Genomic DNA, 429,957 nt, shown 5'->3' on the forward strand with positions numbered 1-429,957 from the left:
CTCAAGCGCTTAGGCTTTGAGGAGGCCGGAGGGAAGGGCAGCCACCGCGTCTTTCTGCACCCTGACGGACGGCGCACCGTGGTCCCCTTCCACCGCAAGGAGCTCAAAAAAGGCACCTTCCTAGGCATTCTCAAGGACATCGGCCTCACCGAAGAGGAATTCCGGAACCTCTAGCCTCATGCCGTGATCCACTCCCTGAGGATCCGGTCCAGCTCCTCCAGGGTGAGCTGGCCCCGGTCGGCCAGGGCCTTGATGTGCTGGGTGACCCGGTGAAGCTCCTCCTCGCCGTAGTGGAGGCCGAGCTCTTCCGCCCGGGCCTTGATGGCGTGCCGCCCGGTGAGCCTCGAGGCGATGATGAGCTTCCGCCTCACCCCGAAGACCTCGGGAGGATAGGGCTCGTAGGACTCGGGGTTGATGTAGATGGCCTTCAGGTGCATCCCCGCCTTGTGGCTGAAGGCCGTCTCCCCGGTGATGTAGTTGTTGAAGGGGATCTCCACCCCCACCATCCGGGCGATCATCCGGTCCAGCTCGGGGAGCATCTCCAGCCTGTACTTCCCGCGAACGTACTCGGGCTGGAGGGTGTACATACGGGCCAAAAACCCTCCCAAAGGCGTGATCCCGTTCCTCTCCCCTATCCCCAGGATGGTGGTGTCCACGTGGGTGGCCCCGGCCTCAATGGCCTCAAAGGCGTTGGCGACGGCGCATCCGGTGTCGTTGTGGCCGTGGAACTCTATGTCCACGCCGGGCCCCACCACCCGCCGCACCTCCCGCACCAAGGCGTAGACCTGGCGGGGCGTGGCGATGCCCACGGTATCCGCCAGGCCCACCCGGTCCACGTAGGGGGCGATGGCCTGGTAGATGGCCAAAAGATCGTGCTCGTCCGAGCGGAAGGTGTCCTCGGCGGAGAAGCGCACCTCCACGTGAGGGGCGTTTTCCCGGATGTACTGGATCACCTCCTGGGCCTCGGCGATGATCCGGGGGATGTCCCGCCCGTGGGCAGCCCGCAGGTACTTGCTGGTGCCGAAGAGGAGGTCAATGCCCTGCACCCCGGTCTCCACCGCCACCTTGGCCGCATCCAGGCGGGTCTGGATGTGGGTCACCACCTTGGCCTTCAGGCCCAAGGAGGCCAGGACCTCGGCGTCCCTGCGGGACTGGGGCGAGGCCATGGGGGTGGTGACCTCAATGTACTCAATGCCGAAGGCGTCCAGGGCCTTGGCGATCTCCACCTTGTCCTGGGTGGAGAAGTTGGCCCGCTCAAACTGCTCCCCTTCCCGAAGGGTGGAGTCTATGATCTTCCATTCCCGCATACGCCCCTCCCAAAAGAAAACCGGCCCGAACTCGGGCCGGGGGATGAGGAACCCTTAGAGGGCTATCCTACCCCCCGGCGGCCGAGTTTTTTCTCGCGGGCCAGCATCTTGCCCGTAAGGGTATACGAAAACCCCCCTTTTGTCAACGCCCAAACCGCCTTTCGCGGGCCTGGTAGCTCCTTAGGGCGCGCAGGAAGTCAATCTTGCGGAACTCGGGCCAGAGCACGTCGGCGAAGTAGAACTCCGAGTAGGCGGACTGCCAGAGCAAAAAGCCGGAAAGCCGGACCTCCCCCGAGGTGCGGATGATGAAGTCGGGGTCGGGAAGGCCCGCGGTGTAGAGGTGGCGGGCGATGTCCTCCGGGGTCAGGGCCTGGGCCACCTCCTTGGGGGAAAGGCCCCGCTCCTCCGCCTCCAGAAGAAGCTGCTTCACCGCGTCCACGATCTCTTCCCGCCCCCCGTAGCCCATGGCGATGTTGAGGACCATGCCCTGGTGGTCCCGGGTGCTCTCCTCTAGGCGCTCCAAGGCCCGGAGCACCTCCTCGGAGAACCCTTCCCGCCGGCCGATCACCCGCACCCGCACCTGGTTTTCCAGGATGCGGTGGTCCTCGGCCATTCTCTCCGCCTCCCGCACGAAAAGGCCCATCAGGGTCTCCACCTCCTCGGGGGATCGGCGGAAGTTGTCGGTGGAGAAGACCCAGACGGTGACGGTCCGGATACCCATCTCCAGGCACCACTCCAGGACCTCGTAGGCCTTCTGCACCCCAAACTCGTGCCCCTTTGTGGGGGAGAGGCCCAGGGCGCGAGCGTAGCGGCGGTTTCCGTCCAGGATGAGGCCCAGGTGCCTGGGCATGGGGCCTCCCTTCACCTCCCTTAGGAGGCGCTTTTCGTAGAGCCAGTACAGGGGGCGGGAAAGGGAAAGGAGGCGGCGGAGCATACCTTACCCACCCTAAGGGTGCGGTATGAGAAAGAAAAGGGGGCGGCCTCAGGAGGGGTAAAGCTCCCGGGCGATGACGAGGCGCTGGATCTCCGAGGTCCCCTCGTAGATCTCCGTCACCTTGGCGTCCCGGTAGTAGCGCTCCACCCGGTAGTCCCGGTGGTAGCCGTAGCCTCCCAGGACCTGGACCGCCTCCCGGGTCACCTCCACGGCCACCCCGCTGGCGAAGAGCTTGGCGGCGCTGGCCTCCAGGGTAAACCTTTCCCCCCGGTCCTTCTTCCTGGCGGCCTCGAGGACCAAGGCCCGGGCGGCGGCGATCTTCACGTGCATGTCGGCGATCTTGAAGGCGACGGCCTGGTGCTCCCTAAGCTTCCTCCCGAACTGCTCCCGCTCCTCGGCGTAAGCCTTGGCGATCTCGTAGGCCCCCCGGGCGATGCCCACCGCCTGGGCGGCCACGCCCACGCGCCCCGAGTCCAGTCCGGCCAAAGCGTAGGCCAGGCCCCGCCCCTCTTCCCCCAAAAGGTTCTCCTCGGGGACGAAAACCCCCTCCAGGCGCACCTCGGCGGTGTGGGCGGCGTGGAGGCCCATCTTCTCCTCGGGGCGGCCGAAGGAGAGCCCGGGGGTGCCCTTCTCCACCAGGAAGGCGCTGATACCCTTCTCCGTGCGGGCCAGAACCACGTAGAGCTGGGCCTGTCCGGCGGAGGTGATCCAGCTTTTCACCCCGTCCAGCACGAACCCCCCGGGAACCCTTCGGGCCTGGGCGCGGAGGCTTTTGGCGTCGGAGCCCGCCTGGGGCTCGGTGAGGCAGAAGGCCCCGATCCACTCCCCCCGGGCCAAGGGGACGAGGTAGCGCCGCTTCTGGGCCTCGGTGCCGAAGCGGAGGAGCATGTACTGGGGAAGCCCGCTGGTCACGGAGAGGATGACCGCCACGCTGGGGTCGGCGGCGGCGATCTCCTCCAGGGCCAGGGCCCAGGTCACCGAGTCCAGCCCCACCCCGCCCCACTCCTCCGGGGTGGTCATGCCCAGAAAACCCAGCTCCGCCAAGGCCCGAAGCTGGGGCCAGGGGTACTCCCCCTTGCGGTCGTACTCGGGGGCCAGGGGGTAGAGGACCTCCTTGGCCACCTGGCGCACCGTGTCCAAGACCAGCTTCTGCTCCTGGGTGAGGGTCATCGGCCCTATCGTATCACCGCAGGCCGGCAAAAAAGCGTCATCCCTCACCCCACCTCTTGGCGCGCTGGCCGGGAAGGCCCAGGTGGTCCAGGATGCGCTGGGTGATGAAGCCGAGGAGCTCGGGGATCTCCCGGGGACGGTGGTAGAAGCCGGGGCTTGCCGGGAGGATGGTGGCCCCGGCCTCCGCCGCTTGAACCATGGCCCTGAGGGTGGGAAGGGGGAGAGGGGTCTCCCGGGGCACCAGGACGAGGGGGCGCTTCTCCTTGAGGTGCACGTAGGCCGCCCGGGTAAGAAGGGTGTCGGCGAGGCCATAGGCCACCTTGGCCAGGGTGGTGGCCGAGCAGGGCACCACCACCATCCCCCGGGTGGGGAAGGAGCCCGAGGCGATGGGGGCCCCCAGGTCCTGGTCCTTGTAGACCCGGGCCGCCAAGGGGTGGAGGTCCTTGGGGCTTAAGCCCATCTCCTCCCAAAGCACCCTTTTGGCCCCCTGGGAGATCACCAGGTGCACTTCGGCCACGCCCGTTAAGGCCTCCAGGAGGTCCAGGGCGTAGGGCATGCCGCTCGCCCCCGAAAGCCCCACCACCACCCGCACGGGCTCCGCCATGCCCTCCATCCTAACGCCCGCGCCCCCGGCCAGCCGAAACCCCCTCCGGCTTGGCCGGAGAGGGCGGGTTTGGTGGGCCGTGCAGGATTCGAACCTGCGACCTACCGATTAAAAGGCGGTTAAAACCAATCCTTCCACGTATTGTAGTGTCCTCCTGGACAGGGTTTTTGCCACTTGACACCCCTCCTCATCTCGCCCGGGTTGCAGTACGGTTGCAGTCCACTACTCGGAACCTATTTACTTACCAGGGGAATCCCCTTCGCTTCTTTGCGCTTGAGAGCCTTCCGGCACCTATCCGCCCCGCAAGTCTTTTGTCCTTTTTTACCGAAGAAAGGGCTTCCACACACGGGGCAGAACCGGAGGGAGCGGGAGGAGTAGAGGGCAGCAAGCTCCAGGTAAACCCACTCCACCACCCCGCAACGCACATGCACTGGACCCGGACGGCCAAGCGCCTTGAGGGACTGGGCAAGGGACCAATCGGCCCGGGCCAGCACCTTAGGCCAGGCCTGAGCCCAGAAGTATTCGGCCACGGCGGGGAGCCCCCCTTCCGCCACCCTTTCCTCAATGACTCTGAGGGCGTGGTAATAATCGTGGAATCCGTTTCCAAAAAAGAAGAGATGCCCCCGCCAATAGAGGGGCTTCGCCCCGAGGGCGCGGTAATGGGGGGACTCGTTTTCCAATCTGCGCCTGAGGTCGTCAAGGATGGAGAGGGGGTCTGCCGAAAGGGTCCTGTATTCCTTGAGGAAGTCCAGGTAGGCGCGGACCTCAGAAGCGAAGCTGTGCCAAAAGGGGATGGCGTCGCCCGAGCCGTAGGGGTCTAACAAGCCTATCCTCTGGGCCACCCGGAGCGTTCTGCGGATGAATACGGGGGACGTGGGCGGGCGGCGTAGGGCTAGCCCCCCGAGGTGGCCCACTTCCCGGTAGAGGGGGAAGGGTGGGTCTGGGTCTGGCGGCCACTCAAAGAAGGCGTGTTTGCGAACCAAACGGGGGTACGTCAGTGGGGGCACCGGTTTGCCCCCTTCCCCTTCGGGTACACGGTTAAAAAACGCAAGAAGGAGGTCTAGATAGGACCGTTCTACTCCTGGACCAAAGGGCTCGTCCCCCAGGTAGTGCCCCACCAAAAGGGTGGGGGCGCTCAGCCTGAAGTTTAGTCGCGTGCTCGTTTGGGGGTCGTAGCGGCTGCCCAGAAGTCCCGGGATTCCAGCGGTAGCCCCCTCTGGCCCCAGGGGCAAGTATGACCACGGGGACCTGCCCCGCGTCCAATCCCAGGGGGGGACTTCTTCCGGCCCGTAGGCCACGGTGAGGGGGGGCCGCGCGGTCGCGGGGGTCAGGGCCACGGGCAAGTGGAGAACCCCTCTCAGCAATGTCCCGCCAAAAGTCCGGTCTGAACCCGCTTCCATCACGGGACATCATAAGCCATCCTGAGGCTATGAGTGGCTTGGAAATCCTCAGAGTATCGGCAGAGGCCCACGGTTACGGCGTGCGGGCGGCTTATAGCCCCCCACAAGCGGCAAAGATTCTCGGAATCGGGGAGAACACCGTGTATGCCTACATCCACGCGGGCGCCCTCCGGGCGGTGCGCGTGGGGCGGCGTTTCTACATCCCGGCCACTGAGCTTGTGCGGTTTCTGGAGGGTGAACAAGTTGCCCCCGGGTTGGAGGGCCGGGGGCGGTAAGGGGGGGTGCGGATGATGCGCCTGGGTCCATTTTACCACGCCGCCCTTCGCTACGCCGCCTCGGGCTACCCGGTCCTTCCCCTCCAGCCTGGGGAGAAGCGCCCCCACCCGGGGCTGGTGGGCCACGGGCTCAAGGAGGCCACCCGGGAGGAGGAGCGCATCCGGGAGTGGTGGGGCAAGGCCCCCCAGGCCGGGGTGGGCATCCTCCCCGGCCCCGAGGTGCTGGTGCTGGACGCTGACGGGCCGGAGGTGGTGGCGGCCCTCCTCGCCCGCTGGCCGGAGCTTGGGGGGGCTCCCTTGCAACGCACCCCGAGGGGCGGGGGGCACTTCTTCGTGCACGTGCCCCTTCACCTGGGCGCTTCCTTGCGCACGGGGCGGGGCAAGGGGCTCTCCGAGCTGGGGCCGGTGGACGTGAAAGGGTTAGGGCGCGGCTACCTGGCGGCCTGGCCCACCCGGCTTCCCACCGGCTCCTACGTCTGGGAGCGCTCCCTGGTGGTGCCGGAGTCCCTTCCCCCCTGCCCCGAGTCCTTGCTTGGGCTCCTCCTCCCCCCGCCGCCACCGCCCCCTCTGGAGGTACGCCCTGAACGGGGGGCGGCCAGTCCCAAGCGGCTCCGGGGGCTTCTGGAGTGGGCGTGCCGGGAGGTGGCCGCCACGCCCCCCGGAAACCGGCACAACCGGCTCCTGGCCCTGGCCCGGCTCATGGGGGGGTACTGCCACCTGGGGCTTGACCCCGAGGAGGCCGCCCACGCCCTGGCCCAGGCCGGGGTGGAGGCGGGGCTTTCCTGGGGGGAGGCCCTGAGGACGGCCAGGGACGGGGTGAGGTACGGGACGCTGGCCCCCCTCTCCCTTGAGCCCTCTGCCCCTCTCCCCCCTCGCACCTACCGGGCCCGCGTCTACGCCCGGATGAGGAGGTGGGCATGACCTTCCAGGACCTCCTCAAGCGGGTGGAAGGGGCCAAGGCGGAAAACCTCCCCGCCCTCCTCCCCGAGCTTTTCAAGGCCGTCTACGAGGGGGGGCTTTTGGACACCGAGCTGGAAGCCCTCTTCCTGACCCTCAAGAAGAAGACCGGGGTGAGCGTAGCCGCCCTCCGGAAGGACTGGGCCCGCTACCGGGCCACGCGGGACGCTCAGGCCCGGGAGGAGGAAGCGCCCCCCATCACCCCCGAGGCCCGGGAGGCCGCCCGGGAGCTTTCCGAGGACCCTGCCCTCCTCCACCGGGCCATAAAGACCATCGGGACGCTTGGGGTGGTGGGGGAAGAGGAGAACCGGGGGCTTCTCTACCTGGCCCTCCTCTCCGGCAGGACGGAAGCGCCCATCAGCATCCTGGTCAAGGGACGCTCCTCCTCGGGGAAGTCCTTCCTGGTGAAGCAGACCCTGGCCCTCATCCCTCCCAGGGGCTACTACGAACTCTCCAGCATGAGCGCCAAGGCCCTGGTGTACGCCGACCTTGACTTCCAGCACCGCCACCTGGTGCTCTACGAGGAAGACGGGCTGAACTCGGAGGAAGCCCTTTACCTGGTGCGCACCCTCCTTTCCGAAGGGCAAATCCGTTACCTCACCGTGGAGAAGTCCCCCCAGGGGCGCATGGTGGCCAGGGAAATCGTCCGCCCCGGCCCCACCGCGCTCGTCACCACGCTCACCCGGGGGCTCACCAAGGAGGACAACGAAACCCGAACCTTCTCCCTCTACATGGACGACACCAAGGGCCACACCCTCCGGGTGGTGCAGGCCCTGGCGGAACGGGAGGCCCTGGGGGCGCGGCCCGAGGTGGACCCCGCCCCCTGGCACGCCCTCTACGAGCTTCTTCCCCAGAGGGAGGTGGCGGTCCCCTTTGCCCCGGCCATCGCCCGGCTCCTGGAGGCCCAGGACCTCCCCGAGGACCTGACCCGGCTCCGGAGGGACTTTGGCCGCTTCCTGACCCTGGTCAAGGTGGTGGCCCTCCTCCACCACGCCCGGAGGGAGGAGCGGGGGGAGCGCCTGATGGCCACCCTGGAGGACTACGCCCTGGCCTACCACCTGGCCGCACGCCCCCTGGCCCGGAGCGTCCACACCGTGAGCCCCCAGGCCCTGGCCCTGGCCGTGGCCGTGCGGGAGGTGCACGAGGCCAAGGTGGAGGAGCTTCAGGGGAAGGTCCCCGAGGAAAGCGTGGCCGTCTTCGTGAAGGACCTGGCCCGCCATCTCCGTTGGGCCAAGCGCACGGTGCAGAAGTGGGTAGACCAGGCCGAGGCCGCCGGGCTGGTGGACGTGCAGAGGGACGGGAACCGCCTGGCCATCCGGCCCGTGGAGGGCGCGCCCCTGGAGGAGGCCGCCTTCCGGCTCCTCCCCGAGCCCGAGCGGCTGGCCCGGGAACTCGGGGAAGGGGGTAGCTACGTGCACCCCCTCACCGGGGAAACGTGCGCGCTCTATCTCCCCAAAACCGCGTGCGCGTTCTCCTCAAAAACCGGGGAGAACGCCGCCCTGGACGAGGAAAACCAACGCGCACGCCATGCGCACGACCGCGCACGCCCCTCGGAGGAACGCCCTTCTGGAGAGGAAAAACCCCGTGCGCATTCGGAAGTGGCTTCCCCATCGCAAAACCCGGAGGAACGCGCACGCTCCGAGCTGGAGGCCATAGCCAAGAAGGCGGGGTGGCGCCTCTTCAAGGTAGTCCCCAACCGCCCCCCCACCCTGGAGGGTGGCGGGGACGAGGTGGAGGTGGAGCTGTGAACCCCTGGCGTAAGCTCATCACCCTGGCCCCGGCCCTGGCCGCCAAGGTGCGGGCCATGCGCCCCCCCAAGCTCCGGGTGGTGGCCGATGGCCGGGTGCTCTACTGGGCCCTGGCCGTGCCGGAGGAGGAGGACCTGGAGGCCCACGCCGCCTGGCCCGGGCAGAACGCCCCGGCCCTGGAAGCCTGGATTGTGGAGCGCCTGGCCTTCCTGGAGGAGGGCTGGCCGGAGGCGAGGGAGGTGGAGCTTCTGGGAGTCTGGGCCGGGGACCCGCCCCGGCTTGAGCCCATCGCCCGGGCCCGGGTGAAGGTCAAGGAGTCCAGGGAGGTAGGCCATGCCTGAGCGTGCGCGAGTTTCGGGAAGTGCCGTCCTGGACGGGAGAGAGAATGCGCACGCACTCTGTGCCGTCCAGGACGGCACTCCTCTCCCATGCGTGCGCGGCCATGCGCATAGCGTGCGCGAGGGTTTGTGCCGTCCCGGAGGGCGTTTTCCCGCATTCCGGGAGGGAACGCGCACGCGGTTTCGGGAAGATAGAGAGGCGCGAACCTCCAGGGAGGTGGCCCATGCACCCCGCTGACGCCCTGGCCCGGTACTTCTGGGAGCAGGGGCTGGACGTGTTCACGGACCCCCTGGAACCTCCCGGCCACCTGGTGGTGCGGGACGGGGGATATACCCGCGCCTTCTCCCCGCACGAGATTGAGGCCCTGGCCGCCTTCCTCCTGGGCCTCGGACTCATGGACGGGAAGGGCCGGCCCCTGAAGGCAAGTCCCCTCCGGGGGGTGGAGGAGGAGAAAGCATGACCCCGAGGGAAGTCCTGCCACACGAGGAGGGTGCGGCACCGCCGGAAGTCCCGTACCCCGAGGTGCGGCCCGAAGACCCTTCCCCCCTTCACGCCGTGAGCAGATGGGTGGTGTCCGTGTGGCCGTGGTGCCGTTTCGCGGGCATCACGGCCAGGATGTGGCCCTACCTCGGGGGACGCTTCCTGAGGGAAGCCGTGGACCTGGGCCCCCTCGGGGTGGTGTGGGTTGACCCGCCCAAGACCCTCTGGGCGTGGCAACCCCCGGGGGGTGAGGGATAGGGAGGTGAGGGGAATGCCCACACGCAAGAGAACTCTCGGAGATTTAGACGGGGCCACGAGGTTGGTGTGGAAAGGGCTAAAGCGGGCCGCCCAGCTTCTGGACCACCCTGACCCCCAGGTGGCCTTACGGGCCGCCCACGCCGTCTTCCAGGGAGCCACGGCTTACGCCAAGCTCCAGGAGGTGCGGGACCTGAAGGATAGGGTGGAAGCGCTGGAAGCCAGGGTGATTGAACTCAGGAGGGCGATATGAGGAGCGTCTTGAGGAAGGTGGAGCGGCTGGTGTGGGAGCGGATGGCCCGGGAAATCCCCCTGGTCCTGGTAGTCTACGATGGGCAGGCCTGGCGCCCCCCGGAGGAGGAGGTGCGCCAGGCCGTGGAGGAGGCCAGGAGGTTAGGGAGGCGAGTGGCGGTCCTTTACGCCCCCGAGCCCGGGGAGGCTTCTCACCAAAGTTAAGTCTATAGCGCTAGAGTCCGATGAGTGTTCCTCCGAAGAACCGGCGGACATCGTGTCCGCTGGTTCTTCATCACCAGACTCAACTTTGATGAGAGAACCCACCCGTTGCCGCACCCCGTTCTTGGCCGGGGTAGCCTTTCCTGGAAAACGGCACGGGCTAGAAAGACCCAGAACCTTCCCCACACGAGGGGAGGAGCCTTCCCCCCTAGCGCGTGGGGGAAGATGGCGCAAACTTTCGCCTGGAAAAACCTGGTGGGTTGCCCCAGGCTACTCCCCCTTCCCGTCAACGGCTGACGGGTTACCCGGGCCGCGAGGCCACCCCCATCTTCGCGAAACCAAACTTTCGCGAACTAGGATGTTGCCCCTGTTGGTGTGGTAAAATGCCGCCATGCCGCGAGGTGAGAACCTGAGGGCCATCCCCCCCGAGGAGCGGGCAAGGCGGCTTGGGGTTGCCCCTCTGCTTCCGGGTGAGGCGGGGCGGCAAGTCTACGTGAGGGCCCCCAAGGCGGTGTTGGACGCCTTTCTGGCCCTCACGGCAGGGGAGCGGGGTGATGTGGTAAGGCTGGGCCTCGAGGCCCTTAGGAGGGGGCATGCCGAAGAAGAGGGGAAATAGCGAGGGCACCATCTTTTTCCACAAGAGGAAGGGGTTGTGGTGCGGGCAGATAAGCGTGGGCCGGGGAAGCGATGGGCGGCTGAAACGCACCACCATCTACGGGAAGACGCGGCAGGAGGTGGCAGAGAGGCTGGCCGAAGTAGCGGCCCAGGCCGCCAAGGGCATGTTCCCCATCCCTGAGGCGATTACCCTCCGGGAGTGGGCGGAACGGTGGCTAGACCGCAAGAGCAAGGAGGTGCGGCCCAAGACTGCCCTGGCTTACCGCCAAGACCTGGCCCGCTTCCTGGAGGAGGTGGGGGGAATCCGCCTGCAAGCCCTCCGCCCCCACCACATCCGCACCGCCCTTGACCGTATGGCGGCCAAAGGAGCTTCGCCCCGGGCGTTGCGGATGGCCCTGACCCTAGCCCGGGCGGTGCTGGAAGACGCAATGCGTATGGACCTGGTGCCCCGCAACGTGGCCCGGGCGGTGGACTTGCGCACCCCCCCGAAGCCCCCTGCCTTTCGCGTCCTTAACCCGGAGGAGGTGGAGCGGCTGGTGGAAGCCGCAAGGCCAGAACGGCTTTTCCCCGCCATCTACCTCGCCCTGAGCACGGGGTTGCGGCGGGGGGAGCTTTGCGGGCTACGGTGGGGACACGTGGACCTCGAGGCCTGGACCCTCCGGGTGGAAGAAAACCGCATCACCCTGAGGGGCAAGGCCGTGGCCTCCCTCCCCAAGACCCCCCGGGCGGCCAGGGTCATCACCCTGTCTAGCGATGCCGTGAGCGTCCTCCAGGAGTGGCGGGCCAGGCAGGAGGAGGAGCGGGCCCACGCCGGGGCCGCGTGGGAGGACACCGGGCACGTCTTCACGGACCCCCTGGGCCGTCCCATCCACCCCGACACCCTCAACCACACCTTGAGAAGGGTCTGCGATAGGGCCGGGTTGCCCCGGCTCAGGGTCCATGACCTTCGGCACATCCACGCAACCCTCATGCTCAGGAGGGGCGTCCCGGTGGAGGTGGTGGCCGAAAGACTCGGGCACGCCACCCCCGCCTTCACCCTAGCCCAGTACCGCCACGTGCTACCCGACGAGCACCGGACCTGGGCCCTCAACTTATCGGAACTTCTCTCGGGAACTTCCCGGGCGAGGGCGTAGCCCCTTCCCGGGTTGCAGTACGGTTGCAGTACCAAGCACCCCCCGGCCACGCTACCGGGGGGTGAAGCATTGTGTCCTGGAGCTGGTGGGCCGTGCAGGATTCGAACCTGCGACCTACCGATTAAAAGTCGGTTGCTCTGCCAGCTGAGCTAACGGCCCAAAGCCTTCCCGATTATAGGGGGCTAAGAGGCCTTGCGCAAGCTTTCCATGATGAAAAGCCCCAAGGCTTCCTCCCTCACCCGCCGCCTTAGGGCCTCCAGGTCAAAAGGCCGCGGCGTCAGGGCCTCGAGGGCCCGCTTGAAGAGGGGCGCCTCCTCCAGAAGGGCGAAAAAACCGGGGTCGGCCCAAGGGGGCACCCAGGCCCCGCTCCGGCAGAGGAAGACCCGGTGGAACTCCCCCTCCACCCTCCCCCCGGGGTCCACCACCCGGGCCACGGGCACCTTTGGCTCGGGCTCCGAGGAGGGGTCCCGCCAGGGGGGGTAGTAGACCCGAAGCCTCGCCCCCAGGCGGTGGTAGAAGACCATCCAGTCGTCGCAGGCGGGCTCCTCCCCCAGGGGGCGGTAGCCCGCGTCGTGGTGGGCGTCAAAGAGGACCACCTCCTCCACCCCCCGGCGCACCTCGGGGTGGAAGGCAAGGGCGTTGCTTTCGGCGTAGTAGAGCACCGCCCCCGGGGCAAAGGCGAAGCGCCCCCAAAACCCCTGCCAGCCCCGGGCCTCGGGCAGGGGAAGCCCCCGGAGGAGGAAGGCCAAGGCCCGCTCCTCCCAGGCCTCCAGGAGGTAATAGGGGGTCTCAAAGTGGGCCCAGGCGAAAAGGGGGGCCAGGGGGTCCCCAGGATCTTGGGGCACGGGGAAGAAGTAGTCAAAGTCCACCACCAAAAGCCGCATCCCCTATTCCTCCATAGCAAAGGCCCCCGCCCGCGGGCGAGGGCCTTGGGCAAGAAGGGCTACCAGATGTAGAAGATGGTAACGATGAAAAGCCAGACGGCGTCCACCAGGTGCCAGTACATGCTGGCGGCCTCGAGGGTGCCGTGGTGGTGCAGGGTGATCTTGCCCCTGAGGGCCTGGAGGTAGGCGAGAACGAGGCCGAAGCCCCCGATCACCACGTGCAGGCCGTGGAGGCCCACGATGGTGAAGAAGGCCGCCGTCCAGAGGTTCTCCTGCCAGCTGGAGTGGTGGTGGAACTGGTAGAACTCCCAGGCCTGGAAGAGGAAGAAGAGCGTCCCCAGGAGGATGGTGACGAGGAGGCCGAAGCGGAAGGGGCTGAAGCGGCCTCGGCGGAGGTCGTGGTGGGCGAAGTGCACGGTGAAGGAGGAGCTCACCAGGAAGAAGGTGTTGAGGAGAGCAAGCCAGAGGGCGGGCCGTTCCTCAGGGGGGACCGCATGGCCGGAGAGGCGGAGGTAGAGGTAACCGGCGATGAGGATGGCGAAGAGTCCCACCTCGGAGACGATGAACCAGGCCATCCCCATCCAGGCGTTGGACTTGCCCGAGACGGTGTGGTGCTCCACCGGGTGGCTGTACTCGTCCTCCAGGGCCCAGCGCACCAGGCCGTAGGCGAAGAGGGCCAGGAAGACCCACATCCAGACGTTGGGCACCGGCAATGCGGCCACGCTCACGAAGAAGGCGAACAGGGTGGCCGCGGAGTAGAAGGGCCAGAAGGAGCTGTTGGGCAGGTGGATGTGGCCCGGGTCCTCGGGCTTGAGCTCCACCCTCTTCTTGGCCCAGTCGTAAAGGGGGCGCTCGGAGGGGAACTCCTTGGGAAGGGCCACGTCAAAGTTGTGGGCCTTGGGGGGCGAGGCGGTGAGCCACTCCAGGGTGTAGCCGCCCCAAGGGTTCTCGGGGGCCTTCTCTCCGGAGCGCAGGCTCTTCCACATGGCGTAGATCCAGACCAGGCCGCCCAGGCCCAGGATGTAAGCCCCGATGGTGGAGAGGAGGTTGAGCTCGGGCCAGCCAGCGATGTCGGCGTTGTAGGTGTAGTAGCGCCGGGGCATGCCCAGGTAACCCAGGACGTACTGGGGCAGGAAGGTGAGGAGGTAGCCCACCAGGAAGAGCCAGAAGTGAAGCCTGCCCAGCCTTTCGTCGTACATCCGGCCCGTCATCTTGGGCCACCAGTAGTAAAGCCCGGCGAAGGCCCCGAAGCCCGAGCCCGCCATGAGGACGTTGTGGAAGTGGGCCACCACGAAGTAGGAGTCCTGGAAGTGGTAGTCCAGGGGGGTCATGGAGAGCATGACCCCGGTGATGCCCCCCAGGAGGAAGTTGAAGATGAAGCCCAGGACCCAAAGGAGGGGGGTCTTCATCTGCAGATGCCCGCCCCAGAGGGTGCCGATGATGTTGAAGAGCTTCACCCCCGTGGGCACGGCGATGAGGGCGGTGAAGAAGGCGAAGGCGATCTGGAAGATGGTGCTCTCCCCCACGGTGAACATGTGGTGGGCCCAGACCATGGTGCCCAGGACCACGATGCCCATCTGGGCCCAGACCATCTGCCGGTAGCCGAAGAGGGGCTTCCGGGCGAAGGTGGAGGCCACCTCGGCCAGGATGCCCAGGTAGGGGAGGAGCATCACGTAGACCGTGGGGTGGGAGTAGAACCAGAAGAACTGCTGGAATAGGACGGGGTCCCCGCCGATCTCCGGGTTGAACCAGGTGAGGCCGATCTTCCGGTCCAAGAGGACGAGGAGGGTGGCCGAGGTGAGCCCCGCCAGGGAGAAGAGGTTGAGGACGCTGGCGGCGAAGACGCTCCAGACGTAGATGGGCATCTTCCAGAGGCTCATCCCTTGGGCCCTTAGGTTGTAGATGGTGGCGATGAAGTTGGCGTTGCCGAGGAGGCTGGAGAAGCCCAGAAGGAGGATGGCCGCCATGTAGAAGTTCACCCCGCTCCCCGACTGCACGGAGAAGGGGTAGTAGAAGGTCCAGCCCACCGCCGGGGCCCCGCCGGGGAAGAGGTAGCTCATGAGGGCGAGGAGGATGGCCCCCAGGAAGGCCCAGTAGCTGAAGGCGTTCACCCGGGGGAGGGCCACGTCCCTCGCCCCCAGCATCAAGGGCACCACGAAGTTGCCGAAGCCGGTGAGCCCGGCCTGGATGATGAAGAAGAAGAGCATGGTGGCCCCGTGGAGGGTGAGGATCTGGTTGTAGTGCTCCCCGGTGAGGAAGTGGTTGTTGGGCACCGCCAGCTGGGTGCGGATGAGGAGGGAGAAGACCCCCGCCAGGGCGAAGGCGAAGAAGGCGGTGGCCGTGTACATGAGGCCGATCTTCTTGTGGTCTACTGTGGTAAGCAGGTCCCAGAGGAGCGCCCAGAAACCGGTCTTTGGCTTGGTGGCGATGGCCATCTCCTAACCTCCTAGAACTTGGGGAGGGCCTTGAAGTCCACGCCCTCCACCTTCAGGCCCTCGAGGTACCGCACCAAGGCGTCCAGGTCGCCTTGGGAAAGCTGGGGGAAGCCGGGCATCTTGGCCCCGGGCTTCAGGGCGTTGGGGTCTTTGATCCAGGCCTTGAGGTTTTCCGGGGTGTTCTCCACGATGCCAGCGGCGATGGCGGTGCGGTTACCCAAGAAGCCCAACTCCGGGCCGATGACCGCCGGGGGCATCTTGCCCTGCACCCCGTGGCAGGCCGCGCAGTTCTGCTGGAAGACCTGTTGCCCATGGGCGTCGGCCACCGGGGGCGTGTAGGCCTTGGCCTGTTCCACGAAGCGGTCAAACTCCTCCTTGGGCACCACCAAGACCCGGAAGAGCATGCGGGCGTGGCTCGGCCCGCAAAGCTCGGCGCAGAAGCCGTAATAGTTGCCGGGCTCCTTGGGGGTGAAGTAGAGAAGGGTCTTTTGTCCCGGAATGGCGTCCCGCTTGCCGGCAAGCCCCGGCACCCAGAAGGAGTGGATCACGTCCTTGGAGGTGATCTCCAGCTCCACGGGCACCCCGGCAGGGAGGACGAGCTCGTTGGAGTTGCGAAGGCCGAGGTCAGCGTAGTAGAAGTCCCACCAGAACTGGTGGCCCGTGACCTCCACCTTGAGGCCGCCGGGGATGGGCCGGTTCACCTGGATGAGGGCCATGGCCGTGAGGCCGAAGAGGACCAGGATGATGGCCAAGGGGATCAGGGTCCAGACCACCTCGAGGCGGTCGTTCCCGTGGATCTGGGGAGGCTCCCCTTCCTGAGCTGGCCTCGCCCGGAACTTGAGGACCACGTAGGCCAAGGCCCCGGCCACCACCAGGAAGACCAAGAAGGAGAAGAAGTAGACCCAAGGGTAAAGGAAGGCCACCTCCTGGTTGTAGGAACCCCCGGGATGGGTGATGGCCACCCGGTGGCTTCCCTGGGCCAGGGCCAAACCCCATAGACTGAGCGCCGCAACACCTCTCTTCATCCACTCCCTCCCTAGATCACCCGATCCACCGCCATGGCCACGAAGAGGAGGGCCAGGTAGAGCATGGAGTATTTATACAGCGAAACCGCCGTCCTCCGCTCGGGCTGGCGGTAGAGGGCAAGGCTCTTAAAGATAAGCAAGCCGTTAAGGAAGAGGCTCGCCACCAGGTACAAAAGGCCGAGCTCCCCCAGGGCCAAGGGCATGAGGGAGATGAGGGCGGTGAGGAGGGCGTAGAGGGCGATCTGCATCACCGTGACCCGCTCCCCCAGGACCACGGGGAGCATGGGCACCCCCACCGCCCGGTACTCGTCCTGGATCATTAGGGCCAGGGCCCAGAAGTGCACCGGGGTCCAGAAGAAGATGAGGGCGAAGAGGTACCAGGCGAAGAGGTTGAGGTCCCCGGTCACCGCCGCCCAGCCCACCAGGGGCGGGAAGGCGCCCGCCGCCCCGCCGATGACGATGTTCTGCCAGGTGCGCCGCTTGAGGTAGAGGGTGTAGACGAGAACGTACCAGATGAGGCCCATGAAGGCCAGGGTGGCGGCGAGGAGGTTCGCCCCCCAAAAGAGGAGGGCGAAGGCCAAGACCGCGAGAGCGAAGGCGAAGAGAAGGGCGTCCCGGCTGGAGATCCTCTGGGTCACGGTGGGCCTTCTTGCGGTGCGCTTCATGCGGGCGTCAATGTCCCGGTCCACCACCATGTTGATGGCGTTGGCCGCCCCCGCCATCATGTACCCTCCCAGGGCCACCACCAGGAAAAGCTCGAGGCCCGGCCAGCCCTGGGCGGCGATGAACATGGCGAACAGGGCGGTGAAGAGGAGAAGGCTGATGACCCTGGGCTTGGTGAGGGCCAGGTAGTCCTGCCAGGTGGCCCCCCCGGTCCCCCGGTGGACCTCCGCCCCCCCTTCGCCCAGCTCCACCCGCCTCGCCCCCCGCTCAAGGGCGGAGGCGGCGAGGAGCAGGAAGAGGAGCCACACGGCATAGGCCAGGAAGAGGTGCAAGAGCTGCATCCAGACCGGGGCCTTGAGGGCCACGTTCACCAGCCCCGCCAGAAGCTGGGCCCCGTAGAGGTAGGCCACGGCGTGGGCCAGCCGCCGGGTGAGGGGGGAGGGGCGCAGGTGGGCCACCAAATACCCGGCGAAGACCACGTAAAGCCCCACGCTCACGGCGATCAAGGGGTGGAGAACCCTGAGGCGCACCAGGAAGTGCTCCCCGGGGGTCAGGGAGCGCTCCAGGGCCTCGAGGGTGTTCCGCACCGGGAAAAGCAGGTCGCCCAACGCGGTGACCGCCCCGCTCATCCCCAGGAAGAGGAGGGCGAGAAGGCCGAGGAGGAGGGCAAACCCCACCGCCCCCTGCCCCCTCAGGCGCAAGGGAGCACCCCCAGAGGCCCACCAGGCGGTGAGGGCCAGGGAGGCGAGGAGGAAGTAGGTGTTGGCCAGGTGCACCATCTGCACCACGGCCCTCTCCGGGCTCACGTTGTGGGCCGTCCAGCCGAAAAGGACCAGGGAGGCCCCCACCAGGCTTTCCGTGACCATGAAGAGGAAGGCGAGCCCCGCCCCCAACCGCCCCGGGTGTCCCTTGGGGAAGAAGCGAAGGGCCAGAAGGAAAAGGCCCAGCACCGAGAGGAAGGCCAGGCCCGAGGTGACCCGGTGGGTGAACTCAATGAGGGTCTCCACCTGGGGCGCGCGGGGGAGGATCTCCCCGTTGCAGGTGGGCCAGTGGGAACCGCACCCGGCCCCTGCACCCGTGGCCCGCACGTAGGCCCCCCAAAGGGCCACCAGCACGTTCCAGAGGAGCACCCCCCAGGCGTAGCGGCTAAGCGAGGTCTGGCTCATGGCAAATCCGTCCCCCAGACGGTAACGCTTACCATTCTGCCAGAAAGGCTTGGGGGAAGGTGAAGTACATTTGTCCCTTCCACCCCTAGGAGCCTAATACCCCCGGCCCCTACTTGGCAAGGGGCCGGGCGCCACGCGCCCCTCGGGTTTACCTCAGCCCACCCGAGGACCCGCCCGGCGCACGGCTTCCGACACCCCATCGGCATACTTTTGGAAGTTTTCCTGGAACAACGCCGCAAGCCGTTGCGCCTGGCGGTCATAGGCCTCCTTGTCCGCCCAGGTTTCCCGGGGGTCCAAAAGCTCCCGGGGAACCCCGGGGGCCTCGAGGGGCACCTCAAAGCCGAAGACCGGGTCCACCCGGAAGGCCGCCCCGTCCAAGGCCCCGGTGAGGGCGGCCTTGAGGAGGGCCCGGGTTACGGGCAAGGGGAAGCGGCGCCCCACCCCGTAGGGCCCCCCGGTCCAGCCGGTGTTCACCAGGTAGACCCGGGGGCCGTGCCTCCGGATCTTCTCCCCTAGCATGGCGGCGTAGACCCCGGGGTGCATGGGGAGGAAGGGGGCCCCGAAGCAGGCGGAGAAGGTGGCCTTGGGCTCGGTGACGCCCCTTTCCGTGCCCGCCACCCGGGCGGTGTAGCCGGAGAGGAAGTAGTACATGGCCTGCTCCGGGCTTAGCCGGGCGATGGGGGGAAGGACCCCGTAGGCGTCGGCGGAGAGGAAGAAGATGGCCCGGGGGTGGCCCGCCATCCCCGACTCCACCACGTTCTCCAGGTGGGCGATGGGGTAGGAGGAGCGGGTGTTTTCCGTCTTGGAGTCGTCGTCCCACTCCACCCGGCGGCTCTCCGGGTTCACCACCACGTTTTCCAAAATCGCCTCAAACTGATTGGAGGCCCGGTAGATGAGGGGTTCCTGCTCCGGGGAAAGGCGGATCACCTTGGCGTAGCACCCCCCCTCGAAGTTGAAGACCCCTTCCTCGCTCCAGCCGTGCTCGTCATCGCCGATGAGGGGGCGGTCCGGATCGGTGGAAAGGGTGGTCTTCCCGGTGCCGGAGAGGCCGAAGAAAAGGGCCACGTCCCCCTCCTTCCCCACGTTGGCCGAAGCGTGCATGGGGAAGACCCCTCGCTTGGGCATGAGGTAGTTCATCACCGTGAAGACGCTCTTCTTGATCTCCCCGGCGTACTTGGTGCCCACGATGAGGATAAGCCTGCGGGCGAAGCTGATGCCCACGAAGACCTCGCTCCTTGTGCCGTCCCGCTCGGGCTCCGCCTGGAAGTGGGGGGCGTGGACCACGGTGAAACCCGGCTGAAACCGCTCCGCCTCATCGTCCTCGGGGAAGCGGCGGGGCAGGAGGAACATGTTGCGGGCGAAGAGGGCGTGCCAGGGGCTTTCCGTCACCACCCGCACCCCCAGGCGGTAGCGCCGGTCCGCCCCGGCGTAGAGGTCCTGCACGTAGAGGTCCCGCTCGGAGAGGTAGGCCACCACCCGCTGGTAGAGGGCCTGGAAGGCCTCCGGGGCGAAGGGCTGGTTCACCTCCCCCCACCAGACCTCCTCCTCCACCTCGGGCTCCCGCACCACGAACTTGTCCTTGGGGCTTCTCCCCGTGTAGGGGGTGGTGTCCACCACCAAGGGCCCCTTGTGGGCCAGGAGACCCTCTCCCCGGGCCAGGGTGTGCTCCACCAGGATAGGGGAGGCGGTGTTCCAGAAAACCTGCTTTCTCGGCGTTATACCCAGATGGTTCAGGCGGTCCATACGGGCCTCCTCCCGTCCATCATAAGGGATTTCCACGCTTCCATTAGCCCTCCCCGTACCCGGGGCGGCCGAGGAGGGCGAAGGTGAGGCGCTTGCCCAGCTCCACCCCGGGCTGGTCAAAGGCGTTCACCCCCCAAAGCTCCCCCAGGAAGGCGGTCTGCCACATGAGGTGCTGGAGAAGCCAGCCCACGGGGTAGGGGGAGACCTCGGAGAGGTAGAGGGCGTAGACCCTCTGGCCCCCCTCGGCCAAGGCCCGGTAGGTGGCCTCGGCCTCGGCCTTTAGGAGCTGGAAAAGGGTCTTGCCGAAGAGGTAGGAGGCCTCCTCCAGGCCCTCCACCCGGGGCAAGGGGAGGTCTTCCGTGGGGCTTTCCGGCACCACCAGGGCGATGAGCTTGTCCAGGGGGCCTTCCCGGAAGAGCTGCACCTGGGCGTGCTGGTCCTGGGGCCCCAGGGCGGGGAGGGCGGTGGTGCCCACCCTTTGGCCCTCCCGGTCCACCTTGCCCAGGGACTCGTCGTGGAGCTGGACGAACCAGGCGGGAAGGTACTTAAGCCGCTCCGAGTAGACCATGAAGACGTGGACGGGGAGGTGGCGGTGGAGGTGGAGGAGGAGGGCGGTCTTCAGGGGGAGGCTTTCCTCCAGGGGGGCAAGGGCGGTCTCGTTGGCCTTGCGGGCCCCCATGAGGAGGGCGTCCAGGTCAGCCCCGGCGAAGGCCAAGGGGAGAAGCCCCACCGGGGAAAAGACCGAGAAGCGCCCACCCACCTCGGGGGGAATGGCGAAGGCCTTAAGCCCCTCCCGCTCGGCGAAGGCCCGCAAGGGGCCCTCCTTGGGGTCGGTGGTCACCACCAGGTGCCGGCGCCAGGCCTCCCCCAGGTGCGCTTTAAGCCAATCCAGGAAGACGGCGAGGCCCGCCAGGGTCTCCGCCGTGGACCCCGACTTGGAGACGGCGTTCACCAGGGTCTTCCCGGGGTCCAAGGTGCGGAGGAGCCTGAGGACGGGCTCGGGCTCCACGTGGTCTACGTAGTGGAAGCGCACCCCGCTCTCGCGGAAGGCGGCCTCCAGAGCCTTAGGCCCCAGGGCGCTTCCCCCTATACCGATAAGGACGAAGTCCTCCACCCAAGGGCTCGCCTCGCGGTAGCGGCGGACCTCCCTTAGGGTCTCCGTGTCCTCGGGGAGGTCCATCCAGCCGAGCATGGCCCCGGGAGCCTTGCGCTTGGCGAGGAGGCGCTCCCGGGCCTCTTCCAAAAGGGGGGCGTGCTGGCGCAGGGCCTCGGGGAAGCCCTGGAGGAAGCGGGTGTCCAGCCGGAGCATGAGTGCAGTTTACACCCTTGCGCAGCCTCCTTTACCGGAGGAAACTAGGTCCTAGCCCACGCCCCTCCGGGCGCTCGGGCGGAAGGGAGGGCACCCTCTGATCCCACCCCATCCTGGCGCAAGCTAGGATGGGGCCCCGGCAAGAGGCTCCTTTGGGGCTCACCGGGGTTGGTGGGCCGAAAAGGGTATGAGGCACTCTTTGGTGGGCTTTCTCGTGGGCTGGACCCTTCTCCTCCTGGCCCTGGGCACCGGACTTCCCGCCCTTCTCGGCCCTCCCCTGCTCCTCCTCGGGCGGAGGTTTTACCCGGAGGGCTTCCTGTGGCTCGCCTTCCTTCCTGGCTTCTTCCACGCCCCCCAGGCGGGGTGGCCCCTCCTTTGGGCCAAGACCTCCTTGGCCCTTCTCCTCTTCGGCCTCTACCTGAGCCGGGAGAAGGGCCTCTGGGCCGCCCTTTGGCTCCTCCCCCTCGCCCTCTACCTGGGGCCTTGGGGCCTCGGCCTCTGGGGCCTTCTCCACGGGTTCCACCTCCTGGCCCGGGCGGAGGGGGTGGCGCTCGGGCCCCTTCTTCCCCTTCTCCTCGCCGCCTTGGGGTTTGGGCTCGGCCACCTTTCCCTGCCGGGCCTTCCGGCGCTTTCCCTTTCCGCCCCCGCCCCCACCTTCCGGGCAAGCCCCGGGGAGGCCGGGGGGCCCGGGGGGAGCGTGGCCTACCTGCCCCCGGAGGAGGGCTTTCCCCTTTGGGTAGGGGTGGTGGACCGCCTCCTGGCCTACGCCCTCCCCCTCGCCCTGGTCCTCCTCCTGGCCCTGGGCCTTCTCCTCCTGGGCCAGAGAAGGGGCCTCCCCCTCTTCCGCGGCCTCCACCTCCTCCCCCTCCTCCTCGCCCTACCCCTTCTCCTCGGCCTCTTCTTCCTCCTGGGAAGCCTGGGGGGCGGGGAAGGGGCCGGAGGCCAGGGGGGGGTAGGCCTTCCCCCGCCTTCCCCCCCTTCCCAGGGCCCCGCGGAGAGGGTGCCCGGGCCCAGGGCCCTGGGGGAGGTGGGGATGGCCCTGGCCGGGCTTTCCGCCCTCTTCACCCTGGCCCTCCTCCTCGCCCTCTTGGCCTGGGCCTGGCGGGGGCGGGGAGGCGAGGGCGGGAAAGGCGAGGGGGCGGCCTTCCCCTTCCCCAGGGCTTTCCAGAGGCCCCTCCCCGCAAGCCGGGTGCGCCGGGCTTACCGAGAGGCCCTCGAGGCCCTAAAGGGGGCCGGGCTCCCTAGGCGCCTTGCCGAAGGCCCCGTGGAGTACGGGAAGCGGGTGGGGGCGGCCTTCCCCGAGGCCCATCCCCCCCTGGCCCGCCTCACCGCCCTCTACCTCCCCGTGCGCTACGGGGGGAGGGCCGAGAGGGAGGAAGCGGAGGAGGCGGAGGCCCTCGCCCTGCGTATCCTGGAGCTATGCTCTACGAAAGGGTCCAAAGCACCCTAAGGGGCCGGGTCCTCCTCCGGGAGGAGACCTTAAGGCTCGCCCTCGCCGCCCTCCTCTCCGGGGGGCACCTCCTCCTGGAGGACGTGCCGGGCACGGGGAAGACCACCTTCGCCAAGGCCCTGGCCCGGGTCCTGGGCCTCTCCTTCGGCCGGATCCAGATGACCCCGGACCTCCTCCCCCAGGACCTCACCGGGGTCTACCTCTACCGGGAGGGGAGCCTGGTCTGGGAGCGGGGGCCCATTTTCGCCCAGGTCCTCCTGGTGGACGAGCTGAACCGGGCCACCCCCCGCACCCAGTCGGCCCTTTTGGAGGCCATGGGGGAGGGACAGGTGACCCTGGAGGGGAAGACCCATCCCCTCCCCGAGCCCTTCTTCGTCCTGGCCACGCAAAACCCCGTGGAGGAGGAGGGCACCTTTCCCCTCCCCGTGGCCCAACGGGACCGCTTCGCCGCGCGGCTCGCCCTGGGCTACCCCGACGAGAAGGCCCTCCTAGAGGCCCTGAGGGGCCAAGACCCCCTGGAGGGCCTGGCCCCGGTCACGGACGCCGAGGAGGTCCTGGCCCTGAGGCGGGAGGCGCGGCGGGTGCGGGTGGAGGAGGAGCTCACCGACTACCTCCTCGCCCTCGCCCGCTTCCTCCGGGGGCGGGAGGGGGTGCGGCTTGGCCCCTCGCCCCGGGCGCTTCTCCAGGTGGAGCGCCTGGTCCAGGCCCTGGCCCTCCTGGAGGGGCGGGACTTCGCCTTACCTGAGGACCTGAAGGCCGCCTTCCGGGCCGCCATTCCCCACAGGCTTTTGCTCGCCATCGAGGCCGAGCTTTCCGGCCTCACCCCCGAGGGCCTGGTGGAGGAGGCCCTGGAGGCGGTGCCGGCCCCGGTGGAGGCGGGGTAGATGGCGGCTTTCGCCCTCCTCCTTCTCCTCGCCCTGGCCTTGGCCCCCCGCTGGCTCCGGGCGCGGGCTCAAGCTTTGGGGTTCCTTCCCGGCTTTCCCGGCAAGGCGGGGGAGGGGTGGGTGGAGGTGGAGGTCCAGGCCCCCCTCCCCGTCCTCCTCCGGGCGGAGGTGGGGGGCTCGGCGGCCCTGGGCCTCGGCCCAAGGGAGGTCCTGGCCCTCGCCTGGGGGAGGGCGAGGCTTCGCCTTTCCCTCCCCTACCGCTACCGCCGCCGGGGGGCGCACGCCTTGCCCACCCTCCACCTCCGGGCGCGGGGGGTCCTCGGCCTGGGGGAGAGAAGGCTCGCCCTTCCCCTGGGGGAGGCCCTGGTCTACCCCGCCCTAAGGCCCCTTCCCCCCTCCTCCCCGCCCCCGCCTTCTTCCTGGAGGGAAGGCGGGCCCCACGGGGGCTTCCCGACCCCTTGGAGGCGGTGGGCCTCCGCCTCTACCGCCCCGGGGACCCCTTGAGGCTCCTCGCCCGCAGGGCGAGCCTCCGCCTGGGGCGCCCCGTGGTGCGGGAGGTGGAGAGGAGGCTGGAAGGCGGCCTCTTCCTCCACCTGGACGCGCAAAGCCTCCACCCGAGCTACCTGGACCACGCGGCAAGCCTCGCCCTCAGGCTCCTCCTGGAGGCGGAAAGGAGGGGGGAGCGGTACGGGCTTTCCGCCGGGGTGGTCCTGCCCCTGGGCCGGGGGAAGGCCCACCTGAGGCGGGCTCTAGAGCTTCTCGCCCGCCTCGCCCCAAGCCCCGCGCCCCTCCTCCCGCCCCCGGCCCCCTGGGGGAGCACCTACGTCCTCCTCACCCAGAAGGCGGAGGAGGCCTTCCTAAAGGCGGCGCTTAGGGGGGCGCGCCGCGCCCGGGAGGGGCTTTTGGTCCTCCTCCCCGAGGGCTACTTCCTCTTCCCCGGGGAGAGGGGAAGGCCCGTCCACGGCAAGCCCCCCGCCCTGGAAAGGGCCCTCCGCTACCGGGAACTTCTTTCCGCCCACGGGATCCGGCTCCTCGTGGTGCGGGGGCACGAGCCCTTTAGGGGAAAATAGGGGCATGGGCTATGTCCCGCCCCCCACCCCCCAGCACGGCCTCGAGGAGGGCCCCGTCCTCCTCAAGGACGGGCGCACCGCCCTCCTCCGCAGGGCCACGAAAAAGGACCTCCCCCTCTTCGTGGAGTTCCTGAGGCGGCTTTCCCCCGAGTCCTTGCGCATGCGCTTCTTCTCCCCCATCTCCCCGGAAAAGGCCGCACAGCTCCTCCTCTCGGCCAAGCCCGAGGAGGAGAAGGTCACCCTCGTGGTCCTGGCCGGGGAACCCCTGAGGATGGTGGCCACGGGGGAGTACGTCCGGGTCAAGGGGGAGGACACCGCCGAGGTGGCCTTCCTGGTGGAGGACGCCTACCAGGGGAAGGGCCTCGGCACCCTCCTTCTGGAGAGGCTCGCCCTCATCGCCGCCAAGCGGGGGGTGCGCCGCTTCCAGGCCTTCGTCCTGGCGGAGAACAAGCAGATGCTCAGCGTCTTCCAGGAAAGCGGCTTCCGGGTGCGGGCCCACCGGGAGGGGGGGGAGGTGGAGGTGGTCTTTGAGATCCTCATGGAGGAGGAGGCGGCCAGGCGCTTTGAGTGGCGGGAGAAGGTCTCCACCATCGCCAGCCTTCACCCCTTCTTCTTCCCCCGGGGGGTGGCGGTGGTGGGGGCGAGCCGCGACCCGGAGAGCATCGGCTACCGCGTCCTGGAAAACCTGATCTTCGGCCGCTTCCAGGGGCCGGTCTTCCCGGTGAACGAGGCCATCGGGAAGGAGGGCGGCACGGTGGGGCCCCTCCTCGCCTACCCCAGCGTGGAAAGCCTCCCGGGGCCGGTGGACCTGGCGGTGATCGCCGTGCCCAAGGAGCGGGTCTTTGGGGCCCTCGAGGCCTGCGGCAGACGGGGGGTGCGGGGGGCCATCGTCCTCACCACGGGCTTCACCCCCAAGGAGGCCCAGGAGCTGGCCGACAAGGCAAGGCGCCTGGGGATGCGCCTTTTGGGCCCGGGCTCCCTGGGCCTCGTCCACACCCACCCCGGGGTGCGCCTGGCGGCGGGCCTAGCCCCTTTGCCCAAGGAGGGCCCCCTGGCCATCTCCAGCCAGTCCGGCACCCTGGGCCGGGCGGTCATGGCCTACGCCGAGGGCATGGGCCTGGGGGTCTCCAGCTTCGCCTCCTTGGGGGCCAAGGCGGACATCTCCTCTAACGACCTCCTGCAGTTCTGGGAGGAGGACGAGCGCACCGGGGTCATCCTCCTCTACCTGGAACGCTTCGGCAACCCCAGGCGCTTCTCCCGCCTGGCCCGCAGGATCGGGAAGAAAAAGCCCATCCTGGCCGTCCATCCCTCCCGCGATCCCCTGGTGCGCACCCTCTTCGCCCAGGCGGGGGTGGTGCGGGCCAACGGCCTGGAGGAGGCCTTTGACGTGGCGGCCCTCCTCGCCCTGGGGCGCCTCCCGGAGAACGGGCGGGTGCGCCTCGTCTCCAACGCCTCCGGCCCCTCCAACCTGGCCATGGAGGCCCTGAGGGAAGGGGGCCTGGAGGTGGAGCACGTGGACCTGGGCTCGGAGGCCCGGGAAGAGGACTTCAAGAAGGCCCTGGAGGAGGCCCTAAGGGGGGAGGCGGGGAGCGTCTTTCTCCTTTACGTGCCCATGGGCTTTGCCCGGGAGGAGGCGGTGGCGCGCCTGGTCCAGGAGGCCAGGACGGAAAAGCTCCTCCTGGCCTGCTTCATGGGCCAGGACGGGCCCCGGGCCAGGCTTCTGGGCCAGGCGGTCCTCTACCGCTTCCCCGAATCGGCGGCCATCGCCCTCGCCCGGGCCTGGGCCTACCGGCGCTTCCGGGAAGAACCCCTCCTCTTCCCCGACTTCCAAGACCTCAGGCTGGAGGAGGCCCGGAGGCTATTGGAAGGGAAAAGGGCCCTGAGGCCCGAGGAGGCCGAGGCCCTCCTACAGGCCTTCGGCCTGCCCCTGGGGGAAGGGGAGGGCCTCCACCTCAAGCTCCACGCCGCCCCCCACCCCCTCTTCGGCCCCGTCCTCACCCTCCTCCTCCCCACCCCCTTGGGGGACCAGACCCTGGGCCTCCGCCTCACCCCCCTGACGGAAGGGGACGCCCGGGAGCTCCTAAGGCCCTTGGAGGGCCGCGCCCACCTCGAGGCCTACAAGGAGCTCGTCCTCCGGGTTTCCCGGCTTTTGGAGGAGTTCCCCCAGGTGGAAACCCTGGAGCTCCATCTCCAGGGCCCCCGGGTGGCCCGCCACCGGGTGGTCCTGGCGGAGGGCGCATGGAGATCCTGAGCCCCAAGAACCCCCGGGTGAAGGCCTGGGCGGCCCTGAAGGAGCGCAAGGAGCGGGAAAAGACGGGGCTTTTCCTGGTGGAGGGAAGGCGGGAGGTGGAAAGGGCCCTGGAAGCCGGGCTGGAGCCCGTGGCCCTCCTCCTTGGGCCCAGGGCGGACCTGGAGGCGCCCCTTTCGGGGAAGGCCGAGGTGGTGCGCCTGGGGGAGGCCGCCTTGGAGCGGGTATCCAGCCGGGAAAACCCGGCCCAGGTCCTCGGGGTCTTCCGCCTTCCCCGTAAAGACCTCTCCCGGGTGCACCTCCCCCCCCATCCCCTGGTCCTGGTCCTCCTGGGGGTGGAAAAGCCGGGGAACCTGGGGGCCATCGTGCGGAGCGCCGACGGGGCCGGGGCGGACCTCGTCCTGGTGGCCGAGGGGGTGGACCTCTTCAGCCCCCAGGTCATCCGCAACTCCACGGGGGTGGTCTTCTCCCTCCCCGTCCTCCCGGTCCCCCAGGAGGAGGCGGCCCGTTTCCTAGAGGAGAAGGGCCTCTTCCTGGTGGCCGCCACCCCCCGAGGGGAGAGGGTCTACTGGGAGGAGGACTACCGAAAGGGGGTGGCCTTCCTCCTGGGGGCGGAGGACCAGGGCCTGCCCCCAGGGTGGCTGGCCCGGGCCCACGCCCGGGTACGCGTCCCCATGCGGGGCCGGGCGGACAGCCTCAACGTCTCCGTCACCGCCGCCCTCCTCCTCTACGAGGCCCTGCGCCAGCGGTCCTTATAAGGGTCCCCTCAACCCCCTTGACAAAGGCCTGCCCGGGCAGAATAATGACCCTTGGTTGACACTCTCACCCTTTGAGCGTCAAAGGAGGGAGTGGATATGGCTGCGGAGGTGAAGACGGTGATCAAGCCCCTAGGCGACCGGGTCGTGGTGAAGCGGATTGAGGAGGAGCCCAAGACCAAGGGCGGCATCGTCCTGCCGGACACCGCCAAGGAGAAGCCCCAGAAGGGCAAGGTGATCGCGGTGGGCACGGGCCGCATCTTGGAGAACGGCCAGAAGGTGCCCCTCGAGGTCAAGGAGGGGGACATCGTGGTCTTCGCCAAGTACGGCGGCACCGAGATTGAGATTGACGGCGAGGAGTACGTGATCCTCTCCGAGCGCGACCTTTTGGCGGTCCTGCAGTAAGGAGGTGAACCATGGCGAAGATCCTGGTGTTTGACGAGACGGCTCGCCGGGCGCTGGAGCGCGGCGTGAACGCGGTGGCCGACGCGGTGAAGGTGACCCTTGGCCCCCGGGGCCGGAACGTGGTCCTGGAGAAGAAGTTCGGCTCCCCCACCATCACCAAGGACGGGGTGACGGTGGCCAAGGAGATTGAGCTGGAGAACCACCTGGAGAACATCGGGGCCCAGCTCCTCAAGGAGGTGGCCTCCAAGACCAACGACGTGGCCGGCGACGGCACCACCACCGCCACCGTTTTGGCCCAGGCCATCGTGCGGGAGGGTCTGAAGAACGTGGCCGCCGGGGCCAACCCCCTCGCCCTCAAGCGGGGCATTGAGAAGGCGGTGGAGGCCGCGGTGGAGAAGATCAAGGCCCTGGCCATCCCCGTGGAGGACCGCAAGGCCATTGAGGAGGTGGCCACCATCTCCGCCAACGACCCCGACGTGGGCAAGCTCATCGCCGACGCCATGGAGAAGGTGGGGAAGGAGGGGATCATCACCGTTGAGGAGTCCAAGAGCCTGGAGACCGAGCTGAAGTTCGTGGAGGGGTACCAGTTTGACAAGGGGTACATCTCCCCCTACTTCGTCACCAACCCCGAGGCCATGGAGGCGGTCCTGGAGGACGCCTTCATCCTCATCGTGGAGAAGAAGGTCTCCAACGTGCGCGAACTCCTCCCCATCCTGGAGCAGGTGGCCCAAACCGGCAAGCCCCTTCTCCTCATCGCCGAGGACGTGGAGGGCGAGGCCCTCGCCACCCTGGTGGTGAACAAGCTCCGGGGCACCCTGAACGTGGCCGCGGTGAAGGCCCCCGGCTTCGGTGACCGCCGCAAGGAGATGCTCAAGGACATCGCGGCCGTCACCGGCGGCACCGTGATCTCCGAGGAGCTCGGCTTCAAGCTGGAGAACGCCACCCTCTCCATGCTGGGCCGGGCCGAGCGGGTGCGCATCACCAAGGACGAGACCACCATCGTGGGCGGCAAGGGCAAGAAGGAGGACATTGAGGCCCGGATCAACGGCATCAAGAAGGAGCTGGAGACCACCGACAGCGAGTACGCCAAGGAGAAGCTCCAGGAGCGCCTGGCCAAGCTGGCGGGCGGCGTGGCCGTGATCCGGGTGGGCGCCGCCACCGAGACCGAGCTCAAGGAGAAGAAGCACCGCTTTGAGGACGCCCTCAACGCCACGCGGGCGGCGGTGGAGGAGGGCATCGTCCCGGGCGGCGGCGTGGCCCTCCTCCGGGCCATCAGCGCCGTGGAGGAGCTCATCGCCAAGCTGGAAGGGGATGAGGCCACCGGGGCCAAGATCGTGCGTCGCGCCCTGGAGGAGCCCGCCCGCCAGATCGCCGAAAACGCCGGCTACGAGGGCTCCGTAGTAGTGCAGCGCATCCTCTCCGAGGCCAAGAACCTCCGCCTGGGCTTCAACGCCGCCACCGGAGAGTACGTGGACATGGTGGAGGCGGGCATCGTGGACCCCGCCAAGGTGACCCGCTCCGCCCTCCAGAACGCCTCCTCCATCGGCGCCCTCATCCTCACCACCGAGGCGGTGGTGGCCGAGAAGCCCGAGAAGAAGGAGTCCACCCCCGCCCCCGCAGGCGCCGGGGACATGGACTTCTAATCCCACCCATGCTGGCCCAGGCCAGCATGGGGCCCCGGTAAAAGCAAGCTTCTCCGAGTCGGTAGAGGGTGGGGCCGGGTAAACCCGGCCCCCCCTTTTTCCACCCCCCGGGGTGGCCCTAAAAGGGCACCGCCTCTTCCCTGCCCCCTCCGTTCCCCCCTTCCAGGAAAGCCTCCCGGTCGGGCACCAGGTAGGCGCGGAAGCCCTCGGCCTCCAGGGCCCTCAGGGCCTCCTCCCCCACCCGGGCCTCCCGGAGGGCGAAGAGGGCCTCCCCAAAGGGGCCCTGGACCCGCACGTAGAGGGGCAGGGGCCCGGGGTGCTCGTCCAGGAGGCCCTTGAGCAGGGCCACCCCCTTTTCGTCCAGGAGGGCGTGGTCCACCTCCACCTCCAGGGCCTTGGCGGCCTCCCACACCTCCTCATGGGTCCACACCGCCTGGGCGATGACCCGAAGCCCCCCCTCCTCCCGCTCCACCTCGGCCAGGACCAGGAGGGGGGTGTCCTCCTTGAGCTTGGGGGAGACTCCCTCGTAGGCCCGGCCGAAGACCACCGCCTCCAGGGCCCCGGTCTCGTCGGAGAGGGTGAAGCGGGCCATCATGCCCCCCGAGCGGGTGGGCTTGCGCGCCACGTCCTCCACCATGCCCGCCAGGAGGACCCGGGAACGGGGAGGAAACCCCCGGACAAAGTCTTCCAGCTCCTCCAGGGTGCAGCTCGCCGCCTCCCTCAAGCCCGGGTAGCGGAGCACGGGGTGGCCGGAGACGTAGATGCCCAGGGCCTCCTTCTCGTAACGGAGCCGGGTGATCTCGTCCAGGGGAGGGGTCTCCAGGAGGGGCGGCTCCTCCACCTCGGCGAAAAGCCCCCACATCCCCGAGCGCTCCCGCTCCCGGACCCCCGCGGCCCAGCGCAGCAGAGGGTCTAGGGAGGCGAGGAGCCGGGCCCGGTCCCCGAAAGCGTCCATGGCCCCCGCCTTGATGAGGGACTCCAAGGTGCGCTTGTTCACCACCCTCTCGTCCAGGCGCTTCAGGAAGTCCCCAAGGCTCTTGAAGGGCCCGCCCCGTTCCCGCTCCTCGAGGATGGCCAAGGCCGCCCCCTCCCCCACGTTCTTCACCGCCGAAAGCCCGAAGAGGATCTCCTCCCCCACCACCTTGAAGTCAAAGCCCGAGCGGTTGATGTCGGGGGGGAGGACCTCTATGCCCATGGCCCGGGCGTCCCGGATGTACTCCGCCACCTTGTCGGAGTCGTGCCGCTCCACGGAGAGGAGGGCGGCCATGAACTCCACGGGGTAGTGGGCCTTCACGTAGGCCGTCTGGTAGGAGAGGAGGCTGTAGGCCGCGGCGTGGGAGTTGTGGACGATGACGTCCTCGGCCACGAAGGTGTGGGTGCCCTCCACGGTGAGGTCAAAGACCTCCTCCTCGCCCAGGGGCTCCACCGCCTCCACCCGGTCCCAGTAGACCTCGGCCTCGGCCAGGCGCAGGAGGGCCAGGCTTCCCGTGAGGGCGGCAAGCCGCTCTAGGGTAGCCCGGGAAAGCCCGCGCCTCCCCCTGCCTGGGCGGAGAAGCCCCTCGGCCAGGCCCGCCTTCCTCAGGAAGGCCGCCACCTGGCCCTGGGCCACCCGGGCCACCTCCTCCTTCACCTCTTCCAGGAAGGCCAGGGGTAGGACGTCCTTGGTGCTCCGGCCCGCCCCCCAGGAGGCGAGGAGGGCTTCCAGGTCCTGCCGCCTTTTCCCCACCAGGTAGGGGCCCATGGCCTCGGCGAAACGGCGGGCGGCCTCCAGCCCCCCCAGGAGGTAGACCGCATACCCCTTGCGCCCCCCGGCGAAGCGCTTCTCCACCAGTCGGGACTGAAGCCCGAGGCGGAGGAGGAGGTGCTGCACGCCCCGGGCCAGGTCCGAGGAGGCGGTGGCGTAGTGGATGAGCCTGCCCTTGGGGTCCACCCCCCCGTCCCCGGTCCAAAGCCGTCCCAGGAAGCGGGCCAGCTCCTCGGGCGGCAGGCGGTAGACCTCCTCCGGAAGGCGCTTTTCCCTGGCGCCAAGCCCCAGAAGCCCCATCCGCTTGAGAAAGGCCACCGCCCCCGACTCCGCCCCCCGGTCCTGGCGCCCCACGTAAAGGTGGGCCACGCCCCGGCGCCAGGCCACCCGGGTGCGGGTGTTGGGGAAGCGCTTCAGGGCCTCCTCCATGGCGGCGAGCTCCTCCTCCGAGGAGGTGTAGAGGTAGAAGCCGGAGGGATGGCGAAGGTTCCCCTCGGCCAGGGCGAAACCCAGGAGGTCCAGCTCGTGGTCCTCCAGGTGGGCCGAAGGCCGGTAGGGCAGGTGGCGGGGTAGGGCCACGTAGTCCCCGGGAGCCAAGGCCCCAAGGGGCCGCCACCCTCGAGGGGTGTACACGGGGTGGTTGGCCGTGGCCTCCAGGACCCTTCCCGTGGCGGTGCGGAGGGCGTAGACCCGGGCCCTCCCGCTTGGGAAGGCCGCCACCACGGGCCTCGGCGCCAGGCGGAGGCGGGCCTCGTCCAGGGAAACCACCCAGACCCCCTCCACCCCGCCCCGGACGATCTCTCCCACGCTCACCACCCTCCCGGTGCGCCAGTCCACCACCTTGGCCCTTGCAGGCAGGCACTTGTTGAAGCCATAGTTGGCGAAGGCCTCCAGCATGTCAAAGAGGCGGTTGGCCTCCTCCTCGGGCACGCCCCGCTCCTTGGCCCCCCGGACGAAGCGCTCCCGGTGGGCCTTCATCTCCTCCACCTTCTTCTTGCCCATGGAGTTGTGGACCACAAGGTCCCCGGCCACGAAGTTGGCGAAGGGGGGCACCTGAAGGTCAAAGGTGCGGGCCTTTCCCAAAGGCTCCACCGCCACAATGGGGTCCCACAGAACCTGACCCTCCGCTAAGGCCACAAGGCCAGGATCGGCAAAGGCCTTCCCAAGGAGGAGCAAGCGGTGACGGGAAAGGTAGCGGCGCGGCGTTTTTAGGTTGAGACCGCTGGAAAGGTGGCCGCCCGCAACTCCCACCCTCCTTCCTGCCTCACTCCAAGAAATCCTGCTCCTCCTCTTGGTCTCGGAGATGCGGTAGGCCACTGAGGAGGGCACGAGGCGAAGGTGCCAACCCTGTCCTGGAAGCCGCCTTTTCGCCTCGGCCTCCAGGGCAGCCATCCGCTCGCGCTTGGCCCCAAGGAGGTGGGGGCCGATGACTTCCGCAAAGCGGAGGATATCTTCCCGCCCCGAGATCAGGACCTCGTGGGCTCTAGGCCCCTTGGAACGCACCTGGCCTACGATTCCTAACCGAAGGAGGAGATGGGCCACGTCCTGCACCAGACCTAGGCTCGCTGAGCTGTAGGAGATCCGCTTTTTCTCCACCGAGCCGTCGGTGCTGAAAAGACGCCCAAGGAAAAGGGCTAAGGCCTCTCTCCGGTAGCGGAACACCTCCTCGGGGACCCGCTTCTCCTCTGCCTTGGCCACCATCCCCGCCTCTTCCACGAGGCGCTTCACCGGGTCCTGGGCCCCGGCGCTCGGGGGCGAGCTGGCCAGGGTCACCACCCCCGTGGCGGGATGGACGTAGGCTTTGACCCTTGCCCCCAAGGCCTCGGCGCACCGCCGGTAGGCGGCGAGGAGTTCGGGATCCTTGGAGTAGAAAAAGGCGTTGGGCTTTGGCCCCCTCGGACCGGAAAGCCTCGTGTTCCCGTCCCCTAGGAGCAGGGCCAAAAGGGTGATCCGTTCCTCGGGCGGGGCTTGGTGCCCACCTGTGGGAAGCTCTGCGGGAACGGCGATGGGGGTACCGAGGGGCAGGTCGTGGAGCGGTTTCCACCCCTCCAAGGTCAGGAGGGGGTGGTCAGGGGTGAGGACCAGGGTGCGGCCGCTTCGGGTTTTAAGCCGGACCACCTCCCGGACGCCGCTTTCCAGGACCGCCAGCACCGGGACCCGGTAGAAGCGGTAATCGGGCCCCAGGGAGAGGACCTCCATCCCGGGCTTCACCGCCTCTATGGGGACCCTCTGTCCCGTGGCGGCATCCAAGACCAGGCTCCCTTCCGCCAAGCACCGGCGCAGAAGGTCCGCCTCCCCCAGGGAGTACCCCGCCACCTGGGAGGCGATCTGCATGATCTGCTCCTGGTAGACGGGGATGCCGTAGGTCTCGTCCAGGATGGGCCTTAGGTACTTCTCCGCGTGGGGGAACTCGCCGTAGCTCACGGGCTCCAGCCCGTGGTGGCGGCGGATGTAGGTGGGGATGTGCTCCATGGGGCCCGGGCGGTAGAGGGAGACCAAGGCGATGATGTCCTCCACCCGCCTGGGTTTGAGCCCCCGCACCGTGGCCGTCATCCCCCCGGACTCCAGCTGGAAGACCCCCTTGGTCTCCCCCCGGGAGAGGAGCTCAAAGGTCTTGGAGTCGTCCAGGGGAAGGGTGTCGTAGTCCAGCTCCACCCCACGGGACTCCTTGACGATGCGCTTGGCCTCGTCCAGGAAGGTGAGGGTGCGGAGGCCCAGGAAGTCCATCTTCAAAAGCCCCAGGGCCTCCACCGCCCCCATGTCGTACTGGGTCACGGGCCGGCCCTCCTGGTCCCGCATGAGGGGAACGAGGTCGGTCAAAGGCCCGGCGGCGATGACCACCCCGGCGGCGTGGACGGAGGCGTGGCGGTTCAGGCCCTCGAGGCGCATGGCCACCTCCAGGACCTCCCGCACCCTGGGGTCCTTCTCCATCTCCGCCTTAAGCTCCGGCACCACCTGGACGGCCTCCTGGAGGGGCTTGGGCTTGCCAAACTGCACCGGGATGAGCTTGGCCAGCTCCTCCGCCTTCTTGTGGGGGATGCCGTATACCCGGGCCACGTCCTTGAGGGCGGCCTTGGAGGCGAGGCTTCCCAGGGTGCCGATCTGGGCCACCTTCTCCTCGCCGTAGCGCTCCCGCACGTACTGGATCACCCGGTCCCGCTCCCGGTCGGAGAAGTCGGTGTTGATGTCGGGCATGGAGACCCTCTCGGGGTTCAGGAAGCGCTCAAAGAGGAGGCCGAAGCGCAGGGGGTCAATGTTGGTGATGCCCACGGCGTAGGCCACCAGGCTCCCGGCGGCGCTCCCCCGCCCGGGCCCCACGGAGATGCCGTTCCTCCGGGCCCAGTTGATGTAGTCCTGCACGATGAGGAAGTAGCCGGGGAAGCCCATGCGCTCAATGACGGAAAGCTCGTAGAGAGCCCGGTGGAGGATGGCCTCCGCCGTCCACTCCCCCACCCCTTCCAAAGGGGGAAGCTGGGCCCTTAGCCCCTCCCAGGCCCCCTCCTCCACCTGGGCCAAGGCCCAGGCCAAGGCCTCCCCGTCCCCGTGGGGCGGGAGCTTCCCGAGCCTCCGGAAGATTTCCCGGTAGAAGGCCTCGGTGATCCGGTCGGGGTAGCGGCGGAGGAGGCCCCTGAAGGTGAGCTCCCGCAGGTACTGGGCCTCCGTGCGCCCCTCGGGGAGGGGGAAGCGGGGGATGCGGTAGACCATCTTATCCCCGATGGGGAGGTCCACGTTGCACATGCGGGCGATCTCCACCGTGTTGTCAAAGGGCTCGTCCCCCCACTCCGCCTCGGGGAGCATGGCCCGCATCTCCTCGGGGGTCTTCACGTAGAACTCGTCGCAGGGGAAGCGCCAGCGCTCGGGGTCGTCCAGGGTGCTCTTGGACTGGATGGCCAAAAGGACCTCGTGGGCCCGGGCGTCCTCCTTGCGCACGTAGTGGCCGTCGTTGGTGGCCACCATCCCGAGGCCGTACTTCCTGGCGAACTCCTTCAGGACCTCGTTGACCTTCCTTTGCTCGGGTAGGCCGTGGTTCTGGATCTCAATGAAGAAGCGGTCCTTGAAGATGGAGAGGTACTCCTCAAGCCGGGCCTCCGCCAGGTCCAGGCGGTCTTGGAGGATGAACTGGGGGATCTCCGCCCCCAGGCAGCCGGAGAGGGCGATGAGGCCCTCGGCGTGCTCGCGCAGGATCTCCCGGTCAATGCGGGGCTTTTCGTAAAAGCCCTCCAGGTAGGCCCGGCTCGCCAGGCGCACCAGGTTCTGGTAGCCCCTAAAGTCCTTGGCCAGGAGGGTGAGATGGAAATAGCCCCCGTCTAGGCCCTTGCCCCGCTTGCGGTCAAAACGGCTCTCCGCCGCCACGTAGGCCTCGTAGCCGAGGATGGGCTTGATGCCCATGGCCGTGGCCTTCTTGTAGAACTCCACCGCCCCGAAGAGGTTGCCGTGGTCGGTCATGGCCAAGGCCGGGTCCTCGGGGGTGGTCTCCTGGACCCACTTAAGGAGGTCGGAAAGCTTGGCCGCCCCGTCCAGGAGCGAGAACTGGGTGTGCTGGTGCAGGTGGGCGAAGCGGAGCTTGCGGCCCATGGTCCCCAGTTTACCTTGCGGGAAGGGACCGGGGCAGCTAAACTAATGCATGAAATGATGCATCGCAAGCGCGTCTTAAGCGCCACCGAGGCCCGCGTCCACTTCGGCGAGGTGCTGAAGCGGGTGGAGAAAGGGGAGGTGATCGTGGTGGAGGGGCGGGGCAGGCCACAGGCGATCATCCTCTCCGTGAAGGCCTACGACCACCTTACTGCGGGGAAGGAGGACCCCTTGGAGACCCTCCTCTCCCTTAACCGGGCCATCCGCGCCCGCTTGGGCAGGCCCCTTATACCCCCTGAGGAAGTGGTTTCCGCCCTGAGGGAGGAGCGGGACCGTGAGCTGGGTGGTGCTGGACGCTAGCTTCCTCCTCCACCTGCTTTTGGCGGCAGACCCAAAGGCCGAAGCCGTACGCCTCTACCGGAGCTGGAGGCAGGAAGACCGCCCCCTTGCCGCCCCCACCCTGGCCCTCTATGAAGCGGCCAACGCCCTTTACCGCTACGCCCTCGCCGGGGAGATGACCCTGGCCGAGGCCGAGACCCTCCTAGGGCATCTCCAGAGGCTCGGGGTCCGGTTTTTCGCCGAGCCCTGGACTCACACCCGGGCCTTAGAACTGGCCTGGGTCTTGGGCCTAAAGGCCGCCTATGACGCCCACTACCTGGCCATGGCCGAAGGGTTTCAGGGGGCCTTCTGGACCGCCGACAAAAGGCTATACCAAAGGGCCCTCGAGGGCCAGGCCCAAGGTCTCCTCCCCGGCGTTTCCCTTCACCTTCTGGAAACATGACCCTGGGTGAGCTCCGGGAAGAGGTCTGGAACGCCCTGGCCCGCTTTGACCTCGCCCTCCACCCCACGCCCCCCCACGGCCACCACCCCAACTTCCTGGGGGCCAGGAGGGCGGCGGAAAGGCTTTTAAGAACCCCCGAGTTCCAGGGGGCCAGGCGGGTCCTGGCGGGGATGGACGCCGTCCTAAAGCCCCTAAGGGAGGAGGCCTTGCGCCAGGGGAAGGAGCTCCTCCTCCCCCACCCCGACCGTCCGGGGGAGTTTCTGCTCCTAAAGGACGTGGACCCGAGGAAGCTCAAACGGGTGCGGGAGGCCTACCGCTTTGGGGTCCGGGTGGCCCTGGAGGAGGCCTCTCCGGACCTCGTCCTCATCGGGGCGGTGGCCGTGGACGAGGAGGGGGGCTGGGTGGGGAAGGGGTACGGCTTCCCCCAGGACTGGCTAAGGGTGGGGGCCCCCTTCGCCACCCTGGCCCACCCGGTGATGGTCTACCCCAGGCTTCCCGTTAAGCCCGAGCGCCGGGTGGACCTCATCGCCACCCCGCAGAGGCTCCTCCGGTTTTCCTAGAGGGCGAACTCCCGGAGGAGGCCCTCGAGGTCCAGGGCTTCCCGTTGCCCTTGGGCGGGGTAGGCCTCGGGGTAGCGGGGGAGGTAGGCCTTAAGCCGCTCCTCAAAGGTGGGCACCTCCGCCTCCCAGAACACCCCCACCGGGATCCGCTCCCCCCACTCCAGGGCTTTCTCCTGGAAAAGCGCCATCTTGCGGTCCAGCTCCTCCGGGGAAAGCCCTGCGGGGACGTGGGGGTCGTAGCCCTCTTCCTGGAGCTTGTAAAGCCTGGGAGCGAACCACTCCTTGGTGTGCAGGTCGTTGTAGGTGGGGCAGGGCTGGAGGACGTGGAGGAAGGCTAGGCCCCTGTGCTCAATCCCCTCCTTGATGAGCTCCTTCAGGCCCTTCACGTTGTAAGCGTAGCCCCGGGCGATCCAGGTGTAGCCCGCGGAGAAGGCCAAAAGCAGGGGATTGAGGCGGCCTTGAGGGTTGGGCTTGGGGAGGCTTTTGGTCTTCTCCCCCAGGCCCAAGGTGGGCCCGGCCTGGCCCTTGGTGAGGCCGTAGACCTCGTTGTCGTAGAGGATGTAGAGCATGTCCACGTTCCGGCGCCCCGCGGCCACGAAGTGCCCGGCCCCGATGCCCAGGCCGTCCCCGTCCCCGCCCACGGCCACCACCGTGAGGTGGGGGTTGGCCAGCTTAGCCCCCTGGGCCACGGGAAGCACCCGGCCGTGGAGGGTGTGGACCCCGTAGACGTTCAGGTAGTGGGGGGTCTTGGCCGAGCAGCCGATGCCCGAGAAGACCGCCGTCTGGCTGGGATCCCGCCTCAGTTCAAAGAGGGCCATCTGGAGGGCGGAGAGGATGCCGTAGTCCCCGCACCCCGGGCACCAGTCGGGCTGCTTTTCCGCCTTGTAGTCCGCAAGTTTGAGCTCCAGCATCTCAGACTCCCTTCCTAAGCACAAGCCTTTCCGGGGCCTGGCCCTCCCTTACCGCCTTCAGGGCCTCCACGGCCTCGTCCAGGGTGATGGGCCGGCCGTTGTACTTCACCACCCGGTGGTGGACCCGCCTCAGGGTTTCCTGCTGCACGAGGTCGGCGAGCTGCCCCGAGTAGTTGTGCTCCACCGTCACCAGGGTCTTCCCCTCCAGGAGGGGGGCGATCTCCGGGAAGGGCCAGAGGAGGCGGAGGTGGAGGTACCCCACCCCGGGAAGGTGGTCCAGGGCCTCCAGGAGGGTGCCCTTCACCGTCCCCCAGCCCAGGACCAACACCTCCCCATCCCGGAAGAGGGTGTACTGGTCCGCGAGGGGGATCTCCTTGCGGGCGAGCTCCAGCTTCCCCATGCGCTTTTCCATCTGGAGCTCCCTGAGCTCCACGTCTTCGGTGATGTGGCCCAGGGGGTCGTGCTCGTCGGAGGTCATCCAGTAGAAGCCCCCAGGGGTACCGATGGGGATGAAGGGGGAAAGGCCGTCCTCCCCCGGGGCGTACCGCTGGTAGGGCCCGAAGCCCTCCCGGGGGGAGAGGCGCTTCTCCCCGTCCAGGGAAAGCACCTTCAGGGCCTCCTTGGGAAGGCTCTGGGCCAGGGAGGCCAGGAACTTGTCCAGGAGGTGGACCACCACCGTCTGGTAGCGCCAGGCCCAGGCGAGGGCCTTCTGGGCGTCCAAGAAGGCGTCCAGGATGTCCCCCGAGGCCAGGACGAGCCTCGGGTACTCCCCGTGCCCGCCCCTTATGGCGAACATCAGGTCCCCCTGCTCCGTGCGGGTGGGAAGCCCGGTGCTGGGCCCTCCCCGCTGGTAGAGGGTCACCACCAAGGGAGCCTCGATCATCCCGGCGAAGCCCATGCCCTCGGCCATGAGGCTGAAGCCGGGGCCGCTGGTGGCGGTGGCGGCCCTGGCCCCGGTGAGGGCAGCCCCCACGGCCATGGTCACGGCGGCGATCTCGTCCTCGGTCTGCACCACGGCCACGTCGGCCCCCTGGAAGGCGGTGTGGGCCTCGAGGTAGACGCTCTCGTCCGTGGCCGGGCTAATGGGGTAGTAGGTCTGGAAGCGGAGCCCCCCGGCGAGCTTGCCCAGGGCGGCCGCCTGGGCCCCGGTGAGGTAGACCCGGCCCGGCTCGTAGCCGTTGGCCTTGAGGTTCAGGGAAAGCTTGGGAACCTCCTCCTTGTAGACCGCCTCGGCCACCTTTTGGTTGAGCTCCAGGACTTTTCCCCTAAACTGCAGGGCCAGGGCCTCCAAAAGGGGCTCCAGGGGGTAGTCCAGGAAGTGGAGGCTGGCCGCCACGGCGATGGTGTTCAGGGTGCGCCGGGCCTGCAAGGAGGGCACCCCAAGCTCGGCCCCTATGCGGTCCGCCACCTCCTCGTAGGGGTAGGGGAGGGGCTGGACCCCCGCCTCCACGTAGGCCTGGAGGATCTCCTTGAGGCCCGGGTCCAGTTTGCCGAAGCGCCGGGAGAGGTCTTCCGCCACCCGGTGGTCCAGCATGGGGAGCTTGTGGACCGTGAGGTCCAAGACCTTGGGGTCGTAGAGGAGCACCCCCCCTTCCCGCACCTCCCCCAGGTGGCGGGCCAGGGTCTCCCCGTCCAGGGCCACCAGGAAGTCCACCTTTTCCCGGAAGGCCCGGACCGGTTTTCGCGAAAGCCGCACGTCCAGGTAGGAGTGCCGCCCCATGATGTTGGAGTGGTACTCCCGCTTGGTGGCCACCCACCATCCGCCCTTGCCCATGGCCCGGGCGAAGAGGGTGGCCGCCGTCTCTATCCCGCCCCCTTGGGGGCCGCCCACGCGCCAGGTGAAGTCATCCATAACTCCCCCTCCGTTCTCCGATACCCTACTCCTTATGGGGTGGGGTTGGCTAGGGGCGTTTGTACACTACTCCTCCCGGTCCGCCCGGTGGAGCCTCCGCCCCCACAGGCTTCGGGGGGCGTGGTGCTCCAGGACCAAGGCCCGCACCTCCGGGTCCCCGATCCGCTCCGCGGCGTAAAGGGGATGGTGCCGGCGCACCTGGAAAGCGCCCACAAGCCCCCGGCGCAAAGGGTAAGGGGGCACAGGGGGAGCATAGAGCCCGGTGAGGACCCGCTCCAGGGGGCGGTAGGGCCTTAGGGCCTTCCCGGCGTCGTGCAGGAGGGCGGCCCTCACGGCGAAGGCGGGGGCCTCGGGGTGGCGGGCCAGGAGCCTCTTGGCCACCCGCACCCCGTGGGCCCGGTCCCGGGGGTCCATGGCGAGGTAGAGGGCCCGCTCCTCCCCCACCAAAAACCCCAGGGCGAAGGCGTCGTCGGGAACCTCGCGGGCGAGGAGGGCCCGGAGGAGGCGGCCAAGCCGCCGGAGAAGCCCGGGCATCCCTAGATGAACTTCTTCAGCATGGTGGCGATCTCCTCGGGCTTCTTGGGGTCTACCTTGCCCTCGGAGACCTCGGCGGCGCAGACGTTCAGGAACTCGTGCAGGATGAGGGTGGCCGCCGCCTCCATGGCCTTCTTGGTGGCGGTCATCTGGGTGAGGACCTCGTCACAGGGACGGCCCTCCGCCACCATCTTCTGCAGGCCCCGCACCTGGCCCTCTATGCGCCGAAGCCGCTTCAGGATGTTCTCCACGGTCTCGCTTCCCAGCTCGGTGGTCCGGGTCATGGGAGCATTATATACCAGTACCCCCTATGTTTTCCTCGCTCAGCGGTTCCCCGGGCTCGGCCACCTCCCTGGGCCTGCGCACCCAAAGGAGCCTTCCCCCCAGGAGGCGGGCCAGGCGGGAAAGGACCGCCTGGGGGTCCTCGGCGGGGGGCGGGGAGGCTTCCCCTTGGGGCTCCGGGGAGAGGGGCGGGTCCACCTCCCCGGGAGAGGGGGGTAGGGGTACTGCCCCGTCCGGTGGGGAGGGCCTGGCCCGGGGAGGGAAGGAAGGCGGGGCCTTAGCCTCTAGGCTTTTTTTTTCCAAGAGAAAGGCCAGGTCCTCCACCCCGAAATGGGCCTGGGCCAGGGGCAGGAGGACCTCCTTTTGCTCCTCGGCCTTCTTGTGGTGGAAGGCCTTGTTCTCGGGGAAGCGGAGGAGGAGGGTGGCGCCCTCCACCTCCGGCCTCGCCTCCCGCACGAAGGCCCTGAGGGTAGGCTTCAGGGCCTCCAGAAAGGCCCGCCACCGCCCGCCGAGGTCCACCGCCTCCTCTTTGGGCCTGGGGGGTGGGGCGGGGTTCGGCTCGGGCAGGGGGGCCTCCTGGGGCCGGGGCGGGGAGGGCCTGGGAAGGGCCTGGAGGAGGGCGGCCTCGAGGCCCAGAAGGTCGGAACGCCTGGCGAGCCTTTCCAGGGCCTCGTCCAGGGCCGTGAGGGCCTCTAGGAGCGCCTCGGGAGAGGCGGCAAGCGCTGCCCCTCCAAGCCCATAAGCGGCGTAGAGCCCCTCCCTCAAGACCTCCATGAGCCCGGAGACCAGGCTTCTTGGGGCGAAGCCCTGGGCGTAAAGCCGCCTGGCCTCCGCCAAGGCCTCCCCCACCCGCCCCCCGGCCAGGGCCTGGGCCAGGCGGGAGAGGGCCTCCTTGGGGGGAAGGCCCAAGGCCTCCTCCACCCTGGCCCGGGTGAGGGGGTCCGGGAGGAGGAGGAGGCGGTCCAGGAGGCTTTCCGCATCCCGCATGGCCCCGTCCGCCAGGCGGGCCACCAGGAGGAGGGCCTCCTCCTCGGCGCTTCGGCCAAGGTCTTCCAGGATGCGCCTAAGCTTCCCCGCGATCTCCTCCTCCGTGAGGCGGCGGAAGCGGTAGTGCTGGGTGCGGGAGAGGATGGTGGGGGGCATCCTCTCGGGCTCGGTGGTGGCGAAGACGAAGAGGACGTGGGGCGGGGGTTCCTCCAGGGTCTTGAGGAGGGCGTTAAAGGCGCTCTTGGAGAGCATGTGGGCCTCGTCCAGGATGAAGACCTTCCTGGGGGCGGAAAGGGGGGCGAGGAGGATCCTCTCCCTCAGCTCCCGCACGTCCTCCACCGAGTTGTTGCTGGCGGCGTCTATCTCCACCACGTTGGGGTGGGTGCCCCGCTGCACCGCCTGGCAGTGGGCGCAGGCCCCGCAAGGGCGTTCCTCGGCCTCGCACCCCACCGCCATGGCCAGAAGCCGCGCCGTGGTGGTCTTGCCCACCCCCCTCGGCCCGGAGAAGAGGTAGGCGTGGGCCAGCCTCCCCTCCCGGATGGCCCTAAGGAGGGGCTCCTTCACGTGCTCCTGGCCCACCACCTCCTGGAAGGTGAGGGGGCGGACCCGGCGGTACAGGGCGCTCACAAGGGCTAGTATAGAGCGTGGTGCGGAGCTTTCTCTCCTTGCACGCCAAGGCCCCCCTGGAGGAGGTGGCGGCCTGGGTAAAGGGGCGTACGGGAGGGGCCGGGGTCTACCTGGTCCCCGACCCCCCCTGGACCAGCCTCTACCACGAGGCCCTCGAGGCCCAGGAAGACCTCGAGGCGGTGCGCTCCTTCCTGAGGGAGCTTTCCGGGCTGGGCCGGGCCCTGGCCTTCTGGGTCCAGGCGGAGGAGGACGGCCTCTTCCTCCTGGCGGAAGGAAAGGAGGTGGTGGCGGAGCTCCGGCAAGGCCCGGAGCTCGGGGAGGCCTTGCGGGCCTCGGAGGAGCTAAGGCCCCTCCTGGAAAGGGCGAAGGCCCTGCCCCCAGAGCACGCCGTCCGGGCCCTGGCCACCTTCTTCGGCCTCCACCCGGACCACGCCCTTTTGGGCTTTTTAGACCTCCTGGAGGCCGAGGAGGAGGGGGCTTTGCCCGAGGAGGTGGTCTACCTTGAGTGAGCCCCTTCTGGTGAAGGTGGGGGGAAGCCTGAGGGGGGCAGAGGCCCTGCTGGAGGAGCTCGCCGCCTACCCCGGCCCCCTGGTCCTGGTCCACGGGGGCGGCCCCGAGATCGGGGAGTGGCTGAAGCGCCTGGGGTACGAGAGCCGCTTCGTGGGAGGCCTGAGGGTCACCCCTCCGGAGCAGGTGGAGGTGGTGGAGATGGCCCTCTGCCTCACGGGGAAGCGCCTGGCCTCGGGGCTTTCCCAAAGGGGAAGGAAGGCCCTCGCCCTCTCGGGGCGGGACGCCCTCTGCCTAAAGGGAAGGGCCCTGCCCGGGCTCGGCCGGGTGGGGGAGGTGGTGGGGGTGGAGGCGGGGCTCCTTCGGGACCTCCTGGAGAAGGGCTACACCCCCCTCCTCGCCCCCATCGCCCTGGACGAGGAGGGCCCCTTAAACGTCAACGCCGACACCGCCGCTTCCGCCGTGGCCGGGGCCCTGGGGTGGCCCGTGGTCTTCCTCACCGACGTGGAAGGGGTCTACCGGAACCCCAAGGACCCGAAGACCCGCTTCCCCCGGCTTACTCCAAAAGCGGTGGAGGCCCTGAAGGAGGAGGGGGTGATCCAAGGGGGCATGATCCCCAAGGTGGAGGCGGCCCTCGCCGCCCTCAGGGCGGGCGCCCCCTGGGCGGCCGTGGCCAAGGGGGAGAGGGGGGTATTGGAGGCCGTCCGCCAAGGGGAGGCCGGGACCCGCTTCACCCTGGAAGGAGCCTGAGGAAGGCCCGCATGAAGGCGGGGAGGTCCTTGGGGCCCTGGGCCGTCACCAGGTTCCCGTCCACCACCACCCCCTCCTCCTGGTAAAGGCCCCCGGCGTTGACAAGGTCGTCCCGGATGGAGAAAAACCCCGTCACCTTCCTCCCCCGCACCACCCCGGCGCTCACCAGGACCCAGGGCCCGTGGCAGATGGCCCCCAGGGGCTTCCCCGCTTCCGCCACCTCCCGGACCAGGGCCAGGACCTCGAGGCTCCGCCGCAGGTAGTCGGGAGCGAAGCCCCCGGGGATGAGGAGGGCGGCAAGCTCTCCCGCCTCCTTGGGGCCCACCTCCGCCTTCCAGGCGAAGCCCGACTTGGCCCGGTACTCCCTGGCCTCGAGGCCGATGACCACCGGGGCGTGGCCTGCCTCTTGTACCCGGTAGTAGGGGTAGAGGAACTCCCGCTCGTCAAAAAGGTCCGCCAGGAGAATCCCCACTCGCCTCACGCCACACCTCCAGGAACGCCTTCAGGATATTCCCCGTGACCCCCCAGATGTCCACCCCCCGCCAGGGGAAATGCCAGACCGTGCGCCCCAGGCGCACCTCGCTCCAGGGCCTCACCCTCAGGAGTTCCTCCAGGGGGGCCAAGAGGACCTCCGCCACCTCCTCCGGGTTGGGGCGGAGGCGGGGAAGGTCGGGGCGGTAGACCACCACCGGCTGGACCAGAAAGCCCTGGGGGGAGAGGGCGGCGGGGAGGAAGCCCAAGGGCTCCGCCCCTTCCAGGCCCACCTCCTCCTCGGCTTCCCTCAAGGCCGCCTCCACCACCCCCTCCCCCGGCTCCACCACCCCTCCGGGGAAGCTCACCTGGCCGGCGTGGGTGGGAAGGTGGGGGCTCCTCTGGGTGAAGAGGAGGTACCCCCCCAAAAGGGGCACGGCCACCGCCGCCAGGCGGAAGCCCGGAGGAGGGGCTAGCTCCCCTGGCAGGCCCTGAGGAAGCGCCTTCTTAAGGCGCTCTCGGGGTCCTGGCCCCTCTTGGCGAAAAGCCCCAAAAGCTGCCAAAGCGCCTCCTCCCAATCCCCCGCCTCCAAGGCCCTCTTCAGCCCCTCCTCGCTTCCCGGGTCCACCCCCTTCCGCTGCAGCTCGTAGGCCCGGAGCAGGGTGGAAAGCCCCTGGGAGAGGCCGCAAGGGTCCCCCTTCTTCCCCTCCTTCGCCTTCAGATCCTCCCAGCGGGCCTTCACCTCCTCCGGGGTCTTGGCCTCGGCCCCGGCGAAGACGTGGGGGTGGCGGCGGATGAGCTTTTCCACGATGGCGGCCTCCACGTCCTTGTAGGTGAAGCTTCCCTCCTCCTCGGCGATGACGCTGTGGAAGGCCACCTGCAGGAGGACGTCCCCAAGCTCCTCGGCCATCTCCTTGGGGTCCCCCTTCAGGAGGGCGTCCGCCGCCTCGCTGGCCTCCTCCAGGAGGTAGGGCACCAGGCTCTCGTGGGTCTGGGCCCGGTCCCAGGGGCACCCCCCAGGGGCCCTCAGGCGGCGCATCACCTCAAGAAGCCGCTCCATGCCCCCCATTCTCCCTTAGAAGAAGCCCCCCCGCCAGGGAAAGCCCCACGAGGAGGAGGGAAAGGGGGTCCAGGGGGGCGGGCTCCAGGGCCCACCCCCCGGGCCCCGGGGCGGGGAGGCCCGTGGTGCGGGTGAGGAGGAACAAGGCGAAAAGCGTCCCCACCAGGTACCGCCCCGCCCTAAGCCACCCCGCCCCCAGGCGCACCTCCAGAAGGGGCAAAAGGAGGAGGGAAAGGCCATAGCCAAGCTCCAGGGCCAGGAGGACCATGAAGAGGAGGCCGTACCAGAAGCCCGGGGTCGCCAGGGCGAAGGCGGGGTCCTTGATCCGGAAGACCTCCCCGCAAAGCCCTCCCCCCAAGGGGGTGTCCCCGAAGCCCAGGAGCTGGAGGAAAAAGGGAAGGACGAGGAGGAGGCCAGCCAGGCGCATGGCCCCATGCTACCGGTCCCTGAGGGCGAAGACCAGGGCGGCGAGGAGGGCCGAGGCCCCGCCGAAGCCGGCCAGGTACACAAGCCCAAGCAAAGGTCCCACCGCCCCGAGCCGCTCCGCCACCAGGTAGCCCACGGGGCCGGTGAGGACGGGAGCCTTCAAGGCGGCCAGGAGCCCCACCCGGTGGACCTCCTGGGGGTTCAGGAGGAGGGCGAGGGTGAGGAGGCCCTCGAGGGGGTAGTCCTTAAGCCGCACCCCCAGGGCCACCACCAAGGGACCGTAGAGCACGTTGAGGAGGCCGAAGAGGGCGAAGCCCAGGCCCAAGGCCCGCCGCTCCTCCAGGAGAAGGGCGGCGAGGAGGGCCGCCACCCCCACCCAGAAGAGGAGGACCCCAAGCCCGGAGAGGAGGAGCCAAAGCCCCGCCCCCGGGGAAAGGCCCAAGAGCCCGGCCCCCAGGAGGAGGCCCAGGAGGAGGGGCGGGGCGAGGGCGAGGGAAACCCCCAGGACCCCCTCCAGGAAGGCCCGTCCCGGCCGGGCGGGAAGCCCCAGGAGAAAGGCCCACTCCTCCCGGGAGGCCAGGAGGGGCACGGCCAGGGCCAGGACCAGGGGGGGGAGGAGGAGGAGGAGCCCCGAGTAGAGGCCCACCAGCCCCACCCCTTCCCCCCGCCCCTGGAAGCCCAGGGCCAGGAGGGGGGGCAGGAGGAGGAGGCCCGCCGCCCAGGGGTTGCGGGCCGTCTCCTTGAGGAAGAAGCCCGTCATGGCACCTTAGGGGGAGGCGGGAAGAAGTCGGTGGGCACCCAGGTCCTCTTCCTGCCCTCCTCCAGGGCCTCCTTCCAGGTGAGGATGCGGCCGCCCCGCCGCTCGGGCCGGTCCTTCAGGTGGGCCTCCAGGCCCTCCCGGCTCCCGAAGGCGAGGAGGCCCGAGCCCATGGGGGTGCGGATCCTGGAGTTGTGGTAGAGGAGGGCCTTTTCCGCCTCCACCCAAAAGGCCCGGGTCCTCTCGCTCCGGCCGAAGTCCGCCAGGTACACCTCCCTAGCCTGAAGCCTCGGCCCCCCCCAGCCGTTCAGCTGGTCCAGGAGGCAGGCGGGGTCGTCGTAGAAGAAGGCCTTGCCCTGGGGGTTCAGGGCCTGGGCGGCGTAGCGGGCGTCCAGGATGGTCATGAAGCAGTAGGGGCAGGCCTCCACCCCCACCCTGAGGTCCCGGGGGGCCGCCTGGGCCCGAAGGAGGACCAGGAGGACCCCGCCCGTGGCCCAGCGGAGAAATCGGCGCCGCTCCATGGGAAAGAGGTTACCGCAAAAGCCCCGCGTGCTGGGCCAGAAGGGCCACCAGGTTCATCTCCGGCAAGGGGGCGAGGTCCCAGAGGGTCTGGAAGCTGTAGAAGCGCTGGCGGCCGTGCTGGGCCTTGTGCTTCTCGGCGAACTCCTGGGCCTGCCTTGCGCTGGCGAAGGCCAGGAGCCTAGCGTTCATGACCACCATCATCCTCTCCCCCCAGTAGTAGGTGGCGGAGCGGGCGGGGACGAGGCGGACCGTCTCCTGGGGGCGGGCGGGATCGTAAGCTCCCCGGTCGGTGACGTAGAAGGTAGCCCCTTCCCCATCCCTCAGGCCGTGAACCCAGGCGTAGTTCACCATGCAGGCGAGGCTCTCAAAGTGGAGGGCGCCCACCGCCTGCTTGGGGTCGTGGGGCGCGGGGCGGGGCTCGGCGAAAGCGATCTGGCTGTAGGTCTGCTCAAAGAACCCCTGGGGGAAGGTGCGCCCCCGCCACTGCCCTTCCGGGGTCTTAAGGGGCATGTTGCAGAAGGCGCAGCTCCCCGCCTCCCAGGGAATGGGCTTGGGCGGCACCAAGGCCCCCTTGGCCGGCGCCGCCCCCATGCCCTGGTCCCCGTGGCCCATCTGGGCCAGGACGGGGGAGGCCAGGACCAAGCCACCCAAAACCTTGAGCGCTTCACGCCGATTCCTCATAGAGCACCTCCATTAGCCAGGGGAGGCGTTCTCCCCTCTGGCCCAAAAGCTTCCCGGGGGGGCCTTCCTCCAAAAGCCTCCCCCCCTTCAGGAGGACCAGGTGCCGGGCCAGGGCGGCCTCCTCCAGGCTGTGGAGGGCGAGGAGGACCAGCCCCCCCTCCTTGGCCCCCACCCAGGCCCAAAACCGCTCCCTCCCCCTGGGGTCCAAAGCGGCGGTGGGCTCGTCCAAGAGCCACACGGGAGGGTTGCCCATGAGGCTTGCCGCCAGGGCCAGGCGCTGGCGCTGCCCTCCCGAGAGGGCCCCCACCCGCTTCCCCAGGAAGCCCTCGAGGCCCATGCGGGCCACGGCCTCCTCCAGGGCCTCCCTGCCCAGGCCCTTGGCCTTCCGGGAAAGCTCCAGGACCTCCTTCCCGGTGAGGTGGGGGAAAAGCCTTGGGCTTTGGGGCAGGTAGGCGCGCAAGGGAAAGACCCGGGGGTCCCTGGGGGAGCGCCCCAGGAGGAGGACCTTTCCCCCGTCGGGGCGGAGCCTGCCGGCGAGGAGGGCGAGGAGGGTGCTCTTCCCCGCCCCGTTGGGCCCGAGGAGCCCCACCACGCCTTCCCGGAGGCCCAGGGAAAGGCCCTCAAGCCTCCCCCGCTTCACCACGCTCTCCAGCGCCACCACAGCACACCTCCCAACCCCCCCAGTAAAAGGATCCAGGGCGAGGCCCCGCCCTCCTTGGGCAGGGACCCGGGCCTGGGGTCGGCCAGGGCCAGGCGCCGAAGCCCCGGCACCTGGGCCTCCACCCCTTCCCACAGGACCACCCCGGGGGAGAGGGCGAAGAGGGAAAGCTCCGGCTGCCGGGCCAGGAGGAGGGCGAAGGTGGAGGCGGGCAGGTGGGGCACCGGGAGGCCGGAGGCCCGGTCGTAGGCGTTGCCCAAGACCCTGGCCCGGGCCTGGGGGTCGTCCACCAGAAGGTCGTAGAGGTTGCCCAGAAAGGCGTTTTGCTCCACCCGGGCCGAGTTCGCCCCCCGCTCCCGGGTGAGGCGGAGGGCGGTGCCGTTTTCCCGGAAGGCGTTCCCCAAAACCGCCACCTCCCGGGCATCCATGAGCACGAGGCCCAGGGTGTTGGCGGCGAAGAGGTTCCCCGCCACCTCGGTCCCCACCTCGTCCTGGACCAAAAGCCCATAGCCCACCGGGCTTCTGTGCCCGTGGAGGCGGTTTCGCGCCACCCGGTTCCCCGCCCCGTGCATGACGGCGTTGCCCACGGCGTTCTCCCGGCTCTCGTTCCCCTCCACCCGCACCTCCCAGGAGAACATCACGTGAAAGCCGTAACGGCCGTTGCGCTCCAGGAGGTTTTCCCGGATGGCCATGCTGGGGCTGTACTCCACATAGATGGCGTCCATGTAGCCCGAAAGGCGGCCCCCCTCCACCCGCACCTCCGGGCTCCGGTAGACCAGGACCCCGGGGGAGGCCCCCAGGCCCCTCGCCCGGAGGCCCAGGATCCGGGCCCGGGGCGAGTCCTCCACCCGCACCGCCGTGGGGGCCCCCTCCACCTCCACCCCCTCCAGGAGGCACCCCTCGCACCCCCGAAGGTAAATGGCGGCGTCGGGCTCAAAGAAGTCGTCCTCGAGGCCCGCCCCCACCACCCTCAGCCCCCGTACCCGGATCCCCGGGGCCAAGAGGGAGAGGGTGTGCCCCCGGTCTCCCCTGAGGACGGCCCCCTCCCCCTCCACCACCGTCCCCGGGGTGCGGAGGACCAGGGGACCCTCCACCTCCCCCTGAAGGCGCAAGACGGGGGCGGCCAGGGCCAGGCCCAGGAAGGGGAGGAGGAAGGCCCGCATACGCCCTCAGGGTAGGTGGGGGGAGCGGGACATTTGTACTTCGCAACACCGAAGACCTTTTCCCCGTGCTAGCCTGGTACCTATGAGGCGCTTTGCCCTCCTCCTTCTCCTCACCCCGGCCCTGGCCCAGGTGGTGGCCACGCCGGGCTGGGTGCGCCTGGTGCCCCCGGTGGTGGCGGACACCGCCGCCTACCTTACCCTGGAGAACCGGGGGAAGGCGCCCGCCCGCCTGGTGGGGGCAGAGACCCCCATGGCCAAGCGGGTCTCCCTCCACCGGGACTATCGGGAAACGCGCCAAGGGCAGGCGGTCCTGGGCATGCGCCCCCTGCCCTACGTGGACATCCCCCCAGGGAGCAGGGTGGCCTTTAAGCCCGGGGCCTACCACCTGATGCTGGAGGGGCTTAAGCGCCCCCTCAAGGCCGGGGAGAAGGTGGAGATCACCCTCCTCTTCCAAGACGGAACAAGGCTCAAGGTACTCCTTCCGGTGGAGATGCGATGAAAAGGTTCTGGCCCGCCCTCATCCCCGTCCTGGTGCTCCTGGCCCTGGCCTACCTCCTCCTGCCCCGGGGGCACACCTTCTACGGCACGAGGCTTCTGAACCCCAAGCCCGTGGACTTCACCCTGGAAGGCCTCGAGGGCCCCGTGCGCCTTTCCCAGTTCCAGGACAAGGTGGTCCTCCTCTTCTTCGGCTACGTGCACTGCCCCGACGTCTGCCCCACCACCATGATCGCCCTGAAGCGGGCCTACGAGAAGCTTTCCCCCAAGGAACAGGGAAGGGTGCAGGTGATCTTCGTGAGCGTGGACCCCGAGCGGGACACCCCGGGGATCGCCGACCGGTACGCCAAGGGGTTCCACCCGAGCTTCCTGGGCCTTTCGGGAAGCCCAAAGGCCATCCAGGAAGCGGCCCAGACCTTCGGGGTCTACTACCAGAAGACCCAGTACCGGGGCCCGGGGGAATACCTGGTGGACCACACCGCCACCACCTTCGTGGTGAAGGAGGGGAAGCTCCTCCTGCTCTTTAGCCCGGACAAGGTGGAGGCCACCGAGAAGGTGGTGGCGGACCTGCGGGCCCTTCTGTAAACCCAGGTATGGACCCCAAAGGATTCTTGGAAAGGGCCAGAGAGCTCACCCGCTCCGCGGCGGCGGAGGTGGAAAGAAAGCTCCAGGAACTCAAGGAGAAGCTGGACCAGGACAAAGACGGCCGCCCCGACGTGCTGGAAAGGGCCCTGCGAGAGGCCGAGAGGGCCCTGGAGGAGGCCCGGGCCAGGCTGGCCGAGCTGGACCGGGACAAAGACGGCCTACCCCACAAGCTCAAGGAGCTCTCCGAGGCGGCCAAAAGGGCGGCCGAGGCCGCCAGGGCCAAGGCCGAGGAGGCCGCCCGCCTTCTCAAGGAACGCCTGGGAGGCAAGGAAGGGTGATCCCCTGCCTCCCCCTTTCCTCCGCCCTGCCGGCCCGGGGAAGCTACCGGGGCCCCCATGCTGGCTTGGGCCAGCATGGGGTGGTATACCCGGCGGCCCTCATCCCAGGGCCACGTCCAGGATCATCATCAGGGCGAAGCCCGTCATGACCCCGAAGGTGGCGATGTCCCCGTTGCCCTCTGCCTGGCTCTCGGGGATCACCTCCTCCACGATGACGAAGACCATGGCCCCCGCCGCCAGGGCCATGAGGTAAGGGAGAAGGGCGAACATCTCCTGGACCAGAAGCGCCCCCAGAAGGGCCCCCACGGGCTCCACCATGGCGGAAAGCTGCCCGTAAAACCACGCCGGCCCCGCCCCCACCCCGGCCCGCCGCAGGGGCCAGGCCACGGCCAGGCCCTCAGGCAGGTTCTGCAGGCCGATGCCCAGGGCCAGGGCCACGGCCCCGCCCAGGGTGGCGGTCCCCGTGGGGTCCAGCCCCACCGCTCCGAAGGCCACCCCCACGGCCAGGCCCTCGGGGAAGTTGTGCAGGGTGATGGCGAGGATCAAAAGGGTGGTGCGCCGCCAGGGCGTGGCCAGCCCCTCCACCGCAGCCTTCGGGTCCAGGTGCACGTGAGGAAGGAACCGGTCCAGAAGGCGCAGAAGGCCCCCACCCAGGAGGAACCCCACCGCCGCCGGCACCCAGGGCGCCCCACCCCGGGCCTCGGCCATCTCCATGGCCGGAAGGAGGAGGGAGAAGATGCTGGCCGCCAGCATCACCCCGGCGGCGAAGCCCAGCATCCCGTCCAGGAGCTTGCGGCTGGGCTCCCGGGTGAGGAAGACGCTGGCCGCCCCCAAGGCGGTGAGCCCCCAGGTGAAAAGCCCTCCCATGAGGGCGTGGAGGATGGGGGATTCCATGCCCCTATTTTAGGGATACCTAAAATCCCGGGCAAGCCCGGGATGGGGTATCCTGAAATAAGGTATGCTGGATAAGCTTAAGCGCTTAGAAGACGAGTACCGGGAGCTGGAAGCGCAGCTTGCGGACCCCGAGGTCCTCAAGGATCCCAAGCGCTACCAGGCCCTCTCCCGGCGCTACGCCGAGATGGGGGAGGTCCTCGGTCTCATCCGCGAGTACCGCCGGGTGCTCACGGATTTGGAGCAGGCGGAAAGCCTTCTGGAAGACCCGGAGCTGCGCGAGGTGGCCAAGGCGGAGAAGGCGGAGCTGGAGGAGCGGAAAAGGGCTTTGGAGAAGGAGCTGGAGCGCCACCTTCTGCCCAAGGACCCCATGGACGAGCGGGACGCCATCGTGGAGATCCGGGCAGGGACGGGGGGGAGGAGGCGGCCCTTTTCGCCCGGGACCTCCTGGAGATGTACCTGCGCTTCGCCGAGGAGGTGGGCTTTGAGACCGAGATCCTGGACTCCAACCCCACGGACCTGGGCGGCTTCTCCAAGGTGGTCTTTGAGGTGCGGGGGCCCGGAGCCTACGGCACCTTCAAGTACGAAAGCGGGGTCCACCGGGTGCAGCGGGTTCCGGCCACCGAGACCCAGGGCCGCATCCACACCTCCACGGCCACGGTGGCCGTCCTGCCCAAGGCCGAGGAGTCCGACTTCCAGCTCAACATGGACGAGGTGCGCATTGACGTCATGCGGGCCTCGGGGCCGGGGGGCCAGGGGGTGAACACCACGGACTCGGCGGTGCGGGTGGTGCACCTGCCCACGGGGATCATGGTGACCTGCCAGGACTCCCGGAGCCAGATCAAGAACCGGGAGAAGGCCCTCATGATCCTACGAAGCCGCCTTCTGGAGATGAAACGGGCGGAGGAGGCGGAAAAGCTCCGCCGGACCCGCCTCGCCCAGATCGGCACCGGGGAACGCTCGGAGAAGATCCGTACCTACAACTTCCCCCAGTCCCGGGTCACGGACCACCGCATCGGGTTCACCACCCACGACCTCGAGGGCGTCCTCTCGGGAAAGCTCCAGCCCCTTCTGGAAGCCCTCAAGCGGGCGGATCAGGAGCGCCAGCTGGAGGCCATGACGGAAGCGTGATGCGCCGGGAGATTCTGGTGGTGGCGGCCATCCTCCTGGACCGCCAGGGGCGGGTGCTTTTGGTGGGCAACGACTGGAGCCGAAGGGGGCAGGTGCGCTACACCCTCCCCGGGGGCACCGTGGAGCCCGGGGAAACGGTGCTGGAGGCCCTGGTGCGGGAGGTGGGGGAGGAGACGGGCCTTAAGGTGAAGGCCATTGAGCACCTGGCCTACGTCATCCAGGTGGAGGACCGCCGTAAAAACGAGCGCACCCTAGCCATGGCCTTTCGGGCCAGCTACGAAGGCCTTCTGAACCCTAAAGACCCCGACGGTCACATCGTGGAGGCCCGCTTTTTCACCCCGGAGGAGGCCGCCCAAAGGCTGGCCAACCACCGCCCCCTGAAAGAGCCCCTGCTGGACTACCTGCAGGGGGAACGGGGCCGCTTCTACGCCTACCCGGGGTGGGGCCCCCCGGGGGTGCGGGTTTAAGGGCCAAGCTTGCGCTTGAGGTAGGCCATAAGCTCCTCCAGGGTTCTGCGGAGGGCCCTTTGCTCCTCGGCCAGGGCCTCGAGGGGGTCTTTGGCAGGCTCCACCCCCGAAAAGGTCTTGAAAAGCAGGGTGGCGTTGCCGCACCGGGGGCAGACCACCTCCGCGGGCCGGACCGAGGGGGCGTAGAAGGTGCGGGTGCCGCACCGGGGGCAAAGGAGGTACTTGGCCCCCAGGGCCTCCCCTTTGCGCACCGCCTCTTCCAGCTCCTTGGCCTCCTCCCGGGGAAAGCCCAGGAAGTAGTCCTCCCCCACCCTAAAGGGGTCCAGGCTCTCTTCGGTGCTCCGCAAGTCCCCCCGCTTCCCCTCCGGCACCTCCCAGGTGAAGCCGTTCCAGCGGAAATGGCGGAGGTGCTTGCGCCCCTCCAGGTCCTCAATCTCCAGGATGAGCTGTAGGTGGGGGTCCTTGGGGTAGTAGTAGAGGCGCACCGCCTGGACCCCGGAGAGGGCCTTGGTGCGGGGGAAGGCATAGGTCAGAGGGCCTTCCCCCTTGGCGGGATAGCCCACCAACCGCTCCACGTCGTAGACGGTGAGGCCAGGCCGGTCCACGTCTCCAAAGAGGAGGCGCTCCACGTACCGGAAGGCGGCCTCGAGGCCAGGATCCACGACAAAAGTCTACCCCGGAGTCCGCCCCCTGGGTAGGGAGGCCCTAGGGCCAGGCCACGCAGTAAGGTCTGAGCACCGCGTACCCCCCACCCCCGTACCGGGACAGCATGGCCTCCTGCACCCCCTTCTCGGGCCAGAGGTAGTCCACCACCAAAGGGGCGTCCTCGTTCTGGGCCCCGCCCAGGTTCCACTGGCCCGCCTCCCTGCCCACGGGCCGGAAGTGGTCGGGGCCGTAGCCGTCCTGGCTACCCACCAGCACATAGAAGCAAACCCTCTGCCCCGGGGCAGGGTTGAAGTGCTTCTTGTCCAGTTGCACGATCACCTCCTTGTCCGCGGGGTTGCTTCCCACCACCACCCCCTCGGCGGTATCGGCGCCCTCGGGAAAGCCCACCCTCTGCCCGTACTGGGGCCAGCCCGCCACCTTGAGAAAGAGGTCCCAAGGGTGCTCCGGGTCAAAGGCCACCTTGGCCCCCTTGGCGAAAGTGTCGGTGCGCCCCCCCTCCTTGAAGTCCAGGTAGACGTTGAGGAGCTGGTGGCTGAAGCCCGCGGGGGCCCCCCAGGGATTGGTCATCTCCTTGAAGGTGAAGACGAAGGTCCAGGTGGCCCCCCCGTCCAGAACCCGCATCCCTAAAAGGTCAAAGAGGCCCCGGAAGGGGGCGAAGGCGTTGTCCTTCGGGTAGGTGTAGGTGCCGGGACCGTGCTCGTCCCCCTCAGGGTCCTTTATGGCCAAAACCTCTTTCCCGGCCAGGCGCTGGGGCAGGGAGAGGGCCAGGGGGCTGTTGTTGGGGGCCGTGTCCAGAATCCGCCCCCCCTTCTCCAAAACCACCGCCAGGCGCAGGGTATCCCCCGCCTCCGCCTTCAGGGTGGCGTAGGGAATGCGCATCTCCACCACCTCCCCCACGTAAGCCCTTCGGCCCGCCAGGTCCGCAGGGGAGCTAGCCAACCTCCAGATCCCGTCCCGGTAGGCGTAGCGCACCAGCACCGCCTCCCTTTCTTGTACCCGGTCCATGTCCAGGGTGATCCTTTGCTGCAGGGGAAAGCCCAAGGAAACCGCGCCCCCTTCGGGGAAGGCGGCTCCGCCCTCCTCCCCCGGCGTGGTGGCGTAAACGTGCAGGCGGAAGCCCTGGCCCACCAGGTCCCGGGCCGAGACCCCGTCCCGAAAATCCACCCGTAGGTAGACGTTCTGCTCGTCAAAGCCCAGGTAGACCCCTTGGAGGAGGTCGTCCGGCGTCTGCATGGTGGTGCCGTCGGCATCGGGCAGATGGGCGGCCCCCTTCCATTCCTCCGGGGGATCCACCCGTCCATCCAGCCGAGGCGTTATCCGGCCCGGAAACCCTTGGGGCCGCGCGGGAGGGCGGACGGCCACGAAAAGCTCCTCAGGAGGCTTCTGGCCTAAGGTCTGGTAGACCGCCTGGAGGAGGGCGCGGAAGGCCTCGTCAAAAGGGGGGTTGTTGGGGAAGCCCGTGTCCTGGCCGTACCACCAGAACCAGTCGGAGGCCTCCGCAGCGTAGACCAGGCCCATGGCCTTCTCCACCACCTGGGGGTTTCCGCCCCCCTCTTTGTAGGCCAGCACCGCCTGCCGGGCGCGGCTTAAGCGGTCCCAGGCCTCGTTCTCCTCCGGCTCCCCGGCCCACATGGCGAAGTCCCCGGCCCACCCGCCAGCCCCCAGGCGGGCGATGGGCACCGAAGGAAGCCCCAGGACCTCGGAGAAGCGCACCGTTTCGAGGGTGCCCCTGGCCTGCTCCTCTGCCAGGCGCTTGTAGAGGAGGCGGCGGAAGGCGTTGCCGTTTTCGGGGTAGTTCTCCCAGGCGTTCTCCCCGTCCAAGGCGATGGTGAGGACCGCCTCGGGGTTTTGCCCGATCACCTGACGGCGGATCTCCAGAAGGGCGGCGATGAAGTCCTCCACCGCCTGCTGGGCGGGCATCTGGCTGTAGCTGAAGCCGATGCGGTCCGAGAGGTCCCGATGCCGGAAAAAGAGGACCACCCGCTTGCCGTCCTTTTCCACGCGGTAGAGGCGGGTTAGGGTAAGAGGGTTCACGGGGAAGCCGCTTTTACCCAGGATGGCCTCGTCGGTCACCAGGAAGCCAATCCCCTCCCTTGCGTAGAGCTCCGCCGCCTTCTGGCTCACGGCCCCCTCGGGGGGCCACATGCCCAAAGGCTCCTTCCCGAAGAGGGTCCTGAAGTACTCCTTTCCCGACCGCACCTGCCAAAGGGCGTCCTCGGGCCAGGCGATGGGCTCCTTGGGAAGGGGCAGGGCCGGGTTGGACTCGCGGACGGCCTCCTTGTCCAAGAGGATGGGGAGGATGGGGTGGTAGTAGGGTGTAGTGATGAGGTCAATCTGGCCCCGCTCCCAAAGCCTTTGGTGCAGGGGCAGGATAGTAGCCATGAGCTCCAGGTGCTTCTTTAGGACGTAGTCCAGGTCCTCCTGGGTGAAACCGCGGTCCTTGTTGCGGAGGGCCCTCAGGCGGGGGTCGCGCTCAATATAGTCCCGGTTGATCCAAAGGAGGTTCCAGAGCACCCGAAGGTCGGTGAGGTCCTGGTCGGTAAAGGCTCCGCCCCGGTTCTTTTGCGCCTGGAGCTCCCGGTAGCGGGGGCTTGCCTCCACGAAGCGGGGATTGATGTCAAAGAAGCGCTCTGCCACGAAGGCCCGTTCCTCCGGGGTGAGGGCGCTTGCGGGCTTTTCGGAGACCCGCCAGTAAGCGTCCCTGGCCTTGCCGGAGAGGTAATCCTGGATTTGCTTAAGCAGGGTGGAGGTGTAGTCAAAGGTGACCTTGATCTCGGGAAACTCCAGGAGCACCTCGGCCATCCAAGGGTAGTCGTTCACCCCGTGCATGCGCACCCAGGGTCCCTCGTACTGGCCGGTGATGGGGTTTTCGTAAGGAGGCTGGTGTTGGTGCCAGAGGATGGCCACCTTGAGGGACTGGGCCAGGCCCGTGGCCAGGAAGAGGGCCGCCGCGAAGAGCTTTCCCTTCACGACTTCACCCCCCGCCCGTTCATGGAACCGCCTTTTGGAGCCATGCGCCCATTCTACGGCGGGAAGGCGGGGATAATGGTCCCATGGCCCTCCTCTTCACCCCTCTAACCCTTCGGGACCTCAGGTTCAGAAACCGCCTGGCCATGTCCCCCATGTGCCAGTACTCGGCCACAGGAGAAGGAGAGGTCACGGACTGGCACCTCCTCCACTACCCCACCCGGGCCCTGGGCGGGGTGGGGCTCGTGGTGGTGGAGGCCACAGCGGTCCTCCCCGAGGGGCGGATCAGTCCCTTTGACCTGGGGATCTGGTCCGAGGACCACCTCCCGGGCCTTAGGGAGCTTGCGAGGCGCATCCGGGAGGCAGGGGCGGTGCCGGGGATCCAGCTCGCCCACGCCGGGCGCAAGGCGGGCACGGCCCGCCCTTGGGAAGGGGGGAGGCCCTTGGGTTGGAAGGTGGTGGGGCCGAGCCCCCTCCCCTTCGCCGAGGGCTACCCCGTGCCCGAGCCCCTGGACGAGGGAGGGATGGCCCGGGTCCTCGAGGCCTTCGTGGAGGGGGCCAAGAGGGCCATCAGGGCGGGCTTTTCGGTGGTGGAGCTCCACATGGCCCACGGCTACCTGCTCTCCTCCTTCCTCTCGCCCCTTTCCAACCGGCGGGAGGACGCCTACGGGGGGAGCCGGGAGAACCGCATGCGCTTTCCCCTGGAGGTGGCAAGGGCGGTGCGGGAGGCCCTCCCCCCTGAGCTTCCCCTTCTGGTGCGGGTCTCGGCCACGGACTGGGGGGAAGGGGGGTGGGGCCTCGAGGACACCCTGGCCTTCGCGGAAAAGCTCAAGGAACTGGGGGTGGACCTCTTGGACCTCTCCTCGGGCGGGGTGGTGCCGGGGGTGAGGGTCCCCGTGGCCCCCGGCTTCCAGGTGCCCTTCGCCGACGCCGTGCGGAAGCGGGTGGGGATGAGGACGGGGGCGGTGGGGCTCATCACCACCCCCGAGCAGGCGGAGACCGTGCTCCAGGCGGGAAGCGCCGACCTCGTCCTCTTAGGCCGCGTGCTCCTCAGGGACCCCTACTTCCCCTTGCGGGCGGCCAGGGCCCTGGGGGCGGAGGCCCCTATCCCGCCCCAGTACCAGAGGGCCTTTTGATGCCCCTCCACGGGCCCCTCTGCCCTATCCCTCGCTTCCCAGAAGCTCCAGGAGGGCCCTGCGGTGCGCCTCGTAGGCCGCCCGGCCCTGGGGGGTGAGGGCCACCCAGGTCCTCGGCCTTTTGCCCCGGTACCCCTTTTCCACCCGCACGTACCCGGCTTCCTCCAGCCTGGCCAGGTGGCTGGAGAGGTTGCCCTCCGTGAGGCCCAGGGCGTCCCTGAGCCAGGAAAACTCCGCCCGGGCCCCCTCCCCCAGGGCATAGAGAAGGGCCATGATCCGGAGGCGGGTCTCCTGGTGGATCACCGGGTCCAGCGCCAAAGGAGCACCCCCCCGTAGACCAGGGCCCAAAGCCCCACCGCGCCCATCCCCAGGTGGAAGAGGTGGGGGAAGGCCCGATAGAAAACGAGGTCCACGGCGAAGAGCCCTAGCCCTGCCCAGGCCATTCCCGGGATCCGCCATAGGGTGCCCAGGTAGGCGTAGGCGAAGGCCACCAGGCTGACCAGGAAGCTTTCCCCCCTAAGGTCCGTGGGCGGGAGGAGGAGGAGCCAGTGGAGGAGGGCGAAGAGGGTGAGGAGGGCCCAGAAGTAGAAGGTCTGGAGCCCCAGGAAGGTCCTCACGCTCACCCCCTGCCGGGCCCCCAGGTAGAAGGAGAGGAGCCCGCCCAGGGGGCCCGCCACCGTCCAGAAGCGCCCTCCCACCTCCGGATTCCAGGCCAGGAGAAAGCCTCCCAAGGCCCAGAGCGCGCCCCAAAGCACGAGGGCCCATCCTCCCAGGAGGGCGAGCCTTAGCCGGGCCTCCCCCTCCGCTTGGTCCAGGCGCTTTAAAAGCGTCCGGGCTTCCTCCCGTTTCACGGCCTGCCTCCCCCCAGGAGCACCCTAAAGTACCCGCCCCCTCCGGCAAACCCCAGGGGAAGGGCGTACCCTCCGCCGAGGCCCAGAAGCCAGCCCCCTTCCCGCCCGAAGAGCAGGAAGGCCCGGACCCCCAGGTCCAGGAGAAAACCGCCCCCCGCCCGGCTTTCCCCACCAAGGCCCAGGACGGGAAGGAGGTAGAACCCCTCTCCCCAGGGGAGGAGGGGACCCATCAGAAAGGCCCCGCCACTACCTGAAGACCCGCCCCAGGCCTCCCCGCCCAGGGCCACCCCTTGGAAGACCCCGAAGCCGCCCCCGCCCCCCTGAAAGCCGCCCTGCTGGAAGCCCAGGAAACCGTACCCCAGGGAGCCCCCCAGGGCCGGGGCGAGGAGGAGCCAGGTCCAGACCAGCGCCCGCTTGGCGTTCATCTTTCACCTCCACAAATAACTTTGTACTGCAAAGTTATCGGCGCGTCAAGGGGTGGCCTCGAGCCCGCATGGGAGGTAGACTCCTCCCATGCGGGCCATACGGGTGCACGAGGTGGGCGGACCGGAGGTCTTGAGGCTCGAGGCGCTTCCCCTCCCCGAGCCCGGGCCCGGAGAGGTCCTGGTCCGCCTTCAGGCCATCGGGGTCAACTACATTGACACCTACAAGCGGAAAGGCCTCTACCCCATGCCCCTCCCCTTCACCCTGGGGGAGGAAGGGGCCGGGGTGGTGGAGAAGGTGGGGGAGGGCGTGGTGGGGGTGGGGCCCGGGGACCGGGTGGCCTTCGCCAACGTGCAAGGCGCCTACGCCGAGTACCAGGTGGTCCCCGCGGAGAGGCTCGTGCCCGTCCCCGTGGGCCTGGACCCCAGGCTTGCCGCCGCCGTCCTCCTCCAGGGCATGACGGTCCACTACCTTCTGGAGAGCACCTACCCCGTGGCCCAGGGGAGCCAGGTCCTGGTCCATGCGGGAGCGGGGGGGGTGGGGCAGCTCCTCATCCAGTGGGCCAAGCGGAAGGGGGCCACGGTCTACGCCACGGCCAGCACGGAGGAAAAAAGGAGCTTGGCCCTGGAGGCGGGCGCCGACTACGCCCTCCCCTACGAGGGCTTCGCCCAGGCGGTGAAGGCCCTCTCCGGGGGCGGGGTGGACGTGGTCTACGATGGGGTGGGGAAGGAAACCTTTGAGGGAAGCCTCGAGGCTCTCCGCCCCCGGGGGATGCTGGTCCTCTTCGGCCAGTCCTCGGGGCCGGTGCCGCCCACGGACCCCCAGGTCCTGAACCGCAAGGGAAGTCTCTTCCTCACCCGCCCCACCCTCCACCACTACACGGCAAGCCGCAAGGAGCTCCTTTGGCGGGCCGGGGAGGTCTTTCAGGCGGTGCGGGAGGGGTGGCTTAAGGTGCGCATCGGGGCCGAGTACCCCTTGGAGAGGGCCCGGGAGGCCCACGAGGCCTTGGAAGGCAGGAGGACCACGGGCAAGGTCCTCCTAATCCCTTAGGAAGCGCTCCTTCCAGGCCCTAAGCCCTTCCTCGGGAAGCCCCGCCCCCCGCACGGTGCAGGCCAGGGCGGAAAGGGCCACGGCCCCCTTCAGGACCTCCTCCAGGTCTTCCCGGGAAAGGGCCCCCAGGTTCCCCTTGCCGTAACCCTTTCTGCCGAGGAGGGCGAGGAAGGCCGCGGCGAAGGTATCCCCCGCCCCCACGGTGTCCACCACCGCCACCTTCTCCCCAGGCGCCCGCACCTCCCCCTCCCCCAGGAAGGCCACCGCCCCCTCGGGGCCCAGGGTGAGGACCTTTAAGGGGAGGGGAAGGCGCCTCACCCCTTCCACGGGGCCTTCGGGAAAGAGGAGGCGGGCGTCCTCCAGGGAGAGCTTCAGGAGGTCCGCGCGGGCGAGGTAATCCGCCACGAGGTCCCTTTCCGCCGCCTTCGGGGGGTGGCGCAGGTTGGGGTCAAAGGAGACCAGGGCTCCCTCCTTCCGGGCCTCCTCCAGAAGGGCCGCCAGGCCCTCTTGGGCGCGGGCCTCGAGGGCCAAGAGGGAGCCGAAGTGGAAGGCCTTGGCCCCCTTCAGGGCCCCGGGCCCGGGGCGGAAGGGCCCTTGGAAGGGACGGTGGAAGCTATAGCGGGCGTTTCCCTCCCGGTCCAGGCGCACCAGGGCCAGGGGCATGGGGCCTTCGTGGCGCTGAAGCCGGGCCTCTATACCCCGCCTGGCCATCTCCTCCTCGCTCCAGGCGGAGAGCCAGTCCGTCCCCACCTCCGAGAGGAAGCGCACGGGAAGCCCAAGCCGCGCCAGAACGCTCGCCGTGTTGAGGAGGGAACCCCCCAAGGCCCCGGTGAAGCGCAAAGAGCCCTCCCCCTCCAGCACCAGGTCCACCAAGGTTTCCCCAGCCAGGGCCAGCATGATGCCCCACTTTACATTCCCCCCGGGGCCCGGTGGTATAATCTTCCGGAACCTAAGCGAAGTCCTTGTTCCGTCGTGCGGCGCGGTTTATCTAAGGAGGTGGAGGATGCTCGGTGGATATGCCCACAGGATCGCCCGTATTGACCTGAGCGCGGGGAAGGTGGAGTACTTCGCCCCCGACCCCAAGGACCTGGAGATGTACGTGGGGGGAAGGGGCCTTGGGGTGAAGTACGTCTTTGAGAACGGCCCCCAGGTGGACCCCCTGGGCCCGGAGAACCTCCTCTGCATCATGAACGGCCCCCTCTCCGGCACCCGGGCCAAGATGTCGGGGAGGCTGGCGGTGGTCACCAAAAGCCCCCTCACGGGCACCGTAACCGACAGCCACATGGGGGGCTGGACCGCCGCCAAGCTCAAGTGGGCGGGGTTTGACGGCCTCCTCATCAAGGGGGCTTCGGAAAAGCCCGTCTACCTCCTGGTGAAGGACGGGGAGGTTTCCATCCACGAGGCCACGGACCTCTGGGGCAAGACCACCCACGAGGTCCACCGCATCCTCCGGGAACGGCACGGGGAGGAAGCGGACGTGATGGCCATCGGCCCCGCTGGGGAGAACCTGGTGCGCTTCGCCAACTGGATCAACAACGACGAGCGGGCGGCGGGCCGTGGCGGCACCGGGGCGGTGGCGGGGAGCAAGAAGCTCAAGGCCATCGTGGTGGTGGGCAGGCAGGAAAAGATGCCCCAGCCCAAGGACCCCGAGCTCTGGCGGGAGGCGGACCGGCTGGCCTCGGCCACCATCAACGACCCCAAGAACGTCACCGCCCCCAAGAAGGGCGGCCTCTCCCTCTATGGCACCAACGTCCTCATGAACATCACCAACGTCATGGGGGCCCTGCCCACCTTCAACGCCCAGCACACCTGCATTGAGGGGGTGGAGAAGATCTCCGGGGAGTACATCCGCGAGCACCGCCTCATCAAGGACAACACCTGCCACGCCTGCCCCGTGGCCTGCAAGAAGATGGTGGAGGTCCACATCAACGGCAAGACCATCCGTTTTGAGTCCTACGAGTACGAGTCCGCCTGGGCCCTAGGGGCCCACTCGGGCCACACGGACACCGACTGGACGGGATACGCCATCTACCTCTGCAACGCCTACGGCATGGACACCATTGAGGCGGGGAACGCCATCGCCGTCCTCATGGAGGCCACGGAGAAGGGCTACTACCGGGGCGAGGACGGGGTCCGCTTCGGGGACAAGGAGGGGGAGGTGCGGGTCCTCGAGGCCATCGCCTACCGCCGGGGCGTGGGGGACATGCTGGCGGAGGGCCCCGCCCGCTTCGCCAAGACCATCGGCCACCCGGAGATCTCCTTGGAGGTCAAAGGGCAGTCCATCCCCGCCTACGACCCCAGGGGGCTCAAGGGGATGGGCATCGCCTACGCCACCTCCAACCGGGGGGCCTGCCACCTTAGGGCCTACACCCCGGCCTCGGAGATCCTTGGGGTTCCCTACAAGACCGACCCCCTGGCCTGGGAGGGGAAGGGCAAGCTCACCAAGCTTTTCCAGGACCTCTCCGCCTTCACCGACTCCCTGGACCTCTGCAAGTTCAGCCAGTTCGCCGAGGGCCCGGAGGAGTACGCCAAGCAGCTTTCCGCCTACTGGGGCCGCCCGGTGAGCCCGGAGGAAATCCTCAGGATCGGCGAGCGCATCTACAACCTGGAGCGCTACTACAACAACCTGGCGGGCTGGGCCGAGGGCTCGGACTACCTGCCCGAGCGCTTCCTCAAGGAGCCCTCCGACTGCGCGGGCTCCAAGGGCCAACTCACCGAGCTAGAGCTCATGCTCCAGGAGTACTACCAGGAGCGGGGCTGGGAAAAGGGCGTGGTGCCCCCCGCCAAGCTCCAAGAGCTGGGCATCCTCTCCCAGGCCGCCGACTAAAGGCCAGCGCCTTGGTTCTGCGACACGAAGGCCCTTCTGGGGCCCCCGCTCTGGCGCAAGCCAGAGCGGGGTACTTGGCCTCCCTCCCGGGGGAACCCTGGCCTTCCTTTAGACTCGGGGTATGCCCAAGGTAAACCTCTACGCCACGTTCCGGGACCTGGTGGGGAAAAGCCAGCTTGTGGTTCCAGGGAGCACCGTGGGGGAGGTGCTCTCCCACCTGGTGGGGGCCTATCCCGCCCTAAAGGGGGAACTCTTTGCGGGGGAAGACCTGGCGGAGCGGGTCTCGGTTTTTCTGGAGGGCCGGGACGTGCGCTACCTCCAGGGCCTCTCCACCCCCCTCTCCCCCGAGGCCACCCTGGACCTCTTCCCCCCGGTGGCGGGGGGCGGGTTTGAACGGACCTTCGGGGCCTTTCCCCCTTGGCTCCTTGAGCGCTACCTGGAGGAGTGGGGCGGGACGAGGGAAGGGGAAGGGGTCTACCGCCTCCCCGGGGCCCGGGTGCGCTTCCGGGAGGTGGAGCCCTTAAGGGTGGGAAGCCTCGCCATCCCCCAGCTTCGGGTGGAGGTGGAGGGCGAGGAGGCGGAAGCCTGGTTTAACCGCATCGCCTTCGCCGCCAGCCGGGGCGGGGGCTAAGCAGCGGGGGCCCCCAAGGGGCCTTCATGCCGCAGAACCAAGGCGCGGGCGCTTACCCTGCTTCCGGTTTCCTTCGCCCTGCCGCCCCGGGGAAAGGGCGTTACCGGGGCGGCACCCAGGGCTCCCCGCGGAAGAAGCCGTAGACCAGGCGGCCCACCACGCCCCCCAGGAGCACGAGGCCCAGGAGGTTGGGGAGGGCCATGAGGCCGTTTAGGGTGTCGGAAATGGCCAGGAAGGCCTCGAGGCCCCCCAAAGGCCCCACGAAGGCCAAGGTGGCGAAGGTGAGGCGGTAGGGCCAGCGAATCCCCTCCCCGAAGAGGAAGGCCGCCGCCTCCTCCCCGTAAAACCCCCAGGAGACCATGGTCCCCAGGGCGAAGACGGCCACGGTGAGGGCCAGGATGGCCCCGCCCAAAGGGTGGGCCTGGAAGAGGGCCTGGGCGGCCTCGGCGGCGCTTCCCCCTTTCTGCCAGAGGCCCGAGGCCAGGAAGGCGAGGGCGGTGAGGCTGGTGACCAGGAAGCTCACGAACATCTCCGTCACCCCCCAGAAGCCCTGCCGCACCGGGTGGTCCACCTGGGCCTGGGCGTGGGCGATGGGGGCCGAGCCCAGCCCCGCCTCGTTGGCGAAGATGCCCCGGCCAAGCCCGGCGTTGAGGGCGGCGAAGAGGCTATAGCCCGCAGCGCCCCCCAAAGCCGCCTCCGGGGTGAAGGCGGCTCGGAAGACCAGGGCCAAGGCCTCGGGGATATGGGCCCCGTAGAGGACCAGGAGGGGTCCCACCGCCCCCAGGAAGAGGAGAAGCTTCAGGGGCACCACCACCTGGGCGAACCGGGCCACCCACACGATCCCCCCGCCCAGGACCACCCCCACCAGGAGGGCCAGGAAAAGGCCCACCAGGGCCGGGGGGACCCCCAAGGGGACCAAGGCCCCGCTCACCGCCCCCGCCTGGGAGAGGTTGCCGATGCCGAAGGCGGCCACCGCCGCAAAGAAGGCGAAGAGGTGGCCCAAGAAGCGCAGCCTGGGGAGCCCCCGGGAGAGGTAGTACATGGGCCCGCCGGACACCGAGCCGTCGGCGAAGCGCCGGCGGAAGTGGACGGCCAGGGTGGCCTCGGCGAACTTGGTGCCCGTGCCGAAGAAGTAGCCCACCCACATCCAGAACACGGCCCCTGGCCCCCCAAGGAGAACCGCCGCCAGCATGCCTAGGAGGTGGCCGGTGCCGATGGTGGCGGAAAGGGCCACCATGGTGGCCTGGAAGGGGGTGATCTGGCCGCCGAAGCCATAGGCCCGCTCGCGGATGGCCCCAAAGGTCTCGGCGAAGGAGACCCGGAGCATCCGGAGAGGGGCTTGGAACCAACGTATCTGGAATATAACCAAATAAGCCCCCACCAGGAGGAAGACCAGCTTCATGGGGAAGCCGTAAACGATCCGGTTCAGATACTCGTTCAGAGCCAGGATATCCATACCTACACCTCCGGCACCGCCTCCACCTTATCCCCCCGGCGGAGGCGGAGGCGCCTCAGGTCCTCCTCCAGAAGGCCGAGCCGCCCGGGGATGTTGGGCCTAGGGCGGACCTCCATCGCCGCCTCCCGCCCCAAGAGGCGCAGGCGAAAGCCATGGCGGATGGCCCGGGCCCACTCGGCGTACAGGGCCTCGTCCACGTAGGCCACCCCGGAGCCCGGGCCGTAGATGGGAAGGACCAGGAGGGAGACCGGGGACACCTCCACCCGGGGGACGGCCTCGAGGACCCTCACCTGCAAAAGGGTGTGCAGGACCCGGGCCAGGCGCAAGACCCCGGGGGCCATGAGGACTTGGGCGATGGGCTTCCCCTCCACCTGGGCCAGCACCTGGAGGGTTTCTGGGGAAAGCTCCACCTCCCCGCCCCTGGGGTTTAGGCGGAGGACGTAGCTCCAGTCGCTGGGAAGGCTGAGCCCCTGCCATACCTCCTGGGCCTCGGCCAGGCGGGCGGGGACGGCGAGCCCCCCCAGGAGGGTGGTGTGGGGCGGAAGGGCCTCGGGCTCGAAGGTGAAGGGGGCCCGCCTAAGACCCGCCAAGAGGTCCAGGGCCTCCTCCCCCTCCAAGGAACGCTCCCCCGCCTGGGCTTTGGCGTGGACCACCTGGCCTCCCCGGAGGTAGACCTCCGCCTCCAGGAAAGGGGGCTTGAGGACGAGCCGCCCGGTGCGCCCGGCGCTCATGAGGGCGCCCACCAGGGCGGGAAAGGGAAACTCGGCGAGGTTGCCCGCAAGCATTCCCCCCCGTTTTACCACGCTCCTTCGCCGACGTCCAGGCGGGGTATGCTGGGGCATGCACCTCTTGCTCCTCCACGGGTTCACCTCCCACCCCGTCCTCACCCTGGGCCCTCTGCCGGAACGGCTGAAGGAAGCGGGGTTCGCCGTGAGCCAACCCGCCCTTCCCGGCCACGGTACGAGGCCCGAGGACCTCCTGAAGGTGGGCTTTCAGGACTGGCTCATGGCGGCGGAAGGGGCCTACCTGGAGCTCCCCGAGCCCCGGGGGGTGGTGGGGCTTTCCATGGGGGGGCTTTTGGCCGCCCACCTTGCGGCCCGCCACCCCACCGAGGCCCTGGTGGCCCTGGCCCCGGCCCTGGGCCTAAAGAACCCCCTCGCCCCCCTGGCCCCCTACCTCCACCGGCTCGTCCCCCGCTTTCCCGGCCCCCCCTCCATTGAGGACCCCGAGCTCAGGAAGCAAAACCCCAACTACCCCTACTTCCCCACCCGGGCCGTCCTGGAGCTCCTCGCCCTCATACGGAAGACCCCGGAGGCCCTCCCCCGGGTGAAGGCCCGGGCGCTGGTGGTGGAGGCGGGAAAGGACCGGGTGGTGAAGGGGGTGCGCCGCTACTACGAGCTTTTGGGAAGCCCCAGGAAGGACTACCTGGTCTTTCCCCATAGCGGCCACGACCTCCTCCTGGACCGGGACCGGGAGGAGGTGGCCCGGGCGGTCCGGGACTGGCTAGTTGCAAGTAGTAATCACTTACAATAAAATGAAGGCCATGGACGCTTTGCCCATCTCCCCCTCAAGCGTCTTCCTCTACGCCCTCCTCACCGCCATCGCCACGGGCCTCGGGGCCCTCCCTTTCCTCTTCACCCAGAACATCCTGAGCCGGCACCTGGGCCTGGCCAACGCCGCCGCCGCCGGGCTCATGCTGGCTGCCAGCTTTGGCCTTATCTACGAAGGGGTCCAGTACAGCCTGGGCCGCACCCTCCTGGGGGTCCTCCTGGGGCTTTTCTTCATCCAGCTCTCCCACCGCTACCTCCAGGGCCGGGAGGTGAGCTTCGGCGCCCTGAACGGCCTGGACGCCCGTAAGGCTCTCATGATCGTGGGCATCATGACCCTGCATTCCTTCGCCGAGGGGGTGGGGGTGGGGGTGGCCTTCGGGGGCGGGGAGGCCCTGGGGGTCTTCATCACCCTGGCCATCGCCGTGCACAACATCCCCGAGGGGCTGGCCATCAGCCTGGTGCTCATCCCGCGGGGGGTGGGCGTGCTGGGAGCCGCCCTTTGGAGCGTCTTCTCCAGCCTCCCCCAACCCCTTATGGCCGTGCCCGCCTTCCTCTTCGTGGAGGCCTTCAAGCCCGCCCTGCCCGTGGGGCTGGGCTTCGCCGCCGGGGCCATGATCTGGATGGCGGTGGCAGAGATCCTCCCCGAGGCCCTCAAAGAAGCCGAGGCCGAGGGGGTGGCCACGGTCCTCACCCTCTCCGTGGCCCTCATGGTGGCGCTGCAGATCCTCCTCGGGGGCTGAGCCAGACCCAGGGGAGGGGGGCCTCGAGGTGGAGGGCTTCCAGGGTGGGGCGCACCCGGAAGGCCAGGAGCCGGACCCCGGCCTCCTGGGCCTCCCTGGCCGCCTGCCCCAAGGCCCGGTCCATGGGGTCCAGGGCGAAGGCCCGGGCCAGGGGGTGCTGCACCACCCATACGGCCAAGGCCTGATAGCCCTCCCGGGCGAGGCGGGCGAGGAGGCGGAGGTGCCGGGCCCCCCTGAGGGTGGGGGCATCGGGAAAGAGGGCAAGGCCCCCCTCCACCCGGTTGCAGTTTTTGGCCTCCAGGAACGCCTCCCTTCCCCTAACCCGGGCCCGGAAGTCCAGCCTTTCCCCGGCCACGGAGACCTCCCGCTTCAGGTCCTCCAGGGGGCCAAAGAACCCTTCTCGGAGGAGGGCCTCGAGGACCCGGGCGGCCAAGGCGGCGTCCACCCCCACCAGAACCCCTTCCCGCTCCACCAAAACCAGGCGGCCTAGGGTCCTGGGGGTGGGCTTAGGGTGGTAGTGGCACGGGGTACCGGGCAGGAGCAGCTCGGCCATGCGGCCGCTATTGGGAAGGTGCAGAGGCCCCACGTCCGCCTCCACCAGGAAGCGGTTCTTCCGCAGGAGGAAGCGGCAGGGAGCAAGGGGGGGCAGGGGCACCATGGCATAAGGAAAAGGCCCGGGGCTACCCGGGCGCTTGGCGGAGAGGGCGGGATTCGAACCCGCGGCACCGGTTTTCCCGGTGCAACACCTTAGCAGGGTGCCGCCTTAGACCACTCGGCCACCTCTCCAAGCCCTTGGCGGAGGGTGAGGGATTCGAACCCCCGGTGGGGAAGACCCCACAGCGGTTTTCAAGACCGCCGCCTTCAACCGCTCGGCCAACCCTCCAAGGTCTGGCCGCAAGCCTTACTATGGGGCAAGGCCCCCTCCCTGTCAAGGGGAAGCGCTCCACCAAAGCCTCCACGGCGGGCACCACCGCGTGGTGCAAACGGGGGGCGGTGGGGGTCCTCATGAGCCCTCGGCGAGAAAGGGGGCCAGAACCTCCCTCAGGGCCTTGCGGCGGGGGTAGGCCCTAAGGAGGTTCCGGGCCATGGCCCTAGCCGCCTTGGGGTCCAGGCGGGAGGCCCTGGCAAGAAGCCCCGCCGCCTCCTGGTAGGCCTTGCGGGTGCCCTTTTCCACCCCCCGCCCCGCCGCCTCCAGGTAAAGCCGCACCGCCTCTTGGGGAAGCCTGGCCTCCAGGGCCTCCGCCAAAGCGGGGTAGGCCTCCGGGGGGGCCCGCCGGAGGAGGCGGTCCAGGGCCTTCCAGTCCTCCTCCAGGAGGTGGATGCGGGCGAGGAGGGCGGGGTCTTGGACCTTTCGCAGGAGGTGCGGCCTCTCCTCGGCGAAGGCCCGGCCCAGCTTGGCCTTCAGGGCCAGGTAGTCCTCCAGGTTGGGCCTCAGGGCAAAGCGGGCCCGGTGGTCCTCGAGGCTCCCCCGGTGGGCGGCGAGGAGGTCCAGAAGGGGTAAAAGCCTCGGGTCCTTGCCGAACCAGGCCACCGCCTCCTCGGCGTAGCGCAGGGCCTCCTCCCGCCTCCCCAAGGCCAGGAGCCGCCCCACGAAGGCCAGGTAGTCCTCCACCCCCTCCAGGCCCTCCCGGAGGAGGGCCAGCCCCTCCTCCTCCCTTCCCAGGGCCAAGAGGAGCTCGGCCCTTAGGGCGCGGGCCAGGGGGGAAGGTTCCCTCTGCAAAAGGGGAAAGAGGGCCTCAGGCCTTTCCTTCCCCAGGGCGAGAAGGGCCTCCTCCAGGGAAGGGGAAGGGGCCTTGAGGTAGAGGCGGAGGAGGAGGGCGGGGTCGCCCCGGACCTCCAGGTAGCGGGCCAGGGCCGCCCTGAGGTAGGGCTCGGGGTCAAAGGGGGCCTGGAGGAGGGCCTCCATAAAGCGCCCCACCTCCCTCTCCCCCGCCCGGGGAAGCTTCAGGAGGAGCCTCTTCGCCTCCTCCTCCCCCCCTCCCAGGCGGAAGGCCCGCCGGAGGGCCCCGACCCCTTCCAGGAAGGCCTCCTGGGGAACGAGGGCCTCGGCCAGCCAGAGGGCCACCTCGGGAAGCTGGGCCAGGGCTTTGAGGAGACCCCTGGCCTCCTCGAGGGAGAGGCGGTCTAAGGCCAGGAGGAGGTCCTCCTTGGGCCTTTGGGCCAGGTAGGCGTAGAGGAGGGCCGCGGCGTGCTTGCAGGGGAAGAAGGGGTAGGGGCAGGTACAGGCCCCCGCCATCCCCGGCCCCACCTCCACCCGGTAGGGCGCGGGCTCGGAGCCCTGGACTTCTCCCAAAAGCCTCCCCCCCACCCGGTAGACCCTGAGAACCCGTCCCTCCTGGGCATAGGCCAGGCCCCGGGCGAGGACCTCCTCGGGGAAAAAGGGGGCAAAGTCCTCCTCCTTCTCCGGGGGAAAGGGGCCCACGACCCCAGTTTGCTACAATGAGGCCAGCGGTATCAAATGACCCTAGCCGCCACCCTGAGGGAAGCCGACCTCTTCCGCCCCCTTCCCAAGGGCTTCGTGCAGTGCCGGGCCTGCGCCCACTTCTGCGCCGTCCCCGAGGGGGGGACGGGGAAGTGCAGGGTGCGGCGCAACCTGGGGGGAAGGCTCTACCTGGTCACCTACGGCAAGGCCGCCGCGGTCCACCTGGACCCGGTGGAGAAGAAACCCCTCTACCACTTCCACCCCGGGGAGGGGATCCTCTCCGTGGGCACCGTGGGGTGCAACCTCTTCTGCGCCTTCTGCCAGAACTGGCAGATATCCCAGTTCCGGGAGTTTCGGGTCTCGCCGGAAGGCCGTCTGGACCGCCCCATCGGGGAGGACTGGCCCCCGGAAAGGCTCGTGGCCGAGGCCGAGGCCCTGGGGGTGAGGCTACTCGCCTACACCTACAACGAGCCCGCCGTCTGGATAGAGTACGCCCGCGACACCGCCCGCCTGGCCAAGGCCCGGGGCATGAAGAACATCTTCGTGACCAGCGGTTTTGAGACCAAGGAGGCCTGGGACTACATCAGGCCCTACCTGGACGCCGCCAACGTGGACCTCAAGGGCTTCACCGAGAGGTTTTACCGGGAGATCTGCGGGGCCCGGCTCAAGCCCGTGCTGGAGAGCCTGGAGTACCTGGTGGCCAGCGGGGTCTGGGTGGAGGTCACCACCTTGCTTCTGGAAGGCCATAACGACTCGGAGGAAGAGGTCCGGGCCATGGCCAGGTTCCTCAGGGGGCTTTCTCCCGAGATCCCCTGGCACCTCACCGCCGCCCACCCCGATTACCGGATGCCGGACCTCCGGCCCACGCGGCACGCCACCTTGGTGCGGGCCTACGAGATCGCCAAGGAGGAGGGCCTCCGCTTCGTCTACGTGGGAAACGTCCTGGACGAGGAGAGGAGCTCCACCTACTGCCCGGACTGCGGGAGGCTTCTCCTGAGGAGGCGGGGCTTCCGGGCAGAGGCCCTCTGGGAGACCCCCGGGGTCTGCCCCGGGTGCGGGAGGAGGGTCCCCGGGGTATGGACCTGGTGAGGCCCCCCGCCGTGGCGGGACGCTTTTACCCAGGGGAGGGGGAGGCCCTCCGAAGGCTGGTGGAAAGCCTCCTCCAGGAGGCCAAAACCCCGCCCCTTCCCGCCCTCCGGGGGGCCCTCTCCCCCCACGCGGGCTACCGCTACTCGGGGAAGGTGGCGGCCGAGGCCTTCCGGGCGCTTGGGGCCTGGCGGGGAAAGGCCAGGCGGGTCCTTCTCCTGGGCCCGAGCCACTTCGTGGCCTTCCGGGGGGTGGCCTTCTTCCCCTACCGGGCCTGGCGCACCCCTTTGGGGGAGGTGGCGGTGGACCTCTTGGGCGGGGAGAGGCTTCTCGCCCTGGGGCTTCCTTTCCGGGAGTACCGGCCCCCCTTTGAGGAGGAGCACAGCCTCGAGGTCCTCCTCCCCTTCCTTCAGGTGGCCCTCCCGGGCGTCCCCATCCTCCCCCTTCTCTTCGGGGAGGTGGACCCCGAGGAAGCGGGGGAGGCCCTCCTTGGGGAGCTCGGCCCGGAGGACCTGGTGGTGGCCAGCAGCGACCTCTCCCACTACCACCCCGACCCCCTGGCCAGGGGGATAGACCGCAAGACCCTGGAGGTGGCCCTGGCCCTGGACGCCGAAGGCCTGGCCCGGAGGGAGGCCTGCGGGGCCCTTCCTTGGGCCAGCCTCACCGCCTTGGCCAAGGCCCTGGGGTGGCGGCCCAGGCTCCTGGCTTACGCCACTAGCGCCGAGGCCGGGGGGGAGGAGGAACGGGTGGTGGGGTACGCCGCCCTCGCCTACCTAGAGGCGGAATAGGGGCCGGAACCAGGGGATGGAAAGGAGGAGCACGGCCAGGGCCAGGCCGAAGAGGAGGCGGGCCAGGGGCCTCCCCTTGCGCGCCTGGGCCAGCCCCCCGTGGGCCAGGCCCAGGGCCACAAGCCCCCCCACCCAGTGCTCGGCCACGAAGAAGCGGGCCTCCCCCGGGGTGGCCAGGGCCGCCTCCAGGTTGGCCAAGGCCCCCTGCACCAAGGGGCTCAGGAAGGCCAGAGCCACCCCTAGGGCCACCTGGAGGGTGAGGGTGTGGGCGAAGAGGGCCCCGGGCCGGGGCTCGGGCCGCCCCAGGGCGTAGAGGCCAAAGGCCAGGACCAACCAGCGCACCAGGTTGTGCAGGAAGAGCAGGGCCTCGTACATGGGAAGAGTCTACCGGCTAGGCCCCCCTCCTTCCCGGAAGGAGGTCACGAAAGGAGGAGGAGGGCCTCCCGCAGGTCCTTCACCTCCAGGTGGGCGGGGTAACGGGGGTCGGGCTTGCGGAAGCCTCTGTCCACGAAGACGGCCCGTATCCCCGCAAGGCGGGCTCCCTGGACGTCCCGCTCCGGGTTGTCCCCCACCATCACCGCCTCCTCCGGCCCTGCCCCGAAGGCGGCCAGGGCCATGCGGAAAAGCCCGGGGTCGGGCTTGCCCAGGCCCACCTCCCCGGAGATCAAGGTGAGGGCGAAGGCCCCCCCAAGCCCCGCCCCGAAGAGCTTTTCCCGCTGGAGGTCGGGCACCCCGTTGGTGAGGAGGACGGGGACCGCCCCCCTTTCCCTCAGGGCCTCGAGGAACTCCGGCACCTCGGGGAAGAGGGGGTAGCGCCGCCTTTCCCGGAAGAAGGCCTCGGCGAGGGCCCGCGCCCTTTCCCCGGGCCCCCCGAGGCGGGAGAGGGCCTCCCGGAAGACCCTTTCGCGGAAGGGCCAGGCCCACTCCGCCAGGGCCTCGAGGCCCGGGGTGGTGTAACGGGCCCAGAGGGCCTCCAGGGCCGAGTGGCCGATCCGCTCCGCCCAAGGGTAGAAGGGGGCCTCCCGGAAGAGGACCTCGGCCCGCGCCCGCACGGCGGGGTAAAGCCCCTCCACCCCCACCTCCCGCCCCAGGGCCTCCAGGACCTCCTGGGTCACGGCGTGGTCCCGGAGGAGGGTGTCGTCCAGGTCCAGAAGCCAAAGCCGCGCGGCCACTACCCCTCCCGCACCAAGACCGGGTTCTCCCCGGGGTCAAAGAGGAGGAGGTGATCCCCCGCCTCGCGAAAGGGGAGGCCGTACTTGCCGAGGCGGAGCTTCTCGTGGGGAAGGCTCTCCACCAGGAAGACGATCCGACCCTCCTCCAAGGCCACCCGGGCGAAGCCCTGGCCCTCGGGCCTCGGCCTTTGCGGTCCCCGCTCCACCCCTCCCGCCCCGGGCCGGAGGAGAAGAAGGGGGCCCTCCTTGGGGGAGAGGAGGGCCTCCCCGGGGAGGAAGCTCCTCCAGGGCCAGGCCCAGGGCCTGGTAAAAGCTCACCCCTTGGCCGAGGTCGGGCACGTAGACCAAAAGGGTCTCGCTCATAGCCTCCTCAGGAAGCGGCGCAGGTCCTCCTCGTCCCCCACCACCTGAAGGAGGGCCAGATCCTCGGGGGCGATCTCCCCGTGGGCCTTAAGGAGGCCAAGCCAGTAAGGGTCCACCGCCAAGGGCCGCCCCAGGCCCCGCCTCAGGTAGAGGAGGTTCCAGGCCAGAAGGAGCTCCGCCAGGGTTCCCACCCCCCCGGGCAGGGCCAGATACCCCGCCCCCAGGTCCAGAAGCCGGCCCATGCGCTCAGGAAGGGTGGCGGCGGGGAGCTCCAGGTCCACGAAGGGGTTGGGGGCCTTTCTCTCGGGGAAAAGGGCGGGGGCCGTCACCCCCACCACCAGGCCCCCCTTGGCCTTCGCCCCCTTGGCCAGGGCCTCCATCCCTCCCTGGTACCCGCCGCAGGCCAGGCCAAAGCCCTCCTCGGCCACGACCTCCCCGTAGCGCACCAGCCTGGCGTAAGAGGGATCCTCCGGGGAGAGGCGGGAGGAGACGAAGACGGAGAGAAAGCGCATCTAGCGGCAGCGGACCACGAGGACGGGGACGGAGACCCGGTGCAACACCCCTTCCGTCACCGAGCCCAGAAGGAGCTTGTCCAGGCCCGTGCGCCCGTGGGTGCCCATGACCAAGAGGTCAAAGCCCTTGGCCGCCTCCACGATGGTGGGGATGGGGGTTCCTTCCCTCACCTCCCCCGTGGCCTCCACCCCCTTCTCCTGGGCTAGGGCCAGGGCCTTCCGTATGGCCTCTTCCCCGGCCTTTTTCAGGTCCTCCAAGAGCTCCAGGCCGTAGGGGACGCTTTCCGGAGCGATCCAGATGGCCTGGGCGGGGTTTTCCAGAACGTAGAGGAAGTGGACCTTGGCCCCCAGAGCCTTGGCGAGCCCGAGGCCGTGCTCCAGGGCCTGGAAGCTGCAGGGGCTGCCGTCTGTGGGCATGAGGATGGTCTTGTACATGGGCACCTCCTTGTTTCCATCATACGGCAAGGCGCTTTAGACTCGGGCCATGTGGATCTACGGGCGGAATCCGGTCCTCGAGGCCCTCAAGGCGGGCCAGGTGCGGCGGGTGCTGGTGGCCAAGGGGGTGGAGGGCTGGCTCCTCCGGGAACTCAAGAGGCTGGGGGCGGACTACACCCTGGTGCCCCGCATTGAGCTGGACGCCCTCCTCAGGACCACCCACCACCAGGGGGTGGCGGCGGAGGTGGAAGAACCCCCTTACGCCACCCTGGAGGACGCCCTCCGCCTGGCCGAGGCTCGGAAGGAGACGCCCCTTCTGGTGGCCTTGGACGGGATCACCGACCCCCGGAACTACGGGGCCATGATCCGGAGCGCCCTCGCCCTGGGGGCCCACGGGGTGGTCTCCGAGGAGCGCCGCTTTGCCCCCCTCTCCCCCCTGGCCCTGAAGGCCAGCGCAGGGGCTGCCCTAAAAATCCCGGTGGTGAAGGTGAAGAACCTCCCCCGGGCCCTCAAAGACCTCAAGGAGCGGGGCCTTTGGGTCTACGGCCTGGACGTGCGGGGGGAGAAGACCCCGGGGGAACTGGACTTCCGGAGGCCCCTGGTCCTGGTGGTGGGCTCGGAGGGGGAGGGCATGCGGAGGCTGGTGCGGGAGACCTGCGACGAGCTCTTCCGCATCCCCATCCGCCCCGAGGCCGAGTCCCTGAACGCCTCCGTGGCCCTGGGCATCGCCCTCTACCAGGCGGGCCTCGCCCGGGGTGTAGGATAGGGGCGTGGACTGGGTCAGGCTCCTCTCCCGCCTCCTCCAGGCGGAAAGCCTTCCCGGGCAAGAAGGGGAGGCGGCGGCCCTCCTCCTGGAGGCCCTCAAGGGGCTGGGCCTCGAGGCCGGCCTGGACGAGGCGGGCAACGTGGAGGCCCTTCTGGGGGAGAAGGGGCCCGAGGTGGTCCTCACCGGGCACCTGGACGTGGTGCCCGCAGGCGACCCCGCCCGCTGGCCCCACCCCCAGGGGGCCGTGGCCGAGGGGGCCCTTTGGGGCCGGGGGGCGGTGGACATGAAGGGCCCCCTGGTGGCCATGCTCATGGCCCTGGAAGCTCTTTCCAAAAGGCCCCTGAAGGGGAGGGTGCGCTTCCTGGCGGTGGTGCAGGAGGAGGTGGGGGGCCTGGGAAGCCGCTACGCCGCGGGGAGGCTTTCCCCCCTGGCCTTCGTCCTGGGAGAACCCTCGAGGCGGAGGCTCGTGCGGGGGCACCGGGGCCGGGCGGAGGTGTGGGCGGACTTTGAAGGGGAAGAAGCCCACGCCGCCCTGTCCGGGCCGGAAAACCCCCTCTTTGACCTGGCGGAGTACCTCCTGGCCCTAAAAGAGCTTTCCCTCCCCCAAGGGGTGAAGCTCACCCCCACCCGGGTGGACACCTACCCCGGGGCCAGGAACCAGACCCCCGGGGTGGTGCGGCTCTACCTGGACGCGCGCTACGAGCCGGAGGCCGACCTGGAGAAGCTTTTAGAGCGCCTGAGGACCCTGGGCCCCCCCTCCCTCTACGTCCCCGAGGAGGAGCGGACCTCGGGGGAGGTGCGGATGACCCTCCCCGCCCTCTGGCCCCCCTACCGCCTCCCGGAGGACCACCCCCTCCTCCAGGCGGCCCTTAAGGCCCTGGGGCAGGAGGAGGCGGGCTTTTGGCCCTTCACCACCGACGCTCCCTACCTGGGGGCCAGGGCCCCGGTGCTGGGCTTTGGCCCCGGGGACCCCGCCTTGGCCCACACCCCCAAGGAGCACATCCCCCTGGCCGAGGTGGAGGCCGCGGGCAGGGAGTACGCCCTTCTGGTGGAGGCCCTATGGAACGCCGCCTAGTGGCCGGAACCCCCTACCGGAAGCTCCTCACCGCCCCCAGGCCCGTGGCCGAGGGGCTCAAGAGGCGCCTCGAGGCCAAGGGCATCCCCGTGCTCTTGGAGACCCCCTTTGCCGGCCTTCCCGAGGCCGCCTTGGGCACCTACATGGGGGATGTGGCCCTCTTCGTGCCCGAGGCCCTTTGGGGGGAGGCCGAGGCCCTTCTGCAGGAGGAGGTTCCATGACCGTGGTGGGCCTGGACCTGGGCGGGACCAAGATCGCCGCCGGGGTCTTTGACGGGGAGAGGCTCCTCTCCAAGGTGGTCCTTCCCACCCCCAAGGAGGGCGGGGTAGCGGTGGTGCGGGCCCTGGCGGAGGCGGTGCAAAAGGCGGAGGAGGGGGCGGGAGCGAGGGGAGAGGCCGTGGGCCTCGGCACCCCGGGGCCCTTGGACTTCCGGGAAGGGGTCATCCGCTTCACCCCCAACATCCCGGGGCTCCTGAACTTCCCCATCCGCCGCCTTCTGGAAGAGGCCACGGGGAGGCCCGTGCACCTGGAAAACGACGCCAACGCCGCCGCCCTGGCCGAGCACCACCTGGGGGCGGGGAAGGGGGAGGGGAGCTCCCTCTACCTCACGGTCTCCACCGGCATCGGGGGGGGCGTGGTCCTGGGGGGGCGGGTGCTCCGGGGGGAAAGGGGGCAAGGGGGGGAGCTTGGCCACCTGACCCTCCTCCCCGGGGGGCCTCCCTGCGGGTGCGGACTGGAAGGGTGCCTCGAGGCCCTGGCGGCGGGGCGCGCCCTGGAGCGGGACGCCGCCTACGCTTACCACCGCCCCGTGGACACCCGGGAGCTCTTCCGCCTCTTCCAGGAGGGTGACCCCAAGGCCAGGCGCCTCCTCCTCCAGGCCGCCCGCTACGTGGGGATAGGCCTCGCCAGCCTGGTAAAGGCCTTTGACCCCGGGGTGGTGATCGTGGGCGGGGGCATCGCCCTGAACGCCCCCGAGGGCTACTGGGAGGCCCTGGAGGCCGCCTACCGCCACTACCTCCAGGGCTGGGAGGCCCCGCCCTTGCGGAAGGCCCTTCTGGGAAGCGAGGCGGGGCTTCTGGGGGCCGCCCTCACGGCCTTCTTGGAGGTGAAGGATGGAGGTGGGTAAGGTTCTGGTCTACGCCGGGCTTTTCCTGCTCCTTCTAGGGGCCTTGCTCCTCTACTTCCCCAAGCTCTTCGCCTGGTTCGGCCACCTGCCGGGGGACATCCGCATAGAGCGGGAAGGCCTTCGGGTGTACCTTCCCCTCACCTCGTCCCTTCTCCTTTCCCTACTTCTCTCTCTGCTCCTCCACCTCCTCCGGCGTTAGGTCCAAGGCCTCTTCCGCCCCGGGGCGGGGCAGGTAGCCCCTTAGGGCCAGCTCCGCCACCCCCAGGCCAAAGAAGCGCAGGCTGAAGGGGCCCGGGGGCAGGAGATAGCGGTGAAGAAAGGCCTTCTCCAACCTCACACAAGCCCTCCTTCTCAAGGTGCGCACCTCCAAGAAGAGCCCTGTCCGCCAACCGCGATCCCCTTACGGGGCTAAGTGGTTTGCAACCCCGGGAGTACGGCGAGGAGGACGACCCCAAGACCTACTGGTCGCAATCCCCTTACGGGGCTAAGTGGTTTGCAACATGAGGGTCAAATACGCCCGGATCCGCGGCGGGGTCGAGTCGCAATCCCCTTACGGGGCTAAGTGGTTTGCAACTTCTAGTCATCGACCTGGGAGGGTTGCCCTCCCAGGAGTCGCAATCCCCTTACGGGGCTAAGTGGTTTGCAACGGGACTCTGAGGTCCTGACCGAGGTCTGGACGGAACCCGAAAGGTCGCAATCCCCTTACGGGGCTAAGTGGTTTGCAACTGGCCTTTGAGCGGGTGAAGGCCCCGGGCACCCTCGGGGCTTGTCGCAATCCCCTTACGGGGCTAAGTGGTTTGCAACAGGTGGTAGAAAAGCGCCACCAGGTGGCCGACCTCGGGTCGCAATCCCCTTACGGGGCTAAGTGGTTTGCAACAGAAGGGGATGAGGTGAAAGTCATTGTAGAGTTCTGAGAGTCGCAATCCCCTTACGGGGCTAAGTGGTTTGCAACTTTCCGGGTTTTGACGGCTAATGAAGGGCTTTCTTCTGGGGTCGCAATCCCCTTACGGGGCTAAGTGGTTTGCAACAAGAGTGAAGCGGTAAGCTTCGTAGACACGGCAAAGGTCGCAATCCCCTTACGGGGCTAAGTGGTTTGCAACTCTACCCCCCTGAGAACTCCGTCCTGGACGGTGCCCTCAGAGGGGGGGTTTGTGAGAAAGATGAAGTCTGGAATATGCATGGGGCGAATAACGGGGGTTTTTGGGGGTTTCTGCCGTCCAGAACTCACAGCAAAAGGGGCGATGAGAAGGAGAAAACGCATACTGCCCATCCCCAAGGGAAGAACTGGCTTTCAAGGTCCCCACCTGGAGGCCCAGGTCAGGGGAAGTATAGCACACACAGCAACCTTGGAGCGGGTCAAAGTTTATAGGAAGAACGCCGTCCTGGAGATAGCTATGCTTTTCAAAGCGCAAGGAATGGCTTTTGCGCCGCAATTTTGCGCACAGGTATAGCGTGGCCTATGGCCAGAGGTAGAAGGGCGTGTACTCCCCCCTCCCCAGGAGGGCCGCCTTCAGGCGCCGGGCCTGGACCTCTATGAGCTCCATCAAGGGCTTGCGGAAGCCAAGGGGGTGGGTCATCTCCTCCCACAGGCGCTCCTCCACCAGGGCGATGAGCCGCTTCCGCCCCTCCTCCTTCAGGTACACGCCCCCCTCCCGCACCTCAGCGTGGGAGGGGGTGAGGAGTCCCCGCCGGAAGGCGGAGAGGACCGCCTGGTCCACGGCGGGTGCTCCAGGTGGGGGCGGCGAGGAAGGGCGTGGAAGTTTCTTCGCGAAAGCTACCTTTTTTCGCGGACACCGAGGGAAGGAGGGTCCCGAAAGCGCCTTCCTCGCTGACCAAAAGGCTGCACGGGACAGCGCCCAGGTACGGAGGAACCCCCCGCCAAGGCGGGGGTTCACTTGAGGTGGCTCAGGAACTCCTCCCGGGTCTTCTGGCTCTCCCGGAAGACCCCCAGCATGGCGCTGGTGACAGTTCGGGAGTGCTGCTTCTCCACCCCCCGCATCATCATGCAGAGGTGGACCCCCTCCACCACCACCCCCACCCCTTGGGGCTTCAGGACCTCCTGGATGGCCTCGGCGATCTGGGCCGCCAGGCGCTCCTGCACCTGGAGCCTGCGGGCGAACATGTCCACGATGCGGGCAAACTTGGAGAGGCCCAGGATCTTGCCGTCCGGGATGTAGCCGATGTGCACCTGGCCGAAGAAGGGAAGCAGGTGGTGCTCGCACATGGAGTAGAACTCAATGCCCTTCACCACCACCATCTCGCTCCCCTCGGCCTGGAAGACGGCACCGTTGACGATCTCCTTAAGGTCCTGGCGGTACCCTCGAGTGAGGAAGGCCCAGGCCTTGGCCACCCGCTCCGGGGTCTTAAGAAGGCCCTCCCGGTCAGGATCTTCTCCGATGGCCCGGAGCCACTCCGCGGAGAGGGCCTCGAGCCGCCCCAGGTCCACCTCGGTTTCAAAGGTCAAGCCGGTTTCCTCTAGCTCCACCATCTTGCGCTCCATGATGCCCCCCCTCTGCCCTTCCCTATGTGGCCCCGGGCTCACTCCGGAGCCAGGAACCCCTCCTCCAGAAGGGGCAAGGCCTCCTCCGGTCCCAGGGGAAAGCCCTGGGCCACCCGCCTGAGGGCCTCGAGGGCCTCCTTTCTGGTGCGCTTCAGGCGAAGGTGCACCTCGCTGAAGGGGTTAAGGGCGTCCTGGCCCCTTAGGGTGAGGCGGTAGCGCCTCGGGGGTTCAAGGGGGGAAAGGGCCTTCCGGTAGCGCTCGGCAAGGGCCTGGTAACGGGGGGCGTTTCCCGGGGGGTCTACGGGGCGTACCACCCTGGCCGGAACCCCTAAGGCCAGCATCCCCTCGGGGACCTCCGTCCCCGCCGGCACCACCGCCCCCGCCCCCACCACGGCGTTTCGGCCCACGCGGGCCCCGTTGAGCACCACCGCCCCCATACCGATAAGGGCCCCCTCCTCCACCACCGCCCCGTGGACCACCGCCCGGTGGCCCACGGTGACCCGGGCTCCCAGGAGGCAGGGGAAACCGGGGTCGGCGTGGAGGACGGCCCCGTCCTGAACGTTGGTCCCCGGGCCCACCACCACCCTTTCCAGGTCCCCCCGGGCCACGGCCCCGAACCAGAGGGAAGCCCCCTCCCCCACCTCCACATCCCCCACCACGAAGGCCCCCGGGGCGATGAAGGCCGTGGGGTGCACCCTGGGGGCCTTCTCCTCAAAACGGTAGACGCTCAAGGGCCACCTCCAAAAGCCCCAGGTCCTCGGGAAAGGCCAGGAGGGCCCGGGCCTCCTCGGGGGAAAACCACCCGGCCCCGGTCATCCCCTTTTCCCAGCGGGGCTCCCCTTGCCCGCGCATGAGGAACCAGTGCACCTCCCGCTCCACCCCCTTGGGGTTCACGTAGCGGGTGGGGTAGAGGGGAAGGAGGACCTCCGGCCTAATCCCCGTCTCCTCGTAGACCTCGCGCACCGCCGCCTCCAAAAGGCCCTCCCCCTCCTCGAGGTGGCCTTTGGGGAAGACCCAGAAGCCCATGCGGTCCCGGAGGAGGAGGACCTCCCGCCTCTCGTTGAAGACCACACCCCCTGCTCCTAGCTCCATCCGAACCTCTCCTTGAGGTAGGCGAGGGTGGCCTCGTCCACCTCCGGCCCCCCCTGGTAGCGTTCCTCCAGGTTCTCCATGCCGATAAGGGCCAAAAAGGCCCGCTCCGTCTCGGGGCCGAAGACCCCATCCACCCCGGTGGCCGCCACCAGGCCGAACTGCCGCTTTTCCAGGTGGGGATCGGTGCGGCGGAAGGCCTCCAGGACCCCCTGAGGGCTCGCCCCCGCCTCGAGGAGGGCCAGGCCCTGGGGCCCGAAGCGGGGGTTGGCGTAGGACTGGGTGGCGAGGGCCCCCACCCCCGCCCGGGCGAAGGGCACCACCGCCCCCACCGCCAGGAACTTGCTGGCCACGGCCACGCCCAAATCCCCGCTTTGGGGGTCCTTGGCCACCAGGGAGAAGGTGGCCGCCCACATACCCTTATCCTAGGGCCTTTGGGGGACCGGTGCGCCCACGTGGACCACGGCAAGGCCACGCCCAAGGGGAAGCCCGCCGGGAAAGCCAAGACCCCGCCGCGGGTCTGGCCACGGCGGGGACCCAGAAGGGTGGGCCTTACTCCTCTTCCCGCTCCCCGTAGGTTTCCAGGGCTTCCTGCCACGCCTGGCTGATCTCCTTGGCCTGTTCCATGGTGGACCTCCTAAGGCTAAGGGTAGGGCCCGGGAGGGCAGGAGGGGTCAAGGTAAGGGGGCTTCCCGTACACCGGGAAGCGGTGTAACCCCATGGAGGGTACACCGGGCTCAAGCCCCCACCGGCTTAAGGGGCTCGGGACTGCAAGAGGGCCTCGGCCTCGAGGCGGGCCAGCACCCTCTCCAGGCTTCCCCCCTGCCAGCGCTCCACGGCGTAGGCGGAGAGGGGGAAGCGCTCCTTCAGGCGTTTAAGAAGCCCCAAGGCATCCTCGGGGCGGCCCGCCTGGAGGACCAAAAGGTACCCCCCGGGGAGGGCGAAGGCCAGGTCCCCCCGGCGAAGCTCCTTTTCCAGGCCCTCCGGGGCCACCGGGGTGGCGAGGTAGACCAGGACCAGGGGCCGCCTCAGGGCCAGGCCCTCCAGGGCCCCCGCCAGGCGCAGGAGGTCCTCCCGCGTCCCCACCCCCGGCAGGGGAGGGAGAAGGGGGGCCTGCTGCCCCGTGCCCAGAAGGAAGGCCACCCCCAGGGCCACCGCCCCCAGCACCCCTCCCAAGGCGGCGTACCCAGGGGCCCGGAGACCGGTGAGGAAAAGGGCGCTTTCTAGGGAAAGCTGGAAGGCGAGAAGCCCCAGGCCCAAAACCAAGAAGAACTGCACGGGAAAGGCCACGGGGAAGCGGGAATACAGGCTTCCCACCGCCGCCACGAGAAGGGCGGCCATCAGGAGGCCCAGGCCCCGCCCCACCTCCCCCACGGGGTCCACCCCCACCAAGGGGACCAGGCCCAGAAGGAACAGGCCCCACGGCAAGAGAAAAAGCGCCCGCATTCCCCTCAAGCCTACCACACGCCCCCTTACCATGAAGGGGTGGAGCCCCTGGCCGAACGCCTCCGGCCACAGAGCCTGGACGAGGTCCTGGGCCAGCCCCACCTCACCGGCCCCCAGGGTCTTCTAAGGCGGATGCTGGAGGCGAAGCGGCTTTCCTCCATGGTCCTCTTCGGCCCCCCGGGCACGGGGAAGACCACCCTGGCCCGGCTCCTGGCCGAAGGGGTGGGGAGGCCCTTCCTCAAACTCTCCGCCGTGGAGGCGGGGCTTAAGGAGGTGCGCCAGGCGGTGGAGGAGGCCAGGGCGAAGGGGGGCCTCCTGCTCTTCCTGGACGAGATCCACCGCTTCAACAAGGCCCAGCAGGACGCCCTCCTCCCCCACCTGGAGTCGGGCCTTCACACCCTCATCGGGGCCACGGCGGAAAACCCGGCCTTCGTTCTCATCCCCGCCCTCCGCTCCCGCCTCCGCTTCTTTCCCTTGAGGCCCCTCACCGAGGCCGATCTCTTCACCCTCCTCAAGCGGGCCCTCGAGGACCCCAGGGGGCTTCCCGGCACGCCCTACGAGGAGGAGGCCCTAAGGCTCCTCGCGAGCGCGGCCCAGGGGGACGCCCGTTTCGCCTTAAACACCCTGGAGCTTGCGGCAAGCTTCGGCCGGGTGGACCCAAAGAGCGTGCGGGAGGCCCTGGGGGCGGAGCGCTTCGGCATGGACCGGGAAGGGGACCGCTTCTACGACCTGGTCTCCGCCCTCCACAAGTCCCTGCGTGGAAGCCACGTGGACGCCGCCCTCTACTACCTGGCGAGGCTCATCCGGGGCGGGGCCGACCCCCGGTACCTCGCCCGGAGGCTCATCCGGGTGGCGGTGGAGGACGTGGGCCTCGCCGACCCCCTGGCCCTCCGCCTGGCCGTGGCCGCCCAGGAGGCCTATGAGGCCCTGGGAAGCCCGGAAGGGGAGCTCGCCCTGGTGGAGGCCGCGGTCTACCTGGCCCTGGCCCCGAAGAGCAACAGCCTCTACGCGGCCTGGAAGCGGGCGGAAGAGGCTGCGGCCGCCCACCCCGAGGCCGAGGTCCCCTCGAACCTGAGGAACGCCCCCACAAGCCTCGCCCGCGCCCTGGGCCACGGGAAAGGCTACGCCTACTACCACGAGGACAAGGAGGGAAGCTTCGCCCAGCCGTACCTGCCCCGGGGCCTCGAGGACCTCCTCCTCTTTGAGGCCCTGGGGGAAGGATGGGAGGAGAGGGTGCGGGAGCGGCTTAGGGCGCTAAGGGAGAGGTTCCAAAACGCCAGGCAGCGGAAAGGCTAAGGAGAACCCCTGTGCCCCCGAACCCGCCGAGGGCGCCTATCTCTCCCAGCCACTCCCCGCCGTACACCCCCGCCGAAAGCTGGTAGGCCAAACCCCACCCCTGTCCCGGAACCCCCAGGAGATGGAGCCTGGGCGAGAGGTAGTACCCTCCCCCGCCCAGGATGACCCCCCCGTCCAGGTCCACGGGCACCCCCTGGCTCCAGTCCGCCCCCTCGCCCAAAACGGGCGGGAGGGTGAGGCCCGCATCCAGGGCCACCCCGGGGGTCAGGCCCAGCTTCACGCCTCCCCGAAGGCCCCACTGGAGGGAGAGGTTGTACTCCCAGACCCCATCCCCTTGGGCGTAGCCCAGGTAGGGCAGAAGGAGGACGGGCGACCGGCCACCAAAGGGGTTGGCCGAAAGGGTCCCCCCCAAGGACCACTCCGTCCCCCGCGCCGGCTCCGGCGGCCGTAGCATGGCCACGGGAACGCACCCCGAAAGCCCGAGGACCAACCCCACCACCAGGGCGCGCATGGTTATCCTCCTTAAAGACCAGGGTAAAGGGGGGTAGGGGCGGGGTCAAGATTACCCCTTCAACCCCTCCTCAAAGGTGGCCACCACCCGCCTCTCAAAGAGGAGGTAGAGAAGGGCGATGGGAAGCACCGAGAGGAGGGCCGCCGCCGAGAGGAGCCCCCAGTCCGTGGGGTACTTGCGCTGGAGGTCGGTGAGCCAGGTCTGGACCGTCCAGAAGCGGGGGTCGGAGACCACCACCCGGGGGTAGAGGACCAGGTTCCAGTGGGCGGCGAAGGCCAAAACCCCCGCCGCCACCAGGGTGGGGCGCACCAGGGGAAAGAGGATGCGGAAAAGGAGCACCCGGTGCCCCGCCCCATCCAGCCGGGCCGCCTCCAAAAGCTCCTCGGGCACCCCCCGCATGGCCTGGTACACCAGGTAGAGGACAAAGGGGCTGGCGGCAAAGGGCAGGACCAGGGCCCAAGGGGTCTCCAGGAGGGAAAGCCGCTTGAGGATGCCGTAGAGGGGCACCAAGAGGAGCTCCGCCGGGACGGCCATGAGCACCAGGTAGAGGGGGAGAAGCCCAAGCCCGGCCCTTAAGGCGTAGGCGGCGAGAAGGGCGGTGAGGAGCTGGAGGAGCACCACCCCTGAGGAAAGCCCCAAGGAGAAAAAAAGCCTTCCCCAAAAACCCTCCTTCCCCAAGGCCCTCACGTTCTCCAGGCTGAAGCCCAGGCGGGAGAAAAGCTCCCCCGAGTACACCGCCTCCTTGGGCATGAAGGCGGCGTAGGCCATCCAGAGGAAGGGGAGAAGGACGTAAAGAAGCACCAAAAGCACAAGGGCGTGCCGAAGAACGCGGCCCACACCCCCACTATACCGGCGTAAGATGCCCTCATGAAGCCCCTTTCCGGCATCCGGGTTCTGGACCTTTCCCGGGTTCTCGCCGGCCCCCTCTGCACCCTGATCCTGGCGGACCTGGGGGCCGAGGTGGTCAAGGTGGAGCCCCCCTGGGGGGACGAGACCCGGGGCTGGGGCCCCCCTTTCGTGCAGGGGGAAAGCGCCTACTTCCTCTCCGTGAACCGGGGCAAGCGGAGCCTGGCCCTGGACCTGAAGGCCAAGGAAGGCCAGGAAGCCCTGAGGCGCCTGGCCCAGAAGGCGGATGTCCTGGTGGAGAACTTCAAGACGGGAGACCTGGAGCGCTACGGCTTAGGCTACGAGCGTCTAAGGGTCCTGAACCCCCGCCTCGTCTACCTCTCCATCACCGGCTTCGGCCACACCGGGCCGAGGGCAAGGGAACCGGGCTACGACGCCGCCCTCCAGGGCTACACCGGCATCATGTCCGTCACCGGAGAGCCCGAGGGGCCCCCCATGAAGGTGGGCGTGGCCTGGATTGACGTGATGACGGGGATGATGGGGGCTTCGGCCGTGCTCGCCGCCCTTCTGGAGCGGGAGCGGAGCGGGGAGGGCCAGCACATAGACCTCTCCCTCTTTGACGTGGGCCTCTTCGCCCTGGCCAACCTGGGGGAAAGCTACCTCCTCACCGGCAAACCCCCTAAAAGGCTGGGGAACGCCCACGCCCAGATCGTTCCCTACGGGGCCTTCCCCGCGGGGGACGGCTGGCTCATCCTGGCGGTGGGGAACGATGAGCAGTTCCAGAGGCTCTGCCGGGTGTTGGGGCTTCCCGAGCTCGCCCTGCGCTTTCCCCAAAACGCTGAGCGCGTGGAACACCGAGAGGAGGTGGTGGAGGCCCTATCCCAGGTGCTCCGCACCCGGGACAGGGCCTACTGGCTGGCGAGGCTCAGGGAAGCAGGGGTCCCCGCCGCCCCGGTGAACGATCTGGCCGAGGCCTTCCAGGACCCCCAGGCCGAGGCCCGGGGGGCGGTCTGGACCCTTTCCCACCCCCTTTTGGGGTCCCTTCCCACCCTGGCCAACCCCTTGCGCTTCCTCTCCAGAACCCCCGCAGGGCCCACCCTGCCCCCGCCCCTTTTGGGAGCGCACACGGAGGAAGTGCTCCTAGAAGCGGGTTACACCCCGGAGGAGGTGCGGGGCCTTGTGGAAAAGGGGGTGGTGCGCACGGCGGAAGCCCCAAGACCCGGGGAGTAAACCCCGTTCAGAAGGCACTTTTTCAACCAAGGCCCGTGAAGAAGGCGAGAAAGACCCTGTGGATAACCCTGTGGATAAAGCGCCCCCGGCTACCCAGCGGCGCCCGACCCGGAGCGCTTAGGGCTGCTTCCTTCCGGACCTGACCCGGTTCACGCCCGGACCGCCGCGCTGGACCGGGGGCTTGGGTAGTATAGCATCCATGGAAGCCTTAAGGCTAGAGGGCCTGGGCAAGCGCTACGGGCGGAAGCCCATCCTTTCCGGGATCAGCCTTTCCGTGCGGCCGGGGGAGGTCTACGCCCTGGCGGGCCCCAACGGGAGCGGCAAGACCACCCTCATCCGCCTGGTCACGGGGCTGGCCTTCCCCACGGAAGGGCGGGCCCTCCTCCTGGGAGAGGACGTGCACAAAACGCCCGCCGCCCGGCGCCACCTGGGGGCGGTGGTGGAGGCTCCGGCCGCCTTCTACCCCTACCTTACGGGGCGGGAGAACTTGCGCCTCCACGCCTACCTCGCCGGGGTGCGGGAGGAGGCCCGCATCGCCGAGGTCCTGGCCCGGCTCAAGCTGCTGGCCGTGGCCGACCAAAAGGTGGGCAGCTACTCCCTGGGGCAGAGGCAACGCCTGGGCCTGGCGGCGGCCATCCTCCCCCGGCCCAAGGTCCTGGTGCTGGACGAGCCCACCTCGGGCCTGGACCCCGAGGGGGTGGAGCTGGTGCACGGCCTCCTCCGGGAACTCTCCCAGGAAGGGGTAGCGGTGCTCCTCTCCACCCACCACCTCCCCGAGGTTGCCCGCTACGCCCACAAGGTGGGCATCCTGGGCGGGGGTAGGCTTCTGGACGAGGTGGCCCTTTCCGGAAGGGAGGCCTACCGCCTCGAGGCCCACCCCCCAGAAGGCGCCCTCGCCCTCCTCAAGACCCTGCCCCAGGTGGCCTGGGCCAGGCTCCAGGGCGGGGCCATCCTCTTTGAGGGGGATAGGGAGGCGGTTCTTAGAGCCCTTCTCCGGGAGGGATACCGGGTGGAGGCCCTCGCGCCCCACCGCTTTGACCTTCTAAGCTACTACCAGGACAGGGTGAAACATGCTTAGGCTCTTCCTCTTTGAGGTCTTCAAGCTCTTCCGCCTCCGCTCGGTGGGGCTCGGCCTTCTTTCCGCCTTCCTCCTTCCCTTCCTCTGGGCCCTGGCCCCCGGGCTTAAGGAGGTCTACGGCCTGGTCCTGGCCTCGGGGTGGCAGGTGGTCTCCTTGAGCCTGATGGCCGGGATGGAGTTCCTCTTTCCCTTCCTGGTGGTGATGGCGGCCAGCGAGTCCCTGGGCAGCGAGGTGGCCCAGGGCACCCTCAAAAGCCTCCTCCTCCGCCCCTTGCCCCGGACCAGCCTCCTCCTGGCCAAGCTCCTCTCCGCCCTTCTCTACCCCTTCGTCCTCCTCTCGGCGAGTTTTCTGGGGGGGCTTTTGGCGGGCCTGCCCCACGGCCTAGGGGCCTTCTACGGGGGCACGGGCCTGGGAGAAGGGGGGTTCGCCGGGGTAGGCCTCCTCACCCCGAAGGAGGCCCTCCTGGAGCTCCTCCGGGCCCACCTCCTGGCGGGGGCGGTGCTCTTGCCCCTCGCCTCCCTGGCCCTTCTCTACGGCACCCTCTTCCTCTCCACCACGGCGAGCGCCCTGGCCGCCGTGGCCACCCTTCTCCTCATGCGCCTTCTGGTGGCCTTCCCCGCCCTCACCCCCTTCCTCCTCACCACCTATCTAGACCTGTACCTGAGGCCGGAGGCGGCGGGGCTCGGCCTTTCCCTCCTCCTCATCTACACCCTGGGCTTCGCCTTCCTGGGGGCCCTGGTCTTCGGGCGAAAGGACCTCTAAGTGCCCGCACTTTGGCCATGGGACGCCCAAGCCGGGGCTATGGGGAGGCTTTCTGGGGGCCCCCACCGTGGCGAAAGCCGCGGTGGGGTACTTAGAGGAAGCGTCCCCCCACGAGAAGGGGCTCCCCGTCCAGAAGAAGCCTCCCTTCCCTCAGGGAGAGGACCAGGTCCCAGTGGAGGGCGCTCTGGTTCTTTCCCCCCGTTTCCGGGTAGCTCCGGCCCAGGGCCAGGTGAACCGTGCCCCCCATCTTCTCGTCTAGCAGGACGAGGCCCGTAGGGCGGTCCAGGGCGAAGTTGGTGCCGAGGCCCACCTCGCCAAGCCGCCTCGCCCCGGGATCGGTGGAAAGGGCCTCCCTCAGGTAACCCTCCCCCACCTCCGCCCTGGCCTCCACCACCTCCCCCCGGGAAAAGCGCAGGTGGATCCCCTCCACCCTCCTGCCCCCCACGAAGGCCGGGAGGTTGAAGCGCACCTCCCCCTCGGCGGAATCCTCCAAGGGCCCGGTGAAGACCTCCCCCGAGGGCATGTTGCGCCGCCCGTCGGAGTTCACCCAGGTGCGGCCCGCCACCGAAAGCGTGAGGTCGGTGCCCGGGGCCTGGAGGCGAAGCTCCCTCCCCGAGGAAAGCCTGGCGATAAGCCTCTCCTGGAAACGGGAAAGCTCCCGCCAAGCGGCCACGGGGTCCTCCCGGTCCAGGAAGAGCGCCCTTTCCAGGTAGGCCCGGAACTCCCCGGTGCCCATCCCCGCCCCCACGGCGTAGCCCACCGTGGGGTAGAGGGTGAGGGCCCAGCGCTTCTTAAGCCTTACCTCCTGCAAGGGCCACCAGGCCTTCTGGTGGCGCAGGGCGAGGGCAGGGTCTAAGGAGGCCGCCTCCAGGGGGTTCTCGGCGGAGAGGATGCGCAAGAACTTGTCCGCCCGCTGGTAAAGGGCCCACTCCGCCTCGGGGATTTCCTCTAACCACCGCCCGCCATAAAGGAGAAAATCCCGCCCCTCCGCGGGGTAGCTCAGGCGGAAGAAGGGGTAAGCCCCTCGCCGCAGGAGGGCCCGCTTGAGGTGGGGCAAGAGGGGAAGGGCCGGGGTTTCCGCTTCCACCAAGACGGTCTCCCCGGGACCGGCCTCCAGGCAGTACTCGGCCAAAAGCTCGGCGAAGCGCGCTTCCACCCTGTTATCATAGGGGCAAGATGGCAGAACCCAGGATCACGCCTTTGGCCCGGCGCCTCGCCGAGGAAAACGGCATAGACTGGCGGCAGCTCCAAGGCACGGGCCCCGACGGGACCATCGTGGAGCGGGATGTCCTGGCCTTTCTGGCCAAGCTGATGGCCGGGGAGGTGGACCTTCCGCCCATGCCGGAGGCCCCCCCGCCCCTGCCCCCGGAGGAGGAGCTTAAACGGGCCCAGGAGGCCTTGGGGAAGGAAGGGGTAGACCTGGCCGACCTCATCCCCGAGGCTCCCAAGACCCCTACCCTCCAGGTGGAGGAGGTGGCAGAGGAGGAGCTGGACCTGGACTTCCCCGAGGTGGACCTGGACCTCGAGGAGGAAGCCCTCCTCCTCGCCGAGGAGCCCGCCGAGGAAGCCCCGGCCTCCCTGGAGGCGTGGGAGGAAGACCTCCTCGCCCCCGAACCCCCGGAGGAGGAGCTTCTCCAGGCCCTCGAGGAGGCGGAACCTCCCCTGGCCCTCCAGGAAGAAGTCCAGCCCTTGGCGCCCCCGCCCCCCCCGGCCGGCGCCCCCACCCTGGGCGTGGCCCCGGCGCCCACGCCCATCCCTGCCCCCCCGGCCGCCCTTCGGGTCTACCGGAGGCGGGTGGAACCCCAGGGGCTGGAGGAGGCCCTTGCCCTCTTCGGGCGGGTCCACGGGGTGCCCAAGACCCCCCTGCCCTTCCTCCTGAAGGCGGCGGAAAGGGCCCTGGCGGAGATGGAGCTTCCCCTTAGGGCCCTCGTGGGCCGGGTGGAAGGGGAAGGGGTGCGGGGGCTCAAGCCCGCCCCCTCCTTCCTCGCCCTCTTCCGAGGGGAGGACGGGGAGGAAGGGGAGGGCCTCCTCTGCTTCGCAGGCGAGGAGGAGGTGCACACCGGCCGCCCAAGCCTCTTCCTCTCCCCGGAGGGCCTCCTCACGGTCTCGGGGCTGGAAGCCCCCGTGGCCAAGAAGCTCCTGGAGCGGGTGGCCCTTTACCTGGAAAACCCCCTGCTCCTCCTGGCCTAAGTGCCCGCGCCCTGGTTCTGCCCCTACCTAAAGGTCCAGGAAAGCCCTCTCGGGAGAAGGCTCCCCGCCCGTTAAGTACCCCACCGCGGCTTTCGCCGCGGTGGGGGCCCCAAAAGAGTCTCCCCCCAGCCCCGGCTTGGGCATCCCATGCTGCGAAACAAAAGTGCGAGCGCTTAGCGGCGCCGCCGCTTCCTCCGCCCCCCGGGGATGGGCTCCGGGGCCCCCAGGCCCTGGAGGCGGGCCTCCAGGGCCCGGATCTCGTCCCGAAGCCGCGCCGCCCGCTCAAAGTCCAGGGCCTCCGCCGCCTGCCACATGAGAAGCTCCAGCTCCGCCAGGCGCTCCCTCAGCTCCTCCCGGGAGAGGTCGGCCTCGAGGGGGGTCTCCTCGTACCCCTCGGGGCGGATCACCGCCCGCACCTCCTTCCGCACGGTCTCCGGGGTGATGCCGTGCTCAAGGTTGTAGGCCTCCTGGAGGGCCCTTCTCCGGTTCGTCTCCTCTATGGCCCTCCGCATGGCCTCGGAGAGCCGGTCGGCGTAGAGCCAGACCTCCCCCCCGGCGTTCCGCGCCGCCCGGCCCATGGTCTGGATGAGGCTCCTTTCGCTCCTCAAGAAGCCCTCCTTGTCGGCATCCAGGATGGCCACCAGGCTCACCTCGGGGAGGTCCAGGCCCTCCCTTAGGAGGTTGATCCCCACCAGGCAGTCGTAGTGGCCAAGCCGGAGGTCCCGGATGAGGGCCTGGCGCTCAAAGGCGTCCAGCTCGTGGTGGAGGTAGCGCGCCCTTATCCCGTGCTCCACCAGGAAGCTCGTGAGCTCCTCGGCCATGCGCACGGTGAGGACCGTGACCAGGGTGCGCTCGCCCCGGCTAGCCCTCTCCCTTATCCCCTCCATGAGGTCCAGCACCTGGTTCTCCGTGGGCTTGACCCGCACCAGGGGGTCCAGAAGCCCCGTGGGCCGGATGATCTGCTCCACTACCCGCCCCGAGTGCTCTAGCTCAAAGGGCCCGGGGGTGGCGGAGACGAAGACCACCTGGGAGACCTTCTCCAAAAACTCCTCAAAGCGGAGGGGGCGGTTGTCCAGGGCCGAGGGCAGGCGGAAACCGTAGTCCACCAGGGTCTTCTTCCTGGCGTAGTCCCCCCGGTACATCCCCATTAGCTGGGGCACGGTCACGTGGGACTCGTCCAGGAAGACCAGGAAGTCCTCGGGGAAGTAGTCCAGGAGGGTGTAGGGGGGTTCGCCTGGGGCCTTCCCCGTGAAGTAGCGGGCGTAGTTCTCCACCCCCGGGCAGGTGCCCATGACCCTCAGCATCTCCAGGTCGTAGAGGGTGCGCTCCTTGAGGCGCGCCGCGTAAAGGACCTCCCCCCGCTCCTCAAAGTAGCGGACCCTTTCCCAGAGCTCCTTCTCTATCTCCTTGAGGATCTCCTCCAGCCCTTCCGGGGAGAGGTAGTGGGTGGCGGGGAAGAGGACGAACCCGGGAAGCTCCCGCAAGCGTTCCCCGGTGAGGGGGTGGACCTGGAGGATGCGCTCCACCTCGTCGCCCCATAGCTCCACCCGGATGGGCTCGGTCTCGTAGGCGGGGAAGATCTCCAACACCTCCCCCCTCGCCCGGAAGCGCCCGGGGGCGAGGTCTATCTCGTTCCGCTCGTAGCCCAGCTCAAGAAGCCTCTCCAGGAGGGCCTCCCGGGGGTAGGCCATGCCCCTTTCCACCACCAGGTTCCTGGCCCTATACTCCCTCGGGTCCCCCAGGCCGTAGATGGCCGAGACCGAGGCCACCACGATGACGTCCCGCCGCGTGAGGAGGCTACGGGTGGTGGAGTGCCTCAGGCGCTCAATCTCGGGGTTGATGCTGGCGTCCTTCTCAATGTAGAGGTCCTTCCCCGGCACGTAGGCCTCGGGCTGGTAGTAGTCGTAGTAGCTGATGAAGTACTCCACGGCGTTTTCCGGGAAGAGCTCCCGGAACTCCGCCGCCAGCTGGGCCGCCAGGATCTTGTTGGGGGCGAGGACCAGGGCGGGCCTTCCCAGGGCCTCTATGACCTTGGCCATGGTCACCGTCTTCCCCGTGCCCGTGGCCCCGAGGAGGGTAACGTAGCGCTCCCCGTCCCTTAGGGCCTCCACGAGCCCGGCCACCGCCCTGGGCTGGTCCCCTTTGAGGTCTGGCCCCCGGTAGCGGAAGGTCATCCCTTAGAGTATAGGGCCCCCGCCCGGTCTTTACCGGGGTCCCGAATGGGGCCCCCACCCCGGCCTTGCCAGGATGGGGAAAGAAACCCCCCGCCCCTCTGGGGCGGGGGGCAGGGCGAGAGGGCTTAGAAATCCACCTTGTAGCCGATCTTGAAGCCCCGGCCGTAGGAGGTGCTACCGGGCGTGCGGGCGAGGTCCGTGAGCACGAACTCCCCGTAGGCCACGCTGAGGTTGTAGTAGTCCGCCTGCAGGTAGAAGCCCTCCACCAGGCCGGACTGGGTGCCCGGGGTAGCCGTCCAAGGAGCGCCAATGGGGTCGGGGGAGCGGTAGACCCGGTCGCGGGCGAAGTTGAAGGCCTGGTTGCCCGAGCCCACCGTGGGCAACCCGGCACCCGCCAGCTTATCCCCCTCGTAGTGGGCGTAGGCCACGCTGAAGTTGAGCTTCGGGGCTAGGAAGTCGCTGATCTTCACCCCGGCCCGGTAGTAGAGCTCGTAGGTGGTAACATTGCTCGGATTAGCCGTGTAGGACGTGGTGCGGTAGGAAACCGCCCCGTCCAGGCTGAGGCCGAAGAGGAGGGGATCGGTGGAAACCTGCACCCCGGCCTTCAGGGTGGTGTAGCTGGGATCGGTACCGCCGCCAGCAAAGCTGTGGTAGCGGAAGCCCGGAGAGAGACTTAGGATGGCCAGCTTGAAGGGCTTGCTCAGGCTGGCGTAGACCTGGATATCCCTGCGGTCGTAGCTACCACCGCCGGGCCTATAGAAAGCAGCGTACTGAGCGGTGAGGTTGAGGGTGGGGATGAGGGCGTCCTGAGCGCCGCCATCGTGAGCCAGCTTTACACCGAAGCTAGAGGAGTACTCCTGGTTTTCATTGAGATAGGAGTAGCTCCCAAGGGCGTCCACGAGGTTCGCGCAGACGAAGTAGTTGTTCCCACTATCGCAGGCGCGGTTGTAGAAGCCCGTCAGGCTGAAGCCCCGGAACTTGCCCAGGGCCACGGCCGCCCCAAGGGCGTCGTTGACGCTACCCGGGGACTTGTTGTAGTCGCCCTCGCTCTCGGCGTAGCCCTTGAGGGTGATGGGGCCGAAGCCCACGCTGGCGGAGACGCCCAAGCCGCGGGTGTTAGCCCCGTAGGGCGCCCCGGCCCTCAGACCGCCATAGTAGTTGGTGTCCTCGTTCTCCGACATGCTCGCCTGGCCGTCGGCGTACTGCGGGTCCACGGCGTGGTAGTTGGCGGAGAGGGAAAGGGGCCCGAGCTTCGCCTCGGCCTGGGCGTAGTACGCCCAGTCGGAGAGAGTGTTGTCAAAGAAGTTGGCGAAGGGGCTCCCGGGGGTCTGGGAGGAGACCCAGAGCCCGGAGAGCTTGGCAGGGCCCAGCTCCAGGCCGCCGTCCACGCCGATGGCCGAGCGGTTGCCCAGGTTGGTGGCGTAGTTCAGGGCCAGGTTGAGGGCGGAGAAGGGCTTGAGGGCGGTGCGGATGCCGAAGTAGTTCCCCGCTTGGAGAGCAGGGTTGGGATCGTTAGCCGTGGTGCCTGCCACCCCTGCCACCAGGGTTACTTCGGGAGCCAGGGGGAACTTGGTGCCAGAGAAGGTAGCCACCATACCCTGGCGGGGGTTAACAGCCTCAGGATCGTTGTCGTTGGCGAAGAGGTAGTCGTTGAACTTGAAGCTGCTCACCGCCCGGCTGTAGGCCACGCTGAAGGGCTGGCCGTCCACGTTCCCCTTGACGCTCGCGGCGTTGAGGCGGATGGTGGGTGCGCCGCTAAAAGTGGTCCCAAAGGCCACGGGCACCTGTAGGGTGGCGCTGGCCTCGGAAACGTTCACGCCCTGCTGGCCGGGCTGGGCTACCTTGACGCCGAAGGTGAGGGCGACGCTCCCCAGGGAAACATTACCCTGATTGCTATCTCCAGCCTGGATATTGGAGGCGAAAGCGGCGTAGGTTCCCGTGGAGAAGGCATTGCCCGGGAAGAGGCGGTCTATGTCAAAGTTGGTGCCTGTATTGGTCACCACCGTGCCGTAGGTAGCGGAGAGGGAGCCCTTGATGGAGTACTGCACCTTGGAGAGGTCGGCCACCTGCCCTTCCAGCTTGGAGACCTTCTCGGAGAGGCCCACCAGGTCGGAGCGCAGGGCGGCAGCGAACTCCTGGACGGCGGCCACGTCCTCCTTGGTGGCGAACTCCTCAAAGTTCACCCCCTGCAGGTCGGCGAGGCCCTTCTCCAGGGCGGTCACCCGGTCCTGGAGGGAAAGGACGTCCTGGTTGAGGAGGACGGCGAGCTCGTTCAGGGCCTGGATGGCCTGGGCGTTGGCCTCCACCTCGGTGCCGAGGGCGGCCACGTCGCCCTTCACCCCCTCCACGTCCTGGGAGAGGGCCTGGAGCTGCTCGGCCAGCTGCTGGGCCTGGGCCAGGGCGGTGTCGGCGGCGATGGAGGCGGCCTCCACCCGGTCCGTGAGGTCCTGGAGGGCGGCCTGGTCCATGCCGGGCTCGGGAGCCGGCTTGGCCTTCAGCTCCTCGATCATGGCCTCGAGGCGGGCGATGTCGTCCTTGGTGGCGGCGCTGTCCTCCAGGGCGGAGACCCTAACGCCCAAAGCGGCGAGCTCGGCCGCCAGCTCCTGCACGGCGTTCTTCAGGGCCTCAATGTCCTCGGAGGACATGGCCTCCATGGTGGGGGATTCGCCCTTGGCCTTCAGCTCCTCCTCGATCTGCTGCAGGAGGCGGTAGATGATGAGGGCGGCCTGGTAGCGGGTGAGGGTCTCGTTGCCCCGGAAGGTGCCGTCCGGGAAGCCTACGATGATGCCCTTGGCCGCCAGGGCCTCCACGGCCTCCTTGGCCCAGTGCCCGGCGGGCACGTCGGAGAACTGGGCTAGACCGAAGCCCATGGAGAGCACGGTCAAAAGCCCTGCCAGTAGCGTCACGAGCCTTTTCTTCATACTCCTTCACACCCCCTTCAGGGTTTCTCGGGAAGAGGGTGCGGGCGAGTTTCCGCGTTTCCTCTCCCACCCAGCTTCCCGGGATGCCAGGGAAAAACCCAAAGGCCCCATGGGCCGGTTTTCCCTTGCATCCGGGGCTATCATAAAAGCCTCATGCCCTGGGTGTCAAGCCCCTCGTCCTTTAGGTTTTGGTATACTCCGGCGGGGGGTGAGAGAGGGGAGGAAGAAAGCGGTCCAGGAAGGCGGGAAGCGCAGGGGGTCTTCTGGCCTGACGAGGTGGCGGACCCTTCACAGGGATAACCGGCCAAAGCCGGGAAAGGTTGAGGAATCCGCGGATGCCGCCCGGGGTGCGCCCGCCCCGCCCGCCTGAGAAAAGCCCCGAGGGAAAGCCTTAACGGGACAACCGAGGGGCAGGGCGTCGGAAAAGGCTTTTGGCCCTTAGGAGGGCATGGGTGGGCCTGGTTCCGGGCCCGCCTTAGAGGAAGTAGGTATGTGCGGCATCGTAGGCTACATCGGTTTTCGTAATGCCACGGACGTCCTCTTGGACGGCCTGAGGAGGCTGGAGTACCGGGGGTACGACTCCGCGGGGGTGGCGGTGCGCACCCCGGAGGGGCTAAAGGTGGTGAAGCGCTCGGGGAAGCTTTCCGCCTTGGCGGAGGCCCTCAAAGGGACGGGCCTGGAAGGCCCCTTGGGCGTGGGCCACACCCGCTGGGCCACCCACGGGGCCCCCACCGACCCCAACGCCCACCCCCACACCACGGAGGACGGGAAGATCGCCGTCATCCACAACGGCATCGTGGAAAACTACCTGGAGCTCAAAGAAGCCCTCCTCGCCCGAGGACACCGCTTCGCCTCGGAAACAGACAGCGAGGTCCTGGCCCACCTGGTGGAGGAGAAGTACCGGGGCGACCTCTTCCAGGCCCTAAGGGAGGCCCTAAAAGAGGTACGGGGGGCTTACGCCGTGGTGGTGGTCCACGAGGACCGGGAGGAGATCGTGGCCGCCCGCACCGTGAGCCCCTTGGTCATCGGCCTGGGGGAGGGGGAGAACTTCCTGGCCTCGGACGTACCCGCCCTTCTGCCCTACACCCGGCGGGTCATCTTCCTCCACGACGGGGACCTGGCCCGGATCACCCGGGAAGGGGTGGAGATCACGAACCTGGAGGGCCGCCTTCTGGAACGGGAAGTGGTGGAGGTGGACTGGACCCTCGAGGCCGCCGAGAAGGGGGGCTTCCCCCACTACATGCTCAAGGAGATCTACGAGCAACCCTGGGTCCTGGAAAACACCCTGGGGGGCCGCCTGCGGGAGGAGGAAGGGGACGTGGACCTGGGCCTCGCCCTGGACCCCAGGGAGGTGGACCGGGTCCACGTGGTGGCCTGCGGCACCGCCAGCTACGCCGGGCTTTACGGGAAGTACCTCCTGGAGGCCCTGGCCCGCATCCCCACCGAGTGGGATGTGGCCAGCGAGTACCGCTACCGCAATCCCGTGGTGGACGGGCGCACCCTGGCCATCGCCATCAGCCAGTCTGGGGAGACCATTGACACCCTGGAGGGGCTAAGGGAGGCCAAGGCCAAAGGGGCCCGCTCCTTGGGGGTCATCAACGCCAAGGGAAGCACCCTCACCCGGGAGGTGGAGGAGGTGCTCTACATCCACGCCGGGCCGGAGATCGGGGTGGCCTCCACCAAGGCCTACCTGGCCATGCTGGCGGCCATGGCCCTCCTCGCTGTGCGCTTCGGCCGGGCCCGGGGTACCCTGGGAAGGGAGGAGGCGAGGAAGCTGGTCCACGAGATGCGCAAGCTTCCCCGCCTGGTGGAGGAGGTCCTGGAAAAAAGGCCCCTGGTGGCCCACCTGGCGGAGAAGTACCACCAGGCCCAGGACTTCCTCTTCCTGGGGCGGCACGTCCAGACCCCCACCGCCTACGAGGGGGCCTTGAAGCTCAAGGAGATCAGCTACATCCACGCCGAGGCCTACCCCGCCGGGGAGATGAAGCACGGGCCCATCGCCCTCATCAACGAGCACCTCCCCGTGGTGGTCCTGGCCACCAAAGGCCCCCTCTACGAGAAGACCCTTTCCAACATCCAGGAGGTGCGGGCCCGGGGAGGGAAGGTCATCGCCATCGCCACCGAGGGGGACGAGGAGATCAGGAAGCTCGCCCAGGACGTGGTCTACGTGCCCGAGGTCCACCCCCTCCTCGCCCCCATGGTGAGCGTGGTGCCCCTGCAACTCCTGGCCTACGAGATCGCCGTCCTTCTGGGGCGGGACGTGGACCAGCCCCGGAACCTGGCCAAGAGCGTCACCGTGGAATAGATTAAACTATATCCAAAAACTTGGCCACCGCCTCCGGGTCCAGGGTCCTGCCCGCCTGGGCCCGGAGTTCTTGTAAGGCCTCCTCCCGGGTCCAGGCCCGCTTGTAGGGGCGCTGGGAGACCAGGGCGTCCCACACGTCCACCACGGCGAAGATGCGGGCCTCCAGGGGGATCTCCTCCCCCTTGAGCCCCCGGGGGTAGCCCGAGCCGTCCCAGCGCTCGTGGTGGTAGAGGACCACGTTGAGGGCCGTCTGGGAGAAGAAGGGAAGCCCGCGAAGGATCTCAAACCCCACCTCGGGATGGGTCTTGATCAGCCGCCACTCCCCGGTGGTGAGGGCGGCGGACTTCCTGAGCACCTCGTCGGGGAGGGCCAGCTTCCCCAGGTCGTGAAAGTAGGCCCCAAGGCGCAAACCCTCTAGGTCCTGGAAGCCCAGGGCCCGGCCAAGGCCCACGGCGAGCTCCGCCACCCTCTCCGTGTGCCCCTGGGTCTCCAGGTCGCGGTACTCCAGCACCCGGGAAAGGGCCTTCAGGGCGGCCTCACGGGTGCGGGCCAGGGCGTTCAGGTGAAAGAGGCGTTCCAAGGCCTCCTCCAGCCTCCTGGCCACCACCTGGAGCAGGGCCTCGTCCTCCTTCCGGTGGGGCACCCGCTCCCCGAAGGAGCCCAGGGCCAGGACCCCGTAACGCCTCCCCTCGGGCTTCAGGGCCACCAGGAGGGCCGAGCGCAGACCGCTTTGGGCGAAGGGCTTCAAGGCCCCCGGGAAGGTGGCGTAGTCTTCCACGTACACCGGACCCTCCCAGAGGGAGGGGTGGCCCAGAAGCCCCTGGCCAAAGCGGATGGGATGGGCCTCGTAAAGCCGGGGAAAGCCCTCCGGGTAACGGCCCGCCATCACCGCCGGGCGCACCACCCCCTCCTGGAAGAGGTAAAGGGCCCCCCCGTGGTAGGGGGTGAGGCGGAGGAGGGTTTCCAAGGCTTCCCGGGCCATGGTCAGGGGATCCCGGGAGGCCTCCAGGGCCAGGGAAAGCTCCAAGAGGGCCTTGGAGCGCTCCGCCTCCCTCCTGGCCTCCTCCAGAGCTGCGATGCGGGAAAGGGCCATCCCCGCCGCCTCCGCCAGGGCCTGCAGGGAGAAGCGTTCCTCGGGAAGGATCTCCCCCACCCCTCCGGCGGTGTCCATGGAAAGAACCCCCAAGACCCTTCCCTCGGGGCTCCGCAGGGGCACCCCCAGGTAAGCCCCGGGCTGCACCTTCCCCGAAAGGAAGACCACCCGGGGATCCTTGGAGATATCGGAGATGAAGAGGGGCTCCCCCGACTCCAAAACCCGCCAGGACACCCCCTTGCCCCGGGGAAGGCGGAAGCCCAGCTTATCGGCGGAAAGCCCCGCCGCCGCCACCAGTTCCAAAGCGTCCTCCTCCGGCCGGTAGAGGAAGAGGAGGGCCGAGGCCGCCCGGGTGCTCTCCTTGGCCGCCTCCACCGTCTTCCGGTAGACCGCCTCCCGCTCGGTGAGGGGGGCCAGGAGGCGCCAAGCCTGGACCAGGGCCTCTAGGCGCCTTAGCTCCAGGGCCTCGAGCCTCATGACCGGCCTATTCTACCAGCCCTGTCCCCCAGGGGAGGGGAAGGAGGCGCAGCTCGGGCTCGGCCTCAAAGGCCCGCCGCCAGGGAAAGCGGATCCCCTGGAGGTCCAGCCTGCGGTTCTCCAGGAGCACGTGGGGCCAAAGGGCCGCCACCTCCCGGGCCTCCTCGGGCAGGGGCTCGGGGAAGCGGGCCCTCACCCAAGGCCTCCCCACCTCCCCCCACCAGTACTGGAAGTAGGCCTCGGCCAGGCGCCCAATCCGCGCTTCCTCCCTCCCAAGGAAAAGCCCCCCCTGGGCCAGGGCGCTCCCCAGGTTGTTGGCCGGGGTGCCCCAGGCGGCGTAGGCGGCGAGGCGGGCGTAGAGGCCGAGGCCCTGGAGGTAGGCCATGAGGCCGGCATCCCCCCGGTTCACCCGGGAGAGGTCCGCCAGGGCCACCCGGTGGCGGGCCATGAGGTCCATAAGCTCCAGGGCCGCTCGCCGGGGGTCCCCGCCCCCGTGAAGGTAGAGGACGAGGTGGGGGTCGGCCTCGAGGCCCACCTCCTGGGCCCCGGCGCTCTCCAAGACCCCGGCCACGGTCCTTCCCAAGGGCACCCCCTCGTAGGGGGTCACCCGGGCCGGGGAAAGCCCCTCCCCGTACGCCACCGCCACCCTAAGCCCGGGCCTCAGGGCCCGGAGGAGCAGGACCTGCCCGGCCTCGTCGGCCCCGGGGCGGTTTGGGTAGGGAAGGGCGCGGGCCTCCCGGGGGGCGGGGGAGTTCCTTAGGGCATCGTCCCAGACCGCCTCCAGGTACACCCCCCGAAGGTCCCCCCAGGGGGCGAGGGCCCGCAGGGCCTCGAGGTTCCGTTCCCTTCGGGTGGCGTCCCAGCGGGGCACCACCCCGAAGAGGTAGAGCCTCCCCCCGTGGCGCACCCGCCAGGAGAGGAGGGGGGCGAGGCGGGCCAGGGCGTCCTCGGGGAGAAGGCCCAGGTGGCGGCTCTGGAGGAGCCCCCCGTAGGCCAGGGCGTCCAGGCTGGCCACCAGGCCCTCCCCCGGGGTGGAAAGGAGCCAGGCGCGAAGCCCCGAAAGGTCCGCCCCCTGGGCGCCCCGGTACACCTCCCGGGGCGGGCAGAGGACCAGCTCCCAGGCGCACGGGGCCCAGTTGGGGGGGCGGTCGTCCAGGGGAAGGTAGAGGAGGGGGCTGGAAAGGGCGGCGGAGAACCCTAAGAGCAGGGGGAGAAGCCGCCGCATACCCCGGGCAGGCTCCTCAGGGAGAAGTGGCCCCGGTGCTCTTCTCCTTGGCCTCCCTCTCCGCCAGGTACTTCTCCGCCATCATGGCCGCCCGGGTGCCCGCCCCCACGCTGGTGGTGAGCTGGCGGTAGATGGGGTCGGCCACGTCCCCGGCGGCGAAGATCCCGGGAACCGAGGTGAAGACCTCGTCCCGCACCGCCACGTAGCCGTCGGGCCTGAGCTCCACCACCCCCTTTAGGAAGGCGGTGTTCGGCTCGTGGCCGATGAAGACGAAGACCCCGTCCGTGGGGTAGACGTACTCCTCCCCTGTCTTCAGGTTTTTCAGGCGCACCCCCGTCACCTGCTCCTCCCCCAGGACCTCGGTGACGATGTGGGAGAAAAGGAAGCGCATCTTGGGGTTCTGGAAGGCGCGGTTCTGGGCCACCTTGTTGGCCCTAAGCTCGTCCCGGCGGTGGACCAGGGTCACCTTCTTGGCGAACTTGGTGAGGTAAAGCCCCTCCTCCACGGCGGCGTCCCCCCCGCCCACCACCACCACCTCCTTGTCCCGGTAGAAGAAGGCGTCGCAGGTGGCGCAGGTGGAAACCCCCCGGCCGTAAAACCTTTCCTCCCCGGGCACCCCCAGTTTCCTGGGGTTGGCCCCGGTGGCGATGATGACCACCCGGGCGGGATAGCTTCGCTCAAACCCCCGCACCAGGAAGCCCTCCTCCGTCTTCTCAATCCCCTGGACCTCGTCCATAACGATGCGGGCGCCGAACTTCTCCGCCTGCTGCACCATGCGGCCCGCCAGCTCCGGCCCAGAGACGCCCTCGGGAAAGCCCGGGTAGTTCTCCACCTCCTCCGTCTGGGCGATCTGCCCGCCGGGGAGGCCCTTTTCCACGATCACCGTCTTGAGGCCGCCCCGGCCCGCGTAGATGCCAGCGGTGAGCCCGGCGGGACCCCCGCCGATGATGACCACGTCGTAAAGCTCCTCCTGAGCGCCGCTTCCCGCAAGTCCCGTGAGGGTGAACTCCATGGGCACCTCCCTGCTACCACCCTACACCCCCACATACCTGGTGGGGGTATACAGCGCTTTACAGTTTGCGGAGGGGAAAAGGTCCTGTCAAGAAAGGAGAGGCCCTCCGAGGCGCCTTGGTGACCCCAGGGGGATTCGAACCCCCGTCTCGGCCTTGAGAGGGCCGTGTCCTAGGCCTCTAGACGATGGGGCCGCGCGCGGCTCGGAGGGCTTTGGTGACCCCAGGGGGACTCGAACCCCCGCCGCCGCCTTGAAAGGGCGGTGACCTAACCGCTAGTCGATGGGGCCAAAGATTGGCTGGGGTGCGTGGACTCGAACCACGACCGGCGGATCCAGAGTCCGCTGTCCTGCCGTTAGACGACACCCCAGCGAAGGCGCCCGAACCCTCGGGCAGAGGTTATGGTACACTCTGAGGGGCGGATTGGCAAGCCCCTTGGCTATGGAAGAAAGCCTTTTGCAACTCCTAAGCCAGTACATCTCCCGCCGGGCCGCGGAAGGCCTCTTGCGCAAGGCCCTGGCCCAAGGAACGCCTTCCCACCCCGGGGAGTGGGCCAGGCTGGCCGAGGAAGTGGTCTGGCCCGAGCTGAAGCGGCTTCTGCCCTTCCAGGAGATGCCGCCGGAACTCAAGGCCTGGGTGCGGGAGCTCAAGACCCTGGCCCCCCCGGAGCCAGAGGCCGAGGAGGAAGAGGAGGAGGCCGCCCTCCTGGAGGCCGTGGACCTCGAGGACCCCGCCCTTCGGGTCCACCTGGCCCAGCGCCTGGCCCGGCTGGAGGGCGTGGTGGGGGTGGTGGTGGCCGGCCAGAGGGAAAGGGAGGCCCTCTTCGCCGGGGAGCCCGTTTCCCTGGACCCGATCCATCTCTTTTTGCGGAGGCAGGGGTACCGGACCTTTTATGCGGTGATCGCGGACACGGTGGTGGCCCTCCGCGCCCTGGACCGGGGGTTCGTGGGGGTGCTGGCGCACAAGGAGACCAACGTGGGCCGCCTTCTGCACGCGCTTAGGCGGCTGGCGAGCAGCGCGGAGGTGGAGGGATGAGAAGATGGCTCTTCGGGTTGGCGTTCCTGGGCTTGGCCTTGGCCGCGCCCCTTCCGGAGCTTTACGACCGGCTGGAAGGGGCCCTGGCCCGTGTGGGCACGGGAAACCCTGACCAGGCCCTGGCCGCTTTGGATCAGGCGCAAGGCCTCCTGCGCCAGGAGGCGGAAAGCCTGCCCCCGGTCCTGCGGGACGCCGCCCTCGGCAACCTCCAGGAGGCCCGGCAGGCCGTGGCGCGGAAGAGCCAGGCGGACCTTGAGGCCCGCCTCCTCCTGGTCCGCCACCTCGTGGGCAAGGCCCTTTACGACGGCTATTTCCAGGCCCCTCCATCGGAAAGGGCCGCCTACCTCGCCCGCCTGGTCCGGGCCACGGGACTCGGCCAGGGAGTGGGCCAGGAAGTGGCGGGGCTTCCCCTCGAGGAGGCCAGGAGGCGCCTGGAGGAACGCTTCCTGCAACGGATGGCCGAGGACCTGGCCCAGGCCCTCTCCGCCTCCTCCCGTCCCCAGGCCTACCTGGCCCTGGCCCGGGCCTACGCCCGCTACCTGGTGGTCCAGGACAGCCCGCAAAGCACCCTAAGGGCCCAGGACTTCGTCCAGGCCCTGGCCAAGGTCTCCGGGGGCGAGGCCTTCCGAGGCGGGGTGCAGGAACTGCAGAAGAAGGTGGCCGCCTGGCGAAAGGCCCTGGGGGGGCAGGGAACACCCTCCCCGCCCGCCGCCACCCCCGCCCAAGGAAGCGCCCTTCCTTCCCCATCCCCCCCTCCCGCCCTACCTGCCCCAAGGCCTTCTCCCCCCGTGGCCCCTTCCACCGCTTCGGAGCCGGGGGAGGCCCCCGTGGAAACCTTTTACGTCCCTCCATGGATGGACCCCGCCACCGCCAAGGCGGTGAGAACCCAGGCCCACGCCCTGGGATACCAATACAACTTTGAGCTACTAGAGGCTTTCCAAGAAGTGCAGAACGAGGTGGGCCTGGCGGTGACCGCCCTAGGCCGAGGGAACGTGGACCAGGGGCGGTACCACCTGGACCGGGCCCTCTGGAGGTTCCGCGCCGGGATAGAGCCCGTCTTCTCCCAGGTAGACCCTGTCCTGACGGAAAAGGTTTCGCGGGGGCTTGTCCACCTCTCCACGGCCACGGGGTTGCGCACCCTGGACGCCCTCACCCTCTACGAGGCCTTGGACGAACTCCGCCAGCGCTTCAGCCAAGGCCCCCGGGCCAACCCCTGGCTGGACCTGAAGCTGGCTCTGGTCCAAACGGCGGGCATCCCCCGGGCGGTCTTTTTCCTTCTGGCCTCGGCCCTGGCCTTCTTTCCCCTCTACCTCATCCGCCTCACCTTCGGCGGGCGCAACGTCTACTGGAACCTCCTGGGCCTGGCCTTTCTCTTGCTCTTCCTGCCCATCGTGGCGGAAGGCCTGTCCTACTTTGGCTCCATCCTGGCCGAGTATGGGGGGTTGCCCGCCTTAGGCCTCCTGTCCAACCTGTCCATCGGGCAGGGTTTGGTGCCCTACCTGGCCTGGGGGCTCACGGTGTTCGCGGTGGTGGCCCTGGCCGGGGCGGGCCTTCGGGGCATCGCCGCCCAGTTCGGCCTCCTCCGGGAGCGGGGGGCCGAGGTGACCGCCACCGGGATGGAGGGAAAGCCCGCCACCACCCTCACCAGCGAAACCATCGTGGAGTGGGACGAGGAGTTCTAATGCCCCCCTATGCTGGCTTGGGCCAGCATAGGGCCTCCTGCGGCCTCCCCTTGCCCGGGCCGGGATGCGGGGGCTACTCCAAACGGGTTCCCGGGCCCACCCCGTACCCCCGGGCCCAGTCCGCGGCGGGCATGGGGCGCCTGCCCTCGGGCTGGACCTCCAGGAGGCGGATGAGCCCCTCCCCGGTGCCCACCAAAACCCCTTCCCGGTCCACCGCCTGCACCACCCCAGGGGTCCCTTGCCCGGCCTCGGGGCGCATCCTTAAGACCTTCACCCTCTTGCCCCCGTGGAAGAAGAAGCTTCCGGGCCAAGGCTGCACCCCCCGGTGGCGGTTAAAGACGGCCTGGGCGCTCTCCCCGAAGCGGATCCGGCCTTCCTCCTTGGCGAGGAGGGGCGCGTAGCTGGCCTCCCCCTCCTGGGGGACGGGGGTGCGCTGGGGAAGCTCCTCCAGCACCCTTAGGAGGAGTTCTATCCCCTGGTCGCGGAGCCTCTCGGAGAGGGCCACCGCGTCCTCCTCCGGGAGGATCTCCGTGCGCCAGACGGCGTAAAGGGGCCCGGTGTCTAGGCCCTCCTCCGTTTTCATGATGGAAACCCCCGTCTCCTTCTCCCCGCGGATGAGGGCCCACTGCACGGGGGCAGGCCCGCGGTACTTGGGAAGGAGGGAGGGGTGGAGGTTGAGGAAGCCGTAAGGAGGAATCTCCAGCACCTCTTTGGGCAGGACCTTGCCGTAGGCGGCGGTGACGGCCACCTCCGGGGCGGCCTTTTTGAAGGCCTCCAGAAACTCCCGGTTTCCCTTGAGCTTGGCGGGCTTGAGCACCGGGAGGCCGTGGGCCTCGGCGTACCGGGCCACGGGGCTTGGGGTGGGCTTCAGGCCCCTTCCCTGGGGCTTATCCGGCTGGGTCACCACCAGGACCACCCGATGGTGGCGGTTCAAAGCGTCCAGGACCGGCACCGCCCAGAGGGGCGTGCCAAAGAAGGCCACCCTCATCCCTGGGAAAGCTCCTTTAGAAGGGCCCGGGCTTCCTTTTGGAAGCGGGCGAGCTCAAAGCGGTTTTCCTCCAGAAAGGCCTCCCGCTTGGGCCTGGGCAGGCGCTCAAAGAAGAGGATCCCGTCCAGGTGGTCTATCTCGTGCTGGAAGACCCGGGCCAGGTAGCCCTCGAGCTCCAGGGTCTTTGGGGTCCCTTCCTCGTCCTGGTAGGCCACGCGGATGCGCTCGGCCCGGGGCACCTCCTCGGAGTAGAGGCCGGGCAGGGAGAGGCACCCCTCCGTGCCCTCCAAAAGGCCCTCCCGGTGGGTGATGACGGGGTTGGCCACCACAAAGACCCGGCGCACCAGGTGGCGCAGGGGCCTTTCCTCCTCCTCGGGCTCGTCGGCGTACTCCACGGCCACGAAAAGCCGTTGGGAAAGGCCGATCTGGGGGGCGGCAAGGCCCACCCCCCGGGCCTCAAACATGGTTTCCAGCATGTCCTCGGCGAGCTTTTTGAGGCCGGAGAAGTCCTGCACCGGGCGGGCCTTTCTGCGAAGCACCGGGTCCCCGTAGAGGCGGATGGGGTAGATCATCCTATTCATTCTAGCGCAAACCGCGCCCTTCCCCAAACCTGGCCCAGGGGGCGCACCCCCTCGGGGAGGTCCAGGATCCAGGGACCCACCACCTCCCCGGGGCGGAACCCCCCCTGGGGCCTGGCCTCTACCGCCTCCAGCCCCTCCAAGGCCTCCCGGGGCCCCACCACCTCCAGGGTCTTGGGGGTGTAGTCCAGGACCTTGAGGCCCGGGGGAGGCTTCAGGGCCAGGGCCACCTCCTTGCGGAAAAGGGCCCTTTCCCGGGCCACCACCTTGACCCTCGAGGGGGAAACCTCCACCCCGGGAAGAGGACCTTCCGGCCCGAAGGCGGTGAGGGCCACCTCCCCCGTGCCCAGGTCTATCCCCAAGGCGCTCACCGCCACCTCCACCCGGCTCCTGGGGCCCTTGGCCTCCACCCGGTCGGGCTCCGTGTGCACCCAGGCCCCCGGGGCGTAGACCTCCACGGGCAGGGTGCGGGTGAGGAGGGCCTCCACCCTCCCCTCCACCCGGGCCGGACGCACCTCCAGCACCTCCACCCCTTGGGGCACGGCCACCTGCACCTCCCGGGAGAAGGGCCCCTCCACCCCGGAAAGGTCCAGGTAGGCGGAGACGGGCAGGTTCCGCCCCTCCACCAAAGGCGCAGGCCCCTGGACCCTGAGGAAGACCTCCTTGGGCACCCCCTCCGCCACCCCCTGCTCCAGTCCCACCACCTGCAGGGGGGTGCTCAAGGCCCGCTCCACCACAGGGGCCCTCTCCCGCAGGGAGTACCAGACGGCCAGGGCCGCCAAGAAGGAAAGCAACCAGGCAGGCCAGTCACGCATGGACCACCCCCTTGAGCCTCTCCCGCAGGGCTTCCAGGGAAAGGGGCGGGGAAAGCCTTCCCCCTTCCGCCACCCTTATGGCCCCGGTCTCCTCGCTCACCACGATGACCAGGGCGTCGGAAGCCTCGGAAAGCCCCAGGGCCGCCCGGTGGCGGGTGCCGAGGCCGAGGTGGGCCTCGGAAAGGGGAAAAACGCAACCCGCAGCGAAAAGCCTTCCTCCCCGCAGGATGGCCCCGCCGTCGTGGAGGGGGGTGCCGGGATGGAAGAGGGTGACGAGGAGCCGGGCGGAGAGCCGGGCGTCCAGCACCTCCCCGGTGGCGGCGTACTCCCCCAGGGGGGTACGCCGTTCCAGGGCCAGAAGGGCCCCGTAGCGCCGCTCGGCGAGGCGGGCAAGGCCCAAAAGGAGCTCCTCCAGGGCCAGGGAAGGCGCCCTGGGCCCTTGGGCCCGGCCCAGGCGCTCCAAAAGCCCCCTCAGTTCCGGCTGGAAGACCACGATGAGGGCGAAGGCCCCCAGGGTGGCGGCGTTGCCCAGGAGCCAAGACAGGGTGGAAAGGCCCAGGAGGCTGGCGGTGAACCAGACCAGGAGGTAGACCAGAACCCCCCGCACCAGGTTCAAGGCCCGGGTGCCGGCGATGAGGCGCCAGAGGTAGTAGAAGAGGACCGCCACCAGGAGGATGTCCAAGAGGTCGCGCCAGGTGAAGGGCATGGCCTAAAAGAGGCTTGTTCCGGGGCCCTCCCAGGGGAGGCCGAAAAGCTTCGCCCAGGTGGCCCCGAGGTCGGCGAAGGTCTCCCGGGTGCCCAGGTCCCCCTCCACCCCCGGGCCCACCCAGAGGAGCATCCCGTACTCCCGGGTGTGGTCGGTGCCGAAGAAGGTGGGATCGTTGCCGTGGTCGGAAACCAGAAAGAGGTGGTCCTCAGGCCCCAGGGCGGCGAGCAACCTGGGCAGGAAGGCGTCCACCTCTAAAAGGGCCCCCCCATACCCCTGGGGGTCGCGGCGGTGGCCGTACCGGCTGTCAAAGTCCACCAGGTTGACGAAGACCAGGCCCCGGAAGTCCTCCCCGAGAAGGGCCAAGGTCTTTTCCAGGCCGTCCCGGTTGTCCTTGGTCTTGAGGGCGCGGGTGAAGCCCCGCCCCGCGTAGATGTCGGGGATCTTGCCCACGCCCACCACCTCGAGGCCCCCCTCCCCGAGGGCGTCCAGGACGTTCCTGGGGGGCTTTAGGGCGAAGTCCTTCCGGAGGTGCTCCAGCCGGTAAAACCCCCCGGGCTCCCCGGCGAAGGGCCGGGCGATGACCCGGGCCACCTGGTGCTCGCCCACGAGCATTTCCCGGGCCACCTGGCAAAAGCGGTAAAGCTCCTCCACGGGCACCACGTCCACGTGGGCCGCCACCTGGAAGACGCTGTCGGCGGAGGTGTAGACGATGGGAAAGCCCGTCTTGAGGTGGGCTTCCCCGTAGTCCCGGATGGCCTCGGTGCCGGAGTAGGGCTTGTTCAAAAGCCATCCCCCAATGCCCACGGCCTGGGCCCAGGCCTTGAGAAGCTCCTCCGGGAAGCCTTCGGGGTAGGTCCGGAAGGGCTTTTCCAGGAATATGCCCACGAACTCCCAGTGGCCGGTGGTGGTGTCCTTCCCGGGGTTCACCTCCTTCATCCGGCCAAAGGCCCCCCGGGGGCGGGGGGGCCTCCCCAGGGTGTGCACCCCCCTCACCCAGCCCAGGCCCAAGGCCGCCAGGTTGGGGAGGGCCACCCCGGTCTTGAGCACGGTGTGGTCCAGGGTGTCCGCCCCCTCGTCGCCGAAAAGGGGGGCGTCCGGCAGGTAGCCCAGGCCCACCGAGTCCAAGACCACGGCCACCGCTTTCAAGACCTGAGGCCCTCCTCGTCCTCCTCTTCCTCCTCCTCCGCCAGGGCCATGAGCTCCTCCGGGGTCATCTCCGAGAGGGCCCGCACCGCCTGAAACTCCTCCACGAGCCCCTGGATCTCCTCCATGGCCTCCTTGAGGGAGAGTTCCCCGTCCTTATACTCGTCCAGAACCTCCTCTATGGCCTCCAGGATCCCCACCGCGGCGCTCGCCTGGGAGAGGGCCTGGGCCAACTCCGAAAGCCTTTCCGCCAGGTCCATGCCCCCATGCTACCCCAAAAGCTCGGCCAGGCGGGAAAGGGCCCGGCCGTACTTTTTGGCGAAGGCCCCGTGGCGGTAACCCTCGGGGAAGAGGCGCTCCAAAGGCTCCCCCGAGGCCACCAGGGAAAGGCCAAGGTTGTAGAGCTGGTCCACGAGGTGGACAAAGCGCAGGGCGTCGTTCTGGTCAGGGATGGGCTCGAGGCCCATAATATAGACCACCTCCAGGCCGTCAAAGAGGTAGCGGTAGCGGATGGGGTGGAGGGTGCGGAGGTGGGCGAGGAGCTCAGGGAAGGCGTCTAGGCTCTTTCTCCTCGTGTCCTGCCGGTAGGCCTCCAGAAGGGCCTGGTGGGTGAGGGGCTTGGGAAAGCGGCCCGGGTCGCGGTGGCGGAAGTCCTCCCCCTCTATGCGCTCCACGGCGAAGCGGCGGGCCAGGCTCTGGATCTGGTGCCTGAACTGCTCGGCGTTGAACCGCCCCTCCCCCAGGGCCCCCGGCGGGGTGTTGGAGGTGGTGGCCACCCGCAGGCCCCGCTCCATGGCGAGGGAGAGGAAGCGGGTCACCATCTGGGCGTTCCCGGGGTCGTCCAGCTCAAACTCGTCCAGGAAGAGGTGGCGAAGCCCGGCAAAGCGCCCGGCCCCTTCCCTGAGGCCCAGAAGCCCCAGGGTGTAGGTGAGCTCCTCAAAGGTGAGGAAGGCCTTAGGACCGGGGGCCTCCAGGTAGGCCGCCACCAGGAGGTGGGTCTTCCCCACCCCGAAGCCCCCGTCCAGGTAGATCCCCTGGGGCCCGGGCATCCCGGGGCGGAGGAAACCCCGGGGACGGTCCTTGACCCAACTTCGCAGGCGCTCCTTGGCCAGGGCCTGGGAGGGGTAGCGGGGGTCCGGGCGGTAGGCCTGGAAGGTGGCTCCACGGAAGCGGGGGGGCGGGGCGAAGCCCTGAAGGAGCTTGTCCAGGTCCACCTCGGGGTAGCGTTCGGCGAGGCGCATGCCAGGGATTGTACGGGACCCGCCTTCTCCTTTTGCTACCCTATTGGGGTATGGTGCGGCTTTACGGCATCCCCGGGTGCGGCCCCTGCGAGATCGTGAAGATGTTCCTGGCACAGAAGGGCATCCCCTTTGAGTTCGTGAACGCCCGGCAGGACCCAAGGGCCGCCCAGAAGATCGCCGAGCTCGTGGGCAGCCCCACCGCCGGGGTGGTGCTGGAGTGGGAGGGAAAGGTGGAGGCCATCCGGGGGGTATCCCCGGCAAGCCTCAACGCCTGGCTCGCCCGCTACCGGGCCCAGGAAGCCTGAAGGGCCTCCAGGTGGTGGGCCTCGTGGTAGGCGGCGGCCCTGAGCCAGCCCAAGGCGGTGAGCTCCCCGAAGAAGGGGTGGGGGAAGGTGGCCGGATTCCCTGGGTCGGCCCTTCCCGTCTCCTCCAGGAGGAAGGCCCGGGCCTTTTCCAGAAGGGCCATGACCTCCTCCAGGGAAAGCCCCCCCTTGGGCCGCACCCCTTCCGGGGCCTGGGGCTTGCCGTCCCTGACCTCCCCGGGGACGAAGGGCACGGGGGGCAGGCTCTCCCCAGTCGCCACCCGGCGGAGGCGCCTCAGGACCCGGGCGGTGGAGTCCTCCACCAGGGCGATGTGCTCCGCCACCATGAGGGGGGTCCAGGCCCCCTCCCGGAGGGGAGCGGAAAGCCAAGAGGGGTCCGCCTCCCGAAGCAGGGCGAGGAGGGCCTTGCGGCTTTCCCCAAGCCGCTTCAGGGCCTCTTCCCAGGTGCCGTAGTCCTCTAACCGGACCATGCCTTAGTGTAAACCGGCCTAACAGGCCCTTTTTCCCTGGCTATAGTTGGGCACATGCGGGTCGTCTGGGTGAGCGAGGCCAAAAACCGCCTCTCCGAGCTCCTCCGTGAGGTGCAGGCGGGGGAGGAGGTCCTCATCCTGGACCGGGGATGCCCGTGGCCCGCCTCTCCCCCGCCCTGGGCTCTGGGACCCAACGCCAGGGTCTCCTCCGCCGGGGAAAGGGAAGGCCCCTCCTGGAGGAACGGGAGGAGGGATGAGGTTCTGGGACACCTCGGTCCTCGTACCCCTCCTGGTGCGGGAAGCGGCCACACCCTGGGCGGAAGGTCTCCTCGCCGAGGACGGGGAGATGGTGGTGGCCTGGGTCGCCGAGGTGGAGGCGGCCTCGGCCCTGAGCCGGAGGAGGCGGGAAGGGGTCCTTAAGGACGAAGACCACGCCTTGGCCCCAAAGCGCCTTCGGAGGCTCAAGGCCGCCTGGCACGAGGTCCTCCCCGCAGAAAGGGTGCGCCGGGAAGCTCTCCGCCCCCTCCAGGCCCACCCCTCGAGGACCCTGGACGCCCTTCAATGGTGGCGGCCGAGGGGGACCCGGAAGCCCTGCTCCTGGTCACCCTGGACGGGCGGCTGGCCTTAACGGCCTCCCTGGAGGGCGTTCCCGTGTTCGGACCTTCGGTATAATCCCGGCATGCTCACCGTGGACCTTTCGGGCAAAAAGGCCTTGGTCATGGGGGTAACCAACCAAAGGAGCCTGGGCTACGCCATCGCCGCCAAGCTCAAGGAGGCGGGGGCGGAGGTGGCCCTGAGCTACCAGGCGGAAAGGCTCCGCCCCGAGGCGGAAAAACTCGCCGAGGCCCTGGGAGGGGCCCTCCTCTTTCAGGCGGACGTGACGCAGGACAAGGAGCTGGACGCCCTCTTCGCCGGGGTGAGGGGGGCCTTTGGAGGGCTGGACTACCTGGTCCACGCCATCGCCTTCGCCCCCCGGGAGGCCATGGAAGGGCGGTACATAGACACGAGGCGCCAGGACTGGCTCTTGGCCCTGGAGGTCTCCGCCTACTCCCTGGTGGCCGTGGCCCAAAGGGCGGAGCCCCTCCTCCGGGAAGGCGGGGGGATCGTCACCCTCACCTACTACGCCAGCGAGAAGGTGGTGCCCAAGTACAACGTCATGGCCATCGCCAAGGCGGCCCTGGAGGCCAGCGTCCGCTACCTGGCCTATGAGCTCGGGCCCAAGGGGGTGCGGGTGAACGCCATCTCCGCGGGGCCCGTGCGCACCGTGGCCGCCAGGAGCATCCCCGGCTTCACCAAGATGTACGACCGGGTGGCCCAGACCGCCCCCCTCAAGCGCAACGTGACCCAGGAGGAGGTGGGAAGCCTCGGCCTCTTCCTCCTCTCCCCCCTGGCGAGCGGCATCACCGGGGAGGTCATCTACGTGGACGCCGGCTACCACATCATGGGGATGGAGCTGGAAGGGTAGCCCACCCCCCCTTTTTTCCACCGGGCCTCGGCTAGCATGGAGGGGATGAGGCGACCTACCCCCACGGTCTATGTGGGCCGCGTCCCCATAGGGGGCGCCCACCCCATCGCCGTGCAGTCCATGACCAACACCCCCACCCGGGAGGTGGAGGCCACCGCCGCCCAGGTCCTGGAGCTCCACCGGGCGGGAAGCGAGATCGTGCGCCTCACGGTGAACGACGAGGAGGCGGCGAAGGCCGTGCCCGAGATCAAGAGGAGGCTCCTCGCCGAGGGGGTGGAGGTGCCCCTGGTGGGGGACTTCCACTTCAACGGCCACCTCCTCCTGCGCAAGTACCCCAGGATGGCCGAGGCCCTGGACAAGCTCCGCATCAACCCGGGCACCCTGGGCCGGGGGCGGCACAAGGACGAGCACTTCGCCGAGATGGTGCGGATCGCCATGGACCTGGGGAAGCCCATAAGGATTGGGGCCAACTGGGGAAGCCTAGACCCCGCCCTCCTCACCGAGCTCATGGACCAAAACGCGAAGCGCCCTGAGCCCAAAAGCGCCCACGAGGTGGTCCTCGAGGCCCTGGTGGAAAGCGCCGTCCGCTCCTACGAGGCCGCTTTGGAGATGGGCCTGGGCGAGGACAAGATCGTCCTCTCCGCCAAGGTCTCCAAGGCACCTGATCTGGTGTGGGTCTACCGGGAGCTGGCCCGAAGGACAAGGGCCCCCCTCCACCTGGGCCTCACCGAGGCGGGGATGGGGGTGAAGGGGATCGTGGCCTCGGCCGCCGCCTTAGCTCCCCTCCTCCTGGAGGGCATCGGGGACACCATCCGGGTCTCCCTGACCCCAGGCCCCTCGGAGCCCCGCACCAAGGAGGTGGAGGTGGCCCAGGAGATCCTCCAGGCCTTGGGGCTTCGCACCTTCGCCCCCGAGGTGACCAGCTGCCCCGGGTGCGGCCGCACCACCAGCACCTTCTTCCAAGAGCTCGCCGAGGAGGTGAACCGCCACCTCAAGGCCAAGCTCCCCGAGTGGCAAAGGGCCTATCCCGGGGTGGAGGGGCTCAAGGTGGCGGTGATGGGCTGCGTGGTGAATGGCCCCGGGGAGAGCAAGCACGCCCACATCGGCATCTCCCTCCCGGGCGCCGGGGAGGAGCCCAAGGCCCCGGTCTACGCCGACGGGAAGCTCCTCACCATCCTCAAGGGGGAAAGGATCGCCGAGGAGTTCCTCGCCCTGGTGGAGGAGTACGTCAGGGCCCGCTTCGCCCCCAAGGCCTGATGGACCCCTTCCGCTTCCACGTAGAGGCCCGCGCGGGAAGGGCCCGGGTGGGAAGGCTTTCCACTCCCCACGGGGCAGTGGAGACCCCCCTCTTCATGCCCGTGGGCACCCAGGGCTCGGTGAAGGGCCTCATGCCTCGGGACCTCGAGGAGATCGGAAGCCAAATCCTCCTCGCCAACACCTACCACCTCCTCCTGAGGCCAGGGCCCGAGAGGGTTAGGGCCCTCGGGGGGCTTCACGGCTTCGCCGGGTGGAAGGGCCCCTGGCTCACGGACTCCGGGGGCTTTCAGGTGATGAGCCTCGGGCACCTCCGGCGCATAGACGAGGAAGGGGTGGCCTTCCAAAGCCACCTGGACGGAAGCCTCGTCAAGCTCACCCCGGAGGGGAGCATCTACGTGCAGGAGGCCCTGGGGGCCGACCTCATCATGGCCTTTGACGAGTGTCCCCCCTACCCCTCCCCCCGGGAGTACCTGAAGGCCTCCCTGGAGCGCACCCTGCGCTGGCTGGAAAGGAGCCTAAGGGCCAAGACCCGGCCCGACCAGGCCCTCTTCGGCATCGCCCAGGGGGGGACGGAGCCAGATTTAAGGCGCCGCTCCACCCTGGAGACGATCCGGTTTGATCTCCCGGGGTACGCCATCGGGGGCCTGGCCGTGGGGGAGCCCAAGGAGGCCATGTTCGCCATGGTGGAGCTTTCCACCGCCCTCCTCCCCGAGGACCGCCCCCGCTACCTCATGGGGGTGGGCCACCCCGAGGACCTGGTGGCGGCCGTGGGGCTTGGGGTGGACCTCTTTGACAGCGTCTATCCCACCCGCACGGGCCGCTTCGGAAGCGCCCTCGTCCCCGAGGGACGCCTCAACCTGAAAAACGCCCGCCACCTGGAGGACCCAAGGCCCCTGGAGGAGGGGTGCGACTGCTACGCCTGCCGGACCTATAGCCGGGCCTACCTGGCCCACCTGGTGCGCGCGGGGGAGATGCTTGGGGGGATTCTCCTCTCCCTTCACAACCTGCGCCACCTCCACCGCCTCACCGAGGAGGCCAAAAGGGCCGTAAGGGAGGGGCGCTACGGCGACTTCGCCCGGGCCTTCGCCGAAAGGCGCTTCGGCAAGGAGGTGCCCCCCTGGTTCCGCGAGGCCTTGGCCGCCGGGGGCCACTGGTAACGCCACCCCATGCTGGCCCAAGCCAGCATGGGGGCCCCGGCAAAAGGCTCCTCGGGGGTTTACCGGGCCTGGTGGACCGAAGAGGGTATAAAATCTCCCCGGTATGACGCCAAGGCACCTTATCCTGGGCCTCCAACACACGGTGGCCATGTTCGGGGCCACGGTTTTGGTCCCCCTGCTCACCGGGCTCAACCCGGCGGTGGCCCTCTTCACCGCCGGACTCGGCACCCTGGTCTTCCACCTGGCCACGGGGCGGATGGTCCCCGTCTTCCTGGGCTCCAGCTTCGCCTTCATCTCCCCCATCCTGGCGGCCAAGGGGGCGGGTTTCTCCTTGAGCGCCATCGGAGGGGGGATCGCGGCCGCGGGGCTCGTCTACGCCCTCTTCGCCCTCCTCGTCCTCCTCATCGGCTCCGAAAGGGTGCGCCGGGTCTTCCCGCCCGTGGTCACGGGCCCGGTGATCGTGGTCATCGGCCTCACCCTGGCCCCCGTGGCGGTGGAGATGGCCAGCAAGGACTGGCTCCTCGCCGTCTTCACCTTCCTGAGCGCCGTGGTGAGCGCCGTCTTCTTCCGGGGGCTTTTCCAGATGATCCCCGTGCTCCTCGGGGTGGGAGCGGGCTACCTCCTGGCCCTTCTCCTGGGGCGGGTGGACCTCAAGCCCTTGGCCGAGGCCCCCTGGGTGGGCCTCCCCCCCCTCACCCTGGCCACCTTGGAGTGGGGGGCGGTGCTCCTCATCGCCCCCGTGGCCTTCGTGACGGTGATGGAGCACATCGGGGACATCCTCACCAACGGGAGGGTGGTGGGGAAGGATTTCTTCGCCCGGCCTGGCCTCCACCGCACCCTCCTGGGGGACGGGCTCGCCACCAGCCTCGCCGGGCTTCTGGGCGGCCCCGCCAACACCACCTACTCGGAGAACACGGGCGTCCTGGCGGTGACCCGGGTCTACGACCCCCTGGTCCTGCGCATCGCCGCGATCTTCGCCATCCTGCTTTCCTTTTCGCCCAAGCTCGCCGCCCTCCTCCAAACCCTGCCCCAGGGGGTTTTGGGCGGGATCTCCATGCTGCTTTTCGGCATGATCGCCTCCATCGGCATCCGCACCCTGGCCGAGGCGGAGATTGACTTCACCCATAGCCGCAACCTCATGGTGGTCTCGGCCGTCCTGGTCCTGGGCCTGGGCGGGGCGGTGGCCAACCTGGGGGCGATTCAAGTGGCGGGGGCGGAGGTGCCCCTCAAGGTGAGCGGCATGGCCCTGGCCGCCCTGGCGGGAGTGGCGCTGAACCTCCTCTTGCCCGGGCAGCTGGAGCCCGAGGAACTGGCCACGGAGGAGGAGCGGCTTCCCTAGGCCCCTGGACTTCTTCAGCCTTCCCGGTAAAAGCGGCTCTTCCGGTAGTAGTCCTCTAGGAGCACCTTGAGGAAGGCGGCGGCGGGCACCCCTAAAAGGGCGCCCCAGAGGCCGAAGAGGCTCGCCCCCACCAGGATGGCGGCGATGGCGGTGATGGGGTGGAGCCTAGTGGCCCGGCCCACGATGAGGGGGCCCAGGAGGTTGCCCTCCAGCTGGTTAGCGAGCCAAAGCACCAGGAGGGCGAGGAGGGCCTTGAGCCACCCCCCCGTGGCCGCCAAAAGCAAGGCGGGCACCCCGGAGACGATCACCCCCACGAAGGGGATGAGGTTGAAGATCCCCGCCAAAAACCCCAGGCTCGCCGCCAGGGGCACTCCCACCAGCCAGAGCCCCACCCCCACGATAAGCCCCACGCAGAAGGCCACCAGGAGCTGGCCCCGCACGTACCCGCCCACGCTCCGGTCCAGCTTGGCCGCAAGCTCGGCCACCAGGGGCTGGTAGGGCTCGGGGAAAACCCGTAAGGCCGCCCGGCCCAGGCGGGGCAGGTCGTAGAGGAAGTAGATGGAGAGGGTAAGGGCGGTGAGGAGTTGGAAGAGCCCGCCCAGCAAGGAGGCGAAAAAGCCCAGAAGGTTCCCCCCTTGGGCGAAAAGCCCCTGCAGCCAGCGAACCAAGGTTTCCAGAAAGCTTTGCAAAAGCCCCTGGAGGTGGCGGGTGGCCTCGGTGAGGATGGGCTCGAGGCCCTTGGGCACGGGCACGGCCCGCACCCGGTCGGGCAGGCCCGCAAGCCACGCCAGGAGGGGTTCCAGGAGGCGGGGAAGCTCCTGGGCCAGGCGGGAGAGCTCCGCCACCGTCTGGGCGGCGAGGAAGGAGGCCAGGCCCAGGAAGAGGCCCAAGCCCAGGTAGACCAAGACCACCCCCAGGACGCGGGGAAGGCGCCTGGCCTCAAAAAAGCGCACCAGGGGGTGGGTGAGGTAGGCGAAGGCGAAGGCGGCGAGGAGCACGGAGAGGGCTGGCCAGGCCCGGACCAGCAGGCGGTAGGCCAAGTAGAGGAGGAAGAGGTAAACCAGAACCCGGACGTAGGGGTTCTCCCAGACCCGGAGGAAGGCCTCCCGCATGGGGCTATTCTAAGCCGAAGAAGGCCTTGGCCTGGCGCAGGAGCTCCTCGCCGGCAAGGCCCTGGAAGAGGAAGGGGCTTCGGTCGGGCTCCCCCTCCCAGACCTCAAAGAGGAGCCTGGGCGCCCCGCCCTGGAGGCCGGTGTTCCCCAGGTAGCCGATGGGGTCTCCGCGGTGAACCCGGCTTCCCACTCTAAGCCCGGGGTAGGGGGCCTGGAGGTGGGCGTAGACGCTGGTGCGGCCGTCGGGATGGCGGAGGTGGACCTCGAGGCCCCGAAGCCGGTCCATCTCCTCGGGGGAAGCCCCCTCCCTCACCCGCTCCAATAGGGCCCGAAAGTCCTCCGGACCGGGCTCTTTATAGTCCCGGTCCACCTTCACCACCTCGCCAAAGAAGGCGGCCACCACCCCCATCCCCCGCACCACGGGCACGCAGGCGTCCCCGTTTTGGAACACGAAGCCCGCGCTCACCCCCTTGCGGTAGGGTCGGGGGGCGCCCGGCAGGTTCTCGGGGCGGGAGGGCAGGCAGGCCCCGGGAAGGGGCAGGAGGTAGCCCTCCGGGACCCACTGGGCTTTGGCCCGGTAGACCGCCACCTCCTGGCGCAAGGCCGCCACCTGCCGCCCCCGGGAGGTCAAGGCCAGGGTCGCCACCAGGGCGTAGAGGCCCACGGCCAAAAGGAGGTAGTGCCCCGGCTTCCAGCCCACGGGGCCATACTAAGCGGCCGCAGGTGGGTTCCGCAACCCGCAATCCCCGGCGCAAAAGGCCTGGCGGCGAAGGGGTATCAGAGGAGCTTGAGGAGCTCCTTCTTGATCTGCTTGGCGGAAAGGCCTTCCAGCTTCAGGCCCTTGGCCCGCTCCAGGAGCTCGTAGACCTTGGGGATGTGGCTTGTGGCCACGCGGAAGGTGACCTCCTGCCCCGCCACCCGGACCCGCACCTTCTGCAGGTTGGGGTACTGGCGCCTCTTGGAAATCCCGGTGGTCTTCTTGCCCACGCCTCCTTGCCGCTTGGCCTTACCCCGCCTTTCTATGCTGTTGGCCACGATGGGCCGCTTCCCGCTGATCTCGCACACCTTGGACATGGCACCCTCCTGCCCGAAGGCAAACCCTTTGGAGTATAGCACAAGGTAGACTTTTGGGGATGCCCACGGTGCTCGTACCCCTGCTCCTGGCCCTGGACCAGATCCTCAAGCTCTGGGCTCTGGAAAACCTCTCCCCCGTGCCCAGGCCCTTTCTCGGGGACCTCCTTTACCTCACCCTGGTGCGGAACAGCGGGGCGGGCTTTGGCCTCCTGGAGGGCCGGGCCTACCTCCTGGGGTGGCTGAGCCTCCTGGTGGGAGGGGTTCTCCTCTTCCTCCTGGCGAGGCGGCCCTACTCCTTCTGGCGGGCCTTGGCCCTCTCCCTCCTCGCCGCGGGGGCCCTGGGCAACGGCGTGGACCGCCTGGGCCGGGGGTGGGTGGTGGACTACCTGGACCTGGGCACCCCCATCCCCCTGGTGGCCAACTTCCCCGTCTTCAACCTGGCGGATGTGTGCGTGACCCTGGGGGCCCTTCTCCTCCTCGCCCCCGGGAAGAGGCGCCGCTACTGAGCCAGGGCCCGGGCGAAGCGCTCCAGGGCCTTCTTGAGGTTTTCCTCGCTGGTGGCGTAGGAGAGGCGGACGTGGCCAAAGGCGGCGAAGTCCGTGCCCGGGACCACCGCCACCCCCGCCTCCAGGAGCCTTTCCGCCGCCTTCACCTCGTCCTCGGCGAAGGGAGCGGTGTTCAGGAGCACGTAGAAGGCCCCGCTGGGGCGCACGGCCTTAAGGCCCATCCCGGAAAGTTCTTCCAGGAGGAGGTCCCGCCTTCTGCGGTAAGCCCCGCGGGCCATCTCCACGAAGGCCCGGGAGGCCTCCTGGTTGGTGAGGGCCTCGAGGGTGGCCCACTGGGCGATGGTGTCGGGGCTGGTGGTGGACTGGCTGGAGACGTTGGCCATGGCCTGGATGACCGCCTTGGGCCCACAGGCGTAGCCGATGCGCCAGCCCGTCATGGCGAAGGCCTTGGCCGCCCCGTTCACGGTGACGGTGTGCTCGGGGGCCACCCGGCCCGGGGAGAAGTGGACCCCCTCGTAGATGAGGTGCTCGTAGATCTCGTCGGAGACCAGGTAGAAATCGTGCTTCACGGCGAGCTCCGCCAAAGACCTCAAGACCTCCTCGGGGTAAACCGCCCCCGTGGGGTTGTTGGGGGAGTTCACCACCAGGGCCTTGGTACGGGGGGTGATGGCCTGGCGCACCCTTTCGGGGTCGGGGACGAAGCCCTCCCCGGGGAGGGTCTCCACCTCCACCGGCACCCCCCCGGCGAAGCGCACCATCTCGGGATAGCTCACCCAGTAGGGCGCGAGGACGATGACCTCGTCCCCGGGGTCCAGGATGGCCTGGAAGAGGTTGAAGAGGGCCTGCTTCCCCCCCACGGTGACGATGGTCTGGTCAGGGGCCACCTCCAAGCCGTTTTCCCGGCGGAACTTCTCCGCCAAGGCCTCCCTAAGCTCAGGGATCCCCGCAGGGGGCGCGTACTTGGTCTTGCCCTGGGCGAGGGCGCGTCTCGCCGCCTCCTTCACGTGCTCGGGGGTGTCAAAGTCGGGCTCCCCGGCGGTCAGGGCCACCAGGTCCACTCCTCTGCGCCTGAGCTCGAGGGCCTTGGCGTTCACCGCCACCGTGGCCGAGGGCTTCATGGCCTGGACCCTTTGGGAAAGGCCGCGCATGGGATAAGTATACGGGTAGAATGGGGCCGTGACGGAGGGCGAGGTCCTGGAGGAGGTAAGGCGCCGGGTGCGAAAGCGGCTCAAGGGGCGGCGCTACCGCCTCTACCTCTTCGGTTCCCGGGCGAGGAAGGAGGCGGGCCCCCGCTCGGACTACGACCTGGCCCTCCTCGCCGACCCCCCCCTGGACCTGGCCACCCTGGCGGAGCTTAGGGAAGCCCTGGAAGACCTACCCATTCTCCAGTCCCTGGACCTGGTGGAGGTTTCCTGGGCCCCGGGGCTTAGGGAGGCGGTGGAAAAGGAAGGGATCCTCCTTGACGAGGGAAACGAAGCTTAGGGCGCAGATGGCTTCCTTGGCCCGGGCGGCGGAACGGTTAAAGGCCGCCTTGGAAAGGCCCAAGGATGAGTTCGTCCGGGACTCGGCCATCCGGGGAGCCTTCTAGGCCCCCGCAGGCTGGGGCAGGGGCGCCTTTCCCCGGGCCAGAGCCCTTCCCCCCACCACCCTAAGCCCCAAGGGCCGCACCTCGGCCCGGTAAAGGGAGGCCTCCGCAAGAAGCTCCCCATCGGCGTGGGCGGGGACGGGGTGGGGGAAGGCCACCTGGACCTCCCGCCCGGCGTAGGCCCGCAACTCCGGATGGCCGAGGTGCCGGCCCAGAAGGAGCTTCGGCAGGATGAACACCACCCCCAGCCGGGAAAACTCCCCCGCCAGCACCACGGAAAGCCTCCCGTCCCGGGGGTCGGCCATGGGGGCCATGGGGATGCCGCCCCCGTAGGCGGGGCCGTTCATGGCGGCGAGGAGGAGCATCCTTCCCCGGTGGACCTCCTCCCCGTCCACCAGGACCCTTCCTTCCGGCAGGCGCAGGTCCTTGAGCACCCCGAAGAGGGCGTAGAGGTAGCGGGGCATCCCCCGGAGGAAAGCGGGAGCGGAAAGGGCCTTCTTGGCCACCAGGGCGTCAAAGCCGATCCCCAGGGAGGCCCCGAAGGGCTCCCCGTTCACCACCCCCAGGTCCACCGCCTCCTCAGGGGCGTGAAGGGCAAGCTCCAAGGCCTCCGGCCAGGGAAGGCCTCTAAGGCCTAGCATCCGGGCGAAGTCGTTGCCGCTTCCGATGGGGACCACGCCCAGGACCTTCCCGGTGCCGGCGAGGCCCTTTAGGACCTCGTGCACCGTGCCGTCCCCCCCCACGGCCACCACCCGGGCCCCCTCGGGAGCAAGGCGGGCGAGCTCGGTGGCGTGGCCCGGCCCCTCCGTGAGGAAGGCCTTGGCCCCCTCCGCGCGGGCCGCCTTCAGGATGGCCCCGGAAAGCCTCCCCACCTTGCCGCGGCCTGCGGCGGGGTTCACGATGACCCACTGCTCCACCCCCGTATTCTACGGTCATGGGCCTCCTCGCCCACTTCCTGAAGGGCCCCCACCGGAAGACCACCCTCCTCCTCACCCGGGCGGGCCCCGTGGAGAACCCCCACCACCTCCTCTACAGCCACCCGGGGCTTCCCCTGAGCGAGGAAGGGAGAAGGGCCCTCCTCGCCCTCCTCCCCCTCCTCAGGAGCTACCCCGTGGCCCACATCTACGCCGCCGACAGCCTGGCGGAGGCCGAGGCCGCGGCCCTTTTGGGAGAGCGGCTTTCCGTCCCCTTCTCCCTCCTCCCCGAGCTCCGGGAAAGGAGCTGGGGCCTCTGGGAGGGGAAGAGCTTCGCCGAGGTCCAGACCCGCTTCCCCGAGGCCGTGGCCGCCTGGACGGCGGACGAGGCGGGCTTCGCCCCACCCCAAGGGGAAAGCGTGGCGGAGGCCTGGAAGCGGGGCAAGCGGGCGGTGAAAGGCCTCCTTGCCAAGCACGCCGGCCAGGCCATCCTCCTGGTGGGCAACTGCACCCTGAACCGGGCCGCCCTAAGCCTCGCCCTCCCCCTCCCACCGGAAGAGGGCCTGAGGCTCGAGCAGGACTACGCCAGGCTTTCCCTGGTGGAGTTCTACGGGGTGGAGGGGGTGGTGAAGGCCCTCAACCTGGCCCCCTGCCCCTAGGGAGGGGGTAAACTAAGGGCATGATCCGGCCCGTGGCCAGAAAGGACCTGCCGGGGCTTCTAGAGCTCCTCCGCCACATGGACCAAAGCCCCGAGCGGGGGGTCCTGGCCCCGGAGGCCCGGGACCTCGAGGGCCTGGCCGAGGAGCTGGAGGACGGGCTGGTCCTCCTGGAGGGGGAGGCGGTGGTGGGGTACGTGGGCCTCTACCCCTTCTGGGACGGGGCGGCCCTGGAAGGCCCCCTGGCCTACCGGAAGGAGGACCTCCCCCCCTCTTAAAGGCCGCCGAGGAGCGGGCCAAGGAGCTCGGCGTGGAAAGGCTCTATGCCTTCCCCCGGGAGGAGAACCACACCCTCCGGGAAGTCTTGGAGGGGGCCGGGTACGACCTCCTCCACCTCACCTACTTCTTCGTGAAAAACCCCGAGGGCCTGGACTACCCCACCCCCGAGGGGGTGCGGATCCAGAGGGGCTTCCCGGGACCCGAGGTCTACCGGGAGCTGTACCGGGAGAGCGAGGAGGGCTGGGCCCTAAGGCTCAAGTGGACGGACGAGGAACTCCAGGAGCACTTCCAACACCCGGCGGTCCACCTCCTGGTGGCCTACCGGGGGGAAAAGCCCGTGGGGATGGCCGAGGTGGAGCTGGAGGGGAAGGAGGCCAACGTGGCCTACATCGGGGTCATCCCCGAGGCCCGGGGCCAGGGCATCGGCCGCGCCCTCCTCTCCGAGGCCGCCAGGCTCGCCAAGAGGAGGGGGGCGACCCTCTTCCGGGTGCGGGCCCACGACCACGAGAAGGGGGCCTTGGAACTTTACCGCAACCTGGGCTTTAGCCTCGAGGAGGCCGTGGCCACCTACGCCAAGGAGCTCAGGGCCAGGCGGTAGGTCCCGGCGTGGGCCTCCACGGTAAGCCCAGGGTCCCGGTTGTACCCCCCGCCCATGACCACCACCAGGGGAACGCCCAAGGCCTTCACGAAGCGGAAGACCCGCTCGTCCCGCCGCCTCACCCCCTCCAGGCTTAGGGCGAGCCTGCCGAAGCGGTCCCCCTTCAGGACGTCCACCCCGGCGTTGTAGAAGACGAGGTGGGGCCGGAAACCCTGGGCCTTTTCCAGGGCTTCCTCCAGGGCCCAGAGGTAGGCCTCGTCCCCCACCCCATCGGGGAGGCCCACGTCCAGGTCGCCCCGTTCCTTCTTCAGGGGGTAGTTCCGCTCCCCGTGGAGGGAGAGGGTGAAGACGGAAGGGTCTTCCTGGAAGAAGACCGCCGTGCCGTTCCCCTGGTGGGCGTCCAGGTCCACCACCAAAACCCGGCCCCGAAACCCCTCCCGCACGCGGAGCCAGCGGACGGCCACGGCCACGTCGTTGAAGAGGCTATACCCCTCGGCCCGGTCAGGGAAGGCGTGGTGGGTGCCCCCGGCGAGGTTGAGGCCGAGGCCCCCCTCCAGGGCGTCCAGGGCGGCGGCGAGGGTCCCCCCGGCGGCGTGGAGGGCGCGGAGGAGAAGGCCCCGGCTGAAGGGCAGGCCAAGCCGCAAGGACTCCTGCCGGCTGAGCCCTTCGCCGAAGAGCCGTTCCAAGTAGTTCGGGTCGTGGGCCAGGAAGAGGGCCTCCCGGGGAACCTCGGGAGCGGGAAGGATGTGGAGAAGTCCCTCCAGGGCCTCGGCCACCCCCGGGTACTTGTAGAGGGGAAAGGGGTGCCCCTCAGGCAGGGGGAAGGAGAGGTGGGCGGTGGAATAAGCCCGCACGCTTCTATTCTGGCCTCTTCCGCCCCTTTAGGAGCGGGCCTTAAGCTGGCGGTAGGCCTCGTAGGCCGCCACCCCCACGGCCACCGCCAGGTTCAGGGAGCGCACGGGCCCCGGCATGGGGATCCTGAGGGCGGGGAAGCGGGCCAGGACCTCCTGGGGAAGCCCCCGGGTCTCGGGGCCGAAGAGGAGGCAGTCCCCCTCGAGGAAGCGGGCCTGGTACAGGTCTTCCCCCGCCCGGGCGCTGAAGGCCAAGACCCTGGTCCCCGGGGGCAGGGCCTGGAGGAAGGCCTCAAAGGTATCGTGGACCCGGAGGTCCACGTGGGGCCAGTAGTCCAGCCCCGCCCGCTTGAGCTTGGGGCTTCCCAAGAGAAAGCCCAGGGGATGGATGAGGTGGAGGGGAAAGCCCAAGGCGGCGGCGGTGCGGGCCACGTTGCCCGCATTTTGCGGGATCTCGGGCTGGTAAAGGGCGAGGTGGACCACGGGCTACCCCCTGCGGCGGTAGCGGGTGGCCGCTCCCCGGCCCACCCTTTCCACCCGGCCCTCCCGGGTGAGGCGGTGGAGAAGGGCCAGGACCCCCCTCCGGGAAAGGCCCAAGGCCTCCTCCAGGTCCCGCCTGGGCCTGGGGGTTTCCAGAAGACCCAGGGCCCGTTCGGCCAAGGGGTCTTTGCGGGCCAGATGGTACCTGCCCCCCTCCTTGCGCACAAGCCCCATGCGCTCCATGCGGGCGAGGACCCGCCTCGAGGCCTCCTCGGGAAGCTGCAGGGCGCGGGAAAGCTCCCCCAGGGTGGCCTCCCCCACCCGCCTCAGGTGGGCCACGGCGATGAGGTGGTCCAGGCTGAAGGCCCCGAAGCGCTCCTGGGCCTCGGCTAGCTCCCGCACGAAGGCCTCGTCCAGCTCGGGGTTGTAGAGGACGAGGGTCAGGGCCTCCGGAAAAAGGCGGTACTCCGGGGGCTCCTTGCCGTACTTGAGGAGGAGGCGGTACATCTTGTCCACCCCGCTTCCCGCCCGCTCCACGTAGCCCAGGCGGTAGAGGGCCTCGGCCAGGCGGGGGTTCCGCCGCTTGGGAGGGTGGCGGAGGACGTTTTCCGGGGTGATCCCGGGGGGGAAGCCGCCGGGGTTGGAGACCTCCAGGCGGTCCCGGTGGTGGTGCACCTGGATGGCGTCCCGGCTCTGCCAGTCCCGGTGGACCAGGGCGTTCAGGAGAGCCTCCCGGTAGACCTCCTGGTCAAAGTCCCAGACCTCGAGGCGGAAGAGCCCCACGGTGAGGTAGCGCACCCGGTTGCGGGCCTGGATGAGGTCGCGAAGCCTTTCCAGGAGGGCGGGGATGGGCCTCAGGAGGTCCTCCCGGAAGGCGTACCCCTCCTCGGCCTCGTGGAAGTAGTAGCTCACCTCGGCCTGGGGAAGAAGCCGCCTCAAGGCGAGGGGCGTCCCCGCCAGGAGGAGGCCCGCCACCGTGGGGCGCTCCTCCCCCTCCACCCGCTCCAAGAGGCCCAGGGCGAAGAGAAGCTCGAGGTCCGGCAAGGCCGCCAGGTTGCTCCCCCGCTCCTCCAGGATGCGCCTTAAGCGCAGCACCTCCACCGGGTCCAGGTCGGAGAGGCTGGCCGCCGGGAGCACCTGGGCGGTGAAGTCGGGCTCGGGCAGGGCCTGGCCCACCCTGAGTTCCGTCAGGCGCTTCCCGTCCCAGAAGGGCACCCGCCCCACCCCCACGGCGATGGCCGCCGGGCTTTGGGGCACGTGGAGGGCCAAAACCCGCCCCCCGGGACCCTCCACCGCCTCCACGTAGGGCAGAAGGAGGCCCTGGGTGAGCTGGAAAAGGGCGTGGGTGACCTGGAGGGGGTGGATTTCCGCCGCCCCCAGGACCCGCCCCTCCCGGCTCACGCCCAGGAGGAGCAACCCCCCTCTGTGGTTGGCCAGCCCCGCGGCGTAGCGGGCGAGTTCCTCCGGGGAAAGGTCGGGGGGCAGAAAGAGGGTGCGCTCGTCCTGGCCTTGGGCCAGGCGTTCCACAAGCTCCTCCCACGTCACGGGCTCCAGTTTACGGAAGCCGGGGGAAGGGGAAAAGCGCGCGCAGGGTGTCAAGCAAGCATTTGACAAGTGCCACAATCTTTCCGGACGATATGCTGGCAAAAGTGGCCGTATTAGGGTTGTTGTCCCAATAGTGTTTGCTTGCTGTCAGCAAGAGACTTGACATCTGGCACACCCTAGTCTACCCTTTTCCCCAAGGGGGTGGGTATGCGGAACCCTGGTTACAGGTTGGGCATAGCGGCCATAGGACTCGCCGGCGGGGCTTGGGCGCAGGGCCTGAACGGGGCGGACACCGCCTGGATGCTGGTGTCCACGGCCCTCGTCCTCCTCATGACCCCGGCTTTGGCCCTCTTTTACGGGGGGCTGGTGCGGAGCAAAAACGCCTTGAACACCATGATGATGAGCTTCGCCGCCCTGGGCTTCGTGGGCGTGGGCTGGGCCCTTCTCGGGTACACCCTGGCCTTCGGCGACGGCGGAAGCCTCCTGGGAAGCCTCCGGCACGCCCTCCTGAAGGGGGTGGGCCTCGAGGCCAAGGGCTCTATTCCCCACATCCTCTTCCTGGCCTTCCAGGGCACCTTCGCCATCATCACCGCCGCCCTGGTCTCGGGGGCCCTGGTGGAGAGGATGCGCTTTTCCGCCTACCTGGCCTTCCTCACCCTCTGGGGCCTTTTCGTCTACGCCCCCCTGGCCCACTGGGTCTGGGGCGGGGGGTTCTTGGGGTCCTGGGGAGCCCTGGACTTCGCCGGGGGGACGGTGGTGCACATCAACGCCGGCATCGCCGCCCTGGTGGGGGCCTTGGTCCTGGGACCCAGGAAGGACTTCGGACGCCAGGCCATCCTGCCCCACAACGTCCCCCTGGCCCTCCTGGGTGCGGCCCTCCTCTGGTTCGGCTGGTTTGGCTTCAACGGGGGAAGCGCCCTGGCGGCCAACGCCTCCGCCGGCTTGGCCTTCGTGAACACCATGCTGGCCCCCGCGGCCACCCTCGTGGTGTGGACCCTCCTGGACCTCCTCCGCACCGGCAAGGCCACGGCGGTGGGCCTGGCCACGGCCATCGTGGTGGGTCTGGTGGCCATCACCCCGGCGGCGGGCTTCGTCTCTCCCCTTTTCGCCTTGGTCCTGGGCGCGGTGGCCGCCTTCCCCAGCTACTACACCCTCCTCTGGCGGGCAAAGACCCGGCTTGACGACAGCCTGGACGTCTTCGCCGGCCACGGGGTGGGAGGGATCACCGGGGCCCTCCTCACCGGGGTCTTCGCGGAGAAGGCCTGGAACGGGGTGGCGGACGGCCTCCTCTTCGGAAACCCCGCCCAGCTTGGGATTCAGGCGGTGGCGGTCCTGGCGGCGGTCCTCTACTCGGCCCTAGGCACCTTCCTCCTCCTCAAGCTGGTGGGCCTCTTCACCCCCTTGCGGGCGAGCCCCAGGGAGGAGGGAACGGGCCTGGACGTGACCCAGCACGGGGAGGAGGCGTACACCTCGGGGGAGGGGGCCATCCTGGTGCCTTCCGAGAGCCTGCCCCCCCTTCCCAAGGGCAGGCCGGTGGGAGGTGAGGCGTGAAGCTCATCGTGGCCATCGTCCGCCCGGAGAAGCTAGGCGAGGTTCTGGAGGCGCTTTTCAAGGCGGAGGTCCGCGGGCTCACCCTAAGCCGGGTCCAGGGCCACGGGGGGAGACGGAAAAGGTGGAGACCTACCGGGGCACCACGGTGAAGATGGAGCTTCACGAGAAGGTGCGCCTGGAGATCGGGGTCTCCGAGCCCTTCGTCAAGCCCACGGTGGAGGCCATCCTCAAGGCGGCCCGCACCGGGGAGGTGGGGGATGGCAAGGTCTTCGTGATCCCGGTGGAGAAGGTCTACCGCATCCGCACCGGGGAGGAGGACGAAGCCGCCGTGACCCCGGTACAATAAGGGTGTGACGGCCAGGCAGCGGCGCATCCTTCACCGCCTGGTGGAGGAGTACATCCGAACCAAGGCCCCGGTGCCCTCGGCAAGGATCGCCGAGGGCCTGGGGCTTTCCCCTGCCCTGGCCCGGTACGAGCTCATCGCCCTCGAGGAGATGGGTTACCTCACCAAGCCCCACGCCTCCGCCGGGCGGGTGCCCACCCGGCAGGCCTACCGCCAGTACTCCCTCTCCCTCCTCCCCCCCAAGCCCCTGCCCGAGGCCACCCAGGCCCGGCTGGAGAAGGCCTTGGAAGGGGCCAGGGAGCCCGAGGCCTTCCTGGTAAAGATGGCCTCCGGGCTTTCCGGCTACCCGGCCCTCCTCCACCTCAGGCCCAAGAAGGCCCCCAGGGTCCTCCAGGTCCACCTCTCCCCCCTGCCCGAAGGCACCCTGGCGGTCCTGGTGCTGGAGGGGGGGCGGGTGAAGGAGGCCCGGCTTCCCCTCCTCCTCCCCCCCGAAAAGCTCCGGCAGGCGGAGGAGGCCCTGGCCCGCCCCTTCACCCCCCCGGCCCAGCCTCCCCCGGGCCTGGAAGAGCTTTTCGCCCTCCTCCAGAGGGCCCTTTTCGGCGGGCTTTTCCTCACCTACCGGGAAGGCCTCTCCCAGGCCCTCAAGGAGCCCGAGGCCCAGGACCCCGGCTTCCTGGAGCGCCTGGTACGCCTGTACGAGGAGGGCGGCGAGGACCTCCTCACCCCTCCTGGGGGCGTGGACGTGCGGGTGGGGGAGGTGGAGGGGCTTTCCCAGGTGCAGGCGGGCTTCCAGAAAGGGGAGTGGCTTGGGGAGATCGTCCTCCTGGGCCCCATGCGCATGCGCTACCCCGAGGCCCTCTCCGTGGTCCTGGGGCTCACCCGGGTCTATACTGGGAGCCATGCGCGTTGAGGTCCGCCTCTTCGCCCTTTACCGGGAACAGGCCGGAAAGGACCGCCTCCTCCTAGACCTTCCCGCGGGGGCCCGGGTCAAAGAGGCCAAGGAGGCCCTGGAAAGGCTTTTCCCCGGGCTTCGCCTGGAGGGGGGCATGGCCGCGGTGAACCAGGCCCTGGCGGGGGCGGAAACCCCCTTAAAGGAAGGGGACGAGGTGGCCTTCCTCCCCCCGGTCTCGGGGGGACAGGACTCCTACGGCCTCACCCAGGAGGTCCTGGACCTTAAGGCCCTGGTGGCCTGGGCCACGGCCCCCGAGTACGGGGCGGTGGTGAGCTTCCTGGGCACCACCCGAAGCCCCAACCGGGGGGAGGAGGTGGTCTTCTTGGAGTACGAGGCCTACCCGGAGATGGCCCTGAGGGTCATGGCGGAAATCCTGGAAGAGATGCGCGCCCGCTGGCCCCTGGGGCGCATCGCCCTCTGGCACCGCCTGGGCCGGGTGGACCCCGGGGAGGCCTCCATCGCCATCGTGGTCTCGGCCCGGCACCGCAAGGAGGCCTTCGCCGCCTGCCAGTACGCCATTGACCGGGTGAAGCAGGTCCTCCCCGTCTGGAAGAAGGAGTTCCGCAAGGACGGGAGCTTCTGGGTGGAGGGCTTCGCCCCGGAGGAAAAACGGCTTTGACCTCCTTCGCCTTCGCCGCCGGGCTCCTCCTCCTCGTCCTCTTCGCCCTTCCCCTCCTCCTAGGGTTTCTCGCGGGACGGGCCTTCCGGGAAGGCCGGGGCCGGGTGGGCCTAGGCCTCCTCCTCTTCGGGGCCTTCCTGGGCCTTTTGGCGAAACCCAGGCCCTTGGGGCTTCTTCTCCTCCTCCTGGGCCTCCTTTGGGGCTACGGTAGGCTTCGGCTATAATGGGGGGATGACCGAGCGGGCCCTGCGCCCCCTGACGGAGGAAGAGTACCTGGCCCTGGAGAGGGAAAGCCCCCTCCGCCACGAGCTCCTCCAGGGCTTTCCCTACGCCATGGCGGGGGCCAGCCTGGACCACAACCTCATCGTCACCAACCTGGTGGCCCTCCTCAAACCCCTGGCCCGGGCCAAGGGGTGCAGGGTCTACAGCGAGACGGTGAAGCTCAAGCTCTCCGAGGACACCTTCTACTACCCCAACGTCATGGTGGTGTGCGGCCCCAAGGCCCACCCCCTGTACGAGACCTCCCCCTGTCTGGTGGCGGAGGTGCTTTCCCCGAACACGGAGGTCCAGGACCGGCGGGAGAAGCTTTCCCGCTACCTTCGCCTCCCGAGCCTTCTGGGCTACCTGATCTTGGAAAGCGGGCGGCCGGGAGGGGTTCTTTACCGGAGGACCCCGGGAGGGTTCTGGGAAGAGGCCTTAGGGGAAACCCTGGTCCTTCCCTGCCTCGAGGGGACCCTCCCCCTCGCCGCCCTCTACGAGGGGGTAGCATGAGGCCCATCCTGGAGCTATTTCCCGAAGAACTCCCCGGCGAGGGCTTCCGCAAGGCCCAGATCATCCACTGGCTCTACACCAAGGGGGCCTTGGACTTTTCCGAGATGACCGACCTGCCCAAGGCCCTGCGGGAGGCTTTGAGCCGGGAGTGGCGCCTCTTGGAGTTCTCCCTGGTCCAGGCCTTCCCGAGCCAGGACGGGAGCGTGAAGTACCTCTTCACCCTCCTGGACGGCCAGAGGACCGAGGCCGTCTACATGCCCTACGAGAACCGCAAGACCGTCTGCCTCTCCAGCATGGTGGGCTGCCCGGCGGGGTGCAGTTTCTGCGCCACGGGGGCCTTGGGCTTCGGCCGCAACCTCACCGCGGCGGAGATCCTCTCCCAGCTTCTCGCCATCGCCCACCACCAGGGGATCTCCCCTCGGGAGATCCGGAACGTGGTCCTCATGGGCATGGGGGAGCCCTTGCTCAACCTGAAGAACGTCCTCAAGGCCATAGGCATCATGCTCCACAAGAAGGCCTTGGCCATGAGCCCAAGGCGCATCACCCTCTCCACCGTGGGCATCCCCAAGGGAATCTACCGCCTCGCCGAGGAGGACCTGGGGGTGCGCCTCGCCCTCTCCCTCCACGCCCCCGACGACGAGACCCGCAAGCAGATCATCCCCACCGCCCACCGCTACCCCATCGCCGAGATCCTGGAGGCGGTCCGCCACTACTACGCCAAGACCAAGCGGCGGGTCACCTTTGAGTACACCCTGCTCAAGGGGGTGAACGACCACCCCTGGCAGGCCCGGCTCCTGGCCAAGCTCCTCAAGGGCCTAAGCGCCCACGTGAACCTCATTCCCTTTAACCCCTGGGAAGGCGCCCCGGTGGAGGGAACCCCCAAGGCGGGCCTCCTGGCCTTCGCCGAGGAGCTTAAGCGCCAGGGGGTGCCCACCTCCATACGGTGGAGCCGGGGGCAGGACGTGGGGGCGGCCTGCGGGCAGCTGGCCCTCAAGACCCCCAAGCCCCTCGCCCTCACACCGCTTCTAGAAGGCGCCGGGCGATGACCAGCTTCAGAATCTCGCTGGTTCCCTCGCCGATGCGGGTCAGGCGGGCGTCCCGCCAGTAGCGCTCCACCGGGTAGTCCTTGATGTAGCCGTAGCCCCCGAGGACCTGGATGGCCTCGTCGCAGGCCTTAACCGCCGCCTCGCTGGCGAAGAGCTTGGCCTGGGCGGCCTCGAGGGTAAAGGGCCTTCCCGCGTCCTTGAGCTCCGCCGCCTTGAGGTAGAGAAGCCTCGCCGCCTCCAGCTCCGTGGCCGCCTCGGCCAGCTTGAAGGAAACCCCCTCAAACTCGGCGATGGGCCTGCCGAAGGCCTCCCTCCCTTTGGCGTAGGCGAGGGCAAAGTTCAAGGCGGCCCGGCCCAGGCCCACGGCCATGGCGGCGATGCCGATCCGCCCCCCGTCCAGGACCTTAAGCACGTGGTAAAAGCCCTTTCCCCGCTCGCCCAAAAGGGCCTCCTCGGGGAGGAAAAGGTCCTCCAGCACGAGCTGGGCGGTGTCCGAGGCGTTGAGGCCAAGCTTCTCCTCCTTCCGCCCTACCTTTAGCCCCCGCTCGGGGCGGAAAAAGGCGAAGGCGGAGATGCCTAGGTGCCTCTTCTCCGGGCTTGGGGCGGGGTCGGTACGGGCCACCACCACGTAGACCCCGGCCACGCTCCCCTGGGTGATGAACTGCTTAGTGCCGTTTAAGACCCACCCCCCCTCCACCCTCTCCGCCTTGGTCTTGAGGGCGGCGGCGTCCGAGCCCGAGCCGGGCTCCGTGAGCCCCCAGGCCCCCAGGGCCTCCCCCGAGGCAAGCCTGGGCAAAAAGACCTCCTTCTGCCTTTCGCTCCCGGCGAGGAGGATGTGCCCGGTGGCCAGGGAGTTGTGGCTGGCCACGGTGAGGGCGAGGGCCCCGTCGTAATAGGCCACCTCCTCCACCATGCGGGCGAAAAGCCTGGTGGAAAGCCCCGCCCCCCCGTAGGCCTCGGGCACCTGGGCCCCGAAGACCCCGAGCCGGGCGAGCTTATGCACCAGATCCCAGGGAAAGGCCCCGGTGCGGTCCCGCTCCGCCGCCCCCGGGGCCACCTCCGCCTTCAGAAACTCCCGGAAAGGCCCGAGCACCTGCCTTTCCTCCTGGCTTTCCTCAAACCACAGGGCCATGGTGGGTCTAGTATAACCCTTTTCCGCCGATAGGCAAAAATGCGTTATGCCTCTTTCCCCCATTTAAAGTGGACTCTTGGAGGATGCTCCTTCTGGCGGGCCCCACGGACGTGGGCAAGACCACCCTGGCCCTCCGCCTTCTGGAAAGGGCGGGGGAGGCCTACCTCCTGGACCTGGACCCGGGGCAGGGGGCGCTTCCCGGCACCTTCAGCCTCTTCCGCTACCAAGAAGGCCGCCTCTTTCTGGTGCGCCGAACCCTGGTGGGGGCCCTCTCCCCCGCGGGGGTGGAGGCCAAGGCCTTGGTGGCCGCCCTGCGCTTAGCCCGGCTCATCCCCCCGGGAAACCCGGCGGTGGCGGACACGGACGGGCTTCTGGACCCGGAGTACCGCCTCCTGCAGGCGGACGCCCTCAGGCCCGCCGAGGTTCTGGTCCTGGGGTCAGAGGCGCTCTACCGGGCCCTCGCCTGGCGGAAGGACCTCAAGGTCCGCCTCGCCCACGCCCTTCCCGAGGCCCGGAAAAAGCCCCCCGGGGCCAGGCGAAAGAACCGGCTGGAGAGGCTTTTCGCCCACTTCCAGGAGGCCAGGCCCCGCGCCTTTCCCCTAGAGGCCAAGGCCGAGCCCGGAAGGCTCTTCGGCCTTCTGGACGCCGAGGGCTTCTTCCTGGGCTATGCCAGGCTCCTCTTTGCGGAAGGGGGCCAGGGCCTCTTCCTCACCCCGGTGGCGGGGGAGGTGGCCCGCCTCGAGGCCACCCGCCTAAGCCTCCCTACCCCCGCACTACCAGGTTGAGGATCTTCCCGGGCACGTAGATCTCCTTGAGGACCTCCTTGCCCTCCAGGTGGGCCTTTACGTTCCGCACCCTAAGGGCCTCGGCCAAGGCCACCTCCAGGGGGGCGTCCTTGGGAACCCGTATGGTCCCCCGCACCCTCCCGTTCACCTGCACGGCCACCTCCACCAGGTCCTTCTCCAGGGCCTTCTCGTCCAGCTCGGGCCAGCCCGCCTGGAAGAGGCTTTCGGGCCAGAACCAGTGCCAAAGCTCCTCGGCCAGGTGGGGGGCGAAGGGGAAGAGCATCTGCAGGTAGTAGCGAACGGCGGTGCGGTAGACCGGGGCCACGGGGCGCGCCTTCCGGTACTCGTAGAGGGTGTTCAGGAACTCCATGAGGGCGGCGATGGCGGTGTTGAAGCGCAGGGCCTCCAGGTCTTCCGTCACCTTCTTTAGGGTCTCGTGGAGCTTGGCATAGAGCTCCCGGTCCTTCCCCTCCAAAGCCTCGGCCTGGAAGACCCCGCTCGTCCCCAAAAGGGCCTCCCGGTCCTCGGCCACCCGCCTGTAAATGCGGTTCAGGAAGCGCCAGGCCCCCTGGACCCCCTCCTCGGTCCAGACCATCTCGTTCTCGGGGGGAGCGGCGAAGAGGATGGTGATGCGGGCGATGTCCGCCCCTTGCTCCTTCACGAAGGGCCCCACCATGACCCCGTTGCCCTTGGACTTGCTCATCACGGCGGGCTTCCAGAGGTGGAGGGTGCCGTCGGGATGGTCCCGGAGCTCCGCCCCTATCTTCCGCACCTCCTCCAGGGAAAGCTCCCTTTCCCCGATCTCCAGGCGGATCCGGGTGGGCTCGGGGAGGCGCACCGTGTTTCCTTCCACCTCCACGGGGCCGAAGTCCGTCCAGGCCAGGACCATGCCCTGGGTGAAAAGCCCCTGGAAGGGCTCCTCCACCTTCACCATCCCCAGGTCGCGGAGGAACTTGGTGAAGAAGCGGCTGTAGAGGAGGTGCAGCACGGCGTGCTCCACCCCGCCGATGTACTGGTCCACGGGCATCCAGAACTCCGCCTTCTCGGGGGCGAAGGGAAGCTGGTCATTATGGGGATCGGTGTAGCGCAGGTAGTACCAGCTGGAGTCAAAGAAGGTGTCCATGGTGTCCGTGTCCCGCCTGGCGGGGCCGCCGCACCTGGGGCAGGTGGTCTCGTAGAACTCGGGGTGGGCCTCCAGGGGGCTTTTCCCCTTGGGGCGGATGTCCTCCACGTCCTTGAGGTCGGGAAGGAGGACGGGAAGCTCCTCCTCCGGCACGGGCACCACCCCGCAGGCCTGGCAGTGGACCATGGGGATGGGGGTCCCCCAGTAGCGCTGGCGGCTGATGAGCCAGTCCCGGAGGCGGTAGGTGACCCGGCCCTTGCCCAGGCCCTTCTCCTCCAGCCAGGCGACGACCTTCCGCTTCCCCTCCTCGCTTTCCGTGCCGTCAAAGGGGCCGGAGTTCACCATGATCCCGGGCTCCTCGTAGGCCCGTTCCAGGGGCTCGGGAAGGGGGTCTCCGGGCCGCTCAATCACCTTCCTGATGGGAAGGCCGAACTTCCTGGCGAACTCAAAGTCCCGCTGGTCGTGCCCGGGCACGGCCATGATGGCCCCGGTGCCGTAGCCATAGAGCACGTAGTCCGCCGTCCAGATGGGGATCCTCTCCCCCGTGGCGGGGTTTTGGGCGTAGGCCCCCAGGAAGACCCCGGTCTTCTCCCTGCCCTCCGCCTGGCGTTCGATCTCCGTCTTGCGCTTGGCGGCCTCCACGTAGGCCAGGACCTCTTCCCGCCTCTCGGGGGCGGCAAGCTCCAGGGTGAGGGGGTGCTCGGGGGCGAGGACGAGGAAGGTGGCCCCGAAGAGGGTGTCGGGCCTTGTGGTGAAGACGGAAATCCTCACCTCCTTCCCCTCCACGGGGAAGTGGATCTCCGCCCCCTCGGAGCGGCCGATCCAGGCCCTCTGCATGGCCTTCACCTTCTCGGGCCAGCGGAGGCCCTCGAGGTCCTCAAGGAGCCTCTCGGCGTAGGCGGTGATGCGCAGGTACCACTGCTCCAGCTCCCGCTTCTCCACCGGGGTGTCCTCGTGGCGCCAGCAGCGCCCCTCCACCACCTGCTCGTTGGCGAGGACGGTCTGGCACTTGGGGCACCAGTTGACGAGGCCCTTGGCCCGGTAGGCCAGCCCCTTCTCCCACATCTTGAGGAAGATCCACTGGTTAAAGCGGTAGTACTCGGGCTCGCAGGTGGTGACCTCCCGGTCCCAGTCATAGAGGATGCCCATGAGCTCCAGGCTCTCCTTGGCCTGGCGGATGTTCTCGTAGGTCCACTCCTTGGGATGAACGCCGAACTTGAGGGCGGCGTTCTCCGCCGGGAGGCCAAAGGCGTCCCAGCCCATGGGGTGGAGGACCTCGTAACCCTGCACCTTGCGGAAGCGGGCCAGGACATCCCCCATGGTGTAGTTCTTCAGGTGGCCCATGTGCAGGTCCCCCGAGGGGTAGGGGAACATGACCAGGACGTACTGCTTGCCCCTCTTCCCCGGGACCTCCTTGGCCTTCATGAAGCCCTTCTCCTTCCAGAAGCGCTGCCACTTGGGCTCTATGGCGTGGGGGTTGTACTTCTCCATGCTTCCTCCTCAAAAAAACCCTTCCCCCAGGGGAAGGGACGGCCAGGACCCTTCCCGCCTCAGGGGGCTAGCCTGGCCCGGCGCATAGGCCTATCCTACTCCTTTTGGCAACCAGGTGGAAAGGCGCTACTCCGAGAGCCCCCGGGCCACCACCGCCCCCAGGAGAAGGGCGAAGAGCACCAGGTAAAGCCCCAAAAGGGCGAGGACGAACCCCGCCAGAGGGCCGTCAGAGGAGCTCGTACTGGGAGCGGGGAAGGAGCCTTGGCAGGCCCAGGCGCACTCCCTCAAAAAGCAGGGTGGCCGCCGCCGCCCCGGCGCTTAGGGGAAGGAGGTCCTTAAAGCGGCCCACCCCCCGGAAGAGGGCGTAGGTGAAGAGGAAGAGGGAAAAGGCGGCGAGGAGGGGCAGAAAGGCCTCCAGGGGCCCGAGGAAACCCCGCCAGGCCTCCGGCAAAAACCGGAGGACAAACCCCAGGGCCAGACCCCCCAAAGCCAGGAGGATGAGGCCGAGCCCCAAGGCCAGGGGCATGAGGAGGCCCAAGAGGCGGTGGCGGAACCCCAGGGCCCGGCCGAAGACGAGCCCCAAGGCGTAGCTCAGGGCGGCGAAGAAGTTGCTGGCCGACCAGAGGAGGAGGAGGCCGCTTCCCAGGGTGAGGGGAAAGGCCCCCCGGGTGAGGAAGCGGAAAAGGTCCTGGGCGAGCTCGGGCCGGGCGGGAAAGAGGGCCTGGGTGAACTGGGCCAGGGCGCGCCAGACCTCCTCCTGCAAGGCGGGGTTTCCCGCAAGGAGGAGGCCAAACCCCCCCACCAGGAGGAAGAGGAGGGGCATGAGGGAGAGGAGGGCGTAGTAGGCGAGGGCGGCGGCGAAGAAGGGGACGTGGGCCTCCTGGTAGAGCCGGTAGAACCGCTTAAGCAAGCCTTACCCTCGTTCCTGCCCCTCCCCCAGGGCCACCCACTTTAAGGTGGTGAGCTCCATGGGCCCCATGGGGCCGTAGGCGTGGAGCTTGGAGGTGCTGATGCCGATCTCCGCCCCCAGGCCCAGCTCAAAGCCGTCGTTGAAGCGGGTGGAGGCGTTCCAGAGGACGAGGCTGGCATCCACCTCCTCCAGGAAGCGCCAGGCCACCTTTGGGTCCTCGGTGCAGATGGCCTCGGTGTGCCGCGAGCCGTGGCGGGCGATGTGGGAGAGAGCCTCCTCCAGACCGGAGACCACCTTCACCCGGAGGATGAGGTCCAGGTACTCCCGGTCCCACTCCTCCTCCTGGGCGGGCACCGCCTCCTGGAGGAGGGGAAGGGCCCTAGGGCAGGCCCTGAGTTCCACCCCCTTTTCCCGCATGGCCCTTTCCAGCATGGGGAGGAAGGCCTCCGCCACCCTCTCGTGGACCAGAAGGGCCTCGAGGGCGTTGCACACGGCGGGGCGCTGGGTCTTGCCGTTTAGGGCGAGGCGGAGGGCCATGGAGAGGTCCGCCTTCTCGTCCACGTAGAGGTGGTTCACCCCCTTGGCGTGGGCGAGGACGGGAACCCGGGCCTCCCTTTGGACCAGCCTTATGAGCTCCTCCCCGCCCCTCGGGATGAGGAGGTCCAGAAGCTCCAGGCGGCACATCTCCAAGATGACCTCCCGCTGGGTGGTGGGCACGAGGGTGACCGCTTCCTCGGGAAGGCCCGCCTCCTTCAGGGCCCGGTGCCAAAGGGCCACCAAAGCCCGGTTGGAGCGGAAGGCCTCCTTGCCGCCCCTGAGGAGCATGGCGTTCCCCGCCTTCAGGGCCACGGCCACCGCCTCCACCGTGGCCCCAGGCCTGGCCTCGTAAATAAAGCCGATGAGGCCCAGGGGCACCCGCATCCTTCCCACCTTGAGGCCGTTGGGCCTTCTGGCCAGGCCTTCCATCCGCCCCAGGGGGTCGGGGAGGCGGGCGATCTGCCGGAGGCCCTCCGTGAGGGTCTTCAGGTCCTTCTCCTTGAGGGCCAGGCGGTCCAGCTTGGCCCTGGAGAGGCCCGCCCTCTCCGCCTCTTCTAGGTCCTCCCGGTTGGCCGCCAAGACCGCGTCCCACCGGGCCTCCAGAAGGTCCGCCATGGAAAGCAGGGCCCGGTCCCGGTCTCCCCTGGCCACCTCGGATAGCCTGGCCCGCGCCCTTTCCGCCAGTTCCCGAAGGCTTGTGACCGTCATACCTCCTCCCTCAGGGCCAGGTGGTCCCGGTGGACCACCTCCTCGGTGTAGCGGTAGCCCAGGATCTCTTCAATCTCCAAGCTCTTTCTGCCCTTGATGCGGGCGATCTCCTCCGAGGCGTAGTTGGCGAGGCCCACCCCCACCTCCCTCCCCTCCTCGGAAAGGAGGCGCACCGCCTCCCCCCGGGAAAACCTCCCCCGCACCTCCTTGATCCCGGCAGGGAGGAGGCTCGCCCCCTTCTCCCTCAAGGCCAGCACCGCGCCCCGGTCCAGAACAAGCTCCCCCTTGGGGCGAAGGAGCCCGTAAAGCCAGGCCTTCTCCCCGCGGTAGCGCCTCTTGGCGTGGAAGTAGGTGCCCAGGGAGGCTCCGGAGAGGGTCTCGAGGAGGACCCCAGTCCTCCTCCCGGGAAGGAGGAGGGTGGGGATCCCCACCCTCCCGGCGATGCGGGCCGCCAAGAGCTTGCTCTTCATCCCCCCGCTTCCCAAAGGGTTCCCCTCCCCGGCGTGGGCCAAAACGGCCTCCACCCGCTCCACCTCCGGGATGGGCTTCGCCTCGGGGTTCCTCTTGGGGTCCTCCTCGTAAAAGGCGTCCACATCGGAAAGGAGAACGAGGAGTCCCGCCTCCACCAAAGCGGCCACCCGGGCGGAGAGCTGGTCGTTGTCCCCGAAGCGGATCTCCTGAAAGGCCACGGTGTCGTTCTCGTTAATGATGGGAATCACCCCGAGGTCCAAAAGGGCCCTTAGGGTGGCCTTGGCGTTCAGGTAGCGGGCCCGGGAGGCCAGGTCCTCGGCGGTGAGGAGCACCTGGCCCACGGGAAGGCCAAAGGGGGCGAAGGCCTCCTGCCAGGAGGCCATGAGGAGGGGCTGGCCGAGGGCGGCGAGGGCCTGCTTCATGGGCATATCCCGGGGGCGCTCCCGAAGGCCCAGGCGGCGCATTCCCGCCGCCACCGCCCCCGAGGATACCAAAACCACCTCCCGGCCCCCTTGCCGGAGCACGGCCACCTGGCGGGCGATCTCCCCCAAGACCTCCCGGTCCAGCCCCCCCTCCCCGGCGAGGACGGCGCTCCCCACCTTCACCACCAGCCGCTTGGCGGTAAGCCCGGGCCGCATTAAGGCCTAGGATAGCACCTCTCATCCGCCCGCCCCTAGGCCTTGCTAGGGTGGGGGGGTGGGTCTTAGAACCCTTCTTCCCTTGGTTTTGGTCAGCCTCTTTGCGGCCTGCTCCGGGCCTTGGGTTAACCAGCCTCCCAAGCTCACCGCCTTCCAAGCCGCTCCCTCCGAAGGGGAAGCTCCACTTACGGTGCGCTTCACCTGGAGCGCCCAGGACCCGGAGGGGGATGCGTTAAGGTGCGTCCTCGAGCCCGGCGATGGGGCGAAGCTGAACCTAAGCCCGTGTGGGACAGGCTACACCTACACCTACTCCTCCCCCGGAGAGTTCTGGGCCCGGCTGCAAGCCCAGGACACCAAAGGTGCCAGCTCCTCCCTGCAAACCCCGCTGCGGGTTCGCCCCAAACAGGGCTTCACCCTCTCCCTGGACCCCTCGATCCTCACGGTGCAGCAGGGCTCTAGCGGCACCACCACCCTTACCCTCACTCCCCAGAACGGCTTCACGGGGACGGTGAACCTCAGCTTGGTGGGTGCCCCCAGCGGGGTCGCCCTCTCGCCCACCAGCGTAGCCGTTTCCGGCTCCGGTCCCGTGGCCCAGACCCTCACGGTGAGCGTAGGCGCCGGCGTCAACCCCGGGACCTACGCCCTCAGGGTGCGGGGCACCTCGGGGAACCTCACCCGGGAGACCGACCTCGCCCTGCAGGTAGTGGCCTCCCAGACCGGGGACTTCTCCCTGATCCTGGAAAGCTCCTCCCTTTCCATCGCTCCGGGAGGCACGGCCTATGTGCGCCTCTCGGTCACGGGAAACTACGCGGGGCAGGTGAACCTCTCCTTGGTGGACGGAAGCGGCAATCCCTTTCCCGGGGTAAGCCTCTCCCCCTCCAGTACCCCTGTGCCCTCGGCGCCCATGCTGGAGCTCGTTGCCTCCCCTTCCTTGTCCCCAGGCACCTACAACCTCAAGGTGCGGGGCACCGCAGGAAGCCTCATCCGGGAGGCCAACCTCACCCTCACCGTCACCGCCCCGCCCACCAGCCTCAACCTCCGCATCGCCAAGGCCGAATGGGGGCAGACGGTCCTGAAGGAAACCCTCCGCCTGGTGGCGGGTAAGCCCGTCCTCCTGCGGGTCCATCTGGTGGCCGGACCCAGCCCCATTTCCCTGACGCAGGCCCTTTCGGGGGCGGTCTACCTGGGAAGCACCCTCCAGGGCAACCTGGCCTTCACCTGCCCCAACCCCGTCCCCACGGGTACCGTCCCCGGGGACCTCGCCACCACCTGCAACGCCACCCTGCCCGGCTCCTGGGTGGCCCCCGGGCTTCGGGTGGAACTCCAGGCCGACCCCAACGACCAGGTGGCGGAAACGGACGAGGGCGACAACGCCCTCACCCTGACCCCCCCCGTGGGCCAGGGAACCACCCTCCACCTCACCGTGGTCCCCGTGGTGCACCAGGGGCAGACGCCCTCCGTACCCGGCTTCAGCCAGACCCTCTGGCGTGTCTGGCCCTTAAAGGAAACCCCCTACACCACCCGGGCCCCCTACACCTTCTCCGGCACCCTCTCAAGCCAGGACGCCAGCGCCTGGGGCCAGCTCCTCAACGAACTCCGCCTCCTGCGCCAAGCGGACGGGAGCGGGCGTTACTACTACGGGTTCGTAAAGGTAAGCTACACCTCCGGCATCGCCGGGATCGGCTACATCGGTTTCCCCGTGGCCGTAGGCTGGGACTACCCCCAAAGCGCTCCGGCGGTGATGGCCCACGAGCTCGGGCACAACTTCGGGCGGGACCACGCCCCTTGCGGTGTGAGCGGGGACCCGAACTACCCCTACCCGGACGGGAAGATCGGCACCTGGGGCTATGACCTGGCCGACGGGACCCTGAAAGACCCGGGCCAACGCTACGACCTCATGAGCTACTGCGGCCCGCAGTGGGTCTCCGACTACACTTACGAGGGCGCCCAGTCTTTCCTGGAGAACAACCCCCCCTCGCCCCAGTCCCTCCCCCAGGAGGAAGGCCTCCTCTTCTCCGGGTACCTCCTCGGGGACCGGGCGGTCCTCAACCCGCCCCTGAGGAGCGCGGCCTCCCCCGAAGGCCGCCCTTCCCCCTACCGCCTGGAAGTGGACGGGAGGGAGTACCAGGTTTTCGTCCTGGAGGACTCCCTGGGCGCCCTCCACTTCCAGGCCAAGGTGCCCCTGGGAAGCTGGAGCCGGGTGGCCCTGAGGGAGGGCGGAAGGGTCCTGGCGGAGAGGGCGCGGGGGCTCACCCCCCTGGCCGAGCCCCAGGTGTCCCTCCGGGAGGAGGCGGGCTCCCTCCTCGTCAGGTGGACGGGCTACCCCTTCCTCTCCCTCGTCTACGTGGCCCCGGACGGGGAGCGCACCCCCTTGGGCCTCTGGCACAGGGGCGGGGAGAGCAGGTTCTCCTTGGAGGGGCTTCCCCCGGGAGGGGAGTTCGAGGTGGAGCTCTCTGATGGGCTAGGGGTCCGCGTCCTCCGCTTCCCCCGCTAGGAAAAAGCGCCCCTCGCGAAAGGCCACCTTCCCTTCCCGCCGCAGGCGCACAAGGAGGGCGAAGAGGGTCCCCTGGGAAAGGCCGGGGAAAAGGGGTTTTAGAAGGGAGTGGATTTCCTCTAAGGAATGTTCCCGCCGTAAAAGCCTCAGGAGATGGCCTTGCAAGCGCTCTCCCCGCACAAAGCCCATTATTGACAAAGGGGAGTTTCCCGTGCTACCTTAAGGGTCGGCTTGGGCCCGTAGCTCAGTTGGATAGAGCGGCTGACTACGGATCAGCAGGTCAGGGGTTCGAATCCTCTCGGGCCCGCCAAAACCCCCGGGGTGCCTTGGCGCCCCGGGGCCTTTCCCTACAATGGGGCTATGAAGATCTACACCAAGACCGGGGACGCCGGGGAGACAGGGCTTTACGGGGCCGAGCGGGTGGTGAAGGCCCACCCCCGGGTGGAGGCCTACGGCACCGTGGACGAGGCCAACAGCGCCATCGGCCTGGCGCGAAGCCTCCTTCCCAAGGAGCAGGTGGACCTGCAGGACCTCCTAGAACGCATCCAAAACGCCCTCTTTGACCTGGGGGCGGACCTGGCCACCCGCACGGGAAGCCCTTACGAGAAGAACATCGCCCGCATGGACGCCGAGGACGTGGAGGCCCTGGAGAGGGCCATAGACCGCCTCAGCGAGGAAAGCCCCCCCTTCAAGGGCTTCATCCTCCCCGGGGGGCACCCGGCGGCGGCCGCCCTCCACCTGGCCCGCACCGTGGTGCGACGGGCCGAGCGCAAGGCGGTGGCCTTGAGCCGGGAGGAGCCCGTAAACCCGGAGGTGATCCGCTACCTGAACCGGCTCTCCGACCTCCTCTTCGTTCTGGCCCGGGTGGTGAACGCCCGGGCAGGCCTCCGGGAGGAGGAATGGCTGGTGAAGCAGCGCCGCTAGGGCCAGGGCTTGCCGTAGACCCGCACCTCGGCCCCGGGAAAGGCGCTCTCCAACAGGTCCCTTAAGAACATGGCCGCCGGGGGAAGAAGCCCCCCACAGGCCCCCGCCATGTAGAGAAAGAGGTACCGGGGCCTCCTGGGGGACTGGGAAAACCCCAGGCACCCCTCGTACTCGGGAAAGTACTCGTAGAAAAGCTCAAGGAGGTCCTCCACCAGGTCTTTGGCCTCGGGAAGGGCCTCTATGGAGCTTTGGGGCTTGACCCAGAAGGTCATGACCTTCACACCCCCATTATCGCCCTTACGCGGGGAAATGGGTACTTGCAAAGTGATATCATGCTGCTATAATACCCTCATGATCCGAGCGGAAGGTCTGTCCAAGCGCTACCGGCAAAAGGTGGCGGTGGAAGGGCTCTCCTTCCAGGTAGAGCCCGGGGAGGTCTATGCCCTCCTGGGCCCCAACGGGGCGGGCAAGACCACCACCTTGCGCATGCTTTCCACCCTCGTGCGGCCGAGCGCCGGAAGGGCCCAGGTGGCGGGGTTTAACGTGGTCCGTGAGCCCGTGGAGGTGCGCCGGAACCTCGGCCTGGTGAACGGGGGAATGCGGGTCTACGAGCGCCTCACGGGGAGGGAGGTGCTGGAGTTCTTCGCTGGTTTCTACGGGGTTAGGGGCCGGGCCTTCCGGGAGGCCTTGGACTGGGTGACCGCCCTCCTGGAGATGGAGGAGACCCTGGACAAGAAGGTGATGGAGATGTCCACGGGCATGCGGCAGAAGGTGGTCATCGCCCGGGCCATCCTCCACCGCCCCAAGGTCCTCCTCCTGGACGAGGCCACCGCCGGCCTAAACGTCTTCGCCCGCAGGGCCCTTCTGGACTTCGTGAAGGCCTACCGGGACCTGGGCCACGCCGTGATCTATTCCACCCATGTGATGGGCGAGGCCGAGGAGGTGGCGGACCGGGTGGGGTTTCTGCACCAGGGGCGGCTGGTCTATGAGGGAAGCCGGGACGAGGCCCTGGCCCTGGGGGAGGGCAGCCTGGAGCGGGCCTTCGTCCGCGAGGTGGGGAGGGCGTGATGGAAGCCATCCTTAGGATTTTCCGAAAGGAGCTGGTCCAGGTCTTTCGCGACCGGAAACTGGTCTTTTCCACCCTGGTTCTTCCCGTCTTGCTGATGCCGGTCTTTATGTTCGGTCCCAGCCTCTTCCTAAGCCGGCTCATGCAGGGAGCAGCGGAGAAGGTGCAGGAGGTGGCGGTGGCGGGGCTTCCCGAGGAGGCCCTAAAATCCCTCGAGGCCGCCCGGCTCAAGCCTGTGCCGGTGCCGGACCCCGAAGAGGCGGTGCGGGAAGGCCGGTACCCCGCGGGGGTGGTCTTCCGGGAAGGGGTTTACCGGATCTACGGGCGCCTGGCCTCGGGTTTGGGGGAAAGCCAGGTGGCCGTGGAGAAGGTCAAGGGGGCCCTCCAGGTCCTCAAGGAGGCCCGGGTGGCCGAGGCCCTGGCGCAGGCAGGCCTCCCCAAGGAGATCCTCTCCCCCTTCGCCGTGGAGGTGGTGGACGCCTCTCCCCCAAAGGAGAAGGCCGGGGGGCTTTTGGGCTTCCTCCTCCCCTTCTTCCTGGTGGTTTTCGTCCTCTCCGGAGGCCAGGTGGTGGCGGTGGACGCCACGGCGGGGGAGAAGGAGAAGGGGACCCTCGAGGCCCTCTTGGCCGCCCCTGTCCCCCTGGCCCAGGTGGCCCTGGGGAAGACCCTGGCCACGGTGGCCATGGCCCTCCTCTCGGGGGTGGCGGGGCTTTTGGGGCTCGCCTTGGGCGGGGCCATAAGCGCCCGCCTGGGCGGAGGGGTCCTCACGGAGAGGGGCGAGACCCTGGCCCTGGGAGGACAGGTGAGCCTGGACGGGGGGAGCTTCCTCGCCCTCTTCCTCACCGCCTTCCTTCTGGCCCTCTTCATGGGGGCGGTGACGGTGGCCCTGGGGCTTTACGCCCGGAGCTTCAAGGAAGCCCAAAGCTACATGGCTCCCCTACAGCTTTTGTTCCTCCTTCCCCTGCTCTTCCTGCAGTTCAGGGGCTTTCTGGAGCTCGAGGCCTGGCACCACCTCCTCCCTCTCTTCAACGTGGCCCTGCTCATGGACGCCCTCTTGAAGGGAAGCGCCACCCCTCTGCAGGCGGGCCTCACCTGGGCCTCCACCCTGGCCTACGCCGCCCTGGCCCTGGGCCTTGCGGTGTGGGCCTTCGGGCGGGAGGACGTGGTGTTCCGGAACTAGGAAAGGAGCGGTTATGCGCGAAGTGAAGGAGTTTCCGGCGTGGCGGGCAAGCGGGTTTTTGGCCCTTTTCCTCCTCCTCGTGGCCCTCTTCTGGCTGGGGTGGGCGGGATACCGGCTTCTCTAGGAAAAGGACCTTCCCTACCTCTGGCACTTCCTCGGAGGCCTCCTCGCCTTCTTCCTCCTCGCCCCAGGCCTATTCACCGTCCAGCCCAACGAGGCCGTGGCCCTGGTGTTTTTGGGAAGGTACGTGGGGAGCGTCCGGGAGGAGGGCTTCCACTTCGCCAACCCCTTGGCCGGGAGGAAGCGGGTTTCCCTCAGGGTCCACAACTTCACCTCGGACAAGCTCAAGGTGAACGACGCCCACGGCAACCCCATCGAGATCGCCGCGGTGGTGGTCTTCCGGGTGGTGGACACCGCCAAGGCCCTTTTCCAGGTGGAGAACTACCAGGCCTTCGTGGCCATCCAGTCGGAGGCGGCCATCCGCGCCCTGGCGAGCCGCTACCCTTACGACGCCGAGGGGAAGTCCTTAAGGGGAAGCCCGGAGGAGGTCGCCGAGGAGCTTAAGGCCGAGGTGCAGGAAAGGCTCAAGGTGGCGGGAGTAGAGGTCCTGGAGGCCCGCCTCACCCACCTGGCCTACGCCCCCGAGGTGGCCCAGGCCATGCTCCGCCGCCAGCAGGCCCTGGCGGTGGTGGCCGCCCGCAGGCTCATCGTGGAGGCGGCGGTGGGGATGGTGCGGGAGGCCCTTTCGGGCCTGGAGGAGGCGGGGCTTGCCCTGGACGAGGAAAGGAAGGCGGCCATGGTGAACAACCTCATGGTGGCCCTGGTCTCCGAGGCCCAGGCCCAGCCGGTGGTGAACGTGGGCACCCTCTACGCCTAGTCCCGGCGTAAGGGCTCCGGCAAGCCCTCTTTTGGGGCGAAGGGCGGAGAGAGAAAAGGTGAAGGGGAAACCGGAGGGAAAGAAGGCGTTTCTGCTGAGGCTGGACCCGAGGCTTTATCGGGTTCTGGAAAAGTGGGCCCAGGACGAGCTCAGGAGCGTGAACGCCCAGATAGAATACCTCCTCAAGGAGGCGGCCAGGAGGGCGGGGAGGTGGCGGGATGAGGCTAACCCCGAAGAGGGACGGGAACCCTAGGGGGCTTTTCCTGGCCCTCTATCTGGCCTCCCTCCTGGCCCTTTTGGCCGTGGCGGCCGCGGCGGAGGCCTCGGAAAGACCCCTCCTCCTTGCCCTGGTGGTGGCGGACGGGCTCCTTATGGGAGCCCTCTTCCTCTGGCTTGCGGGCTTCCCGGAAAGGCTCTTCTACGAGCTGCAGGGGCCCTTCCTGGGGGTTCACCACCCCTTGGGGAAGCGCCAGGTCCACCGCTCGGAGGTGGCGGCCGCCCTCCCCACGGCCTACGCCCTGCCCCTCTTCGCCCTCGGACCCAAAGCCGAGATGCCCGGGTACTACCGGGTGCGCTTCCGCCTGAGGACGGCGGCCTTCCCCAAGGGGCTTCCCGTGGAGGCCTTCGTGGGGGCGAGGCGGGGGGAAGGGGTCCTCCTGGTCCTCAAAGACGGCACGGGCCTCCTCCTCAACCCCGAGGACCCCCGGCCCCTCCTCGCCTGGAAGGAGGGCGGATGAGGGCGCTCTACTGGGCCTTCGGCCTCTCCTGGACCCTGGCCCTCCTGGGCCACGCCCTAGGGGTGAGGCCGGGGACGCCCGCCTACCTGGTCCTGGGAGGGGCCTACATGTGGATTCCGGGCCTCGTGGCCCTCCTCTTCGCCTGGAAGGAAGGGCTTTTTCTCCCCCTTTCCTTTCGCCCAAACCGCTTCTGGCTCTTCGCCTGGCCCTTCCCCCTGGCCCTCACCCTCCTCTCCCTCCCCCTAAGCCTCCCCTTCGCCCCCTGGAAGGGCCTGGCCTGGGTCCCGAGGGGGTCCTCTGGGCCTTCGCCCTTCTCCAGGGGCTCCTCGCCGGGGCCACGGTGAACCTCCTCACCGCCTTGGGGGAGGAACCCCTGTGGCGGGGCTACCTCTGGGAACGACTTAAGGGTCGGGGCTTCTGGCCCGCGAGCCTGGAGATCGGCCTCTACTGGGGAGTCTGGCACGCCCCCCTGGTCCTCCTCTACGGCCACACCTACCCGGAGCACCGCCTTCCGGGGATGGGCATGATGGTCCTCTTCACCCTGGCCCTCACCCCCGCCCTCCTCTACGCCCGGGAGAAAGGGGGCTCCCTTTGGGCGCCCGCCCTTCTCCACGGCACCCTGAACGCCGTGGCCGGGCTTTCCCTCTTGGCGGTGGAGCGCACCCACGACCTCCTCGTGGGGGCGGTGGGGCTTCCCGGCCTCTTCCTCCTCTCCCTCCTCAACCTTTGGCTCAGGCGGCGGGTATAGTCAGGGAGATGGGCTTTCTGGTGCTCTCCGGCCTCTCGGGGGCGGGCAAGACCACGGCCAAAGGGTTCCTGGAGGACCTGGGGTATTTCATGGTGGACAACCTCCCCCCAAGGCTCTGGAAACCCCTCTTGGAAGAGCTCGGCCGCCAGGGCATCGGGAAGGTGGGGGTGGTGCTGGACGCCCGGGCCGCGGCCTTCTTCGCCGACCTGGAAGGGGTCCTGGAAGGGCTCAGGCCCACGGTGATCTACCTCGAGGCCCGCCCCGAGGTCCTCCTCCGCCGCTACAACCTCACCCGCCGGGTCCACCCCCTGGGGGCGGGAAACCTCCTCAAGGAAATCGGCGAGGAGCGGCGGATCCTGGCCCCCCTGCGGGAGCAGGCCCACCTCGTCCTGGACACCTCCGAGCTCTCTCCCAGGGCCCTCAAGGAGGCCCTCACCCGCTTCCTGGGGGAGGAGGGAGGGTTCTTGCTCCGCCTCCTCTCCTTCGGCTTCAAGTGGGGCCCGCCCCAGGAGGCGGACCTGGTCCTGGACGTGCGCCCCCTTCCCAACCCCCACTACGACCCCGCCCTCAGACCCAAAACCGGCCTGGACCCCGAGGTGAAGGCCTACGTCTTCCGGGAAGAGCAGGAGCCCTACTACCGGGCCCTCCTCGCCGTGGTGGGCCTGGCGGCGGAGGGGGCCAAGAGGGAGGGCCGGGCCTTCTACACCGTGGCCGTGGGGTGCACCGGAGGGCGGCACCGGAGCGTGGCCGTGGCGGAACGGCTCGCCGAGGAGCTGGCGGGCCGCTTCCGGGTGGAGGTGAGCCACCGGGATGTGGAGAAGGAAGCCTAGCCTGGCCAAGGCCTTCCGGCGCTTCCCCGCCTTGCGCTGGCTGTACCCGGGGATGCGGGTCAAGCGCTACGCCGCCGTGGCCGGGCTGGGAGCCCTCCTGCTCTCCTGGGGGCTAGGCCCCCTTTTCCCGCCCCCCCCCTTCCCGGCCCCCTCCTCTTCCTCCTGGGCCTCGGCCTCCTGGTGGGGGGTATCCGGGCCATGAACCGGAGCATGCTCTCCGCCTTCACCCGGCCCGAGGAGGTCCCGGAAAGGGTCTACGTGCGCCGAAGGCTGGAGCGGGGTCCCAGGGTGGTGGCCTTTGGCGGGGGCACAGGCCTCTCCCGGGTCCTCAAAGGTCTAAAGGAGCACACCGCCCACACCACCGCCATCGTGGCCGTCACCGACGACGGGGGGTCCACGGGGCGGCTTAGGCTAAGCTTTGGCCTCCCCGCCATGGGGGACCTGGTGGACTGCCTGGCGGCGCTTTCCGACCACCCCGCCCTGCCCCGGCTTCTGGAGCACCGCTTTGACCGAGGGGAGGTGCGGGGGCACACCTTCGGCAACCTCTTCCTGGTGACCCTCAACGAGGTTGCGGGGGAGTTCGCCGAGGCCATCCGGGAGGCCAACGCCATCCTGAACCTCAGGGGACAGGTCCTCCCCAGCACACCGGAGGCGGTGCGCCTTAGGGCCCGCTTCCAGGACGGGGCCGAGGTGGAGGGGGAGGTGGCCGTCCGCGCCCGGGGAGGCCGAATCCGGGAGGTCTTCTTGTGGCCCGAACCCCGGGAGGTGATGCCGGAAGCCCTCCAAGCCCTCCGCCGGGCGGAGCTTTTGGTGCTGGGGCCAGGGAGCCTCTACACCAGCGTGATTCCCAGCTTCCTGCCCCTCAAGGAAGCCCTGACCCAGGCCAAGGCGCCTTTGGCCTACGTGGTCAACCTCATGACCGAGCCCGGGGAGACCGAGGGCTACACCGCCTACGACCATTACAAGGCCATCGCCTACCACCTGGGGCGCAGGCCGGAGGTGGTCCTGGTCCACACCGCCCCCATCCCCGAGGAGGTGCAAAGGCGCTACGCCCAGGAGGGCCGCTACCCCGTGGCCTTTGACTCCAAGCCCTTCGCCCTGGACGGGGTCCGGGTCCTCACCGGGGACTTCCGGGAGGAGGGCCCCCTGGCCCAGCACGACCCCAGGAAGGTGGTGGCGGCCCTCCTTTCCCTGGTATAAAGGTGGGCGTGCTCTTTCTCTTCCAGGACCCTCTAGGGGACGACCGGGGCCTGGCTTACCAGTACCCCCAGGCGGGGCTTTACCGGGAGGCGGGGGAGGGCTTCGCCGACCTGGTGGCGGTGGGGGGGGAGGCGCGGGAGGGGCGTCTCCTGCTCAAGGTGCGCCTCGCCCGCTACCCCAACCCCTTGGGGGGGCCCCTGGGCTTCAGCCTGGCCACGGTGGCCCTCTTTTTGGACACGGAGGGGGGCGGGGAGGAAGAGCTCGTCCCCGGCCTCAAGACCCCTCCTGGGGAAGGCTGGGAGGTGGGCTTCTTCCTCACGGGATTCGGGGTGGAGAAGCGCACCCCCTCCGGGGAAAAGTCCCCGGCCAAGGCCTGGCGGGAAGGGGAGTGGGTGGTGGTGGACACCGGCCTTTCCCCAAGGAGCTACGGGGTGTACGCCGGGGTGGGCCTCTTTGACCCCTTTGCCCCCGGGTACCTCCGCCCGGCAAGCCCTTCCGGAGGGCCTTGGACGCTCCTGGCCCCTCCGGGAAGCCCCCCCTTGGTGGACCTGCTGGCGGAGAACCCCCTGGACCAGACTAGGGCTTACGAGAGCGGCGTTCTCAAGCCCTTAAGGCCAGGAGGCCCCCCCCTGCGCCGGGAAGGCCTCCTGGCCTTCGCCCTGGGCGGAGCCTCCCTGGTGCTGGCCTTCCTCCTGAGGCGTTCCCCCGGGGCCTCGCGGACACCGGGGCGGCCCTAGAGGGGACGGAGGTCCTCCAGGAGGAGCCAGCCCGCCCCTTGGGGAAGGGCTTCCAAGCGGGCCTGCAACGCTTCGGCCACCGCCTCGGCCAGGGGCTTGAGGGCCTCTGGGGGCTCCTCCGTGAGGAGGAGCAGGGTGAGCTGGTAGAAGCGCTGGGTGTGGGTGGGGGTGCCGTCCTCAAAGAAGGGGGTGGGGGGCGGCACCTCGTCCAGGAGGAGCCTGGCCCCCTGGAGTTCCTCGGGGAGCAAGGCCCTGGGGTCCCAGGAGGCTTCCTTGGGGCGCCAGAGGTAGCCCTGGAAGAGGCGGACGGCCCGCATGGCCCCTAGCCCACCTCCTCTAGGACCTCCCCCTCCAGAAGGTAGCGGCGGGGAAGCCTCCGGGAAAGGTGCACCGCCACCTCGTAGGGGATGGTGCCCCGGGCCTCGGCCCAGGCCAAAAGCCCCGTGGGGCCGAAGTCCGGGGAGAGGACCTCAAAGACCGCCTCGAGGCCCACGGGGCCCGGGAGCACCACCGTGGTCTGGTCCATGGAGATCCGCCCCGCCACCCGGCAAACCTCCCCCCCAGGCCCCCGGACGAAGCCCACCGCCCCCCGGGGAAGCCCGTCGGCGTAGCCCACGGGAAGGGTGGCGAGCCACTCCCCGCCTTTCGCCACGTACTCCCCGCCGTACCCCACCCGGTCCCCGGGCCTCAGGCGCTTCACCAGGGTGGGCCGGGCCAGGAGGCGGAGAACAGGCCTGAGGCCGAACCCCGGCACCAGGCCGTAGAGGGCTAGGCCCACCCGGGCGTTCTCCCCCCCGTGGAGGAGGAGGCCTAAGGAGTTCTCCAGGTGGTAAAAGTACCCCTCCCCCAGGACCCCCCTCACCTCCTGGAAGCGGCGCCTCTGCACCTCCACGAAGGCCTCGTCCTCCCCGGCGGTGGCCAGGTGGCTGTAGACCCCCTCCACCCGCACCCCCAGGGCCTCCACCGCCCGGAGGGCCTCCCCGGCCTCCGCAAAGGGGAAGCCCACCCGGTTCATGCCAGTATCCACCTTGAGGTGGGCCCTGGGGGTAAGACCCAGGGCCCTCGCCCTCCGGGCCAGGGCCTCTGCGGCCTCGAGGGTGGAGAGGCTCGGCGTGAGCCCCCACCTCAAGGCCTCCTCGGCCTCCAGGGGGTGGAGGCTCCCCAAAAGCAGGACCTCCCCCCGCACGCCCCCCCGCCGCAGGGCCCGCCCCTCGGCCAGGGTGGCCACGGCGAAGCGCCCCACGCCCCTGGCCTCCAGGAAGCGGGCGAGGGGCAAGGCCCCGTGCCCGTAGGCGTCGGCCTTAAGGACGGGGATGACCTCCCCACGGGCCTTTTCCGCAAGGAGGAGGTGGTTCCACCATAGGGCGCCGAGGTCCACCTCTATCCAGGCCCGGGCTTCCATCAGTCCTCCAAAAGCCCCACGAAGCGGTGGGGGTCGGGGTCCAGCCGGAACTTGCGCCGGTCCAGACGGGAAAGGAGGGCCTCCAGGCGCTCGCTGCTCCCCTTGAGGAGGAGGTGGTAGAGGTAAAACCCCTTCACCCGGGGGACCGGGGCGGGGGCGGGCCCCAAGACCTCCCCTTCCCGGGCCACGCCCTCCAGGGCCGCCCTTAGGGCGAAGGCGGCCTCCAGAGCCTTCTCCTCTTGCCGGTGGCGCACCTCCAGCTTCACCATCCGCACCTTGGGAGGATAGTCTAAGGCCTCCCGCAGGGCCTTTTCCACCCAGGGGAAGGCCTCCACGCTCCCCTCCAGGAGGCCCTGGTGGGCGGGGTGGTCGGGGGTGTAGGTCTGGAGGGCAAGGAGGGGGCGCCTTCCCGGCCTCAGCTCCGCGAGGGCCCAGAGGAGCCGGTGGTACCGCTCCGCCGCCCGGAAATCGCTCTCGTAAAGAAAGCCGTCGGCGTAGGGCAGGAGGACCAGGGCCAGCTCCGGTAGGGTGGGCCCCCGGAGGAGGGCCGTGGTCCCCACCACCACCCCGGGCTCCCCCCCAAGGAGAGGGGAAAGGTCGTCCTTGGCCTCCTTGGCGTAGCGGAAGACGGGAAGGGAAAGATGGGCCTTAAGCTCCTCCCAAAGCCATTCCAGCCCGGGCCCCTTGGGCTCTAGAAGCGGGGAGCCGCACCGGGGGCAAAGTAGGGGGGGAGTCTCCTCGTGGCCGCACTGGTGGCAGAGGAGGCGGTTTGGCCGGTGGTAGCGCAGAGGCAGGGCGCAGTGGGGGCAGGTGGGCTTGTAGCCGCAGTCGGCGCAGAGGAGGAGGGCGCTGTACCCTTTCCGGGGCGCCAGGACCACCGCTTGCCTTCCCCGCTCCTCCACCTGCTTAAGAAGGGCCAGGGCCCTCCCCGTGAAGGGATGGCCCTTCTCCCGCCTGAGGTCCAGGAGGAGGACCCGCGGCCTAGGCACGGGAAAGGTGAGGCCGGGCTTTTCCAGCACCTCCACCGCCGGCACCAGGGAAAGGTAGGTAAGGGGCACCCCCAGGAGCCTGGCCCGGAGCTCGGCCAGGGGGGGGATGAAGGCCCGGCTCCCCGAGGGGAGCTTGTAGCTTTCGCTCCCCTCCTCCACCACCACCAAGGACCGGGGGGTGAAGGGCAGGAGAAGCCCCCCGTAGGTGGCGAAGACCAGGCCCCGGGGGTTTCGGAAAAGGACCTCCCGCTCCCAGGGGGAAAGCCCCCCGTGGTAGGCCCTGGCCTCGGGGAAAAAGGCCAGGAAGCGCTCCAGAAGGCTCACCTCGGGGAAGAGGACCAGGTGCTCCCCCTCGGCCACCAGGCCCTTTAGAAGGCGGAGCCTTTCGGAGAACCTTCCCCCGTTCAGGCGCTCGGGGCGTTCGGGCAGGGGAAGGGGCTCCAGGGAGGGGCCCGAAGGGGGGAGCTCGGGGAGGGGCCCTTGGCCGATGTACCCCTCCTCCAGAAGGCGCCTCACCCTCCCCACCCCCACCCCCGCTTCCCGGGCCAGGGCCGCCTGGCTTTCCGCGTGGCCCAGGGCCCGAAGGACCTGGAGGACCCGGTCCATCTCGGGGTCGGGGTGGGCCTCCTTTAGGGGGAGGAGGACCCTCCTTCCCTCCTTGAAGGCCACCGCCTCCTCCAGAACCCCCGCCTCCCGCAGGAGGTCCAGGAGCTTGGGGTCAAAGCCCTTGGCCTCCTGCCATTCCCTCAGGGCCTCGAGGCCTTTGGGAAGCACCTTGGGGTCGGCCCCGGGGTAAAGCCGCACCCGGTGGCGCACCTCGGGAAAGGGGGGCAGGAAATCCGCCAGGACCTGGCCCAAGGGGGCGAAAAGGTACCGGGCCGCCTCCTCCAGGAAACCGAGCTCCTCCCGGCGCAGGTAGGGCCCCGGGTCCAGGTAGGCGATGGCGTGGCGCAGGGCGTGCCCCTTAAGGGCCTCCTCCTCCCCCACCACCACCCCCAGGCGCACCTCCCCCCGCCAGGGCACGGCCACCCGCCGCCCCAAGGCCTCCCCCTCCTCCCCCAGGGGGGGCAGGTAGCTCATGGGGGGCAAGGGAAGGGGAAGGGCCACCCGGAGGGCCCGCATACCCCTAGGATAAGGGCGTGCGCCTGGCGGTGCTCTTTTCGGGAGTGGCCCTGTACAGCGCCCTCTACGCCGTGGTCCCCCTCCTTCCCCTCCTGGAACGTCTCTTTCAAGCCCCCCCGGGGGCGGCGGGGCCCGGGATGGGCCTGCCCCTCCTCCTCCTCGTCCTCCTCTCCCCCCTGGTGCCCAGGCTTCCCCTCCCCGCCGGGATCCTCTTGGGCGGGGGGCTCCTTCTGGTGGGGCTAGGAGGGCTTTTAGGGGCCGTAAGCCCCAACCTCCTCTCCTGGACCCTCTTCCGCCTCCTCCAGGGCGTGGGGGCGGCCCTGGTCCCCACCCTGGCCATCGCCCTCATCCCCCTCCTCTTCCCCCAAAGGGCCCTGGAGATGGCCGGGGTCTACATGGCGGGCAACGTCTTGGGCGGGGGGCTTGGCCGGGTGCTTTCGGGGCTTTTGGCCGAGGCCCTGGGGGTGCGGGAGGCCCTTGGGCTCCTCTCCCTTCCCGCCTTGGCCTTGGGGCTTCTCCTCCTCAAGGCCCCCGGGGGGTTACCCTCCCTGGGGGTACCCCGGTATGAGCTCCGGGCCTGGCGCCTCTATCTGGTGGGAAGCCTCCTCCTTTTCCTCAACCTCTTCCTGGCTAACCTCCTTCCCTACCGCCTCCTGGAGCTGGGCTTCCGCCCGGGAGGGGTGGGGCTCGTCTATCTGGCCTACCTCTTCGGCATCCCGGGGAGCGCCCTCTCGGGGGTGCTGGCGAGGCGGTTTGGGGCGGTGGCCACCTTCCGCTTGGCCTTCCTCGGGGTGCTCGTAGGGATGGGCCTCCTCCTCCTCAAGCCCCCCTACCTGGTCCTGGGCTTTGTGCTCCTGATGGCCGCCCTCTTCACCGCCCAGAGCCTGGCCTCGGGGGCCGCCGGGCGGCAGGGGGCGGGGGTGAGCGGCGCCTACGTGGCCAGCTTCTACCTGGGGGGGACCCTGGCTGGCCTCCTCTACCCCTTTTTCCTCCACAGCTTTCCCCTGGCCGTAGGGGTGGGGATGGCCCTGGCCCTCCTCGCCCTCCTCCTCGCCCCCCTTCGGTAGTATGGGCCCGTGGAGGTCCACGCCGCCGACCAGTACCTGGTGGCCCCCGGGGAGGCGAGCCTCCTGAAGGTCTACGAGGCCCTCCAGGGCACGGGGCTTTACCCCCCCTTCCCGCCGGTGGAGCTCCCGGGAGGGGTGGGGGGGCTTTTGGCCCGGGGCGGCTTTGCCCAGGCCTTCTTCTTCCCCTCGGAGGTCCTGGGCCTCACCTTCCGCACCCCCCGGGGCCGGGTGGTGCGGGCGGGGGGGGTGGTGGTGAAGAACGTCCAGGGCTACGACCTGGTGCGCCCCTTCGTGGGGAGCTTCGGGCTTCTGGGAGAGGCCTTGGAGGTGGTCTTCCGCCTGCGGCCGGGGCGGGCCTCCGGCTTCCTCCGCCGCCCCTGGGAGGGGGCCTTCCCCGAGCTTAGGCCCCTCCCCCGCTTCCTCTTCGCCCTGCGGGAAGGAGGGAGGGCGTGGCTTTACGCCTTCCACTTCGGCCACGAAAGGGAGGTGGCCCGCTTCCGGGAGGCCTTCGGCGGGGAGGAGGTGGGGCCTTTGGACCTCCGCCCCCTCTTCCCCTCGGGGATGGGGGTGGGGGAAGGGCCCCTTTGGGACCTGCGCTTCTCCTGGAAGGACGGGGGGGAAAGACCCCCGGTCCCGGGGGCCTTCCTCCGGTTGGCGGAGGCCCTCTGATACCACCCCGTGCTGGCCCAAGCCAGCATGGGGGCCCCGGTAAGACCTTAGGCAAGGCTTCCCCGAGCCGGTAGGGCGAAGGAAAGGGGGAGAAAGGGTATGACCCCCTGCGGCCTCGGAAAGGCTACCTGTGGGCGGGGTAAGGGTATCCTTTAGGGGATGGAGGCGTTGGAACGGGAAGCCCTAAAGGCCATCCAAGAAGCCCGGGACCTCGAGGCCCTCAAGGCCCTCCGCGCCCGCTACCTGGGCAGGAAGGGCCTCCTCACCCAGGAGATGAAGGCCCTGGCGGCCCTGCCCCTGGAGGAGAGGAGGGCCCGGGGGCAGGCCCTGAACGCCCTCAAGGAAACCCTGGAAAGGGCCCTGGAGGCCAGGGAGCGGGCCCTGGAGGAGGAGGCCCTGCGCCAGGCCCTGGAGGCCGAGCGCCTGGACGTTTCCCTGCCGGGGGCGCGCCTCTTCCCCGGGGGCCTCCACCCCATCACCCTCATGGAGCGGGAGCTGGTGGAGATCTTCCGCGCCCTGGGCTACCAGGCGGTGGAGGGCCCGGAGGTGGAAGGCGAGTTCTTCAACTTCAACGCCCTGAACATCCCCGAGCACCACCCGGCCCGGGACATGTGGGACACCTTCTGGCTGGAAGGCTCCCTAGGCCTGGAGGGCCCCTTGGGGGAGGAGGTGCGGGGGCGGCTCCTCCTCAGGACCCACACCTCCCCCATGCAGGTGCGCTACATGGTGGCCCACACCCCTCCCTTTCGCATCGTGGTCCCGGGGCGGGTCTTCCGCTTTGAGCAGACGGACGCCACCCACGAGGCGGTCTTCCACCAGCTGGAAGGCCTGGTGGTGGGGGAAGGGATCACCATGGCCCACCTCAAGGGGGCCATCTACGAGCTCGCCCAGGCCCTCTACGGCCCCCATTCCAGGGTGCGCTTCCAGCCCGTCTACTTCCCCTTCGTGGAGCCCGGGGCCCAGTTCGCCGTCTGGTGGCCCGAGGGCAAGAGGTGGCTGGAGCTGGGCGGGGCGGGCATGGTCCACCCCAAGGTCTTCCAGGCGGTGGACGCCTACCGGGAGCGCCTTAACCTCCCCCCCGCCTACCAGGGGGTGACGGGCTTCGCCTTCGGGCTCGGGGTGGAGCGCCTGGCCATGCTCCGCTACGGCATCCCCGACATCCGTTACTTCTTCGGCGCCAGGCTCAAGGTGCTGGAGCAGTTCAGGGGGGTCCTATGAGGGTGCCCTTCTCTTGGTTGAAGCAGTACGTGCCCGAGCTGGAAAGCCCCGAGGTCCTGGAGGAGCGCCTGGCGGGCCTGGGCTTTGAGACGGACCGGATGGAGCGGGTCTTCCAGATCCCCCGGGGCGTGGTCTTCGCCCGGGTCCTCGAGGCCCACCCCATCCCCGGCACCAGGCTTAAGCGCCTTCTCCTGGAGGCGGGGCGGGTGGTGGAGGTGGTCTCGGGGGCGGAAAACGCCCGAGAGGGCATCGGGGTGGCCCTGGCCCTCCCCGGCACGGAGCTTGGGGGAGGGCGCGTTGGGGAGCGGGTCTTCCAGGGGGTACGCTCCTTCGGCATGGCCCTCTCCCCCAAGGAGCTCGGGGTGGGGGAGTACGGCGGGGGGCTCCTGGAGTTCCCCCCGGAGGCCCTTCCCCCCGGCACCCCCTTGGCGGAGGCCTGGCCCGAGGAGGTGGTGCTGGACCTGGAGGTCACCCCCAACCGCCCGGACGCCCTGGGCCTTTTAGGCCTCGCCCGGGACCTCCACGCCCTGGGCTACGCCCTGGTGGAGCCGGAGGCCGCCCTGAAGGCGGAGGCCCTCCCCCTCCCCTTCTCCCTAAGGGTGGAGGACCCGGAGGGGGCCCCCCACTTCACCCTGGGCTACGCCTTCGGCCTAAAGGTGGGCCCAAGCCCCCTATGGATGCAGCGGGCCCTCTTCGCCGCCGGGATGCGCCCCATCAGCAACGTGGTGGACATCACCAACTACGTGATGCTAGAAAGGGCCCAGCCCATGCACGCCTTTGACCTGCGCTTCGTGGGAGAGGGGATCCTGGTGCGGCGGGCCCGGGAAGGGGAAAGGCTCAAGACCCTGGACGGGGTGGAAAGAACCCTCCACCCCGAGGACCTGGTCATCGCCGGCCGGAAGGGGGAGGAAAGCTTCCCCTTGGGCCTCGCCGGGGTCATGGGGGGGGCGGAAAGCGAGGTGAGGGAGGACACGGGGGCCATCGCCCTGGAGGTGGCCTGCTTTGACCCGGTCACCATCCGCAAGACCGCCCGCCGCCACGGCCTCCGCACCGAGGCCAGCCACCGCTTTGAGCGGGGGGTGGACCCCTTGGGCCAGATCCCCGCCCAAAGGCGGGCCCTAAGCCTCCTCCAGGCCCTGGCGGGGGCGCGGGTGGCCGGGACCATCTTGGAGGAAGGCCGGCCCAAGCCCCCCGAGCCCATCCCCTTCCGCCCCCAGTACGCCAACCGCCTCCTGGGCACGGCCTACCCCGAGGAGGCCCAGCTCGCCATCCTGAAGCGGCTCGGGTGCCGGGTGGAGGGGGAGGGCCCCTACCGGGTGACGCCTCCCAGCCACCGACTGGACCTGAGGCTGGAGGAGGACCTGGTGGAGGAGGTGGCCCGCATCCAGGGGTACGAGACCATCCCCCTCGCCCTCCCCGCCTTCTTCCCCGCCCCCGACAACCGCGGGGTGGAAGGGCCCTACCGCCGGGAGCAGGCCCTGAAGGAGCTCCTGGCGGGGCTCGGCTTCCAGGAGGTCTACACCTACAGCTTCGCCGACCCCGGGGAGGCCGCCCTCTTCCGCCTCCCCCCCTACCCCTTGCGCCTGCAGAACCCCCTGGCCCCGGAGAAGGCTGCCCTCAGGACCCACCTCTTCCCCGGCCTCCTCAAGGCCCTCAAGGAAAACCTGGCCCTGGACCGGCCCGGGCGGGCCCTCCTCTTTGAGATGGGCCGGGTCTACGGGGTGGAGGGGGAGCGGGTGGCGGAGAGGACCCACCTGGCGGGCCTCCTCTTCGGGGAGGGGGTAGGGCTCCCCTGGGGGAAGGAGGCCCTGGGGGGGTTTTTCCTCCTCAAAGGCCACCTCGAGGCCCTCTTCGCCCGGTTGGGCTTGGCCCTTAGGGTGGAGGCCCACCCCTACCCCTTCCTCCACCCGGGGGTCTCGGGGAGGGTGCGGGTGGAAGGGGAGGAACAGGGCTTCCTAGGGGAGCTCCACCCGGAGATCGCCCGCGCCCTGGAGCTTCCCCGGGTGTGGCTCTTTGAGCTCCGCCTGCCCCTGCCAAAGGCCCCCTTCCGCTTCCAAGACCCCTCCCGCTATCCCCCCGCCTTCCGCGACCTGGCGGTGGTGGTCCCCGAGACCACCCCCTACGGGGAGGTGGAAAGAATCCTCCGGGAGGCCGCAGGCCCCCACCTGGAAAGCCTGGAGCTCTTTGACCTCTACCAGGGCCCCCCCCTCAAGGCGGGGGAGAAGAGCCTCGCCTTCCACCTCCGCTTCCGCCACCCCGGGCGCACCCTCCAGGAGGCCGAGGTGGAGGGGATCCTGGCCCGGATCGTGGCCGCCTTGAGGGCCCGGGGCTTCGGGCTTAGGGAGTAGACTCTAGGCATGCTCACCTGGGTGGACCTCCTGGCCCTCTGGAGCCTGGCCCTGGGGGCGGCCTTGGGCTACCGGGCCGGGCTTCCCTTGGCCTTCGCCGGGCTCGGGGGGGTCTTGTACCCCCTCCTCGCCCAGCTGGGGCCCTCCGGGGTGGGGTGGGGCCTGGGGCTTGGACTTCTTTCGGGCCTTCTGGCCAAGAGCCTCCCCTTGCCCGCCCTTCCCCGGGGCCTCGAGGGCTTCCTCGGCCTCCTGGGGGGCACCCTCCTGGGGCTTTTCCTGGCCCTAGCCCTCTGGACGGGCTTCCCCTGGGAAGCGGTGGGGGGGAACCTGCGCTACCCCTCGGTGAACCTCCCCACCCCCATCTACCAGGGGGTGAGCCAGAGCCCCTTCGCCCGGGAGGCCTTCCGCCTGGCCTGGAAGACCCCCTGGCTCAGGAAGGCCCTGGCCCTAGAGGGCCAGCACCCGCGATAGGGCGAGGAGGCCGTGGTGGATGTCCTTCCTGCGCTCCACCGCCTCCTTTAGGGGGGTGAGCTCCACCTCCCCCGCCACCTCCCCCACCATGACCCCGCTGGTCCCCCCCGCCAACGCCTCCACCGCCGCCGCCCCTAAGCGGCTCGCCAGGATGCGGTCCTTGGCCGTGGGGCTTCCCCCCCGGTGGATGTGCCCCAAGACCGTGACCCGGGCCTCCACCCGGACGTGCTCCTGGATGGCGGCGAGAAGCCCCGCCGCCCCTCCGGGGTAGGCCCCTTCCGCCACCACCACGATGGAGCTGGTCTTCCCCCGCCTTTGGGACTCCAAAAGCCCCTCGGCGATGGCCTTGGGGTCCACGGGCGCCTCGGGAACGGCGATAACCTCCGCCCCGCCCGCCAGGCCCACGTCCAAAGCGATAAAGCCCGCATGCCGCCCCATGACCTCTATGAAGAAGACCCGCTCGTGGCTCGCCGCCGTGTCCCGGATGCGGTCAATGGCCTCCAGGGCGGTGTTCACCGCCGTGTCAAAGCCGATGGTGTAGTCGGTGCCGAAGAGGTCGTTGTCAATGGTGCCGGGAACCCCCACCACCGGGATCCGGAACTCCTCTATGAGGCGCATGGCCCCGCGGAAGGTGCCGTCGCCGCCGATGGCCACCAGCCCCTCAATACCCGCCGCCTCCAGCTTGGCGAAGGCCTTGGCCCGGCCCTCCTCCGTGAGGAACTCCTGGCTTCGGGCGGTGAGGAGGATGGTCCCTCCCCGTTGGAGGATGTTGGCCACGTCCCGCACCCCCAAAGGAAGCATCTCCCCCTGGATCATGCCCGCGTAGCCCCGGCGGATGCCGATGACCTCTACCCCCAGGGCGTAGGCCTGGCGCACCACCGCCCGGATGGCGGCGTTCATGCCCGGGGCGTCCCCCCCGCTGGTAAATACCCCGATTCGCTTCATGGCTCCTCCATGCTGAGGCGGTAGGCCTCGTTCCGGGGCAGTCCGGCGGCCATCAGGGCCCGGAAGAGGGCCTTTCCGGAAAGCCCCTGGGCGCGAAGCCTCCCCACGAGCTCCTCCCCTACCGGAGGAGGGGCCTCCTTGGGTCCCAGGACCAGGACGAACTCCCCCTTGGGCGCAAGAAAGCGCTCCAGGGCCTCCCGCAAACTGCCCCGAAAGACCTCCTCGTGGACCTTGCTGATCTCCCGGGCCACGGCCACGGGGTGCCCGGGGCCGTACACCGCCAAGAGGTCCTCCAGGGTCTTCCTCAGGCGGTGGGGGCTCTCGTAGAGCACGGCGGTCCTCCCTTCCCGGGCCAAGGCCAGGATCCGCTCCTTTCGCTCCTTCCCCCCCTTGGGCAGGAACCCCTCAAAGGTGAAGCGGTGGGTGGGCAGGCCTGAAGCCACCAGGGCGGGGATGAGGGCGGTGGGTCCGGGAAGCGCTTCCACGTGCCAGCCCCATTCTAAGGCCTGGCGCACCAGCTCGGCCCCGGGGTCGGAGATTCCCGGGGTACCGGCGTCCGTGGCGTAGGCCACGTAGCGGAAAGGGGAGAGGAGCTCCCGGGCGCGGCCCACCGTGTGCTGGTCCAGGCGCAGGGTGGGGGTGGGGATGCCGTAATGCCGGAGGAGGAGGCCCGTGCGCCGGGTATCCTCGCAGGCCACCACCTCCGCCTCCCTCAAGACCCGGAGGGCCCTTAAGGTGATGTCCTCCAGGTTGCCGATGGGGGTGGGCACCAAGACCAGGCGCACGCTAGAGGAGGGGCTTGAGCATCCTCAAGGCCTGGCGGAAGGGGAACTCGTAGAGGGAGCCGGAGGGAAGGGTGAACTCTAAAAGGTCCGGGGCCCCGGGGAAGAGGAGGCGCCGCAGGGCCACGGGGCCGCCCTCGCTTTCCAGGTGCACGGCGAGGTAGTCGGGCTCCAGGTTGGGCTCGTCCTCGGCCTCCTTAGGGGGTTCCTCCCCCACCCCCTCCTCCAGGCGCCTCAGGGCCTCCAGGAGGTCCGCCCTGGGCAGGCGCACCTCCTCTTCCAGGGCGCCCTCGGAGAAGCGGAGAACCACCTCCTCCCCTTCGGGGAAGGCCTCGAGGCCCCACAAGGGCTCTTCCCCCTCGGGCACCTCCACCACCTCCAGGGAGCCGTCGGAGAGGAGGCGGAGCACCGCCCCGCAGGCCTCGCAGTCCAAAAGGTCCCCGGCCTCGTACCCCTCCAGGTCCAAGGCCTCTCCGCAGACCGGGCAAACCATAAGCCACCCCCTAAGGGGATTCTACCCCCACCCTCCCCCCAAGGCCCCTAGCCCCCGTAGCGGGCCATGGAGGCCCGGACCTCCTCCAAGGCCGCCTCCCGGCCCCGCCAGCCCGTGACCTTCACCCACTTGCCCTTCTTGGCCTCCAGGGCCTTGTAGGTTTCAAAGAAGTGCTGGATCTCCTGCTTCACCCCTTCGGGGACGTCGCCGATGTCCCGGATGTGCTCCAGGCGCTGGTCCTCGTGCACCACCCCCAGGATCTTGGCGTCCCCGCCCTTCTCGTCCTCCATGAGGAGGAGGCCCACCACCCGCACCTCCACCACCACGCCAGGAAGGAGGGGGTAGGTGGAGAGCACCAGCCCGTCCAGGGGGTCCCCATCCTCGGCCAGGGTGGAGGGGATGAAGCCGTAGTCCCCTGGGTAGAACTGGGCTCCCGGCAGGACCCGGTCCAGCTTGACCACCCCCAGCTCGGGGTCGTACTCGTACTTGTTCCCTGAGCCGCGGGGCACCTCAATGACCATGTGGACCACCTCGGGAGCGCCCTTTCCCACGGGAAGGCTCTTCAGGTTCGCCATAGCCCCCCCATTATACGAGGGCCTCCGCCCGGTCCGTGACCAGGGCCTCCACCCCCCAGGCCGCCAGGGCCTGGGCCCGGGCCCTCTCGTTCACCGTCCAGGCCAGGACCCGGTAGCGGGCCCGAAGCCGGGCCACCTCCTCCGCCGTGAGGAGGCCCTCCCAGGGGTGCACCCAGGCCACCCCCAGGCAAGGGGCGAGCTCCAGGGCCTCGGGCTTCTCGTAGAGGAGACCCAGGGGCCCCACCCCCAAGCGCCGGAGGCGCACCAGGGCCAGGGGGTCAAAGGAGCTCACCCACACCTGGGGGGAGGGGTACCGGGCCAGGAGGCGGGCCAAGGCCTCCTCCCGGCCGTCGGTCTCAGGGGGGAGGCTTTTGAGCTCCACGTTGATCCAGACCCGGGGGAACGCCCTCAGGACGGCCTCCAGGGTAGGCACGTAAGCGGGGAGCTCCCGGGAGGTCAGGGAGGCCAGGGGAAGGCCTCCAAGGGTGAAGTCGTGGTGGACCACCAGCACGCCGTCCCGGGTGAGGTGGACGTCCAGCTCAAACCCGTCCAGGCCGGCCTCGAGGGCCTTGGCGAAGGCCTCCAGGGTGTTCTCCCGCACCCCCTGGGCGAGCCCGCGGTGGCCTAAGCGAAGGGGCACGGGGGAAGTATACAATGGGGCCATGGGCAAGTATGAAGAAGCCTTTTCCCGCACGGGGGAGCAGGCCCTGGCCCGTTTGGAAGGGCCGGGGGGGTTCCTGGCCGTGACGGAGGCCCATCTGGTCTACGTGGACGATGACGGGATCCAGCGCCTGGACCTGGCCCGCATCCGCCGGGTGGGCCGGGGGGAAGGGGGGACCCTCCTGGTCCAGGGAGAGGAGGCCTCCTTGTCCATCCCCTTGAAGGCCTTCCCCGTGGAGGAGCTGAAGGGTTTTCTGGAAGGCCTCAAGCCCCACGTGGCCCGGGCCCGCAAGGCCACCAGCGCCCCCAAACCCGCCCCAAAGGCCCCGGTGTGGGAGGAGGAGGCCCCGCCCGCCCCTCCCCGCCGGGCCTCGGTGGAGCTGGCCCCCGAGCCGGAACCCCCTCCTCAGCCCCCTTCCCCGGAACCCTCGAGGAGGCGGAACCCTTTGGCCCTGCCCCTAAAGGCCCTCGCCCTCCTCACCCTGGGCTACACCGTGGCCTTCGCCGCCCTAAACCCGGGGGCCGACCCCTGGGCCCTGGCGGGGGTGGTCCTCGGGGGACTGGGCCTGGCCTTGACGGAGTGGTCCTTGGCTACCTCCTCCTCGTAGCCCTCCTGGCCTTCCTCGCCCTCTGGCCCAAGCTGGCCCCAAGCCCCAAGCCCGTAAGGGTGGAGGCCTTCGCCGAGGCCTCCTTCACCCCTCCTCTCCCTGAGCCCGTAAGCCTCAACACCGCCACCCTGGAGGAGCTGGAGGCCCTCCCGGGGGTGGGGCCGGTCCTGGCCCGGCGCATCCTCGAGGGCCGCCCCTACGGGCGGGTGGAGGACCTCCTCCGGGTGAAGGGCATCGGCCCCGCCACCCTGGAGCGCCTCCGCCCCTACGTGCGGCCATGAAGGCCCTTCGCGCCCCCGGCGTGGGCCTGGGCCTGGGAGGGCTCTTGGGAGCCCTGGGGCTCCTCCAGCCTTGGGCCCTCCTCCTGGCCCTCCCCCTCCTCCCCTGGTACCGCCTTCCCCTGGCCTTGGGGGCGGCCTTGGTCCTCCTTCGCGGCCTCCTCTTTCCCCTCCCGGAGCCCCCTTACGGGCTCCGGCTGGAGGGCACCTTTGCCGTCCGGGAGAGCTTTGCGGAGTGGGAGGGGCACCTCTTGCGCCTAAGGGGGTTCCCTCCCCTGCCCGATGGGGTGTACCGGCTCCGGGGTTACCTGGCCCCGCCTGAGCCCAAGCGCAACCCCGGGGGGTTTGACGAGAGGACCTGGCTCCTCTCCCGGGGGGTGCGGGGGGTGTTTCACGTGGAACGGGCGGTGCCCCTCGCCCCCCTTCCCGACCCCAGGGGCCCCTTCCGGGAGCGCCTGGGCCAGGGGCTCTCCCCGCCCTCCCGGGAGGTCCTGGAGGGGCTGGTCCTGGGGGACAAGCAGGGCCTGGAGGAGGCCTACGCCCTCTTCCAGAGGGCAGGCCTCGCCCACCTCCTGGCGGTTTCAGGCCTCCACGTGGGCTTTCTGGTAGGAGCGGTGGCCCTCCTGCCCCTGGGGCGGTGGCGCTACCTCCTGGCCCTCCTCCTCCTGCCCCTCTACCTCCTCCTGGCCGGGCCGAGCCCCTCCCTGGTGCGGGCCAGCCTCATGGCGGGCCTTTCCCTCCTGGGGCTTTTCCTGGGCCTGGGCGGGGCGGGGGTGCTCCAGGGCCTGGGGCTTGCCCTCTTCCTCCAGCTCCTCCTGCGCCCCGAGGCCTGGCTCTCCCTGGGGTTCCAGCTCTCCTACCTGGCGGTCCTGGGCCTCGCCCTCGTCCTCCCGGCCCTCCGGCTTCCCCCGGGGCCACGGGGCTACCTCCTGGGAGGGTTGGCCGCAAGCCTCGCCGCCCAGGCCTTCCTCGCCCCCCTGCTCCTCCACCGCTTCGGCTTCCTGCCCCTCCTCGGGCCCCTCACCAACCTCCTGGCCCTGCCCCTGGTGGCCCTCCTGGTCCCCTTGGGCTTCCTCAAGCTCCTCCTGGGGGGTCTCCTCGCCCCCCTGGTGGAACCCCTGGCCCAAGGCCTTCTGGGCCTCGCCGCCTGGGCCGCCCGGGGCCCCCTGCTGCGCTTTGGGGAGATCTCCCCTTTGGGCTTTGCCCTGTACACCCTGGGGCTCCTTCCCCTCCTGCTGGCCCTTCACCGCCACCTTCCCTGGCGAAGGGCGATCCTCCTCGCCTCCTTTCCCGCCCTGGCCAGCCTCCTCACCGCCTGGCCCAAGCCCCTGGACCTCTTCCTCCTGGACGTGGGGCACGGGGATGCCCTTCTCGCCCGGATGGGCGGGGCGGAGGTCCTGGTGGATGGGGGCAGGCCGGAAAAGGGGGAGGCGGTGGTGCGGGCCCTCCGGGCCCTGGGGGTGGAGGCCCTGGAGGTCCTGGTGGCCACCCATCCCGACAGCGACCACTACGGGGGGCTTCTGCGGGTGGTGGAGGAGGTCCCCATAGGCCTCGCCCTCCTCTCCCCCGCCTTCCCCCGGGACCACCCCCTGGTGCAGGCCCTCAGGGCCCGAGGCGTGCCCCTGCGCTTCCCGGGGGCGGGAACCGAGCTGGCCGTGGGCAGGGGGAGGGTTCGGGTGCTCTGGCCCCAGGCCCTAAGCGGGGACGACAACCGGGACGGCCTGGTCCTCCTCCTGGACTTCGGAGAGGCCCGGGCCCTCCTCCTGGCCAACGTGCCCGAGGAGGTGGAAAGGAGCCTACCGGTAGGCCCGGTGGAGGTCCTAAAAGCGAGCCACCACGGGGCGCGGACCGCCACCTCCCAGGCCCTGCTGGAGAAGACCCGGCCCCGGGTGGCCCTCCTCGGGGTGGGGCCCAACCCTTTCGGCCACCCCCACCCCGAGGCGCTGGAACGCCTCCGGACCCACGGCGTCCAGATCGCCCGCACCGACCGCATGGGGGCGGTGCGGGTCCTCTTCGGCTACGCCTGGTAGCCGAGGCGCTCTAGGAGGGCCTCCAGCTCCTCCGGGGAACGGTAGTGGATGACCACCCGGCCCCGTCTCCCCCCCACCACCCGCACCGGCAGGCCCAGGTGCCGGGAGAGCTCCAGGGAAAGGGGGGAGTCCTCTTTGGGCCTCCCCTCCCGGCCCAGGCGCTCCCGCAGGGCCTCCGCCTGGCGTACGGAAAGCCCCTTGGCCAGGATCTCCCCAAGGCCCCAAAGCCGGTCCTCGGGCTCCAGCATGAGAAGGGCCCGGGCGTGCCCGGCGGTGATCTCGCCCCGTTCCAGGGCCTCCAGGACCTCCTCGGGAAGCTGAAGGAGCCGCAGGGCGTTGGCCACGGTGGAACGGGCCTTGCCCACCCTCTTGGCCACCTCCTCCTGGGTCAGGCCCATGGCCAAAAGGGCCTGGTACCCCCGGGCCTCCTCCACCGGGGAAAGGTCCTCCCGCTGGAGGTTCTCCACCAGGGCCAGCTCCAAGGCCTCCTGGTCGGTGAGGTCACGGACCACGGCGGGGACCTCGGAAAGGCCCGCCATTTGGGCCGCCCGGAAGCGTCGCTCCCCCGCCACCAGCTCAAACCCCTCCCCCTTGGGCCGCACCAAAAGGGGCTGGAGGAGGCCCTTTTCCCGGATGGAGGCGGCGAGCTCCTCCAGGGAGTCCTGGGCGAAGCGCCTCCTGGGCTGGTGGGGGTTGGGCCGGATGGCCGTGAGGGGCAGGCGCACCACGCTTCCGCTTCCCTTGGGGAGGAGGGCCTCGAGGCCCCTCCCCAGGCCGCTAGCCTTCTTGGACACGGGTCATCACCTCCTCGGCCAGGCGGCGGTAGGCGTGGGCCCCCGGGGAGGTGGGGGCGTGCTGGGCGATGGTCCGGCCGAAGCTGGGCGCCTCGGCCAGGCGCACGCTCCGCGGCACCACCGTCCAAAACACCTTCTCCCCGAAGTGGCCCCGGAGCTCCGCCTCCACCTGTTGGGAAAGCAAGGTGCGTCCGTCGTACATGGTGATGAGGAGGCCCAAAAGCCGCAGGGCGGGGTTCAGGCGGCCCCGCACCTCCTCCAGGGTGGAAAGAACCCCCACCACCCCTTCCAGGGCGTAGTACTCCGCCTGCACGGGCACCAGGACCCCCTGGGCCGCCCCCAGGGCGTTCAAGGTAAGGGGGGAAAGGCTGGGAGGAACGTCCAGAAGGGTGAAGTCGTACCCCCCGTCCTCCAGGGCCTTGGCCAGGGCCAGGGGGTCCTCCGCCAGCTCCAAGGTGGCCCCCACCAGGTCGGGGGTGGAGGGGAGGAGGTGGAAGGCGTCCACCGGCTGGACCAGCCTCTCCAGAGGCTCCCCCTGGAGCAGGTGGTACACGCCCTCCTTCGGGCGCAGGCCCAGGCCGCTGGTGGCGTTCATCTGCGGGTCCAGGTCCACCAGGAGCACCCTCTTGCCCATCCGGCCCAGGTAAGCCGCCAGGTTGATGGCGGTGGTGGTCTTTCCCACCCCTCCCTTCTGGTTCACCAAGGCGATGCGGCGCACCTCGCCCTTAGCATAAGGGTTTTTTCTCGGGAACCCCGGGGCGGCGGGGGTAGGCCCCGGGGGTGGGCGCCACCTTGGCCAGGACCACCAAGGCCCTCTCCTCCTCCAGAAAGGGGAGGCGGAGCCGGTGAACGCCCTCCAAGGCCCCTCCCAGGGCGGGAAGGGCCCGGGGTAAGGGGGCCAGCTCCTCCTCCACCCGGGGGCCCTTCTGGGCCACCAGGTACCCCCCCACCCGCACAAAGGGAAGGCCCAACTCGGCCAGCACGCACAGGGGGGCCACCGCCCGGACCACCACCCGGTGGTAGCCCTCCCGGTGCTCCGGCAGGTGGGCCAGGGCCTCGGCCCGGCCCCAAAGGGGGTAGGCCCCCTTCAGCCCCAAGGCCCGCACCGCCTCCTCCAGGAAGGCCACCTTCTTGCGCACCGCATCCAGGAGGACCACCTCCAGCTCGGGCCGCACGATCTTCAGGGGAAGGCCGGGAAACCCCGCCCCCGTGCCCAGGTCCAGAACCCGCAAGGGTCCCTCCCAAAGGGGAAGCCGGAGGAGGGTGAGGGAGTCCAGGAAGTGCTTGACCACCACCTCCCCCTCGGTGCGGAGGGCGGTGAGGTTGACCCTCTGGTTGGCGGCCATGAGGAGCTGGTAGAGCCGGGAAAAGGCAAGAAGGTGGGGGGCAAGGTCCAGGCCCAGGGCCCGCCCTCCTTCCAGAAGAAGCCTCTCCCCTTCCCCCGTCAGGCCCATCCTCCCCCCTGTTTCCCGTGAAACACTACCCCCACCTCCTCAGGTGGACCAAGAGGGCGGTGAGGTCGGAGTCGCGGAGGCCGGGGATCCGGGCGGCCTCGGCCAGGGTGCGGGGTCTTTGCCGGGAGAGCTTCTCCACCGCCTCCCGGGAAAGGCCGGGCACCCTGGGGTAGTCCAGGCCCTCGGGGATGCGGTGGGCCTCGAGGTGGCGCATCCTCTCCCGCAGGCGCTCCTGCCGTTCTATGTAGCCCGCATACTTGGCCCGGATCTCCACCTGCTCCGCCTCCTCCTGGGACAAGGGGGAAGGGGGCGGAAACCGCTCCGCCAGGGCCCGGTAGGTGTTCCCCGGCCGCCTGAGCCACTGGAGGCCAGAAACCCCCTCCATCCGCAGGGCCTCGAGGCGCTTAAGCTCCTCCTCCACCCTCCGGTACTTGGCCCGCACCCCCTCCAGGTCCTCCCTGGGCCTCAGGCCCCAGGCCACGGCCAGGGGAGTAAGGCGCTCGTCGGCGTTGTCCGCCCGGCAGAGGAGCCTGAGCTCCACCCGGGAGGTCATCATCCGGTAGGGCTCGTCCGTGCCCCTTCCCACCAGGTCGTCCACCAGGACCCCGAGGTAGCCGCTCTCCCGGGGAAGGTGCACCTCGGGAAGCCCCAGGGCGAACCGGGCGGCGTTCAGCCCCGCCAAGAGCCCCTGGGCCGCCGCCTCCTCGTAGCCCGAGGTGCCGTTCACCTGTCCGGCGCTGAAGAGGCCGGGAAGGAGGCGGGACTGGAGGCCCCGGGTGAGCTCCGTGGGGTCCAGGCTGTCGTACTCCACGGCGTAGGCGTAGCGTTGGATCACCGCCCGACAAAACCCGGGGAGGCTTCGCACCATCTCCTCCTGAAGCTCCGGGGGAAGGCTTGAGGAAAACCCCTGGAGGTAGACCTCGCTGGTCTCCAGCCCATCGGGCTCCACGAAGAGAAGGTGGCTCTCCTTGTCGGCGAAGCGCACCACCTTGTCCTCAATGGAGGGGCAGTACCGGGGCCCGATGCCCTCTATGTCCCCGGCGTAAAGGGGGGAGAGGTGCAGGTTTTCCCGGATCAGGCGGTGGGTCCTCTCCGTGGTGCGGGTCTGCCAGGTGGGAAGCCAGGCGGCGTGGGGGCCCGGGTTTCCCGTGAAACTCCCCGGGGGCACCTCGGGGGGAACCACCTCCAGCTCCGAGAACTCCACGCTGTCCGCCCGGATGCGGGGCGGGGTCCCCGTCTTGAAGCGCCTTAGGGTGTGGCCCACCGCCTTTAGGCTCTGGGAGAGGAAGCGGGCCGGGGGCTCCCCCTGGCGCCCGGCGGGCCGGGACTTTCGCCCGTACCAGACCACCCCGGAGAGGAAGGTTCCCCCCGCCACCACCACCGCCTTGGCCGGGAGGGCCCGCCCGTCCACGGTGCGCACGCCGAGAAGCCTCCCCCCCTCCACCCAGAGGGCCGCCACCTCCCCCCGGAGCACCGCTATGGGCCTTTCCGACAGGATCTCCTGGGCCTTTAGGGCGTAGAGGTCCCGGTCCACCTGGACCCTAAGGCTTTGCACCGCCGGCCCCTTGGAGCGGTTCAGGACCCGGGTGTGGATGGCGGTGGCGTCCGCCGCCCGGCCCATGAGCCCTCCCAGGGCCACCAGCTCGGCCACCAGCTGGCTCTTCCCCGGCCCCCCCACCGCCGGGTTGCAGGGCATCATGCCGATCCTCTCCGGGTTCACGGTGACCAGGGCCACCCGGACCCCCAGGGCCGCGGCCGCCCAGGCGGCCTCGAGGCCCGCATGGCCCCCACCCACCACCACCACGTCGTACCCCATCCCGCCCTCCACTTTACCCAAGCCCCTGGCGTAGAATGTTCCTCCGGACAACGGGGGTGGCCTTGACCCACGAGGCGGTTTGGCAACACGTCCTGGAGCACATCCGGCGCAACATCACCGAGGTGGAGTTCCACACCTGGTTTGAAAGGATCCGTCCCCTGGGGGTCCGGGACGGGGTGCTGGAGCTCGCCGTGCCCACCTCCTTCGCCCTGGACTGGGTCCGGCGGCACTACGCCGAACTCATCCAGGAGGCCCTGGGCCTCCTGGGGGCCCAGGCCCCCCGCTTTGAGCTCAAGGTGGTGCCGGGGGCCGTGGTCCAGGAGGACATCTTCCACGCCTCCCCCAAGCCCGAAAGCGAAAAGCCCAAGCTCAACCCCAAGTACACCTTTGAGAACTTCGTGGTGGGCCCCAACAACTCCATGGCCCACGCCGCGGCGGTGGCCGTGGCCGAGTCCCCGGGCCGGGCCTACAACCCCCTTTTCATCTACGGGGGGGTGGGCCTGGGGAAGACCCACCTGATGCACGCCGTGGGCCACTCCGTGGCCAAGCGCTTCCCCCACTTGAAGATTGAGTACGTTTCCACGGAGACCTTCACCAACGAGCTCATCAACGCCATCCGGGAAGACCGCATGGCGGAGTTCCGCGAGCGCTACCGCTCCGTGGACCTCCTCCTGGTGGACGACATCCAGTTCATCGCCGGCAAGGAGCGCACCCAGGAGGAGTTCTTCCACACCTTCAACGCCCTTTACGAGGCCCACAAGCAGATCATCCTCTCCTCCGACCGGCCGCCCAAGGACATTCTGACCCTCGAGGCCCGCCTCCGGAGCCGCTTTGAGTGGGGGCTCATCACCGACATCCAGCCCCCCGACCTGGAAACCCGCATCGCCATCCTCAAGATGAACGCCGAGCAGCGGGGCCTGCGCATCGGGGAGGAGGTGCTGGAGTACATCGCCCGGCAGGTCACCTCCAACATCCGCGAGCTGGAGGGCGCCCTCATGCGGGCCATCGCTTACGCCTCCCTAAACGGGGTGGAACTCACCCGCAGCGTGGCCGCCAAGGCCCTCTCCGACATCTTCGCCCCCCGGGAGGTAGAGGTGGACCCCCAGGAGATCGTGCGCAAGGTGGCCGAGCACTTCGCCCTCCGCCCCGAGGACCTCCTGGGGGGTGGCAGGAGGAAGGAGGTGGTGCTTCCCCGCCAGATCGCCATGTACCTGGTGCGGGAGCTCACCCGCGCCTCCCTGCCCGAGATCGGCCAGCTCTTCGGCGGCCGCGACCACACCACGGTCCTCTACGCCATCCAGAAGATCCAGGAGCTCGCCGAGAGCGACCGGGAGGTCCAGGGGCTCCTGAGGTCCCTTCGGGAGGTGCTGGCGTGACCCCTGTGGATAACCTGTGGATAACCCTGTGGATAAGTGGCCTCGTCCTGTGGATAACCCTGTGGACAACCTGTGGAAAACTCCCCTGGGGCAGGACCCTGTGGATAACTCCTCGGTTATCCACACCTTATCCACAGGCCGGGGCGGGTTTTCCACAAGGGTTGTCCACAAGCCCTTTTCCCTCCTGGAGGGCGTTTTCCCCTCCTTATCCACATATCCACAGCTCCTACTACTACGACTACGGATCTTTTAAAGTTTTTAAAAGACTTAGTAGTAGCAGTAAAAGGAGGACCGCAAAATGAAGGTAGCCCTTCCAAAAAACCTTCTGGCCGAGCAGATCGCTCTCCTGGAGCGGGTGATTCCCTCCAGGAGCTCCAACCCCTTGCTCACCTATGCGGGCCTGGCCGCGGGCCCGGAAACCCTGGTCCTCTTCGGCTCCAACGGCGAGGTGGACCTGGAGATCCGCCTTCCCGCCCAGGTCCAAGGGGAGGGCGCCTACCTGGTCCCCTCCCAGCCCTTCTTCCAGCTGGTGCGGAGCCTCCCCGGGGAGGAGGCGGTCCTTTCCCTAGAGGGGGAGCTCGTCCTTTCCTCGGGCCGCTTTACCACCCGGCTGGCCCTGGCCCCGGTGGAGGGCTACCCCGAGCTCCTTTTCCCCGAACCCGAGGGCCCAAGCGAGGCCTTCCCCCTGCAGGCCCTCCTCTCCTCGGGCGACCTTCTCCGCCTCCTCACCCAGGTGCGCTACGCCGCCAGCAACGAGGAGTACCGGGCCATCTTCCGAGGGGTGCAGCTGGAGTTCTCCCAGGGAGGCTTGAGGGCGGTGGCCTCCGACGGCTACCGCTTGGCCCTTTCCGAGCTTTCCAAGCCCCAGCCCTTCGCCAAGAAGGCGGTGGTCCCCGCCCGGAGCGCCGATGAGGTGGTCCGGGTCCTGAAGGCCCTGGGGGAGGGGGAGGTGGCCTTGGCCCTGGGCCCCGGGACCTTGGGCCTGGCGGTGCGGGGGGAGGGGACGGGGGTGCGCCTGAGCGTGCGCCTCATGGAAGGGGAGTTCCCCGACTACGAAAAGGTGATTCCCAAGGACTTTCCCTTGAGGGTGCGCCTCGAGGTGGACCCCTTCCGGGAGGCCCTGCGGCGAGTGAGCGTGCTCTCGGATCGGCAGAACCACCGGGTGGACCTCCTCTTCCAGGAGGGCCGGGTGCTCCTCTCCGCCGAAGGGGATTACGGCAAGGGCCAGGAGGAGGTGGCGGTGGCCATGGAGGGCACCCCCATGGGCCTGGCCTACAACGCCCGCTACCTCCTGGAGGCCCTGGCTCCCTTGGAAGGGGAGGCTTTCTTGGAGATGAGCGGCCCCACCAGCCCCACCCTGGTGCGCCCTTCCGGGGAGGAGGGGTACCGGGCGGTGGTGGTGCCCCTCAGGGTGTAGGCTGGGAAAAGAGGGGCGTGAAGCGCTTCCATAGGAGGTATCCATGACCACGATCGTCAGCGTGAAGGCGCGGGAAGTGCTGGATTCCCGGGGTTTCCCCACGGTGGAGGCCGAGGTGGAGCTGGAAGGGGGGGCGCGGGGCCGGGCCCTGGTGCCCTCCGGGGCCTCCACCGGGACCCATGAGGCCCTGGAGCTAAGGGACGGGGGAAGGCGCTACCTGGGCAAGGGGGTGCGTCGGGCGGTGGAGAACGTCAACGAGCGCATCGCCCCCGAGCTCATCGGCCGGGACGCCCTGGACCAGGAGGGGGTGGACCGGGCCCTTCTGGAGCTTGACGGCACCCCCAACAAGGCGAACCTGGGGGCCAACGCCCTTCTGGCCGTCTCCCTGGCCACGGCCCGGGCGGCGGCGGAGGCCCTGGGGCTTCCCCTTTACCGCTACCTGGGTGGGGTTCAAGGAGTGGTCCTGCCCGTTCCCCTGATGAACGTCATCAACGGCGGCAAGCACGCCGACAACCGGGTGGACTTCCAGGAGTTTATGCTGGTGCCCGCCGGGATGGAAAGCTTCTCCGAGGCCTTGCGGGTGGGGGCCGAGGTCTTCCACACCCTCAAGGGGGTGCTGAAGGAAAGGGGTTACAGCACCAACGTGGGGGACGAGGGAGGCTTCGCCCCGGACCTCAAACGCAACGAGGAGGCGGTGGAGCTCCTCCTCCTGGCCATTGAGCGGGCGGGTTACACCCCCGGGGAAGAGGTCTCCCTGGCCCTGGACCCTGCGGCGAGCGAGCTTTACCGGGACGGGAGGTACCACCTGGAGGGGGAGGGGAGGGTCTTGGCCCCGGAGGAGATGGTGGCCTTCTGGGCGCGGTGGGTGGAGAAGTACCCCATCCGCTCCCTGGAGGACGGGATGGCTGAGGACGACTGGGAAGGGTGGAAGCTTCTCACCCAGGAGCTTGGGGACAAGGTGCAGCTGGTGGGGGACGACCTCTTCGTCACCAACCCCGAAAGGCTCCGGATGGGGATTGAGCGCGGCGTGGCCAACGCCGTCCTGGTCAAGGTGAACCAGATCGGCACTCTTTCCGAGACCCTCGAGGCCATCCGCCTGGCCCAGCGGGCGGGCTACCGGGCGGTGATCAGCCACCGCTCGGGGGAGACCGAGGACAGCTTCATCGCCGACCTGGCGGTGGCGGTGAACGCCGGGCAGATCAAGACCGGTTCCCTCTCCCGCTCCGACCGTCTGGCCAAGTACAACCAGCTCTTGCGCATTGAGGAGGAGCTGGGCCGGGCGGCCCGCTTCCTGGGCTATGGGGCCTTTTAAGCGCACCAAGATCGTGGCCACCCTGGGCCCGGCCACGGACACCAAGGAGACCATCCGGGCCCTGGCCGAGGCGGGGGCGGACGTTTTCCGCTTGAACTTCAGTCACGGCCTCCCCGAGGACCACAAGCGGCGGGCGGCCTGGGTGCGGGAGGTGTCCCAAGAGCTCGGCAAGACCCTGGCCCTGCTCCAGGACCTGCAGGGCCCCAAGATCCGCATCGGCCGCTTCCAGAAGGGCCGGGCGGAGCTCAAGCCGGGCCAGCCCTTCGTCCTCACCCGTCTCCCCGTGGAGGGGGATGAGACCCGGGTTTCCCTCACCTACAAGGGGCTCCCCGAGGACGTGCGCCCCGGGCAGGTGCTCCTTTTGGACGACGGTCGGGTCCGCCTCCGGGTGGAGAGGGTGGTGGGGGACGAGATCCACACCCTGGTGGAGGTGGGGGGCGTCCTCTCCGACCACAAGGGCATCAACGTGCCCGGGGCCGACCTCTCCATCCCCGCCCTCTCGGAAAAGGACATCCAGGACCTGGCCCTGGGGGCGGAGATCGGGGTGGACTGGGTGGCGGTTTCCTTCGTGCGCACCCGGGACGACCTCCTCCTCGCCCGCCACTACCTTTCCCGCTACGGCTCCCGGGCCAGGCTCATGGCCAAGATAGAAAAGCCCTCGGCCGTGGCCCGCTTCGAGGAGATCCTGGAGGAGGCCGATGGCATCATGGTGGCCCGGGGGGACCTGGGGGTGGAGATGCCCCTGGAGGAGGTGCCCATCGTGCAAAAGCGCCTCATCCTCCGGGCCATCGCCGCAGGCAAACCCGTGATCACCGCCACCCAGATGCTGGAGTCCATGGTGCAGAACCCGAGCCCCACCCGGGCCGAGGCCTCGGACGTGGCCAACGCCATCTTTGACGGTACGGACGCGGTGATGCTCTCGGCGGAGACCGCCGCCGGGGCCTACCCCGTGGAGGCGGTGGCCATGATGGCCAGGATCGCCAAGGCGGTGGAGGCTTCCCCCGAGTTTTTGCAGAAGCTCAACGTCCTCAGGCCCTCCCCCACCCCCACCACCCAGGACGCCATCGCCCAGGCGGCCGACGACATCGTGGAGGCCGTGGGGGCCCGGGCCATCGTGGTCTTCACCGCCACCGGGGGCTCGGCCCGCAGGATCGCCCGCACCCGGCCCCAGGTGCCCATCCTGGCCCTCACCCCAAGCCCCGAGGTGGAGCGGCAGCTGGCCCTGGTCTGGGGGGTGGTGCCCCACCTGGCCCCCGACCCCCAGGACACCGACGACATGGTGCGCATCGCCCTCAGGGAGGTGAAGGCCCTGGGCCTGGCCCAGGTGGGGGAGAGGGTGGTCATCGCCGCCGGGGTGCCCTTCGGGGTCCGGGGGACCACCAACCTCCTCCGGGTGGAGCGGGTGGCCTGATACCGCCCCATGCCGGCCCCAAGAGGAGGCTCTCGGCCTTGGGTAAGGGCCTCCCCGTTGCAGAAGCGCTTAGGGGAAGAGGGCCAGGGCGCTGACCACGGGCCTAGGGGTGCCCTGGTAGGGGCTTTTTAGGGCACCCTTCACCCAGAGCTGGGCCGAGCCGCCCCCGTCCATGCGGAGGGCGTTCCAGGCCCCTAGGGAGAGGAGGGCCCGGGCCAGGGCGCCGGGCGTGGTGGGCTCGGAGACGAGGAGCCAGAGCCTCCCCTCCTTGGTCCAGGCCACCGCCGCCTGGGGGGCTATGGCTTGAAGGGGCCTGGGGTCCCGGAAGTACTCTTTATCGGGGTCAAAGGCGTAGATTCCCTCCTGGACGAGAAGGGGGCCCCCCTCCAGGGCGTAGCGGAAGGGCGGGTCCAGGCGGCCGTAGAGGGAAAGACGCTCCCCCAGGCCCAAGGGGAAGGGGGGGGCCCCCTTAGGGAAGGTGAGGGCCCAGTGCCCTTCGGGGAGTTCCGCCGGGGCGGGGAGGAGGGCCACCACCCGGTCCTGCCGCACCAGGGCCACCTCCTCCCCTTCCCTCCCCACAGGCCCCGGGACGGTATGGGCGGTGTGGCGGGCGCGGGAGGCGTTCACCCCCACCCGGACCCTTTCCCCCTTAGGCCCCACCGCCTCGGCCACGAACCGGGGGAGGCCCAGGAAGAAGGAGAACCCGTCCCAGAGGAGGGCCACCCGGCCGTAGGGGTAGGAGAGGGTCACCCCGTCTTGCACCCAAAGGCCGATGGGGGTGCCCGTCTTGGGGTCAAAGTAGCCCCCGTTGAGGGCGGCGAGGGCCCCGGGAGCCAGGTCCCTAGGCAGGGCCCTCTTCCCGGGCGCGCCCACGGGGAGGAGCCTCCCCCTTTCCGCCTCCACCAGGTAGAGCCTCAGGGGCTCGGGGGTGAAGCCGTAGACCTCACGGTAGCGCACCCCGGGGGCCAGGGGTTCCTCCACCTCGGGGGCGAGGAGGTAGAGGTCCAGGACCAGGCGGGGGGGGTCCTCGAGGGGGAAGAGGCGGTGGTAGAGGGTGCCCCCTTCCACCCCCAGGGTGAGCTCGGTGGCCCCGGGGAGGAGGCGGACCCCGGCCTTTAGGCCCTCGGGCCAGGGGGCCTGGAGGAGGCCCGGGGCGAGGTAGGGCAGGTAGAGGGTGGCCCCCTCCTTCCCCCGCTCCTCCCGGGGCTCAGCGAGGTAGGGGGCGGGGAGGTCCAGGACCACCCTTAGCCCCGAGGGCCTTTTCCCGAAGCGCACCCCCGCCTCGGGCACCCGGAAGTAGCCCAGGGCCTTGAGCGCCTCCAAGGGGAACCGGTCCCCTTCCGGGGGAGGCAGGTGGGCCCCCAGGGGCTCGGCCCAGCCCACCCCGGGCAGGTAGACGAAGCGCTTTCCGCCCCCCTCGTACACCCAGGCCCCCCCTTCCTCCCGGAAGGCGAGGCCCACCTGCTCCACGGGGAGGAGGGTCTGGCCTAGGGCGAGGCCGAGGAACAGGAAGAGGGCGAGCCGCCTCATCCTCCCATGAAACCAAACCTTTCTGAGAAGCGGATGGAGCCCTACCCCTTCACCACGATGAGGGGCCTGAGGCGGGCCACCTTTTTCCCGATCCCCGCCCCCTCCACCGCCTCCACCACCAAGGAGACGTCCTTGTAGGCCTCGGGCATCTCCTCGTCCACCGTGGCCCGGGTGGCGGCCCGGACCAGGATGCCCTTTTCCGCAAGCTCCTTCACCAGGTTCCGCTCCCGGGCTACCCGTTTGGCCTGGTGGCGGCTCATCTTGCGCCCGGCCCCGTGGCAGCTGCTTCCGAAGGAGACCGCCATGGCCCTTTCCGTCCCCGTCAGGACGTAGGAGTAGCGGCCCATGTCCCCCGGCACCAGGACGGGCTGGCCCACCTTGCGGTACTCCTCCGGGATCTCCGGATTTCCGGGGCCGAAGGCCCGGGTGGCCCCCTTGCGGTGGACCAGGACCCGCCTTCCCCCGTGCTCCTCAAACTTGGCGTTGTTGTGGGCGAGGTCGTAGAGGACCCTGAGGCCGTGGTCCCTGGGGGTGAAGCCCACCTCCTCAAAGGCCTCCCGCACGAAGTGGGCGATGAGCTGGCGGTTGGCGAAGGCGAAGTTGGCGGCGGCGGCCATGGCCTGGAGGTAGTCCTGGCCCTCGGGGCTCCTTATGGGGGCGGCGGCGAGCTGCTTGTCCACGAGTTCAATGCCGTAGCGGGGGGCTACTTTAAGGAAACGCTCCACATAGTCCTGGCAGACCTGGTGGCCCAGGCCCCGGCTTCCCGTGTGGATGAGGACGGTGATCTGGCCTTTGAAGAGGCCGAAGGCTAGGGCCGCCTCCTCATGGTAGATCTCGTCCACGTACTGCACCTCCAGGAAGTGGTTCCCGCTCCCCAGAGTGCCGATCTGGGGGGCCCCCCGTTCGAAGGCCCGCTCCGAGACCTTGTCGGGGTTGGCCCAGGGGAGGCGGCCCTCGGACTCGATGAAGCCCACGTCCTCGGGGTAGCCAAAGCCCCGCTTCACCAGCCAGCCCGCCCCCTCCTTCAGGATCTCCTTGAGCTCCTTCTTGCTAAAGCGCACGTCCCGCCTTTGGCTTCCCACCCCCGAGGGCACCAGGCGGTAGAGGGCGTCGGCGAGTTCCCGCTGGCGGGGGAGGAGGTCCTCCAGGGCGAGGTGGGAGACGAGGAGGCGGACCCCGCAGTTGGAGACCACGAACCCCTCCGCCACGAAGTTGTGGTCGGGGTGGGCCATGGAAAGGTCGTACACCCTCCCCCTATAAGGTACCCGCTCCACCGCGTTCACCCGATCGAAGAGCATCGCCCCCTGCGCCGCCACGAATTCGGGGAAGGTGGGGAAGCCCTGGGGCCGGAAAGCGCCCCGCTTCTCGTAAAGTGTCCGCTCCGCGAAGCGACGGGAGACCCTAAGCCGGTGGGCGATGGCCGCCACCTTCTCGCCGGCCTCCCGCAGGGCCAAGACCTCCGCGGCCATAGCCTCCCTCCGAGCCAGGTGGGCCTGCTTCAGGCGGAGGTAAAGGGCGGCGAGAAGGGCGAGGCGCGCCTTCTTAGGAGCGTAGGCGTAGCCCACCTCCTCGTAGAGCCGGGCGAGGTTCTCCGGGGTGGAGCGGAGGATGAGCTTGAAGCGGTGAGAAGGGTCCTCGGGTTCCTCCCAGTCGGCTTCCTCGCGAAGGTCCTGGACCTCGAGGCCCAGGGAAACCACCAGGCGGGCTAGGTCCTCCATGAAGGCCCTTCCGCCTTCCCTTTGGCTTAGGCGCTTGGACTGGGAGAGGACGGGGGCTATAAGGTTGAAGCCGTGGCCGCTCACGGCCTTGGGCGCGGAAAGCTCCGCCCCAAAAAGGCCCGCGAGGAAGTTGGCCTTAAGCCAGGGGGGGAGCCCAAAAAGCCAAGGAGGCAGGCTAAAGCCCTGCTTGGCCTTGGCCCCCTCGGGAAGGCCTAGGGTGCGGAGGAGGAGGAAGAGGGCGCGGGAGGCCACCTTAAGGCTCGCCTCCTCTGCGGTGAAGGTCCGCCCCCGGAAGGTGTGGTTGCGCTTGCGCAGGTAGGGTCCTCCTACCCGAAAACCGAGACGCGCCAAGTCGGCCTTGGCTTCCAGCAAGCCCTCTCTCTCCCCGTAAAGGACGAGGTAGGCCCTCCCCCCAGAGCGGTAGAGGGTGCCGTCCCCCAGAGCGTAGCCCAAAAGGCGAAGGAGGGCCGGCAAATGGGGGTGGTCTGCCCGGAGGGGAAGGAGGCCCCGTGCCCGGAGTTCCTGGAGGGCCTTGGGAAAACCGAGGGCCTGGGCCCAAGCCTCCGCTTCCTCTTCCTCTAGGAGGGGCAGGGGTGGGGGGGGCTCGTAGGGGAATCCCCGGAAAGGGTGGACCGCCACCCGGTCCCCTGGCCGCAAGGTGCCTGCGGGCCGCATCCCCTCAGGGGTATAAAGGGGGTGGTCAGGAGTAGCCTCCAGAATAAATCCCCCTTCGGTGCGGAGCCGAAGGAGCTCGTCGGCCTCCCGCGAAAGGAGGAGCGCCGCCTCGGCAGTTTCCGGCCGCTCCTCCAGCCGCCACGCCACTAGGCAAGGCGCCTTTTCTTCCGCCAGTTCCTCTATAGGTCGGGTGTACCTGTCGCGGAAGAGGACCCGGGTTCCGGGGGGCAGGCAGTTGATGTCAAACCCCACGCCCCCCGGGCTCACCACCCCGCCCTCCTCCGGGTCAAAGGCCGCCACCCCCCCGATGGGGAAGCCGTAGCCCCAGTGGATGTCGGGCATGGCCAGGGCGGGCTCCACGATGCCGGGCAGGGTGGCCACGTTCATGAGCTGCTGCAAGGAGGCGTAGTTTTCCGCCTCGAGGTCCTGCAAAATCTCCTCCGAGGCAAAGAACACCGCGTCCACCCGCATCTTTCCCTGCCGGGGGATGCGGTAGGTGAAGGGAGCAATCCTCTCAAAGCGCATGGCGCCCTCCAAAACAAAACCGCCGGGCTTTGGGGGCCCGGGCTTACCTTCAAGCTACCCGGGTATGCGGTATGCGTCAAGGATATGCAAGGCCCTTCCCCTGTAGGCTTAGGCTATGCGCGGCCTTTTGGTGCGGTTCCTCCTCAACACCCTGGCCCTCTGGCTGGTGAGCCTCCTCTACCCTGGGGTGGCCTTCGCACCCGGGGCGGGGCTTGTGGACTACCTGGTGGCCGGGGCCATCTGGGGCCTGGCCAACGCCTTTCTCCGCCCCCTCTTCCTCTTCCTCACCCTCCCCCTCAACCTCCTCACCCTGGGGCTTTTCACCTGGGTGGTGAACGGCGCCCTCCTTTACCTGGTGGCCCAGGTGACGGCTTTGGAGGTCCGGGGGTTCCTCGAGGCCCTCCTCGGGGCCTTCCTCCTCTCCCTGGTGAGCCTCTTCCTCAACTGGCTCTTCCGGGACTAGCGGTTTTCCATCACGTAGCGGGAAAGCTCCTCTATCAGTACCTCCTGCTCCCCGATGATGGCCTTCACCGCATCCCCGATGGAGACCACCCCCACCACCCTGCCCCCCTCCACCACGGGCAGGTGCCGCACCCGGTGCTCGGTCATGAGGCGCATGGCCTCCGAGAGCTCCGTCTCCGGGGCCACGGTGACCACCTCCCGGGTCATGACCTCCTCCACCCGGGTGTCCTTGGAGAAGCGGCCCAGGAGCACCAGCTTGCGGGCGTAGTCCCGCTCGGAGAAGACGCCGAGAAGCCACTCCCCTTCCATGACCAAAAGGGCGCCGATATCGTGCCGGGCCAGGGCCTCCAGGGCTTCCAGCACCGTGGCCTTGGGGTGGATGGCATGGACCGCGCTCCCCTTGCGGAGCAGAACCTGGCGGACCGTCATGAGCCCCCCTTTCCTTTAGGGGACCATTATACCAAAACCCCCGAGCCCTTATCGGGCGGTGAGGACCGGCCCCACGGCGTGGCGGGCCACGTGTTCCGCCGTGCTCCCCAGGAGGAACCTCCGCACCGGGGCTCCCAGGGCCAGGAGGTCCGTGGGGTTCTGCAGGGCCAGGAGGTGCTCGGCGGGGTCCCCGGAGAGGGCCAGGGCCTCCACCTCGAGGCCTTGGTCCTTGAGGTAGGCCTCCGCCTCCAGGGCCCAGGAGCCCGCCTGCACGGGATCCTCGTGGACGCTCACCACCCGCACCCTAAGCCCCAGGGGCTTGGCCAGGGCGGCCAGGGTGTGCATGGCCCGCACGGCGCTTTCCGAGGCGTTGTACCCCAGGAGGGCCCCTTCCAGTTCCACGTAGTCCATGGGAGCCACCACCACCGGGACGGGGGAGGCTCGGAGCACCCGGTCCACGGTGCTTCCTAGGCCCAGGAAGCTCCCCCCGTGGGCCTCCCCGCTTCGGCCCAGGACCAGGAGGTCCGCCCCCCGGGCGTGGCGCAGGATGACCTCGTGGGGAAGGCCGGTTTCCAACACGGCCTCGGCCTCTATGCCCGCCTCCCGGGCACTTCTTTGTAATCTATCTAAGATTGTTTCGCCCTTGAGGGTCAGGACCTTCTCCAGCTCCTGGCGGTAGACGGGGACGGGGATGGTGAGGGCCCCCAGGTCCAAAGGCTCGAGGCCCTGCAAAAGGCGGACGTCCCGCACGTAGAGGAGGAGGAGCTTGGCCGAGAGCTTGTAGGCCAGCCACTCCGCCAGCACCTCCGCCCCCTTGGCCTGGGGCGAGCCGTCCGTGGCGAGGAGGATCCGCATGCCCCCATCTTACGCCGCCTTGGGCTCGGGGTCCCTCACCCCCCTGGCCAGGGCCCAGGCGGGAAGGATCAGGCTTCCCAGAGCCAAAAGGACGGGCATCACCCCCAGGGTTTCTATGAAGTGGCCGATGGGGGCGTAGAAGAGCCCGGCAAACCCCCAGGTGAAGCCCATGAGAAGCCCGGACACCGTGGCCGTCTGGTCCGGCTCCAGCTCCTGGGCCAAGGCCACGGCCACGGGAATCCCGGCGTTCATCAAGGCCCCGGTGGCGGCGAGGAGGAGGAGGTACAGGGGGTTTTCCGGCGGGAAGAGGAGGAGGCCAAGATAAAGGGGCAGGCCAAAGGAAAGGGTGCCCAAAAGCACCGCCTTCCGCCCCAGGCGGTCCGAGAGGGTGCCTCCGAGGAAGGTGCCCAAGGTGGCGGAGAAGCTGTAGACGGAGAGGCTCAAGGCGGTGTAGGCATCGGGGAGGCCCCTCTGGGCGAACCAGTAGGGCAGGGTGGTGGAAAAGCTCATGAAGACCAGGCTCCTCAGGGTGGCCATGCCCCAAAGCCGGACCACGTCCCCCCGGAAGACCCGGAGGAAGTCCCTTACCCCGGCGGGCTTCCCCCGGCGCCGCACCGGGGGAAGGCGGAGGAGGGCCAGGGCGGGAAGAAGGGCCAAGGGGGTAAGCCAGAGGAGCCCCTTAAGCCCCAAAGCCCCCACGGTGAAGAGGGCCACCAGGGGGCCCAGGGAAAGCCCCAGGTAGCCGGCGGAGCCGAAGAAGGAAAGCCAGAACCCCCTGCGCTCCTTGGGGGCGAACTCCCCCACCAGGCTCGCCCCCGAGGCGTGGAAGAGGGCCGAGCCCAGGCCCGCCAGGCCCAGGGCCAAAAGGAGGAGTTCAAAGCGAGGCCAAAGGCCCATGGACCCCGTTCCCAGGGCCACCAGAACCGGTCCCAAGGCCGCCAGGAGCCTCCGGTCCATCCGGTCGGCCACGAGGCCGGCGAAGGGCTGGAGGAGGCTTCCCGTGAGGGAATAAACGGAGACCAAGAGCCCCACCGTTCCCAGGCCCACGCCGAAGTGGGCCATGAGCTTGGGGAGGAGGGGGGTGAGGAAGTTCCCGAAGAGGTCGTTGACCGTGTGGAGCCAGGCGAGGAGGAGGGGCAGCACCCCTCCATGCTAAACCCGCTTCTCAGGAAGGGTGTGTTAGAATCCCCACGTGCTTGGGGCTTTCCGGAAACGCAGGAAGGGCCAAAAGAAAATGGCGCGCCCGAGAGGACTCGAACCTCTGACCTTCGGCTCCGGAGGCCGACGCTCTGTCCAGCTGAGCTACGGGCGCACTCAAGCGGGAGTACTATAGCACGGGAAGAAGGAGGCGGTCAAGTGTTTGGCATCAACAAGAGGCTCGTCACCATCCTTTTCGGCTTGCTGGCCCTGGCCTTCGCCGTGGGGGCCATCCTCCTCTTCACCCCCAAGGCGGGGCAGGGGACCCGGGGTAAGCCCGTCCTTTGGGTGAACGGCAAGGCGGTCTACGAGCTGGACCTCCTCAGGCTCCAGGGCAATGACCCCCTTTACGCCGCCAACCCCCAGGGGCTTCTCAAGACCCTGGTGGACACCCACTTCCTGGAACAGGTGATCCTCACCGAGGCCCTGAGGCAGGACGCCGCCCGCATCCGGGTGGGGAGCGCCGAGGTGCGCAGGGAGGTGGACCGCATCCGCGAGCAGTACGGCCTGAAGGAAAAGAAGGCCTACGAGCAGTTCCTCAACCAGGTGGGCTACACCGATGCGGAGCTCCGCCAGGAGATCAAGGCCCAGCTCCAGATCCAGAAGCGCCTGGAGCAGATTCGCTCCGCCGCCAAGCCCACCCCGGAGGAGGTGCGCTTTTACTTTGAGGTCCACCGGGAGAATTACAAGACCGAGCCTCGAGTCCGGGCCCGGCAGATCGTGGTGGACGACAAGAAGCTGGCGGAAGGGCTTCTGGCCAGGCTGAAGGCGGGGGAGGACTTCGCCCTCTTGGCCAAGGAGCACTCCAAGGTGGGGGCCGAGCAGGGGGGGGCCCTGGGGGCGGGTCCGGGGGAGACGGAGCCCAAGCCCGTGACCCAGGTGGTCTTCCCCGAGGCGGTGGCCCAGGCGGTCTTCGCCCTCAAGGGCCCGGGCCTGGTGGGGCCCATAGAGGCCTCGGGGCGGTACTACCTGGTGAAGGTGGAGGCCTACCTTCCCCCCAAGGTGCCCGCCTTTGAGGAGGTGAAGGACCAGGTGGAGAAGGACGCCCAGGCGGCCAAGGGGGACGGGGCCCTGGAGGCTTACCTGGAAGAGCTCCGCAAGAAGGCCCAGGTGCGCTTCGCCGAGAGCAACCCCTACGCCTACAAGAACCCCGTGGTGGCCCAGGTGGACGGGACGGAGATCCTCCTCGCCCAGGTGCTCCAGCCCGTCTTCTCCAACCAGCAGACCCAGGCCCTCATCCAGCAGGGCCTAGGGGAGCTGGCCGTGCAGTTCTTCCTTCCCCAGACCCTGGAAAGCCTCATAGACCGGGAGGTGCTGGTCAAGGCGGCCAAGAAGAGCGGCAAGCCCTTCATCGGCTCCAAGGACGCCATCGCCCAGGCCTACCTCCTCTACGAGACCCAGGGCGTGACCGCCACGGAGGAGGAGGCCCGGAAGTTCTACGCCGAAAACCCCGCCCGCTTCGTCCTTCCCGCCAGCGCCCGGGTGGTGGCGGTGAGCTTCAAGGAGGAGGCCAAGGCCAAGGCCTTCCGCGAGGCGGCCCTGAAGGCCCAGGACCTCGAGGCCCTGGCCAAGGCCCACGGGGGCAGCGTCACCGACCACGGCACCGTCCAGCCCAACCAGCTCCCGGCGGTGCTGGACCGCCTGGTCTTCAAGGTGAAGGAAGCCTTCCCCAAGGGGCCCTTGGGGGAGGTGAGCGAGGTGGTGAAGCTGGAGGACGGGACCTTCGCCGTCCTCCTCATCCAAGACCGCAAGCCCGAGGTCCTGAGGCCCTACGAGGCGGTCAAGGAGGAGGCCCTGCAGGGGGTGGTGGCCAAGAAGCGCCAGGAGAAGGCCCAGGCCCTCCTCCAGGCCCTGCGCAAGGAGGCCAGGATAGAGAACCGCCTGAGCCAGGTGCTGGCCGAACTCACCCCCAAGACGGAGGAAAAGCCTAAGGAGGCTCCCAAGGAGGCCCCGGCGAAACCCTGAGCCTCCCGGGGGCCAATAAAGTGCCCGCGCCTCGCTTCTGCGACATGTAAACCTCTGCCTAAAGGCCCAGGGAAGACCTTCTGGGGCCCCCGCTCTGGCGAAAGCCAGAGCGGGGTACTTAGGATGGGGTCATGGAACCCCGGGAACTCCTCCGCCTCCTCACCCTCTACTACGAGGCCAAGCCGGACCCGGAAAGCCCTTGGGAGCGCGTGGCCTTCGGCACCAGCGGCCACCGGGGCACCAGCCTCAGGGCCACCTTCACCGAGGCCCACGTGCTGGCCATAGCCCAGGCCATCGCCGACTTGAGGGCAGGCTTCGGGGCCACGGGGCCCCTCTTCCTGGCCAAGGACACCCACGCCCTCTCCGAGCCCGCCTGGGCCACGGCCCTAAGCGTCTTCGCCGCCAACGGGATAGAGGTGCGCATAGAGGCGGAAGGGGGCTACACCCCCACCCCCTTGGTCTCCCTGGCCATTCTGGAGCACAACGCCCGCCACGGGGCCAAGGCCGACGGGGTCCTCCTCACCCCCAGCCACAATCCCCCGGAGGACGGGGGGTTCAAGTACAACCCCCCCACGGGGGGGCCGGCGGACACCCGCGTCACCCGGGCCATAGAGGAAAGGGCCAACGCCCTCCTCCGGGAGGGCCTTAAGGGGGTGAGGCGGCTTCCCCTCAAGGAGGGCCTTTCCCGGGCCAAGGCCTTTGACTACGCCGGGCTTTACGCGGCGCGGGTAGGGGAGGCGGTGGACCTGGAGGCCGTCCGGGCCTCGGGCCTCCGCCTGGGGGTGGACCCCTTGGGCGGGGCGGGCCTCAGGGTCTGGGAGCGCCTGGCCGAGGCCTTCCGGCTCCACCTGGAGATCGTCAATCCCACCTTGGACCCCACCTTCCGCTTCATGCCCCCTGACCACGACGGCAAGATCCGCATGGACTGCTCCAGCCCCCACGCCATGGCGGGCCTCCTCGCCCTCAAGGACCGCTTTGACCTCGCCGTGGGCAACGACCCGGACGCCGACCGCCACGGCATCGTGACCCCGCGGGGCCTCATGAACCCCAACCACTACCTGGCGGCGGCCCTTCACCACCTCTTCACCACCCGGGCCTGGCCCGGGGCCAAGGCGGGCAAAACGGCGGTGACCAGCGCCCTCCTGGACCGGGTGGCCCGGGCCCTGGGCCGGGGGGTCTACGAAACCCCCGTGGGGTTCAAGTACTTCGTGGAGGGGCTTCTTGGGGGACAGCTGGGCTTTGGGGGGGAGGAGAGCGCCGGGGCGAGCTTCCTCCGCTTTGACGGCAGGCCCTTCTCCACGGACAAGGACGGGATCCTCATGGGGCTTCTCGCCGCCGAGATCATGGCCAAGCGGGGGAAGGCCCCGGACGAGCTCTACGAGGAGCTGGCCGAGGCCCTGGGCCGGCCTCACTACCTGCGCAAGGACCTGCCCCTGCCCCCCGAGGCCAAGGCCAGGCTCTCCCGCCTCACCCCCGAGGACGTCCGGGAAAGGGAGCTGGCCGGGGAGCCCATTCTGGCGGTGCTCACCCGCGCTCCCGGCAACGGGGAGCCCTTGGGAGGCGTGAAGGTGGTCACGGAAAACGCCTGGTTCGCCGTCCGGCCCAGCGGCACCGAGGACGTGGCCAAGGTGTACGCCGAAAGCTTCAAGGGGGAGGCCCACCTCCAGGCGGTCCTGGAGGCGGCCTTGGCTCTGGTGGACCGGGCTTTGGCCTAGGGCCCCTGCGTTGACAGCCCTCTGCCCCCCGGGTAGGATGGGGCCGGTTTTGCCAGGGGGTATAAACATGCGCCTTCTTTTGGCCTTGTCCCGAGCCATAGACGCCCTGAGCGAGGCGGTGGGGCGGTTGGTGGTGTGGCTGGTGCTTCTCGTGGCCCTCCTCTCCGCGGGCAACGCCGTGATGCGCTACGCCTTCAACTACAGCTCCAACGCCTACCTCGAGGCCCAGTGGTATATGTTCAGCCTCATCTTCCTCCTGGGCGGGGCCTACGCCCTCAAGCACAACGCCCACGTGCGCATAGACCTCCTCTTCGGCCGCCTCTCCCGGAGGGCCCAGGCCTGGATTGACCTTCTGGGTACCCTCCTCTTCCTCATCCCCATGAGCCTGGGGGTCATCTACCTGGCCTGGCCCTGGTTCCTGAACTCCTTCGCCGCAAAGGAGGTTTCCCCCAACGTGGGGGGGCTTCCCCGCTGGCCCATCAAGCTCATGGTGCCCGTGGGCTTCGCCCTTCTTCTCCTCCAGGGGCTTTCCGAGCTCATCAAGCGCATCGCCTTCCTCACGGGCCACCTGGGACTCCCTGAGGAGGAAAAGGAGGTGGTGGAGTGAACCTGGAAGGCCTCATGCCCCCCCTGATGTTCGCCGCCCTGGTGGTCTTTCTCCTCTCCGGCTACCCCGTGGCCTTCTCCTTGGGGGCGGTGGGCATCGTCTTCGGGTTTTGGGGGATCGCCCTGGACGTCTTCCCGGCCGGGCTCCTCAGGGCCATGCCCGACCGCATCTTCGGCATCATGTCCAACCAGCTCCTCCTGGCCATACCCTTCTTCACCTTCATGGGCATCATCCTGGAGAAGAGCGGCCTGGCCGAGGACCTCCTGGACACCATGGGCCGCCTTTTCGGGCCCCTACGGGGCGGCCTTGCCCTGAGCGTGGTCTTCGTGGGGGCCATCCTGGCAGCCACCACCGGGGTGGTGGCTGCCAGCGTAATGGCCATGGGCCTCATCTCCCTGCCCATCATGTTGAAGTACGGCTACAACCCCCGCCTGGCCAGCGGGGTGATCCTGGGCTCGGCCACCCTGGCCCAGATCATTCCCCCCAGCGTGGTCCTCATCGTCCTGGCGGACCAGCTGGGGGTGAGCGTGGGGGACATGTACCAGGCGGCCCTGATCCCGGCGGGGCTCACCGTGGCCTTCTACTTTCTCTACGTGGTCTACGTGGCCCTCTTCCGGCCCCGGTGGGCCCCTGCCCTGCCCGAGGAGGCCCGGCCCGAGGCGGGGAAGGAGCCCGAGGCCGCCTTCGCCCTCCTTTCCTACCTCCTGGTGGGGGTGGGGGCGTGGAAGCTGGGGGAGTTCCTCCACCTTCCCTCCTGGCTGGAGGGCCTCGAGGTCCTCTTGGGCCTCTTCCTCTGGACCCTGGCCCTTCTTCCCCGCATCCGCCGAAACCCCCTCCTCCGCCGGGCCCTCCTCTCCATGGTGCCCCCTCTGGTGCTCATCTTCCTGGTCCTGGGCACCGTCCTCATCGGCCTCGCCACCCCCACGGAGGCCGGGGCCATGGGGGTGGTGGGGGCGCTCCTTCTCGCCCTTTTGAACCGCCGCCTCTCCTTCCCGGTCCTCTACGGGGCCATGGAGGGCACGGCCAAGCTCACCGCCTTCGTCATCTTCATCCTCATCGGCTCCACCCTGTTCAGCCTGGTCTTCCGGGGCGTGAACGGGGATTTGTGGGTGGAGGGCTTCCTCACGGGGCTCCCCGGAGGGGAGACGGGCTTCATCCTCTTCGTCATGGTCTTGGTCTTCCTCCTGGGCTTCTTCATAGACTTCTTTGAGATCGCCTTCATCGCCCTGCCTCTCCTGGCCATCGGGGCCGAGGCCTTGGGCATCAACAAGCTCTGGTTCGGCCTCCTGGTGGGGGTGAACCTGCAGACCTCCTTCCTCACCCCGCCCTTCGGCTTCGCCCTCTTTTACCTGCGGAACGTGGCCCCCAGGGAGGTAAAGACCCTGGACATCTACCTGGGCGGCCTTCCCTTCATCGGTCTCCAGCTTTTGGTCCTCCTCTTCACCTACCTCCTGCGGGAGCCCATCCTGCGGTTTGTGGGGGGGTAATCCTTCCCCACGCCGGCCCCGGCAAGAACGGGAACGCTGCCCGGCCGCGAAAAGGAAATCCCCGGGGGAGTCTCCCGGGGATGGTCCTCCTCGTCTAGAGGGCGGGGAAGGCGAACTGCTCGTAGCCCAGCTCCGCCACCCCGAACCAGCGGTAGGACTCCTCCCGGAAAGCCTTCCAGGCGGTGTAGACCTTGCGGTAGGTGGCGTCCTTGGCCGCCTCCTCCTCGTACCAGTCAAAGGCCGCCCTCTGGGCCGCCTTCATCACCTCCGCGGGCCACTTGCGGAGCCTTACCCCGTTCTTGATGAGGCGCTGGAGGGCGGGGGCGTTCACCCGGTCGTACTTGGCCAGCATCCACAGGTTGGCCTCGGCGGCGGCCACCTCAAAGGCCTGCTGGTACTCCTTGGGAAGCTTCTGCCACTCCTTGAGGTTCACGTAGAAGGAGAGCATGGGCCCGGGCTCGTGCCAGCCGGGGTAGTAGTAGTACTTGGCCACCTTGTAGAAGCCCAGCTTCTCGTCGTCGTAGGGGCCCACCCACTCGGCGGCGTCCACCACGCCCCTTTCCAGGGCGGGGTAGATGTCCCCGCCCGCCAGCACCTGGGGGACCACGCCGAGGCGGCTCATCACCTGGCCCCCGGGCCCGGGGATGCGCATCTTCAGGCCCTTGAGGTCGGAAAGGCCCTTGATCTCCTTGCGGAACCAGCCGCCCATCTGCACCCCGGTGTTGCCCCCGGGGAACTGGATGATGCCGAAGTCGGCGAAGATGGGGCGGAAGAGCTCAATGCCGCCCCCTTGGTACATCCAGGCGTTCTGCTGACGGGCAGTGAGGCCGAAGGGCACCGCCGTGTCAAGGGCGAGAACCGCCGCCTTGCCCACGTAGTAGTAGCTCGCCGTGTGCCCCGCCTCCACCGTGCCCTGCTGCACGGCGTCCATCACCTGTAGCCCCGGCACGATCTCCCCCGCCTGGTAGGGGCGGATCTGGAACCGCCCCCCGGTGAGGGCGGAAACCCGCTCCGCCAGGACCTCCGCCGCCCCGTAGATGGTGTCCAGGCTCTTGGGGAAGCTGGAGGCCAGGCGCCAGCGCACCGTGGGGGCCGCCTGGGCGAAAGCCGGTCCGAAGGCCGCGCTCGCCGCTACGCCGATACCCGCCTTCTTCAGAAAGTCACGCCGCTTCATTTTGACCTCCTTAGCGGTCCTTGGGGATTATACCCCGCCCCCCCGTGAGGGGCGCAAGCCCCCTCCTTAGCGCACATAAAAATACGTTTCCGCCACGTGGTAGGTGCGGGCCCCGGAGGCCTCGAGGTACACCCTCAGGCGGGCGTCCCAGTCGGTGTAGACCCCCTGGAGCCTCACCCCGCCGGGTTCCCGGTCGGTGTACACCGCCCGCACCCGGTGGAGGCCCCTGGGGGGCGTGAGGACGTAGCGGTAGGCCCCCGGGGGCAGGACGTGGGTGCCCCGCTGGAGGAAGAAGCGGTCCAGCTCGTAGGTGCGGCCGTCCGGGTCTTCCACCACCAGGGTCACCCAGCCCGGCCGGTCCAGGGTGAGGAAGAAGCGGATCTCCTCCCCCACGAAGTACGTGGCCCCTGGGCCCCGGTCGGGCTCAAAGCGCAGGAGGACCGGGCTATAGTCCCAGCGGTAGGTGAGGGTAAGGCCCTCGAGGGTCACGGTGCATGCGGAAAGAAACCCTGCGAGAAGGACCAAGAGGAAGCGCATACGAACCTCCTCCCTTAGGGTACGCCGCCTTGGCCCTGAGGGTCTTCAGGAAACCTTAAGGGGGCCTGGGCCACGGGGGCGAAGCGCCTCCGGTGGACGGGGGAGGGCCCCAGGGCCAGGAGGGCCTCCTGGTGCTCCGGGGTGCCGTACCCCTTGTGCCGGGCGAAGCCGTAGCCCGGGTAGAGGCGGTCCAGCTCGGCCATGAGCCGGTCCCGGTGGACCTTGGCCAGGATGCTGGCGGCGGCCACGCTGGGGCTTCTCTGGTCCGCCCTGGGGGGGGAGAGGAGGGGAAGGGGGGTGGGAAGGGGCAGGTAGTCGGTGACCAGGGCCTCTGGGGGCGGCTTTAGCCCGGCGAGGGCCCGCGCTGCCGCCAGGAGGGTGGCCTTGAGGACCCCCAGCCGGTCCACCTCCTCCACCTCCGCCACCCCCAGGGCGAAGGCCAGGGCCACTTCCCTGACCCTCTCCGCCAGGCGCTCCCTCTCCTTGGGGGAGAGGAGCTTGGAGTCCTTGAAGGGGTACGCCCCGGGGGGCAGGACCACCGCCCCCACCACGATGGGCCCCGCCCAGGCTCCCCGGCCCGCCTCGTCCAGGCCGGCCACCCTGAGGCCCCGGGCCCAAAAGCCCTCCTCCAAGGGGGCCGAGCCGTCCACGGGGGGATTATACGCCCCAACCCCCTAGAATGAGTCCATGCCAGTCCTCCTCTTGGCCCTCCTCGGAAGCCTGGCCCTGGCCCAAAACTTCCTGGCCGCCACCCCCTTGGGAAGGGCGGAAGGGGCGTGGGAGGGCGGGGCCATCGCCTTTTACGGGCTTCCCTACGCCGAGGCCGGGCGCTTTCAGGCCCCGAGGCCCGTAAGGGCCTGGCCCGAGGGCGTGGGGAGGGAAAGGGTGGCCTGCCCCCAAGGCCCGGGGCTCACCGCCCGGCTCGGGAGCCCCATCCCGCCCCAGAGGGAGGACTGCCTGGTCCTGAACGTCTACCTCCCCACCCAGGTGCCGCCCCCAGGGGGCTTCCCGGTGATGGTCTACCTCCACGGCGGGGGCTTCACCTCGGGAGCCGCCGCGGAGCCCATCTACCGGGGCCACCGGCTGGCGGAGGAAGGGGTCGTGGTGGTGGCCCCCAACTACCGCCTGGGGCCCTTGGGCTTCCTCACCCTCCCCGCCCTGGCGGGGGAAGACCTTAGGGCGGTGGGGAACTACGGGCTCTTGGACGTTCTGGAAGCCCTCCGCTTCGTGCAGAGGTACATCCGCTACCTCGGGGGAAACCCGGAAAACGTCACCCTCTTCGGGGAATCCGCCGGGGGGATGATGGTCTGCGCCCTCCTCGCCACCCCCGAGGCCAAGGGCCTCTTCCACAAGGCCATCCTCCAGTCGGGGGGGTGCGGGTATGCGAGGCCCCTTCAGGAGGACTTCGCCTTCGGCGAGGCCTGGGCCAGGGAAAGGGGGTGCGACCCCAAGGACCTCGCCTGCCTCCGCGCCCTTCCCCTGGAGAGGCTTCTCCCCAAGGAGCCCACCCTCGAGGCCATGGGCCGCTTCCTCTCCAGGCCCTCGGTCTTCCGGGTGGGCCCCTTCAAGCCCCACCTCGGCCCCCTCCTCCCCCAAGACCCCCGGGAGGCCCTAAGGAGAGGGATGGCCCGGGGAATCCCCCTTATCGCCGGGGCCAACGCCGAGGAGGTGAGCCTTCCCGCCCTCCAGGCCCTCCTCGGGCCCCCGAGCTGGGAGGAGGCGGAAAGGCGGCTTCTGGAGTCGGGGCTTTCCCCGAAGGAGGCCCAGGCCCTCCTCGCCCGCTACCGGGGCCGCTTCCCGGACCCCAGGGCCGCCTGGGGAGCCCTCCAGACCGACCTCACCCTCCTCTGCCCCTCCTTCCAGGCCGCCCGCCTCCAGGCCCCCCACGCCCCCACCTACGCCTACCTCTTCTCCTTCCGGGTGCCGGGGTTTGAGGGCCTAGGGGCCTTCCACGGGCTGGAGCTCGCCCCCCTTTTCGGCAACCTGGAGGCCATGCCCTTCCTCCCCCTCTTCCTGGGGGAGGAGGCCCGGGGGCAGGCGGAGTATCTGGGCAGGAAGATGCGCCGCTACTGGACCGCCTTCGCCAAGGAGGGGGAGCCTTCGGGATGGCCCCGCTGGCCCCGCTACCGGGAGGGCCTGGTCCTGCGCCTGGACGTGCCCGTGGGGCTTCTTCCTGACCCCTACGCGGAGAGGTGCGGTGCCCTCGAGGGCCTTGGGCTACTCTAAGGGTATGAAGGGAAGGGCCACCTGCCCCCTGGACTGCCCCGACGCCTGCAGCCTCCTCCTCACCCTGGAGGAGGGGCGCCTCGCGAAGGTGGAAGGGGACCCCCGCCACCCCATCACCCAAGGCTTCGCCTGCGCCAAGACCTACCGCTACCCGGAGAGGGCGCGGGAGAGGCTCCTTTACCCCATGCGCCGGGTGGGGCGGAAGGGGGAGGGGAGGTTCGCGCGGGTCTCCTGGGAGGAGGCCCTGGACGAGATCGCCCTTAGGCTCAAGGCGGTCCTGGAGCAAGAAGGCGGGGAGGCCGTGCTTCCCTACCACTACGCCGGGACCATGGGCCTCATAGAGAACCAGCACCCCCTGGCCTTCTTCCGGGCCATCGGGGCCTCGGAGCTTTTGGAGACCATCTGCTCCACCGCGGGGAGCGCCGCCTGGGAGATGACCTACGGCCCCCGCCTGGCCCCGGACCCCGAGGAGGTCCCCGAGGCCCGCTACGTCCTCCTCTGGGGCATCAACAGCCTCTCCACCAATAGCCACCTCACCCCCTTCCTCAAGGAGGCGAGGAGGCGGGGGGCCAGGGTGGTCCACATAGACCCCTACGAGAACCTCACCTCCCGCTTCGCCGACCTCCACCTCAGGCTCCGCCCCGGCATGGACGCCGCCTTGGCCTACGCCCTGGCCCACGTCCTCTTCCGGGAGGGCCTGGTGGACTGGGAGTACCTGGAAGGGAGGGCGGTGGGCCTCGAGGCCTTCCAAAAGGAGGCGGAGAGGTGGACCCCAGAGAGGGCCAGCGCCCTCACCGGGGTGCCGGAGGAGGCCATCCTCCGCCTCGCCCGGGAGATGGGGGAGGCCAAGCGGGTCTTCCTCCGGGTGGGCTACGGCATGACCCGCCACCCGGGAGGGGGGAACGCCCTCCGCGCCGTGATCCTCCTCCCCGCCCTCCTCGGGGCCTGGCGCTACCCGGGGTGCGGGGCCATGCTCTCCACCAGCGGGGCCTTCCCCCTGAACAAGCGCTTCCTCGGGGGGCGGCACCTCCTGGAGGGGGGACATCCCCACCAGGGCTACTTCCGGCCCAACCCCAAGGCCCGGGCGGTGAACATGAACGAGCTCGGCACCGCCCTCACCGAGCTCAAGCCCCCCATCCGGGTTCTCTTCGTCTTCAACAGCAATCCCCTGGTGGTGGCCCCGAACACCGGGAAGGTGAGGGCGGGGCTGGAACGGGAGGACCTCTTCACCGTGGTGCTGGAGCAGGCGATGACGGAGACCGCCCACTTCGCCGACTACCTCCTTCCCGCCACCCTCTTCTACGAGCACCCGGACCTCTACACGAGCTACGGGCACTACTACCTCTCCTGGAACGAGCCCTTGAGCCCTCCTGCGGGTGAGGCCCGCCCCAACACCTGGGTCTTCCGCGAGCTGGCGAAGAGGCTTGGCCTAAAGGAGCCCACCCTCTACTGGACTGCCGAGGAGGTGGCGAAAAGCCTCCTCGCCTCGGACCACCCTTACCTCGAGGGGATCACCCTGGAAAGGCTCAAGAAGGAAGGCTTCGTGAGGCTCAACCTGCCCCGGCCCTTCCTCCCCTTCGCCCAAGGGAAGGTGCGCTTCAGCCCTCCCCCTGAGGTCATCCCCACCGAGCCCCTTCCCGACTACCCCCTGATCCTCCTCACCCCCCCGGCCCACCGCTTCCTCAACACCACCTACGGGAACGTGGAAGCCCTGGTGGAGGCGGAGGGCGGGGAGCCCAGGCTCCTCATCCATCCCCAAGACGCCGGGGCGCGGGGGATCCAAAGCGGCATGCTCGTCCACATCCGCTCCCCTTGGGGGAGGATTACGAGGAAGGCCCTGGTGAGCGAGGCCCCCATCCCGGGGACGGTGGTCCTGGAGGGCACCTGGTGGGAGAGGTGGGCCCCGGACGGGAAAGGGGTGAACCACCTCACCTCGGAGAGGCTTACGGATCTGGGCGGGGGAAGCACCTTCCACTCCACCCCCGTGGAGGTGGAGCCCCTGCGCCTGGCCTGATTTGCGCCTGGGCCACAATCCTGCTACCTTAAGGGGGTGCGCGGGGCCCTGCCCAAAAAGCGCTCCGTGGCCCTGGCCGCCTGGGGGGAGGAGGGGCTTCTTCTGGTGCGGCGCCCGGAGGCGGACCCGGAGTTCGCCGGGGCCTGGGGGTTGCCGGCGGTAAGCCTGGGGGAGGGGGAGGGGCTGGAGGAGGCCGCCTTTAGGGTGGCCCAGGAGAAGCTCTCCGCCCAGGTGGCCCTCCGCTTCCCCGTGGCCTTCGGCCGGGAGGACCGGCCCGCCTACACCCTGGAGCTTTGGGTGTACGAGGCCGAACTCCTTTCCCCGGTCCTCCTTCCCCGGCCCAAGCCGGGCAAGACCTACTACACCGCCTTCCGCTTTGGCCGCCCCGAGGACCTGCGGGAGGCCGCCCGGCGGGGCTCTTTGTGCAGCCGGCTTTACCTGGCGGTGAAGGTGGGGTGCTGAGGTGGAAACCCTCCTTCTGGTAAACCTCTTCCACGAGCTGGCCCTCAAAGGGGGGAACCGTCCCTTCTTCCTCAAGCGGGCCAAGGCCCACGTGAAGCGTGCCCTGAAGGGCCTTTCTGCCCGGCTGGAGGCGGAGTGGCCCATGGCCCTCCTCTTCCGCCTCCCCGAGGGGGCCTGGCTCGAGGCCAAGGCCCGTCTCCAGGACACCCTAGGGGTGGAGGGCTTCGCCCGGGTCCTGAGGACGCCCCCGGACCTCGAGGCCATGCAGGCCGCCCTGGAAGAGGCCCTGAAGGGCGAGGCCTTCGGGAGCTTCCGCATCACCGCAAAGCGCTCGGACAAGACCTTCCCCCTCACCTCTCCCGAAGTGGAGCGCCTCCTCGGGGCCTTTGTGAAGGAAAAGACCGGGGCCCCGGTGCGGCTTAGGGGAGCGGAGCGGGAGTTCGTGGTGCGGATCCTGCCGGGAGCGGCCCTTTTGGAGGCGGAGCGCCACCCGGGTCCAGGGGGCCTCCCCCCGGGGGTTTCCGGCAAGGTGGTGGCCCTCCTCTCCGGAGGGATTGACTCCCCGGTGGCCGCCTACCGCCTCATGCGCCGGGGGGCGGAGGTGGTCCTCGTGCACTTCCACCCCTTCCCCCTCCTCTCGGGGGCGAGCCGGGAGAAGGCAAAAGCCCTTGCCGAGCGGCTCTCCCGCTTCCAGCACCGCCTTAGGCTCCACCTCGTCCCCTTCAGCGAGGTGCAGCGGCACATCATCGTGGAGGCCCCCACCGCCTACCGGGTGGTCCTCTACCGCCGCTACATGCTAAGGATCGCCGAGGCCATCGCCCAGGAGGAGGGAGCCCTGGCCCTCGCCACCGGGGACAGCCTGGGCCAGGTGGCCTCCCAGACCCTGGAGAACCTCTACGCCGTGAACCAGGCGGCTACCCTCCCCGTCCTAAGGCCCCTCATCGGGTGGGATAAGCAGGAGATCGTGGCCGAGGCCAAAAGGATCGGCACCTACGGGACCTCCATCCTCCCCGACGAGGAGTGCTGCACCCTCTTCGCCCCCAAGCACCCCGTGACCCGGGCGGACCTAGGGGTGGTCCTGAAGACCGAGGCCCGCCTGCCCACGGAGGCCCTGGTGGCCCTGGCCCTAGAGGGTAGGGAGGTCCTCACCTACACCTGGCCGGGAGGAAAGCCCCTACGGGAGAGCCCCGGAGGCGCTTTTATAATGGAGCATGGACCTGCTTGAGGCGAAGCGCCTTCTGGAAACGGGAAGGACCACCCCCTTAGCCCTTTTGGAGGAGGCCCTGGAGCGGGCCAAGGCCTTCCAGGACCGGAACGCCCTCGCCTATCTGGACGAGGAGGCCGCCCGCAAGGAGGCCCTGGCCCTCACGGAGGAGCTCAGGCGGGGCCAGGCGCGGGGGCCCCTGCACGGCCTTCCCCTCACCGTGAAGGACCTCTTCCCGGTGAAGGGGATGCCCACCCGGGCCGGGACCCGGGCCCCCCTTCCTCCCCTTCCCGAGGAGGCCCAGGCGGTGCGGCGCCTAAAGGAGGCGGGGGCGCTTATCCTCGCCAAGACCAACATGCACGAGATCGCCCTAGGCATCACCGGGGAAAACCCCTGGACGGGGCCGGTGCGGAACGCCATAGACCCCACCCGCCAGGCCGGGGGGTCTAGCGGTGGGAGCGCCGTGGCCGTGGCCCTGGGCATCGGCCTCGCCTCCTTGGGCACGGACACCGGGGGGTCCATCCGCATCCCCGCGGGCTTCAACGGGGTGGTGGGCTTCAAGCCCTCCTACGGCCGGGTGAGCTTGGAGGGGGCCCTTCCCCTCTCCCGCTCCACGGACCACGCCGGGCCTCTCACCAAGACGGTGCGGGACGCCCACTTTCTCACGGAGATTCTGGCGGGGGAGAGCCTTCCCCTGGAGGGCCCCCAGAACCCCACCTTCGGGGTGCCCCTGGACTTTTTGGAGGGGAGGCTCGGGGTGGAGGTGCGGAGGGCCTTCTCCAGGCTTCTGGAAGACCTCCCCGCCCTAAGGGCCGAGGTGAAGGAGGTCTCCCTGCCCCTTAGGGGGGTCTACGAGGTCTACACCCGCCTGGTGCGCTACGAGGCGGCCCGCATCCACGAGAAGGCCCTTAAAGAGCACCCCGAGGGGTTTTCCGAAGGGGTGCGGGAGGCGCTTCTTTTGGGCCTCGCCCTCACGGAGAAGGACTACCGGGACGCCGTGGCGGAGCGGGAGGCCCTCAGGCTGGAGCTGGTGAAGGCCCTAAGAGGGGTGGACGCCCTCCTCCTCCCCGTCCAGCCCCTCCCCGCCCCTCCCTTGGGCACGGAGGAGGTGGAGCTGGAGTCGGGGAGGAGGAGCCACCGGGAGGCCTTCATCACCCTCACCCTGCCCTTCAGCCTCCTCGGGGTCCCCACCCTCGCCCTCCCCTTCGCCAAGGTGGAGGGGATGCCTGTGGGCCTCCAGGTGGTGGGGCCCTACGCCGAGGACGGGAGGGTGCTCGCCATCGGGGGCTGGCTCGAGGCCCGCCTCAGGTGAGCCAGAGGTAGAGGAGGACCAGGGAGAAGAGGGTGAGGGGAAGGCCCAGGCGCAGGTGCTCCCCAAAGCCCACCCGCACCCCTTCCCGCCCCGCCCCCTCGGCCACGATGAGGTTGGCCACGCTGGCAAGCAGGGTGAGGTTCCCCGCCAGGGTGCTCCCCCCGGCGAGGAGGAGCCACTCCTCAGGGGTGTGGGCCAAGGGGGCGAGGAGGAGGACCGCGGGCACGTTGGAGAGGAGGAGGGAAAGGAGGGTGGCGGCGAGGAGGAGCCCGAGGGGGCTAGAGGCAAGGGGCAGGAGGGCCTCGGCCAGCCCCAGGCGGCGGACCCCCTCGGTAAGGACGAAAAGCCCCCCGAACATCACCAAAAGCTCCCAGTCCACCCGCCTGAAGTACCGCTCCGAGCGGAGCCTCCGGCTAAAGACGAGAAGCCCTGCCGCCACCAGGGCCCCCTGGGCCATGGGGTAACCGAGGAGGAAGGCGAGAAGAAGCCCCGAGGCCACGAGGAGCCCTTTGCGGAGAAGCCCGGGGTGGAGCCGGTAGCGCAGGGGAGGAAGGGGCGGGAGGGGCCTAAAGGAACGCACCTCGGGGTAGAGGAGGGCCAGGAGCCCCACCTGCAGGGCGAGCCCCAAAAGGGCCACGGGGAAAAGGGCCCGAAGAAAGTCCAGGTAGGGAATCCCCGAAAGGCTCGCCACCAGGATGTTCTGGGGGTTCCCCGTGGGGGTCATGAGGCTTCCCGTGTTCACCGCGGCCATGAGGGCCAGGAGGTAGGGCACGGGGTTCAGGCCCAGGCCCCGGGCGAGGCGGAGGACGAGGGGGGCGAGGAGGAGGGCCATGGTGTCGTTGAGGAAGAGGGCGGAAAGCCCCCCCGCCCCGAAGGAGAGGAGGACGAGGAGGGAAAAGGGCGTGCGGGCCAGGCGGAGGAGGCCTTGGGTGGCGAGGGCGAAGAAGCCCGCGTAGCCCAGGTGGGCGTTCAGGACCATGACCCCGAAGAGGAAGACCAGGGTGGGGGCGTCCAGGGCCTGCCAGGCCTCTTGGAGGTCCAGCTCCCCGAGGAGCACGAGGAGGCTTGCCCCCACCAAGGCCACCCCCGCCCGGTTCATGCGGTAGCCGGGAAGCCCTCCCAGGGCGAGGCCCAGGTAGGCGAGGAGGAGGACGAGGAGGCTAAGGCCTTCCCGAAGCATAAAGCCTTGCCTGGAGCCTCTCCTTTACCCCGGGCCACTCCTCCCGGAGGATGCTGTAGACCACGTCGTCGCGGAAAGTGCCATCGGGAAGCCTGCGGTGCCTGCGCAACACCCCCTCCCGCACCGCTCCCAAAGCCTCCAGGGCCTTCTGGCTCCTCTCGTTCCTCAGGTCCACCTTGAACTGGACCCTTTCCGCCCGAAGCTCCTCAAAGGCGTGGCGGAGGAGGAGGTACTTGGCCTCCTTGTTGGCGGGGCTTCCCCAGAAGGCCCGGAAGAGCATGGTGCCCATCTCCAGCTTGGCGTGCTCGGGCTCGGGGGCGATGACGGAGATCCGACCGGCCATTTCCTCCCCCAGGAGGATGGCCCAGTTCACCCGGCCGGGTTCGGAAAGAAGCCCCTCCAGGTGGGCCCTTAAGGCCTCTTCTAAGGGCTCTCCGGCCCTTGGGGCGCGGCTTAGGAAGCGGTAGACCTCGAGGTCGTAGTGGCGCAGGAAGGCGGGAAGATGGGCGAGGGTGAGGGGCTCCAGGCGCACGTACCGCCCCTCCAGGCGCTGGGGGAAGGTCCACATGGGGCCATTATGCTGGGAGAGTGGGGACGCTGGAAGGGGTCTTGGGGGAAACCCGGGCGGGCACCGGTTGTGGTAGCCTGGTGGCAGATGTTCCGCGTGGGCATCCTCACGGTTTCCGACAAGGGCTACCGGGGCGAGCGGCAGGACACCACCCACCTGGCCATCCGGGAGGCCCTGGAGGGGGGGCCCTACCAGGTGGCGGCCTACGAGATCGTCCCCGACGAGCCCCCCATGATCAAGAAGGTCCTCAGGCTTTGGGCGGACCGGGAGGGCCTGGACCTCATCCTCACCAACGGGGGGACGGGGCTTGCCCCCAGGGACCGGACCCCGGAGGCCACGCGGGAGATGGTGGAGCGGGAGGTGCCGGGCCTCGCGGAGCTCATGCGCCTGATGGGGTTCCAGAAGACCCCCATGGCCGCCCTCTCCCGGGGGGTGGCGGGGGTGCGGGGGAAGACCCTGATCCTGAACCTCCCGGGAAGCCCCAAGGGGGCGAGGGAGTCTTTGGAGGCGGTGCTCCCCGTCCTGCCCCACGCCCTCTCCCTGGTGACGGGCAAGCCCTGGAAGGAGGGGCACCATGAGTAGGGTGCCCGAGCCCTCGGTCTTCCTGGTGGTGGACGAGGCCAAGCGCAGGGCGAAGGAGAAGGGCGTAAAGCTCGTGGACCTCTCCATCGGCTCCACCGACCTCCTTCCCCCCAGGGCACCCATGGAAGCCCTCCGGGAGGCCCTGGAGGACCCCTCCACCTACGGCTACTGCTTGAGGAGCTGCACCCTTTCCTTCCTCGAGGCCGCCTGCCGCTGGTACGGGCAAAGGTACGGGGTGGGCCTGGACCCCAGGCGGGAGGCCCTGGCCCTCATCGGAAGCCAGGAGGGCCTGGCCCACCTCCTCCTCGCCCTCACCGAGCCCCATGACCTCCTCCTCCTTCCCGAGGTGGCCTACCCCAGCTACTTCGGGGCGGCCCGGGTGGCCTCCTTGAGGACCTTCCTCATCCCCTTGCGGAAAGACGGCCTCGCCGACCTGAAGGCGGTGCCGGAAAACGCCTGGAAGGAGGCCAAGGTCCTCCTCCTCAACTACCCCAACAACCCCACGGGGGCCGTGGCCGACTGGGGCTATTTTGAGGAGGCCCTGGCCCTGGCTCGGAAACATGGCCTTTGGCTCATCCACGACAACCCCTACGTGGACCAGGTCTACGAGGGGGAGGCTCCTTCCCCCCTGGCCCTTCCCGGGGCCAAGGAGCGGGTGGTGGAGCTCTTCTCCCTATCCAAGAGCTACAACCTGGCGGGCTTCCGCCTGGGCTTTGCCCTGGGGAGCGAGGAGGCCCTCGCCCGCCTGGAGCGGGTCAAGGGGGTGGTGGACTTCAACCAGTACGCCGGGATCCTGCGCATGGGGGTGGAGGCCCTGAAGACCCCCAAGGAGGTGACCCGAGGCTACGCCCGGGTCTACCGGGAGCGGGCCTTGGGGATGGCCCAGGCCCTGCAAGGGGCCCTTGCCCTCCTTCCCCCCAGGGCCACCATGTACCTCTGGGGGAGGCTTCCCCAGGGGGTGGACGACCTGGAGTTCGCCCTGAGCCTGGTGGAGAGGGGGGTGGCCCTCGCCCCGGGCCGGGGGTTTGGACCGGGGGGCGTGGGCTGGGTGCGGATCGCCTTGGTGAGGCCCTTGGAGGAGCTTTTGCGGGCGGCGGAAACCCTAAGGGAGGCCCTGGGGAAAGCCGTGGGCGCTTAGCCCGCCCGGAGGCCCAGTAGGAGCCCGCCCACGAAGCTCGCCCCGAAGGGAAGGTTGTAGGTTAGGGTGGAAAGGAGCCTCTCCCAAAGGCTTTGCAGGCCGGGCTGCTGCAGGAGGGGCTCCACGTCTTTCTGGATGCGGGTCCAGTCCACCTGAACGTACCCCCCTTGGGCCAGGAGCTGGAGGGCCACGAAGAGGAGGCCCAGGACCAGGGCCAAAAGGCGGCCCACCTTTTTGAGGGTGTAGCCCACCGCGTACCCGGCGAGGCCGCCGAAGGTCATCTGCCCGAGGTAAGGGGTGAGGTCGGGGAGCGCCACCTTTTCCACCCTAGCGGAAAGGGCGCCGGGAGACAACTACCTGAGGCCGAGGAGCCCGGCCTCTTCCCTCATGGCCTCGAGGACGAAGGCCATGTGCTCCTCCAGGGAAACCCCCAGCTCCTCGGCCCCAAGCCGGATCTCCTCCCGGTTCACCCCCTTGGCGAAGGCCTTGTCCTTGAACTTCTTCTTGAGGCTGGGGAGCTCCAGGCCTAAGATGGAACGGTCCGGCCGCACGTAAACGGCAGCGGTGATAAGGCCCGTGAGCTCGTCCACGGCGAAGAGGGCCTTGGCCATGAGGCTTTCCCGGGGAACCCCGGTGTAGCTGGCGTGGCCCAGGATGGCCGCGAGAACCTCCTCGGGGTAGCCCAGACGCCTAAGCTCCTCCACACCCCTATAGGGATGGAGTTCGGGGTACTTCTCGTAGTCCATGTCGTGGAGCACCCCGGCCATGGCCCAAAGCTCCTCGTCCTCGCCGAAACGGCGGGCATAGGCCCGCATGGCCACCTCCACCGCCCGCATGTGCCGCCTTAGGGACTCGCTTTCCGTCCAGGCCTCCATGAGGGCCAGGGCCTCCTGAAAGCTCGGCATGTCCTAAAGTATAGCCATGCGCCTCGGCTACGGGGAGGACAGCCACCGCCTGGAGGAGGGGAGGCCCCTCTACCTCTGCGGCCTCCTCATCCCAAGCCCCGTGGGGGCCCTGGCCCACTCCGACGGGGACGCCGCTTTGCACGCCCTCACCGACGCCCTCCTTTCCGCCTACGGCCTCGGGGACATCGGCCTCCTCTTCCCCGACACCGACCCCCGCTGGCAAGGGGTGAGGAGCGAGGTGTTCCTGAAGGAGGCCCTGCGCCTGGTGGCCGGGCGGGGCGGGCGGCTCCTGCAGGCGGGCCTGGTCCTCACCCTGGACCGGCCCAAGCTCTCCCCCCACCGGGAGGCTTTGGTGGGGAACCTGGCCCGGCTTTTGGGCCTCCCGAAGGACCGCGTGGGCCTTGGCTTCAAGACCTCGGAGGGCCTGGCCCCGGGCCACGTCCAGGCCCGGGCGGTGGTGCTTCTGGATGGTTGAGGGACTGGTCTGGCTCGGCACCTGGGTCTTCGCCGCCACCGGGGCCCTCAAGGGGGTGGAGAAGGGGTTTGACCTCCTGGGGGTTCTGGTCCTGGCCACGGTGACCGCCGTGGGGGGCGGGTCCATCCGCAACGTCCTGGTGGGCACCCTCCCCCCCACCCCCCTCAGGAATGAGCCCCTTTTGTGGAGCGTGGGGCTCACCGGGCTTCTGGTCTTCCGCTTCCACCCCCGGGTGCAGGCCCTGGGGCCTTTCATCTACTACCTGGACACCCTGGGCCTGGGCCTCTTCGCCGCCTTGGGGGCGGAAAGGGGCCTTCAGGCCGGCCTTGGCCCCTTCGGCGTGGCCCTGGCGGGTACCCTTTCCGGGGTGGGGGGCGGGGTGTTGCGGGACCTCCTTTCCGGGGAAGTGCCGGGCATCCTCTACCGGGCGGGGGACCTCTACGCCTCGGCGGCCTTGGTGGGGGCCTTAGTGGTCTATGCCCTTCACGGGAGCCACCCGGAGGGGGCCCTCTTCCTGGGGGCCCTGACCACGGTCCTCCTCCGGGTTTTCGGGCGGAGGCTCGGCCTCCGCCTCCCCACCCCCAGGTGAGGCCTACTTCAGCTTGGCCAGCTCCTGGCGGGCCCGTTCTTGGTCGTAACGGTCGGCGGCGGTCCTGGCGGGAAGGGAAAGGGCGATTTCCAGCTGCTTCCTGGCCTCCTCCTTCTTCCCCCAGGCGGAGAGGACCCGGGCGTACTCCACCCGGTGGATGATGCCCTCGGGCTCCAGCTCAATGGCCCGGCGCATGAGGGGCTCCACCTTGCTCCCATCGGCCCCTTGGGTGGCGGCTACCAGCCAGCCCTTCTGCACCAGCTCAAAGTGCCAGAGGGCCAGGGCTACCATGGCCCCGGCGTGGTCCGGCTTGAGCTTCAGGGTCTTTTCCAGATCCCCCCGGATCTTGGGGGCGAGTCCCTCGGCCAGGGCCTCGAGGATCCCCTTGTACTGGGAAAGCCTTCCCAGGGCCCGGGCCCGCTCAAAGTAGCCCTCCGGGTAATCGGGGGCCTTGGCGATGGCCTGGGAGGCGGCCTTCTCTGCCCGCTCAAACCAGGTGCGCTTCTCGGCGTCCTTGGCCTGGTACATGGCGTAGAAGCTGGCGCCCTTGGCCGCCAGGGCCAGGGCCTCGGGGGTGGAGAGCTTGAGCCCCATCTCGTAGGCCTCCTGGAACCGCCCGGCGTCCACCAGGGCCTCCACCTGGGAGGCCTGGGCCAGGGCCAAGGGCAGGAGGCTCGTCAAAAGCGGGATAAGGGCACGTTTCACGGGGGGATTATACCCGGTCCAAAGCCTGGGGCAAGGGGCGGGCGTAAACTGGAGGGCATGAGGCTTATCCTGGGGCTTGCGTGGGTATTGAGCCTCCTGGCCCTGGCCCAGGGGGCAGAGGAGTATTACGCCCGTTGTGAGCGCCTCTACCGTCAAGGCGCCCTGGAAAGCGCCCAGGCCACGTGTGAGCTGGCCCTGGTGGAGGACCCCGGGTACCGGCCCGCCCTGCGCCTTTTGGCCCGCATCCACTTGGAAAAGAAGGACGCCGCCCAGGCCGGAGCCTATCTGGAGCGCCTGGGGGAGGACCCAGAAGCCCTTCCCCTCCGGGCGAGGCTTCTCCTCTTGCGGGGGAAGCCGGGGGAGGTGCTCAGGCTTTCCTTGCCGGAGACCCCGGAGGGCAGGCTCCTTCGGGCCTTGGCCCTGGAGGCCCAGAACCGCCTCGAGGAGGCCCTCCAGGAGGCCCGGGGCCTTCCCCCCACCCCGGAGGTGCGCCTTCTTTTGGCCCGGCTCCACCTGGCCTTGGGCAGGCCCGAGGAGGGGCTTGCCGCTTTGGGGTCCACCCTGGAGGAGCGGGTGGAGCGGGGCCGCCTCCTCTTCCTCTCGGGGAGGCCGGGGGAGGCGGCGGCCCTTTTGGAGGAGGTCTTGCCGGACCTTTCCGGCCAGCCCGGCCTCCAGCGCCAGGCCCTCGCCACCCTGGCCCTGGCCTACCTGGGCCAGGGGGACTGGGCCCGGGGGCAGGCGGCCCTGGGGCAGCTTTCGGGGCTTCTGAACCTCCCCGGGCTTCTCCTGGCCCGGGTGTGGCCCTGGCTTCTGGCCTTCGTGGCCTTTTTGGTCCTGGTGGTCCTGGGGGAAAGCCGCATTGAGCCCCTGCGCACGGTGGAGGTGGTGGAAGACCCCCTCCCGGGGCCGGGGAGCCTCTACCTTCTCGTCCTCCTGGCCCTGGCCTTGGCCCTGGGGGTGGCCCTTTTCCTGGGCAAGGCCCTCTTCGCCAACCTCCTGGCCCTTTTCACCCCTTACCAAAGGGCCCAGATCCTCCCCAGCTTCTTCCTGGCCTACGGCCTTTTCCTCCTTATGGGGCTTCTCCTTTGGCAAAGGCGGCGCCTTTCCCAGGTGCTGGGGCCCCTCGAGGGCTGGGTGGAGGGGTTCTGGGTGGGACCGGCCCTGGTCCTGGCCCTGGGGGCCTACGGGCTGGTGCGGCCCTTCTTGGGGTTTCCCACCCTGCCCTTACACCTCCTGGTCTTCTTAGGCCTGGCCCTCATGGAGCCCCTCTTCCGAGGCCTCGCCCCTTGGGTGTTTAGGGAGCGCTACCGGGATCTCGCCCCCTATCTCTCCTCGCTCTTCTTCGCCCTGGCGGTGCCCGGCCCCACCTTCCTCTTCCTCCTCCTGGGGGCCGGGCTCCTTTGGGCCAGGGAGCGGGCGGGGGGCGTCTTGGGGGTGGCCTTGGGCTGGGTGGTGGCGGGGGTGGTCCTGGCCCTCTTCCCCCCCACCTGGTTGCGAAGGTTCTAGATGAGCCCGGTCTTCTTCCTCTCCGACTTCGGCCTGCAAGACCCCTACGTGGGGGTGGTCAAGGCGGTGCTCCGGGAGAGGGCCCCGGGGGTGGAGGTGGTGGACCTGGCCCACGACCTCCCTCCCCAGGACCTCCGGCGGGCGGCCTACGTCCTCTTTGAGGCGGTGCCCTACCTGCCGGAAGGGGCCGTCCTCCTGGCGGTGGTGGACCCGGGGGTGGGAACCTCCCGGCGGGCCGTGGCCGCCCGGGGTAGGCGGTGGTACGTAGGCCCGGACAACGGCCTGTTCACCCTGGCCTGGCTCCTGGACCCTCCCCGGAAGGCCTTTCTCCTGGAAAGCCTCCTCCCGCCTTCCCCCAAAGGGGTGCTTCCCCTTCCCGGCTGGCGCCCAGGAGGGGCCACCTTCCACGGCCGCGACCGCTTCGCCCCGGCGGCGGCCCACCTGGCCTTGGGCCTTCCCCCTGAGGCTCTGGGAAGGGAGGTGTCCCCGGAAAGCCTCCTCCGCCTACCCCTCTCCCTGGGCCAGGGCCCCCGGGGGGAGGTCCTCACCTTTGACCGCTTCGGCAACGCCATCACCACCCTGCTCCGGGCCCCCTTGGGCGGCTGGGTGGAGGTGGCGGGAAGGCGGCTTCCCATCCGGCGCACCTTCGGCGAGGTGGCCGTGGGGGAGGCCCTGGCCTACCTGGGAAGCGCCGGTCTCTTGGAGATCGCCCTTCACGGGGGAAGTGCCCGGGAGGCCCTGGGCCTGAGGGAGGGGATGCCCGTGGAGCTCCTTTAGAGGTCCTGGGCCAGACGGGCCAGCTCGGGGAGGAACTCGCCGGCGGTGAAGTCCAGGCTCACCGGGGTGAGGGAGATGTACCCCTGGCGCACCGCCCAGAGGTCCGTTCCCTCCTCCTCTTCCCCCACGGGGGTGCCGGCGATCCAGTAGTAGGGGCGGCCCTCGGGGTCCAGGCGCTCCACCACCCGGTCCTCGAAGTGGTGGGTGGAAAGCCGGGTCACCCGGACTCCCCTGGGGGCCCCGGCGGGGAAGTTCACGTTGAGGAGCACCCCCTTGGGAAGGCCCCGTTCCGCCACCTTCTTGGCGATGCGCACCGCCCACTCCGCCGCCTGGGCGAAGTTCAGCTCCTCGGAGGTGTCCAGGCTGAAGGCGATGGAGGGGATGCCCAAGGAGGTGCCCTCCAGGGCAGCCGCCACCGTGCCGGAGTGGGTGAGGTCCAGGCCCAGGTTTACCCCGATGTTGATGCCGGAGACCAAGAGGTCCGGCCGCCCCAAGAGGTGGACCCCCAGGACCACGCAGTCCGCCGGGGTGCCGTCCACCCGGTAAGCAGGGATCTCCCCAAAGCCGGCGCTTTGGGTGTGCTTGAAGCGCAGGGGGCGGCGCACAGTGATGCCGTGGCCCACCGCCGACTGCTCCACGTCGGGGGCCACCACGTACACCTCTCCCAGGGCCCGCATGGCCAGGCCCAAGGCCTTGATGCCGGGGGAAAAGATGCCGTCGTCGTTGGAAACGAGGATGCGCATGCCCTTAGCCTAAAAGAAAGGACCCCCTGAAGGGGGTCCTTTCAGGCCCTGGGGCTTTAGATGCGGCGGACCTTCTTGGCCTGGGGGCCCTTGCCGCCCCGGCCGGGCTCCACCTCAAACTCCACCTGCTCCCCCTCGTTCAGGGTGCGGAAGCCATCGGCTTCAATGGCCGTGAAGTGCACGAACACGTCAGGACCTTCTTCCTGCTGGATGAACCCGTAGCCTTTTTCTGCGTTGAACCACTTGACCGTACCCTTCTTCATGTTTCTCCTTCATCCCGAAAACCCATCCGGCTTTCCAGGGACTCCTTACTATCCCACGCCTCCTCGGGAAAGTCAAGCCCCCCATGGGGGAGGCCTCCATGGGATAGAATTCTTTCGTGCCCGGCCTCGCCTTCGCCGAACGGACCCACCCCGGCCTCAAGCGCTCCAAAAACGAGGACGCCGTGGGCCACCTCCTCACCCCTTGGGGTGGGGTCTTCGTGGTGGCCGACGGGATGGGGGGGCACCGCACCGGGGAGGTGGCGGCCAGGCTCGCCGTGGAGGGCATCCTCGGCCACTTCCAGGAAGCCGAACCCTCCCCCAAGGCCCTCCTGGAGGCCTTTGAGCGGGCCAACGCCCGCATCCACCAGGAGGCCCAGCGGCCGGAGAACCGGGGCATGGGCACCACGGCCACCTGCCTCCTCTTGGACCTGCCCTACGCCCTGGTGGCCCACGTGGGGGACTCGAGGGCCTACCTCCTCCGGGGGGAGGAGTTCACCCTTCTCACCGAGGACCATTCCTGGGTGGCGGAAAGGGTGCGCCAGGGCCTTCTTACCCTGGAGGAGGCCCGGACCCACCGCTGGCGCAACGTGATCACCAACGCCTTGGGCTCCTTTCCCCAGGCCCGGGTGGACCTTCTGGGGCTTAAGCTTTCCCCGGGTGACACCTTCCTCCTTTGCAGCGACGGGCTTTCCGGGGTTCTGGAGGACCGGACCCTCAAGGAGGTGCTGAAAAACTTCCCTCCCGAGGAGGCCGCCCGGCGCCTGGTGGAGCTGGCCAACGAGTGGGGCGGGCCCGACAACATCAGCGCCATCGTGGTGAGGGTGCCGGAGGAGCTCCCCCAGTCCACCCGTCCCTACGCCCTACCCTTGGAGGCGGCCCGGGGGGCCCCGGTGCGCCTCAAGCTCGGGGAGGAACCCGAGGAACTCCCCACCCAGGTCCTGGAGCCCAGAAGGCCTGGGCTTGGCTGGCGGGACCTCCTCCTCATCCTCCTCTGGATCGTGGTGGTGGCCTATATCCTCCTGGGCTACTTCCGCCCCTAGGCCTGTTAGACTTCTCTGGGTATGGAGCGGACCTTCGTGATGGTCAAACCCGACGGCTTCCGGCGCGGCTTGGTGGGGGAGATTATCGCCCGCTTTGAGCGCAAGGGCTTCCGCCTGGTGGGGCTTAAGCTCCTCAAGATCTCCCAGGAGCTCGCCGAGCGGCACTACGCCGAGCACCGGGGGAAGCCCTTTTTCTCCGGCCTGGTGAGCTTCATCACCTCGGGGCCGGTGGTGGCCATGGTCCTGGAGGGCCCGGGCGCCGTGGCCGAGGTGCGGAAGATGATGGGGGCCACCCACCCCAAGGACGCCCTCCCCGGCACCATCCGCGGGGACTACGCCACCACCATTGACGAGAACGTCATCCACGGCTCCGCCACCCTCGAGGACGCCGAGAGGGAGATCGCCCTCTTCTTCCGCCCCGAGGAGCTGCTTTAGGGCCACCCATCCTGGTTACGCGGCGCCTTGGCTCCGCGGGGCGAAGGCCCAGGAAAGCCCTTTTGGGGCCCCCCTCTGGCTTTCGCCAGAGCGGGGTATACCCTTTCTCCCTGTTTCCTTTCTGCCGGCTCGGGGAAGCCTGCCTAGGGGCCCCATGCTGGCCCAAGCCAGCATGGGGTGGCATTAAGTGCCCGCACTTTGGTTTCGCAACATGGGATGCCCAAGCCGGGTTTGGGGGAAGACTTTTTGGGGCCCCCACCGCGGCGAAAGCCGCGGTGGGGTACTTAGCCTTCCTCCGGCCCCTGGGGGAGGGTCTGGGCCCGTAGGCGCTCCCACGGGAAGTCGTCCAGGGGATAGAAGCGGTCCGCTTGCTGGGCCAGGCGGTGGGAGGAGAGGGCGTGGAAGGTGGTGTTCTCCACCTGCTTTCCCATGTCCTGCACCACCCGCACCACCTCGGCGAAGTCCCCGTCCCCGGAGACCAGGACCGCCACGTCGTAGGCGTCGGCGTAGGCCAGGCGCAGGATGTCAATGGCGATCTGGATGTCCACCCCCTTTTCCACGAAGCCGTCCGCCCGCCTTTCCAGCCTTCCCAGGCGCACGGCCACGTAGGGCACCCGCTTCAGGTAGTTGAGGAAGCTCTGGTGAGCCTTGGCGGCGGGGTCTTCGGGGGGCAGGGGGGCGTTATAGTAGTAGGCCCGAAGCAGCTTCCTTCCGGCGGTGAGGAGGGTGATGAACTCCACGAAGTTCAGCCGATAGTCCGAACCCAGGTGCTGCACCAACCCCTTGTAGAGGTTGGAGCCGTCAATAAATATGGCTACCCTTTCCATACGGGCCCGCCCCTTCCCGGGCATCCTCAGTTTATCCCCTAAGGGTGAGAAGGTTTATAGCCCACCGCTCCTTTGAGCGGTGGGGGAAGTATACCGCTTTCGGCTTAGCCCTTTTCGGGCAGGGGAATCCTACCACGCCTTTCCCATGAGCGCAAGATGAGGGAAGAAAATGCGCTCTAGGAGCGCTTTTTTTGCGTTTCCGCGTACACGTCGCGGAAGACGCCGGGGATGGGGGCGTGGGGCTTGTGGATCCGCACCCTCACGGCCTGGAGGCGGGGAAAGGCCTCCATGAGGGCTTCCGCCAGGTGGTCCGCCAGGGCTTCTATCAGGTAGAAGCGGCGGTGGCGCACCGCCTCCTCCACCAGGGCGTAGACGGCGGCGTAGTCCACGGTTTCCTCGAGGCGGTCCCCCTTGCCTTCAAAGGGCACCGTGAGCCAGAGGTCCACCACGAACCGGGCCCCAAGCCGCCCCTCCTCGGGCATGACCCCGTGGCGCCCGTAGAACTCCAGGCCCAAAAGGGCGATCTCTCCCATCCTCGCCTCCTAAGCCGGGCCGGGGTGGGGGGCGGTGAGGGCCTTCCAGACCGCCAAGGCCTCCCGGTGGGCCCGCACGTCATGCACCCGGAGGAGCCTCGCCCCCTTCTGCGCCGCGTAGAGGTGGGCGGCCACCGAGCCCAAAACCCGGTCCTTTGGCGCTTCCACCCCGGTGAGCTCCCCGATCATGCGCTTGCGGGAAAGCCCTACCAGGACGGGATGGCCTAGGGCCACGATCTCCTCCAGGCGCTTAAGGAGGGCCAGGTTGTGCTCCAGAAGCTTGCCGAAGCCAAACCCGGGGTCCAGCACCACCTGGGGGACCCCCGCCTTAAGGGCCTTCTCCGCCTGGGCCTGGAGGAAGGCCTTCACCTCGGCCACCACGTCCCGGTAGCGGGCGTGGGCCATCATGGTGGCGGGGTCCGGCACGGGCATGTGCATGACCACCGCTGCCACCCCAAAGCGGGCCGCCAGGGCCACCATGCGCTCGTCCCTAAGCCCGGTGACGTCGTTCAGGAGGTGGGCCCCGAGCTTTAGGGCCTCCTCGGCCACCTCGGGCTTGCGGGTGTCCACGCTCACCGGCACCCCGAGTTCCAGCACCGCTTCCAGGACGGGCAGGAGCCGCTTCTTCTCCTCCTCCACGGGCACCGGGCTCGCCCCGGGCCGGGTGGACTCCGCCCCCAGGTCCAGGAGGTCCGCTCCTTCCTCCACCAGGGCCTTGGCCCGGGCCAGGGCCCTTTCCGGCTCCAGGTAGAGGCCGCCGTCGGAGAAGGAGTCGGGGGTGAGGTTGAGGATTCCCATGAGCCTGGGCTCCGAGAGGTCCAGGGTGCGGTCCCTAAGCCAAAGCACGCCCGGATTATAGTGGAGGCGAGGAGGTGAAGCATGCGCCTTTTGGCGGCGGTGGATCTCGGAGAGACCCTCGAGGCCGTGGTGGAAAGCGCCCGCTTCCTGGAAAGGGGCCTTGGGATGCCCGCCTTGCTTCTTCACGTGGTGCCCTCGTCCTACTGGGAGGCCCTAAGGAGGCGTCTCCCCCACCTGGAGCCCCGGGTGGAGGAGGCCTTGTGCCTGGCGGAAACCGAGGTGGAGAAGGCCCTTGGCGCCACGGGCCTCCCCGTCCGGGTCCTTCGGGGGTTTCCCGCCCAAGCGGTGGCGGCCGAGGCCCTTAGGAGCAAGCTGGTGCTCCTGGGCCGGGGCGGGGAGGCGCCCCTCGAGGCCCTGGCCAAGGGGGGGCTGGCCCGCTACCTCCTCCACCGGGGGGAGGTGCCCGTCCTCCTCCTGCCCAGGGCCCTTACCCAGGTGCGCCGCATCGCCGTGGGCCTGGACGATAGCCCCGCGAGCCTGGCCGCCTTTCGCGTGGCCGAGGCCTGGGGCAAGGCCCTGGGGGCGGAGGTCTTGGGCCTCCACCTGGTGAGCGGGGAAGGGGGGTGCTGCTTCCCCACCTACCTGGACCCGGCGAGGCTTTCCGCCCGGGAGGTCCTGGAGAGGGCCAGGGCCCACCTGGAAGGCCTCCTTCGGGCCACCGGGGCGGTGGAGGTCTTCTGGGGGGAGGAGGAAATGGACCTCCTGCGCCTCGCCGAGGACCGCGGGGCCGACCTCCTGGCGCTGGGTTCCAAGGCCAAAAGCTCCTGGCGCCACCGCCTGGGGCGGATGGTGGAGGTCCTCGCCCTGCGGAGCGCCCTGCCCCTTTTGGTGGTCCCGGAGGCCGCGGTCTGGTAAGGTGGGGCCCATGCGCCACGGGCCCGGCTGGTTCCTCGCCCTTTCCGCCTACTGGTTCGCCACCAGCCTCAAATGGTTCCTGGTCCTTCTGGTCCTCCTCCCGGCCAAGGTGGCCGAGCTTTCCCCTCCGGAGGAAAAGGCCACCCGCCTCGGCTTCCTCTTCGGCCTGGGGGCGGTGATGGCCATCCTGGGCCCGCCCACCATGGGCTACCTTTCCGACCGCCTAGGGAGGCGGAGGCCCTTCCTCCTTTGGGGGAGCCTCCTCACCGCCTTGGCCCTTTGGCTTTTGGTCCACGCCCCGAGCTACGGGGCGCTCCTTGTGGCCTACCTCCTCCTGCAGCTGGCCGACGACCTGGCCACCGGCCCCTACTCCGCCCTCATCCCCGACCTGGTGCCCAGGGGGGAGAGGGGCCAGGCCTCGGGGTACATGGGGGCCTTGCAGGTCTTGGGGCAGGTGCTGGGAGGGGTGGTGGGCTTCGTGCTGCCCCTGGCCCCCCAGGCCTACCTGGCGGCCCTGGTAAACCTCCTGGGGGCTATGTTGAGCCTCCCCTTGGTCCCTGACCGCCTGCCCCGGGCCAATCCCCGCCCCTTCCTCGCCGCCGTGGCCACTCCTTGGCGCGACCGCGACTTCCTCCTGGTCTACCTCACCCGCTTTTTGGTCATGCTGGGCTTCTACCTGGCCCAGACCTATCTCCAGTACTTCCTGGCCGACGTGGTGGGGGTTTTCGCCGTCCTGGGGCGGGTGCTCACGGAAGAGCCCTTCCAGGCGGTGGCCCTTTTGGGCCTCCTTATCTCCCTGGGGGCGGCCCTGGCCAGCGTGCCCGCAGGGAGGGCTTCGGACCGACTGGGCCGCAAGCCCCTCATCTACCTTTCCGGGGCCGGGCTTGGGCTTTTGATGCCTTTTATTCTCCTCTTCCCCCGATACGAGACCCTCCTTGCCCTCTCCCTTTTCTTCGGCCTCTTCTACGGGGTGTACCTGGCGGTGGACTGGGCCCTGGTTTCCGACATCCTCAAAGACCCCGAGGCCCACGCCACGGACATGGGCCTCTGGCAGACCTCCATCGTGGTACCCCAGGTGCTGGCCGGGGTTTTCGGCCGCCCTCTGGACCTCCTGAACGCCCGGGAACCCGGGCTGGGTTACTGGGCGCTCTTCTTCTTGGCGGGGGCCTTCTTCCTCCTGGGGGCGTTCTTGGTGGCGGGCATCCGCCGGGCCCGGTAGGAAGGCGTGGCGCGGCTACACTAAGACCATGGACCTCACCCACTTCAAGGACGGCAAGCCCCACATGGTGGACGTCACGGAAAAGCCCGCCACCTTCCGCACCGCCACCGCCGAGGCCTTTGTGGAGCTCACGGAGGAGGCCTTGGCCGCTTTGGAAGGGGGCGGGGTGGGCAAGGGCGACCCCCTGGCGGTGGCCCAGCTGGCGGGGATCATGGCCGCCAAGAAGACCGCCGACCTCATTCCCCTCTGCCACCCCTTGCCCCTCACCGGGGTGGAGGTGAAGGTGGCCCTGGAGCGGGAAGGGCGGCGGGTGCGCATAGAGGCCACGGTGAGGACCAGGGCGGAAACGGGGGTGGAGATGGAGGCCCTCACCGCTTGCGCCGTGGCCGCCCTCACCGTGTACGACATGCTCAAGGCGGCCTCCAAGGGGCTTGTGATCTCCCAGGTCCGCCTCCTCCACAAAGCGGGCGGCAAGAGCGGGGAGTGGCGGCGGGGGTAAAGTACCCCCAGGGTGTATCCTGAGGGTATGCGCCTGGCCATAGCCCTAGCCAAGCAGGACGAGACCAAGGTGTATCCCGGTCCCTTCGGCCACGCCCCCCGCTTCGCCATCTACGAGGTGGCCGAGGACGGAAACCCCCGCTTGGTGGAGGTGCGGGAAAACCCCTACGCCGCCATGGAAGGGGGGGACAAGCATCAAAGGATGCGGGAGCTCCTTAAGGACGTGGACCTTCGGGTGGGGGCCCGCTTCGGCCACGGGGGGTCTATGGGGGCCTTTCCCGTGGCGGAGCGCCTCGAGGTGGGCCCGGTGAGCGTGGCCGAGGCCCTTAGGCGGGTCAGGGAAGGCCGAAATAGCGCCTGAGGAGCTCCCGGTCCTCCGGGGCAAGGGGGGTGCGCTCCAGGTAGACCTCTACCCCCCGCCGCACCTTCTCCGGCGGCTGGCCCTGGGGCCAGGGGGTGGGGAGGAGGGAGGCCTCCCCTTGGCCTTCCGGTGAAAGGAGGCCCTCCTTCGGCCCCGAGGGGGGCGGGGGGGGCTTGAGGGAAGGGCCTTGGGGGCCTAGCCCCGGGGTCCCCTGCGGGCCTGAGGAGGCGGGCCTTCCCTCCTCCCGGCCGGAGGCGGAGGCTTCCGGGGAGGGGCCTTGCGCTTTTCCCTCCTGGGCCCTTTCCCCTTCCGGCGAAGGGACCTCCTTGGCCCCTTTCTGAGGCTGTTCCCCCGGGGAGGGACCTTGCGGCCTCCCCTCCTTGGCCGTTTCCCCCTTCGGCGAGACCTCCTTGGCCCCTCTCTGGGGCTGTTCCCCCGGGGAGGGGGCTTCTTGGAGGGAGCGCGGCGCTTTTGCGGGCTCGGCCCCCAGAGAGGGCCAGCCCCCCCCTTCTGGGCCCTTCCAGAGGGCGGGGGCCAAGGCCAGGGACAGGGCCAGGAGGTAGGCCAGAAGGAGCCAGGCGGGAAAGGGAGGCAGGTCTACCCGCACCCGCTTGGCCTCCTGCCAAAGCCTTTCTTCCCCGTAGGCCAGGGCCGTGGGGTAGGCGAGGCTCTTCCGGGCGATGGCCCTTAGGGCCCGGCCTTCAAAGGGCCGGGCGGGAAGCAGGAGGGCGAGGGGGGAAACCAGGGCCCACAGGGGGTGGAGAAAGCCCAGAAGGGCCAGGCCCAAGGCCAGGCCTAGGCGGTAGCGCCAGGCCAGGCGGCCCGCGTAAAGGCGGTGAAACCCTGGGCCCATGCCCACATTATCCCTCCGGGGCGGCCAAGTGCCCCAGGAGTGCAACAGGGGATGCCCAAGCCGAGGCTTTGGGGCGGCTTTTTCGGGGCCCCCACCGCGGTGGGGTGCTAAAGGTGGCCCGGGGCCTAAAGGCCCCGGGGGGAGGGAGTACGCCGGTCTACTTGACCGGGGGACGGGACTTGAGGACTTCCTGCGGGGAAAGGGCCCTGGCCCTTTGCGCCTTCACCTCGGCGGCGGCGATGGGCTTGGCCTTGGACTTGGCAAAGGCGGTGAGGACGTGGTTGAGGAGGTCCGCCACCTCCTGGTCCTTGAGCTGGCGGAAGGGGGGCATGACGCCGTTGTAGGTCTTTCCCCCTACGGTTAAGGGCCCCTGGAGGCCGTAAAGCACCACCCGGATCAGGTACTCCCGGCCCCCTTTGGCCTGGGCCAGCTGGTCCAGGTGGGTGAGGGGGGGGAAGGCCCCGGGGAGGCCCTGGCCTAGGGCCTGGTGGCAACTCTGGCAGTGGGCGGAGTAAAGCTTGGCCCCAGGGCTTTGCGCCAGGGCCAAAAGCCCCAAGAAAGCAAGAAGGGGAACGAGGCGCCGCATACCCCAAGCATAGGGGGCCTCCAGGCCTCAGGCTAGGGGCATTTGTCCTCGAGGGGTATAGGCGCACCGGGGGTCGGCGGCCAGGGGGTCCCCGGTCTCGGCCCAGGCCCTGGCCCGGCTTCCCCCGCAGATCCCCCGGTACTCGCACACGCCGCACTTCCCTTTCAGGAGGTCCTTGTTCCGGAGCGCCCGGAAGAGGGGGCTATCCCGGTAGATTTCCAGGAGGGGTTTCTCCCGGATGTTCCCCGCCGAAAGGGGGAGGAACCCGGAGGGGTAGACCTCCCCCGTGGAGGAGACGAAGACGAACCCGAACCCGTCGGAGAGGTGGACACCCCGCCCCTCCCCCACCAACGCCCCGTCCTCTCCCCCTTCCCTCTGGCGGCGCTCCAGGGCCACGCGGCGGAACATGGGGCCCTCGGTGGTGCGCACCTTGAAGGGGTAGCGGCGGGAAAGCTCGTAGAGGAGATGCATGACCTCCTCGTACTCCTCCGGGGAGAGCTGGTCCAAAAGGGCCCCCCGGCCCACGGGCACCAGGAAGAAGACCTCCCAGGTGGCCACGCCTTTTTCCGCCAGGATCTCGGCGATGCCGGGGAGTTCCTTCCAGGTGTGGCGGGATACGGTGGTGTTCACCTGGGTCATGAGGCCCACTTCCCTGGCCCAGTCCAGGGCCTTAAGGGCCAGGGCGAAGGTGCCCGGCACCCCCCGGAAGCCATCGTGAGCCTCGGGGCTTGCCCCATCCAGGGAGATGGCCATCTGGTGCACCCCGAGCTCGCGGAAGCGGGCCACCACCTCCTGGGTGAGCCTGGGGGTGACCGCGGGGGTGAGGCCCACCTTGAGGCCGAGGCGCTTGGCCTCTTCCAGGAGGAGGAAGAGGTCGGGGCGGGCCAGGGGGTCGCCTCCCGTGGGCAGGAGGATGGGCTTGGGGGTGTAGGTGGCGAGCTCCCGCAAAAGCCTTAGGCCCTCCTCCGTGGAAAGCTCTCCCGGTAAGGGGTCGGGCTCGGCGGAGGCCCGGCAATGGAGGCAGGCCAGAAGGCAGGCCAGGGTCATCTCCCAGGCCACCAGGAGGGGGAAGCGGTGGAGGTCGGGCTTCATGCCCTAAGGATGGGGGAAGGGCTTGAGGACAAGTGTCCCCTAGCGGGGCAGGGTGAGGCGGTAGGTGAAAAGGCGGCTTTCCTTGGGCTTCAAGGCCGCCTCGAGGCGGTACCCCTCGGGCAGGAGGCCGGCCCCGGGGAAGTCCAGGCGGAAGGGCCTGGGGAAGGTTTCCGAGAGGAGAAGGGCCACGGGGTAGGCGTAGGGGTTTTCCAAGCGGGTCTCCACCCGGTAGGTGGCCTCCTTCTCGGTCTGGGCCAGGAGCTCCACCTTCCGGGTGAGGCGGGCCTCGAGGTCCTGGCCCAGCCAGACCTCCGCCACCTCCCCTTCGGGCGTGGCGGGGAGGAGGGCCTGGCCCAGGAAGAGCCCCCCTTCCACCACCTCCAGCCCCCCGGGGGCCAAGGGGAAGGGGGCCCTAAAGCGGTAGCCCCGCTCCAAGGGGAGAAGCCTCTCGGTGCGGAAGGGCCCCTGGTAGCGCAGAAGCCGCTCCGGGGCCACCCCTTTCTTGAGGAAGGGAAGCTCGGTGGTGCCGGGGGAAAGGGTCCTTGGGGGAAGCTCGTAGCGGAAAAGGCCGAAGGGGCTTCCCGGGGCTTCCTCCAAGGCGCGGAAGGCCACCTGGGGAAGGGCCTTGGCCCGCACCTCCCCGGCGAGAAGGGTGAGCCTTTCCGCCCTCAGGGCCTCCCCCTCCAACCGGAGGCGGGCCCAGGCGGTGAGGGTACCCTCCTCCAGGGTGTAAAAGACCTCCCCGGAAAGCCCCGTGTAAAGGTAGCGGAGCACCGCCTTCCCCTCCCCCCGGTAGCGGAAAAGCACGGCGCTTCCCTGGAAGACCCTCTCCGTCTCCTCCACCCCCAGAAGGCGCAAGGAGCCGGGAAGGATGCGGGAGAGCTTCTCCCCGGCCAGGTAGGCCCAGGCCGAGGGGGGGAGGTCCACGGGTTCCTTGACCTCGGCGAAGCCCGGGTAGACCACCACCTCTTGGGCCAAGGCGGAAAGGCCCAGTAAGAATAGGGCCAAGGCTCTTCTCATACCCCCAGTTTACGGGCGATCTCGGCCACCTCCTCCCCGCTTAAGGGCCCCCCGTGGCCCAGGTAGACCCGCCTAGCCCCCAACTCCAGGATTCTGCGCACCGTCCTTCGGGCCAGCTCCGGGTCCTCGTTGACCCACCGGGGGGGAAGCCCCCTGCCCCTGAGGGCGTCCCCCGCCATCAGCACCCCATCCCGGAAGAGCCCCACCTGGCCCAGGGTGTGGCCGGGCAGGGCCACCACCCGCCAGCCAAAGACCTCTTCCCCCTCCTCCACGGGGGTGAGGGCTTCCTCCGGCACCGCTGGGGCCAGGTTGGCGAGAAGCCCGCCCAGGAGGGGGACGGGAAGGGGTGGGCGGGGCTTCCTCTTGGTGAGGTAGGGCCACTCCCGAGGGTGGGCGAGGACCCTCACCCCGAAGCGCGCCCAAAGGGCCCGGGCCCCGCCGGAATGGTCCAGGTGGTGGTGGGTGAGGAAGAGGAGCCTCGGGGGCTCCTTCAGGAGGCCCAGGAGGCGCCTCGCCTCCCAGGGAAGCCCCGCGTCCACCAGGAAGTAGCCCCCCTCCACGGGGACCCGGTAGAGGTTGGCGGCGAAGGGGAGGCGCTCAGGCCCGCTCACGGACCAGGCCCACCCCCATCTCCTCAAGGGCCTTCCGGATTCCTTCGGCGTCGATCCCCGCCCGGCGGTGGAGGCTCGGGATGGCCCCGTGCTCCAGGAAGCGGTCGGGGAGGCCAAGGAGACGGATTTCGGGCCTGAGGCCCATCTCGTTCAAGGCCTCCAGCACCGCGCTCCCAAACCCCCCCATCCTCTGATGGTCCTCCACGGTGAGGAGCTTGTAGCGGGAAAGCGCCTTGAGCATCTCCCGGTCCAGGGGCTTGAGGAAGCGGGCGTTCACCACCCCCACCCTGGGGTCATCCCCGGCGGCCTCGAGGGCGTAGCGGAGCGTCTTGCCGAAGGCCAGGATGTAGGCCTCCGTTCCCTCCTTCAGGACCTCCCACCTCCCCCAGGCGATCTCGGGCCAGACGCCCTCCGGGGCCCTTTCCACGTTGTCCCGGGGGTAGCGGATGGCCACCGGGCCCCCCACCTCCAGGGCCTTCTTCAGCATGGCCCTAAGCTCCAGGGCGTCCTTGGGGGCGGCGATCTGGAGGTTCGGGACGGTGCGCAGGTAGGCGATGTCAAAGACCCCGTGGTGGGTGGCCCCGTCCGCTCCCACGACCCCCGCCCGGTCAACGGCGAAGACCACGGGGAGGTTCTCTATGGCCACGTCGTGGATCACCTGGTCGTAGGCCCTTTGCAGGAAGGTGGAGTAGATGGCCACCACGGGCTTCATCCCCCTAAGGGCGAGCCCCGCCGCCGTGGTCACCGCCACGTCCTCGCAGATGCCCACGTCCAGGTAGCGCTCGGGGTGCTCCAGGGAGTAGCGCACGAGCCCCGAGCCCTCCCGCATGGCCGGGGTGAGGACGAAAAGCCTGGGCTCCAGGTGGGCAAGCTCCGTGATGGCGTCCCCGAAGGCCTGGCTCCAGGAGTAGCCCTTGGACACCTTCTCCGGCTTCTTGGGGTCAAAGCCCGGGGGGCCGTGCCAGTAGATGGGGTCAGCCTCGGCCACCTTGTAGCCCTTGCCCTTCTTGGTGACCACGTGGAGAAGGGTGGGGCCCTCCAGGGCCTTGAGGTGCTCCAGGATGTGGACGAGGCCCTTGAGGTCGTGGCCGTCCACCGGGCCCACGTAGCGGATGCCCCAGGCGTAGAAGGGGTTCTCCTGGTGCAAGAGGAGCTTCGCCGCCTCCTTGGCCCGGTCTACGAGGCCGAAGAGCTGGGGGGAGATGCGCTCTAGGATGTGCTTTCCCAGCTTCTCGGCGTCCTGGACCCACTTCCTTATCTGGAGTTCTTTGAAGTACCTGTTGAGGGCCCCCACGTTTTCGGAGATGCTCATCTCGTTGTCGTTGAGGACGATGAGCATCCTCTTCTGGAGCTCCCCGATCTTGTTGAGGGCGGCGAGGGCCATGCCTCCCGTGAGGGCCCCGTCCCCGATGACCGCCACCACGTGGTAGTCCTCCCCCTGGAGGTCCCGGGCGAGGACCATGCCCAAGGCGTTGGCCAAGGAGGTGGAGGCGTGGCCTGCGGTGATGGCGTCGTGGGGCGACTCTGAGGCCTTGGTGAACCCGGAGAGGCCCCCCTCCTGCCTTAGGGTGTGGAAGCGGTCCTTGCGCCCTGTAATGAGCTTGTGGGCGTAGGCCTGGTGGCCCACGTCAAAGACCAGGCGGTCCCTGGGGGATTGGAAGACCCGGTGCAGGGCCAGGATGAGCTCCACCGCCCCCAAAGAGCTCGCCAGATGGCCGCCGTTTTGCGCCGTGACCCGGATGATCTCGCTCCGGATCTCCTCCGAAAGGAGCTGGAGTTCCTCCAGGCTCAGGTTCTTAAGGTCCTCGGGGCTATTCACGCGTTCCAAGACCATAGGGCCACCTCAGCGAAAGTTGCGTTCCACCAACAAGCGCCCCTCGCGGGTGCGCACCTCCCCCACCTGGGGGGCGAACCAGACCTCGCGGACGTCCTGGCTGCGGGCGTCCTGGTAGGTCTGGCGGATGCGGAAGACCCGGAAGGTTCCTGCGGGTACCCGCACCTCCCGCTCTTCCAGGACCTCCATCTGGTAGGCCAGGCTTCCCCGGGCCAAAGGCTCCTGGCCCGAGGGGGTGAGGAGGTCCACCCGCACCTCCGTGGTCCCTCCCCAGCGGTAGCCCACCGCCAGGAGGGCCTCCGGGGGGTACTCCAGCAAGGGCGGGGTGAAGGCTACCCGGGCCGAGGGGTCCTGGAACCCCAGAAGCCTTACCCCAAAGGGCCCCACCTGCCGGTAGTACACCCGGTCCTCCCCCCGGCCCTGGGAGCGGAAGCGCAGGGCCTCCTGGCCCTCGTAAAGGGCGGGACCTTCCACCCGCAGCCGGTAGGGCGGGGAGGAAAGGGGCTCCCCCTCGGGCACGTACACCCACTCCATCCCGGGCAGGGCGGGGTAGAAGCCCTTTCCCTCCAGGAAGGGGCGGGCCTCGGGGGCCTGGGTCACCTGGGGGGCGCAGGCGGAAAGGGCAAGGGCGAGGGCCATAAGGTACCGCCTCATGGTACGGAGTTTACCCCCGTCCCTCCCGTAAGCTGGCCAACACTTCCCCCGGGGTGGCCGGCTTACGGGAGGAGGCATGCCCGGCTAGGACTGGCCCAGCTCACGCTTCAAGCGGGCGAGTTCCTCCTCCACCTCCTTGTCGGCGGAGAGGGCGGCGAGCTCCTTGTCCAGGTCCTCCCCCTCGAGGGCTTGGAGGGCCTGGTGGCGGTCTTCCATGGCGAGGATTCTGGCCTCCATCTCCTCAAAGGCCTCCAGGGCGGGGTGCTGGTCCAGGCGGGACTCCATGCGCCGCACGGCCTCGGCGGCCTCCACGCCCTTTTTGCGGGCGAGGAGGAGCGTCTTGCGGGCCTCGGCCTCGTCAATCTTGGCCTCCAGGGCCTTGAGCTGGGTCATGAGGCGGTCCATGAGGGCCTTCTGCTCCTCGGCCTGCTGCTTGAAGCCCTCCGCTAGGTCCAAGGCCCGCTTCCTCCGCCTTAGGGCCTCCTTGGCCAGGTCCTCCCGGCCCGCCCCTAGGGCCTCCTTGGCCTTCTCCTCCCAGAGGCCGGCCTCCTTCAGGTGGCTTTCCACCTCCCGTTCCAGGCGCCTCCCCTCGGCCATGGCGGCGGCCACCTGCTCCCTGGCCTCCTTGAGGGCTTCCTTCATGTCCCAAAGGGCCTGCTCAATGATCTTCTCCGGGTCCTCGGCCCGGCGCAGGAGGTCGTTGAGGTTGGCCCGAATGAGGCGGCCGATGCGGTCCAGTAGGTTCATCGCTTTCCTCCAAGAAGAGTATGCCACACCCGCCCCTTGACCCGGTGAGGGGGTGGGGTAGAATGGCCCTGTAAGTATGCGCTTGCTTTCTAGCCCGGACCCGGTGCGCACCCGCCTCCTCCAGGCGGCCCTGGAGCTTTTGGCCGAGCGGGGCTACCGGGGGGCCACCACCCGGGAGATCGCCCGGAGGGCCCGTGTGAGCGAGGTCACCCTTTTCCGCCGCTTCGGCCGCAAGGAGGCCCTGGTGCGGGAGGCCTTAGCCCTCCTCCCGTCCCCGGAGTTCCTGGCGGGCCTGCCGGGGCCGGAAAGCCCCCTGGAGGAGGGGCTTAGGGCCCTTTTGTCCGCCTACCTGGGGCTCTTGGAGGGGCAGCGGGCCTTTTTGCCCAAGCTCCTCGCCGAGCTTCTGCGCCACCCGGGCCTGGGGGCCCCTCCCGGGTTGCTTGCGGCCAAGGGGCGCGTGGTGGCCTTTTTCCGGGCCAAGCAGGAGGAAGGGCTTCTGCGCCGGGACGAACCCCCCGAGGAGCTGGCCCTGGCCTTTTTGGGGCCCCTTTTCGCCCGCTTCCTCCTGGGAGAGGCCCTGGGGCTCGCCCTGCCCCTGGACCCGGAGGCCTACCTGAGGGGGTACTTGGAGGGTCGGCATGGTCCACGCTGAGGAGCTCACGCGCAGCTTCGGCACCCTAAAGGCTTTGGACCGGGTGAGCCTCACGGTGCGCCCGGGGGAGGTCTTCGGCCTTCTCGGGCCCAACGGGGCGGGGAAGACCACCTTGGTGCGCATCCTCACCGGGGTCCTCAGGCCCCATGGGGGCAAGGCCCAAGTGGCCGGCCTGGACGTGGCGCGGGCTCCTCACCGGGTGAAGGCGCGCATCGGCTACGCCACCCAGGAGCAGAGCGTTTACCGCGACCTCACCGTGGAGGAAAACCTCCTTTTCCGGGCCAGGCTCTACCGTCCCGGGGAGGCCCGGGCCCTGGCGGAGGAGGCCCTCCTTCGCTTTGGCCTTCGGCCCTACGCCAAGACCCTGGCGGGGCACCTTTCCGGCGGGTGGCGGCAGCGCCTGGCCCTGGCCCAGGCGGTGGTCCACCGGCCGGAGGTCCTCTTCCTAGACGAGCCCACCACGGGCCTGGACCCTCTTTCCCGCCGGAGCATCTGGGACCTCATCCACGAGGAGGCGGGAAGGGGGGCCTCGGTCTTGGTCACCACCCACTACATGGACGAGGCCGAGCGCTGCCACCGCCTGGCCCTTCTCTTTGGGGGGCGGGTCCTGGCCCAGGGCACCCCCCAGGAGCTCAAGGCCTTGGCCCGGGAGCGGGCCCGCTTCCTCTTCGCCCAGGGCCCCTCCTTGGAGGCCCTCCGGGGGCTTCCGGGGGTTCTCGAGGCCTGGCCAAGCGGCGAAGGGGTCAGGCTCATCGCCCGGCCCTCCTTTCCCCTCGGGCCGGGGTTCCAAGAGGTGGAGCCCAGCCTGGAGGACGTGTTCGTCCTCCTCGCCAAGGAGGCCTCATGAACCGCATCCTGGCCCTGGCCCAGAAGGAGCTGTTGCAGATCCGGCGGGACCACGTCCTGCCCCGGCTCATCGTTTTGTTGCCCACCCTGATGCTCCTCCTCTTCGGCTACGCCATCAACTTCACCCTGAAGGACATCCCCCTGGTTCTTTACGACGCCTCTAAGGACCGCATCAGCGAGGCCCTCCTGCGCCAGCTCACCCAGGGGGGCGTCTTCCGCCTGGCCCTGGAGGCGGAAAGCCCCCGCGGGGTGGTGGCGGCCATAGACCGGGGCCAGGCCCGGGTGGGACTGGCGGTGCCCCCGGGGGCCCTGGAAAAGGTGCGCCGGGGGGAGAGCGTGGCCCTCCAGGTCTACGTGGACGGCACCGACCCCAACTTCGCCTTCCAGGCCCAGGCCGCCCTGAGGAAGGCCCTCCAGGAGGTGAACGCCCGCATCCTGGTGAGCCGGGCCTTGGCCGGGGAAAAGGTGCTTCCCCCCTTGAGCCCGGAGCTTCACACCCTCTACAACCCGGAGAACAGAACGGCCTGGTTCATGATCCCCGGGATCATCGGCCTGGTGCTCACCATGTTCACCGTGCTCCTCACCGCCCTTTCCATCGTGCGGGAGGCGGAAAGCCGCATGATGGAAAGCCTCCTCGCCTCCCCCTTGAGGCCCCACGAGATGGTTCTGGGGAAGGTGCTCCCCTACCTCTTCATCGCCTTCGGGGTAGCCCTTTTGGTGCTGGCCTTGGGGCACTGGGTCTTCGGGGTGCCGGTGCGGGGGAGCCTGGGGCTTTTGCTCCTGGCCATGTTCCTCTTCGTGCTGGGTTCCTTGGCGGCGGGGGTGTTCATCTCCACCCTGGCCCGCACCCAGGTGCAGGCCGTTTTCGGTACCTACGCCTACGCCTTCCCCACCATCTTCCTCTCGGGGTTCGTCTTTCCCGTGGACGGCATGCCCCGGTTTTTCCAGCTTCTTTCCTATCTGGTCCCCGCCCGCTACCTCATTGAGGTCCTGCGGGGGGTGATGCTTAAGGGGGTGGGGTTTGGGGTGCTCTGGCCCCACCTCCTGGCCCTGCTCCTTTTTGCCGGCCTGGTGCTTTTCCTGGCCTCGGCCCGCTTCCAGAGGCAGGTGGCGGTATGAGAAGGCTCTTGGCCCTTCTGCCCTTTCTGCTCCTGGCCTTGGCCCAGGGCCGCCTCGAGGCCGGGGTGTACCTGGGCCCCCGGGCCTTTCCCACCCTGGAGGCCGGCCTCACCCTGGGGGAAGGAGAGGCCCTTTTGCGCCTCCAGGGGGGACGAGGGGCCTTGGGCTACCTGGGAAGCCTGGCCTTGGGGCCTCTGGGCTATTTGGCCTACGGGGTCCAGGGGGAGGTGGGGGAAGGGGGTCCGGGCGGGGCCCTCTTCCTGGAGGGTGGGGCGGGGCCCCTGGCCCTGGAAGGCAGGCTTGGCTACCGGCCCAAAGGCGCCTTCCCCCTCTTCCCGGAGGAGGGGGTTTTCGGGCGGCTTTACCTGCGCTACCGCCTGGCCCCGAGGGAGGTGGCGGGCCTCCTCTTGGAGGGGGAGAGGGGCCTTAGGGCCGAGGCCACCTACGCCCTGCGGGAAGGGGCCACCTACACCCTGGGGGCGGGGGTTGGGGCGTGGCCTTACCTTGTCCTGGGTTGGAAGGGGGAGGTGGGGGAGGAGGGGGAGGTTATGGACCTCGCCTTGCGCCTCGGGGGGGTGAACCGCCTGGAGGGCGGGCTTTACTTAGGGGAGGCTAGCCTCCTTTTCACCCTTTCCCATCCTTGGGCGGGTAGCCTGGCCCTGTGGCTTGGGGACCTGGGCCTCGAGGCCGGCTACCGGGAAGCCCCTTACGCCTGGGTCCGCTACACCTGGAGGTGGCCGTGAGAAGACAGAAGATCCTTTGGCTTGGCGTGCTCCTTTTTCCCTTGGCCCTGGCCCAGACGGCGGCGGAGATTCTGGACCGGGTGGAGAAAAACCTCTCCGAGCCCTGGCAGGCGGTGGTCCAGGGCACCCTTCAAGGCCCCTCGGGGCAGGAAGAGCTTAGGGCCCGGGTCTTCGCCATCCCCAAGGAGAACCTCTTCCGCATAGAGTTCCTGAAGCCCGCTTCCCTGGAGGGGAACTTCACCGTGATCACCGAGAAGGAGGTCTGGAACTACCTCTACCTCACCAACCAGCTCATCGTCGCCCCCAAGGAGAGGGCCCAGGTCCAGGGCCTGGGCTTCAGCCCCCAGGGCCTGGGAGACCTCAAGGCCCTCACGGAGCGGGTAACCCTCCGCCTCTCCGGCGAGGAGCGCCTGCCGGAGGGGGCCGCCTGGAAGCTCGTGGGGCGGGCCAAGGAGGGCCAGGGCTTCGCCGAGATGGAGCTCTACGTTCTGAAGGCCGACCCCAGGCCCCTCCGTTTCGTCTTCAAGGACGAGGCGGGGAAGGTTCTGGCGGACCTCAGGGTGGTGGAGTTCAAGCGGACAAGCCTCACCCCGGCCCAGCTCAGGCGCTACCCCAAGGACGCCCAGGTGGTGCGCCGCTAGGGCTCGGCGTAGAGGGGGGTGGAGAGGTACTTCCAGCCACCGTCCGGGCTGATGCAAGCCACCCGCTTTCCGGGGCCGAGCTCCTTGGCCACCTGTAGGGCGGCCCAGACGATTCCCCCAGAGCTCATCCCCAGGAAAAGCCCCTCCTCCCGGGCGAGCCGCCGGGCCAGGGGAAAGGCGTCCTCCTCCCAAACCTGGACCACCCCGTCCAGAAGGGAAAGGTCCAGGTTTTCGGGGATGAAGCCCGGGCCCATGCCTTGGAACTGGTGCTGGCCCATCTTCCCCCCGGAAAGGACGTTGGAGCGGGCGGGTTCCACGGCGATGACCTTCACGTGGGGGAGGCGTTCCTTGAGGTAGCGGCCCACCCCGGTGATGGTCCCCCCGGTGCCGGAGCCGTAAACAAAGGCGTCTATACGGCCCTCCAGGGCCTCGTAGAGCTCGGGCCCCGTGGTCTCGTAGTGGGCCCGGACGTTGGCGGGGTTCTTGAACTGGTCGGGCATGAAGGCCCCAAGCTCCTCCTTGAGCCTCAAGGCCTCCTCCCTGGCCGCCAGCATCCGCCTTTCGGGGTCGGTGAGGACGAGCTCGGCCCCGTAGGCCCTGAGCACCCGCTTCCTCTCCTCGGACATCTGGGCGGGCATGGTGAGGATGAGGCGGTAGCCCCGGCTTGCGGCGATCATGGCCAGGCCGATGCCGGTGTTGCCGCTGGTGGGCTCCACGATGACCTGGCCCGAGCCCGGCCTTAGGATTCCCCGTTCCTCGGCGTCTCGGATCATGTACCAGGCGGGCCGGTCCTTGATGGAGCCCCCTGGGTTCTGCCCCTCCAGCTTCACGAAGACCTCGGCCATGTCCGGGGCCACCACCTTGGCGAGGCGGACCACCGGGGTCTTGCCGATGACCGCTTCCACCCGCATGCCCCCACTATAGCCCTTGGCCAGGGGCGGAACCCCGGGGCCCTTTTCCCGAGGCCTCGGGTCTGCTAGGCTAGAGGGAGCAAGCCTGGCTTGCGAAAGGGTGAACATGAAGGTTGAACAGGACAAGGTAGTGACCATCCGCTACACCCTCCAGGTGGAGGGGGAAGTTTTGGACCAGGGGGAGCTCTCCTACCTGCACGGGCACGGCAACCTGATCCGGGGCCTCGAGGAGGAGCTGGAGGGCCGTCAGGAGGGGGAGCGCTTCCAGGCCCACGTGCCCGCCGAGAAGGCCTACGGGCCCCACGACCCCGAAGGGATCCAGGTGGTGCCCCTTTCCGCCTTTCCCGAGGACGCCGAGGTGGTCCCTGGGGCCCAGTTCTACGCCCAGGACATGGAGGGGAACCCCATGCCCCTCACCGTGGTGGAGGTCCAGGGGGAGGAGGTCACCATCAACTTCAACCACCCACTGGCGGGCAAGGACCTGGACTTTGAGGTGGAGGTGGTGCGGGTGCGCGAGGCCACCCCGGAGGAGGTCCTCCACGGCCACGTGCACGAGGGCGGCCACGCCCACTAAGGCTTCTTCGCGGGGTCTTGCAGCCTTGGCCGCCTAGGGCCTAAACTGGTTAGGTGCGGGTGCGGAGGCCCCGCTTTGCTTGGCCCCATCGTCTAGCGGTCAGGACGCGGCCCTCTCAAGGCCGAAACGGGGGTTCAATTCCCCCTGGGGTCACCATGGGCGGCTAGCTCAGCCGGCGAGAGCGCTCGCCTTACAAGCGAGAGGCCAGAGGTTCAAGTCCTCTGCCGCCCACCAGCCCCACCCCTAAAGGGGTGGGAGATCGTTTTTTCCCAGAAGGCTCTGGACCCCTGCGGGAAGGGCTTCCTCGGGGAAGAGGGCCCGGAAGCGCTGGGCCAGGTCGGCCAGGAAGGGCTTCAGGTGCGCCTCCCGCAGGGCCTCTGGGTAGAGTTCCCGCATGGCCTGGAGAAGCTTTTCCCGGGCCAGGTGCCGGGCCACCAGGAGGGCTTCCCCCTGGAGGCGGGGGGGCTTTCCCCGGTAAAGGCGCTCGGCCTCCTTGCGCACGGCGGGGGCTTGCAAAAGGCGCCGGCAGGTGGGGCAGGGGTGGGTTTCGCTGGGGGCCTGGCAGATGGGGCAAGGGGTGCCCTTTTGCCGCTGGAAAAGGGCCAAGGCCGCCCGGGCCACCTTTTCCCGGAGGTCGGGAGGGGCTTCCTGAGCCAGGGCCAGGGCCTTCCGGCTTTGGGCTAGCAGGGCTCCTTCGGCGGGGCCGGGGTTCTGGGGCCTGGGAGGGGCTTCCTGGGCCTTTGGCTCTACCTGGAAGCGGATCTCCTTCACCATCCCGGGAAAGCGCTCCTCGTAGCGGTGAAGGAGAAGGAGGCGGTGGTAGGTGAGCTGGTGGGCCACCACGGGGTCGGGGACTCGTACCCAAAGGGTGCCTTCTTCCAGGGCCAGGGCCTCGGTGACCTGGGCCAGGCCCGGCCCCACCACCTCCCGCCAGGCGGCCAGGACCATGCCTCGCTTGAGCCGCTCCTTGCCCCCGGCTCGCTTGAGGGCCTCGGGAATCACCTCCTTTAGCCGCCAGGGCACAGGACCACCCCCCCTTGCACCGAGCATACCACCACCCCCTCGGGCGCCTGGAGGCCAGCCAGGACCGCCTGGGGCAGGTCCTTGGCGTAGCGCAGGACCGCCTGGCGCCGGAGTTCGTCCAGCTCCTCGCTCCACTCGTCCACCAGAAGGAGGGGGGGTTCCCCGTGGTGCTCGGCGAGGAGGCGGTGCTCGGCCAGGCGCAGGGCCAGGGCCAGGGCCTTGGCCTCTCCCCGGCTGGCGAAGCGGTGGGCGGGGCGGCCCAGGAGGAGGACCACCAGGTCGTCCCGGTGGGGCCCCACCAGGGTCTGGCCCCGGAGGAGCTCCTCCTCCCGTTTGGCCTTAAGGGCTTCCAGAAAACTCCCCTGCACGCTTTCCTCGAGCCCAAGGCCCGCCTCCCCGGGGGCCAGGGCCCGGTGGACCTCCTGGAAGATGGGCAGAAAGCGCCGGAGAAAGCGCCTTCTCAGGGCCAGGATTTCCTCCCCGTAGCGGGCGAGCTCCTGGTCCCAAACCCCCAGCCCGTTTCCCCCCGTCTTCAAGAGGGCGTTCCTTTGGCGCAGGACCTTTTCGTAGGCGGAAAGGAGGGCGGCGTAGCGCCGGGAGAAGCGGGAGAGAAGCCGGTCCAGAAAGGCCCGCCTGGCGTCCTTCGGCCCCAGGACGATCTCCACATCCTCGGGGCGCACCAGGACCGAGCCGGGAAGCTCCCACAGCGCCCTGAGGCCCACGGGCTTCCCGTTGAGGCGCACCTCCCTTCCTTCCGGGGCCAGGCGTTGCTCCACCCGGTAAAGGCCAAGCTCGGTTTCCACCTCGGTGAAGAGCCAGGCTTCCCGCTCCCCAAAGCGCACCAGGTCCCCCAGGGCCCCCGGCGCCTCCCCCCCCAGGAGGAGGTGCCAGGCCCAAAGGAGGTTGGTCTTCCCCTGGCCGTTCCCCCCCACCACGGCGAAGAGCCCCGGGGGAGGGCGGAAGGCCTCCAGGGCCAGGTTGCGAAAGTTGCGCTGCCGAAAGAGGAGAAGGCGCATCAGAGCCGGACCCGGCGGAAGAGGAGGGGCAAGGAGGCCAGGCCCAAGAGGAGAAGCCCCGCCCCCAGGAGGTAAGGGGCCTCGGGGGCCAGGCGGTAAAGCCCCGTGCCCAGGACCGGGCCCAGCATCCGTCCCAAGGCCTGGGCCGAGCTGTTGAGGCCCGCCACCAGCCCTTGCTCCCCTTCCCCTACCGCCAGGGAAAGCCCCGCCGTTACCCCAGGCCCTGCTAGGGCTGCCCCCGCGCCCTGGAGGGCAAGCCCCAGGGTCAGGGTGGGAAAGCCTTGGGCGAAGACCAGCACCAGAAAGCCCAGGAGGCCCACGGGGAGGCCCAGGAGGAGGAGGGTCCTGGGGGGCCAGCCCGCTTTGCGCACCAGGAACCCCTGGATGAACACCGCCACCAGGCCATAGAGGACCAGGGCGAGCCCCACGCTCCGGGCGGTCTCCACCCCGGTTAGCCCCAGGCGGTCCTGGAAGTAGAAGGCGATGGTCTGCTCCAGGGCCACGCCGGAGAGGTTGAGGGCGAAGCCCAGGAGGAGGAGGGGGAAGACCCGCCCGTCCCAGGGGGAAAGCCAGGCCGCCACCTCTTTCCCTCGAGGCCTGGACTCGGGCAGGACCAGGTAGACGAAGAGGGCGTTTAAGAGGGCGATCCCCGCCGAGAAAAAGACCGGGGCCAAAAGGCCCAAGAGGGCGGCAAGCCCCGCTCCCAAGGCGGGCCCCAGGATCACCGCCAGGCCGAAGGCCGCCCCCAGAAGGGCCATCCCTCCCGTGCGGCCTTCCCGCCCGGTGACGTTGGCCACGTAGGCCTGGGCCGTGGGCAGGGTGGCGGAGCTAAAGGCCCCTCCCAGGAGCCGGGAGAGGAGGAGGAGGGGAAAGAGGGCACCCGCTGGAAGAAGCCCCTTTTGCCCGAGGAGGGCGAAGAGGCCAAAGAGGAGGAAACTCCCTGCGAAGCCCAGGATGCCCACGAGGAGGACGGGCTTCCTGCCCCTTTCGCTCCGCCTACCCCAGTAGGGGGCGAGGAGGAACTGCATGAGGGCGTAGCCCGTGGAGAAGAGACCCACCTGGACCTCGCTTAGGCCCAGCTCCCGGCTCAGGGGCCCCAGGATGGGGAAGAGGATGGAAAGGCCTAGGACGCTGTTGAAGAGGGTGAGGAAGAGGAGAAACAGGGGGGACATGGCACCGATTGTATTAGCCGAAGCGCCCACTGATGTAGGCCTCGGTGCGCGGGTCCTTGGGCTTGGTGAAGAGGACCTCCGTGGGCCCGAACTCCACCATCTCCCCGTTCAGGAAGAAGGCGGTGAAATCGGAGACCCGGGCGGCCTGCTGCATGTTGTGGGTAACGATGACGATGGTGACCTGATCTTTGAGGGTCAGCAGGAGGTCTTCTATGGCCTGGGTGGAGATGGGGTCCAGGCTGGCGGTGGGTTCGTCCATGAGGAGGACCTCGGGTTCCACCGCCAGGGCCCGGGCGATGGTGAGGCGCTGTTGCTGGCCACCGGATAGGCCGCTGGCCGGGGCCCTCAGGCGGTCTTTGACCTCGTCCCAAAGGGCTGCCCCTTTGAGGGCCCGCTCCACGGCTTCGTCCAGGCGCTTGCGGTCGCGGACGCCCACCAGCCTGAGCCCGGCCGCCACGTTGTCGTAGATGGACATGGTGGGAAAGGCGGTGGGTTTTTGGAAGACCATGCCCACCCGGCGGCGCACCAGCACCGGGTCCACCCCCGGGGCGTAGATGTTCTCCCCGTCCAGGAGCACCTCTCCCTCCACCCGGGCGATGGGGGTGAGGTCGTGCATGCGGTTTAAGGCCCTTAAGAAGGTGGTCTTGCCGCACCCCGAGGGGCCGATGAGGGCGGTGATCCGGTGGCGGTAAAGGGGCAGGTTAACCCCCCCGTTCGCGCCCACACCGACCCGGCTTCCGTAACGGACCACCAGGTTCCTAGACTCCATGTGCACGTCCACGGCTTCCGGCATTTAGAACCTCCGCCTCGAGGCCCAGCGGGCGAGAAGGCTTGTCAGGGTGATGAGCCCGAAAAGGACCAGCCCTGCGGCCCAAGCCTGACGGTGCCAGTCCTCGTAGGGGCTGATGGCAAAGGCGAAGAGCCTTAAGGGCAGGGTGTCCATGGGTTTCAGGGGGTTGAGCTCCAAAAGGGGGCTTCCAAAGGCGGTGAAGAGGAGGGGGGCGGCCTCCCCCGCCGCCCGGGCGAAGGCCAGGAGAACCCCGGTGATGAGCCCCGCCCGGGCCGTGGGCAGGACCAGGGAAAGGATCACCCGCCAGCGGGGAAGCCCCAGGGCAAGCCCGGCCTCCCGAATCTCCTTGGGCACCAGGGAGAGCACTCCCTCGGTGCTTCGGGCCAGGATGGGGATCATGAGGAAGCCCAGGGCGAAGGCCCCGGAAAGCCCGGAGAAGCCTCCCATGGGCTTCACCACCAGGATGAAGGCCAAGAGGCCAAAGAGGATGGCCGGCATCCCGTTCAGGGTGTCGGAGAGGAGGCGGAGGTAGGGATTGACGGGATGGTCCGGGTACTCGGCGAGGAGGATCCCCGCCGCCAGGCCGAAGGGCAAGGCGATGAGAAGGCCTAGGCCATCCACGATGAGGGTGCCCACGATGGCCTGCCGCAAGCCCCCTCCCGTTTCTCCTGGGGGGCGCATGTCCTTAAGGAAGAAGTCCACGTTAAGGGCGCTTGCCCCCTGCAAAAGGGCGTAGGCCACCACCAAGAAGAGGATCAGGAAGGCCAAAAGGGTGCCCAGGGCCACCAGGGCCATCATGAGGCGCTCCACCCGGTAGCGCCGCCTTAGGGCCAGGTCCTTCGCGGTCACAGCACCCCCTTCACCAGGCGCTCTTGGCGCCTCAGGATGTAGGCGGCGGTGAAGTTGATCAGCATGGACACCAGAAAGAGAAGAAAGCCCACGGCGATCAGGGCGGAAAGGTGCAGGTCCTCCACCGCCTCGGTGAACTCGTTGGCGATGACGCTGGGCATGGTGGCCGCCCCTCCGAAGAGGGTGTAGGGGAGTTTGTGGGAGTTGCCGATGACCATGGTGACCGCCATGGTCTCCCCCACCGCCCGGGCCAGGGCCAGGAAGACCCCGGCGATGATCCCACCCCGGGCCAAGGGCAAGATGGCGAGGCGCATCACCTCCCAGCGGGTAGCCCCCAGGGCGTAGGCGGCTTCCCGGTGCTCCTTGGGCACCAAGGCGATGGCGTCCCGGGCCAAAGCCGCGGTGTAGGGCACGATCATGGAGGCCAGGATGAGCACGGCGGTCATGAGGCCGTACCCCGTGGGCACCCCGAGGAAGGGGAGGAGGCCGGGGAGGCGCTCCGCCGCCCACATGTAGAGGGGAAGCTGCACCGCATCCCTCAGCCAGGGGGCCAGGACGAAGATCCCCCAAAGCCCGTACACCACGCTGGGCACGGCGGCCATCAGGTCCAGGAGGAAGTTGATGACCTGGGCGAGCCACCTGGGAGCGTACTCGGCGGCGAAGATGGCCGCCGCCAGGGCGGGGAAGAAGGAAAGCAGGAGGGCGGAAAGGCTCACGATGAGGGTGCCCAGGATGTAGGGCCAAGCCCCGAAGGCCTTCTGCACCACGGGGTCCCACTCTCTTCCCGAGGCGAAGCCCAGAAGGCCGAAGCGGTTCAGGGCCAGGCTCCCCCCCTGGTAGAGCTCGTAGGCCATGAGGAGGGCCAAGGCCACCACGCCCAAGGCCAGGAGAAGGAGGAAAAGGGCGAAGATCCGGTCGCCGAAGTGGCTGTAGAGTCGCCGCATGCGCAAACCCTTCTTCAAGATAAGGGGTGGCCCCGGGAAAGGCCACCCCTGGGTCAGGCTCCCTTTAGCGGCCCACGATCTCCTTGCCGATGGCCTTGCCCTCGTAGGTGACCCGGGAGAGGAGGGCCAAGGCCCGTTGCTGGGCCACGGGGGAGAGGGCCCCGTAGGTGAGGGGCTCGTTGTACTTCTGCCCCTCGGTGAGGACCCACTTGACGAACTCCACCAAAGCCCGGGCCTCGGCCTCGGACTTCACCGCCTTGTTGGCCGAGAGGTTCTCGTAAAGGAGAAGGTAGGTGAAGCTGGCGATGGGGTAGCCGTCGGGGGCGGCGGTGTCGGTGAGGGAAACCCGCATGTCCCCGGGCAGGGGCACGTTGGCCGCCGCCTTGATGGAGGCCAGGTCCGCCAGGACGAAGCGGCCCGCCTTGTTCCGCACCGCCCCGTAGGCCAGGTTGTTCTGCTTGGCGTAGGTGACCTCCACGTAGCCGATGGCCCCGGGGGTCTGCTTCACCACCCCGGCCACCCCTTCGTTGCCCTTGCCCCCCACCCCCACGGGCCACTGGACGCTGGTGCCCCGGCCCACCTTCTGGGCCCACTCGGGGGACACCTTGGAAAGGTAGTCCACGAAGACGTAGGTGGTGCCGGAGCCGTCGGAGCGGTGGACCACGGTGATGGGAAGGGGGGGGAGTTTCACGCCGGGGTTGAGTTCCTGCAGGGCGGGGTCGTTCCAGGTCTTGATCTTGCCCAGGTAGATGTCGGCCAGGACGGGGCCGCTAAAGCGCAGGGGCTCCTTTAGCCCCGGAAGGTTGTAGGCGGGCACCACCGCCCCCAGGGCGTAGCCGATGTTCAGGGCGTTGCTCTTAAAGCGCTCCCTGACCTCCTTCATGCGGGTGTCGTCCAGGGGAGCGTCAGAGGCCCCGAAGTGCACGGTCTGCTCCAGGAACTGGCGGATGCCCCCCCCGGAGCCGATGGACTGGTAGTTGATGCGCACCTTCCCCCCGGTGAGCCGGGTGTACTCGTCCCCGTACTTGGCCATGAGGGGGTAGGGGAAGGTGGCCCCCGCCCCCACCAGGGTGAGGGTCTGTTGCGCCAAACCCAGGCCCGCCAGGGCCACCGCCGTGAGAATCCACGCTTTTCCTCGCATCCTTCAACCTCCCACCCGTACTTTGCCCGGTATTTGTCAGGAGAAGGTCAGCTCCCGGGAGGCCTCGAGGCCCGCCAGGTTGTAAAGTCCCTTCCGGATCACCGCACCCCCAAGGAGCCTCTCCCCCTGGTAGAAGACGGCGCTCTGCCCCGGGGTCACGGCGAAGACGGGGTGGGCAAGGCGGAGGCGGAGGGGCTTTAGGGACTCCACCCTGGCCCTCACGGGGGGGGTGCGGTAGCGCACCTGGACCTCTATCTCCTCGGGAAGCTCGGCGAGGAGGTTGAGGCCTTCCCCTTCCAGGCCCTCAAAGAGGGCGGCCTCCTTGGGGCCCACGTAGACCACGTTCCTCTCGGGGTCCACGCCCACCACGTACCGCTCCAGGTGGGTCTTGTAAAGCCCGAGGCCCTTCCGCTGGCCCACCGTGTAGAGGCTTGCCCCCTGGTGCTCCCCCACCACCTCTCCCGTCAAGGCGTCCACCAGGGGGCCGGGCCTGGGCCGGAGGCGCTCCCTGAGGAAGCCCGTGAGGTCCCCGGCCACGAAGCAGAGGTTCTGGCTTTCGGGCCTCCTCGCCGTGGGGAGGCCCGCCTTCTCGGCCAGGGCCCGCACCTCAGGCTTGGTGAGGTGCCCCACGGGGAAGAGGAGGTGGGGGACGGCCTCCCTGGGCGTGCCCCAGAGGAAGTAGGTCTGGTCCTTGTTGGGGTCAAGGCCCCGAAGGAGGGCCTCCCCCTCCTTCCGCACGTAGTGGCCCGTGGCCACGTAGTCCAGGCCGAGCCTCCTCGCCTGCTTGAGGAGGGCCCCGAACTTGACGAAGGTGTTGCACCGGGTACAGGGGTTAGGGGTGCGCCCCCGGGCGTAGTCCTCCAGGAAGGGCTTTACGATCTCCTCCTCAAAGACCTCCCGGTAGTCCAGGAGGTAGAAGGGGATGCCCAAAAGCTCCGCCACCCGCCTCGCCTCGTAGGCGGCATCGGGGGTGCAACAGCTCTCCCAGGCCCGGGACTTGCCCCCCTCTGGGCTTGGGGGCGGCAGGTCGGGCCAGAAGCGCATCATGGCCCCCACCACCTCGTACCCCTCCTCCTTGAGGAGGAGGGCGGCCACGGAGGAGTCCACCCCCCCGGACATGGCCACCAGGACCCGCTTCACGCCACCACCCTTTCCCCTAGGGCCGCCTCGGTGCTCCTTATGGCCACCTCCACCATCTCCGGGGTGGGCTCGGCCACGGTGAGGGCCTGGAAGCGGAAGCCGAGCTCCCTGAGGAGCCGGGAGATGGGGTCGTGGTGCCTGGCCGAGAAGTAGAGGAGCTCAAAGGCCAAGGCGGCCACCAAAGGCAGGAAGAGCACCCGGGCCAAAAGCCGCCACCAGAGGACCTGGGGAGCCGGGATGAGGCTATAGACCAGAACCGAGACCACCACCACGAAGGCCAGGAAGGTGGTGCCGCACCGGGGGTGGAAGCGGGGCTGGGCCAGGACGTTCTCCACGGTGAGGGGAAGGCCCTTCTCGTAGGCGTGGATGGCCTTGTGTTCCGCCCCGTGGTACATGAAGAAGCGCCGGACCTCCGGCATGCGCCCGATGAAGAGGAGGTAGCCCACGAGGATCCCCACCTTGACCAGCCCCGCCAGGAGGTTGTAGAGCAGGGGGTGCCGGGCGGGGTCCACCAAAAGCCCCGAGAGGAACCCGGGGAAGACGATGAAGAGGGCGAGGCTCAGGAGGAGGCTTACCGCCACCGCCCCCCAGAGGGCCCCCTTCCCCACCTCCTCCCCTCCTGCGAGCTCGGCGCTCCTCGCCAGGGCCCGGTAGCTCACGCTTAGGGCGTCAAAGAGGGCCACCACCCCCCGGAGGAGAGGGAGCCTCGTCCAGGGGTAGCGCTCGGTGAGGGCCCTTTCCTCGTGGCGCTCCACGTGGATCTGGCCACCCGGCAGGCGCACCGCCAGGGCCCAGGCCTGGGGGGACTTCATCATCACGCCCTCGAGGGCCGCCGCTCCCCCCAGGGCGACCGTTTTGGCCAAGAAGAGAAGGGGCCGCATCCTTTTCATTCTGCCACAGGGGTGTGGTATAAACCGGGCGTGATCACCCTCATCCCTAGCCCCAAGACCCTGGCCGAGGCGCAAGCGCCCTTGAAGGTGGTGTGGGTACGGGAAGGCGCCCTCCTTCCCCAAGGGGAGGCCCTGGACGCCCAGCTGGGCGGGAGCCTCCGCCGGGCCCTGGAGGGCGCGGGCCTGAAGAAGGAGGGGGAAAGCCTGCTTTTGGCCACCCCCCAGGGGCACGTCCTCCTCTTCGCCCGGGGAGAGGACCCCCGGGAAAGCGGGGGAAGGCTTGCCCAGGCCCTCCTCAAGCTCGCCTTTCCCGAGGCCCTGGTGGAGCCCTTGGAGGACCCTTACGCCCTGGCGGAGGGGCTATTCCTCGGGGCCTACCGCTTTGAACGCCACAAGACGGCCAGGGAGGAGAAGGCCCTCGCCCTCCACCTCCCGGGTGCCCCGGAGGGGGTTTTGGAACGGGCGAGGAAGGTGGCGGAAGGGGTCTACCTGGCCCGGGACCTGGTGAACGAGCCCCCGAACCTCCTCACCCCCGAGGCCCTGGCGGAGCGGGCCCGGGAGCTGGAGGCCTTGGGCGTAGAGGTAGAGGTTCTGGACGAGAAGGCCATCGCCGAGCTGGGCATGGGGGCCTTCCTCGCCGTGGCCCAGGGCTCGGAGAACCCGCCCCGCTTCATCAAGCTCCGCTACTCCAAAGAAGGGGCCAGGGCCCGGCTGGACCTGGTGGGCAAGGGCCTCACCTTTGACTCGGGCGGCTACTCCCTGAAGCCCACGGAGGGCATGACCACCATGAAGGGGGACATGGCGGGGGCGGCGGCGGTGCTTGGGGCCTTCAAGGCCGCGGCCCTTTTGGGCCTCCCCGTGGAACTGAGGGGCTACATCGCCGCCTGCGAGAACCTCATCTCCGGGAGGGCCTACCGGGTGGGGGATGTGCTCAAGACCCTTTCCGGCAAGACCGTGGAGGTGATGAACACCGACGCCGAGGGCCGCCTCACCCTGGCGGACGCCCTGGCCTACGCCGAAAGGGAGGGGGCGGAGCGGATCCTGGAGCTTTCCACCCTCACGGGGGCCGCTGTGGTGGCCCTGGGGGAGGAGGTGGCGGCCCTCTTCGCCACCCAGGAGGCCTGGGGCAGGAGGGTAGAGGAGGCCGCCCGGGAGGCCGGGGAGAGGGTCTGGCCCATGCCCCTGGAGAAGGCCTACCGGGAGAAGCTGAAAAGCCCCGTGGCCGACCTTAAGAACGTGGGGGACCGCTACGGCGGGGCCATCACCGCCGCCCTCTTTTTGGCGGAGTTCGTGAAGGTGCCCCTCGTCCACCTGGACATCGCCGGGCCCGCCTTCGCCCGGAAGGCCCACGCCCTGGGCCCCGAAGGGGGGACGGGCTTCGGCGTGCGCACCATCCTAAAGGTGGCGGAGGCCCTGTGATACCACCCCACGCTGGCTTGGGCCGGCATGGGGGCCCGGGAGGGGATCGCCAAAGAGGGCCCGGGGGTTTTCCCGGGCCTCAGGCCTAGGCGGCTACTTCTGGCAGTTCGGGCACTTCCCCCGGAACTCCAGGCGGAAGCCCTCCAGGGCCCAGCCCGTGCGCTCGGCCGCCGCCTGCATGGCGGGGTTCACGTCCAGCTCGGGGAGGTTCTTAAGGAGCAGGTCCTCCACCTTGCCGCAGGAGAGGCAGACCAGGTGCACGTGGGGCTCGTTGTAGCCGTCGTAACGGGTGTAGCCCTTGGGGTCCTTGAACTCGTAGAGGAGGCCGTGCTCCCTGAGGACGTGCAGGTTCAGGTAAACGGTGGAGAGGCCGATGTCGTAGCCCCGCTTCTTCAGGCCCTGGTAGAGCTCCTCCGGGGTGGGGTGGACGTTCTTGCGGTCCAGGTAGCTCAAGATCCGCTCCCTGGGCAGGGTGTGCCGCAGCCCCACCGCCTTTAGCCGCGCCCGGTAGTTCTCCTTTTCCTTGGTCCTTGGCATGGCTCCTCCTTCCTTTCAGTTCCAGTATACACAGGCGGTGTGCAGATGCAACATGCAGAGGACTCTCAATGAAGTAAACTGATAACTTTTTCCCTTCACGGGCTTTTTCTGCACCCTTGGCTTTCCTGCCCTTTCCTTTTATTTTAGAAAGAATCCTCGTTTTTCGCAAGGGGGTTTGTGGGGTATAATGCCCCCACCGTGGAGCGCCCCATCTACCGCCTCCTCCACCTGGTCTTCGCCCTGGGCCTGGTTCATGCGCTTTTCCTCTTGGCCCAGGAGGGGGTGCGGGCCCACGAGCTGGCCCAGAGGGGGGCCAGGCTGGAAGCGGAGCTTCGCCGGGCCGAGGCGCGGGTGGCGGAGCTTAGGGCCCGGCTTGCGGCGGCCCAGGACCCCGCCCACCTGGAGGCCCTGGCCCGCAGGCTTGGCATGGTGCGCCAGGAGGAGATACTAAAGAGGCGATGAGGGAAGACCCCGCCCACCTGCTTTTGGAAGACGAGGCCCTGACCGATGGCCTCACCGACGAGGAGGCCGAAACCCTCCTCTCCTGGCTTTTGGGCCTGGCCCAGGAGGCGGGCCCCGCCCAGCTCGCCCACCTCCGCCGCCTGGGCCACGAGATCACCCGCCTTTCCCGGGATTATGGGGTGCCCGTGGAGGACCTCATCGCCCTGGTGGAGCTGGCCTGGGGCGAGGGGGAGGCCCCCGGGCTCCAGGCCTAAAGAACCAGGGCGGAAAGCAGGGCCCGCACCTCCTCGAGGCGGGGGGGTGCGGGGTTTTTGCAGTAGATGAGGGAAACCTGCAGGGCGGCCTCCTCCTTCAGGGGCCGGAGAACGGTGCCGGGGTGAGGAAAGACCCGGTAGGGGGCCAGGGTGAGGTAGACCCCCACCCCGGCGGCCACCAGGCTCACCGCCTGGGGAAAGCGGGCCACCTCCCGCACCACTCTGGGGGCGAACCCTGCCTTGCGGAACACTTCCATAAAGGCCTCGTAGAGGGGCGGCAGGGTTTCCCTGGGGATGAGAAGAAAAGGCTCCTCCCGCAGGTCGCCCAGGGCCACCCGTTCCTCCCCCGCCAAAGGGTGGCCCTCGGGCAGGAGGGCCACGATGGGCACCTCCAAAAGGGGTTCCTCCCCGATCCCCGGGTCCCCCACCTTCAGCCCGGCGAGCCCGTAGTCCAGCCGTCCCTCCTTGAGGGCCCGCACCTGCTCGGGGGTGTGCATCTCCAAGACCTCCACGGGCTGGCCCAGCCCCCGGCGCAGGTGGTCCAGGAGGGGCATGAGGTCGGGGAGGAGGTTCTCCGGCACGCCGAAGCGGACCTCCCTCCTGCCCGCCCGGCGCACCCTTTCCTTGAGGGCCTCCACCTCCTTAAGGAGCCTTTCCCCCTGTTCCTTTAGGGCCTCCCCCGCCGGGGTCAGGCGGAAGGGCCTCCGCTCCACCAGCTTGACCCCCAGCTCCCTTTCCAGGGCCTGGATCTGCTGGGAAAGGGCCGGCTGGGAGAGGTAGGCCCGCTCCGCCGCCTTGTGGAAGCTCTTTTCCTCGGCCAGGAGGAGGAAGAGGCGCAGGCGGCGCAGGTTCATGATAAGAAAAGCTTATCACATGGACCCGGAAGGTTCTATTGGACAAACCCGCCTCCCTGCGCCACACTTAGGGGTGGGTCGGTGTAGTGTAGTTTTCCGCAAGGGGGAGGCATGACGGAAAAAGCGCTGATGGAAGCCTTTAGGGCCCTCTCGCCGGAGGAGCGGGAGCGCCTTAAGCGGGTGGAGGACCAGGAGTGGCTCGAGTCCTTGGAGTACGTGCTCCGGGTGGAAGGCTTTGAGCGGGTGGAGGAGCTTCTCCGCCTTCTGGACCAGCACCTCTACCTCCAGGGCTTCTTTCCCCAGAACCGCCTCAACACCCCCTACCTGAACACCCTCCCCAAGGAGAAGGAACCCCCTTACCCCGGCGATCTGGAGCTGGAAAGGCGCATCGCCAACATCCTGCGCTGGAACGCCGCCATGATGGTCACCCGGGCCAACAAGAGGGCCGAGGGGATCGGGGGGCATATCGCCACCTACGCCTCCATCGCCGAGCTTTACGAGGTGGGCTTCAACCACTTCTTCCGGGGGCCGGAGGCGGGGCTGGACCGGGACCTGGTCTTTTTCCAGGGGCACTCCTCTCCGGGCCTTTACGCCCGGGCCTTTCTGGAGGGGAGGCTTAGGGAGGAGGACCTGGAGAACTTCCGCCGGGAGGTGCACCCCCCTGTGGCGGGGGGCAGGGGGCTTTCCAGCTACCCCCACCCCTGGCTCATGCCCGACTTCTGGGAGTTCCCCACGGTCTCCATGGGCCTCGGGCCCATCCAGGCCATCTACCAGGCCCGCTTCATGCGCTACCTGGAGGACCGGGGCCTGAAGCCCAAAAGCTCCGCCAAGGTCTGGGCCTTCCTCGGAGACGGGGAGCACGACGAGCCGGAGACGGTGGGGGCGTTGCACCTGGCCGCCCGGGAGGGGCTGGACAACCTCATCTTCGTGGTGAACTGCAACCTCCAGCGCTTAGACGGCCCCGTGCGGGGCAACTCCAAGGTCATCCAGGAGCTGGAGAGGCTTTACAGGGGCGCGGGCTGGCACGTGATCAAGGTGGTCTGGGGCTCGGCCTGGGACGGGCTCATCGCCAAGGACAAGGAGGGCCACCTCCTCCGCCGCTTTGAGGCCCTGGTGGACGGGGAGAGCCAGCGCTACGCCGCCTTCGGGGGGAAGGAGCTTAGGGAGCGCTTCTTCAACACCCCCGAGCTCCGGAGGCTCATCGAGGGCATGACGGAGGAGGAGCTCACCGAGCTCACCCGGTCCCGGGGCGGCCACGACCTGGTCAAGATCTACGCCGCCTACAAGGCCGCGGTGGAGCACAAGGGAAGCCCCGTGGTGATCCTCGCCCGCACCATCAAGGGCTACGGCATGGGGCCCACGGCCATGGCCAAGAACGTGGCCCACCAGGTGAAGAAGCTCACCGAGGAGGACCTGAAGGAGGCCCGCGCCTTCCTGGGTATCCCCGTCCCCGAGGAAAAGCTTAAAGACCTTCCCTACTACCATCCCGGCCCCGACTCCCCCGAGGTCCGGTACCTCCTCTCCCGGAGGAAGGCCCTCGGGGGCTTCGTGCCCGAAAGGCGGGTGCGCTTCCAGGGGGGCCTCGAGGTCCCCGGGGAGGAGTTCTTCCGGGAGTTCTACGAGGGCTCTGGCGGGCGGGAGCTCTCCACCACCATGGCCTTCGTGCGCATCCTGGCCAAGCTCCTCCGCCACCCCAAGATCGGCAGGTACCTCGTTCCCATCGTCCCCGACGAGGCCCGCACCTTCGGCATGGAGGCCCTGATCGCCCAGGCGGGCATCTACTCCCCCCAGGGGCAGCTCTACATCCCCGTGGACGCGGGCACCCTCACCGCCTACAGGGAGAGCAAGGAGGGGCAGATCCTGGAGGAGGGGATCACCGAGGCCGGGGCCATGGCCGACTTCATCGCCGCCGGCACCGCCTACGCCCACTGGGGCATCCCCACCGTTCCCTTCCTCATCACCTACTCCATGTTCGGCCTGCAGAGGATGGGGGACCTGGTCTGGGCCGCCGCCGACCAGAGGACCCGGGGCTTCCTCCTGGGGGCCACCGCCGGGCGCACCACCTTGGAGGGGGAGGGGCTACAGCACCAGGACGGGCAGAGCCACCTCTACGCCCTGGCCGCCCCCAACCTTCTGGCCTACGACCCCGGCTTCGCCTTTGAGCTGGCGGTGATTCTGGAGGACGGCCTGCGCCGCATGTACGGGAAGGGGGAGGACGTCTTCTACTACATCACCATAGAAAACGAGAACTACGCCCACCCCCCCATGCCCGAGCCCCGGGAGCAGGTGAAGGAGGGCATCCTCAAGGGGCTTTACCTCTTCCGGGAGGGCGAGGGGAAGGGCCCCAGGGTGCAGCTTCTCGGCTCCGGGCCCATGCTGCCCCAGGCCCTAAAGGCCCAGGAGCTCCTTGCGGGCTTCGGGGTGGTGGCGGACGTTCTGGAGCGCCACCAGCTACAAGGCCCTTTACCTGGACGCCGTGGAAGCGGAGAGGGAGCGCAGGCTTCTCGGTAAGGCCCGGAAGCCCTACGTAGAGGAGGCCCTGGAGGGGCACGAGGGGCCCGTGGTGGCCGTCACCGACTACCTAAAAGCCCTCCCTAGCCTGGTGCGGGACCACGTGGGGCGGCCCTTCTGCGCCCTGGGCACCGACGGCTTCGGCCGCTCGGACACCCGGGAGGCCCTCCGGGACTTCTTTGAGGTGGACGCCCGGCACATCGCCTACGCCGCCCTGGCCCTGCTCCACGAGGGGGGCCAGGTGGAGGCGGGGGTCCTGGCCAAGGCCAGGGAGGCCCTGGGACTTAAGCTGGAAGAGGCGCCGCCCCATAGGCGGTAGGGGGAAGGCATGGAACTCAGGCTTCCGGAACTGGGCGACAACGTCACGCAGGCCACGGTGGTGGGGGTCCTGGTCCAGGAAGGGGACCGGGTGGCCCCCGGCCAGCCCCTCTTGGAGCTGGAGACGGACAAGGCGGTCATGGAGGTGCCCGCCGAGGCGGGCGGGGTGGTGAGGCGGGTCCTGGTCAAGGTGGGGGATGAGGTGCGCCCCGGGCAGCCCTTCCTGGAGCTCGCCGAGGCCGAGGGCGGGGCGGAAGCGCCTTCCCCCAAGGCGGAAGCGCCCGCCCCGGAGGTCAAGGAGGCGGAGGAGGCCCCCCCCGAGAAGCCCCGCCCCGCCCCGATGCCCGAGCGCCGCCTCATCCCCGCCGCCCCCTCCATCAGGCGGCTCGCCCGGGAGCTCGGGGTGGACCTCCTGAGGGTCCAGGGCACGGGGCTTGCCGGGCGCATCACCGAGGAGGACGTGCGCCGGGCGGCGGGCCTTAGGGCGGCGGCCCCAGAGGCCCTTCCGGCGGCCCCCGCGCCCAAGCTCCCCGACTTCGGCAAGTGGGGCCCCGTGCGCACCGAGCCCATGAGCGGGGTACGCAAGGCCACGGTGCGCTCCATGGGCCAGGCCTGGGCCCAGGTGCCCATGGTCACCCACTTTGACGAGGCGGACATCACCGAGCTCGAGGCCCTGCGGAAGCGCTACGCCAAGAAGGCGGAGGAGCGGGGCTTCCGACTCACCCTCACCGCCTTCCTCCTCAAGGCCCTGGCCCTCACCCTGAAGGCCTTCCCCAAGTTCAACGCCTCCATTGACGTGGAGCGCCAGGAGATCGTCTACAAGGACTACATCCACATCGGGGTGGCCGTGGACACCCCCCACGGCCTCCTGGTGCCGGTGATCCGGGACGTGGACAAGAAGGGGGTCTTGCGCCTGGCGGAGGAGCTCCAGGGGATCTCCCAAAGGGCGCGGGAGCGAAAGCTTTCCCCGGAGGAGATGCAGGGGGGCACCTTCAGCCTCTCCAACCTGGGGGGGATCGGCGGCACCGGCTTCACCCCCATCGTCAACTGGCCGGAGGTGGCCATCCTGGGGGTCTCCCGCTCCCAGATGAAGCCCCTGTGGGACCCCGAGAAGGAGGCCTTCGTGCCCAGGCTCGTGATGCCCTTTAGCCTCACCTACGACCACCGCCTCATTGACGGGGCCGAGGCCGCCCGCTTCTGCCGCCACCTGGCGGGGCTTTTGCAGGACCCCGTGGGGCTTTCCCTGGAGTGAGGTTCTTCGTGTAGTATGGGAAAGTATGCGCGTCATCGTGGTGGGAACCCGGGGCAGCGCCTTGGCCCTGGCCCAGACCCGCTTTGTGGTGGAGCGCCTCAAGGAGAGCTGGCCGGAGGCCGAGTTTAAGGTCAAGACCATCAAGACCCGGGGGGACCAGGGGGCGAACCCCAGGGAGCAGGCCATCTTCGTCAAGGAGCTCCAGGAGGCCCTCCTGGCCCGGGAGATAGACATCGCCGTCCACTCCCTCAAGGACCTGCCCACGGAGGAGCCCAAGGGCCTCAAGATCGCCGCCGTTCCCAGGCGCCAGGACCCCCGGGACGCCTTTCTGGGCAAGGCCTATAAGCGCCTCGAGGACCTGCCCCCCGGGGCGGTGGTGGGCACCAGTTCCCTGCGCCGCAAGGCCCAGCTTCTGGCCTACCGCCAGGACCTCCTCGTGAAGGACCTCCGGGGCAACGTGGACACCCGCCTCGCCGCCCTCGGCAACGGGGAGTACGACGCCATCGTCCTGGCGGCGGCGGGGCTCATCCGCCTGGACCTGAGAAACCGCATTGACCAGTTCCTGGAGCCCGAGGTCATGCTTCCCGCCCCCGGGCAGGGGGCCCTGGCCCTGGAGGTCCGCCAGGGGGACGATCTGGCCGAGGAGCTCTGCTACGCCCTCCACCACCCCCCCTCCCACGACCGGGTGCGGGCGGAGAGGGCCTTCCTGAAGGGCCTTGGCGCCGGGTGCCTGGCCCCGGTGGGGGCCCTGGCCCAGGTGGCCGAGGACGGCACCCTCCTCCTGGAAGGGGGCCTCTTCTCCCCCGACGGCAAGAGCTTCATCCGGGCGGAGATTGAGGGGGACGCCTCCGAGGCGGAGGAGCTCGGCCTGGAGCTGGCCCAGGACGTCCTGGAGCAGGGAGGGCGGGAGATCCTGGAGCAAACCCGACCCTTTTAGTGGAGATTCCCCGGGCCTTGGGGTATAGTGAAGGGGATGGCGCTGAAGCGCTTAACCCGCCAGCGTAGGGCCGTCCTCGAGGTGGTGCGCCGGGCCCACCACCACCCGGACGCCGCCTGGATCTACCAGGAGGTGCGCAAGGTGGTTCCCAAGGTGAGCCTGGCCACGGTCTACCGGACCCTCGAGGCCCTGGTGGAGGAGGGCTACCTCGTGCCCCTCACCCAGGCGGGGGAGGCCACCCGCTACGACGCCAACCTCCATCCCCACCTGCACCTGGTCTGCGAGAGGTGCGGGGCCATCGTGGACCTGGAGGTGCACCTGCCCGACCTCAAGGCCCTGGCCCAGGAGGCCCATCCCGGGGTGGAGGTGCGGGCGGCGGAGGTCACCTACCGGGGCCTCTGCCCCACCTGCAAGGCGGCCCTCAAGGGCTGATGGACCCCCTGGCTTGGCTTTACGCCCGCCAAAGCCTTTTCGCCCCGGGCCTGGAGCGCATCCGGAGCCTCCTTTCCCGCCTTGGAGACCCCCAGGAGGCCTACCCCGTGGCCCTGGTGGGGGGCACCAACGGCAAGGGGAGCGCCGCCCGGGCCCTGGCCGCCATCCTGGAGGAGGCCGGGCTCAAGGTGGGGCTCTACACCAGCCCCCACCTGGTGGAGTTCGCCGAGCGCATCGCGGTCCAGGGCAGGCCCATCCCCCAGGCCAAGCTGTGGGAAACCGCCGAGGAGGTCCGCCCCCTGGCCGAAAGGGTGGGGGCGAGCTTCTTTGAGGCGGCCACGGCCATGGCCCTTCTCCACTTCGCCCGGGAGGGGGTGGAGTTCGCCGTGCTGGAGGTGGGCTTGGGGGGCCGCCTGGACGCCACCAACGCCGCCGAGCCCGTCCTCTCCCTGGTCACCAACATCGGCCACGACCACCTGGAGGTCCTGGGACCCACCCTCAAAGACGTTGCCCGGGAGAAGGCGGGAATCCTCCGCCGGGGCGTCCCCGCCCTCACCGCCGCCAGAGGGGAGGGCCTGGCCGCCCTTAAGGCGGAGGCCCAGGCCCGGGGCACCCCCCTTTGGGTCCTGGGGGAGGCCTTCCACGTGGAGGGGGTGGAGGGGGGGAAGGGGGCCTGGGCTTCACCTTGCGCCTGAGGGCGGAGGCCCGCCGCCTCAGGACCCGGCTCCTCGGCCCCCACCAGGCGGAGAACCTGGCCCTTTCCGCCCTGGCGGGCCGCCTCCTGGGGGCTTCCTGGGAGGCGGTGGAAAGGGGGCTTCTCAAGGCGGAAAGCCCGGGCCGCCTCCAGCGCCTCCCTTGGCCTGGGGGAGGGGAGCTCTTCCTGGACGGGGCCCATAACCCCGAAGGGGCCCAGGCCCTGAGGGAGGCCCTCCGCTTCCACGGGCTTCTGCCCGCCGCCTTCGTCCTGGCCTTTTCCCGGGACAAGGACCACGCCGCCATGGCCGAGGCCCTGAGGGGCCTGGGGCCCGTGGTCCTCACCCGCTACGCCTCCCCTCGGAGCCAGGACCCCCGGGTCCTCCTCCCCCTTTTCCCCCGGGCCCACGTGGAAGAAGACCCCATGCAGGCCCTGGCGTGGGCCTTCGGGCTTGAAAAACGGGTGGTGGTGGCGGGAAGCCTTTACCTGGTGGGGGAGGTGCTGAGGGGCCTGAAGGGGCTTCCCCCCGAGGAGCGCTGGCAGTAAAAACCCCGGACCCTGAGGCCCGGGGGGCACCCCGTGGGGCGGAGGGCTTACTTGAGCTCCACCACCGCGCCCACGGCCTCGAGCTTCTTCTTGATCTCCTCGGCCTCGGCCTTGGAAACCCCCTCCTTGATGGGGCCGCCCTTTTCCGCCAGGTCCTTGGCCTCCTTAAGGCCGAGCCCGGTGATGGCGCGGAGCTCCTTGATGACCTCCAGCTTCTTGGCCCCGGCCTCCTTGAGGATCACGTCAAACTCGGTCTTCTCCTCCACGGGAGCCGCGGCGGCCGCCGCCGCAGGGGCCGCGGCCACGGCCACGGGGGCCGCGGCGGTCACGCCCCAAGCCTCCTTGAGGACGTCAACGAGCTGCTTGAGTTCCAGAACCGTCGCCTGGGAAAGCTCTTCCTTGATGCGTTCAATGTCCAAAGCCATCCTTTACCTCCTAAGCTGCCTTCTTCTCCGCGTACGCTTCCAAGATGCCTACCAGCTCGCGGGCCACACCGCCCAGGACCCCCAGAAGCTCCGCCATGGGGGCCTGCAGGACCCCCAGAAGCTCCGCCCGGAGCTCGTCCATGGTGGGCAGCTCCGCCAGGGCCACCACGTCCTTGGCGGCGAGGGCCTGGCCCTGGAGAAGCCCGCCCTTGGCCTCGGGGATGCCCTTGGGGTTCTTCTGGGCAAACTCCTTTAGGGCCTTGGCCGCGGCCACCGGGTCCTGGTAGAAGACCACGGCGCTCGGGCCCTGGAGGCCTGGAAGCTCCGGCAGGCCAAGCTCCTTTAGGGCGATGCGGATCAGGGTGTTCTTGGCCACGAAGAGCCGGGCGCCCTTTTCCTTCAGGGCCTGGCGCAGGGCGTGGGTTTCCTTGGCGGAGAGCCCCTGGTAGTTCACCAGGAAGAAGGAGCCGTGGGCCCGCTCAAGGTTCTCCTTGAGGGCGGCGAGAAGCTGAACGTTGCGCTTGTTTGGCACGCCTTCCTCCCTTGTGGGGCAGGGGAACCCCGACCGCTTTTTCTGGAGTTTCCGAAACGCTCCCCCTCAAGCGCCTCGGCGGGATGTTTAAGGCCCTTGGGCCCCCCGCTGTCTTTGGCCTGGGCGCGCATGCGCCCGGGGTGCCAAAGAAGAGTCTAAGAGGGGGGGGGCCGGGCGTCAAGGGGCGGCCCTTAGGAATGGGGGTTGATGCGGATGCTCGGCCCCATGGTGCTGGTCACGTAGACCGAGCGGAGGAAGGTGCCCCGGGCCGCCTCGGGTTTGCTGGCCTCCAGGGCCCGAAGGAAGGCCCGGATGTTGTCGGCGAGCTTCTCGGCAGGGAAGCTGGCCTTGCCCACGGGGGCGTGGATGGCCCCGGTCTTGTCGTTGCGGAACTCAATACGCCCCGCCTTGATCTCCCGGATGATCTCCCCGATGTTAAACCCCACGGTTCCCGCCTTGGGGTTGGGAAGGAGGCCGCGGGGACCCAGGATCCGGCCCAGCTTGGAGCCCACCGCCCCCATCACGTCCGGGGTGGCCACCACGGCGTCAAAGTCCATCCAGCCGTCCAGGATCTTCTGGATGATCTCCTCCCCGCCCACGTAGTCCGCCCCGGCCTCCTCGGCCTCCTTGATCTTCTCCCCCTTGGCGATGGCCAGGACCCGCACCTGCTTGCCCAGGCCGTGGGGCAGGGAGACGGTGCCGCGGACGTTCTGGTCGGACTTCCGGGGGTCAATGCCCAGCTTGGCGTGGACCTCTACGGTCTCGTCAAACTTGGCCGTGGCCAGCTCCTTGACCAAGGCCGCGGCCTCGTCAATGGTGTAGGTCCGGGTGGGGTCCACCTTCTCCAGAAGGGCCCGGTAGCGCTTGCCGTGCTTAGGCATCCTTCACCTCCGGCGCGCCCACCACCTCCACCCCCATGGACCGGGCCGAGCCCGCGATCATGCGGGCGGCGGCCTCGAGGTCGGTGGTGTTCATGTCGGGAAGCTTCTGCTTGGCGATCTCCAGCACCTGCTCCCAGGTGATGCGGCCCACCTTCTCCCGGCCCGGCTTGTGGGCCCCCTTCTCCAACCCCGCCGCCTTGCGGATCAGGTAACTGGCGGGCGGGGTCTTGGTGACGAAGGTGAAGGAGCGGTCGGCGTAGATGGTGATCTCCACGGGGACGACGGCGTCCCCCATGTTGGCCGTGGCGGCGTTGAAGGCCTTGACGAACTCCATGATGTTGGCCCCGTGCTGGCCCAAGGCCGGGCCCACCGGGGGCGCGGGCGTGGCCTTGCCCGCGGGCAGCTGCAGCTTCACTACGGCAACGATCTTCTTCATGTTTTCCTCCTAGGCTCCCCCCAAGTTGGGGGTGCAGACGCCTTTTAGGCCTTGACCACCTGGGAGAAGTCCAGCTCCACAGGGGTCTCGCGCCCAAAGATGGTGACCATGACCTTGACCTTGCCCTTGTCGGGGCTGATCTCGGTCACGGTGCCGGTAAAGTCGGCGAAGGGGCCGGAGACCACCCGCACCTGGTCCCCTTCCCGGAAGGCCACCTGGGCCTTGGGGGCCTCCTTCTTCCCCAGAAGGCCCGAGACCTCGAGGATGTGGCGCACCTCGTCGGGGGAAAGGGGGACCGGGCGGTGGCCCGCTCCCACGAAGCCGGTGATCCCGGGGGTACTCCGCACCACCTCCCAGGCCTCGTTGGGCTCTTCCTCGTCCCCCAGGTCCATCTGCACGAAGAGGTAGCCGGGGAAGAGCTTCCGCTTGACCACCTCTTTCTTGCCCCCTTCGCGCACCTCCACCACCTCCTCCGTGGGGATCAGGACCTGGAAGATCTTGTCCTCCATGCCGAAGGCCTTCACCCGCTTCTCCAGGTTGGCCTTGGCCTTCTCCTCCTGCCCCACGTAGGTGTGGACCGCGTACCATTCAATGCTCATCGCAAAAGCCCTATGAGGAAGCGGAAGACCAGGTCGTAAAGCCCCAGGATCACCATGAAGGCGGCGGTGAAGGCCAAAATGGCCTGGGTACCCTCGATGACCTGCTCCCGCGTGGGCCAGGTGACCCGGGAAAGCTCCGCCCGGGCCTCCTGGAAGTAGCGGACGATGCGCCCCAGCATCAGATCTTCACTTCCTTGTGCACGGTGTGCTTATCGCACCAGGGGCAGTACTTCCGGAGTTCCAGCTTGGAGGGGGTGTTGCGCTTGTTCTTCTCGGTGGCGTAGTTGCGGCGCTTGCACTCCGTGCACTCCAAGAGAATCTTGATGCGGACCTCGCTGGCCATGCCTTACCTCCCTCGGGGCGGGGGGAGGGTTTCCTCCCCCCAGGGGTTACTCCAGGATCTTGGTGACCACGCCTGCGCCCACGGTGCGGCCGCCTTCCCGGATGGCGAAGCGGAGGCCTTCCTCCAAAGCCACCGGCTTGATGAGCTCCACCGTGAAGGTCACGTTGTCCCCAGGCATCACCATCTCCACCCCCTGGGGCAGCTCCACCACCCCCGTCACGTCCGTAGTCCGAAAGTAAAACTGCGGCCGGTACCCCGTGAAAAACCCCGTGTGCCGGCCCCCCTCCTCCTTCTTCAAAACGTACACCGAGGCCTCAAACTTGGTGTGCGGCGTAATGCTCCCAGGCTTCGCCAACACCTGCCCCCGCTCCACCTCGTCCCGGCCCACGCCCCGCAAGAGCACCCCCACGTTGTCCCCAGCTATCCCCTCCTGCAGGGTCTTCCGGTGCATCTCCACCCCGGTGACCACCGTCTTCCGCGTCTCCGGAGCCAGGCCCACAATCTCCACCTCGTCCCCCACCTTCACCTTCCCCCGCTCAATCCGCCCCGTGGCCACCGTCCCGCGCCCGGTAATGGTGAACACGTCCTCCACCGGCATCAAGAACGGCTTGTCCACGTCCCGCACCGGCGTGGGAATGTACTCGTCAATGGCGTCCAAAAGCTCCCAAATCTTGTCCACCCACTCGTTCTCCCCACGCCGGGTCTTCGGGTTCTTGTGCATCTCCTCCAGCGCCAAAAGAGCGCTCCCCCGAATCACCGGCACCTCGTCCCCAGGAAACTCGTACTGGTTCAGGAGGTCCCGCACCTCCATCTCCACCAGGTCCAAAAGCTCCGGGTCGTCCACCATGTCCACCTTGTTCATGAACACCACGATGTACGGCACCCCCACCTGCCGGGCCAAAAGGATGTGCTCCCGGGTCTGCGGCATGGGACCGTCCGCCGCCGACACCACCAAAATGGCCCCGTCCATCTGCGCCGCACCCGTGATCATGTTCTTGATGTAGTCCGCGTGCCCAGGGCAGTCCACGTGGGAGTAGTGCCGCTTCGCCGTCTCGTACTCCACGTGCGCCGTGTTGATGGTGATCCCCCGCGCCCGCTCCTCCGGGGCCTTGTCAATCTCCCCGTAGTCCTTCACCTCCACGTTCGGGTTCTCCGCCGCCGCCACAAAGGTCAAGGCCGCAGTCAGCGTCGTCTTCCCGTGGTCCACGTGCCCAATCGTCCCCACGTTCACGTGAGGCTTCGTCCGAATAAACTCGCCCTTGGCCATGGTTCCTCCTTCTTGCACGCAAAGGCCGCCCTGGGCGGAAGGGCCCAGGGCAGTCAAAAAGATGGAGCTCGCGGCCGGGCTCGAACCGGCGACCTCACCCTTACCAAGGGTGTGCTCTACCTGCTGAGCTACGCGAGCTCGTGGAGCGGGAGACGGGACTCGAACCCGCGACCCTCGGCTTGGGAAGCCGATGCTCTACCAACTGAGCTACTCCCGCACGGGGTGTGCCGGAGCACACCGGATGGTGGGCAGGGCTGGATTCGAACCAGCGTAGGCGTGCGCCAACGGTTTTACAGACCGTCCCCTTTGGCCGCTCGGGCACCTGCCCATGCCCCTTGTGGAGCCACCCAGGGGAATTGAACCCCCAACCCCCCGATTACAAGTCGGGTGCTCTGCCGGTTGAGCTAGGGTGGCAGGACCGGGGTTGGGACCCTGTCCGAGGGATTAGGCTAACACAAAGCCGGGCGAGTGTCAAGATAAAGGCATGCGCATCGTACCTTTTGGCGCGGTCCGGGAGGTGACGGGAAGTTGCCACCTCCTTTTGGCCGGGGGGCGGCGGGTGCTTCTGGACTGCGGCCTCTTCCAGGGCCGGGAGGAGGCCAGAAACCACGATCCCTTCGGCTTTGATCCCAAGGGGGTGGAGGCGGTGGTCCTCACCCACGCCCACCTGGACCACGTGGGGAGGTTGCCCAAGCTCTTTCGCGAGGGCTTCCGGGGTCCGGTCTACGCCACCCGGGCCACGGGGCTTTTGATGCGGATCGTCCTCGAGGACGCCCTCAAGGTCATGGAAGCGCCCCCTTTTGACCGGGAGGACGTGGAGGAAGCCTTGGCCCACCTAACCCCCTTGGAGTACGGGGAGTGGCTTCGGCTTGGGGATCTGGCGCTGACCTTGGGCCAGGCGGGGCACCTTCCGGGAAGCGCCTTCGTGGTGGCCCAGGGGGAGGGAAAGACCCTGGTCTACAGCGGGGACCTGGGCAACCGGCAGAAGACCGTTCTCCCCGATCCCTCCCTGCCCCCCAGGGCGGACCTGGTGGTCTCCGAGGGCACCTACGGCGACCGGCCCCACCGCCCCTTTCCCGAAACGGTCCGGGAGTTCTTGGAGATTATGCAGGAGACCCTGGGCCAGGGGGGCAAGGTGTTCATCCCCTCCTTCGCCGTGGAACGGGCCCAGGAGATCCTCTTCCTCCTCTACGAGAACGGCCACCGCCTGCCCAAAGCTCCCGTCTACCTGGACTCCCCCATGGCCGAGCGGGTCTTGGAGCTCTACCCGAGGCTCGTGCGCTACTTCAGCGAGGAGGTCCAGGCCTATTTCCTCCAGGGGAAGAACCCCTTCCGCCCCAAGGGCCTCTGGGTGGTGGAAAGCCCCGAGGAGTCCCGCGCCCTAGGCCGCGAGCCCGGCCCCATGGTGGTCATCGCCGGGAGCGGGATGCTTTCGGGGGGGCGGATCCTCTCCCACCTGAGGCACGGCCTTTCCGACCCCAAAAACGCCCTGGTCCTCGTGGGTTACCAGCCCAAGGGAGGCCTGGGGGCCGAGCTCATCGCCCGGCCTCCTTCCGTGCGGATCCTGGGGGAAGAGGTGCCCCTGAGGGCCCGGGTCCACACCCTGGGGGGGTTCTCCGGGCACGCGGGCCAGGACGAACTTTTGGACTGGCTTAAGGACCAGCCCCGCGTGGTCCTGGTCCACGGGGAGGAGGAAAAGCTCCTGGAGCTTGGGAAACTCCTCGCCCTCCGGGGGCAGGAGGCGAGCCTGGCGCGCTTCGGGGAGGGGGTGGAGGCCTAGACAGGCTTGAACCCCAGCCTTTCCAGCACCATGCGGGTGGCGGGGCTTTTGTTGAGGGTGTAGAAGTGCACCCCTTCCACCCCGGCCTCCAGGAGCTCGGCCACCTGCCGGGTGGCGTGTTCCACGCCGATCTCCAGGATGGCCTGGGGATCGTCTTGGTAATGCTCCAGCTTGGAAAGGAGGGGCCCCGGGATGCTGGCCCCGCAGACCTCGGTGAAACGGCGGAGCTGGGTGTAGCTGGTCACGGGCATGATGCCGGGGAGGATGGGGATGTGGATCCCCGCGCGCCTCGCCCGCTCCAGGAAGCCGAAGTAGTGGGCGTTGTTGAAGAAGAGCTGGGTGATGGCGAAGTCCAGCCCCGCCTCCACCTTGGCCTTGAAGTGGCGGAGGTCGGCCTCGAGGCTCCCGCTTTCCGGGTGGCCTTCGGGGTAGGCCGCCCCGCCCACGGAGAGGGCCTTTCCGTAGCGCTCCCGGATGAGGGCCACGAGCTCCGCTGCGTAGCGGAAGCCCTCCGGGTGGGGCCGGAAGACCCTTTCCCCTTTTGGGGGATCGCCCCGGAGGGCGAGGAGGTTCTCCACGCCGCTCTCCACGAAGCGGTGGAGGACCTCGGCCACCTCCTTTCGGCTCTGGCCCGCCACGGTGAGGTGGGCGAGGGGGTTCAGGCCGAGGCTTTGGATCCTCTGGGCCCAGGCCACGCTCTTCTCCCGGGTGCTCCCCATGGCCCCGTAGGTGATGGAGACGAAGGCGGGGCGGAAGGCCCGGAGTTCCTCCATGGTGCGGAAGAGGGCCTCCTCCCCTTCCGGGGTCTTGGGGGGGAAGAACTCAAAGGAGAGGAGGGGCCCCCTGCGCTCCTCGAGGAGGTCCCGTATTTTCATGCGACCGAGTGTAGCCCTTCCCCGGGTGGGGGTCAAGGATGAGGGATAATGGGGGTATGGTAGAGGTTCCCGAGATCCCCAGGGTGGAAGCCGTGGAGCTTCCCGCCAAGGAAGCGGCCCTCATCGTGGTGGACATGCAAAACGACTTCGCCCACCCCCAAGGCGCCCTCTTCGTGCCCGAGGCCCCCCAAAGCGTCCCCGCCATCCAGCTCCTTTTGCGGCGGGCGCGGGAGGCGGGGGCCAGGGTGGTCTACACCCAGGACTGGCACCGGGAGGACGATCCGGAGTTTCAGATCTGGCCCAGGCATGCGGTGGCGGGCACCTGGGGGGCGGAGATCCTGGAGGAGCTAAAGCCCGAACCCGGCGACCTCGTGGTCCAGAAGGTCCGCTACGACGCCTTCTACGGCACCCCCCTGGACCACTACCTGCACCTTTGGGGGGTGAGGCACGTGGTGGTCACGGGCACCGTGGCCAACATCTGTGTCCTGCACACGGCGGGGTCCGCCGCCTTGCGCTGGTACCAGGTGGTCCTGCCCGAGGACGCCACCAGCGCCCTCACGCCCTTTGACCTCCAGGCCGCCCTCCGCCAGGTGACCTTCCTCTACCAGGGCAAGGTCACCCGGGCCGAGGGGGTGCGCTTTGTGTGATGCCCTTTCCGTACCCTGGCCCCTGGGATGAGGGAACCCCAAGAAGGGATCGCGCCCTTGGCCCTGGCGGAAGGGGAGGGGGAGGTGGCCCTTCTGCGGCGCGCCCAGGCCCTGGGCCTGCCCGTGGTTCCCACCTGGGTGGTGCGCCTGGAGGAGGAGTTCTTCCGCCTGAACAACCTGGAGGAGCGGATAGGGAGGCTCTTCCAGGGCGTCTTTGGGGTGCGGATAGATGAGGAGAGGCTCCTCTTTGCGGCGGAGGAGGCCGAGCGGGCGGTCCGGGAAAGCTACCTCCTCCCCGAGCGGGCGGAGGCCTTTCTCGCCGCCTTGAAGGGGCGGGGGCCCTTTGGGGTGCGCCCCGCGGGGGAAGGGGGTGGCCTTCGGGCGGCCACGCCCCAGGAGGCCCTCTTCGCCCTAAAGCGGCTCTGGGCGGCCTCCTTCCGGGTGGGGGCCGTTCTCCGGCGCTACCCCCACCTTCTGCCCCCCTTCCGCCCGGTCCTGGTGCAGGAGGCTGGGGAGGCCGTGGAGGACCCCTTCCTTTCCCTGGATCTCTCCCGGGCCCTGGGGCAGGAGGTGGTGGCCTACACCTGGCGGGACCAGGTGGTGCGGATAGAATCTTCCCATGGTGGATAGCCACGTCCACACCCCCCTTTGCGGGCACGCGGAGGGTGCCCCGGGGGAGTACCTGTTCCAGGCGCGGAAAGGGGGGCTTAAGGGCCTGGTCTTCACCGATCACGCCCCCATGCCCTCCTGGTACGACCCGGGAAGCCGCATGGCCCTCTCCCAGCTTCCCTTTTACCTTCTGGCCCTGGAAAGGGTGCGGGAGAGCAATCCGGACCTCTACGTGGGCATCGGCCTCGAGGCTGACTTCCACCCCGGCACCGAGGCCTTCGTGGCTGGGCTCCTCAAGGCCTACCCCTTTGACTACGTCATCGGGAGCGTCCACTTCCTGGGGGCCTGGCCCCTGGACCACCCGGACCACCAGGAGGAATACGCCTGGCGCGACCTCAAGGAGGTCTTCCGGGCCTACTTCCAGGAGGTGGAGCGGGCGGCCCGTAGCGGCCTCTTCCACGCCATCGGCCACCTGGACCTCCCCAAGAAGTTCGGCCACCGCCTCCCCCAGGAGGCCCTTTTGGACCTGGCCGAGCCCGCCCTTAGGGCCATGGCCGAGGAGGGGCTTTTCCTGGACGTGAACACCGCCGGGCTGAGGAAGCCCGCGAAAGAGGTCTACCCGGCCCCCGTCCTCCTCCAAAGGGCCCGGGAGCTCGGCCTCGGGGTGGTCCTGGGCTCCGACGCCCACCGCCCGGAGGAGGTGGGCTTTGCCTTCGGCGAAACACGTGGCCTCCTCCTTTCCCTGGGGTTCCGGGAGGCCTACTATTTCCAGGAGGGCAGGCCCCAGGCCTACTCCTTGTCCAGCGCCTCGTAGACCCGGGCCTCCTTGCCCCGAAGCGTTAGGTCCTCCCGGTTCCCCCCGGCCCGCTCGTAGGCCCGCACCGCCTCCAGCAGGCGGGCAAAGGCCTCGGCGCAGGGGTCGGGGGCCGGGGCCTCGTACTCCATGAAGGTCACCCGCTCGTACTCCTTCCCGTACTCCGCCTCCTCCCGGGCCACGCACTCCTCGTAGGCCTTGAGGGCCTGGTCCACCTCGAGGCGGGCTTGCTCCAGGGCGGTCATGCTTTCCTCCTTTCTCAGCCTGATTATATCAAGTTTTTTTACTGCGAAAGCGAAGGCTGGCGGCGGGAACGGGGCCCTCCTGGAAGCGCTCCTCCTGCCAGGGGTCCCCCCGCCAGTGGTAGCCCAGCCTCTCCCAAAAGCCCAGTTCCAGGTGGTCCAGAAGCTCTATGCCCCGCACCCACTTGGCGCTCTTCCAGGCGTAGAGGTGGGGCACGAGGAGGCGCACGGGGCCTCCCCTCTCCGGGGGCAGGGGCTTGCCGGAGAGGGTGTGGGCCAGGAGGACGTCCTCCCTAAGGAGGTCCTCCAGGAGGAGGTTGGTGGTGTAGCCCCCGTAGCTATGGACCAGGGCCGCCACCGCCTCGGGGCGGGGTCTGGCCCTTTCCAAGAGGTCCCTCACCCGCACCCCCCGCCAGGCCGCGTCCAGGCGGCTCCAGCCGGTGACGCAGTGAAAGTCCCGGGTGAGGTCCACCTGGGGAAAGGCCAGGAGGTCGGCGTAGGTGAGGCCGAGGGGGGCCTCCACCAGGCCGAAGAGGTCCAGGCGCCACGCCTCTTTGGAAACCCGGGGTTCTTCCCCGTAGGTGAGGATGGGGAAGCGCTCGGTGACCCTCTGCCCGGGAGGAACCCGCTCCATGCCCCAAGGGTAGGCCAGTCCCGGGGAGGGAAAAGGGTTCTGGCTCACCGGCTCCGGTAGCGGATGACCTCCACCTTCTCCAGGGTCACCAGGCCTTCCCTGACCATCTCGTCCAGTACCGGTAGGAAGGCCTGGATCTTTTCCTCGGTGTCCACGATCTCCACCATGACGGGCAGGTCCTCGGAAAGCTGCAGGACCTTGGCGGTGTGGATGCGGGAGTGGGCCCCGTAACCCATGAAGCCCTTGAAGACCGTGGCCCCGGCCAGGCCCCGCCTGCGGGCCTCGAGGACGAGGGCCTCGTAAAGAGGCCTCCCCCCGTACCGGTCCGACTCCCCCACGAAGATCCTGAGGAGCCGGGCCTCCCCCTGGAGCTTCATGCCCCTAGCTTACCAGGGCCCCGCCCAGGCGGTAACCCCAAAAGACCAGAAAGAGCCCGAGGAGGAGGCTTCCCCCCGCGTAGAGGAGGGCCTTGACCGCCTCGCCTTCCTGCAGGAGGGCCAGGGTCTCGTAGCTCAAGGAGGAAAAGGTGGTGAAGCCCCCCAAAACCCCCACCGCCAGGAAGAGCCGGGCCTCCCCGGAGAGGGCCCCTTCCAGGGAGAGCCGCACCACGGCGCCGATGAGAAAACTTCCCAGAGCGTTCACCAGGAGGGTGCTCCAGGGAAAGCCGGGGCCCAGCACCCCTTGCGCCCAGGCCCCCAGGGCGTAGCGCAGGAAGGAACCCAGGGCCCCACCCAAGGCCACCAGGAGGTAGCGTTCCACCCCCAAAGTATAGTGAGGCCATGAAGCCCAAGACCTTTTCCCCCATCCTCACCGCCAAAGGGGTCAGGCTCGCCCTGGCCGTGGGCCGCTTCAACGAGCGGGTGACCAAGCTCCTTTTGGAGGGGGCTCTGGAGGCCTACGCCCGGCTTGGGGGGGACCCCGCCGAGGTCCTGGTGGCCTGGGTTCCGGGTTCCTTTGAGCTTCCCTTGGTGGCCAAGCGCCTGGCGAGCCGCCCCGACGTGGACGCCGTGGTGGCCCTGGGGGCGGTGATCCGGGGGGAGACCCCCCACTTTGAGTACGTGGCCGCCCAGGCGGCAGGCGGCCTCATGCAGGCCATGCTCCAGACGGAGAAGCCCATCGTCTTCGGGGTCCTCACCACCAACACCCCCGAGGAGGCCCAGGAAAGGGCCGGGGGCAAGGCGGGGAATAAGGGGGCCGAGGCGGTCTTCACCGCCATCGAGATGGTGCGCCTTCTGGAGGCTATTTCCCGGTGAAGAGGGCCCGGGCGTAGCGGAGGTGGAGGTAGAGGAAGCACCCGAGGCAGAAGCCGAAGGCCAGGTTGATAAAGGCGAGGAGGGCCACCAGGAGGGCCAGGGTGTAGCCCACCCCCTTCAGGCCCAGGAGAAGGGCGAGGGAGGCCAGGCCTAGGAAAACCGCCCCCAGGAAGCGGGCGAAGCGGTGGGGCCGGGGGTCCTCCTCCACCACATGGGGGGGAAGGCGGAGAAGGCGTTTCAAGGCCACCATCAGGTCTAGGGGGGTGTGCTGGCTCGCCAGCAGGAGGAAGAGGGCGTACACGAGCCAGGGCAGGTCCAAAAGGGCCGCCAGGGGGAGGGTGAGCACCAGAAGGGTCTGGTTGAAGCGGAGCTGGTTCCGGTCCGTCTTCATGGCCCTCAGTATACCTATGCGCTCCATAAGCTAAATGGTAAAGGGCACCCTGGGCCTGGCAGAATGGGGAGGATGGTCCCCCTGCTCACCACCCCCCTCCCCGTTCCCCACGGCTTCACCACCCGCCTTGGGGGCGTGTCCGAAGGCCCCTTTTCCAGCCTCAACCTTTCCGCCTCCACCGGGGACGACCCCGAGAGGGTGGCGGAGAACCAAAGGCGGGTCCTCGAGGCCTTCGGCCACCCCAAGGTGGCGGGCCTCAAGCAGGTCCACGGCACGGCGGTGCACCTCGTGGAAGGCCCCGGGGTCTGGGAAGGGGACGGCCTCCTCACCCGTACCCCCGGCCTCCTCCTCCGGGTGGGGGTGGCGGACTGCTACCCCCTGCTCCTCTACCACCCGGGGGGGCTGGTGGGGGCTTTGCACGCGGGCTGGCGGGGGGTGGTGGGGGGGATCCTTCCCAAGGCCTTGGAAAGGATCGCGGCCCTGGGGTTAGACCCCTCGGAGGTCCACCTGGCCATCGGCCCGGGGATCGGGGGGGCGTGCTACCAGGTGGGGGAGGAGGTGGCGGAGGCCTTCGCCCGGGCGGGCCTTCCCACCTTCACCCCGGACCCCAAGGCCCCGGGCAAGTATCTCCTGGACCTGGAAGCAGCCCTCCTCCTCCAGGCCCAGGAGGCGGGGCTTAAGGAGGAGCGCATCTACCGGGTGGGGCTTTGCACCCACTGCGCTCCCACCCTCTTCTCCCATCGCCGCGACCGGGGGAGGACGGGGAGGATGTGGGGCCTCGTCCTGCTTCCCCGTTAAGCCCCCGTTCACCCCGCCCGTGGCACAATGAGGCCATGTTCTTCCCCCGGGAGGTGCTGCCCTCCCTCCTTCACCTCACCCCGGAGTGGCTTAGGGCCAGGGGCCTTAGGGGGGTGATCCTGGACCTGGACAACACCCTCCTGCCCTACGGGGAAGAGGAGCTTCCCGAGGCCTATGGGGCGTGGCTTGGGGCCTTGAAGGAAGCGGTGCCCGTCTACCTCCTCTCCAACGCCCTCCCCGAGCGCTTTGCCCGGGTGCAGAGGGCCCTTGGCCTTCCCGGCCACGCCCCGGCCCTCAAGCCCTGGCTCGGTTTCCGCCGGGCCCTGAAGGCCCTGGGCCTTCCCCCGGGGGAGGTGGCGGTGGTGGGGGACCAGGTCTTCACCGACGTGCTCGGGGGGAACCTGGTGGGGGCCTACACCGTCTTGGTGCCGCCCTTGCGGGACGAGGAGTTTGTTTACACGCGTTTCATACGGATGCTGGAGACTCCCTTTAGAAGACCTCGAGGGGTGTGAGATGAGCGTCTTGACCATAGGGGACAAAAGGCTGGGGGCGATCCTGTTGGACTCCGGGCTCCTCACGGACGAGGAGCTGCAGATGGCCCTGGAAAGGCACCGGGAGGTGGGGGGCTCCTTGGCCGAGGTGGTGAGCGACATGGGCCTCCTCTCGGAAAGGCGCATCGCCCAGGCCATTGAGGACCACTTCGGCATCCCCTTGGTGGAGCTTCACTCCCTGGAAATCCCGCCAAGGGTGAGGGCCCTCTTGCCGGCGGAGAAGGCCAGGGAGCTCCAGGCCATCCCCTTCGCCCTGGACGAGGAGGCGGGGGTGGTGCGGGTGGCCTTCGTCAACCCCTTGGACCCCCTGGGCCTGGAGGAGATAGAAGACCTCACCGGCCTCGTGGTGGAGCCCTACCAGGCCACCAAGACCGACTTCCTCTACGCCTTGGCCAAGAACTACCCCGAGCTCGGCCTGCCCCTTCCCCCCTTGCCCTCGGGCCCAAGCCGGGGGGAGTTGAGGCTGGGGGAGCTCCTGGTGAAGAAGGGCCTCCTTTCCCGGGAGGCCTTGGAGGAGGCCTTGGCGGAACAGGAGAAGACGGGGGACCTTCTGGGGCGGGTTCTGGTGCGAAGGGGCCTTTCCGAGGAGGCCCTGTACCAGACCCTGGCCGAGCAGGAGGGTCTGGAGTTCTTGGAAAGCACCGAGGGCCTGGACCCCGACCCCTCCGCCACCGCCCTCCTCCTCCGCGCCGATGCCCTGCGCCACGGGGCCGTGCCCTTGGGCTTTAAGGAGGGCAGGCTGGAGGTGGTCCTTCACGACCCCCGGCACAAGGAGGCGGTGGAAAGGCTTCTGGGCCGCCCCGCCCGCTTCTACCTCACCCCGCCCCAGGCCTGGGAGGCCCTTTTCCAGCGGGCCTATCCCGAGAAGGGGCGCCTGGGGGAGGTCCTGGTGCAGGAGGGGCGCCTTTCCCGGGAGCACCTCAGGGAGGCCCTGGAGGTGCAGAAGCGCCTGCCCAAGGCCAAGCCCTTGGGGGAGATCCTGGTGGAGCTGGGCCTGGCCCGGCCCGAGGACGTGGAGGAGGCCCTGAGGAAGCAGCGGCAGGGGGGAGGGCGCCTCGAGGACACCCTGGTCCAGTCGGGGAAGCTCAAGCCCGAGGCCCTGGCCCAGGCGGTGGCCGCCCAGCTGGGATACCCCTACATCAACCCCGAGGCCGACCCCCCCGATCCTTCGGCGGCCCTCCTCCTGCCCGAGGACCTGGCCCGCCGCTACGGGGTCTTCCCCCACCGCCTGGAGGGGAACCGCCTGGTCCTCCTCATGAAGGACCCCCGGAACATCCTGGCCCTGGACGACGTGCGCCTGGCCCTGAAGCGTAAGGGGCTGGCCTACGAGGTGGCCCCCGCCGTGGCCACCGAGGCGGCCATCACCAGGCTCATAGAGCGCTTCTACGGCAAGGAGGAGCTGGGGGAGCTGGCCAAGGAGCTTTCCAAGGGGTACCAGGAGGAGGAGGTCCAGGCCGTCACCGACCTGGACGAAAGCGCCGCCCAGCGGTTCGTCAAGCAGGTGATCCGGGAGGCCTACCTCCAGGATGCCTCCGACATCCACATCGAGCCCAGGCAGTCGGACGTCCTGGTGCGCCTCCGGGTGGACGGCACCTTACGCCAGTACACCACCCTGCCCAAGGGGGCCTTGAACCCCATCATCAGCGTCATCAAGATCATGGGGGAGCTCAACATCGCCGAAAGGCGCCTCCCCCAAGACGGCCGGGTGCGCTACCGGGAAGGGGCCATCGACCTGGACCTACGGCTTTCCACCCTGCCCACGGTCTACGGGGAAAAGGCGGTGATGCGCCTCCTGAAGAAGGCCAGCGACATCCCGGAGATAGAAAACCTCGGCTTCGCCCCCGGGGTCTTTGAGCGCTTCCAGGAGGTGATCTCCAAGCCTTACGGCATCTTCCTCATCACCGGGCCCACGGGCTCGGGGAAGAGCTTCACCACCTTCTCCATCCTCAAGCGCATCGCCACCCCCGACAAGAACACCCAGACCATTGAGGACCCCGTGGAGTACGAGATCCCCGGCATCAACCAGACCCAGGTGAACCCCCAGGCCGGCCTCACCTTCGCCCGCGCCCTCAGGGCCTTCCTTCGGCAGGACCCCGACATCATCATGGTGGGGGAGATCCGCGATTCCGAGACCGCCAAGATCGCCACGGAGGCCGCCCTCACCGGCCACCTGGTCATCGCCACCCTGCACACCAACGACGCCGCCCAGGCCATCACCCGCCTGGACGAGATGGGGGTGGAGCTCTTCAACATCTCCGCCGCCCTCATCGGCGTCCTCTCCCAGAGGCTCGTCCGGAAGATCTGCGAGCACTGCAAGGTGGAGGTCCGTCCGGACCCCGAGGTCCTAAGGCGCCTCGGGCTTTCCGAGGCAGAGATGGGGGAGGTCAAGCTCTACAAGGGCATGGGGTGCGAGCGGTGTAGCGGCACCGGCTACAAGGGCCGCTACGCCATCCACGAGCTTTTGGTGGTGGACGACGAGATCCGCCACGCCATCGTGGCCGGAAAGTCGGCCACGGAGATCAAGGAGATCGCCCGGAGAAAGGGCATGAAAACCCTGCGGGAAGATGGCCTTTACAAGGCCTTCCAGGGGATTACCACCCTCGAGGAGGTCCTGGCGAGGACCATTGAGTAGGAGGGAGTATGCCGAAGACGCCCGACATCGTGGACCTTTTGAGCCTGGCCGTGGAGCGGGGAGCCAGCGACCTGGTCATCACCGTGGGCCTGCCTCCCATGATCAAGGTGGACGGGGAGTTCCACCCCACGGAGTACGAGCCCCTTTCTCCCCAGGACACCCGCCGCCTCATGTACGCCCTCATGGACGAGAAGCAACAGCGCGTCTTTGAGGAGGAAAAGGAGCTGGACTTCTCCTTCAGCCTCCCGGGCAAGGGGCGCTACCGGGTGAACGTCTTCCTGCAGCGGGGAAGCGTGGGCGGGGTCTTGAGGGTGGTGCCCGCCGTCATCAAGAGCTTTGAGGAGCTGGGCCTGCCCAAGGGCATCGCCGAGATCGCCATGGCCCCAAGAGGCCTCGTTCTGGTCACGGGGCCTACGGGGAGCGGGAAGAGCACCACCCTGGCCTCCATGATCGACTACATCAACGAACGCAAGCCCGTGCACATCGTGACCATCGAGGACCCCATAGAGTTTTTCCACAAGCACAAGAAGGCCATCGTCAACCAACGGGAGATCGGCGCCGACACCCACGGCTTCCACAAGGCCCTCCGTAGCGTCCTCCGCCAGGCCCCGGACGTGATCCTGGTGGGGGAGTTGCGGGACTACGAGACCATCGCCGCCGCCATCACCGCCGCCGAGACCGGCCACCTGGTCATGGGCACCCTCCACACCAACTCCGCCCCCGAGACCATAGACCGCATCATCGACGTCTTCCCGCAAAACCAGCAGGAGCAGGTGCGGGTCCAGCTCTCCAACAACCTGGTGGCGGTCCTCACCCAGCAGCTCCTGCCCAAGGCCTTTGGCGGCGGGCGGGTGCTGGCCTATGAACTCATGATCGCCACCCCGGCCGTTAGGGCCCTCATCCGGGAGGGGAAGAGCCACCAGCTAAGGAGCGTCATCCAAACGGGCGGCCAGTACGGGATGATCACCATGGACGCCTGCCTGGCGGACCTTTACCGGCGCAAGCTCATCACCTACGAGATGGGCCTCGCCCGGGCCGTGGACCCCAAGGAGTTCATGCGCTTGAGCGGGACAGGGGAGGGGGAGAAGGAGGGGCGGCGCGGTAAACTCTAAGCCATGTACGAGGCGGCCATCGGCCTCGAGGTCCACCTCCACCTCAGGACCCGGACCAAGGCCTTTTGCGGCTGCGAAGCCGACTACTTCGGGGCCCCCCCCAACACCCACACCTGTCCCGTCTGCTTGGGCCTGCCCGGGGCCCTGCCCGTGGCCAACCGAAAGGCGGTGGAGTACGGCTTAAGGCTCGCCCTGGCCCTGGGGGCGGAGGTGCCGGAAAGGCTGGTCTTCCACCGCAAGAACTACTTCTACCCCGACCTCCCCAAAAACTACCAGATCAGCCAGTACGACCTGCCCCTGGGCCTGGGGGGAAGCGTTCCTCTGGGGGAGAGGCGGGTGCGCATCAAGCGCCTCCACCTGGAGGAGGACGCCGGCAAGAGCCTCCACCTGGAGGGGAGGACCCTCCTGGACCTCAACCGGGCGGGAAGCCCCCTCATTGAACTCGTCACCGAGCCCGACCTAAAGACCCCCGAGGAGGCCAGGCTCTTTCTCCAGCGCATCCAGGCCTTGGTCCAGACCCTGGGCATCTCCGACGCCACCCCTGAGGAAGGAAAGCTCCGGGCCGACGTGAACGTCTCCGTGCGCCGGGTGGGGGAGCCTTTGGGCACCAAGGTGGAGATCAAGAACCTCAACTCCTTCAAAAGCGTCCAGCGGGCCCTGGAGTACGAGATCCGCCGCCAGACGGAGGTCCTGAGGCGGGGGGAGCGGGTGAAGCAGGCCACCCTGGGCTTTGAGGAGGGGAGCGGCAAGACCTACCCCATGCGCACCAAGGAGGAGGAGGCGGACTACCGCTACTTTCCCGAGCCCGACCTGCCCCCGGTGCCTATCCCCCGGGCTTGGCTTGCGGAGGTGCGGCAAGGGCTACCCGAACTTCCCTGGGACAAGGAGGCCCGCTACCGGGCCCTGGGCATCAAGGAAAAAGACGCCGAGGTCCTGGCCTACGCCCCGGCCCTCTCCCGCTTCCTGGACGATGCCCTCTCCTTCGGCCTCGCCTCTCCCCAGGCCCTGGCCAACTGGCTCTTGGCCGACGTCATGGGCCTTTTGAACGAGCGCGGCCTCCCCTTGGAGGCCACCCGGCTTGCCCCCAGGGCCCTGGCCCACCTGGTGGCCCTCTTTGAGCGGGGGGAGGTCACCAGCCGGGTGGCCAAGGCGCTTCTGCCCGAGCTCTTGGAGGGCCGGGATCCCGAGGCCCTGGTGCGGGAGCGAGGCCTTAGGGTGGTGGCCGACGAGGCCGCCCTGAAGGCCGTGGTGGCCGAGGCCCTCGCCGCCCTGCCCGAGGCGGCGGAGAGCGTCCGCCAGGGCAAGCTCAAGGCCCTGGACGCTCTGGTGGGCCAGGTGATGCGCAGGACCAAAGGGCAGGCCAAGCCGGAGGTGGTGCGGAGGCTCCTCCTGGAAGCCCTTGGGGTAGGATAGGGCCGATGCGCTACGAGGAGGCCGGGGTCCACATAGAGGCGAAGGCCTTGGCCCTAAGGCGGGCCAAGGCCGAGTTGGAGGCCACCTACACCCCCGAGGTGCTCCGGGGCCTGGGGGCCTTCGGCGGGCTCTTTGACGCCAAGGCCCTCCAGGAGATGCGCCACCCCGTCTTGGTGGCCACCACCGACGGGGTGGGGACCAAGACCCTTCTGGCCCTGCAGGCGGGGGACGTTTCCGGCCTGGGCTTTGACCTGGTGAACCACTCGGTGAACGACCTCCTGGCCCAAGGGGCCAAGCCCCTCTTCTTCCTGGACTACCTGGCGGCGAGCCGCTTGGACGAGGAGGTCCTCTCCGCTCTCCTCACCTCCTTGGCCGAGGCCTGCCGGGCCCAAGGCATTCCCCTTTTAGGGGGGGAGACCGCCGAGATGCCGGGGGTGTACCGGGAGGGGGCCTGGGACCTGGCGGGGACTTTGGTGGGGGTGGTGGAGCGGGACCGGATCCTGGGCCCGGAGCGGGTGCGGGCGGGGGATGTCCTTTGGGGTCTCGCTTCTTCCGGCCCCCACACCAACGGCTACTCCCTTATCCGCAAGGTGGTGGCGGGACAGGACCTGGAAGCCTTCGTCCCCGAGCTCGGGGAGACCCTTAAGGAGGCCCTCCTGCGCCCCCACCGCTCCTACCTCCCGGAGTTCCTCCGCCTCGAGGCCGCCCGGGTGGAGGTCCACGCCATCGCCCACATCACCGGGGGAGGCCTCCCCGAAAACCTCCCCCGGGCCCTTCCCCAAGGCCTGGGAGCGGAGGTCTGGAAGGGCACCTGGCCTGTGCCCCCTGTTTTTCCTTACCTCCAGCGCCTGGGGGAGATCCCTGAGGAGGAGATGTACCGGGTCTTTAACATGGGCTTGGGTCTTGTCCTCGTCCTTCCGGAGGAGGAAGCGGCCAAGGCCCAGGCCCTTGTGGGCGGTTTCCCGGTGGGTCGGGTGGTTCCGGGCGAGGGAGTCCAGCTCCTATGACGGAGATCTGGCTAATACGCCACGGCGAAACGGCATGGAACGCGGAGAAGCGCTTTCAAGGCCACCTGGACATCCCCCTTTCCCCCTCGGGGGTCGGCCAGGCCTTCCGCCTGGCCCAGCGGCTTGCCCGTAGCGGCTTCGCCTTTACCAGCCTTTTCTCCTCCGATCTCCGCCGGGCCAGGGAGACCGCCGAGCCCCTTTCGGCCGTCCTTGGCCTTCCCGTAAAGACCACTCCCCTTCTGCGGGAGATCGACGTGGGGGCCTTGGCGGGCCTGACCCGCCAGGAGGCCGAGGCGCATTATCCCGAGTTTTTCCGCAAGGCCTGGGAGGAACCTTGGTACACCTCCCGCCCCGGCGGGGAGAGCATGGCCGATGTGGCCAGACGGCTACAGACCTTTTTGGAAAGCCTTCCCGCAGGTAGGCACCTTGTGCTCACCCATGGAGGTGTGGTACGGGCGGCCCTTAAGCTGGCCTTGAACCTGGAGGGGGATTCTTGGAGGCGCTTTCATATTCCCAACACCTCCATTACCCGCCTCCTCTTTCCCCAGCAGGAGGTCCTCACCGTCTCCGACGCTGCCCATTTGGAAACCTGGGCCGACTGGCTCTCCGATGAAAGTTTGAAATAAGGCGCAATATCCTGCCTTTGCGCGGTGTGAGGGTGAGGTTGAGTAAAAACCCCCCAGGTTTCAGGCCTGGGGGGTTTGTGTGGTGGAGCGGGAGACGGGACTTGAACCCGCGACCCCGACCTTGGCAAGGTCGTGCTCTACCGACTGAGCTACTCCCGCGTGAGGGAAATCCCCCGCACCGACCTACTCTTCCGGGACCCTGCGGTCCCAGTACCATCGGCGCTGGCGCGTTTCACTTCCGTGTTCGGAATGGGAACGGGTGGTTCCACGCCGCTATGGGCACGGGGGATTTTTGTGTTTTGTTTTTGAAAGGTTCCGCACCGCCTTTGGGGGCGGGGGATCCTGCTGGGGTGGGGTATAAGTGCGTGGGAGGGTCAAGACCTCGGACGATTGGGACCGGTCAGCTCAACGCCTCGCGGCGCTTACACATCCGGCCCATTGACCGGGTGATCTTCCCGGGTCCTTACCGGCTTAGAGCCGTGGGAGGCCTAATCTTGGGGCGGGTTTCCCGCTTAGATGCTTTCAGCGGTTATCCCTTCCGCACATGGCTACCCAGCGTATGCCCCTGGAGGGACAGCTGGGAGACCAGAGGTGCGTCCCTTCCGGTCCTCTCGTACTAGGAGGGGGTTCCCTCAAGCCTCCTGCGCCCGTGGCGGATAGAGACCGAACTGTCTCACGACGTTCTGAACCCAGCTCGCGTGCCGCTTTAATGGGCGAACAGCCCAACCCTTGGGACCTTCTTCAGCCCCAGGATGCGACGAGCCGACATCGAGGTGCCAAACCTCCCCGCCGCTGTGGACGCTCGGGGGAGATCAGCCTGTTATCCCCGGGGTAACTTTTATCCGTTGATCGATGGCCCTTCCACACGGGACCACCGGTTCACTAGGCCCGGCTTTCGCCCCTGCTTGGCTTGTGAGCCTTACAGTCAGGCCCCCTTATACCCTTGCGCTCTCTGGCGGATTTCCGACCCGCCTGAGGGGACCTTTGGGCGCCTCCGTTACGTTTTAGGAGGCGACCACCCCAGTCAAACTGCCTGCCAAGCGCTGTTCCCTTTTGGGGTTAGGCTTCCAGCCGCGCCAGGGTGGTATTTCACTGGTGCCTCCGCCGCCCCCGAGAGGGCGGTTTCGCCGGCTCCCACCTATTCTACGCAGGCGAGGCCGGAGGCCAACGCCAGGCTGCAGTAAAGCTCCACGGGGTCTTTTCGTCCTGCCACGGGTAGGCCGCATCTTCACGGCCAGTTCAATTTCACCGGGTCCCTCGCCGAGACAGCGCTCCGGTCGTTACGCTTTTCGTGCAGGTCGGAACTTACCCGACAAGGAATTTCGCTACCTTAGGACCGTTATAGTTACGGCCGCCGTTCACCGGGGCTTCGGTTTGGGGCTTGCACCCCTCCCCTTGACCTTCCGGCACCGGGCAAGCGTCGCTCCCTATACGTCCTCTTGCGAGTTAGCAGAGAGCTGTGTTTTTGGTAAACAGTCGCCAGAGCCTGTTCACTGCGGCTCCCCTTGCGGGGAGCACCCCTTCTTCCGAGGTTACGGGGCCAGTTTGCAGAGTTCCTTGGCGAGGGTTATCCCGCGCGCCTTGGTGCACTTGCACCCGCCCACCTGTGTCGGTTTGCGGTACGGGTTCCCGCGGGTTGAGCTTAGAGGCTTTTCTTGGCTCCATGGCTTTGGGGGGTTATCACCCTTACGGGCTTCCCCACCACACAGGGTTTTATGGGAGGCGGATTTGCCTACCTCCCGCCCTGCGCTTCTGGCCGGGCACGTCCATGGCTCCGGGCCCCCTAGCCTAGAGCGTCCCCCCATCGCACCTGCGGGAAGGGCCGGAATATTAACCGGCTGTCCATCGGCTGCGCCTTTTGGCTGTGCCTTAGGTCCCGCCTAACCCTACGCTGACGACCATTGCGTAGGAACCCTTGGGCTTACGGCGACAGGGATTCTCACCCTGTTTATCGTTACTCATGCCGGCATTCGCACTTCCCATACCTCCAGCCGCCCTCGCGGGTCGGCCTTCGTCGGCATAGGGAACGCTCCCCTACCGCCTGGGGTTTGATTTCCAGGCCCACAGCTTCGGTGCTGGGCTTAAGCCCCGATCATTTTCGGCGCGGTACCGCTCGACCAGTGAGCTATTACGCACTCTTTAAAGGGTGGCTGCTTCTAAGCCAACCTCCTGGCTGTCTTTGCGGCGCCACATCCTTTACCACTTAGCCCAGACTTAGGGACCTTAGCTGGCGGTCTCGGTTGTTCCCGCGCTTGGACGCGGACGTTATCGCTCGCGCCCTCACTCCCGGGCTGCGCCTGGGGCTCTTCGGAGTTTGACAGGGTTTGGTAGGCTGGTGGGCCCCCTAGCCCTATCAGTGCTCTACGGGCCCCAGTCAGTGCCCGAGGCTGACCCTAAAGTCATTTCGGGGAGAACCAGCTATCTCCGGGTTCGGTTAGCTTTTCACTCCTAGCCCCAGCTCATCCGAGGGGTTTTCATCCCCCACCGGTTCGGGCCTCCACTGGACGTTACTCCAGCTTCACCCTGGCCAGGGCTAGCTCACCCGGTTTCGGGTCCACGGCCACGGACTGGGCGCCCTGTTCGGACTTGGTTTCCCTACGCCTTCGCCTGGACGGCTTAAGCTTGCCCATGGCCGTGAGTCGCCGGCTCATGCTTCAATAGGCACGCCACAACCCCTGGTGGGGCCGTGACTGCTTGTAAGCCCACGGTTTCAGGTTCTATTTCACTCCCCTCCCGGGGTTCTTTTCACCTTTCCCTCACGGTACTGGTGCGCTATCGGTCACCCGGAGTACTTAGCCTTAGGCGGTGGTCCGCCCGGATTCCCCCATGGCTCCACGGACCACGGGGTACTCGGGTACCCTCACCTATCCTTTAGCCTTTTGCCTACGGGGCTTTCACCCTCTTTGGCGCTGTTTTCCAGCAGCTTCGGCTAGGCTTAGGATTTGGTGTTTGAGGGCCCCACGACCCCGCCCGGGCGAGCCGGGCGGTTTAGGCTGGTCCCCTTTCGCTCGCCGCTACTGAGGGAGTCGCTTTCGCTTTCTTTTCCTCTGGGTACTGAGATGTTTCAGTTCCCCAGGTTCCCTCCGCCTTTGTGGCGGTGACCGGCGTTTACGCCGGCCGGGTTACCCCATTGGGAGATCCAGGGATCAAAGCCTGCTACCGGCTCCTCCTGGCTTATCGCAGGTAGCCACGTCCTTCATCGGCTCGGGTGCCGAGGCATCCACCGTGGGCCCTTAGTATCTTGACCCTCTTTGAGGCCTAGCGGATGCTTGGCCTTGGTGTCTGATGAGCCACCCCAGCTTTCAAGGTCCCCCGCCGCCCTCTGGGCAGCGCAAAGAAGAATCTACCAAACCCGAGGGGGACTGTCAAGGGGGAAGGGGCTTGCCTAGTAAATCGCCTTGTACCCCGGAGGGGGCGGGAGAAGGGAGAGAAGAACCCTAAGGCCGTAGGCGATGAGCTCCAAAAGCGCCCGCGCCATGGCCGTCCAAGGCTTCCGCTCCATGAGGTATCCCCCACCCAGCCGCGTCTTCTTCCCCCCAAACCCCCCCTCCACTACCCCGCGAAACCGGTACACCTCGGGGTCCCACCCCTCCCGCGCCCGCACCCGCGCCTCGTCCCTGGCCTCGCCCCCGCCCCGAAGCCGGATCACCGGCCGCACCCCCGCCTCCCCCAAAGCCCCCCACACCTCCTTCCCGTCAAACCTCGCGTCCGCCAAAAGCCACCCCCCAGTAAGGGCAAACCGCCCCAGGGCCACAAGAGCCGCCTCCCCTTATCCCACCGCATCAGGGTCAGAAGCCGCGCGTGCCCCCGCACCCGCCGCACCTCCTTCCCCCGACGGAAGCGGAGAAGCCGGTCCTTGCTCCTGTAGGCCAGCCCCGTGGTGTCCATGAGGTAGAGGGGGGGAAAGCGCTCCGGGAGGGGCTCCCGGGGAAGAGGCCTGGGGGCGCCCTGGCTCCTGACCCTCCCCTTCAGGGGAAGGCAAGGAGGCCAGGTGGGCCTCCAGTTCCCGGGAAAGCCTCTCCAGGAGGGCCTCAAGGAGTTCGGGGTCCAGGTGATGCACGGCGTAGCGGGCCAGGGACTGGTGGGAGGGGAAGGGCCTTTCCATGAGGTCCTGGAGGAAGGCCTCCGTCTTGCGGTAGGTGAGGCGGAAGAAGGCGCGGTAAAGGTGGAGGGCCAGGTATAGGGCGTGGTCGTAGCGCCAGGGGCGGCCCCGCTTGCCCTTGGGGGTGGGTGGGGCCACCTCCTGGGCCAGGCGCAGGCAGTGTTCCAGGACCTCCTTGGGACCCGCCTCCCGGCGAACAAAGCCGTGCTTGCCCATCAGGAGGGAGATATACACCTGACGGGCTTGCCTTTGCAAGGCAAGCCCACAGGCCGGGGCGGGCCCTACATCCAGGAGAGCCCCAGCTGGGCCTCGAGGTGGCCCACCCGAAGGCCCCGGTAGTTGCGCACCTCGGGCCGGTCCCAGGGGGTGGGGCCGGGGTCCAGCCCCAGGGTCCGAAGAAGGGCCACCACCATCACCTCCCGGGCCTGGGCCGAGCCGTCCTCCACCTTCAAGGCGAGGCCCAGGGGCCCCTTGGGGCTTTCCAGGAGGGCGAGGCCGTAGTACCCGTCCGCCCCCCGCTTGGCCACCAGGGGGAGGCGCTCCATGAGGAGGGTGTCTATGCTCCCCGGCCCGGCCACCAGGTGTGGGTGGCGGCGCATGGCCTCCCGCACGCGCCTCAGGGGCTCCCGGTAAGCCTTAGGGGCTTCCTCCGGGGCCGCCAGGAGGTAGAAGGCCCGGGCCGCCCGGGCCAGGGGCAGGGCGAAGGTGGGGACGCTGCAGCCGTCGGTGGCCTGGAGGGGCTCGGCCCCGGAAAGCTCGGCCAGGGTTTTCCGGTTCAGCGCCTGCACCGGATGGTCGGGGCGCTCGTACCCCTCGGTGGGGGCCCCTAGGGCCAGGGCCGCCGCCAGCATCCCGGCGTGCTTGCCCGAGCAGTTGTGGTGCAAGGGGGTCGGGCGGAGCCCCTGCTCCTCCAGGGCTTTCCGGGCTTCCCGGGAAAAGGGCGGGTGTACCCCGCAGACCAGGTGCTCCGGACCGAGGCCGAGCTTTCCCAGGAAGCGGGCGGCCACCTCCACGTGGGTTTCGGTGCCATCGTGGCTGGCGGTGGCCAGGGCCACTTCCTCCTCCGTGAGGCCGAACCGCTCCACCGCGCCCGTGAGGAAGAGGGCCAGGGCCTGGAAGGGCTTGGCTGAGGAGCGGAGATAGCTCACCAAAGCGGGGTCGCCGGCGTAGGCCAAGACCCCCTCCCTCCCGTACAGGGCCAAGGAGACCCGGTGCCGGTTTTCCACAAGCTCGCCGCGGTAGACCAAGACCTCCGCGCTCACCCCCCAAGTCTACGCCGGGCCTCGGCCAGGAGGGGCTTCCAGTCCAGGCCCAGGTAGGGGGAGGGGAGGCCCCGGAGCCTGGCCTCGGCCTTCCTCAGGTTCCTGAGGCCCCTTTGGCCCCGGGCCTTCTGGTGGAGGGCCGCCGCCAGAAGGATGAGCCCCTGGAGGAAGCGCCGCTTTTCCCCCTGGGCCTCGCGCCAGGCCTCTTCCAGGACCTCGTGGGCCTCAAAGTAGCGGCCCTCCCGCAGGTGGGCCAGGTAGGCTTCCAGGGGGTCCACCTTTCTAGGCTAACCTTAGGTCATGCGCCTCCTAGGGTGGGTCTTTCCCCTTTTCCTCATGGCCCAGGCCTTGAGGCTGGCCACCACCACCAGCGTGTACGATTCCGGGCTTTTGGACCGGCTCCTTCCCCCCTTTCAAAGGGCCACGGGCCTCCAGGTGGAGGTCTTGGCGGTGGGTACGGGCCAGGCCCTCAGGCTGGCAGAAAGGGGGGATGTGGATGCGGTGTTGGTCCACGCCCCCGAGCTGGAGGAAGAGGCCCTTAGGCAGGGGTATTTGGCGGAGGGGTTTTGCCTGGCGGCCAACACCTTCCTCCTGGTGGGACCCCCGGCCGACCCGGCCCGGGTGGGAGAGGCCAAGGACGTCCTCGAGGCCTTCCGGCGCATCGCCCTGGCCAAGGCCCCCTTCGTCTCCCGGGGGGACCGTTCCGGGACCCACCTCAAGGAGGTTTCCCTCTGGAAGCGGGCCGGGGTGGAGCCCAGGCCCCCCTGGTACCTAGAATCGGGGGCGGGGATGGGGCAGACCCTGGTCCTGGCGGCGGAAAAGGGAGCCTACACCCTTTCCGACCTCGCCACCCACCTGACCGTGGGGAAAAAGCGGGGCCTCGAGGCCCTTTACCGGAAGGAGGACCCCTTGCTCCTGAACCAGTACAGCTTCTACCCGGTGCCCCGATCCCCCAAGGTGGAGGAAGCCCGGAGGCTCCGTCGCTTCCTGGCCTCGGAGGAGGCCTCCGCCCGGGTGGCCTCCTTACAGGTGGAAGGGGTTCCCCTCTTCCGCCCCTTGGGGGGACGGTGTATCCTCCCGGTGGGTGGAGGCCGCTGAGCTCTGGGAGATCACCCTACGTAGCCTAGGGGTGGCGGGGGCGGCCACCCTTCTTGCGGCCCTTCCCGCCGTGCCCCTGGGGCTTTGGCTGGCCCTGAGGGGAGGAGGGGGGCTTTGGGGCCGGGTCCTCCTCTACGCGGGGATGGCCTTGCCCTCGGTGGTGGTGGGCCTTTTCCTCTACCTGCTCCTTTCCCGGTCGGGGCCTTTGGGGTCTTTGGGGCTCCTCTACACCCCCTACGCCATGGTGCTGGCGGAGGCCATCCTGGCCTTTCCCCTCATCGCCGCCTTTGTCCTCTCCGGGGCCAGGGCCAGGGTGGAGGAGGTGAGGCTCCTGGTGCGGAGCCTGGGGGGCGGGGAGGCCCAGGTCCTTCCCACCCTCTTCGGGGAGAGCCGCCGCACCCTGGCGGCGGCCCTGGCCGCAGGCTTCGGCGGGGCCATCAGCGAGGTGGGGGCGGCCACCCTAGTGGGAGGGGATATCCGCCACCACACCCGGGTGCTCACCACCGCCATCGTGGTGGAAACCCGCAAGGGGGAGTTGGAAGCGGCCCTGGCCTTGGGCATGGTGCTCCTCGGGGTGGCCTTCGTGGTCACCGCCCTCTTGGTCCTTTTGGAGCGGGAGTCAGCTACTGACGGCTAAAGCCGTCAGCTTGCCAGGGAGTGAAGATGCCTGAGGCGATTCCCCAGCATCGGGGCCAGCTGACCGTGGCCCAGGCCCCAGGAGCCCGCTCCTTGGGCCACCGCCCTGCGGGCGATGTTCACGCTCGCCACCCAGTCGGCATTGTGCTGGAACCCACAGGCCTCGCAGCGGAAGAGGGCCTGGCTACGCCTGTTCTCCCTGGCGGTGTGCCCGCAACGGGGGCATTCCTGGCTGGTGTGCCTGGGGTCCACCGCCACCACCCCCACCCCCTTCAGGCGGGCCTTGTACTCCAGGAGGGACCGAAAGCGGGCGTAGGGCCAGAGGTGGTGCAGGTGGCGCTCTTCCTTCCCTCGTTTAGTCGTCCATTGCCTGATGCCACTAAGGTCCTCTATCGCCAGGACATCGCCGGGTTCCAGCAGGTCTACCATGCGCCGGGTGAGGGCGTGCAACGTGGCGTTCACGAAGCGGGCCTCCCTTCCGCTAAGCCGTTCCCAGAGACGCCTGACGCCCCTGGTGCGTTGGGAAGGGCGGTCCAGCCTGGACCGGACCTCGGCCCGCTTCTTCAGGTAGTGCAGACGCCTCCCCCTGAGGGGACCGCCAGGGAACCGTTCTCCGGTGGAGAGGGTGGCCAGGGCCTTCTGCCCCAGGTCCAGCCCCACCACCCTCCCACCCCCAGGTGGGGGTTCAGGAGTTTGGACCCGCAAGGTGATGTGGACGTACCACTTCCCCTTCGGCCCCTTGGTGAGGACCGCTCCCTGCACGCTCTTGGCCTGACGAAGCAAGTGGCGCTGATAGTTGCCGAGCTTGAGGGGAACGCGCATCCTCCCTCGGACTGTGGTCAGGGAGACGGTCTCGTCCTCCAGGCGCAGGGAGAAGGTGCGCTGGTCAAAGGCGCAGGAGGTGGGCTGGTAAAACTTCGCCCGGCTTCCCCTCTTCCGCCCCACCCGGGCGATGGCCTGCACGGCGAGGTTGGCGCTCAAACCCATGGCCCGGAGGTCCCGGTAGACCAGGCGGTGGAGCCGGAAGCGGCGGAACTCCCCCCGCTCCCTGGCCACCTTAAGGGCGTGGTTGCACCCCTCGGCGAAGAGCAAAACTGTAAACTCCAGAGCTTCGGCTTGTTCAGGATTAGGCTTCAGGGTGCAGCGCACCGTCAGGGTCTGCACGGAATCATTGTAGCGGACCGTGCGAAAGGAGGTGAAGGCGCATTCCTCTGCCGACTTAAGTCGGCAGTTTCCCGCGCCAGATGCTTATGAGGCCGGTCTTGCGGGCGAAGGGGCTTTCCTACCACAGGGGCGGGTTTTCCCTGGAGGTGGGGGGCCTCGAGGTCTACCCCGGGGAGGTTCTGGCCGTGCTGGGCCCCTCGGGAAGCGGCAAAACCACCCTCCTCCGCCTCCTTTCGGGCCTTCTTCCCCCGGGGGAAGGCCAGGTGGAGGGGGGCTTCCGGGTCTACCTGCCCCAGACCCCCCTCCTCCTGCGGCGAAGCGTTCTGGAGAACGCCGCCTTTGGCCTCCGCCTCCGGGGCGTGCCCAAACGGGAAGCCCACCGGCAGGCCCAGGCCTTGTTGGAGCGGGTGGGCCTGGGGGCCAAGGCCCACCAGGCCGCCCACACCCTCTCCGGGGGCGAGGCGGTGCGGCTGGCCCTGGCCCGCACCCTTCTGGTGGACCCTGAGGTCCTCCTTCTGGACGAGCCCACCGCCAGCCTGGACCCAAGCCACATAGCCCAGGTGGAGGACCTCTTGCGGCAGGCCGCCCGGGAGGGCCGGGGGGTGGTCCTGGCCACCCACGACCTCTTCCAGGCTCGGCGCCTGGCGGGACGGGTTCTCTTCCTCCTCCAGGGGCAGGTGGTGGAGTGCGCCGAGGCCCAAAGCTTTTTCCAGAGGCCGCAAGACCCGAGGAGCCAAGCCTTCCTGGAGGGAAGGCTATTGTAACGTCCTCCCCCGGCTAAATCCGGGGGCATCCCTTTCGGGATGCGCGCAAGATGTTCTTGCGCTTCGGTTCGTGGACCCCCGATGAATCGGGGGGATTACTGCCCCTTCTCCCCCTTTCCTACGCCCTGCCGGCTCGGGGAAGCCTGCCTAGGGGCCCCCATGCGCATGGGGTGGCATCAGCGGAAAAGGGCCTTGACCGCCTTTTCCAGCTCCTCCCCGGCCCTTTTGTCCAAGGTGAGCTTGACCTTTAGGGCCACCCTCAGGGCCTCTTCCTCCAGGCTTTCCCGGGTTTCGCACCCCTGGAGCTTCCGGATGAAGGGCTCCGCCCGGGGGCCAAGCCTGTCCTTGAGGAGGTCTACCAGCTTGGCGCAGAGCTCCTTGGGGCCTTCCACCGGGAGGATCAGGCCCCGCTTCAGAAGGCCCGCCAGGGCCCGGTAGGCCTCCTCCCCCAGGCCGCTTTCCCGCACCACCTCCTCCTCCGTGCGGCGGCCGTCGCACAGGGTGTAGACCCGCCACTCCTCGGGGGTGGGTTTCCAGTCGCCCTCAGGGGGGTTGGGGTTGCGGCGGAAGACCATGATTACAAGGAGGCCACGATGGCGTCCACCAGGCGGAGGACCAGGTAGACGAAGACCGCCCCCAGGAGGAGGATGAGGGAGAGGAGAAATAGGAGAAGGCTAGAGGGCTCGCTCCAGGTGAGGAGGATGACCCCCAGGTAGGCCACGGCGAAAAAGCCTATGAGGAAGAGCATCTGGCCCCCCCGTTCCCCCATCACCCCGCCCGGGATGGCCCGCTTGAGCCTCAGGCCGTAGAGGACGTTGTAGACCATAAGGGCCAAGCCCAAAAAGAGGAAGACTTTTTCCATGTCCTCAGTCTACCCCGTCCACTCCCGGATGGGTAGAAGCTCTCCCCCCTCCACCGCCTTGCGCACGGGGCGGTAGCCGCGGTCAAACCAGATCTCCAAGACCGCCCGGTCCAGGCTCCTTGGGGCCACGATCTCCTTGCGCACGTAGTAGCCCTCTTCGGTGGGGGAGATCTCCATGCTCTTGGAGAGCCTGAGCTCCACCACCTCGCCGCTTTTCGTGCGCACCCGCACCCGGAAGGCCAGGGGGCCATCGGGCCGCACGTGGGGGTCCCTGCGGAAGAACCACACGGTTAGGCCTCCTTAAGGCCCGCCACCCGCGCCTGGGTGAGGGCGAAGAGGGCCTTCGGGACCTCCTGGACCTTTTGGGCGGAAGGGGAGGGGCTCGTACCACCCCATGCTGGCCTAGGCCAGCATGGGGGCCCCGGTAAAAGGTCCTTAGGCAGGCTTTCCCGAGCTGGCAGGGCGAGGGAAAAGGGGAGAAAGGGTATCATAGGGCGTAGAGCAGTTCGGCGAGAAGCGCCGCCCGCCGGGGAATCTCCGGCACCACCACGTACTCCGTCCTCTGGTGGGCGTCCCCGCCCAGAAGCCCCAGGCCGTCCAGGGTGGGCACCCCCAGGGCGGCGGTGAAGTTCCCGTCCGATCCGCCGCCCACCTTGCCCGGGCGCAGGGCGAGGCCCAGCCTCTCCCCGATGGCCTGGGCCTTTTGGAAGAGCGCCAGGCTTTCCGGGGTGGGTTCCATGGGGGGGCGGTTGAGGCCACCCGTGAGGGAAAGCCGGGCCCCGGGGAGGAGGGGCGTGAGGGCCTTGAGACCTTCCTCCACCCGCTTCGCCTCTTCCAGGGTCCAGACCCTGAGGTCTATCTCCACCTCGGCCTCCTCGGCCACCACGTTGGAGACCGTGCCTCCCCGGACCACGTTGGGGCCCAAGGTGGTGCCCTTTTCCCGGTCCTCCAGGGCCGCCACCTTCAGGATCTGGTGGGCGAGCTCCAGGATGGCGTTCACGCCCTTCTCCGGCTCCACCCCCTGGTGGGCGGCTTTGCCCAGGGCCTTGAGGCGGTAGAGGCCCACCCCTTTCCGGGCCACCTTCAGGTCCCCTTCCCCCGTGGGGGGCTCGAGGACCAGAGCGGCCCGGGCCTTCCGGGCGGCGGCCTCAATGAGGGGGCGGCTCTCCGGGGAGCCCACCTCCTCATCGGGGGTGAAGAGGACCTCCAGGGAAGGGAGCCTCCTCCCCGTGGCCTCGGCGTGGCGCAGGGCGTAGAGGAGGGCGATGATCCCCCCTTTCATGTCGTAGACCCCGGGGCCCAGGGCCTTCTCCCTCTCCAGGCGGAAGGCCTCGGGGAAGCTTCCCCTGGGATGGACGGTGTCGTAGTGGCAGAGGACAAGCACGGGGGCCCCTTCCCCTTCCCGCTTGAGGAGGAGGACGGGGCCTTTGGGGGTGTCCTTACGGGAAAGCCGGCCTTTCAAGGGCCCGAAGGCCTCTTCTAAAAAGGCGGCGGCCTCCTTGAGGCCGGAAAGGTCCCCCGAGGGGGACTCCCGGCGCACAAAGGCCTCGAGGTCCTTGAGGAAGTCGGGAAGCTTCGCCTTCATCCATTCCAGGGTTTCCATGGCCCCATTATGCCCTGCCCCCTATGGGCCCGGTGCCCCTTGGCAGGAAGCCTACCCCGTGGTATAAAGGAAGGGTATGCCCTTCGGGGCTCGTTCCCACGGAAGCGGGGAGTGAAGGTTCTCCCCCGCCTTTTCGTGTGGACGCGCGCGCAAAGCGCCCGCCTTCCCGAGGGGAGGCGCGTAAGGAGGAAAGAGGCGGCATGGAAGAAAAGGCGACCCAGACCCCAGAAAAGACCTTCAGCATGGAACAGGCCCTTCAGGAGACCGAGGCCCGCCTGGAGAAGCGGGTGCGCCCCGGCCAGGTCCTGACGGGCACGGTGGTCTTGGTGGGTTCCGAAGGCGTGGCGGTGGACATCGGCGCAAAGACCGAGGGCGTCATCCCCTTCAACCAGCTCACGGAGAAGGCCCTCCCCGAGGAGGAGCTCAAGAACCTCCTGAAGCCGGGGGACACCGTGCGGGTTCAGGTGATCAAGGTGGACCCCGAGACGGGGCAGGTGCTCCTTTCCCGCAAGAAGGTGGAGGCCCAGGAGCACTGGGACCAGATCCAGGCCCTTTACGAAAAGGGGGAGCCGGTCACCGTCACGGTGAAGGAGAAGGTCAAGGGGGGCGTGGTCGCCGACCTGGATGGCGTGGAGGCCTTTATCCCGGCCTCCCAGCTGGACCTGAGGCGCACCCCTAACCTGGACGCCTACCTGGGCCAGCAGATCCCGGCCAAGATCATTGAGTTCAACCGCAAGAAGGGACGGGTGCTCCTCTCCCGCCGGGTGCTTCTGGAGGAAGAGCAGAAGAAGGCCAAGGAGGCCTTCTTGCAGGGCCTGACGCCCGGCCAGGTGGTGGAGGGCACCGTGGTGGACGTCACCGACTTCGGGGTCTTCGTCAACCTGGGTCCCGTGGACGGCCTGGTTCACCGCTCGGAGATCACCTGGGGCCGCTTCGGCCATCCCCGGGAGGTGCTCCAGAAGGGGCAGAGGGTGCGGGCCCAGGTGCTTTCCGTTGACCCGGCCAAGGAGCGGGTCAACCTCTCCATCAAGGCCCTCATCCCCGATCCCTGGTCCACGGTGGCGGAGAAGTACCCCGTGGGCACCCGGGTCCGGGGCAAGGTGGTGGGCCTCACCCCCTTCGGGGCCTTCGTGGAGGTGGAGCCGGGCCTCGAGGGCCTCATCCACATCTCCGAGCTCTCCTGGACCAAGCGCCCCAAGCACCCCTCCGAGGTGGTGAAGGAGGGGGACGAGGTGGAGGCCGTGGTCCTCAGGCTGGACCCCTCCGAGCGCCGCCTCTCCCTGGGCCTCAAGCAGACCCAGCCCGACCCCTGGCAACAGCTCACGGAGAAGTACCCTCCCGGCACCGTGGTCAAGGGCCGCATCACCGGGGTCACCGACTTCGGGGTCTTCGTGGAGGTGGAGCCGGGCATGGAAGGCCTGGTCCACGTTTCCGAGCTGGACCACGGGCGCGTGGAAAACCCCGCCCTCCTCTTCAAGAAGGGGGACGAGATGGAGGTGGTGGTCCTCAACATTGACCCCGTGGAGCAACGCATCTCCCTCTCCCGCAAGCGCCTCCTCCCGCCGCCTCCCCCCAAGGTGGAGGAGGAGAGGCCCCGCCGTCCCAAGGGCAAGGAGGCCCGGGGCAAGCGCAAGCCCAAAGGCCGCCCGGAGGAGCGCCGGGAGTACGAGTACGGGGCCGTGGCCGAGTACAACCTCTACGACGCCTCCGCCGTGCCCACCGCCACCACCAGCGTGAAGCTGGGGGACCTTTACGGCGACCTCCTGGCAAGCCTGGGGCTGGAGGAGGAAAAGAAGTAAACTTGCTTGGCCGAAAGCCCCCGCCTCTGGCGGGGGCTTTCCTTTGCCTTCACCTAGGCTTGGGCCCCCCTGCTGGCATGGGCCAGCAGGGGGTGGTACTAGAGGGCCTTTTCCCCTTCTCTTCTCCCGTAGAAGATGCGCATTAAGGTGTAGGAGAGGAAGAAGGTGAGGAGGGGCCCTCCCAGGACCAAGGTCCAGAGCACGGCGTTATTCCCCAGGAGGAGGCCTTGCTGCTGGAAGTCAATCTTGTACCCGGCGAGGCTTGCCATCAGGAAGAAGACCATAAGGGCCAGGATGGCGCTGGTGCGCACCGGGTGCTCCGAGGGGAGTTCCATGTAGCGCATCTTGTCCTTACGGGTGTCCACGAAGGGCAGAAGGAGGCCCACCAGGGCCAGGACCCCGGGAACCACCGCCCCTCCGATGAACTCCGGGCCGATGGTGGCCCCGAAGAGGCGGAACTCCCAGCTGGAGGGGATGAGCTGCAGGATGCCGTAGATCCAGAGGAAGTACCAGTCAGGCTTCACCGCCGGGGTGTTGGGGGTGGGGGGGCCGAAGGCCTCCACCGGGTGGGCGAGGAAGGCCCCGGCGATCATGGTCATGATGCCCACGTAAAGGGCGAAGAGGACAATCATCATGACCATCTGCTGGGGGTACATGGGGACCCCCAGGATCTTCCCCGGGGCCACCCGCTCGGCGTAGCGGGGCTGGGTGTGCTTCTGCTTGATCATGACCACCAGGTGGAGCCCGATGAGGGCCATGAGGAGGAGGGGAAGCCAGAGGACGTGGAGGCTAAAGAGCCGGGGAATGGACTTGGCCGAGCCCGGGAACTCCCCTCCGAACATCACCTCCGCCAGGGTGCCCCCGATCCAGGGGATGGAGGCCGCGATGCCGTAGCCGATGCGGGTGGCGGTCACGGCGTAGTTGTCGTAGGGGAGGGCGTAGCCGGTGAAGGCGGTGACCACGGCCAGGCCCAGCAGGCCAAGCCCCACCAGGTAGTTGAGCTCCCGGGGCTTCTTGTAGGCCCCCGTGAGGAGGATCCGGAGCATGTGGAGGAAGGCGGCGGCGATCATCACGTGGGCCGACCAGTGGTGGAGGCTCCGGATCACCGCCCCGAAGGGGAGGCTGTCTATGTAGAGGATGCTCCCGTAGGCGGCGGGCACCGTGCGCCCGTCGGGGAGCTTGACCTCGCGGATGGAGGGCTCGAAGTTCAGGGTGAGGAAGATGCCGGTGAGCACCAGGACCACGAAGGCGAAGAGGGTGATCTCCCCCAGGAAGAAGGAGTGGTGCACGGGAAAGGCCTTGCGGAGCACCTTTTGGTAGAGCCCCGTGAGGTCCAGGCGTTCGTCTAGCCACTTGTACATGCTTCCCTCCTAGACGCGGCACCAGGAGCCGGCTTCCGCCTTGACCCCCACCTCGCCCAGAAACTCCCCGGCGGCCACCAGTAGGCCGCCCTCCGCCTTGAGGGGTAGCTGGGGCACGGGGCGGGGCGGGGGGCCGGCGATGACTCGGGCCCCGTGGGCCAGGTCGTAGACCCCGCCGTGGCAGGGACAGAGGGCCGCCTTCTTGTCCGCCACCCACTGGCTTACGATGCACCCCAGGTGGGTGCAGACCGCTGAGTAGGCCACCACGCCCTCCACGGCGTGCTGGGCCACCTCGGGGGCAAGCTCCTCCGGGGCAAAGCGGGCTACCAGGACGGTGTTCTTGGCCTCCCCGCTCTTCACCACCTTGGTCTTGGGGTCCATGGGATAGGCCAGGACGAGGGGGTCGCCCGGCTTCAGCTCCTCCAGGCGGATGGGCTTGGGCTCCCCTCCCCCTTGGGCGTAGACCAGGATGTCCCCAGGCTTCAGGGGTTCCTTCTCCGGGGTTACCTCCTCCTTGGGGCGGAGGCTTGCCCCCACGTAGAAGGCGGAGACCAGGGAGAGGCCGATGCCGGTGCCGATAGCCGTCTTGAGGAAAAGCCTCCTTCGGGACTGCCTTAAGCGGATCTCGCGCTCGCCCATGTTCTACCTCTTACCAGGGGAAGTGGCTCTTCTCCTCCTCGGTGATGACCTCGTCCCGGCCGAAGAACTTCTTGTAGATGCCGAAGAGGGCCGCCACCACCAGGCTGATGCTCCCGAAGACCAAGCCCTGGAGCCAGGTGGGGTTGTGGCCGGTCTGGCCAGAGTAGATGAGGAGCCTCACGAAGAAGCCGGAAAGGGCGGTGAGGAGGAGGACCAGGACCACCCCTGCGGCCACCGGGGCGGTGGAGGGGGTGGGGAAGTGGCGTCCCGGGCGGAGCTCTACGCCCTCCAGCCAGTGGGAGACCAGGCCGATGAGCCCGTAGAGGAGGAGGACGGCCCCGAAGGCCATGAGGCCGATCTGGCCCACGGAAAGCTCCTCGGGAGCGTGGCCCAGGAGGCGGGCGATATGGAGGCCGTCCAGGTAGGCGGTGTAGAAGAGGCCCGCCGCCAGGATGAGAGCGAAGGTGGGCAGGATGGGGTCGTTGCGGTACATCCTCACCTCCCTTAGCGGGCGGCCTTGACCTCGGCCTCGCTCACGGGACCGAAGTCGTTGCCCCAGGAGGTCCGCTCGTAGGTGAGGATGGCGGCGATCTCCCGGTCGGAAAGCTGGGCGAAGGAGGGCATGACCCCCTGGTAGGTCTGCCCGTTAACGGTGACGGGCTTGTTCTGGAGCCCCTGGAGGACCACCTTGATGTGGTAGGCCTTGTCCTTCAGGTTAGGGTTCCCGGCGAGGGGTGGGAAGGCCCCGGGGACACCTTGCCCGTTCGCCTGGTGGCAGGAGGCGCAGTGCTGCGCATACAGGGCTTCCCCTTCCTTGGCCAAGGCGGCCGTCTCCCCGGCCCCGGTTGCCGGAGCCGCCGTGCCCTGGGAGGTTGGGGCACCTTGGGCCTCCACGGGGCCGAAGCTGTTGCCGAAGCTGTTGCGGATGTAGGTGGCCACCGCCTTGAGTTCCTCCTCGCTGAAACCCGCCCCCACGGCGGGCATGGTGCCCTGCCCGTTCTTCACCACGGTCAGGATGAGGTTGGCGTCCTTCAGGTTCGGGTTGCCCGCCAGGGCGGGGAAGGCCGGGGGCATGCCCTGGCCGTTTTGCTGGTGGCAGGCGGCGCAGTGGGCCTCGTAGACAGTCTTCCCCTTTTCCATGAGGGCGGGGTCCACGTTGGCGGCCTGGGCTCCCGCCTCCTTGGCCTGGGCCTCCTGGGCGGGCGGGGCCAGTTGCTCCGCGATCTTCTCGGCGGCCGGGGAGAGGGCGAAGTAGCTCCAGACCCCTCCCAGGACCACCAGGAAGGCCACGGCGTACCAGAGGGGGTTGAAGCGCACGGGCTCCACGGGGAGTTCGGGCTCGCCCACGGCCAGGCGGAGCTCCACCTCCCCCGCCACCTCGCCCCCTTCGTCCACGCCCAGGACCAGGACATCGGGGTAGTTGTTGACGGTAAAGGGGATCTCCCGTATCTCCTGGCCGCCCCCGCGGAAGTGGGTGACCACCCGCAAGGTGTGCTCCCCATCGGGGAGCTTCTTGGTGTCCAGCCTGAGCCGGTAGGGGGGTTCCTTGAGCACCCCCAGGGGCTCCTGGGCCCCGTCCAGGTACACCTCAATCCGGTCTACGACCATTCTGCCTCCCTATGTGAAGGGGAGTACAAACCCCCACCCCACCACTATAAGGGTAGCCCCGCAAGGACAGATGTCCCCTCAAGGGGCGAGGAGGGTGTGCAGGCGGCGGGCGCTTTGCCGGACGCCCTCCTCCCCCCCGCCCACCTCCAGGGCCGCCGTGCCCGAGAAGCCCCGGAGAAGAGGGGCCAAACCCTCCCAGGGGACGCTTCCCGCTCCCACGGGAAGGTGGTCGTCCCGGCGGCCGTGGTTGTCGTGGAGGTGGAGGTGGAGAAGCCTTTCCCCCAGGGCCTCCCAGTAGAGGAAAGGCCCCCTGGGGCCGAGCTCCACCAGGGCGTGGCCCACGTCCAGGCAGAAGCCGAGCCCGGGGAAGCGGTCCAGGAGAGCCTTAAGCTCCTCTGGACCCCGGAGGAGGTCGCCTTCCTCCAGGGCCAGGTTTTCCAGGGCCACGGGGAAGGGAGGGGAGGCGAGGAGGGAGAGGGTTTCCTCCAGGGCCTCCCGGGCCAGGGAGAGGGCCAGGGGGTGGCGGAGGGGGACTTGGCCGGTGTGGAGGACCCCCACCCTGGCCCCCAGGGCCTCCCCGAACTCCAAGGCCCGGAGGAGCCGCTCCTGGGCGAGCTTGCGGACGCTGGGGATGAGGCTCGCCGGGTTCAGCTCCACGAAGGGGAGGTGGAGGGTGAAGCCCACCCCCAGGGCCTCCCCCGTGGCCCTAAGGTCCTCGGGGCCGGGCAGGGGCAGGACCTCGTGCAGGTCGTAGGCCACCTCGAGGTCCAGCCCGAGCTCCCCCGCCAGGGAAAAGGCCTTCTCGTAGCCCAGCTCGGCGTTGAAGGGACTGAAGCCTAGGCGCATGGCTTCCATCCTAACCCTTTCCCCGGGAAAAGGGGGGTTTTTATACCCTTGCTTCCGGTTTCCTTCGCCCTGCCGGCTCGGGGAAGCCTGCCTAGGGGCCAAGCCAGCATGGGGTGGTATTACCGGATGGCCTCCGCCTTCCTCTGGGCCTCCTCCAGGGCCCGCTGGGGGGGGACACCCCCCTTCAGGCTCTTCTCCAGGGCCTCGGCCAGGAGGCCCGCCCAGGTGGAGAACTGGGGAAGGCGGGGGCGCTCCTGGGCGTAGGCGATCTGCTCAAAGGCCACCTTGCGGAAGGGGTTTTCCCGGTAGAAGCCCTCCAGGAGGGGGATGGCCGACTTGCGCACGGGAACGTAGTAGCTGGCCTCCACCCAGCGGGCCACGTTCCTGGGCTCCATGAGGTATTTCCAGAACTCCACGGCCCCCCGGACCTGGGCCTCCCTGGAGCCCTGGAGCACCACAAGCTGCGCCCCACCCATGGGCACCCTGCCCCCGGGCTCCCGGGGCACGGGGGCCACCCCCAGGGTGAAGGCGAAGGAGAAGTTCTCGGCGGCGGGCCAGTTGGCGATGGAGGCCATGACCATCATCCCCTTGGTGCGCACGAAGTCCAGCTGGGCGAAGGTGGCCTCGGCCATGCTCCGCGCCGAGAGGGCCCCCGCCCGGTTCAGGCGGTGGAGCATCTCCAGGGCCTCCAGGGCCTCCTTGGAGGTGAAGTTGGGCCTGCCCTCCCTGACCAGGTTGCCCCCCCGGCTGGTCACCATGGCCTCGAAGAGCCAGGCCTGGGGATCGGTGACGAAGATGAAGCCCTTGGCCTGGCGGGTGGTGAGGGCCTTGGCGGTGTCCTCAAACTCCTTCCAGTTCCTGGGGGCCTTGAGCCCCTTGGCCCGGAAGGCGTCCAGGTTGTAGAAGAGGACCGGGGTGGAGGTGTTGAGGGGCAGGCCGAACCGCTTCCCTTCCACCACCCCGTAGTTCCAGGCGGGTTCAAAGAGGTCCTCGAGGAAGGCCGGGTCCAGGGCCAGGTAAGGGTCCAGGGCCACCGCCTTGCCCTCGGCCACCAGGCGGGGGAAGAAGGAGATCTCCGCCTGGAAGAGCACCGGCCCCCCTCCCGTGCGCAGGGCGGCCACCAGCTTGGTCTCGGCGTCCCGGTAGTCCCCGGCGTACTGGGGGAGGACGCGGTACTGGGCCTGGCGGGCGTTGAACTCCTGGGCGAACTGGGAGAGGAGCCTCCCCGCCGGGCCGTCCATGGAGTGCCAGAAAGGGACTTCTGTCTGGGCCAGGGCGGGAAGGAGGAGGAAGGCCAAGGGCCAGAGCTTTCCCATGGGGGGGATTCTACCACCCCTTCCGTCAGCCCAGGGTCAAGCCGGGCCTGCGGGTACGCTCAGCGCCGTTCCGCCGCCAGGGCCTTCCGCTGGGCCTCCGCCAATGCGGCCTCGGGCCTTACCCCCTGCTTGAGGCTCCGCTCCAGGGCCTCCTCCAGGAAGCCGTACCAGACCACCATCTCCGGGTCCTGGCTCCAGGGGCGGGCCACCTCGGCCTGGGCGAAGACCTGGGCCCTCTCCGGGTCCTTGAGGAAGTCCCCAAGCTCCCTCTCCGCCTCCTTGCGCAAGGGGAGGTACCAGGTGGTGCGCACCCAGTCCGCCTGCCTCCTTGGCTCCAGGAAGTGCCGCCAGAAGGCCACCGCTCCCCGGGCCTCCTCGGGGCCTGCCCCCCTGAGGACGGAAAGGACCGCTCCCGAGAGGGGGACGGTGCCCGAGGGCGCCCGGGGCAGGGGGGCGTAGCCCACCCCAAAGGGCAGGGAGGTCTGGGAGAGGACCACGGGCAAGGCGGTGGTGGGGGCGAGGCCCATGAAGGCCTTGGTGCGCAGGAAGTCGGCCACGGCGAAGGGGGCCTCCGCCAGGTTGCGGGCCTGGGCGTACCCCTTCTGCACCAGGCGGTAAAGCCTCTCCAAGGCCTCCACCGCCTCCTTGGAGGTGAAGTTGGGAAGCCCGTCCTTCACCAGGCTCCCCCCCAGGCTCATGACCGTGGCGTTGAAGCTCCAGATGTCCGTGGAGACCACCAGGCCCTTGGCGGTGCGGCCCGAGAGCCTGGCGGCCGCCTCCTCCACCTCGGGCCAGGTCCTGGGGGCCTTGAGCCCTTTGGCGCGGAAGGCGTCCTTGTTGTAGTAAAGGGCGGGCACGGAAAGGCCCAGGGGTAGGCCGTAGGTCCTCCCCTTCACCTGGCCCGCCTCGAGGGCCCTCGGGTAGAGGTCCCTGGGCAGGCCCTCCAGGTAGGGGTCCAGGGGGAGGGCCACCCCCTCCTGGGCGAGCCGGGCCAGGAAGGAGAGCTCCCCGTGGAAGAGGACCGGGGCCCCGCCGGAGCGCAGGGCGGAAAGGAGCTTCACCCCGGCCTCCCGGTAGTCCCCGGCGTAGCGGGGTTCTATGCGGTAGGCCCTCTGGCTCTCGTTGAAGCTCTGAATGGCCTCCAAAAGCACCCGGTCCCCCGGGGGGCCCGCCGTGTGCCAGAAGGGGAGGACCACCTGGGCTTGCGCCGGTACCCAAAGGGCGAGGGCGAGAAGGAGCCGCCTCATCCCCCCTAGCCTACCCCGGCACCGGTGAGATGTCTGAAGGGGAAAGCCCAAGGTCCCTAAGGAAGGGAAGGGCCCTCCCGTAGAGGGCTTCCCGGGCCTTCAGGAAGCCCTCCCGGGGAAAGCCTTGGGGGCCGAGCTCCGGGGGGAGAAGGGGGTCCAGGAAGAGCACCTTGCGCATCTCGTGCACCAGACGGGTGAGGGCCCGGAAGGCCTCCTCCGGCCCCTCGGGCACCTCCGCGGGGAAGAGGGCCCGGTAGTGGGCCAGGGCCCTTTCCAGGGGGAAGGCCCCCAGGACCTCCTCCTTGGGGCCCAGGTGGGCGGCGCGGAAGAGGGTGGCCTGGAGGCCGTAGAAACCCAGGAGTTCCCGGGTGGCCTCAAGGTCCGCCCTCACCCCCAGGTAGACCCCGCTCTGCAGGCTCCCGTACCCCAGAAGGGCCATCTCCCGCCGGAACCTTTCCCTCTCCCCCCGCTCCTTGGGCCCCTCGGGCAGGACCAGGAGGAAGGCCCCGTCCCAGGGCGGCAGGGGGCCGTAGAGGCGGCGGCGCACCTGGCGCACCTGCCAGTAGACCCTCTCGGAGAGGGCGTACAGGGCCCTGCGCCCCTCCTTCCTGGGCACCACCCAGCCCCTCTTGGCGCTCCGGGAAAGGGCCGCCCGCACCGCCGCCTCGGAGAAGCCCAGGGCCTCCATCATGGCGATGAGGGTCCCCACCGGGGCCCTGCGGTCAGGGTAGACGTACTCCAGGAAGAGGGTGAAGAGGGTGGACCTCGCCCGCATCAGAAAGCCGACTCCAGAAGCCTGTCCCGGTACTCCCGCAGGGCCCCTTCTAGGAAGGTGGGGAGGGGCATGCTCCCCAGGTTCCCCCGGTGCCGCCTGCGCACGCTCACCGCGCCCTCCGCCTTCTCCCTTTCCCCCACCACCAGGACGTAGGGCACCTTCCTGACCTCGGCGTCCCGGATCCTGGCCTGCATCCTCTCGGGCCTGGTGTCCGCCTCGGCCCTCAGGCCCGCCTCCTTCAGCCTCCCCGCCACCCAGAGGGCGTAGTCCTCCTGCTTCTCCGAGACCGGCACCACCACCACCTGCTCCGGGGCGAGCCAGAGGGGGAAGTCCCCGGCGAAGTGCTCGATGAGGATGCCGATGAAGCGCTCCAGGGAGCCGAAGGGGGCCCGGTGGAGCATCACCGGGCGGTGCTCCTCCCCGTCAGGCCCCACGTAGCTCAGGCCGAAGCGCTCGGGGAGGTTGTAGTCCACCTGGATGGTGCCGAGCTGCCACTCCCTCCCCAGGGCGTCCCTCACCACGAAGTCCAGCTTGGGCCCGTAGAAGGCGGCGTCCCCCTCCTCCACCGTGTAGGCGAGGCCGGCCTCGGCCGCCGCCTCCTCGATCTGCCTCTCCGCCAGGGCCCACTTGGCCTCCTCCCCCACGTACTTGGCCCTCTTGGGGTCCCGCACCCCGATCCGGGCCCGGTAGTCCTTCAGGCCCAGGGTGGCGAAGACCTTGAGGACCAGGTCCAAGACCCCCAGGAACTCCCCCTTCACCTGCTCGGGGGTGCAGAAGATGTGGGCGTCGTCCTGGGTGAAGCCCCGGACCCGGGTGAGGCCCAGAAGCTCCCCCGCCTTCTCGTAGCGGTAGACGGTGCCGAACTCGGCAAGCCTCAGGGGAAGCTCCCGGTAGGAGCGCTTCCTGTGGGCGTAGATCCTTATGTGGTGGGGGCAGTTCATGGGCTTGAGGAGGTATTCCTCCTCCTCGCCCCGCTCCTGGAAGCGGATGGGGGGGAACTGGCTTTCGGCGTAGTAGGGGTAGTGGCCGCTGGTCCTGTAAAGCTCCAGGCTCCCGATGTGGGGGGTGGTGACGAGCTGGTACCCCCGCCTTATCTGCTCCTCCCGCATGAAGGCCATGAGCTCCTCCCGGATGGCGTTCCCCCGGGGAAGCCACAGCACCAGGCCCTTCCCCACCACGGGGTCTATGAGGAAGAGCTCCAGCTCCCGCCCAAGCCGCCTGTGGTCCCGCCTCTTGGCCTCCTCCAGCTGCCAGAGGTACGCTTTAAGCTCCTCGGCGGTGCGGAAGGCCACCCCGTAGACCCGCTGCAGCATGGGCCTTTTCTCGTCCCCCCTAAAGTAGGCCCCGGCCACGTGGGTGAGCTTGAAGTGGGGCGGGATCCTCCCCGTGGAGGGGACGTGGGGCCCCCGGCAGAGGTCGGTGAAGCCGAAGGCCTCGTCCCCCTGCTGGTAGAAGCTGATCTCCTCCCCCTCGGGGATCTCCAGGATGAGCTCCGTCTTGTAGGGGTCCTTCCCCCGGTAGCGGGCCAGGGCCTCCTCCCGGGAGAGGACGAAGCGCCTTAAGGGGAGGTCCCGCCTGAGGATCCCCCGCATCCTCTCCTCTATGGCCGGGAGGTCCTCCTCCGAGAGGGGTTCGGGGGCGTCTATATCGTAGTAGAAGCCCTTCTCAATCACCGGCCCCACCCCGAGCTTGACGCTTTCCGGGTCGTAGCCCCTGTCCCGGAAGTGCTCCTTCACCGCCTGGGCCAGGACGTGGGCCAGGGTGTGGCGGAAGAGGTGCTGGTACTCGGGGTCCTTCTCCGTGAGGAGGCGCACCCTCGCCCCCTCGGGGAGGGGCTTTAAGAGGTCGTAGACTTCCCCGTCCACCAGGGCCCCCACCGCCCGCTTCTCCCAGCCCTCCCCCAGGGCCTTGGCCACGTCCCGGGCGGTGGCCCCTTGGGGCAGGTCCAGGGCCTTGCCGTCCTGAAGGTAGACCGTCATGCCCTCTACTATACGCCCCCCGTTCAGGGGCCGTTCAGGCCCCTCCTGCTACCCTGACCCTGCCCTGACGGGGCCGTGGTAGCCTCCTCGGGGGGAGGTGGAAGCTTGTGGAAATGGCTTGGAAAACCCGGGCTAAAGGCGGCCTTGAGGAAGGCCAGGGCAGGCTTGACATGAGGGGGCAGTGTGCGTAAGATTAGCCTCGGATGCTGCGCGAGAGGGGCTTCGGGCAAGGCGGGCCTCGCCCGCGCGGCGCCGGACCCGAAGGGGGCAACGCGGAAAACCCCTAGGGCAAAGCACTAAGGAGGTGCAAGGGTATGAAGGGAGTAAGGCTTAAGGCACTAGGCGTTGCCCTGCTGGGCGCTTTGGCCCTGATCTTCGCGGGCTGCGGCCAGCAAGGCGGGGGCAGCACCCAGGCGTCCACCAAGGGGACGCTCACGGTGAACGTCACCCCGGCGGACGCCCAGGTCCAGGTGACGGGCCCGGGGAACTACAGCCAGAGCTTCACCGGGGGCAAGACCCTGACCGACCTGGACCCCGGGAGCTACACCGTTCAGGCCACCAAGACCGGCTACTTCCCCGCCCAGGCCACCCACCAGGTGGAGGCGGGCAGGACCACCACCGTGGTCCTCAACCTCCTCCCCCAACCCGCCGCCGGCCCCAACGAGGGCAAGGTGGCGGTCCTGGTGGTGAACGGGAACGGGAAGCCCATTTCTGGGGCCGAGGTGTCTGACGGGACGAACACCCAGAGCACGGACGACCAGGGCCGGGCCGACCTCACCTACACCGCCGCGGGCACTTACGCCATCAGCGTGAACAAGAGCGGCTACCAGGGGGCGCCCCAGTTGGCCAGCGTGGAGCTGGGCAAGGTGGTGGCCCTCACCTTCACCCTCCAGCCCCAGCCCGCCCCCGCCCCCACCACGGGCACCCTGGTGGTCCACGTCTACGGGGCGGACACCGGTCAGACCCTCTCTGACGCCAGAGTCTCTGGCGTCAGCGTCAGCTCCAACTCCAGCCTCACCTTCGGCGCCAGCGGCGGCCTCTTCACCGCCACCGCCGCTCCCGGCACCTACGCCGTGACCGCCAGCGCCCCGGGTTACCTCTCCGGGAGCCGGGCCGCCCAGGTGGAGGCGGGCAAGACCACCGTGCTGAACCTCGGCCTCCAGAGGAACACCGCCTCCGGCCCCGTGGGCCAGATTGAGATCGTCTCCGTCAAGGACCAGTGGGGCGCGGACCTGCCGGTGCAGAGGGAGAACAACCCCGCTAAGAACGTGAACCTCTACGCCTCCCAGACGGAGGAGCCCGTTTGCGTCACCGTCCGCGTGACCAAGGACGGCCAGCCCGTCCAGAACGCCCGGGTGCGGGTCACAGCCGTGGGTTATCACGAAACGGCCGTCGCCCTCTACAAGGGTTGCGAGACCCAAAACGTGAGCGAGCTGGACTTTGTGATGACCGATGCTAACGGCATCGCCAAGTTCAGCTTCCAGGGCCTGGGCGACTTCCCCAGCTTCCCCAGCGAGGGTTTGGTCAAGTTCCTCGTTTCCGCTAGCGAGGAGGGCTCCGGCTTCACCGCCACCTCCAAGGAGTTCAAGGTCTTCTTCTACAACATCACCCACCTCTTCTTCCAGGAGAAGCCCGGTCCCCTGCCCGACCCGCTTCCGGAGAACTTCTGGGCCGCCCCCGGCCGGATGGCCCAGAAGCGCACGGGCTACAGCTTCGGGACCATCGTCAACTTCTATAGCGACAACCGCGACCAGATGGCCCACAGCTTCAACTCCTACGTCCAGCAGAAGCAGCCCGCTACTCGCGACCGCTTCTACCCCTACATGGAGTACGCCCTCATCGGCGGCAACACCGGGGACGTGCAGTGGACCGCGGGCTGCGAGTCCGTTTCCCCCGACGGCCTGGAGTGCGTGGACAGCGATGGCAGCGGGGTCTCCCTCAACCTCAAGCCCACGGTGACCAAGGAAATGCTCCCCAAGGAGGTCACGGTCCAGGCCACCATGTACGTCCAGGTGACCTACGGCACCCAGACCTACACCTTCCCTCTCAAGAGCTACACCTTCACCAAGCGCTGGGAGAGCGCCTTCCTGCAGATCAATAAGTACGTGGACAACCACGTCCTCACCTGGGCCGGGCCCAGCCGGACCCTTCTTGCCAAAGACGACCCCAACGCCCCGGCGAACTCGGTCTACACCAGCACCGTCCACGTGGTGGTCACCAACCCCTCCCAGAACCCCCTCTACAACGTGGTGGTGCGCGATGCCCTGCCCCCTGAGCTGGGCGTGGTCACCTCCACCATCAGCAACAACGGGGTCTACGACCCGGTGAACCACAGCATCACCTGGAGCTACACCAACTTCACTGCCCTGCAGCAGGTGAACCCCGGCCAGACCCTGGAGTTCACCTTCCAGGTCTACGTGCGGCAGAAGCCGGGCTTCTGCGCCAACCCGAGCCTCGTTCCTAACCCCAACACCTACGTCATCCCGCCCCTCTACAATGGTGGGGGCATCGCCGGCGCAGATAACGCCAACAATTGCCAGCGCCCCTACGACGACCCCTACAAGGTCACCAACGGCATCCAGATCAACGACGTGACCGCCTCGGGGTACATGCGGCCCAACTTCGGCGGCCCGCAGGTGGTCTTTGACTACACCCCCAGGGCCGACGAGTCCGACATCTGGGCGGTCCGGCCCTTGGTCAGCATCCGGAAGACCCTGAAGACGGCGAGCCCCATCACCCAGGGCGCCTCGGCCCTCTTCGAGGTGGCCGTCACCCACATTGACCGCTCCACCACGGACTACGCCCTCCTCGCGGGGCTATACCCCTGGGAGTTCGGGAACGACGTCCAGGGCACCGGCCACCGCTCGGCCACCTACCAGCTCCGCGCCAACACCTACCTGCGCAACGCCCAGGTGACCGACATCTTTGAGAACGGCCTCAAGTTCACCGACGCCAGCAACTTCTCCGGGGTCCTGGCCGGAGGCCTGGCCCAGCCCTACAACCCGGTGAACGGCAAGCGCTACAGCTGGACGCCCATGGACATCGCCGCCGGGGCCACCGCCACGGCCCAGATCTTCTTGGCCGGGGACCAGCTCACGCCCGAAGACCAGCAGTGGGACAACTGCGCCTTCCTGGGCGCGCCGCAGCTGAACCAGCCTGCGAGTGTTGCCGGCACCGCCTACACGCCAATGCCATCCTACGTCCCCGGCTACAAGCCCTGGACCCAGGACCAGCTCACCGCTGCCTCGCAGGTACCTGGCCTGACCTCGGACGGCGTCTTCACCACCACGCCCGCCCTTACGGACACCGAGGTAGCGGGCAAGATCGCCTCCTGCGCAGGCGTAGAGGTGGTGCCGCCTCCGCCCTCGCCCTTCCTGGCCCTCACCAGCCACGGGGAGTTTAACAACTCCGATCCCTTCGCTGACCCCACGGGCACGCCCAACCCCGGTGGCACCATCAACAACCCCAACCCCGGCGGCGCCAACATCGAGAACATCAAGGTGGGCTCCACCTTCTGGTACAAGGGCACCATCTACAACGGCGGCGCGGCCAACGCCCAGCAGGTGAACTTCACCGCCACCCTCACCGGGACCCAGTTCGTCCAGTTCGTCGTGTCCAACAGTACCCGCATCTACGTTCTGGACAACACCAACCAGGTCGTGGGCATCTTCACTCCCACCTCCATCACCGCCACCACCGTCACCTTCAACAACTTCGACATTCCCGCGGGCGGCCAGGCCCGGGTGGTGCTGGAGGCCCAGGGCATCCAGGTGGGTCAGCAGCGCTTCATGGAGCTCAGGGTCAACAGCTACGCCAACAACACCTACCCGCAGCCGCTCCCCTTGGTGACGCAGGAGACCACCACCATCGTGCCCTAGGCCCAGGTCGCGGTGGAACCCCCGCCCCATGGGGGCGGGGGTTGCTTTTGGGGCCAGGGTTAGGGCGTGTCTTCTCTCCTGGGAACGCTTCCCCTTTGGCTTTGGGGGGTGGGCCGTGGCCGTGGACGAGGGCGGGCTAGCGGCCCTCGTCCAGCAGGGACGGGGAACCCATCCCAGTCCTTGGATACGGATGGGCACGGCCGGCTTCCCGCATGTGGCGGGGACCTACGTCCTGGCGTAGCCCCGGGCCCTCACGGGCGGGTGCTTCCTGAAGGTGAACCCGGGCGCTCCGGCCTTTTAGGGGTCAGGAGGCTCCCCCCGGCCGCGGCCGGGGGGGAGTTAAGATTTTTGTAAGGCCCCGTGAGGAGACTGGAGGTAGGGAGGTGGGACCGGACAAGAAAGGCGGCTCTCAGGCTCTAGGACGCATGGGGTAAGTGGATGGCAAAGGGCGGTTTGGAGGACGTTAAGAGGAGGTGAGGGCAGTGAAGACGGCGAAGCTTCTCTGGCTGGCCTTGGTCCTGGTGGGCGTTCCGGCGCTGGCCCAGCGCACCTATCTGGAGGCCGGCACCAGGGCCGATATGAGCTTTTCTTTTGCGCAGCAGACGGCCTTCTCCCTGGTGGCCGTGGTGGACGCCGGGGTGCGGGACCTGGCGGGCCCCTTCGGGGTGGGGGGGCGCTTCGGCATCGGGGTGGCCCAGGGGGGCGCAGCCTTTGAGCTGGGCCTTTCCGGGCTCTTCCACTTTGGGAAGTACGGGGCCGGGATGAGCCCCCTGGCGGGCCTGGGCTTCAGGGTCTTCTTCGGGGGCGGGCAGACGGTTTTCGGCCTCAACGGGGTGGCGGGGATGGAGTACTTCCTCAACCGCCAGGTGGCCTTCGTGGCCCGGGCCGAGCCCACCCTTTGGTTCGCAGGAGGAACCAGCTTCGGCCTGGACCTGCGGGCGGGGCTTCGGGTCTACCCCTAGGGGGGAACCGTGCGGGCGCTGCTGGCGGGTTTGCTCGCCTACTACGACCCTTCCCAGGAGGCCTTTGACCAGGACAAGAGCAAGGGCGTTCAGATCGGCCAGGACGGCCGGCAGGCCCCCTTCAACGTTTCCGGCCTGGTGGCGGGGCAGTACGTCCTCGTGGGGTTCAAGGACATGGATGGGGATGGGCAGGTGAGCCCTCCGGACTACCTGGGCATTTACACGGATTCCCAGGGCAACGTCCTCATCGCCCCCGGCCGGAGCGGGCTGTCCCTGGTCATGGAGGTGTATGGTGGCTACGGTTACCAGAACGCTCCGGTGGGCCTTCCTGCTGGGGCTCTTGGCGCTCTACGGGTGCCAGCAGGAAGGTAGCGCCCCGCCCCCAAACGGGGGTGGGGGTAACCCCCCTGGCTTTACCCTGGCCCTGGAGCCCTCCCAGGTCACCCTCCAGGCGGGGGGGAGCGCCCCCTTGCGCCTCACGGTCGCCCCTCAAGGGGGGTTCCAGGGGGCGGTGCTCCTGAGCCTGGAGGGGGCCCCCCAGGGGGTGAGCCTCTCCCCCCAGGCGGTGAACGTGGTGGGGACCGCCCCGGTGCGGGCCGACCTCACCCTCGCCACCCAGGCCTCCACCCCGCCCGGGAGCTACAACCTGACCCTCAAGGCCACCTCGGGAAGCCTCACCCGCACCCATCCCCTGGCCCTCACCGTGCAGGGGGGCGGGAACATCTCCGGCACGGTGAGCCTGGGGGCGGGCCTCCAGGGCCAAGCCCTCCCCCCCCTGGAGGCCGGGGTGGGGTCTATGCCCTCCCTTCCTCCCGAGCCTCAGGCGGTGCCGGGGGAGCTCATCGTAAAGCTCAGGGAAGCCCTGGCGCCCCAGGCCCTTCCCCAGGTCCTACGGGCGGGTGGCCTCTCCCTGCGCCTCCAGCGGCCCATGGGCCTTCCCGGCGCGGGGGTCTACCGGGTGGAGGAGGGGGTCTCTCCCCAGGCCCTGGTCGAGGTGGCCGGCCTGGAGGCCCTGGCCGCCCGGGTGGCGGCCCTCCCCGGGGTGGCCTACGCCCAGCCCAACTACCTCCGGTACCCCCTGAAGACGCCCAACGATGAGTACTACCGGTACCAGTGGCACTACGACCCCCAGCACCTGAACCTCCCCGCCGCCTGGGACCTGGAGGACGGGACGAGCCGGCCCGTGGTGGTGGCCGTGGTGGACTCGGGGGCCCTGATCCGCAAGCGCCACCCCGACCTCACCCCCGTCTTCCTCCCTGGGTACGACTTCATCTCCTACCCGGAGGTGGCCATGGACGGGGACGGGCGCGACCCCGACCCCGAGGACGAGGAGGCGGCCTCGGAGGGGGACAGGGGAAGCGGCTACCACGGCTCCCACGTGGCCGGGACCATCGCCGCCCTCACCAACAACGGCCAGGGGGTGGCGGGGGTGAGCTGGGGGGCCAGGGTGGTGCCCGTGCGGGTCCTGGGGTTGGGTGGAGGAGCCGACGCCGATATCCTGGACGGCCTCCTCTGGGCTGCAGGAGTAAACGTTCCCGGGGTGCCCCGGAACGCCAACCCCGCTCAGGTGATCAACATGTCCCTGGGGGGTGGGGGGCTTTGCAACCAGTTGCCCGCTTGGCAGGAGGCCATCAACCGGGTGAACGCCCAGCCCCAGAAGCCGGTGATCGTGGTGGCGGCGGGGAACGAGCAGGATGACGCCAGCAACTATACTCCCGCCAGCTGCCAGGGGGTGATCACCGTGGGGGCCACGGAGTTCCGCAACTACCGCTCCTTCTTCTCCAACTACGGCCCCCGGATAGACGTCATGGCCCCGGGAGGGGACGTGACCCAGGACCTCAACGGGGACGGGTACCCCGATGGGGTTCTCAGCACCCTCTGGAGCAACCAGCAAGGAGGCCCCGCCTACGTCTTCTACCAGGGCACCTCCATGGCCGCCCCCCACGTGGCGGGGATTGTGGCCCTCATGAAGGCGAAGAACCCCGGCCTGGGCTATGCCGAGGTCTTGAACATCCTCAAGAGCACGGCGAGGCCCCTCTCCGACCAGGCCTGCACCGGGCAGCCCCATCCCAGGGTGACGGTTACCCTGAGGTCCGCCGACTGCGGGGCGGGCCTGGTGGACCCGGTGCGGGCCCTGCAGGCGGCGGGGGGCGGTCCGGGGCCGAGCCCCGACTTCCAGCTCCAGCTTTCCCCCGCAAGCCTAAGCCTGGCCCCAGGCCAGACAGGCCAGGTGCAGGTGGGCGTGGTGGCCTCCCAGGGCTTTTCCGGCCCCGTGAGCCTCACCCTTTTGGGGACGCCTTCCGGCGTCGCAGGGAGCTTCAGCCCCAACCCCGCCACGGCGAGCAGCGTCCTGACCCTAACCGTGGCCTCGGGTGCGGCCACGGGCACCTACACCCTCACGGTGCGGGGCGCGGCGGGAAGCCTCACGCGGGAGGCCAGCCTTAGCCTGAGCGTGGTGGCCGCTCCCCCTCCTCCGCCCCCGCCCGCCACCATCGCCGGCACCTACGTCTTCGGGCTCTACATAGACGAGGACGGCAACCTGGACGAGACCAAGAGCACCTACCTCCGCATCCTCCGGGACGGGCGGAGCGCCCCCTACACCCTCCGGGACCTCTCCCCCGGCACCTACCTGGTGGCCGCCTGGAAGGACGTGAACGGGAACGGGGACGTGGATGACGGGGACTACCTGGGCGTGTACGTGGACCCCCAGGGGAACTACCTGGTCCGGCCCCCCAGGACCGGGGTGGACTTCAGCGTGGACCTGGTGCGGGGCTGGACGGCGAGGGTTCCCGAGGGCCAGCTCCGGGCCTGGGTCCAGAGGGTCTGGAGCGGTCGCTAGGGCCCCGGGGTGGGCTTCTCCGCCCGGGTATAATCCTTGCCATGCGCTCTGCCCTGGTGGGAGCGGCTCTGGTCCTGGCGGCCTGCTCGGCACCCCCCCGCCTGGCGGAGGTGGAGGGCGCCCTCTCCCTGGGGCCCGGGGGGCCTCCGGCGGCCGGGGCCTGGGTCTACCTGGAGGGCCCCCTGGGGGCCTGGGGGGCCAGGACCGACGCCGCAGGGCGGTTCCGCCTCTTCGTCCCTCCCGGCCCCTACCGGGCCTGGGCGGAAGGGGAGGGGCTTGCGGGAAGCGAGGTGCGGGGCCTTTCCTTCCTTGCGGGTAGGGCGTTCCTTCCCCTGGTGGTCCTTCCCCCTTTCCGGGACGGCTGGCCACGGAATCCCCCGCAGGTCTCGGGGGAGGCGTGGGTGGAGGGGGGGCTCGTCCGCTACCGCGCCGGGATGGAGGCCCAGGGGGGGCTTACCCCCTTGGCCCTCCAGGTGGGCCTGGGGGTGCAACCGGGAAGCCTGGTCTCGGGGGTGGGGGAGCACTTCTACCTGGAGGAGACCCGGGACACGGGGGTGCGGACGCTGGACCCGAGGGGGATCGGGGGCCCGGTGGAGCTCTGGCTGGTGGCCTACGACGCCAACAACAACCGGACCGCCCTCAGGCTCCCCTTAAACCTCCCCGGGGGAGGGGCCTCGGGCTCGGTCCGGGGCCTCAGGGCGGTGGCCTACACCCTGGCCCGAAGGGTGGAGGCCCTGGGCCTGGGAGGGGGGTACAGCCTCTTCGTCCGGCTCTCCTGGGAGGGTGAGGGGGGCCCGTATGTGCTACGGCGCCTGGCCCCTGGGGGGGACCTTACCCTGGCCCAGCTCCCCGAGGGGTCCACGGGCTTCACCGACGCCCTGCCGGGCCTTCTGCCCGGGCAGCGGGTGTGCTACCGGGTGGAGGCCCCCCAGGGGGTGGCTTCCGCCTGCACCACCCCCCTCTCCCCCCTCTACGTGCGCATCCTCTCCCCGGAAGAGGGGGCCCGCACCGGCCCGACTCCCCACCTGGCCTGGTGGGCGGAGGGGGGAGAGGGGGCCCGGTCGTTCCGGTTCCTTCCGGTCATCTGGGACCAGCTCTCCGGGGGTGGGAGGTTTCTGGAGCTCACACAGGCCACGGAGGCGGAGGCCCCCCCCCTCCTTCCCGGGCGCCCTTACGCCTTTGAGCTCTACCAGGCCTACGCCGTGGACAACGCCGAAAACCCCTCCGCCTACAGCGTGGCCGCCGACCGGCAGGGGACCCTCTCGGGGGTGCCGGTGCCGGGGCCTGCGGTGAGCTTCGGGGTGGTCCCGTGAGGTGGGCGCTCCTTCTCCTCCTTCTCGCCGCCTGCACCGCGCCCCCGCGCCCTCCGGTGGGGGAGGGGCCCGCCTTGGTGGTGGGCTACGCCCGGGAGGAGGACGTGGAGCGGGCCGCCGGGCGGCTTTCGGCGCGGGGCGTGGAGTGGCTTCCCGCCTTGAAGGCCGCCCGGCTCCGCCTGCCCCCCGGGCTTTCCCCGGAGGAGGCCAGGGGGCGCCTCCGGTCCTTGGGCCTGCGGTACGTGGAGGAGGAGGGCCAAAGGGACTACCGGCCCCTTCCCGGGGGCCTGGGAGCCCTGGCGGTGAGCCCCTACGCCTGGCACCTGCAGGCGGTGCGGGCGGAGGAGGCCTGGGGGGTTTCCACGGGAGCCGGGGTGCAGGTGGCGGTCCTGGACACCGGGGTGGACGCCACCCATCCCGCCCTCCGGGGCCGGGTGGCCGAGGGGCTGGACGCCGCCACGGGAGAGCCTCTCCCCGGGGATACGGACCAGAGCCAGGGGGAGGCCCACGGCACCCACGTGGCCGCCCTGGCGGTGGGCGAGGGGGTAGGGGTGGCCCCGGGGGCGGTCCTCCGGCCGGTGCGGGTCTTCTCCCCGGACTACGTGGGGGATTTCCGCGCGGCCCAGGCCCTGGTGTGGGCGGTGGACCAGGGGGCCCAGGTGATCAACCTTTCCTTCGGGGGAAGCGCCTACTCCCACCTGCTGCACGAGGCGGTGAACTATGCCCTGGAGCGGCTTCGGGTGGTGGTGGCGGCGGCGGGCAACCAGGGGAGCGTGGCCCGGTTCTACCCCGCCGCCCTCCCCGGGGTCATCGCCGTGGGGGCGGCGGACGGCCAGGGCAACCCGGCCTGGTTCAGCAACCGGGGGCCCTGGGTGGGGGTCTGGGCCCCGGGGGTGCGGATCTACTCGGCCCTTCCAGGGGGGGGGTACGGCCTCCTCTCCGGCACCTCCATGGCGGCCCCCATCGTGAGCGGGATCGCGGCCCTTCTGAAGTCGGGGCATCCCCTTTTGGAGCCCTTTGCCGTCCGGTGGGCCCTGGAGGCGTCCCCGGGGCCGGATGCGGTGGCCGTCCTTCGGGCTTCGCCCACCCAGCGATCGGCCTGCCTGTACCTGCAGGTTTTTCGGGGGGGCGAGGGGGTGGCCGGGGCGGATCTAACCTTGGAGGGGCCCGAGGTTTACTATGCCCAAACCAATGACCGGGGGGAGGCCAGGTTTCTCCAGATGGCCCCTGGGAACTACCTCCTGAGGGTGGCCGCCCCTTTGCCCGATGGCCGGCGCTACTACGAAGAAAACCTTGCCCTGGACGCTTTGTGCTATGCGCCCAAGCGCATCCTCCTGCCTTAGAACCTCAAGGCCAAGCCAAGGGCCAAGGTGGAACGCTGGCTGGCCTGGCCGTCAAAGAGGTAGCGCTGGTGGCCCTCCAGGAAGAGGCTGAGGTGGGGGGTTAGGCGGAACCCGGCGCCCACCAGGAGCTGGCCGAAGGGGGTTTGGTCCAGGTAGAGACCACCCCCCACGCCGAAGTACCCGTCCAGGTCCCCGTAGGAGGCGCGGAAGGTGAGGTCCAGGCTGGCAAGGCCCCGGGCGGGCTCGGCGAAGGGGGCCTCGTAGGCCAGGCGCAGGCCCAGGGGGCCGAGGAGGGCATCGTGGCCCAGGAAGAGGCGGCCATACCAGTTCTTCTCCACGTCCCCCTGGTAGAGGGCGAGGCCCAGGTGGAGGGGAAGGCGGCTTGGGGTGAGGGTACGCTTGAGGGCGGCCACCTCCTCCTCCAAGGCTTTCAGGCGGGCCTGGTCCTGGGCCTGGGCGTTCTCCAGGGCCTTTAGACGCTCCTCCAGGCGGCCCATGTGGTCCTCCAGGGCCTTAAGGCCCTTCTCCAGGCCGGCGACCCGGGGCTCCAGGGCCTCCAGGCGGCCTTGGGCCTCTTGGGCCAGGCGCCTGGCCTCGGGAAGGTCCCTTAGGGCCTCCTCCAGCCGCTTCAGGGCCTCTTCCTGGGCGGCGCGGGCCTTTTCCAGGGCCTGGAGGCGGCCTTTGAGCTCCTCCTGGGCCCGCCTCAGGGCGTCCACTTCCCGCGGGTCCGTCTGGGGACGGCCCTCCAGGGCCCTTAGGCGATCTTCCAGCCCCTTTAGGGCCTCCTCGGCCTTCTTAAGGTCTTCCTCTAGCTTCCTCGTTTCCAGGGCCCTTTGCGTGGCCTCGAGGCCCTTTAGGGCCTCCTCCAGGGCTTGGACCCGCCGGGCCAGGTCGTCCTTCTCCTTCCGGAGGGCCTCGAGGGCCTGGGGATCGGCCTCGGGCCTGGCTTCCAGCTCCCGCACCCTGGCCTCCAGGGCCTCCTTCTCCTCTTTAAGGGCGGCCAGGGACCGGGCCTGGGCCTCGAGGTCCTTCTGCAGGGCCTCTACCCCCTTGAGGAGGCGGTCCACCTCTTCGGGGGAGAGGCGGTCCAGCCCGTAAGCGGCCAGAAGGCGGTAAAGGGCCAGCGCCGCCTCCTGGCGGGTCAGGGGTTGCCGCCAGCGGTAGGTCCCATCGGGATATCCGATGAAAACACCCTTGGCCAGAAGGATTTCCACGGCTTCCTGGGCCCAGGAGGAGGGCGGAGGATCCCCGTTTTGGGCTAGCCCCAGGGTGCCGAGAACGAGCGCCGAGACCAGAACACGATGAATAGGTTTCACACAAGACCACCTCCTGCTCCATTATATGCCTTGCTTATACTTCCTCCGGCAGCCTCCTCCCGGCGTACAGGGCCAGGGCGTAGAGGCCTGCCGCCAGCAGGAAGAGGGCGGGGAAGCCCAGGCGGTCGGCCAGGTACCCCCCGAGGACGGGAGAGAAGGCGAAAAGGCCCGCCAGGGTGTTGGTGAGGCCGATGGCGGCGCTACGCTCCCCGGGCGGGGCCAGGTTTAAGAGGAGGGTGGTGGTGGAGAGGCCCAGGGCGGCCAGGTAGGCCCCCTGGAGGAGGAAGACCAGGCCGAAGAGGCCTGGGGGAAGGAGGAGGGCGAAAAGAAGGGCCAGGACGGCGAGGCCCGCCCCCGCCTTGAGCACCCCCCTGGAGCCCCTTTCCGCCATGCGGGCCCAGAGGAGGTTGGAGAGGGTGAAGGAGAGGGCGTAGAGGGAAAGGTAGAGGCCAAGCTCCTTCCCCTGCCCCAGGGCCCTCACGGCGTAGACGGCGTAGAAGGGCTCGGCGAGGCCCGCCAGGGCCAGGAGGAGGCGCACCCTCAGGTAGCGGCGGAAGGCGGGGCGGCGGAGGGGGGCCTTTAGGTCCGGCCTCGCCTCTCTCTGGGCCTCCTCGGGCTCCTCCGTGAGGCCGAAGAGGTACCACCCAAGCCCGTAGGCCAAGGCCCCCAGGGCGAAGAGGAGGGCGTAGGGAAGGGGGAAGGGAAGGGGGAGGGAAAGCACCTCCCGCACCAGAAACCCCGCCAGGAAGGCCAGGAAGCCCCCCACCAGGTTCCGGGCGGAGAAGAGGTGGGCCCGCCTTCCTGGGGGCGTGGTCTTGGCCACCACCTCCCAGAAGGGGAGGCTGCTGACCCCGGTGAAGAGGGCGTTCAGGAGAAGCCCCAGGAGGAAGCCGAAGAGGAGTAGGGAGGGGTTTTTCCCCAGGAGGAAGGCGGAGAGGGCCATGAGGACCACCCCGGATAGCCTCAGAGCGGCCACCCTCCGGTAGAGGAGGATCTTCCGGGGAAGCCTGGCCACCCAGGGGGCCAGGAAGGCCTGGGGCACCATCCCCCCCGCCTGGAGAAGGGCGGGAAGGAGGCCGATTAAGGCGCCGGGGGCCTCGAGCCTGGCGGCGAAGCCTGCGAGGACGATGTTGGGGTTTAGGAAGGCGTCCCCCAGCCACACCAGCCAGCCGTTCACCACCGCCAGGCGGTAGTTCCTCTCCCCCAGGTCTAAGATGGAGAGGATGCTTCTTCTGCCTTCCCTCGGGGCCTTCCACATCCTGCACCCACGCTACAACGCCGCCACGGTTTTGGCCATGCTGGAGGAGGCCCGGCCCGCCTCGGTCTTCCTGGCCTCCCACTCGGAGGAGGGCTTAAGGGAGGGCCGGTGGCGGGAGGAGGACCCCCTCCTCTTCCACCTCCTGCCCTGGGCGGAGGAGAGGGGCATCCCGGTGGTGCCCCTGGACGAGGAGGCCCACCTCAAGGCCGAGGCCGAGGCCTTCCGGGAGGCCCTATCTGCCCATCCCCTGGGCAGGCCCCACCTGGAGCGCATGGCCGCCTTTGACCAGGCCCTCCTGGACCTCCTCAAGACCCCCCTCACCCCCGAGGCCCTGGGCTCGGAGGCCTTTCTGGGGAGGCTCAAGGAGGTGTACGCGGGCTTCGCCCAGGCCTTCGGGGAGGGCCCGGCCACGGGGTTCCGCAAGAGGCGCATGGAGCGGGTGGCGGGGGCCCTAAGGGGGAAGGAGGGGGCGGTGGTGGCGGAGCTTTTGGACTACCTCTTCCTGGCGGAGGTCTTCCCCGAGGCCCTGCCCAAGGCCCACGAGCCAGGGGAGGCGGAAAGGGAAAGGGCCCTTTTAGACCGGGCCTGGCAGCTTAGGGAGGAGGACGACTGGGCGGGACTTCTGGAGGGGCTCTTCGCCGTGGGAAGCCCCGAGGCCCTGTACCTGGCGGCCCAGATCTACTTGGCGGCGGGGGAGTGGCGGGAGGCCCTAAGCCTCATGGAGGAGGTCTTCCGCATGGACTTCCAGCACCCGGGGTACCTCCCGGGCTACGTCCTCGCCCGCTTCGGGCAGCTTCTGGACCTGGCCGGGGAGCGGGAGCGGGCCCTCAGGGCCTACCGGGGGGTGCTGGCCCTCTCCTGGGCCCCGGAGGAGGCCCTGGCCATCGCCCGGGCGGGCTTGAGGGACCCCTTCCGCCTCTAAGTACCCCAAAAGGCGGCCCCATGGAGGCCCGGCTTGGGCGAGGGGGCATTTGTCCCGTCGGGGAAGGGGTATCCTCGGGGCATGGAGGTGGAGGTCCGCCGCGCCCGCCACGCCCAGTACCTGCGCCTGGCCGCGGGGCACGCCGGGCCCCTGGGCATGGCCCTTCTGGGCCACCCGGAGCTCGCCCCCCTTTACGAGAAGGCCTACGCCACCTGCTCGGGGGCCGAGGGCCTGCCCTGCCAGGGGGTAGGGGGGGAGCCCCGGGTCTGCCTGGTGCGGCGGCTGGAGCGCCTGGCCTGGAGCGCCCTGAGGGGGGGTAGAAGGCGGCGGGAGCAGGAGCGGGAGGTGGTGGAGGGGCTCTTACGGTGCATGGCTCACCTTAAGGGGGAGTTCCCCCGGGAGTTCCTGCCGGTCCTCGAGGCCACCCAGGACTTCCTGCAAAAGGACCTGGACTACCTCCGGGGCCAGAAAGCCCCAGAACCCCTGGTCAAGCCCTTTTAGGCTCTTTTCCCCGGGAAGGGCTCAGAGCAGGTGGTACATCCTTCCCAGGACCAGCATGAAGGCCACGGTGGAGGCGGCCAGGACGATGAGGATCAGCATGAAGAGGATGAAGCGCAGGTCAAAGGTCTCCCCCTCGGTGGTGAGGACCCGGGGGTTGAGGATCAGGTAGAAGAGCAGGGTCACGAGGGCCGCTCCTAGGGCAAAGAGGGCGATATATACCATGGTTCACCTCCCACGCCACCCGAGGCCGAGCACCGCCTCCAGGCTTGCCCTCAAGTTTACCAGCCCCACCCCGTAGGTGGGAACCCCCAGGGCCCAGCCCACGCCTCCCAGGTAGGGGCCCTCCCCTTGGGGGAGGGAGAGGGGCAGGGGCGGGCTCTCCCAGGGAGCGTAGGCCCGCACCTCCCGGTAGGTGAGGCCGGTGGGGGCCCGCACGGTGAGGGCCAGGGGATCTCCCTCCGCCTCCAGGGGCCGCCATCCCTCCTCCGTCTCCTTGACCCCGGGGAAGGAGACCCCAAGCCCCTCCCCGGGGAAGGCCAGGAGGAGGCGGTGGGGCCTCTGGGCCTTGAGGAGGTGTTCCAGGGGGGTGCGGGTGGGGCCGGTGAGGGGGAGGCCTTCCAGGGTGGGGGAAAGGGGGGAAGGGTCCAGGGCCAAGAGGAGGCGCCCCCGGAAGGCGAGGCCGTTCAGGGCCTGGAGCACGGGGAGGGCCTCGGTGTAGGGGGCGTGGAGGAGGACCGTCCCCCCGCCCGGGCCCCCCTCCAGGTAGGCGAGGAGGGTGCCGAACTCGTCCAGTCCTGCCCGGAGGTGCTCCGAGAGGACCTCGAGGTCCAGGGAGAGCCTTTCCAGCAGGGCCGAAACCATACCCCCATGGTATCCTAAGCCCCGTGCGCTACCTGGTCCTCTCGGACATCCACGGGAACTGGCCTGCCCTGCAGGCCGTCCTGAAGGAGGCCCCGGCCTTTGACCGGGTGCTCTTCCTGGGGGACGCCGTGGGCTACTACCCTGACGGGGACCGGGTGCTGGACTGGCTTTTGGAGGTGGGGGCGGAGTGCGTCTTGGGCAATCACGACGCCTGGCTCCTGGCCCTGGACCGGCTGCCCCTGGAGGGGGCGGTGATGCAGATCCTGGCCTGGCAACGGGAGAGGCTATCCCCCAGGCAGCTGGACTTCCTGGCCTCCTGGCCCTGGCAGAAGGAGGTGGAGGGGGCCCTTCTGGTCCATGGAAGCCCCTGCGACCCCCTGGAGTACCTGGACGGCCTCTCCTTGGCCCGGGAGGCCTTCGGCTGCAGCCCCCACCGCCTGGTCTTCCACGGCCACACCCACCTGGCGGGGGCCTTTTTGGAGCTTGCGGGGCCCAGGCCCTGGGTGCGCTACCAGGCCTTCGCCCAGGGGGGGGAGGTGAGGCTTCCTCCCACGGTGCGGGCCCTGGTGAACCCGGGCTCGGTGGGCCAGCCCCGGGACGGGGTGCCCGGGGCGGCCTTCGCCCTCTGGGAGGGGGATCGGTTGGAGTTTTTCCGGGTGGCCTACCCTCTGGAGGAGGTGGCCGGGCGGTTGGCGGAGGAGGGTTTTCCCCTATGGCTCTATACCCGCCTTACCCAGGGGGAATAATCGGCCACGAGGGGGTCCTGGAGCTTCTGCCCAGGCTAGAGGCCTCCACCCTCCTCTTCTCCGGCCCGGAAGGGGTGGGGAGGCGCCTCGTGGCCCGCTGGTACGCCCTGGGCCTCAACCGGGGCTTCCCCCCGCCTCTTTTGGAGGCCCACCCGGACCTCTGGGAGATCGGCCCCCAGGAGACCGGGCTCAAGGGGCGGAAGGAGGTGCGCCTGGAGGAGGTGGAGCCCCTTTGGGACTGGCTTTCCAGCCACCCCCGGGAGCGGGTGAAGGTGGCCGTCCTGGACTCGGCCCACCTCCTCACGGAGGCCGCGGCCAACGCCCTCCTCAAGCTTCTGGAGGAGCCCCCTTCCTACGCCCGCCTCATCCTCATCGCCCCGAGCCGCACCACCCTCCTCCCCACCCTGGCCAGCCGCGCCCTGGAGGTGGCCTTCGGCCCGGTGCCGGAGGAGCGCCTCAGGGCCCTCACGGAAGACCCCCACCTCTTGGCCTACGCCGCCGGGGCCCCGGGCCGCCTCCTCCGGGCCCTCGCCGAGGGCCAGGCCTTCCGGGAGCGCCTGGAGAAGGCCAGGAGGCTCCTGGAAAGCCCCCTCCTTTCCCGTCTGGCCCTCCTCAAGGAGGTCCTGGCGGAGGAGGAGGGCTTCCACCTGCTCCGCGCCCTTCTCGGCCACCGTCCCCAGGCCCTCCTGGCCCTGGAAAGGGCCCGGGAGGCCTTGGAGGGGTACGTGAACCCCGAGTTGGTCCTGGCCCGCCTGGCCTTAGACTTAGAGTCATGACGGTAGGCGTCCGCTTCCGCACCCCCGTCCTCCGGTACTTCCGCTTCCAGGGGGAGCCCCCGCCCCTGGAGGCCTACGTGGTGGTGCGGGGCAGGAGGGGCCTCGAGGTGGGCAGGGTGCGCACCCCCCCCGGGAAGGCCAGGGAGGAAGGGGAGGTGGTGCGCCTGGCCAGCAAGGAGGACCTGGACAAGGCGGCGCGGCTTCGGGCCCGGGCGGAGGAGGTCCTCCACTACCTGCGGGCCCGCCTGAAGGAGGAGGGGGTGGCGGCCAAGGTCCTGGGGTGCGACTTCACCCTGGACGGGGGCCACCTCACGGTGCACTACGCCGCCCTGGAACGGGTGAACCTCAGGCGCTTCAGCCGGGAGCTAGGGGAGCGCTACGGGGCGCGGGTGGAGTTCCTGGCCGAGGGCCCTAGGGAGGAGGCCCAGTACCTGGGGACCCTGGGGGCCTGCGGCATGGAGTCCTGTTGCTCCACCTGGCTTCAGGGCTTCGCCCAGGTCTCCATCAAGCTGGCCCGGGACCAGCAGCTTCCCTTAAACCCCGAGAAGATCTCGGGGCCCTGCGGCAGGCTCCTCTGCTGCCTCACCTACGAGCACCCCGTGTACCAGGAGCTCCTGGCCGGGCTTCCCCGGGTGAACGCCCGGGTCTGCACCAAGGCGGGCCTTTGCGGCAAGGTGCAGAAGGTCCACCCCCTGAAGGGGACGGTGGAGCTCCACCTGGAGGACGGGAAGACCCTGGAGGTGGCCAAGGAGGAGCTTGCGTGAGGTCCTACCTGGCCCGAGGCCCCCTCCCCGCCTTCTACCCCTCCTACCCCGGCGTCCCCGCCGTGGTGGGGGAGAGGGTGAACTTCTGCCCGGCGGTGTGGAACACGAGCCTCTCCGCCGATCCCCCCCTCTTTGGGGTCTCCCTAAGGAGGAAGGGTATCACGCCGTGAGCGAGGCCGAGGTTTGGGCCCGAAGGGTGCGCCGCCTGGTCCTCAACCGGCAGGGGACCGAGGCCCAGGTCTGGCTGGAGGAAGGCTTCCTCTACCTCCGGGCCGACCCTCACGCCCGCTTCGCCCAGGGCGTGGGGGCGGAGCGCCTCTGGGCCTTCGCCCTGGGGAGGGATGGGGTGGAGCTTCGCTTCCGGGACGGAAGCCGCCTTAGGCTTTCCCACCGCCTGGGGCGGCTTCGGGCCTACTTCTCGTAGGGCTTGCCCACGGCGGCCGGAGGGCGGCTTCGGCCGATGAACCCCGCCAGGACCAGCACCGTGACCACGTAGGGGAAGGCCTGGACCAGGACGGCGGGCAGGATCTCGCTCCCCTGAAGCTGGATGGCGAGGGCCGAGGCGAAGCCGAAAAGGAGGGTGGAGAAGAGGATCCCCACGGGATGCCACTTGCCGAAGATCATGGCCGCCAGGGCGATGAAGCCCATCCCCGCCGACATACCCCGCACGAACTGGTTCAGGAAGCCGATGGAGAGGTAGGCCCCAGCCAGGCCCGCCAGGATGCCCGAGAGGATGACCCCGGTGTAGCGCAGGCGGTAGACGTTCACCCCTAAGGTGTCCGCGGCCTCGGGGTGCTCCCCCACGGCCCTAAGCCTCAGGCCGAAGGGGGTCTTGAAGAGGACCCACCAGGCCAGGGGCACCAGGAGGAAGGCCAGGTAGACCAGGGGGGAGAGGCCCAGGAGGAGGGGGAGGCGGTTCTCCACCTCCTTGGAGCTGGTGGCGTTGCCGTAGAAGTAGGTGAGGACCAGGCTTGGGGCCCCCAGGGCCAGGAGGTTGAGGGCGGTGGCGCTGATGATCTGGTCCGCCCGGTACTTTATGGAGACCAGGGCGTGCACGAAGGCCACCAGCCCCCCCACCCCCATGGCGCTCACCACCCCCACCCAGGGGAGCCAGGGGTGGGGCCCGGGGCCCAGGGCGGCCTCCAAGCGCTCCACCACCACCGCGGCCGTGAGAGCCCCAAAGAGGATAATGCCCTCCAGGGCGATGTTCACCACCCCGCTCCTCTCCGAGAACATCCCCCCCAAAGCGGTGAGGAGCAGGGGCGTGGTCTGGCGCAGGGTGGAGAAGAAAAGGGCGATCAGGAAGGCCGTGTCCATCAGCGCACCCCCTCTTCCCGAAGCTCCACCTCGGCGGCCCGCAAGGGATCGGTGAAGTAGCGGGGGAGGAAGCCCCCGGCGGCGATGAAGAGGACGATGAGGGCCTGCAATACCGCCACCAGCTCCCGGCTGATGCCCAGTTGCAGGTTCACCTGAAGCCCCCCGGTGAGGAGGATGCCGAAAAGCCAGGCGGCGAGCCCCACCCCAAGGGGGGTGTTCTGGCCCATGAGGGCCACGGCGATGCCGTCAAAGCCCACGGAGTAGGGGAGGGACTGCTTCAGCCGGTACTCGTCAATCCCCCCGCCCAGGACGTAGTGGGTGGCGGCCAGGCCCGCCAGGGCCCCCGCCAGGAACATGATCCAGACCACCTTTCTCCCCGGGTTCACCCCCCCGTACTCCGCCGCCTTAGGGGCGAGGCCCAGGGCGCGGAGCTCGTACCCCCCCACGTGGCGGAAGACGTAGAGGTGGAAGAGGAGGAGGGCGAGAAGGGCGAGGAGGAAGGCCCCGTTCAGGCGCACCGAGGTGAGGTCGGGCCCGAAGGCCACGTGCGGCCCCGGGAGAAGCCCCCCCACCCCGTAGCCCAGGAACCCGAGGAAAAGGGCGGCCAGGACCCGGTGGCCCAGGCTCTTCCGCACCAGGAAGTAGCCCAAAAGGCCCAGGAGAAGGGCCAGGGGAAGGGCGAGGGAAAGCTCCCCCCCGGGGGCCAGGAGTTCGGTCCAGTGGGGGATGCGGGCCTCGGGCCGAATCTCGTAGCTCCTGGCCTCGTACCCCGGGTACTTGAAGGGGAGGTACAGGGTCTTCCCGAAGAACTTGTACTCGTTGGCGGAGATGAGGAAGAGAAAGAGGCTTGCGGCGATGTAGTTGAACATGATGGTGTTGATGACCTCGTGGGCCCCGAAGCGGGCCTTGAGCCAGCCCGGGACCGCCCCCCAAAGCCCCCCGGCCAGGGCGGCGGCCAGGATGGCCAGGGGCAGGACGAGCCACCTGGGGCCCTCCACGTAGACCCCCACCAGCATGGCGGCGATGGCCCCCAGGATGAGCTGCCCCGGGGCCCCGATGTTGAAGAGGCCGCCCCTGAAGCCTAAGGCCACGGAAAGCCCGGTGAAGATGAGGGGGGTGGCCAGGAGGAGGCTTTGCAGGAGCCCGGAGGGGTTCACCAGGGGGCTATAGAGGAGCTGGTAGGTGTAGGTGATGAGGTCCAGCTTGAGCATGAGGCCTTCCCGGAGGTTCTGGGCCTCCCCCAGGTTCTCCTTGAGGAGGGCCACGATGACCCCCCCCAGGAGGGAGGCGAGGAGGAGGGAGAAGACCGGCACCACCACCCCCCGCCTGCGCACCAGAAAGGCGAGCCCCCCCGGGGAGTAGACCCGGGCCAGGAGGAGGAGGTAGAGGCCGTAGGCCAAGGTGGCGTAGCTTCCGAGGCCAAGGCTGTAGCGGCGCAAAAGGGGCCTTTCCGCCCCGGCGTTCACCTGGGCCACGCTCCCCTGGAAGAGGAAGTAGGTGAGGAGGAAAAGCCCGAGGCCCAAAGCCCCGGCCCAGGAGAGCCCCCGGACGCCCGCCCGGGTCCAGGGGAGGAGAAGGCTTAAGGAAAGCCAGGCCAAGGAGAGGTAGGAGACGGGGTAGAGCCAGGCGTCCTGGTAGCCCTGGGGCAGGCTTCCCTGGGGCAGGTGGTGGCCGAAGGGGCTTAGGAGGACCCCCTCGCCGCCGAAGGTCCGGTGGGGCACGGCCCAGGGGGCCAGGTACCAGAGGAGGAGGGTGAGGCCCCCTCCCAAAAGGGCCAGAAGCCCCAGTCGCATGCGGTCCGTCAACACGCCGAGGATTTTACCCCAAGGGGGTGGCCCTTCGTGCTAGACTTCCCTCGTGGCGGTTTCCCCCGAGGAGAAGGCCAAAAGGGTGCGGCGCATGTTCTCGGAGATCGCCCCCCGCTACGACCTCTTAAACCGCCTCCTCTCCTTCGGGGCGGACCTCTCCTGGCGCAGGCGGGCGGTGGCCTTGGCCCTGGAGAAGGCCCCAAGGCGCATCCTGGACCTGGCCACGGGCACCGGGGACCTGGCCCTCATGCTCAAGGCCCGGGCTAAGGGGGCGGAGGTGGTGGGGGCGGACTTCGCCCCGCCCATGCTGGAAATCGCCCGCAGGAAGGCCCAGGCCCGGGGCCTCGAGGTCCTTTTCCAGGAGGCGGACGCCCTTTCCCTCCCTTTCCCGGAGGGAAGCTTTGACGCCGTGACCGTTGCCTTCGGTTTCCGGAACTTCGCCGATTACCGGAAGGCCCTTTCCGAGCTTTTCCGGGTCCTGGCCCCCGGGGGGAGGCTGGTGGTCCTGGAATTCCCCCCGCCCCCCAGGGGCGCCTTCGGCCTGGTGTACCGGGTCTACTTCGGGCGGGTCCTCCCCTTCCTAGGGGGGGTGATCTCGGGGAGTTTTGGGGCCTACCGCTACCTGCCGGAAAGCGTCTACGCCTTCCCCGCCCCCGAGGCCCTGAAGGCGATGATGGAGGAGGCGGGGTTTTCCGTGCGCTACGAGCTCCTCACCTTCGGGGTGGCGGCCATCCACGTGGGGGACAAGCCCTAAAGCCCCGCCGCCTCCTCTAGCTCCTCGTCGGAGGGGATTCTCCCCTCCTTGAGGGCTTCCACCAGAAAGCGGCTCATCCTCCCCAGGGCGTCCCGCACCCGGCGCCACGCCTCCGGGGGCCCGCCCGAGGGGTCGGGGAAGGAGACGTGGCGCTTCTCCGTCTTTGCGGGGTAGGCGGGGCAGGCCTCCTTGGCCTGGTCGCACACGGTGAGAACCAGGTCAAAGCTCCAGGGGTCGGGGACCTCAAAGAGGGTTTTGGAAAAGTGCCCCGAGAGGTCCAGCCCCACCTCGGCCATCACCGCCTTGGCCTCCTCCTTCACCCGGGTCTTTTCCGTGCCTGCGGAGTGGACCTCGAGGGCCACCCCGAGCTCCCCCGCCCAGTGCCGGAGCCAGGCCTCGGCCATCTGGCTGCGGGCCGAGTTGTGGGTGCAGAGGACGAGGAGGCGCATCTTCCCTAAGAGCCTAGGGCCCCTTTTTCAGCTTTTGGTCAGGCGCCCCTCCAGCTCCTCCACCTTTCCGGCCAGGACCGCAAGGCCTTTGCGCCAGAAGTCCGGGCTTTCCAGGTCAAAGCCGAAGCGCAGGGCGAGCTCCTTGGCGGGGTACATGCCGGACTCGGCCAAAAGGTCCTCGTACCGCTCGGCGAAGGCGGGGTCCTCTTTGGCCTTCTGGTAGACGGAAAGCCCGAAGAGGAGGCCGAAGGTGTAGGGATAGTTGTAGAAGTCGGCCCCGTAGTAGTGCCCCTTCACCGCCCACATGTAGGGGTGGCGGGTGCTCAAGGCCTCCCCGTAGGCCTCCTCCTGGGCCTTGACCATGAGCTCCTTGAACTCCCTTGGGGAAAGCTCCCGGGCCTTCCGCCGCGCAAACACCCAGGACTCAAAGAGGAAGCGGCTATGGATATCCACCACCACCTGGGCCGCCCCCTGGAGGTAGGTGTCCAGGATGAGGAGGCCCTCCTCGGGGGAGGCCTCCTTCAGGGCCGCCTCCACCACCAGGGTCTCGTTCATGATGCTGGCCGTCTCCGCCAGGGTCATGGGCACCTTCCTCAGGGAGGCCGGGACCCGGGCCAGGGCCAGGTTGTGGTAGGCGTGGCCCAGCTCGTGGGCCAGGGTGGACACCGACTCAAAGCTCTCCTCGTAGTTGGCGAGGATGAGGCTTTTCCCCCCACCCCTCGGCATGCAGTAGGCCCCGCCCACCTTGCCCTTCCGGGGCAGGAGGTCCATCCAGCGCTCGCGGAAGGCCTCCTCGGCCACCTGCGCGGCCCTCGGGACCAGGGCGGAGAGCTTTTCCGGGACGAAGTCCCGGGCCTCCTCCAGGGTCCAGCGCCTCCCCCGGCCCAGGGGGGCGAAGAGGTCCCACCAGTCCAGGCGCTCCTTCCCCAGGGCCCTGGCCTTGAGGAGGTAGTAGCGGCGGAAGAGGGGGAGGCTTTCCCTCACCGCCTCCAGCATGGCGTGGAGGGCCTTCCGGGTGATGCGGTTCCGGAAGAGGGTGGGCTCGAGGTCGTCCCGGTACCCCCGCCTGCGGTTTAGGACCGAGGCCTCCCCCTTGACCCCGTTTAGGGCGAAGGCCAGGGGCACCTCGTGGGCCTCCCAGGCCTTGAGCTCGGCCTCGTAGGCCTTTCTCCGCACCGCCTCCTCGGGGTGGAAGTAGAGGTTCCGCACCTTGGCCATGGGCATCTCCTCCCCGTCCACGGAGGCGGTGATCTGGCTGGTGAGGCTTTCGTGGAGCTTGTCCCAGGCCCGCCTGCCCGAGAGGGAAAGCTCCGCCGCCAAAACCTCCTCCCCCTCGGCCATCATGTGGAGGGCCTCCTCCTTGGCCTCCTCCACCAGGAGACGGTAGGGCCCCGCCTCCTCGGGGTCCTTTAGGGCCAGGTAGCGGGTGAGGCGGGGCTTAAGGCGCTGGAAGTCCAGGAAGAGGATCTCCAGCTCGGAGAGCTTGGCCGAGGCGGCCTCGTCCTGGGTGTCTGCGGTGAAGCGGGCGTAGAGGTAGGCCCGAAGGGGGGTGGCCTCCTCCAGGAGGGCGTCTAGGGCGGAGAGGACCTCGGGGAGGGGGGCTTCCCGCTCCAAAAGCTCCTTGAGCCCGCCGATCCTCCCCTTCAGGCCCTCCCAGGCCCGCTGGAACTCGGGGCTTTCCAGACCGGGGAAGAGGGGGGTGAGGTCCCAGGTGGTTTCCATAGGCCCCACTATACCTGACCCGCGGGTCACCCCTTGGAAAGCGTAAACTGAGGGCCTATGCCGGAGGAGTTTCCCGTCAAGGTGCGTGTGGAGGTCCGTTTCCGGGACCTGGATCCCCTGGGGCACGTGAACAACGCGGTCCACCTTTCCTACATGGAGCTGGCCCGCATCCGCTACTTCCAGCGGATCTCCCCGGATTGGCTGGAGGAGGGCCACTTCGTGGTGGCCCGGATGGAGGTGGACTACCTCAGGCCCATCCTCCTGGGGGACGAGGTCTTTGTGGGGGTGCGCACCCTGGGGATCGGCCGCTCCAGCCTGCGGATGGAGCACCTCATCACCGCCAACGGGGAACCGGCCGCCAAGGGCCTGGGCGTCCTGGTCTGGCTGGAAGGGGGTAGGCCGGCCCCCATCCCCCAAGGGGTGCGGGCGCGCATCGCCGAGGTGGAGGGGAGGCCTCTTTCTGCGCTTTCTTCCAGGAGCGAGACGGGAGGGCCATGATTCTGCTATCCTAAAAGCCGGATGACCACAGAGGAACGCCTCTACAAGCTGGAGGGCATTGTGGAGGGGGTCATGGCCGTCCTCCCCGACCGGGTATCCGCCCTGGAGGCCAGGATGGACCTCCTCCGCCAGGAGGTGAAGGGGGAGATCGCTGGCCTTCGGCAGGAGGTGAAGGGGGAGATCGCCGCGCTGCGCCAGGAGGTAAAGGCCGAGATCAACACCGCCTTCAACAAGGCCATGCTCTACTTCACGGCCATCGCGGTGGCGCTTGGGGTTCTCTCCCTTTGGCGCTAGCCTCAGGACGAGCCCCGGAGAAGGACCACCGTGACCCCGTGCCCTCCCTCGTGGGGCGGGGCGTCGGCGAAGCCCTCCACCCGCTTGTCCCGGCGGAGGGCCTCCCGGATGGCCTGCCTTAAGGCCCCTGTGCCCTTGCCGTGGAGGAGGCGGAGGGTGGGGAGGCCCAAGGCGCGGGCCTCCTCCAGGGCCCGGTCCACCTCCAGAAGGGCCTCCTCCACCGTGAGGCCCCGAAGGTCCACCTCCTTCACCTCCCGGCCGGGCTTGGCGAGGAGGGGTCTGGGCGGGGTCTCCTGGGGAAGGGGCCTGAGCTCCTTGGCCTTCAGGCTCATCTTCAGAGGCCCCACCTGCACCAAGGCCTCCTCCCCCCTGAGCTCCAAAAGGCGGCCCCTTTTGCCCAGGGAGGCCACCTCCACCATCTGCCCCGGGGAAAGCCCAGGGGGCGGGGGTGGGGGAGGGGTTTTGGGGGCGTACCGCTCCTTTAGGGCCATGAGCTCCCTCAGGGCGTTCCGCTTGCCCTCGGTCCGGGCTTTTTCCTTCAGGGCCTTGAGCTCGGCCTCCACCCTGAGGAGTTCGGCCCGCACCTCCTCCTCCAGGGCCCTTAGCCTTTCCGCCCGTTCCTCCGCAAAGCGGGCCTCCCGCTCGGCCAGGGCCCTCCTTAGGCGTTCCGCCTCGGCGAGTTCCCGGGAAAGCCTTTCCCGCTCTGCCTGAAGTCCCAAGCGCTCGGCCTCCAGGCGCTCCAAAAGGGCCTCGAGCCTCCCCCCTTCCGGCAGAAGAGCCTCGGCCCGCTTGAGGACCTCCTCGGGGAGGGAAAGCCTCCTGGCGATGGCCAGGGCGTAGCTCCTCCCCGGCACCCCCAAAACGAGCTCGTAGGTGGGGCGCAGGGCTTCCAGGTCAAAGCGCATGGAGGCGTTCAAGATCCCCTCCCTTCCCTGGGCGAAGGCCTTCAGGGGGGAGAGGTGGGTGGTGACCATGCCCTTGACCCCCCGGGCGAGGAGGGCCTCGAGGAGGGCCTGGGAGAGGGCCGCCCCCTCCTCGGGGTCGGTGCCGCTTCCCAGCTCGTCAATGAGGACGAGGCTCCCCTCTGTGGCCTCCTCCAGCATCTCCTTGAGGCGGGTGAGGTGGCCCGCGAAGGTGGAGAGGTTCTCCTGGAGGGACTGTTCGTCCCCGATGTCGGCGTAGACCCGGTCGGGCCAGGCGAGGAGGGCCCTCTCCGCCGCCACGAAGAGGCCCGCCTGGGCCATGAGGACGGCGAGGCCCAGGGTCTTTAAGAGGGCGGTCTTCCCCCCCATGTTGGGCCCGGAGATGAGGATGAGCCGGGTCTTTTCGTCCAGGGCGAAGGAGTTCTTCACGGGGTTGGGGATCAAGGGGTGGAAGGCCCGGTGGAGCTCGTACCGCTCCCCGAAGCGGGGGCGGGAAAGCCCGAGGTCCCGGGCCAGGGCGGCCTGGGCCTGGATGAGGTCCAAAAGGCCCAGGGCCTCCAGGGTCTCCGGCAACCCCTCCTCCCGGGCGAGCTTCTCGGAGAGCTCCCGCAGGATGCGGTTCACCTCCTCCTCCTCCTGGAGCCTTAGGGCCTGGAGGCGGTTGTTGAGCTTGACCACGGAGAGGGGCTCTATGAAGAGGGTCGCCCCGGACTCGGACTCGTCCAGGAGGATCCCCGGCACCTTCTGGGCCATCCCCGCCCTCACCGGGACGCAGTACCGGTCCCGCCTTAGGGTGACGAAGCGGTCCTGGAAGGCCTCCCGATGCCGGTCCATGAGGGCGTAGAGGCGGTCCAGGATGGTTTCCCGCAAGGGCCGAAGCTCCTTCCGGATCTGGAGAAGCCTGGGGCTCGCCTCGTCCTTCACGGCCCCCTCCTCGTCCAGGGCCCTTTTCACCCGCTCCAGGAAGGCCCCGTGGTCCCCGATGCCCTCCGCCACCTGGCTCAAGGTGTTTCTCAGGGGAAGGAGCTCCGCCTTGAGGGCCATGGCCTCCTCCAGGGCCCGGGCCGCCCTAAGGAGCTCGGGGCCGGAAAGCCTCGCCCCCGCAAGGGCCCTCCCGTAGGCCTCCCGCAAGGCCCCCGCCTCGGGGAGGGCGTAGGGGTAGCTTTGGGCCTCCCCCGTGAGGGCGTGCCGCCTCTCTGCCTCCTCCCGGGGAAGGGGGGCGAGGGCCAGGGCGAGCTCCCGGCCCAGAGGGGTCCTGGTCCTCTCCGCTAGGAGGGCCCGCACCCTTGGGAACTCCAGGACCTCGAGGACGTCCCGCACAAGGGAAGAGTATACCCCGGGCTCAGGGCTTCAGGAGCTTGTGGAAAAGGGAACGGACCTCCTTCCTCGCCCAGAGCTGAACCCCCTTGGCGAGGAGAAGGCCCCACCGGCCAAGCCTTCCCGGGGGGAGGAGGGAAAGGAGGGCTGTGGCCTGGGAAAGGAGCCCTTCCCTTTCCTCGGGGCTCAGGGCCTCCCAGCGGCGCCGGGCCCCTACCACCAGGGCGAGGAGACGCTCCCGGAAGCCCGGCACCCCGGCGCCAAGGGCCTCCCCCGGGGCCTCAACCTTCCTCCGCACCACCCGCCGCACCTTCCCCTTAAACCGCTTGAGGCGCATCCCCCTTCATTCTAGGGGCTCCAGAAGGAGGTACCGCGCCTCCACCTCCCCCGCCACCTCCCTTTCCCCTAGGAGGTCTATCCCTAGGGGGAGGGAAAGGCGCGCCGCCTCCCTGGCGAAGAAGGCCCAGACCTCCCTCCCCCCAAGCCTCCTCCGGAAGGCCAGGACCCCTTCCGGGGCCTTTAGGGGGAGGAGCCCACCAAGCCTGAGGACGGGATGGGTCTTCTTCAGGCGCACCAGGCGCCGGAGGAAGGCGAGGAGGTCCCGGTCCCAGAGGGCCTCGTCCCAGGGGAAGGGGGCGCGGCAGTAGGGGTCTCCCCGCCAGACCCCGTAGGGGTTGGGCTGGGAGAGGCCCACCTCGTCCCCGTAGTAGATGGCGGGGCTTCCCGGGAAGGCGAAGAGGAGGGCGTAGGCCGTCTTGAAGCGCTCCTTGTCCCCCTTAAGGCGCCAGAGGGCCCGGGGGATGTCGTGGGAGGAGAGGAGGGTGTACATGCTGTGGCGGAGCTGGAGGGGAAGGGCCTGGTAGTGGTCCAGGAGGGCCCGCCAAAGCTCCTCGGCCTCCAGCTTCACGGGGTTCCCGTAGAGGTCCCGCCCTGAGAGCCACTCCATCACGGGATGGGCGAAGCCCGCATAGTGCATGGCCCCGTCCAGGGTGTGGGCCCTAAGGGTGGGGACGGTGTCGTAGGAGAGCTCCCCGAGGACCAGGGCGTCCTCCCTTTCCTCCTTGGCCGCCCGGGCCAGGGCCCTAAGCCAGCGGGCGTTTTTGCGGTTCGTCCCCCCCTCCCCGAGGGAGTGGGCCACGTCCAGGCGCCAGCCATGAGCGAGGCGCATCCAGTAGCGGACGGGGGCCTCCTTCCCGAAGACGAAGCGCTCCTGGGTGAGCGCGGAGGCGTAGTCCAGCTTGGGCATGTGCCCTACCCCGAAGAAGCTGGCGTAGGCGCCGTCCGGGTGGAAGGTGAACATGCCCCTTTCGGGGGAGGAGGGGTCCTTCAGGGCCTTCTGGAACCAGGGGTGGGTGGCTCCCACGTGGTTGAAGACCCCGTCCAGGATGAGCTTCATGCCCCGGGCCTCGAGGGCCTGGTAAAGCGCCCGCAGGGCCTCCTCCCCGCCCAGATGGGGGTCCACCCGGCTGTAGTCCTCCGTGTCGTAACGGTGGCTGGAGGGGCTTTGGAAGATGGGGGTGAGGTAGAGGGCCTCCACCCCCAGGGCCTCGAGGTAGGGGAGGGCCTCGAGGACCCCCCAAAGGTCCCCCCCGTAGAACTCCCGCGCCCCGTCCTCCCCGGGGGGCTCGTGCCAGGCCTTCCTGCGGATGGGCTTTCCCCCGTAAAGCCAGGCCCCCTCCTGGGGGGCGAGCTCCGGGCGCCCTTGGCGGAAGCGGTCGGGGAAGATCTGGTAGAAGACCCTTCCCAGGGCCCACTCCGGGGGGAGGGGCCTGGCGAGGAGGTGGAAGAAGCGGTCGTAGCGGGGAAGGGTTCTCTCCAGGCCGTGGCTTCCCAAGTAGCCTTGGGGGAGGCGGAAGCAGTAGCGGAAGGGGCTTGCGTGGACGGGAATCCGCGCCCTGAGGCCCTTTTCCCAGGGCCTCAGGGGTTTTTTGTGGAGCTCCCCGTCCCGCTCAAAGAGGAGAAGCCCCTCCTTGGCCTCGGTTTCCAGGCGGATCTCCACCTCCTCCCCCAGGGCGGGGAAGGGGGGGTGGAGGTGCTCGAGGTCGTGGTAGGTCATAGGTTCTCCAAGAGGGTTTGTATCTGAGCCTTTAGGAGGGGCAGATCCCGAATTACCGTTTGCCATACCTCTTCCAGGTCCACGCTGAAGTACTCGTGGACGAGGAGGTTGCGCATGGCCACCATTTCCCGCCATGGGAGGTGCGGTTGGGCCTCGTGAAACTCCCGCCCCAGCCTGGCCGCAGCCTCCCCAATGCGCTCTAGGTGGTGGACCACCCAGACCTGAACCAGCTCGTCTTCTAAAAAGCGCGCCTTTCCCAGAACGGCGTACCGTTCAATACGGGCGATGGCTTCCAGGATATCCCGAAGCCTCTCCCGGGGGTCCCTCATAAGGGCACGGCCTCCCGCAGGACCTGTTCCCGAAGCCTGGGAGCCAGGCCCCTCTCGCTCACCACGTCTACCGGCACCCCCAAAAGCCCTTCCAGGGCCAACTTTAGGCGGGCGTGGTCCAGGAGGGTGCGACCCTCCTCAAAGAGCACCAGGAGGTCCAGGTCGCTTTCCTCCTGGGCCTCTCCCCGGGCCACCGACCCGAAGACCCGCACCCTCACCGCCCCGTGGCGGGCGCAGAGGTTCAAGATAGCTTCCCTTTTGCTCTTGAGGGTTCCCAGGTCCACGCCTCTATTCTTTCACGGCCCCCGCCGTGCAGCCGGAGACGAAGTACTGCTGGAACCCGTAGAAGAGGAAGAGGATGGGCAGGGACCCTAAGACGCTCGCCGCGGCGAAGATGCCCCACTTGGTCTGGAACTGCCCCGTGGTGAAGCTCCTAAGCCCCACGCCCACGTTCCAGCTCTCCACCCCCGTGAGGACCAGGTTGGCCAGGACGAACTCCGAGTAGGTGCCCACGAACTGCAGGAGGAAGATGAAGACGAACATGGGGGCGGAAAGGGGAAGGAGAATCCGGGTGAAGACCTGCCACCTCGTGGCCCCGTCCACCATGGCCGCTTCCTCGAGGCTCGGGCTGATGCTCTCCAGGTAACCCTTGTAGACCCAGGTGCCGAAGCTGATGATGCCGCCGGAGTAGGCCAGGACGAGCCCGGTGAAGGTGTTCAGGAGGTCCAGCCGGGAGAGCAGGTAGTAGATGGCCACCAGGGCTAAAAACCCCGGGAACATCTGGACGAAGACGAAGAAGAGGAGCATGGGGTAGCGGCCGGGCAGGTGGCGGAAGCGGGCGAAGGCGTACCCCGCCGTGGCGGTGAGCAAGACGGCGAGGAGCCCCGTGAGGCCGGAGATGAGGAAGGTGTTCCGCACCCAGAGGAGGAACTTGGCCTCCGTGCCCTGCCCGGTGAACTGCCTAGGGGATAGGGAGAGGGCCAGGGCGAAGACCGAAAGGGCCATGAGGAGGAGAAGCCTCCCCTGCCAGAGGTCCATCCACGCCTCCTGAGGGAGAAGCCGCCTTAGAAGCCCGATGCCCGCTACCCCCAGGAGGGCGAGCCCCGCCAGGAGGGCAAGCCCCGCCTGGTAGGGGTAGAGGACCACTCCCTCCACAAGCCGGGCGTAGTTTTCCAGGGAGGGCGCCGGCAGGTAGGGGATGACCTTGGCGTCCAGGAGGAGGAAGCCCGTGTCGGGCCTCCGGAAGCTGAAGAGATTGTTGGTGGGGTCAAAGCTCGCCGCCACCACCTGGACCACCGGGTAGTAGACGAGGAGGATCAGGACCCAGAGGAAGAGGTGGGTCACCCCCTGGAGGAAGAGGGGCCAGGGGCTTTTCCGCCTCCTCTGGAAGCGGTTTACGAGGGCGGTGTAGAGGAGGCTAACGAGGAGGACGAAGAGGACCAAGGCCCCGAGGAGGCCCAAAGCGTAGGCCCAGCCGTAGGGCACGAAGACGCTCCCGAAGGCCACCTGCTTGCGGTAGGACCCCTCGTCAAAGAGGCGGTTGGCCGCGAACCAGCAGGCCCCGTAAAGGGCGAGGCCCGTGAGGAGGAAGCCCAGGACCTTGCGCATCTACCGCACCTCCCTTAAGGCCCCCGTGACCCGGAAGTTCACCAGGCTTATAGCCACGGTGATGGCGAAGATGAGGAGGCTGATGGCCGCCCCCAGGCCGTAGGCGGACTGCCCCTCGGCGCTGAAGGCCGTCTTGTAGGCCCAGGAGATGAGGATGTCCGTGGCCTGGGCCGTGGCCAGCCGCCCTTCCTGGGCCGGCCCCCCGGCGGTGAGGAGGTAGATGAGGTAGAAGTTGTTGAAGTTGAAGGCGAAGGAGGAGAGAAGGATGGGCACCATGGGCTTCTCCAGCAGGGGGAGGGTGATGCGGAGGAGGGCCTGCCAGGGGGTGGCCCCGTCCACCTTGGCCGCCTCGTAGAGCTCCTCGGGGATGGTGGAAAGGGCCCCCAGGGTGGCGGTCATCATGTAAGGGAAGCCGAGCCAGAGGTTGACGAGGAGGACGGCCACCTTGGCCCAGTCGGGGTCGTTGAGCCAGGGGATGGGGTAGATGCCCAAGACCCCCAGGAGGCGGTTGATGGCCCCGAAGTTGTAGTTGAGGAGGGCCACCCAGACCTGCACGGTGATGACCCCTGGCAAGGCCCAGGAGACGATGAGGGCCGTGCGGTAGAAGTTTCTGAGCTTCAGGGCCTTGTTGTTGAGGACGAGGCCCAGGACGAGGCCCAAAAGGGCGTTCAGCAACACGGTGGCCGTGGCGAAGGCCACGTTCCAGAGGAAGACGGGAAGGAGGGCTTGGCTCGCCTGGGAGAGGATGAAGGCGAAGTTCCTGAGGCCCACGAAGCGGAAGGCGTTCACCTTGGCCACAAACTCCGCCCTGAAGGGCGGGGTGCGGTCCAAAAGAAGGGTTTCCCCCTCGGCTTGGGCGATTCTCGCCCGCAGGCGGTGGCCCTCGGCGTAAACCTCCACGGGCTCGCCTTGGCAGGGGTCGCAGCGCAGGGCCTCCGCCACCCCCGCCTCGAGGACGAGCCGCGCCCCCTCCTGGGCCACCACCCGGGTTTCGGTGGAGCGGTCGGGGAAGCCGTTTCGCTTTCCCGAATAGTCGGTGAAGGCCAGGTACACGGTGAGGCCCACGGGGTAGAGGGTGAAGACCAGGAGGAAGGAGAGGGCGGGAAGGAAGTAGTACCAGTCGGTGAGCCAGGGGAAGAGCCTGCCCATCCCCACCGCTCCTGGGACCAGGACCAGGAGGGCCACCCCCAGGATGGCCCAGCCCGGCGGGGCGAGGTAAACCTGCAGGAGGAAGTAGGCCAGGAGGCCCGCTCCCGTGGAGAGGAGGAGAAGCCCCAGAAGGAGCCCCATGGCCAGGAGAAAACCTTTGAGGCCAGGAGGGTGTTTCATGGTCTAAAGATACGCCCCCCACAGGGGCCGGGCGTCCTGCGGGGGGCGGGCATGGGGGCTTACTTGCCCATGGCCTTCTTGATCTCGGCCACCATGTCTTCCACGATCTTCTTCACGTTGGAGTCGGGCCTTTGGATGGCCAAGGAGATGGCGTTCCCCCAAGGGCCCCAGACCTTGCCCATCTCGGGGATGTTGGGCATGGGGGTGCCCAGGGGGAAGACCTTGGCGAAGCCCGCCACCACGGGGTCCTTCTCCAGCTCCCTCACCGCGCCCTTGGAAACGGGGATGCGGCCGCCCGCCTGGTTGAAGGAGACCAGGTTCCGCCCGCTCACCAGGGTCTTGGCGAAGTTCACCGCCTGGGTCTTGTTCTTGGAGTAGGCGTTCACCACCACCCCCTGCACCCCCAGGAAGGGCCCCCAAGGCCCCTTGGCCCCGGGGGGCGTGGGGAAGGGGGCGATGCCGAAATCCACCTTGGCCTTCTTGTAGTCGCCAAGCGCCCAGGGACCGTTGATGATCATGGCCAAGGCCCCGTCCTTAAAGGCCCCGTCCGCCACCCCGTAGTCCACCCCCTCGGGCACCAGGTTGTGCTTGAAGCGGAGGTCCTTGATGAACTGAAGCGCCTTCTCCCCCACCTCGCCCCCGATGAGGAGCTTGCTGGGGTCCAGGTTGCCCTTGGCGTCCTTGCCGAAGACGTTCTCGGCGCCGAAGGCCTTGAAGAAGCCGAAGTTGAAGTAGGGGTCGCCGATGTTGTAGAGGAAGCCGAAGGTGGAGCCCGTGGTGAGTTTTTGGGCCAGGGCGAGAAACTCCTCCCAGGTCTTGGGGGCCTCCTTCACGTACTTCTTGTTGTAGATGAGGGCCACGCTCTCGGCGAAGGCGGGGAGGCCCATGAGCTTGCCCCCAAAGGTGAAGGCCTCCACGGCCACGGCCTGGAGGTCGGAGAGGTAGCTTTGGGTCACGTACTTGCCCATGGGCTCCAGCACCCCGGCCTGGGCCATCTCCCCGAGCCAGTCGTGGGGGATGGAGACCACGAGGTCCGCCGCCTGCCCCTGGGGGGCCCCCAGGATGAACTTCTGCTTGATGTCCCCGAAGGGAACCTCCACCACCTCCACCTTGGTGCCCGAGGTCTTGGCGTAGGTCTGGGCCTGGGCCTTGAGCCACTCCAGCTCGGGGCCGCCGAAGTGGGTCCAGACGGTGATCTTCCCCTGGGCGAGGGCCAGGGAGAGGCCAAGGAGAAGGGCTAGCGCCTTTTTCATATCCCACCTCCGGGCGCGTGGTAGCGTTTCCGCTTCCAGTTTTTTCCGCGCCCTGCCCTCCGAGCATACCACGTTCCGGGAAGGGCGGACGTCCTATAGGGGCTACGCCCGGTTTCCTTCGCCCTGCCGGCCCGGGGAAGCCCGCCTAGGGGCCCCCGTGCTGGCTTGGGCCAGCATGGTGGTATCAGAGGAGGGCCCGCACCACCTCAAAGGCGATGAGGGCCAGGATCCCCACCTCCACCGCCTGGCTCCTCAGGTGGACCACTTCCTCGGTCACCATCTCGTAGGTGGCCTCGAGGGCCCGGAGCTTTTCCTCCACGCTCCTTTCCAGCTCGTGGGCCCCGTAGAGCTCCAGGGCCGCCCGGTAGATCTTGGCGTAGAAGAGGTCCTCGGTGATGCGCAGGGCCCCCTCCATCCGGGCCTTGACGTCGGCGATCTCCGCATGCCGGGCCATGAGGCGGCGGCGGAGGCGCTGAAGCCTCCCGTAGCCCCAAAGCCCCCGTTGCCTCAGCACCTGGGGCACCAGCTCCAGTTCCTCCGTGAGCACCCGGTCGTAGTAGGAGAGTTCCAAGAGCTGGGCGTGGACGAACTCCACCAGGTCGGCCACGTCCCAGATCCCCTCGGAGTCCAGGATGAGGACCCGGTCAAACCCCAGAAGGGCCAGGTCCTCGGTGGAGTAGCTGTAGCGGTAGCGGCCCATCTCCTGCCGCACCTCGGTGGCGAACTCCTCCTTGGCCCCCATCCAGAGGGGGGTGAGGTCCACCGGGGGGCTGTGGGCCTTGGCACCCTCCAGGCCCAGGGCGTGGTAGACCACGAAATCCTCGCTCAGGCGCTTCTCCTCGGGGCGGAGGAGGGCCCCCTGGAGGTGGGGCTCCAGGGCGGCGAGCTCGGCCAGGAAGAAGCCTTCCCAGAAGGGGAGCTCGGGGATCCTTAGCCCTTTCTCCAGGAACGACTCCCAGGGCACCCGCTCCCCCAGGTGGATACGGAGGGAGAGGGAGACCACGCCGAACTCGTAAAGCCTGGCGGTGAGGAGGCCCGAGACCCCCTCCACGCTCCTCACCCCCAGCTCCAGCTCCGCCGGGGGGTTCTGGAAGCGCACCGCGCCCAGCCTCGGCCGGGAGAGGCGGAGGCGGGGGGTGGCGAGGCGGCTTAGATCTATCTCGTCCGCCAGGTCAAAGAGGCGGTAGAGGGCGATGTGGGGCGAGAGGAGGTTCATTCCAGCCTGGAGATCTCCCGGGGAGGAGGCCCGTTCTTGTAGGCCTCCAGGAGGGCCTTAAGCGCCCTTCCCCGGTGGGAGTAGCGGGCCTTTTCCTCCAGGGTCATCTCCGCGAAGGTCTTGCCCGCCTCGGGCACGTAGAAGAGGGGGTCGTAGCCGAAGCCGCCTTCCCCCCGGGGGGCCTCGAGGATCACCCCCTCCACGCTTCCCTCGTAGGCCTCGGCGTGCCCGTCAGGGTAGGCCAGGACCAAGACGGCCACGAACCGCGCCTTCCGCTCCTCCCCTTTGAGGTAGCGCATCCTCTCCAGGAGGAAGACGTTCCGCTCCCGGTCCGTCTCCCTCCCCCCGTAGCGGGCGGAGTAGACCCCGGGCTCGCCGCCCAGGGCGGGGACCTCGAGGCCCGAGTCGTCGGCCAGGGCGGGAAGCCCCGTGGCCTTGGCCACGTGGGCGGCCTTGAGGAGGGCGTTTTCCAGGAAGGTGGCCCCTTCCTCCTTGGGCATGCGCAAGGGGAAGTCCGCCAGGGAGAGGAGGGTCCAGCCCAAGGGCTTTAGGCCCTCCTGGAGCTCCCGTACCTTCCCGGGGTTGGAGGTGGCCAGGACGAGGCGCATCCTCCCTAGGATACCGCCTTCAGGGCGGCCACCACCTCCTCGGGGGTGTCCAGGGGGGTGAGGAGGTGGAGGTCCTTGGGGTCTATGGCCCCCCGGTCCCTGAGGAAGGCCATCCAGGAGAGGAGGCCCTCCCAGTACCCCCGGTCCAGGGCGAAGACGGGGAAGGGGTGGACCTTCTCCGTCTGGATGAGGACCAGGACCTCGGTGAGCTCGTCCAGGGTGCCCAGGCCCCCGGGCAGGAAGACGAAGCCCACGGCGTAGCGCACGAAGAGCACCTTGCGCACGAAGAAGTAGCGCAAGGAGAGGGCGTGGGTCTGGTAGGGGTTGGGTTTTTGCTCGTGGGGAAGTTCAATGTTGAGGCCCACGCTCACTCCTCCCGCCTCGTAAGCCCCCCGGTTCACCGCCTCCATGACCCCGGGGCCGCCCCCCGTGACCACCCCGAAGCCCGCCTCGGCCAGGGCCTTCCCCAGGCGGTAGCCCAGGGCGTAGGCCGGGTGGCCTTCCAGGAAGCGGGCCGAGCCGAAGACCGAGACCAGGGGCACCTTCACCTCCGAGAGGGCCTCAAAGCCCTCCACGAACTCCGCCAGGATGCGGAAAAGCCGCCAGCTGTCCCCGTGGTGGAGCTGGTCAATGAGGGGCTTCTTGGGCATGGCCCCAGCTTAATACCATCCCATACTGGCTTGGGCCAGCATGGGGTGGTATTAGAGCTCCTCCAGGCTCACCCGCCTGAGGTCCTCCACCCTCTCTCCCAGGCGCTCCGCCAGGGCCCGGTAGCTCTCCGGGTCCCCGGTCACGTAGTGGACCACCCGCCCCGTTCCCTCGGGGTTTAAAAGGCCCTCCCTTTCCAAGGCCCGGGCCACTCGCCGGGCCGTGGCCTCGGCGGAGTCAATGAGGCGTACCCCGGGGAGGACCCGGGCCAGGGTGTTCTTCAGGAAGGGGTAGTGGGTGCACCCCAGGATGAGGGCCTCGAGGTCCTTGGGGGCCTCCTCCAGGTAGTGCCGGGCCACCAGGAGGGCCACCGGGTCGTCCCAGAGCCCCTCCTCCACCAGGGGCACGAAGAGGGGGCAGGCCTTGGCCCAGGCCAGGTCCAGGTGGCGCTCGTAGGCCCGGCTTTCCACCGTGGCCTGGGTGCCGATGAGGCCCACCTTCCCGTAGGCCCTCGCCTCCTCCGCCGCGGGTTCCAGGACCCCGAAGACGGGCACGGAAAGGTCCTCGGCCAGGTCGGGGAGGGCGGCGGAGCTCGCCGTGTTGCAGGCCACCACGATGGCCTTCACCCCTTCCCTGAGGAGAAACCCCGCGATCTCCCAGGCGAAGCGCCGCACCATGGGGAGGGGCTTGCCCCCGTAGGGGACGCGGGCGGTGTCGCCGAAATAGAGGAAATCCTCCCGGGGGAGGGCCTTCCGCAGGGCGGAAAGCACCGTGAGCCCCCCCACTCCCGAATCAAAGACGCCGATGGGCCTTCCCCGGTCCTTCACGGCCCGCCATCATACCTGGACGGAAAAGGGGGGGTGCTATACTATCAGGGTTGCCCCGAGGGGGCGCAAAGGAGGTGCCTGCGTTGAGGCTGGTCACGTCTGAATCGGTAACCGAGGGACACCCGGACAAGCTGGCCGACCGGATCTCCGACGCCATCCTGGACGCCCTCATCGCCCAGGACAAGAAGGCCAGGGTGGCGGCTGAGACCCTGGTCACCACCGGGCTCGTCTTCGTGGCGGGGGAGATCACCACGGAGGGCTACGTGGACATCCCTGGGCTGGTGCGCAAGACGGTGCGGGAAGTGGGGTACACCCGGGCCAAGTACGGCTTTGACGCCGATACCTGCGCCGTGCTCACCGCTATAGACGAGCAGTCCCCGGATATCGCAGGCGGGGTCAACCTCTCCTACGAGTGGCGGGTCCTCAAGTCCACCGACCCCCTGGACCGGGTGGGGGCGGGGGACCAGGGCCTGATGTTCGGCTACGCCACCGACGAGACCCCCGAGCTTATGCCCCTTCCCATCACCTTGGCCCACCGCCTCACCATGCGCCTCGCCGAGGTGCGGAAGACGGGCCTCCTTCCCTACCTCCGCCCCGACGGCAAGGCCCAGGTCACCGTGGTCTACCAGGGGGACAAGCCCCTCTACGTGAAGACCGTGGTGGTCTCCGCCCAACACTCCCCCGAGGTGGAGCAGGACCAGCTCCGCGAGGACCTGATCCGGGAGGTGGTGCGCCAGGCCATCCCGGGGGAGTACCTGAAGGAGGGGGAGACGGAGTACCTCATCAACCCCTCGGGCCGCTTCATCCTGGGCGGGCCCCACGCGGACACGGGGCTCACGGGCCGCAAGATCATCGTGGACACCTACGGGGGGGCGGTGCCCCACGGGGGCGGGGCTTTCAGCGGCAAGGACCCCACCAAGGTGGACCGCTCCGCCAGCTACTACGCCCGCTACATGGCCAAGAACCTCGTGGCGGCGGGGCTTGCGAAGAGGGCCTTGGTGGAGCTGGCCTACGCCATCGGCAAGGCGAGGCCCGTCTCCCTTAGGGTGGAGACCTTCGGCACCGGGGTCCTGCCCGACGAGAAGGTCACCGAGATTGCCCGGAAGGTCTTTGACCCCAGGCCCCTCGCCATCATTGAGGAGCTGGACCTCCTGCGGCCCATTTACACCCCTACCTCGGCCTACGGCCACTTCGGCCGCCTGGGCTTCCCCTGGGAGGAGACGGACCGGGTGGAGGCCCTGAGGCGGGAGGCGGGGCTTTGATACCACCCCATGCGGGCCTAAGCCCGCATGGGGCCCCGGTAACGCAAAATCAGCTCCGGCTGTAGGCCGGGGCTTCCCTATTTGGGGGCCGCCTCCACCCGGTTCTTCCCCCGGCGCTTGGCCCGGTAGAGGGCTTCGTCCGCCCGTTTGAGGAGGGAGAGGGGGGAGTCTGTGGGGCCCGCCTGGGCCACGCCGAAGCTGGCGGAGAGGCTTTCCACCGGGGGCACCTTGAGGAGGGCCACCTCCCGGCGCAGGCGCTCCGCCAGGCGGAGGGCTTGGGGGAGCTCGGTTTCGGGAAGGACCACGGCGAACTCCTCGCCCCCGAGGCGCACGGCCCGGTCGCTCTGGCGGAGGTGGTCCTCCAGGCACCGGGCCAAGGTCCGGAGCACCCGGTCCCCCACCTCGTGGCCGTGGGTGTCGTTCACCGCCTTGAAGCCGTCCAGGTCCAGGAGGATGAGGGAGAGGGGACGGCCGTAGCGCCAGAGGCGGAAAAGCTCCCTTTCCAAAATGATCTCTAGATAGCGGCGGTTTCTGAGCCCGGTGAGAAAGTCGGTGTAGGCGTCCAGCTGGGCCTCCAGATACCCTTCCTTCAGGCGCACCAGCAGGTAGAGGAGGCCCACGTAGGCCAGGTTGGCCCCGAAGAACTGGGCCAGGGCGTTCCAGTGGACGGGCTGGAAGGGGTTGCGCATGAGGCCAAGAAGGGTCACGAGAAGGAGGGTGAGGAGGTAGAGGAAGGCCAGGCGCACCGCCCTTTTGGCGGGGAAGAAGAGGTAGCTGGAGAAGTAAAAGAAGGGTACCCAGTAGGCGGCGGGGGAGAGGCCCAGGGGGTTGGGCTTGAAGAGGAGCTGGTAGGTCAGGGTGGAAAGGAGGTACAAGGCGATGAGGGCGTGGGTGCCGGGGATCACCCACCGGGCCGAGGGGGGAAAGCGCCAAAGAAGAAGGGCGAAGGCGAGAAAGCCCAGGGCCATGGGGACCAGGAAGGTCCGGTCCACAGGGTCCAGGCCCCCTGACCTCGAGGCCCAGTAGGCCACCCCCGCCAGGAGGCTTCCCAGGGGCAGAAGCCAGAGGGCCATCTGCCGCCGCACCGGGTTCAGGGGGTCCAGGAGCTCCAGGGTGGGGTGCAAGTTGGGACCAGTATAACGCCCCTTGAAGGAGGCCATGGCCCCATCCTGCCACGGGCCTCCTTAACCGGGCCTTAACGGGCTAGGGCGGGGGCTTAGTCCTCCAGGTAGGTGTACCCCTGGAGCTCCCGAGCGTAGCGCTCCAGGAAGGCCCCCTTTTCCGCCGGGGAGAGGCGGCTTTGCCGCACCAGGCGCTCCACCCCGAGGGTGAGCTCCCGGGCGGCGAAGCCCATCTTCTCTATGACCTTCTCGGCGGTCTCCCCGGGCACGAAGCGCTCTATGGCGAAGCCTTCCTCGTCCACCCTCACGTGGGCCTCCCCCACCTGGCCGAAGAGGTTGTGGTTGCTCCCCAAGACGTCCTGGTAAGCCCCCACCAGGAAGACCCCCAGGTAGTAGGACTCCCCCGGGCGCACGGGGTGCACGGGAAGGGTCTGGCGCACGTCGTGCAGATCAATGAAGCGGTCAATCTTCCCGTCGGAGTCGCAGGAGATGTCCACCAGGGTGGCCTGACGGGTAGGGGGTTCGTGGAGACGGCTTAGGGGCACGATGGGGAAGAGCTGGTGGATGGCCCAGGCGTCGGGAAGGCTCTGGAAGATGGAAAAGTTGCACACCAGCTTGTCGGCCAGGAGCTTCTCCAGATCCTCAAACTCGTCGGGGGCGTAGGGCAGTTCCCGCACCAGGGCGTAGACCTTGCGGGCGATGTGGTAGAAGATCTCCTCCGCCAGGGCCCGGTCCTTCAGGGAAACCAGGCCCAGGTCGTAGAGGGTCTGGAGGGTCTCCTTGTCGGCGTAGGCGTCGTGGTAGACCTCGCGGAAGTTCTTGGGGCCGAGGCTTTGCAGGCTTTCCCAGAGCTCCTTGACCAGGGGGTGGGCCTCCTCCGGGGGGGGTGTGGGCCTCCTCTCCCCGGGCGGGGTGATGACGTCAATGACCTCCAGGACCAGGACCTCGTGGTAGGCGGTGATGGCCCGGCCCGACTCGGTGACCAGGATGGGATGGGGTTCCCCGTGCCCCTCCACCACCTCCTTGGTCACGTAGACCAGGTCCTCGGCGTACTCCGGGAGGGTGTAGTTGGCGGAAGCGTAGAAGTTGGTCTTGGAACCGTCGTAGTCCACGGCCAGACCCCCGCCCAGGTTGAGGTAGCGGAGGGGGGCCCCGAGCTTCCTGAGCTGCACGTAGGTCTGGGCCGCCTCCCGCACCGCCGCCTTGATCTTGCGGATGTCCGTCACCTGGCTGCCGATGTGGGCGTGGACCATGACCAGGGCGTCCAAGAGGTCCGCCTCCTTCAGGATCTCCACCGCCCGCACGATCTCCGGGGTGGTGAGGCCGAACTTGGCGTTCTCCCCTCCCGAGGCCTCCCACTGCCCCGCCCCCTTGGCCTTGAGCTTGTAGCGGAGGCCCAAGAGGGGCTTGACCCCGAGCTCTTGGGAGAGGCGGACCACCCGGGGCAGCTCGGCGAACTTCTCCAGGGTGAGGACCACGTTGCGGCCGAGCTTCCTTCCCATGAGGGCCAGGCGGATGAAGTCGTCGTCCTTGAAGCCGTTGGTGGTGATGAGGGCCTCCTCGGAGAGGTCCTGGGCCAGGATGAGGGCCAGCTCGGCCTTGCTGCCCGCCTCGAGGCCAAAGTGGTAGGCCTTCCCCGCCTTGGCCACCGTCTCCAGCACCAGGCGGCGCTGGTTCACCTTCACCGGGTAGACCCCCCGGTAGGTGCCCCGGTAACCGTATTTCTCCATGGCCCTGCGGAAGGCCTCGTTGAGTTCCTGCACCCGGGCCTCGAGGATCTGGGGGAAGCGGAGGACCAAAGGCAGCGGCCTCCCCTCGTCCCTCAGGGCCTCCACGATCTCCAGAAGGGAGGCGGCGGGGCCTTGGGGGCCCAGCGGGGTGACCTCCATCTCCCCGTCCCGCCCGATGCGGAAAAACCCGGCACTCCAGTGGGGCACCAGGTAGATCTCCTCTGCCTCCTTGGGGGTAAAGCGCCTGGCCGTTCGCAACCTGAGTCAACCTCCGCTATGAGTGTAGGGCGGATGGGCCCTCTTGGGAAGGGTGGCTTCGGTAGAGGTAGCCCTCACCTTCGGGGACCTCCTCCGGGTCCACCAGGTACAGGAAAGGCCCCCCGCCCTCGTTGACCAGGGCGTGGCCTCTGGCCCGGATGAGGGGGTGGAGCGGCCGGGGCGCTTGGAAGGCCAGGGGGACGGGGCCTACCTCTTCCAGCACCTCCGAAAGCAGGTCCAGCCACCGGGCGAAGACCTCCGGCTCCACCTCGGGCACCAGGAGGCGGACTGCCCCCGCCCTGTCCCCGAAGCGGCGAAACCTTCTTAAGAAGCGCCTCAGGGTGCGCCGCTCCTCCCCGCTGGGGCGGAAGGTGAGGTGCTTGTGCCCCATCACGCTAAAGCGAAACCCCTCCGGGGCCAGGGCCCGGAGGCGGCTTATGGTCCTCACGTCCCCCACCCGGTGCCACCAGGAAAGCTCCACCGTGGGGAAGGCCTTGCGGTAGGCCCTGAACCCCCCGGGAAAGCCCCGGTAGCCCCTAAGCCCCTGGAGCAAGGCCACCCTCCCGCCAGGCTTCCAGGAAGGCCAGGCCCATGCGGGCCATGAGGGGGGTGATGGTGTGGCCCGCTCCCTCCTCCACGAAGCGGGCCAGGCGGCCTTCGGGGTAGTGGGGCCTTAGGGCCTCCACCGTTTTCTCCATGCGCTCCAGGGGGACGATGAGGTCCTTGGTGCCGTGGAGGTGAAGGAGGGGCACCCCCCCGTAGGCCTCCCCCTTGGTGGCGGGCGGGGCCTGGTAAAGGGCTTCCACCCGGGGATCGGTGAGCCGCTGCCCCTGGGGGAGCTTCATGGGAAAGCCCGACCCGATGAAGGCCAGGGCGGCCCTGGGGCGCAACCCCTCGGAGAGGAGGAGGTGGACCACGAAGGCCCCCAGGCTCCCCCCGGCGAGGAAAAGGGGGAGGCCGAAGCGCCTCTGGGCCGCCTCCGCCACCTTAAGGGCCTCCTCCTTGAAGCCCAGGGCCACCTGGTAGACCTCCTCCACGTAGCTCGGGCTTTTGGCCGAGGGAGGCTTCCCCTCCCGTTCCCCGTGCCGGGGGGCGTCAAAGGCGAGGAGGAGGAAGCCCCTTTGGGCGTAGCCGGGAAGGAGGGAAAGGATGTGCTCTTTGGAGCCTTGGAGGCCGTGGAGGAGGAGCAGGAGGGCCTGGGGGTTCTCCGGTACCTGGGCCAGAAGGGACAGGCCTTCCAGGGTGAAGCGTTCCTTGCGCATGGTCCTTAGGTGAAGAGGCTGGACACCGACTCCCCCCGGTGGATGCGCCAGATGGCCTCGGCGAAGAGGGGGGCCACGGTGAGGGTCTTGAGCTTGGGGCCTTCCTTGGGGGGGCAGGTGTCGGTGGCGGCCACCTCCTTCACGGGGCTCCGGGCGATGCGCTCCAGGGCCGGGCCCACGTAGACCCCGTGGGTGGCGGCGGCGTAGACCTCCTTGGCCCCGGCCTGGAGGAGGGCCTCCACCGCCTCCACCAGGCTTCCCGCCGTGGAGATCTCGTCGTCCACGATGAGGGCGGTCTTGCCCGCCACCTCCCCCACCAGCATCCGCACCCGCACCTCGGTGTCGGAGACCCGCTCCTTGTCTATAAAGGCCAGGGGCAGATGGAGGCGGCGGGCCAGGGAGCTCGCCCGCTTCAAGTCCCCGGCGTCCGGGGCCACCACCACGGCGTTTTCCAGGTCCACGCGGGTGGCGAAGTGGTTGGCGATGACGGGTTCGGCGGAGAGGTGGTCCACGGGGATCTTGAAGAAGCCGTGGACCTGGGGGGAGTGGAGGGTCATGGTGAGGACCCGGTCGGCCCCCGCCGTCTGCAGGAGGTCGGCAATCAGCCTTGCGGCGATGGAGATGCGGGGGGCGTCCTTCTTGTCGCTCCGGGCGTAGGAGAAGTAGGGGATGACGGCGGTGACCCGGGCGGCGCTGGCCCCCTTGGCGGCGTCCACCATCATGAGGAGTTCCATCAGGTGGTCCTGCACCGGGGGGGTGAGGGACTGGACGATGAAGACGTCCCCTTCCCTGAGGCTTTCCTCGTAGCGCACGAAGAGGTTGTCGTTGGCGAAGCGCAAGGTGGAGCTCTTCCCTAGGGGAAGGCCTAAGGCGTCGGCCATGGCCTGGGCCAGGGGTCGGTTGGACTGGCCGGAGAAGATCAGGAGGGGGCGGTCCATGCCGTCCCCCAAGATACCATGCCCCCCTAAAGAGGGGTGAGCTCCCTTTGCAAGGGGGTGGTGACCTCGAGGCCCCCGGGATGGAGGTAAACGTCCACCTCCGTGCGCACGCCGAAGCCTTCCAGGTAGACCCCGGGCTCCACGGTGAAGGCGAGGCCCGGGACCAGGGGCCGCAGGTCGTGGGTCTCCAGGTCGTCCAGGTGGGGCCCCGAGCCGTGGACCTCCTCCCCCAGGTTGTGGCCGGTGCGGTGGCGGACGTAGGCCCCGTAGCCCTTTTCCTCCAGGACCTTTCGGGCCAGGCGGTCCACCTCAAAGCCCTTGGGGTGGCGGCCCTCCCGGTAGGCCCTTTCCACGAAGGCGATGGCCTCGTCCCGGGCCCTGACCACGGCCTCAAAGGCCCGGTGGGCCGCCTCCCCTGCGTGGAGCCCCGCCATCCAGGTGATGTCGGCGTAGACGCCGCCGGGTTCCTTGGCCCAGAGGTCCAGGAGGACCACCTCCCCTTCCTCCAGGGGCTTCTCCGAGGGCTCGTGGTGGGGGTTGGCGGTGTTTTTGCCAAAGGCCACCATGGGCGGGTGGTCAAAGGCGAGGCCCAGGCGGAGGAGGACCCGGGCCATCTCCCCCTGGACCTCCTTTTCCGTGGCCTTGGGGTTGGCCCGGAGGAGGGCGAGGGCCGCGTCCCGGGCTTGCGCCAGGCCCTGGGCGGCCCGCTTATGGCTCAAGAGCTTGGCCTCGTCCCAGGTCTGGAAGAGGAGGAGCAAAGGCCAGGAGGAAACCACCTCCACCCCCATCCCCCGGAGGAGGTCCAAGGTGCCCCCGTCCACCCGGGAGAGGTAGGGGATCTGCCCTCCGGGGACGTACTCCAAGGCCATGCGCCTCAGCCCCTGGAGGCTCTGGGAGAGGCCTTCCAGAAAGCCCTTCCAGGTGTGGTAGGTTTCCCGGTTTCCGGGAAGGGGAGGAAAGAGGCTCGCCTCTATGGCGTGGCAGAGCAGGGTGGGTTCCCCCTGGCGGGGGATGAGGTAGGCGAAGCGGCGGGTGAGGTGGAGGGAGGAAAGGCCTAGGACCTCGAGGGCTAAGGGATTGCTCCGCCCGAAGGAGAAGAGAAGCCAACCGTCCAGCCCCTCGCCTTGCAAAACCTCCTGCACGCGGGAAAGGTCCATGCCTCCATGGTATCCCTGTGGGAGCTGCCTCACCTTTCTTTACCCCTGCCGTGCTAGGCTTACGGGTAGGGAGGTAGGGGCATGGTAGAGGCAGAGGAGGCGGTCATCCGCATCACCCCCCTGGCGGCGGAAAAGGCCCGGGAGATCCTCTCCCGTTACGGCAAGGAGGGCGCGGCCATCCGCGTTTACATCAAGTCCGGCGGCTGCTCCGGCTTCCAGTACGGCATGGCCGTGGACGAGAGGGAGCGGGAGGGGGACACCTTTGTGGAAATGCACGGCATGCGCCTGGTGGTGGACCCCATGTCCCTGCCCTACCTGGTGGGCTCGGAGATTGACTGGGTGGAGAGCCTCATGGGGGGCGGATTCACCGTGCACAACCCCAACGCCGCCAGCACCTGCGGCTGCGGTCACTCCTTCCGCACCAAGGACCAGGAGGGGGAGGCCCGCACCTGCGGCCACTAGGTGCCCGCACCTTGGTTCAACATGAAGACCTCCTAAGGCCAAGAACGCCCTTTTGGGGCCCCGACGCACCCCATCCTGGCCACACCGGGATGGGGGCCTTGGCTAAACTTTTTGCCTTGGCTTGGGCGAAAGGCCCGCAAAGGGGGGGGTCAGGGTTGGCTTTCTCTGGGCCCCTTTAGCCCTCGCCGGGTTGACCTTCACCCGGGGGGTCGTATAATAGCCTCGGCCACTGAGATGGTGCCACGAAAGGAGGCGGTATGGGAAAACTAGGTAAGCTGGCGGTACTCGGTATAACCGCTTTGGGCCTGGCCCTGGCGGGTCCCCAGGACAACAGCCTGGTGGTTGGGGCCTCCCAGGAGCCCAGGGTCTTGGCGGGAGACTTCCTGAGCGTCATCTCCAACCAGGCCATCAAGTTGGAGATCGAAGGTTACCTCTTCGCCCCCTTCATCGGCTTCAACGCCAACAGCGAGAACTTCCCCGTTCTGGCCACCGAGGTGCCCACCCTGCAGAACGGGCGCCTTCGGGTCACGGACATCGGCGGGGGCAAGAAGCGCCTGGAGATGGACCTCACCATCCGCCCGGACGCCAAGTGGTCCGACGGCAAGCCCATCACCACCGAGGACGTGCAGTTCTACTTTGAGGTGGGCAAGGCCAAGGGCATGCCGGTCCTTAACCCCGACTACTGGGAGCGGGTGAACCTCAGGGTCAAGGACGCCCGCAACTTCACCGTGATCTTTGAGCCCGCCTACTACTACGACACCTACGGCACCCCCATCGGCTACGCCCCCAAGCACATCATGGGGCCCGAGTGGGAGAAGGTGAAGGCGGCGGCCCGGGGCCTGGACCCCGACAAGGACGCGGAGAAGCTCAACGAGCTCTACCGCAACTTCTTCCTCAAGTTCGCCACCCCCGCTAACCTCAACAAGGGGGCCATGGTCTACTCCGGGCCCTTCAAGCTGAAGCGCTGGGTGCCGGGGAACTCCATTGAGATGGAGCGGAACCCCAACTTCCCCATCAAGCCCGAGGGCGGGGAGAGCAAGTACGTGCAGAGGGTGGTCTACCGCTTCATCCAGAACACCAACTCCCTCATGGTGGCGGTGATCGGCGGCTCCATTGACGCCACCTCCAGCGTTTCCCTCACCTTTGACCAGGCCCGCTCCAAGCAGCTTACCTCCCGCGCCCCCGGCCGCTTTGACATCTGGTTCGTCCCCGGGGCCATCTGGGAGCACATTGACGTCAACAAGTTCTCCAACTGCCAGCAGGTGAAGGACCTGGGCCTGGACGATGTGCGCACCCGGCAGGCCCTTCTCTACGCCCTGAACCGGGAGGGCCTGGTGAAGGCCTTCTTTGACGGCCTCCAGCCCGTGGCCAACACCTGGATCGCCCCCGTCAACCCCCTCTTCAACCCCAACGTGAAGAAGTACGAGTTTGACCTGAAGAAGGCCGAGGCCCTCCTGGCCCAGATGGGCTGGCGGAAGGGCCCGGACGGCATCCTCCAGCGCACCGTGGGGGGCCGGACCGTGCGCTTTGAGATTGAGTACGTCACCACCGCGGGCAACGCCGTCCGCGAGCGCACCCAGCAGTTCTTCGCCGAGGACCTGAAGAGGATCGGCATCGCCGTCAAGATCAACAACGCTCCCTCCGCCGTGGTCTTCGCCGACGACTACATCCAGCGGGCCAGCGAGTGCAAGTGGACCGGGCTCTTTGAGTTCGCCTGGGTGTCTAGCCTTCAGGAGGACGGCTCCTTATTCCAGTACAAGAACCTGAACACCGGCACCATCCAGGTGCCCACCAAGGAGAACAACTACCAGGGCCAGAACATCGGCGGCTGGCGCAACGACGAGTTTGACCGCCTGACGAGCCAGGCCGTGCTGGAGTTTGACGAGGCCAAGCGCAAGCAGCTCTTCGCCCGCGCCCAGGAGATTTGGGCGGAGGAGCTCCCGGCCCTCCCCCTCTACTTCCGCGCCAACCCCTACGTGGTGCGCAAGGGCCTGGTGAACTACGTGGCCAGCGCTTACGCCGGCGGCTTTGGCTACCCCGGCTGGAACGCCTGGGAGATCGGCTGGGAGAGCCGGGGCGCCGTGAAGAAGTGGGACCAGGCGAAGTACGCCCTTTCCCTCAAGTAGCCTGGGTGGTATAGTGGGGCCCGCTGGGGTTTTCCCAGCGGGCTTTTTAGTGGCATAAAGAGGAGGTACAAGCGTGTTCGCTTACACGGTGCGCAGGCTTTTGCAGATGGTCCCCCTGCTCCTGGCGGCCAGCGTGGTCATCTACACCCTCTTGGCCCTGCAGCCCGGGGACCCATTGGACGAGCTCAGGCGGCAGAACCCCCGCATGACCGCCGAGCAGTTTGAGGCCTTGAAGCGGGCCTACGGCCTGGACCAGCCCCTCCACATCCGCTACTTCAAGTGGCTCAACCGGGCCCTGCACGGCGACCTGGGCTACAGCCGCACCTACGGGATCCCGGCGGCGGAGTACATCTTCGCCCAGCGCCTGCCCAAGACGCTGCTGCTCTCGGGGCTGGCCTTGACCCTGGCCCTCTTGGTGGCCATCCCGGTGGGGGTGTTCTCGGCGGTGCGCCAGTACTCCCTGGCGGACTACGCCATCACCTTCCTCTCCTTCGTGGGCTTTTCCATGCCCGTCTTCTTCCTGGGCATCCTTCTCCTTTACCTCTTCGCCATATGGCTTCCCGACCACATTCCGGGGTTCCCCCGCTTTCCCACCGGGGGAGTGCCGGGGGTGCTTTGGGAGGACGTGCGCTCCGGGGCGGTGAGCCTGTGGGAGTACCTGGGGCAGTGGGCCTGGCACCTGATCCTGCCGGTGATCGCCCTGTCCTCCTTGCAGATGGCCGAGTGGACCCGGTTCATGCGGGCCTCTCTCCTGGAGGTGCTTTCCCAGGACTACATCCGCACCGCCCGGGCCAAGGGGCTTTCCGAGCGGGTGGTGCTCTACAAGCACGCCTTGAGGAACGCCCTCATCCCCATCGTGACCCTGGTGGGCCTGGCCATCCCTGGGGTTTTGGGAGGAGCCACCATCACCGAGACCATCTTTAGCTATCCCGGCATGGGACGGGCCATCTTTGACGCCCTGGTGGAGAAGGACTACAACGTGGCCATGGCGGCCCTGGCCTTTTTGGCCCTCATGACGGCCCTTTTCAACCTTTTGGCCGACCTGGCCTATGCGGTGGTGGACCCCCGCATCCGCTACAGCTAGAGGTGAACTGTGGCGACCGCAACCGTTTCCGCCAAACCCCGCACCTTTTTTAGCCTCTTTTGGCGCCGCCTGAGGCGGCACCGGATGGCCATGGCGGGCCTGGTGGTCATCGTCCTCCTTATCCTTATGGCCATCTTCGCCCCCTGGCTTGCCCCCTACGACCCCACGGCCCAGCCCACCGGAGAGGACGTGGGCCAGTACTACTTCAATCCCCCTTCCCGGGAGCACCTTCTGGGCACGGACGACCTGGGGCGGGACGTCCTCTCCCGCATCATCTACGGCTCCCGCATCTCCTTGCTGGTGGGCTTCGCCGTGGCCTTTTCCAGCGTCATCCTGGGGACCATCATGGGCACCCTGGCGGGGTACTTCTCCGGCAGGCCCCTCCGCTTCTACCTGGGTCCCTTGCGCCGGGAAAGGGAGGGGTTTTACCCCTGGACCTTCGCCCTTTGGCGGGTCTTCTCCTGGTTCCTCTACTACGGGGTCCTCTACCTGGCCCTCTCCATCGCCTGGGCCTTGGCCAAGGACGGCCTACGGGCCGGGAGCCCGGGAAGCTACCTGGGCTTCGGCCTCACCCTGGCCGTGGTGCTCTACGCGGCCTGGTATGGCCTCAAGGGACAGATCCGCCTGGACCTGGACGTGGCCATCAGCCGCCTCATTGACTTCATGCTCACCATCCCCACCCTGCCCTTGCTCCTGGTCCTCTCGGCCCTCCTTCGCGACCCGGGGGTGAAGGTGGGGCAGTGGGCGCAAGGCGTCTTCGGCGACGCCGCCAGCGTCTTCATCATCATCACCATCCTGGTCCTCTTCGGCTGGCTGGGCACGGCCCGGCTGGTGCGGGGGAATATCCTCTCCCTGAGGGAGCAGGACTACGTGACCGCCGCCCAGGCCCTGGGGGCCACCGACGCCCGCATCATGTTCCGCCACCTGGTGCCCAACACCCTGGCCCCCTTGATCGTGCAGGCCACCCTGCAGATCGGCGGGGCCATCCTTACTGAGGCGGCCCTCTCCTTCCTGGGATTCGGCATCCAGCCCCCGGTGGCCACCTGGGGCAACATGCTCACCAACGCCCAGGAGTACATCTTCACCGCCCCCTGGCTCGCCTTGCCGCCCGGGTTCATGATCTTCATCACCGTCCTGGCCTTCAACTACCTGGGAGACGGCCTCCGGGATGCCCTGGACCCGAGGAGCAGGCTCTAAGGCCACCCCATCCTGGCCGCGCCGGGATGGGGCTCCAAAGAGGGCCTGAGCTTGGCCTCGGGGTAGGCGGCTTCCACGAAATAGAGGCCGTGGGCCGGGGCGCTGGGGCCTGCCAGGCGGCGGTCCCCGGTTTCCAGGATGGCCTTCAGGCTCTCGGGGGGCCGTTTCCCCAGGCCCACCTCCAAAAGGGTGCCCACCATGCCCCGCACCTGGCCCCGGAGGAAGCTTTTCCCCCGGAAGTAAAGGCGCACCTCGAGGCCCCCTTCCCCCTCCACCTCCTCCACCCTGGCCTCCAAGAGCTCCCGTACCCCTTCCCGGGTCTCCTCCTTGGCGAAGCCCAGGAAGTTGTGCCGTCCCAGGAGGAGGGGCAGGGCCTCCCACATGGCGGAGAGGTCCAGGGGCGGCTTGAGCCAAAGCGCCCGGTGGCGCAAGAGGGGGGAAGGGTGGGGCCTCTGGAGCACCCGGTAGCGGTAGGCCCGCCAGAGGGCGTCCTTGCGGGCGTGAAAGTCCTTGGCCACCTCCAGGGCCCCCACCACCTTGAGGTCCTCGGGGAGGAGGCGGTTCAGGGCCTCGGGCACCTTCTCCACCGGGATCCCGCTTTCCACGTCCACGTGGAAGGGCATGGCCAGGGCGTGCACCCCGGCGTCGGTGCGTCCGGCGGCCACGGCCTTGGGGAGGGCGCTGATCCGGAGCAGGGCCTTTTCCAGCTCGCCCTGCACGGTGCGCAACCCCTCCCTTTGCCGCTGGAGCCCGGCGAAGTGGGTGCCCTCGTACTCGGCGAGGAGGAGCAGGCGGCGCACGGCCCCAGCTTAATCCGCGCCCACGGGGGTTTTGGAGGGGTGGCCCTCCAGGGCCACCCCCTCCCCCACCACCTGAAGCCCCACCCGGTCCCCCACCTGGTAGGGCGCCCCCGGGCTTTCCTGCACCAGCACCTCCCGCTCGGGGACCGAGAGGAGGCGCACCCGGTAGGTGAGGTCGTGCCCCTTGAACTCCCGGGCCACCACCTCCCCCGTAGGGCCCTCCCCGGGGGGGGTAAGCCTCAGGGCCTCGGGGCGCAGGGAGAGGAGGAGGGGCCCGAAGGCCGGCTCGGCCAGGGGCACAGGGCCCAGGCAGGTCTCCGCCACCCGCCCCATCCCCTCCCCGGGAAGGAGGTTGGTGCGGCCCAGGAACTGGGCCACGAAGGGGGTTCTGGGCCGGAGGTAGACCTCCTCCGGGGTGCCCACCTGCAAAAGTACCCCCCCGCGCATCACCCCCAGGCGGTCGGCGAAGGAGAGGGCCTCCTCCTGGTCGTGGGTGACCAGGAGGGCGGTGGTGCCCGTTTCCTTGAGGACCTTGCGCACCTCTTCCCGGGTGGCGGCCCTGAGCCCGGCGTCCAGGCTGGAAAAGGGCTCGTCCAGAAGCACCAGCTTGGGCCCAGGGGCCAGGGCCCGGGCCAGGGCCACCCTTTGTTGCTGCCCGCCGGAAAGCTCGTGGGGTTTGCGGTTCTGGAAGAGGGTCATGCCCACCCGCTCCAGGGCCCTTTGGGCCCTCAGGAGGCGGTCCCTGCCCTTCAGGCTGAAGGCCACGTTGCCGAGGGCGGTGAGGTGGGGGAAGAGGGCGTAGTCCTGGAAGACGAAGCCGATCCCCCGCCCCTCGGGAGGAAGGGGGGTGACGTCCCGGCCCTGCAGGAGCACCCGGCCAGCATCCGGGGTTTCCAGCCCGGCCACGATCCGCAAAAGGGTGGTCTTGCCGCAGCCCGAGGGCCCCAGGAGGGCCAGGATCTCCCCGGGGTAGACCAGGAGGTCCACCCCCTTCAGCACCTCGTGCCCGCCGAAGCGCTTCCTTATCCCCTGGAGTTCTAGAAGCGGCGCTCGCTCCAAAGCAACACCCCCACGAAGGCCGCCGAAAGGAGGGCGATGAGGAGGGCGAAGGGGGCGGCCTCGGCGAACATGGCCTCCTGAGTGTAGCTGAAAACCCGGGTGGAAAGGGTGCTGTAGCCCATGGGGGCCAGGAGGAGGGTGATGGGCAGTTCCTTCACCGCCCCCATGAAGGCCAGGGCGCCCCCCGCCGCCACCCCCCGCCAGAGGAGGGGGAAGGTGACGCGGAAGAAGGCCCGGGTGGGCGTCTCCCCTAGGGTCCTCGCCGCTTCCTCCAGCCTCCTCGGCACCTGGCGCAGGGCGCTGCGGATGGGGCCCAGGGTCTCCGCCAGGAGGTGGAAGGCCAGGACCAGGACCAGAAGGGCCAGGCTCCCGTAGAGGAAGGGCAGGCTCCTCAGGCTGAAGAAGATCCAGGCCAGGGCGAAGGCCAAGGGGGGGATGGCGTAGCCCAGGTAGGCCAGGCGCTCCAACACCGAGGAGGCAAAGGAAGGGTAGCGCACCTCGAGGTAGGCCAAGGGCAAGGCCATCCCCACGGCCAGCAAGGCGGCGGGAGAGGCGGCCAGGGCGGAGTGGAACAGGGCCTCGTAAAGGCCCTGCAGGTTTTCCCGGGGAAAGCGGCTTGCCAGGTGGAAGAGGGCGTAAAAGGGGAGGACCAAGGCCAGGAGGACGGGCGCAAGGGCCCAGAGGTAGGCCAAGGGGGCCCAGGGTCCCAGGCGCACGGGCCTGGCCTTCCGGCTCGAGCCCTTGCCCGTGCGGGCCAGGGCGAGGCGGCGGAGGAAGAGGCCCTCCAGCAGGAGCAGCCCCCCGGTGAGGAGGAGGAGGAAGAGGGCGAGCCACGCGGCGTACACCCGGTCAAAGGCGGCGTTGTACTGCAGGTAGATGGCGTAGGAGAAGGTCTCGTAGCGGAGGAGGCTCACCGTGCCGAACTCCCCCAGGACGTGGAGCCCCACCAGGAGGTAGCCGGAAAGGAGGGCGGGGAGGAGCTGGGGAAAGGCCACCTTGAGGAAGGCCGGAAAGGGCTTCTGGCCCAGGGTCCGGGCCGCTTCCTCCAGGGAGGGGTCTAGGCCTAAGAAGGCGGCCCGCAGGGAGAGGAAGAGGTAGGGATAGGTGATGAAGGAGAGGACCAAGAGAGCCCCCCAGTACCCCTCGAGCCGGGGGAGGGGCAGCACCCCTCCAGGCCCGGTGGCCGCCAGGAGCACGAAGGCCCCCACGTAGCCAGGGACGGCCAGGGGCAGGGAGAGGAGGAGGGCCAGGAGGCGCTTGCCCTTGAGGTCCGTGCGGGTGGTGAGGAAGGCCAAGGGCAGGGCCAGGAGGGTGGTGAGGAGGAGGACCCCGAGGAGGAGGGCCAAGGTGTTCCCCAAAAGCTCCAGGTTCTTGGGCCTGAGGAGGATCTCCCGGAGGGCCAGGGGGTCGGCCTCGAGGGCCCTTAGGACCAGGTAAAGGAGGGGGAGGGCCACCCCACCCCCCGTGAGGAGGGCGGGGAGGAGGAAGGGCAGAAGCCCTGGGAGGTGGGGAAGCCGTAGGGTCATGAGAGGAACCTTGCGCCGGGCCCCCATGCTGGCCCAGGCCAGCATGGGGTGGTATTAAAGGATGCCCAGCTCCCGGAGGAGCTTAAGGGCCTCCTCCAGGGGAAGCTTCTCAAAGTCCAGCCTGGGGCTTTTCCGCAGGGCCTCCTCCAGGGGCAGGAGGTTGGGGTCGGCCACCACCCCCTTGACCAGGGGGTACTCTCCCACGTTGCCCACGAAGTACTGCTGGGCCTTGGGGGAGAGGAGGTAGGTGAGGAAGCGGGTGGCGGCGGCGAGGTTCTTGCTGGTCTTCAGGATGCCCGCTCCCGTCACCAGGGCCAGGTTGCCCACATCCCCGTCCTTGAAGTGGTGAAGGCCCAGGTTGTACCCCGCCCGGCGGAAGCGCACCACGTAGTAGTGGTTGGTGGAACCCAGGTCCACTTCCCCGGCGCGGATGGCGTCCAGCATGGCGGGGTTGGAGGGGTAGGCCTTGGGGGAGAGGGCCTTCATGGCCAAAAGCCACTCCCGGGTCTTGGCCTGCCCGTGGAGGAGGATCATCCCGGCCACCATGTCCTGGAAGCTGGAGTAGGTGGGGGTCCAGCCTAGCCGGAGCCCCTTTTCCCGAACGAACCGGGGAAGGTCCAGGAGGCTTCCGGGAAGCTCTTCGGCCTTCACCCGCTCTGGGTTGTAGGCCAGCACCCGGAGCCGCACCGTAACCGGCACCCAGGCCTTGGAAGCGGGCACAAAGGCTACAGGCCTCTGCAGAAGGGTTTCCCCTAAAGGCCTGAGGAGCCCCTTGGCCGCCGCCTGTCCTAGGGCCCCCGAGGTGTTGAGCCAGAGGACATCGGCGGGGGAGCGGCTTCCCTCCTCCTGGAGGGCGGCGAGGATTTGGGCATCGGTGCCGTAGCGCACCTGGACCCGGATTCCCGTTTCCTCCTGGAACTGGCGGAGGAGGGGCTCCACCAGGCTTTGCCCGCGCCCGGAGTAAAGGGTCAGGGTGGTCTGCTGGGCGAGGCCCAGGCTTAGGGCGGTGAGGCCGATTAGGGTAAGAAGCCTTCTCATGCTACCTCCTTTGAACGTGCGGGCCGAGGGCGCCCTCGGGGGGACTCTATCCCACTTCCGGGGAAAAGTCAAGTATTCCGGTCGGATTTCATAAGTTTAGGAATGAGAAGCGTTTGCATCCAGGGGAAGACCCCGGCCAGGTCCTCGGGGGGCGGGGGGGCTTTCCCGGTGCACACCAGGGGCACGGGGTTTAGGGTGTGGTGGGGGTGCCAGGGCTCCTCGGCGTTGCCGTGATCGGAGGTGAGGCAAAGCTCCCCGCCCTCGGCCAGGAAGCCTTGGAGGAAGCCCGTAAGCTCGGCGAAGCGCTGGGGCAGGGTCTCGGGGTGGCGGTGGGCGGCCAGGTCCAGGGCCCAGTACTCCAGGACCACCAGGTCAAAGTCCCGGGCGAGGGCCGCCGCCCTGGCCCCCACCCCGTAGGGGTCCTCAAAGAAGGCCGGGGGAAGGGCCAGGGGGTGCCCCAGGGGGAGGAGGGGGAGGCCTGCGAGCCTCGCCGCCTGGGCGAAGGCGGAGAGGAGGAGCCTTTTTCCCCCCAAGGCCCTCTCCAGGTAGTCGGGGCGGTAGGCGTTGGCGTGGAGGACCCTCAAGCCCATTCCCCGGGCCCAGGCGTAGAGGCTTTGCCCTAGGAGGGGCCTGAGCCTGGGGCTGGGGAAGGGGCCCTGGTGGTGGCCGAGGAGCCTTGCGGCGTTCACCCCGGTGAGGAGGGTGGTCTGGCCCGTGCCCGACTGGGGCAGGCCCTCCACCCCCAGGGTGGCGTCCAGGGGGTGGGGGGAAAGCTCCAGAAGGAGGGGAAAGAGGGTCTCCAGAGGCTCCCCCAGCCCCAGGCCGTCCACGAAGAGGAAGAGCACCCCCTTAGTGTGCCCTTCGGGGGAGGGGAGAAGGTGGTGGGGTTTCCAAAGCCTTGGGAAAGGCCGGGTATCCTGGAGGAGGAGGTGTCCTTATGCCGGTGAGGAAGGCCCAGGCGGTATGGGAAGGCGGGTTGCGTTCGGGCAAGGGGGTTATGAAGCTCCAGAGCCAGGCCTTTGAGGGGCCGTACTCCTTCCCCTCGCGCTTTGAGGAAGGCCCCGGCACCAACCCCGAGGAGCTCATCGCCGCGGCCCACGCGGGGTGCTTCTCCATGGCCCTCTCCGCCGCCTTGGAGCGGGAGGGCTTCCCCCCCAGGCGGGTTTCCACCGAGGCCCGGGTCCACCTGGAGACGGTGGAGGGCAAGGCCACCCTCACCCGCATAGAGCTCTTCACCGAGGCCGAGGTGCCGGGGGTGAGCCCGGAGAAGTTCTTGGAGATCGCCCAGGCCGCTAAGGAGGGCTGCCCGGTCTCCCGGGCCCTGGCGGGGGTGAGGGAGATCGTCCTCTCGGCCCGCCTGGTGGGCTAAGCGCCCGCGCTTCGGTTTCGCTGCCCAAGCCGGGGCTGGGGGGAGACTTTTTGGGGCCCCCACCGCGGCGAAAGCCGCGGTGGGGTACTTAGCCTTCCCCCTTCCACAGGAGGCGGCCGCAGGAGGGGCAGCGGGTGAGCTGCCCCTGCACCACCTTTTGCGCCACGTGGGTGGGCAGGACCACGTTGCATCCCTCGCAGCGGAAGACCTGGCCCTGGCGGAGCATGCGCACGATGCCGGTGCCCTTGCGGGCGCGGCGGATGGCCTCGTACTCCTTGAGCACGGGGGCGGGGATGCCCTGGGCCATGGCCTCCCGCTCCTCCTTGAGCTTTTGCATCTCCGCCTCCAGGGCCCTCACCCTCAGGGCGTTTTCCTGGAGGAGGGCCTCGAGGCGGGGGCGGAGGCCGGCCAGGGCCTCCTCCACCCGGGCGATCTGGGCCTCCACCTCCTCCATGGCCTCCATGATGGGGGTGGAGAGTTCCAGGAGTTCCTTGATGCGGTCCTTGATCTGCTGGATGCGGTTTTCGTACTGGGTCTGCTCGCGGGCGCTTTGGGCCTGGCGCTGCTCCGCCTCCGCCTGCTTTTCCTTGGCGGTGAGGTCCTCGATGTCCAGGCTGTGGCGGGTGTAGGCCTTGCGCAGCTCCGCCTGGCGCTCCAGGAGGTCGCCGAGCTCCCCTTCCAGGGCCTCCACCTGGGCCTTCGCTGCCAAGAGCTCCTCCGGGAGGCTTTCCGCCTCCTTTTGGAGCCGGTCTATTTCTAGATCCTTTTCCTGAAGGGCGTAAAGGGCCTTCAGCGCCTCCAGTTGTCCCCGTTGAGGAGCGTCCGCCCCGTTCACGTTTCCCATTCTAACCCGGTGAGGAAGGGGTTCGCCCGGGCCTCGAGGCCCAGGGTGGTCCCGGGCCCGTGCCCGGGGTGAACCCGGGTTTCGTGGGGGAGGGCGAGGAGGCGCCTAAGGGAGCGGAAGAGGGCCTGGGGGTCCGCCCCCGGCAGGTCGTACCGGCCGATGCTCCCCCGGAAGAGGAGGTCCCCCGAGAACACCTGGGCGCCCTCGGGATGGTGGAAGGCCACGTGCCCGGGGCTGTGGCCGGGGAGGTGGAGGACCTTGAGCCCAAAGACCTCCATCCCCTCCTCTAGTGGCCTCACGGGGAGGGGCGGCCTGGGGATGGTCATCCCCCACAGGGCTGCCGCCTCCGCCGCCCGCTGGTAGAGGGGCAGGTCCAGGGGGTGGAGGAAGACGGGGAGGGCGAGGGCCTCCACCAGAGGGGCCACGGCCCCCACGTGGTCAAAGTGGGCGTGGGTGAGGAGGATGGCCTTGGGGGTGAGGCCGGTTTCCCGGAAGAGGGCGAAGAGCCGTTCCGGCTCGTCCCCCGGGTCTATAAGGACCACCCCCTTCTCGGTTTCCACCAGGTAGGCGTTTTCCTGGAGGGGACCCAGGGTGATGGGAAGGACCCTCATGGCTCGGTGGGCAAGCCCTCCTGGAGCCACTCGTGCATGGAGCCCAGGTAGTTCCGGGCCTTGACCCCCAGGCTTCGGAGGACGAAGAAGGCCACGGCGCTCCGGGCCCCGGAGTGGCAGTAGACCCCCACCTCCTGGCCTGGTTCCAGGGAGAGCCGCTCCAGGAGCCCTGGGGTTTCCAGGAACAGATCCAGCGGGGCGTTCCTGCTCCCGGGGATGCGCCCGCCCCGGGGGCAGCAGGGGGGGTGGACTCTGCCCTGGAACTCCTCGGGGCTCCGCACGTCCAAAAGAAGGGGGTGGCGGGCGGCCTCATCGGCGGTGAGGAGCCAGTCCCGCCGGAGCCGGGCCACCACCCCCGTGCGCTCGGGCTTGGGCTCTTCCTTCTCCGTGGCGTGGGCTTCCCAGCCCTCGGTCCAAAGGGTCACCTCCAGCCCCCCCAGGCCCAGGAAGAAGGCGGTGCGGCAGAGGCGGCTGGTGAGCCCCTCGTCGTAGAGGACCACGGGGCTTTTCAGGCCCAGGCTTTGGAAGAGCTCGGTGAGGCCCGCTTCCAGGGCCTTGAGTTCCGCCTCCTCCCGCAGGCGAAGCCGGGGGGCGGAGAGGTCCAGGTGGCGGGCCCCCGGGAGGTGCCCCGCCTCGTAGGCGGGCCGGGGACGGGTGTCCACCAGGACGGCGTCCTTGGGCAAGTCCATGGACCTGATTATAGGGGACGCATGGGTAAGCCCAAAAGAGTAAGGGGACTTGACAAATATACGCGCATGTGTTATTAGTGTACCTCGGAGGTGATCGGTATGGCCCTGGTGCGTAGGGACGCCCGCGCCACGGAGATCACGCCCTTTAGGACCTGGGGACCGCTTTCCCTCTTGGAGGAGGCCAACCGGCTCTTTGAGGAGGTGATGGGCGAGTTCGCCCGGCCCTTGGCCACCACCTACGTGGCCCCGGCGGACCTTTACGAGACCGACGAGGCCCTGGTCCTGGAGATGGCCGTTCCCGGTCTGGCCCCTGAGGACCTGGAGGTGAGCCTCGAGGGCGCCAAGCTCACCGTCCGGGGCCAGGTGAAGCCCCAGGAGGACGTCAAGGCCCGCCGCTACTACCTGCAGGAGATCCCCCACGGCTCCTTCGTGCGTACCTTCACCCTGCCCGTGGAGGTGAAGGCGGACGAGGCCAAGGCGGAGTTCCGCCACGGGATCCTCCGGCTCACCCTGCCCAAGGTGGCCGAGGCCCGGGCCAAGCGGATCCCCATTGAGGTGGTCCAGTAGCCCGCGGCCCTGGAGCCGGGAAACCCCCTGGGGAAGACCCAGGGGGTTTCATACCCGACCCAGGGCCTCCCCAAGCCGCCTCAAGGCCTCCTCCAAGACCTCGGGATAGGTGGCGAAGTTGAGGCGCACGTAGCGGTCGTACCCCTCCCCGAAGTTCTCCCCCGGGTTCAGGGCCACCCGGGCCTCCCGCAGGAGGTAGGCCGCCGCCTTGGGAATCCCCGTCCTAAGCCAGGCCAGGTAGGTGCCCTCCGGGGGGAAGTGGCCGAGGCCCTGGGCCTGGGCCCAGGCCGCCACCCGGTCCCGGTTGGCCTTAAGCCTTTCCCGGGTCTCCCGGAGCCAAGCCTCCCCCTCCAGGAGGGCGGCCTTCCAGGCGGCCATGGCCAAGACGTTGGGAAAGGTGTGGGGGAGGTGGCGCTTCAGGGCCTCCACCAGGGGCTTGGGTCCCACCACCGCTCCCAGGGGCAGGCCCGCCAGGTTGTAGGCCTTGCCCGGGCCCAGGAGGGTGAGGGTGCGCTCGGGGAGGAAGCGGGCCAGGGGAACGTGGGGCTTCTCGTAGGTGAGGGGGGCGTGGAGCTCGTCAGAGACCACGAGGAGGTCGTGCTTGCGGGCGATGGCCGCCAGGGCTTCCAGCTCCTCCTCCGTAAAGACCCGGCCCGTGGGGTTTTGCGGGTGGCAGAAGAGGAGGAGCCTCGAGGCGTAGGCCAAGCGCTCCAGGCCCGGGAGGTCCAGCCGCCACCCCTCCTCCGTCTCCCTCATGGGGTTGGCGAGGAGGGTGCGCCTCTGCTCCCGGATGGCGGCCAAAAAGGGAGGGTAGACGGGCACCTGGCTTAAGACCCCTTGCCCAGGGGCGGTGAAGGCGGCCACGGCGGCGTAAAGCCCCACCACCACCCCGGGCATGAAGGCCACCTCCCCCTCGAGGCCCCCCCTCTCCAGGAGGAGGGCCTTGAGCTCCGGGTCCCCTTCCCGGGGCGGGTAGCCCAAAAACCCCTCCGCCCGCTCCTTCAAAGCCTTGCGGATGGGCTCGGCCACGGGGAAGTCCATGTCCGCCACCCACAGGGGGAGGACGTCCTCGGGATAGGCGCTCCACTTCAAGGAGTCCTTGCGGGGGGGAAGCACCATGGGGTTATCTTACCGCCCGGCCCAGCCGCCCCAGCATGTAGAGGGAAAGGAGGATGAGAAAGAGGCTTACCACCTGGGTGGCGGTGAAGAGGCCGATGCCCAGCGCCTCGTTCCGGTAGACGGGAAGCCAGAGGGGGTTCAGGCGGAAGGGCTCCTCCAGGACCGAGCGAAGGACGCTGTACCAGAGGAGGAAGTTCCAGGAGGCGTACCCGTAAAAGGGCTTTTTCCTGAGCCAGTAGAGGGAGAGGGGGAGGAGGATGAGCCCCACCAGGGCCCCGTAGACCTGGGTCAGGTGCACCGGGCCCCGGAGGAGTTCCTGGCACCGGTACACCTGGGAGATGTCGTCAATCCCGGGGCAGACCCCGGGGAAGCCCCTGGCCCACTCCGGCCAGGTGAAGCCGATGGGCAGGGAGGTGAGGCGGCCCACGGTGTCGGAGCCGTTCATGAGGTTCCCGATCCTGCCGGCCACGATGCCCAGGGCCACCCCGGGGGTGGCGGCATCCAGGTAGGGCCACAGGGGATAGCCCCGCTTCCGGTGGAAGTAGTAAAAGGCCAGGGCGCCCCCCAGGATGGCCCCGTGGAAGGAAAGCCCCCCGTGCCAGATATAAAGGATCTCCGCCGGGTTTTCCAGGAAGTAGCCGGGGGAGGTGAGGACGTACCCCAGCCTCGCCCCCACCACCCCAAAGACCACGGCCCAGAAGACCGCGGCCTCAAACCGCTCCGTGTCCAGCCCCCAGGCCTTCAGGCGCCTTTTGGCCAACTCAAAGCCGATGAAGATGGCCAGGGTGAGGAGAAACCCGTACCACTGGATCCTTAAGGGGCCGATCTGGATCATGGTGGGGTTCATCCCTGGCCTCCCAGAAGCGCCGCCACGCGCTCGGCGAGCTCCTTTTCCCCGAAGGCCCCTTCCAGAAGCACTTCCTCCCCCCAAAGGAGCACCGGGACCCGGAAGGTGTACCGGAAAAGCCCGGGGTCCCGGTCCACGTCCCGGCGCACGTAGGGCACCCCCAGGGTCCAGAGGGCCCTTTCCGCCTTCTCGCAAAGCCCACACCCTTCCCGGGTGACGAAGACGAGCTCCATGGGGGAAAGCATACCCCACCCCTAGAAGATATGGCGCAGGACCCAAAGCCCCATGGCCAGGTGGAGGAGCGCCTTGGCCACCACGCCCCCCATGAGGCCCACCAGGGTGCCCCAGGCGGCCCTCAGGGCCTCCTCGGGCCTGCGCCCCGAGAGGTACTCAAAGAGCCACGCCAGGAGGAAGGGAAGGAGCAAAACCCCCACCACCCCCAGGAAAAGGCCCAGGAGGCCGCCCAAAAAGGCCCCCCAAAGCCCCGCCCGGCCCGCCCCGTAGCGCCTGGCCCCCCAGAGGGCCGCCAGGTTGTCCAGGGTCATGGCCAGGAGGGCCAGGGTTCCGAGAAGGACCCACGCCCCCAGGGAAAGCTCCCGGAAACCCACAAGGAGCTCGTGGAGGAAGGCGGCGAGGAGGATGACCAAGGTGGCGGGCACGAAGGGGAGGAGGGTGAGGAGGACCCCGAGGAGCCACAAGGCCACGAAGAGCCAGTCGGCGAAGGCGTCCACGGGAAGAGCCTAAGGCCTAGGCCCATGAGAAGGGAAAGGGACATCTGCCTAGGGGGCTTCCCGTAAGCTTGGGGCCAGGAGGCGGGTATGGACATCGGCCTACCCAAGGAACGGATGGCGCTGAGAAACCTCCCTCTCTTCGGGGAGGAGGTGCGGGAGGGGCGGGTGGCCCTCACCCCCCAGGGGGTGCGGGAGCTCGCCGCCCTGGGCCACCGGGTCTACGTGGAGCGGGGGGCCGGGGAGCGGGCGGGTTTTCCCGACGAGGCCTATGAGGCGGCGGGGGCCAGGCTGGTGAGCCGGGAGGAGGCCTTCGGCCGCCCCGAGGTGGTGCTCAAGGTGGGGAGGCCCACCCTGGAGGAGGTCGCCCTCCTCCGCCCCGGGGCCACCCTCATGGGCTTCCTGCACCTGGCCACGGCGGAGTCCGGCCTCATAGAGGCCATGGCGGAAAAGGGCCTTACCGCCATCGGCTACGAGCTCGTGGGGGAAGGGGAGAGGCGACCGGTCCTCAAGGCCATGAGCGAGATCGCCGGAAGGCTTGCCCCCCAGATCGCCGGGCGGCTCTTGGAGGCTCCCCTGGGCCCCGGGGTCCTCCTCTCGGGGCTGCCCGGCATCCCCCCGGCGGACGTGGTGGTCCTGGGGTCGGGGGTCCTGGGCCGGGCGGCGGGGAGGGCCTTTTGGGGGGCCGGGGCCTCGGTCTACCTTCTGGACAAGGCCCTTCCCGCCCTGGAGGAGGCGGCCAAGGAGGTGCCGGGGGCCGTCACCGCCCTCGTCACCCAAAGCCGCCTGGAGCGTTACGTGGCCTTCGCCGACGTCCTGGTGGGGGCGGTGGCCGTGCCGGGGGAGCGCGCCCCAATCCTCCTCACCCGGGAGCTCCTCTCCCGCATGCGCCCGGGCAGCGTCCTCCTGGACTTCGCCATCGACCAGGGGGGCGTGGCCGAGACCAGCCGGGTGGGCCTGTACCAGGAGATGGGCGTCACCCACTTCTGCCTGCCCAACGTCCCCGCCCTGGTGCCCCGCACGGCGAGCCACGCCCTCACCGCCACCCTCCTGCCCTTTCTGCTGCAGATGGGGGACGACCCTCTAAAGGTCCCCGCCCTTCGCCAGGGGGCCTACCTCCTCCTGGGCCAGAAAGGAGGCCACCTAGAATGAGCTACCGCAAGAAGCTTACCTCCCCCGAGGACGCCGTGACCCTGATCCGGTCTGGGATGCGGGTCTTCGTCTCCGGCAACGCCGCCACCCCCATCCCTCTCCTAAGGGCCCTGGCCGCCCGCAAGGACGAGCTTAGGGACGTGGAGCTCGTCCATCTCCTGCAACTGGGGGAAGACCCCTTCGCCTCCCCGGAGATGGAGGGGCACTTTAGAAGGCGCTCCCTCTTCGTGGGCCCCGCCGATAGGGAGGCGGTGAACCAGGGGCGGGCGGACTACGTGCCCATCATGCTCCACCAGGTGCCCTGGCTCTTCAAGCGCCGGGTCCTTCCCCTGGACGCCGCCATCGTCCAGGTTTCCCCGCCCGACGAGCACGGCTTCTGCTCCTTGGGGGTGGAGGTCATCGCCACCAAGGCCGCCCTCGAGGCCGCCCCCCTGGTCATCGCCATGGTGAACCCCAGGATGCCCCGCACCCTGGGGGACACCTTCGTCCACGTCTCCCGCTTCACCGCCATCGTGGAGCTGGACTGGCCCCTGCCCGAGTTCAAGCGGGAGGGCTTTGGCGAGGTGGAGCGGAAAATCGGGGAGCACGTGGCGGGCCTCATAGAGGACGGGGCCACCCTGCAGATGGGCATCGGGGCCATCCCCGACGCCGTCTTGGCGAGCCTGGAGGGTCGCAAAGACCTGGGCGTCCACACGGAGATGATCTCCGATGGCGTCCTCGAGGCCTTCCTCAAGGGCCTCATCACCGGGGCCAGGAAGACCCTCCACCCCGGCAAGGTCATCGGCACCTTTGTCCTGGGCTCGGAACGGCTTTACCGCTTCGTCCACGACAACCCCCTCTTTGAGCTCCACCCCGCCGACTACGTGAACGACCCCTTCGTCATCGCCCAGAACCGGAAGATGGTGGCCATCAACTCCGCCATTGAGGTGGACCTCACCGGCCAGGTGGTGGCCGATTCCATCGGCACCCGCATCTACTCCGGGTTTGGCGGCCAGCTGGATTTCATCCGGGGGGCGGCGAGAAGCGAGGGGGGAAGGCCCATCATCGCCCTTCCCTCCACGGCCAAGGGGCATAGCCGCATCGTTCCCTACCTCAAGCCGGGGGCAGGGGTGGTCACCACCCGGGCCGACGTGCACTACGTGGTCACCGAGTGGGGCGTGGCCGAACTCTTCGGCCGCTCCTTGAGGGAGAGGGCCCTGGCCCTCGTCCAGGTGGCCCACCCCGACTTCCGGGAGGAGCTTTTAAAGGCCGCCTGGGAGCGGAGGCTCCTGCCCAGGAGCTACCCCGGGGTGGACGTGGGGGGTTAACCGCCCAGGCCGAGGAGGGCCACCAGGGCAGCCTCAGCGGATCTGGACCCGGTAGCAGACCTCCCCTCCCTCTCCCGGGCTCACGGTGCCCACCACCACCCTCACCAGGCCGCCCGCTATCTCCCCCGCATCGTCCCCGCTTCCTGCTGTGAGGTGAAGGGTGGTGGTCCCATGGGTCCAGCGTATGGCCTTCCCTCCGTAGTCCGCCACGGAGGCCAGGGGGTCGGTGAAGAAGGGAACGGGGTCGCTGAGGAGGAACTGGGTCACGGGGGCGGTGCCCAGGTTGCTGTAGGCCACGCAGTACTCCAGGACTTCCCCGGGCCTTCCCTCTCCCAGGGTGCCGAAACCCGTTCCCTGGGTGACGTTCCGCACCCTCTTGGTCAGGCGGACGTGGCCTCCCGTGGCCGTGGTGGTGTCGGTGAGCTCCCGCACCTCCGCCACCCCGGGGTTGCCCTCCCAGACCAGCCTCCCTTGGAGGAGGGCCACGTCCACCGTTCCCGCCGGTACCCCCGCAGGCACCAGGACCCGCACCTCCAGGGCACAAGCCTTGAGGCTTCCGTCCGCCTCCCGGGGCCAGGAGGCGTCTACCGGGAGCGTCTGGGGCAGGGGGGCGAAGCCTTCCCCGGGGTCGTTGAAGTCCCCATCGCAGTTGCGGTCCAGCCTCACCTGGTAGCCCCAGGAGGGGGTGTTGCCCAAGGAGAGGGTGAGGCCACCCTGGGTGCCCGGACGGAAAAGGTGGGCGTAGTCCACGGTTCCCGGGCTTGCCGCCTGGCCCGACTGGGCGGGGTAGAGGCGGCTTTCCCGCACCACGCCGAAGTTGCGCTCCACCTGGGTTCCGGCGATGGCCCCCGCATCCAGGGTGGGGAAGGCGGGGTTCTGCGCCCCGGCCCAGCTGGTAACCGGGTGCGCGGTGCTCCCATCGTTCCAGCCCGTGGCCGGGCGCAAGGGGTGGGAGAGGGTGAAGGGGCCGAAGTTCCAGGGAATGTAGAGAACGTAGCGGCCCTGGCCGTCGGTGGTGGCCGAGCGGGTGCCGCTTCCCTGGGCGGCGACCACCACCCCGGGGACGCCCCTCTCCCCGCCCGTCTTCAGGGCGTCGTTCGCCGCGCCGCCTCCCTCCCCATCGTCGTAGAAGACCGTGCCCCCGAGCCTCGCCCCGTGGAAGAGGCCAAAGTCCAGGCCGGAGAGGTCCCGGGACACGCTCACGCTGAGGCTACCCGAGGGAGGGCTGACGAAGAGCCAGCCCGAAGGGGGGGTGGGAGCGGTGTCGGAGGGGTTGTTGTTGTCGTCCAGGAAGAGGGTGTAGCCTCCCGAGGCCACCCCTGCGAAGCTGAACGTGCCGCTTCCCGGGTCCACCTGGGCCTGGGCCACCACGCTCCCCCCCTGGAGGAGCTTCACCCAGACCGTGGTCCCGTCGCTCCAGCTCTCCCCAGAGGACTTCAGGCCGTTGGGCTCGAGGTCGTGGTAGACCTGGCCCGTAAGGGTGAAGCCCACCACCGTGACCGAGGCGCTTGAGGTGGCCTCCTGGCTGAAGCCGGTTCCCAGGGTCTGGGCGTTGTAGCTCACCTTGGCGGTGTTGACGACGGTGCTGTTTGCGGCTTCAGGGAGGACCTGCACCCGGAAGCGCATCTCCGCTCCTTCTCCGGGAAGGATGAGGCCGCCCTGGCTGGCGTTTGCCCCGGCGCCGAGCCGGAAGCGCACGCAAGGCTTTCCCCCCGCCTCGGGACAGCTTGGGCTGTACTCGGCGATGTCGTCGCCCGCTGTGTCCGTGAAGGTGCCGGTGGGCGCCACCGCCGCGTTTTGCACCACCCGGAGGCTTCCCGGGACGTACTGGGTCCCCGCCGGGATGGGGTCCATCACCACCACGTTCGTGGCCGCGTCCAGCCCGGTGTTGCTGAAGCTCACGGCGTACTCCAGGAGGTCCCCCACCAGGAGGTCCCCGCCGTTGAGGTCGGAGACGGTCTTGGTGAAGGTGGTGGCGAGGTCGGGGACGTAAATGTTCACCAAAAAAGCGAGGACTTGCGGATAATATCCATCCCCGTTTGTGGAAAAAGTAACGGTGGCCGAGCTGGATCCCGGTGAGAGAACGCCATCGGCAGTCACCAGACCCAGGTCCCACCCTAAAAGGTTGGGATAGCCAGGTTGGCGCTGGGAAAACGCGATAACGTTGCGACTTTCATCCAAGGCCGTGGCGCTGGAATTGAAGAAGTTGTTGCTAGGACGCAGGCTCCCCCCGGATAGAGGAACACCGTTAAGCTTCAGGCTGTCTCCAGAAGTGCCCAGATCCCCCTCCTGCACCACAAAACCTAAGGAAGCCTCCACGGTGCCCGAAGCAGGAGTGAGAAAGCCGGAAACGGTGATCGTCGTGGGCGCTCCGCTAGCCGATTGGTTCAGAAAGCCGTCGTAAATGCTGACGTGCCGAAGAGGGAGGGAATCTAACCGATAGACAACCACCAGGGACCATCCCGCATAAGTTCCGCCGTTTACAGTGCCTCTAGAAGCTTGAACGTTGGCCACCCAGTACCAGCCCGCCCCCCAGGCGCGAACAAGCCCCGTGACCTCCGCGAAAGCCGCGTAGGGATTCTGCTGGTGGCTTATGCCCGTGTCTACCTGTTGAGCCGTCACCGCCTGGTAGGGTGCGCCTTCCCTGCGGAAGAGCACCTGGCCGATGGCGCCCGGGGTCGGCGGGGAAACGGACCCCCCGCGGGAACCTCCCCAGTAGAGTCCAGCCCAAAGGACCTCCGCACCTGAAGGCAGATCCAAGTAGGCTGCCGAAGCATTGAACGTTGAGGGGTCGGTGTCGAAATCAACAAAAGCCATGGTGTAGCTGTTGTTGTTTCCGGAGGTGGTACAAGAGGAGGGCGATGGGGGCACCGTGGGGGTGATGGTGGTGAGCGCGTTTGATGAGCACGCCTCCAGCGAGTTCCCCACGATGCGTAGGTCCAAGCGACCGTTCACCGCGTATCTAGAGGAGAACGGCCGCACGGTTTGGGCCTCCGCCCAAGTGGAAAGGGCTAGTGCCGCAACGGCCAACGCCAGTACCGCCCTCATCACCGCTCACCTCCGAAGACGTCCAGCCTCAGGTACACCCCCTCTGGGGCGAAGAGGCTTTCCCCGAACTGGTAGCCTAGGGAGAGCCAGAGGGGGCTCAGGCGCAGGGTGGCCTCCACGGAGAAGACCAGGGCGTCGGCCCGGGTGGCGGGCTGGAAGGTGTAGCTGGCTCCGCCTCCAAGGCCCAGAAGCTCCGTGGGGAAGAGGGTGGCGTAAAGCCCGAGGGCGTAGGTGGCCCCTTCGGGATCGGGGAAGGGGTAGCGGTAGCCCAGGGCGGGGCGCAGGGACCAGTAGGGGGAGGGTGCGTAGGCCGCGGAGAGCTGCCCTTCCAGGAGGCCCGTTTGCGTGGCGTAGCGGTGGTAGGTGAGGAGGGCCAGGTCTTGGGCCCTAAGGGCGTAGGCCAGGCTGAAGCGGCCCCTCACCTCGGGGAGGAGGGAGAGGCTGAGGTCCAGACCCAGGGTGTTCTCCTCGTCCAGGCTCCCCGCCACCCCGCCCCGGAGGGCCAGCTTGGGGCCCAGGGCGCCCTCCACCCCGAAGGTGGCCACCAGCCCCTCCCGGGCGTAGCGGAGCCCGGCGCTTCCCCCCACCTCCCCGTGTCCTCCCGAGAAGGCGTAAAGGGCGTAGAGGCCGAAGTTGGCCGAAAGGCTCTCCGTTATGGGGAGGGGAGCTTCCAGGCCGAAGCGGGCCCGGTTGCCCTCACCGCCCGCCGTGGGGAGCTGGTAGGAGAGGGCCAGGTTGGCGCCGCCCAGGCGCTGGCGGAGCCCCAGGGTGCCCTGGAGCCCCTCGCCCCAGAGGTAGGCCAGGCTTCCTTCCGCCTCCAGGGCCTCCCCCAGGGGCCACAGCAGGTCCAGCCTGGATTCCTGCTCCCCGGAGAGCAGGAGGGCGTGGGAGAGGCCGAAGCGGGCCCGCCCCTCCTGGTAGGCCGCCCGGCCCAGGAGGTAGAGGCTTCCCTCCCGCCAGGCCCACCCGGCCCCGAGGCCGAAGCGGAAGCCCCCTGTGAGCTTGTGCTCGTAGGTTAGGCCCGTGCGGGCGGGGGTGGTGTGCTCCAGGGCCACCTCTCCGGGGCCCAGGTCGTAGGCCGCCCGCAAGGCGCCCTGCACCTCGCCGCCCAGCTCGTAGGCCAGGTTGCCTCGGGCCTCGAGGGGGCCCTCCTGCAGGGCGGCGGAGAAGCCGAAGCGCCACCGATCTCGGAAGGTGGCCTCCACCTGGGCCTGGTTTCCCCCCTCGCCGTAGGCCAGGGAGGCCCCCAGGGCGAGGTTTCGCCACTCCGAGTGCAGGTACCCGCCCAGGCTGAACCTCCAGGGCCCGGCCTGGTAGACTCCCTGCGCCCCCAGGGCCAGGTCCTCCCGGGGGGCGGAGAGGGGGGCGTACTCCGCCACGAGGCGCACCGGGGCGAACTCGGGGGTGAAGGGGGCGAGGGGCCTCGCCAGGACGATCTCCCCGGTGGTGAAGTCGTAGGTGTAGTCCACCCCGGGCTGGAGGGTCCTCACCCTCCCCCCCTCCACCAGGGTGAGGCGCAGGGAGCCCGGGGCCGGGGCTTGGGAGAGGCGATAGAAGGCGGTGCCGTCCGGGAGGATCTCCTCTCGCATCAGCCCCTTGGGCAGGAGGGCCAAAAACGCCTCCACCCTGGCATCCCCCCGGGTGGAGAGGCGCAGGGCGGTGGCATCCCCCAGGCCCGGGGCCAGGGGGCCCCGCTCGTAGGAGAGGGTGTAGTCCGGGGTGGTGTAGCGCAGGGCCACGGGGTCGTCGGAGGCCAGGGGGCGCCTGGCCTCCTCCCCCGCCCCCGTGAGGGGGAAGAGGCCGGGGTCCGGGTCCTTGGCCAGGCCTCCCGTGGTGTCCAGGGCTCCCTGGAGGAAGCCGCCCTCCAGGGGGGCTTCCAGGTAGCCCCGGGCGAGGCCGAAGACCCTGGGCCTTCCCTCCCCGGGGCTGTAGGCCACGCCCACGCTCCCCTGGGCGAGCCAGAGGGGTTCTTCGGAGCCTCCCACGAAGAGGCGGAAGGTTTCCTCCAGCTGGTTGAAGCGCGCCCTTAGGCGCACCTCCCGGGGCGTGAGCAGGCGGTTTAGCATCACCGTGGCCACCCCGTCCTTGAGGAGGACCTGGTAGCCGGGCTCCAGGAGGTTGGCGTCCGGGGCCACGGGCTCCGGGTCGGCCTCGAGGGTGGCGAAGCCGAAGCCCGCGGGCAGGCCCAGGTCGTCCACCGCCTTCAGGTGGAACTCCAGCGGGGTGCGCCCGTCGGCCTTGAGGCGCACGGGCTCCAGCACCAGCCTCTTGGGGTTCCCGGGCCGGAAGACCTCCACCTTGTCGTAGAAGGTGGGGCCCTCCACCTCAACGGTGTTCCTCCCGGGGGCCAGGGGCACGCCGTAGTAGGCCAGGCGCTGGACCTTGCGCCCCTCGTCGTACTGGGCCTCTCCCAGGAGCTTTGCCTCCACCTCAAAGCCGTTCACCCGCACGGCTATGGGCCCCAGGGGGGCCTCCACCTTTAGGGAGATGGCCTCCTGGTTCAGGATGGCCCCGTCCGGCGGCTCCTGGATGAGGCCCTTGCGCTTGCCCACAAAGGGCTTGGCCCCTTGGTAGTCCCGGAGGCGGAGGTTGCCCTTAAGGGGCATCTCCCGGTCCAGGCGCACCAGGGTGAGGCTGGGCTCGGGAAGGGGAGGCAGGGCCTGGGCGTGGAGGAGGGTGAGGGTCAGCGTGCCCTCGCGGGCGAAGGGAAGGAGCCAAACCAGGGTGCCGTCGGGGAGAACCCGGGGTTCCTCCAGAGGCCTGCCCAGAAGCCGGGCCGAGCCCGGGCTGTACTGGGCCCCTTCCGGGGGGCGGAAGCCCAGGAGGAGGGCTTCCCCCTGCCCCTCCACCCGGAAGGGGAGGCGCACCACCGAGACCCGTTCGGGGACGAGGAGGGGCAGGACGGCCACCTTGGCCTTCACGGGGAAGGCGGCCGGGGTCTCTCCCACGAAGGCCGAGAGCTGGTTATCCACCTCCCCCAAGGCCTCGGCCCGGAAGGGGAGGGTGTAGACCCGTTCCTCCCCGGCCTCGAGGCCCACCCGTTCCCCCCAGGGCTCCATGGCCAGACCCCGGCCGGGGACGTCCCGGAGCTCCACCTCCACCCGGTGGTCGGCGGGGTTCCGCACCCGCAGGTGGAAAACCCCCTCCCCTCCCTCCAGCACCCGGGGAGGGTCGGCCTCCTTGACCAGCTGCAGGAGGCGGCGCTCCAGGGAGACATGGGCCCTCAGGGTCTCCGTGGGGGACCGGAGGGTGGCCACGCAGGTGCCCTCGGCCTCGGGTCCCAGGAGCACCCTGGCCCGGTAGGTGTGGAGGGCCTCCTCCCCGGGTTTCAGGTAGCCCTCAAAGCGGGCCGGGGTGAGGGGGGCGAGCCAGTCGGGGCAGGCGTCCTCCAGGAGGTAGCGCAGGGGCGCCTGGCCCCGGTTTTCCACCCGGAGGCGGTGGACCACCTCCTCCCCGGGCAGGTAGACCCGGTGGGGAAGGCTCCGCTCCAGGTGGGCCTCGGGCCTCAGGACCCGCACCTGGGCCTCGGCCTTCTCTCCGGTGGAAAGCTCGGCCCGGTTGATCAAAACCCCCTGGGCCTCCAGGGGCACGGGGAAGGCCAGCTCGTAGCTTCGGCCCTCCTTGGCCCCCAGGAAGACCTCCCGCCTCTCCTCCTTCCCCAGAAAGCGGTCCAGGAGGAGGGTCCTTCCTTCCTCGTCCCCCTCGTTGACCACCGTGATGCGGAAGCGGGCCTCCCCTCCCGCCTCCACCTCGGGGGTGAGGGCCTCTTTGGTGAGGCGGAAGGTGGCGGGGCGGACCACCACCACCTTTCCCCGGGCCTCCAGCCCCCAGGGGGCGAGGAGCCCCCGCAAGGGGTAGGTACCTTCCTTGAGGGCCTGGAAGCGCAGGCGGAGCTCCTGGGGGAAGGGCCCTAGGGCCTTAGGGGAGGAGAGGGCCTCGAGGCCCTCCGGCACCTCCAGGGAAAGCTCCGCGGGGAGGAGCCCCTTGTAGGGCGTGGTGGCCCGCAGGAGCACCTCGCCCTCCTCCCCCACCCGCAGGTAGACCTCCTTGGGGGTGAGCTCCAGGGCCACCTGGGGGTAGAGGCGCACCACGGCCTCCACCGTCTTCCCGGGTTGGACCTCCACCTGGGCCGGGGCCTCCACCCTGGCGCCCTCCGCCTGGGCCGCCAGAGGGTAAAGCCCGGGGGGCAGGGAGAAGAGGCGCTCCCCCTCCACCCGGGCCTCCAGCTGGCCCAGGCGCACCTGGGCGGCCCCGGGAACCTCTTTCCCGGGCAGCACCAGGAGCGTGCGCACCCGCACCTGGCCTTCCTGGGGGGCCTGGGGCTTGGGAAGGCGCACCACGAAGGTGGCCTCGCCCCCGGGGCAGCCGATCTCCGCCCGGTCGCCCTGGGGGATCACCGCTCCCTTGACCTCCACCCGCACCACCTCGGCCCCCTGGGGGAGGAGGGGCCGGAAGACCCGTTCCTTTTCCTCCATGGGCAGGGAGAGGGGCTTGCCCGCCTCGTCCACCACCCGGGCCCTGGCCTCCCCCGGGGGGGTGGCCCGCAGGACCCCGTTTTCTAGGAGGGTGCAGGCCTTTACCCGGAAGGCCAGGGTGTTGGAGTACTGCTGGGCCCTTGGGGGCTGGGTGAAGCCGAAGACGGCGAGGCCTGGCCGCTTGGTGTGGGCGATCCACTCCCGATCCCCGGAAACGGGGCGCTCCTCCACGGTGCCGTCTTCGTAGCGCACCCGGGCCCGAAGCTCTCCGGGGCCGTCTTCGTCGTAGAACTCTATCTCCAGGGGGGCTTCCGAGAAGACCGTCAGGGGCTCCGCCCACACCCGGCCGCGCTCGTCGGGGAGGAGGCGCAGGTTGCTCGTCCAGGAGGAAACGTCCAGGACGAGCTGGGGTTTCGGGTCCAGGAAGACCCGGAAGGAGGGGGCCGTGGCCCTGAGGACGAAGGCGTTCTTGCCGAGGCCGTAAAAGGCGCTCTCCACCAGGTATACGCCGGGCTCCAGCTCCCCTTCAAAGAGGGTTACCCAGCGGTGGGGCTCCTCCCCGAAGGCCATCTCCTTCAGGACCTTTCCCTCCCTCGCCAGGCGGAAGACCGCCTTGAGCTCTCCCCTTCCGCCATCGTAGCGCTCGTCGCCCAGCTCCTCCTTGCCCCTGAGGGCGCTTCGGTAGTCCGCAGGGTCAAACCCCGGGGAGTAGAGCTCGAGCCGCGCCTCGCCCTTTTGCGGCAGAACTAGCCAGAGGGCGAGGGAGTGGGTTTCCCATCCCAGGGCGTCTCCTACCACCGTGGCCTTGAACTCCCGCACCACGGGCTGGGCCCAGGCGGGGAGCGCCAAGAGGAGAAGGGCGGCCGCCAAGCTTCTCATGGGTACCTCCAGCGCACCTGTGGGTCGGACATGAAGGGGGCCTCGAGGACGTACTCGTAAAGCAGGGTCTCCTCCCCCCCGAAGCGGGCGAAGGTGAAGACCTTCTCCGTGCCGTCGGGAAGGGGGTCGCGCACGGTGAGCTCCTCTAGGGGTTCCTGGGAGCGCAGGAGGAGGACCACCCGGAACCCCTTCTCCAGGGGGATGAGGCGCTTTTCCAGGGTGAGGGGGCCGAAGCGCAGGGTGGTTTCCCGGTAGGCCTGGACGAAACCCCTAGGGGCCTTCAAGGGGAAGTCGGAGACCGTAAGCCCCTGCACCCGCACCCCGTGGCGGTAGCCCTCCCCCAGGGCCTCGGGGTGGGGGAGGGGCGGAAAGGGGGCGGAGGAGGGGTCCAGCATCACCTGCCAGACCCCGGGCTCCAGGTCCCGGAAGGCGTAGCGGCCCTCCCGGTCCGTGAGGGCCTGCCAGCCGTTGGCCAGGAGGACCCGGGCCCCGGGGAGGGGGATGTCGGTCCCCGGCTCGTAGCGCCCGTTCTCGTTCACGTCCAGGTAGACCCGGCCCACCAAGACCCCCCGCTCCAGGCCTAAGGACCCGGGCCGGACCCGCACCAGGGCCCTGGCCTGCACCCGGGCAGTGGCCCCTCCCTGGGCGCTCGTCCCCTGGGCCACGGCCTGGTTCACCAGGGTGGCGGAGGCCCCGGGGAGGAGGCGCATCCGGTACTCCAGGCAGAAACTCTCCTTGGGGCCCAGGGCCAGGGTCCAGGCCAGGGTGCCCCCCTCCTTCCGGGGCTCCAGGGGGGTGAGGGCGCCCCCGCACCTCCCTCCCCGGGCGCTCCCTTCCACGTAGGCCAGGCGAGGGTCGGGGGTGTCCCGTAGCCACACCTCCAGGGGCACGGAGGCGGGGTTGGTGACCTTCAGGGTGTAGGTGAGGGTGTCCCCCGGGGAAGCCTCCTCCGGGGTCACCCGTTTCTCCAGGGCCAGGTTCACGGAGAGGAGGGGGTGGCGCACCTCGTTGGAGATCAGGGGGTTGGGGGTGGCTTCGGAGGTGAGGGTGAAGCGATTTTGAAGAAGGGTGTCGTCCGGCGCGTCCGCCCTGACCCTCACCCGGACCGTCAGGCGGGTTTCCCCCGGGGGCAGGGGGTCCAGGAGGAAGGTCACGGTGTGCCTCTCGGGGTCGTACCTTCCCCCAGGGGCCTCCAGGAACTCCACCCACGGGGGAAGGCGGTCCTCCACCCGGGCCCCGGGGAGGGGGGCGAAGCGGTTTTCCACCACCAGGGTGTAGGTGAGGAGGTCCCCCGCCCTCAGGGTGGTTCCCGGGGCGGGGTCCGCCTCCTTCCTCAGGGTGAGGGCGTCTGCGGGGAGGACCTCGAGGCGGTCTAGGGTACGGTTTTCCCTACCGCTTTCCAAGGAGGTGGCCACCAGGGCGACCTCCAGGGTGCCGGGGGCCTGGGGGTCCAGGCAGGCCAGAAAGTCCAGGCTCTCCCCCGGGCCCAGGGGAAGGGGGTTGGGGAGGGGCGTTCCCGCCAGGGTGAGGAAGCGCACGGGGGCCCCCACCGCCTCGAGGCGGTAGCGGTCCCCGGCGTTCCCCTCGTTGAGAAGGGTGTGGCGGAAGCAGAAGGTCTGGCCCGCCAAGGTCCGGCCCTCCTGGAGGTCGTCCCCGCTTCCCTCCCCTCCCGGCAGGGCCTTGGGGTTCCCCCCGGGGCCCAGGTGGTGCAGGTAGAGGGGGGAAACGCTGACCCAGGCCACGCCCTCCGCCGGGCCTCCGGCCCCTTCCGCCCGGGCCCGGTTTTCCCGGGGGCCCGGCGGGGTGCCGGGGAGGGCCCTCACCCGGAAGGAGAGGGAGGCTTCCTCCCCCGGGGCGAGCCGGTCCAGGCGCAGCCGGATGCCCAGCACCACGGGGGGTTCTGCGCCCAGCCAGTCCTGGCCGTCAAAGTACTCCACCCGCCCCTTGGGGGCCCGGGCGCTTCCCGGAACGTACCGGAGGCCCTCGAGGCCCCCCAGGGGATCGGTGAGGAGGATGGGGCCTTCCGCCTCCCCACCCCCCAGGTTGCGCAGGACCAGGGTGAAGGTGGCCTCCTCCCCGGGGAGGAGGGTAGGGGGGCTCACCCCCTTGCTCAGGGAGAGGCTAGGCCTCGGGACGGGAGAGGCCTCCACCCGGGCGTAGTTCTCCGCGTCCCGCTCCCCGCCCGGGCAGGTGGCCACCGGGGTCAGGAGGAGGCTTCCCTCGGCGGAGGCGGGCACCTTGACGGCCACCACCAGGGCCACCCCCTCTCCCATACCCAAGGAGACCTGGGACACCTCCGGTTCCCCGGGGTCGGGGAGGGCGTTGGCGTTCAGGTCCAGGAAGAGGCGCACCTCCTCCGGGTTCCAAGAGGAGGAGGTGTGCACGGCGTGGCTCAGGGCGAAGGTGAAGGGGGCGTTCCCCCCGTTCCGGAGGCGGTAGGGGAGGTAGGCGTACCCCCCGGGGGTGGTGGCGGCGTGGAGCCCCGGGGCCTCGGGGCTCCCGTCGGGGGAGAGGGAGGGGCGGCAGACCTCCCGCACCAGGGTCTCCGCCACGTTGGACAGGTAGCGCTCCCCCGAGGCCTCCGCCGAGGCCTGGTTGCGGATGACCGTGCCCGCGGGGGTGAGGGCCAGGGCCAGGGAGAGGAGGAAGGGCAGGAGGGACAGGAATCTCCCCCAGGAGCCGTGGCGGTGTTGCTTGCCTCCTCTCATCCCCTCCATCCTCACCTCCGGGTGTGAAAACCCTGTAGAAGGTCCTCTCCAAACGCCGGCTCTCGTGTTTTGTGTTCCCCCTTTGGGGGGCCCGCCCCGGGGAAGCCCCCGGGGCGGGGATCAGGGGCCTACTGCACCTGCACCCTCAGGGTGAGGGTGATCTTGGCGGCGGGGGGCATGGTGTCGGCGTTGGTGATGTTGCCGTCCCCGTTGGTGTCCACGCCCACGTAGACCGCCCCGCCCGCGGGCACGGCGCTGGGCGGCGTGGCGCTCCAGGTGGCGCCGTCCGTGGAGTAGAGGACCGTGGCGGTGGCGCCGAAGCCCGTGGCCGTGGCGGACACGCTCAGGAAGTCGGTGTAGGCGGGAATGGGGTCGGACACCACCACCTTCGTGAGGTTCCCGGTGCCGATGTTCTCGGCCACGATGGTGTACTGAATGGTGTCCCCGGGGTAGGCCTGGCTGCCGTCCGAGGAGCGCACCGTGGAGCTGGAGCCCACGTAGGTCACGGCGCTCTTGGTGAGGGAGAGCTCCCCGCCCACCACCGTGGTGGTCTCGGTGGCGGTGTCCGTGGCCTCGTAGCTGTTGTCCGGGGAGCCCGTGGTGACGTCGCAGTTGGCGGTGACGGTGTTCACGTCCACCACGCCCACCGCCTGCCCCGCGGGCACCAGCACCCGGACGTAGATGGTGGTGGTGCCGCCGTTGGGCGCCACGTACACGTCCGCCAGGGCCCCGTACCAGTTGGTCCCATCGGTGGAGTACTGGTAGGTCCAGCCGTGGCTCCCGCCGCTCCCCGAGATGTCGCAGTAGGCGGGGGCGTTGGAGTTGTTCACCAGGGTGTGGGTGTAGGTGATGGTGCCCGGGCTCGTCACGGTGCCGGAGCGGTCGGGGTCCAGGACCACCTGGGCCACCGTGTTTACCCAGATCTCGGTGTAGACGTAGTCTATGGGCTCGGAGGAGGACTGGGTGCTCTGGGCCACGAAGTTGAAGCCAAAGCCCCCGGGAGTGGCGTTGGGCTTCAGGATGACGTGGGCCAGGTACGTGAAGGTCCCGCCCGCGCCGAGCACCCCGGTGTTGGTGATGGGGGCGCCGTCGGGCAGGCCGTCGTTGTTGGCGTCGGCGTAGAAGAGGACGCTCTGCACCTTGCTGGCGAAGAGGGTTGGGTCCATGGGCTGGACGGAGAGGGTGTAGTTGTCCGCCTGGCCGTTCATGTTGAGGTTGTCCACCCGCAGGCGGTAGACCACTGTGGACCCGGGGTTGGCGTTGGAGGACGGGATGACGGGCCTGCTGGTGGCGGTGTCGTCCGAGGTATTGGTGGCGCTACCCGGGGCAGGGGCCTTGCTGAGGTTATAGGGGGCATCCCTCCCATCCAACCCGCCGTAGATGTCCAGGCGGAAGCCGTCCTGCACCTGGCTCACCGTGTCCTGGGTGGTGTCCTGCCTGGAGGGGTCGCCCACGCTGGTGGCGGTGAGGGTGAGGGTGATGGGGGAGGAGGAGGTGTAGCTCGCGGGGATGGAGCACCTCAGGGCGAAGTCCAGGGTCCCTCCCGCCGGGACGGGGCCCACGGGGCCGGAGAGGGGCGTGGTCAGGTCGTCCGCCAGGAGCTGGCAGGTCCAGCCTGCGGGAGCGCCGGTGAAGCCCAGGGTGAAGCTATCCGCCGTGTTGCCGGTGTTCTTCAGGGTGTGCCGGAAGATCACCGCGGTGCCGGAGTATGCGGTGGCGATGGTCTGGGTGTCCCCGCTTCGGGTTACCGTGTAACCGCCCGCCGTGTAGCTGCCGCTGGCACCCGCCTGCGGGAACCCGTAGGGGCCCACGGCCACGTCGTGGCTCGCCCCCACGGTGTTGGTGGTGGTGTTGGTGGTGAGGGTCTCCCCGGGGTCCGAAGCGTCCCCGTCCCCGTTGGCGTCAAACTGGACGGTGGCGGAGTTGGCGTAGCTGGTTCCGGCGGCGGCCCCGGAGGGCACCTGGGCGGTGAAGCTGAAGGTGTACTGGGCCCCCACGGGGAAGAAGGCGCCCGCGCCCTCTATAAGCATGCCCAGCTTCTTGGTGCCGTCCCCGGTGATGCTGGCAGGCAGGGTCGCCGTCCAGGAGGTGCCGTCGTGGTAGATGAAGGTCGCGGTCCCGGCCCCCGCGTACCCCGTGGGGTTGGTGCCCGAGGTGGTCACGGTGAGGCCCGTGGGGATCACGTCCTGGACCAGGATGCCGATTTTGGGCGTGCCGTCTACCGTCACCGGGATGCCGTAGGCCGCGCTCCCCCCCACGTTCTGGCCGCTGATGGTGTAGGTGATGGAGCTCCCCGGTGCCACGCTCCCCGTGGGGCTCACCCCCTTGCTGGCGGTGAGGGCAGCCTGGGCTGTGACCACGGCCCGGGCCCAGTTGTCGGTGTCGGTGACGGTGGGGCTACCTGCGGAGGCGCCCGTCAGGTTCAGGTTCCCGTACTGGCCGCTCGTGGCCCCAGAGGGAACCGTGGCCACCACCAGGACACAGGCCTGCTGGCCCATGCCCAGGGTCACGCTGGTGATGGGGGTGTTCTCCCCGGCGTCCAGGGTGCCGTTGCAGTTGCTGTCCAGGTAGATGGCGGGGCTCAAGAGGTCAAAATTGTCTGCCGTTCCTTGCTGGGTGGAGAGGTTTATGGTGTCCGTGCCGTTGCCGTTGTTCTGCACCAGGTAGTTGAAGACCACCTGGCCCCCGGGGAGGGCGGTTTTGGTCCGGCCCGGGGTCGCTTCCGCGCCGTTTGGGGTGATGCTGAAGGCGTAGACCTGCTGGACGATGGTGGTGACCAGGTTGGACGTGGTGGTGCGGGGCTGGCCTGCGGAGTCTATGTAGCTCGCCGAGGCCTGGTTCTGGATGGCCGTGCCCGCGGGGGTCATGGCGTAGGCCAGCCCCAGAAACATAGCCATAAGAAGGCCGACAAAACCCGCTCTTTTCATCCACTTACCTCCTTTTCTACCTCACTATGGTCCTGAGGCTTACCGTCACCTTGCTCCCCTTGGGAAGAAGGGGGATGACCCAGCGCGCGTGGGTGTACTCTTCGGGTTTCACCTCCACTTCCTTTTCCACCTCCTTTCCGTTTTCCACCACCCTCACCCGCTTCTTGAGGGGAGGCTTGCCGAAGGTCTTCCCCCCGTCAAAGCTGAACTCGGGGAGGAGGGTGGCGGTGCCCACCTGGAGGGGTCTGGCGCTCCCTTCCAGATAGTGGGTCTCCTTGGGGATGGGGATGACCAGGACTACCTGGCGGAGGTCCCCTTGCGAGCGGTTTTCCGCCACCAGGCGCCACTCCAACACGTCCCCTGGCTTCACCGCCAGGGGGTTCTCCTCGTAGGCCTCTTTTCCTTCCGTCGCCTTGACCAAGTAGGGCCTGAGGTCCAGGGTCAGGGCCTGGGCCAAGGCCACCGCCAGGGCCAGGAAGGCTGTGGGTAGGAGTTTTCGCATGCCCACCTCCTTTTGTTAGGATGATGGCCCGCCTGTGAAAACCGTGTGAAAGTCCCCCACCCCTTTGGGCCCCTATCTTGACAAGCCCCGCCCCACCCCCCTAAATAGGGGGCGATGCCCACGAAAGGCAAGCGCCCAAAATCCGGTGAACGTAGTCCCTCCAGGCCTGGCCGAGGAACCGCCTCCCAGGGAGCCCTTACCCTGGTGGTGGTGGAGTCCCCGGCCAAGGCCAAAAGCATCCAGAAGATGTTGGGGCCCGGCTACGAGGTGCGGGCGAGCCGGGGCCACGTGGCCGATCTGCCGGAGCGGGAGCTGGGGGTGGACGTGGCGCGGGACTTCGCCCCCACCTACGAGGTGAAAAAGGACAAGAAGCCCGTGGTGGAGGAGCTCAAGAAGGCCGCCCAAGGCAAGCGCCTCCTCATCGCCACCGACCCCGACCGGGAAGGGGAGGCCATCGGCTGGCACCTGGCGAGGCTCTTGAACCGCGACTCTAAGGAGCCCATCCGGGTGGAGTTTCACGAGATCACCCCAAGGGTGGTGCGGGAAGCGGTGGAAAGGCCCAGGCCCATTGACCAGAACCTGGTGGACGCCCAGCAGGCGAGGCGGGTCCTGGACCGCCTGGTGGGGTACAACCTCTCCCCCCTCCTCTCCCTGGAGTTCCGCAAGCGGGCCCTTTCGGCGGGAAGGGTGCAGAGCGTGGCCCTGAGGCTCGTGGTGGAGCGGGAGGAGGAGATAGAGGCCTTCCGGCAGGAGGAGTACTGGACCCTGGCCGGGGAGTTCTTCGTGGAGGGGAAGACCCTCACCGCCCTCCTCCTGGAAACGGACGGGAAGCGCCTCTGGGCGGGCCAAGGGGAGAAGGAGGGGCGGCTTCACCTGAGGAGCGAGGCCGAGGCCAAGGCCTTGGCGGAGGCCGTGGGCAGGCCCGCCTACCGGGTGGCCCGGGTGGAGGTGCAAAAGCGCCGCAAATCCCCCCCGCCCCCCTTCACCACCTCCACCCTGCAGCAGGCCGCCAGCAGCCGCCTGGGCTACACCGCAAGCCGCACCATGCGCATCGCCCAGCGCCTCTACGAGGGGGTGGACCTCCCCGAGGGCACCGTGGGCCTCATCACCTACATGCGCACGGACTCGGTGCGGGTGGCCCCGGAGGCCCTGGCCCTGGCCCGTGAGGTCATCGGGGAGGCCTTTGGGAGGGAGTTCCTGCCGGAGGCCCCCAGGGTCTACAGGAACCGAAAGGAAGGGGTCCAGGACGCCCACGAGGCCATCCGCCCCACGGACCCGAGGCGCACCCCGGAAAGCGTGCGCAAGTACCTTTCCGAGGAGGAGTACCGCCTCTACGAGCTCGTCTGGCGGCGCTTCCTGGCCAGTCAGATGAAGGACGCCCTCTACGAGCAAACCACCCTCCTCCTCCAGGACGAGGAAGGCCGCTACGTCTTCCGGGCCTCGGGCTCGGTCCTCAAGTTTGAGGGCTACCTCAGGGCCTGGGGCCGGGGCCCGTACGAGGAGGAGGAAGAAGCCCCCCCGGTGCCCGCCCTGCCCGAAGGGGCTTTGGCGGAGCTCCTTCGGGCCGTCCCCGAGCAGCACTTCACCGAGCCCCCGCCCCGCTACACGGACGCCAGCCTGGTGAAGACCATGGAGGAGCTGGGGATCGGCCGCCCCTCCACCTACGCCCCCACCCTCGAGACCCTGGAGAAGCGGGGCTACGTGGAAAGAAGGGGGCGCACCCTCCTCCCCACCCCCCTGGGCCGCCGGGTAACCCACTACCTCAAGGAGCGCTTCCCCCAGGTGGTGGCCTACGAGTTCACCGCCCGGATGGAGGACCGCCTGGACGAGGTGGAGGAGGGCAAGGCCCCCTGGCCCAAGGTGGTCTGGGAGTTCTACGAGCCCTTCCTGGGGGAGCTCGCCCAGGTGCCCAAGAAGACCTGCCCTAAGTGCGGCAGGCCGCTGGAACTCAAGGTAAGCCGCTACGGCCAGTTCTTGGGATGCACGGGCTACCCCGAGTGCACCTACACCGAACCCCTGGAGAGAAAGGAGGCCGAGCCCATCGGGGAGGCCTGCCCCAAGTGCGGAAGGCCCCTTCTCCGGAAGGAGGGGCGGTACGGGAGCTTCATCGCCTGCTCGGGCTACCCGGAGTGCGACTACACCCGGGACGACGGCCGCCCCACGGGCCACACCTGCCCCAAGTGCGGTGCCCGGGTCCTGGAAAAGCGGAGCAGGCGGGGCAAGCCCTACTACAAGTGCGAGAACAACGCCTGCGACTTCCTCTCCTTCTACCCCCTCCTGGACAGGACCTGCCCGGCTTGCGGCTGGCCCCTGGTGAAGAAGGGGGAGGGGGCCTGCCTAAACCCCGGCTGCCCGGAGCACGACCCCAGGCTCCTCCCTGCCCCCAAGGTCGCTCCGCCCCCGGGCCAAGGCCGAGGAGCCAGGAGGTCCTCCAAGGTCAGCGAAGCTACCTTGAAGGCCGCCCCGCCCAAGGACTGGGAGGAGCTCGAGCCCTTCCTCCAGGAGCTTCCCCCCGAGGAGCGCCGGGCGGCGGAGGCCCTGGCCCAGGGCAAGACCCTGGGCCAAGAGGAGGCGAGGCTCGCCCGGCGGGCCCTCTTTAAGCTCCGCATGAAAAAGGGCCGGGCCCGGAAGGAGGTGGCCCCGGCCTGATGCAGAGCTACAAGCTTCACCTCCTTCGCCTGGCCCGGGAGGGCCGGGTGGAGGTGCCGGGCCTTCCCCTAAAGGCCTACGCCCTAAGGGAAGGGGAGGAGCGTTCCCAAAGGGCCTTCTACCTCCTTCTGGAGGGGGAGCTGGTCATTGACCTGCCGGAGGGACGGTACCTGCACCTTCGGCGGGGGGAGGGGGCTTGGGTGGGGGAGCCCCACCGCCTCCTTCCCGTGGAGCGGGCGGTGCTTCTGGAGCTTCCGGCCTAGGCCCCACCAGGTACACCGCCCCCCAGGGGCGGTAGAGGCTTAGGACCCGGTCCTCCCGCACCCGCCCGTCCCGGTGGCGCACCGCCCGCCGCACCTCCACCCTGGCCCCCTCGGCGGCGAAGTCCACCTGCTTGCGCCTCCCCGGGGGGAGGGTGGGGTCCGGGATCTCCCGGGGCGGCAAAGGGGGCTTGCGGTCGCTCACGAAAGGGCCCTCCCAGCGCACCTCCCGGTCCTTGGTGCCGAAGAGGTGGAAGCGGAGCCTGGTGCCCACCACGGAGCGCTGGACCAGGATGTGCCCCGGGGTGTCGTTCAGGACCTTGAGGTCCTTGTAGGGCTGGATCACGGCGGCGTCCAGCCCCGTGGGCTTGTAGTAGGCCACCTGGTAGCTGTGGGCGTGGCGCTCCAGGATGGGAAGCCCGGCGAAGAAGAAGGCCCGGAAGAGGGTGGTGGAGACCTGGCACACCCCGCCCCCCACCCCCTGCTCGGTGCGGTCCCCCACGATGACGAAAGCCTCCCTGTACCCCTCCTCCTCGCTCACGGGCCCCAGGGCCCGGTTAAAGGAGAAGGTCCCCGGAGGGATGAGGAGGCCGTCCAGCCTGCTGGAGGCCAGGAGGAGGTTGTGGAGCCGCTCCCGGCTGGAGCCCCGGAAGTCCGTCTCCCCCGTGGCCAGATGCTCCCGCACCCCGAGGGCGTGAAGCTCCCTCAGGCTCGGGCTTGGGGGCGTGTAGCGCACGGGGAGGCGGAAGCTCTTTCGGCCCCCGGCCAGGGCCTCCCGGTAGGCGGCCAGGGCTCCCTTCTCGTCAAAGGAGAGGCCCTTCTTCTCCACCCCCCGCCACCTCCCTTCCTGGAGGACGAAGCGGGGCGGGCGGGGAGGGCGGGAAAGGGCCTTTAGGAGCGCCTTGAGCTCCCCCTCCGAGGCCACGGGGTAGCGCCTCACCCCGGTGTAGGTGCGGAGTTCCCCGTCCTCAATGGCTTCTTCTTGGATCACCAAGAGGGCTTCCACCCCTTGGCCCAAGGCCAGCCCCCAAAGAAAGGCCAGGACCAGAGACCTCATAAGGGTAGAGGTTAAGTGCCCGCACGTTGGTTTCGCAACAAGGGATGCCCAAGCCGGGGCTGGGGGGAGATTTTTTTGGGGCCCCTACCGCGGCGAAAGCCGCGGTGGGGTACTTAGCATGGCCCATCCCCGGTGAGCCCCACCGCCCGGTAGAGTGCCTCTTCCTCGGCCTCCCTGAGGGCCCGGGCCTGGCCCAGGGGAAGATCTCCAAGCTCCAGGGGGCCCAGGGCCAGGCGCTTGAGGTAGAGCACCCGGTTTCCCCGGGCCTGGAACATGCGCTTCACCTGGTGGAAACGCCCCTCCTTGAGGACCACCTCGGCCCAGGTGGGGTCTTCCCAGGGACGTAGCTCGGCGGGGAGGGTCTTCTTACCGTCTAGGAGCATCCCTTTCTGGAAGGCCTCTTGGTCCTTGGGCCCCACGGGCCTTTCCAGGCGCACCAGATAGCGCTTTTCCACCTTGTGCCGGGGGTGGGTGAGGCGGTGGAGAAGCTCCCCGTCCGTGGTGAAGAGGAGGAGGCCCTCGGCGTCCCTGTCCAGTCGGCCCACCGGGGAGAGGTCCCGGGTGGGGAAGCCCCGGAGGAGGGCGTAGACCGAGGGGCCCTCGGCCCTGCTGGTCACGAAGCCTTGGGGCTTGTGCAGGAGGACGTGGAGGTGGCGGCGCACGGCGAGGGGCCTGCCGTCCACCTCCAGAGAGGCGCCCTCCGGCACGTGGAAGCCGGGGTCCTTCACCACCCTGGCGAGGACCCGCACCCTCCCTGCCCGCACCAGCCGGGCCACCTCCTTGCGGCTTCCCAGGCCCAGGCGGGCGAGGAGCCTATCCAGCCTTTCCCCTTTCATAGCTCCACGGCCCCTTCCAGCCACCAGAGGGCGCCTTTGGCCTTCAGCCGGGAGAACTCCTCGGGGGTGAGCCCCCGGGCCTCCACCCGTCCCGCGTTCAGCCCTTGCAGGAGGGCCAAGCGCTCCAGGGGGTCCTTGGGCAGGTTGGGGGAGACCACGAGGAGGTCTATGTCGCTTTCCACGTTGAAGTTCCCCCGGGCCACGGAACCGAAGAGGAAGACCCGGGCTTCTCCCAAGGCCTCCCGCACCCGCCTGGCGTATTCCCGGGCCTCGGCGAGGAGGGCCTCCCAGGCCTCCAGCCTCGCCTTAAGTCCCCTCGAGGCCACGCCACACCTCCTCCACCCAGGCGAGGGACAACCTGGCTGCCTCCAGAGCTTCCTGGGCTCGCTCTTCTGTGTGGTATTCGTGGGGGCTTCCTTCCGGGTAGGCGTCGGGATAACGGGCGGGGATGTAGTGTAGGTCCAGCCCCTTGGCCGCCTTCTCCACTTCCTCAGGCACCTCCACCCCGGCTTCCCGGAGGGCCTGGATAAGGCGTAAGAGGGCGTGGCCGAAGGCGGGCCTTCCCAGACCGCGGAGGAGGCCTTTAAGGGCGTACTCCGCCGCCTGGTGGGCCTTGGAGCTCGCCCAGTCGTAGTCCCCCTCTTCCAGGTCCCGTTCCCCGGAGGCGAGGGTGTGGCGCGCCTGGGCGAACCACCTGGCAAACTCCTCCCGGTCCAAGGGCGCCATCCTCCTTATCCTAAGGGGCATGAGGCTTTACCAGCTGGACAGCTACGCCACCCGCTTCCAGGCCCGGGTGGAGAGGGCCTGGAGCGACCCAAGGGGGCATTACGCCGTGCTCTCCCAGACCCTCTTCTACCCCGAGTCCGGGGGGCAGCCCGCCGACACCGGGGTCCTGCGGGGGGTCTTCGGCGAGGTCCGGGTCCTCCACGCCTACGAGGAGGAGAAGGCCTTCGGGGACGTGGTCCACGTGCTTTCCGCCCCCGTCCCCGAGGGGGCGGAGGTGGAGGGGGAGATCGACTGGGAAAGGCGCTTCCGCCACATGCAGCGCCACACCGCCCAGCACCTCCTCTCCCAGGCCCTCCTGCGGGCGGGGGGGTACCACACCGTGGCCGTGAGCCTGGACTCCCCGGTGTGCACCGTGGACCTGGAGGAGGAGGCGGAAGAGGCGGGGATCCAGAGGGCCGAGGCCCTGGCCAACTTCGCCGTCTACGCCGACTACCCCGTGGAGGCCTTCTCGGTTTCCCAGGAGGAGCTGGCCCTTTACCCCCTAAGGCGCCCCCCCAAGGTCCGGGGCAAGGTGCGCCTGGTGCGGATCGGGGACTTTGACCTGGCGGCCTGTGGGGGGACCCACCTCAAGACCAGCGCCCAGGCGGGGCCCATCAAGGTCCTCAAGTGGGAACGGTACAAGGGGGGAACCCGGGTCTACTTCACGGCCGGGTGGGAGGCCCTGGAGGACTACCACGCCAAGCACGCCCTCCTCGCCCGCCTGGCCCTCTCCTTCTCCACGAACCCCCTGGACCTGGAAAAGCCTCTAAGAAATCTCCAGGAAGAGGTCTACGCCCTCAAGGGGGAGAACCAGGCCCTCAAGGAGGCCCTGGTGGAAGCCCTCCTCCCCAAGGCCTTGGAGGAGAAAGCCCTCCTCGCGCCCGCCCCGGTCCTCGGGGACCTGGCCAAGGCCCTTCTTTCCCAAAGCGGGAAGACCTTCCTCCTGGTCTCCCCGGAAGGGCGCTTCGTCCTCCTTGGACCGAGGCGCCAGGAGGTCCTGGAGAGGCTCAAGGCCCTGGGGGCCAAGGGGGGCGGGAAGGAGGTGGTCCAGGGGGCCCTGCCCAAGGAGCGGGTGGCGGAGGCCCTGGGGCTTTTAAGCTAGGGGCATGGGGCTCTTTGAGGGGAAGGGGGTCCTGGTCACGGGGGGGGCGAGGGGCATCGGCCGGGCCATCGCCCGGGCCTTCGCCCGGGAGGGGGCCATGGTGGCCCTCTCCGACCTGAGGCCCGAAGGGAGAGAGGTGGCCGGGGAGATCGGGGGGTTTTTCGTCCAGGCGGACCTTGCCGAGGAGAGGGACCGGGTGCGCTTCCTGGAGGAGGCGGCCCACGCCCTGGGGCGGGTGGACGTCCTGGTGAACAACGCCGCCATCGCCGTCCCCGGCTCGGCCCTCACGGTGCGGCTTCCCGAGTGGCGGAAGGCCTTGGAGGTGAACCTCACCGCCCCCATGCACCTCTCCGCCCTGGCCGCCCGGGAGATGCAAAAGGTGGGGGGTGGGGCCATCGTGAACGTGGCCAGCGTCCAAGGGCTTTTTGCCGAGCAGGAAAACGCCGCCTACAACGCTTCCAAGGGGGGGCTTGTTAACCTCACCCGCTCCTTGGCCCTGGACCTCGCTCCCTTGGGCATCCGGGTGAACGCCGTGGCCCCGGGGGCCATCGCCACGGAGGCGGTCTTGGAAGCCATTATGCTTTCCGAGGACCCCGAGAAGACCCGCCGGGACTGGGAGGACCTGCACGCCCTAAGGAGGCTCGGGCTCCCCGAGGAGGTGGCCGAGGCCGTGCTCTTCCTGGCCTCGGAGAGGGCCAGCTTCATCACCGGGGCCATCCTCCCCGTGGACGGGGGGATGACGGCGAGCTTCATGATGGCGGGCCGCCCGGTGTAGTCCCAGGGCCCCGGGGGATTTCTGGGGCACGGGAGGCTACTGGGCGTGGTCCTTGTAGGGCTCGCCCCGGAGGTCGGAGACCAGGTGCACGGCCACATAGGCCCCGTCCCCGGCGCTCACAATAGCGTGGCCCGGCACCTTGCCCCGGGCCACCCCGGCGGCGTAGACCCGGGGGTAGCTGGTGCGCCCTCCTTCGTCGGTGTCTATGTAGGTGCCCCGGCGGGTGAGGCCCAGGAGGGAGGGCAGGGTGGGGTCCTTGTGGGTGCAGAGGAGGAGCCTTTCCGCCTCCTCCGGGCCCCCGTCGGTTTCCACCTCAAAGACCCCGCCCATGTCCCGCACTCCCCGCACCAGGCCTTTCCGCACCTCGGCCCCGTAGCGTTCGGCGTGCTCCCGCAGGCGTCTTAGGAGCTCTTCCCCCGAGGGCTCGTCCAGTAGCCCAGGGTAGTTGGGCACCTGGCGCACCTGGGCGATCTTGGCGTGGCCGCCGTCCAGCACCAGGACCTTGAGCCCGGCCCGGGCCAGGAAAAGGGCGGCGGAAAGCCCAGAAGGCCCCCCGCCCACCACGAGAACGTCCCACATAGCACCTCAAAGTATAGGCGAGGGAGGGCTTAAGCGCCGGGTATAATGGGCGGCGCATGCTTTTGGACGACCGCTACCCGGTTTTGGAGACCCTAAGGGCCCAGGAGGGCGTCACCCTCTACCGGGTAGAGGGGGGGTTGGTCTTCTTCTTTGAGGTGAAGACCCCGGAGGACAAGGAGCGCTTCTACCGCTTCCGGGCCGCCGTGCGCAGGCTGGCGGAGCAGGGCCTTCTGGAGGCCCAGGTCTCCGCCAAGCCGGGCCGCCACTACGTCTTCTTCCCGGAAAGGCCCCTGGCCCGAAAGTCCCCGCCCAAGGAGGCCCTGGAGGCCCTGGCCCCCCTGGGCTTCGGGCGGGAGCACCTGGCCATGGCCGAGGACGGGGTAGCCTACCTCTCCCCCTGGCCCCTTCAGGGCAGGCTCCCCAGGACCCAGGCGCCCCGGCCCGGGGGCCGGTTCTTCGGGGTGGCCCCGGGCCTCCTCCTCCTCGCCCTGGGCCTCTGGCTTCTGGGCCAGGGCCTCTACCGCTACTTCAACCCGCCGGAGTACGCCGTGCCCGAGCTGGTGGGCAAGAGCGCCCGCGAGGCCTTTCTCCTCCTCAAGGACACGGGCCTGCGCCTGGAGGTGGTGGAGGGGAACGACCCCACCCGGCCCAAGGAGGTGGTCCTGGACCAGGACCCCCCGCCCGGCACCCGGCTCAGGGCCGGGCGGGCAGTGCGCCTGGTGCTGAACCAGGCCCGCCTGAACCCCCTGCCTCCCCTCGAGGGCCTGCGGGAGGAGGAGGCCGAGGCCAGGCTTGCCGAGCTCGGCTTCCGGGTGGCGGGGAAGGCCTTTCTGCCCAGCGCCAAGCCTTTGGGCGTGGTCCTGGCCACCGATCCCTCCCCCGGCACCCCCGTGCCCCCGGGGGGCGGGGTGCGCCTCCTCCTCTCCCAAGGGGCGAGGGAAGGGGCCTCGGTGCCCCTGCCCAAGCTCACGGGCCTTTCCCGGGAGGAGGCCCTTTTCCTCCTGAACGCCGCCGGCCTTCAGGCCCAGGTGGAGGAGGTGCCCTCGGGGGCCCCCGAGGGCACGGTTCTGGCCCAGGACCCCGCTCCCGGCACCCCTGTGCCCCCGGGGGGCGGGGTGCGCCTCCGGGTGGCGGTGCGGGGGGAGGTGCTCCTGCCCCCGGCCCCTCCCGAGCCCCAGGCCCGCACGGTGAGCCTGGCCTTGAACCTCCCCCCGGAGGCGGAGGGCAAGGAGGTGCGCCTGGTCCTCCTGGACGAGCGGGGGGAGCAGGTGGTCTACCAGGGGATGGGACGGGAAGGCCTGCGGCTGGAGGGGAGTTACCAGGTCCAGGGAGAGGCCCGCTTCCGCCTCTACCTGGACGGGGAGCTTTTCCAGGAATGGGCGCCCTGAGGGGAAGGTGGGCCGAGGAGGAGGCCCTGCGCTTCCTCCTGGGGAAGGGCTACCGCCTCCTGGGAAGGAACCGCCGCACCCCCTTTGGGGAGGTGGACCTCTTCCTGGAGAAGGAGGGGGTCTACGTGGTGGTGGAGGTGAAGCAGCGGGCCTCCGCCCGCTTCGGCGCGCCCCTGGAGGCCATTACTCCGGGGAAGGTGAGGAGGCTCCTGCAAAGCGCCCGCTTCCTCCTGGGGCGGGACGACCTGCCGGTGCGCCTCGAGGCGGTCTTGGTCCAGGGGACCCCCGGCGACTTCCGCCTGGAGCACCTTGTCCTGGAGCTCTAGGGGTAAGCTAAGGCCTGTGTTTAGGAACCTTCGGGCCTACCTCGAGGCCTTGGAGAGGCGGGGCGAGCTCCACCGCATCAAGGTCCCGGTGAGCGCCGAGCTGGAGATGGCCGAGATCGCAGACCGGGTGGTGAAAAGGGGAGGCCCCGCCCTCCTCTTCGAGCGGGTGGTGGGGAAAGACTTCCCCGTGGCCATGGGCCTTTTCGGCACCCGGGAGCGCACGGCCTTCGCCCTGGGCGTGGAGGACCTGGACGAAGTTGCCCGCAAGGTGGAGGTCCTTTTGGCCCTGAAGCCGGGGAAGGGGGGGTTTTCCGCCCTTTTGGCCCTCCTTCCCAAGCTCCCCCTCCTTGGGGGCTTCTTCCCCAGACGGGTGCGCAAGGCCCCGGTGCAGGAGGTGGTGTGGAGGGGCGAGGAGGTGGACCTCTTCCGCCTTCCCGTCCTCAAGACCTGGCCCCTGGACGGGGGGCCCTTCCTCACCCTTCCCCTGGTCATTACCCGGGACCCGGAGACCGGGGAGCTCAACCTGGGCATGTACCGCATGCAGGTCCTGGACCGAAGGAGCACCGCCATGCACTGGCAATTGCACAAGGTGGGACGCCGCCACCTGGAGAAGGCGAGGAGGCTGGGGAAGAAGCTCCCCGTGGCCGTGGCCTTGGGGGGGGACCCGGTCCTCACCTACGCCGCCACCGCCCCCCTGCCCCCCCTGCCGGGGGTGAGCGAGTTCCACCTGGCGGGCTTCCTGCGGGGGGCCCCTGTGGAGCTCGCCCGGGGCGTCACCATAGACCTCCCCGTACCCGCCGAGGCGGAGTTTGTCCTCGAGGGCTACATAGACCCCGAGGAGCCCCTGGTGGAGGAGGGCCCCTTCGGCGACCACACGGGCTTCTACACCCCTATAGACCTCTACCCCCGCTTCCACGTCACCGCCCTTACCCACCGAAAGGGGGCCGTCTACCCCGCCACCCTCGTGGGGCTTCCCCCCATGGAGGACGCCTACCTCATCGAGGCCACGGAAAGGCTCTTCCTCCCCGCCCTTCGCCTGGTGCTCCCCGAGGTGGTGGACTACCACATGCCCCCCGAAGGGGTGGCCCACAACTGGGTGAACGTGAGCCTGCGCAAGGAGTACCCGGGGCAGGCCTACAAGGTGGCCTACGGGATGCTGGGCCTCGGGCAGATGATGTTCGCCAAGGTCCTCGTGGCCCTGGACGAGGGGGTGCCGGTGAAGCCGGGCTTCCCCGCGCTCCTGGAGGCCCTCCGCCACGCCCTCCCGGGGCGGGACACCCTCCTCCTCCGGGGCCCCCTGGACGTCCTGGACCACAGCGCAAGGGCCTTCGCCTTCGGGGGGAAGCTCGTCATAGACGGCACGAGGAAGCTCCCCGAGGAGGGGGGGGAGGTGGCCTTCGCCCCCAGGGCCCACCCCGAGCTACCCCCTGACCCCGAGGTGGTGGCCCAGAGGCAGTGGCCGGGCCTCTGGGGGGTGGTGCTGGAGAAGCGCCGCCCCCACCAGGCCTGGGAGGTGGCGGAAAGGCTTTTAAAGCACCCCCAGAGCGCCGGGATAAGGCTCCTCCTCCTCGCCGACCAGGACACCGCCCCCACCCCGGAGGAACTCCTCTGGTACGTCCTGAACAACATAGACCCCGAGCGGGACGCCCGGGTCCTGGAGGGGGTGGAGGGGCCGGTCTTGGTCCTGGACGGCACGAGGAAGCTTCCCGAGGAAGGCTTCCAGAGGGTCTGGCCCGAGAGGGTCCGCATGGACCCTAGGGTGAAGGCCCTGGTGGACGCCCGCTGGGAGGAGTACGGGTTATAATCCCCCCTTGTGCTGGTGCGCCCCGCCCTTCTTCCCTCCTGGCCCCCAACCCTTAAGGACCTCTTCGGGCGGGAAGGTCCTTTGGTCCTGGAGATCGGCTTCGGGGACGGGCGCTTCACCGCAGGGCTTGCCAAGGCCCATCCCTCTTGGCTCGTCCTGGGGGCCGAGGTCTCGGCGGGGAGCGTCCTTAGGGCCTACCGGAGGATGCGCCGGGAGGGCCTGCAAAACGTCCGCCTCTACCACGGGGAAGGCCCCTTCGCCCTGAGGAACCTGGTGCCCCCCGGGGGCTTGGACCGGGTCATCGTCAACTTCCCCGACCCCTGGCCCAAGAAGCGCCACCAGGAAAGGCGCCTCCTCCAGGAGGCCTTTTTCCGGAGGCTCTCCACCAGGCTTGGGGAAGGGGGGGCCCTCCTCCTCACCACGGACCACGAGGGGTACTTCCGCTTCGCCCTGGAGGAAGCCCAAAAGACCGGCCTTTACCGCATAGAGGTGAGGCCTCCCCCGGGGGACCACCTCCGCACCAAGTACGCCCTCAAATGGAAGGAGGCGGGGAGGCCCTTTTTCCACGCCGTATTTACCAAGGTGGCCGAGGACCCCACCCCTTGGCCCCCCATAAGGAGGTACGCCGTGGCCCACGCCCTTTTGGAAGGAACCTTGCCCGAAACCCTGCCCCTGGGAAGGACGCCCGTGGCCCTGGAGGAGGGGGTGGCGGTCTTCCTGGAGGTGGCCAAGGGGGGGGAGGGGTTTACGTCCTCACCCACCTGGAAGAGGAGGACCTGACCCAGGACCTCCTCCTGGAGGTGCGCAGAAGCGCCCACGGGATCTACGCCGGGGTGAGCCGCTTTGGAAGCCCTCTGATCACCCGTGGGGTCAGGGAGGCGGTGGCGGCCTTGGTGCGCTTCCTGGAGACCCTGGGCCTAAGGGTGGTGCAGGACCACACCGGGGAGGGGCTAAGATAGCCCTATGCACGCCCACGTGATCCTGGCCGCCGGGCAGGGGACGAGGATGCGGTCGCGCCTGCCCAAGGTGCTCCACCCCCTTCTGGGGAGGCCCATGCTCCTCTACGCGGTGGAGGCGGCTTTGGCCCTTAAGCCTGAGCGCCTCGTGGTGGTGGTGGGCCACGGAAGGGAGGAGGTGGAGAAGGCCCTTCGGGGCTACCCGGTGGAGCTCGCTCACCAGGAGGCCCAGCTGGGCACCGCCCACGCCCTTCTGCAGGCGGAGGGCCTTCTTAGGGACTTCCCGGGTCCCTTCCTGGTGACCCAAGGGGACACCCCCCTCCTTTCCCCTAGGACCCTGAAGGCCCTTCTGGAAAGGGTGGAGACGGGGGTGGGAATGGCCCTCCTCACCGTGGAGCTGGAAGACCCCACGGGCTACGGCCGGATCCTCCGGGAGGGGGAGGAGGTCTTGGCCAACGTGGAGGAGAAGGACGCCTCTCCCCAACTGAAGGCCCTCCGGGAGGTGAACGCCGGGGCCTACGCCTTTGATGGCTTCCTCTTCCGTGCCCTCAGGGAGGTGAAGGACGAGAACGCCGCCCGGGAGTACTACCTTCCCGACCTCATCGCCATATACCGGGCCCACGGGAGGAGGGTGCGGGCGGTGCGGGGGGTGGCGGAGGAGGCCTTGGGGGTGAACACCCGGGAGGAGCTCGCCCGGGTGGAGGGGGTGCTCCTGGGAAGGCTCCGCTCGGAGTGGATGGGGAAGGGGGTGCGCATGATCCTCCCCGAGACCATCTACCTGGAGCCCTCGGTGGAGCTCGCCCCCAACGTCACCCTCTGGCCCGGGGTGGTGCTCAAGGGGAAGACCCGGGTGGGCGAGGGGTGCGAGGTGGGGGCCTACGCCATTTTGGAGGACACGGTGCTGGAGCCCGGGGCCAGGGTGGAAAGCCACACCGTGGCCCAGGGGTCCCACCTCTACCCCGGGGCCTCCGCCGGACCCTTCGCCAGGCTCAGGCCCGGGGCGGTCCTCATGGAGGAGGTGCACGTGGGGAACTTCGTGGAGGTGAAGAAGAGCCTCCTCCACAAGGGGGTGAAGGCGGGGCACCTGGCCTACCTGGGGGACGCCGAGGTGGGGGAGGGGACCAACGTGGGGGCCGGGGTCATCACCGCCAACTACGACGGCAAAAGGAAGCACCAGACGGTGATCGGCAAGCGGGCCTTCATCGGCTCCAACAGCGTCCTGGTGGCCCCGGTGCGGGTGGGGGACCACGCCTTGGTGGGAGCGGGGAGCGTCATCACCCAGGACGTGCCCGAGGGCGCCTTGGCCGTGGCCCGGGGTCGGCAGCGGAACCTCGAGGGCTACGCCCGGAAGAAGCTTGGGGAGGAGGGATGATCCGCTTCATCCTCCCTTCAGCCTCCCGGTGATAAACTGGAGATCATGAACCTGGGCATGCCGGAAATCCTGGTGATCCTGGTGGTGGCCCTCCTCATCTTCGGGCCCAAGAAGCTCCCCGAGCTTGGCCGTTCTTTGGGTCAGAGCATCCGCGAGTTCAAGCGAGGGGCCCAGGAGATCCGCGAGGAACTGGAGAAGAGCGTGGAGGTGAAGGAGGAGCCCAAGCCCGCGCCGGGGCCTAAGCCCCAGGAGGAGCCCAAGGCTTGAAGGAAGCCCCCCTGGTAGAACACCTAGAGGAGCTGCGTAGCCGCCTCATCTGGGCCCTCCTCTCCTGGGCGGTGGGGACGGGGGTGGCCTGGACCTTTAGGGTCCAGCTTCTGGAGTGGCTCAAGCGGCCCTTGGACCTGGCGGCCAAGCAGAACGGCATCCAGATCAACCTCATCGTCCTGGACATCACCGAGCCCTTCTTGGTCTCCCTTAAGGTGGCGGCCTTTGGGGGCCTGGTCCTCGCCCTCCCCTTCATCGTCTACCAGGTCTGGGCCTTCATCGCCCCCGGGCTTTACGAGCACGAGAAGCGCCTGGCGGTGCCCTTCCTCCTGGGGGCGGGGTTTAGCTTCGCCCTGGGGGCCCTCTTCGCCTACTACGGCTTTCTGCCCTTCGCCGTCCCCTTCCTCCTGGGCTTCTTGGGGGACGTGGTCACCCCTCAGATCTCCATCGGCCGCTACATGGGCCAGATCCTGATGATGATGGGCGTCATGGGCCTGGTCTTTGAGATGCCGGTGGTGAGCTACCTCCTGGCCCGCCTGGGGATCCTCTCCTCCGCCTTTTTGGCCCGCAACTGGCGGGTGGCCGTGGTCCTCCTCCTCACCCTGGCGGCGGTCATCACCCCCACGGTGGACGTGGTCTCCCTCTCCATCGTCACCCTGCCCCTCCTCGTCCTCTACTGGATCTCCGTCCTGGTGGCCCGCCTGGCGGAGAGGCAAAGGCCCAAGGAAGAGGCGGCTTGACACCCGCTTGGGGCTTGGCCCATACAATAGCCCATGGACGAGCGCATCCTGGCCTTGCGTAAAGAGGTGGACCGGGTGAACCGGGAGCTTCTCCGGCTCCTCTCCGAGCGGGGGAGGCTGGTGCAGGAGATCGGCCGGATCCAGACGGAGCTCGGCCTTCCCCACTACGATCCCAAGCGGGAGGAGGAGATGCTCGGTTACCTCACCGCCGAAAACCCCGGCCCCTTCCCCAACGAGACCATAAGGAAGCTCTTCAAGGAGATCTTCCAGGCGAGCCTGGACCTCGAGGAGCGCCAGGACCAGAAGAGGTTCCTCTACTCCAGGAAGCACAAGCCCGAGCCCACCCGGGTACGGGTGAAGGGCGTGGTCTTCGGGGAGAAGCCCCTCCTCATCGCCGGGCCCTGCTCCATTGAGAGCGAGGAGCAGATGATGGAGACGGCCCGCTTCCTTGCCGCCCGGGGAGTAAAGGTCTTGCGGGGCGGGGCCTTCAAGCCGAGGACCAGCCCCTACGGCTTCCAGGGCCTTGGGGTGGAGGGGCTTAAGCTCGGCCGGAGGGCGGCGGACGCCTTCGGCATGGTCTTCGTCACCGAGGTCATGGACACCCGGGACGTGGAGGTGGTGGCGGAGTCCGCCGACATCCTCCAGATCGGGGCCCGCAACATGCAGAACTTCGCCCTCCTCAAGGAGGTGGGAAAGGCGGGGAGGCCCGTCCTCCTCAAGCGGGGGCTTTCCGCCACCATGGAGGAGTGGTTCTACGCCGCCGAGTACGTCCTCGCCCAGGGGAACGAGCAGGTGATCCTGGCCGAGCGGGGCATCCGCACCTTTGAGCGCTGGACGCGGAACACCCTGGACCTCTCCGCCGTGGCCCTGGCCAAGCAGGAGACCCACCTCCCCGTGATCGTGGACGTGACCCACGCCGCCGGGCGCACGGACCTCCTTGCCCCCCTGGCCCGGGCGGCCTTGGCCGTGGGGGCGGACGGGGTGCACGTGGAGGTCCACCCCAACCCCAAGGTGGCCCTCTCCGACAACCAGCAGCAGCTGGACTTCGCCCAGTTCGTGCGCTTCCTGGAGGCCATCCGGGACCTCCTCCCCGAGGGCTGATGGGCCTTTTGGACAACCTCCTGAACGCCTTCTTGAAGGCCACGGACCCCAGGCCCCGCTACACCGAGGCCCGCTGCCTCCTCTACAAGAACAGCGTGGGGGGGTGCGACCGGTGCTACCAGGTCTGCCCCAGGGGAGCGGTGCGGCTGGAAGGGTGGCGGGTGGAGCTGGACGAGGTGCTTTGCACGGGGTGCGGCCTCTGCACCGGGGTCTGCCCCGGCATCGCCCTGGAGTACCCTTTGGGGGCCATCCAGGAGGCCCTGATCCGGGGGAAGGGGAAGCTAAGGTGCTCCAAGGCCGAGGGGAAGGGGGAGGAGGTGCTCTGCCTGGGGCGCCTCACCCCGGGGCTTTTGGCCGAGGGGGGAAGCCGCTTCGGCAAGGTGGTCCTCGCCCGGGGGGAGTGCGAAAGCTGCAGAATCGGCGGGCCCGAGGTCCCCGCGCACCTGGAAAGGGTGGCCGAGGAGGCGCGGCGCTACTTCCCGGTGGAGGTGGAGGTGGTGGCGGGGGAGCTTCCCGGGGAAAGGGTGGGAAGGCGGGAGCTTTTCCAGGCCCTTTTGGGGAGCGCCAAGCGCACCGCCGCCGACCTGGTCCCCGAGCTCCCCTTGCCCGCCCTCGAGGAGAGGGAGGAGGGGCTCCCCGCCGAACTCCGCCTGAGGCGCCTCGCCGCAGACCGCGCCCCCGAGGCCCGCTGGCCCCGGATCCGGGTGGAGGAGGGGTGCACCCTCTGCCCGGTCTGCACCAACGTCTGCCCCACGGAGGCGGTGCGGCGGGTGCGGGAGGGGGAGGAGTACGCCCTCTACCTTAAGGTGGAGGCCTGCACGGGCTGCGGGGCCTGCGTGGAGAGCTGCCCGCCCCAGGTGATCCGCCTCGAGGAGGCCCCCAAGGAGGAGGTGGGGAAGGAGCTGGAGCTCTTCCGGGGCCGGCCCCCCTGGTACGATCTTTGAACCGGGTATAATACCCTCCACCTATGGACGCCGACCTGGTGGTGGTGGGCGGGGGGCTTGTCGGCCTTGTGGCGGCCACGGAGGTGGCCCAAAGGGGCAAGCGGGTCCTCCTCCTGGAAGAGCCCTACCTGGGCGGGCAGGCCTTCTGGTCCCTCGGGGGGCTTTTCCCGGTGGATTCCCCCGAGCAAAAGCGCCTGGGGATCCGGGACTCCGTGGCACTCGCCCGGCAGGGGCGGGCGCCTCAGGCGGCCAAGGGGGTGCTGGAGGGGCTAGAATAGCCCCATGCGGCTCCACCACGTGGGCATCGCCGTGGAGGACCTGGAGGAGGCCAAGGCCCGCTACCGGAGGCTGGGCTTCCAGGTGGTGGCGGAGGGGGAGGTGGCCGCCCAGGGGGTGCGGGTGGCCCTCCTTGGGGGGGAAGGGGAGACCCTCCTGGAGCTCCTCTTTCCCCTGGGTCCCGAGACCCCCGTGGGCCGGTTCCTGGCCAAGCGGGGCCCCGGGCTCCACCACCTGGCCTTCGCCACCCCCCGGCTGGAGGAGGCCCTTGCCCGGCTTAAGGCGGAAGGGGCGAGGCTCATAGACGAGGCCCCAAGGCCCGGCTTCGGGGGGCACCGGGTGGCCTTCGTCCACCCCGCCTTCGGCCTGGGGACGCTCTGGGAGCTGGTGGAGGCGTAGTGCGCCTTCCCTACCTCCTCCTCGCCCTCCTGTGGATGGGAGTCTTGTGGTGGCTTTCCGATAGGCCCGCACCGGGGGCTGGGCTTCCCCACCCTTACGACAAGCTCGCCCACTTCCTGGCCTACGCCCTTTTGGGGGCCCTTTGGCGGCGGGGCCTTGGGCGTTTCCTCCCGGCCTTCCTCCTCGCCGCCCTCTACGGCGTGGTGGACGAGGGGCACCAGAGCCTCGTCCCCGGGCGGGAGGCCTTCGGCTTAGACCTCCTAGCCGACTTCCTCGGGGCCTACTTTGGGGCTAGAGGGGCGGGTAGATGGGAAGCTCCAGAAGCCTCCCGCCCTTAGCCCCTGCTGCCTCCACCACCATCTCCGCCACGAGCTCGGGGGCGATCCAGCGGGAGAAGTCCGCCTCGGGCATGGCCCTGCGGTTGGCCTCGGTGTCCAGGGTGCCCATGGGGTAGACCAAGAGGAAGCGCACCCCCTCTATCTCCCCCTGCAGGGACCTTAGGAGGCTCGCCAGGGCGGTCTTGGCCATGGCGTAGAGGGCCCTTCCCGGGCCCGTTCCCGTCCAGGCGGGTCCGGCGGCGAAGGCGGCGAAGAACCCCTCCCCCCGCCCTTCCATGTAGGGGAGGACGGCCCTCAGGAGGTTGTAGGTGGTGCGGAGGTTCAGGTCCAGCATCCAGTCGTAAAGCCCGGGGTCGGAGTCCAAAAAGCGCCCGGCGGCGAAGCCCCCCACGGTGTGGACCACGCCGTAGAGGGGGGCCTCCCGTTCCACGAAGCGGCCCAGGGCCAGGGCCTCCTCCAGCTTGGTGAGGTCGGCGACGAAGGTCCTAGCCCCCACGGCCTCGGCCCGTTCCGCCATGCGCTCGGGCCTGGGGTCCGAGAGGAAGAGCCTGGCCCCCGCCTTGTGGAAGGCGGGGATGAGGGCCCGGGCCAGGGCCCCGCCCGCCCCGGTGATGAGGAAGGCCTTTCCTTCCAGCATGGCCTCATTGTACGGGGAGGAAGGCCAGGGCCTTGGGGGTGAAGCCCAGGGAAGGGGTGGCCACCCTTTGGGGAGGGGAGGGGACGAGGTCGTAAACGTAAAGGAGGCTTCCGGAGGCCAGGTACAGGTACCCGTCCTGGCCCACCAGGCCGGTGGAGAAGTCGGCGTAGGGCTCCTGCACCCCGGAAGGTCTGGGCTCCAGGACCTGGAAGCCCCGGCCGTAGACCGCAAGGCCCGCCACCGGGTCCAGGGCAAGCTGGGGGGTGCCGAAGAAGTCCCCCAGGACCTTCTGGCTTCCCAGGGCCTCCCCCTGGAGGGTGTAGAGGCGGGCCTCGAGGCCCGGGCTCCCCAGGCCCAGAAGCCTCCCCCTGGCCCCGTCGGCCCGGAGGTCAAAGGGGGCCTGGTCCAGGGCGGGGGTCAGGGGCTTCTCCAGGGCGGGGGTTCCCGTGGGGTCCTGGGCCGGGCGAAAGCCCAGGGCCTCCCGGGTCAGGTAGGCGAGGAGGTCCAGGGCGCCCTGGGGGAGGAGGGCGAGGCGCGTCGAGGGGCCCAGGCCCGTGAGGTCGGCCTCCAGGAGGCTTCCGCTCCCGTCCAGGCGGGAGAGGAAGGCCCGGGCCGCCCCGGGGCAGTGGGCGAGGAGGGCGTTCTGCCCCAGGCGCAGGTACCCCCCCGTGCAGTCCGCGGGGAGGGGGAAGGTGGTGGGGGGAGGTTGGGGAGCGGCGCTTTCCGTGAAGCCCGAGGTGTCGTAGGCCTCCACCCGGTCGGGGAAGAGGAGGTAGAGCCTTTGGAAGGGGACCGCGTAGGCCAGGTCCTGGAGCCCGGGGGCGGGCCAGGTGGACACGGGGGTGGCGGTGCCCCCTTGCAGGTCCTGGGCCCGGTAAAAACGCACCTCGTTCCCATCCCCCGCGGCCAGCAGGGCGGGCAGGGGGGGTTCCTGGCTGCCGGTGCAGGCGGCGAGGAGCAGGACCAGAGGCCAGAGCTTTCTCACGGGGGACCTCCCAGCTTCACCCCCTCCTCCGAGAGGAGGAGGCCCGCCGCCTGCCCCCCGTAGAGGAAGGCCAGGCCGAAGCTTCCCTTTCCCGCGTCCAGGGTGAAGCGCATGGCCCAGCAGCAACGGTCCAAGACCAGGAGGAACTTGGGCTTTAGGGGCTCGCCCGGGAGGTTTTGGGTGAGGAGGGCGCTCAAGTGGAGCTTGGTGTTCTCCCGGCCCAGGAAGGTGAGGGTGGGGCCGAAGTTCCTGAGGGCCAGGGCGTAGCCCTCGGGGCTTGCGGGCCTTCTGGTGTAGGTGAGGCTTCCCGAGAAGGCGAGGCCGGGAAGGGCGTTTTCCTCGGGCGGGGTGGGTCCCCAAAGCTCCACGCCGCCGCTGAAGGTGAGGTCCTTGAGGTAGGTTTCCCGGTCCTCCACTTCCGGGAGGTGGAGGTTGGCGGCGAGGCGGAAGCCCACCTCGGGAAGGGCCTGGCTTAGGCCGAGGCGGAGGTTCGTCCCCCGGAAGCCCTCCTGGTACCTTCCGGAGAGGAGGAGGTCCCAGAGGGGCCCGGGGGCGCTCCCCCAGCGGAGGCCCGCCTGGTAGGCCAGGGCGGCCGGGTCCAGGATGGCCTGGAGGGAGAGGCTTTGGGGGCCCAGGATGGCCTGCCCCAGGGCCTGCAGGGTGTCCTTCTGCCAGTCCCGGCGGGCCTGGAGGGTGTAGGCGTCCTGGCCTTCCCGGTAGGCCAGGGTGAGGCTGGTTTCCAAAGCCCCTTCCCCGTTCAGGCCGTGGCGGTGGGCGAGGTTCAGGCTTCCCCCGGGGAGGGCGTACCCCCCCTGGAGGATGAGGGGGTCAAAGCGGGCCTTTTGGTGGTCGTAGCAGAGGCTCGCCCGCAAGGAGAAGGGGTAGGGGCTTAGGCTTCCCTCGGCCCGGGTTTCCAGGGGGCCTTCCCCCTCGAGGCCCCGCTTGTGGTAGAGGAGGAGGCTGTACCCCTGGTCCTGGAGGCGGGCCTCGGCCTCCAGGGGGAGGTACTTTTCCCCCTCCAGGTCCCGCCCTCCCTTGAGGGAGAGGCCGAGGGGCCTTTCCTGGAAGCCTAAGGCCAGGGTGGCCTGGTGGGTCCTTCGGCGGGGAAGGGCGTCAAAGCGGAAGGGGCTTTCCCCCTCCTGGACGCTCCTCAGGTAGCCCGCTTCCAGGCTTACGCCCCCCAGGCCCTGGCGGAGGCTGGCCGTGGTGGTCCAGTCCACCTGGCGCTCGTACTCCCCGTCGGGGTTTTGCGTGGTGTAGTAGAAGCCCCGGAAGCGGTTCTCCGCCCGGAGGGTGGCCCCGGGCCAGGGGGAGAGGGCCAGGGTCTGGCTGTGGGTGAGGAGGGCCCTTCCCGCCTCGGCGTAAGGGCCCAGGGCCCGGGCGGAGCGGTTTAGGGGGTTGGTCTCCGCCAGGTAGCGGCCTACCTGGAGGCTTCCCTGGAGGCTGAAGGGGCCTTCCCGCAGCGTGGGGCTCTGGACCTCCACCTCGGGGAGGCGCTGGAGGGTGCGGGGCGGGGGGGTGGCGGGGTCGTGGTCCAGGAAGCCCTCGAGCCGCAGGGCGTAGCGCCAGTCCCCTGGGGTGGGGGCGCCGGGGAGGAGGGCTGAGAGGCGGAAGCGGGAAAGCTTCTCCTTGGTGTCGTCCCGCTCCAAAAGCGCCGACAAGGAGAAGGCTTGGCGCTTCCGCTCGTATTCCATCCGGTACTGGAAGGTGTCGGGGGGGGTGTGGTAGAAGAAGTAGCGCTCCTTGGCCTCTCCCGTGCCGAAGTGGTCCAGGCCGAAGCCGTAGCCCCGTCCCTGGTAGTAGCCGAGGAGGGTGTAGCCCAGGCCGAAGGCGCTCACGTAGGGCAGGGCTCCTTTGAGGTAGAAGCCCCCCTGGTCCTGGCCCACCTCCAGCCGGGGCCTCCTTTCCGAGAGGTAGAGGAGGAGCACGGGGAGGGTGAGGACGGGCTTTTCCCCTACCAGGAGGGTGACCTCCCGGGCCACCACCCGGTCCCCCGGGTAGAGGAGGATCTCCTTTGCCCGGAAGGCGTAGTCGGGGACCTCCTGGCCGCAGGAGGCGCAAGGGGTGGCGTAGCCCTCTTCCAGGAGGATGGCCCCCGCCGCCCGCTGGCAGAGGGGGCCGGTGAGGAGGAGGTCCTTGGCCTCTATCCGCACCCCCAGGGCGTCAAAGCTCTCGTCGGAAAGGTCCACCTGGAGCTCCTCCGCCTCCACCAGGCGGCCTTCCCGGTCCCGGTAGCGCACCTTCCCCGAGAGGACAAGAAGCCTCTTCCCCCTTAGGTAGACCACCCGCTCCGCCTCCAGGGCCTCCCCCTCCCTTTCCAGGCGCACCGGGCTTCCTGTGAGCACCAAGACCTCCTCCCCCCTCCTCCCGAAGCTCCAGCCTGTCCGCCTCCAGCACCTTCAGCACCCTTTCCTGGGCCAAGGCGGGGAGGAGGAGCAGGAGGAGGACGGGAAGCCACCTCACCTCCGCCCTCCCAGGAAAAGGAGGAGGCCCAGGGTCCCGTAGAGGAGGTTGGGCCCCCAGGCGGCGAGGAGGGGGTTCAGGGCGTTTTGCTCCCCCATGATGCGCCCCACGCTCCAGGTGGCGTAGTAGAAGAAGGTGAGGACGGCCACCCCCACCAGGCCCAGGCTCCGGCTCCCCCCGAGGAGGTAGAAGGCGAGCCCGGTGGCGAAGAGGGCGAAGACCAGGGCCGAGGCGGGCTCGGCGAAGCGGCGGTGGTAGGTGGTGGCCTCGAGGCCCGCCCGCACCCCCATGGCCCTAAGCCTGGCCACCTCCTTCCCCAGCTCGGCGAGGGTCATGCGGTTCGCCGGGTTCTGCCAGGGCTCAAAGGTGAGGTCCTTGAGGACCAGCTCCCCCCGCCGGAAGCGGGTCAGGGTGCGGGGCCTGTCCCCCTCGTAGGTGACCCGTAGGCCCTCCTCCACCCGCAAGACCCCTCCCTGGAAGCGGCCCCTCTCCGCCAGGAGAACCTCTTCCCGGGAGAGCACCCGGAGCTTGCCGATCTCCTCCCCCTTCACCTCCCCCACGTAGACCACCCTACCCTTGGCGTCCTGGAAGGTGGCCCCCGGGGTGAGGAGGGCCCTGGGCCTTTCCAGAACCTGCCGCCTGAGGAGGTCCTGCCCCTGGGCCAAGGCCCTCGGCACCAAGCCCTCCCCCAGGAGGAAGGCGGCGAGGGCGATGCCGCCTCCCAGGAGGAGGAAGGGCAGGAGCACCCGTTCCCGCCGGACCCCTAAGGCCAGGAGGGCCTTGAGCTCCGCATCCTCGGCCATGCGGGAGAGGAGGAGGAGGAGGGCGAAGAGGTAGGCCACCGGCGCCCCCCGCACCAGGGCCTCGGGGGTGCGGTAGAGGAGGTAGAGGAGCAGGGTGTAGGGGTCGGCCCCCTTGGCCACCAGGGGGGCCAGGACCTCGTAGACCGCCCCCGCCAGGAAGAGGAGGATCAAGACGGCAAGCCCCCCGGCGAAGAGGCCCAGGGCCTCCCTGAGGAGGTAGCGGTCCAGGGTCTTCACCGTAGCCTCCAGGCGAGGACAGAGGCCAGGAGCCCGTAGAAGAGGTCCGGCAGGTAGGCCCAAAGGGGGCTCACGTCGTAGCGGGCGAGCTGGGCGGAGAGGGTCCAGAGGACGTAGTAACCGAAGATGAGGAGCACCACCCCCAGAAAGGCCCAGGAGGCCTCCTTCAGGGAAAGCCCCAGGAGGGCGGCGCTCACCCCCAGGAGGAACCCCCCCAGGGCGTCCGCCAGGCGGCGGTGGAAGGCGAAACGGGCTCCCGCCTCCACCCCGCCCCTTTTCCAGAGCTCCTTCAGGGTACTGGTGTCGTAGGGGTCGCGGGAGCCCAGGCTTTCCTTGGGGCGGAAGAGGGTGGGAAAGGGGAGGAGACCCTGGAAGGGCCTAAGCCCTGTCCCAAGGGGGGAGGCCTCCAGCACGTACCCCCTAAACTGCCACCCCTCCCGGTCCCACACCCCCTCCCCGCCGCTGTAGACCCGGCCCTTCTCGTCCACCACCCGGAGGCCGAAAAGGCGGTTCTGCCCCACCTCGGGGCGCACCTCCTCGGCGTAGTAGACCCCGAAGCCCTCCAGGGCGTAGACCTGTTGCCGCAGGATCCCGCTTGGGGCCCGTTCCCCGTAGAGGAGGCGGGAGAGGGCCCCGTCGTAGGCCTCCAGGGCCTTGGGCCGGAGCTCGGCCAGGTTGTAAAGGTTGAGGAGGGCGACCAGGAGGGAGAGAAGGAGGAGGGGCCTGAGGAGGGAGAGGGGGGGTACCCCGGCGGCGTAGGCCGCTTTGAGCTCCGAGTGGCGGATGAGGCGGGCAAGCCCCACCAGGATGGCGAAGACCAGGCCCAGAGGAAGGGCGAGGCTCAGGGTCCAGGGCAGGCGGTAGAGGATGAGGAGGGCGATGGCCTCCGCCCCCGCCCCCCGGCTCAGGAGGACCCCGGAGAGGCTGGAGAGGAGGTCAAAGGTGAGGAGGGCCACGAAAAGGAGAACCCCCACCAGGTAAGGGAGGAGGACCTCCTTTAAGAGGTAGCGCCCCAGCACGGGGGCAGTATACGGGCGGAGGATGAGAATGGGCCTAGGGCCCTGCGATCACGTGGATGACGGGGAGGCCGAAGCGCTCCGCCTGGGTGTGCACGTCCAGCGTTCCGCACCCTGTCGGAAACCCCCTGCTGCGGCGGGGGCGCGCCGGCACTTAGATGGGATTGGCTCTATCCTTTCCTGCCAAACCCCTTAGAACCCCCTTTCCGGACGGGTTTTCCTGCATACCACTTTACATAGGGGCAACCTGTGGTAGACTAAAAAAGTCAGGGAAATAAGCCGCCTCCGGGCGGCCGGTTTCGTTTTAGGGTACCAGGGCCACCTTGGTGGCCTGGCGCTCGTGGAAGAGGCGGTACCCTTCGGGGGCCTCCTCCAGGGGCAGGCGGTGGCTGAAGACGAAGCTTCCCTTGAGCCGCCCCACCCGCTGCAGGGCCAGGACCTCGGCGATCCAGCGGGGGACGTTGGCGAGGGCGCTCCTTAGGGTGATCCCCCGGCTGAAGACGGGAAGCCAGGGATAGTCCACCTTTTCCGCCGTGGGCACCCCCAGGCTGGACACCACCCCCCCGGGGCCCGCCAGGCGCAGGGCGAGCTTTAAGGCCTCCCCTTCCCCGCCCACCGCCTCCACCACCAGGTCCGCCCCCAGGCCCTCGGTGGCCTTGCGGACGCGGGCCACAGGGTCCTCGGTCTTGGGGTTGAGGGGGAGGCTTCCCAGGGCCCTGGCCTTTTCCAGGCGGCTCTCCTCGGGGTCTATGGCGAAGACCGGGCCCGCTCCCAGGGCGTGGGCCACCATCTGGGCCATGAGGCCCACGGGTCCTGAGCCCACCACGGCCACGCTCATGCCGGGGGTGAGGAAGGGCCTCACCCCCCCGTAGGCGGTGGTGAGGATGTCCCCGGCCAGGATGGCCTCCTCGGCGGGCAGGTCCCCGATGGGGAAGAGGCTTTGCCGGGCGAAGGGGACCCGCACCCGCTCCGCCTGGGCGCCTTGCAGGTTCCCAAGGGCCAGGCCAAAGCCGTACACCCCCCCTTGCAGGCAGGCGAAGTACTGGCCCTTGCGGCAGGCCGCGCAGTCCCCGCAGGCCACCTGGAAGCTTCCCACCACCCTCTCCCCCAGGGCGAAGGGCACCAGGGGGCCCTTCTCCACGATGCGCCCCACGAACTCGTGCCCCAGGACCGTTCCCGGCAGGACCCCGGCGATCCTGCCGTGATAGATGTGGAGGTCCGAGCCGCAGATGGCGGCGAGCTCCACCTCGAGGATGGCGTCGGTGTCCGCTTCCAGCCTGGGCTCCGGCACCTCCTCCACCGCCACCTGGAAGGGCCCCTTGTAGACCACCGCCTTCATACCACCTCCCGGGCCACCTTGACCAGCTCCTGGGCGGCCTGGGCGTAGGGGGCGAGGGCGGCGATGGAGCCCTTTTTCAGCTCCAGAAGGCCCCGCATGAGGGCGCCGAGGGGCTCCAGGCGCCCCTCCAGGACCTCCTGCCAGGTGGCGAGGTCCGCCTCGATGACGAAGTCCGCCTCCGCCTCCCCTTCCACCACCTTCACCCCCCGGCAGGCCCCGTGCCAGAGGTCCAGGACCACGGCCACCCCCTTGGGGAACCCCGCCTTGGGGTCCGGGCGCACCGCGAGGGCTAAGGAACCCTCCCAGGTGCTGGCCGCCTTCCGGTAGGCCTCGCTTTCGTTCAGCTTCCGGCAGTAGCTCTGGGCCCAATCCTCCCCAAAGAGCTGCATGGCTTCCTCCTTTGCACCGAGTATAAGCCTTTTGGGGTAGCCTGGGAAGGTGGTCTACCTTCTGGACCTTTCCGGGGTCTACTGCGAGCCCGTGGAGCCTCGTCTGCTCCGGCTTCTTTCCGAGGCTGCGGGAGAGCCCGTCTTCTACCTCTCTCAGGCCTTCTACGGCCTCCTGCCCCGCCTGAAGGAGGAGGGCCCGGGGGTCTTGGAGGCCCTGTTCCCGGGGGCTTCCCGCCTTTACCCGGAGGCCTTTCGGAGGCGGGACCAGGCCTTCCCGGAACCCTTTTACCTGGTTTCCGACCTCCCCCCTCCCGCGGGCCTAGACGCCTTCCACCACCCGGACAAGCTCCAGGCTCTCCGCCGGGCCTTGGAGGCCCTGGGGCTTTCCCCCGGGGAAGCCCTCTACCTGGACGACAACCCCCTCTGGGTGGAGAGGGCCCGCGCGCTGGTGCGGGCGGAGCTCTTCCCCATCTCCGGGCCCCCCGGGGTGGCGCAGCGGGGGCACTAAGGGTTTTCCGGCCAGGGGTGCTTGGGGTAGCGGCGCATGAGCTCCTGGCGCACCTTGGGGTAGTGTTTTTCCCAGAAGCCCTTCAGGTCCTGGGTCACCTGCACGGGCCTGCCCGCGGGGGAGAGCAGCTCCACCGCCACGGGCAGGCGTCCTCCCAGCACCTTGGGGGTTTCCTTGAGCCCAAAGGCCTCCTGCACCTTCAGGGAGAGGAGGGGCGGGGCGTCTTCCCGGTAGCGGAGCCGCTTTGGCCTCCCGGAGGGCAAAGGAAGCCTTTCCGGGGCCAGGGCCTCCAGAAGGGCTCGCTTCTCCCCCAGAAGCCCGAGGAGGATCTCCTTCCAGGGAAGGGCCGTCAGGTCCTCCACCCGCCGCACCCCCTCTGCCCAGGGGAGAAGCCAGGAAAGGTCGGCCAGGAGGTCTTCCTCGGTGAAGACGGGCACCTCCACCCCGTGGGCCTTCAGGAAGCGGAGGCGGAGGAGGACCTGCCGGGCCTCCTCGGGGAGGGGAAGGCCCTCCTTCAGGACCTCCCTCAGGTGCGCCTCTGTGGGGCTTCCCGGCTCCACGGGGAGCCTTTCCAGGACCAGGGCTCCGAAGCGGCTTTCCAAGTAGCCCCGAAGCCGCCCCTCCTCCCAGCCCGTCCAGAGGGCCACCTCCGCCCGCCTCAGGAGGTCTTCCCGGGCGAGGGGGGCGAAGCGCTGGATCCATCCCTCCTTTTCCCCAAGCTCCGCCGCCACGGCCACCAGGTAGGGCGGGCCCTCGAGGCTGTCCAGGCGCAGGGCCCGCCCCGTGGCCAGCCGGTAACGCCCGGGCCCCACCTTTTCTGCCGCCCGGTCAGGGTAGGCGGCGAGGAGGAGGGCGCCCAGGGCCTCCGGTTCCGGGAGGCTTTCCAGAGGCGGTGCCCCAAGGCGCCTCCGCCAGAGGGCCGAGGCCCTTTCCACCGGTAAGAAGGGGCCTTGGCCCGTCCTCCGGGCCTCCAGCAGGCCTTCCAGGTGGGAAAGGAGGTGGGCTTCCTCCAGGGGGCTTCCCTCCTCCAGGAGGGCCAGCAGGTCCGCCGCCAGGGGAAGGAGGCCCAAGGCCTCGGCCTCCAGGGCCAGGCGGGCCAGCCGGGGGTGGGTGGGGAGGTGGAGGATCCTTCGGCCCAAGGGGGTGAGGGCCCTTCCTTCCACCGCCCCCAGGGCTCTTAGGAGGTGCCAGGCGGCCTCGAGGGCCCCCTGGGGGGGTTGGGTGGGCAGGGGAAGCTCGTCCAGCCCTTCCCCGAAGGCCAGGGCCAGGAGGACCGCCCGGGAGAGGTCCCCCTCTAGGACCTCGGGCCTTTTGGGGGGGAAGGGGCCTTGGGGGTAGAGGCGGTAGACCCGCCCGGGCCCCGTGCGCCCCGCCCGGCCTGCCCGTTGCCTGGCGGACTCCTCCGGGATGCGCACCAGGGCCAGCCGGGTGAGGCCCGTCCGGGCGTCAAAGCGGGGCTTTTTGGCGAGGCCCGAGTCCACCACGGCGCGCACCTGGGGCAGGGTGAGGCTGGTTTCGGCCACGTCGGTGGCCAGGACGATCTTCCTGGGCCCGGGCCTGAGGAGGGCGGCCTGCTCGCCCAAGGAAAGCCCCCCGTGGAGGGGAAAGGCGGGGAGGTCCTGGAGAAGCCTCCGGGCGCGCTCTATCTCCCCTTTCCCCGGGAGGAAGACCAGGACATCCCCTTCTCCTTCCAAGAAGGCCCTCCGGGCGTACCGGGCGGCGAGGGCCTCCAGGGGGCCTTCCGGAGGCCTGTCCAGGTGGAAGACCTCCACGGGATACCCTTCTCCCTCCACCTCCAAGGTGGCCCCGTTCAAGACCCTCTCTAGGTCCGGGTCGGGGGTGGCGGTGAGGAGGGCGATCTTGAGGTCGGGCCGGAGGGTTTCCTGGAGGCGCAGGAGGAGGGCCAGGGCCAGATCCCCCTCCAGGTGGCGCTCGTGGGCCTCGTCCAGGAGGACGGCGGAGACCCCCTCCAGGGTGGGGTCTTCCAGGAGGCGCCTGGTGAGGAGGCCCTCGGTCATCACGAGAAGCCGGGTCTTCGGGCTCTCCCTTCCCTCCAGGCGTACCCGGTAGCCCACGGTCTCCCCCAGGGGCTCCCCCAGGTTTTCGGCGAGCCTGGCCGCCACCGCCCGGGCCGCCACCCGCCTGGGCTCAAAGAGGAGCACCTTCCCGGGGAGGGCGGAGAGGAGCCTGAGGGGGAAGAGGGTGCTCTTGCCCGCCCCCGGGTAGGCCTTGAGGAGGAGGCGGCCCCGCCTCAGGAGCAGGGCCACCGCCTCGTCCGGCCAGCCGTGTTGCATCTTTGGGCCTCGCTGCGGCGCGTTACTGGCTCGGGGAAGCCTGCCTAGGGACCCCCCATGCTGGCCCAAGCCAGCATGGGGTGGTATTAGATGTCCAGCTCGGCGTAGCGGGCGTGTTCCTCAATGAACTCCCGCCTGGGGGCTACCTCCTGGCCCATGAGCTTTTCAAAGAGCTCGCTGGCCTCGAGGGCGTCCTGGAGCTCCACCCGCTTGAGCACCCGCTTTTCGGGGTTCATGGTGGTCTCCCAAAGCTGCTCGGGGTTCATCTCCCCCAGGCCCTTGAAGCGCTGGACCTCGTAGCTTTTCCCCTCCAGCTCCTTGAGGCGGTCCTGGAGCGCCTCGTCGGAGTAGAGGTACTCCACCTTCTTGCCCACCTGCAGGCGGTAGAGGGGGGGCTGGGCGATGTAGACGTAGCCGTGCTCTATGAGGGGGCGCATGTAGCGGTAGAAGAAGGTGAGGAGGAGGGTGCGGATGTGGCTCCCGTCCACGTCGGCGTCGGTCATGATGATGATCTTGTGGTAGCGGAGGCCCTCGAGGTCAAAGTGGGCCTCCCCGTCCCCGCCGATCCCCGCCCCGATGGCCGCCACCATGGCCCGCACCTCGGCGTTCTTCAGGGCCTTGGAAAGCCCCGCCTTTTCCACGTTCAGGATCTTGCCCCTCAGGGGCAGGATGGCCTGGAAGCGGCGGTCCCGGCCCTGCTTGGCGCTTCCCCCCGCCGAGTCCCCCTCCACGATGAAAAGCTCCGCCTCCTCGGGGTTTTCCGTCTGGCAGTCGGCGAGCTTACCCGGAAGGTCGTCGGACTCCAAGGGGTTTTGCCGGCGGACAAGCTCCCTGGCCTTCCTCGCCGCCTCCCGGGCCTGGGCAGCCCTCAGGGCCTTCTCGTACACGGTCTTGGCGATGCGGGGGTTCTCCTCCAGGATCTCCAAAAGTTTCTCGTAGACCACCTGGCTCACGGCGGTCCCCGCCTCGGGGTTTAGGAGCTTCCCCTTGGTCTGCCCCTCAAACTGGGGCTTCGGGAGCTTCACCGAGACTACGGCGTAAAGCCCTTCCAGGAGATCGTCCCCCGTGGGCTGGGGACCCTTTTCCTTGTTGAGGCCGGCCTTCTTGGCGTACTGGTTCAGGGCCCGGCTGTAGGCGGCCTTGAAGGCGGTGAGGTGGGTGCCCCCGTCCCGGGTGGGGATCATGTTGGCATAGGTGAGGATCTCGGCGGTGTACCCCTTGGTGTGGAGGAGGCCCACCTCCACCTCCACCTCCCCCTCTTGCCCGCGGATGAGGAAGGGCTTCTCGTAAAGGGGCTCCTCCCCTTCCGCCAGGGCCTTGGCGAAGGAGGCCACGCCCCCCCGGTCCTGGAAGACCTCCACCCGGGGCTCGCCCGACGGCGAAGCCACTTTGCCGTGGGCCAGGTCCTTGAAGACCAGCTTGAGGCCCGCCACCAGGTAGCTCACCTCCCTGAGGCGGGCCCGGATCTTGCTGGGGTCAAAGGCGAGGTTCCCGAAGATCTCCGGGTCGGGCTTGAAGGTGACCCGGGTGCCGGTCTTCCCCCTGGGGGCTTGGCCCACCACTTGGAGGGCTTCCGTGGTCTCCCCCCGGCTGAAGGCGACCCGGTGATGCTTTCCCTCGCGGAAGACCTCCACCACCGTCCACTCGGAGAGGGCGTTCACCACGCTGGCCCCCACCCCGTGGAGCCCTCCGGAGACCTTGTAGGCCCCGCTCTCAAACTTGCCCCCCGAGTGCAAGGTGGTGTAGATGACCTCCACGGCGGGCTTCCCCTCCTCGGGCATGAGGTCCACGGGGATGCCCCGGCCGTTGTCCTCCACGGTGAGGGAGCCGTCGGGGTTCAGGGTGGTGGTGATCTCCGTGGCGTAGCCCGCCAGGGCCTCGTCCACGGCGTTGTCCAGGATCTCCTTGAAGAGGTGGTGGTAGCCTTCCACCCCCGTGCCGCCGATGTACATGGCCGGGCGGTGGCGCACCCCCTCCAGGCCCTTGAGCACCTTAATGGCGGAAGCGTCGTAGCTCACCCCCTAAGTATACCACAAGTTCTGGGGGCAGTTTTCGCCATGGGAAAGGGGGCTCGTGGCCCTTTGCGCCGGGAGGTTGGATGGATGGATATCAAGGTAGCCCCGCTTCCCGGCCCGGCCTTTCCCCGGTATCCTGCCCTCATGGCGGCCTTGGTCCTCCTCCACGCCCTTTTGGGGACCCTGCTTCTTGCGGCGGTGCCCGCCTTGGCCTTCGTGGGCCTTTGGGGCTTCCTCCGCCCCCTGCCCTCCCGTTTCTACGCCCTCCTCCGGGGGGCGGCCTGGGTGGCCATCCTCCAGGTGGTGTTGGGCTTTCTTCTCCTCTTCCTAGGCCTTCGCCCCAAGGACGGCCTCCACCTCCTCTATGGCCTCCTCCTGGCGGCGGGGCTCCACTACCTGGGGGGCCTCGAGGCCGGGGGGTGGTTTTACCGGAGCCTGAAGGACCCGCCGAAGCGCCCGGAGGTCTTCGTGGCCTTGGGGCTTCTCTTCGCCGTGGGCCTGGTGGCGCGGGTGTACTTCACGGGGCGGTAAGGGCTTCTTGGGCCACTCCTCCACCGGTATGCGCTCCAGCATCCTCAGCGTCAGGTGGGGCACGAAGTCCCTGTAGAGGGTCCTGACGTACTCCTGCACCTCTTGGGAGTTTAACCACTCCACCAGGGATAGGGGGTTCAGCCCCGTGCCCTCCCTGGGCAGGAGGTGGAACTCCTCCCTCCACGGGTAGGCCCGTTCGTCCCAGGCGGCCACCACCCTGGTCCCCTTGGTGTGAGCCACCACCAGGTGGGGCACCCCGTAGAACTCCCGAAGCTCTCTGGCCCTCTCCCTGGGCATCCAGAGGCCGGAGTGGTTCTTCTCGTAGTCTATCCACCCCGGCTTCAGGTTCCTTCCCGTGAGGACGGGCACGAGGCCGGGTTTCGGTTCCTTTCGGACGGCGGGGTGCTTCTTGAACTCCGGGCTCCTGGCGGCGAAGCGGATGTGGAAGAGCTCACCGAGGGGTGTTCCGGAGGCCTCCAGCCTTCGGGTTTCCTCGGTTTCGAAACGAACCATCTCCCCTCGCCAGTCGGGGTACTCTTCCCAGAGTGCGGGAACGAACTCCTCTCCCTCCCGCTTCGTGTCCCAGAGGGCGAGGCCCCTCCCATCCTTCCGGAACCGGAGGACCACGGCGCTCACCTTTCTCCCGGGGAAGACCTCCCCCAGGTAGTACACCTCCGTCCTCCCCCTTTCGGCCAGAAACCGCCTGAGGAGGGAGAAGTCGTCCAGAACGAGCCACGTGGCCGGGACCACGAAGACCAGGAGCCCGCCTTCCCTCAAGAGGCGCACGGACCTCTCCACGAAGGCCCCGTAGAGGTTGTACTTGCCCTTCCAGGTGGAGAGGTCCCGTTTGTAAAGCCCCTTGACCTCCTTGAGGACGTGGATGGGGTACTTGCCCTTCTCCCCCACGATGCCGTAAGGCGGGTTTCCCAGGATCAGGTCAAAGGCTTCCCCAGGCTCCCAGGCCAGGCCCTCCGGGCCTGCGTTCAGGAGGAAGTCCGCCACCTCCCCCATCGCCCACGGGGGAAGGTCCAGGGCGGCGGGGTCTATCTCCACCCCGAAGAAGCGGTAGTCCGTCCCGTGGACCTCCCGGAAGGCCCGGAGGAAGGGCCCATGGGCGCAGGCTGGCTCCAAGACCCTCCCCCCTTTAGGGGCCTCGGCTAGCCTCACCATGAAGCGCACCACCTCGGGGGGCGTTTCCACCCGGCCCAGGCTCCGCCCAGAGGGGTGGGGGGGCAGTGGGGGAGGGAAGAGCATTTAGCGGATTATACCGAGCCTCCGCCCCACCTTCTCGTAGGCCTCGAGGGCCTTGTCCAGCATCTCCTTCGTGTGGGCGGCGGTGACGATGTTGCGGATCCTCGCCTTGCCCCGGGGCACCGTGGGAAAGCCGATGCCCACGGCGAAGACCCCCTCCTCCAAAAGCAGGCGGCTCGCCTCAAAGGCCACGGGGGCCTCCCCGAAGAGGACTGGGGTGATGGGGGTCTGGCTTCCCAGGGTGTCGTAGCCCAGGCGGGCGAGTTCTCCCTTGAAGTAGCGGGTGTTCTCCCAGAGCTTTTCCACCCGCTCGGGCTCCTTTTCTATGAGTTCCAAGGCTCCAAGAAGCGCCCCCACCACCGCCGGGGGGTGGCTGGTGGAGAAGAGGAAAGGCCTGGCCTGGTTGATGAGGAGGTCCTTAAGCTCCAGGGCCCCTGCGGCGTAGCCCCCGATCACCGCCCAGGCCTTGGAGAGGGTGGCCACCTGGATCACGTCGGGGTCCTGGTGGAAGCCGAAGTGGTGGACCGTTCCCTTTCCCTTTTCCCCCAGGACCCCGCTCCCGTGGGCGTCGTCCACGTAGACCACCGCCCCGTACTTCTTGGCCAGGGGGACGATCCGGTCCAAGGGGGCGATGTCCCCGTCCATGGAGAAGACCCCGTCGGTGACGATGAGCTTGAGGCCCTTGGTGTCGTGGGCCTTCAGGAGCTCCTCCAGGTGCTCCACGTCGGCGTGGCGAAAGACCAGCCGGGTGGCCTTGGTGAGGCGGAGGCCGTCGATGATGCTGGCGTGGTTCAGCTCGTCGGAAAAGACCAGGTCGCCCTCCTTGAGGAGGGCCCCCAGCACCCCCTGGTTGGCGGTGAAGCCGGACTGGAGGACCAGGGCGCTCTCCGTGCCCTTGAAGCGGGCCAGGGCCTCTTCCAGCTCCAGGTGGTAGGTGAAGGTGCCGGCGATGGTGCGCACGGCCCCGCTTCCCGCCCCCCACTTTTCCAGGTACCGGCGGGCCTTCTCCTTGAGGTAGGGGTGGTTGGCGAAGCCCAGGTAGTTGTTGGAGGCCAGGTTCACCACCTCCCGCCCCTCCACCCGGGTCACGGGCTCCTGGGGGGCCTCGAGGACCTTGGGAGAGATGTAAAGCCCCTCGCGCTTCAGCCTTTCCAGCTCGTTTCGCACCCGCGTGCGCAGGTCCAGGCTCATGGCCCTATCTAACCCCTCGTGCCCTCGGTTGTCCAGGGGTGCTCGTCCACCCCTTCACCATCTTCTGACCGGCGCGGGCTACCCTAAGGAAGGGGTGGTAGCGGTTCCATGAGGTCCGACCTGCAGGCCCAAGAAGCGGCTGGGCGGGGGGCTGAAGCGGCTTTTGGGGGTCCGGTGATGGGGCTTGTCCCACGCGGCCGGGTGGTCTATCCTGTATACAGGATGCAGACCCTGGGCTTCCGCCGGCCCAACCAGGTGCGCGAGGCGGTCTACCGCCACCTGAGGGACCTCCTCCTCTCTGGGCGCTTCGCCCCCGGGGAAAGGCTCTCCGAGCCCCTTTTGGCCCAGGACCTGGGGGTTTCCCGCACCCCCGTGCGGGAGGCCCTGATGCGCCTCGCCGAGGAGGGCCTGGTGGAGCTTGTCCCCGGCAAGGGGGCCAGGGTCAAGGCCTTCACCCCGGAGGAGGTGGAGGAGGTCTACGGGGTGCGGGCCCTTCTGGAGGGGGAGGCGGCGCGGGAGGCGGCCCTTAGGGTCACCCCCTGGGAGCTCGCCGAGCTTTCCCGGATGCTCCGGGCCATAGACGAGGCCCCCAGGGAGGACTACCCGGAGCAGATGCGCCGCGACCTGGAGTTTCACCGGGCGTTGGTGCGGCTTTCCGGGAACCGGACCCTTTACCGCCTCTACGAGGACCTCCTGGCCACCCTGGCCCTGGCCCGGAGCGCCCTCCCCACCCTCTCCCAGGACGAGGCCACGAGGCGGGAGCACCGGGCGATCCTCGAGGCCCTCTCCCGCAGAGACCCCGAGGGGGCGAGGCGGGCGGTGGAGGCCCACGTCTACCGCTTCCGCGATCTGGTGGTGGGGCGGCTGAAAGGAGGGGTATGAACCTAGACCTGGCCTACCGGTCCTTTGTCCTGAAGGTAGCGGGGAACCCCCAGGTGGAGCGCCTCATCAAGGGCCGGGCCCGGGGCCTGGTGCGGCGGTACGTGGCGGGGGAGACCCTGGAGGAGGCGCTGAAGGCGGCGGAGGCCCTGGAGGGGGAGGGCGTGCACGCCATCTTGGACCTTCTGGGGGAGATGGTGGCGAGCGAGGCCGAGGCCCGGGCCTTCCAGCGGGGCATTTTGGAACTCGTCTGGGCTTTGTCGGAGAGGGCCTGGCCCAAGTATGTCTCCTTGAAGCTCAGCCAGCTCGGCCTGGACCTCTCTGAGGCCTTGGCCCTTTCCCTCCTGCGGGAGGTCCTGCGGGAGGCCGAGCCCCGGGGGGTCTTCGTGCGCATAGACATGGAGGACTCCCCCCGGGTGGAGGCCACCTTGCGGGTCTACAAAGCCCTCAGGGAGGAAGGCTTTTCCCAGGTGGGGATCGTCCTGCAAAGCTACCTCTACCGCACGGAGAAGGACCTCTTGGACCTCCTTCCCTATAGGCCCAACCTCCGCCTGGTCAAGGGGGCCTACCGGGAGCCCAAGGAGGTGGCCTTCCAGGACAAGCGCCTCGTGGACGCCGAGTACCTGCACCTGGGGAAGCTCGCCCTTAGGGAGGGGCTCTACGTGGCCTTCGCCACCCACGACCCCCGGATCCTCGCCGAGGTCCGGCGCTACACCGAGGCCATGGGGATTCCCAAGGAGCGGTTTGAGTTCCAGTTCCTCTACGGGGTGCGCCCCGAGGAGCAGAGGAGGCTCGCGCGGGAGGGGTATGTGGTGCGGGCCTACGTGCCCTACGGTTCCCACTGGTACCCCTACCTCACCCGCCGCATCGCCGAGCGTCCCGAGAACCTCCTTTTGGTGCTGAGAAGCCTCTTGGGAGGCTAGGAGGAGCCTATGACGGTAGAGCCTTTCCGCAACCAGCCGGTGGAGACCTTTAAGGACGAGGGGGCCAGACGGGAGATGAGGGAGGCCTTGAGGCGCGTCCGGGACGAGTTTGGCCGCCACTGGCCCCTGTACTTGGGCGGCGAGTGGGTGGACACCCGGGAGAGGATTCTCTCCCTGAACCCCTCGGCCCCTAGCCAAGTGGTGGGCAGCGTGGCCAAGGCGGGAAAGGAAGAGGCCGAGGCCGCCCTCGAGGCCGCCTGGAAGGCCTTTAAGACCTGGAAGGACTGGCCCCAGGAGGACCGAAGCCGCCTCCTCCTCAAGGCCGCCGCCCTCATGAAGAGGAGGCGGCGGGAGCTGGAGGCCACCTTGGTCTACGAGATCGGCAAGAACTGGGTGGAGGCCAGCGCCGAGGTGGCCGAGGCCATTGACTTCCTGGAGTACTACGCCCGCCAGGCCCTCAAGTACAAGTACCCCTCGGTGGAGGTGGTGCCCTACCCCGGCGAGGACAACGAGAGCTTCTACATCCCCTTGGGGGCCGGGGTGGTCATCGCCCCCTGGAACTTCCCCATCGCCATCTTTACCGGCATGATCGCCGGGCCGGTGGTGGTGGGGAACACCGTGGTGGCCAAGCCCGCCGAGGACACGGTGGTCATCGCCGCCAAGGTCTTTGAGATCTTCCACGAAGCGGGCTTCCCCCCGGGGGTGGTGAACCTCCTGCCCGGGGAGGGGAGGGTGGTGGGGGCCTACCTGGTGGAGCACCCCAGGACCCGGTTCATCAACTTCACGGGGAGCCTCGAGGTGGGCCTCTGGATCCACCAGGCGGCCTCCCGGCTGGCCCCGGGGCAGCGGTGGCTCAAGCGGGTCTTCTTGGAGCTCGGGGGCAAGGACGCCATCCTGGTGGACGAGACCGCCGATCTGGAGGCGGCCACCGAGGGCATCCTCATCTCCGCCTACGGCTTCCAGGGGCAGAAGTGCTCGGCGGCCAGCCGCCTCATCGTCACCGAGAAGGCCTTTGAGCCCCTGATGGAGAGGGTTCTCAAGGGGGCGGAGAGGCTCGTGGTGGGGCCGGCCGAGGAGAACCCCGACCTGGGCCCCGTGGCCTCCAAGGCCCAGGAGGAGAAGATCCTCTCCTACATTGAGATCGGCAAGGGGGAGGGGCAGCTGGTCCTCGGGGGGAAGCGCCTGGAGGGGGAGGGCTACTTCCTGGCCCCCACCGTCTTCACCGAGGTACCCCCCAAGGCCCGGATCGCCCAGGAGGAGATCTTCGGCCCGGTGCTTTCCGTGATCCGGGTGAAGGACTTCGCCGAGGGGCTGGAGGTGGCCAACGACACCGTCTACGGCCTCACGGGCGGGGTCTACTCCAGGAAGCGGGAGCACCTGGAGCGGGCGAGGCGGGAGTTCCACGTGGGCAACCTCTACTTCAACCGCAAGATCACCGGGGCCCTGGTGGGGGTGCAGCCCTTTGGCGGCTTCAACCTCTCCGGCACGGACACCAAGGCGGGCGGTCCCGACTACCTCCTCCACTTCCTGCAGATGAAGACCGTGGCCGAGCGCTTTTAAGGCCTGTAGACCGGGAGCGCCTTTTGGGCTATCCTGAAGGCATGCGCCTTGCCTCCCTCCTCTGGTGGCCCGGCTAGGCCCCGGGAGGGAGGCGGCCTTTCCCCCGGGGTGCACGCCCCGGGGGGTTCTTTAGGGGGCGGCATGGAGACCATCAGACCCTTTCGCAAAACCCTCCTGGCGGACCTGGAAACCCCGGTGACCGCCTACCTGAAGCTTGCGGAAAAGGCCCCGGTGAGCTTCCTCCTGGAGTCGGTGGAGCGGGGCCGGCAGAGCCGCTTCTCCATCGTGGGGGTGGGGGCGAGGCGCACCTTCCGCCTGAAGGACGGGGTCTTCACGGTGAACGGGGAGCCCATAGAGGCCCAAGACCCCCTGCGCGCCCTCTACCAGAGGGTCTTCGCCCCTCTGGAGCGCCACCCCGACCTCCCCCCCTTCTTCGGGGGGGTGGTGGGCTACGCCGCCTACGACCTCATCCGGTATTACGAGCGCCTCCCCGCCCTCAGGCCCGATGACCTGGGCCTGCCCGACCTCCTCTTCGTGGAGCCCGAGGTGGTAGCGGTTTTTGACCACGCCAAGAGCCTCCTCCACCTGGTGGCCCCGGGAAGCGGCCTCGAGGAGGCCGAGGCCCGCCTGGCCTGGGCCGAGGGGCGGCTTAAAGGCCCCTTGCCCGGGGTGCCGGGGGAAAGGGCGGGGGGAAGGGCCCGCTTCCAGCAGGACCTATCCCGGGAGGCGTACCTGAAGGCGGTGGAGAGGGCCCTGGACTACATCCGGGCCGGGGACATCTTCCAGGTGGTCCTCTCCTTAAGGCTCTCCTCCCCCCTCACCGTCCACCCCTTCGCCCTCTACCGGGCCCTGAGGAGCGTGAACCCTAGCCCCTACATGGGCTACCTGGACCTGGGGGAGGTGGTGCTGGTCTCGGCGAGCCCGGAAAGCCTCCTGCGCTCGGACGGGAAGAGGGTGGTCACCCGGCCCATCGCGGGCACGCGGCCCAGGGGGAAGGACGAGGAGGAGGACAGGAGGCTTGCCGAGGAGCTTCTAAGGGACGAAAAGGAGCGGGCGGAGCACCTGATGCTTCTGGACCTTTCCCGCAACGACATCGGCCGGGTTTCCGCCTTCGGCACGGTGCGGGTCTTGGAGCCCATGCACGTGGAGTACTACTCCCACGTGATGCACCTGGTCTCCACGGTGGAGGGCCTTTTGGCCGAGGGGAAGACCCCTTTGGACGCCCTGGCCAGCGTCCTCCCCATGGGGACGGTCTCGGGAGCTCCCAAGATTAGGGCCATGGAGATCATTGAGGAGCTGGAGCCCCACCGCCGGGGGCCCTACGGGGGAAGCTTCGGCTACCTGGCCTACGACGGGGCCATGGACATGGCCCTCACCTTGCGCACCTTCGTCATCGCCAAGGGACGGATGCACATCCAGGCGGGGGCGGGGATCGTGGCGGACTCGGTGCCGGAAAGGGAGTACCAGGAGTGCCTGAACAAGGCGCGGGCGCTTCTTAAGGCGGTGGAGGTGGCGGAGGCGGGGCTTTGACCCCGGGAAACTCCGGCCGAGGAGGAAGGGGAGCCATGAAGGTCTTGGTGGTGGACAACTACGACAGCTTCACCTACAACCTGGTGCAGTACCTGGGGGAGCTTGGGGCAAGCCCCGTGGTCTGGCGGAACGACCGCTTCCGGCTGGAGGAGGTGGAGGCCCTGGACCCGGACCGGATCCTCATAAGCCCTGGGCCCTGCACCCCCTTTGAGGCGGGGCTTTCCATGCCCCTGGTCCAGCGCTACGCCCCCCGTTACCCCATCCTGGGGGTCTGCCTGGGCCACCAGGCCATCGGGGCGGTCTTCGGGGGGAAGGTGGTCCCCGCGCCCGTGGTCATGCACGGCAAGGTGAGCGAGATTTACCACGACGGCACCGGCCTTTTCCGGGGCCTGCCAAGCCCCTTCCCCGCCACCCGCTACCACTCCCTGGTGGTGGAGGCGGTGCCGGAGGCCCTGGTGGTGAACGCCTGGGTGGAGGAGGCGGGGGGGCGGACGGTGATGGGCTTCCGCCACCGGGACTACCCCACCCACGGGGTGCAGTTCCACCCGGAAAGCTACCTCACGGAGGCGGGTAAACTCATCCTCAAGAACTTTTTGGAGGACCCATGGACGCGGTGAAGAAGGCCATTATGGGCGAGGTTTTGGGGGAGGAGGAGGCCCACGAGGTCATGCGGGCCCTGATGGCGGGGGAGGTCTCCCCGGTGAGGGCGGCGGGGCTCCTCGCCGCCATGGCGGCGCGGGGGGAGAGGCCCCACGAGATCGCCGCCATGGCGCGGGCCATGCGGGAGGCGGCAAGGCCCCTAAGGGTGGGCCGGAGGCCCCTTCTGGACCTGGTGGGCACCGGGGGGGACGGGAGGGGCCTCTTGAACCTCTCCACCCTGGGGGCGCTGGTGGCGGCGGCGGGGGGCGTGGCCGTGGCCAAGCACGGGAACCGGGCGGCGAGCTCCAAGGCGGGTTCGGCGGACCTCCTGGAGGCCCTGGGGGTGGACCTCGAGGCCCCTCCCGAAAGGGTGGGGGAGGCCATAGAGGAGCTGGGCTTCGGCTTCCTCTTCGCCCGCCTCTTCCACCCCGCCATGCGCCACGTGGCCCCCGTGCGGGCGGAGCTTGGCGTCCGCACCGTCTTCAACCTCCTTGGGCCCCTCACGAACCCCGCGGGGGCGGACCGCTACGTCCTCGGGGTCTTTAGCCCGGAGTGGCTTTCCCCCATGGCCGAGGCCCTGGAAAGGCTTGGGGCGAGGGGCCTCGTGGTCCACGGGGAGGGGGCGGACGAGCTCGTGCTGGGGGAGAACCGGGTGGTGGAGGTGGGGAAGGGGGCCTACGCCCTCACCCCGGAGGAGGTGGGCCTAAAGAGGGCCCCCCTCGAGGCCCTGAGGGGGGGAGGCCCCAAGGAGAACGCGGAAGCGGCGAGGCGCCTCCTCAAGGGGGAGGAGAAAGGCCCCCTGGCCGAGGCCGTGGCCCTGGCCGCGGGGGCCGGGTTCTACGCCGCGGGCAAGACCCCCTCCCTAAAGGAGGGGGTGGCCCTGGCCTGGGAAGTCCTGGCCTCCGGGGAGGCCTACCTCCTCCTGGAGCGCTACGTGGCCTTCCTCAGGGCCTAGGTCCCAGGGGAAGTCCGCGGTAGAGCTCGTCCAGGTCCAGGACCGCTCCCACGCAGGGGAGCTCCACCTGTCCCTTCTCCACCACCTCATAGCGCCAGCTTCCGTCGGGCAGGCGGCGGTAGATCTCCAACCGCCTGGCCTCCTGGGCCACGAGCACGTAGGCCTGGAGGCCGGGAAGCTCCCGGTAGCGAAGGAGCTTTTCCCCGCGGTCTATGGCCTCCGTGCCCGGGGAGAGGACCTCCACCACCAGGCAAGCGGTCTCCTTGAAGTGAGCCCCGTCCAGGGATTCCTCGCAGGTGACGAAAAGATCGGGATAGTAGGCGGCCTCTCCCACCTTGAGGAGCATGCCTTCGGCGAAGGCCTCGCATCCCCTTTCCTCGGCCTTGGGAAGAAGCTTGAGGAGCAGGCGGGCCACCAGGCGGTTGTGGATGTCCGTTCCCCCGGCCATGGCGAAGACCAGCCCCTCCACGAACTCATGGCGTTCGGAGGAGGTGGCCTCCAAGGCCAGAAACTCTTCAAAGGTGGCCCGGCGCAAGGGGGCGCTCCGGGGCATGGCTCCAGTATACGAGGGCGCGCCTTCGGCGCCCACACCCTTCTTGGAAAGCCTGCCTAGGGACCTTTTACCGGGGCCTCCACGCTGGCCCAAGCCAGCATGGGGTGCCTTACACCCAGCTCACCGCCCCGAAGGTGTCCTCCCGCCTGGGGCTGGTGGAGAAGAGGACCACGGGGACCCCGGTGTGCTCCTCCACGAGCTCCAGGTAGCGGAGGAGGCTTTGGGGGAGGTCCTCCCGGCGCTTCACGTGGGAGAGGTCGCCCCAGCCTGGAAGCTCCAGGTAGCGCACCGCCTCGGGGCGCGCCTCCCCGGGCCGGGCCCCATCCAGGTACTCCACGGCCACCCTCACCCTTTCCAGCCCGGAGAGCACGTCCAGCTTGGTGAGGATGAGGCCGTCAAAGCCGTTCACCTCGCAGGCGTACTTTAGGGCCACCAGGTCCAGCCAGCCCACCCTGCGGGGCCTTCCCGTGGTGGTGCCGTACTCGCCCCCCTTTTCCCGTAGGTGGTGGGCGAGTTCCCCCCGGAGCTCTGTGGGGAAGGGGCCCTCCCCCACCCTGGTGGCGTAGGCCTTGGCCACCCCGTAGACCTTGGTGATGGCCTTGTGGGAAAGACCCGTCCCCACCAGGATTCCCCCCACCGTGGGGTGGGAGCTGGTGACGTAGGGGTAGGTGCCGTAGTTCAGGTCCAGGAGGGTGGCCTGGGCCCCTTCAAAGAGGAGGCGCTTCCCCTTGCGCCAGGCCTCCCGGAGGATGGCCCCGGTGTCGGCCACGTAGGGGCTTAGGATCTCCCGCATGCGGTGCAGGTCGGCCAGGGCCTTCTCCTCCGTGTCCCAGCCCGCCTCCCGGGTGGAGTTGGGCTTTTCCAGGAGGAGGCGGCGCACCCTCTCCCTCAGCACCTCCCCGTCCAGGAGGTCCCCGGCCCGGATCCCCACCCTTCTCGCCCGGTCGGAGTAGGCGGGGCCAATGCCCCGGCCCGTGGTGCCCACGAAGTTGTGGCGGCTTTCCACGTGCTTGTGGTGAGGGAGGACCAGGTGGGCCCTCTCCGAGACCAGGACCTTGGGATGGAACCCCTCCTTCCGCAGGTTTTCCACCTCCTCCTGGAAGCGGAAGGGGTCAATGACCATCCCGTCTCCCAGCACATTCACCGCGTGGGGGTGGATGACCCCGGAGGGGAGGAGGTTGAGCTTGAAGACCTTCCCCTCGGCCACCACGGTGTGCCCGGCGTTGGCCCCGCCCTGGTAGCGGACCACGTAGTCGGCCTCCCGGGCCAGGACGTCCACCACCTTGCCCTTGCCCTCGTCCCCCCACTGCGCTCCGATGATGGCGATCCCCGGCATTCCCTTAAAGCTTACGCTTCTTCCTCCCAAAGGGCCATGGCCGAACCTCGTCCCTGGGGTTCATGCCAGGCGGAAGGGGTTGAAGTCCGTGTCCCGGTCGTAGACGTCCAGGCCCTCGGCCCGCTTGAGGAAGCCCACCACGGCGTAGGTGAGGGGGAGCATGGCCGCCTCCACCCCCACCTTGAAGACGTAGTTGGAAAGGAAGACGGCGAGGAGGACCTCGCCGGGGAAGACCCCGTAGAAGGCCACCAGGAGGAAGACCCCCGTGTCCAGCCCCTGCCCCACCAGGGTGGAGCTAAGGGCCCTGAGCCAGAAGAAGCGCCCTTCCGTGCGCACCTTGAGCTTGGCCAGGACGTAGGCGTTGGCGAACTCCCCGAGGAAGTAGGCGAGGAGGCTTCCCAGGACGATCCTCGGGGTGAGGCCCAGGAGGAGGCCGAAGGCCTCGCCAAAGCGCCGGCTTTCCTCCTCGGGCGGGGTGGGGAGGTGGGCCACGGCCTGGAAGGTGAGGGTGGCGAGGAGGAGGGCGAGGAAGCCGATCCAGATGACCCTTCGGCTCCTCCGGTAGCCGTAGACCTCGGTGAGGACGTCCCCGAAGATGTAGGCCAGGGGGAAGAGGAGGGTGCCCCCGTCAAAGGTGAAGGGCCCGAGGACCACGAGTTTGGTGGAGGCCACGTTGGAAACCAAGAGCACCGTGGCGAAGAGGGCGGTGAGGAAGTCCAGGTACCTCATTCTTCCTCCGGACGGATGGAGGTGATGAAGGGCAGGTTGCGGTCAAACTGGGCCCGGTCCAGACCGTAGCCGTAGACGTAGGCGTCCTCAATCTCAAAGCCCAGGTAGTGGATGGGGACCTCCACCTGGCGGCGGCTGGGCTTGGAGAGGAGAGCGGCCACGCGGACGGAGGCGGGCTTCCGGGCCTCGAGGTAGTCCAGGAGGTAGGAGAGGGTGAGGCCCGTGTCCACGATGTCCTCCACCACGATCACGTCCCGGCCGTGGATGGGAAGGCGGAGGTCCTTCAGAAGCTCCACCTCCCCGCTCGTCTTGAAGGCGTTCCCGTAGGAGCTGATGGCGATGAAGTCCAGGGTGAGGGGCAAAGGGATGGCCCGCACCAGGTCGGCCATGAAGATGAAGGCCCCGTTCAGGACGCAGATGAGGTGGGGGGTCTTCCCCCGGTAGTCCCGGGCGATCTCCCTTCCCAGTTCCCCCACCCGTTTTTGAATGGCCTCGGCGCTGATCTGCACGGGTCCGTTCCCCGCGGTGAACATGCCCTTCATTCTACCCGTCCAAAAGGGCCCGCACCTCCTCCTCGGAAAGCCTCCGCCACTTCCCCGGGGGGAGGTTTCCCAGGCGGATGGGGCCCACCTGGAGCCTGAGGAGGCGCCGCACCGGGTAGCCCACCGCCTTAAGCATCCGCCGCACCTCCCGCTTCCTCCCCTCCGCCAGGATGAGCACCGCCCCTCCGGGGGCCGGGCGGCAGGCCAGGGCCCGCGCCGGCCCGTCCTCCAGCTCCACGCCCCTTACGAGCCTCCGGCAGACCTCCGGGGGAAGGGTGCCCTTTTCCGTCCAGACCCGGTAGACCTTCCGCACCCCGTACCGGGGGTGGGTGAGGCGGAGGGTAAGCTCGCCATCGTTGGTGAAGAGGAGAAGCCCCTCCGAGTCCCGGTCCAGGCGGCCCACGGGGTGGAGGCCGGGGATCTCCGGGAGGAGCTCAAAGACCGTCCTTTGGGCGTGGGGGTCGGAGCGGGTGGTGGTGTAGCCCCTGGGCTTGTGGAGGGCGAGGACCACCCGCTCCTCGGGCCAGGGGATCCTCCGCCCCTCCACCTCCACCACGTCCTCCCGCCCCACCTTCTGCCCCAGGGAGGCCACCTCCCCGTTTACCCGCACGAGTCCCAGCCGGATGAGTTTCTCCGCCTTGCGGCGGCTCGCCACCCCGGCCCGGGCGAGAAAGGCTTGCAGGCGGAGTACCTTCATGGAAACTGGGGCGGGCGCTTTTCCTTTAGGGCCCTTAGGCCTTCTTCCAGCTCCTTCCCGGAGAAGCCCAGAAACTCCAGGGCCAAGGAGAGCTCAAAGTGGGGCAGGAAACTCCGGTACCAGTGGTTGAGGGCGTGCTTGGTGTGGCTTAAGGCCTCCTTGGGGCCTTGGGCCAGCCTCTCGGCCACCTCGAGGGCCTTCTCGTAGACCTTCTCGTCCTCCACCGCCAGGGCCACGAGGCCCAGGCGCTCCGCCTCCTCCCCCGAAAGGGGCTCGTTCAGGAGAAGGTGGTACTTGGCCTTGGCCATGCCCACGAGGAGGGGCCAGAGCAAAACGGCGTGGTCCCCCGCCGCCACCCCCAGGCGCAGGTGGCCGTCCAGAAGCCTCGCCTTCCTCCCCGCCACCACCACGTCGGCGGCCAGGGCCAAGGCGAGCCCCGCTCCCACGGCCACCCCTTCCACGGCGGCCACCACGGGCCTCGGGAAGTTGAGGGGCCCGAGCACCAGGTCGCGCGCCTCCCGGAAGACCCGGAGAAGGGCCTCGCGGGAGGAGCGCATCTCCTCTATGAGGCCGAAGGAGCCCCCGGCGGAGAAGACCCCACCCTTCCCCCGGAGGAGGACGACCCGCAGGCCTTCCACCTCTTCCAGGTCCCGCCACACCCGGGCCAGCTCCCGGTGGGCGGCGGGCCCCAGGGCGTTCAGCGTTTCGCCCCCCAGGGTGACCTCCAGCACCCCAGGCCGGGGCCAGGCGAAGCCTAGGCTGGGATACCGCCCTTCCAGGTCCACCCTTCCATTCTAGGGGGTGATACAATCCCTTAGGCATGGCCCTCTTTGCGGTGGACAAGCCCCTCCACCTCACCTCGCACGATGTGGTGGAGGAAGCGAGGAAGCGCCTCTCCACCCGCCGGGTGGGGCACACGGGCACCCTGGATCCCTTGGCCACCGGGCTTCTCCTTTTGGTTTCCGAGGAGACCACCAAGCTGGTCCCCTTCTTCTCCGGGGAGGACAAGGAGTACATCGCCTGGGTCTCCTTCGGGGCCACCACCCCCACCCTGGACGCCGAGGGGCCCATCAGCGAGGAGGCCCCGGTGCGCTTTGACCGCCGGGAGTTGGAAATGGCCCTGGCCTCCTTCCTCCAGCTCAAGGAGCAGGTGCCCCCCCTGTACTCGGCCATCAAGGTGGGGGGGAAGCGGGCCTACGAGGCCGCCCGGGAGGGAAAACCCTTGGAGCTTGGGCCGAGGCCGGTGAGGTACCTGGAGGTAGAGCTTCTGGCCCTGGACCTCGAGCCCATTCCCCATCCCCTGGCCCCCTCGGCCAAGGGGTGGCGTTTGGCCGAGAAGGGGGGGCGGAAGGTGGAGCTCCCCAAGCCCCTGGGGCCTTACCCCACCGCCGTGGTGCGGCTCGTGGTGGGGCCCGGCACCTACGTGCGGGCCTTCGCCCGGGACCTGGGGGAGAAGCTTAAGACCAAGGCCTTTCTCTCCGGCCTGGTGCGCACCCGCATCGGCAAAATCGGCCTGGAGCGGGCGGTGGGGCTTGAGGAGCTCGCCCCCGACAAGGCCATCCCCGAGGTGGACGCCCTTCCCTTTCCCGTGGTGGAGCTTTCCCACACCGAGGCGCGGCGGGTCCTGGAAGGCATTCCCCTGCCCATCCCCGCCTTGGGCTACGTGACCCTGGTAGACTCCCGCAGGCGGCTTCTGGCCATCGCCGAGGGGGACGGCTTCAAGCTCAAGATCAGGCGCGTCTTTGTGAAGGAGGTTTAGCATGGTGATCGGCGTACCCAAGGAGATCAAGACCCTGGAGAACCGCGTGGCCCTTACCCCCGGAGGGGCGGAAAGCCTGGTAAGGCGGGGGCACACCGTCTTGGTGGAGCGGGGGGCGGGGCTAGGCTCGGGCCTCACCGACGCCGAGTACGAGAGGGCGGGAGCCCTCCTGGTGAGCCGGGAGGAGGCCTGGGGGGCGGAGATGGTGGTGAAGGTGAAGGAGCCCCTGCCCGAGGAGTATCCCTTCCTGCGGGAAGGGCTCGTCCTCTTCACCTACCTCCACCTGGCCGCCGACCGCACCCTCACCGAGGCCATGCTGCGGAGCGGGGTCACGGGCATCGCCTACGAGACGGTCCAGCTTCAAGACAGCTCCTTGCCCCTTCTGGTCCCCATGAGCGAGGTGGCGGGGCGCATGGCCCCCCAGGTGGGGGCCCAGTTCCTGGAGAAACCCCATGGGGGCCGGGGGGTCCTCCTGGGCGGGGTGCCGGGGGTGGCCCCGGCCAGCGTGGTCATCCTGGGGGGCGGGACCGTGGGCACCAATGCCGCCAAGATCGCCCTGGGGATGGGGGCCCAGGTGACCATCCTGGACGTGAACCACAGGCGGCTCCAGTACCTGGACGATGTCTTCGGCGGGCGGGTGGTGACCCTCACCGCCACGGAGGCCAACATCAAGAAGAGCATCCAGCACGCCGACCTTCTCATCGGGGCGGTGCTCGTGCCCGGGGCCAAGGCCCCCAAGCTGGTCACCCGGGAGATGCTCCCCTTGATGAAGGAGGGCTCGGTGATCGTGGACGTGGCCGTGGACCAGGGGGGGTGCGTGGAGACCATCCGCCCCACCACCCACGCCGAACCCACCTACGTGGTGGAAGGAGTGGTCCACTACGGGGTGGCCAACATGCCAGGAGCGGTGCCCAGGACCAGCACCTTCGCCCTCACCAACCAGACCCTGCCCTACGTGCTCAAGCTGGCGGAGAAGGGCCTAGAGGCCCTTCTGGAGGACGAGCCCTTGCGCAAGGGGCTGAACACCCACAAGGGCCTCCTTACCCACCCCGGGGTGGCCGAGGCCTTCGGCCTGCCCTACACGCCTCCGGAGGAGGCCCTAAGGAGGTAGGATGCAAGGCCGGATCACCCTTACCGAGGGCGCTTTGGCCTCCCTCCTGGCCCTGGCCGCCCACGAGGTTCCCGGGGTGGTGGGGATGGCCCCAGCGGGCCTCAAAGACCAGGTGGTGCGGATCCTGGGGCGGCAGGAGGCCAGCGAGGGGGTCGTGGTCCGCCCGGACCCCCAGGCCCCGGGGAAGTACCAGGCGGACTTTTACGTGGTGGTGGCCCCGGGGGTCCGCATCCCCACGGTGGTGGAGTCCCTGGCGGAGCGGGTGGGGTTCGCCGCCCAGAGGCTCGCCGGCGTGGAGCTTTCCCAGGTGCGGGTCCACGTGGTGGGGGTGGGGCGTGGCTAGCTGGGGGCCCGAGGCCTTGGCGGAGGCTTTCCGCTACGCCACGGACTGGTTTGCGGTCTACGTGGAGGAGCTCAACGCCCTGAACGTCTATCCCGTGCCCGACGGGGACACGGGCACCAACATGCACCTCACCCTCCAGTCCGCAAGGCGCGAGCTGGACCTCGCCGACACCTCCCGGATGCCCGAGGTGGCCCGGGCCATCGCCTACGGGAGCCTCCTCGGGGCCCGGGGGAACAGCGGGGTCATCCTCTCCCAGATTCTCAGGGGCTTCAGCGAGGCCATCCGGGAAAAGGAGGCCCTGGACGCCCAAACCCTGGCCGAGGCCCTGCGCCGCGGGGCGGAGACGGGTTACCGGGCGGTGATGCGCCCCGTGGAGGGGACCATCCTCACCGTGGCCCGGGCGGCCGGGGAGGGGGCCAAGGGGGAAACCCTGGAAGCAGCTCTGGAAAGTGCCCTCGAGGCCGCCCGCAAGGCCCTGGAGAGGACCCCCGAGCTTCTGCCCGTCCTCAAGCAAGCGGGGGTGGTGGACGCCGGCGGGGCGGGGTACCTGCGGTTTCTGGAGGGCCTACGGGGCTACGCCCTGAGGCTTCCCCTGCCCGAGCCCCCCAAGGTGGAGCGCTATGCCCAGACCGCCTTCGCCACGGAGGAGTTCGGCTACTGCACCGAGTTCCTCATGGAGGGGGTGGAGGTGCCCATAGAGCGAATCCGGGAGGCCGTGGCCCCCTTTGGGGATTCCCTTCTGGTGGTGGGGGCCGAGGGGTATGTGAAGGGGCACATCCACACGGACGATCCCGATGGCCTCCTTTCCGCCGTGGCCCGCTTCGGGCGCATGGTCCGCACCAAGGTGGAGGACATGACCGAGCAGCACACGGAGATCCTGGCCATGGCGGGCCTTCTGGAGGAGGCCCCGCCCCCCACGGGCCTGGTGGCGGTGGCCCTGGGGCACGGGGTGGCCCGGGCGTTCCGGAGCCTGGGGGCCCGGGTGGTGGCCGGGGAAAAGACGCAAAACCCCAGCGTGGAGGACCTGCTTTCCGCCATCAGGAGCGTGCCCAGCCCCAAGGTGGTCCTCCTGCCCAACAACCCCAACGTCTTCCTGGCGGCGGAGCGGGCGGCGGCCTTGGCCAAGGAGGAGGGAAAGGAGGTCTTCGTGCTCCAAAGCCGCACCCTGGGCCAGGGCCTGGCGGCGGCGGTGCGCTACACCCCGGAGGCCCTTCCCGAGGAGCTCCTTCCCGAGATGGAGGAGGCCATGAAGGGGGCGGTGACCCTGGAGGTCACCTGGGCCAGCCGCGACGCCGAGGTGGATGGCTTAAAAGTCCTGAAGGATAAGCCCATCGGCCTTCTGGACGGGAGGCTCGTCCTGGTGGGGGAGACCCCGGAAGAGGTCCTAGAGGGCCTCATCCGCCTGGCCAAGGAGGGGAAAGAGGTCCTCACCCTCTTCCTGGGGCCCAACACGCCCCCGGAGAAGGCGCAAAGGGTGGCGGAGAACTTCCCCGAGCTGGTGGTGGAAATCCTCCACGGCGGCCCCGACCTCTACGCCTATTTGGGCGTGCTAGAATAGCTAAAGAAAAGCCCAACCCTGCCCCGCCTCACCCTCGGGTATCCTGGGGGAAAGGGAGGGATGCATGTGGCGTAGCCTTGGTCTGCTGGTGCTTTTCCTCGCAGCCTGTAACCTCTCGGTGAGCCCGCCCGTAGCGGGGGACCTCCCCGTGGGGGAAAACCGGGTAGCCACCCTGCCCCCAGCCCAGGAAGGCCCTGGGGGAAGCCTGCGGCCCGGGGTAGCTGTCTTTCGCATCCCCCTTACCCAGGATGGGGCCGTGGAGGTGGCAGCGGTTTCGGCAATCCTAGAGCTCAGCGCCCGGCTCCGCCTGGTCCTCCTGGACGAGCGGGGGGTGGTCCAGGCGGTGAGCGTGGCCCGGAACTGGTTCGGGGCCTACCCCGAGGTGGCGCCCCTGGCCCTGAGGCCCCAGGTCACCACCGACCCCGGGGTGCGCCTGAACCTTAAGGGCCAGGCGGGCCAGGTCTTCTACCTGAGGGTGGAAAACTACGCCCTGGCCGAGGACCAGGTGGGCCTCTACGCCACGGCCTTTACCCCCAACCCCCGTGGCCACGGGGAGGACTTTACCTCGGGCAGCCTCCAGGGGGCCATTGAGTTTATAGGGGAGTTTGACCGCTACAACGTGGCTTCGGTCCCCTCGGGGATCTACCTCCGCCTCACCTACGCGGGGCCTCTGGACCTCGTGGCTCTTCTCTACAACGGTCCTAACGATCTTTATCCCAGGACCCTGGACCCCGTGCGGAACTGCGCCCAGGTTTCCCCGGCCACCCTCCTGGTGGTGCGGGACCGGGGCCTGGCCCGGGCGGGGTTTGACGAGGAGGGGAGCGGCCGCTACACCCTGAGCCTTTCCGGCACGCCCTGCCCCTAGGCCGCCTTTGAGCGGGATGAAAGCAAGCTAAAGGGCGTTATCGTTTTTCTCATTAACCCCCGCCGGAGGAGCTCCCGTTACGGCGGGGTTTTTAAGTGCTTGAAATATGTCTAGAATAATCGGGCGGCCTTCCCATGAGGAGGGGAGCTCATGGTTCTCAGGTTCCTCCCGTACTCCCGGGCATACTCGGGTTCGCTATGCGGGTTTGGCTTTGGCCTCTCCTCCTCGCCCTCGCCGTTGCGGGGGCCTTGGCCCAGACGGGCGCTCCGAAGGCCATGGTTCTGCAGGCCACCGCCTATACCTCAAGCGCGCGGGAGACCGACCGCACTCCCTTCGTCACCGCCACGGGGATGCGCACCCGCTTGGGGGTTCTGGCGGTGAGCCCAGACCTCCTAAAGGTCCTTCCCTACGGGACCAAGGTGCGCTTGGTGGACCTGGGTTCGGTCTACGGCCGGGGCCGGGGGCAGTTTGACTACCTCTTTGCGGGGCGCGTCTTCGTGGTGGCCGACGTGATGCACCCCAGGATGCGGGAGAAGGTGGACGTGTGGCTACCGGACCGGGCCACCGCCTTGCGCTTCGGCCGCCGCCTGGTGCGGCTGGAGGTGGTGGAGTACCCCCGGCGCTAGACCCCGTATCCTAAAGGGCGTGCGGTTTGCCCTCTTTCTGGCCCTAGCCCACCTGAGGCGCCGCCCCCTGCAGACCGCCCTGGCCTTAGGGGGGGTGGGGGTGGGGGTGGCGGTGCTCCTGGCGGCCCTTTCCCTGGCCAACGGCTTCACCAGCGGCCTGGTGCGGGCCACCTTGAAGGCCTACCCCCACCTGGTCCTCTTCCGCCTGGGGGAGGGGCTTCCCCCCTTGCCTCCCCATCCCGAGGTGGAGGCCAGCGCCCCCTTCGCCGCCACCAAGGCCCTTCTGGTGCGCCCGGCCGAGGGGGCCAGGGGGCCGGGGGTGGACTTCGCCACCCTGGTGGGCCTGGGGAAGGGGGGGGAGTCCCTTTACCCGGAGCTCGGCCTGAGGCTGGAGCCCGGGGGCATCTACCTGGGGGCGGCCCTGGCGCAGAGCCTGGGGGTCTACCCGGGGGAGTCCCTCACCGCCCTTTCGGCCACCCAGGAGCGGGTGCGCCTTAAGGTGCTGGGCTCCTTCCGCACGGGGAACTACCTCCTGGATTCGGGGTACGCCTTCGTGGACCTGGCCACGGTGGAGGGGCTTTCCGGGATTAGGGCCCAGGGCTACCAGGTGCGCCTCAAGGACCCTTGGCGGGCCAAGGAGGTGGGCCAGGCCCTGGCGGGCACCCGCTTTTTCCCCCAGGCCTGGCAGGACACCCAGCGCACCCTCTTAGAGCAGCTTTACCTGCAGAAGCGGGTTCTGGGCGTCCTGATTTTTCTCATCGTGGCCGTGGCCGCTTTGGGGGTGGCCAACCTTCTGGTCCTCAAGGTGGTGGAGAAGGTCCCGGAGATCGCCCTTCTCCGGGCCATGGGGGCCTCGAGGCTCACCGTGGGGATGGTCTTCGCCTGGGAAGGGGCCCTCCTGGGCCTGGGGGGGGTGGCCCTGGGCAACCTGTTGGGCTACCTCCTCTGCCTCTACCTTTCCTGGCACCCCGTGGGCTTGCCGGGGGAGCTTTACTTCCTCACCCATCTCCCCGTGGAGATGCGGACATGGGACTTTTTGCAGGTGAGCGGGGCGAGCCTTCTCGCCACCTTCCTTTCCGCCCTCCTTCCCCTGCTCCGGGCCCTGAGGGTCCAGCCCGGGGTGGTCCTCCGCTAAGTGCCCGCGCCTTGGTTCTGCGGCATGAAGGCTGCGGGACATTTGTCCCTACCCTTTTGGGGTAGCGTACCTATGCAACGACCTTGCTAAAGGGTAAGGGCGGGAATCGCCGGTTTGCTTATGGAACTCGTGCAACCCCTTGATTGACCCACCGGGTGCGGTCCCGTAGCCTTGCCCCTTAAGACCGGAGGCGGCATGCGGCGAAGAAACCGTTGGGTCAAAACCCTCTTCTGGGGTTCGGTGCTGGGGGTGTTCGCCCTGCTCGGGGTGGTCTTCTCCGGGGTGGCGGTGGGGGCCTTTGAGCAGCGCACCTTGCCGGTGGAGCAGCCCGTGCCCTTTAGCCACGCCTTCCACGCCGGGGGCCTGGGGCTTTCCTGCCGCTACTGCCACTCCGCCGTGGAGCATGCGGCCTACGCCGGGCTTCCCCCCACGGAGACCTGCATGACCTGCCACACCTTCGTGAAACCCGACAGCCCCAACCTGGCCCTGGTGCGCAGGAGCTGGGAAACGGGGGAGCCCATCCCCTGGAACCGGGTCATCAACCTTCCGGACTTCGTCTACTTCCAGCACGCCCCCCACGTGGCCAAGGGGGTGGGGTGCGCCGAGTGCCACGGCCGGGTGGACCAGATGAGCGTGGTCTACCAGCCCCAGGCCTTCACCATGAAGTTCTGCCTGGACTGCCACCGGAAGCCCGAGGCCCGCCTAAGGCCCAGGGAGCAGGTCTTCAACATGGCCTATTCGCCCGATCCGGAGCTGGGAAGGAAGCTGAAGGAGGTCTACCGGGTGCGCCCTCCCGAGGCCCTCACCAGTTGCAGCACCTGCCACCGCTAGGAGGGAGCATGCAGGGACGCGGGTACGAAGGCGCTTTGGAAAAGGAGTTCTTCCGGGAGGAGTTTCCCTTCGGGGCGGTGAGCCGGAGGGGTTTTCTGGCCCTGGGGCTTTTGTCCCTGGCCGCCTGTACCCCGGTGGTGCGGCGGAAGGGAATCCCCTATGTGCGCCAGCCGGAGTGGGTGGTGGAGGGGGGGAGGGCGGAGTTCGTCACCGCCCTCCCCCATGCGGGCATCGCCGAGGCGGTGCGGGTGAAGGTCTACCAGGAGCGCCCCCTCTTCCTGGCCCCCCTGGAGGGGGCCATGAGCCCTTACCCCTTGGCCAGCCTCTACAGCCTGTACGACCCCGCCCGCAAGGGCAAGACCCCGGATTGGGAGGGCTTCTTCGCCGCCTGGAGGAAGGCCTTGGGGGAGGGGGAGACCCTCCTCGTCCTCCCCCGCACCACCTCGCCCAGGTTCCAGGGCCTCTTGAAGCGGGCCCAAGAGCGCTACCCCAATCTCCGGGTGGCCCGCTTTGAGGCCTGGGGCCTGGAGAACGTCTACCGGGGGGCGGAGCTCCTCTTCGGCCGGAGGGCCTGGCCCGTGTACGCTCCCGAGAAGGCGGAAACCGTGCTCCTTCTGGACGTGGACCTCCACGAGCACCCCGCGGGCTACGGGTGGTGGAGCGCCCTAAGCGGAAGGCGCCTTCCCCCCATGAACCGGATCTACGCTGTGGAAAGCGGGGCGGGGCTTCTTGGCGCCGTGGCCGACCACCGCCTGGCCTTGAAGCCCAGCGCCCTCGAGGCCTTCCTCCTGGACCTGGCCAAGGCCCTGGGGGTCCTTTCCGGAAGCCCGGCCTCGGACTACGGGGGGTTCCTCCCCGCCCTGGTGGAGGACCTGGGGCGGGGGGGGCTCCTCCTCCCCGGGGTCCACCTCACCCCCGCCGCCCAGGCCCTGGCCATGGCCCTGAACGCCAGGCTCCGGGCCCCCGTGGCCTACGTGCCTCCCCTGGAGGCGGAGCCCGCCACCCCAGAGGCCTTCCTCGAGGCGGAGAGGGCCCCCCGCCTGGTCTGGGCGGCGGAGGGTCCCCTGCCGAGCCTTCAGGGCAAGGCCTTTGCCGCCGTCCTCTCCCTCTACCCCAAGGAGGCGCCCTTTAGCCTTCCCCTGGCCCACCCCCTGGAGGCCGGGGGCCAGCACCGGGACGCCCGGGGCCGCCTCTGGCCCGCCCAGGCCCTGGTCCAGCCCCTTTACGGGGGGAAGAGCCTGGAGGAGGTCTTGGCGGGGCTTTTGGGGGAGGAGCTTCCCGCCCTTTCCCCCGAGGAGAAGCGGGCCCTGGCCGAGGGCCGTCCCTTGGCGGAGGCCGAGGCCATGGCCCTGGAGCCCGCGCCGGGCCTGGAGGGCCGCCTTCCCCCCTTGCGGCGGGAGGCCCCCCTGGAGCTCACCCTGCGCCCGGACGCCAGCCTTTACGACGGCCGCTACCGGGAAAACCCCTACCTCCAGGAGCTTCCCAGGCCCTTAAGCCGCCTGGTCTGGGACGGGGCCCTCCTCGCCGGGGAGGAGGAGGCGGCGGCCTTGGGGTTTCTGGAGGAGATCCGCTCCCGGGAGCGCCGGGCCGACCCCCGGCGCCCCCTTCTCCGGGTGCGGGCGGGGGAAAGGGAGGCCCTCCTTCCCCTCTGGCCCCTTCCCCTCATCCCCAAGGGGAGCCTGGTGGCCCCCCTTTCCCACTTCTTCCACCCCGGAGGGGTGGCCTTCCCGGCGGAGGTGGCCCCCACGGGCCGGGATTACCCCCTGGTCTCCACCCAGTACCACGGCTACCTGGGGGAGGTGGAGGCGGTGAAGGTCCTCACCGAGGCCGAGGCCCTGAAGGCGGAGCCTAAGGAGGGAAAGCCCCTCTCCTTCTACCCTCCCTGGCCCCAGGGGGAGCACGCCTGGGCCATGAGCGTGGACCTCACCCGGTGCCTGGGGTGCGGGCTTTGCGTCCTCGCCTGCCAGGTGGAGAACAACATCCCCGTGGTGGGCAAGGAGGAGGTGCAAAAGGGCCGGGAGATGCACTGGATCCGCGTGGACCGCTACTTCGCCAAGGAAGGGGTTTTCCACCAGCCCGTCATGTGCCAGCACTGCGAGAAGGCCCCGTGCGAGGCGGTCTGCCCCGTGGCGGCCACGGAGCACTCCGACGAGGGCCTGAACCTCATGGTCTACAACCGCTGCGTGGGGACCAAGTACTGCTCCGCCAACTGTCCCTACAAGGCGCGGCGCTTCAACTTCTTCCCCTACGCCGAGGCCTTCATAGGCCGGGGGGACCCGAGGCGGGCCAAGGAGAGCCCCCTTTCCCTCCTCATGAACCCCGAGGTCACGGTCAGAAGCCGTGGGGTCATGGAAAAGTGCACCTACTGCGTGCAGCGCATAGAGCTCGCCCGGGCCCAGGCCGCCAAGGAGGGGCGGGGGATCCGCACCGGGGAGATCCGGACCGCCTGCCAGGAGGTCTGTCCGGGGAAGGCCATCCACTTCGGGGACCTCCTGGACCTCGAGGACCCCATCCAGGTCCACCGGAAGGAGGGGCGGCACTACGCCCTCTTGGAAGAGGCCAACACCTGGCCCCGCACCACGTACCTGGCCCATCTGAAAAACCCGAACCCGAGGCTGAAGGAGGAGGCCCATGGCTGAAAGGCACCCCGACCACGACCTCATCCAGGGGGAGTGGACGGAAAAGACCCTGGTGGAGAAGCTTCTGGAGCCCGTGGAGAAGCCCCCGCCCAGGCCCTGGCGGGTGGTCTTCGCGGTGGGCTTCGCCCTGACCCTGGCCTGGCTCTACGCCATCTTCGTCACCTTTGTGAAGGGCCTCGGCACCTGGGGCATCAACCAGCCCGTGGCCTGGGGATTGGACATCGTCCACTTCGTCTGGTGGATCGGCATCGGCCACGCCGGGACCCTGATCAGCGCCATCCTGGTCCTCATGCGCCAGAACTGGCGGGACTCCTTAAACCGGGTCACGGAGGCCATGACCCTCTTCGCCGTGCTCTCCGCCGCCACCTACCCCCTCATCCACATGGGCCGGCCCCAGCTCTTCTACTGGGTCATGCCCTACCCCACCCACATGGCCCTCTGGCCCCAGTACAAGAGCCCCCTCTCCTGGGACGTGCTGGCCATCATGACCTACCTCACCATCTCCACCCTCTTCCTCTACCTGGGCCTCATCCCCGACCTGGCCCTCCTCAGGGAAAGGAGCCGGGGCTGGCGGAGGAGGCTTTACGGGTGGCTTTCCCTGGGCTGGACGGGGAACGCGGTGCACTGGCAGCGCTACCGGGCGGTCTACGTCCTCCTGGCGGGCCTCGCCACCCCCGTGGTCATCTCCGTGCACTCGGTGGTGAGCATGGACTTCGCCTACGGGGTGGTCCCGGGCTGGCACCTCACCGTCTTCCCGCCCTTCTTCGCCGCCGGGGCCATCTACTCGGGCTTCGCCATGGCCCTCACCCTCATCATCCCCCTGAGGCGGTGGTACCGCCTGGAGGGGGTCATCACTGAAAGGCACCTGGACTGGATGGCCAAGGTGACCCTGGCCAGCGGCCTGGGGGTGGCCTACATCTACCTCCTGGAGATCTTCATGGCCTGGTACTCGGCCGAGCCCGCCGAGTGGGCCCAGCAGCTCTGGCGCATGACCGGGCCCTACGCCCCCTACTACTGGGCCATGATGCTCATCAACGTGGTCCTTCTGCAGACCCTCTGGTTCCCCCGGTTCCGGAGGAACGTGGCCTGGCTCTTCATCTTCTCCATCCTGGCCAACGTGGGCATGTGGCTGGAGAGGTTCGTGATCGTGGTCATCAGCCTCTCCCGCGATTACCTGCCGGGGAACTCCCACCTCTACTTCCCCACCTGGGTGGACTGGACCCTCTTCTTGGGCACCCTGGGCTTCTTCCTCTTTGGCCTTGCGGCCTTCATCCGCCTCTTTCCTCCCATCGCCGTGGCCGAGATGGTACACCTCTTCCACAAGCTGCGGAAGCACTAGGAGGGCGGGATGCTCTACGGACTCATGGCCTACTTTGACACGCCGGAGAGGCTTTTGGGGGCGCTACGGGCTTTGCGGGAGCGGGGGTACCGCCGCCTCGAGGCCCTCACCCCCAACCCCGTGGAGGGCATTGAGGAGGTCTTGGGAGGGGACGGGCGCATCCCCTGGGTGGCCTTCGCCCTAGGGGTCCTGGGGGCGGGCCTCGGCCTCTTCCTCCAGGTTTACACCACCCTGGACTACCCCCACAACGCCGGGGGGAAGCCCCTTCTGGGCTGGCCTGCCTACATCCCGGTGACCTTTGAGCTCACCATCCTCACCATCACCGTGGGCATCTTCCTCTACCTCCTTTACATCAACGGCCTGCCCCTGGCCGTCCACCCGGCGGTGCAGGCCAGGGCCTACGTGCGGGTCCTTCTGGACGAGTACGGGGTTTTCGTCTACGCCTCGGACCCCCGGTTTGACCTCGAGGCCACCCGGGCCCTCTTGGAGAGCCTTGGGGCGGAGGTGGAGGAGGTGCGGCGTGACTAGGTTCCTTCTTCTCCTCCTGCCCCTCCTTTCCGCCTGCGGCTGGATGTGGGACCAGCCCAAGGTCAAGGCCTTTCGGGAGAGCCCCCTCAAGGTGGAGGTCTCCCCCGAGCGGGTGCCCTTCGGGGAGAACCTGAACCCCGAGGTGCGCCTGGGCCTCAAGCCCGAAGGGGGTTTTGCGGAAAACCCCTTCGCCTTCACCGAGGAAGACCTCCTCCGGGGTAAGGCGCTGTACCGGAGCTTCTGCGCCATCTGCCACGGCCTGAACGCCCAAGGGGACGGCCGGGTCATCCCCTTGGGGGTGCCGAGGCCCCGCTCCTTCCACGACCCCGGGGTGAAGGCCATGCCCGAGGGCTACTTCTACTTCGCCGCCACCAACGGCTTTGGCCGCATGCTCTCCTACAGGAGCCGCATCCCCGAGAGGGAGCGCTGGCTCATCGCCCACTACATCAAGCGGTGCCTCCTCCTGGAGGCCTGCCCCTTGGAGGTGGTGAATGCAGAGGTCTATTGAAGCGAACCCCCCTTGGCCTTGGGCCTTGGGGCTAGGCCTTTACGCCTCGGCCTTTCTCCTGGGGGCTCCGGCCGCCTACTTCCCCTTCGCCTCCTTCCTTCTGCTCTCCTTAGGGGCCCTTCTCCTCCTCCTCCTTCACAACGCCCTAAGGAGCCGCTGGGGCCTTCCTTTGGAGCCCTACCTCTACCCCCTGGCCCGCCTCCTGCCCCTGATGGGGCTCCTGGGCCTGCCCTTCTTCTTCTTCCTGCCGGAGCTCTTTCCCTGGGCGAGGCCCGGGGCCGGCCTGGATCCCGTCCTGGCCCACCGGGCCCCTTACCTCAACGCCCCCTTCCTGCTGGTACGCTACCTCCTCTTCTTCGCCCTCTTCTCCTGGGTGCTCCTCAAGCTCAAACCCGGGGAGCACCGGGCCGAGGTGGGAGCCTGGGGGCTTCCCCTGGTCTTTGCCGCCGCCACCTTCCTCTCCTTTGACCTCTTCAAGAGCCTCGAGGCCCACTTCTACTCCGCCTCCTACGGGCCCATCCTCCTCCTTTCCGCCGTGGTCCTGGCCCTGGCCGTGAGCGTGGCCTTGGCCGCGCGGCGGGGCACGGCTGCCCTTCTAGGCCAGGCCCAGAACCACACCAACCTCCTCCTCGCCCTCTCCATCGTCTGGATCTACCTGGAAGCCACCACCCTCATCATCGTCTGGGGGGCGGACTTCCCCCACGAGGTGGAGTTCTACCTTAAGCGCCTCCAAGGGCCTTGGGACGGGGTGGCCGCCCTCTGGGTGGTGGGGGGGTTTTTCCTCCCCTTTCTCTACCTCCTCACCAACCTCCCCAAACGGGAGGCCCGCTACCTTCTTCCCGTCGCCCTTTGGCTGGCCTTCTTCCGCCTGGTGCACCTGGCCTGGTACCTCCTCCCCGCTCTGGGCCGGGGGGTGGGGGTGGGGGAGGTCCTGGGCTTTTTGGGGCTCGGCCTCCTCTTCGCCTCCCGCTTGCGGGGATAGGGGCATTTGCACCTACCTTCACGAACGCCCTGGGTGCACCCTGGAAGTAGGGGTACATGGTACCTGTACCCGGGAGGTGGCAGATGGTCAAGGTTCTGGTTTTGGGCGGCGGTTCCGGCGGCCTGGTGGCGGCCAACAAGGTGAAGCGGCTTCTGGGGAAGGGGGTGGAGGTCACCCTGGTGGACCGGAACACCCACCACGAGTTCATGCCCGCCTACCCCTGGGTGGCCTTCGGCATGCGGGAGCCCGAGGAGATCCGCCGTCCCTTGGCCAACCTGGAGAAGCGGGGCATCCAGTACCTCCAGGCCACGGTGGAGGCCCTGGACCCGGCCCACAACAAGGTGAAGACCTCGGCGGGGGAGCTCGCCTACGATTACCTCATCGTCTCCCTGGGGGCGGAGGCCATGCCCTCCCCGGCCCAAGACGGCCACGCCCCCTGGAGCATGGCGGGAGCCTTAAAGCTCCGCGAGGCCCTGAAGGGCTTTAAGGGCGGGAGGGTGGTGGTGGGGGTCTCCTCCCCCTACTACCCCTGCCCCCCGGCGCCCTACGAGGTGGCGGGGCAGGCGGAGTTCGCCCTCAAGGTCAAGGGCGTCCGGGAAAAGAGCACCGTGGAGGTGTTCCACCTGAACCCCGCCCCCCTGGCGGGCATGGGGCCGGTGATCTCGGGGAAGGTGCTGGAGATCCTCAAGTCCAAGGGCATCGCCTTCCACGGGGAGTTTGAGCCCGTGGCCTTTGAGGGAGGCAGGGTCAAGGCCAAGGACGGCCGGGAGCTTTCCTACGACCTCCTCATCCTGGTGCCTCCCTTCGCCCCCAACCAGGTAGTGCGGGAAAGCCCCCTGGCCGGTTCCAACGGCTTCCCCGAGGTGGACCGCATGACCTTCCGTTCCACGAGGTTCCCCAACGTCTTCGTCATCGGGGACACGGTGAACCCCGCCCTCATGCTCCCGCCCGCCGGGGTGGTGGCCCACTTCCAGGGGGAGTACGTGGCCGGGGTAATCGCCTCGGACCTCAAGGGGGCTTACATCGGCGAGCCCTTCAACCCCGTGGCCATGTGCATCATGGACTTTGGCGACAACGCCCTCCTGCCCCAGTGTTCCTTTGACCGGGTGCTTGCGGGCACGGGCATGCCCTCCTGCGGCGTTATGGCCGTGGGCAAGTGGGTGCGGGTGACCAAGATGCTCTTTGAGGGCTTCTGGTTCGCCACCCTCATTGAGTAGGAGGTGAGCATGGAAACCGCCCTCAGCGTGGAAGAGCGCCTCGCCCGCCTGGAAGAGGTGCTGGAGAAAAGCGGCCTCGCCCTCCTGGCCCAGATGGGGGTGGGGGAGACCCTGTCCGAGAACCTGGGCCTCCTCATGGACCCCAAGAACCTGCAGCTGGTCTCTCTCCTGGCCCGCTTCCTGGACCAGGCGGAGGCCCTGGAGAAGCTGGCGGAGACCCTGGAGAAGCTGGACAAGTCCGGGGCCTTGGCCTTCCTCGGGCACCTCTCGGAGAACTTCGGGGAGGGCTTGGGGATGCTCATGGAACCCCAGCTCCTCAGGCTCGTTTCCCACGGGGCGAACGTTTTGGACATCCTTTCCCGCATTGAGCCGGCCGCCGTGGGCATGATGGCGGGAGCCCTGCAGAAGGGCCTTGCCGAGACCTTTACCCCCGAGGCGATGCAGAACCCGCCCCGGGTGGGCCTTTCGGGCCTTCTGAAGCAGCTTTCCGATCCCGAGGTGCAGAAGGCCCTGGGGGTGCTTTTCCTGCTTCTGAAGGCCCTGGGCAAGGCCTTCGGCCACATGGGCGAGGAGCGGAAGGCCCTCGAGGCCATGATGGCCAAGATGATGCCCAAGAAGTAGCTCTTCCTTGGGGCCCCCGCTCTGGCGAAAGCCAGAGCGGGGTACTCAGGCCAGGGTCACCCGGTCCCGCCCCGCTTCCTTGGCCCGGAGGAGGGCGTAGTCGGCCTTAAGGATCCACTCCTCCAGGGCCTCCCCTCCCTCCGGCACCTCCCCCCCGGCGATCCCGGCGGAGAGGGTGAGGGGGTTGGGGACGGGGGGAATCCGTTCGGCACGGAAGCGGAGCCGGATCCTTTCCACCACTTCCTTGGCCGCCTGCCGGCCGGCCCCGAAGAGGACCAGGAGGAACTCCTCCCCCCCATAGCGCACCGCCAGGTCCTCCTTACGCAGGCTGGCCAGGAGAAGGCGGCCCAGGCGCCTAAGCACCTCGTCCCCCACGGGGTGGCCGTAGGTGTCGTTCACCCGCTTGAAGCGGTCTATGTCCAGCAGGACCACGCTCACCGGGGCCTGGTAGCGCCGGGCGAGGGCGAGGAGCTTGGGCAGTTCGGCCTCGAGGCCCCGGCGGTTTAGGAGGCCGGTGAGGGGGTCGGTGAGGGCCAGGGTGCCCCACTCCACCTGCCTCAGCACCTGGCGCAGGCGCTCCCCCAGGAGGGAGAGGAAGCTTTCCGGCACCTCTTCCTTGGGGGGGGTCTGGAGGTAGAGGTAGGCGGTGTCCCCGTTTAGGGGGACGAGGAGGGCGTGGGGGGTGCGCTCCCCCACCAGGCCCCGCCGGGCCCTGAGCTCCAGGCCCACCGCCTCGGGGAGGAGTTCCTGGGCGGCCTCGAGGGCGCCCAGAAGGACCCCCTCCGGGCTCAGGGTCTGGGTGACCCGGGGGGAAAGCCGGGCCAAGGCCTCCAGGAAGCGGCTCCAGCGCTGCTGGTGGGCCGCCGTGCGCCGCCACCCCAGGTAGGTGGCGTAGAGGAGCCCCAGGCTCCCCGTAAGCCCCCCGTAGAGGGCCAGGAGGCGTACCCCCAGGGGGGTGGGCTCCTGGGTCAGGAGGGCGGGCATCAGGAAAAGCCCCCCCAGGGTCAGGGCCAGGAGGGGGAAGGGAGGCTCCCCCTGGTCCTCCGCCTCCACCCCCAGGGCCAGGAGGAGGTAACCCAGGGTCCAGAGGAGGTGCAGGGGGTGGCCCGTGGGGTAGCCCGGGCCCCCCTGCAGAAGGGCGTAGGCCATGTCGGCCACCAGGAAGAGGAGAAGCCCGGTTCCCAGGAGGGCCCGCCCCAGGAGGAAGCGCTCAAAGAGCCCTTCCAGCCGCGGCAGGAGAAGGAAGAGAAGCAGGGCGTCCCAGGCGCTATAGATGCGGTCCACGCCCAAGGTGGGCTCCCAGGCGGTGAGGAGGCCCAGCGCCGCCAGGGGCAGGAGGGCCAGGGCGAGGCGGGGAGGCTTCCCGGGAAGCCGGAGGAGGGCCAGGGTGAGGAGGGCGTAGCCCAGGAAGTAAGGGACTTCCAGGTAAAGCCCTGGGCGGAGGCGTTTTAAGTCCTCCAGGGTCCAGAGGAGGTCGCCCAGCCCGAGGAGCAGAAGGGCGAGCCCGAAGGCCCTTTGGTTCCTCTTCCGGGCCACGTAAGCCCCGGCCGCCAGGGCCACCAGGGGCGTGACCAGGCGCTCGCTCCAGGGGGCGGTGGGGGGAAAGAGGGCGAGGAAGATAAGGGCGAGGAGCCCGAGTCCATAGGGAACCACGAACCCAGTTTAGCCCAGGGGCTTACCCCGGCGGGTGCATCTTTGCCAGGGCCTCGAGGGCTTCCCGCAAAACCTCAATCCCTTTAAGGAACTCCTCCACCTCCACGTGCTCGTGGGGGGTGTGGTCCAGGGTGGAGTCCCCTGGCCCATAGGCCACCATGGGCACCGGCCAGTGGGGGGCGAGGACGTTCATGTCGCTCGTCCCCGTCTTGAGTTTGAAGACGGGCCTCCCTCCGGCCTTGCGGATTCCCTGGCGGAGGGCCCGGGTGAGGGGCGTGTCCTTGGGCCCCTGGTAGGGGACTTCCCGGCCGAAGAACTCCAGCTCTATGGTGGGGGGGGCGTAGGCCGTGAGGTGGCGGATGGCCTCCTCCGGGGGAAGCCTGGGGGGAAGCCTCAGGTCAAAGAACATCTCCGCCACCTGCTTGAGCTCGGCGGGGTGGACCTTGAAGTCCCTTAAGGTGTACTGCACCTGGTCAAAGGGGCGCTGGCCCACGTTCATGGCCTCGGCCCAGGCCTTGATGGCCACGAAGTAGCTGATGAGCTCCTCGGCGGCGTTGGGCTCGTGGTGGGCGGAGTGGAAGTGGTCCTTCTCCCGCCGGGCCCTCACGAGGAGCCTCCCCTTATAGCCCAGGGTGATCCCCTCCCAGCCCGAGGGCTCCCCGATCACCGCGAAGTGGGGCTTCAGGCGGGGCGCCACGAAACGGGCCCCTTTGGAGCTTGGGGCCTCCTCCTCCGTGGCCCCCACCAGGTGCACGGTGAGGCGCCTTCTGGCCTCCTCCGAAAGGCCTGCCGCCGCGAAGACCATGGCCGCGAAGGGCCCCTTGGCGTCCACCGCCCCCCGGCCGAAGAGCTTGCCCCCTTCCAGGCGCACGGGGATCTGGCCGGGCACGGTGTCTATGTGCCCGAGGAGGACCACCTGAACGGGGCCTTCCCCCACCTGGCCCCGGGCGTTGTCCGCCTCGTCCACGAAGCCCTTAAGGCCAAGCCTCCGCATTCCCTCGGCCAGGTACTCGGCCACGGGGCGCTCCTCCCCGGAAGGGGAGGGGATCTCCAGGGCCCCCTTTAGGAACTCAACGGGATCCAAGGCGCTTCCGCTCATTCTGCCAGCACCGCCCTCACCGCCTCCACTACCCGCTCCAGGTCTTCCCTTTGGATGACCAAGGGCGGCAGGAAGCGGATCACCGTGGGCCCCGCCTGCAGGGTGAGGACGCGGTGCTCCTTTTCCAGCCTGGCGATGTAGGGGGCGGCCTTTTCCTTGAGCTCCAGGCCCACCATGAGCCCCATCCCCCGCACCTCGCGGATCTTGGGGGAGGGGATGGCCTTAAGCCTTTCCATGAACCAGGGCCCAAGCTCCGCCGCCCTCTCCCACAGCCTGGTACGCTCCAGGTAGCGGATGGCCGCCACCCCGGCGGCCATGGCCAGGGGGTTGCCGCCGAAGGTGGTGCCGTGCCCGCCCTTGGGCATGCTTCCGGCCACCTCTTCCCGCATCACCGCAGCCCCCAGGGGCACCCCGCCCCCCAGGGCCTTGGCCAGGGTGAGGATGTCGGGCACGATGCCGTAGTGCTCAAAGGCGAAGCGCCTCCCCGTGCGGCCCATGCCGGTCTGGATCTCGTCCAGGATGAGGAGGGCCCCCTTCTCCCGCGTGATCTCCCGGGCGGCCTCTAGGAACTCCGGCGTGGCCGGGCGCACCCCCCCCTCCCCTTGCACGGGCTCGAGGATCACCGCCGCCGTCTCCTTGTCCACGGCCCGCTTCAGGGCCTCCACGTCGTTGTAGGGGATGAACTCCACGGGCCCCACCAGGGGCAAAAAAGGCTCCCGGTACTTGGGCTCCCAGGTGACGGAGAGGCTTCCCATGGTCCTCCCGGAGAAGCCTCGCATGGCGGCCACGAACTTCTTCCTGCCCGTGTGGGCCCGGGCGAACTTGAGGGCGGCCTCGTTGGCCTCGGTGCCGGAGTTCACCGGGAAGACCCGGTTGAGCTCCGGGGGGAGGATGGCGGTGAGGGCGCGGTAGAACTCCCCTCGCATGGGGGTGGGGAGGGTCTGGGGCATGGCCATGAGGGTTTCCGCCTGCCGCTTCACCGCCTCCACCACCTCGGGGTTGCCGTGGCCCAGGTTGGCCACCCCGTATCCCCCCACGCAGTCAATGTACTCGTTGCCCTCGGCGTCCCAGACCCTGGCCCCCTGGCCCCGGACGAGGAGGAGGTCGTGCTTGGTGTAGACCCCGGTGTCCAGGGTCTTCTCCGCTTCCAGAAGGGCCCGCCAGTCTTCCTTGGTGATGGTTTCCACCCTGCCACCTCCCATAAAGAAAAGCCCCGGGGCTTGCCCGGGAAGCGCCGCTTCCCAGGCCGCCTCAGGTTTTGCCCCGGGCGCGCATCTCCCCCTAAGCCTAGGGGGAGGGCGGCCAGGGTGTCAACCGGGTCGGGCATACCAGGGGCGCTTCGCCTTGCGCGCCCACACCGCCCTCGCCGAGAGCGGTGCTCCTGCCCTGGGAGGAAGCCCCTGGCCCCGCCCCGGAGGCTCCCTCGTTTCCCAAGGGCCCTTCGGGGCTATGATGAGCGGGGTCCCCGTTCCGGCCAGGCCCCTGGGGGCCGGTGCGTCAGGGGGAGGCGGGGTTTTTGGGGAGGCCCTGGACTTTACCGAAGGGTGGTGGGAGCGTGAAGGCCTACGTGGGCCTGGGGAGCAACCTGGGGGACCGGGCGGGCTACCTCCTCCTGGCCCTCTCCGCCCTCTCCCGCCTGCCCAAGACCCGGCTTGTCCGCCTCTCTCCCGTCTACGAGACCGACCCCGTGGGCCCCCCCCAGCCCCGCTACCTGAACCTGGTGGCCGAGGTGGAGACGGGGCTTTCTCCAAGGGACCTGCTGGAGGAGATGCTCCGCATAGAGAAGGCCCTGGGCCGGGAGCGGAAGGAGCGCTTCGGCCCCAGGACCATAGACCTGGATCTCCTTCTTTACGGGGACCTGGTGGTGCGGGAGGAGGGCTTGGAGCTTCCCCACCCCAGGCTCCACGAGCGGGCCTTCGTCCTGGTGCCCCTCTCCCACCTTATCCCCGAGGGGCGCCACCCCCTCTTGGGCCGCACCTTCGCCGAGCTCCTCGCCGCCTTGGGTCCTCAAGGGGTGTGGCCCTACCGCCCCTAGGGGGCCCTTGTGCTATAGTGGGGGCATCGCGGTAAGGCCGCGCGAGGAGAAGGAAAGTGGAGCTAGAAGCGGGAAGCATCGTAGAGGGCCGCGTGGTGCGGGTAACGGACTTTGGCGCTTTCGTGGAGCTCCCGGGCGGGGAACAGGGCCTGGTGCACATCTCCCAGATCGCCCACGAGTTTGTGAAAAACGTCCGGGACTTCCTCAACGAGGGGGACATCGTTCAGGTCATGGTGAAGGGGCGGGATCCCAAGGGGCGCCTGGACCTTTCCATCAAGGACCTGACCCCGGCCCCCGAGGGGGGGCCGCCCCCCAGGCCCCGGCGCCTACCCAAGCAGTCCCCCGAGTTTGAGAACAAGCTCAAGAGCTTCCTCCGGGGCACGGGGGGCTTCGGCGGAGGCAAGGGGAAGAAGGGCGGCAAAAAGAAGCGCTGAGCCGAAACGGACTCCCCCGGGGTGTACGCCCCGGGGTTTTGCCGTAAAGTGGTGGGGTATGGGGAAGCCCATTGAGGTGACCGACGCCAACTTTGACGCGACCCTGGGGGGGCACCCCCTGGTCCTGGTGGACTTCTGGGCCGAGTGGTGTGCGCCTTGCC

The 429,957-nt window shown here is 68.8% G+C and carries 424 protein-coding genes, 15 tRNA genes, 2 rRNA genes, 1 other RNA gene, 19 pseudogenes and 1 CRISPR repeat array (2 of these 462 running past the window's edge); of the genes and pseudogenes, 215 read left to right on the forward strand and 246 right to left on the reverse strand.

All coding sequences use genetic code 11. The features are described 5' to 3' along the window. On the forward strand, positions 1–174 hold the 3' portion of the coding sequence (locus ACZ5RK_RS01825; protein WP_024119512.1) for a type II toxin-antitoxin system HicA family toxin. 33 nt of this gene lie to the left of the window's left edge; 174 of the gene's 207 nt are visible here — the last part of the coding sequence; the start codon falls outside the window, past its left edge; the stop codon is at positions 172–174. 2 nt (positions 175–176) lie between these two features. Here ACZ5RK_RS01825 and lysS read toward each other — a convergent pair whose 3' ends face one another. The 5 genes from lysS to ACZ5RK_RS01850 all read right to left on the reverse strand — a co-directional run bounded on the left by lysS (position 177) and on the right by ACZ5RK_RS01850 (position 4,839). Continuing rightward, positions 177–1,307, reverse strand: a complete 1,131-nt coding sequence (lysS, locus tag ACZ5RK_RS01830) for a homocitrate synthase (RefSeq protein WP_464909441.1) — start codon at positions 1,305–1,307, stop codon at positions 177–179. Between the two features lie 142 nt (positions 1,308–1,449). Further along, positions 1,450–2,241 (reverse strand): isoprenyl transferase, encoded by a 792-nt coding sequence (locus ACZ5RK_RS01835; protein WP_464909442.1) that lies wholly within the window; start codon positions 2,239–2,241, stop codon positions 1,450–1,452. Between the two features lie 48 nt (positions 2,242–2,289). Then, positions 2,290–3,411, reverse strand: coding sequence for an acyl-CoA dehydrogenase family protein (locus ACZ5RK_RS01840; protein WP_464909443.1), 1,122 nt, complete (start codon positions 3,409–3,411; stop codon positions 2,290–2,292). Between the two features lie 37 nt (positions 3,412–3,448). After that, the gene (locus tag ACZ5RK_RS01845; RefSeq protein ID WP_464909444.1) at positions 3,449–4,015 is read right to left on the reverse strand and encodes a UbiX family flavin prenyltransferase; all 567 of its coding nucleotides are present in this window, start codon (positions 4,013–4,015) and stop codon (positions 3,449–3,451) included. 233 nt (positions 4,016–4,248) lie between these two features. Further along, positions 4,249–4,839 carry a hypothetical protein gene (locus tag ACZ5RK_RS01850; RefSeq protein ID WP_464909445.1) on the reverse strand — a complete coding sequence of 197 codons (591 nt, stop codon included), beginning with the start codon at positions 4,837–4,839 and terminating at the stop codon, positions 4,249–4,251. A 605-nt stretch (positions 4,840–5,444) separates the two neighbouring features. Between ACZ5RK_RS01850 and ACZ5RK_RS01855 the strand changes: the two genes are divergently transcribed. The 10 genes from ACZ5RK_RS01855 (at position 5,445) to ACZ5RK_RS01900 (ending at position 11,670) form a co-directional block, all read left to right on the forward strand. Continuing rightward, complete coding sequence (locus ACZ5RK_RS01855) at positions 5,445–5,690, forward strand: helix-turn-helix domain-containing protein (protein ID WP_464909446.1); 246 nt, start codon at positions 5,445–5,447, stop codon at positions 5,688–5,690. 12 nt (positions 5,691–5,702) lie between these two features. Further along, the gene (locus tag ACZ5RK_RS01860) at positions 5,703–6,611 is read left to right on the forward strand and encodes a bifunctional DNA primase/polymerase (RefSeq protein ID WP_464910100.1); all 909 of its coding nucleotides are present in this window, start codon (positions 5,703–5,705) and stop codon (positions 6,609–6,611) included. Further along, a complete protein-coding gene (locus tag ACZ5RK_RS01865; protein ID WP_464909447.1) occupies positions 6,608–8,395 on the forward strand; it encodes a hypothetical protein in 1,788 nt (595 codons plus the stop codon). Before ACZ5RK_RS01860 ends, ACZ5RK_RS01865 begins: the two co-directional genes overlap by 4 nt. Next, positions 8,392–8,736 carry a hypothetical protein gene (locus ACZ5RK_RS01870; RefSeq protein WP_464909448.1) on the forward strand — a complete coding sequence of 115 codons (345 nt, stop codon included), beginning with the start codon at positions 8,392–8,394 and terminating at the stop codon, positions 8,734–8,736. The genes ACZ5RK_RS01865 and ACZ5RK_RS01870 overlap by 4 nt, the downstream gene beginning before the upstream one ends. A gap of 221 nt (positions 8,737–8,957) precedes the next feature. Then, positions 8,958–9,194, forward strand: coding sequence for a hypothetical protein (locus tag ACZ5RK_RS01875; protein ID WP_464909449.1), 237 nt, complete (start codon positions 8,958–8,960; stop codon positions 9,192–9,194). A gap of 155 nt (positions 9,195–9,349) precedes the next feature. After that, positions 9,350–9,472 (forward strand): hypothetical protein, encoded by a 123-nt coding sequence (locus ACZ5RK_RS01880; protein WP_464909450.1) that lies wholly within the window; start codon positions 9,350–9,352, stop codon positions 9,470–9,472. A 64-nt stretch (positions 9,473–9,536) separates the two neighbouring features. Next, complete coding sequence (locus ACZ5RK_RS01885; RefSeq protein WP_464909451.1) at positions 9,537–9,722, forward strand: hypothetical protein; 186 nt, start codon at positions 9,537–9,539, stop codon at positions 9,720–9,722. Beyond that, positions 9,719–9,925 (forward strand): hypothetical protein, encoded by a 207-nt coding sequence (locus ACZ5RK_RS01890; RefSeq protein WP_464909452.1) that lies wholly within the window; start codon positions 9,719–9,721, stop codon positions 9,923–9,925. Before ACZ5RK_RS01885 ends, ACZ5RK_RS01890 begins: the two co-directional genes overlap by 4 nt. 388 nt (positions 9,926–10,313) lie before the next feature. Then, positions 10,314–10,538 (forward strand): hypothetical protein, encoded by a 225-nt coding sequence (locus ACZ5RK_RS01895; protein WP_054647222.1) that lies wholly within the window; start codon positions 10,314–10,316, stop codon positions 10,536–10,538. Then, positions 10,516–11,670 (forward strand): tyrosine-type recombinase/integrase, encoded by a 1,155-nt coding sequence (locus tag ACZ5RK_RS01900; RefSeq protein WP_464909453.1) that lies wholly within the window; start codon positions 10,516–10,518, stop codon positions 11,668–11,670. The genes ACZ5RK_RS01895 and ACZ5RK_RS01900 overlap by 23 nt, the downstream gene beginning before the upstream one ends. A gap of 83 nt (positions 11,671–11,753) precedes the next feature. Here the strand turns inward: ACZ5RK_RS01900 and ACZ5RK_RS01905 are convergent. From ACZ5RK_RS01905 to pgi, 7 genes are all read right to left on the reverse strand, one after another. After that, positions 11,754–11,829: transfer RNA gene (locus ACZ5RK_RS01905), tRNA-Lys, on the reverse strand. A gap of 23 nt (positions 11,830–11,852) precedes the next feature. Then, on the reverse strand, positions 11,853–12,554 hold the full coding sequence (locus ACZ5RK_RS01910) for a hypothetical protein (protein ID WP_464909454.1): 702 nt from the start codon (positions 12,552–12,554) through the stop codon (positions 11,853–11,855). Between the two features lie 59 nt (positions 12,555–12,613). Beyond that, on the reverse strand, positions 12,614–14,989 hold the full coding sequence (gene ctaD / locus ACZ5RK_RS01915; protein WP_464909455.1) for a cytochrome c oxidase subunit I: 2,376 nt from the start codon (positions 14,987–14,989) through the stop codon (positions 12,614–12,616). A gap of 11 nt (positions 14,990–15,000) precedes the next feature. Continuing rightward, positions 15,001–16,014, reverse strand: coding sequence for a cytochrome c oxidase subunit II (gene coxB / locus ACZ5RK_RS01920; RefSeq protein ID WP_464909456.1), 1,014 nt, complete (start codon positions 16,012–16,014; stop codon positions 15,001–15,003). Between the two features lie 11 nt (positions 16,015–16,025). Continuing rightward, positions 16,026–17,843: a heme o synthase gene (locus tag ACZ5RK_RS01925; RefSeq protein ID WP_464909457.1), complete on the reverse strand. Its 1,818-nt coding sequence runs from the start codon at positions 17,841–17,843 to the stop codon at positions 16,026–16,028. A gap of 153 nt (positions 17,844–17,996) precedes the next feature. After that, positions 17,997–19,586 carry a phosphoenolpyruvate carboxykinase (ATP) gene (gene pckA / locus ACZ5RK_RS01930; protein WP_464909458.1) on the reverse strand — a complete coding sequence of 530 codons (1,590 nt, stop codon included), beginning with the start codon at positions 19,584–19,586 and terminating at the stop codon, positions 17,997–17,999. Positions 19,587–19,629: 43 nt separating this feature from the next. Further along, the gene (gene pgi, locus ACZ5RK_RS01935) at positions 19,630–20,895 is read right to left on the reverse strand and encodes a glucose-6-phosphate isomerase (protein WP_464909459.1); all 1,266 of its coding nucleotides are present in this window, start codon (positions 20,893–20,895) and stop codon (positions 19,630–19,632) included. Positions 20,896–21,082: 187 nt separating this feature from the next. Here pgi and ACZ5RK_RS01940 point away from each other — a divergent pair, with 187 nt between their 5' ends. The 8 genes from ACZ5RK_RS01940 to groL all read left to right on the forward strand — a co-directional run bounded on the left by ACZ5RK_RS01940 (position 21,083) and on the right by groL (position 29,350). Further along, entirely contained in the window at positions 21,083–22,345 is a 1,263-nt protein-coding gene (locus ACZ5RK_RS01940; RefSeq protein ID WP_464909460.1) for a DUF4129 domain-containing protein, read from the forward strand. Next, positions 22,315–23,229, forward strand: a complete 915-nt coding sequence (locus tag ACZ5RK_RS01945) for an AAA family ATPase (protein WP_464909461.1) — start codon at positions 22,315–22,317, stop codon at positions 23,227–23,229. Before ACZ5RK_RS01940 ends, ACZ5RK_RS01945 begins: the two co-directional genes overlap by 31 nt. Next, complete coding sequence (locus ACZ5RK_RS01950; protein WP_464909462.1) at positions 23,230–23,733, forward strand: hypothetical protein; 504 nt, start codon at positions 23,230–23,232, stop codon at positions 23,731–23,733. After that, a complete protein-coding gene (locus ACZ5RK_RS01955; protein WP_464909463.1) occupies positions 23,697–24,299 on the forward strand; it encodes a DUF58 domain-containing protein in 603 nt (200 codons plus the stop codon). Before ACZ5RK_RS01950 ends, ACZ5RK_RS01955 begins: the two co-directional genes overlap by 37 nt. A gap of 4 nt (positions 24,300–24,303) precedes the next feature. Beyond that, positions 24,304–26,550 (forward strand): GNAT family N-acetyltransferase, encoded by a 2,247-nt coding sequence (locus tag ACZ5RK_RS01960; RefSeq protein WP_464909464.1) that lies wholly within the window; start codon positions 24,304–24,306, stop codon positions 26,548–26,550. Then, positions 26,538–27,305 carry a TrmH family RNA methyltransferase gene (locus ACZ5RK_RS01965; protein WP_464909465.1) on the forward strand — a complete coding sequence of 256 codons (768 nt, stop codon included), beginning with the start codon at positions 26,538–26,540 and terminating at the stop codon, positions 27,303–27,305. The genes ACZ5RK_RS01960 and ACZ5RK_RS01965 overlap by 13 nt, the downstream gene beginning before the upstream one ends. A gap of 96 nt (positions 27,306–27,401) precedes the next feature. Then, positions 27,402–27,707: a co-chaperone GroES gene (gene groES / locus ACZ5RK_RS01970; protein ID WP_054647140.1), complete on the forward strand. Its 306-nt coding sequence runs from the start codon at positions 27,402–27,404 to the stop codon at positions 27,705–27,707. 11 nt (positions 27,708–27,718) lie between these two features. Continuing rightward, entirely contained in the window at positions 27,719–29,350 is a 1,632-nt protein-coding gene (gene groL, locus ACZ5RK_RS01975) for a chaperonin GroEL (protein WP_464909466.1), read from the forward strand. A 118-nt stretch (positions 29,351–29,468) separates the two neighbouring features. Here the strand turns inward: groL and dnaE are convergent, their stop codons facing one another. Then, complete coding sequence (gene dnaE, locus ACZ5RK_RS01980) at positions 29,469–35,669, reverse strand: DNA polymerase III subunit alpha (RefSeq protein WP_464909467.1); 6,201 nt, start codon at positions 35,667–35,669, stop codon at positions 29,469–29,471. Positions 35,670–35,723: 54 nt separating this feature from the next. On the opposite strand from dnaE, the gene ACZ5RK_RS01985 reads away from it, so the two are divergent. Genes ACZ5RK_RS01985 through ACZ5RK_RS01995 form a run of 3 tightly spaced genes read left to right on the forward strand, consistent with a single transcriptional unit; the run spans position 35,724 to position 37,007 of the window. Further along, positions 35,724–36,026: a type II toxin-antitoxin system prevent-host-death family antitoxin gene (locus ACZ5RK_RS01985; RefSeq protein WP_054647142.1), complete on the forward strand. Its 303-nt coding sequence runs from the start codon at positions 35,724–35,726 to the stop codon at positions 36,024–36,026. Then, a complete protein-coding gene (locus ACZ5RK_RS01990; RefSeq protein WP_054647143.1) occupies positions 36,001–36,447 on the forward strand; it encodes a type II toxin-antitoxin system VapC family toxin in 447 nt (148 codons plus the stop codon). The genes ACZ5RK_RS01985 and ACZ5RK_RS01990 overlap by 26 nt, the downstream gene beginning before the upstream one ends. Then, positions 36,444–37,007: a 5-formyltetrahydrofolate cyclo-ligase gene (locus ACZ5RK_RS01995; protein WP_464909468.1), complete on the forward strand. Its 564-nt coding sequence runs from the start codon at positions 36,444–36,446 to the stop codon at positions 37,005–37,007. The genes ACZ5RK_RS01990 and ACZ5RK_RS01995 overlap by 4 nt, the downstream gene beginning before the upstream one ends. Here the strand turns inward: ACZ5RK_RS01995 and ACZ5RK_RS02000 are convergent. The 5 genes from ACZ5RK_RS02000 to dnaX form a co-directional block, all read right to left on the reverse strand. Then, a complete protein-coding gene (locus ACZ5RK_RS02000; protein WP_464909469.1) occupies positions 37,004–37,918 on the reverse strand; it encodes a 2-oxoacid:ferredoxin oxidoreductase subunit beta in 915 nt (304 codons plus the stop codon). The two genes, ACZ5RK_RS01995 and ACZ5RK_RS02000, sit on opposite strands and share 4 nt — an antisense overlap. Position 37,919: 1 nt before the next feature. Then, positions 37,920–39,770, reverse strand: coding sequence for a 2-oxoacid:acceptor oxidoreductase subunit alpha (locus ACZ5RK_RS02005; RefSeq protein WP_464909470.1), 1,851 nt, complete (start codon positions 39,768–39,770; stop codon positions 37,920–37,922). A 66-nt stretch (positions 39,771–39,836) separates the two neighbouring features. Next, positions 39,837–40,304 carry a phosphohydrolase gene (locus tag ACZ5RK_RS02010; RefSeq protein ID WP_464909471.1) on the reverse strand — a complete coding sequence of 156 codons (468 nt, stop codon included), beginning with the start codon at positions 40,302–40,304 and terminating at the stop codon, positions 39,837–39,839. A 2-nt stretch (positions 40,305–40,306) separates the two neighbouring features. Then, positions 40,307–40,588: a metal-sensitive transcriptional regulator gene (locus tag ACZ5RK_RS02015; protein WP_054638838.1), complete on the reverse strand. Its 282-nt coding sequence runs from the start codon at positions 40,586–40,588 to the stop codon at positions 40,307–40,309. Positions 40,589–40,595: 7 nt separating this feature from the next. Continuing rightward, a complete protein-coding gene (gene dnaX, locus ACZ5RK_RS02020; protein WP_464909472.1) occupies positions 40,596–42,200 on the reverse strand; it encodes a DNA polymerase III subunit gamma/tau in 1,605 nt (534 codons plus the stop codon). 17 nt (positions 42,201–42,217) lie between these two features. Between dnaX and ACZ5RK_RS02025 the strand changes: the two genes are divergently transcribed. Together ACZ5RK_RS02025 and argB are read left to right on the forward strand one after the other, a co-directional pair. Beyond that, positions 42,218–42,709, forward strand: a complete 492-nt coding sequence (locus ACZ5RK_RS02025) for a hypothetical protein (protein WP_464909473.1) — start codon at positions 42,218–42,220, stop codon at positions 42,707–42,709. After that, positions 42,702–43,457 carry an acetylglutamate kinase gene (argB, locus tag ACZ5RK_RS02030; RefSeq protein ID WP_464909474.1) on the forward strand — a complete coding sequence of 252 codons (756 nt, stop codon included), beginning with the start codon at positions 42,702–42,704 and terminating at the stop codon, positions 43,455–43,457. The genes ACZ5RK_RS02025 and argB overlap by 8 nt, the downstream gene beginning before the upstream one ends. On the opposite strand, the gene ACZ5RK_RS02035 is transcribed toward argB, so the two are convergent. Genes ACZ5RK_RS02035 through ACZ5RK_RS02075 form a run of 9 tightly spaced genes read right to left on the reverse strand, consistent with a single transcriptional unit; the run spans position 43,438 to position 49,195 of the window. Continuing rightward, on the reverse strand, positions 43,438–43,938 hold the full coding sequence (locus ACZ5RK_RS02035) for a type 1 glutamine amidotransferase domain-containing protein (RefSeq protein ID WP_464909475.1): 501 nt from the start codon (positions 43,936–43,938) through the stop codon (positions 43,438–43,440). The genes argB and ACZ5RK_RS02035 overlap by 20 nt on opposite strands. Next, a complete protein-coding gene (locus tag ACZ5RK_RS02040) occupies positions 43,901–44,371 on the reverse strand; it encodes an NUDIX hydrolase (protein WP_464909476.1) in 471 nt (156 codons plus the stop codon). Before ACZ5RK_RS02040 ends, ACZ5RK_RS02035 begins: the two co-directional genes overlap by 38 nt. Positions 44,372–44,400: 29 nt before the next feature. After that, complete coding sequence (locus tag ACZ5RK_RS02045; protein ID WP_464909477.1) at positions 44,401–44,997, reverse strand: MazG family protein; 597 nt, start codon at positions 44,995–44,997, stop codon at positions 44,401–44,403. Further along, a complete protein-coding gene (locus ACZ5RK_RS02050) occupies positions 44,972–45,415 on the reverse strand; it encodes a hypothetical protein (RefSeq protein ID WP_464909478.1) in 444 nt (147 codons plus the stop codon). Before ACZ5RK_RS02050 ends, ACZ5RK_RS02045 begins: the two co-directional genes overlap by 26 nt. Positions 45,416–45,424: 9 nt before the next feature. Then, positions 45,425–46,174, reverse strand: coding sequence for a hypothetical protein (locus tag ACZ5RK_RS02055; RefSeq protein ID WP_464909479.1), 750 nt, complete (start codon positions 46,172–46,174; stop codon positions 45,425–45,427). Beyond that, positions 46,171–46,692, reverse strand: coding sequence for a nitrous oxide reductase accessory protein NosL (locus ACZ5RK_RS02060; RefSeq protein ID WP_464909480.1), 522 nt, complete (start codon positions 46,690–46,692; stop codon positions 46,171–46,173). The genes ACZ5RK_RS02055 and ACZ5RK_RS02060 overlap by 4 nt, the downstream gene beginning before the upstream one ends. Positions 46,693–46,702: 10 nt before the next feature. Then, positions 46,703–47,374 carry a nitrous oxide reductase accessory protein NosL gene (locus ACZ5RK_RS02065; protein ID WP_464909481.1) on the reverse strand — a complete coding sequence of 224 codons (672 nt, stop codon included), beginning with the start codon at positions 47,372–47,374 and terminating at the stop codon, positions 46,703–46,705. Continuing rightward, a complete protein-coding gene (locus ACZ5RK_RS02070; protein WP_464909482.1) occupies positions 47,358–48,035 on the reverse strand; it encodes an ABC transporter ATP-binding protein in 678 nt (225 codons plus the stop codon). The genes ACZ5RK_RS02065 and ACZ5RK_RS02070 overlap by 17 nt, the downstream gene beginning before the upstream one ends. Continuing rightward, a complete protein-coding gene (locus tag ACZ5RK_RS02075; RefSeq protein WP_464909483.1) occupies positions 48,011–49,195 on the reverse strand; it encodes a right-handed parallel beta-helix repeat-containing protein in 1,185 nt (394 codons plus the stop codon). The genes ACZ5RK_RS02070 and ACZ5RK_RS02075 overlap by 25 nt, the downstream gene beginning before the upstream one ends. Before the next feature lie 82 nt (positions 49,196–49,277). On the opposite strand from ACZ5RK_RS02075, the gene ACZ5RK_RS02080 reads away from it, so the two are divergent. Genes ACZ5RK_RS02080 through ACZ5RK_RS02090 form a run of 3 tightly spaced genes read left to right on the forward strand, consistent with a single transcriptional unit; the run spans position 49,278 to position 50,613 of the window. After that, positions 49,278–49,694, forward strand: a complete 417-nt coding sequence (locus tag ACZ5RK_RS02080) for a copper chaperone PCu(A)C (protein WP_464909484.1) — start codon at positions 49,278–49,280, stop codon at positions 49,692–49,694. Continuing rightward, a complete protein-coding gene (locus tag ACZ5RK_RS02085; RefSeq protein WP_054647808.1) occupies positions 49,691–50,275 on the forward strand; it encodes an SCO family protein in 585 nt (194 codons plus the stop codon). The genes ACZ5RK_RS02080 and ACZ5RK_RS02085 overlap by 4 nt, the downstream gene beginning before the upstream one ends. 8 nt (positions 50,276–50,283) lie before the next feature. After that, on the forward strand, positions 50,284–50,613 hold the full coding sequence (locus ACZ5RK_RS02090; protein WP_464909485.1) for an EF-hand domain-containing protein: 330 nt from the start codon (positions 50,284–50,286) through the stop codon (positions 50,611–50,613). Positions 50,614–50,712: 99 nt separating this feature from the next. Here ACZ5RK_RS02090 and ACZ5RK_RS02095 read toward each other — a convergent pair whose 3' ends face one another. Further along, a complete protein-coding gene (locus ACZ5RK_RS02095) occupies positions 50,713–51,507 on the reverse strand; it encodes a ZIP family metal transporter (RefSeq protein WP_464909486.1) in 795 nt (264 codons plus the stop codon). A gap of 64 nt (positions 51,508–51,571) precedes the next feature. Between ACZ5RK_RS02095 and prfA the strand changes: the two are divergent. Both prfA and ACZ5RK_RS02105 read left to right on the forward strand, forming a co-directional pair. Beyond that, a pseudogene (gene prfA, locus ACZ5RK_RS02100) lies at positions 51,572–52,635 on the forward strand (peptide chain release factor 1). Then, on the forward strand, positions 52,635–53,102 hold the full coding sequence (locus ACZ5RK_RS02105) for an NUDIX hydrolase (RefSeq protein WP_464909487.1): 468 nt from the start codon (positions 52,635–52,637) through the stop codon (positions 53,100–53,102). Before prfA ends, ACZ5RK_RS02105 begins: the two are co-directional and overlap by 1 nt. On the opposite strand, the gene ACZ5RK_RS02110 is transcribed toward ACZ5RK_RS02105, so the two are convergent. Together ACZ5RK_RS02110 and ACZ5RK_RS02115 are read right to left on the reverse strand one after the other, a co-directional pair. Next, a complete protein-coding gene (locus ACZ5RK_RS02110; RefSeq protein WP_464909488.1) occupies positions 53,099–53,764 on the reverse strand; it encodes a hypothetical protein in 666 nt (221 codons plus the stop codon). The two genes, ACZ5RK_RS02105 and ACZ5RK_RS02110, sit on opposite strands and share 4 nt — an antisense overlap. 43 nt (positions 53,765–53,807) lie before the next feature. Then, the gene (locus ACZ5RK_RS02115) at positions 53,808–56,738 is read right to left on the reverse strand and encodes a glucodextranase DOMON-like domain-containing protein (RefSeq protein ID WP_464909489.1); all 2,931 of its coding nucleotides are present in this window, start codon (positions 56,736–56,738) and stop codon (positions 53,808–53,810) included. Between the two features lie 83 nt (positions 56,739–56,821). Here ACZ5RK_RS02115 and ACZ5RK_RS02120 point away from each other — a divergent pair, with 83 nt between their 5' ends. Further along, on the forward strand, positions 56,822–57,871 hold the full coding sequence (locus ACZ5RK_RS02120; RefSeq protein WP_464909490.1) for an NADH:flavin oxidoreductase/NADH oxidase: 1,050 nt from the start codon (positions 56,822–56,824) through the stop codon (positions 57,869–57,871). A 24-nt stretch (positions 57,872–57,895) separates the two neighbouring features. Here ACZ5RK_RS02120 and ACZ5RK_RS02125 read toward each other — a convergent pair whose 3' ends face one another. Genes ACZ5RK_RS02125 through ACZ5RK_RS02135 form a run of 3 tightly spaced genes read right to left on the reverse strand, consistent with a single transcriptional unit; the run spans position 57,896 to position 59,147 of the window. Next, positions 57,896–58,189 (reverse strand): winged helix-turn-helix domain-containing protein, encoded by a 294-nt coding sequence (locus ACZ5RK_RS02125; protein WP_464909491.1) that lies wholly within the window; start codon positions 58,187–58,189, stop codon positions 57,896–57,898. Beyond that, on the reverse strand, positions 58,171–58,722 hold the full coding sequence (locus ACZ5RK_RS02130) for a hypothetical protein (protein ID WP_464909492.1): 552 nt from the start codon (positions 58,720–58,722) through the stop codon (positions 58,171–58,173). The genes ACZ5RK_RS02125 and ACZ5RK_RS02130 overlap by 19 nt, the downstream gene beginning before the upstream one ends. Then, entirely contained in the window at positions 58,719–59,147 is a 429-nt protein-coding gene (locus ACZ5RK_RS02135; RefSeq protein ID WP_464909493.1) for a hypothetical protein, read from the reverse strand. Before ACZ5RK_RS02135 ends, ACZ5RK_RS02130 begins: the two co-directional genes overlap by 4 nt. Positions 59,148–59,235: 88 nt before the next feature. On the opposite strand from ACZ5RK_RS02135, the gene ACZ5RK_RS02140 reads away from it, so the two are divergent. Next, positions 59,236–60,195 carry a quinone oxidoreductase family protein gene (locus tag ACZ5RK_RS02140; RefSeq protein ID WP_464909494.1) on the forward strand — a complete coding sequence of 320 codons (960 nt, stop codon included), beginning with the start codon at positions 59,236–59,238 and terminating at the stop codon, positions 60,193–60,195. On the opposite strand, the gene ACZ5RK_RS02145 is transcribed toward ACZ5RK_RS02140, so the two are convergent. Next, the gene (locus tag ACZ5RK_RS02145) at positions 60,184–61,092 is read right to left on the reverse strand and encodes a carbohydrate kinase family protein (RefSeq protein ID WP_464909495.1); all 909 of its coding nucleotides are present in this window, start codon (positions 61,090–61,092) and stop codon (positions 60,184–60,186) included. The two genes, ACZ5RK_RS02140 and ACZ5RK_RS02145, sit on opposite strands and share 12 nt — an antisense overlap. Positions 61,093–61,198: 106 nt before the next feature. Here ACZ5RK_RS02145 and ACZ5RK_RS02150 point away from each other — a divergent pair, with 106 nt between their 5' ends. Continuing rightward, positions 61,199–63,022, forward strand: coding sequence for an aldehyde ferredoxin oxidoreductase family protein (locus ACZ5RK_RS02150; RefSeq protein ID WP_464909496.1), 1,824 nt, complete (start codon positions 61,199–61,201; stop codon positions 63,020–63,022). Between the two features lie 121 nt (positions 63,023–63,143). Beyond that, entirely contained in the window at positions 63,144–63,653 is a 510-nt protein-coding gene (locus ACZ5RK_RS02155; RefSeq protein ID WP_054647348.1) for a ubiquitin-like small modifier protein 1, read from the forward strand. 100 nt (positions 63,654–63,753) lie between these two features. Here ACZ5RK_RS02155 and ACZ5RK_RS02160 read toward each other — a convergent pair whose 3' ends face one another. Both ACZ5RK_RS02160 and ACZ5RK_RS02165 read right to left on the reverse strand, forming a co-directional pair. Beyond that, positions 63,754–65,109: an alanine/glycine:cation symporter family protein gene (locus ACZ5RK_RS02160; RefSeq protein WP_464909497.1), complete on the reverse strand. Its 1,356-nt coding sequence runs from the start codon at positions 65,107–65,109 to the stop codon at positions 63,754–63,756. 2 nt (positions 65,110–65,111) lie between these two features. Further along, positions 65,112–65,894, reverse strand: a complete 783-nt coding sequence (locus ACZ5RK_RS02165; protein ID WP_464909498.1) for a DUF4388 domain-containing protein — start codon at positions 65,892–65,894, stop codon at positions 65,112–65,114. A 55-nt stretch (positions 65,895–65,949) separates the two neighbouring features. Here ACZ5RK_RS02165 and ACZ5RK_RS02170 point away from each other — a divergent pair, with 55 nt between their 5' ends. Then, positions 65,950–66,642, forward strand: a complete 693-nt coding sequence (locus ACZ5RK_RS02170) for an alpha/beta hydrolase (RefSeq protein ID WP_464909499.1) — start codon at positions 65,950–65,952, stop codon at positions 66,640–66,642. Positions 66,643–66,652: 10 nt separating this feature from the next. Next, positions 66,653–67,399, forward strand: a complete 747-nt coding sequence (locus tag ACZ5RK_RS02175) for a ZIP family metal transporter (protein WP_464909500.1) — start codon at positions 66,653–66,655, stop codon at positions 67,397–67,399. Here the strand turns inward: ACZ5RK_RS02175 and ACZ5RK_RS02180 are convergent. The 4 genes from ACZ5RK_RS02180 to ACZ5RK_RS02195 form a co-directional block, all read right to left on the reverse strand. Continuing rightward, positions 67,365–68,057 (reverse strand): DNA/RNA nuclease SfsA, encoded by a 693-nt coding sequence (locus ACZ5RK_RS02180; RefSeq protein ID WP_464909501.1) that lies wholly within the window; start codon positions 68,055–68,057, stop codon positions 67,365–67,367. The two genes, ACZ5RK_RS02175 and ACZ5RK_RS02180, sit on opposite strands and share 35 nt — an antisense overlap. Positions 68,058–68,092: 35 nt before the next feature. Further along, a tRNA-Ser gene (locus tag ACZ5RK_RS02185) sits at positions 68,093–68,185 on the reverse strand. A gap of 7 nt (positions 68,186–68,192) precedes the next feature. After that, a tRNA-Ser gene (locus ACZ5RK_RS02190) sits at positions 68,193–68,282 on the reverse strand. 120 nt (positions 68,283–68,402) lie between these two features. Continuing rightward, positions 68,403–69,821: an SWIM zinc finger family protein gene (locus ACZ5RK_RS02195; protein ID WP_464909502.1), complete on the reverse strand. Its 1,419-nt coding sequence runs from the start codon at positions 69,819–69,821 to the stop codon at positions 68,403–68,405. A 36-nt stretch (positions 69,822–69,857) separates the two neighbouring features. On the opposite strand from ACZ5RK_RS02195, the gene amrS reads away from it, so the two are divergent. Both amrS and amrB read left to right on the forward strand, forming a co-directional pair. Beyond that, positions 69,858–70,910: an AmmeMemoRadiSam system radical SAM enzyme gene (gene amrS, locus ACZ5RK_RS02200; protein ID WP_464909503.1), complete on the forward strand. Its 1,053-nt coding sequence runs from the start codon at positions 69,858–69,860 to the stop codon at positions 70,908–70,910. Beyond that, complete coding sequence (gene amrB / locus ACZ5RK_RS02205; RefSeq protein WP_464909504.1) at positions 70,898–71,695, forward strand: AmmeMemoRadiSam system protein B; 798 nt, start codon at positions 70,898–70,900, stop codon at positions 71,693–71,695. Before amrS ends, amrB begins: the two co-directional genes overlap by 13 nt. Here the strand turns inward: amrB and ACZ5RK_RS02210 are convergent. The 5 genes and pseudogenes from ACZ5RK_RS02210 to ACZ5RK_RS02230 all read right to left on the reverse strand — a co-directional run bounded on the left by ACZ5RK_RS02210 (position 71,681) and on the right by ACZ5RK_RS02230 (position 74,177). Further along, positions 71,681–72,070, reverse strand: a complete 390-nt coding sequence (locus ACZ5RK_RS02210; RefSeq protein ID WP_464909505.1) for a hypothetical protein — start codon at positions 72,068–72,070, stop codon at positions 71,681–71,683. The two genes, amrB and ACZ5RK_RS02210, sit on opposite strands and share 15 nt — an antisense overlap. Positions 72,071–72,114: 44 nt before the next feature. Then, positions 72,115–72,867, reverse strand: a complete 753-nt coding sequence (locus ACZ5RK_RS02215; RefSeq protein WP_464909506.1) for an HAD family hydrolase — start codon at positions 72,865–72,867, stop codon at positions 72,115–72,117. After that, positions 72,867–73,230: pseudogene (locus ACZ5RK_RS02220) on the reverse strand (hypothetical protein). The gene ACZ5RK_RS02215 and the pseudogene ACZ5RK_RS02220 overlap by 1 nt, the downstream one beginning before the upstream one ends. Continuing rightward, the gene (locus tag ACZ5RK_RS02225; protein WP_464909507.1) at positions 73,227–73,742 is read right to left on the reverse strand and encodes an LOG family protein; all 516 of its coding nucleotides are present in this window, start codon (positions 73,740–73,742) and stop codon (positions 73,227–73,229) included. Before ACZ5RK_RS02225 ends, ACZ5RK_RS02220 begins: the two are co-directional and overlap by 4 nt. Then, positions 73,743–74,177, reverse strand: a complete 435-nt coding sequence (locus tag ACZ5RK_RS02230) for a universal stress protein (protein WP_464909508.1) — start codon at positions 74,175–74,177, stop codon at positions 73,743–73,745. Positions 74,178–74,226: 49 nt separating this feature from the next. On the opposite strand from ACZ5RK_RS02230, the gene rlmB reads away from it, so the two are divergent. From rlmB to ACZ5RK_RS02255, 5 genes are read left to right on the forward strand one after another with little or no spacing between them, the layout of a single operon-like run. Continuing rightward, on the forward strand, positions 74,227–74,943 hold the full coding sequence (gene rlmB, locus ACZ5RK_RS02235) for a 23S rRNA (guanosine(2251)-2'-O)-methyltransferase RlmB (RefSeq protein WP_054647730.1): 717 nt from the start codon (positions 74,227–74,229) through the stop codon (positions 74,941–74,943). Positions 74,944–74,947: 4 nt separating this feature from the next. Next, positions 74,948–76,018 carry a M20 family metallopeptidase gene (locus ACZ5RK_RS02240; RefSeq protein ID WP_464909509.1) on the forward strand — a complete coding sequence of 357 codons (1,071 nt, stop codon included), beginning with the start codon at positions 74,948–74,950 and terminating at the stop codon, positions 76,016–76,018. Next, positions 76,003–76,239 (forward strand): putative signal transducing protein, encoded by a 237-nt coding sequence (locus tag ACZ5RK_RS02245; protein ID WP_464909510.1) that lies wholly within the window; start codon positions 76,003–76,005, stop codon positions 76,237–76,239. Before ACZ5RK_RS02240 ends, ACZ5RK_RS02245 begins: the two co-directional genes overlap by 16 nt. After that, positions 76,236–77,144: a glucokinase gene (locus ACZ5RK_RS02250; RefSeq protein WP_464909511.1), complete on the forward strand. Its 909-nt coding sequence runs from the start codon at positions 76,236–76,238 to the stop codon at positions 77,142–77,144. The genes ACZ5RK_RS02245 and ACZ5RK_RS02250 overlap by 4 nt, the downstream gene beginning before the upstream one ends. Continuing rightward, the gene (locus tag ACZ5RK_RS02255) at positions 77,131–77,343 is read left to right on the forward strand and encodes a DUF2905 family protein (RefSeq protein WP_054647848.1); all 213 of its coding nucleotides are present in this window, start codon (positions 77,131–77,133) and stop codon (positions 77,341–77,343) included. The genes ACZ5RK_RS02250 and ACZ5RK_RS02255 overlap by 14 nt, the downstream gene beginning before the upstream one ends. Here ACZ5RK_RS02255 and ACZ5RK_RS02260 read toward each other — a convergent pair. Continuing rightward, positions 77,305–77,481 (reverse strand): hypothetical protein, encoded by a 177-nt coding sequence (locus tag ACZ5RK_RS02260; protein WP_464909512.1) that lies wholly within the window; start codon positions 77,479–77,481, stop codon positions 77,305–77,307. The genes ACZ5RK_RS02255 and ACZ5RK_RS02260 overlap by 39 nt on opposite strands. A gap of 51 nt (positions 77,482–77,532) precedes the next feature. After that, positions 77,533–78,244: direct repeats of the CRISPR family, unit length 36 nt; unit sequence GTCGCAATCCCCTTACGGGGCTAAGTGGTTTGCAAC. 51 nt (positions 78,245–78,295) lie between these two features. Between ACZ5RK_RS02260 and ACZ5RK_RS02265 the strand changes: the two genes are divergently transcribed. Next, complete coding sequence (locus ACZ5RK_RS02265) at positions 78,296–78,595, forward strand: hypothetical protein (protein WP_464909513.1); 300 nt, start codon at positions 78,296–78,298, stop codon at positions 78,593–78,595. Between the two features lie 6 nt (positions 78,596–78,601). On the opposite strand, the gene ACZ5RK_RS02270 is transcribed toward ACZ5RK_RS02265, so the two are convergent. The 6 genes from ACZ5RK_RS02270 to ACZ5RK_RS02295 form a co-directional block, all read right to left on the reverse strand. Beyond that, positions 78,602–78,862, reverse strand: a complete 261-nt coding sequence (locus tag ACZ5RK_RS02270; RefSeq protein ID WP_054647811.1) for a CRISPR-associated endonuclease Cas1 — start codon at positions 78,860–78,862, stop codon at positions 78,602–78,604. 173 nt (positions 78,863–79,035) lie between these two features. Next, positions 79,036–79,644, reverse strand: a complete 609-nt coding sequence (folE, locus tag ACZ5RK_RS02275) for a GTP cyclohydrolase I FolE (RefSeq protein ID WP_054647812.1) — start codon at positions 79,642–79,644, stop codon at positions 79,036–79,038. 38 nt (positions 79,645–79,682) lie between these two features. After that, complete coding sequence (locus ACZ5RK_RS02280) at positions 79,683–80,375, reverse strand: gamma carbonic anhydrase family protein (RefSeq protein WP_464909514.1); 693 nt, start codon at positions 80,373–80,375, stop codon at positions 79,683–79,685. Next, on the reverse strand, positions 80,356–80,736 hold the full coding sequence (locus tag ACZ5RK_RS02285) for an NUDIX hydrolase (protein WP_054647937.1): 381 nt from the start codon (positions 80,734–80,736) through the stop codon (positions 80,356–80,358). Before ACZ5RK_RS02285 ends, ACZ5RK_RS02280 begins: the two co-directional genes overlap by 20 nt. After that, the gene (locus ACZ5RK_RS02290) at positions 80,727–81,149 is read right to left on the reverse strand and encodes a DUF1028 domain-containing protein (RefSeq protein WP_464909515.1); all 423 of its coding nucleotides are present in this window, start codon (positions 81,147–81,149) and stop codon (positions 80,727–80,729) included. The genes ACZ5RK_RS02285 and ACZ5RK_RS02290 overlap by 10 nt, the downstream gene beginning before the upstream one ends. A gap of 337 nt (positions 81,150–81,486) precedes the next feature. Continuing rightward, the gene (locus tag ACZ5RK_RS02295; RefSeq protein WP_464909516.1) at positions 81,487–82,179 is read right to left on the reverse strand and encodes a hypothetical protein; all 693 of its coding nucleotides are present in this window, start codon (positions 82,177–82,179) and stop codon (positions 81,487–81,489) included. 39 nt (positions 82,180–82,218) lie between these two features. Between ACZ5RK_RS02295 and ACZ5RK_RS02300 the strand changes: the two genes are divergently transcribed. Then, positions 82,219–83,475, forward strand: coding sequence for a replication-associated recombination protein A (locus tag ACZ5RK_RS02300; protein ID WP_464909517.1), 1,257 nt, complete (start codon positions 82,219–82,221; stop codon positions 83,473–83,475). Here ACZ5RK_RS02300 and ACZ5RK_RS02305 read toward each other — a convergent pair. Next, positions 83,426–83,986 (reverse strand): hypothetical protein, encoded by a 561-nt coding sequence (locus ACZ5RK_RS02305; protein ID WP_464909518.1) that lies wholly within the window; start codon positions 83,984–83,986, stop codon positions 83,426–83,428. The genes ACZ5RK_RS02300 and ACZ5RK_RS02305 overlap by 50 nt on opposite strands. Positions 83,987–84,037: 51 nt before the next feature. Next, entirely contained in the window at positions 84,038–84,823 is a 786-nt protein-coding gene (locus ACZ5RK_RS02310; protein WP_464909519.1) for a carbohydrate ABC transporter permease, read from the reverse strand. A 30-nt stretch (positions 84,824–84,853) separates the two neighbouring features. Here ACZ5RK_RS02310 and ACZ5RK_RS02315 point away from each other — a divergent pair, with 30 nt between their 5' ends. After that, positions 84,854–86,062 (forward strand): CaiB/BaiF CoA transferase family protein, encoded by a 1,209-nt coding sequence (locus ACZ5RK_RS02315; RefSeq protein ID WP_464909520.1) that lies wholly within the window; start codon positions 84,854–84,856, stop codon positions 86,060–86,062. Between the two features lie 85 nt (positions 86,063–86,147). On the opposite strand, the gene ffs is transcribed toward ACZ5RK_RS02315, so the two are convergent. Further along, an RNA gene (gene ffs, locus ACZ5RK_RS02320) (signal recognition particle sRNA small type) lies at positions 86,148–86,242 on the reverse strand. Positions 86,243–86,261: 19 nt separating this feature from the next. On the opposite strand from ffs, the gene ACZ5RK_RS02325 reads away from it, so the two are divergent. Continuing rightward, complete coding sequence (locus ACZ5RK_RS02325; RefSeq protein WP_054647216.1) at positions 86,262–87,140, forward strand: ABC transporter ATP-binding protein; 879 nt, start codon at positions 86,262–86,264, stop codon at positions 87,138–87,140. Next, positions 87,133–87,903, forward strand: coding sequence for an ABC transporter permease (locus ACZ5RK_RS02330; protein WP_464909521.1), 771 nt, complete (start codon positions 87,133–87,135; stop codon positions 87,901–87,903). Before ACZ5RK_RS02325 ends, ACZ5RK_RS02330 begins: the two co-directional genes overlap by 8 nt. Before the next feature lie 91 nt (positions 87,904–87,994). On the opposite strand, the gene ACZ5RK_RS02335 is transcribed toward ACZ5RK_RS02330, so the two are convergent. Further along, complete coding sequence (locus ACZ5RK_RS02335; protein WP_464909522.1) at positions 87,995–89,059, reverse strand: aminopeptidase; 1,065 nt, start codon at positions 89,057–89,059, stop codon at positions 87,995–87,997. A 20-nt stretch (positions 89,060–89,079) separates the two neighbouring features. On the opposite strand from ACZ5RK_RS02335, the gene ACZ5RK_RS02340 reads away from it, so the two are divergent. Further along, positions 89,080–90,093, forward strand: a complete 1,014-nt coding sequence (locus ACZ5RK_RS02340) for an E3 binding domain-containing protein (protein WP_464909523.1) — start codon at positions 89,080–89,082, stop codon at positions 90,091–90,093. A 173-nt stretch (positions 90,094–90,266) separates the two neighbouring features. Here the strand turns inward: ACZ5RK_RS02340 and uvrB are convergent, their stop codons facing one another. Both uvrB and ACZ5RK_RS02350 read right to left on the reverse strand, forming a co-directional pair. Then, entirely contained in the window at positions 90,267–92,267 is a 2,001-nt protein-coding gene (uvrB, locus tag ACZ5RK_RS02345) for an excinuclease ABC subunit UvrB (RefSeq protein ID WP_464909524.1), read from the reverse strand. Between the two features lie 125 nt (positions 92,268–92,392). After that, entirely contained in the window at positions 92,393–95,188 is a 2,796-nt protein-coding gene (locus tag ACZ5RK_RS02350) for an S-layer homology domain-containing protein (protein WP_464909525.1), read from the reverse strand. Between the two features lie 490 nt (positions 95,189–95,678). On the opposite strand from ACZ5RK_RS02350, the gene glmS reads away from it, so the two are divergent. Next, positions 95,679–97,493, forward strand: coding sequence for a glutamine--fructose-6-phosphate transaminase (isomerizing) (gene glmS / locus ACZ5RK_RS02355; RefSeq protein WP_464909526.1), 1,815 nt, complete (start codon positions 95,679–95,681; stop codon positions 97,491–97,493). Between the two features lies 1 nt (position 97,494). Here the strand turns inward: glmS and ACZ5RK_RS02360 are convergent, their stop codons facing one another. From ACZ5RK_RS02360 to ACZ5RK_RS02385, 6 genes are all read right to left on the reverse strand, one after another. Then, positions 97,495–99,063 carry an HD domain-containing phosphohydrolase gene (locus tag ACZ5RK_RS02360; RefSeq protein ID WP_464909527.1) on the reverse strand — a complete coding sequence of 523 codons (1,569 nt, stop codon included), beginning with the start codon at positions 99,061–99,063 and terminating at the stop codon, positions 97,495–97,497. A 7-nt stretch (positions 99,064–99,070) separates the two neighbouring features. Continuing rightward, on the reverse strand, positions 99,071–100,288 hold the full coding sequence (locus ACZ5RK_RS02365) for a DUF4127 family protein (protein WP_464909528.1): 1,218 nt from the start codon (positions 100,286–100,288) through the stop codon (positions 99,071–99,073). Between the two features lie 16 nt (positions 100,289–100,304). Then, a complete protein-coding gene (gene trxB / locus ACZ5RK_RS02370; protein ID WP_054647675.1) occupies positions 100,305–101,300 on the reverse strand; it encodes a thioredoxin-disulfide reductase in 996 nt (331 codons plus the stop codon). Between the two features lie 117 nt (positions 101,301–101,417). Then, positions 101,418–101,493, reverse strand: a tRNA-Glu gene (locus ACZ5RK_RS02375). Positions 101,494–101,513: 20 nt separating this feature from the next. Beyond that, positions 101,514–101,588: transfer RNA gene (locus ACZ5RK_RS02380), tRNA-Glu, on the reverse strand. Between the two features lie 6 nt (positions 101,589–101,594). Then, positions 101,595–101,668: transfer RNA gene (locus ACZ5RK_RS02385), tRNA-Gln, on the reverse strand. A 71-nt stretch (positions 101,669–101,739) separates the two neighbouring features. Here ACZ5RK_RS02385 and ACZ5RK_RS02390 point away from each other — a divergent pair. Together ACZ5RK_RS02390 and ACZ5RK_RS02395 are read left to right on the forward strand one after the other, a co-directional pair. After that, complete coding sequence (locus ACZ5RK_RS02390; RefSeq protein WP_464909529.1) at positions 101,740–102,333, forward strand: hypothetical protein; 594 nt, start codon at positions 101,740–101,742, stop codon at positions 102,331–102,333. Then, positions 102,330–104,015 (forward strand): hypothetical protein, encoded by a 1,686-nt coding sequence (locus ACZ5RK_RS02395; RefSeq protein ID WP_464909530.1) that lies wholly within the window; start codon positions 102,330–102,332, stop codon positions 104,013–104,015. Before ACZ5RK_RS02390 ends, ACZ5RK_RS02395 begins: the two co-directional genes overlap by 4 nt. A 73-nt stretch (positions 104,016–104,088) precedes the next feature. On the opposite strand, the gene fmt is transcribed toward ACZ5RK_RS02395, so the two are convergent. Genes fmt through zapE form a run of 7 tightly spaced genes read right to left on the reverse strand, consistent with a single transcriptional unit; the run spans position 104,089 to position 109,489 of the window. Continuing rightward, a complete protein-coding gene (gene fmt, locus ACZ5RK_RS02400; protein WP_464909531.1) occupies positions 104,089–105,003 on the reverse strand; it encodes a methionyl-tRNA formyltransferase in 915 nt (304 codons plus the stop codon). Beyond that, on the reverse strand, positions 105,000–105,575 hold the full coding sequence (gene def / locus ACZ5RK_RS02405; protein ID WP_054647799.1) for a peptide deformylase: 576 nt from the start codon (positions 105,573–105,575) through the stop codon (positions 105,000–105,002). Before def ends, fmt begins: the two co-directional genes overlap by 4 nt. A gap of 5 nt (positions 105,576–105,580) precedes the next feature. Beyond that, the gene (locus ACZ5RK_RS02410) at positions 105,581–106,396 is read right to left on the reverse strand and encodes a CdaR family protein (RefSeq protein ID WP_464909532.1); all 816 of its coding nucleotides are present in this window, start codon (positions 106,394–106,396) and stop codon (positions 105,581–105,583) included. Beyond that, positions 106,389–107,102 carry a diadenylate cyclase CdaA gene (gene cdaA, locus ACZ5RK_RS02415; RefSeq protein ID WP_464909533.1) on the reverse strand — a complete coding sequence of 238 codons (714 nt, stop codon included), beginning with the start codon at positions 107,100–107,102 and terminating at the stop codon, positions 106,389–106,391. The genes ACZ5RK_RS02410 and cdaA overlap by 8 nt, the downstream gene beginning before the upstream one ends. A gap of 3 nt (positions 107,103–107,105) precedes the next feature. After that, a complete protein-coding gene (locus ACZ5RK_RS02420) occupies positions 107,106–108,251 on the reverse strand; it encodes a phosphopentomutase (protein WP_464909534.1) in 1,146 nt (381 codons plus the stop codon). Next, positions 108,248–108,508: a hypothetical protein gene (locus ACZ5RK_RS02425; RefSeq protein ID WP_054647149.1), complete on the reverse strand. Its 261-nt coding sequence runs from the start codon at positions 108,506–108,508 to the stop codon at positions 108,248–108,250. The genes ACZ5RK_RS02420 and ACZ5RK_RS02425 overlap by 4 nt, the downstream gene beginning before the upstream one ends. 9 nt (positions 108,509–108,517) lie before the next feature. Further along, complete coding sequence (gene zapE / locus ACZ5RK_RS02430) at positions 108,518–109,489, reverse strand: cell division protein ZapE (RefSeq protein WP_054647148.1); 972 nt, start codon at positions 109,487–109,489, stop codon at positions 108,518–108,520. Positions 109,490–109,539: 50 nt separating this feature from the next. On the opposite strand from zapE, the gene ACZ5RK_RS02435 reads away from it, so the two are divergent. Then, positions 109,540–109,794 carry a glutaredoxin family protein gene (locus ACZ5RK_RS02435; RefSeq protein ID WP_464909535.1) on the forward strand — a complete coding sequence of 85 codons (255 nt, stop codon included), beginning with the start codon at positions 109,540–109,542 and terminating at the stop codon, positions 109,792–109,794. On the opposite strand, the gene ACZ5RK_RS02440 is transcribed toward ACZ5RK_RS02435, so the two are convergent. Beyond that, positions 109,773–110,282, reverse strand: a complete 510-nt coding sequence (locus tag ACZ5RK_RS02440; protein ID WP_464909536.1) for a DinB family protein — start codon at positions 110,280–110,282, stop codon at positions 109,773–109,775. The two genes, ACZ5RK_RS02435 and ACZ5RK_RS02440, sit on opposite strands and share 22 nt — an antisense overlap. A gap of 54 nt (positions 110,283–110,336) precedes the next feature. Here ACZ5RK_RS02440 and ACZ5RK_RS02445 point away from each other — a divergent pair. From ACZ5RK_RS02445 to ACZ5RK_RS02470, 6 genes and pseudogenes are all read left to right on the forward strand, one after another. After that, positions 110,337–110,390, forward strand: a pseudogene (locus tag ACZ5RK_RS02445) (hypothetical protein); the annotation flags it as partial. 145 nt (positions 110,391–110,535) lie between these two features. Beyond that, positions 110,536–110,910, forward strand: a complete 375-nt coding sequence (locus ACZ5RK_RS02450) for a type II toxin-antitoxin system VapC family toxin (RefSeq protein ID WP_464909537.1) — start codon at positions 110,536–110,538, stop codon at positions 110,908–110,910. Positions 110,911–110,961: 51 nt separating this feature from the next. Then, entirely contained in the window at positions 110,962–111,747 is a 786-nt protein-coding gene (locus ACZ5RK_RS02455; protein ID WP_464909538.1) for an enoyl-ACP reductase FabI, read from the forward strand. 45 nt (positions 111,748–111,792) lie between these two features. Continuing rightward, positions 111,793–113,004 carry a flavodoxin-dependent (E)-4-hydroxy-3-methylbut-2-enyl-diphosphate synthase gene (ispG, locus tag ACZ5RK_RS02460; RefSeq protein WP_464909539.1) on the forward strand — a complete coding sequence of 404 codons (1,212 nt, stop codon included), beginning with the start codon at positions 111,793–111,795 and terminating at the stop codon, positions 113,002–113,004. Next, positions 113,004–114,161 (forward strand): tRNA guanosine(34) transglycosylase Tgt, encoded by a 1,158-nt coding sequence (gene tgt, locus ACZ5RK_RS02465; RefSeq protein WP_464909540.1) that lies wholly within the window; start codon positions 113,004–113,006, stop codon positions 114,159–114,161. The genes ispG and tgt overlap by 1 nt, the downstream gene beginning before the upstream one ends. A 103-nt stretch (positions 114,162–114,264) precedes the next feature. Then, the gene (locus ACZ5RK_RS02470; RefSeq protein ID WP_464909541.1) at positions 114,265–115,500 is read left to right on the forward strand and encodes a uracil-xanthine permease family protein; all 1,236 of its coding nucleotides are present in this window, start codon (positions 114,265–114,267) and stop codon (positions 115,498–115,500) included. A 14-nt stretch (positions 115,501–115,514) separates the two neighbouring features. Here the strand turns inward: ACZ5RK_RS02470 and ACZ5RK_RS02475 are convergent, their stop codons facing one another. The 3 genes from ACZ5RK_RS02475 to rpmB all read right to left on the reverse strand — a co-directional run bounded on the left by ACZ5RK_RS02475 (position 115,515) and on the right by rpmB (position 117,686). Continuing rightward, on the reverse strand, positions 115,515–116,612 hold the full coding sequence (locus tag ACZ5RK_RS02475) for an AI-2E family transporter (RefSeq protein ID WP_464909542.1): 1,098 nt from the start codon (positions 116,610–116,612) through the stop codon (positions 115,515–115,517). Positions 116,613–116,616: 4 nt separating this feature from the next. After that, a complete protein-coding gene (locus ACZ5RK_RS02480; RefSeq protein WP_464909543.1) occupies positions 116,617–117,312 on the reverse strand; it encodes a M23 family metallopeptidase in 696 nt (231 codons plus the stop codon). Positions 117,313–117,389: 77 nt separating this feature from the next. Next, on the reverse strand, positions 117,390–117,686 hold the full coding sequence (rpmB, locus tag ACZ5RK_RS02485; RefSeq protein ID WP_464909544.1) for a 50S ribosomal protein L28: 297 nt from the start codon (positions 117,684–117,686) through the stop codon (positions 117,390–117,392). A 59-nt stretch (positions 117,687–117,745) separates the two neighbouring features. Here rpmB and lspA point away from each other — a divergent pair, with 59 nt between their 5' ends. Then, the gene (gene lspA, locus ACZ5RK_RS02490) at positions 117,746–118,192 is read left to right on the forward strand and encodes a signal peptidase II (RefSeq protein ID WP_464909545.1); all 447 of its coding nucleotides are present in this window, start codon (positions 117,746–117,748) and stop codon (positions 118,190–118,192) included. On the opposite strand, the gene aspC is transcribed toward lspA, so the two are convergent. Then, positions 118,186–119,340, reverse strand: coding sequence for an aspartate/prephenate aminotransferase (aspC, locus tag ACZ5RK_RS02495; protein ID WP_464909546.1), 1,155 nt, complete (start codon positions 119,338–119,340; stop codon positions 118,186–118,188). The two genes, lspA and aspC, sit on opposite strands and share 7 nt — an antisense overlap. Before the next feature lie 28 nt (positions 119,341–119,368). On the opposite strand from aspC, the gene ACZ5RK_RS02500 reads away from it, so the two are divergent. Next, a complete protein-coding gene (locus ACZ5RK_RS02500; protein ID WP_054647644.1) occupies positions 119,369–119,674 on the forward strand; it encodes a nucleotidyltransferase family protein in 306 nt (101 codons plus the stop codon). A gap of 102 nt (positions 119,675–119,776) precedes the next feature. Here the strand turns inward: ACZ5RK_RS02500 and ACZ5RK_RS02505 are convergent, their stop codons facing one another. Beyond that, entirely contained in the window at positions 119,777–120,694 is a 918-nt protein-coding gene (locus tag ACZ5RK_RS02505) for a diacylglycerol/lipid kinase family protein (protein ID WP_464909547.1), read from the reverse strand. A gap of 17 nt (positions 120,695–120,711) precedes the next feature. Here ACZ5RK_RS02505 and ACZ5RK_RS02510 point away from each other — a divergent pair, with 17 nt between their 5' ends. Together ACZ5RK_RS02510 and ACZ5RK_RS02515 are read left to right on the forward strand one after the other, a co-directional pair. Beyond that, complete coding sequence (locus tag ACZ5RK_RS02510) at positions 120,712–121,350, forward strand: histidine phosphatase family protein (protein WP_054647768.1); 639 nt, start codon at positions 120,712–120,714, stop codon at positions 121,348–121,350. Between the two features lie 20 nt (positions 121,351–121,370). After that, positions 121,371–122,224: pseudogene (locus ACZ5RK_RS02515) on the forward strand (GNAT family N-acetyltransferase). On the opposite strand, the gene ACZ5RK_RS02520 reads toward ACZ5RK_RS02515, so the two are convergent. From ACZ5RK_RS02520 to ACZ5RK_RS02530, 3 genes are read right to left on the reverse strand one after another with little or no spacing between them, the layout of a single operon-like run. After that, the gene (locus tag ACZ5RK_RS02520; RefSeq protein ID WP_464909548.1) at positions 122,194–123,078 is read right to left on the reverse strand and encodes a histone deacetylase family protein; all 885 of its coding nucleotides are present in this window, start codon (positions 123,076–123,078) and stop codon (positions 122,194–122,196) included. The pseudogene ACZ5RK_RS02515 and the gene ACZ5RK_RS02520 overlap by 31 nt on opposite strands. 27 nt (positions 123,079–123,105) lie before the next feature. Next, positions 123,106–123,558, reverse strand: a complete 453-nt coding sequence (locus ACZ5RK_RS02525) for a tRNA (cytidine(34)-2'-O)-methyltransferase (RefSeq protein WP_464909549.1) — start codon at positions 123,556–123,558, stop codon at positions 123,106–123,108. 3 nt (positions 123,559–123,561) lie between these two features. Beyond that, positions 123,562–125,100 carry an ATP-binding protein gene (locus tag ACZ5RK_RS02530; RefSeq protein WP_464909550.1) on the reverse strand — a complete coding sequence of 513 codons (1,539 nt, stop codon included), beginning with the start codon at positions 125,098–125,100 and terminating at the stop codon, positions 123,562–123,564. Between the two features lie 207 nt (positions 125,101–125,307). Between ACZ5RK_RS02530 and ACZ5RK_RS02535 the strand changes: the two genes are divergently transcribed. From ACZ5RK_RS02535 to rlmN, 7 genes and pseudogenes are all read left to right on the forward strand, one after another. Then, positions 125,308–126,651 carry an ammonium transporter gene (locus ACZ5RK_RS02535; protein WP_464909551.1) on the forward strand — a complete coding sequence of 448 codons (1,344 nt, stop codon included), beginning with the start codon at positions 125,308–125,310 and terminating at the stop codon, positions 126,649–126,651. Further along, positions 126,648–126,997, forward strand: a pseudogene (locus ACZ5RK_RS02540) (P-II family nitrogen regulator). The gene ACZ5RK_RS02535 and the pseudogene ACZ5RK_RS02540 overlap by 4 nt, the downstream one beginning before the upstream one ends. Before the next feature lie 4 nt (positions 126,998–127,001). Continuing rightward, positions 127,002–127,904: an HrcA family transcriptional regulator gene (locus ACZ5RK_RS02545; protein ID WP_464909552.1), complete on the forward strand. Its 903-nt coding sequence runs from the start codon at positions 127,002–127,004 to the stop codon at positions 127,902–127,904. Then, positions 127,894–128,565, forward strand: a complete 672-nt coding sequence (locus tag ACZ5RK_RS02550) for a molybdenum cofactor biosynthesis protein (protein WP_464909553.1) — start codon at positions 127,894–127,896, stop codon at positions 128,563–128,565. The genes ACZ5RK_RS02545 and ACZ5RK_RS02550 overlap by 11 nt, the downstream gene beginning before the upstream one ends. Continuing rightward, complete coding sequence (locus ACZ5RK_RS02555) at positions 128,562–128,789, forward strand: hypothetical protein (protein WP_054647164.1); 228 nt, start codon at positions 128,562–128,564, stop codon at positions 128,787–128,789. The genes ACZ5RK_RS02550 and ACZ5RK_RS02555 overlap by 4 nt, the downstream gene beginning before the upstream one ends. A gap of 7 nt (positions 128,790–128,796) precedes the next feature. Continuing rightward, complete coding sequence (locus ACZ5RK_RS02560; RefSeq protein WP_464909554.1) at positions 128,797–129,336, forward strand: Uma2 family endonuclease; 540 nt, start codon at positions 128,797–128,799, stop codon at positions 129,334–129,336. Further along, positions 129,333–130,382, forward strand: coding sequence for a dual-specificity RNA methyltransferase RlmN (gene rlmN, locus ACZ5RK_RS02565; RefSeq protein ID WP_464909555.1), 1,050 nt, complete (start codon positions 129,333–129,335; stop codon positions 130,380–130,382). Before ACZ5RK_RS02560 ends, rlmN begins: the two co-directional genes overlap by 4 nt. Here the strand turns inward: rlmN and ACZ5RK_RS02570 are convergent. Then, positions 130,351–131,514: an acyl-CoA dehydrogenase family protein gene (locus tag ACZ5RK_RS02570; protein ID WP_464909556.1), complete on the reverse strand. Its 1,164-nt coding sequence runs from the start codon at positions 131,512–131,514 to the stop codon at positions 130,351–130,353. The two genes, rlmN and ACZ5RK_RS02570, sit on opposite strands and share 32 nt — an antisense overlap. Before the next feature lie 83 nt (positions 131,515–131,597). On the opposite strand from ACZ5RK_RS02570, the gene ACZ5RK_RS02575 reads away from it, so the two are divergent. Continuing rightward, on the forward strand, positions 131,598–132,299 hold the full coding sequence (locus ACZ5RK_RS02575; RefSeq protein WP_464909557.1) for a Clp1/GlmU family protein: 702 nt from the start codon (positions 131,598–131,600) through the stop codon (positions 132,297–132,299). Here the strand turns inward: ACZ5RK_RS02575 and leuS are convergent. The 4 genes and pseudogenes from leuS to proB form a co-directional block, all read right to left on the reverse strand. Next, on the reverse strand, positions 132,277–134,913 hold the full coding sequence (leuS, locus tag ACZ5RK_RS02580; protein WP_464909558.1) for a leucine--tRNA ligase: 2,637 nt from the start codon (positions 134,911–134,913) through the stop codon (positions 132,277–132,279). The two genes, ACZ5RK_RS02575 and leuS, sit on opposite strands and share 23 nt — an antisense overlap. Positions 134,914–135,039: 126 nt before the next feature. Continuing rightward, positions 135,040–135,823: pseudogene (locus ACZ5RK_RS02585) on the reverse strand (YhjD/YihY/BrkB family envelope integrity protein). 3 nt (positions 135,824–135,826) lie between these two features. Continuing rightward, a complete protein-coding gene (locus ACZ5RK_RS02590) occupies positions 135,827–137,068 on the reverse strand; it encodes a glutamate-5-semialdehyde dehydrogenase (protein WP_464909559.1) in 1,242 nt (413 codons plus the stop codon). Next, on the reverse strand, positions 137,065–138,177 hold the full coding sequence (gene proB / locus ACZ5RK_RS02595) for a glutamate 5-kinase (RefSeq protein WP_464909560.1): 1,113 nt from the start codon (positions 138,175–138,177) through the stop codon (positions 137,065–137,067). Before proB ends, ACZ5RK_RS02590 begins: the two co-directional genes overlap by 4 nt. 190 nt (positions 138,178–138,367) lie before the next feature. On the opposite strand from proB, the gene ACZ5RK_RS02600 reads away from it, so the two are divergent. Continuing rightward, a complete protein-coding gene (locus ACZ5RK_RS02600; protein ID WP_464909561.1) occupies positions 138,368–140,671 on the forward strand; it encodes a M66 family metalloprotease in 2,304 nt (767 codons plus the stop codon). On the opposite strand, the gene ACZ5RK_RS02605 is transcribed toward ACZ5RK_RS02600, so the two are convergent. Then, a complete protein-coding gene (locus tag ACZ5RK_RS02605; protein WP_054647195.1) occupies positions 140,639–140,860 on the reverse strand; it encodes a hypothetical protein in 222 nt (73 codons plus the stop codon). The genes ACZ5RK_RS02600 and ACZ5RK_RS02605 overlap by 33 nt on opposite strands. Positions 140,861–140,904: 44 nt before the next feature. Here ACZ5RK_RS02605 and ACZ5RK_RS02610 point away from each other — a divergent pair. Together ACZ5RK_RS02610 and ACZ5RK_RS02615 are read left to right on the forward strand one after the other, a co-directional pair. After that, positions 140,905–140,981: transfer RNA gene (locus ACZ5RK_RS02610), tRNA-Arg, on the forward strand. Positions 140,982–141,031: 50 nt separating this feature from the next. After that, positions 141,032–141,595, forward strand: coding sequence for a cob(I)yrinic acid a,c-diamide adenosyltransferase (locus ACZ5RK_RS02615; protein ID WP_464909562.1), 564 nt, complete (start codon positions 141,032–141,034; stop codon positions 141,593–141,595). On the opposite strand, the gene ACZ5RK_RS02620 is transcribed toward ACZ5RK_RS02615, so the two are convergent. Then, complete coding sequence (locus ACZ5RK_RS02620) at positions 141,592–141,867, reverse strand: hypothetical protein (protein ID WP_464909563.1); 276 nt, start codon at positions 141,865–141,867, stop codon at positions 141,592–141,594. The genes ACZ5RK_RS02615 and ACZ5RK_RS02620 overlap by 4 nt on opposite strands. Positions 141,868–141,946: 79 nt before the next feature. On the opposite strand from ACZ5RK_RS02620, the gene ACZ5RK_RS02625 reads away from it, so the two are divergent. The 9 genes and pseudogenes from ACZ5RK_RS02625 to ACZ5RK_RS02665 all read left to right on the forward strand — a co-directional run bounded on the left by ACZ5RK_RS02625 (position 141,947) and on the right by ACZ5RK_RS02665 (position 148,970). Continuing rightward, positions 141,947–142,663: an ATP-binding cassette domain-containing protein gene (locus tag ACZ5RK_RS02625; protein ID WP_464909564.1), complete on the forward strand. Its 717-nt coding sequence runs from the start codon at positions 141,947–141,949 to the stop codon at positions 142,661–142,663. Then, positions 142,663–143,841 carry an ABC transporter permease gene (locus ACZ5RK_RS02630; RefSeq protein ID WP_464909565.1) on the forward strand — a complete coding sequence of 393 codons (1,179 nt, stop codon included), beginning with the start codon at positions 142,663–142,665 and terminating at the stop codon, positions 143,839–143,841. The genes ACZ5RK_RS02625 and ACZ5RK_RS02630 overlap by 1 nt, the downstream gene beginning before the upstream one ends. A 13-nt stretch (positions 143,842–143,854) precedes the next feature. Beyond that, a pseudogene (locus ACZ5RK_RS02635) lies at positions 143,855–144,718 on the forward strand (SPFH domain-containing protein). Positions 144,719–144,776: 58 nt separating this feature from the next. Continuing rightward, entirely contained in the window at positions 144,777–144,971 is a 195-nt protein-coding gene (locus ACZ5RK_RS02640; protein WP_022797540.1) for a type II toxin-antitoxin system antitoxin, read from the forward strand. Continuing rightward, complete coding sequence (locus tag ACZ5RK_RS02645; RefSeq protein WP_464909566.1) at positions 144,937–145,455, forward strand: hypothetical protein; 519 nt, start codon at positions 144,937–144,939, stop codon at positions 145,453–145,455. Before ACZ5RK_RS02640 ends, ACZ5RK_RS02645 begins: the two co-directional genes overlap by 35 nt. Next, a pseudogene (locus ACZ5RK_RS02650) lies at positions 145,452–146,203 on the forward strand (lysostaphin resistance A-like protein). Before ACZ5RK_RS02645 ends, ACZ5RK_RS02650 begins: the two are co-directional and overlap by 4 nt. Before the next feature lie 8 nt (positions 146,204–146,211). Then, complete coding sequence (rapZ, locus tag ACZ5RK_RS02655; RefSeq protein ID WP_464909567.1) at positions 146,212–147,033, forward strand: RNase adapter RapZ; 822 nt, start codon at positions 146,212–146,214, stop codon at positions 147,031–147,033. Positions 147,034–147,085: 52 nt separating this feature from the next. Further along, a pseudogene (locus tag ACZ5RK_RS02660) lies at positions 147,086–148,233 on the forward strand (gluconeogenesis factor YvcK family protein). A gap of 8 nt (positions 148,234–148,241) precedes the next feature. Further along, a complete protein-coding gene (locus tag ACZ5RK_RS02665; RefSeq protein ID WP_464909568.1) occupies positions 148,242–148,970 on the forward strand; it encodes a glucodextranase DOMON-like domain-containing protein in 729 nt (242 codons plus the stop codon). Here the strand turns inward: ACZ5RK_RS02665 and ACZ5RK_RS02670 are convergent. The 3 genes from ACZ5RK_RS02670 to ACZ5RK_RS02680 are packed head-to-tail and all read right to left on the reverse strand — an operon-like array spanning position 148,967 to position 152,483. Continuing rightward, positions 148,967–149,287: a DUF3208 family protein gene (locus ACZ5RK_RS02670; protein ID WP_464909569.1), complete on the reverse strand. Its 321-nt coding sequence runs from the start codon at positions 149,285–149,287 to the stop codon at positions 148,967–148,969. The two genes, ACZ5RK_RS02665 and ACZ5RK_RS02670, sit on opposite strands and share 4 nt — an antisense overlap. 5 nt (positions 149,288–149,292) lie before the next feature. Continuing rightward, positions 149,293–150,372: an alanine racemase gene (gene alr / locus ACZ5RK_RS02675; protein ID WP_464909570.1), complete on the reverse strand. Its 1,080-nt coding sequence runs from the start codon at positions 150,370–150,372 to the stop codon at positions 149,293–149,295. Continuing rightward, the gene (locus tag ACZ5RK_RS02680; RefSeq protein WP_464909571.1) at positions 150,372–152,483 is read right to left on the reverse strand and encodes a primosomal protein N' family DNA-binding protein; all 2,112 of its coding nucleotides are present in this window, start codon (positions 152,481–152,483) and stop codon (positions 150,372–150,374) included. The genes alr and ACZ5RK_RS02680 overlap by 1 nt, the downstream gene beginning before the upstream one ends. A gap of 17 nt (positions 152,484–152,500) precedes the next feature. On the opposite strand from ACZ5RK_RS02680, the gene ACZ5RK_RS02685 reads away from it, so the two are divergent. From ACZ5RK_RS02685 to ACZ5RK_RS02705, 5 genes are all read left to right on the forward strand, one after another. Further along, complete coding sequence (locus tag ACZ5RK_RS02685; protein WP_464909572.1) at positions 152,501–153,550, forward strand: MFS transporter; 1,050 nt, start codon at positions 152,501–152,503, stop codon at positions 153,548–153,550. Positions 153,551–153,559: 9 nt separating this feature from the next. Next, entirely contained in the window at positions 153,560–154,219 is a 660-nt protein-coding gene (locus ACZ5RK_RS02690; RefSeq protein ID WP_464909573.1) for a DUF5639 domain-containing protein, read from the forward strand. A 168-nt stretch (positions 154,220–154,387) separates the two neighbouring features. Continuing rightward, complete coding sequence (pheS, locus tag ACZ5RK_RS02695; RefSeq protein ID WP_464910044.1) at positions 154,388–155,437, forward strand: phenylalanine--tRNA ligase subunit alpha; 1,050 nt, start codon at positions 154,388–154,390, stop codon at positions 155,435–155,437. Beyond that, the gene (gene pheT / locus ACZ5RK_RS02700) at positions 155,434–157,785 is read left to right on the forward strand and encodes a phenylalanine--tRNA ligase subunit beta (protein WP_464909574.1); all 2,352 of its coding nucleotides are present in this window, start codon (positions 155,434–155,436) and stop codon (positions 157,783–157,785) included. The genes pheS and pheT overlap by 4 nt, the downstream gene beginning before the upstream one ends. A gap of 9 nt (positions 157,786–157,794) precedes the next feature. Continuing rightward, on the forward strand, positions 157,795–158,256 hold the full coding sequence (locus ACZ5RK_RS02705; protein ID WP_464909575.1) for a hypothetical protein: 462 nt from the start codon (positions 157,795–157,797) through the stop codon (positions 158,254–158,256). Here ACZ5RK_RS02705 and pfkA read toward each other — a convergent pair. From pfkA to ACZ5RK_RS02730, 5 genes are read right to left on the reverse strand one after another with little or no spacing between them, the layout of a single operon-like run. Further along, the gene (gene pfkA / locus ACZ5RK_RS02710; RefSeq protein ID WP_464909576.1) at positions 158,233–159,201 is read right to left on the reverse strand and encodes a 6-phosphofructokinase; all 969 of its coding nucleotides are present in this window, start codon (positions 159,199–159,201) and stop codon (positions 158,233–158,235) included. The two genes, ACZ5RK_RS02705 and pfkA, sit on opposite strands and share 24 nt — an antisense overlap. Further along, the gene (gene rsmI, locus ACZ5RK_RS02715; RefSeq protein WP_464909577.1) at positions 159,198–159,986 is read right to left on the reverse strand and encodes a 16S rRNA (cytidine(1402)-2'-O)-methyltransferase; all 789 of its coding nucleotides are present in this window, start codon (positions 159,984–159,986) and stop codon (positions 159,198–159,200) included. The genes pfkA and rsmI overlap by 4 nt, the downstream gene beginning before the upstream one ends. A 1-nt stretch (position 159,987) precedes the next feature. After that, the gene (locus tag ACZ5RK_RS02720; protein WP_464909578.1) at positions 159,988–160,476 is read right to left on the reverse strand and encodes a TFIIB-type zinc ribbon-containing protein; all 489 of its coding nucleotides are present in this window, start codon (positions 160,474–160,476) and stop codon (positions 159,988–159,990) included. Positions 160,477–160,523: 47 nt separating this feature from the next. Further along, positions 160,524–161,051 (reverse strand): inorganic diphosphatase, encoded by a 528-nt coding sequence (locus ACZ5RK_RS02725; protein ID WP_464909579.1) that lies wholly within the window; start codon positions 161,049–161,051, stop codon positions 160,524–160,526. Positions 161,052–161,061: 10 nt separating this feature from the next. Further along, positions 161,062–161,691: a glycerophosphodiester phosphodiesterase gene (locus ACZ5RK_RS02730; RefSeq protein ID WP_464909580.1), complete on the reverse strand. Its 630-nt coding sequence runs from the start codon at positions 161,689–161,691 to the stop codon at positions 161,062–161,064. A 22-nt stretch (positions 161,692–161,713) separates the two neighbouring features. On the opposite strand from ACZ5RK_RS02730, the gene ACZ5RK_RS02735 reads away from it, so the two are divergent. The 3 genes from ACZ5RK_RS02735 to ACZ5RK_RS02745 are packed head-to-tail and all read left to right on the forward strand — an operon-like array spanning position 161,714 to position 164,627. Continuing rightward, positions 161,714–162,319 (forward strand): YcxB family protein, encoded by a 606-nt coding sequence (locus ACZ5RK_RS02735; RefSeq protein ID WP_464909581.1) that lies wholly within the window; start codon positions 161,714–161,716, stop codon positions 162,317–162,319. Further along, on the forward strand, positions 162,292–162,600 hold the full coding sequence (locus tag ACZ5RK_RS02740) for a ComEA family DNA-binding protein (protein WP_464909582.1): 309 nt from the start codon (positions 162,292–162,294) through the stop codon (positions 162,598–162,600). The genes ACZ5RK_RS02735 and ACZ5RK_RS02740 overlap by 28 nt, the downstream gene beginning before the upstream one ends. After that, entirely contained in the window at positions 162,597–164,627 is a 2,031-nt protein-coding gene (locus ACZ5RK_RS02745) for a ComEC/Rec2 family competence protein (protein ID WP_464909583.1), read from the forward strand. The genes ACZ5RK_RS02740 and ACZ5RK_RS02745 overlap by 4 nt, the downstream gene beginning before the upstream one ends. On the opposite strand, the gene ACZ5RK_RS02750 is transcribed toward ACZ5RK_RS02745, so the two are convergent. From ACZ5RK_RS02750 to mnmG, 4 genes are read right to left on the reverse strand one after another with little or no spacing between them, the layout of a single operon-like run. Continuing rightward, positions 164,615–165,421: a ParB/RepB/Spo0J family partition protein gene (locus ACZ5RK_RS02750; protein WP_464909584.1), complete on the reverse strand. Its 807-nt coding sequence runs from the start codon at positions 165,419–165,421 to the stop codon at positions 164,615–164,617. The genes ACZ5RK_RS02745 and ACZ5RK_RS02750 overlap by 13 nt on opposite strands. After that, positions 165,405–166,139, reverse strand: coding sequence for a ParA family protein (locus ACZ5RK_RS02755; protein ID WP_464909585.1), 735 nt, complete (start codon positions 166,137–166,139; stop codon positions 165,405–165,407). The genes ACZ5RK_RS02750 and ACZ5RK_RS02755 overlap by 17 nt, the downstream gene beginning before the upstream one ends. A gap of 7 nt (positions 166,140–166,146) precedes the next feature. Continuing rightward, positions 166,147–166,875 carry a 16S rRNA (guanine(527)-N(7))-methyltransferase RsmG gene (rsmG, locus tag ACZ5RK_RS02760; RefSeq protein WP_464909586.1) on the reverse strand — a complete coding sequence of 243 codons (729 nt, stop codon included), beginning with the start codon at positions 166,873–166,875 and terminating at the stop codon, positions 166,147–166,149. Between the two features lie 25 nt (positions 166,876–166,900). Beyond that, positions 166,901–168,703, reverse strand: a complete 1,803-nt coding sequence (gene mnmG, locus ACZ5RK_RS02765) for a tRNA uridine-5-carboxymethylaminomethyl(34) synthesis enzyme MnmG (RefSeq protein ID WP_464910045.1) — start codon at positions 168,701–168,703, stop codon at positions 166,901–166,903. A 50-nt stretch (positions 168,704–168,753) separates the two neighbouring features. Here mnmG and dnaA point away from each other — a divergent pair, with 50 nt between their 5' ends. The 4 genes from dnaA to pyk all read left to right on the forward strand — a co-directional run bounded on the left by dnaA (position 168,754) and on the right by pyk (position 174,207). Continuing rightward, the gene (gene dnaA, locus ACZ5RK_RS02770) at positions 168,754–170,067 is read left to right on the forward strand and encodes a chromosomal replication initiator protein DnaA (RefSeq protein WP_464910046.1); all 1,314 of its coding nucleotides are present in this window, start codon (positions 168,754–168,756) and stop codon (positions 170,065–170,067) included. A 298-nt stretch (positions 170,068–170,365) separates the two neighbouring features. Next, positions 170,366–171,484 carry a DNA polymerase III subunit beta gene (gene dnaN, locus ACZ5RK_RS02775; RefSeq protein WP_464909587.1) on the forward strand — a complete coding sequence of 373 codons (1,119 nt, stop codon included), beginning with the start codon at positions 170,366–170,368 and terminating at the stop codon, positions 171,482–171,484. A 43-nt stretch (positions 171,485–171,527) separates the two neighbouring features. Next, positions 171,528–172,796, forward strand: a complete 1,269-nt coding sequence (gene eno, locus ACZ5RK_RS02780; RefSeq protein WP_464909588.1) for a phosphopyruvate hydratase — start codon at positions 171,528–171,530, stop codon at positions 172,794–172,796. Beyond that, positions 172,783–174,207: a pyruvate kinase gene (pyk, locus tag ACZ5RK_RS02785; RefSeq protein ID WP_464909589.1), complete on the forward strand. Its 1,425-nt coding sequence runs from the start codon at positions 172,783–172,785 to the stop codon at positions 174,205–174,207. Before eno ends, pyk begins: the two co-directional genes overlap by 14 nt. Positions 174,208–174,276: 69 nt before the next feature. Here pyk and ACZ5RK_RS02790 read toward each other — a convergent pair whose 3' ends face one another. From ACZ5RK_RS02790 to ACZ5RK_RS02800, 3 genes and pseudogenes are all read right to left on the reverse strand, one after another. After that, positions 174,277–175,737 carry a phosphodiester glycosidase family protein gene (locus ACZ5RK_RS02790; RefSeq protein WP_464909590.1) on the reverse strand — a complete coding sequence of 487 codons (1,461 nt, stop codon included), beginning with the start codon at positions 175,735–175,737 and terminating at the stop codon, positions 174,277–174,279. 41 nt (positions 175,738–175,778) lie between these two features. Continuing rightward, positions 175,779–176,939 (reverse strand): annotated as a pseudogene (gene rtcB / locus ACZ5RK_RS02795) (RNA ligase RtcB); the annotation flags it as partial. A 39-nt stretch (positions 176,940–176,978) separates the two neighbouring features. Further along, positions 176,979–178,655 (reverse strand): annotated as a pseudogene (locus tag ACZ5RK_RS02800) (RtcB family protein); the annotation flags it as partial. 115 nt (positions 178,656–178,770) lie between these two features. On the opposite strand from ACZ5RK_RS02800, the gene ACZ5RK_RS02805 reads away from it, so the two are divergent. Beyond that, positions 178,771–179,118 carry a phage holin family protein gene (locus ACZ5RK_RS02805; protein WP_054647674.1) on the forward strand — a complete coding sequence of 116 codons (348 nt, stop codon included), beginning with the start codon at positions 178,771–178,773 and terminating at the stop codon, positions 179,116–179,118. Here ACZ5RK_RS02805 and ACZ5RK_RS02810 read toward each other — a convergent pair. From ACZ5RK_RS02810 to ACZ5RK_RS02825, 4 genes are all read right to left on the reverse strand, one after another. Further along, on the reverse strand, positions 179,115–179,546 hold the full coding sequence (locus ACZ5RK_RS02810; protein ID WP_464909591.1) for a CBS domain-containing protein: 432 nt from the start codon (positions 179,544–179,546) through the stop codon (positions 179,115–179,117). The genes ACZ5RK_RS02805 and ACZ5RK_RS02810 overlap by 4 nt on opposite strands. 48 nt (positions 179,547–179,594) lie before the next feature. After that, complete coding sequence (locus ACZ5RK_RS02815) at positions 179,595–180,401, reverse strand: universal stress protein (RefSeq protein ID WP_464909592.1); 807 nt, start codon at positions 180,399–180,401, stop codon at positions 179,595–179,597. 9 nt (positions 180,402–180,410) lie between these two features. After that, positions 180,411–181,544, reverse strand: coding sequence for an MFS transporter (locus ACZ5RK_RS02820; RefSeq protein WP_464909593.1), 1,134 nt, complete (start codon positions 181,542–181,544; stop codon positions 180,411–180,413). A gap of 92 nt (positions 181,545–181,636) precedes the next feature. Continuing rightward, positions 181,637–181,713, reverse strand: a tRNA-Arg gene (locus ACZ5RK_RS02825). 44 nt (positions 181,714–181,757) lie between these two features. Between ACZ5RK_RS02825 and ACZ5RK_RS02830 the strand changes: the two genes are divergently transcribed. The 4 genes from ACZ5RK_RS02830 (at position 181,758) to ACZ5RK_RS02845 (ending at position 187,372) form a co-directional block, all read left to right on the forward strand. Beyond that, a complete protein-coding gene (locus ACZ5RK_RS02830; RefSeq protein ID WP_464909594.1) occupies positions 181,758–183,563 on the forward strand; it encodes a peptidylprolyl isomerase in 1,806 nt (601 codons plus the stop codon). Positions 183,564–183,694: 131 nt separating this feature from the next. Next, the gene (locus tag ACZ5RK_RS02835; protein WP_464909595.1) at positions 183,695–185,278 is read left to right on the forward strand and encodes a phosphohexomutase domain-containing protein; all 1,584 of its coding nucleotides are present in this window, start codon (positions 183,695–183,697) and stop codon (positions 185,276–185,278) included. Positions 185,279–185,345: 67 nt separating this feature from the next. Continuing rightward, positions 185,346–185,885 (forward strand): TRAP transporter small permease subunit, encoded by a 540-nt coding sequence (locus ACZ5RK_RS02840; RefSeq protein WP_464909596.1) that lies wholly within the window; start codon positions 185,346–185,348, stop codon positions 185,883–185,885. Beyond that, complete coding sequence (locus ACZ5RK_RS02845) at positions 185,882–187,372, forward strand: TRAP transporter large permease (protein WP_464909597.1); 1,491 nt, start codon at positions 185,882–185,884, stop codon at positions 187,370–187,372. The genes ACZ5RK_RS02840 and ACZ5RK_RS02845 overlap by 4 nt, the downstream gene beginning before the upstream one ends. 94 nt (positions 187,373–187,466) lie before the next feature. On the opposite strand, the gene ACZ5RK_RS02850 is transcribed toward ACZ5RK_RS02845, so the two are convergent. The 3 genes from ACZ5RK_RS02850 to ACZ5RK_RS02860 all read right to left on the reverse strand — a co-directional run bounded on the left by ACZ5RK_RS02850 (position 187,467) and on the right by ACZ5RK_RS02860 (position 189,733). After that, positions 187,467–188,546 (reverse strand): TRAP transporter substrate-binding protein, encoded by a 1,080-nt coding sequence (locus tag ACZ5RK_RS02850; RefSeq protein ID WP_464909598.1) that lies wholly within the window; start codon positions 188,544–188,546, stop codon positions 187,467–187,469. Positions 188,547–188,612: 66 nt separating this feature from the next. Beyond that, entirely contained in the window at positions 188,613–189,083 is a 471-nt protein-coding gene (locus ACZ5RK_RS02855) for a DUF4384 domain-containing protein (RefSeq protein WP_054647472.1), read from the reverse strand. Between the two features lie 14 nt (positions 189,084–189,097). Next, positions 189,098–189,733, reverse strand: coding sequence for a ribonuclease HII (locus tag ACZ5RK_RS02860; protein WP_464909599.1), 636 nt, complete (start codon positions 189,731–189,733; stop codon positions 189,098–189,100). A gap of 37 nt (positions 189,734–189,770) precedes the next feature. On the opposite strand from ACZ5RK_RS02860, the gene ACZ5RK_RS02865 reads away from it, so the two are divergent. Genes ACZ5RK_RS02865 through ACZ5RK_RS02885 form a run of 5 tightly spaced genes read left to right on the forward strand, consistent with a single transcriptional unit; the run spans position 189,771 to position 196,301 of the window. Further along, entirely contained in the window at positions 189,771–191,309 is a 1,539-nt protein-coding gene (locus tag ACZ5RK_RS02865; protein WP_464909600.1) for a polyhydroxybutyrate depolymerase, read from the forward strand. Positions 191,310–191,313: 4 nt separating this feature from the next. After that, on the forward strand, positions 191,314–193,323 hold the full coding sequence (locus ACZ5RK_RS02870) for a molybdopterin oxidoreductase family protein (RefSeq protein WP_464909601.1): 2,010 nt from the start codon (positions 191,314–191,316) through the stop codon (positions 193,321–193,323). Positions 193,324–193,371: 48 nt separating this feature from the next. Further along, on the forward strand, positions 193,372–193,785 hold the full coding sequence (locus ACZ5RK_RS02875) for an NUDIX hydrolase (RefSeq protein WP_464910047.1): 414 nt from the start codon (positions 193,372–193,374) through the stop codon (positions 193,783–193,785). 1 nt (position 193,786) lies between these two features. Further along, positions 193,787–195,010, forward strand: coding sequence for a tRNA uracil 4-sulfurtransferase ThiI (gene thiI / locus ACZ5RK_RS02880; RefSeq protein ID WP_464909602.1), 1,224 nt, complete (start codon positions 193,787–193,789; stop codon positions 195,008–195,010). Continuing rightward, positions 194,997–196,301 (forward strand): amidase, encoded by a 1,305-nt coding sequence (locus tag ACZ5RK_RS02885; RefSeq protein WP_464909603.1) that lies wholly within the window; start codon positions 194,997–194,999, stop codon positions 196,299–196,301. The genes thiI and ACZ5RK_RS02885 overlap by 14 nt, the downstream gene beginning before the upstream one ends. Here the strand turns inward: ACZ5RK_RS02885 and ACZ5RK_RS02890 are convergent. Continuing rightward, complete coding sequence (locus ACZ5RK_RS02890) at positions 196,294–197,481, reverse strand: SLC13 family permease (RefSeq protein WP_464909604.1); 1,188 nt, start codon at positions 197,479–197,481, stop codon at positions 196,294–196,296. The genes ACZ5RK_RS02885 and ACZ5RK_RS02890 overlap by 8 nt on opposite strands. Continuing rightward, positions 197,462–198,049: a GNAT family N-acetyltransferase gene (locus tag ACZ5RK_RS02895; protein ID WP_054647491.1), complete on the reverse strand. Its 588-nt coding sequence runs from the start codon at positions 198,047–198,049 to the stop codon at positions 197,462–197,464. The genes ACZ5RK_RS02890 and ACZ5RK_RS02895 overlap by 20 nt, the downstream gene beginning before the upstream one ends. Positions 198,050–198,136: 87 nt before the next feature. Between ACZ5RK_RS02895 and ACZ5RK_RS02900 the strand changes: the two genes are divergently transcribed. Next, the gene (locus tag ACZ5RK_RS02900; RefSeq protein WP_464909605.1) at positions 198,137–198,631 is read left to right on the forward strand and encodes a MogA/MoaB family molybdenum cofactor biosynthesis protein; all 495 of its coding nucleotides are present in this window, start codon (positions 198,137–198,139) and stop codon (positions 198,629–198,631) included. After that, positions 198,624–199,769, forward strand: a complete 1,146-nt coding sequence (locus ACZ5RK_RS02905) for an aminotransferase class I/II-fold pyridoxal phosphate-dependent enzyme (protein WP_464909606.1) — start codon at positions 198,624–198,626, stop codon at positions 199,767–199,769. Before ACZ5RK_RS02900 ends, ACZ5RK_RS02905 begins: the two co-directional genes overlap by 8 nt. Here the strand turns inward: ACZ5RK_RS02905 and ACZ5RK_RS02910 are convergent. Then, positions 199,766–200,086 carry an FUN14 domain-containing protein gene (locus ACZ5RK_RS02910; RefSeq protein WP_054647493.1) on the reverse strand — a complete coding sequence of 107 codons (321 nt, stop codon included), beginning with the start codon at positions 200,084–200,086 and terminating at the stop codon, positions 199,766–199,768. The genes ACZ5RK_RS02905 and ACZ5RK_RS02910 overlap by 4 nt on opposite strands. Before the next feature lie 36 nt (positions 200,087–200,122). Further along, positions 200,123–200,674 carry an HD domain-containing protein gene (locus tag ACZ5RK_RS02915; protein ID WP_054647490.1) on the reverse strand — a complete coding sequence of 184 codons (552 nt, stop codon included), beginning with the start codon at positions 200,672–200,674 and terminating at the stop codon, positions 200,123–200,125. A gap of 16 nt (positions 200,675–200,690) precedes the next feature. Here ACZ5RK_RS02915 and ispF point away from each other — a divergent pair, with 16 nt between their 5' ends. After that, a complete protein-coding gene (gene ispF, locus ACZ5RK_RS02920) occupies positions 200,691–201,149 on the forward strand; it encodes a 2-C-methyl-D-erythritol 2,4-cyclodiphosphate synthase (RefSeq protein ID WP_464909607.1) in 459 nt (152 codons plus the stop codon). Continuing rightward, on the forward strand, positions 201,142–201,738 hold the full coding sequence (locus ACZ5RK_RS02925; RefSeq protein WP_464909608.1) for a trimeric intracellular cation channel family protein: 597 nt from the start codon (positions 201,142–201,144) through the stop codon (positions 201,736–201,738). The genes ispF and ACZ5RK_RS02925 overlap by 8 nt, the downstream gene beginning before the upstream one ends. Positions 201,739–201,741: 3 nt before the next feature. Here ACZ5RK_RS02925 and ACZ5RK_RS02930 read toward each other — a convergent pair whose 3' ends face one another. Next, positions 201,742–202,407, reverse strand: coding sequence for a hypothetical protein (locus ACZ5RK_RS02930; RefSeq protein ID WP_464910048.1), 666 nt, complete (start codon positions 202,405–202,407; stop codon positions 201,742–201,744). 93 nt (positions 202,408–202,500) lie between these two features. Between ACZ5RK_RS02930 and ACZ5RK_RS02935 the strand changes: the two genes are divergently transcribed. Next, positions 202,501–203,949: a tetratricopeptide repeat protein gene (locus tag ACZ5RK_RS02935; protein ID WP_464909609.1), complete on the forward strand. Its 1,449-nt coding sequence runs from the start codon at positions 202,501–202,503 to the stop codon at positions 203,947–203,949. Continuing rightward, complete coding sequence (locus ACZ5RK_RS02940) at positions 203,950–204,726, forward strand: SAM hydrolase/SAM-dependent halogenase family protein (protein ID WP_464909610.1); 777 nt, start codon at positions 203,950–203,952, stop codon at positions 204,724–204,726. On the opposite strand, the gene surE is transcribed toward ACZ5RK_RS02940, so the two are convergent. Continuing rightward, positions 204,723–205,469 (reverse strand): 5'/3'-nucleotidase SurE, encoded by a 747-nt coding sequence (surE, locus tag ACZ5RK_RS02945; RefSeq protein WP_464909611.1) that lies wholly within the window; start codon positions 205,467–205,469, stop codon positions 204,723–204,725. The two genes, ACZ5RK_RS02940 and surE, sit on opposite strands and share 4 nt — an antisense overlap. 56 nt (positions 205,470–205,525) lie before the next feature. Continuing rightward, a complete protein-coding gene (locus tag ACZ5RK_RS02950) occupies positions 205,526–205,732 on the reverse strand; it encodes a cold-shock protein (protein ID WP_053768577.1) in 207 nt (68 codons plus the stop codon). Positions 205,733–205,848: 116 nt separating this feature from the next. Between ACZ5RK_RS02950 and ACZ5RK_RS02955 the strand changes: the two genes are divergently transcribed. Together ACZ5RK_RS02955 and ndk are read left to right on the forward strand one after the other, a co-directional pair. Then, positions 205,849–206,772, forward strand: coding sequence for a PP2C family protein-serine/threonine phosphatase (locus tag ACZ5RK_RS02955; RefSeq protein ID WP_464909612.1), 924 nt, complete (start codon positions 205,849–205,851; stop codon positions 206,770–206,772). A gap of 21 nt (positions 206,773–206,793) precedes the next feature. Further along, positions 206,794–207,207 carry a nucleoside-diphosphate kinase gene (gene ndk / locus ACZ5RK_RS02960; protein ID WP_054647336.1) on the forward strand — a complete coding sequence of 138 codons (414 nt, stop codon included), beginning with the start codon at positions 206,794–206,796 and terminating at the stop codon, positions 207,205–207,207. Positions 207,208–207,491: 284 nt separating this feature from the next. On the opposite strand, the gene ACZ5RK_RS02965 is transcribed toward ndk, so the two are convergent. From ACZ5RK_RS02965 to folP, 3 genes are all read right to left on the reverse strand, one after another. Next, complete coding sequence (locus ACZ5RK_RS02965; RefSeq protein ID WP_054647335.1) at positions 207,492–208,034, reverse strand: NYN domain-containing protein; 543 nt, start codon at positions 208,032–208,034, stop codon at positions 207,492–207,494. Positions 208,035–208,210: 176 nt separating this feature from the next. Beyond that, a complete protein-coding gene (gene folB, locus ACZ5RK_RS02970) occupies positions 208,211–208,567 on the reverse strand; it encodes a dihydroneopterin aldolase (protein ID WP_464909613.1) in 357 nt (118 codons plus the stop codon). A gap of 9 nt (positions 208,568–208,576) precedes the next feature. After that, the gene (gene folP, locus ACZ5RK_RS02975) at positions 208,577–209,413 is read right to left on the reverse strand and encodes a dihydropteroate synthase (protein WP_464909614.1); all 837 of its coding nucleotides are present in this window, start codon (positions 209,411–209,413) and stop codon (positions 208,577–208,579) included. A gap of 33 nt (positions 209,414–209,446) precedes the next feature. On the opposite strand from folP, the gene ACZ5RK_RS02980 reads away from it, so the two are divergent. Genes ACZ5RK_RS02980 through ACZ5RK_RS02995 form a run of 4 tightly spaced genes read left to right on the forward strand, consistent with a single transcriptional unit; the run spans position 209,447 to position 212,358 of the window. Further along, positions 209,447–210,280, forward strand: a complete 834-nt coding sequence (locus tag ACZ5RK_RS02980) for a universal stress protein (protein WP_464909615.1) — start codon at positions 209,447–209,449, stop codon at positions 210,278–210,280. 10 nt (positions 210,281–210,290) lie between these two features. Then, positions 210,291–211,499 (forward strand): MFS transporter, encoded by a 1,209-nt coding sequence (locus ACZ5RK_RS02985; RefSeq protein ID WP_464909616.1) that lies wholly within the window; start codon positions 210,291–210,293, stop codon positions 211,497–211,499. Positions 211,500–211,527: 28 nt separating this feature from the next. After that, on the forward strand, positions 211,528–211,998 hold the full coding sequence (gene moaC / locus ACZ5RK_RS02990; RefSeq protein ID WP_054647717.1) for a cyclic pyranopterin monophosphate synthase MoaC: 471 nt from the start codon (positions 211,528–211,530) through the stop codon (positions 211,996–211,998). Positions 211,999–212,025: 27 nt separating this feature from the next. Continuing rightward, positions 212,026–212,358 (forward strand): NifB/NifX family molybdenum-iron cluster-binding protein, encoded by a 333-nt coding sequence (locus tag ACZ5RK_RS02995; RefSeq protein ID WP_054647718.1) that lies wholly within the window; start codon positions 212,026–212,028, stop codon positions 212,356–212,358. Here ACZ5RK_RS02995 and ACZ5RK_RS03000 read toward each other — a convergent pair. The 8 genes from ACZ5RK_RS03000 to ACZ5RK_RS03035 all read right to left on the reverse strand — a co-directional run bounded on the left by ACZ5RK_RS03000 (position 212,333) and on the right by ACZ5RK_RS03035 (position 219,755). Continuing rightward, on the reverse strand, positions 212,333–213,211 hold the full coding sequence (locus tag ACZ5RK_RS03000; RefSeq protein ID WP_464909617.1) for a hypothetical protein: 879 nt from the start codon (positions 213,209–213,211) through the stop codon (positions 212,333–212,335). The two genes, ACZ5RK_RS02995 and ACZ5RK_RS03000, sit on opposite strands and share 26 nt — an antisense overlap. Before the next feature lie 157 nt (positions 213,212–213,368). Next, positions 213,369–213,797, reverse strand: a complete 429-nt coding sequence (locus ACZ5RK_RS03005) for a c-type cytochrome (protein ID WP_464909618.1) — start codon at positions 213,795–213,797, stop codon at positions 213,369–213,371. A gap of 27 nt (positions 213,798–213,824) precedes the next feature. Continuing rightward, entirely contained in the window at positions 213,825–214,889 is a 1,065-nt protein-coding gene (locus tag ACZ5RK_RS03010; RefSeq protein ID WP_464909619.1) for a TIGR04053 family radical SAM/SPASM domain-containing protein, read from the reverse strand. 39 nt (positions 214,890–214,928) lie between these two features. After that, a complete protein-coding gene (locus ACZ5RK_RS03015) occupies positions 214,929–215,909 on the reverse strand; it encodes a hypothetical protein (RefSeq protein WP_464909620.1) in 981 nt (326 codons plus the stop codon). After that, the gene (locus ACZ5RK_RS03020; protein ID WP_464909621.1) at positions 215,906–216,520 is read right to left on the reverse strand and encodes an MBL fold metallo-hydrolase; all 615 of its coding nucleotides are present in this window, start codon (positions 216,518–216,520) and stop codon (positions 215,906–215,908) included. The genes ACZ5RK_RS03015 and ACZ5RK_RS03020 overlap by 4 nt, the downstream gene beginning before the upstream one ends. After that, on the reverse strand, positions 216,507–218,354 hold the full coding sequence (dxs, locus tag ACZ5RK_RS03025) for a 1-deoxy-D-xylulose-5-phosphate synthase (protein ID WP_464909622.1): 1,848 nt from the start codon (positions 218,352–218,354) through the stop codon (positions 216,507–216,509). The genes ACZ5RK_RS03020 and dxs overlap by 14 nt, the downstream gene beginning before the upstream one ends. A 9-nt stretch (positions 218,355–218,363) precedes the next feature. Further along, complete coding sequence (locus ACZ5RK_RS03030) at positions 218,364–219,008, reverse strand: hypothetical protein (RefSeq protein WP_464909623.1); 645 nt, start codon at positions 219,006–219,008, stop codon at positions 218,364–218,366. 84 nt (positions 219,009–219,092) lie between these two features. Then, entirely contained in the window at positions 219,093–219,755 is a 663-nt protein-coding gene (locus ACZ5RK_RS03035) for a PspA/IM30 family protein (RefSeq protein WP_464909624.1), read from the reverse strand. A 76-nt stretch (positions 219,756–219,831) separates the two neighbouring features. On the opposite strand from ACZ5RK_RS03035, the gene ACZ5RK_RS03040 reads away from it, so the two are divergent. Genes ACZ5RK_RS03040 through ACZ5RK_RS03060 form a run of 5 tightly spaced genes read left to right on the forward strand, consistent with a single transcriptional unit; the run spans position 219,832 to position 223,756 of the window. Next, positions 219,832–220,407, forward strand: a complete 576-nt coding sequence (locus ACZ5RK_RS03040; protein WP_464909625.1) for a TetR/AcrR family transcriptional regulator — start codon at positions 219,832–219,834, stop codon at positions 220,405–220,407. After that, entirely contained in the window at positions 220,394–221,254 is an 861-nt protein-coding gene (locus ACZ5RK_RS03045; protein WP_464909626.1) for an ABC transporter ATP-binding protein, read from the forward strand. The genes ACZ5RK_RS03040 and ACZ5RK_RS03045 overlap by 14 nt, the downstream gene beginning before the upstream one ends. Then, positions 221,251–222,372: an ABC transporter permease gene (locus tag ACZ5RK_RS03050; RefSeq protein WP_464909627.1), complete on the forward strand. Its 1,122-nt coding sequence runs from the start codon at positions 221,251–221,253 to the stop codon at positions 222,370–222,372. The genes ACZ5RK_RS03045 and ACZ5RK_RS03050 overlap by 4 nt, the downstream gene beginning before the upstream one ends. Beyond that, positions 222,369–223,115: a hypothetical protein gene (locus ACZ5RK_RS03055; RefSeq protein WP_464909628.1), complete on the forward strand. Its 747-nt coding sequence runs from the start codon at positions 222,369–222,371 to the stop codon at positions 223,113–223,115. The genes ACZ5RK_RS03050 and ACZ5RK_RS03055 overlap by 4 nt, the downstream gene beginning before the upstream one ends. Beyond that, positions 223,112–223,756 (forward strand): outer membrane lipoprotein carrier protein LolA, encoded by a 645-nt coding sequence (locus ACZ5RK_RS03060; RefSeq protein WP_054647677.1) that lies wholly within the window; start codon positions 223,112–223,114, stop codon positions 223,754–223,756. Before ACZ5RK_RS03055 ends, ACZ5RK_RS03060 begins: the two co-directional genes overlap by 4 nt. On the opposite strand, the gene cysK is transcribed toward ACZ5RK_RS03060, so the two are convergent. Next, positions 223,753–224,667 carry a cysteine synthase A gene (gene cysK, locus ACZ5RK_RS03065; protein ID WP_464909629.1) on the reverse strand — a complete coding sequence of 305 codons (915 nt, stop codon included), beginning with the start codon at positions 224,665–224,667 and terminating at the stop codon, positions 223,753–223,755. The genes ACZ5RK_RS03060 and cysK overlap by 4 nt on opposite strands. A 106-nt stretch (positions 224,668–224,773) precedes the next feature. On the opposite strand from cysK, the gene ACZ5RK_RS03070 reads away from it, so the two are divergent. From ACZ5RK_RS03070 to ACZ5RK_RS03080, 3 genes are all read left to right on the forward strand, one after another. Beyond that, the gene (locus ACZ5RK_RS03070) at positions 224,774–225,241 is read left to right on the forward strand and encodes an FKBP-type peptidyl-prolyl cis-trans isomerase (RefSeq protein ID WP_464909630.1); all 468 of its coding nucleotides are present in this window, start codon (positions 224,774–224,776) and stop codon (positions 225,239–225,241) included. Positions 225,242–225,322: 81 nt separating this feature from the next. Further along, a tRNA-Glu gene (locus ACZ5RK_RS03075) sits at positions 225,323–225,397 on the forward strand. A gap of 1 nt (position 225,398) precedes the next feature. Then, positions 225,399–225,475, forward strand: a tRNA-Val gene (locus ACZ5RK_RS03080). Between the two features lie 9 nt (positions 225,476–225,484). On the opposite strand, the gene ACZ5RK_RS03085 is transcribed toward ACZ5RK_RS03080, so the two are convergent. From ACZ5RK_RS03085 to ACZ5RK_RS03125, 9 genes are all read right to left on the reverse strand, one after another. Continuing rightward, the gene (locus ACZ5RK_RS03085) at positions 225,485–226,264 is read right to left on the reverse strand and encodes a DciA family protein (RefSeq protein ID WP_464909631.1); all 780 of its coding nucleotides are present in this window, start codon (positions 226,262–226,264) and stop codon (positions 225,485–225,487) included. Beyond that, positions 226,249–227,280: a DNA replication/repair protein RecF gene (gene recF / locus ACZ5RK_RS03090; protein WP_464909632.1), complete on the reverse strand. Its 1,032-nt coding sequence runs from the start codon at positions 227,278–227,280 to the stop codon at positions 226,249–226,251. The genes ACZ5RK_RS03085 and recF overlap by 16 nt, the downstream gene beginning before the upstream one ends. Further along, positions 227,280–228,452, reverse strand: coding sequence for an MFS transporter (locus ACZ5RK_RS03095; protein WP_464909633.1), 1,173 nt, complete (start codon positions 228,450–228,452; stop codon positions 227,280–227,282). The genes recF and ACZ5RK_RS03095 overlap by 1 nt, the downstream gene beginning before the upstream one ends. Before the next feature lie 13 nt (positions 228,453–228,465). After that, complete coding sequence (gene pstB / locus ACZ5RK_RS03100) at positions 228,466–229,245, reverse strand: phosphate ABC transporter ATP-binding protein PstB (protein ID WP_464909634.1); 780 nt, start codon at positions 229,243–229,245, stop codon at positions 228,466–228,468. After that, positions 229,246–230,091: a phosphate ABC transporter permease PstA gene (gene pstA / locus ACZ5RK_RS03105; RefSeq protein WP_464909635.1), complete on the reverse strand. Its 846-nt coding sequence runs from the start codon at positions 230,089–230,091 to the stop codon at positions 229,246–229,248. Beyond that, positions 230,088–231,035 carry a phosphate ABC transporter permease subunit PstC gene (gene pstC / locus ACZ5RK_RS03110; RefSeq protein ID WP_464909636.1) on the reverse strand — a complete coding sequence of 316 codons (948 nt, stop codon included), beginning with the start codon at positions 231,033–231,035 and terminating at the stop codon, positions 230,088–230,090. Before pstC ends, pstA begins: the two co-directional genes overlap by 4 nt. A 64-nt stretch (positions 231,036–231,099) precedes the next feature. Then, complete coding sequence (gene pstS / locus ACZ5RK_RS03115) at positions 231,100–232,176, reverse strand: phosphate ABC transporter substrate-binding protein PstS (protein WP_464909637.1); 1,077 nt, start codon at positions 232,174–232,176, stop codon at positions 231,100–231,102. Positions 232,177–232,212: 36 nt separating this feature from the next. Further along, positions 232,213–233,316, reverse strand: coding sequence for a tRNA 2-thiouridine(34) synthase MnmA (gene mnmA / locus ACZ5RK_RS03120; RefSeq protein ID WP_054647243.1), 1,104 nt, complete (start codon positions 233,314–233,316; stop codon positions 232,213–232,215). Beyond that, the gene (locus tag ACZ5RK_RS03125) at positions 233,313–234,197 is read right to left on the reverse strand and encodes a DUF1385 domain-containing protein (RefSeq protein WP_464909638.1); all 885 of its coding nucleotides are present in this window, start codon (positions 234,195–234,197) and stop codon (positions 233,313–233,315) included. Before ACZ5RK_RS03125 ends, mnmA begins: the two co-directional genes overlap by 4 nt. Before the next feature lie 39 nt (positions 234,198–234,236). Here ACZ5RK_RS03125 and ACZ5RK_RS03130 point away from each other — a divergent pair, with 39 nt between their 5' ends. Next, positions 234,237–235,625, forward strand: a complete 1,389-nt coding sequence (locus tag ACZ5RK_RS03130) for a leucyl aminopeptidase (protein WP_464909639.1) — start codon at positions 234,237–234,239, stop codon at positions 235,623–235,625. Between the two features lie 93 nt (positions 235,626–235,718). Here the strand turns inward: ACZ5RK_RS03130 and ACZ5RK_RS03135 are convergent, their stop codons facing one another. After that, positions 235,719–236,162 carry a Fur family transcriptional regulator gene (locus ACZ5RK_RS03135; RefSeq protein ID WP_464909640.1) on the reverse strand — a complete coding sequence of 148 codons (444 nt, stop codon included), beginning with the start codon at positions 236,160–236,162 and terminating at the stop codon, positions 235,719–235,721. A 198-nt stretch (positions 236,163–236,360) separates the two neighbouring features. Here ACZ5RK_RS03135 and ACZ5RK_RS03140 point away from each other — a divergent pair, with 198 nt between their 5' ends. Both ACZ5RK_RS03140 and ACZ5RK_RS03145 read left to right on the forward strand, forming a co-directional pair. Then, positions 236,361–236,624 carry a septum formation initiator family protein gene (locus tag ACZ5RK_RS03140; protein WP_464909641.1) on the forward strand — a complete coding sequence of 88 codons (264 nt, stop codon included), beginning with the start codon at positions 236,361–236,363 and terminating at the stop codon, positions 236,622–236,624. Continuing rightward, on the forward strand, positions 236,621–236,878 hold the full coding sequence (locus ACZ5RK_RS03145; protein WP_054647537.1) for a hypothetical protein: 258 nt from the start codon (positions 236,621–236,623) through the stop codon (positions 236,876–236,878). The genes ACZ5RK_RS03140 and ACZ5RK_RS03145 overlap by 4 nt, the downstream gene beginning before the upstream one ends. Here ACZ5RK_RS03145 and ACZ5RK_RS03150 read toward each other — a convergent pair. Beyond that, positions 236,875–237,732, reverse strand: coding sequence for a LysR family transcriptional regulator (locus ACZ5RK_RS03150; protein ID WP_054647538.1), 858 nt, complete (start codon positions 237,730–237,732; stop codon positions 236,875–236,877). The two genes, ACZ5RK_RS03145 and ACZ5RK_RS03150, sit on opposite strands and share 4 nt — an antisense overlap. Before the next feature lie 111 nt (positions 237,733–237,843). On the opposite strand from ACZ5RK_RS03150, the pseudogene aceE reads away from it, so the two are divergent. The 5 genes and pseudogenes from aceE (at position 237,844) to ACZ5RK_RS03175 (ending at position 244,422) form a co-directional block, all read left to right on the forward strand. After that, positions 237,844–240,562 (forward strand): annotated as a pseudogene (aceE, locus tag ACZ5RK_RS03155) (pyruvate dehydrogenase (acetyl-transferring), homodimeric type). Between the two features lie 9 nt (positions 240,563–240,571). Then, positions 240,572–241,813: a 2-oxo acid dehydrogenase subunit E2 gene (locus tag ACZ5RK_RS03160; protein ID WP_464909642.1), complete on the forward strand. Its 1,242-nt coding sequence runs from the start codon at positions 240,572–240,574 to the stop codon at positions 241,811–241,813. Between the two features lie 25 nt (positions 241,814–241,838). After that, entirely contained in the window at positions 241,839–242,750 is a 912-nt protein-coding gene (gene hemC / locus ACZ5RK_RS03165) for a hydroxymethylbilane synthase (protein WP_464909643.1), read from the forward strand. Positions 242,751–242,786: 36 nt separating this feature from the next. Then, positions 242,787–243,182 (forward strand): manganese-dependent transcriptional regulator PerR, encoded by a 396-nt coding sequence (gene perR, locus ACZ5RK_RS03170; RefSeq protein ID WP_054647693.1) that lies wholly within the window; start codon positions 242,787–242,789, stop codon positions 243,180–243,182. Then, positions 243,182–244,422 (forward strand): annotated as a pseudogene (locus tag ACZ5RK_RS03175) (bifunctional folylpolyglutamate synthase/dihydrofolate synthase). The gene perR and the pseudogene ACZ5RK_RS03175 overlap by 1 nt, the downstream one beginning before the upstream one ends. A 47-nt stretch (positions 244,423–244,469) precedes the next feature. Here the strand turns inward: ACZ5RK_RS03175 and rplL are convergent. The 12 genes from rplL to ACZ5RK_RS03235 all read right to left on the reverse strand — a co-directional run bounded on the left by rplL (position 244,470) and on the right by ACZ5RK_RS03235 (position 249,319). Continuing rightward, positions 244,470–244,847, reverse strand: coding sequence for a 50S ribosomal protein L7/L12 (gene rplL / locus ACZ5RK_RS03180; protein WP_464909644.1), 378 nt, complete (start codon positions 244,845–244,847; stop codon positions 244,470–244,472). A gap of 10 nt (positions 244,848–244,857) precedes the next feature. Beyond that, positions 244,858–245,379, reverse strand: a complete 522-nt coding sequence (gene rplJ / locus ACZ5RK_RS03185; protein ID WP_464909645.1) for a 50S ribosomal protein L10 — start codon at positions 245,377–245,379, stop codon at positions 244,858–244,860. 191 nt (positions 245,380–245,570) lie between these two features. After that, on the reverse strand, positions 245,571–246,260 hold the full coding sequence (gene rplA, locus ACZ5RK_RS03190) for a 50S ribosomal protein L1 (protein ID WP_464909646.1): 690 nt from the start codon (positions 246,258–246,260) through the stop codon (positions 245,571–245,573). After that, positions 246,253–246,696: a 50S ribosomal protein L11 gene (gene rplK / locus ACZ5RK_RS03195; protein ID WP_054647640.1), complete on the reverse strand. Its 444-nt coding sequence runs from the start codon at positions 246,694–246,696 to the stop codon at positions 246,253–246,255. The genes rplA and rplK overlap by 8 nt, the downstream gene beginning before the upstream one ends. Positions 246,697–246,740: 44 nt before the next feature. Then, entirely contained in the window at positions 246,741–247,295 is a 555-nt protein-coding gene (gene nusG, locus ACZ5RK_RS03200) for a transcription termination/antitermination protein NusG (protein WP_464909647.1), read from the reverse strand. Further along, the gene (gene secE, locus ACZ5RK_RS03205) at positions 247,292–247,474 is read right to left on the reverse strand and encodes a preprotein translocase subunit SecE (RefSeq protein WP_462845515.1); all 183 of its coding nucleotides are present in this window, start codon (positions 247,472–247,474) and stop codon (positions 247,292–247,294) included. The genes nusG and secE overlap by 4 nt, the downstream gene beginning before the upstream one ends. Beyond that, complete coding sequence (gene rpmG, locus ACZ5RK_RS03210) at positions 247,474–247,638, reverse strand: 50S ribosomal protein L33 (RefSeq protein WP_054638618.1); 165 nt, start codon at positions 247,636–247,638, stop codon at positions 247,474–247,476. The genes secE and rpmG overlap by 1 nt, the downstream gene beginning before the upstream one ends. A gap of 46 nt (positions 247,639–247,684) precedes the next feature. Next, positions 247,685–248,905, reverse strand: a complete 1,221-nt coding sequence (gene tuf, locus ACZ5RK_RS03215) for an elongation factor Tu (protein ID WP_464909360.1) — start codon at positions 248,903–248,905, stop codon at positions 247,685–247,687. Positions 248,906–248,967: 62 nt separating this feature from the next. Continuing rightward, positions 248,968–249,043, reverse strand: a tRNA-Thr gene (locus ACZ5RK_RS03220). A gap of 3 nt (positions 249,044–249,046) precedes the next feature. Then, positions 249,047–249,122 (reverse strand) — tRNA-Gly (locus ACZ5RK_RS03225). Positions 249,123–249,147: 25 nt separating this feature from the next. Next, positions 249,148–249,233: transfer RNA gene (locus ACZ5RK_RS03230), tRNA-Tyr, on the reverse strand. A gap of 10 nt (positions 249,234–249,243) precedes the next feature. Continuing rightward, positions 249,244–249,319: transfer RNA gene (locus ACZ5RK_RS03235), tRNA-Thr, on the reverse strand. Between the two features lie 70 nt (positions 249,320–249,389). On the opposite strand from ACZ5RK_RS03235, the gene ACZ5RK_RS03240 reads away from it, so the two are divergent. Next, entirely contained in the window at positions 249,390–250,685 is a 1,296-nt protein-coding gene (locus ACZ5RK_RS03240; RefSeq protein ID WP_464909648.1) for an MBL fold metallo-hydrolase, read from the forward strand. On the opposite strand, the gene metF is transcribed toward ACZ5RK_RS03240, so the two are convergent. After that, entirely contained in the window at positions 250,682–251,560 is an 879-nt protein-coding gene (metF, locus tag ACZ5RK_RS03245; RefSeq protein WP_464909649.1) for a methylenetetrahydrofolate reductase [NAD(P)H], read from the reverse strand. The genes ACZ5RK_RS03240 and metF overlap by 4 nt on opposite strands. Before the next feature lie 56 nt (positions 251,561–251,616). Here metF and ACZ5RK_RS03250 point away from each other — a divergent pair, with 56 nt between their 5' ends. From ACZ5RK_RS03250 to ACZ5RK_RS03260, 3 genes are read left to right on the forward strand one after another with little or no spacing between them, the layout of a single operon-like run. Continuing rightward, a complete protein-coding gene (locus ACZ5RK_RS03250) occupies positions 251,617–252,207 on the forward strand; it encodes a nicotinamidase (protein WP_054647590.1) in 591 nt (196 codons plus the stop codon). Positions 252,208–252,234: 27 nt separating this feature from the next. Then, positions 252,235–252,837 (forward strand): hypothetical protein, encoded by a 603-nt coding sequence (locus ACZ5RK_RS03255; RefSeq protein ID WP_464909650.1) that lies wholly within the window; start codon positions 252,235–252,237, stop codon positions 252,835–252,837. Further along, entirely contained in the window at positions 252,827–253,630 is an 804-nt protein-coding gene (locus tag ACZ5RK_RS03260) for a histidinol-phosphatase HisJ family protein (protein WP_464909651.1), read from the forward strand. Before ACZ5RK_RS03255 ends, ACZ5RK_RS03260 begins: the two co-directional genes overlap by 11 nt. Here ACZ5RK_RS03260 and ACZ5RK_RS03265 read toward each other — a convergent pair. Genes ACZ5RK_RS03265 through crcB form a run of 4 tightly spaced genes read right to left on the reverse strand, consistent with a single transcriptional unit; the run spans position 253,606 to position 255,265 of the window. Beyond that, positions 253,606–253,875 carry a hypothetical protein gene (locus ACZ5RK_RS03265; protein WP_054647558.1) on the reverse strand — a complete coding sequence of 90 codons (270 nt, stop codon included), beginning with the start codon at positions 253,873–253,875 and terminating at the stop codon, positions 253,606–253,608. The genes ACZ5RK_RS03260 and ACZ5RK_RS03265 overlap by 25 nt on opposite strands. 28 nt (positions 253,876–253,903) lie before the next feature. Then, the gene (locus ACZ5RK_RS03270; RefSeq protein WP_464909652.1) at positions 253,904–254,506 is read right to left on the reverse strand and encodes a sulfite oxidase-like oxidoreductase; all 603 of its coding nucleotides are present in this window, start codon (positions 254,504–254,506) and stop codon (positions 253,904–253,906) included. Between the two features lie 44 nt (positions 254,507–254,550). Further along, a complete protein-coding gene (locus ACZ5RK_RS03275; protein WP_054647557.1) occupies positions 254,551–254,883 on the reverse strand; it encodes a DUF190 domain-containing protein in 333 nt (110 codons plus the stop codon). 4 nt (positions 254,884–254,887) lie between these two features. Further along, on the reverse strand, positions 254,888–255,265 hold the full coding sequence (crcB, locus tag ACZ5RK_RS03280; protein ID WP_464909653.1) for a fluoride efflux transporter CrcB: 378 nt from the start codon (positions 255,263–255,265) through the stop codon (positions 254,888–254,890). Positions 255,266–255,285: 20 nt separating this feature from the next. Here crcB and ribH point away from each other — a divergent pair, with 20 nt between their 5' ends. Further along, positions 255,286–255,759, forward strand: coding sequence for a 6,7-dimethyl-8-ribityllumazine synthase (gene ribH / locus ACZ5RK_RS03285; protein WP_464909654.1), 474 nt, complete (start codon positions 255,286–255,288; stop codon positions 255,757–255,759). Here the strand turns inward: ribH and ACZ5RK_RS03290 are convergent. Next, entirely contained in the window at positions 255,746–256,150 is a 405-nt protein-coding gene (locus tag ACZ5RK_RS03290; RefSeq protein ID WP_054647556.1) for a DUF4395 family protein, read from the reverse strand. The two genes, ribH and ACZ5RK_RS03290, sit on opposite strands and share 14 nt — an antisense overlap. A 72-nt stretch (positions 256,151–256,222) precedes the next feature. Between ACZ5RK_RS03290 and pgeF the strand changes: the two genes are divergently transcribed. Genes pgeF through ACZ5RK_RS03325 form a run of 7 tightly spaced genes read left to right on the forward strand, consistent with a single transcriptional unit; the run spans position 256,223 to position 264,289 of the window. Further along, positions 256,223–256,948: a peptidoglycan editing factor PgeF gene (gene pgeF, locus ACZ5RK_RS03295; RefSeq protein WP_464909655.1), complete on the forward strand. Its 726-nt coding sequence runs from the start codon at positions 256,223–256,225 to the stop codon at positions 256,946–256,948. 35 nt (positions 256,949–256,983) lie between these two features. Then, positions 256,984–257,460, forward strand: coding sequence for a YqeG family HAD IIIA-type phosphatase (locus tag ACZ5RK_RS03300; RefSeq protein WP_464909656.1), 477 nt, complete (start codon positions 256,984–256,986; stop codon positions 257,458–257,460). A gap of 1 nt (position 257,461) precedes the next feature. Continuing rightward, positions 257,462–260,131: a type IV pilus assembly ATPase PilB gene (pilB, locus tag ACZ5RK_RS03305; protein WP_464909657.1), complete on the forward strand. Its 2,670-nt coding sequence runs from the start codon at positions 257,462–257,464 to the stop codon at positions 260,129–260,131. A gap of 8 nt (positions 260,132–260,139) precedes the next feature. After that, a complete protein-coding gene (locus tag ACZ5RK_RS03310) occupies positions 260,140–261,243 on the forward strand; it encodes a type IV pilus twitching motility protein PilT (RefSeq protein WP_464909658.1) in 1,104 nt (367 codons plus the stop codon). Between the two features lie 3 nt (positions 261,244–261,246). Next, on the forward strand, positions 261,247–262,656 hold the full coding sequence (gatB, locus tag ACZ5RK_RS03315; protein WP_464909659.1) for an Asp-tRNA(Asn)/Glu-tRNA(Gln) amidotransferase subunit GatB: 1,410 nt from the start codon (positions 261,247–261,249) through the stop codon (positions 262,654–262,656). Positions 262,657–262,661: 5 nt separating this feature from the next. Continuing rightward, positions 262,662–263,663: a phosphoribosylformylglycinamidine cyclo-ligase gene (gene purM, locus ACZ5RK_RS03320; RefSeq protein ID WP_464909660.1), complete on the forward strand. Its 1,002-nt coding sequence runs from the start codon at positions 262,662–262,664 to the stop codon at positions 263,661–263,663. Next, positions 263,660–264,289, forward strand: coding sequence for a histidine phosphatase family protein (locus tag ACZ5RK_RS03325; RefSeq protein ID WP_054647878.1), 630 nt, complete (start codon positions 263,660–263,662; stop codon positions 264,287–264,289). The genes purM and ACZ5RK_RS03325 overlap by 4 nt, the downstream gene beginning before the upstream one ends. A gap of 83 nt (positions 264,290–264,372) precedes the next feature. Here ACZ5RK_RS03325 and ACZ5RK_RS03330 read toward each other — a convergent pair. The 6 genes and pseudogenes from ACZ5RK_RS03330 to ACZ5RK_RS03355 all read right to left on the reverse strand — a co-directional run bounded on the left by ACZ5RK_RS03330 (position 264,373) and on the right by ACZ5RK_RS03355 (position 269,931). Then, positions 264,373–264,448: transfer RNA gene (locus tag ACZ5RK_RS03330), tRNA-Gly, on the reverse strand. A gap of 11 nt (positions 264,449–264,459) precedes the next feature. Further along, positions 264,460–264,576: ribosomal RNA gene (gene rrf / locus ACZ5RK_RS03335) — 5S ribosomal RNA — on the reverse strand. Between the two features lie 83 nt (positions 264,577–264,659). Further along, positions 264,660–267,536, reverse strand: a 23S ribosomal RNA gene (locus ACZ5RK_RS03340). A gap of 138 nt (positions 267,537–267,674) precedes the next feature. Then, a pseudogene (locus tag ACZ5RK_RS03345) lies at positions 267,675–268,261 on the reverse strand (transposase). Positions 268,262–268,672: 411 nt separating this feature from the next. Then, positions 268,673–269,653, reverse strand: a complete 981-nt coding sequence (locus ACZ5RK_RS03350; RefSeq protein WP_464909661.1) for an asparaginase — start codon at positions 269,651–269,653, stop codon at positions 268,673–268,675. After that, complete coding sequence (locus tag ACZ5RK_RS03355; RefSeq protein ID WP_464909662.1) at positions 269,650–269,931, reverse strand: DUF309 domain-containing protein; 282 nt, start codon at positions 269,929–269,931, stop codon at positions 269,650–269,652. The genes ACZ5RK_RS03350 and ACZ5RK_RS03355 overlap by 4 nt, the downstream gene beginning before the upstream one ends. A 22-nt stretch (positions 269,932–269,953) precedes the next feature. Between ACZ5RK_RS03355 and ACZ5RK_RS03360 the strand changes: the two genes are divergently transcribed. Together ACZ5RK_RS03360 and ACZ5RK_RS03365 are read left to right on the forward strand one after the other, a co-directional pair. Next, positions 269,954–270,751, forward strand: a complete 798-nt coding sequence (locus tag ACZ5RK_RS03360) for an ABC transporter substrate-binding protein (RefSeq protein WP_054647387.1) — start codon at positions 269,954–269,956, stop codon at positions 270,749–270,751. Beyond that, complete coding sequence (locus ACZ5RK_RS03365) at positions 270,738–271,388, forward strand: ABC transporter permease (protein WP_464909663.1); 651 nt, start codon at positions 270,738–270,740, stop codon at positions 271,386–271,388. The genes ACZ5RK_RS03360 and ACZ5RK_RS03365 overlap by 14 nt, the downstream gene beginning before the upstream one ends. A 5-nt stretch (positions 271,389–271,393) precedes the next feature. Here ACZ5RK_RS03365 and ACZ5RK_RS03370 read toward each other — a convergent pair whose 3' ends face one another. Beyond that, positions 271,394–272,551 (reverse strand): RNA-guided endonuclease InsQ/TnpB family protein, encoded by a 1,158-nt coding sequence (locus tag ACZ5RK_RS03370; protein ID WP_464909664.1) that lies wholly within the window; start codon positions 272,549–272,551, stop codon positions 271,394–271,396. 86 nt (positions 272,552–272,637) lie between these two features. Between ACZ5RK_RS03370 and ACZ5RK_RS03375 the strand changes: the two genes are divergently transcribed. Further along, on the forward strand, positions 272,638–273,315 hold the full coding sequence (locus tag ACZ5RK_RS03375) for an ATP-binding cassette domain-containing protein (protein WP_464909665.1): 678 nt from the start codon (positions 272,638–272,640) through the stop codon (positions 273,313–273,315). 176 nt (positions 273,316–273,491) lie between these two features. Here ACZ5RK_RS03375 and ACZ5RK_RS03380 read toward each other — a convergent pair whose 3' ends face one another. The 4 genes from ACZ5RK_RS03380 to ACZ5RK_RS03395 all read right to left on the reverse strand — a co-directional run bounded on the left by ACZ5RK_RS03380 (position 273,492) and on the right by ACZ5RK_RS03395 (position 275,780). Next, positions 273,492–273,890: a hypothetical protein gene (locus tag ACZ5RK_RS03380; protein ID WP_464909666.1), complete on the reverse strand. Its 399-nt coding sequence runs from the start codon at positions 273,888–273,890 to the stop codon at positions 273,492–273,494. Between the two features lie 2 nt (positions 273,891–273,892). After that, positions 273,893–274,177, reverse strand: a complete 285-nt coding sequence (locus ACZ5RK_RS03385) for a hypothetical protein (RefSeq protein ID WP_054647388.1) — start codon at positions 274,175–274,177, stop codon at positions 273,893–273,895. A gap of 9 nt (positions 274,178–274,186) precedes the next feature. Next, positions 274,187–274,465 carry a hypothetical protein gene (locus ACZ5RK_RS03390; protein ID WP_464909667.1) on the reverse strand — a complete coding sequence of 93 codons (279 nt, stop codon included), beginning with the start codon at positions 274,463–274,465 and terminating at the stop codon, positions 274,187–274,189. A 199-nt stretch (positions 274,466–274,664) separates the two neighbouring features. Then, positions 274,665–275,780, reverse strand: a complete 1,116-nt coding sequence (locus ACZ5RK_RS03395) for a M20 family metallopeptidase (protein ID WP_464909668.1) — start codon at positions 275,778–275,780, stop codon at positions 274,665–274,667. 200 nt (positions 275,781–275,980) lie between these two features. On the opposite strand from ACZ5RK_RS03395, the gene ACZ5RK_RS03400 reads away from it, so the two are divergent. Next, entirely contained in the window at positions 275,981–277,579 is a 1,599-nt protein-coding gene (locus tag ACZ5RK_RS03400; RefSeq protein ID WP_464909669.1) for a 30S ribosomal protein S1, read from the forward strand. Between the two features lie 98 nt (positions 277,580–277,677). Here the strand turns inward: ACZ5RK_RS03400 and ACZ5RK_RS03405 are convergent, their stop codons facing one another. The 10 genes and pseudogenes from ACZ5RK_RS03405 to thrS all read right to left on the reverse strand — a co-directional run bounded on the left by ACZ5RK_RS03405 (position 277,678) and on the right by thrS (position 287,350). Beyond that, the gene (locus tag ACZ5RK_RS03405) at positions 277,678–278,940 is read right to left on the reverse strand and encodes a cytochrome b (protein WP_464909670.1); all 1,263 of its coding nucleotides are present in this window, start codon (positions 278,938–278,940) and stop codon (positions 277,678–277,680) included. Between the two features lie 9 nt (positions 278,941–278,949). After that, the gene (locus tag ACZ5RK_RS03410; RefSeq protein WP_464909671.1) at positions 278,950–279,579 is read right to left on the reverse strand and encodes a QcrA and Rieske domain-containing protein; all 630 of its coding nucleotides are present in this window, start codon (positions 279,577–279,579) and stop codon (positions 278,950–278,952) included. Positions 279,580–279,589: 10 nt separating this feature from the next. Further along, complete coding sequence (locus tag ACZ5RK_RS03415) at positions 279,590–280,072, reverse strand: hypothetical protein (protein WP_054647189.1); 483 nt, start codon at positions 280,070–280,072, stop codon at positions 279,590–279,592. Positions 280,073–280,083: 11 nt separating this feature from the next. Beyond that, a complete protein-coding gene (locus ACZ5RK_RS03420; protein ID WP_464910049.1) occupies positions 280,084–280,473 on the reverse strand; it encodes a c-type cytochrome in 390 nt (129 codons plus the stop codon). Next, a pseudogene (locus tag ACZ5RK_RS03425) lies at positions 280,468–281,187 on the reverse strand (c-type cytochrome); the annotation flags it as partial. The pseudogene ACZ5RK_RS03425 and the gene ACZ5RK_RS03420, both read right to left, overlap by 6 nt. A gap of 78 nt (positions 281,188–281,265) precedes the next feature. After that, complete coding sequence (locus ACZ5RK_RS03430) at positions 281,266–282,033, reverse strand: sugar phosphate isomerase/epimerase family protein (protein ID WP_054647191.1); 768 nt, start codon at positions 282,031–282,033, stop codon at positions 281,266–281,268. Positions 282,034–282,152: 119 nt separating this feature from the next. Further along, positions 282,153–283,349, reverse strand: coding sequence for an ABC transporter substrate-binding protein (locus ACZ5RK_RS03435; protein WP_464909672.1), 1,197 nt, complete (start codon positions 283,347–283,349; stop codon positions 282,153–282,155). A 59-nt stretch (positions 283,350–283,408) separates the two neighbouring features. Beyond that, the gene (locus ACZ5RK_RS03440) at positions 283,409–284,596 is read right to left on the reverse strand and encodes an ABC transporter substrate-binding protein (protein ID WP_464909673.1); all 1,188 of its coding nucleotides are present in this window, start codon (positions 284,594–284,596) and stop codon (positions 283,409–283,411) included. 10 nt (positions 284,597–284,606) lie between these two features. After that, positions 284,607–285,371 (reverse strand): PaaX family transcriptional regulator, encoded by a 765-nt coding sequence (locus tag ACZ5RK_RS03445; RefSeq protein ID WP_464909674.1) that lies wholly within the window; start codon positions 285,369–285,371, stop codon positions 284,607–284,609. After that, on the reverse strand, positions 285,371–287,350 hold the full coding sequence (gene thrS, locus ACZ5RK_RS03450) for a threonine--tRNA ligase (RefSeq protein ID WP_464909675.1): 1,980 nt from the start codon (positions 287,348–287,350) through the stop codon (positions 285,371–285,373). The genes ACZ5RK_RS03445 and thrS overlap by 1 nt, the downstream gene beginning before the upstream one ends. Positions 287,351–287,664: 314 nt before the next feature. Here thrS and ACZ5RK_RS03455 point away from each other — a divergent pair, with 314 nt between their 5' ends. The 6 genes from ACZ5RK_RS03455 to ACZ5RK_RS03480 all read left to right on the forward strand — a co-directional run bounded on the left by ACZ5RK_RS03455 (position 287,665) and on the right by ACZ5RK_RS03480 (position 297,685). Further along, positions 287,665–291,228 carry a hypothetical protein gene (locus ACZ5RK_RS03455; protein WP_464909676.1) on the forward strand — a complete coding sequence of 1,188 codons (3,564 nt, stop codon included), beginning with the start codon at positions 287,665–287,667 and terminating at the stop codon, positions 291,226–291,228. Positions 291,229–291,701: 473 nt separating this feature from the next. Then, on the forward strand, positions 291,702–292,190 hold the full coding sequence (locus tag ACZ5RK_RS03460; protein ID WP_464909677.1) for a hypothetical protein: 489 nt from the start codon (positions 291,702–291,704) through the stop codon (positions 292,188–292,190). Positions 292,191–292,199: 9 nt separating this feature from the next. Then, on the forward strand, positions 292,200–292,562 hold the full coding sequence (locus ACZ5RK_RS03465; RefSeq protein ID WP_464909678.1) for a hypothetical protein: 363 nt from the start codon (positions 292,200–292,202) through the stop codon (positions 292,560–292,562). 97 nt (positions 292,563–292,659) lie between these two features. Further along, positions 292,660–295,029, forward strand: coding sequence for a S8 family serine peptidase (locus ACZ5RK_RS03470; protein WP_464909679.1), 2,370 nt, complete (start codon positions 292,660–292,662; stop codon positions 295,027–295,029). A 41-nt stretch (positions 295,030–295,070) separates the two neighbouring features. Further along, entirely contained in the window at positions 295,071–296,342 is a 1,272-nt protein-coding gene (locus ACZ5RK_RS03475) for a hypothetical protein (RefSeq protein WP_464909680.1), read from the forward strand. Next, complete coding sequence (locus tag ACZ5RK_RS03480; RefSeq protein ID WP_464909681.1) at positions 296,339–297,685, forward strand: S8 family serine peptidase; 1,347 nt, start codon at positions 296,339–296,341, stop codon at positions 297,683–297,685. Before ACZ5RK_RS03475 ends, ACZ5RK_RS03480 begins: the two co-directional genes overlap by 4 nt. Here the strand turns inward: ACZ5RK_RS03480 and ACZ5RK_RS03485 are convergent. Then, positions 297,682–298,899, reverse strand: a complete 1,218-nt coding sequence (locus ACZ5RK_RS03485) for an S-layer homology domain-containing protein (protein ID WP_464909682.1) — start codon at positions 298,897–298,899, stop codon at positions 297,682–297,684. The genes ACZ5RK_RS03480 and ACZ5RK_RS03485 overlap by 4 nt on opposite strands. A gap of 136 nt (positions 298,900–299,035) precedes the next feature. Then, positions 299,036–300,259 (reverse strand): MFS transporter, encoded by a 1,224-nt coding sequence (locus ACZ5RK_RS03490; RefSeq protein WP_464909683.1) that lies wholly within the window; start codon positions 300,257–300,259, stop codon positions 299,036–299,038. On the opposite strand from ACZ5RK_RS03490, the gene ACZ5RK_RS03495 reads away from it, so the two are divergent. Together ACZ5RK_RS03495 and ACZ5RK_RS03500 are read left to right on the forward strand one after the other, a co-directional pair. Further along, positions 300,216–301,181 (forward strand): tetratricopeptide repeat protein, encoded by a 966-nt coding sequence (locus tag ACZ5RK_RS03495; protein WP_464909684.1) that lies wholly within the window; start codon positions 300,216–300,218, stop codon positions 301,179–301,181. The two genes, ACZ5RK_RS03490 and ACZ5RK_RS03495, sit on opposite strands and share 44 nt — an antisense overlap. Positions 301,182–301,262: 81 nt before the next feature. Then, the gene (locus ACZ5RK_RS03500; RefSeq protein WP_464909685.1) at positions 301,263–301,682 is read left to right on the forward strand and encodes a hypothetical protein; all 420 of its coding nucleotides are present in this window, start codon (positions 301,263–301,265) and stop codon (positions 301,680–301,682) included. A 21-nt stretch (positions 301,683–301,703) separates the two neighbouring features. Here ACZ5RK_RS03500 and ACZ5RK_RS03505 read toward each other — a convergent pair whose 3' ends face one another. Together ACZ5RK_RS03505 and ACZ5RK_RS03510 are read right to left on the reverse strand one after the other, a co-directional pair. Further along, positions 301,704–301,904, reverse strand: a complete 201-nt coding sequence (locus tag ACZ5RK_RS03505; RefSeq protein ID WP_464909686.1) for a hypothetical protein — start codon at positions 301,902–301,904, stop codon at positions 301,704–301,706. Between the two features lie 3 nt (positions 301,905–301,907). Further along, complete coding sequence (locus ACZ5RK_RS03510) at positions 301,908–302,543, reverse strand: hypothetical protein (protein ID WP_464909687.1); 636 nt, start codon at positions 302,541–302,543, stop codon at positions 301,908–301,910. 23 nt (positions 302,544–302,566) lie between these two features. Here ACZ5RK_RS03510 and ACZ5RK_RS03515 point away from each other — a divergent pair, with 23 nt between their 5' ends. From ACZ5RK_RS03515 to ACZ5RK_RS03535, 5 genes are read left to right on the forward strand one after another with little or no spacing between them, the layout of a single operon-like run. Further along, positions 302,567–303,289 carry a metallophosphoesterase family protein gene (locus tag ACZ5RK_RS03515; RefSeq protein WP_464909688.1) on the forward strand — a complete coding sequence of 241 codons (723 nt, stop codon included), beginning with the start codon at positions 302,567–302,569 and terminating at the stop codon, positions 303,287–303,289. After that, positions 303,256–304,065 carry a DNA polymerase III subunit delta' gene (locus ACZ5RK_RS03520; RefSeq protein WP_464909689.1) on the forward strand — a complete coding sequence of 270 codons (810 nt, stop codon included), beginning with the start codon at positions 303,256–303,258 and terminating at the stop codon, positions 304,063–304,065. The genes ACZ5RK_RS03515 and ACZ5RK_RS03520 overlap by 34 nt, the downstream gene beginning before the upstream one ends. Further along, positions 304,062–304,829 (forward strand): PSP1 domain-containing protein, encoded by a 768-nt coding sequence (locus tag ACZ5RK_RS03525; RefSeq protein ID WP_464909690.1) that lies wholly within the window; start codon positions 304,062–304,064, stop codon positions 304,827–304,829. Before ACZ5RK_RS03520 ends, ACZ5RK_RS03525 begins: the two co-directional genes overlap by 4 nt. Then, positions 304,826–304,999 (forward strand): hypothetical protein, encoded by a 174-nt coding sequence (locus tag ACZ5RK_RS03530; RefSeq protein WP_464909691.1) that lies wholly within the window; start codon positions 304,826–304,828, stop codon positions 304,997–304,999. The genes ACZ5RK_RS03525 and ACZ5RK_RS03530 overlap by 4 nt, the downstream gene beginning before the upstream one ends. Further along, positions 304,996–305,253: a hypothetical protein gene (locus ACZ5RK_RS03535; RefSeq protein ID WP_054647782.1), complete on the forward strand. Its 258-nt coding sequence runs from the start codon at positions 304,996–304,998 to the stop codon at positions 305,251–305,253. The genes ACZ5RK_RS03530 and ACZ5RK_RS03535 overlap by 4 nt, the downstream gene beginning before the upstream one ends. Here ACZ5RK_RS03535 and ACZ5RK_RS03540 read toward each other — a convergent pair. Both ACZ5RK_RS03540 and ACZ5RK_RS03545 read right to left on the reverse strand, forming a co-directional pair. Further along, on the reverse strand, positions 305,241–306,146 hold the full coding sequence (locus tag ACZ5RK_RS03540; protein ID WP_464909692.1) for an ABC transporter permease: 906 nt from the start codon (positions 306,144–306,146) through the stop codon (positions 305,241–305,243). The genes ACZ5RK_RS03535 and ACZ5RK_RS03540 overlap by 13 nt on opposite strands. Further along, on the reverse strand, positions 306,146–307,954 hold the full coding sequence (locus ACZ5RK_RS03545) for an ABC transporter permease (RefSeq protein ID WP_464909693.1): 1,809 nt from the start codon (positions 307,952–307,954) through the stop codon (positions 306,146–306,148). The genes ACZ5RK_RS03540 and ACZ5RK_RS03545 overlap by 1 nt, the downstream gene beginning before the upstream one ends. Positions 307,955–308,045: 91 nt before the next feature. Between ACZ5RK_RS03545 and ubiE the strand changes: the two genes are divergently transcribed. Beyond that, positions 308,046–308,708, forward strand: coding sequence for a bifunctional demethylmenaquinone methyltransferase/2-methoxy-6-polyprenyl-1,4-benzoquinol methylase UbiE (ubiE, locus tag ACZ5RK_RS03550; protein WP_464910050.1), 663 nt, complete (start codon positions 308,046–308,048; stop codon positions 308,706–308,708). Here the strand turns inward: ubiE and ACZ5RK_RS03555 are convergent. Then, entirely contained in the window at positions 308,705–309,157 is a 453-nt protein-coding gene (locus ACZ5RK_RS03555) for an arsenate reductase ArsC (protein ID WP_054647458.1), read from the reverse strand. The two genes, ubiE and ACZ5RK_RS03555, sit on opposite strands and share 4 nt — an antisense overlap. Before the next feature lie 27 nt (positions 309,158–309,184). Beyond that, entirely contained in the window at positions 309,185–310,879 is a 1,695-nt protein-coding gene (locus ACZ5RK_RS03560) for a M3 family oligoendopeptidase (RefSeq protein WP_054647459.1), read from the reverse strand. A 57-nt stretch (positions 310,880–310,936) separates the two neighbouring features. Here ACZ5RK_RS03560 and ACZ5RK_RS03565 point away from each other — a divergent pair, with 57 nt between their 5' ends. After that, positions 310,937–311,377 carry an acyl-CoA thioesterase gene (locus ACZ5RK_RS03565; protein ID WP_464909694.1) on the forward strand — a complete coding sequence of 147 codons (441 nt, stop codon included), beginning with the start codon at positions 310,937–310,939 and terminating at the stop codon, positions 311,375–311,377. 21 nt (positions 311,378–311,398) lie between these two features. Further along, positions 311,399–311,671, forward strand: coding sequence for a hypothetical protein (locus ACZ5RK_RS03570; protein WP_054647460.1), 273 nt, complete (start codon positions 311,399–311,401; stop codon positions 311,669–311,671). Positions 311,672–311,673: 2 nt separating this feature from the next. On the opposite strand, the gene ACZ5RK_RS03575 is transcribed toward ACZ5RK_RS03570, so the two are convergent. From ACZ5RK_RS03575 to murI, 12 genes are all read right to left on the reverse strand, one after another. Further along, positions 311,674–313,914, reverse strand: a complete 2,241-nt coding sequence (locus tag ACZ5RK_RS03575) for an endonuclease MutS2 (RefSeq protein ID WP_464909695.1) — start codon at positions 313,912–313,914, stop codon at positions 311,674–311,676. A 22-nt stretch (positions 313,915–313,936) separates the two neighbouring features. Beyond that, positions 313,937–314,248 carry a hypothetical protein gene (locus ACZ5RK_RS03580; protein ID WP_054646994.1) on the reverse strand — a complete coding sequence of 104 codons (312 nt, stop codon included), beginning with the start codon at positions 314,246–314,248 and terminating at the stop codon, positions 313,937–313,939. Between the two features lie 6 nt (positions 314,249–314,254). Next, a complete protein-coding gene (locus tag ACZ5RK_RS03585; protein WP_464909696.1) occupies positions 314,255–315,967 on the reverse strand; it encodes an alpha-amylase family glycosyl hydrolase in 1,713 nt (570 codons plus the stop codon). Beyond that, positions 315,964–316,296 (reverse strand): HepT-like ribonuclease domain-containing protein, encoded by a 333-nt coding sequence (locus tag ACZ5RK_RS03590; RefSeq protein ID WP_054647002.1) that lies wholly within the window; start codon positions 316,294–316,296, stop codon positions 315,964–315,966. The genes ACZ5RK_RS03585 and ACZ5RK_RS03590 overlap by 4 nt, the downstream gene beginning before the upstream one ends. Beyond that, a complete protein-coding gene (locus ACZ5RK_RS03595; protein ID WP_464909697.1) occupies positions 316,293–316,580 on the reverse strand; it encodes a nucleotidyltransferase family protein in 288 nt (95 codons plus the stop codon). The genes ACZ5RK_RS03590 and ACZ5RK_RS03595 overlap by 4 nt, the downstream gene beginning before the upstream one ends. Before the next feature lie 4 nt (positions 316,581–316,584). Continuing rightward, positions 316,585–317,904, reverse strand: a complete 1,320-nt coding sequence (locus ACZ5RK_RS03600) for a sugar ABC transporter permease (RefSeq protein ID WP_054646995.1) — start codon at positions 317,902–317,904, stop codon at positions 316,585–316,587. Beyond that, positions 317,905–319,233 carry an ABC transporter permease subunit gene (locus ACZ5RK_RS03605; RefSeq protein WP_464909698.1) on the reverse strand — a complete coding sequence of 443 codons (1,329 nt, stop codon included), beginning with the start codon at positions 319,231–319,233 and terminating at the stop codon, positions 317,905–317,907. A gap of 59 nt (positions 319,234–319,292) precedes the next feature. Continuing rightward, the gene (locus ACZ5RK_RS03610) at positions 319,293–320,486 is read right to left on the reverse strand and encodes a sugar ABC transporter substrate-binding protein (RefSeq protein WP_464909699.1); all 1,194 of its coding nucleotides are present in this window, start codon (positions 320,484–320,486) and stop codon (positions 319,293–319,295) included. 184 nt (positions 320,487–320,670) lie between these two features. Then, positions 320,671–321,702, reverse strand: a complete 1,032-nt coding sequence (locus ACZ5RK_RS03615; protein ID WP_464909700.1) for an RMD1 family protein — start codon at positions 321,700–321,702, stop codon at positions 320,671–320,673. Further along, positions 321,699–322,310, reverse strand: coding sequence for an XTP/dITP diphosphatase (locus ACZ5RK_RS03620; RefSeq protein WP_464909701.1), 612 nt, complete (start codon positions 322,308–322,310; stop codon positions 321,699–321,701). Before ACZ5RK_RS03620 ends, ACZ5RK_RS03615 begins: the two co-directional genes overlap by 4 nt. A gap of 5 nt (positions 322,311–322,315) precedes the next feature. After that, a complete protein-coding gene (locus tag ACZ5RK_RS03625) occupies positions 322,316–322,960 on the reverse strand; it encodes an LOG family protein (protein ID WP_464909702.1) in 645 nt (214 codons plus the stop codon). A gap of 51 nt (positions 322,961–323,011) precedes the next feature. Next, entirely contained in the window at positions 323,012–323,785 is a 774-nt protein-coding gene (murI, locus tag ACZ5RK_RS03630) for a glutamate racemase (RefSeq protein WP_054646998.1), read from the reverse strand. Between the two features lie 83 nt (positions 323,786–323,868). Between murI and metK the strand changes: the two genes are divergently transcribed. Further along, a complete protein-coding gene (gene metK, locus ACZ5RK_RS03635; protein WP_054646999.1) occupies positions 323,869–325,047 on the forward strand; it encodes a methionine adenosyltransferase in 1,179 nt (392 codons plus the stop codon). Positions 325,048–325,124: 77 nt separating this feature from the next. On the opposite strand, the gene ACZ5RK_RS03640 is transcribed toward metK, so the two are convergent. From ACZ5RK_RS03640 to ACZ5RK_RS03665, 6 genes are read right to left on the reverse strand one after another with little or no spacing between them, the layout of a single operon-like run. Next, positions 325,125–326,207 carry a GGDEF domain-containing protein gene (locus ACZ5RK_RS03640; protein ID WP_464909703.1) on the reverse strand — a complete coding sequence of 361 codons (1,083 nt, stop codon included), beginning with the start codon at positions 326,205–326,207 and terminating at the stop codon, positions 325,125–325,127. A gap of 56 nt (positions 326,208–326,263) precedes the next feature. Then, the gene (speA, locus tag ACZ5RK_RS03645) at positions 326,264–328,156 is read right to left on the reverse strand and encodes a biosynthetic arginine decarboxylase (RefSeq protein ID WP_464909704.1); all 1,893 of its coding nucleotides are present in this window, start codon (positions 328,154–328,156) and stop codon (positions 326,264–326,266) included. Positions 328,157–328,172: 16 nt separating this feature from the next. Continuing rightward, the gene (locus ACZ5RK_RS03650; RefSeq protein WP_464909705.1) at positions 328,173–328,715 is read right to left on the reverse strand and encodes a DUF72 domain-containing protein; all 543 of its coding nucleotides are present in this window, start codon (positions 328,713–328,715) and stop codon (positions 328,173–328,175) included. Then, a complete protein-coding gene (locus ACZ5RK_RS03655) occupies positions 328,693–329,418 on the reverse strand; it encodes an alpha/beta hydrolase (RefSeq protein WP_054647000.1) in 726 nt (241 codons plus the stop codon). Before ACZ5RK_RS03655 ends, ACZ5RK_RS03650 begins: the two co-directional genes overlap by 23 nt. Positions 329,419–329,423: 5 nt before the next feature. Further along, positions 329,424–330,356 carry a ribose-phosphate diphosphokinase gene (locus tag ACZ5RK_RS03660; RefSeq protein ID WP_464909706.1) on the reverse strand — a complete coding sequence of 311 codons (933 nt, stop codon included), beginning with the start codon at positions 330,354–330,356 and terminating at the stop codon, positions 329,424–329,426. A gap of 26 nt (positions 330,357–330,382) precedes the next feature. Continuing rightward, a complete protein-coding gene (locus ACZ5RK_RS03665) occupies positions 330,383–331,513 on the reverse strand; it encodes a M24 family metallopeptidase (protein ID WP_464909707.1) in 1,131 nt (376 codons plus the stop codon). Positions 331,514–331,594: 81 nt separating this feature from the next. Between ACZ5RK_RS03665 and erpA the strand changes: the two genes are divergently transcribed. The 4 genes from erpA to ACZ5RK_RS03685 all read left to right on the forward strand — a co-directional run bounded on the left by erpA (position 331,595) and on the right by ACZ5RK_RS03685 (position 336,382). Beyond that, positions 331,595–331,975, forward strand: a complete 381-nt coding sequence (gene erpA / locus ACZ5RK_RS03670; RefSeq protein ID WP_054647001.1) for an iron-sulfur cluster insertion protein ErpA — start codon at positions 331,595–331,597, stop codon at positions 331,973–331,975. Positions 331,976–332,232: 257 nt separating this feature from the next. Next, positions 332,233–334,101: a peptide ABC transporter substrate-binding protein gene (locus ACZ5RK_RS03675; protein WP_464909708.1), complete on the forward strand. Its 1,869-nt coding sequence runs from the start codon at positions 332,233–332,235 to the stop codon at positions 334,099–334,101. Between the two features lie 73 nt (positions 334,102–334,174). Further along, positions 334,175–335,185, forward strand: coding sequence for an ABC transporter permease (locus ACZ5RK_RS03680; RefSeq protein WP_054647456.1), 1,011 nt, complete (start codon positions 334,175–334,177; stop codon positions 335,183–335,185). A gap of 9 nt (positions 335,186–335,194) precedes the next feature. Then, positions 335,195–336,382 carry an ABC transporter permease gene (locus ACZ5RK_RS03685; protein ID WP_464909709.1) on the forward strand — a complete coding sequence of 396 codons (1,188 nt, stop codon included), beginning with the start codon at positions 335,195–335,197 and terminating at the stop codon, positions 336,380–336,382. Here ACZ5RK_RS03685 and truA read toward each other — a convergent pair. From truA to ACZ5RK_RS03710, 5 genes are all read right to left on the reverse strand, one after another. Next, the gene (gene truA / locus ACZ5RK_RS03690; protein ID WP_464909710.1) at positions 336,379–337,182 is read right to left on the reverse strand and encodes a tRNA pseudouridine(38-40) synthase TruA; all 804 of its coding nucleotides are present in this window, start codon (positions 337,180–337,182) and stop codon (positions 336,379–336,381) included. The genes ACZ5RK_RS03685 and truA overlap by 4 nt on opposite strands. 9 nt (positions 337,183–337,191) lie before the next feature. After that, a complete protein-coding gene (locus tag ACZ5RK_RS03695; protein ID WP_464909711.1) occupies positions 337,192–338,241 on the reverse strand; it encodes an ABC transporter ATP-binding protein in 1,050 nt (349 codons plus the stop codon). After that, positions 338,220–339,767, reverse strand: a complete 1,548-nt coding sequence (locus ACZ5RK_RS03700; protein WP_464910051.1) for an ABC transporter permease — start codon at positions 339,765–339,767, stop codon at positions 338,220–338,222. Before ACZ5RK_RS03700 ends, ACZ5RK_RS03695 begins: the two co-directional genes overlap by 22 nt. 54 nt (positions 339,768–339,821) lie before the next feature. Next, positions 339,822–340,805 carry an iron ABC transporter substrate-binding protein gene (locus ACZ5RK_RS03705; protein ID WP_054647604.1) on the reverse strand — a complete coding sequence of 328 codons (984 nt, stop codon included), beginning with the start codon at positions 340,803–340,805 and terminating at the stop codon, positions 339,822–339,824. A 68-nt stretch (positions 340,806–340,873) separates the two neighbouring features. Then, positions 340,874–341,650: a metalloenzyme gene (locus ACZ5RK_RS03710; RefSeq protein ID WP_464909712.1), complete on the reverse strand. Its 777-nt coding sequence runs from the start codon at positions 341,648–341,650 to the stop codon at positions 340,874–340,876. A 92-nt stretch (positions 341,651–341,742) separates the two neighbouring features. On the opposite strand from ACZ5RK_RS03710, the gene ACZ5RK_RS03715 reads away from it, so the two are divergent. Then, positions 341,743–342,174, forward strand: a complete 432-nt coding sequence (locus ACZ5RK_RS03715; protein WP_464909713.1) for an OsmC family protein — start codon at positions 341,743–341,745, stop codon at positions 342,172–342,174. An 88-nt stretch (positions 342,175–342,262) separates the two neighbouring features. Here ACZ5RK_RS03715 and ACZ5RK_RS03720 read toward each other — a convergent pair whose 3' ends face one another. Genes ACZ5RK_RS03720 through ACZ5RK_RS03730 form a run of 3 tightly spaced genes read right to left on the reverse strand, consistent with a single transcriptional unit; the run spans position 342,263 to position 344,318 of the window. Next, entirely contained in the window at positions 342,263–343,018 is a 756-nt protein-coding gene (locus ACZ5RK_RS03720) for a zinc ribbon domain-containing protein (RefSeq protein ID WP_464909714.1), read from the reverse strand. Then, positions 343,006–343,629, reverse strand: coding sequence for an MBL fold metallo-hydrolase (locus ACZ5RK_RS03725; protein WP_464909715.1), 624 nt, complete (start codon positions 343,627–343,629; stop codon positions 343,006–343,008). The genes ACZ5RK_RS03720 and ACZ5RK_RS03725 overlap by 13 nt, the downstream gene beginning before the upstream one ends. After that, a complete protein-coding gene (locus ACZ5RK_RS03730) occupies positions 343,626–344,318 on the reverse strand; it encodes a sulfurtransferase (RefSeq protein ID WP_464909716.1) in 693 nt (230 codons plus the stop codon). Before ACZ5RK_RS03730 ends, ACZ5RK_RS03725 begins: the two co-directional genes overlap by 4 nt. Positions 344,319–344,417: 99 nt before the next feature. Here ACZ5RK_RS03730 and ACZ5RK_RS03735 point away from each other — a divergent pair, with 99 nt between their 5' ends. Then, complete coding sequence (locus ACZ5RK_RS03735) at positions 344,418–344,885, forward strand: Hsp20/alpha crystallin family protein (RefSeq protein ID WP_054647363.1); 468 nt, start codon at positions 344,418–344,420, stop codon at positions 344,883–344,885. Between the two features lie 48 nt (positions 344,886–344,933). On the opposite strand, the gene ACZ5RK_RS03740 is transcribed toward ACZ5RK_RS03735, so the two are convergent. The 4 genes from ACZ5RK_RS03740 to ACZ5RK_RS03755 are packed head-to-tail and all read right to left on the reverse strand — an operon-like array spanning position 344,934 to position 347,582. Further along, positions 344,934–346,004, reverse strand: a complete 1,071-nt coding sequence (locus ACZ5RK_RS03740; protein WP_464909717.1) for a cystathionine beta-lyase — start codon at positions 346,002–346,004, stop codon at positions 344,934–344,936. A gap of 4 nt (positions 346,005–346,008) precedes the next feature. Continuing rightward, the gene (gene lgt, locus ACZ5RK_RS03745; RefSeq protein WP_464910052.1) at positions 346,009–346,839 is read right to left on the reverse strand and encodes a prolipoprotein diacylglyceryl transferase; all 831 of its coding nucleotides are present in this window, start codon (positions 346,837–346,839) and stop codon (positions 346,009–346,011) included. A gap of 8 nt (positions 346,840–346,847) precedes the next feature. Continuing rightward, positions 346,848–347,096, reverse strand: coding sequence for a glutaredoxin family protein (locus ACZ5RK_RS03750; RefSeq protein WP_464909718.1), 249 nt, complete (start codon positions 347,094–347,096; stop codon positions 346,848–346,850). 9 nt (positions 347,097–347,105) lie between these two features. After that, the gene (locus tag ACZ5RK_RS03755) at positions 347,106–347,582 is read right to left on the reverse strand and encodes a DUF456 family protein (protein ID WP_464909719.1); all 477 of its coding nucleotides are present in this window, start codon (positions 347,580–347,582) and stop codon (positions 347,106–347,108) included. 87 nt (positions 347,583–347,669) lie between these two features. On the opposite strand from ACZ5RK_RS03755, the gene ACZ5RK_RS03760 reads away from it, so the two are divergent. Together ACZ5RK_RS03760 and ACZ5RK_RS03765 are read left to right on the forward strand one after the other, a co-directional pair. Then, positions 347,670–348,731, forward strand: coding sequence for an alanine dehydrogenase (locus ACZ5RK_RS03760; RefSeq protein ID WP_464909720.1), 1,062 nt, complete (start codon positions 347,670–347,672; stop codon positions 348,729–348,731). Beyond that, positions 348,728–350,038, forward strand: a complete 1,311-nt coding sequence (locus ACZ5RK_RS03765; RefSeq protein WP_464909721.1) for an acetyl-CoA hydrolase/transferase family protein — start codon at positions 348,728–348,730, stop codon at positions 350,036–350,038. Before ACZ5RK_RS03760 ends, ACZ5RK_RS03765 begins: the two co-directional genes overlap by 4 nt. 33 nt (positions 350,039–350,071) lie before the next feature. Here the strand turns inward: ACZ5RK_RS03765 and ACZ5RK_RS03770 are convergent, their stop codons facing one another. The 5 genes from ACZ5RK_RS03770 to ACZ5RK_RS03790 all read right to left on the reverse strand — a co-directional run bounded on the left by ACZ5RK_RS03770 (position 350,072) and on the right by ACZ5RK_RS03790 (position 364,577). Beyond that, entirely contained in the window at positions 350,072–352,039 is a 1,968-nt protein-coding gene (locus ACZ5RK_RS03770) for a DUF11 domain-containing protein (RefSeq protein ID WP_464909722.1), read from the reverse strand. Between the two features lie 1,046 nt (positions 352,040–353,085). Beyond that, entirely contained in the window at positions 353,086–358,440 is a 5,355-nt protein-coding gene (locus ACZ5RK_RS03775) for a hypothetical protein (RefSeq protein WP_464909723.1), read from the reverse strand. Continuing rightward, on the reverse strand, positions 358,437–361,148 hold the full coding sequence (locus ACZ5RK_RS03780; RefSeq protein ID WP_464909724.1) for a hypothetical protein: 2,712 nt from the start codon (positions 361,146–361,148) through the stop codon (positions 358,437–358,439). Before ACZ5RK_RS03780 ends, ACZ5RK_RS03775 begins: the two co-directional genes overlap by 4 nt. 128 nt (positions 361,149–361,276) lie before the next feature. Then, entirely contained in the window at positions 361,277–364,075 is a 2,799-nt protein-coding gene (locus tag ACZ5RK_RS03785; protein WP_464909725.1) for a hypothetical protein, read from the reverse strand. Between the two features lie 16 nt (positions 364,076–364,091). Then, positions 364,092–364,577 carry a hypothetical protein gene (locus tag ACZ5RK_RS03790; RefSeq protein WP_464909726.1) on the reverse strand — a complete coding sequence of 162 codons (486 nt, stop codon included), beginning with the start codon at positions 364,575–364,577 and terminating at the stop codon, positions 364,092–364,094. Positions 364,578–364,691: 114 nt separating this feature from the next. Here ACZ5RK_RS03790 and topA point away from each other — a divergent pair, with 114 nt between their 5' ends. Together topA and ACZ5RK_RS03800 are read left to right on the forward strand one after the other, a co-directional pair. Beyond that, complete coding sequence (topA, locus tag ACZ5RK_RS03795) at positions 364,692–367,226, forward strand: type I DNA topoisomerase (RefSeq protein WP_464909727.1); 2,535 nt, start codon at positions 364,692–364,694, stop codon at positions 367,224–367,226. Beyond that, positions 367,226–367,489 (forward strand): cupin domain-containing protein, encoded by a 264-nt coding sequence (locus ACZ5RK_RS03800; protein WP_464909728.1) that lies wholly within the window; start codon positions 367,226–367,228, stop codon positions 367,487–367,489. Before topA ends, ACZ5RK_RS03800 begins: the two co-directional genes overlap by 1 nt. Here ACZ5RK_RS03800 and ACZ5RK_RS03805 read toward each other — a convergent pair. The 4 genes from ACZ5RK_RS03805 to ACZ5RK_RS03820 all read right to left on the reverse strand — a co-directional run bounded on the left by ACZ5RK_RS03805 (position 367,371) and on the right by ACZ5RK_RS03820 (position 370,105). Continuing rightward, the gene (locus tag ACZ5RK_RS03805; RefSeq protein WP_464909729.1) at positions 367,371–368,543 is read right to left on the reverse strand and encodes a VanW family protein; all 1,173 of its coding nucleotides are present in this window, start codon (positions 368,541–368,543) and stop codon (positions 367,371–367,373) included. The two genes, ACZ5RK_RS03800 and ACZ5RK_RS03805, sit on opposite strands and share 119 nt — an antisense overlap. Positions 368,544–368,656: 113 nt before the next feature. Beyond that, on the reverse strand, positions 368,657–369,379 hold the full coding sequence (locus ACZ5RK_RS03810; protein ID WP_054647591.1) for a pseudouridine synthase: 723 nt from the start codon (positions 369,377–369,379) through the stop codon (positions 368,657–368,659). Continuing rightward, positions 369,376–369,705 carry a nucleotidyltransferase domain-containing protein gene (locus tag ACZ5RK_RS03815; protein ID WP_054647592.1) on the reverse strand — a complete coding sequence of 110 codons (330 nt, stop codon included), beginning with the start codon at positions 369,703–369,705 and terminating at the stop codon, positions 369,376–369,378. Before ACZ5RK_RS03815 ends, ACZ5RK_RS03810 begins: the two co-directional genes overlap by 4 nt. After that, the gene (locus ACZ5RK_RS03820; protein WP_464909730.1) at positions 369,686–370,105 is read right to left on the reverse strand and encodes a HEPN domain-containing protein; all 420 of its coding nucleotides are present in this window, start codon (positions 370,103–370,105) and stop codon (positions 369,686–369,688) included. Before ACZ5RK_RS03820 ends, ACZ5RK_RS03815 begins: the two co-directional genes overlap by 20 nt. 19 nt (positions 370,106–370,124) lie before the next feature. Between ACZ5RK_RS03820 and ACZ5RK_RS03825 the strand changes: the two genes are divergently transcribed. Together ACZ5RK_RS03825 and ACZ5RK_RS03830 are read left to right on the forward strand one after the other, a co-directional pair. Continuing rightward, positions 370,125–371,246, forward strand: coding sequence for an alanine--tRNA ligase-related protein (locus tag ACZ5RK_RS03825; protein ID WP_054647594.1), 1,122 nt, complete (start codon positions 370,125–370,127; stop codon positions 371,244–371,246). Between the two features lie 4 nt (positions 371,247–371,250). Next, positions 371,251–372,021: an SDR family NAD(P)-dependent oxidoreductase gene (locus tag ACZ5RK_RS03830; RefSeq protein ID WP_464909731.1), complete on the forward strand. Its 771-nt coding sequence runs from the start codon at positions 371,251–371,253 to the stop codon at positions 372,019–372,021. Positions 372,022–372,057: 36 nt separating this feature from the next. Here ACZ5RK_RS03830 and ACZ5RK_RS03835 read toward each other — a convergent pair whose 3' ends face one another. Continuing rightward, positions 372,058–372,600 (reverse strand): NAD(P)/FAD-dependent oxidoreductase, encoded by a 543-nt coding sequence (locus ACZ5RK_RS03835; protein WP_054647798.1) that lies wholly within the window; start codon positions 372,598–372,600, stop codon positions 372,058–372,060. 56 nt (positions 372,601–372,656) lie between these two features. On the opposite strand from ACZ5RK_RS03835, the gene ACZ5RK_RS03840 reads away from it, so the two are divergent. From ACZ5RK_RS03840 to ACZ5RK_RS03895, 12 genes and pseudogenes are all read left to right on the forward strand, one after another. Next, positions 372,657–373,988, forward strand: a complete 1,332-nt coding sequence (locus ACZ5RK_RS03840; protein WP_464909732.1) for a PASTA domain-containing protein — start codon at positions 372,657–372,659, stop codon at positions 373,986–373,988. Next, positions 373,976–374,314 carry a YraN family protein gene (locus tag ACZ5RK_RS03845; protein WP_464909733.1) on the forward strand — a complete coding sequence of 113 codons (339 nt, stop codon included), beginning with the start codon at positions 373,976–373,978 and terminating at the stop codon, positions 374,312–374,314. Before ACZ5RK_RS03840 ends, ACZ5RK_RS03845 begins: the two co-directional genes overlap by 13 nt. Positions 374,315–374,330: 16 nt before the next feature. After that, positions 374,331–376,118: a menaquinone biosynthesis decarboxylase gene (locus ACZ5RK_RS03850; protein WP_464909734.1), complete on the forward strand. Its 1,788-nt coding sequence runs from the start codon at positions 374,331–374,333 to the stop codon at positions 376,116–376,118. A gap of 9 nt (positions 376,119–376,127) precedes the next feature. Further along, positions 376,128–377,077: pseudogene (gene trmB, locus ACZ5RK_RS03855) on the forward strand (tRNA (guanosine(46)-N7)-methyltransferase TrmB). 4 nt (positions 377,078–377,081) lie between these two features. Beyond that, positions 377,082–378,446 (forward strand): bifunctional UDP-N-acetylglucosamine diphosphorylase/glucosamine-1-phosphate N-acetyltransferase GlmU, encoded by a 1,365-nt coding sequence (gene glmU, locus ACZ5RK_RS03860; RefSeq protein ID WP_464909735.1) that lies wholly within the window; start codon positions 377,082–377,084, stop codon positions 378,444–378,446. 45 nt (positions 378,447–378,491) lie between these two features. After that, positions 378,492–378,713 (forward strand): Sec-independent protein translocase subunit TatA/TatB, encoded by a 222-nt coding sequence (locus tag ACZ5RK_RS03865; protein WP_054647763.1) that lies wholly within the window; start codon positions 378,492–378,494, stop codon positions 378,711–378,713. Next, entirely contained in the window at positions 378,710–379,453 is a 744-nt protein-coding gene (gene tatC, locus ACZ5RK_RS03870; protein WP_054647762.1) for a twin-arginine translocase subunit TatC, read from the forward strand. The genes ACZ5RK_RS03865 and tatC overlap by 4 nt, the downstream gene beginning before the upstream one ends. A 33-nt stretch (positions 379,454–379,486) precedes the next feature. Further along, complete coding sequence (locus tag ACZ5RK_RS03875; protein WP_464909736.1) at positions 379,487–380,554, forward strand: bifunctional 3-deoxy-7-phosphoheptulonate synthase/chorismate mutase; 1,068 nt, start codon at positions 379,487–379,489, stop codon at positions 380,552–380,554. Continuing rightward, on the forward strand, positions 380,554–381,498 hold the full coding sequence (locus ACZ5RK_RS03880; protein WP_464909737.1) for a 4Fe-4S dicluster domain-containing protein: 945 nt from the start codon (positions 380,554–380,556) through the stop codon (positions 381,496–381,498). Before ACZ5RK_RS03875 ends, ACZ5RK_RS03880 begins: the two co-directional genes overlap by 1 nt. Positions 381,499–381,521: 23 nt before the next feature. Beyond that, positions 381,522–381,728 (forward strand): annotated as a pseudogene (locus tag ACZ5RK_RS03885) (FAD-dependent oxidoreductase); the annotation flags it as partial. Between the two features lie 52 nt (positions 381,729–381,780). Further along, positions 381,781–382,173 (forward strand): methylmalonyl-CoA epimerase, encoded by a 393-nt coding sequence (mce, locus tag ACZ5RK_RS03890; RefSeq protein ID WP_464909738.1) that lies wholly within the window; start codon positions 381,781–381,783, stop codon positions 382,171–382,173. Next, positions 382,173–382,511: a VanZ family protein gene (locus ACZ5RK_RS03895; RefSeq protein ID WP_464909739.1), complete on the forward strand. Its 339-nt coding sequence runs from the start codon at positions 382,173–382,175 to the stop codon at positions 382,509–382,511. The genes mce and ACZ5RK_RS03895 overlap by 1 nt, the downstream gene beginning before the upstream one ends. On the opposite strand, the gene ACZ5RK_RS03900 is transcribed toward ACZ5RK_RS03895, so the two are convergent. The 7 genes and pseudogenes from ACZ5RK_RS03900 to ACZ5RK_RS03930 all read right to left on the reverse strand — a co-directional run bounded on the left by ACZ5RK_RS03900 (position 382,465) and on the right by ACZ5RK_RS03930 (position 390,380). Then, entirely contained in the window at positions 382,465–383,148 is a 684-nt protein-coding gene (locus ACZ5RK_RS03900; RefSeq protein ID WP_464909740.1) for an SDR family NAD(P)-dependent oxidoreductase, read from the reverse strand. The two genes, ACZ5RK_RS03895 and ACZ5RK_RS03900, sit on opposite strands and share 47 nt — an antisense overlap. A 4-nt stretch (positions 383,149–383,152) precedes the next feature. Beyond that, a complete protein-coding gene (locus ACZ5RK_RS03905) occupies positions 383,153–384,133 on the reverse strand; it encodes a hypothetical protein (RefSeq protein ID WP_464909741.1) in 981 nt (326 codons plus the stop codon). Beyond that, positions 384,130–386,596, reverse strand: a pseudogene (locus ACZ5RK_RS03910) (LPS-assembly protein LptD). The gene ACZ5RK_RS03905 and the pseudogene ACZ5RK_RS03910 overlap by 4 nt, the downstream one beginning before the upstream one ends. Then, positions 386,593–387,636, reverse strand: a complete 1,044-nt coding sequence (locus tag ACZ5RK_RS03915; RefSeq protein ID WP_464909742.1) for an LptF/LptG family permease — start codon at positions 387,634–387,636, stop codon at positions 386,593–386,595. Before ACZ5RK_RS03915 ends, ACZ5RK_RS03910 begins: the two are co-directional and overlap by 4 nt. Then, positions 387,633–388,655: an LptF/LptG family permease gene (locus ACZ5RK_RS03920; protein WP_464909743.1), complete on the reverse strand. Its 1,023-nt coding sequence runs from the start codon at positions 388,653–388,655 to the stop codon at positions 387,633–387,635. The genes ACZ5RK_RS03915 and ACZ5RK_RS03920 overlap by 4 nt, the downstream gene beginning before the upstream one ends. Before the next feature lie 301 nt (positions 388,656–388,956). Continuing rightward, positions 388,957–389,991 carry an alcohol dehydrogenase family protein gene (locus tag ACZ5RK_RS03925; RefSeq protein ID WP_464909744.1) on the reverse strand — a complete coding sequence of 345 codons (1,035 nt, stop codon included), beginning with the start codon at positions 389,989–389,991 and terminating at the stop codon, positions 388,957–388,959. After that, complete coding sequence (locus ACZ5RK_RS03930) at positions 389,988–390,380, reverse strand: SCP2 sterol-binding domain-containing protein (protein WP_464909745.1); 393 nt, start codon at positions 390,378–390,380, stop codon at positions 389,988–389,990. Before ACZ5RK_RS03930 ends, ACZ5RK_RS03925 begins: the two co-directional genes overlap by 4 nt. A gap of 49 nt (positions 390,381–390,429) precedes the next feature. Here ACZ5RK_RS03930 and ACZ5RK_RS03935 point away from each other — a divergent pair, with 49 nt between their 5' ends. Continuing rightward, entirely contained in the window at positions 390,430–390,888 is a 459-nt protein-coding gene (locus ACZ5RK_RS03935; RefSeq protein ID WP_464909746.1) for a hypothetical protein, read from the forward strand. Here the strand turns inward: ACZ5RK_RS03935 and hrpB are convergent. Together hrpB and ACZ5RK_RS03945 are read right to left on the reverse strand one after the other, a co-directional pair. Beyond that, the gene (hrpB, locus tag ACZ5RK_RS03940) at positions 390,885–393,182 is read right to left on the reverse strand and encodes an ATP-dependent helicase HrpB (protein WP_464909747.1); all 2,298 of its coding nucleotides are present in this window, start codon (positions 393,180–393,182) and stop codon (positions 390,885–390,887) included. The two genes, ACZ5RK_RS03935 and hrpB, sit on opposite strands and share 4 nt — an antisense overlap. Positions 393,183–393,268: 86 nt before the next feature. Beyond that, positions 393,269–395,200, reverse strand: a complete 1,932-nt coding sequence (locus ACZ5RK_RS03945) for a DNA topoisomerase subunit B (protein ID WP_464909748.1) — start codon at positions 395,198–395,200, stop codon at positions 393,269–393,271. A 141-nt stretch (positions 395,201–395,341) separates the two neighbouring features. On the opposite strand from ACZ5RK_RS03945, the gene ACZ5RK_RS03950 reads away from it, so the two are divergent. After that, on the forward strand, positions 395,342–395,728 hold the full coding sequence (locus ACZ5RK_RS03950) for a hypothetical protein (protein ID WP_054647087.1): 387 nt from the start codon (positions 395,342–395,344) through the stop codon (positions 395,726–395,728). Here ACZ5RK_RS03950 and ACZ5RK_RS03955 read toward each other — a convergent pair. Both ACZ5RK_RS03955 and ACZ5RK_RS03960 read right to left on the reverse strand, forming a co-directional pair. Beyond that, positions 395,687–396,982 (reverse strand): annotated as a pseudogene (locus tag ACZ5RK_RS03955) (TaqI-like C-terminal specificity domain-containing protein); the annotation flags it as partial. The gene ACZ5RK_RS03950 and the pseudogene ACZ5RK_RS03955 overlap by 42 nt on opposite strands. Further along, a complete protein-coding gene (locus tag ACZ5RK_RS03960; protein ID WP_464909749.1) occupies positions 396,983–398,170 on the reverse strand; it encodes a glycine C-acetyltransferase in 1,188 nt (395 codons plus the stop codon). A 222-nt stretch (positions 398,171–398,392) separates the two neighbouring features. Between ACZ5RK_RS03960 and ACZ5RK_RS03965 the strand changes: the two genes are divergently transcribed. From ACZ5RK_RS03965 to trpD, 6 genes are all read left to right on the forward strand, one after another. Next, entirely contained in the window at positions 398,393–399,052 is a 660-nt protein-coding gene (locus tag ACZ5RK_RS03965; protein ID WP_464909750.1) for a GntR family transcriptional regulator, read from the forward strand. After that, positions 399,049–399,972 carry a proline dehydrogenase gene (locus tag ACZ5RK_RS03970; RefSeq protein ID WP_464909751.1) on the forward strand — a complete coding sequence of 308 codons (924 nt, stop codon included), beginning with the start codon at positions 399,049–399,051 and terminating at the stop codon, positions 399,970–399,972. The genes ACZ5RK_RS03965 and ACZ5RK_RS03970 overlap by 4 nt, the downstream gene beginning before the upstream one ends. A 9-nt stretch (positions 399,973–399,981) precedes the next feature. After that, positions 399,982–401,532, forward strand: coding sequence for an L-glutamate gamma-semialdehyde dehydrogenase (pruA, locus tag ACZ5RK_RS03975; protein WP_464909752.1), 1,551 nt, complete (start codon positions 399,982–399,984; stop codon positions 401,530–401,532). A gap of 141 nt (positions 401,533–401,673) precedes the next feature. Beyond that, entirely contained in the window at positions 401,674–403,062 is a 1,389-nt protein-coding gene (trpE, locus tag ACZ5RK_RS03980) for an anthranilate synthase component I (protein WP_464909753.1), read from the forward strand. A gap of 35 nt (positions 403,063–403,097) precedes the next feature. Then, positions 403,098–403,679 (forward strand): anthranilate synthase component II, encoded by a 582-nt coding sequence (locus tag ACZ5RK_RS03985; protein ID WP_464909754.1) that lies wholly within the window; start codon positions 403,098–403,100, stop codon positions 403,677–403,679. Next, positions 403,667–404,656 carry an anthranilate phosphoribosyltransferase gene (trpD, locus tag ACZ5RK_RS03990; RefSeq protein ID WP_464909755.1) on the forward strand — a complete coding sequence of 330 codons (990 nt, stop codon included), beginning with the start codon at positions 403,667–403,669 and terminating at the stop codon, positions 404,654–404,656. The genes ACZ5RK_RS03985 and trpD overlap by 13 nt, the downstream gene beginning before the upstream one ends. Here trpD and ACZ5RK_RS03995 read toward each other — a convergent pair. The 6 genes from ACZ5RK_RS03995 to ACZ5RK_RS04020 form a co-directional block, all read right to left on the reverse strand. Continuing rightward, positions 404,646–405,209 (reverse strand): Uma2 family endonuclease, encoded by a 564-nt coding sequence (locus tag ACZ5RK_RS03995; protein WP_464909756.1) that lies wholly within the window; start codon positions 405,207–405,209, stop codon positions 404,646–404,648. The two genes, trpD and ACZ5RK_RS03995, sit on opposite strands and share 11 nt — an antisense overlap. Before the next feature lie 109 nt (positions 405,210–405,318). Beyond that, positions 405,319–406,545 (reverse strand): adenylosuccinate synthase, encoded by a 1,227-nt coding sequence (locus ACZ5RK_RS04000; protein ID WP_464909757.1) that lies wholly within the window; start codon positions 406,543–406,545, stop codon positions 405,319–405,321. A 60-nt stretch (positions 406,546–406,605) separates the two neighbouring features. Beyond that, positions 406,606–407,274 (reverse strand): queuosine precursor transporter, encoded by a 669-nt coding sequence (locus tag ACZ5RK_RS04005; protein ID WP_464909758.1) that lies wholly within the window; start codon positions 407,272–407,274, stop codon positions 406,606–406,608. Next, entirely contained in the window at positions 407,271–407,816 is a 546-nt protein-coding gene (gene hpt / locus ACZ5RK_RS04010) for a hypoxanthine phosphoribosyltransferase (RefSeq protein ID WP_464909759.1), read from the reverse strand. Before hpt ends, ACZ5RK_RS04005 begins: the two co-directional genes overlap by 4 nt. A gap of 1 nt (position 407,817) precedes the next feature. Beyond that, positions 407,818–408,513, reverse strand: coding sequence for a pseudouridine synthase (locus tag ACZ5RK_RS04015; protein ID WP_464909760.1), 696 nt, complete (start codon positions 408,511–408,513; stop codon positions 407,818–407,820). Further along, a complete protein-coding gene (locus ACZ5RK_RS04020; RefSeq protein WP_464909761.1) occupies positions 408,510–409,298 on the reverse strand; it encodes an enoyl-CoA hydratase/isomerase family protein in 789 nt (262 codons plus the stop codon). Before ACZ5RK_RS04020 ends, ACZ5RK_RS04015 begins: the two co-directional genes overlap by 4 nt. Positions 409,299–409,333: 35 nt before the next feature. Here ACZ5RK_RS04020 and truB point away from each other — a divergent pair, with 35 nt between their 5' ends. The 15 genes from truB (at position 409,334) to ACZ5RK_RS04095 (ending at position 424,575) form a co-directional block, all read left to right on the forward strand. Next, complete coding sequence (truB, locus tag ACZ5RK_RS04025; RefSeq protein ID WP_464909762.1) at positions 409,334–410,272, forward strand: tRNA pseudouridine(55) synthase TruB; 939 nt, start codon at positions 409,334–409,336, stop codon at positions 410,270–410,272. 1 nt (position 410,273) lies between these two features. Continuing rightward, positions 410,274–411,383, forward strand: coding sequence for an alanine dehydrogenase (gene ald, locus ACZ5RK_RS04030; protein WP_464909763.1), 1,110 nt, complete (start codon positions 410,274–410,276; stop codon positions 411,381–411,383). Position 411,384: 1 nt separating this feature from the next. Then, positions 411,385–411,726, forward strand: a complete 342-nt coding sequence (locus ACZ5RK_RS04035) for an Asp23/Gls24 family envelope stress response protein (protein WP_464909764.1) — start codon at positions 411,385–411,387, stop codon at positions 411,724–411,726. Further along, on the forward strand, positions 411,719–413,284 hold the full coding sequence (locus ACZ5RK_RS04040; RefSeq protein ID WP_464909765.1) for a DAK2 domain-containing protein: 1,566 nt from the start codon (positions 411,719–411,721) through the stop codon (positions 413,282–413,284). Before ACZ5RK_RS04035 ends, ACZ5RK_RS04040 begins: the two co-directional genes overlap by 8 nt. Before the next feature lie 88 nt (positions 413,285–413,372). Beyond that, a complete protein-coding gene (locus tag ACZ5RK_RS04045) occupies positions 413,373–414,149 on the forward strand; it encodes a hypothetical protein (RefSeq protein WP_464909766.1) in 777 nt (258 codons plus the stop codon). 197 nt (positions 414,150–414,346) lie between these two features. After that, the gene (locus ACZ5RK_RS04050) at positions 414,347–414,775 is read left to right on the forward strand and encodes a 3D domain-containing protein (protein ID WP_464909767.1); all 429 of its coding nucleotides are present in this window, start codon (positions 414,347–414,349) and stop codon (positions 414,773–414,775) included. Positions 414,776–414,794: 19 nt separating this feature from the next. Next, a complete protein-coding gene (locus ACZ5RK_RS04055) occupies positions 414,795–415,910 on the forward strand; it encodes an ABC transporter permease (protein ID WP_464909768.1) in 1,116 nt (371 codons plus the stop codon). 195 nt (positions 415,911–416,105) lie between these two features. Then, positions 416,106–416,741 carry a cytochrome c3 family protein gene (locus ACZ5RK_RS04060; RefSeq protein WP_054647809.1) on the forward strand — a complete coding sequence of 212 codons (636 nt, stop codon included), beginning with the start codon at positions 416,106–416,108 and terminating at the stop codon, positions 416,739–416,741. 8 nt (positions 416,742–416,749) lie between these two features. Then, positions 416,750–419,380 (forward strand): 4Fe-4S dicluster domain-containing protein, encoded by a 2,631-nt coding sequence (locus ACZ5RK_RS04065; protein WP_464909769.1) that lies wholly within the window; start codon positions 416,750–416,752, stop codon positions 419,378–419,380. Continuing rightward, positions 419,373–420,719, forward strand: a complete 1,347-nt coding sequence (gene nrfD / locus ACZ5RK_RS04070; protein WP_464909770.1) for an NrfD/PsrC family molybdoenzyme membrane anchor subunit — start codon at positions 419,373–419,375, stop codon at positions 420,717–420,719. Before ACZ5RK_RS04065 ends, nrfD begins: the two co-directional genes overlap by 8 nt. A gap of 9 nt (positions 420,720–420,728) precedes the next feature. Then, positions 420,729–421,247: a DUF3341 domain-containing protein gene (locus tag ACZ5RK_RS04075; RefSeq protein WP_054647133.1), complete on the forward strand. Its 519-nt coding sequence runs from the start codon at positions 420,729–420,731 to the stop codon at positions 421,245–421,247. Next, complete coding sequence (locus ACZ5RK_RS04080; protein ID WP_054647132.1) at positions 421,240–421,755, forward strand: c-type cytochrome; 516 nt, start codon at positions 421,240–421,242, stop codon at positions 421,753–421,755. The genes ACZ5RK_RS04075 and ACZ5RK_RS04080 overlap by 8 nt, the downstream gene beginning before the upstream one ends. Continuing rightward, on the forward strand, positions 421,739–422,737 hold the full coding sequence (locus ACZ5RK_RS04085; RefSeq protein WP_464909771.1) for a hypothetical protein: 999 nt from the start codon (positions 421,739–421,741) through the stop codon (positions 422,735–422,737). Before ACZ5RK_RS04080 ends, ACZ5RK_RS04085 begins: the two co-directional genes overlap by 17 nt. Before the next feature lie 83 nt (positions 422,738–422,820). Further along, entirely contained in the window at positions 422,821–423,954 is a 1,134-nt protein-coding gene (locus ACZ5RK_RS04090; RefSeq protein WP_464909772.1) for an NAD(P)/FAD-dependent oxidoreductase, read from the forward strand. Between the two features lie 9 nt (positions 423,955–423,963). Next, the gene (locus ACZ5RK_RS04095) at positions 423,964–424,575 is read left to right on the forward strand and encodes a helical membrane plugin domain-containing protein (protein ID WP_464909773.1); all 612 of its coding nucleotides are present in this window, start codon (positions 423,964–423,966) and stop codon (positions 424,573–424,575) included. A 45-nt stretch (positions 424,576–424,620) separates the two neighbouring features. Here ACZ5RK_RS04095 and ACZ5RK_RS04100 read toward each other — a convergent pair whose 3' ends face one another. The 3 genes from ACZ5RK_RS04100 to lysJ are packed head-to-tail and all read right to left on the reverse strand — an operon-like array spanning position 424,621 to position 428,514. Next, positions 424,621–426,228 carry a GGDEF domain-containing protein gene (locus ACZ5RK_RS04100; protein WP_464909774.1) on the reverse strand — a complete coding sequence of 536 codons (1,608 nt, stop codon included), beginning with the start codon at positions 426,226–426,228 and terminating at the stop codon, positions 424,621–424,623. A 22-nt stretch (positions 426,229–426,250) separates the two neighbouring features. Further along, on the reverse strand, positions 426,251–427,327 hold the full coding sequence (locus ACZ5RK_RS04105; RefSeq protein ID WP_464909775.1) for a [LysW]-lysine hydrolase: 1,077 nt from the start codon (positions 427,325–427,327) through the stop codon (positions 426,251–426,253). Continuing rightward, positions 427,324–428,514 carry a [LysW]-aminoadipate semialdehyde transaminase LysJ gene (lysJ, locus tag ACZ5RK_RS04110; RefSeq protein ID WP_464909776.1) on the reverse strand — a complete coding sequence of 397 codons (1,191 nt, stop codon included), beginning with the start codon at positions 428,512–428,514 and terminating at the stop codon, positions 427,324–427,326. Before lysJ ends, ACZ5RK_RS04105 begins: the two co-directional genes overlap by 4 nt. A 368-nt stretch (positions 428,515–428,882) precedes the next feature. On the opposite strand from lysJ, the gene folK reads away from it, so the two are divergent. The 3 genes in view from folK to trxA are tightly spaced (at most 58 nt apart) and all read left to right on the forward strand, a layout consistent with a single transcriptional unit that may run on beyond the window. Next, positions 428,883–429,362, forward strand: coding sequence for a 2-amino-4-hydroxy-6-hydroxymethyldihydropteridine diphosphokinase (gene folK / locus ACZ5RK_RS04115; RefSeq protein ID WP_464909777.1), 480 nt, complete (start codon positions 428,883–428,885; stop codon positions 429,360–429,362). Positions 429,363–429,418: 56 nt separating this feature from the next. Further along, the gene (locus ACZ5RK_RS04120; RefSeq protein ID WP_054647585.1) at positions 429,419–429,796 is read left to right on the forward strand and encodes a S1 RNA-binding domain-containing protein; all 378 of its coding nucleotides are present in this window, start codon (positions 429,419–429,421) and stop codon (positions 429,794–429,796) included. A gap of 58 nt (positions 429,797–429,854) precedes the next feature. Beyond that, on the forward strand, positions 429,855–429,957 hold the 5' end (the start) of the coding sequence (gene trxA, locus ACZ5RK_RS04125) for a thioredoxin (protein ID WP_054638712.1). The gene runs 230 nt beyond the window's last position; only the first 103 of its 333 coding nucleotides appear in the window; the start codon lies at positions 429,855–429,857; its stop codon lies off the right edge, out of view.

This window comes from Thermus kawarayensis JCM 12314 (assembly GCF_055393575.1).

Coding starts and splice junctions, on each gene's coding strand:
- ACZ5RK_RS03820 (WP_464909730.1), bottom strand. CDS start 370,105: ATGGCGCCCTTGGACCGGGAGGAGTTTGCCAGGTGGTTCGCCCAGGCG.
- ACZ5RK_RS03880 (WP_464909737.1), top strand. CDS start 380,554: ATGGGCCTTTTGGACAACCTCCTGAACGCCTTCTTGAAGGCCACGGAC.
- ACZ5RK_RS01960 (WP_464909464.1), top strand. CDS start 24,304: ATGGGCTATGTCCCGCCCCCCACCCCCCAGCACGGCCTCGAGGAGGGC.
- ACZ5RK_RS03030 (WP_464909623.1), bottom strand. CDS start 219,008: ATGAGGCGGTACCTTATGGCCCTCGCCCTTGCCCTTTCCGCCTGCGCC.
- trxB (WP_054647675.1), bottom strand. CDS start 101,300: ATGGAGTTCACCCTCACGGGACTTGCGGGAAGCGGCGCTCAGGAGGAG.
- ACZ5RK_RS03995 (WP_464909756.1), bottom strand. CDS start 405,209: ATGCCCCGGAGCGCCCCCTTGCGCCGGGCCACCTTTGAAGAGTTTCTG.
- ACZ5RK_RS03585 (WP_464909696.1), bottom strand. CDS start 315,967: ATGACCTACCACGACCTCGAGCACCTCCACCCCCCCTTCCCCGCCCTG.
- metF (WP_464909649.1), bottom strand. CDS start 251,560: ATGAAAATACGGGACCTCCTCGAGGAGCGCAGGGGGCCCCTCCTCTCC.
- ACZ5RK_RS02080 (WP_464909484.1), top strand. CDS start 49,278: ATGAGGCGCTTTGCCCTCCTCCTTCTCCTCACCCCGGCCCTGGCCCAG.
- ACZ5RK_RS03655 (WP_054647000.1), bottom strand. CDS start 329,418: ATGCGCAAGGAACGCTTCACCCTGGAAGGCCTGTCCCTTCTGGCCCAG.
- ACZ5RK_RS03720 (WP_464909714.1), bottom strand. CDS start 343,018: ATGGGAAACGTGAACGGGGCGGACGCTCCTCAACGGGGACAACTGGAG.
- ACZ5RK_RS03835 (WP_054647798.1), bottom strand. CDS start 372,600: ATGTGGGACGTTCTCGTGGTGGGCGGGGGGCCTTCTGGGCTTTCCGCC.
- lysS (WP_464909441.1), bottom strand. CDS start 1,307: ATGCGGGAATGGAAGATCATAGACTCCACCCTTCGGGAAGGGGAGCAG.
- ACZ5RK_RS03325 (WP_054647878.1), top strand. CDS start 263,660: ATGACGGAGATCTGGCTAATACGCCACGGCGAAACGGCATGGAACGCG.
- ACZ5RK_RS01855 (WP_464909446.1), top strand. CDS start 5,445: ATGAGTGGCTTGGAAATCCTCAGAGTATCGGCAGAGGCCCACGGTTAC.
- gatB (WP_464909659.1), top strand. CDS start 261,247: ATGTACGAGGCGGCCATCGGCCTCGAGGTCCACCTCCACCTCAGGACC.
- ACZ5RK_RS02000 (WP_464909469.1), bottom strand. CDS start 37,918: ATGCTGGAGCTCAAACTTGCGGACTACAAGGCGGAAAAGCAGCCCGAC.
- ACZ5RK_RS02925 (WP_464909608.1), top strand. CDS start 201,142: ATGGTTGAGGGACTGGTCTGGCTCGGCACCTGGGTCTTCGCCGCCACC.
- ACZ5RK_RS02645 (WP_464909566.1), top strand. CDS start 144,937: ATGAGGCTAACCCCGAAGAGGGACGGGAACCCTAGGGGGCTTTTCCTG.
- ACZ5RK_RS02575 (WP_464909557.1), top strand. CDS start 131,598: ATGCTCCTTCTGGCGGGCCCCACGGACGTGGGCAAGACCACCCTGGCC.
- ACZ5RK_RS03875 (WP_464909736.1), top strand. CDS start 379,487: ATGGACGAGCGCATCCTGGCCTTGCGTAAAGAGGTGGACCGGGTGAAC.
- ACZ5RK_RS02120 (WP_464909490.1), top strand. CDS start 56,822: ATGGCCCTCCTCTTCACCCCTCTAACCCTTCGGGACCTCAGGTTCAGA.
- ACZ5RK_RS04105 (WP_464909775.1), bottom strand. CDS start 427,327: ATGAGCGGAAGCGCCTTGGATCCCGTTGAGTTCCTAAAGGGGGCCCTG.
- ACZ5RK_RS04085 (WP_464909771.1), top strand. CDS start 421,739: ATGCAGAGGTCTATTGAAGCGAACCCCCCTTGGCCTTGGGCCTTGGGG.
- ACZ5RK_RS03740 (WP_464909717.1), bottom strand. CDS start 346,004: ATGGTGCTTCCCCCCCGCAAGGACTCCTTGAAGTGGAGCGCCTATCCC.
- eno (WP_464909588.1), top strand. CDS start 171,528: ATGACCACGATCGTCAGCGTGAAGGCGCGGGAAGTGCTGGATTCCCGG.
- ACZ5RK_RS03810 (WP_054647591.1), bottom strand. CDS start 369,379: ATGAAAGGGGAAAGGCTGGATAGGCTCCTCGCCCGCCTGGGCCTGGGA.
- ACZ5RK_RS03985 (WP_464909754.1), top strand. CDS start 403,098: ATGAAGGTCTTGGTGGTGGACAACTACGACAGCTTCACCTACAACCTG.
- ACZ5RK_RS03270 (WP_464909652.1), bottom strand. CDS start 254,506: ATGGAGCGGGTTCCTCCCGGGCAGAGGGTCACCGAGCGCTTCCCCATC.
- ACZ5RK_RS04050 (WP_464909767.1), top strand. CDS start 414,347: ATGCGGGTTTGGCTTTGGCCTCTCCTCCTCGCCCTCGCCGTTGCGGGG.
- pfkA (WP_464909576.1), bottom strand. CDS start 159,201: ATGAAGCGAATCGGGGTATTTACCAGCGGGGGGGACGCCCCGGGCATG.
- ACZ5RK_RS03715 (WP_464909713.1), top strand. CDS start 341,743: ATGCCGGTGAGGAAGGCCCAGGCGGTATGGGAAGGCGGGTTGCGTTCG.
- leuS (WP_464909558.1), bottom strand. CDS start 134,913: ATGGAGAAGTACAACCCCCACGCCATAGAGCCCAAGTGGCAGCGCTTC.
- ACZ5RK_RS02590 (WP_464909559.1), bottom strand. CDS start 137,068: ATGACGGTCACAAGCCTTCGGGAACTGGCGGAAAGGGCGCGGGCCAGG.
- ACZ5RK_RS03265 (WP_054647558.1), bottom strand. CDS start 253,875: ATGACCGCCCTGGAGCAAGCCCGCCTCGAGGTGGACCAGGCCCTCAAG.
- ACZ5RK_RS02425 (WP_054647149.1), bottom strand. CDS start 108,508: ATGGACCTGGCGGAAAGGCTTTCGGAGTTGGCCCAGGCCCTCTCCCAG.
- ACZ5RK_RS02745 (WP_464909583.1), top strand. CDS start 162,597: ATGAAGGCCCTTCGCGCCCCCGGCGTGGGCCTGGGCCTGGGAGGGCTC.
- ACZ5RK_RS01880 (WP_464909450.1), top strand. CDS start 9,350: ATGTGGCCCTACCTCGGGGGACGCTTCCTGAGGGAAGCCGTGGACCTG.
- ACZ5RK_RS02180 (WP_464909501.1), bottom strand. CDS start 68,057: ATGGTGCCCCTGCCCCCCCTTGCTCCCTGCCGCTTCCTCCTGCGGAAG.
- ACZ5RK_RS01950 (WP_464909462.1), top strand. CDS start 23,230: ATGGCGGCTTTCGCCCTCCTCCTTCTCCTCGCCCTGGCCTTGGCCCCC.
- ACZ5RK_RS03475 (WP_464909680.1), top strand. CDS start 295,071: ATGCGCTCTGCCCTGGTGGGAGCGGCTCTGGTCCTGGCGGCCTGCTCG.
- fmt (WP_464909531.1), bottom strand. CDS start 105,003: ATGAGGGTGGCCTTCTTTGGCACGCCCCTCTGGGCGGTGCCGGTCCTG.
- ACZ5RK_RS02165 (WP_464909498.1), bottom strand. CDS start 65,894: ATGCTTGCGGGCAACCTCGCCGAGTTTCCCTTTCCCGCCCTGGTGGGC.
- ACZ5RK_RS02050 (WP_464909478.1), bottom strand. CDS start 45,415: ATGCGCCTGGCTGGCCTCCTCCTCGTCCTTCCCTTTTTCCTCCAGCTC.
- ACZ5RK_RS02390 (WP_464909529.1), top strand. CDS start 101,740: ATGGAAGAAAGCCTTTTGCAACTCCTAAGCCAGTACATCTCCCGCCGG.
- ACZ5RK_RS03785 (WP_464909725.1), bottom strand. CDS start 364,075: ATGAAAAGAGCGGGTTTTGTCGGCCTTCTTATGGCTATGTTTCTGGGG.
- ACZ5RK_RS02885 (WP_464909603.1), top strand. CDS start 194,997: ATGGACCTGCTTGAGGCGAAGCGCCTTCTGGAAACGGGAAGGACCACC.
- ACZ5RK_RS04035 (WP_464909764.1), top strand. CDS start 411,385: ATGCAAGGCCGGATCACCCTTACCGAGGGCGCTTTGGCCTCCCTCCTG.
- glmS (WP_464909526.1), top strand. CDS start 95,679: ATGTGCGGCATCGTAGGCTACATCGGTTTTCGTAATGCCACGGACGTC.
- ACZ5RK_RS01940 (WP_464909460.1), top strand. CDS start 21,083: ATGAGGCACTCTTTGGTGGGCTTTCTCGTGGGCTGGACCCTTCTCCTC.
- ACZ5RK_RS02150 (WP_464909496.1), top strand. CDS start 61,199: ATGCTCGGTGGATATGCCCACAGGATCGCCCGTATTGACCTGAGCGCG.
- ACZ5RK_RS02010 (WP_464909471.1), bottom strand. CDS start 40,304: ATGCCCGGGCTTCTCCGGCGGCTTGGCCGCCTCCTCCGGGCCCTCCTC.
- ACZ5RK_RS03605 (WP_464909698.1), bottom strand. CDS start 319,233: ATGAAACACCCTCCTGGCCTCAAAGGTTTTCTCCTGGCCATGGGGCTC.
- ACZ5RK_RS03640 (WP_464909703.1), bottom strand. CDS start 326,207: ATGGCCTCCTTCAAGGGGCGTTATACTGGTCCCAACTTGCACCCCACC.
- ACZ5RK_RS02995 (WP_054647718.1), top strand. CDS start 212,026: ATGCGCCTGGCCATAGCCCTAGCCAAGCAGGACGAGACCAAGGTGTAT.
- ACZ5RK_RS03730 (WP_464909716.1), bottom strand. CDS start 344,318: ATGGACTTGCCCAAGGACGCCGTCCTGGTGGACACCCGTCCCCGGCCC.
- ACZ5RK_RS02950 (WP_053768577.1), bottom strand. CDS start 205,732: ATGAAGAAGGGTACGGTCAAGTGGTTCAACGCAGAAAAAGGCTACGGG.
- ACZ5RK_RS03385 (WP_054647388.1), bottom strand. CDS start 274,177: ATGGAAAAAGTCTTCCTCTTTTTGGGCTTGGCCCTTATGGTCTACAAC.
- pheT (WP_464909574.1), top strand. CDS start 155,434: ATGAGGGTGCCCTTCTCTTGGTTGAAGCAGTACGTGCCCGAGCTGGAA.
- ACZ5RK_RS02605 (WP_054647195.1), bottom strand. CDS start 140,860: ATGGGCTTTGTGCGGGGAGAGCGCTTGCAAGGCCATCTCCTGAGGCTT.
- ACZ5RK_RS02790 (WP_464909590.1), bottom strand. CDS start 175,737: ATGAGGCGGCTCGCCCTCTTCCTGTTCCTCGGCCTCGCCCTAGGCCAG.
- ACZ5RK_RS03540 (WP_464909692.1), bottom strand. CDS start 306,146: ATGGACACGGCCTTCCTGATCGCCCTTTTCTTCTCCACCCTGCGCCAG.
- ACZ5RK_RS03490 (WP_464909683.1), bottom strand. CDS start 300,259: ATGTGGAAGGCCCCGAGGGAAGGCAGAAGAAGCATCCTCTCCATCTTA.
- ACZ5RK_RS02915 (WP_054647490.1), bottom strand. CDS start 200,674: ATGCCGAGCTTTCAGGAGGCCCTGGCCCTCATGGAGGCCTGGACGGAA.
- ACZ5RK_RS03290 (WP_054647556.1), bottom strand. CDS start 256,150: ATGAAGACGGACCGGAACCAGCTCCGCTTCAACCAGACCCTTCTGGTG.
- ubiE (WP_464910050.1), top strand. CDS start 308,046: ATGTTCTCGGAGATCGCCCCCCGCTACGACCTCTTAAACCGCCTCCTC.
- folB (WP_464909613.1), bottom strand. CDS start 208,567: ATGGGAGAGATCGCCCTTTTGGGCCTGGAGTTCTACGGGCGCCACGGG.
- ACZ5RK_RS02145 (WP_464909495.1), bottom strand. CDS start 61,092: ATGCTGGCCCTGGCTGGGGAAACCTTGGTGGACCTGGTGCTGGAGGGG.
- ACZ5RK_RS02895 (WP_054647491.1), bottom strand. CDS start 198,049: ATGTGGACCTTCCCCCAGCGCCTGGAGGGGCGGTACGTGCGCCTGGAG.
- ACZ5RK_RS03250 (WP_054647590.1), top strand. CDS start 251,617: ATGGTAGAGGTTCCCGAGATCCCCAGGGTGGAAGCCGTGGAGCTTCCC.
- zapE (WP_054647148.1), bottom strand. CDS start 109,489: ATGCGCCTCGCCGAACGCTACCCCGAGGTGGACCTGGACAAGCTCCTT.
- ACZ5RK_RS03840 (WP_464909732.1), top strand. CDS start 372,657: ATGCTTTTGGACGACCGCTACCCGGTTTTGGAGACCCTAAGGGCCCAG.
- ACZ5RK_RS03255 (WP_464909650.1), top strand. CDS start 252,235: ATGAGGGAACCCCAAGAAGGGATCGCGCCCTTGGCCCTGGCGGAAGGG.
- pilB (WP_464909657.1), top strand. CDS start 257,462: ATGAGCGTCTTGACCATAGGGGACAAAAGGCTGGGGGCGATCCTGTTG.
- ACZ5RK_RS01890 (WP_464909452.1), top strand. CDS start 9,719: ATGAGGAGCGTCTTGAGGAAGGTGGAGCGGCTGGTGTGGGAGCGGATG.
- ACZ5RK_RS03725 (WP_464909715.1), bottom strand. CDS start 343,629: ATGAGGGTCCTTCCCATCACCCTGGGTCCCCTCCAGGAAAACGCCTAC.
- ACZ5RK_RS04065 (WP_464909769.1), top strand. CDS start 416,750: ATGCAGGGACGCGGGTACGAAGGCGCTTTGGAAAAGGAGTTCTTCCGG.
- rapZ (WP_464909567.1), top strand. CDS start 146,212: ATGGGCTTTCTGGTGCTCTCCGGCCTCTCGGGGGCGGGCAAGACCACG.
- ACZ5RK_RS03395 (WP_464909668.1), bottom strand. CDS start 275,780: ATGGAAACCCTGGAATGGATGAAGGCGAAGCTTCCCGACTTCCTCAAG.
- rplA (WP_464909646.1), bottom strand. CDS start 246,260: ATGCCTAAGCACGGCAAGCGCTACCGGGCCCTTCTGGAGAAGGTGGAC.
- ACZ5RK_RS02840 (WP_464909596.1), top strand. CDS start 185,346: ATGCGCCTTCTTTTGGCCTTGTCCCGAGCCATAGACGCCCTGAGCGAG.
- ACZ5RK_RS01835 (WP_464909442.1), bottom strand. CDS start 2,241: ATGCTCCGCCGCCTCCTTTCCCTTTCCCGCCCCCTGTACTGGCTCTAC.
- ACZ5RK_RS02005 (WP_464909470.1), bottom strand. CDS start 39,770: ATGGATGACTTCACCTGGCGCGTGGGCGGCCCCCAAGGGGGCGGGATA.
- ACZ5RK_RS03520 (WP_464909689.1), top strand. CDS start 303,256: ATGGCTCTATACCCGCCTTACCCAGGGGGAATAATCGGCCACGAGGGG.
- ACZ5RK_RS03160 (WP_464909642.1), top strand. CDS start 240,572: ATGGAACTCAGGCTTCCGGAACTGGGCGACAACGTCACGCAGGCCACG.
- ACZ5RK_RS03430 (WP_054647191.1), bottom strand. CDS start 282,033: ATGCGCCTAGGCTTCAGTCCCTTCAACGCCGAGCTGGGCTACGAGAAG.
- thrS (WP_464909675.1), bottom strand. CDS start 287,350: ATGACGGTCTACCTTCAGGACGGCAAGGCCCTGGACCTGCCCCAAGGG.
- pgi (WP_464909459.1), bottom strand. CDS start 20,895: ATGCTCCGGCTGGACACCCGCTTCCTCCAGGGCTTCCCCGAGGCCCTG.
- ACZ5RK_RS04005 (WP_464909758.1), bottom strand. CDS start 407,274: ATGAGGTACCTGGACTTCCTCACCGCCCTCTTCGCCACGGTGCTCTTG.
- ACZ5RK_RS02560 (WP_464909554.1), top strand. CDS start 128,797: ATGACCGAGCGGGCCCTGCGCCCCCTGACGGAGGAAGAGTACCTGGCC.
- ACZ5RK_RS03010 (WP_464909619.1), bottom strand. CDS start 214,889: ATGAAGCCCGACCTCCACCGCTTCCCCCTCCTGGTGGCCTGGGAGATG.
- ACZ5RK_RS02170 (WP_464909499.1), top strand. CDS start 65,950: ATGCACCTCTTGCTCCTCCACGGGTTCACCTCCCACCCCGTCCTCACC.
- ACZ5RK_RS02290 (WP_464909515.1), bottom strand. CDS start 81,149: ATGTGGGCGGCCACCTTCTCCCTGGTGGCCAAGGACCCCCAAAGCGGG.
- ACZ5RK_RS03615 (WP_464909700.1), bottom strand. CDS start 321,702: ATGAACCTCCTCTCGCCCCACATCGCCCTCTACCGCCTCTTTGACCTG.
- ACZ5RK_RS02295 (WP_464909516.1), bottom strand. CDS start 82,179: ATGCGGGCGCTTTTTCTCTTGCCGTGGGGCCTGTTCCTTCTGGGCCTG.
- ACZ5RK_RS03510 (WP_464909687.1), bottom strand. CDS start 302,543: ATGGTTTCGGCCCTGCTGGAAAGGCTCTCCCTGGACCTCGAGGTCCTC.
- ACZ5RK_RS02450 (WP_464909537.1), top strand. CDS start 110,536: ATGAGGTTCTGGGACACCTCGGTCCTCGTACCCCTCCTGGTGCGGGAA.
- erpA (WP_054647001.1), top strand. CDS start 331,595: ATGGTAGAGGCAGAGGAGGCGGTCATCCGCATCACCCCCCTGGCGGCG.
- ACZ5RK_RS03040 (WP_464909625.1), top strand. CDS start 219,832: ATGCGCTTGCTTTCTAGCCCGGACCCGGTGCGCACCCGCCTCCTCCAG.
- ACZ5RK_RS02160 (WP_464909497.1), bottom strand. CDS start 65,109: ATGGATATCCTGGCTCTGAACGAGTATCTGAACCGGATCGTTTACGGC.
- ACZ5RK_RS02550 (WP_464909553.1), top strand. CDS start 127,894: ATGCGCGTTGAGGTCCGCCTCTTCGCCCTTTACCGGGAACAGGCCGGA.
- groES (WP_054647140.1), top strand. CDS start 27,402: ATGGCTGCGGAGGTGAAGACGGTGATCAAGCCCCTAGGCGACCGGGTC.
- amrB (WP_464909504.1), top strand. CDS start 70,898: ATGGACCTGGTGAGGCCCCCCGCCGTGGCGGGACGCTTTTACCCAGGG.
- ACZ5RK_RS03360 (WP_054647387.1), top strand. CDS start 269,954: ATGCGCCTCCTAGGGTGGGTCTTTCCCCTTTTCCTCATGGCCCAGGCC.
- ACZ5RK_RS03780 (WP_464909724.1), bottom strand. CDS start 361,148: ATGAGAGGAGGCAAGCAACACCGCCACGGCTCCTGGGGGAGATTCCTG.
- ACZ5RK_RS03960 (WP_464909749.1), bottom strand. CDS start 398,170: ATGAGCCTGGACCTGCGCACGCGGGTGCGAAACGAGCTGGAAAGGCTG.
- ACZ5RK_RS02815 (WP_464909592.1), bottom strand. CDS start 180,401: ATGCGGATCCTCCTCGCCACGGACGGCTCGCCCCAGGCCAAGGGGGCG.
- ACZ5RK_RS03525 (WP_464909690.1), top strand. CDS start 304,062: ATGACGGTAGGCGTCCGCTTCCGCACCCCCGTCCTCCGGTACTTCCGC.
- ACZ5RK_RS03000 (WP_464909617.1), bottom strand. CDS start 213,211: ATGGGCCCAGGGTTTCACCGCCTTTACGCGGGCCGCCTGGCCTGGCGC.
- ACZ5RK_RS03830 (WP_464909731.1), top strand. CDS start 371,251: ATGGGGCTCTTTGAGGGGAAGGGGGTCCTGGTCACGGGGGGGGCGAGG.
- tuf (WP_464909360.1), bottom strand. CDS start 248,905: ATGGCCAAGGGCGAGTTTATTCGGACGAAGCCTCACGTGAACGTGGGG.
- hemC (WP_464909643.1), top strand. CDS start 241,839: ATGCGCGTCATCGTGGTGGGAACCCGGGGCAGCGCCTTGGCCCTGGCC.
- ACZ5RK_RS03700 (WP_464910051.1), bottom strand. CDS start 339,767: ATGACCCTACGGCTTCCCCACCTCCCAGGGCTTCTGCCCTTCCTCCTC.
- ACZ5RK_RS02835 (WP_464909595.1), top strand. CDS start 183,695: ATGGAACCCCGGGAACTCCTCCGCCTCCTCACCCTCTACTACGAGGCC.
- ACZ5RK_RS02075 (WP_464909483.1), bottom strand. CDS start 49,195: ATGCGGGCCTTCCTCCTCCCCTTCCTGGGCCTGGCCCTGGCCGCCCCC.
- ACZ5RK_RS02315 (WP_464909520.1), top strand. CDS start 84,854: ATGAAGCCCCTTTCCGGCATCCGGGTTCTGGACCTTTCCCGGGTTCTC.
- ACZ5RK_RS03760 (WP_464909720.1), top strand. CDS start 347,670: ATGGACATCGGCCTACCCAAGGAACGGATGGCGCTGAGAAACCTCCCT.
- ACZ5RK_RS02135 (WP_464909493.1), bottom strand. CDS start 59,147: ATGAACGCCAAGCGGGCGCTGGTCTGGACCTGGCTCCTCCTCGCCCCG.
- ACZ5RK_RS03505 (WP_464909686.1), bottom strand. CDS start 301,904: ATGGTATATATCGCCCTCTTTGCCCTAGGAGCGGCCCTCGTGACCCTG.
- coxB (WP_464909456.1), bottom strand. CDS start 16,014: ATGAAGAGAGGTGTTGCGGCGCTCAGTCTATGGGGTTTGGCCCTGGCC.
- pstS (WP_464909637.1), bottom strand. CDS start 232,176: ATGCGAGGAAAAGCGTGGATTCTCACGGCGGTGGCCCTGGCGGGCCTG.
- surE (WP_464909611.1), bottom strand. CDS start 205,469: ATGCGCATCCTCGTTTCCAACGACGACGGCATCTTTTCCCCCGGCATC.
- purM (WP_464909660.1), top strand. CDS start 262,662: ATGCGCTACGAGGAGGCCGGGGTCCACATAGAGGCGAAGGCCTTGGCC.
- ACZ5RK_RS03925 (WP_464909744.1), bottom strand. CDS start 389,991: ATGAAGGCGGTGGTCTACAAGGGGCCCTTCCAGGTGGCGGTGGAGGAG.
- ACZ5RK_RS03415 (WP_054647189.1), bottom strand. CDS start 280,072: ATGTACCGCAACGACCCCATCCTGCCCACCTTCGCTCTCATCCTGGCG.
- ACZ5RK_RS03455 (WP_464909676.1), top strand. CDS start 287,665: ATGAAGGGAGTAAGGCTTAAGGCACTAGGCGTTGCCCTGCTGGGCGCT.
- ACZ5RK_RS02255 (WP_054647848.1), top strand. CDS start 77,131: ATGGAGGTGGGTAAGGTTCTGGTCTACGCCGGGCTTTTCCTGCTCCTT.
- ctaD (WP_464909455.1), bottom strand. CDS start 14,989: ATGGCCATCGCCACCAAGCCAAAGACCGGTTTCTGGGCGCTCCTCTGG.
- ACZ5RK_RS03620 (WP_464909701.1), bottom strand. CDS start 322,310: ATGCGCCTCGTCCTGGCCACCTCCAACCCCGGGAAGGTACGGGAGCTC.
- ACZ5RK_RS03800 (WP_464909728.1), top strand. CDS start 367,226: ATGCAGAGCTACAAGCTTCACCTCCTTCGCCTGGCCCGGGAGGGCCGG.
- ACZ5RK_RS02475 (WP_464909542.1), bottom strand. CDS start 116,612: ATGCGGGAGGCCTTCCTCCGGGTCTGGGAGAACCCCTACGTCCGGGTT.
- glmU (WP_464909735.1), top strand. CDS start 377,082: ATGCACGCCCACGTGATCCTGGCCGCCGGGCAGGGGACGAGGATGCGG.
- rlmB (WP_054647730.1), top strand. CDS start 74,227: ATGTGGATCTACGGGCGGAATCCGGTCCTCGAGGCCCTCAAGGCGGGC.
- rpmG (WP_054638618.1), bottom strand. CDS start 247,638: ATGGCCAGCGAGGTCCGCATCAAGATTCTCTTGGAGTGCACGGAGTGC.
- ACZ5RK_RS02625 (WP_464909564.1), top strand. CDS start 141,947: ATGATCCGAGCGGAAGGTCTGTCCAAGCGCTACCGGCAAAAGGTGGCG.
- ACZ5RK_RS02890 (WP_464909604.1), bottom strand. CDS start 197,481: ATGCTTCGGGAAGGCCTTAGCCTCCTCGTCCTCCTCCTCGCCTACCTG.
- ACZ5RK_RS02965 (WP_054647335.1), bottom strand. CDS start 208,034: ATGGAAAGGGTAGCCATATTTATTGACGGCTCCAACCTCTACAAGGGG.
- ACZ5RK_RS03375 (WP_464909665.1), top strand. CDS start 272,638: ATGAGGCCGGTCTTGCGGGCGAAGGGGCTTTCCTACCACAGGGGCGGG.
- ACZ5RK_RS02810 (WP_464909591.1), bottom strand. CDS start 179,546: ATGACGGTCCGCCAGGTTCTGCTCCGCAAGGGGAGCGCGGTCCATGCC.
- ACZ5RK_RS01860 (WP_464910100.1), top strand. CDS start 5,703: ATGATGCGCCTGGGTCCATTTTACCACGCCGCCCTTCGCTACGCCGCC.
- ACZ5RK_RS03435 (WP_464909672.1), bottom strand. CDS start 283,349: ATGGGAAAGCTCTGGCCCTTGGCCTTCCTCCTCCTTCCCGCCCTGGCC.
- topA (WP_464909727.1), top strand. CDS start 364,692: ATGCCCACGAAAGGCAAGCGCCCAAAATCCGGTGAACGTAGTCCCTCC.
- ACZ5RK_RS03865 (WP_054647763.1), top strand. CDS start 378,492: ATGAACCTGGGCATGCCGGAAATCCTGGTGATCCTGGTGGTGGCCCTC.
- perR (WP_054647693.1), top strand. CDS start 242,787: ATGGCGCTGAAGCGCTTAACCCGCCAGCGTAGGGCCGTCCTCGAGGTG.
- ACZ5RK_RS02455 (WP_464909538.1), top strand. CDS start 110,962: ATGCTCACCGTGGACCTTTCGGGCAAAAAGGCCTTGGTCATGGGGGTA.
- ACZ5RK_RS02855 (WP_054647472.1), bottom strand. CDS start 189,083: ATGCGCTTCCTCTTGGTCCTTCTCGCAGGGTTTCTTTCCGCATGCACC.
- ACZ5RK_RS02285 (WP_054647937.1), bottom strand. CDS start 80,736: ATGGAGCTAGGAGCAGGGGGTGTGGTCTTCAACGAGAGGCGGGAGGTC.
- ACZ5RK_RS03135 (WP_464909640.1), bottom strand. CDS start 236,162: ATGCCAAGGACCAAGGAAAAGGAGAACTACCGGGCGCGGCTAAAGGCG.
- ACZ5RK_RS02060 (WP_464909480.1), bottom strand. CDS start 46,692: ATGGAGCGGCGCCGATTTCTCCGCTGGGCCACGGGCGGGGTCCTCCTG.
- lspA (WP_464909545.1), top strand. CDS start 117,746: ATGCCCACGGTGCTCGTACCCCTGCTCCTGGCCCTGGACCAGATCCTC.
- ACZ5RK_RS03310 (WP_464909658.1), top strand. CDS start 260,140: ATGCCGAAGACGCCCGACATCGTGGACCTTTTGAGCCTGGCCGTGGAG.
- ACZ5RK_RS02095 (WP_464909486.1), bottom strand. CDS start 51,507: ATGGAATCCCCCATCCTCCACGCCCTCATGGGAGGGCTTTTCACCTGG.
- nusG (WP_464909647.1), bottom strand. CDS start 247,295: ATGAGCATTGAATGGTACGCGGTCCACACCTACGTGGGGCAGGAGGAG.
- proB (WP_464909560.1), bottom strand. CDS start 138,177: ATGCGGCCCGGGCTTACCGCCAAGCGGCTGGTGGTGAAGGTGGGGAGC.
- ACZ5RK_RS02850 (WP_464909598.1), bottom strand. CDS start 188,546: ATGAAGCGGCGTGACTTTCTGAAGAAGGCGGGTATCGGCGTAGCGGCG.
- ACZ5RK_RS02230 (WP_464909508.1), bottom strand. CDS start 74,177: ATGTACAAGACCATCCTCATGCCCACAGACGGCAGCCCCTGCAGCTTC.
- ACZ5RK_RS02870 (WP_464909601.1), top strand. CDS start 191,314: ATGAAGGGAAGGGCCACCTGCCCCCTGGACTGCCCCGACGCCTGCAGC.
- ACZ5RK_RS02940 (WP_464909610.1), top strand. CDS start 203,950: ATGAGCCCGGTCTTCTTCCTCTCCGACTTCGGCCTGCAAGACCCCTAC.
- ACZ5RK_RS02630 (WP_464909565.1), top strand. CDS start 142,663: ATGGAAGCCATCCTTAGGATTTTCCGAAAGGAGCTGGTCCAGGTCTTT.
- ACZ5RK_RS02435 (WP_464909535.1), top strand. CDS start 109,540: ATGGTGCGGCTTTACGGCATCCCCGGGTGCGGCCCCTGCGAGATCGTG.
- folE (WP_054647812.1), bottom strand. CDS start 79,644: ATGGAGCGCAAGATGGTGGAGCTAGAGGAAACCGGCTTGACCTTTGAA.
- rpmB (WP_464909544.1), bottom strand. CDS start 117,686: ATGTCCAAGGTGTGCGAGATCAGCGGGAAGCGGCCCATCGTGGCCAAC.
- ACZ5RK_RS03735 (WP_054647363.1), top strand. CDS start 344,418: ATGGCCCTGGTGCGTAGGGACGCCCGCGCCACGGAGATCACGCCCTTT.
- moaC (WP_054647717.1), top strand. CDS start 211,528: ATGGACCTCACCCACTTCAAGGACGGCAAGCCCCACATGGTGGACGTC.
- rplK (WP_054647640.1), bottom strand. CDS start 246,696: ATGAAGAAGATCGTTGCCGTAGTGAAGCTGCAGCTGCCCGCGGGCAAG.
- ACZ5RK_RS02535 (WP_464909551.1), top strand. CDS start 125,308: ATGCGGAACCCTGGTTACAGGTTGGGCATAGCGGCCATAGGACTCGCC.
- ACZ5RK_RS02935 (WP_464909609.1), top strand. CDS start 202,501: ATGAGGCTTATCCTGGGGCTTGCGTGGGTATTGAGCCTCCTGGCCCTG.
- ACZ5RK_RS02365 (WP_464909528.1), bottom strand. CDS start 100,288: ATGCGGCGGCTTCTCCCCCTGCTCTTAGGGTTCTCCGCCGCCCTTTCC.
- ACZ5RK_RS02680 (WP_464909571.1), bottom strand. CDS start 152,483: ATGCGGGCCCTCCGGGTGGCCCTTCCCCTTCCCTTGCCCCCCATGAGC.
- ald (WP_464909763.1), top strand. CDS start 410,274: ATGGTGATCGGCGTACCCAAGGAGATCAAGACCCTGGAGAACCGCGTG.
- ACZ5RK_RS02325 (WP_054647216.1), top strand. CDS start 86,262: ATGGAAGCCTTAAGGCTAGAGGGCCTGGGCAAGCGCTACGGGCGGAAG.
- ACZ5RK_RS01910 (WP_464909454.1), bottom strand. CDS start 12,554: ATGCGGCTTTTGGTGGTGGACTTTGACTACTTCTTCCCCGTGCCCCAA.
- ACZ5RK_RS04090 (WP_464909772.1), top strand. CDS start 422,821: ATGGTCAAGGTTCTGGTTTTGGGCGGCGGTTCCGGCGGCCTGGTGGCG.
- ACZ5RK_RS03145 (WP_054647537.1), top strand. CDS start 236,621: ATGAGGGAAGACCCCGCCCACCTGCTTTTGGAAGACGAGGCCCTGACC.
- ACZ5RK_RS03045 (WP_464909626.1), top strand. CDS start 220,394: ATGGTCCACGCTGAGGAGCTCACGCGCAGCTTCGGCACCCTAAAGGCT.
- ACZ5RK_RS04060 (WP_054647809.1), top strand. CDS start 416,106: ATGCGGCGAAGAAACCGTTGGGTCAAAACCCTCTTCTGGGGTTCGGTG.
- ACZ5RK_RS02900 (WP_464909605.1), top strand. CDS start 198,137: ATGTTCCGCGTGGGCATCCTCACGGTTTCCGACAAGGGCTACCGGGGC.
- ACZ5RK_RS02330 (WP_464909521.1), top strand. CDS start 87,133: ATGCTTAGGCTCTTCCTCTTTGAGGTCTTCAAGCTCTTCCGCCTCCGC.
- amrS (WP_464909503.1), top strand. CDS start 69,858: ATGACCCTAGCCGCCACCCTGAGGGAAGCCGACCTCTTCCGCCCCCTT.
- ACZ5RK_RS02065 (WP_464909481.1), bottom strand. CDS start 47,374: ATGAGGAATCGGCGTGAAGCGCTCAAGGTTTTGGGTGGCTTGGTCCTG.
- ACZ5RK_RS01895 (WP_054647222.1), top strand. CDS start 10,314: ATGCCGCGAGGTGAGAACCTGAGGGCCATCCCCCCCGAGGAGCGGGCA.
- ispF (WP_464909607.1), top strand. CDS start 200,691: ATGCGCCTCGGCTACGGGGAGGACAGCCACCGCCTGGAGGAGGGGAGG.
- ACZ5RK_RS03570 (WP_054647460.1), top strand. CDS start 311,399: ATGACCACAGAGGAACGCCTCTACAAGCTGGAGGGCATTGTGGAGGGG.
- ACZ5RK_RS03015 (WP_464909620.1), bottom strand. CDS start 215,909: ATGAGAAGAGCCTTGGCCCTATTCTTACTGGGCCTTTCCGCCTTGGCC.
- ACZ5RK_RS02440 (WP_464909536.1), bottom strand. CDS start 110,282: ATGGTCCGGTTAGAGGACTACGGCACCTGGGAAGAGGCCCTGAAGCGG.
- ACZ5RK_RS03590 (WP_054647002.1), bottom strand. CDS start 316,296: ATGAGGGACCCCCGGGAGAGGCTTCGGGATATCCTGGAAGCCATCGCC.
- ispG (WP_464909539.1), top strand. CDS start 111,793: ATGAGGCGACCTACCCCCACGGTCTATGTGGGCCGCGTCCCCATAGGG.
- trpD (WP_464909755.1), top strand. CDS start 403,667: ATGGACGCGGTGAAGAAGGCCATTATGGGCGAGGTTTTGGGGGAGGAG.
- ACZ5RK_RS03275 (WP_054647557.1), bottom strand. CDS start 254,883: ATGAAGCTCCAGGGGGAGGCCCGGCTCCTCAGGATCTTCGTGGGGGAG.
- aspC (WP_464909546.1), bottom strand. CDS start 119,340: ATGCGCGGCCTTTCCCAAAGGGTCCAGGCCATGAAGCCCTCGGCCACG.
- ACZ5RK_RS02140 (WP_464909494.1), top strand. CDS start 59,236: ATGCGGGCCATACGGGTGCACGAGGTGGGCGGACCGGAGGTCTTGAGG.
- ACZ5RK_RS02905 (WP_464909606.1), top strand. CDS start 198,624: ATGAGTAGGGTGCCCGAGCCCTCGGTCTTCCTGGTGGTGGACGAGGCC.
- uvrB (WP_464909524.1), bottom strand. CDS start 92,267: ATGACCTTCCGCTACCGGGGGCCAGACCTCAAAGGGGACCAGCCCAGG.
- ACZ5RK_RS02155 (WP_054647348.1), top strand. CDS start 63,144: ATGCCCAAGGTAAACCTCTACGCCACGTTCCGGGACCTGGTGGGGAAA.
- ACZ5RK_RS03600 (WP_054646995.1), bottom strand. CDS start 317,904: ATGCGCAAGGTCCTGGGCTTCCTCCTCACGGGCCTCGCCCTTTACGGG.
- hrpB (WP_464909747.1), bottom strand. CDS start 393,182: ATGCAACACGGCTGGCCGGACGAGGCGGTGGCCCTGCTCCTGAGGCGG.
- recF (WP_464909632.1), bottom strand. CDS start 227,280: ATGCGCCTTCTCCTCTTTCGGCAGCGCAACTTTCGCAACCTGGCCCTG.
- ndk (WP_054647336.1), top strand. CDS start 206,794: ATGGAGCGGACCTTCGTGATGGTCAAACCCGACGGCTTCCGGCGCGGC.
- ACZ5RK_RS03765 (WP_464909721.1), top strand. CDS start 348,728: ATGAGCTACCGCAAGAAGCTTACCTCCCCCGAGGACGCCGTGACCCTG.
- ACZ5RK_RS03050 (WP_464909627.1), top strand. CDS start 221,251: ATGAACCGCATCCTGGCCCTGGCCCAGAAGGAGCTGTTGCAGATCCGG.
- groL (WP_464909466.1), top strand. CDS start 27,719: ATGGCGAAGATCCTGGTGTTTGACGAGACGGCTCGCCGGGCGCTGGAG.
- ACZ5RK_RS02340 (WP_464909523.1), top strand. CDS start 89,080: ATGGCAGAACCCAGGATCACGCCTTTGGCCCGGCGCCTCGCCGAGGAA.
- ACZ5RK_RS03805 (WP_464909729.1), bottom strand. CDS start 368,543: ATGAGGTCTCTGGTCCTGGCCTTTCTTTGGGGGCTGGCCTTGGGCCAA.
- rsmG (WP_464909586.1), bottom strand. CDS start 166,875: ATGGGCCTGACGGGGGAAGGGGAGAGGCTTCTTCTGGAAGGAGGGCGG.
- dxs (WP_464909622.1), bottom strand. CDS start 218,354: ATGGTCTTGGAACGCGTGAATAGCCCCGAGGACCTTAAGAACCTGAGC.
- ACZ5RK_RS03970 (WP_464909751.1), top strand. CDS start 399,049: ATGAACCTAGACCTGGCCTACCGGTCCTTTGTCCTGAAGGTAGCGGGG.
- dnaN (WP_464909587.1), top strand. CDS start 170,366: ATGAAGGTAGCCCTTCCAAAAAACCTTCTGGCCGAGCAGATCGCTCTC.
- ACZ5RK_RS01865 (WP_464909447.1), top strand. CDS start 6,608: ATGACCTTCCAGGACCTCCTCAAGCGGGTGGAAGGGGCCAAGGCGGAA.
- ACZ5RK_RS02725 (WP_464909579.1), bottom strand. CDS start 161,051: ATGGCGAACCTGAAGAGCCTTCCCGTGGGAAAGGGCGCTCCCGAGGTG.
- truB (WP_464909762.1), top strand. CDS start 409,334: ATGGCCCTCTTTGCGGTGGACAAGCCCCTCCACCTCACCTCGCACGAT.
- ACZ5RK_RS03950 (WP_054647087.1), top strand. CDS start 395,342: ATGGCGGCCTTGGTCCTCCTCCACGCCCTTTTGGGGACCCTGCTTCTT.
- ACZ5RK_RS02410 (WP_464909532.1), bottom strand. CDS start 106,396: ATGCGTGACTGGCCTGCCTGGTTGCTTTCCTTCTTGGCGGCCCTGGCC.
- pstC (WP_464909636.1), bottom strand. CDS start 231,035: ATGCGGCGACTCTACAGCCACTTCGGCGACCGGATCTTCGCCCTTTTC.
- ACZ5RK_RS03965 (WP_464909750.1), top strand. CDS start 398,393: ATGCAGACCCTGGGCTTCCGCCGGCCCAACCAGGTGCGCGAGGCGGTC.
- ACZ5RK_RS04000 (WP_464909757.1), bottom strand. CDS start 406,545: ATGCCGGGGATCGCCATCATCGGAGCGCAGTGGGGGGACGAGGGCAAG.
- ribH (WP_464909654.1), top strand. CDS start 255,286: ATGAAGCCCAAGACCTTTTCCCCCATCCTCACCGCCAAAGGGGTCAGG.
- ACZ5RK_RS03300 (WP_464909656.1), top strand. CDS start 256,984: ATGTTCTTCCCCCGGGAGGTGCTGCCCTCCCTCCTTCACCTCACCCCG.
- ACZ5RK_RS02395 (WP_464909530.1), top strand. CDS start 102,330: ATGAGAAGATGGCTCTTCGGGTTGGCGTTCCTGGGCTTGGCCTTGGCC.
- ACZ5RK_RS02570 (WP_464909556.1), bottom strand. CDS start 131,514: ATGGCCCTGTGGTTTGAGGAAAGCCAGGAGGAAAGGCAGGTGCTCGGG.
- ACZ5RK_RS03500 (WP_464909685.1), top strand. CDS start 301,263: ATGGAGGTGGAGGTCCGCCGCGCCCGCCACGCCCAGTACCTGCGCCTG.
- ACZ5RK_RS02090 (WP_464909485.1), top strand. CDS start 50,284: ATGGACCCCAAAGGATTCTTGGAAAGGGCCAGAGAGCTCACCCGCTCC.
- ACZ5RK_RS03675 (WP_464909708.1), top strand. CDS start 332,233: ATGGGAAAACTAGGTAAGCTGGCGGTACTCGGTATAACCGCTTTGGGC.
- ACZ5RK_RS02055 (WP_464909479.1), bottom strand. CDS start 46,174: ATGACGGGCTTCTTCCTCAAGGAGACGGCCCGCAACCCCTGGGCGGCG.
- ACZ5RK_RS02105 (WP_464909487.1), top strand. CDS start 52,635: ATGCGCCGGGAGATTCTGGTGGTGGCGGCCATCCTCCTGGACCGCCAG.
- ACZ5RK_RS03790 (WP_464909726.1), bottom strand. CDS start 364,577: ATGCGAAAACTCCTACCCACAGCCTTCCTGGCCCTGGCGGTGGCCTTG.
- ACZ5RK_RS03555 (WP_054647458.1), bottom strand. CDS start 309,157: ATGCGCCTCCTCGTCCTCTGCACCCACAACTCGGCCCGCAGCCAGATG.
- ACZ5RK_RS02620 (WP_464909563.1), bottom strand. CDS start 141,867: ATGACCTTCTGGGTCAAGCCCCAAAGCTCCATAGAGGCCCTTCCCGAG.
- ACZ5RK_RS03380 (WP_464909666.1), bottom strand. CDS start 273,890: ATGGTCTTCCGCCGCAACCCCAACCCCCCTGAGGGCGACTGGAAACCC.
- pstB (WP_464909634.1), bottom strand. CDS start 229,245: ATGCCGGAAGCCGTGGACGTGCACATGGAGTCTAGGAACCTGGTGGTC.
- ACZ5RK_RS02720 (WP_464909578.1), bottom strand. CDS start 160,476: ATGGTTTGCCCGGTCTGCGGAGAGGCCTTGGACCTGGAGGGGTACGAG.
- ACZ5RK_RS02865 (WP_464909600.1), top strand. CDS start 189,771: ATGCCAGTCCTCCTCTTGGCCCTCCTCGGAAGCCTGGCCCTGGCCCAA.
- ACZ5RK_RS03930 (WP_464909745.1), bottom strand. CDS start 390,380: ATGCAGCTCTTTGGGGAGGATTGGGCCCAGAGCTACTGCCGGAAGCTG.
- ACZ5RK_RS01840 (WP_464909443.1), bottom strand. CDS start 3,411: ATGACCCTCACCCAGGAGCAGAAGCTGGTCTTGGACACGGTGCGCCAG.
- lgt (WP_464910052.1), bottom strand. CDS start 346,839: ATGATCCAGATCGGCCCCTTAAGGATCCAGTGGTACGGGTTTCTCCTC.
- cdaA (WP_464909533.1), bottom strand. CDS start 107,102: ATGCCCTTCACCTGGCGCGACCTCTTGGACATCCTCCTGGTGGCGGTC.
- ACZ5RK_RS02305 (WP_464909518.1), bottom strand. CDS start 83,986: ATGCGCGCCCTGGTGGTGGGGTTGGTCCTCGGGCTTTCGGGGTGCGTT.
- tgt (WP_464909540.1), top strand. CDS start 113,004: ATGGACCCCTTCCGCTTCCACGTAGAGGCCCGCGCGGGAAGGGCCCGG.
- ACZ5RK_RS04015 (WP_464909760.1), bottom strand. CDS start 408,513: ATGAAGGTACTCCGCCTGCAAGCCTTTCTCGCCCGGGCCGGGGTGGCG.
- ACZ5RK_RS02615 (WP_464909562.1), top strand. CDS start 141,032: ATGAAGATCTACACCAAGACCGGGGACGCCGGGGAGACAGGGCTTTAC.
- ACZ5RK_RS02510 (WP_054647768.1), top strand. CDS start 120,712: ATGGGCCTCCTCGCCCACTTCCTGAAGGGCCCCCACCGGAAGACCACC.
- cysK (WP_464909629.1), bottom strand. CDS start 224,667: ATGCGGGTGGAAGCGGTCATCGGCAAGACCCCGGTGGTCCGCCTCGCC.
- mce (WP_464909738.1), top strand. CDS start 381,781: ATGCGGCTCCACCACGTGGGCATCGCCGTGGAGGACCTGGAGGAGGCC.
- ACZ5RK_RS03625 (WP_464909702.1), bottom strand. CDS start 322,960: ATGCCCAAGAAGCCCCTCATTGACCAGCTCCACCACGGGGACAGCTGG.
- ACZ5RK_RS03565 (WP_464909694.1), top strand. CDS start 310,937: ATGCCGGAGGAGTTTCCCGTCAAGGTGCGTGTGGAGGTCCGTTTCCGG.
- pckA (WP_464909458.1), bottom strand. CDS start 19,586: ATGGACCGCCTGAACCATCTGGGTATAACGCCGAGAAAGCAGGTTTTC.
- dnaE (WP_464909467.1), bottom strand. CDS start 35,669: ATGGGCCGCAAGCTCCGCTTCGCCCACCTGCACCAGCACACCCAGTTC.
- ACZ5RK_RS03580 (WP_054646994.1), bottom strand. CDS start 314,248: ATGCGCCTCAAGCGGTTTAAGGGGAAGGTGCGGCGGGTGGTGCGGAGG.
- ACZ5RK_RS04075 (WP_054647133.1), top strand. CDS start 420,729: ATGCTCTACGGACTCATGGCCTACTTTGACACGCCGGAGAGGCTTTTG.
- ACZ5RK_RS02805 (WP_054647674.1), top strand. CDS start 178,771: ATGCGCGGCCTTTTGGTGCGGTTCCTCCTCAACACCCTGGCCCTCTGG.
- ACZ5RK_RS03405 (WP_464909670.1), bottom strand. CDS start 278,940: ATGTACAAGTGGCTAGACGAACGCCTGGACCTCACGGGGCTCTACCAA.
- ACZ5RK_RS03845 (WP_464909733.1), top strand. CDS start 373,976: ATGGGCGCCCTGAGGGGAAGGTGGGCCGAGGAGGAGGCCCTGCGCTTC.
- nrfD (WP_464909770.1), top strand. CDS start 419,373: ATGGCTGAAAGGCACCCCGACCACGACCTCATCCAGGGGGAGTGGACG.
- ACZ5RK_RS01925 (WP_464909457.1), bottom strand. CDS start 17,843: ATGAGCCAGACCTCGCTTAGCCGCTACGCCTGGGGGGTGCTCCTCTGG.
- ACZ5RK_RS03410 (WP_464909671.1), bottom strand. CDS start 279,579: ATGGGCGAGCGCGAGATCCGCTTAAGGCAGTCCCGAAGGAGGCTTTTC.
- ACZ5RK_RS03035 (WP_464909624.1), bottom strand. CDS start 219,755: ATGAACCTACTGGACCGCATCGGCCGCCTCATTCGGGCCAACCTCAAC.
- pruA (WP_464909752.1), top strand. CDS start 399,982: ATGACGGTAGAGCCTTTCCGCAACCAGCCGGTGGAGACCTTTAAGGAC.
- hpt (WP_464909759.1), bottom strand. CDS start 407,816: ATGAAGGGCATGTTCACCGCGGGGAACGGACCCGTGCAGATCAGCGCC.
- ACZ5RK_RS03495 (WP_464909684.1), top strand. CDS start 300,216: ATGGAGAGGATGCTTCTTCTGCCTTCCCTCGGGGCCTTCCACATCCTG.
- ACZ5RK_RS03825 (WP_054647594.1), top strand. CDS start 370,125: ATGAGGCTTTACCAGCTGGACAGCTACGCCACCCGCTTCCAGGCCCGG.
- ACZ5RK_RS02350 (WP_464909525.1), bottom strand. CDS start 95,188: ATGAAGAAAAGGCTCGTGACGCTACTGGCAGGGCTTTTGACCGTGCTC.
- ACZ5RK_RS02250 (WP_464909511.1), top strand. CDS start 76,236: ATGACCGTGGTGGGCCTGGACCTGGGCGGGACCAAGATCGCCGCCGGG.
- ACZ5RK_RS03150 (WP_054647538.1), bottom strand. CDS start 237,732: ATGAACCTGCGCCGCCTGCGCCTCTTCCTCCTCCTGGCCGAGGAAAAG.
- alr (WP_464909570.1), bottom strand. CDS start 150,372: ATGGAAGCCCGGGCCTGGATAGAGGTGGACCTCGGCGCCCTATGGTGG.
- ACZ5RK_RS02210 (WP_464909505.1), bottom strand. CDS start 72,070: ATGTACGAGGCCCTGCTCTTCCTGCACAACCTGGTGCGCTGGTTGGTC.
- ACZ5RK_RS03900 (WP_464909740.1), bottom strand. CDS start 383,148: ATGCTGGAAGGAAAGGCCTTCCTCATCACCGGGGCGGGCGGGGCCCTG.
- ACZ5RK_RS02045 (WP_464909477.1), bottom strand. CDS start 44,997: ATGGGGGGCATGGAGCGGCTTCTTGAGGTGATGCGCCGCCTGAGGGCC.
- ACZ5RK_RS03660 (WP_464909706.1), bottom strand. CDS start 330,356: ATGGACCGCCCCCTCCTGATCTTCTCCGGCCAGTCCAACCGACCCCTG.
- secE (WP_462845515.1), bottom strand. CDS start 247,474: ATGCTGGGGCGCATCGTCCGCTACTTCCAGGAGGCCCGGGCGGAGCTT.
- ACZ5RK_RS02670 (WP_464909569.1), bottom strand. CDS start 149,287: ATGCGGGCCGTCCGCCTCTTCCAGGGCTACCTCTGGCGCCCCAAGGAA.
- rlmN (WP_464909555.1), top strand. CDS start 129,333: ATGAGGCCCATCCTGGAGCTATTTCCCGAAGAACTCCCCGGCGAGGGC.
- ACZ5RK_RS03750 (WP_464909718.1), bottom strand. CDS start 347,096: ATGCTTTCCCCCATGGAGCTCGTCTTCGTCACCCGGGAAGGGTGTGGG.
- pgeF (WP_464909655.1), top strand. CDS start 256,223: ATGGTCCCCCTGCTCACCACCCCCCTCCCCGTTCCCCACGGCTTCACC.
- ACZ5RK_RS01875 (WP_464909449.1), top strand. CDS start 8,958: ATGCACCCCGCTGACGCCCTGGCCCGGTACTTCTGGGAGCAGGGGCTG.
- ACZ5RK_RS03240 (WP_464909648.1), top strand. CDS start 249,390: ATGCGCATCGTACCTTTTGGCGCGGTCCGGGAGGTGACGGGAAGTTGC.
- ACZ5RK_RS03055 (WP_464909628.1), top strand. CDS start 222,369: ATGAGAAGGCTCTTGGCCCTTCTGCCCTTTCTGCTCCTGGCCTTGGCC.
- ACZ5RK_RS03005 (WP_464909618.1), bottom strand. CDS start 213,797: ATGCGGCGCCTCGTTCCCCTTCTTGCTTTCTTGGGGCTTTTGGCCCTG.
- ACZ5RK_RS03705 (WP_054647604.1), bottom strand. CDS start 340,805: ATGAGAAGGCTTCTTACCCTAATCGGCCTCACCGCCCTAAGCCTGGGC.
- ACZ5RK_RS03070 (WP_464909630.1), top strand. CDS start 224,774: ATGAAGGTTGAACAGGACAAGGTAGTGACCATCCGCTACACCCTCCAG.
- pyk (WP_464909589.1), top strand. CDS start 172,783: ATGGGGCCTTTTAAGCGCACCAAGATCGTGGCCACCCTGGGCCCGGCC.
- trpE (WP_464909753.1), top strand. CDS start 401,674: ATGGAGACCATCAGACCCTTTCGCAAAACCCTCCTGGCGGACCTGGAA.
- def (WP_054647799.1), bottom strand. CDS start 105,575: ATGATCTACCCCATCCGCCTCTACGGGGACCCGGTGCTTCGCAGAAAG.
- ACZ5RK_RS03775 (WP_464909723.1), bottom strand. CDS start 358,440: ATGAGAAGCTTGGCGGCCGCCCTTCTCCTCTTGGCGCTCCCCGCCTGG.
- ACZ5RK_RS01845 (WP_464909444.1), bottom strand. CDS start 4,015: ATGGCGGAGCCCGTGCGGGTGGTGGTGGGGCTTTCGGGGGCGAGCGGC.
- ACZ5RK_RS02360 (WP_464909527.1), bottom strand. CDS start 99,063: ATGAGGCTCGAGGCCCTGGAGCTAAGGCGCCTAGAGGCCCTGGTCCAG.
- rplL (WP_464909644.1), bottom strand. CDS start 244,847: ATGGCTTTGGACATTGAACGCATCAAGGAAGAGCTTTCCCAGGCGACG.
- ACZ5RK_RS02735 (WP_464909581.1), top strand. CDS start 161,714: ATGGGCAAGTATGAAGAAGCCTTTTCCCGCACGGGGGAGCAGGCCCTG.
- ACZ5RK_RS02225 (WP_464909507.1), bottom strand. CDS start 73,742: ATGCGCTTTCTCTCCGTCTTCGTCTCCTCCCGCCTCTCCCCGGAGGAT.
- ACZ5RK_RS03610 (WP_464909699.1), bottom strand. CDS start 320,486: ATGAAAAAGGCGCTAGCCCTTCTCCTTGGCCTCTCCCTGGCCCTCGCC.
- ACZ5RK_RS02985 (WP_464909616.1), top strand. CDS start 210,291: ATGCGCCACGGGCCCGGCTGGTTCCTCGCCCTTTCCGCCTACTGGTTC.
- ACZ5RK_RS02175 (WP_464909500.1), top strand. CDS start 66,653: ATGGACGCTTTGCCCATCTCCCCCTCAAGCGTCTTCCTCTACGCCCTC.
- ACZ5RK_RS01965 (WP_464909465.1), top strand. CDS start 26,538: ATGGAGATCCTGAGCCCCAAGAACCCCCGGGTGAAGGCCTGGGCGGCC.
- ACZ5RK_RS01995 (WP_464909468.1), top strand. CDS start 36,444: ATGACCCTGGGTGAGCTCCGGGAAGAGGTCTGGAACGCCCTGGCCCGC.
- ACZ5RK_RS03445 (WP_464909674.1), bottom strand. CDS start 285,371: ATGCGGGCGAGGTCCACCCTCTTCACCCTCTTCCTGGAGTACGTCTAC.
- ACZ5RK_RS03260 (WP_464909651.1), top strand. CDS start 252,827: ATGGTGGATAGCCACGTCCACACCCCCCTTTGCGGGCACGCGGAGGGT.
- ACZ5RK_RS03440 (WP_464909673.1), bottom strand. CDS start 284,596: ATGAGGCGGCTCCTTCTCGCCCTCGCCCTTTGGGTACCGGCGCAAGCC.
- ACZ5RK_RS04095 (WP_464909773.1), top strand. CDS start 423,964: ATGGAAACCGCCCTCAGCGTGGAAGAGCGCCTCGCCCGCCTGGAAGAG.
- ACZ5RK_RS03665 (WP_464909707.1), bottom strand. CDS start 331,513: ATGGACCTTTCCCGCGTGCAGGAGGTTTTGCAAGGCGAGGGGCTGGAC.
- ACZ5RK_RS01900 (WP_464909453.1), top strand. CDS start 10,516: ATGCCGAAGAAGAGGGGAAATAGCGAGGGCACCATCTTTTTCCACAAG.
- ACZ5RK_RS02470 (WP_464909541.1), top strand. CDS start 114,265: ATGACGCCAAGGCACCTTATCCTGGGCCTCCAACACACGGTGGCCATG.
- ACZ5RK_RS03125 (WP_464909638.1), bottom strand. CDS start 234,197: ATGCGGCCCCTTCTCTTCTTGGCCAAAACGGTCGCCCTGGGGGGAGCG.
- ACZ5RK_RS03560 (WP_054647459.1), bottom strand. CDS start 310,879: ATGGAAACCACCTGGGACCTCACCCCCCTCTTCCCCGGTCTGGAAAGC.
- ACZ5RK_RS02705 (WP_464909575.1), top strand. CDS start 157,795: ATGCTCACCTGGGTGGACCTCCTGGCCCTCTGGAGCCTGGCCCTGGGG.
- ACZ5RK_RS02015 (WP_054638838.1), bottom strand. CDS start 40,588: ATGACCCGGACCACCGAGCTGGGAAGCGAGACCGTGGAGAACATCCTG.
- ACZ5RK_RS02245 (WP_464909510.1), top strand. CDS start 76,003: ATGGAACGCCGCCTAGTGGCCGGAACCCCCTACCGGAAGCTCCTCACC.
- ACZ5RK_RS01945 (WP_464909461.1), top strand. CDS start 22,315: ATGCTCTACGAAAGGGTCCAAAGCACCCTAAGGGGCCGGGTCCTCCTC.
- ACZ5RK_RS03400 (WP_464909669.1), top strand. CDS start 275,981: ATGGAAGAAAAGGCGACCCAGACCCCAGAAAAGACCTTCAGCATGGAA.
- ACZ5RK_RS02980 (WP_464909615.1), top strand. CDS start 209,447: ATGCGCCTTTTGGCGGCGGTGGATCTCGGAGAGACCCTCGAGGCCGTG.
- ACZ5RK_RS03095 (WP_464909633.1), bottom strand. CDS start 228,452: ATGTCCCCCCTGTTTCTCCTCTTCCTCACCCTCTTCAACAGCGTCCTA.
- ACZ5RK_RS01985 (WP_054647142.1), top strand. CDS start 35,724: ATGATGCATCGCAAGCGCGTCTTAAGCGCCACCGAGGCCCGCGTCCAC.
- ACZ5RK_RS02085 (WP_054647808.1), top strand. CDS start 49,691: ATGAAAAGGTTCTGGCCCGCCCTCATCCCCGTCCTGGTGCTCCTGGCC.